The following is a 347308-nucleotide window of genomic DNA, read 5'->3' as shown; positions in this document are numbered from 1 at the left end:
CAACGAATATTACAGCTCGCTACTATCTTCTCTATCGAAGTTTACAGTTATGCCGTGATGCATAACCATTATCATCTAGTGATTTATTCTGACCCGCTCGGACCGTGTCAGTGGAGTGATTTAGAAGTCGCAGAGCGCTGGCTACAACTGTTTCCTGGTAAACTAGATAACCCTCAATTTAAACTCCAGCGAGAACTCAGACTACAAGCTATAGCCAATGATGAAACACTGTTAGCTGAGTATCGACAACGCTTGGGCTCAATCTCATGGCTCATGCGCTGTATAAATGAGCCTATTGCTAAACGCAGTAATCAAGAAGACTTTGTCAAAGGACACTTCTGGGAGTCTCGGTTTACCTCACAAGCCTTATTAGACGAATCGGCTGCTTTGACTTGCATGGCCTATGTCGACCTTAACCCCATTAAAGCAGGGATAACCGATAAACTGGAAGAGAGTGACTATACCAGCATTCAATCACGAGTAAGCTCGATGACCGAAGAAACATTAAACCAAGTAGTAGAGTCACTTGCAGGTAAGGTCAGACAAAGAACCATGGTAATGCCGCTAAAAGACTATATTGAACTGGTTGAATGGACCGGCCAATCAATCATTCATCCGGATAAAGCCACAATTCCCACTCACTTAAAGCCGATATTTCAACGGCTCAATATCAACCAGGATAATTGGCTCAATCAAGTTAATCATTATGGTCGTAATTACTACCGCGCTGTTGGGCCCCTTCATCTTATTCAATCGTTTGCTGATAAACTGAAATCAAAATGGATTAAAGGTGTTTCGAGTATTCGGAGCTTGTACCTCTCCACTACCTAAGTACCAACGATAACATAACCTTGGATTTATTCTTAAACGAGAAGGTTATCGATTACCTGAAAATCGACCAGTTCGCTAATTCAAGCTTTAAACCAATAAGTTTTTCACTCGCGTAGTTTAATTTAAATCGCCTTGATACTGTCGTTAAGGAATATTCGCAAGTTTGTGTAAGTCATTTGCCTAATTGTGGCTGTCTTTATTGAGAATCTTTATTTTCAGTTGAGTAGTTTAATTTAAATCGCCTTGATACTGTCGCTAAGGAATATTCGCAAGTTTGTGTAAGTCATTTGCCTAATTGTGGCTGTCTTTATTGAGAATCTTTATTTATATTTGTATTAACTAAATTAAGATAGGATGTCAGCTCTTCTTATTTTCTGACTAAAAAAATAGGAAAGATTAATTCTAGGCTAGCATCAACTAAGTTATAGTTAGTGACCCCGCCTGTAACAAAGTAATCTACTGCCTTCTTCTTCGAATATTCACCTGGCTAGAACGGAAATATTGCGCTTTAAGTCATAACTAATGGGCGCGATTTGATCTTATGGCATTATTTAAATCAATGCACTATCTGTTAGCGAATAAGTTACATTCGCTAACACCGATGTTTTGCTAAATTTAGTCGGATAACCGCTCTGAAATTCTACGATAAGCTTCCTTAACTTCTTCACCGACAATCTTAGCTTTCGCAATGAACTCATCTGAAGTTTCTTTAGTATCGTCGGCGATTTCCTTGGCCTTACTTTTAATGTCATCCCACTTTTCTTCGGCCTTCTCAAACTCGTCTTTAGCCTCCATCGAGCCAAGATGTAACTTTAATTTTAACTCATCGCGCTCAGTTTTGAGCTTTTCAATTAAACTTTCAAAGTCTTCTTGCATTGACATAATCAATATCTCCTTTAGCTTTTGAATTCAATTTTTAATCAGAAATTAACCAGAAAAACGCTAACCAATAACCTAAGTACTCTCAAACCAAGCTTCTTCGCGGTAAAAATCGAGAGCGATCATTAACTAGATTTTCCGCTCCATAACATCTCGTTATTTGCAAGTTTAGATGTATTCTACCGATGGATATTGATCTCGATCATCGTGATGCCCCTCGACTCCTTAAGCGAGGTTATCTGATTGTCAGTCTTAGGAAATAAAGTTGACGATGCGTTTCATAAAGCGACAAAGCCTATAAGCTCCCCCACTTTTCTTTAGAAAGAGCACATAACATTTTCTATTCAATCTCACTGGCATCGAGAAACGTTATCACTCAAGAGAAATCGCTTAAACAAATATTTAGCAGCCCAGTACTCATTTAAAATCTTGATTTCAAGAGAGTCATTTACTTAAGTATTATAATCCGACAAGTTATTTAAATTTGCGAAACAATCTTCCGATAAATCAGTGACTATTTTCTTAGCACGCACTTCCTGTAAAAAATCTTTTACCCGGGCACCGCCATTCGCCAAATAACTATTGAGACGTTGAGAGCAACGCTTATTGATTAGCATGGTTAAAAAATGAGAACGCTCTTTTGTTGCAAAATAATAAACTGAAAATTCATCATTTAGTGGCTGTACAATTCGCTCGATAAAATCTTTCGGTAGATTCGGTAAATCAACAGGATGAACAAAAACCCACGGTGAGGTTGCTTTTTCTAATCCTTGTTTGACTCCATGCAAAGGTCCTAAATGACCAGCGGAGTCATCGCTAACGACCGCAAAACCTAATCGTTGATAGTCATCCAAATTGCGGTTTGCCGATATGATGATATCGTCGACTTGACCTTGCAACCATTCGATTTGCAATTCTATTAAAAGACGTTCCTTGAAATGCAGTAATCCTTTGTCTTTACCGCTGACTCGCCTGCCCTCACCACCCGAAAGTATCAAACCGGTAATACTTGTTTTCGTAATCGCCACTTGCAACCAATTTCTCATTCACCCGTATTCGGTAAAAAACAATAACATCAAATTGACCTACGTCAACGTCGTTTTACTTAAAAATCAGCAAACTAGAGCCTAGTTAACTCCGTCGTTTTAAACTCGACGCGCAAACCTCTGAATTATCAGTATTATGGGACAGTCAATGAGTCAGCCTCAAGTCGATGCAGAACAGACGATTCAGCAAGATCTCAGCTTTTTTAGCCCGTTTTTTATCGGTGCACATGGCGAAAACAGTGATGTACTGGAAGAGCTCCTGGTAGAATTTGTCAGGGATCATGTATATTGGCGACGAAATTTCCACCCGGAAGACATCCGACCAATATCACCTCAAATGACCCACAGTTCAGATTATCAGGATGCAATCGCGAGACTTCGCGAAGAATTACTCTCATTGACGAGTAATCTCAAACGGACAGTGCCGATATACAGCCCAAGATACTTAGGACATATGGCGTCTGACCTGATGCTGCCTGCGCTCCTCGCGCAACTAGTTACTACAATATATAACCCTAACAATAGTTTTAATGAAGTTGGTGAAACGACCATCAACATGGAACTCGAGGTGGGTAATCAGTTTGCAAAACTCTTTGGCTTTAATACGGATCCACAGCGTTACCCTTGCGCATGGGGACATTTGACCAGCGGCGGTACAGATGCCAATTACGAAAGCTTGTGGAACTTTAGAGCAGTAAAGTATTACCCTGTCGCTTTAGTTGAATCTTTAAGAAAAGCCGATCTATCGATCGAAATTAACGATCAAAAACTCAAATCTCCAAACGATTACACACCGTGGGAGCTAGTTAACTTTTCAATCGAAGAAGTCTTAGAGTTTAGGCGTTTGATTTTCCAAAGCATTAAACAACGCTATGGAGATATTACGTTTAAACGGTTTTCGCAACTGGTTGAAGATAACCGTTTAGAAGCTTTGGGTCCCGCTCAATTTTTCGCCCAAAACTATCGATATCACCAGCCGGTAGTACTAGTTCCGGCGACTGCTTACCCATTTTGGCAAAAAGCGATGCGTTTACTCGGTTTAGGCTCGGCTTCACTGGTAGAAATCCCCTTAACGGGCACGATGCGGATGGATGAAAATGAGTTAGAGCGTATTTTAGAGAAGCTGAGAACTCAGAATATTCCTGTCCTGGCTGTTGTTGGCGTTTTAGGTACGCTCGACTTTGGCACAATCGACCCTATTCATAAAATCGTCGAAATTCGCGATAAACTCGCTCTAGAAGGGCTGAGTTTTTATATTCACATTGATGCTTCTTGCGGTGCCTATGTCAATTCGCTATTTACTGATCAGGAAGGCAATAAGGTCAGTCGCGACCAAGTAGCAAACCAGCTTAAATACTTTCCCTCGGAATCAGTTTATGATGCATTTACGGCACTTTCTGAAGTCGACAGCATTACAGTATCACCGCACTCTTTTGGTTATCTTCCACAAGGAATTGGCGGTTTTATCGCTCGGAATCGAGATGTAGTCCGACTCCTCAATTCTAGCCAACAAGATCCTTTGATCAATTCAAAGGATTTGGACATGCTAAGCCTCAGTCGGTATATTCTGGACGGCACAAAGCCAGGCGCAAACGCCGCCTCTGCTTATATCACTCATAAGGTATTGCCGCTTAATCATGAGTATTTTGGTCGTATCATTAAGCAAACCATAGCGGCTGCCGAATACCTCTATGACAAGCTATCCCATCTGAAAAAAGAATTAAAAGACGTTGCAATTTTAGATGTACCATTCGAACCCGATACCAATCTAATTGTTGTCTCTATTAACCCTAACGGAAATGTTCTATTAGATAAGATGAATCTGTTTATGGAAAAGTTAGTAGAGAAATTATCGCACAATCCATTGCACTCAGTACAAACCAATGAATTTCTCTCCTCATGCTCCCATTTGGCTTTACAGAACCTCACTGAAGTTGAAAGACTTGGTCTGTTCAAGAAGTTTTCACTCGACGATCAGGACGCTTTATACAACCCAGAGCAAAAGTTGCACTTGCTTCGACACACTTTGATGAACCCGTGGATTAGCTCGAATAACAATGGAACTAACTATCTTGATGATTATTGTCGATACCTTAAGTCGGCAATCACTGACACGCTCGCACAAATCTAAAAAAATGTCTAGTTTCGAGAAACTATCTTACCGGTATAAAAAAACGCCTTCGAAGAGGCGTTCTTTTAATTCTGATAAATCATTGACGAGTTACACGTGACAAGCAGTCCCTGCAAGCTCACCTAGGCCATCTCTATCCACGATACTAATATACCGGTCTTGAATAGCAATCAGGTTTTGTTTCTGTAATCGCGTCACCAATCGACTGACAGTTTCAACGGCTAATCCGAGATAATTGCCGATGTCGCCTCTTGTCATCGTCAACTGGAACTCTTTTTCGGATAATCCGCGTCGCTTAAATCGCGCCGATAAGTTAATAATAAATGCAGCAAAGCGTTCGTCTGCATTCTTTTTACTGAGCAGCATCATTAACTCTTGCTCATCGCGAATTTCACCACTCATCACTCTAAACAGCTGGCTTTGCAGCCCCGGAATATTGCGAGCGAGCGATTCGAGCTTGTCAAACGGTATCGAGCAAACTAAAGAGGTTTCAAGCGCTTTAGCAAAGCTCGGGTAAGCGGTACTAGAAATCGCGTTGAGTCCAACCATTTCTCCCGGCAAGTGAAATCCTGTGATTTGTTCAGTCCCATCAGAGCTGATGGTATAGGACTTAATACTGCCCGATCGTATTGCATGAATCGAATCAAATTCATCGCCGGCGTGAAACAAAAACTCGCCTTTTTTCAATACTTTCTTACGTTGAACGATATTTTCTAAATATTCAATCTCAGACTCGGCAAGCATCATGGGCAAACATAACCTACGTATGCTGCATGTCTGACATCTGACTTCGCTGTGAAGCGCGCTGTTAGAAGACACTTTCAATCAAATTCCAGGTAGTTGGCTTGTTATTATTATCTGATTTTAAAGCAATATCTGACAAAATCCATCAATATTGATGAATTTTGTCAGATTTTATCAAGTTTATCGCTAGCGTTTATATCACTTTAGAAAATCGTTTAATCACCTGCATTTCGTTAAGGTAAGCGTCGAAGGCCATACAAATGTTTCGAATCAGCAACCTGCCTCGCGAGGTAACACGTAAAAAACCGCCAGTATCATACACCAGGCCATCTGTAATCATTGGCGCTAGCAGTTCGAGCTCTTTCGCAAAATGATCGTCAAAAACGATATCAAACTGAGCATTTATCGTATTTTTATCGATTTCGAAGTGACATATCAGAGAAAAGATAACTGCTTTGCGGAGTTTATCTTCCATTGTCATTCCAACACCTCGCCAAGTTGGCAGAAGGTCTTGTTCTAGCAACTCATAGTAGGATTCAACGTCTCTAACATTTTGATGATACTGCGCACCTAATGAGCCAATTGATGATACACCGACGCCGATAAGCTCGTATTCCTCATGCGTTGTATAGCCTTGAAAGTTTCGATGTAACACCTGGTTTTCTTGAGCTATTGCCAGTTCATCATCAGGTTTCGCAAAATGGTCCATTCCAATATACACAAAGCCTACCTGTTGCAAGCGTTCCATAATAAACTCAAAAATCTTGAGTTTCTCGACAGCAGAAGGCAAATCATGGTCACTGATTCGTCTTTGTGGTTTAAATCGATGTGGCAAATGTGCGTAATTAAAAACCGAAATCCTGTCAGGAGAAATCCTCGCAATCAGCTCGAGCGTGGATTTGAAAGTCGCTAACGACTGGTGAGGCAATCCATAAATTAAATCGACGTTAATTGACTGAAAACCATGTTTTCTTGCCTCTAAAATCATATCCTGAGTCATTTCAAATGACTGCACTCGATTGATCGCTCGCTGGACTTTCAAATCAAAGTCTTGCACACCGATGCTCATGCGGTTAAAACCAAGCGATGCCAGTTTCGCGACGTCTTGTACTTTTAATGCTCGAGGGTCGACTTCAATCGATATCTCGGTCGAGTCTTCATCTGGGATATCAAAACAGTTTCGAATGGTCTCCATGATTCGGGTTATTTCTTGCAAGGTCAAATAAGTCGGCGTTCCGCCACCCCAATGAATCTGTCGCAAGGTTTTGGCTTTGAGATGTTGTGCGACGAGCTTAATCTCTTTGATGAGGTTTTCAACGTATCGCTCTGATTTATCTCTATTTTTGGTAATAATTTTATTACAGGCGCAGTAGTAACAGATATTCTGGCAAAATGGTACATGGATATATAATGACAAGGATTTCTGCGGGTCTATTCCTTCGAGACAAGTAATATAATCATCCCGTTGATACACCTCTGAAAACTCTAAAGCCGTCGGGTAAGACGTATACCGAGGTCCAGAAATGTCATACTTCTGCAACAGTGACTCATCCCATTCAAGCTTTACGGGTTTCCGCGCGAGCTTTCTTATTACCTTTTGTGAATGCGAAAGTTGCGAACTAGCGGTAGTTTCAAGAATCGGTTGTTTAGCGGGTAATTGGGTATCCAAAGACGACTGCTCCATAGGATATTGTTTTAATGGGGCAACAATACCAATTTGGTCAAAATGAGCCGTGATCTGGATCAGCTCGTTAGAGGTCTCTTACCTTCTCATCACCGATCGCACAGATTGTCTCTGGAGGACATCAATTATTTCGCGAGATCCGATTTAGATGCACAGTCGTCGTTACTCAAGATTATTGTGGCGAATCATGGTCTTGAGTTCTTCAACATATTCTCCGCGTCGCTCAGAATATTGCTCCAGACCATCAGCCAGCCGAGTTCCGGTCAACTTTTGGCCATTGTTTCTTAACTGATGACGAATGATCCGGAAATCACGATAAGCTGAATGGGTGTTGAGGTTTCGCATATAACTGACGATTGATGCTTGCGGAGAGTCAAACCGCCTTACTTCATGTTTAGCATTGGCAGCGCGACTTTTGGGAACCAACCCACATCCTTTTGTGTAACACCACTGGCCAAACAAATTATTAGCTTGCTTAGCAAAGCGCGAGGTTCCCCACGCGGATTCGTTTGCTGCTTGAACCAGTACAAGTGATTCGGGTATCACGTCAATCCGCAGCTTCAAAGCTTCTATTGTTTCATCCGGGTTAGTGGCTTCAACCCGGTATCGTTTCGCTAGTCGCTGCAATTTTCTGTGAGGCGAACGGTGATGATCACCGATTTTACCAATATCAGATTCGATTGATGCTAAGAACGCCTTGTCGTAACGAATTCGTTGATTCTCTTGCCGAATGAATGGCCTTAAGTAATCAAAAAAAGCTTGTTTTCTCTCTGCAACTTGAGTGATCGATGTAAAATCTGGCAATGCCTCTGAAAGAGGCGCTTCTATCGCATCGGGGATAGCCTGCCAACGATGGCTATTTAGCATCAAACCAATCAGTAAAAGAGTCAGTATAAGGACGACGACAATTGTCTTATCAGTGTTAATCTTCTTATTTATCGTGGTAAAGACTTTCATTAGCAATATCTCATCGAATTAATACTAGCTCGGCGAGGATATCATAGAAAATCCTTTGAGTAATCTATCGTGTTGGCGTTGAATAGGCGTTCAAAACTAAAGCAAAAACAACATGATTCTCCTTGCGGCATGCCCCAGGCAATATAGCCCCTCAAATGAGCTCAGCAGACAAGTTGTCACTGTGGGTCAAAGCGGCTTCTTAGTGTAGGCATACACTCGGTTTTTACCGCGATACTTAGCTCGGTAAAGCGCTCTGTCAGATTTTTCGATTAATTCGGAAGCACTTTCTGGGGCGGGTGACTTAACCGATGTTAAGCCGATACTAATCGTTAGCCTTCCCAAAGGCGAGCTGGTGTGAGGGATGTTCATTTCATAAAGTAAACGTCGCATCCGATCAGCGGCTTCAAATGCGCCACGCATATCAAGTCCAGGAAGAATGACAACAAACTCTTCGCCACCAAATCGAGCGACAAAATCGGCAGCGCGCTGGAAGGATGATTCTAAAGTTCGAGCCACTTTTTGTAAGCACTGATCGCCACCTAAGTGGCCGTAAGTATCGTTATAATCTTTAAAGTTATCAATATCACACAGCATGATAGACAGGTGGCTATTTTCTCTTGCCGCGCGGCCAATTTCGGTTCGTAATACCTGATCAAAGTATCGGCGATTTGCGATTTTAGTCAAACTGTCGAGATAGGCTTGCTCTGATAATTTGCCATGGGTTTCGATTAGCTTAAGGTGAGTAGATTGTCTCATTTCCTCATATTTTTTTCGAACGATGGCTTGATTGATAACCTTCGCGAGCTCCTCAATATTTTGCATATCTTCATTTTGCCAATGGCGACCGGTACGCTGGATGTCAAAACCAACCCATCCGTAGACTTGCGACTTGTGACTGAGCGGCACAATAAAGCTTGATTCGGCATCGACAGTCGCCAAATGTTCGGACAATCCCAGATTCTCCGTTATTTGCTTGATTTTGACATTGTATTTAGGGGTTAGCAAAAGCGGTCGACACTCAGCAAGCGATTGAAACTCACTGGCATCGGGATAAATCGGTATGTTGCGTGAAAAAGTCTTAAGCGTTTCTTTGTCAGCGGACCACTCGTATGAAAGTGTTGCTGCCCTGCGCGCATTATCCAAACGGTAAATATACACCCTCTCACACCCCATAAAATGAGCACTAGTTTGGAGTAGCTCTTTGATAACTTTGGAAAACTCATTAACCGGTAAACTTATAAACCTTTTAGCGAATTCATTTAAATGATGTTGCCACTTTAGTTGGGCAACATGACTCGCCTTATCATCTAGACTGTGCGTGATGTCTTGAAGGGTTAATACATAGCCAGGTTGTCCACTGAATTGCATGGGGCGCATAAAACAACGAACCGGCACGCCCTCTCCTTTGTAAGTAATCACGATTGACTCAAAATCTTTTTCATTGATTTGATCCAGTGAATGAAGCGTAACTTCCGATAACCCCGCAGAGACTTCACTGTAGAGTTTTGGTGAGAATAAATCTTTGATGAACTGACCGTTGAGGGCTTTTTTCCCATAGCCAAGAAATTGCTCACAGCTGGTATTTGCGACGATAATCTTATGTGCTTTGTCAACGAGCAATACGTTGCCAGGGATGTTGCGGATTAAACGATTAATAAACTGATTATTTTGAGTTTTCCTTCTCGGACGCTTGTAGGAGGACAAGGTCTGTTCAATAAAGTTTTGTCCCTCTGTACGCTTCGCCTGCGATTTTGCGACTAATAATTCAAGACTCGAAGATACTGCTGCGAGAAAACGTTGCTCACCAATCGCAAGCGAAAAATAATCACTAATCCCAGCCTCCATCAATTCACCTGGAATGGAATTTTGAGAACTTTTGGAAGAGATAACAATGATACGGGTATCAGCGGAGACTATTTTGATTCTCTTAATCAGGGCTGCCAGTTTATTCATCAGCGTCTGAGGATGAACGTCGTTATTCGCCACCTCAATAAAACTGTCACTTAAAAACAGTAAGTCAATGTGGTTGATGATAAGCTGCTGAGTCAATTCATCGCCGTCATTAATGGTGAACGACTCACAATATTGAAGATTTATTTGGCTGGCGAGTAACCCTTGGATGGCAGTATCTTTTTCAGCAATCAAGATTTTCGGCTTGAGTGAGCGCTTTGATGAAGCTTTACTAGCAGCACCCGAATCCTTTTTATTATTCTTTCCTGCGATCATTATGTGATCACGTACCCCTTCCCCCTGCTGCGCTCCTGCTTTTAATGCATTCCAATGAGAGAGCTTTCTGGCTGGTTTTGATTGTTTTAATAATCAAAAATCTATACGGATTTAACGGTGAATGCAACACGGATTGGTTTGCTTTGTTCGGCACTTAGATAATTTTCTTATCGTGATACTTTAAGTATGTTGTTCAGGTTGTTGATTTATAATTATTCCCTTCCGCGATAATTTTTATGACACCGGTGAAATAATTCATTTAATTTTTCGCGAATAATTTGATCTTGTTACAACGCTGAATTTTAATAATGTTGATTTTGGTAAAAATGACAACGGTCGCACAAACTTAAAATGAGATTTTGTGTCAAATTCACACTAATTTTGTCCGAAAAATGTCAATTTTACACAGAAAATTGGCCAAGCCTTAATCTATAATTTCGTGAACTTGCAGGAGGGGAAGACCTAGCAAGATAAATAATAAAACGATTGGGGCTAAATGACAGTGAGTGAAGTAACTAAAAGACCAGGGAGACCCTCCCTGTCTGAACATCAAAAACAGCAAATCCGTGACGATATAATCAATATCGCGAGAGATCTGTTCGTCAATCATGGATACGAGAACACCAGTATGCGAAAAATTGCCGCTCAGGCAGGTTTCGCACCAACCAAAATTTATTACTATTTCGAGAACAAAAAAGAAATCCTAAGATATTTTTGGGAGGATATCTCGCAAGCGCTTTGGAATCATTGTGAGCCTAGCGAAGATGTGTTAGCAAAGCCGCCTATCGAGATCCTGCGGCACCTCATGCATAAATCGGTGGAGTATTGGCTGCAAAACCCAAAGAGTTTTCAACTGGGCATTGCAACCCAAGACCATGAGGCTGAGAGTAAGGACAACTTCAACATTTACGAGTCATCAGGCACTGGTAAGTATATTGAATTACTGTACGACTGTGTTCAACGTTGCATCGATCGCGGCGACTTTAGGGTCACTAACAAACAAATCGCAGCCCAGGTCATCACCTTGTCGATTTATGGGATCTATGGCTCTTTCTATGGCCTTCCTATGGTGAGATGGGAAGACAAAGACGAACTCATCAACACCGCCATCGACAATACATTACGCGGCCTACAAAATTAATGCGCCTGCGCTTGAGCGTTCTATCGAGCGCTCAAGCTAGTCGATTTTCTAAAATCCTAGTAGAATACGCGCTTTCTCAGCGTCGAATGAATCTTCTGCACGGATGAAACTTTTACTACTCAGCAGCTCAAGAGCAGGCAATACGGGTTATTTAGCGCATGCTAACCACCTGATTAAGTCGCATTTGAACAATGAAATTGAGCAGCTATTATTTATCCCGTTCGCTGGCGTCACGGTAAGTTACGATCAATATGCTGCCAATGTAGGCGGCTATTTTAGTCAACTAGGCTGCCATCTGACATCCATTCACAACTACAAAGATCAGAGAGTCGCTATTGAGGAAGCACAAGCGATTGTTGTTGGTGGTGGTAATACTTTTTGTTTGCTAGAAAGCCTTTATCGGTTGGATTTGCTCATGGCTATTAAACAAAAAATCAGCGATAACACGCCTTATATTGGCTGGAGTGCCGGTTCAAATATCTGCGGTCCGTCGATTAAAACTACAAATGATATGCCGATTATTCAACCACCTTCTTTCGATGCTTTGGGAGTGTTGCCGTTTCAAATCAACCCACACTACTTTGACGGCTCCCCTCCGGGTCATAACGGCGAGACCCGCGAGCAACGGATCGCAGAATTTTTGGTTAAAAACTCATCCACTAAAGTTATTGGGCTGCCTGAGGGTTCAGCGCTAGAAAGAACGCAACAACAATTAACGCTGGTCGGAGAAAATACGGCTTTTTTGTTTTCTCACAAAATGGGTCGGCAAAAAATTCAGCCAAATACCGATTTGAGCTACTTATTGCAGAACGGGTACAAAAAATGAGTGATAAACCAGACACTTTGTTTTCCTCACCAGTAAAAGCAATGCCTTTTGCTTTTGACCAGAAGGTCGCCGAAGTCTTTCCGGATATGATCAAACGTTCTGTTCCCGGCTATCCGATAATGATTAAACATATCGAAAAGTTCGCCAGCAAATATGTCAAACAAGGTACAAATTGCTACGACTTAGGTTGTTCGCTCGGCGCGGCCAGTTTAGCGATGAGTCAGGGTATTCAGCAAAATGGGTGCAAGGTAATAGGCATTGATAACTCAGAAGCAATGCTTACCCGTTGCCAACAGCATATCGACGCATTTAAACATCAAACAGAAATCGAGTTACATTTAGGTGATGTTACTGACTTTCCAATGTCTAATGCTTCCATGGTAGCGCTCAACTTTACGCTCCAATTTATTGATAAAAACAAACGAGTTGAGCTGTTAACCGCTATCTACGAAGCCCTCAACCCTGGGGGAATACTTGTATTATCTGAGAAGGTTTCTTTCGATGATCCACAAATGAATCAACTGATGATAGATGTTCATCATGAGTTTAAGAAAGAAAATGGCTACAGCGATCTAGAAATTAGCCAAAAAAGGAATTCACTCGAAAATGTCCTCATACCTGAAACATTACCCGAGCACCTAAAACGACTAAAAACAATCGGCTTCAAGACTGCTGATTGCTGGTTTCAACAATTTAATTTTATGTCTATAGTGGCAATCAAATAGTTGCAAATGATCGACTTTAATCAATTAAAAAACGATATAGCTCGTACTCCAGTTAGCGGAATAAGTGAGTTTTTAGAACGAGCAGTTGAACAAAAGTACCAGGAATATACCCATGGAGAGCTTGAACAGTGGACCACTCTGATCGAGGGTTTGCCAAAATTAGAAACTCGAGTGAGCGATCTTACAAGTGGTGTGTCAATCGGTGATAGCGAAGCCTTAGCGCAGCAGCTGGATGAGACACAAAAAGAAAAGTTTGTCGCCGACTTAAAACAACTTCACCCTTGGCGAAAAGGTCCGTTTAATTTATTCGGTATTCATATTGATACCGAGTGGCGTTCTGATTGGAAGTGGGACAGAATCATTCCGCATTTATCCGATTTAAAGCATCGTACAATACTCGATGTGGGGTGCGGCAATGGTTATCACTGCTGGCGTATGTTAGGCGCAGGCGCTAAGTTTGTGCTCGGCATTGACCCCTCACAAAAGTTTCTCGCACAATTTGCGATTATGAAAAAATACTTAGGTCCTCAGCCAGTACATCTATTACCTCTCGGCATCGAGGATATGCCTGAAGATATGCCAAAATCAGGCTTTGATACGGTATTTTCTATGGGCGTCTTGTACCACAGACGATCGCCAATCCAACATATACTCGCCCTCAAGAACCTTCTCGGTAGAAAAGGCGAGCTCGTGCTGGAAACTTTGGTAATCGATGGCGATGAAAATCAGGTTCTAATGCCTTATGACCGATATGCCCAGATGAGAAATGTTTGGTTCTTGCCTTCAGTTAAGGCACTCGAACTATGGCTAAAGCGCTGTGGTTTTCAATCAATAAACACCGTGGATGTAACTCAAACGACCATTCATGAGCAACGAGCAACCGAATGGATGCATTTCCATTCCTTAGAGAATTATCTCGACCCGGAAGATCACGATAGAACCTTAGAGGGCTACCCTGCACCCAAAAGAGCAACTGTGATTGCGAGGGTGTAACTGTAAGAATTCTGTCAGATAACAAGCGCACAAACCTTGAGAGATAAAAGCGCTACTACTCATACAACTTCGGATTATTGTTTGTTTTAAGTCAATAGACTTAGCGATAACATTCGTTATCGTACGCAGTAACTGGCTCGAGTAAACCGACTCTTGCCAAGCAACAAATTAATTCGGAAAGCATCGTTAAATGAATTTTGTACTTTTTATATCCGGCATTGTGATTTTTATTTTCGCAATGAAGCAACTTGAAGATGCCTTATCCAATTTAGGCAGCCGCTCTCTCAACAAGGCACTTTCAAGTCAGACTGATACGCCGGTTAAAGGTATATTGTTGGGAACTGCTGCGACAGCCGTTTTGCAAAGTAGCTCTCTAGTGGGGTTAATCACCCTGGCATTTGTCGCCGCATCAATCATTCCTTTTCGCAATGCAATCGGTATTATTCTTGGCTCAAACTTGGGTACTACCTTTACCGGCTGGATTGTCACGATTATCGGCTTTAAGTTAGATTTGGCTGAATATGCATTTCCGATCATGGCCGCTGGCTCGATGTTAATTATCCTTGCAGACCGTTCGGCAAAGATTAAATACGCAGGCATGGCATTTTTCGCCGTCGGTCTTTTATTGGTCGGCTTATCCTTGATGAAGGATGGTATCGGCTTTATCACTGAGCTTGTCGATATAAACGAGCTAAAAGATATGCCGGTAATTTTCTTTTTTATTCTCGGCACAATACTAACTGCAATTATCCAATCCAGCTCCGCTACAATGCTGATTGCATTGTCCGCGCTCAACGCCGGTATTCTTGAACTTCCGATGGCAGCAGCATTGATCATAGGGGCCGATTTAGGTACTACCAGCACTGTGATGATAGGCGCGCTTTATGGTGCAACCAGTAAAAAGCAAGTGGCGTTAGTGCATTTTGTGTTTAATTTGGTGACTGATCTTTTGGCTCTCGCTGCCATTTCCTTTTTGCTTTATTTGGTGGCCGACATTTATGGTTTTACCGATCCCTTATTTTCGCTCGTCGCGATCCACACCAGTTTTAACCTATTTGGAATATTGCTTTTCTTACCACTGATAAATCGCTTAGAAACGCTGGCCCTAAAAACCTTTCCCCCGCCAACGGAATCTCGCTTAAAAATTGAATCTGTCGACTACAAAATAATCAATGCGGGGTTGCTTGCTGCGGAAGACGACATTAAAAACCTAATGATTCAAACGATGCGAGTTAACAGCGAAACACTAGCTTTTGATCACTCAGTATTTGAGGATAATCTGGACGATGTCCTCAAGCAGTCTGCTGGCACAAGTGATTACAATGCGTTAAAACGCGCAGAAGCAAAAATCACTAAATATTTGATAAGCATTCAGAATTCAATAAGCACTAATGCTGAGTCGGAGAAAGTGCTCCAGTTATTGGTTGCGCTTCGAGACACGATATATGCCGCCAAAAGTATTAAAGATATTCGACAAGACGTCGAACAATTTTCTGAACAGCTTGAAACTGGAGACGGCGCCTCGCATTTGGTTATCCATGCTTTGCATGAAAGCTATCAACATATCGTAGACTGGTTAAAAACTGATGATATCCCAATTAGTCAACTCAACATGATGTTTGAGCAATTAAGTCGAGCCCATGGAGAATATAACAAGTTGATTTATCAATTAATTTCGACTGGAGAGTTAGAAAGAGAAGCCGCTTCAACGAGTTTCAATATCAACCGAGAGATTTTGTTATCTGGCCACTCTTTACTCAATGCTGTAGAAAACCTACTGTTAGAACCTACCAAAGCAAGAACACTCTCTGAAGTCATAAAAACAGAACGCTAGCGAACTATCTTGTAACGGTGTTAAAATTATGTGCCTGACGGTGTATAGCAGGACTAGAACACTTATTATATGACACTGTATATGACGCTGTATATGACGCTGCGCTTGACCAACATAATCGTAAGACTGGAAGGCAAGTTAATAAAGCTTGATTATGGCGAATTTGGGCAAATGTTAAACATTGCTTTTTGTCAATTACCGCGAGATAACGCGCTAATTGAAAAATATCTCATAAAATACACAATAAAATACTTAAAAATTACCAAATTCAGTCGATATAACTACTAGTTTTGAGATTTGGTAAAGAAATGAGTCAAAAATTTATAAGATACTGAGAAGATGATTTACTGAAGATAAATTACTTTAAATGACACCGCTATCTTACTGATAATAATATTTTTTTATTAAAACAGTGTACTAAAAATAGCGTAAAATAACGTATTTGGTAGACACAAAACATAGGTAACTTTACATCTCGTTTTGCGACAAATAAAGGCAACTCATACGATAATGTGAACTTGTTCCGCAATTTATTGATTTTTTGCGCTATGATTAACACTACGTCAATTAGGAATATGTTTGTTGTTTCGGGATAAACGAGAGTAAATGAGAGGCACCCGTTAATGCATATCACCACCCAGGAAATTCCAGTCCAAAACTTAGAGATAGGCATGTACATATCTCGCCTGGACGTGCCTTGGGTTCAGACGCCCTTTCCTATCCAGGGTTTCAGAATAACCAAGCAGGAAGAACTTGACCTCCTTTCTCACTACTGTAACAAAGTCTATGTCGACCAATTCCTAAGCACGGTTGACGTTCAATCGCGTTTGGTCTTATCGCCGAAGTCGGGTAAAGCCGAGGCGGAAGTTGTTGATCCAAAAATCATCCGCATGATGAACGAAAAAGCGCGATTCAAACCACGTGTTGAAAATTACGCGATTACTGGTCGACTGAAAAAAGAGGTAAAAGTAGTTTCTCAAACATACGAGCATATTGTCGCACAAATGTCTGCTATCTATCACGATGCGGAACACAACGGATATGTCAACATTTCAGAAGTTCGCAAAGCTTCTGCAGAAATGGTCAAGAGCATTATTAAAAACCCTAATGCTCTCGCCTGGTTATGCCGCATCGGAATCGAAAACGAAGCGCTTCATCAACAAGCGATCCGAAGTGCCGTGTGGGGCATGATTTTCGGTAGACATTTGGGACTATCCCGTCATGATTTACGCGATATTGGTACAGCACTTCTTCTAGCACCTATCGGTAAATGCAAGCTCCCGAAAGAGCTACTATACAGCCGTCAATCTACAGAAGAAGAAAATGCATATAAACAGCATATTGATTACACACTAGAAGAAACCACAAAAATGTTCTCTAGCAGTCATCAAGTAAATTACATTTTGTCGGCCTACTGCGAAAGAAATAACGGCCGAGGCTACCCTAGAAACCTTGTTGGTAATCGAATTCCGTTTTTAGCGCGCGTCGCAGGCTTGGCTGATTATTACGAACAATTGATTAATCCGTATCCTGGCGCAGAAGCGATGACACCTGCAGAAGCTATTTCGCATCTTTACAGTACTCGCGGCCAGTTATTCCAAAGAGAACTTGTTGAAGAGTTTATTCAAGCAATCGGCATCTACCCTACCGGTAGCTTGGTGAAATTAACTAATGACTCAATTGGTATCGTTGTTGAGCAACCCGAAAAATCGCGATTAAGACCCCGAGTTGCTGTTGTTAGGGATCATATGAACATCTCTATCGACAAACCCAAGATTGTTAGCTTAGCTGATAATCCCGTTGACAGATATGACATGCCAATGCAAATCGACCAAAGCTTAAGAAGCACAAGTACTGATATCGATGCGCACGAACTACATGAGAAGTTATTCGGTGGCAAGAGCTGGTTATCGTTTTTATCAGTATAGCTTCTCGAGCAACGCATTTAAAATTGAAAGGCGACTAGTTAGTCGCCTTTTTCATTTGGTGATGCTTGATAAAACGATCAATTTCCTGCTCCAATATCGGTAGCGGAACGGAGCCGTTTTGTAGTATTGCATCGTGAAACAATCGAATATCAAATTTTTCACCCAACATTTTCTCGGCCTTTTTCCTTAACTCGAGAATTTTTATTTCACCTAATTTGTAAGACAGGGCTTGCCCAGGCCATGATATATAACGATCCACCTCAGTTCGAATATTATGCGTCGATAAAGCCGAGTTTTCCTCTAGCAACTCGATGGCCTGTTCTCGGCTCCAACCTTTTGCGTGAATTCCGGTATCTATAACTAGTCTCGCGGCACGCCACATTTCATAACTCAAGCGACCAAATTCGCTGTAAGGATCTTCATAAAATCCCATCTCAAGACCAAGCCTTTCACTATAGAGTCCCCAACCTTCTCCAAATGCAGAGATATACGAATAACGTCTGAAGTTTGGCACATTCGTTAGTTCTTGATTGAGGGCATTTTGCAAATGATGACCTGGTACAGCTTCGTGCAAAGTTAATGCTTCTAAGACGTAGAGTGGCCTTTTATCAAGTGCATAGGTATTCACCCAATAAACTCCCGGTCGCTCACTATCTAAAGGGGCAGAAAGATAGCGGCCTGTCGTATATTTAGGCGCAATCGCATCAGGAACCGGCTCAACGGCATAAGGTTGTCTTGGCAGTTTAGTGAATAGCTTAGGAAGTTGACCATCAGCTTTTTTGGCAAGGTATGACGCTCTGATAATTAAATCTTGGGCGGTCTTTGCATAAAATTGCGGCGACTCTCGAAGAAACTTCAGAAACGCTTTAAAGCTACCATCAAAGTTTGCTTGTTTAATCACCGTTTCCATTTCACTACGAATTCTCTTTACTTCATTTAAACCAATTTGATGGATTTCATCAGCCGATAGCGCTAAAGTTGTGTAATGATCGATTTGAGCGCCATAATAGGCCTTTCCATTCGGAAAGTCGTAAGCGCCCAAAGATTGTTTGGTTTTTGGTATATAAGTGTTTTCAAAAAAGTCATAGAGTGCTTTAAAGGCTGGAATCAATTTATCTTTAATTACAACTTTCGCTTCTGCTTTTAATTTTTTCGCATCGTTTTGATTAAATGATTCGGGCATCGATTCAAACACTTTCCAAAAAGCAGAATCCTGCCACCCCTTCTCATAAGCCGCTAAAATAACATCGGTAAATCCTTTCATGACCACTTTTGGCATTGAGTAACCGCGAGCTAATCCTTTTTCCATATTGCGTTGATTTTCTGCAAAGAACTCTGGCACCGCCTTTAAGCGCTCGAGATAATTTTGATAATCCTTTATATTTTTTAAAGGGATCGAAGTGTGCATGCGCATGATCGATGTATGAAAACCAGAATCTGAAAGAAAAGGTATCTGGTATGTTTGATATTCGATTTCGCTTATCCGTCTCTCTAATTGGCGCTGAAAAATTTGATAGTTAATCTGATCTTCTCTTGCCAACGCTTGGTAGTTAATCTTTTTCAGGTCTTCCAAAAACTGTCGGCTTTTATCGGCCCAAGCTTGATAGGCTGCTTCCGAGACGTCTTGCAGCAAATGGTTCTTGTCGGAAAAACCCATTCGCGTCGACAACATCGGAGAACGATCGACTCTTGCCTGCCAATCCTCCTCGAAAAGCGCATGCAATTGACTCGTCGCTTGATTGGATGAAGCATGAGTTTGAGTTGCAAAACCCAAAGCGACCAATAAATAAATAAGCAATGCTTGGTGTTTCATTTTTATCCAGACTCCCAGATTATTATTTTAATTAATATTTTCCAAAACCTATCAGTGAGCAGACAACCGATGGACAGCAAAACACGATAAGTGAACTAGCGATTGGTGAGTAGCTTGACGAAATTACAGGGTTTATAATTTGAGTCTAATTGTTGTTTTATTATTTTACTCCAACCTGTCTTGCATGCACCGCTAGAGCCGGGCAAGCAAAAAATGACGGTATTGTTGGCTAACCCACCAACTGCCCTACTTTGAATAGTGGAGGAGCCAATCTCTTCAAAAGAGACTTGTCGAAACAATTCACCAAAGCCTTCGATCTGTTTATCGAAAAGCGGAGCGACAGCTTCTGGTGTCGAGTCTCGACCAAAAAATCCGGTTCCATGGTAATGCCGCTAAAAGACTATATTGAACTGGTTGAATGGACCGGCCAATCAATCATTCATCCGGATAAAGCCACAATTCCCACTCACTTAAAGCCGATATTTCAACGGCTCAATATCAACCAGGATAATTGGCTCAATCAAGTTAATCATTATGGTCGTAATTACTACCGCGCTGTTGGGCCCCTTCATCTTATTCAATCGTTTGCTGATAAACTGAAATCAAAATGGATTAAAGGTGTTTCGAGTATTCGGAGCTTGTACCTCTCCACTACCTAAGTACCAACGATAACATAACCTTGGATTTATTCTTAAACGAGAAGGTTATCGATTACCTGAAAATCGACCAGTTCGCTAATTCAAGCTTTAAACCAATAAGTTTTTCACTCGCGTAGTTTAATTTAAATCGCCTTGATACTGTCGTTAAGGAATATTCGCAAGTTTGTGTAAGTCATTTGCCTAATTGTGGCTGTCTTTATTGAGAATCTTTATTTTCAGTTGAGTAGTTTAATTTAAATCGCCTTGATACTGTCGCTAAGGAATATTCGCAAGTTTGTGTAAGTCATTTGCCTAATTGTGGCTGTCTTTATTGAGAATCTTTATTTATATTTGTATTAACTAAATTAAGATAGGATGTCAGCTCTTCTTATTTTCTGACTAAAAAAATAGGAAAGATTAATTCTAGGCTAGCATCAACTAAGTTATAGTTAGTGACCCCGCCTGTAACAAAGTAATCTACTGCCTTCTTCTTCGAATATTCACCTGGCTAGAACGGAAATATTGCGCTTTAAGTCATAACTAATGGGCGCGATTTGATCTTATGGCATTATTTAAATCAATGCACTATCTGTTAGCGAATAAGTTACATTCGCTAACACCGATGTTTTGCTAAATTTAGTCGGATAACCGCTCTGAAATTCTACGATAAGCTTCCTTAACTTCTTCACCGACAATCTTAGCTTTCGCAATGAACTCATCTGAAGTTTCTTTAGTATCGTCGGCGATTTCCTTGGCCTTACTTTTAATGTCATCCCACTTTTCTTCGGCCTTCTCAAACTCGTCTTTAGCCTCCATCGAGCCAAGATGTAACTTTAATTTTAACTCATCGCGCTCAGTTTTGAGCTTTTCAATTAAACTTTCAAAGTCTTCTTGCATTGACATAATCAATATCTCCTTTAGCTTTTGAATTCAATTTTTAATCAGAAATTAACCAGAAAAACGCTAACCAATAACCTAAGTACTCTCAAACCAAGCTTCTTCGCGGTAAAAATCGAGAGCGATCATTAACTAGATTTTCCGCTCCATAACATCTCGTTATTTGCAAGTTTAGATGTATTCTACCGATGGATATTGATCTCGATCATCGTGATGCCCCTCGACTCCTTAAGCGAGGTTATCTGATTGTCAGTCTTAGGAAATAAAGTTGACGATGCGTTTCATAAAGCGACAAAGCCTATAAGCTCCCCCACTTTTCTTTAGAAAGAGCACATAACATTTTCTATTCAATCTCACTGGCATCGAGAAACGTTATCACTCAAGAGAAATCGCTTAAACAAATATTTAGCAGCCCAGTACTCATTTAAAATCTTGATTTCAAGAGAGTCATTTACTTAAGTATTATAATCCGACAAGTTATTTAAATTTGCGAAACAATCTTCCGATAAATCAGTGACTATTTTCTTAGCACGCACTTCCTGTAAAAAATCTTTTACCCGGGCACCGCCATTCGCCAAATAACTATTGAGACGTTGAGAGCAACGCTTATTGATTAGCATGGTTAAAAAATGAGAACGCTCTTTTGTTGCAAAATAATAAACTGAAAATTCATCATTTAGTGGCTGTACAATTCGCTCGATAAAATCTTTCGGTAGATTCGGTAAATCAACAGGATGAACAAAAACCCACGGTGAGGTTGCTTTTTCTAATCCTTGTTTGACTCCATGCAAAGGTCCTAAATGACCAGCGGAGTCATCGCTAACGACCGCAAAACCTAATCGTTGATAGTCATCCAAATTGCGGTTTGCCGATATGATGATATCGTCGACTTGACCTTGCAACCATTCGATTTGCAATTCTATTAAAAGACGTTCCTTGAAATGCAGTAATCCTTTGTCTTTACCGCTGACTCGCCTGCCCTCACCACCCGAAAGTATCAAACCGGTAATACTTGTTTTCGTAATCGCCACTTGCAACCAATTTCTCATTCACCCGTATTCGGTAAAAAACAATAACATCAAATTGACCTACGTCAACGTCGTTTTACTTAAAAATCAGCAAACTAGAGCCTAGTTAACTCCGTCGTTTTAAACTCGACGCGCAAACCTCTGAATTATCAGTATTATGGGACAGTCAATGAGTCAGCCTCAAGTCGATGCAGAACAGACGATTCAGCAAGATCTCAGCTTTTTTAGCCCGTTTTTTATCGGTGCACATGGCGAAAACAGTGATGTACTGGAAGAGCTCCTGGTAGAATTTGTCAGGGATCATGTATATTGGCGACGAAATTTCCACCCGGAAGACATCCGACCAATATCACCTCAAATGACCCACAGTTCAGATTATCAGGATGCAATCGCGAGACTTCGCGAAGAATTACTCTCATTGACGAGTAATCTCAAACGGACAGTGCCGATATACAGCCCAAGATACTTAGGACATATGGCGTCTGACCTGATGCTGCCTGCGCTCCTCGCGCAACTAGTTACTACAATATATAACCCTAACAATAGTTTTAATGAAGTTGGTGAAACGACCATCAACATGGAACTCGAGGTGGGTAATCAGTTTGCAAAACTCTTTGGCTTTAATACGGATCCACAGCGTTACCCTTGCGCATGGGGACATTTGACCAGCGGCGGTACAGATGCCAATTACGAAAGCTTGTGGAACTTTAGAGCAGTAAAGTATTACCCTGTCGCTTTAGTTGAATCTTTAAGAAAAGCCGATCTATCGATCGAAATTAACGATCAAAAACTCAAATCTCCAAACGATTACACACCGTGGGAGCTAGTTAACTTTTCAATCGAAGAAGTCTTAGAGTTTAGGCGTTTGATTTTCCAAAGCATTAAACAACGCTATGGAGATATTACGTTTAAACGGTTTTCGCAACTGGTTGAAGATAACCGTTTAGAAGCTTTGGGTCCCGCTCAATTTTTCGCCCAAAACTATCGATATCACCAGCCGGTAGTACTAGTTCCGGCGACTGCTTACCCATTTTGGCAAAAAGCGATGCGTTTACTCGGTTTAGGCTCGGCTTCACTGGTAGAAATCCCCTTAACGGGCACGATGCGGATGGATGAAAATGAGTTAGAGCGTATTTTAGAGAAGCTGAGAACTCAGAATATTCCTGTCCTGGCTGTTGTTGGCGTTTTAGGTACGCTCGACTTTGGCACAATCGACCCTATTCATAAAATCGTCGAAATTCGCGATAAACTCGCTCTAGAAGGGCTGAGTTTTTATATTCACATTGATGCTTCTTGCGGTGCCTATGTCAATTCGCTATTTACTGATCAGGAAGGCAATAAGGTCAGTCGCGACCAAGTAGCAAACCAGCTTAAATACTTTCCCTCGGAATCAGTTTATGATGCATTTACGGCACTTTCTGAAGTCGACAGCATTACAGTATCACCGCACTCTTTTGGTTATCTTCCACAAGGAATTGGCGGTTTTATCGCTCGGAATCGAGATGTAGTCCGACTCCTCAATTCTAGCCAACAAGATCCTTTGATCAATTCAAAGGATTTGGACATGCTAAGCCTCAGTCGGTATATTCTGGACGGCACAAAGCCAGGCGCAAACGCCGCCTCTGCTTATATCACTCATAAGGTATTGCCGCTTAATCATGAGTATTTTGGTCGTATCATTAAGCAAACCATAGCGGCTGCCGAATACCTCTATGACAAGCTATCCCATCTGAAAAAAGAATTAAAAGACGTTGCAATTTTAGATGTACCATTCGAACCCGATACCAATCTAATTGTTGTCTCTATTAACCCTAACGGAAATGTTCTATTAGATAAGATGAATCTGTTTATGGAAAAGTTAGTAGAGAAATTATCGCACAATCCATTGCACTCAGTACAAACCAATGAATTTCTCTCCTCATGCTCCCATTTGGCTTTACAGAACCTCACTGAAGTTGAAAGACTTGGTCTGTTCAAGAAGTTTTCACTCGACGATCAGGACGCTTTATACAACCCAGAGCAAAAGTTGCACTTGCTTCGACACACTTTGATGAACCCGTGGATTAGCTCGAATAACAATGGAACTAACTATCTTGATGATTATTGTCGATACCTTAAGTCGGCAATCACTGACACGCTCGCACAAATCTAAAAAAATGTCTAGTTTCGAGAAACTATCTTACCGGTATAAAAAAACGCCTTCGAAGAGGCGTTCTTTTAATTCTGATAAATCATTGACGAGTTACACGTGACAAGCAGTCCCTGCAAGCTCACCTAGGCCATCTCTATCCACGATACTAATATACCGGTCTTGAATAGCAATCAGGTTTTGTTTCTGTAATCGCGTCACCAATCGACTGACAGTTTCAACGGCTAATCCGAGATAATTGCCGATGTCGCCTCTTGTCATCGTCAACTGGAACTCTTTTTCGGATAATCCGCGTCGCTTAAATCGCGCCGATAAGTTAATAATAAATGCAGCAAAGCGTTCGTCTGCATTCTTTTTACTGAGCAGCATCATTAACTCTTGCTCATCGCGAATTTCACCACTCATCACTCTAAACAGCTGGCTTTGCAGCCCCGGAATATTGCGAGCGAGCGATTCGAGCTTGTCAAACGGTATCGAGCAAACTAAAGAGGTTTCAAGCGCTTTAGCAAAGCTCGGGTAAGCGGTACTAGAAATCGCGTTGAGTCCAACCATTTCTCCCGGCAAGTGAAATCCTGTGATTTGTTCAGTCCCATCAGAGCTGATGGTATAGGACTTAATACTGCCCGATCGTATTGCATGAATCGAATCAAATTCATCGCCGGCGTGAAACAAAAACTCGCCTTTTTTCAATACTTTCTTACGTTGAACGATATTTTCTAAATATTCAATCTCAGACTCGGCAAGCATCATGGGCAAACATAACCTACGTATGCTGCATGTCTGACATCTGACTTCGCTGTGAAGCGCGCTGTTAGAAGACACTTTCAATCAAATTCCAGGTAGTTGGCTTGTTATTATTATCTGATTTTAAAGCAATATCTGACAAAATCCATCAATATTGATGAATTTTGTCAGATTTTATCAAGTTTATCGCTAGCGTTTATATCACTTTAGAAAATCGTTTAATCACCTGCATTTCGTTAAGGTAAGCGTCGAAGGCCATACAAATGTTTCGAATCAGCAACCTGCCTCGCGAGGTAACACGTAAAAAACCGCCAGTATCATACACCAGGCCATCTGTAATCATTGGCGCTAGCAGTTCGAGCTCTTTCGCAAAATGATCGTCAAAAACGATATCAAACTGAGCATTTATCGTATTTTTATCGATTTCGAAGTGACATATCAGAGAAAAGATAACTGCTTTGCGGAGTTTATCTTCCATTGTCATTCCAACACCTCGCCAAGTTGGCAGAAGGTCTTGTTCTAGCAACTCATAGTAGGATTCAACGTCTCTAACATTTTGATGATACTGCGCACCTAATGAGCCAATTGATGATACACCGACGCCGATAAGCTCGTATTCCTCATGCGTTGTATAGCCTTGAAAGTTTCGATGTAACACCTGGTTTTCTTGAGCTATTGCCAGTTCATCATCAGGTTTCGCAAAATGGTCCATTCCAATATACACAAAGCCTACCTGTTGCAAGCGTTCCATAATAAACTCAAAAATCTTGAGTTTCTCGACAGCAGAAGGCAAATCATGGTCACTGATTCGTCTTTGTGGTTTAAATCGATGTGGCAAATGTGCGTAATTAAAAACCGAAATCCTGTCAGGAGAAATCCTCGCAATCAGCTCGAGCGTGGATTTGAAAGTCGCTAACGACTGGTGAGGCAATCCATAAATTAAATCGACGTTAATTGACTGAAAACCATGTTTTCTTGCCTCTAAAATCATATCCTGAGTCATTTCAAATGACTGCACTCGATTGATCGCTCGCTGGACTTTCAAATCAAAGTCTTGCACACCGATGCTCATGCGGTTAAAACCAAGCGATGCCAGTTTCGCGACGTCTTGTACTTTTAATGCTCGAGGGTCGACTTCAATCGATATCTCGGTCGAGTCTTCATCTGGGATATCAAAACAGTTTCGAATGGTCTCCATGATTCGGGTTATTTCTTGCAAGGTCAAATAAGTCGGCGTTCCGCCACCCCAATGAATCTGTCGCAAGGTTTTGGCTTTGAGATGTTGTGCGACGAGCTTAATCTCTTTGATGAGGTTTTCAACGTATCGCTCTGATTTATCTCTATTTTTGGTAATAATTTTATTACAGGCGCAGTAGTAACAGATATTCTGGCAAAATGGTACATGGATATATAATGACAAGGATTTCTGCGGGTCTATTCCTTCGAGACAAGTAATATAATCATCCCGTTGATACACCTCTGAAAACTCTAAAGCCGTCGGGTAAGACGTATACCGAGGTCCAGAAATGTCATACTTCTGCAACAGTGACTCATCCCATTCAAGCTTTACGGGTTTCCGCGCGAGCTTTCTTATTACCTTTTGTGAATGCGAAAGTTGCGAACTAGCGGTAGTTTCAAGAATCGGTTGTTTAGCGGGTAATTGGGTATCCAAAGACGACTGCTCCATAGGATATTGTTTTAATGGGGCAACAATACCAATTTGGTCAAAATGAGCCGTGATCTGGATCAGCTCGTTAGAGGTCTCTTACCTTCTCATCACCGATCGCACAGATTGTCTCTGGAGGACATCAATTATTTCGCGAGATCCGATTTAGATGCACAGTCGTCGTTACTCAAGATTATTGTGGCGAATCATGGTCTTGAGTTCTTCAACATATTCTCCGCGTCGCTCAGAATATTGCTCCAGACCATCAGCCAGCCGAGTTCCGGTCAACTTTTGGCCATTGTTTCTTAACTGATGACGAATGATCCGGAAATCACGATAAGCTGAATGGGTGTTGAGGTTTCGCATATAACTGACGATTGATGCTTGCGGAGAGTCAAACCGCCTTACTTCATGTTTAGCATTGGCAGCGCGACTTTTGGGAACCAACCCACATCCTTTTGTGTAACACCACTGGCCAAACAAATTATTAGCTTGCTTAGCAAAGCGCGAGGTTCCCCACGCGGATTCGTTTGCTGCTTGAACCAGTACAAGTGATTCGGGTATCACGTCAATCCGCAGCTTCAAAGCTTCTATTGTTTCATCCGGGTTAGTGGCTTCAACCCGGTATCGTTTCGCTAGTCGCTGCAATTTTCTGTGAGGCGAACGGTGATGATCACCGATTTTACCAATATCAGATTCGATTGATGCTAAGAACGCCTTGTCGTAACGAATTCGTTGATTCTCTTGCCGAATGAATGGCCTTAAGTAATCAAAAAAAGCTTGTTTTCTCTCTGCAACTTGAGTGATCGATGTAAAATCTGGCAATGCCTCTGAAAGAGGCGCTTCTATCGCATCGGGGATAGCCTGCCAACGATGGCTATTTAGCATCAAACCAATCAGTAAAAGAGTCAGTATAAGGACGACGACAATTGTCTTATCAGTGTTAATCTTCTTATTTATCGTGGTAAAGACTTTCATTAGCAATATCTCATCGAATTAATACTAGCTCGGCGAGGATATCATAGAAAATCCTTTGAGTAATCTATCGTGTTGGCGTTGAATAGGCGTTCAAAACTAAAGCAAAAACAACATGATTCTCCTTGCGGCATGCCCCAGGCAATATAGCCCCTCAAATGAGCTCAGCAGACAAGTTGTCACTGTGGGTCAAAGCGGCTTCTTAGTGTAGGCATACACTCGGTTTTTACCGCGATACTTAGCTCGGTAAAGCGCTCTGTCAGATTTTTCGATTAATTCGGAAGCACTTTCTGGGGCGGGTGACTTAACCGATGTTAAGCCGATACTAATCGTTAGCCTTCCCAAAGGCGAGCTGGTGTGAGGGATGTTCATTTCATAAAGTAAACGTCGCATCCGATCAGCGGCTTCAAATGCGCCACGCATATCAAGTCCAGGAAGAATGACAACAAACTCTTCGCCACCAAATCGAGCGACAAAATCGGCAGCGCGCTGGAAGGATGATTCTAAAGTTCGAGCCACTTTTTGTAAGCACTGATCGCCACCTAAGTGGCCGTAAGTATCGTTATAATCTTTAAAGTTATCAATATCACACAGCATGATAGACAGGTGGCTATTTTCTCTTGCCGCGCGGCCAATTTCGGTTCGTAATACCTGATCAAAGTATCGGCGATTTGCGATTTTAGTCAAACTGTCGAGATAGGCTTGCTCTGATAATTTGCCATGGGTTTCGATTAGCTTAAGGTGAGTAGATTGTCTCATTTCCTCATATTTTTTTCGAACGATGGCTTGATTGATAACCTTCGCGAGCTCCTCAATATTTTGCATATCTTCATTTTGCCAATGGCGACCGGTACGCTGGATGTCAAAACCAACCCATCCGTAGACTTGCGACTTGTGACTGAGCGGCACAATAAAGCTTGATTCGGCATCGACAGTCGCCAAATGTTCGGACAATCCCAGATTCTCCGTTATTTGCTTGATTTTGACATTGTATTTAGGGGTTAGCAAAAGCGGTCGACACTCAGCAAGCGATTGAAACTCACTGGCATCGGGATAAATCGGTATGTTGCGTGAAAAAGTCTTAAGCGTTTCTTTGTCAGCGGACCACTCGTATGAAAGTGTTGCTGCCCTGCGCGCATTATCCAAACGGTAAATATACACCCTCTCACACCCCATAAAATGAGCACTAGTTTGGAGTAGCTCTTTGATAACTTTGGAAAACTCATTAACCGGTAAACTTATAAACCTTTTAGCGAATTCATTTAAATGATGTTGCCACTTTAGTTGGGCAACATGACTCGCCTTATCATCTAGACTGTGCGTGATGTCTTGAAGGGTTAATACATAGCCAGGTTGTCCACTGAATTGCATGGGGCGCATAAAACAACGAACCGGCACGCCCTCTCCTTTGTAAGTAATCACGATTGACTCAAAATCTTTTTCATTGATTTGATCCAGTGAATGAAGCGTAACTTCCGATAACCCCGCAGAGACTTCACTGTAGAGTTTTGGTGAGAATAAATCTTTGATGAACTGACCGTTGAGGGCTTTTTTCCCATAGCCAAGAAATTGCTCACAGCTGGTATTTGCGACGATAATCTTATGTGCTTTGTCAACGAGCAATACGTTGCCAGGGATGTTGCGGATTAAACGATTAATAAACTGATTATTTTGAGTTTTCCTTCTCGGACGCTTGTAGGAGGACAAGGTCTGTTCAATAAAGTTTTGTCCCTCTGTACGCTTCGCCTGCGATTTTGCGACTAATAATTCAAGACTCGAAGATACTGCTGCGAGAAAACGTTGCTCACCAATCGCAAGCGAAAAATAATCACTAATCCCAGCCTCCATCAATTCACCTGGAATGGAATTTTGAGAACTTTTGGAAGAGATAACAATGATACGGGTATCAGCGGAGACTATTTTGATTCTCTTAATCAGGGCTGCCAGTTTATTCATCAGCGTCTGAGGATGAACGTCGTTATTCGCCACCTCAATAAAACTGTCACTTAAAAACAGTAAGTCAATGTGGTTGATGATAAGCTGCTGAGTCAATTCATCGCCGTCATTAATGGTGAACGACTCACAATATTGAAGATTTATTTGGCTGGCGAGTAACCCTTGGATGGCAGTATCTTTTTCAGCAATCAAGATTTTCGGCTTGAGTGAGCGCTTTGATGAAGCTTTACTAGCAGCACCCGAATCCTTTTTATTATTCTTTCCTGCGATCATTATGTGATCACGTACCCCTTCCCCCTGCTGCGCTCCTGCTTTTAATGCATTCCAATGAGAGAGCTTTCTGGCTGGTTTTGATTGTTTTAATAATCAAAAATCTATACGGATTTAACGGTGAATGCAACACGGATTGGTTTGCTTTGTTCGGCACTTAGATAATTTTCTTATCGTGATACTTTAAGTATGTTGTTCAGGTTGTTGATTTATAATTATTCCCTTCCGCGATAATTTTTATGACACCGGTGAAATAATTCATTTAATTTTTCGCGAATAATTTGATCTTGTTACAACGCTGAATTTTAATAATGTTGATTTTGGTAAAAATGACAACGGTCGCACAAACTTAAAATGAGATTTTGTGTCAAATTCACACTAATTTTGTCCGAAAAATGTCAATTTTACACAGAAAATTGGCCAAGCCTTAATCTATAATTTCGTGAACTTGCAGGAGGGGAAGACCTAGCAAGATAAATAATAAAACGATTGGGGCTAAATGACAGTGAGTGAAGTAACTAAAAGACCAGGGAGACCCTCCCTGTCTGAACATCAAAAACAGCAAATCCGTGACGATATAATCAATATCGCGAGAGATCTGTTCGTCAATCATGGATACGAGAACACCAGTATGCGAAAAATTGCCGCTCAGGCAGGTTTCGCACCAACCAAAATTTATTACTATTTCGAGAACAAAAAAGAAATCCTAAGATATTTTTGGGAGGATATCTCGCAAGCGCTTTGGAATCATTGTGAGCCTAGCGAAGATGTGTTAGCAAAGCCGCCTATCGAGATCCTGCGGCACCTCATGCATAAATCGGTGGAGTATTGGCTGCAAAACCCAAAGAGTTTTCAACTGGGCATTGCAACCCAAGACCATGAGGCTGAGAGTAAGGACAACTTCAACATTTACGAGTCATCAGGCACTGGTAAGTATATTGAATTACTGTACGACTGTGTTCAACGTTGCATCGATCGCGGCGACTTTAGGGTCACTAACAAACAAATCGCAGCCCAGGTCATCACCTTGTCGATTTATGGGATCTATGGCTCTTTCTATGGCCTTCCTATGGTGAGATGGGAAGACAAAGACGAACTCATCAACACCGCCATCGACAATACATTACGCGGCCTACAAAATTAATGCGCCTGCGCTTGAGCGTTCTATCGAGCGCTCAAGCTAGTCGATTTTCTAAAATCCTAGTAGAATACGCGCTTTCTCAGCGTCGAATGAATCTTCTGCACGGATGAAACTTTTACTACTCAGCAGCTCAAGAGCAGGCAATACGGGTTATTTAGCGCATGCTAACCACCTGATTAAGTCGCATTTGAACAATGAAATTGAGCAGCTATTATTTATCCCGTTCGCTGGCGTCACGGTAAGTTACGATCAATATGCTGCCAATGTAGGCGGCTATTTTAGTCAACTAGGCTGCCATCTGACATCCATTCACAACTACAAAGATCAGAGAGTCGCTATTGAGGAAGCACAAGCGATTGTTGTTGGTGGTGGTAATACTTTTTGTTTGCTAGAAAGCCTTTATCGGTTGGATTTGCTCATGGCTATTAAACAAAAAATCAGCGATAACACGCCTTATATTGGCTGGAGTGCCGGTTCAAATATCTGCGGTCCGTCGATTAAAACTACAAATGATATGCCGATTATTCAACCACCTTCTTTCGATGCTTTGGGAGTGTTGCCGTTTCAAATCAACCCACACTACTTTGACGGCTCCCCTCCGGGTCATAACGGCGAGACCCGCGAGCAACGGATCGCAGAATTTTTGGTTAAAAACTCATCCACTAAAGTTATTGGGCTGCCTGAGGGTTCAGCGCTAGAAAGAACGCAACAACAATTAACGCTGGTCGGAGAAAATACGGCTTTTTTGTTTTCTCACAAAATGGGTCGGCAAAAAATTCAGCCAAATACCGATTTGAGCTACTTATTGCAGAACGGGTACAAAAAATGAGTGATAAACCAGACACTTTGTTTTCCTCACCAGTAAAAGCAATGCCTTTTGCTTTTGACCAGAAGGTCGCCGAAGTCTTTCCGGATATGATCAAACGTTCTGTTCCCGGCTATCCGATAATGATTAAACATATCGAAAAGTTCGCCAGCAAATATGTCAAACAAGGTACAAATTGCTACGACTTAGGTTGTTCGCTCGGCGCGGCCAGTTTAGCGATGAGTCAGGGTATTCAGCAAAATGGGTGCAAGGTAATAGGCATTGATAACTCAGAAGCAATGCTTACCCGTTGCCAACAGCATATCGACGCATTTAAACATCAAACAGAAATCGAGTTACATTTAGGTGATGTTACTGACTTTCCAATGTCTAATGCTTCCATGGTAGCGCTCAACTTTACGCTCCAATTTATTGATAAAAACAAACGAGTTGAGCTGTTAACCGCTATCTACGAAGCCCTCAACCCTGGGGGAATACTTGTATTATCTGAGAAGGTTTCTTTCGATGATCCACAAATGAATCAACTGATGATAGATGTTCATCATGAGTTTAAGAAAGAAAATGGCTACAGCGATCTAGAAATTAGCCAAAAAAGGAATTCACTCGAAAATGTCCTCATACCTGAAACATTACCCGAGCACCTAAAACGACTAAAAACAATCGGCTTCAAGACTGCTGATTGCTGGTTTCAACAATTTAATTTTATGTCTATAGTGGCAATCAAATAGTTGCAAATGATCGACTTTAATCAATTAAAAAACGATATAGCTCGTACTCCAGTTAGCGGAATAAGTGAGTTTTTAGAACGAGCAGTTGAACAAAAGTACCAGGAATATACCCATGGAGAGCTTGAACAGTGGACCACTCTGATCGAGGGTTTGCCAAAATTAGAAACTCGAGTGAGCGATCTTACAAGTGGTGTGTCAATCGGTGATAGCGAAGCCTTAGCGCAGCAGCTGGATGAGACACAAAAAGAAAAGTTTGTCGCCGACTTAAAACAACTTCACCCTTGGCGAAAAGGTCCGTTTAATTTATTCGGTATTCATATTGATACCGAGTGGCGTTCTGATTGGAAGTGGGACAGAATCATTCCGCATTTATCCGATTTAAAGCATCGTACAATACTCGATGTGGGGTGCGGCAATGGTTATCACTGCTGGCGTATGTTAGGCGCAGGCGCTAAGTTTGTGCTCGGCATTGACCCCTCACAAAAGTTTCTCGCACAATTTGCGATTATGAAAAAATACTTAGGTCCTCAGCCAGTACATCTATTACCTCTCGGCATCGAGGATATGCCTGAAGATATGCCAAAATCAGGCTTTGATACGGTATTTTCTATGGGCGTCTTGTACCACAGACGATCGCCAATCCAACATATACTCGCCCTCAAGAACCTTCTCGGTAGAAAAGGCGAGCTCGTGCTGGAAACTTTGGTAATCGATGGCGATGAAAATCAGGTTCTAATGCCTTATGACCGATATGCCCAGATGAGAAATGTTTGGTTCTTGCCTTCAGTTAAGGCACTCGAACTATGGCTAAAGCGCTGTGGTTTTCAATCAATAAACACCGTGGATGTAACTCAAACGACCATTCATGAGCAACGAGCAACCGAATGGATGCATTTCCATTCCTTAGAGAATTATCTCGACCCGGAAGATCACGATAGAACCTTAGAGGGCTACCCTGCACCCAAAAGAGCAACTGTGATTGCGAGGGTGTAACTGTAAGAATTCTGTCAGATAACAAGCGCACAAACCTTGAGAGATAAAAGCGCTACTACTCATACAACTTCGGATTATTGTTTGTTTTAAGTCAATAGACTTAGCGATAACATTCGTTATCGTACGCAGTAACTGGCTCGAGTAAACCGACTCTTGCCAAGCAACAAATTAATTCGGAAAGCATCGTTAAATGAATTTTGTACTTTTTATATCCGGCATTGTGATTTTTATTTTCGCAATGAAGCAACTTGAAGATGCCTTATCCAATTTAGGCAGCCGCTCTCTCAACAAGGCACTTTCAAGTCAGACTGATACGCCGGTTAAAGGTATATTGTTGGGAACTGCTGCGACAGCCGTTTTGCAAAGTAGCTCTCTAGTGGGGTTAATCACCCTGGCATTTGTCGCCGCATCAATCATTCCTTTTCGCAATGCAATCGGTATTATTCTTGGCTCAAACTTGGGTACTACCTTTACCGGCTGGATTGTCACGATTATCGGCTTTAAGTTAGATTTGGCTGAATATGCATTTCCGATCATGGCCGCTGGCTCGATGTTAATTATCCTTGCAGACCGTTCGGCAAAGATTAAATACGCAGGCATGGCATTTTTCGCCGTCGGTCTTTTATTGGTCGGCTTATCCTTGATGAAGGATGGTATCGGCTTTATCACTGAGCTTGTCGATATAAACGAGCTAAAAGATATGCCGGTAATTTTCTTTTTTATTCTCGGCACAATACTAACTGCAATTATCCAATCCAGCTCCGCTACAATGCTGATTGCATTGTCCGCGCTCAACGCCGGTATTCTTGAACTTCCGATGGCAGCAGCATTGATCATAGGGGCCGATTTAGGTACTACCAGCACTGTGATGATAGGCGCGCTTTATGGTGCAACCAGTAAAAAGCAAGTGGCGTTAGTGCATTTTGTGTTTAATTTGGTGACTGATCTTTTGGCTCTCGCTGCCATTTCCTTTTTGCTTTATTTGGTGGCCGACATTTATGGTTTTACCGATCCCTTATTTTCGCTCGTCGCGATCCACACCAGTTTTAACCTATTTGGAATATTGCTTTTCTTACCACTGATAAATCGCTTAGAAACGCTGGCCCTAAAAACCTTTCCCCCGCCAACGGAATCTCGCTTAAAAATTGAATCTGTCGACTACAAAATAATCAATGCGGGGTTGCTTGCTGCGGAAGACGACATTAAAAACCTAATGATTCAAACGATGCGAGTTAACAGCGAAACACTAGCTTTTGATCACTCAGTATTTGAGGATAATCTGGACGATGTCCTCAAGCAGTCTGCTGGCACAAGTGATTACAATGCGTTAAAACGCGCAGAAGCAAAAATCACTAAATATTTGATAAGCATTCAGAATTCAATAAGCACTAATGCTGAGTCGGAGAAAGTGCTCCAGTTATTGGTTGCGCTTCGAGACACGATATATGCCGCCAAAAGTATTAAAGATATTCGACAAGACGTCGAACAATTTTCTGAACAGCTTGAAACTGGAGACGGCGCCTCGCATTTGGTTATCCATGCTTTGCATGAAAGCTATCAACATATCGTAGACTGGTTAAAAACTGATGATATCCCAATTAGTCAACTCAACATGATGTTTGAGCAATTAAGTCGAGCCCATGGAGAATATAACAAGTTGATTTATCAATTAATTTCGACTGGAGAGTTAGAAAGAGAAGCCGCTTCAACGAGTTTCAATATCAACCGAGAGATTTTGTTATCTGGCCACTCTTTACTCAATGCTGTAGAAAACCTACTGTTAGAACCTACCAAAGCAAGAACACTCTCTGAAGTCATAAAAACAGAACGCTAGCGAACTATCTTGTAACGGTGTTAAAATTATGTGCCTGACGGTGTATAGCAGGACTAGAACACTTATTATATGACACTGTATATGACGCTGTATATGACGCTGCGCTTGACCAACATAATCGTAAGACTGGAAGGCAAGTTAATAAAGCTTGATTATGGCGAATTTGGGCAAATGTTAAACATTGCTTTTTGTCAATTACCGCGAGATAACGCGCTAATTGAAAAATATCTCATAAAATACACAATAAAATACTTAAAAATTACCAAATTCAGTCGATATAACTACTAGTTTTGAGATTTGGTAAAGAAATGAGTCAAAAATTTATAAGATACTGAGAAGATGATTTACTGAAGATAAATTACTTTAAATGACACCGCTATCTTACTGATAATAATATTTTTTTATTAAAACAGTGTACTAAAAATAGCGTAAAATAACGTATTTGGTAGACACAAAACATAGGTAACTTTACATCTCGTTTTGCGACAAATAAAGGCAACTCATACGATAATGTGAACTTGTTCCGCAATTTATTGATTTTTTGCGCTATGATTAACACTACGTCAATTAGGAATATGTTTGTTGTTTCGGGATAAACGAGAGTAAATGAGAGGCACCCGTTAATGCATATCACCACCCAGGAAATTCCAGTCCAAAACTTAGAGATAGGCATGTACATATCTCGCCTGGACGTGCCTTGGGTTCAGACGCCCTTTCCTATCCAGGGTTTCAGAATAACCAAGCAGGAAGAACTTGACCTCCTTTCTCACTACTGTAACAAAGTCTATGTCGACCAATTCCTAAGCACGGTTGACGTTCAATCGCGTTTGGTCTTATCGCCGAAGTCGGGTAAAGCCGAGGCGGAAGTTGTTGATCCAAAAATCATCCGCATGATGAACGAAAAAGCGCGATTCAAACCACGTGTTGAAAATTACGCGATTACTGGTCGACTGAAAAAAGAGGTAAAAGTAGTTTCTCAAACATACGAGCATATTGTCGCACAAATGTCTGCTATCTATCACGATGCGGAACACAACGGATATGTCAACATTTCAGAAGTTCGCAAAGCTTCTGCAGAAATGGTCAAGAGCATTATTAAAAACCCTAATGCTCTCGCCTGGTTATGCCGCATCGGAATCGAAAACGAAGCGCTTCATCAACAAGCGATCCGAAGTGCCGTGTGGGGCATGATTTTCGGTAGACATTTGGGACTATCCCGTCATGATTTACGCGATATTGGTACAGCACTTCTTCTAGCACCTATCGGTAAATGCAAGCTCCCGAAAGAGCTACTATACAGCCGTCAATCTACAGAAGAAGAAAATGCATATAAACAGCATATTGATTACACACTAGAAGAAACCACAAAAATGTTCTCTAGCAGTCATCAAGTAAATTACATTTTGTCGGCCTACTGCGAAAGAAATAACGGCCGAGGCTACCCTAGAAACCTTGTTGGTAATCGAATTCCGTTTTTAGCGCGCGTCGCAGGCTTGGCTGATTATTACGAACAATTGATTAATCCGTATCCTGGCGCAGAAGCGATGACACCTGCAGAAGCTATTTCGCATCTTTACAGTACTCGCGGCCAGTTATTCCAAAGAGAACTTGTTGAAGAGTTTATTCAAGCAATCGGCATCTACCCTACCGGTAGCTTGGTGAAATTAACTAATGACTCAATTGGTATCGTTGTTGAGCAACCCGAAAAATCGCGATTAAGACCCCGAGTTGCTGTTGTTAGGGATCATATGAACATCTCTATCGACAAACCCAAGATTGTTAGCTTAGCTGATAATCCCGTTGACAGATATGACATGCCAATGCAAATCGACCAAAGCTTAAGAAGCACAAGTACTGATATCGATGCGCACGAACTACATGAGAAGTTATTCGGTGGCAAGAGCTGGTTATCGTTTTTATCAGTATAGCTTCTCGAGCAACGCATTTAAAATTGAAAGGCGACTAGTTAGTCGCCTTTTTCATTTGGTGATGCTTGATAAAACGATCAATTTCCTGCTCCAATATCGGTAGCGGAACGGAGCCGTTTTGTAGTATTGCATCGTGAAACAATCGAATATCAAATTTTTCACCCAACATTTTCTCGGCCTTTTTCCTTAACTCGAGAATTTTTATTTCACCTAATTTGTAAGACAGGGCTTGCCCAGGCCATGATATATAACGATCCACCTCAGTTCGAATATTATGCGTCGATAAAGCCGAGTTTTCCTCTAGCAACTCGATGGCCTGTTCTCGGCTCCAACCTTTTGCGTGAATTCCGGTATCTATAACTAGTCTCGCGGCACGCCACATTTCATAACTCAAGCGACCAAATTCGCTGTAAGGATCTTCATAAAATCCCATCTCAAGACCAAGCCTTTCACTATAGAGTCCCCAACCTTCTCCAAATGCAGAGATATACGAATAACGTCTGAAGTTTGGCACATTCGTTAGTTCTTGATTGAGGGCATTTTGCAAATGATGACCTGGTACAGCTTCGTGCAAAGTTAATGCTTCTAAGACGTAGAGTGGCCTTTTATCAAGTGCATAGGTATTCACCCAATAAACTCCCGGTCGCTCACTATCTAAAGGGGCAGAAAGATAGCGGCCTGTCGTATATTTAGGCGCAATCGCATCAGGAACCGGCTCAACGGCATAAGGTTGTCTTGGCAGTTTAGTGAATAGCTTAGGAAGTTGACCATCAGCTTTTTTGGCAAGGTATGACGCTCTGATAATTAAATCTTGGGCGGTCTTTGCATAAAATTGCGGCGACTCTCGAAGAAACTTCAGAAACGCTTTAAAGCTACCATCAAAGTTTGCTTGTTTAATCACCGTTTCCATTTCACTACGAATTCTCTTTACTTCATTTAAACCAATTTGATGGATTTCATCAGCCGATAGCGCTAAAGTTGTGTAATGATCGATTTGAGCGCCATAATAGGCCTTTCCATTCGGAAAGTCGTAAGCGCCCAAAGATTGTTTGGTTTTTGGTATATAAGTGTTTTCAAAAAAGTCATAGAGTGCTTTAAAGGCTGGAATCAATTTATCTTTAATTACAACTTTCGCTTCTGCTTTTAATTTTTTCGCATCGTTTTGATTAAATGATTCGGGCATCGATTCAAACACTTTCCAAAAAGCAGAATCCTGCCACCCCTTCTCATAAGCCGCTAAAATAACATCGGTAAATCCTTTCATGACCACTTTTGGCATTGAGTAACCGCGAGCTAATCCTTTTTCCATATTGCGTTGATTTTCTGCAAAGAACTCTGGCACCGCCTTTAAGCGCTCGAGATAATTTTGATAATCCTTTATATTTTTTAAAGGGATCGAAGTGTGCATGCGCATGATCGATGTATGAAAACCAGAATCTGAAAGAAAAGGTATCTGGTATGTTTGATATTCGATTTCGCTTATCCGTCTCTCTAATTGGCGCTGAAAAATTTGATAGTTAATCTGATCTTCTCTTGCCAACGCTTGGTAGTTAATCTTTTTCAGGTCTTCCAAAAACTGTCGGCTTTTATCGGCCCAAGCTTGATAGGCTGCTTCCGAGACGTCTTGCAGCAAATGGTTCTTGTCGGAAAAACCCATTCGCGTCGACAACATCGGAGAACGATCGACTCTTGCCTGCCAATCCTCCTCGAAAAGCGCATGCAATTGACTCGTCGCTTGATTGGATGAAGCATGAGTTTGAGTTGCAAAACCCAAAGCGACCAATAAATAAATAAGCAATGCTTGGTGTTTCATTTTTATCCAGACTCCCAGATTATTATTTTAATTAATATTTTCCAAAACCTATCAGTGAGCAGACAACCGATGGACAGCAAAACACGATAAGTGAACTAGCGATTGGTGAGTAGCTTGACGAAATTACAGGGTTTATAATTTGAGTCTAATTGTTGTTTTATTATTTTACTCCAACCTGTCTTGCATGCACCGCTAGAGCCGGGCAAGCAAAAAATGACGGTATTGTTGGCTAACCCACCAACTGCCCTACTTTGAATAGTGGAGGAGCCAATCTCTTCAAAAGAGACTTGTCGAAACAATTCACCAAAGCCTTCGATCTGTTTATCGAAAAGCGGAGCGACAGCTTCTGGTGTCGAGTCTCGACCAAAAAATCCGGTTCCGCCAGTCGTTAAAATGACATTTACAGAATTGTCGGCTACCCATGAGGAAATCTTTGCTCTGATTTGGTAAATATCATCGATTACAATTGCTCGCTCGACTATGTTATGCCCTGCTTCCTTGGCTGCTTGTTCAAGATAAGCGCCGGAACTGTCAGTCTCTAGATTTCGCGTATCGGATACCGTTAAGATGGCTAGATTTAATAAGTTCAATTGACTCCCTTTTCTTGGATAAGATCGGCTACAAAGAGAGCAAGCATACACTAAATATTGTTCTATAGTTAGTCTATTAGAGGGAGCGACTAATGAGGATAGATTTAAGCAAAAGCGGGTTTTATCTAGCGGGCAATTCAGCTATACTTGCGCCCGTCCAGACGCCCTTGGTGTGAGCTGCAAACGAGTATTTGAGCGACGGTGTACTTGGACCCGCTATTAAACAATTTAGGTATCTTTGATTATGCAAGCATTTTTGACTATTGCAGTTCGCGCTGCGCGCAAGGCTGGGGACTTTATCATTCGCGAGTCCGACAAAATTCGTTCTGTACAGAGTAAATCTCAACACGACTATGTCACTAATGTCGACAAAGCCGCTGAACAAATTATCATCGATACCATCTCTCACTCATACGCTGATCATGCGTTTCTCGGCGAGGAAAGTGGTCGTCAGGGAGACAGTGAGTATCAGTGGGTTATCGATCCGATTGACGGAACCACTAATTTTATCCGCAAAGTACCGCATTGGGCGATTTCAATTGCCTGTAAATACCAAGGTAAAACTGAAGTCGGAGTGGTTTATGATCCTGTTCGGGAGGAGTTATTTACCGCGGTGCGTGGTCGCGGCGCGCAATTTAATGGAAAAAGGATCAGAGTCAGCAATACCAACGGGTTGGAACATGCATTGTTGGCGACAGGTTTTCCTTTCCGAAATCCAGAGATCTTAGACAAATACCTAAACATTTTCGGCAAACTATTTCCTGAATGTTCAGATATGCGACGCGCAGGCTCTGCGGCACTCGACCTAGCTTATGTTGCAGCAGGTCGTTTAGATGGGTTTTGGGAATTTGGGCTAAGCGAATGGGATACTGCAGCCGGTGCGTTGCTGGTAAAAGAAGCTGGCGGGATGGTTTCTGATATCGCGGGGAATCCCAACTATCAGGATAGCGACTCGATTATCGCCGCTAACCCTAAGGCCTTTAAAGCGATGCTAAAAGCAATCAACCAAAAGTAATAGCTTTAAGCTATCAATCCAAGCAGCAATTACTTGACTAAAATACTTGGTTATTAGACAATCCCCCTGAATTTTAACGAGTACCTAGGTGGGCACTGGTTCTAGCGATGTTGTGGGGTGTGTTATGAGATTGACAACTAAAGGCCGATACGCTGTCACAGCGATGCTTGACTTGGCGATTAATAGTGTTGACCGACCGGTTAACCTGAATGACATTTCCGAAAGACAAGCGATCTCTCTTTCGTATTTGGAACAACTGTTTTCCAAATTACGGCGAGAGAACCTCGTCAGAAGCATTCGCGGACCCGGTGGTGGTTATCAACTCAACGCCCCTCAAGACGAAATAAGCGTCGCAGATATTATCAATGCTGTTAACGAATCAATGGATGTCTCTCGCTGTGAGGGACGTGCTAATTGTCACGACGGTCAACAATGCTTAACCCACAATCTATGGATAGACTTGAGCGCAAGAATTAACTCGTTTCTTGACAATATTTCTATTGGTGAACTTATTCGCCAAAATGAAGAGCAAGCAAAACACCGGAGTCATCTCGAGGAAAGCCAAAAAATTGAGCTGACGACCTTAAACTAAGACCGATTAAATACATTTAAGAAAGCAAAGACTTAAACAAGAGTTTAACCCCATGTCTGACGTAATTGATGAATATGTAAAAACAGAATATGCCGCAGGCTTTGTTACCGACATCGAGTCGGAAACCTTAGCCCCCGGCTTAAATGAAGATGCGATTCGGTTTATTTCCGCGAAAAAAAATGAGCCGGAATGGCTTCTCGAGTGGCGCTTGCAAGCTTATAAAAAGTTCCTTGAAATGGATGAACCGGAATGGGCTCATCTTAAGTACCCTAAGATAAACTTAGATGAAGTATCCTTTTATTCTGCACCGAAGAGTATCGATGATGCGCCTAAAAGCCTAGATGAAGTTGATCCTGAACTTATCGAAACCTACAACAAGTTAGGTATCCCGCTTCACGAACAAGAAATTTTGGCAGGCGTTGCGGTCGATGTTGTGTTTGACTCGGTTTCTGTCGCCACGACATTTAAAGAGAAGTTAGCCGAAGCTGGGGTCATATTCTGCCCTATATCAGAGGCAGTTCATTCTCATCCTGAAATTATCCAAAAGTATTTAGGTAGCGTAGTTCCGCAACAAGATAACTATTTTGCCGCATTAAACTCTGCTGTTTTTAGCGACGGTTCATTTGTATACATTCCTAAAGGCGTGCGCTGCCCAATGGAATTATCCACTTATTTTCGGATCAACGAAGCAAAAACGGGTCAATTTGAAAGAACCTTAATTATCGCCGATGAAGGCAGTCATGTGAGTTACTTAGAGGGCTGTACGGCACCCATGCGTGATGAAAATCAATTGCATGCCGCAGTCGTTGAGTTAGTCGCTCTCGGTGATGCTGAAATTAAATATTCTACCGTTCAAAATTGGTATCCGGGTGACGAAGATGGAAATGGTGGGATCTATAACTTTGTTACCAAGCGCGGCGTTTGCCATACCAATGCAAAAATATCTTGGACCCAAGTTGAAACCGGTTCAGCAATCACGTGGAAGTACCCTTCTGTCGTTCTACGCGGAGATAATAGTGTTGGAGAGTTTTATTCTGTCGCGCTAACCAGAAATTATCAACAAGCTGACACCGGCACAAAGATGATCCATTTAGGAAAAAATACTAAATCTACGATCATCTCCAAAGGTATCTCTGCGGGTAAGAGTCAGAATGCTTATCGTGGCTTGGTACGAATGAGCCCAAGAGCTGATGGTGCAAGAAACTATACTCAGTGTGATTCATTGCTTATTGGCGATCGTTGCGGCGCACACACTTTTCCCTACATCGAAAGTAAGCATCCAAGTGCTATTGTTGAACATGAAGCGACTACTTCAAAAGTTAGTGATGATCAATTATTCCTTTGTCTTCAACGAGGAATTGATGTCGAGAAAGCCGTATCAATGATCGTTAATGGTTTTTGTAAGGAAGTATTCAAAGAACTACCCATGGAGTTTGCCGTTGAAGCAGGAAAACTCCTTGAAGTGAGCCTTGAAGGCTCAGTCGGTTAATTTTCAGTTTGCCTATTTGAGAATCTCAATGTTAAAAATAAATAATTTACATGCGAAAGTAGAAGATAAAAATATCCTTAAGGGTTTATCACTTGAAGTAAAACCAGGTGAAGTCCACGCAATTATGGGCCCTAATGGTTCTGGTAAAAGCACCCTCGGCTATGTTCTCTCCGGGCGCGAAGGATATGAAGCAACCGATGGAACGGCCACGCTGAATGATAAAGATCTGTTCGATATGGAAGCGGATGAAAGAGCTAAATCAGGTTTGTTTCTTGCCTTCCAATACCCCGTAGAGATCCCGGGTGTAAGCAATATGGAATTTTTAAAAGCGAGTGTTGATGCAGTTCGAGAGTATCAACAAAAAGAACCGCTCGATGCTGTTGCTTTTATGAAGCTCGCCAGAGAAAAATGCCAAGAAGTCAATTTGGATCAAGCCTTCCTAAAGCGTGGTGTTAACGAAGGCTTCTCCGGCGGAGAGAAAAAACGTAACGAAATTATGCAAATGATGTTGCTAGAACCTGAAGTCTGTATTTTAGATGAGACAGATTCTGGACTTGATATTGATGCTTTACAGGTTGTCGCCGATGGCGTGAATGCTTGCAGAGATCCCAAGCGCTCTTTCATTATCGTTACTCACTACCAGCGCTTGCTTGATTACATTGTTCCGGATTACGTCCATGTTTTATCTGATGGAAAAATTGTTAAATCAGGTGGGAAAGAATTGGCGTTAGAACTTGAAGAAAAAGGCTATGGTTGGATAGATCAACTTTAATACTGGTGAACAAAACGATGAGCTTTACAATTGATTTTGAAAATCGCGACCAACTCGACTTGCCAGCACTTGTTAGCAAGCCGCTGCCTTGGCTGAAAGAAAAACAAAGACTCGCTTTTGAGCAGTTTAAAAGTGCTAAGACACCAACACGCAAGATTGAGCATTGGAAATATAATGATATGACCTTTTTAAAGGGACAATCATTTACTCAGTCTAAGCGAGCTAACGAATCGGTGTTAACTGAGGTTAATGGTGAATTTAATCAAATCACATTTGAAGATGCGATTGAGATCTTCATTGTCGATGGCCATATCGTCTCGGATATTTCTGCTTTAAGATCGATTGAAGGTTTAACCATTACCAATTTCAACCAGACTAGTCCGGCCCAACAAGATATCATTAATTCTCATGCTGATATCGAGCTGAATTCAAAGAATTTATTGGCAAATTTAAACGAGGCGACTTTGAGTGATGGACTTCTAATAGAAGTCGAGCCTAAAAAAGTTATCAAACAACCCATTTATATTCGGCATGTGACTTTATCGTCGGAAAATCCTGCAGTCAGTAATCAAAAAATAGTCGTGCAATTGGCGCCGTCTGCTGAGCTAACTTTGGTTGAACACTTCGAATCTAGCTTAGACGATAGCGAACAACTCGCACTCCAACAGACGTCAATCTACTTGGCGGCAAATAGTCGGTTTACTCATTATCGATTAAATTTAGAGGCCGAAACTGCACGACAGGTGAGCCAGGTGAAAACAACACTGGACAGAGACGCTCAGCTCAATAGTTTTTACCTTGGGCTTGGTAGCAAGTTAAATCGTACCGATATTGAAACCATTCATGCCGGACAAAATGCCGAGTGTAATATTACCGGTATCTATTTACCTGCCAATGAACAGGCAATTGATTACCATACTAATATCGAGCATCGTGTTCCACACTGCAACTCTAACGAAGTGTTTAGGGGAATTATTGCGGATAAGGCTAGCGCGACTTTCAATGGAAAAATTCATATATTTCAAGACGCACAGAAATCTGATGCACAACTCAATAACAAAAACTTATTGTTAACCAATCAAGCAGAAGTTAATACTAAGCCAGAGCTTGAAATTTATGCCGATGATGTAAGTTGTGCTCACGGAGCGACGGTTGCTCAACTCGACAATAAATCGGTTTACTACTTACAAACTCGTGGTATCGACAAACAAAAAGCGAAAAAGATGCTGAGTATTGCTTTTGTGCAAGAATTACTCAATCAAATCAAGCATGAGTCTGTTCGCGATTACCTTAGTCATTTGCTTGACAACTATATGGTTAAAGTAGCGAATTAATCTTGAATCAATGAAAATATCAGAATGAATACCCAGACACTGTTAAAAACAAGTTCTAAAAAACGCGAATTCGATGTTCAATCTATCCGCGCTGATTTCCCGATCTTATCAGATAAAGTTAACGGTCAAGATCTCGTTTATTTAGATAACGGGGCTACTTCGCAAAAACCACAAATGGTAATCGACGCGATCGATGATTACTATCAACACACTAACTCGAATGTCCACCGCGGTGCGCACGCCTTAAGTGACAAAGCGACTCAGCTGTTTGAAGAGGCGCGAGAAAAAGTACAACATTTTATTAACGCGAGTTGCCGCGAAGAAATTATTTGGACTCGTGGTACAACTGAAGCGATTAACCTTGTCGCCCAAACATGGGGCCGCGAAAACATTACTCAAGGTGACGAGGTCATTGTATCGACCTTAGAACATCACTCAAATATTGTCCCTTGGCAAATTCTTTGTCAATCGGTCGGTGCTATCCTCAAGCCTATCAATGTAAAAGCGAACGGAGAGTTAGACTTAGCTCACTACAAAACACTGCTATCGGAAAAAACAAAGCTTGTCGCGATAGGACATATCTCTAACGCATTAGGCGTAATAAACCCAGTTAAAGAAATTATCGATTTAGCTCATTCTCTCGGCGCAAAAGTATTAGTCGATGGTGCTCAAGCTGCGCCGCATTTAATGATAGATGTACGCGAACTTGACTGCGACTTCTACGCCTTTTCCGGCCACAAAATGTTTGCACCGACCGGTATCGGCGTTTTATATGGTAAACAAGAAATTTTAGAATCAATGCCACCCTGGCATGGCGGCGGCGAGATGATTGAAAAAGTCAGTTTTGATGGTACTACTTTTAATAAACTGCCTTATAAGTTTGAGGCAGGTACTCCCAACATAGAAGGCTCCATCGCACTTGGCGCAGCGATTGACTACCTCGAACAATTTGATCGTCGCGAGCTTGCTCAGTATGAACACGAGTTAATTGAATACGCCACTGAAAAAGCCAAAACTATTCCAGAGATGAGAATAGTTGGTTCTGACTGCAATAAAACATCTGTGCTTAGTTTTGTATTAGAAGGCTTTCATTCAGCGGATGTCGGGATGATACTCGACCAACAAGGTATCGCGGTAAGAACCGGACATCATTGCGCAATGCCATTGATGGATGCCTTGGGATTAAATGGAACGATCCGTGCCTCGTTTAGTTTCTATAATACAAAGGCTGAAGTCGATAGACTGTTTGCCGGCTTAGAAAAAGCAAAAACCTTTTTAATGTAATCATTGCAGAGCGATCAAGATGACTGTAGCAACCTATAACCCCAAAACGCAGATGCCAGTTTCATTTACCGAAACAGCGATCAAGCACTTGTCCAAACAAGTTATCGCTAAAAACGCCAAAGGCATCGAATTCAATGTTAAAGAAAGTGGATGTTCCGGTTTTAAATATTTATTAGAGCTCGCTTTTGAAGTTTCCGATGAAGCAATCGTTTATGACCTATCCGACGAACTAAAACTTTATATCGAACCCAAAATCATTCCGTTAATCAATGGCACTCAAATTGACTATATCCAAGAAGGTGTCAATTTTCGCCTCGACTTCAACAACCCTAACGCCACTGCGCTATGCGGTTGCGGTGAAAGCTTTAGCGTGGAGCAATAATTCGTGGAAAAACGAATGGTGGTCGCGCAGACCGATTGCCCCGCTAGACTAGTTCCTGCAGGCACAAAAATTACGATTCCCAAAGATACATTTGTCACTATTACCCAAGCCCTTGGTGGCAACTACACTGTCGTTATCAATGGCAATATGGCCCGTGTCGACGGTACTGATGCAGGAGCACTCGGTCTCAAAGCAGAGAGTCTGGAGTTTGCCGAGAACGAAAATAACGAGATAATTGAAGAACAGGTTTGGCAAGCGTTAAAAAGTATTTATGATCCTGAAATTCCTGTTAACCTAGTTGATTTAGGTCTGATCTATTCAATGGAAATTGATCGCGACGCTAAGGCTGTCAATATTAATATGACACTCACAGCGCCCGCCTGTGGTATGGGGCCAGTTTTGGTGTCTGATATCAAATACCGCGTTGCAAAAGTACCTAACGTAGAAACCGTCAATGTCGAACTCGTCTTTGATCCCCCTTGGACGAGAGACATGATGAGTGACGAAGCGAAATTAGCGACTGGCTTATTCTTTTAAGCTTCGATAAACTATCCAACAACTTTATTGATTAAATCATCTAAAATTATGAGTGCCACAGAAGAGATCGTTGACACACTAAGCTTTTTTGATTCATGGGAAGATCGGTATAAGTATATGATCGATCTCGGCAAGTCGCTTCCCTCCATGCCCGAGGAACTGCGCACTGAAGAACGACTCGTTCCAGGCTGCCAAAGCCAAGTTTGGATAGAGCCACAATTTATTGACGGTAAATTTAACTTCCAAGTCGATAGCGACGCGCATATTGTGCGCGGCTTACTGGCGATTGTCATGGCCGCTTATAACCACAAATCACCAAAAGAAATCATTGAATTTGATATCGCTGACTACTTTTCTAAACTGGACCTCATGAAGCACCTAAGTCCTACCCGAGGTAATGGTTTGCAAGCCATGGTCGAAAAAATTAAGCAACTCGCACAAACAGAACTATAAATGGCAAACAGATCGATAAAAGGATAGTCTCTGCTAAATACTTCAACCAATAAAGGGAGGCTTATCACTTTGAACGCTTCATCGATAAAACTTCTCCCTTGGTTAGGAAATACTTTCATTGACGCTCTATCGCCAGTTTTTAGTGCCACCAGTCTAATCTTTTTTTTAACCTACACGATTAATTGCCTCGGCAATGAAACAGACTCGGCAATACAAAAGCCTGGTCAAGAATCAGTTGTAGAGAGCTTCGATAAGATCTGGTTAAAAGCAAACGAATACTACTATTCTGAATCACTCAGGAAACGACAGTTTACCGATGAAAAATACCTTCAATTAAAAGCACAAGCGAAGCAAAAAAATAACATCCATGAATTCTCGCCGGTATTCAATGAATTTCTCAAGAGTCTCAATGTATCTCATACACAATTTTATACCAGCAATGACATTGACTTTTACTTTTTTCGCTCACTATTTTCAACTCGAGAGATTAACAAGCCCAAAGTTTTCCATATAGGTGGTCAATTTAAACAAGTCAATAACCAATACATTGTAAGAGAAGTATTAGATGGTTATCCGTTAGACCAAGCCGGTATTCGAAGAGGTGATATTATTGAGAATGTTGACGATGGGGAGTTTCACCCCTATTTAAGTTTCAATCAGACAATAAAACCACACTATAGATTACGAATAAACCGAAATGGTCGACAATTCGTTAAATCAATTTCTCCCGTTTTTGAAAATCCAAGTTATTCATTTGCACAATCAGTAAAGCACAGTGCCAAGATCATCAAGTTGAATGATAAGCGTGTCGGTTACGTGCGTTTGTGGACCGGGGTTCACGCTGATGTTTTACAAAGCTTTACTCAAGTAATTAAAACGCAATTCGAGTCTGTTGATGGAATTATCTTGGATTTACGCGGTGGTTATGGCGGAGCTTGGTATGAATATATCGATCCATTTTTTACCAATAGACAAGCATACTTTAACTATTCCGTAATTGATAAAGCCGGTAATCGCAAACAATACACCGCTGAAGATAAAAATAATCCGTCGCCATTTTTGGGACCGATGGTGGTATTAATCAATGAAGGAGTTCGATCTGGCAAAGAGGCCTTATCATACCAGTTTAAAAAAACAAATCGTGCGCTACTGGTGGGCGAAAAGACAATGGGTGCATTTGTCGCAGGCAGAGGCATATTTAATGAGGAACAAGATTATTTTCTGTACCTAGCAACGGCCGAATACTTTGTTGATGATATCAAAATTGAAGGCGTTGGTATTAAGCCTCATGTAGCAGTGGCCTACCCTCTCTCCAAATCATTAAATCATGACCCTCAACTAAATCGTGCGCTTGTTGAAATCAGCAAACTTCTCAATGACAAATAAAAAAGCCTTTAGTTATGAGCTAAAGGCTATGCTTTTTTAAAACAAGTCTATCGGTTCCGAACTGTAACTTTTCATCGGTTTGGTCGATATGATATTAGCAGAACATTAAGCTTCAGAAAGAGCCACCTCTGCAGTATCTTTCTCCACACTTTTTAATGGTTTAAACAATAGTAGTAATACCGGTAACAGTGTTAAGTTGCCAAGCAAAGCGACAAACATCGCTAAACTGGTAAATATTCCGAAATATATTGACGGCATAAAGTTTGATAAAACCAATACTGAAAAGCCAGCGATTATCGTTATCGATGTAAAATACATCGCTCTGGCGATCGTATCATGGCAGGAATACATCGCTTTAGTGTAGTCTCCGAGCCGCGCGTATTCTAACTTGAACCTAAAGATATAGTGAATGGTATTGTCGACCGCGATACCAATACTAATTGCCGCAATAGTAATGGTCATCATATCGAGAGGAATGCCTGACCATCCCATTAAACCAAGCACAAAACAAGCCCCCATTAAATTAGGGAACATGCCTAATAATGCAAGCTTTAACGAACGGAACAAAATGATAAACATCATCAAAATAATCCCAAAAACAACACCGAGGGTTAGTATTTGTGATTTAAACAAACTCTCTAACATATTGTTATAAAGGATCAGCATTCCGGTAAACTCGAAACTATCTTCAGAAAACCCTAAATCAGTTTTAAGGAAATTCGCAATATCGGCAAGTAACTGGTTTCTGTCTAAATCTGGGTCCGATTCTTTAACGCGAATTAAGAAGCGGACTTGATCATTCTCTCTGTCATAAAAAGGCGCTAATACTTGATCCTTTAAATCTTTAGGAATTTTTTTCTGTAATAAGGATAGTTCAAAATCACTGAGCCTTTGGTTACCATTAATTTGTTCAACAATTTGAAGTCCCGCAGCAAGCGATAATGTTTTACCCGTAACACTTAAACTGTCTAAAAAGTTTTGTACTTTGTGGAGCTTTTCAATACCGTGTGAGGTCATCCATAAACGAGGCGTTTCTTCTTCAGTTTCTGCAACAGTTTCGCCACCTTCGTCGTCTGAGAATTCCTCTTCAAACTCTTCTTCCCACTCATCTTCTTCACTTTCTTCCTCAACAAAAGCAAAGTCGGCTTCAATTGCTGAACGCTCAATAATTATCTCGAGCGGTGTTGTACCACCAAGTTCTTGGTCTATAACTTTCATTCCTTGATGAATTTCTGTATGTGATTTGAAGTAATCAATAAAACGGTTATCAACTGACAGATAACTTATTCCCCAAGCACTGGTTAAGCTCATGACAATTGCGATTGTTGCCACTTTATAGCGCCATCGATCGGAGATTTTTGCAAGATGATTGGTAAAAGTAAAAAATCCTGATTCCTGTCGTCTGTCTAAACCGGCTTTTTTATTGAGGCGCATAAACAGAGGGAACAATGTGAAGGCAATAACAAACGCTAAACTCACACCCATGATCATCATTTTGCCAAAATCAATCACCGGTCGAATATCGCTCACCATCAAACTGCCAAACGCAACGATAGTCGTTAGCGCCGTGTATGCGCATGGGGTAAACATCGAGGAAACCGTTTCTAGTATTTTCTCGTCATAATCCATGTCAAGATGCTCACGCTCGACCTGCCTAAAACGGACGATCAAATGAATCACCAGGGACATAGTAATTATCAATAACAGTGCGACAAAATTAGAAGAGATAACCGTAACCGGCCAATCAAATAATCCCAAGATGCCCATCGACATGACTGCGGTGATCATACAGCAGCCCAAAGTGATAACAATCCAACGCATGCGACGGAAAATAAACGCTTGTATCGCGACCAATAACAGGAAAACACCGAGCCCGAAAACAACCAGATCATTCTTAACATATTCAATCATGTCGTGGGCGATCATTGGCACGCCGCCTAAGTAAATCTTTGCGATGTCTCGGTATGACTCTTTTAGCGCACGTATTTGGTTAATTACTCGTTCGTTTCGGATAGCAAGCTCGTCTGCTAACAGTCTCAGTTCTTGTTTTAGATTGGCTTCAGCTTGTTTTTCGTAGGGCGTTAATTCGCCGATATTGTTCTTTTTCCAAATGAGTTTGCGTAGCTCATCATTTAGCTTAAAGTAATTTTTATTACCCTTCAGGTTGGCTTGGATTACCGTTGTTTGACCATCGGAACTGATTAATAAGTTTTTATACAAATTAATATTCAATAAATCGCGACGCGCTTTTTCTAAATCGACACCGTCGTCTTCAATAAAATACAAATCGTTTTCGATATTCGACAAACTGACGTTATCAACATCAAAAATAGGCGCATCTATTAATGAGATAACCGTTTCAACATCTGGCAGCGATTGTAATTGTTCTTTGAGTGATTTGAGTTGCTTAATACTTTTATCGGTGAAAAGAGGTTCTTTTGGCCGGAATGTAATGAATAAGTAGTCGTCGGTGCCATACTGCTTTTTCACTTTTCGGTAAAACTCTAACGACTGATCATTTTCCAGTACCAAAGAGTCAGCCGAGGCATCCATTCTGAAATTCGCCGCATAAGATCCCACAATACCGATGATTGCGAAAACAACCGCCGTAGTGATAAATGTGTGCTTGAGAATGTGGTCTCGGTAGAATTCTTTAAGCCAATTTGGCATATACTTCCCTCAAATTCCTTTCGTTTCTGATTCTGTTATACGTAATAAGACCGGACATCAGTACCAAAATTTCATCAATATCTTATTAATTTTGCTATAAAAACCGTAGTTTTCATGCCTTGGGTATTCTATACTGGTCGGAGCTTAGGTTGCTAGCAAAATGTCGTCCTGATTAGACCCAAAGTATTGCAAAATAATTCCGGAGAAGATGATGAAATTTCCGCAACATATATTGGTAATTGTCGGAGGCAAAAGAAACGAACACATTGCCTTAAATCGAGCGATTCAACTCGCGCAGTTTTATGACATCAAACTCCACCTGTTAAGTTGCGTCTACGATCCAGGAACTGACCTTTCACCGCTGATCTCTCAAGAACACCGTAAAACACTCAAACAAGAGATGATGGATAATCGTCTGGCCTACCTCGAACAGCTTAAAAAGCCAGTCGAGGCCAAAGGAATACAGGTGACAACACAGGTCATTTGGCATCGAAAAATCCAAAAAGCGGTGATGAGAGCCTGCAGCGAGGTGAACCCCGATTTGGTCATTAAACGGATAAGCGACAAAGCGCCTAGTTTGAACCCGTTTACAATGCCGGTTGACTGGCAGTTACTCCGCAAGTGCCCTGCCCCTTTGCTATTAGTCAAAGATCTCGATTGGAAAATTCCCTCGCCAGTGCTCGCTGCCGTTGATGCGGCCGCTGAAACGGCCCAAGAAACGAGTTTTAACCACCAGATTATTAGCTATGCGAAGTTGCTGAGCCGTTTAACCGATGATCCGACACATGTGGTCACAACCCATATAACTCCCTCGTTAGATAATGCCACGACAATTCCAGGATTTGACCTCGAAAGTCTCAAAAATGAGGTCAACGACTTTAACCAACAAAAACTGGATGCGTTGGTCGCTGACCATAATGTGTCTAATGATTGTCTACATATTATCGAAGGTTTGGCAGAAGATCGAATTCCTCAACTCGCGCAGCAAATTGGTGCTCAAATCGTCGTTATGGGTACCGTATGTCGAGCCGGACTCACAGGCGCTTTCATGGGTAACACCGCAGAAAGAGTACTCACCCAATTACAGTGTGAAGTACTTGCGCTTAAACCGCCAAAGTCCGACGCTTAAATAGTCTCAACTCTTTGATAATTGGCCAATTTCAGTACAAGAATTGGCCGATTTAGTCACATAAATCTATACATTGAGATAACAATCCTAAATCCTGAAATTTTTATTGATTTAGATCACAACTGCCCCTGTGCTGATAATGCAGAATTCGTACCGGTGTCCTGCACTTCTTTCTTTCAGTAAAAATGGGAATAACAATGTCTGAAAATAATTCTCCGACCTACAATTACCGTGTGGTCAGACAGTTTTCAATTATGACTGTCGTTTGGGGTATAGTCGGTATGCTGGTGGGCGTGATTATCGCAGCCCAGCTGTTCTGGCCCGACTTAACATACGGTATTGAATATTTAACTTACGGCCGACTCAGACCACTGCATACTAATGCAGTAATCTTCGCATTCGGCGGTTCAGCCCTAATGGCGACTTCCCTGTACGTTGTACAAAGAACCTGCCAAGCGCCACTGATTAGCAATGCATTAGCGTCATTCGTATTCTGGGGTTGGCAACTTATTATCGTACTTGCAGCAATATCATTACCGATGGGTTGGACCAGCGGTAAAGAATATGCAGAGCTGGAATGGCCAATCGATATTTTAATTGCAGTTGTCTGGGTTGCGTATGCAATTTTGTTTTTTGGGACTGTAATGAAGCGAAAAGCGGCCCATATCTATGTCGCTAACTGGTTTTATGGGGCATTCATACTAACTGTCGCGGTATTACACATTGTTAATAGTGCTGCTATTCCCGTATCACTGACCAAGTCTTATTCAGCTTATGCGGGTGCAATCGACGCGATGATTCAATGGTGGTATGGCCATAACGCGGTGGGCTTCTTCTTAACGGCGGGTTTCTTAGGTATGATGTACTACTATGTTCCGAAACAAGCCGAACGCCCTGTTTATTCTTACCGCTTATCAATTGTTCACTTTTGGGCCCTAATTGCCATTTATATGTGGGCAGGCCCTCATCACTTGCATTACACCGCACTTCCGAACTGGGCTCAAAGCTTAGGGATGATTTTCTCTCTCATTCTTCTCGCACCTTCCTGGGGAGGTATGATTAACGGAATCATGACACTTTCAGGTGCATGGCATAAGCTACGTACCGACCCAATTTTAAAATTCTTGATCGTTTCGCTTTCTTTCTATGGCATGTCGACTTTTGAAGGCCCCATGATGTCAATCAAGACAGTAAACGCCCTATCACATTACACCGATTGGACCATTGGTCACGTGCACTCTGGGGCACTCGGTTGGGTAGCATTTGTCAGTATTGGCGCAATGTACTACATGATTCCTAAAGTGTTTGGTCGTCAAAACATGTACAGCACAGACATGATCAACATTCACTTCTGGGTTTCTACGATTGGCGTTGTTTTATACATAGCCGCTATGTGGATTGCCGGTGTCATGCAAGGCCTAATGTGGCGTGCAGTCAATGAAGACGGAACGCTCACATACAGCTTCGTTGAGGCTGTTCAAGCAACTTACCCTTACTATGGGATTCGATTACTCGGTGGGGCATTGTTCCTTGGTGGAATGTTCATCATGGCATACAACGTATACAAGACCGTAAAAGCTGGTCCAGACGCTGATACAGTAAAAGAGGGTTAATCATGTCACACGAGAAACTAGAAACTAATATCGGCCTCATGGGATTGATGATTGTCATTGTAATCAGCTTTGGTGGCCTAGCAGAGATTGTTCCGTTATTTTTCCTTAAAGATACCACGGAGCCCGTTACCAACTTGCGTCCCTACTCCGCGCTCGAAATGGAAGGACGTGATGTTTACATCCGCGAAGGCTGTAACACCTGTCACTCGCAAATGATTCGACCATTTCGCGCAGAAACAGAGCGTTATGGTCACTATTCAGTCGCCGGAGAGCATGTTTGGGAACATCCTTTCCTGTGGGGTTCAAAACGCACTGGGCCAGATTTAGCAAGAGTGGGCGGGCGCTACAGCGATGAGTGGCATCGGGTTCACTTGATCAACCCGAGAGACGTTGTACCTGAATCCAACATGCCAGCATTCCCGTGGCTCGAAGAAAAATACATCAACAGTGACTTAACGGCTGAAAAACTTAAGGCATTCAAAGAGTACTTCGATGTTCCCTATACAGATGCCGACATTGCAGGCGCTAAGGCTGCAGTCGATGGTAAAACAGAGCTTGATGCGGTGGTTGCTTACTTGCAATCACTTGGACACGCACTGTCAGACAAAAGGTAATGCCAGTGGATGCGGATTTAAATTTAATTAGAAGCTTAACCACATTAGCGCTCTTTATTCTTTTTATCGTGTTGATATACAAGGTTTATAGCAAAAAGGGCAAAAAGTATTTTGAGGATGCGGCGAATCTTCCATTTGAAGATGGTGATGAACGTTCCGAAAAAGTTAACCAAGAATCAAAGGTAAAGAACAATGACTGAATTTTGGAATTGGTGGGTCATAGTTATTGTCGCAATCAATATTTTGGGTTGCTGGGGTCTCTTGTTTTGGACCCGCAAAATGAAAGAAAACGAAGTTGAGGACACAGGGACCACGGGTCATGTTTATGACGGTATCACCGAATACAACAACCCGCTACCTCGCTGGTGGTTGATAATGTTTTATATCACGCTGGTATTTGGTGTCGGATACCTTATTTTGTACCCAGGACTGGGCAACAATAAAGGAGTTCTGGGATGGACTCAAGAAGGTCAGCTTGAAGAAGAAGTCGCTGCGGCTAAGGCTATCTATCAACCGTTATTCGACAAATTTTTGAAAGTGCCAGTTGAAGAGCTTGCTAATAATAAACAAGCCGTCGAAATGGGTAAGCGAATTTTTGTGAACACGTGTTTTGGTTGCCATGGCTCTGACGCTCGCGGCAACCCTGGCTACCCTAACCTAACCGATAAAGATTGGTTATATGGCGGTAATCCAGCGCAAATTAAGCAAAGCATTGTAGCGGGTCGAGTCGGTGTAATGCCTGGCTTTGAAGCGATGCTTTCAGCAGAGCAAATTGACGAACTAGTACAATACGTTGGACAACTTTCTGGAAATCAAGTTGACGCTGCGAAAGCAGAAGCAGGCAGTAAGACGTTTGCGTTGCAATGTGCAGTTTGTCACGGAGCAAATGCAAAAGGTAACATTGCTTTGGGCGCCCCTAACTTAACCGATGATATTTGGCTTCATGGTGCGAGCTCTCGTTCGATAGCTCAAACCATCCGCGGTGGACACAACAATCAAATGCCAGCACTCGGTGATATTCTTGGTGAAGGCCGTACTCATCTGGTTACAACCTATGTTTATAGCCTTTCCAACTCAAAGTAACTATTATGTTTTATGAAGCACCCTAGGGTGCTTCCTTTTAACCTCCCTCTTAGGCTCGTTTGTAGGCACAGATAATGTCAAAAGCTAAAGCGGAACGAATCCCCGTCAAAGATCTTTACGCAAAAGCAGAGAAAATCTATCCTCGCCAAGTTCACGGCTTCTTCTCTCGACTCAGAATTTTAACTGTTTTTTTACTTCTCGGTATTTACTACATAGTTCCTTGGCTAACCTGGGATGATCGACAAGCCATTCTACTGGATCTTCCTGCGAGAAAGTTCCATTTGTTTGGGATAACCTTTTGGCCACAAGATTTTGTTTATCTGACACTATTACTGGTTATTTGTGCGGTAGGATTATTTCTTTTCACCGCTTTTGCCGGCCGCCTTTGGTGTGGCTATGCTTGCCCGCAAACTGTGTGGACACAAACATTTATCTGGATTGAAGAGTTTGTCGAAGGGAATCGTAATGCGCGAATTCGCTTAGATAAAAAGCCTTGGGGCCCAGAGAAACTTTTAAAAAAGACCGCAAAACATACTTTATGGATTTTATTCGCGCTGTTTACCGGGTATACCTTTGTTGGTTATTTTTCTCCAATTAGAGAGCTTTGGGATGGCATCCTTGCTTTCTCTCTTGGACCTTGGGAATGGTTTTGGATAGGCCTTTATTCCCTTGCTACCTATGGAAACGCAGGCCGCCTGAGAGAACAAGTTTGTCTTTACATGTGTCCTTACGCACGCTTTCAAAGTGCAATGTTTGATAAAGACACGCTAATTATTTCTTACGATGAAGAACGCGGCGAAGAGCGCGGAAAACGCAAACGTAATGCCGATTATAAAGCAGATGGTTTGGGCGACTGTATTGACTGTAAACAATGTGTCCATGTCTGTCCTACAGGCATCGACATTCGCGATGGGTTACAGTACGAATGTATCGCGTGTGCTGCATGTATCGACGTGTGCGACGATGTTATGGATCAAATGGGGTATGATAAAGGTCTCATTAAATATACAACAGAGCACTCGGAGAAAGGTAAATCTACCCACATCCTCAGACCAAGAACATTCTTGTATACCTCTTTGTTTATGGGTTTAATTGCGACTTTCTTTTTCTTAATCGCAACTCGAACACCACTCGATGTTAATGTCATTAGAGACAGAAACAATCTATTTAATGAAACTTTCAGTGGTGAGATCCAAAATACTTATCAACTCAAAGTACTTAATATGTCGCAAGTGGCGAATGATTACGAACTTAAAATTAACGGCTATCAAACAAGCCAGATTGATGGACCGACAAAGTTTACCATTGATGCCGGCGGCGTGTTAACCTTGCCACTTCGTGTTAGCATTGATGCCGATGAACTTGAGAAACGTTCAAACGATATTTACTTTGAGATCACCACTCTAAATGACTCTCAAGATACTTACATTGCCAAAGGCAAATTTTTAGGTCCAAAGAAGGAAAAGTAATGACCGAAGAACAACAAACATCTTGGTTTAAACAGCCATGGGCGTGGTTTGTTTTCGCTATCCCACTATTAACCGTTGTCGCAGGTATCGCCACCTTGATGATCGCTGCTGACAAACCCCATAGCATGGTTCAAGATGATTACTTTAAGAAAGGCTTAGCAATCAATCAATCGCTGGCGAAGCAAGAGAAAGCCGTGGAATTGAAATTAAAAGTTTCTCTCAGTATCGAGTCTGAGAACGGTTTGATGAACGTTAATTTTGACGGCTCTCCAATCTCTGCGAATCAAATTAAGCTGATTTTTTCACACCCTACCAAGGAGTCCTTTGACCGTATCGTCACCTTGGATAAGTTATCTGATAATCAATACATTGGCCCCTCGCCAGAATTAAGTGATGCTAATTGGTACGTGAGAATGCTAGATATCGAAGAAAGCTGGTTATTAAAGGGCCGTTGGTCGATACCCAGCGATAATGAAATAACTCTGGATGCATCTAAAGAGTAATGTCGCTTTGCTATCACTGTGACCTCGAGGTTCCTGAAGGGTCTCAATTTAATACTGTCGTTCTGGGCGCCCAAAGAGCGTTTTGTTGTCCTGGTTGTTTAGCCGTCGCAGAGACGATTTGCGCAAACGGCCTCGAGCAGTTTTACCAGTTTCGTACCGAAAAAAGTGCCAAAGCTGAAGATTTATTACCTCAAGAGTTACTTGAAATTGAGGCACTTGATACACCAGAAATTCTAAGTGCTATTACCGAAAATGAAGATGGTCTACAAACCATCGAGCTCGGGATAGAGGGCATAACTTGCGCAGCTTGTGGCTGGCTATTAAGAACAGAAATTGGTCAGCGCGATGATGTTAGTAAAATATCGGTTAATACGACAACTCATCGGGCGACTTTAGAGTTCGCACAAGACGCTCGCTTAAGCGATATCCTGAAAAACATTCACCAACTCGGTTATCGTGCCTACCCTTTCTCTGAAGATGCACAAGAAGCCGCCATACAGCAAGAAGATAAACGCTTTGTTAGACGCTTAATTGTTGCTGGCCTTGGCATGATGCAGGTGATGATGTATGCAACGGGCCTTTACCTGGGTGAATATCAAGATATTTCTAGTGAGCATGCCTACTTTCTTCATAGCGTCAGTGCCCTCCTCGCAACCCCTGTTGTTTTTTATTCGGCGTTTCCCTTTTTCTCCAGCGCTTGGAAAGGATTGAAGCACGGCCACTTTGGAATGAACTTACCAGTTTCGATCGCAATATTGGCAGGTTATTTTGCCAGTATGTACTCGTTAATCACAGACGGCGAAGTTTACTATTTTGACTCAGTTGTCATGTTTACTTTTTTTCTTTTAATTGGGCGTTTCCTCGAACATCGAACCCGGCTAAAAGCGATTTTAAAGCAACAAAACTTTAAACAGTTGTTGCCACTATCAGTGCAACGATTAACACCTGCAGATAAACTCGAAACGATTCCCTCAGCACAAATAAAAGAAAAGGATATCTTGCTCATTAATGCCGGTGCGGTTATCCCGATTGATGGTATCTTGGTTGACCAAACAGCAGAACTGAACGAAGCAGTAATAACAGGAGAGTTTTTGCCTGTAAAAAAAATAAAAGGCGACCAAGTTTTCAGCGGCTCAACCAATACTGGCAGTAGCTTTTATATCGAGGCCACTAGTAACCCGAGCGAAAGTCGATTACAAAAGCTCATTAAACTTCAACAAACTTCTGAAAATTTGCTTTCAAATAAAGTTTCTCTCGCTGATAAAATAGCCAATTTTTATGTGATTGGTTTATTAGTTCTAACGGTGATAACAAGTTACATTTGGTGGCAAATTGATCCACAAAATATTTTTCCTGTCGTACTTTCGCTACTAGTCGTCAGTTGCCCCTGCGCCTTATCTCTTGCAACGCCCGCCGCTGTTGCAGCGGCAATCGCAAAACTCACCGATCTTGGCCTTATGATCAAACACCGCGGTTTTTTAAACAATCTTGCGGAAATAACTTCAGTCTATTTTGATAAAACTGGGACACTCACAATGTCGCAAATGCAGCTCGAGCGAACAGAACTGTACGGCAAATATTCAGAAAAAGAAGTTATTGCCATTGCGGCTGCACTGGAACAACGTTCTAATCACCCTATCGCCCAAGCTTTTAAAAACATCCAATCGGAGAAGCTTTCAATTGAGAGTGATCGCGAGGTTTTATCTGGCGGTGTTTCGGGTATTTGGAATGACAAAACGTTTAAGCTCGGTAAAGCAGAATTCGTCCTTGACGATTTAGCAACAATCACTAACAAGGATCAAAATAAGGAAAATGAATACGAAGTTGGCAAAGTGGTTATTTATTTAGCGAGTGAACAACAACCTGTTGCCAAGTTCGTACTGGCTGATACGCTGAATCCAACCGCGAAAAAAGCGATCCAGTCGCTTCACAAACAAAACAAGATGATCACTCTGCTCAGTGGCGATACGCAAAGAACCTGTCAAGCCATCGCGGAACAACTCGCTATTGAGCGAGTTATCGCAAATTCAACACCGGAAGCAAAACTAGCCACTATCAGCGAGGCAAAAAGTTCCGGCGATAAAGTTCTTATGGTTGGTGATGGGGTCAACGATGTTGGTGCTTTAGCAGAAGCGAATGCAGGTATCACTATGGGTGAAACTTCATACCTGTCGAGAACGAGTTCCGATGCTGTTTTGGTTACCCATGATCTGACCGTGTTACCAAAGGCAATATCAACCGCTCAACAACTCAATAGTGTCGTCCGTCAAAACCTCGCTTGGGCAGTAACATACAATTTATTCGCCATTCCTTTTGCTATGGCTGGTTTAGTGCCTGCCTGGTTGGCGGCAATCGGTATGACAACTAGCTCTTTGATCGTTGTTTTAAATGCACTTCGCTTGAGAAATTAAGCAGTCACTTCAAACCGGTTTTCCACCAGACAGTTGGATCGCGCCACGCATCGCTTTAAGTGTTCGTGAATGAAACTCGCGCCGATATAAAATCGCTACTACCCAAGCAGTGAGAAGCATAAACAATATCGGGTGGACAAACCAAGCAAGAATTGCCATTGCAAAGTTGTATGAGCGTAGTCCAAAATTAAACGAGTTATTGGCTGCCGTAAGCAAGTCATTAGAATGGCTTGCGTACTCATCGGCATTCGCACTGCCAGGCTTAGGTGCTGCACCAAATATGACCAAGGCAAAATTATACTGCCTGACAGACCAAGAAAACTTAAAAAAGGCGTAGATGAATATTATGACTAACACTAAAATTTTAAGCTCCCATGCTGACTGAGTATGTTCCGCTACAAATGGCAGAGCTTGTGCCAGTTTCATGACTTTTTCGGAGGCACCTAAAACAGCCAACAGACCGGCCAAAATTAAGATGGTTGTAGACGCAAAAAATGTTACCGTGCGTTGCAATATTCCCAGTGTTGTCGCATCAGCGATCCTAATATCTCGCTCGATTAGAGACTTCATCCACAAACCGCGTAATTGTGATAAGTTCTTCGAGATATTAGGAACCTTTTCTTGAAAGCGACTGGCAAACAAAGCATAACCGCTCCAACAAATAAGAAAAAACCCTAAAGCTATCCAGTCCAATAACGAAAATATTTGCAACCTATCCCCCTTTTAGTAGGTGCGACTTAATCAACTCGAGAAAGCTCGATCAATTATTTACCGTTTACTCTCTGAGCTCGAATAACTTATTAGCATAGCAAACTCACAAAAATAAGCGCTAAAATTCAATTAGTCCCACAACAAAAAAGCCAAACAAAACTGTTTGGCTTTTCAATTAACGGCTTTCGCTTACTCCCGCATCTTTCACCCTAGGTCTTAGGTAAAGTCACGCCAGTTTGTCCCTGATACTTACCACCGCGATCTTTATAAGACGTTTCGCAAACTTCATCAGACTCGTAAAATAACATTTGCGCGACACCTTCGTTCGCATATATTTTTGCAGGTAACGGTGTTGTATTTGAAAATTCTAAGGTGACGTGGCCTTCCCACTCTGGCTCGAGTGGCGTAACGTTTACAATAATACCGCAGCGGGCGTAAGTCGACTTTCCTAAACAAACGGTGAGTACCGATCTCGGAATTCGGAAATACTCGACTGTTCGAGCCAATGCGAACGAATTCGGCGGAATAATACAAACATCAGACTCAACATTGACAAAACTTTGATCATCAAAGTGCTTCGGGTCGACAACTGCAGAGTGAACGTTAGTAAATATTTTAAACTCATTGGCGCATCTGACATCGTATCCATAACTAGACGTACCATAGGAAACAATACGCTTTCCGTCGACGTGACGAACTTGGCCTGACTCAAACGGCTCAATCATTCCCTCTGCCGCCATTCGACGTATCCATTTATCTGACTTAATACTCATTTAATTCGTTCTCTGTTTACTTTCGTTGGTTTTCGTTAAACTTTACACATACCTTTATGCGTCAGGTGACCAAGTTTTAATTGCAATATTGTCAGCACCTTTTGAGTAATCTTTGCCTAATGATGCTAAATTCGCAGCAAGATTTCTGGCTATTTTTCGATAGGTTAAGCTGATCTCACTATTTGGATCGGCTGCAACTGAAGGATTACCATCATCTAGCTGCTGACGAATCGACATTGCAAGCGGCAATTGCCCTAATAGGGGCATATCATAATCTTCTGACAAAAATTTTCCACCACCTTCGCCAAATATTGCTTCCTGATGCCCGCAATTGCTGCAGATGTGGGTCGACATATTCTCCACGATCCCCATAACGGGTATTTTTACCTTGGTAAACATCGCAACGGCTTTTTTAGCATCAGCAAGGGCCAAATCCTGGGGAGTCGTCACTATCACCGACGCGGTCACCGGTATTTTTTGCGATAAGGTCAGTTGAATATCACCGGTACCAGGAGGCAAATCGACGATAAGATAGTCTAAGTTACCCCAGCGGGTGTCTCTGATGATTTGTTGAAACGCTTGTGAAGCCATAGGTCCTCGCCATACCATCGCCTGCTTCTCGTCAACTAAAAACCCTATCGACATGGCCTCAATTCCGTGCGCAGAGAGCGGTTGAATGGTCTTTTTATCTTCCGAAACGGGTTTCGCATCGGGGATACCCAGCATAATTGGTACACTTGGGCCATAGATATCAGCATCTAAAATCCCAACAGCGGCCCCCTCGGCTTGAAGCGCAAGTGCTAAATTAATACTCGTCGCCGACTTACCTACCCCCCCTTTGCCGGAAGCTACAGCGATAATATTTTTAATATTCGCTAATGGCGCAACGCCCGCTTTAGTCTCGTATGCGGTAATCCGTGATTTGACCTCAATGGCCACTTTATTCGACTGCGGCCAAGCCTTGCAAATAACCGTTTCAATTTCTTCCGCTAGAACGTGTTTGATCCCTTCAGCTGGAAAAGGTAATAAAATCTCAAGCTGTATGTGATCACCTTTGACCTTGGCATTTTGAATATGAGCACTTAAGTCGAAGTCTTCTGGCAGGCTGTCAATTTGGCTATCGGCAATTAAATCCAAAATAGCTTGTTCGTCTAACATAGGAGTCCTAATCGGGTTAAAATAATTGGTCTAGATTATAACCGAATCAATTTCAGAAATACCCGTTTATTTTGCTGATTTTGCTATGGTTTTAGATGAAAGCGCCACTAAAAAAAGGTATAGTTGCGCCAAATCTAATGGTTCCCGTTAAATCTTATTTTTGAGTGAAGTATCAGTGAGTTCAGAACAAAACAATCAACCTCGACAAATCCTGGTCACCAGTGCCCTCCCTTATGCCAATGGGTCAATCCACATTGGCCACATGCTAGAGCATATCCAGACCGATATTTGGACTCGTTTTCAAAAACTAAGAGGCCATCAATGTATCAGTGTCTGTGCCGACGACACCCACGGCACCCCAATCATGCTTCGTGCTCAGAAGGAAGGGGTGACGCCGGAAGATTTTATCGCGGCCACGCGCGAAGAGCATTTAAAAGATTTTGAGGACTTCCTGGTTGAATACGATAACTATCATTCGACCCACAGTGAAGAAAATCGCGAGCTCAGTGAACTAATTTACAACCGACTCAATGATGCCGGCCATATTGCCAAGCGCACTATCTCACAACTATTTGATCCGGAAAAAGAAATGTTTCTACCGGACCGCTTCGTTAAAGGCGAGTGTCCAAAATGTGGCTCTGAAGATCAGTATGGCGACAACTGCGATAACTGTGGCGCAACTTACAGTCCGACAGAACTCAAAAACCCGAAATCTGCGGTCTCGGGAGCAACGCCAATTAATAAAGACTCAGAACACTATTTTTTCAAATTAACAAATTTTGAAAGTATGTTGAAAACTTGGACACGTGATGGTCATGTCCAAGAGCAAATTGCTAACAAATTAGATGAGTGGTTTGAAGCAGGACTGCAAGAGTGGGATATATCAAGAGATGCACCCTACTTTGGCTTTGAAATTCCAGGCGCACCAGGCAAGTACTTCTATGTTTGGGTGGACGCACCGATTGGCTACATGGCCAGTTTTAAAAATCTTTGCGATAAACGTGACGATTTAAATTTTGATGACTATTGGAACGCCGACAGCGCCGCAGAAGTTCATCATTTTATCGGAAAAGATATCGTTTACTTCCACACACTCTTTTGGCCCGCAATGCTCCATGGAAGCGGTTTTAGAAAACCAACCAAAGTGCATGCTCACGGTTTCTTGACGGTGAATGGTACTAAAATGTCCAAATCCAAAGGGACTTTTGTTAAGGCGCGAACTTATTTAAATCATTTAGACCCCGAATATTTGCGTTACTACTTTATGGCCAAACTCACTTCTAAAGTAGATGATTTTGACCTTAACTTAGAGGACTTTGTTGCGCGGATTAATTCTGATTTAGTCAATAAATATATTAATATCGCAAGCCGTGTCGCTAGCTTTATCGGTAAAAAGTTTGACGGACGACTAGCAGATGATGTCGCTGATCATCCGTTAATTAAAGAAGCCCAAGGTGCAGCCGAAACAATTGCTGAGTTCTATGAGAACAAGCAATATGGTCGCGCTATCCGAGAAATTATGAGTATTGCTGATAAAGCAAACAAATATGTCGATAGTGAAGAGCCGTGGGTAAAAATTAAAGATGAAACTACCGCGCCACAAGTTCAAGTTGTGAGCACCGTTTGCCTGAACGTATTTAAAATATTAACGATTTATTTAAAACCGGCGATACCTGCGATGGCTGAAAAAGTTGAAGCTTTCCTGAATGTAGAACCGCTCCAATGGTCAGATATTAGCGAAGTTTTACAAGGTCGGACAGTCAATAAATTCAAGCCAATGGTGCAACGAATCGATCCGAAAAAACTTGAAGCAATGATAGAAGAAGGCAAAGAAGAAGCTGCGGCAGCCAGCGCACCTCAGTTAGCCGATCCGTTAAAAGAAGAAATTGAATTTAGTGACTTTGACAAAATTGATTTACGCGTTGTCAAAATCGTTAAAGCAGAACATGTTGAAGGCGCTGAAAAACTGTTAAAACTTCAACTGGATTTAGACGGCGTCACCAAACAAGTATTTGCAGGGATCAAATCAGCATATGCACCTGAAGATTTGCAAGGAAAGCTCACCGTCATGGTCGCCAACCTTAAACCAAGAAAAATGCGTTTTGGGGTATCCGAAGGGATGGTTTTGGCGGCGGGACCTGGTGGTAAAGATCTTTGGATTTTAAATCCCGATGAGGGGGCTCAACCGGGAATGCGTGTTAAGTAATAACAAAGGTAATTTTTGATGACAGGATTCGACTTATACCCACAAGCTTGGGCGCTCTATATTGCATTAGGAATTGCCCTGCTGTTTTTAGTTGACTATAAACTGAAAACTAAAGGCTTTAAGTTACGGGTCGGCGTGCTGACTCTGCTTGCCGTTGGGGCCTTTACACCGCAAACTGTTACTGACGCTGAATCGTTAGCACCAATGATTATTACCAGCTTACTTAATGCCGAAGTTGATGGTTTGAGTGCGATTTACAAAGCGCTAGTGACTATGGCGATCATTTGGGGAATCATTTTTGCCTCTGCGTTAGCAATAAAATACTTTATCGATGCAAAACGCGATTCTTCTGATAGTTCGCAACACGAGAATAAAGCTTAGCCCTTTTTGTCATGTCCGAGATTCTTTTACTGCTTGTTAGCACGGTTCTAGTCAACAACTTTGTTCTAGCAAAGTTCCTCGGACTTTGTCCATTTATGGGCGTTTCCAGCAAGGTTGAAACCGCGGTCGGGATGGCTGCTGCAACAACCTTCGTTTTGACTCTCGCTTCCGTCGCAAGTTATTTAATCAATACGTACATACTCGCTCCGTTAAATCTCGAATACTTACAAGTCTTATCGTTTATTCTTGCAATCGCAGTTGTTGTTCAATTTACCGAGATGGTTATTCATAAAACAAGTCCTGTGCTCTATCGATTGCTGGGAATTTTTCTCCCACTCATAACAACTAACTGTGCGGTTCTTGGCGTGGCGTTACTCAATGTAAATCAAGCGCACACATTCGTAGAATCAATTATTTATGGCTTTGGAGCGGCACTTGGATTTTCCCTTGTTCTTGTCCTATTCGCCGCCATAAGAGAACGAATTGCAGTTGCCGACGTCCCCGCTCCGTTTCAAGGGGCTGCTATTGCGCTCGTCACGGCTGGATTAATGTCACTGGCATTTATGGGCTTTGCCGGTTTGGTGAGAGGCTAATGCTAGAGTTACTGATCGCTACTCTTACGCTTGTTGGCTTTGCATTTATTTGCGGTAGCTTACTCGGTTTTGCGTCAATTAAATTCAAAGTCGAAGGCAACCCTATTGTTGACCAAATCAATGAAGTTTTACCACAAACTCAATGCGGTCAATGTGGATACCCTGGCTGTAAGCCTTATGCCGAAGCGATCGCCGAAGGCGAAGCCATTAACCGTTGTCCGCCGGGTGGTGAAGCAGGCATTAAAGCGCTTGCCGAATTACTTGATATGGAAGTGGTTGAATTGGATGAATCATGCGGTGAAGAAAGTCTGCCCACCGTTGTCGTGATTAGGGAAGATGAGTGCATTGGCTGTACTAAATGTATTCAAGCCTGTCCCGTTGATGCAATCACTGGCGCGGCAAAAATGATGCATACCGTGATTGAATCTGAATGCACTGGATGTGACTTGTGCATCCCACCTTGCCCGGTCGACTGCATCGACATTGTTGAAATACAACCCACTATTGATGATTGGCATTGGCCTAATCCAGCTCAGTTGAATAAACCTTCACAAATTCCCGTTAAGGTGATTTCATGAGTAAAAGCATCGTAAAATCAGTTTCGTCGAAGTCGATAGTTGAACAGGCGAAAGGAAGTTTTCACGGCGGAATTCATCCTGCTGAATTTAAAAATATTTCTAACCAGCAATCGATAAAAGATCTGCCAATTGCCGCTCAACTTGTTATTCCCGTCAAACAACAACTCGGCCAGACGGGCGAAGTTGTGGTCAACTTAGGCGATCGTATCTCCCGAGGGCAATTGCTGGTGAAAGCCACAGGCATCTTGAGCGCCAATATTCACTCCCCTGCTGACGGCATAGTTACCTCACTGAGTCCAGCCTATGTGGGTCATCCATCGGGAATGAAGTCCGCAGCAATTACGATTAAAACCGATCTAGAACAATCAGAAGGCAAAATATTTGAACCAATCGATTGGCGTAATCCAAGCAACTTAGAAGAAATTCAATCGAGAATACGCCAAGCGGGGATTGTCGGATTGGGTGGAGCAACCTTTCCTACGCACGTAAAAACGTCCAGTCGCGAAATCAACACGTTAATCGTCAACGCCATGGAGTGCGAGCCCTTTATAACCTGTGATGACAGAATGCTAAAAGATATTCCAAAACAGGTCATTGAAGGCGCACAAATCGTCGCGAATTTAGTCAAGGCTAAAAATATCATATTTGCAACCGAAGACAATAAACAACTCTCGATCGAAAAGCTTAGTGAAGCAATATCAAAAACCACTGAGTCCATCCCTATGTCGATAGTGGTTGCACCAACAAAATATCCAAGCGGCGGCGAAAAACAAACCATTGAATTAGTAACAGGAAAACAGGTTCCCAGCGGTAAAATTCCCGCCTCAATGGGGCTATTAGTTCAAAATGTCGCAACCCTGCATGCTGTTTTCAACGCCGTGGTTAAGGGCCAACCACTCTATCAACGGTTAGTAACCATCACCGGCAATTTGGTCGATCGACCTGGCAACTATTGGATTGCATTTGGCACCCAGATAACTGATTTAATTGAGCACTTTAATGTTGATGTTAATGACTGCGAAAAAGTCATTATTGGTGGTCCATTAATGGGGCAAAGTGTAACCGATTTTACTGCGCCGGTTACGAAGGCGACTAATTGTTTAATCTTTAATAAAGCCGATAAAACCGAAAAGGCCTGGCTCACGCAAACAACAGAACATCAACCCTGTATTCGATGTGGCGAATGCGAAAAGGTATGCCCTGCTGATTTATTGCCGCAACAATTACTTTGGTATAGTCAAAGCGATCAGTGGGAAAATTTACAGCAGCAAGGCATATTGGACTGTATCGAATGTGGCGCGTGCGCTTATGTGTGTCCGAGTGAAATTCCGTTAGTGCAGTACTACCGTTACGGCAAGTCATCACTCAAAGACATTCAACGAAAAAATGTCATAGCAGAAAAAGCCAAAAAGCGTTTTGACTTCAAAGAAATGAGAATTCAGAGAGAGAAAGCCGAGCGCGCAGCGAAACACAAAAAAGCTGCAGAAGCGCGACGTCAGGCCGCATTGGATAAGAAAAATGATTCTGATGGAAAACAACAAGCAATTAATGATGCGCTCGCTCGTGTCAAACAAAAAAAAGCATCCGTAGGTCAAGCGCAAGGCGTGGCTCAGACCGAAACTGACGAAAAGAAGGAAAGCTAATGATGAATTTATCTTCGCCTTTTTTTCACAAAGCGATGCCAACCAACAAAGTTATGATGTTAGTGTGCGTTGCACTAATCCCCGGTATCATCACACAGGTTTATTTTTTTGGGTTTGGCGTCATAATTAATCTTATTTTATGTGCGGTATTCGCGGTTAGTGCGGAATATACAATACTCAAATTGAGAACACGCGAACCTCGCACCTCAATCCAGGATAACTCGGCATTATTAACCGGACTGTTATTAGCTGTAGCGTTACCACCCACCTTACCTTTCTGGATGACGTTTGTTGGCGTTTGGTTTGCTATTATTTTTGGCAAACAACTATACGGCGGACTCGGCTATAATCCATTCAACCCTGCTATGGTTGGCTATGTTTTATTACTTATTTCGTTTCCAGTCGAAATGACCGCTTGGCTACCGGCAAGAGAGCTCGCAGTTTCTCTACCAAGTTTTTACGAGTCATCGCAGTTAATATTTTTTGCTCAGACTGCCGATGGTTTAACTGTAGAAAACTTTCGTCAACTCGCGGATGGATTCACTATGGCGACGCCGCTAGATCACCTCAAAACAGAAACAACATTGGGCCGTATGAATTCAGAAATTTTCGCCAACCCAGATATGGCGCTAAACCTCAATGGCTGGAAGTGGGTGAACTTGATGTTTCTGCTGGGTGGTTTGTATTTGCTCGCAATCAAAATAGTTCGCTGGCATATTCCAGTAGCCTATTTGCTGGCAATGATCATCACCAGTTTTCTGTTAAACACTTATGATAATCAATTGTATGCTGCACCTAGTTTTCACTTGCTAACTGGCGCAACGATGTTGGGTGCTTTTTTTATCGCAACGGATCCTGTGTCGGCTTCTACTACGCCTAAGGGACGGTTAATCTATGGTGCGTTAATTGGCTTTTTAATTGTGATAATTCGTACCTTCGGTGGCTACCCCGATGCAATCGCTTTTGCAGTCTTACTTTTAAACATCGCGGTTCCGACGATAGACCATTACACAAAGCCGGTTATCTACGGTCATAAAAAAGAGACTGAACTTCATGACTGAAGATAATAAACAATCGCCAACGATTGAAAAAGCCACAGCGATAAACGGTGCGATACTCGCGTTATTCGCCTTGGTATCGACCGGATTAATTGCTGTCACTCACTTAATTACTAAAGACAAAATTGCCGAAGAAATCGAAGCAGCGTTGGCAAGACGTTTAAACGACATCATTCCTGCTGAAGCGTACGACAACGATGTTTATCATGACTGCATGCGAGTCAAAAGTGATGAGTTACTCGGCAGCCAAGACCATCAAAACGTTTATCGGATGCGGAAAGAAAACGAAGACTATGCAGTATTTATGACGAGTGTTGCACCCGATGGATATGCTGGAAAAATCAAGTTGGTTGTTGGAATTTACCAAGATGGAACGATTGCCGGCGTCCGGGTTACTGAGCATCAAGAGACGCCCGGATTAGGCGACAAAATCGAGATTGAAAAGTCTTCTTGGATAAAATCATTTGATGCAAAATCGCTAACGAATACGCCAATTGAACAATGGAAAGTAACTAAAGATGGTGGCGAGTTTGATGCGCTTACTGGGGCCACAATAACCCCTCGAGCAATCGTCAAAGCGGTCAAAAATACACTAGTATTCTATGAGCGATCTCGCGAAGAACTGTTTAATCCTGATACCTCGTGTGGAGTAACTGATGATTAAAGAAAACCAGCAAGTTGTCAAAGACGGCTTGTGGAATAATAACGCAGCCTTGGTGCAACTGCTGGGTTTATGTCCGCTTCTCGCCGTGACAGGAACCATGGTTAATGGTCTCGGTTTGGGGATCGCGACAACTTTTGTTTTGGTCGGTTCGAATGTCACAGTTTCGATAATCCGTAAACATATTCCACAAGAAATTCGCATCCCAATTTTCGTGATGTTAATCGCCTCATTTGTCACAAATGTTCAGTTGCTCATGAATGCCTTTACTTATGAGCTGTATCTCGTGTTGGGCATATTCATTCCATTAATTGTGACGAATTGTGCGATTATCGGCAGAGCAGAAGCTTTTGCGAGCCGAAACCCTGTGATTCCTTCGTTTATCGACGGCTTGGCACAAGGTATTGGTTTTACTTTGGTATTAATGATTTTAGGTGGTTTAAGAGAACTTGTTGGTCAAGGGACAATCTTTGACGGCGCCCACTTGCTGCTCGGTGAGTGGGCCAGAGAGCTCACATTACGTTTTTACATTACCGATCAAAAATTCTTGTTTGCAATCTTACCACCTGGCGCATTTATCGGATTAGGATTGTTAGTTGCGGTTAAAAACATCGTCGACAAACGCGCCACAGAAGCGAAAAACAAAGAACTGCCAATCTCCCCTATTCCGCAAAAGTCTTCTTAAGCCAAGACTCTAAATCCTCTCGCATGTAACCAACATGGGAATAGCGATAATTGGTGAACTTTCGGGGATTGTGGTGAACGAACTCTTTGATCGTCGTTTCGCCACTGGTTTTAACTTTGCCATCACTCGATTTCAGTACATACTTGAATTCAATTCGGTAATGTTCCGGATCTTTTAAAATACGCATTTCTCTATTTTGACTGCCAAAGAAATATTCGATGTATCCAGCTAAATCAAGATTAGTAATTTCGATCGTAAGCACATCATTTTCATCGATTACATCTTTCGCAATATCAGAAAACATCACATTAAACTGTTTCTTGATCGTTTTTATACTCGACTTTTTGCTTTGGCCTGAGAGCGTATAATCACTAAATTTCTTGGGTTCGACAAGCTCAACTTGTATTCCTGCGGCGGCAGTAGTCGACATGACGATTAACAGCAATGTACAGGCGATCAATACATAAGCTTTAACGTGGGATACTTTGATATTCACTTTTCTGCACCTCGTGATTAGGTTAAATGACGAATTTAATCGAAGTAACTACATGAATGCTTCTATCAATTTCTTTGCAAAATTCTTTACGCTAATGTGCACGCGCACACTAGACGCGAATCTCGACTTAACTCAAGACAACACAGTTCTTCCTGACTGGTTGTAACTCCTTGACTAGTTGTAACTTCCAAACTGGATATTCCCTCTGACTGATGACAAGATAGACGTCAACGCCTGAACAAATCCTGAATTTCCTCAATAATCTCGCCAGACAAGTAATGCTTCACTTTGCTTACTCTACCATGAAACCTTTCTAAAAAAGTGTAAATATGCGTAAGAATAGGAAAACCTAACTTACAACTAGGTTTTATATAACTGTTTTCAAAGATATCAGTCAGCGAAATTGTATTTCGGTGGTGGTATTTAGGTTAGCACTAATGTGAGATTATTGGGGCTGTTAAGTTTAAGCGTTTGCGTTTTTGATGGTTACGAGTATTACTTGGGTTTTCTTGTTCCCCTGTTAATCAGACAATCTGGTATACTTGTCGCTGGCAGAACATGTCTTTGCGGAGAATCTCAAGTGTCTGAAACAGAAGAAAATTTAGAAATCGAACTAAGCTTAAAAGATAAACTCAATTTAGAAACCGCCAAAATCAGCTGGAAAGAGCTTGAATTGTTCTTTGCGAAAGGCAACTTGCTCACTGTTTCACCGTCAAAAAACCTAATCGAGGTCGCCGAGCAAATTGCTAGCAACCAGCAAAAAGAGATTGAGTCGCTAATTCTTGAGAAAAATATTGAATTTGCTACACCGAGCTGGGTGAGAGAGAATTGTTCGGAGAATCCTACCCTTTGGGCGGTGGTAGTCGCACCCTATGTCGTCTGCCAACTCGCGACAGAAACGAGCCATTAGCTTTTTGTTAAATTCCCCCGAATACTAGAAGCACAGATTATCATCGATTCAAGTGGCTTTATTTTCAGATTCCTTTAGACATAAAAAAACGGCACGCTTTGCGTACCGTTTTTGATCTTCTGGGAGATTCTACCGCGCTTTCGCGCAATGACTACCAAAGAAGCATTGTAAACAGCTCAATAACGCCTGCTTTGCACACTTGCACACCGTCTTCAGTGATATGCTCAATCTGATATCCCTGGGCATGCAGTACGCCGAAAACAGTAGCAATCATTGCGATAGCAATAAACAAACTCACTTTGCTCGTCTTCTTTGCGCTTTTTCTGTTTAAAACCATAATAGTCACCTTCTCGTAGATTTAATTATCATCCCATAAATTTACAAGATAATCAAGCTTCGTCTCTGTTTCTGCGGATATAAATCGCACCTGCCAAGAATACCGCAGCGACAACCAATCCAATCCAAAACTCTGAAAAAGCAAATGCTTGGAACGGGCTTGTCAAATCCATATCTAAAACGTACCCGTCCTTTTCAAGGTTATTGATGCTAGCAGTCGCAACAATACCACCCCGTGCTATATGAACGCCTACCATCTCTAAAAATTCCGTTGAATTAAAAATGGTGCCTTCCGCAATTCCAACTAGTAATACGGGTAATGTGCCCCAAAGGATCGCAACTTTTTTAGCCCAAGCTGAAGCAAACATTAACCAGCCCCAAAGTGGCGCTAACCAAAGGTTTGAGATGATTAATCCCATCAGACTGTTGAATGCTACGACAAATAAGTTACTTGAGCTCCAAACTATCAAGCCTGAGTCGCCGCCAAACCATAAAAGTACAGTACCAAAAATCAAGGAGTAAATTTGAAATACCAGTAGAGCACAAAAATATAACACCGGTATGACAACTATTACTGTAAAAAATTTCGATAGTACGGTTTGCGTATCCGATAAGGGTAAAGACTTCCAAAATAATATACTTCGATCTTTTCTCTCGTCGTAGAGGCAACCGACGGCATAGAAGATTCCAACCCAGAACATCACAAACCCGAAGATTACAATCGGCGAGTACAATGCAAGTTGCACGACTTTATCGACCTCTTCCTCGCTATGGTTATCAATTTGTTCAACCAATTGCGGCATTTTGTTCAATAAAGAGAAATCATCGCCGTTTATTTCAATATTGCTCGACGTGATCAACCCCAAAATTAAGAGTGCAGCGAAAAACACCGTCATGGCCGTTGGAGTGATAAACATCGCTCCTCTATGCTCCCAATACTCTCTTTTAACTAACGCTTTGAAAGTACGCATTATTTGCCCTCCTTCATCTTGGCAACAAACAAGTCGGCTACACTGGGTGAATTCACTTCGCCAATTTCCTGCAATTGTTCGACAGGAACGCCTTCGAACAAGTAAACTTTTCGACCGAAAACATCTCTTTCAATCAACGGGTTAAGTGCTTTAGCCTGCTCAACATTTTCACGTGAGACCATCACTTCAACATAACTCTCCGCGACTTCATCCATTGATGCGTCCAACACAATCTGACCTTCTCTGATGAAAATTAAATCAGTCAACAGATTTTCAACTTCTTCAATTTGATGCGTAGTTACCAAGATACTTCTTCCTTCGTCAAAGAATTCGGCAAGCAATTGATTGTAGAATTCTTTACGATAAAGGATATCTAAGCCCAAAGTTGGCTCATCCAACACCAGTAACTCTGCTTCAATCGACATGACTAACGCCAAGTGCAATTGAACTATCATCCCTTTTGAGAGTTCTTTAACTTTAGAGTCCCACTTAATATTCGTTTTGTTTAAAAAGTGTTTCGCTCTCTCCAAGTTAAAATGGGGATGAACTTCTGTCACAAACTCAACTGCGTCTTTAACTTTGAGCCACTTGGGGAGGACCGCAACATCAGCGATAAAACATACTCGCTTCATTAGGTCATCTCTTTGGCCGGCGGGGTTCAAGCCAAGAACTTCTAGCTCACCATCAAAAGAGGTTAATCCCAAGATGGCTTTAAGTACGGTAGTCTTGCCGGCGCCGTTAGGGCCAACTAAGCCGACGATTTTACCGCGCTCAACTGTAAAATCGACTGACTTTAAAGCTTCAAAAGAACCGTAACTCTTACTCAATCCTTTCGCGCGAATGATTGTACTCATGAATTTTCTCCGTCATTAGCCGGTGCACGGTTTGCTAATTCCTCCAGATTTAAGCCTAATCGCTCTATTCGAACCATTATTCTGGGCCATTCTTCCTGTAAAAATTGCCGCTTTTCTTCATCGAACAAATGTTCTTTTGCACCATCGGTAACAAACATGCCTAATCCTCGCTTTTTTTCTAATACATTTTCGTCAACTAATTCCTGGTAAGCTTTCGAAACGGTTAACGGATTAATTTGGTAATCCGCGGCCACTTGCCTTACCGAAGGAACTGCTTCGCCTTCTTTGACTTCACCGTCCATGATCAACTCGACGACTTTCTCCTTCAGTTGCCGAAAGATTGGTGTTTGATCGTTCCACTTCATTGCATTCATATAAGTTCTCTCAACTCGTATGGTTAATAACACTCTCTTTAGTGTTGTATTGAACTATAACACCACATCAGCCTAGTAATCAAATATCAACTATTACATGATATATATCTTGTAAACTACTGTTATATATAGTTTTTTACGTTTATAATTCGAAGATTAAAACATTTGTTAACAATTAGATGGCCAATTTTTCAGCGAAAACTTCCTTAGTTGCACTGTGGGTATTCATTGTAATCGTCATCAGTGGCGTTTTTGGGATCGGCATAAGCTTGTTGCTCGGAATAGTCTATGCACTCGTAATCGGCAATCAGTTTCAAATTAAAACTCAATGGGCTGCCGGTTTAATTTTAAAGACCAGCATCGTTCTCTTGGGTTTTGCTATTAATGTGACTGATGTTTATGAAACAGCAAGAGATGGTTTTGTCGTTACGTTAGTGACTATCCTATTCGCGCTAATAGTTGGTTACCTCATTGGTTTGCTATTTCGTGTTGAAAAACCGCTCGCGTTTTTAGTCTCTAGCGGCACAGCAATTTGCGGTGGCAGCGCGATAGCGGCAGTTGCTCCAGCAATTAACGCTAAACCTAATCACGTAATTATTTCGATCACTATCGTTTTTTTACTTAATGCTATTGGCTTAATCATTTTCCCAGGTATCGGACAATACCTGGGCTTATCGCAAAACCAATTTGGACTGTGGGCAGCGTTAGCGATTCATGATACCAGCTCGGTGGTTGGTGCCGCTGGAGCGTTTGGTGAAGAAGCGCTCAAAGTAGCGACAACAACCAAGCTTGCAAGAGCATTGTGGATAATTCCATTGGCGCTCGTTGCAAGTGTAATATTTAACCAAAATAGACGGTCTGTTTCTATACCCGTTTTTATTGTGTTTTTTGTTCTCGCCAGCGGTGTGACAAGCTTTTTCAATTTACCAGTGTTTTTAGAAGAAATGATTCCTGCGCTTGCGAAAACAGGTATGGCATTAGCCCTATTTCTGATTGGGGCTGGTTTTAGTAAAGCCACTCTCTCGGGTTTACAATGGGGCGCCTTGTGGCAAGGCGTGGTTTTATGGATACTAGTGTCGTTGTTTTCTTTGTGGTTAGTGATTAAATTTTAGTATGCGTATATTTCCTCCTATCGACCGGCAAGCTCAAATTCGCGAGAACTCTGCAGAAATCGCAAGCTTATATGAAACGACGGATAGCTTGGTTATCTTATGGCATCAAGGAAAGGTGCTAATCGAAAATAATGATTTGAAGTATTACTCTCCAAAGAGCCTCATTCAAACAGGCGCCGCTTTATCGGAGCCGCTTTACCTGGGCCAATTAGATGAGCAACACATTTTTGTACAAGCTTTAGAGCAACTTGATGCCCATTTTAGCGCAATGGAAATGGCTAATCTTAGAAAAGTCGGCTTGTATTTAGATGATCAAAAACTGGGCTTACTTTTCTACGCACAAGGCCTTTTAAACTGGCATCAGACGCATGGTTATTGTGCTAATTGTGGTACGCAAACGGTTTTAGTTTCAGCGGGACACTCGCGAAAATGTCCAAATGAGACTTGTGGAAAGAGCCATTTTCCACGCATAGAACCGGCAGTGATTTTTTCGGTTATAAACAACGAAGAAGCAGAATCTAAAATCCTACTCGCGAGGCAGGCTTCTTGGGACGAAAATCGTTATTCAGTTCTGGCCGGCTTCGTCGAATCAGGCGAGACACTCGAAAACGCGGTTGAACGCGAAGCTTATGAAGAGGTTGGTATTCAAGTATCTGAAGTTAACTATGTCGCTTCGCAACCTTGGCCGTTTCCCAGCTCGCTCATGTTGGGATTTGAATCGATCAGTGAAGAGTATGATATTCAGCTAAACGATGACGAAATCGAAAAAGCAATATGGGTGAGCGCCGCTGAATTAACCGAACATATTGCCGCTAAAACCATCAAACTTCCCTTCTCCGTATCAATCAGCTGGCACTTGATCGATCGTTGGTATCGTGACCAAACTGGTCAATCTTTGAAATCATTAAAGTAATCCTATGTTGAACAAGTTTCTGAAACGTCGAAAAACGCTTTTCGAAAACCGAAAATTTGCCGGTAAAAAAGCATTAGGCTCTCTATTGTCAGCGTTATTTTACCTCGGCGTGGTTGCCGTGGTTTTTTGGTGGCAAACACGCGACATGCTGAGTACGGAAGAAAAAGCGCCAATGATGAGTTTCACACTTATCGACGTCAATGGTCGACCCTATCAATACCAATTTAATAATGGTGAAAAAGACACGTTGATCTATTTTTTCGCGCCATGGTGCACTATTTGTCACCTCTCAATCGAAAACACCGAGACAGTCAGGGAAGCTAATTCTGACAGTTTAAATACGATAATTGTGGCTCTCGACTGGAAGAACTTGCAGGAGGTAGATGCTTTTTTGGCGGAACATCACTTAAATTCTCCAGTGGTTTTAGGCACTAATCAGATTCAACAACAATTTAAAATCAGTGCTTTTCCGAGTTACTACTTTATTGACAGAAACGGCTTTGTGAAAGCGAAAAGTAAAGGCTATACCACTAGCCTTGGAATGAGAGCAGCAGTAGAAATTAATACAAAAAAAGGCGACTAAAAGTCGCCTAAATTAAACAGTCTAAAGTTGTAATTATTAATTTAGTTTAATGGACAGCCTTGCTCATTGAAGTCCACTAGATTTTGAATCAAAACACCATAATTATTGTTATCAAAGCTGGTTTGAAACGCTTCAATTACCGCATTTGCGGTCATATCATAGTTGACGCCATTTGCCATTGCGTTCAAGTATGCTGCTGCAGCGTGTCGCGCAGCCATGTTCACCTGACCACCACTAGCATTTAATGCTTGGAGTAATGATGGCTCATAAATTTTGCCTTGCTTCTTAATTTTTATTTCGATTGAACGGCCAAATACTTCATAAAAACTGATGTTTGTATCGACAGGCCAAGAATCTAGATGGTGATCTTGCTTCCAATAACCCGGCGTACAGCCGTCACCACCAACAGGAGTATCTTCACAATAGGCCCAGGCATTATCAGAATACGATTGATAACCAAGTTCTGGATGCAAGGATGGCAATCCCGTAACGGTCATTATATTTTCTTTATACCCTGTCTCACCAGCGCAAAACCCGACAACTTCAGTTGTAAATCCACGATCAGTCGGATCATTGAATCCAAAAGCCAGATCTTCAAGCGGCTCAGAGATATTTAACATTGGGTCTTCCAACGTTAGGTCAACGAAGCCACCATTAGACTCTGGACATTTAATGACCGTAAACCGAAAATGCGCAGTATCGCTGATCACAACCGCTTCTGCTTGGGTGTTAGCGTCAAACCAAGCAATGCCATCATTACTCACTTCTTTCTTCACACATAGCTTGTAGGATGCATTAGCTTCCAATGAAAATAATGCGGAGACTAGAATTAATAGAACAGACAGTGAAAACTTCACAAATATCCCTTTCATGATATATCCCTTTATTTGAAATTAAACATATAAACTCTGTTTGAGATATATGGCTTAGACAAAATTTAGAATATTGTGAAGTACTATTTTTATCAGTGAAATAACAATTGTTTTAAATTACTTTTGTTTATAGAAAAAGAAGATAAAAAACCTTATTTCAAATAACTATATAAGCTACTATAACGATTACCAAATGGCGGTAAATCAACGCTATTTGGGGACTGGCACTAATCCGAGAGATAAGGCTTAACATTTTGAAGGAAAGTGAATGAAATACCAAGTTACCCTGTTCGTGCCGCTCATTTTTTTGTGGCTTGCAACAAAAGCGCTGGCTGTTGAAGTTCAATCCATCCAAGGCCAATCTTTGTTGGGCTCACCGCTGCTCGCAAAACCACTCGATCATCAACGCCAAGCCAAGCAAATTAATGACTATCAAGGTGCCCTAAAACGCTATCAATCAGACCCCAACAACGCAAATGCACTAATCTGGTTGGGTAGACGAGTTGCCTACTTAGGTGACTTTCAAGCTGCTATAAAAATCTTTTCAGAGGGCATCGAAAAACATCCAACCGACGCGCGATTCTATCGCCACCGAGGGCACCGCTTTATCAGCACCCGACAATTTGACAAAGCGATCAAGGATTTTGAAGTCGCAGTAAAGCTTATCGACGGCAAAGACGATGTTATCGAGCCAGACGGTATTCCTAATGCGCAGAACATCCCCGTCAGTAGTTTACATTCCAATATCTGGTATCACTTGGGGTTGAGCTACTATTTAAAAAACGACTTAAACCGTGCCGCGAACGCTTTCGAGCAATGTCTTCAAACCATACAAAACAACGATAATTTAGTTTCTGCATCACACTGGGCCTATATGATTGCTCGAGAATCAAACAATATTGACAAAGCAAACGCCATACTCAAAAAGGTCGATAAAAAAACCGAAGTAATCGAGAATACGGCTTATTTAAACTTGTTATTGTTCTACAAAAACCAGATCTCAGAGACCGAGCTATTAGGCCCAAAAGGCGATCAACCAGCAGTTTCTGAAGCCATAATGTATGGGTTAGGTAACTGGTATCTCTACAATGGTTATGAACGCAAAGCCTATCAAATTTTTGAAAAGTCTCTCAATGAGGGGAACTGGGCAGCATTTGGCAACATTGCCGCTGAAGCGAAACTCAGCCGTCGCCAATAAGTACGGCCGTCGTTAAATAAAATTGGTCGTCATTCATAAAAGTCGTCATTCATAAAAGTAGTGGTCATACGAGAAGATTTTGAAAAGCTTTACTATAATCATCGAATGCTTGATTGATAAATTAGGCGTAAAACTTAATATGACATTAAACCACTATTTCATAAAAGCGAGCCAACTCTGTCTGGTCGCCTCCGTCGCTCTCTGCTGGCATTTTAACTTAAAAGCTTCAGATTCACTTGGCCGAGCACCGCAACCATCTCAGTGCGAGCTGACTTTTGGGTGGACACACTACCCGCCTTATCAAGTCACGGGAGAAAACGGTATTCCTTCGGGACTGCATATCGAATTAATTCAAGCCATTACTCAAGAAACAAACTGTGTTTTGAATTATGAGCAGGGCTACTATGGAGATTTGGTTGAAAAACTCAAAAATGGCAAATTGGACTTCGTTGCTGATGCAAGCATCACCGAAGAGAGACAGCAATTTGCTCACTTTTCTATTCCCTATCGTAATGAAGCGATCGTGCTGTATGTTAGAGAGCAGTATGCGAAATACTGCGATGGGCGCGATTTAGAAAAAATTTTTCGGATGCCCTTTCGCATCGGCGTAACTCGCGGTGTCTACTATGGCGAAGAGATTGAACGAATCCAAAACTTAACACCTAAAATCGATTCCATTGTTTATGTTGCTAATCGCGCAGAATTAATCAAATTTGTCGAACAAAGTATCATCGATGGCTTTTTTGAAGATCCTGCCGTTTACGCTTATGAAACACGAACTGAGAATAGAAACTTTAAACTCGCTAAATGCAAGTTAGCAAAATTCGCTCCCGTTTCTCTGATGTTTAGCAAAAAAACAGTTTCTGAAGATATGCTGCCAATATTTAACCAAGCCATACAAAAAATTAAAACCAGTGAAAAATATCAAAAAGACTGGGGATGGAAGTTTTAGCGCGACTCACTATCAAGCGATAGTTTAAACACAGTAGAGAGACTCATTCAGGCGTTTATCGGAAATAAAAAAGCCTGCAGAAATGCAGGCTTTAAAATTTGGTACCAGAGGGCGGACTCGAACCGCCACACTCTCACGAGCGGGGGATTTTGAATCTGCCGCTTACTCCTTATTTTTCAAAGCATTACCCCCTCTTTTCCTAGCAAAAACTGTTAAATCAGCCCTTATAAATCAATGGTTTGGCCACCAAACTTTTCAAATATTAGGAAACTTTTAGGGAGTATTTCATGAAAAAAGGATTCGCAATTTCATTTAGTGTTTTGTTCATTTTATTGGTCGCTACGGGGGTCTACGAAGAGTATCAAGAAAGTAAAAATCCCCCTGTTCTTCTGACTGAAGATCCCGAACTGAAAGCGATCAAATCAAGAATCAAGCAAATCGACGAACGCTTAAAGCACACCCTGCCTCATCCGCAGCATTTAGTTGACGAGCGCGCCGAACTAGTTGCTAGATTAAAAAATAGATTAAACGATGGAGAACAAAATGTCTCAGACGAATAAAAGAGAAAGAAAAACTGTTTGCTGTGCTTGTGGTAGTGAGCTATTGGAAGCTGATATAGCAATTTGCTCTTCATGTCTTCTTCCCTACCACAAGGACGAATGTGCCATAAAGTCAGGTGACAACGTCATTTGCGGTAAATGCGCTCAAGTCGGCGAGCACACAATACAGGAATAAACAGAAATGTTTAATTATTTTAAAGATTTATTAGCAACACTTCAGCGCATTGAAGCTCACTTAGAAAAGTTATCTCGGTGCTTAAAAGAAAACCATAACAATCATGGCGACCAGGCAAGCTTATCTACTAAGCATTGGAACCAAAACGGATACTAAAGGTAAAGACAGAAATGAGTGATGTTAAATGCCCATATTGCGGCGAAGAACAAGAAATAAATCATGATGATGGCTACGGTTACGAAGAGGACGAGAGGCACGAGCAGTATTGTGTTGGATGCAATAAAACATTTAAGTTCACCACTTCTATCACTTATAACTACGAAGTTTTTTGCCAAAAAGAAGATCACGTTATGGAGCCTTTCGGCGATAAGTGGCCCGGAATGTATGAATGTGAAAAATGTGATTTCTATGAGAAACGCTAACGCTACGGCTTTCCATTAAAGTCCCATTTCGTGTAGTGTGGAGAGGTGGGCATAGATTTTTATAGTCTATGTATCTTTTACTATCAAAAAGAGATGCAAAAGATACATGAGTAAGGCAATTGCATTAAAACCGAATCAAATTAATAAAGTTTTAGATAAAATTTTATTGATGCAAGACTGGCAAACTAAACGGGCTGTTATGGCGATTTCGCATGCTGCTTTAAGAGTAACTGAGATTGCATTACTAGAGGTTAGAGATGTAATCACACCGGCTGGCAAATTAAGAGATGAAGTCTTTTTACCAGCTCGAATTTGTAAAGGTACGAAGTCTCGGACGGTTTGGTTTAGTAATCAAAAAACTAGGACAGCAATCCAAGAATACATCGAATATCGAATTGAAAAGCGCTGGGGTTTAGGTTTAATCAAAGATGCTTATCAAGGGTTAAATCCGGATAGTCGGTTAATATTTAATAACCGCGGTCGGCCGTATGGTTTGGTCACAAAAAAAAGTGAAAATGGTTGACGGTAGCTTGCAGGATTACAAAGCCTGTGAAACGCTCAGAATAATGATTCAGGGCATATATGATAGATGTGGCTTTAAAGGAGCTAGTTCACACACTGGACGCAAATCATTTGCTACTAACGCAGCTATTAGAGGTGTTGATATTGATCGAATTGCTGAAGCTATGGGTCACGACGATTCAGACATGACCTTAAAATATATTCAAATCGATCAGGATAGAATTAAAAGAATGTACGAGGACGCAATCTAATGACTAAAAAAGTTACTCAGGCGAACATCTGGTGGAATGAATATACCAAGGAGCAGTACGGATGGTCTTTAACAATTATTACCGTCGGGCTATTCGGGTGGTTTCAAATTTTTAACTATGTGTCTGAGCCTGCTCAATTCTGGTTTCAGAGGTCTGGTTCAATTATTGTAATGCTAGCCGCGATTGCAGAAGTGCGTGTTTTTTCAAAAATTAAACGGCTAGAAACCCAGGTTCTTATTTCTACATTGATGGCTGATAAGATAGAGCATGGTCTTAAAGCGGCGGGAGATGTAAGTAAAAAAGCGATTGAGCCATGGGAAAAATTTGGTGTCATCTTAAATCTATTTTGGCTTCTGGCCGGAACCATTATTTGGGGATATGGAGACCTAATTTACTCTAACATTTAAATTAAAGGAAAGTTTTAAAGCCCGAAATAATTATCTTTAAAGATTTACTAAAGCTAGATTGCGTAAAAAAATTGATAAGATACAGAGCGGAGCTTTTGAAATATATCACAAAATAGCGTATAAATTTCAGTCAAACCTTGCAGTCAAAAGGAGATTTCTAAAACTTATTAATGGAGAAATGCACATGTACTATAAGATGTTCAATATTACGATAAAATCTATTCTCACATTGCTTTTCGTTAATTTTAACAACCCAATCTTGGCATATGAAATATGTTCCGCAAAGTTTGAGAACCTTCTAAGAAACGAAGAGTTCTCAACCTACTATGATGAAATCTCGAAAAATAGCGAGCAAAATATCGATGTAAAAGTCACTGGAAAAGGAAGTGGTGGCTCGAGCAAAAACAACGCATTTAACAAGGTTAACTTTATTCACACTGCAAGGTCTGTTCTAGATGTTGCTGGCTTAAAAGCAGTATTAGATAGTTGCACTGGAGATGAACCTGGACTAAGTTATCATGGCTATGACACCAGAAAAGATTTGTTTGTGTTTTTTAAATTCAACCGAAAGTATGAAGGGCAAAAGCCATTAAAGTTGTTTTTAAAAAAAGCTGTAACCGAAAATCTCCAATGTCAATTCGATAATTTAAAAGATAGTAAATTCTATAACAGCTATACCACAATACCCTGTAAACGTTTAAATACGTTGCCATATCGATTTAGTCTACCAACAAATTATTTTTCTATAGAAGCTTCACCGGATAAAGGAGCATACCACGAAGTCGTCAATATCAATAATGGGAATAAAACTCTGGACTCGAGAAGAGCTAAATGTCCAGGTAATATGGTGGTACGCATGTGTGAAGCCAACTTAGTCGGCAATTCAGGTAACTTAGGTAGTCAGTGTGGAGTAGATATTGGATTTAATTACTGCGGAGTTAAGTCGAATGTTGTTGTTGGGAACGGGCAAAAGTGTCAAATGATTGCGCGATGTACGAACGTCTTTCGCAATAAAATTAATTGACGGAAAGTTTATCGTCTCTTGAATTTGCATAGCTGCTTATGTCGTGATAATAATCGAAAAGGAACATGTAAACACACATTCACAAAAAGGAGACAAAGCACGTGAACAACCACTCAGGAAAAAGTAATAAAGTAGAACCACCAATAAAAGAGCTTTCCTCCAATGATCAAAAATTAATTGAAGATCACGCACTCACATATTTAAAAAGAACGTTTCTGATTGTCGTGTTAATGTTTGGTGTGACGGGAGGGGTTGCTTTTTAGGGTGGTAAGATAATTTACGAGGGAAAACTTAACGAAATCAGCGATACTTTAAAAGTAGAAGGAAGAGACACCCTTCAAATCGCACTCCGCAGTTTTGAAGAAAAAACATCCGAAAAATTAAACAATCTTGAGAACACCTCAAATAGCGACCTACCCGAACATATTCGAGAACGAATAGTAGATTTAGAAAACAAAGTAAATGAGAATAAAATTGTTTTTAGTCAAATCGAACATAGGTCAAAAAGGTTTGAAATCAACGCAGGCAGTATCGCTGATGGTGCATCAGATTGCCGTGAAAATGAAATTGTTCTTAGTGGCGGGTTCGAATGTGTCTCTAACGAGTATTTTTGCCGTGACTTAGTCATACACCGCAGTCTGAGAACAAGCCAAACAACCTGGGCAGTTAAAGCGGAAAATAGAGGTCAAAAAAATAGAATTGAATTTCGAACCTGGGCTGTGTGCGGTCAGTATTCTGCAACTAATACACAGTAAATTTTGTCAAAAATAACCTAGGAAAAGCTCATTGTCAGAACTTATATCTCGAAAGGAAATAACTGCAATATTAAAAGATATGAAGTGTCACAAATGTAAGCAAGGTGTTTTTCATCCGACTGTTGAGTTGTCAGTTGAAAACACCAATCCCAAACAGTGGCAGCACAGGTGCACCAGCTGTAAGTATGAGGTTTATTTGACCAAAGTCTATCCTCTAATCGAATATAAAGAGAAAGATTTCATGTTTGCAGATTCACTCCGTTTTGAAAGAAACCCTAATGAAGTAAGTTTGCACAGCACTAAGACCTAGGAGTATGGGATGAAAATTGTCACAAGTAGCAAGTCATTGCTTGAGCAGTCGGAAAAATTACTCGCCTCTATAAAAGAAATAGAGGAAGCGTTTAATTATTCCGAAGCAGATAGAGTTCAAGAAGTCACACACAAACTTGTTGAATTCTACCGAAACCCTCATTCATCACATCTTGAATTCTCAAAGAAGGTTTATGATGCAATTAATCAATCCAAAGCTATGGCGGAAAGTTTAGAAGAACTTATTGGGAGCGACATTAGTAGCCAAAGAACAACCCTTAGGCACGAGCTAAGAGAAATTTCCTCAAGAGCTATTTATGCTTGGGTGCCTTGGTTTTCTACAACTCTAAGGTGGACCGCTGGAGTTATTTTAGCTGTCCTTCTCTACTCTACGCTAGTCTATTGGTCAAAGCTTTCTAAAGCTGAAGAATGTGATGCTAATGATAAAAAGTGTGAAGAAATTCAGTGGGAGTTTGTGATCCCGATAAAGGACTCTATCAATCAATTCGTTACATCAAGTAAATAGGGTGAATTATGTCTATTAATGAAATGCGTGAAGGTTATACCGCGATTGTTGAGCACGTCAGCGATAACATTCAAGAAACAATTCAGGGTGATTGGCCGGTAGATTATGACTTGGAGTCCTGGGAGTCGATACTCAAGCAAAAAATTGAGGAAGTTGCGCCAGTTGGTGAGATTCTGGATTTAATCGTTATCTATATGCTCCGCACTCACTCTATTGGCAGTGCAGTCAACACTCTGGTTGCGACCGAACGTAACGAAATCAGATTAGACGGAAATGCGGCAAGTCAGAATACGATTTTTGAGGAGATTGCCAAGTGCGGCAATCAAAGAATTGGGACAACTGGCCTACTCCCTTGTTAGATTTATGCAAAAAAGCCGGCTTTACCATGCGCGGTATTCGTGAATATAGGCAAGAGCCAGCCTAATGGAAGAAGATCCAAGAGAAAAGTTTTACAAGCAAATGGAGCCTGCGTATGCTATGGCTAAGCGTGATTCAACTATTTCTATAATAAAGAAGTATGGGCTGGTAATATTCGTCGTTTTGCTCATCATTCTGAATAGTCTCGGTTCGAACAAGTCTACTTGCAACTCAAATGAACCATCTAGTGAGCAAGATTCGCATTGCCATGCGGAAAACTATAGTTACCCGGGCGAAGACTAAAGGAACTTAAAATGATGATGAAAAAATCTCTTATTGCAATTATTTTAACTTTATCGCTAATTTCTATTCCAAAAGAATGTTTTGCGGGACAACAAGAGTTTTGCAATGGATTTAAATCAGGTTATATTGCTGGTTACATGCGCGCATCGGGAAGTAACTTAGACCCGTTGACTCCGATGTGTCCTACTCAACCACTAAAAGGCTCAGGGGAACCAAAATCTGATTACGAGCATGGTTATATGATTGGGTATGAAATCGGCTCTAAGAAAATTTAAAGGGATTTGAATGAAAGATTCAGAAAAAAACAGGTTCAAAGAAAAAACGTTTGAAGAAGAGCGCCAAAAAGTACTTTTCTCATCCTTTATGCGCCGAATCGTTTTACGATTGATGGTCGCTGCGTTGATTTTATTGGCCGTTTCTTTCTTTCTGGTAGGAAATGACTTTATCAGTAATGACTTATATAAAATAATCTCTTTTTCCTTTTATTTTTCATTCGCTCTTTTTTCCTTGCTATTGCTTTTGGAGCTGGTTTTTGATGTTGATGTGTTTGGTTGGTCTGCTACTTACTTTGATCAGCAGCCAAATATTCTTAAGCAAGATGACAAAATAGCGAATAGTTCAGGTATCGAGGTAACAAGTGACGAGAGCTTGATAAGCCTGCTCGATGAATCGTTAGACAAACAACCATTTGATCTTTATTACACTGACCTTATTGTTGCGTCTAGAAAAATCTCAAAAAACATGCAAAATAGAGCCGGTATTTATCTTTTTTCTGGAGTAGTAATTGCGGCAATAGGAATCTTTTTGTTTTATCTTCAGGTTCAAGAATTTTCAAACAATAGTGGCGCGTTAGAGGATTATTTATCTAATATGTGGCCATATGTAAGTATTTTACTTTTTGTTGAGTTTATAGCGCTTTTTTTTCTGCGGCAATACAAGCCAGCGATGGACGAGTTCAGACATTATGATTCTATTACCCGAAGTAGAGAGGACGCGCTAGCAAAGCTTAAATTAATTAATGAATTTGATGATAAAGAATTAGTGATAAGAATTTTGGACAAAATAGCCTTGAGTTCTTCCCCACATGTTTTAGAGAACGGTCAAACTACTGACCTAATCGAGTCAAAAAAGTTTTCGAAAGACGAACTTGAAATATTTAAGAAAATCATCGACAAAATCAATATGGGTTAATTTTTGATGGGTTTTGCGTTTCAAAAATTCTTATATACCCCACCTGGATTGGTGGGGTATGTTTGTTTAACTCCTAAGCAATTTGCAAAGTTTAGTTTATTTCACAATTAGGAAATCTAGGAGGACAGTCCGGTGGATCAATTGGGTCTCCCCCGCCACCTCCGCCGCCGCCAGATGATGGAACATCGATAATAGTCACATAGTTTGAACTGTTTGAGCACACACTGCCCAAGCACGCCTGAACAAAATAAGTATGCTCTATGTTATCAACCATAAGATTTCTGTAAATAATCTCCGCAGTGCCTGGAACGTTCTTCCAAAGCTCCCAATTACCAGTTCCAATTTTACGCCACAATTTGTATGACGTTGCGCCCGGGGAATCTGTCCAATTAAGGAAAAATGATGACGAGTTAGATGTCGAACTCATAGTCGGAACTGCTGGCGAGATGTTGAAAGATACTTCTTGGCTCGCGCTCAGACCTGTCGAGTCACTTACGGTAAGTCTGACTGTGTATGCAGCTGCTTTTTGGAAAGTGTATTGAAAGTAATTTGTTCCAAATGAGTTATGTACCTGAGTCCCATTTTCAAAGACATACCAACTAAATTGAATAGCATCCCCATTTGGGTCGTATGACTTTCCACCACTGAAATTAAATGTAGAACCGACTGTGTAAGAAGGAGAATTGGTTATTTCTAGAACCGGAACCGGAGGCGTAGGTACTTCGTCGGTAGTAACCCACTTACTTGCAGCTAGTGAGTTTAGATTCATCTCAGCTATGTTATTGTGCTGTGAATCACCGATTGGATAGACATCGACATCGTAGTTTGTTTCATGGTTATTTATGAGCGATGAAAAAAGCGCCCAACTAATCCAAGCTTCGTCCTGAGCATTCGGGTATTTGGCTTCCCATTCTTCTCTTGACGCCATAATTGACCAGTAAGCTTCTTTTTCTCCTGCAGAATTTAACCGAAGCCCAACATTCCCGCAGGCAGGGCACTGCCCAGGGCTTGTAGGATGGTATTCAGAATGGTCAGCTCCGAGTAAGTGTCCCAACTCATGAGCCACATGATCGCCCAGGTTTACTTGATATGAATAAAGCGAATAATAGAATTCGGAAAATAAAGCGCTCGCATAAGCATAATATCTGGCGTTAGGTGTATTACGAGTCAATGTATATGCCTTGCCAGTCGCGACTGAATCTGGTTCTGTTCTCAATAAAACAACTATATCCGCATTGTTTAAAGCTTTGATTGACTGAACATCATCGTTAGTCCTCATTTCTTCGAGGTCTATAGACATGGAGCGAGTACAACCTTGATTCAATGTTGTTACACAAGTCATTGAGTTTGGAACAATGCTCATTGCTGGTCGCTGACCTTCATGCGTTACACTTTTGAATCTAAAATTGGCTCCTACAGCCTCCAAATTGAGATTAATGTTGGCAAGCTCTAATTGAAGCTCGGCAAATAAGGTAATTAACGGTACAGCATTGTTGCTAGTACTCGCATAGTGATATTCGTACAAAAATTGTACGTTAATTTCAATGGGATTGCTTGATGAAGCATTACTTGATGTGAGCGTCCCTTCAGGTATTAAAGCTAAAGATTCTCTTAAGTTTTTTTTTGCTTCTCTAAGATTGGGTCGCTTTTAGGAATAGGCATTTTATCATCCCCGGGGAGCGGTTTAGTAGCTTTAACCTCTTCACTGGTGTATTCGTATACACTGATAAACGCTTCTTCTTTATCTCCATTCCGGCGAAAAACTACTCTCAGGTCGTCGGTATTGAATCTACCACCTATATACCCGTTGCTCGCCACATGCATCTGATGTTTTCCGCTACCCATATATTCATACTCAACTAAATAAGTAGTATGGCTGTTTTTGTTTTCTAAAGACCCGTCTGCTAACAACCTTGGAGACTTAGATTTAACTATGCGAAGAATTGTCGTATTTTCCGACAATACATTACCTTGTTCAAAGTTCACATCGACTTCTAGTTTTGCGGCTTCGTTACGATCTAATTCTAGAATGTTATTCGCAGAACCCCCTTTGCTGTTATAAAGATGGTCAATATGTTGGAAGAATGACATTGCTGTTCCTGTACTGACCTGAGTAGTATATTGATAGTTCCCCTTGTTACTCGTAGAAAAGTCGGATACTCGCAAAGATCTTTTGCTAGCATCAATTTTTGCTTGGTTATTAACAAATATCTGAGATGCAGAAACTTGATACTTATTAGATAACCCTGCTGGAGATTTCGACGAATTGGAGCCGCCGCATATTCCTGCGGCACTATAAAAAAGTAATAGTAATCCTATTATTCTCATTAGTTTTCCTTGTTTTTAATTGATTCAGTTAGTTGTTTAAATTATTCGACCCAATAAATCTCTGTCATAAAACTTTTGGGCATGAATAAGAAAACTTATCAAATACGTCCCTACTCGCCAATCTTAACGTATCTTGTCTAAGAAAGGGTTTAGAATTCGAGAAAATGTAAATAAATTATCTCAAGAACATATTTGCCGCGTATTCTAAATTAGTTATTTGAGGAAGTACTATAAATATTCGGACAAAAGTTAGTAAATTTTCGCCATTTCGATAAGATTTGTACAAAAATCATACTGACAGGTTATTTTTTAAACATAGATTTTTCATACTTCTGGTATTTTTAACGAAGCAATTTTTTCTAATGATCGTTCTGGCCTATTCCTTGGCACGCGATTTATGCTCTTGCTTTTTTATATATTCGCTCAAGAACTGTTATACCAAATATACATTGAGACTAAAACTCGTATATTATCCCCAATAACATATCCAAAACAAAGGACTAACATGTGAATAAAATAGTACTCTTGCCGATTTTGTTTCTCTTTACTTCACAGCCAACATTCGGCTCATCAGAAGTTTCCGCGAAAGAGTGCAAAGGGCTTGATGAAAAAATTAACACCGTCAAGGAAAAACTGAAAAATGGATACACCTCAGGGCGAGGCGAAGGCCTTAAGAAAAAATTACGAGAATTGAGGTCTTTACATCACACTTGCCGCAACAAGGGTTACTCAACCAAAAGTCGAGATCAAGAAAGGGACTAATTAGTAAAAGTTAGAGGCAAATCTATATAATGCTACTACACTAAAGCCAACAACTACTTATGTTAATGAAACTGAGTTAGTTGCCCCAAACGCGATTTATCCAGGCAAAACAGCATAGAGAAATTGTTCATCTGTCGGAAGTTTTCTCGTATGTTGTACGGTTAAATTGGAGTGAGTCAATTAATTTTTTAGCCATCCCCTTAATCTTGAATGCCTACACTCAAAAACTCCTTTCAACCTCTGCCAGCTCCACTCAGTAGTGATACCAAGCTCTTTTTTTAGTCTGGATTAAGTTCTCTCAATTTCTGCTTTTATGTTTTCTTTTTCGAGATTCTGATGTGCGACCTGTCTCAAGGTATTGTCATTACCCTTATAACCGGCATCTCTTGCAGCTTGAACGCCATTGCTACCGTTTGCGAGATAGTTATCAATGAACGAGCGCTGCTTGTCTGTAAGCTTTGGATTCGTTTTCATAACCCAAATAACATAACAAGGATTCGATTTCCAAAAATCTATCCAGTTGGGTAGAATCTTCTGAAAATGAAAAGCTAAAGGAATGTGCTTATGAAAGATAATGTAGAGATAACTAGAAAGATTGTTGTTGGATTCACTATAGTCTGGGTAATTTTTTGGATTATTTATGCAGTTTCGGCATCTACGAATCTGGATGAATCAAACTATAACAACTGGGGAGATTTTTTAGCAGGCACTTCTGCGCCACTTGCATTTGCATGGCTTATCTACGGCTACTTCATGCAAGCAAAAGAGTTGAAAAAGAACTCAGAGCTGATAGAAAAGCAATTGACGGAAATTAGAGAATCTGTAAAACATCAAGGCTTGATAGCTGAAGCTACAGAAACGGAAGTACAGGTTAGCAAAACTATGTTGGAGAACGAACAAAAGAAATATGAAGTTCAATTTTCGCCACGATTCGTTTTTAAACAAGCTGTGGCTGGTGGAACACCAACAGCTGGTTTTATCCAAAAAAAATTAGTCTTCTGCAATATGGGGCTAGAAGCCCATGCCATAAAGATAAGTGGTCACAGTTTATCCTACCAATTGAATGTAAAAGACAACCACAAACCTTCAATTGCCGAAAGAGAAGAATTCTCTCTAATTATAGAGTATTCAGAAGGTCTAGAAAAAGAAAAGAAATATAAGATGATAATCGAGATCGATTATGTAAACTGTTTAGGATATGAATCAAAATTGTTTTTAGCAATCGAATTTACTAAAGGAAATATTGTGGTTTTCCCTGCACTCCCAAAACAAATACCAAGTTTATCGAAAGGATCCTGATAATGGACTTAAAGATAGTAAAAAACATCGTCGTAACGTTCTCAATCGTGTGGGTGGTATTTTGGGTATTGTATGGGGTATCCGAATCTAGCAATTTAAAAGAGTCTTTCTTCAATGAGTGGGGCGATTTTTTCGCAGGTACCGCTGCTCCTCTAGCATTTGCATGGTTAGTTCTCGGTTACTTTCAACAAGGTAAAGAGCTTAGCGAAAACACTGATACGCTCAAGCAACAAATTACAAAACTAGAAGAATCATTAGATTTGCAAAGACAGCTCGTCGAAGCCACGAAAGAGGAGATGAATGTCTACAAAGAAAAAATAAGAAAAGACGAAGAGCGCTATTATCTTGAGAATCAACCTCGATTTGTCTGGTTAAAAACGAAAAAGAGACCTATGTCGATTGGCGATCTTGAGCTAATTATGGACGTCTCACTCAAAAATATTCAAGCCGAAGGATATGAGATTGTTTTTTCAATCAAGTCTAAAAACCTACCATGGGTACGCCTAGAGTTTAACTCCTTTCCCGTTATTATGCGTGGACAGGAAGTAAAAATTTCATTTGCTTTGTCTTCTAAAGATATAGATTTTCGAGAAGATATTTTAGTCGATGCAAACTACATTAGTCGGTTTGGGAAACCAGAAACGCAGTTATTAGATTTCAGATTTAATGAAAGCGGCGATTTGGATTGCGTGTAATTGAAGCCGAGCTATAACTAAGCCCGGCAATTGATGCACTTTATAGCAGTTGATAAATACCGAGTATAAAACCCCGATGCTTAAATTCCGGCTTTATCTCAAATAGAAAGCTCTGGAATCGGTCTCTTTAATTACAATATAAAAACTACAAAGACTTCATGCTACCAATTATAACGGGGATGCGATATTCACTATCGTCAACCTTCCAAGTTATCGGCTGCAACTCCAATTCGAAAACCTCTTCATTAATTTCAATATCATATGTATTCTTACCACTTTCACCACCTGTTGCTGAATCTATTAAACCAATTAACGAAGCTACTGGACATGCCACCAGAAACTCTGGATTATCCAATATTATCGCCTCTAAAATAGACCTATCTAACTTAGATCTAAGTTCCGATTTTTTAAGCTTATAATAGTGAGTAGTAATGGCCTTTTCACTTACTTCTATTTTAGTTCTTGTAGCGTTTAAAGCTACATTTCCATTTAATGTTATTCTTTTTTTGATTTTTACAGATGTCGGCAATGTACAACTAAGCAATGTACCTACTGCTCCGGTAGGTGTTATCCTGACATTACCTTTAACTTCGACATTTATATTTGCCCTAGCGAACAGCTTAATCTCACTTAAATTTGAAGTAGCGGCCACACGCTCTAGTGTAAATGTCGACTCTTGAGGATCTGTACCTAATTCACCAGTAATACTACCCATGTGATCCATTCCTAGTCCAGCTGCCACACCACAATCCACGGGATAGTTCAATACTTCATCTGGATTTAGTGCCACACACGCAGTATTTGCTGTTGCTTTTATAGTCTCACATAACGCCTTTTCAACTCCTTTTCCTGTATAGCAAGCAGCAATCTTTAACCCTTTACCTGCTTCACAAAATGCTTTTCTTGCATGGCAATCAAACTGAAGAGCTTTACAACCGGAATCGCAATGCAAGTTTTTTTTGCATTTATCAGCACTGTCACATTTTAACTTATCGCTATTTGCTCTCCTGCATTTAGAAATCTTTTTACATTTTTCGCTAACCTTAGAAGCTTCTATTTTCGTATCAATTGATATAGGTTTAGGGCATGGCTTACCTGATACACTATAATTCAGTTCCTCTCCCAGTAAATTAAAAGCGTATGACAATAAAAAGTCACCGACGACTGCATAGTTAGGCTTTCCTAGCGCCTCCTGAACTACACTGTCCTCCAATTTGAAAGAACGTGTTTTTAAGCTCTCAACTTCCTCTTCAATCATCTCAAAAGTTGGCACATTTAATTCCATATTTAGCAAGTTGTTTTGGCTTTCATCTAAATCAATTAACCTTGGTTTTGCAAAAGCGATTATTTCAATTCCTGAAGGCTTAATGACTACTGCACTTTTTAAAATGTCGGCAACAACACTCTTTGAGCTGCCCGAAGACTTCATGCACTTTTCACCCTTAAACAACTCGCTAGGATTAATATTTGCTAAAGTAAATGACTCTTCAAACGGTTTAGCCATGGGGATAAGTTTGCTAAAGTAAGGCAGAAGTAAATTGATAGTGTTTTCTACCAATGTTATAGAGAGTGGATTCTCCTCTTCGGAAAAATCTGTATTTATCATTCGCAAATGCTCTAGAGATAAATCAGACGCGATGACTGAAAAAGACAAATTACCTTTGTTTAGTAGTGGTACGGCATACACTTCTAGGGTTCCGGTAATTTCAAAATCGGAGTCTTTGCTACGAAAACCCTCTAATCTAAACCGAGCAACTATCGCTTGCTCTTTTAGAAAAGTCGTCTCTAGGAATGCACTTTTTAGTGGAGAGCCTTCATCTCCTCTCTGGCTATCAAGCGATTGTTTTATTGCTGTATTGAAATGGCTAACGTCATGCCTCAGCCAAACATTAGCATTTGGCATGCTTTTTATATTTTGATAAGTTTCAATTCTTGACTGGGTCGTTAGTTCACTTAAGTTAACAGGCTCTTTAACTTTATTATACACTTCAACTAACTTGGCTAGCTCTTCTTGATATTTTTCGCCGCAGCTGGATAATAAAATTATTACAACTGGGAAGAATAAATACCGCAAAAGTAGAGATACGTAAGAATTCATACAGCCTCCTAGCTTTAAATATTATTTAACTACTCCATTAATAAACATTGATATTACATGATGCGATAGAGAACTATCGGATAACCAAACCTAGGCTAGAGAAATTTTTTGTAAGTTACAAGAAAAACATATCTACTTTGCGAAACTCAATATCCGAATCAGGGAAACCACTTCGAATGTAATCAGTGCAAGGGCTCCCATATAGAATAATTTAGCATTATCTCACTTACGAAAAGCCGCGTAAGGAACATGGCACGGCTCTTCTCACTATTTATAAATAATTAAACTGATGTTTAAGTTTCAGGCAAAGGTATCGGAACTGCATTTGCTGTTTTGTCCTCTAGATTAACCGTTCTAGCTGTCCGCACTCTAATCGCCCGAGTGAATCCAGGCGCACGGGCTGTATCACTGGGCGTAAAGTCCACCCATTGCTCCGGTGGAGCTGTTTTATTACTCATAGTCCTATACCTAATCTATAAGAAAATCCTAGCGATCCGTATACAACTGCATTTGGGTCCGCTTCTGTTAGAACATTCCAAATTGCTGATACTCCCCCTATATCGGGACAAACTGTCAAGTTAGCTAGAAAAGAATGAGTCAAATTAAAGCTTGATTTTAGCTTCTGAGACTCAAAGGCTAAAGGCTCAGGTAACTTTGGAGGAATTGACTAAGAGAAGCAATTCGATACAGGTCATAAGACGCTCAGCCAGGTACATACTTACAACAGAAAAACACAGGTTGTAGACACAGTAGAGACTAAAAACAGCGCTCAAGATGTCAATAATATTAGGAATATGATTTTAGGTTTTTATTAGGAAAGAGGTTTTTTGTCAGTGAACACTATCAGCGTAACACTAGAAAAAATGGTACCAGAGGGCGGACTCGAACCGCCACACTCTCACGAGCGGGGGATTTTGAATCCCCTGTGTCTACCAATTTCACCACTCTGGCTTGGTTTTGAGCGAGCAATTATAATGTTTGTTTGATTAAATGCAACGGATAAATGACAAGAATCTTGATAATTACTCGCTGAGTCATGGGTTACCCAAAATTCTGTTTGTTTAATAAACAAAAAACTCAAACTGTTCATTGAGTTCAAGTTAGGTAAAGATATCTGGATCTCCTGCACCTTGACGTATTACCCTCGGATAGCCCTCAAGCATATCCACAACCGTAGTTGGCACATCATTAACGTGCCCACCATTAATCACCAGATCGACCTTGCCCTTTAGCGTCTCATAGATTTCTTCTGGATCAAACAAAGGTTGCTCTTCATCAGGCAAAATCAAACTCGTGCTCATCAACGGCTCGCCCAACGATTCAAGTAACGCCATAGTGATTGCGTTATCCGGTACACGAATACCGATGGTTTTTTTCTTTGGATGTTGCAAGCGATTGGGGACCTCGGGTGATGCTCTCAATATAAAAGTGTATGGACCAGGGGTATGATTTTTGAGGAGTCGAAAAGACACATTATCAACCCGAGCGAACATCGCTAATTCGGATAAATCACGGCAAACCAAAGTAAAATTATGAGACTTTTCAAGCTTGCGAATTTGGCGAATTCTGTCGAGGGCCTTTTTATCTCCTATATGACAACCAAGCGCGTAACCCGAATCAGTCGGATACACAATCAAACCACCGTGACGTACACAAGCGACAGCTTGCGATATCAAACGCGGCTGGGGGTTATCGGGATGTATCTCGTAAAACTGGGTCATTCTAAAATCTCAATTGATTATTGAATACAGACAGCTGAAACTGATGCCGACACGAATGATAACACGCCAGATAATTGAATAAAGTTTTAAATAATAGTTTCTTTCAAGTGAGGGATTGTCGTATCCAATGGAGGAAACCGGCCTAAATCAGTCCACTTTAGCCCAGGAAAATGAAAGTCAGAGCCACTGGATGCCAGGAGATCGTTTTGCTCTCTATGAATTTTTAACCAATTCATCTTGTCCGGATTTAAACTTGGGTAAGCCATTTCGATCCCGTCACCGCCACACTCTTTAAAAACCTGAATTAACAGGCTCAACTTGCGATTGGTCAGAGGGTACCGAGTTGGGTGCGCTAGCACCGCTTTACCCCCTGCGCCTTGGATTAGACCCACTGCATCGATGAGTGGCATCCAAGACTGACTGACCTTAACTTTACCTTTTTTACCAATATATTTTTTAAACGCTTGCTGCATATCTTTAGCGTGGCCAAGTTCGACAATAGCGCACGCAATATGGGTCCGGGTTATCACTTCAGTCGCTAACTCGAGTGTTTTACTCAACACACCAGTAATGCCTAACTTCTCTAACTTCAAACAGATTTGTTGCGCGCGTTCTTTGCGCTGGTCTTGCTGAATCTTTAGTGCTGATTGTAATCGGTTATTCGCCGAATCAATGGCCAAACCAACGACATGAATTTCCCCAAACTCGGTCGCCGCAGACAACTCAACACCATCAATAAGCGAGATAGGTAATTGGTTTTCTTCGATATGACTTCGAGCAATCGCGAGACCGCTAACACAGTCATGGTCGGTTAACGCTAAGTGTTGAATATTTCGCTCAAGCGCATAATCAATAAGGTCAGCGGGCGACAGCCCACCGTCAGACTGAATACTGTGACAGTGAAAATCAAATTTATCAGACAAGAATACGACACCTAACTGAGTTTGTTGAGAGTATATCAGATTTCAATAGCGTCGCTGTGGCTTCTTAGATATGATTAGCCGCTCAATATCTTAGACAACAGGTAGTCTCGCATTTGTGTCTACCGAATTTATATAAAAACCATGAAATTACTTCTCGACTATTTTCCAATCATTATTTTTGTTGGCATCTACTTTTGGTCTGGTGCAGAACAGCCAATGTACCCCGCTGTGCAAGGACTTATCGTGGCTTCATTTATTCAAACAATTGGGGTTCGAATCCTGACAGGAAAGTTTGAAAAGCTCCACCTATGGATTTTAGGTTTAACCGTAGTATTAGGCGGAATGACGCTGGTATTTCGAGACCCCCTTTTCGTGCAATGGAAAGCGAGTGCGGTGTTATGGTTGACCGCGGTTGTGTTACTTTACAGCCAATTGGTCATGAAAAAGCCTTTGATTCAGCAATTATTTACTTCTGCGCTTGAAGATGAAGAAATTGATGTTCCCGATAAAGTATGGGCTCAGGTTAACTACGCGTGGCCACTGGTTAATTTTATTTTCGGCTTTATCAATCTTTACGTCGCGTTCAATTTCTCCGAAGCGTTTTGGGTCAAGTTTAAGCTATTTGGTATTTTTGGTATGACCTTTGTCCTGATAGGTTTTACGATTTATAAGCTGTTTCCTTTTATTTTGGAAGCAGAAAAACAAAAGGAAATTGAAGAGTCAGCTAACGAAGAAAGTCCTTCTGCTGAATCCGTCACTCAACAATCGCGAGAAAATTAATGCTCTACGCTATCATTTCACAAGATGTCGAAAACAGTTTACCGCTGCGAAAAACTGCAAGAGAAGCACATATTGAGCGACTCCAAGCGCTCAAGCAATTGGGACGCCTTGTTATTGCAGGCCCCCACCCAGCCATTGACTCTGAAGAGCCTGGTGAGGCTGGGTTCAGTGGTAGTCTGGTGGTAGCCGAGTTTGATTCTCTCCAAGCGGCGCAAGATTGGGCAGATACCGACCCCTATATTACAGCGGGAGTCTATCAGCAAGTCACCGTTAAGCCATTTAAAATGGTACTTCCTTAGAACTTCAAAGGTTTAATCATGGACAACCAATATCGAATAGAACAAATTCAGACGATCCTTTCTGAAACCTTTCAACCCTCACAACTTGAGGTGATTGACGACAGCCACCTTCATGCAGGTCACGCCGGAGCGAAAGAAGGCAAAGGCCACTTCACTGTTATTATCCGATCGGATGATTTTAAAGATTTAACCCGCCTAAAGCAGCATCAGGCGATTTACCAAGCGCTCGGCAGCCTCATGGAAACCGACATCCACGCATTAGCAATCAAGTCGAGTAGTTAAGCTAAGGAATCGCTCAGATAGAAAGGGATAACACAAAAAAAAGCGCTTCAAATGAAGCGCTTTTTGGTACTTTCGATAATCACTTCTATACGTTAAAAATACTTGATAAACTTAAACCTTGTCGCTCCAGCATAAACCGCAATCTGCGCAAAGCTTCCACCTGGATTTGACGAACTCTTTCGCGAGTCAAACCAATCTCCAAGCCGACGTCTTCAAGGGTTGCCGCCTCATAGTTTAATAGTCCAAAGCGTCTCGCAAGCACTTCTTTTTGCTTTTCACCTAACTGGTTCAACCAAAACTCGATGCTTTGTTTCAAGTCTTCTTCTTGAAGTCGGTTCGATGGGCCACACTCACGCTCATCAGCAATGGTGTCGAGCAATGGTTTGTCGTTATCCGCACCTATTGGGCAGTCAACTGACGATATTCTTTCATTTAACCCCAGCATTCTTGCAACGGTTTCAACGGGCTTATCAAGTTTCTTGGCGATATCTTCAGCAGTTGGTTCGTGATCGAGCTTTTGTGCAAGCTCTCTAGAAGCTCTGAGGTATACATTAAGTTCTTTTACAACGTGAATCGGTAATCGGATGGTCCGCGTTTGATTCATTATTGCTCGTTCGATGGTTTGACGAATCCACCAAGTGGCGTAGGTTGAGAAGCGGAATCCGCGCTCGGGATCAAACTTTTCTACGGCACGTATTAAACCGAGGTTGCCTTCTTCGATTAAATCAAGCAGTGCTAATCCACGGTTGTTGTAACGACGGGCAATTTTTACGACTAAGCGAAGGTTGCTTTCTATCATGCGTTTGCGCGATGCTTCACAGCCCTTAAGCGCTTTTCGAGCGAAGTAAACTTCTTCTTCTGCTGTGAGTAACGGGGAAGCGCCGATTTCACCAAGGTACATCTGAGTGGCGTCAAAGCCACCATCGCGACGACTCGGCTCAGATTTGTACTTTTCTTGCACCTCAATTTCAGCTAGATGTGATTCGCTTGGTTCCACTAAATCGATATCTGATTCGATAACTTCTTGCTTTTTTGCGTTCTTAGTTGCCATTTTTTGCTCTCCACCATGAGGACAATTGCCCTAGAAAATTTTTTGTAATGCTTGGCTATAAATCGTTGTTTTTTGGGGGTTTGTGTACAAATACCTGCGAAAATATCTTACTGTACACAATGTACTTTTTATTAGCCTTACTTTGTGTATCGACCACCTCTCATATAACTTTAGATTTTTAAAACAAATATTTAAAATTTCTTTTGCATCATTTTTTCGGCAAATAATTCATTGGATCAACCGGTTTGCCTTTGTAGCGAATTTCAAAATGAAGCTTGTCTCTTTTGGCACCACTTGAGCCTATATCGGCAATACGTTGACCCGCTTTGACAAACTCATTTTCCGACACATGCACTGTTTGATTATGCGCATAGGCACTCAGGTAATCATCATTGTGTTTAATAATGACCAGGTTACCATATCCTCTTAATCCATTTCCTTTATAAACGACTTTACCAGGTGCTGTCGCTCTTACAGGTTGCCCGCGTTTACCCGCGATATCCAAGCCTCGATTCGCATTGGTATTTGCAGAAAACTTCTCGATCACCGGCCCTTCGGTTGGCCAGATCCAATTTAAATTACTGCGCGAGCGTTTCGTGTATTTTGCGGCAGCGGGACGATGATAGGCTTTCGTTTGCGTTGCTTTGGTTCGACTTAGGGTTCGTCGGTCAAGTTTTGCGACTCTCACTGAAGGACGGTTTTGCTTGGTTTTGGCACGAGCAACTTGCACGCTTTTTCGTTTCGGCGCGCTTGAGCTTGAAATGATAGGCTTATTGAGTACCTCGCCGTAGACGGCCGCAACAAGACTTTCTTGATCAAAAACGTTGACCTCATCAGATTTACGTAGTTTGAGTTTTTGTCCTGGATAGATTCGGTTGTTTTTAATCTGATTGATATGCGCGAGTTGCTGATGATCAATCGAGTGCATCCAAGCGATAGAGAAAAGCGTATCTCCTGGTTTGACTGTGTAGATAGATTGATCGATGGAACGGGAAAAACTATTTTGAGCGCTTTTTGCGTAAAGATCGTAAACCGGTGCGGGACGATGCTCAGAACAAGCGACAAGGCTCCCCGCTGCTAGCAGGCTAAAAAGAGTTTTACTTGAAAACGCTTTTAAATTCATCGCTGTTGATTTCCAAATATCCAGAGCAACGCTGGTACTTTCACTAGTTGTGGCGCAACTGAAATAACTCTCAACCCGTTACAACTAACCCGTTACAACCGCCTAACAAGGCTTCTAACTCTTTGAAACAAAACAATATTTTAAAGCCGCTTCAATTAATCGAATTGCTCTAACGGCCACCTTGCAAACGTCAGAATTAAGATTTTAGATTAAGAAAAGCCTTTAACTATTTGTTTTGCTTGAGTATTAAGTATATTTGTACAACAAATAAGCCAAAATAGCAAGAATCACCACGCCCCAGCCGAGATAATCGATAATCTGGTGGAGTTTTCGCTCCATTTTCTCGCCACCGGCAATAATCAACCCTGCGACTAAATAGAAGCGCCCTGCTCTGCCAATTATCGAAGCAATGATGAATTCGGTTAACCCAATCGGTACAATCCCCGCGCTTACGGTAACCAGCTTATAAGGGATTGGGGCAAACGCTGACAAGAAAACGATCCAAGCGCCGTCCTTTTCGACTTGCGACATTACGTTGTTGAACGCTTCTAACTTGCCAGTTGATAACAACATCGGTTCAATCGCAACATTGAACAAGAATGCACCAAGAAAATACCCAAAAATCCCACCTAAGACGCTCGTGACTGTGGCAATAAACGCGTAATACCAAGCTTTCTCCAGTCGTGAAAGACACATCGGTGCTAGCATAACATCCACCGGAACTGGAAAAATGACGGATTCAGCGAAACTCATAGTACCTAGATAGTAGGTCGCGTGCCGGTGCCGAGCCCACCTCAGGCAGGACTCATACATTTTAGTGAAAATTTTCACTCAATTGTTCCTCCAAGAAGCGGAACAAACTTAACTTCTTCAATTTTCATCGACGAAATCCCTTCTTCATCTTTTTCAACGAGATACAATTCTTGATTACCATTCGCTAGTGTGACTGGCGTAACCATTCGTCCGCCAATGGCGAGTTGGTCGATGAGTGGTTGTGGAATTTGATCAGGCGCTGCAGTAACGATAATCGCATCAAAGGGTGCTTGCTCTTCCCAGCCGAGAAAACCATCACCATGGCGATGGGTGACGTTGTGTAAGTTCAATGCTTTAAAGCGGTCGACAGCCTGTTTTTGCAAAGGTTTTATGCGTTCGATGGTATAAACGCGCCGGGAGACGCCGGCTAAAATACTCGTTTGATAACCACAACCCGTGCCTATTTCTAAAACATCATTCATCGGCCCACTCATGACCAATAACTCTGTCATTCTCGCCACAATATAGGGTTGTGAAATTGTTTGTCCCATACCGATTGGCAAAGAAGTGTCCTCATAAGCACGGTGGGAAAGCGCTTCATCGATAAAGATATGCCGTGGAGTTTGCTCCATGACTGAAAGCACGTTTTCCTCAATGATGCCCTTATCGCGGAGACGTTGGATCAAGCGAGAACGGGTCCTTTGTGAGGTCATCCCAATCCCTGCCATATTTGTTGTTATCATAATTTTGACATCCACTCTTTTACTGAATTAAAGCTCTGATAAGCAGTAAAATCGATCACCAAGGGCGTTATTGAGACGTAGCCTTGTTCAATCGCATCAAAATCGGTCCCCTCACCAATATCTTGCGGTTCACTCGGCGGCCCAATCCAGTAGACCGGCGTTCCCCTTGGGTCTTCGGCTGGAACAATAGTATCAGCTCTATGCCGACAACCCAACCGGGTTAGCTTAAATCCTTTAATATTTTCAGCAGGCAAGTCAGGTACGTTAACGTTAAGAATAATGTCGGACTTAAGATTAAAATCGGTTAGATGGTTGAGCATATTGAGCATTATTTGAGCAGCGGAATCATAGTGGTTACATTTCTCTCCGGCGAGCGAGACTGCAATAGCCGGATATCCCATGCTTCTTCCTTCCATCGCCGCGGCAACAGTGCCAGAGTATAGAACATCGTCCCCAAGATTAGCGCCGCGATTAATGCCAGCAATCACAATATCAGGAGGCGACTGCATCAGTCGATGCGAGCCTAAATGAACACAATCGCAAGGGGTTCCAGTAACAGAATAAAAACCGTTATCAAGCACCGAACTGCGGATCGGCCTGTCGAGCGTTAATGCACTGCTACTACCGCTGCGATTCTTGTGCGGAGCCACCACGGTAACCTGATGTTCGTTTTGCAACGTTTCAGCGAGGGCAATTATACCTGGAGCATCAGCCCCATCATCATTACTCACTAGGATATTCAACATTGCAGCTTATTCCTCTTGTTTCGCTGGAGCCGAGCGCTCAATTTGCGCATCTGTAATATTGACCAGTTCTCTAAGTAACGAGGTCGCAAAGCATCCCGCAGGTAACGAAAATTCGATAACGGCGGTGGTTTGGTCAACTTGTTCAACCGTTAAATCACCAGGAATTACTCGGTAAGCGCGGCGCGCCGAATCCATTCGAAAGTCCTTAAGCCCGTTTATCCAAGGCTCAAACTGGGCAACAGTTTCTCCTTCAACGGCTTTGGCTTGCTTCGTGACTTGGGATGCCTGATGACCTGCCAGCCAGCCGCTTGGATGAATATCACCTGACTCCATTCGTTGTTTTACATCGTCATCGATTTGTTCACAGTTAAAAAAGGACTGTGAACCATTAATCATCAAGCAATCTCCCTCCAGGGCGCAATCCCAGAAGCCTGAATTTATCCGGTTTGCTAACTGTAAGTTGAACATTGCAGAACGAGCAGCAGATAGATAAATACCCCGTTTATTTCTAGAGCGAACTCGAATTTGTTGACGCAACAACTTATCAGCGGAAATCAGGTTGTAAAAATCTCGGCCAAACCGCTGATAACCGTAGTAATTAGGAAAGCCTTTTGACCGCAAACTCGCAACAGACGACTCCGAAATTACGCCATCAAGTTGTTTAATGATAATTTTGAAATAGTTACTTTTAATAGCACCGGTTCTTAACTTTTTGTTGTGTCTAGTTGTCTTTAGAATGCTAATTGACTCTGCTAACTCATTCTTAATCTGTTCAATAATCGCAGCGTCAGTTTCACCTTTCCCAGGGAGGTGAAGGCTAAACCACTGTCGAGAAACACTGAATCGATCCTTTTTGCCCGCATAGCCAACATCTTGCGAGCGCAAGCCTGCAATTTTTTGCAGCTGCTTCGCGATCCAATCCGAATTAGATTCTTTTTTCTCAATGAATAAATATAAATGCTCGCCTTGGCCGCAAAGCTCAAAACTCAGTTGCTCGGTGACATCAAAATCTGTAGCGTCGTTTCTGATACGCCCACTAATGGCTGGAACTTGACTAAAATGCGGTAACGCTTTTAGTTGAGCAATACAAGCTTCAAGGGTTATTGAGACTGGCGACGTCTTATCTTGGCTTTCAGTAAATTCATTCGTGTCTTGGCTTTCGGTATACTCATTCGTCATTCGAGCTATAGCACCATGTCGGAGTTTTCGATAATGGTTACCGCGTGAACCGCAATCCCCTCTTTGCGACCGACAAACCCCAGCTTTTCGGTGGTGGTCGCTTTAACATTCACTTGATCGAGATTTATCGCCAAGTCTTGCGCGATATTCTCTCTAATTTGCGGGATATGAAGAGACATTTTAGGTGTTTGTGCAATAACGGTGACATCAAGATTGCCAATCGAATAGCTACTCGATTGCAGCAATTGAAAAACAGACTTTAATAGCGTCCGGCTATCTGCCCCTCTAAATTTTGGATCAGTATCAGGAAAGTGACTGCCAATATCGCCGAGTGCCGCCGCACCCAATAACGCATCGCAAACCGCGTGGAGTAATACGTCACCATCTGAATGGGCAATTAAACCGGTATGCGCCGGAATGGTAACGCCCCCTAAAACAAGTGGCTTGTCACCACCGAATGCATGTACATCGTAACCATGCCCTATTCTTAACATTGAACTAATCCTTATTTTGGAGCGAGTTTTTTGCAATCGCTATTTCGCTAGGAAGCGTTTTGAGTTGATAATTTTAATCCCTCGATCACAGTGATTCAATTATCTTCATATTAACATCATAACTTTTAGCAAAAAGCCGGTATTTTTGACTTGAAACACTAGTGAATGTCTCTGAAGGCAGAGTACAATACCTGTTTTCTTTGTGCCCATAACGATTAATCAACTGGAGTTGAATAATGTTTGACCAGCTAGATGTGCTACCGGCGGATCCGCTTCTCGGTTTAATCACCCTCTACAATAATGACACCAATCCAAAAAAAGTCGACTTAGGCGTTGGAGTATACCGTGACGAACACGGTCATACCGCGATTATGCAGGCTATCCAAAAGGCAGAAAAAATCCATATGGATAAAGAGGATAGTAAAACCTATCTCGGCCCTATTGGTGTTGCGGGTTTTGTAAACGGCATAAAATCTTTAGTGTTAGGAGAAAGCTCTCAAGCTGTGGCAAGTGGTCGCGTCGCCGGTTTACAAACCCCCGGTGGTTGTGGCGCTTTACGGATTGGCGCGGAACTTCTTAAGCGCATTAAAGGCGAAGTGACCGTTTGGGCAAGCGATCCAACATGGGCGAATCATATTCCATTAATTTCATCTGCTGGTCTAGAAATTAAGAGTTACCCTTACTTCGATGCTGAGACAGGAGGAATAAAATTCGATGCCATGGACGCGAAACTCGCTGAACTGGGTCCAAACGATATTCTTCTCCTTCACGGCTGTTGCCATAATCCGACCGGTGCCGATTTGTCCTATGAGCAATGGCAACAAATCGCCAAGCGTGCTGCCGAACAAGGTTTCATACCTTTTGTTGATATCGCGTACCAAGGGTTAGGCGATGGACTCGAAGAGGATGTTAAAGGCGTTCGCTACTTGTCCGAACACGTTGAAGAAATGGTTATTGCAACTTCGTGCTCGAAAAATTTCGGCCTTTACCGAGAGAGAACAGGAACACTACTTGTACAAACTAAAAGCGCAGAAAATGCGCATGCAATTCAAACCCATGTTCAAGATGCTGCAAGAGCAAACTACTCAATGCCACCTGCTTACGGCGGCTTTTTAGTGGACACCGTATTACAAGATCCCGCTTTGAGAAAAGAATGGGAAGACGAGCTCAATAGTATGGCTGAACGGGTTAAATCCCTGCGCGCTGGACTCCTAGAAAAGATTCAAGCTCGAGATATTGATAAAGATTTTAGCTTTATTGTCGAGCAAAAAGGAATGTTCAGCTTTTTGGGAATCAGCAAAGAGCAAGTCAGAAAAATGCGAGAGGATTACAGCATTTACATGGCAGACTCTAGCCGCATTAACGTCGCCGGTCTAAATACCGAGTGCCTCGATTATGTCGCTGATGCGTTGGAAGCGGTACTCAAATAACCGAACCACTCTCCCTTTAGTTTGAATATCTAAGCGAGCCTGAATTTTATGTTTTATCGAAAAACACCACAGATGACGGCTCCTTCCGCCCAGCATTCCATTTCAAGTTGTAATGCTTTTAGTCGGTTTTTCTGCTTAACTTTGCTATTTTTTTTCGCCGCTAGCTTAAAAAGCGCCGAGCTTTATAAATGGAAAGATGAAAACGGCACCGTACATTACTCGGAGAAACCGCCGGAAAACCACTCGGCAGAGACCCTCATACTCGATCAATCAAGCTCGTTTAAACCTATTCCCGTTGCTAGCCCAGTTCCAGTTAAGTCGAATGACACTATTCGCCATCTATTGTTGGTCAGTCCTGAAAACTTTTGGAACAATGCCAATAACCAACTCAAAATAACCTATTACTTCGGCGGCGACTGCGTTTCTCCAACCACTAAAGCAATTCAAAATATCAAGCGTAATCATAAATTTCTTTTACCGTCATACAATGCTGTTGGCATTGCAGCTTCAACCGTATTTCGACAGTTAAACTACCCGATTACTACGACCAATAAGTCAATTAATAGCCTCAATTTATCAAAGTTCAATGACTCATTACTCCTTTACATTGAACCAGTAAGTTTAGATTATGATGTTTGCGCTAAACAGATAAAACAAAAATACCGAGGCAACAAAGGGATCTCATTGAGCGCCTCTCCGGACGATTTTAGCTCTGCTAATTTTAAAAATAGGCGAGCAGTTATTTCGCTAAAATGGACTATAATCGATGCGCGGAGTAAACAACAAATCTTCCAAGGTACCACTTTTGGTTCAGCAAACCATTGGAATCAAGATAATGCTGACGTAAGGATTAAGACAATCCGGCAAGCCATCCAAAATGCAACCACTAACCTGCTGGCCGATGAAAATCTAATCAACAAAGTGCGCAGCCGTGGCCCAAGCCTTGAAGTACCAAGTAAAGATTTATTAGGTGAAATAACTGAAACATTGAGCGATAAACTGGTACCCAATGCCATGAAGAAAGCCCATTTCGCCAATATCCTGGTTAAAACCGCACCACTTAAGTCGATGGTAGTGGAATACTATATGCTTGAGGGACGTTGGCCGGCGACGCCTTCGCTCATCGGTTTAAACCCCAAAGCACTCACAGATTCTTATATCGACGCCATTGAGTTCGATGTTGATGGCACTATCATCGTCTCTGTCAATGAAAAACACTTTTCTAAACCTGGGGTGATTTTACTAAAGCCACAAGAAAGCCTGGGTGGAATAAACATTGAGTGGGTTTGTCTGTCTGATCTCGATGAGCGCTTTTATGGACACCAGTGTAACGCGTTGTAGCGTGCTCGCCCCCATTGCATAAACTTCTGACCACTAGATTGACGCTTTAAGACTGCAGTCACGAGGTTCGGTGGACTTAGGGCCACTACACTATTGCGACAATAATGTCTGTGTAAAATTATCGCAAAATGCAATTTTGAACAGAATTGTCATATCTTCGAACATAATTGCCATAGGATGAAATACAGAAACAAATAGAATAGCGCCATCAAAAATCTACCTTAGTTTTCAGATGTATTCGGAGTTAACCACCAAACGTATTCAAGCCTTTAACCTTCAAAAAGGCATGTTTGTATCCAAGCTAGACATGCCTTGGAGTGCAACAGCGTTTCCGATCCAAGGTTTTCTCATCGAAACAAATGAACAAATTGATCAACTGACTTCAATGTGTCAGCACGTATTCATCGATCTGCGGTTATCCAAACATATACCTTATGAACATAATATCAAGCTGGATATTGTGAGCAAACCCACATGCAATAATTTGGCGACGCGGATTAATGAGCAGCGCAAGAAACAAATCAAGGCTAATTCTAGAATTGAAAAATTTCGCTTTACCAACTATGAGATCGTTAGCTCGTTTTCACGAGAAATCGGTCCGGCTAAAGCAGTTTACGATGAAGCCGCAATCACCCTTTCCGATATCATCAAGCGTCGTGCTGAGATAAATAAAGGTGACATGCAGGCACTTAAAGCCGTTTCTGTAAAAATGGTTCGAAGCGCACTCAATAACCCGGATGCTTTAAACTGGGTCGCTAAAATTAATAGCTCTTATAAAAGCCTCTTTCAATACGCGTTAAGCACTACTATCACCGGCGTAATCTTCGCTAGACACTTAGGACTTGAGCAACGAAAGATTGAATTTTTAACATTGTCATTGCTTTTGCGAACTATCGGTCTATCGAAACTTAAAAAATCCGAGTTAGTCAAATATTCACCTGACAATATAAGCGATAACTACAAACGACATTTATTCATGACGCTGAACAAAGTTGCAACCTTTAAGTCACTTCCAAGTTCAGTTTACAACACGTTAGAAAACCACTGTGAAAACGCCGATGGTTCCGGATTTCCTGGGAAAAAATCGGGTCATAAAATCCCGATGCTGTCGCAAATTGTTAGACTTGTGGTTTACTATGATGAACTCGTTAACCCGTTAGTCGCCGCTCGTGCCATTTCCGCATCCAAAGCAATTTCAAAAGTAAATGCTAAAGTTGGTTGCTACTTTGAAGCAGGATTAGTTGAAAAGTTTGTTCAAGCTGTCGGCATCTACCCAACTGGAAGTTTCGTTGAATTGAGCGACTCATCGATTGGAATGGTAATGGAACAAAATCCGGCAAAAAGGCTTCGGACTAATCTCGCTATTTTGAAAAATGCACAGGGCGTTAATTTAGACGAACCGATTATCGTTGACCTCGCCGATAAAAAGTTTGAAAATTTAGTGATCAAACAGAGCGTTCCGAGCACCCTTCTCACTCCAGAGCAAATCGTAAGCTGTAAAACGCTTTTTCAACCCAAGAAGAAACGCTTTAGCTTTTTGCGAAGAAAATAAGTCCCTGTTATCGTGTAACATCATTAATTTTTTCTACTGTAGTATCATTCAAACCGCTTAAATGCTCATTCAATACCAACGTCCTAACAAGGCTGGATTTTTACCCGTATTAAAACGCAGTAACGGACTATAAGTCTATGAGTCAGGAAGTCGCGGCTTGGATGAATTAGAAATCTAGTCGATTAACAACCAGCAAGTTTTGGTTGCTCGAATCGGTATCAATGACTAGGCCTGGAATGGTGCTGCTAACGAGTCCATTGATTTGATTGCGTAGCTTCGAAGTTGTTTTTTATCAAAGTCCGATATTGAGGATCGCATCGAGAGGCTAATCATAAAAATACGGATTTCAGGCGCCATCAAACCACCTGAATATTGAAAAGATTTTTCAGTTAAAACGGGACACATCCAATGGCTAACCTTGCTGCTTGACTCAATCCAAGCCTGAAACTGTTGTAGGTTGCATAATGTCTTTAATTCGCCATTCTGCATCCTACTGACTTTAGGTTGCCTTACCCCTCCCTCATCGCTCCCGGTGAAAAATAGGTTTGACTGAACAACCATGCTTGGTTCAATGTTTGCAAATACTTCGTTGTACTTTTGGATTGGCGTTACTGATATCTTAAGTGAAGCCTGGTTAATTAGTTCTAATTTATAACTACTAAACAGTCGCGCTTGACTGAAAGAATAGAATGGCGTTCTTAACTCAAAATAATTCGTTAAATTAAAGAAATAATGATTGACTGGTGTATTTTTTAGACGCCAAAAAACTTTTGAATTTTCCGCCAACTCAAAATTTAAATCACTATTGAATAACATAACAGAACCTTTTGCTAGTATCGTGATACCAAGACAGTTAGTGTAAATGAAGTACTCGTCTCTACGATAGGGCAATTCTGTTCAAGCGAATGACAATAATGACCAATCTAAATTATTGCTTACGGTCGCAATAAATAATTACCTTAAAGCGAGCTTTTTGTTGGGAGCTGAAAATAATGTTTCGTCAATATTTAACTATAATAAGATGCTAAACAGCGAACGCCTTAAATAAGCCCTAACTAAATGCTAAATTGGTTTAGTGCTTTGTTAAGTTCTTGGTTTAACTTATCGATATTTGAGGCATTTTGGTAGGTGTTTTGCGCCGTTTTAGCCCCATTTTCAGCAAGGCCAAAAATTCGATGGACGGATTCGTTGACCGATTTAATCGCTTGAGTCTGCTCTCCAAAACTTTCACTAATCGCACGATTTTGATCTCTTATCTCGCTAAATGAATCCATGATAACTTGAAGATGGTCTTCAGTCTCTTTGACAAACGTAGCACTTTGATTGGCATGTTCCGCATTTTCATACATTTGTGACGCTGCGATTTCGGTGGATTCCCTAATATTAATGATGACCGTTTCAATTTCTTGAGTCGACTCTTGAGTTCGCTGCGCAAGTGAACGCACTTCATCAGCAACAACCGCGAAGCCCCTGCCTTGCTCTCCTGCCCTGGCAGCTTCAATCGCCGCATTTAAAGCAAGCAAATTCGTTTGCTCTGCGACTGATTTAATCACCGTCAAAATAGCATCGATTTGCTGACCGTGTTCTCTGACAACATCAACTTGCTCAGCCGACTTACTAATTTGGTTAGCTAGAGTTTCGATCCGAGTCGTCGCATCGTTAATCATGGCTAAATTCTTTTGTACTTGAGCATCAGCTTCGCGTGTGACGGCACGAGTTTGTTCGATATTTTGGAAAATATTGTCAGCCGATTGAGACATCTCCTCAACCGAACTAGCAGCAACTGATAGCTCATCTTTTGTGTTGGCCGTTTGCGTTTGAGAATCCTCACTGGCAATAAGCATATTTTCTGCAGAATGACCGAGAGCCTTTCCGGTTGCACTGAGCATTTGAACTAGCTCTCGTATACGCTCCATCATCGCGTTAAATTTAGCACCAATTTCTCCGAACTCATCTTGACTATTGATATCAACCCGTAATGACAAATTTGAATCTTGCTCTACATTGATCATGGTTGCTTTTAATTTTTCGAGCGGCGCATTAATCGATCGAAAAATCGATACAGCCACCAATATGATTAATAATGCAACAACCAAAAGTAATGCGGTAAATATCTGGTTGAGACTCTCTGACATTTCCAAGTTGGCTTTTGCTTCTTTAGTCGCTATCTCTTTCTGTAACTTAACTAGCTCATCTAATTTTAATAAAAGCGGGTCAAGCGAAGTGTAAAGTTCTAGATCGACAAAATTACCCATGCTGTAAGAGGATTGTTCTTCTATAAATCCTTCTAATTTCTCAAGCGTTAAAATCGATTCATGAAATAACGGCGATGCCTCGTCAAACAAGATTTGCTCCGCTTCAGACAAGGACATGCTTTTGACGTTTTCCCATTCACTAAGAATAGTGGCTTTGCCTTCAGTAACCGTTTTTGCAGCATCGCCCCACAACATCATCCCAGACCGGGCTTTGTGTGCGATATCTATGACGTTGTGTGTGTAAGCTCTTACAATTGAATTCAAGGATTGGGTTTGTTGCAGACGGAGCTCCATAGTTTGTTGAGCAGAAGTACTCGCACTACCAAGAGTTGTCATACTAACTATCATCATGATGGTAAATACCAGCAATGGTACAGCAGAAAGCAAGAGCAACTTGGTTCGAACTTGTTTAAGTTTATTCATAGTCCTTACACGTTGTCCTTTAAAAGTTTAACGGCGACAAGTCTAATGGGTCACAATAAATACGCGATTTATCCAAAGCACACTTGCCTTAGATTAAGTCTATGTAATAACTTAAATCTATTTGTGACACTTTTATTACAATTCTGACTACATCCCATACCACTAGGGTGATAAATCGATTATTTCTTTGAGATATTTGCTTGACTCAAGTTTTTTTGCCCTTTATAACCTGACAACCATTTATTTTGCTTAAACTAACATTTACTATCTTTTATTTCCCACATAAGAAACATGATAATTTATTATTATATTTTTGCATCTAATCAACTTACATTGTTGTAAACCACTACAAAAACTTCAGCCAGCTGGCTTCTATCTAACTTTTAGTTTTAACGATTGACAGCACAGGTCGGATTGAATTAGATTCATTGGCAATCAATAAATATATTTTAATTCGCACTCGATAAAGAGCAGTGTTCATTCAAACCACAGTTCGAGGGTTTACCGGTTTGATGAAAATTGTGAATAGCATTTTTCAATCAATTAAAACTCGTTCTTTTGACGGCTCAGTTCGGAAAACAAATAATTTCCGTTCAGCATCTTCAAAGACGAGATAAGTGCAAAGACGAGAGTTAAATGATAAAAAAAATATATAAATTCGAATCTAATTCTTACAAAGAGTTCTACTTAAGCGAGTGGTTCGACGAGTAAGGTCACTCCATACTTCATACAAATGATACGGTAGTTGCAGAGTCTTATTTTGCAATTTAAAGGAATTAACCGGTTTTATCGACAGCTGATTTAAATCCATACGAGAAGATTTAAATTATTAAAAAGCAACCTATTCAATCGATTGAAAAACGACCCAAGTCAATGAAATATTGAATGTTTGCGACTATTCTTTGATTTGAAAAGTCACTTCTAATAACAACACTATTGTGACTTTTTAGAATAACAATAAACTCAAAAATGCGAACCGAGGAGAAATAAATGACCAAACTAACAAGCAGACGCAAACGGGTATTCAACGCCCCGTTCAAAAAGCGGAATCTCAACCTAACGATTGCCTCATTGCTCGCTGCTTCACTGAGTGCACCGATCTATGCGGCCGAGGAAAGTAGCGATGCGCCAGAAGATGATACTGCCACTAAGGTAATCATTACAGGCTCTAGACTGGCGAGGGATCCCAATTTAGCTTCAACTTCACCAGTACAATCGTTGGATGCCGATGATATCAAAGCTTCAGGCGAATTCTCTATCGCCGATGTCGTCAATGATGTTCCCGCACTGTTCTCATCAGTAACCGGTGAAGGTTCAAAAGATAATGGCGGGTTTTCCGATGGCGCTAACGTACTAAATCTCAGAGGTTTAGGTGCCAACAGAACGCTCGTTTTGGTCGATGGCAGACGTCACGTAGCGGGCGTATCAGGTCAGCAAGCAGTTGATGTCGGTTCAATTCCAATGAAATTAATCGAACGAGTCGAAGTACTCAGTGGTGGCGCGTCTGCAATCTACGGGGCTGACGCCGTGACTGGTGTTGTGAACTTTATTTTAAAAGATGATTTTGAAGGTTTTGAAGTTGATTACCAGTTTGGTCAATCAAGCGAGGGAGATGGCCAACAAAATACTTTGTCGGCTATCTGGGGGACACCGTTTGATAGCGGTAAAGGCAATATTGCAATCGCAGTAGACTATCGAAAAGATGAAGGTTTGCGAGCAAGCGAGCGCGCCAATGGTCGACAAATCGGTTCAGCAAGAGATTGGCTAAACCCTGATTTGCGCTTCCAACAAGGTGACATTGACCCAAATACTATGCCCAATTTCGCCCAATATTATAACTACGGTAATACCGGATTATTCAGGTTTGGTTTACCCATTCCTAATCAGGCCGACTTTATTGCTGATTATTTCGCAGAGTTTGGGATGAACCCAACCTTAACTCAAGCCGAGTTAGATTTAATCGCACGTGCTGCAAATGCGCCGCAACGGGCAATTCTGCCTGAGCGAACTTTTCCATTTACTTCCGGTTATGGATATATTATTCCAGGCAACCCTTTCACCTTCGCAGGTTTCGATCCGTTAACAAATATCGATCTTGATGGCAATGGTCGACCGGATTGTTTAGATTCCTTTACTGGTTATAACTCAGTGTTCGGTGCCGCATCTTTCGGTGTCGTAGGTGGTTGTTGGAACGTAAACGCTGACGGTACTTATCGCCCTATTCGCGACGGCTTAGTCGCCGATGATTTTCAGGGCTTTGGTGGTGACTCCTTCAACACCATTATTCAAAATGACGAGTACATTATCCTTCCCGATGAGAAATTAACGTTTAACGCGATCGGAAGCTATGATATCTCTGACCTATCAACGGCATTCTTCGAGTTCAAATATGTGACCCAAGAAACCGAAGATGAGAACCAACCGACTTCATTCTGGGACTTATTATTTGGTGCGCCGGATAACCCGTTCTTACCCGCATTTATCCAACCGGTCGCACAAGCCACCGGTGGTGTTGCTATCACCATTGATCCCATTGGTATTGGTTCGGGTCGACAAACAACCGAGAGAGACACGCTGCGATTAGTCACCGGAATAGAGGGGACATTTGATAATGGTTTTGACTATGAAGCGAGTATCAATTATGGGAAATACGAAGAGGAAATTATTGGTCGCAATGCGATTATTAACGATCGATTCTTCGCAGCGATTGATGCAGTCACCGATCCTGCTACAGGCAACCCAGCTTGTCGAATAGAGGTTGACCCAGGCGCACCGGCTTTAACCACGCCATTCGATATACCGACCTATGATCCTGGCTATTTTTCATTCACCCCAGGGGCTGGACAATGTGTACCCTTAAATATCTGGGCAGGAAGAACTGGAATAACCCAAGAAGCGATCGATTGGGTCACCGCTGACTCAGTTTCGGAAACTGAACTATCACAATTGGTCATCTCTGGTCATATCGTCGGTGATACCGGTGATTGGTTCGAACTCCCGCACGGCGTAATCGATTTTGTCGCAGGCGCAGAGTACCGCGAAGAAGAATCTAAAGCATTGTTTGATGACCTACAACGCGGTGTAATTCCTGCAAATTCGGTATTCCCTGCAGGAACGAACATTGCCGATGTATCAGCGAACAGCAGTCTGGTATTTAGGCCAGCACTCAACGTGGAGAATGAAGTTGGTAAATTTGATGTGACTGAAGTGTTTATCGAAGCATCTTTACCACTTCTCAGAGACGTGCCCGGCGCACAAGAATTGACTTTAGAAGTCGCCGCTCGTTTCGCGGATTATTCTACCTTGGGTAGCGCAACCACATGGAAAACTAACCTGTTTTATCAGCCCTATGAAGATCTTTCTATCAGAGCAACCCTCTCTGAAGCGGTTCGCGCCCCCAATATCACCGAGCTTTTCGGGCCACCGTTAGGGACAACATTTAGACCGAACGATCCATGTGACGCTGCACAAATAGCCGCCGTTGCCACAGAGGATCCAACCCTAGCCGCCCAAACGCAAGCGAACTGCGAGACCTATTTTGCTGGAATTGGAATTGACCCTACGGATGGTTCGGGAAATTATGTATTTGCTGATCCACTATCAGCATCTTTCGGTGGGATCGCTGGTGGTAATCCTGACTTAGATGTAGAAACCGCTAACACCCAAACGCTTGGTTTCATTTACCAACCCGAGTTCGCTGAAGGTTTATCGATTACTTGGGACTATTGGGAAATCGAGATTGATGATGCGATTCAGGCTGTTTCTGCTCAGGATATCGTTAATTCTTGCTTTATAGGTCCTAGTCTTAATCAGGAGTTTTGTCAGTTCTTGTCGCGCAATGACGATCCTAACTCACTCCAAGCTGGCGGTTTTAACTTCATCAGACAGACTTTAATTAACTTTGCAAAAGTCGAAACTGCAGGATTTGATTTCTCAATTGGTTACGACTTCAATATCGATGAACACCGTTTCAATGCCAAGGTGCAAGGTACTCGAGTCCATAAAATCGATCAGTTTACTAACCCGACCGACCTCAGTGTAATCAACCCTGAGCTTAAAGAAGTGAATCGTCCCGAACTAGCCGGTAATATTTTCTTTACCTGGAGTTGGGAAGACTTAGTGGTTGGTACTCAATCACAGTATATGGATGAACAATTACTTCGCTTTGTTGAGATCGAACAACAGTTCTTGTACGGCGACTCCGTCATGCAAGATGAGTTTTGGATCCACGATCTGAGTGCATCTTACGCAGTCGATGAGCAATTAGAAATCTACGGTGGGATTAAAAACTTAACCGACGAAGAGCCATTTATTACTGACTACTCATTCCCAGTCAGTCCGCGAGGCCGATTTATCTTTTTAGGGGTGAATTTTAAACTCTAAGATAAATTCGATCTCCTACAACATAAAAAACAGCGCTTAAAGCGCTGTTTTTTTATGTCCATTAAAAGTTTAATCTTACTGATTGTCTAAGAAAAAAGCCGCCAACCGCAAATCTTCAGGAGTGGTAATTTTAATATTATCGGGTCGACCAATTACTGCATCAACCGAATGGCCGGCATGTTTAAGGGCTGATACTTCGTCAGTTACAGAAAGCTTTTTAGCTTTTGCTTCCTCCAGCGAGTTCTTCAACTCAATAAACTTTGCAAGTTGCGGCGTTAACGCCCTGACGACATTTCGCCGATCGATGAAACCGTTGACCGTTGCATCTTCATCCACTTGATGGATGGTATCAACAACTGGCGCTGCGAGAAAACAAGCTTTGTTAGTGTTACGAAAGTGATTACAGAGTTTCTCAATGTCAGTCGAAGTCACACAAGGTCTTGCCGCATCATGAATTAAAACAGGCGTATCATCAGGCAAACCGCTATCATAAAGGAAACTTATCGCGTTACTCACTGAGTCGGCTCGTTCTTCACCGCCATCAATAACGACGATTTTTTCGTTTTCAATATCACGTAAATTGTCATAATGAGTATCAGATGGGGATGTCACTAAAACAATAATTTCGACCGGCTCGTAGTTTAGAAATCGTTCGAGGGTCAACCCTAATACGGTTCTTTCGCCTATTTTTAAATATTGCTTTGGTATCTCAGCATTCATTCTCTCCCCAATGCCTGCAGCGGGAATAATGGCAACAATACCAGTTAATGTCGATAGGTCTCTCAATATAATTTCCTATTAAAAAAAGCGAACGATTAAATGCGGTTACTATTCTTTTTCTTTGGGAATGATTCGATAAAACGTCTCGTTAGGCTTGATGAGCCCGAGCTGTTCTCTTGCGATTTCTTCAAGTAACGCTGGGTTTTTTCGCAGCGCTTGAATTTCCTTTCGGAGTAACTCATTTTGTTCTTTTAATGCTGAGTTTTCTTGCTGTTGTTGTTGTATTTGTTGTTTTAGCTTTTCAATTTCAGGGGCGCCATTATCTCCTAGCCAGATCCTGTACTGGAGAATAATGATTAAAACTGCAAATATCGAACCTAAAATTTTCATTGATTTATCAGGGCGAGTAATACCCGCCCTTTTTTACTTCTCACTTTATAACTGAGACGTTTAGTGAATTAAGGAAATCCTTAAAAACAATTAAACGCGTCTTTACCAGGATAAACCGCTTTGTCACCTAACGCTTGTTCTAAGCGTAACAACTGGTTGTATTTAGCGACACGGTCACTGCGACACAGCGATCCAGTTTTAATCTGACCAGCACCCGTTGCAACGGCTAAATCAGCAATCGTGGTATCTTCTGTTTCACCACTTCGATGCGATACAACAGCAGTATAACCTGCTTTGTGTGCCATATCGATCGCCGCTAATGTTTCAGTTAGTGTACCTATTTGGTTGACTTTAATCAGGATAGAGTTGGCAATATTCTTTTCAATTCCTTCAGCTAAAATTTTCGTGTTAGTAACGAATAAATCATCGCCGACCAACTGGACTTTATCACCAAGCTTTTCTGTCAGAATTTTCCAACCATCCCAATCACCTTCATCCATACCATCTTCGATTGAAATTATCGGATAACGTTCAACCCAATCCGCTAAATAATCAGCGAACTCTTCCGAAGTAAGCGACTTACCTTCACCTTCTAGCTCGTACTTACCGTTCTTATAAAACTCAGAACTTGCTACATCGAGCCCTAAATAGATGTCTTCACCTAATTTATAGCCAGCCTTCTCTACTGCTTCGGCGATCGCTTGCACCGCCGCTTCGTTTGAGCTTAAGTTCGGTGCAAAACCGCCTTCATCACCAACAGCGGTATTCAACCCTTTTGCTTTCAGGACATCTTTTAACGCATGAAAGATTTCTGTACCGTAGCGCAAAGCTTCTGAAAAAGAAGGTGCACCTACCGGCAAAATCATAAACTCTTGAATATCGACGTTATTATCAGCATGAGCGCCACCATTGATGATATTCATCATTGGCACTGGAAGTTTTACACCGTCAGCGATTTGACTCGCTAATGTTTGGTTATTATCGGTCGCTGCAGCTTTCGCCGCGGCCAAAGATACTGCTAAGATCGAATTAGCGCCCAGCTTCGATTTGTTTTCAGTGCCATCTAAATCCAACATTGCTTGGTCTAAAGCTTGTTGGTCATTTGCATCCATGCCGACAACAGCTGATTTAATTGCTTGGTTGACGTTTGCAACCGCTTGCAAAACGCCTTTACCTAAGTAACGTGACTTATCACCATCACGTAACTCAAGGGCTTCCCTTGAACCTGTCGAAGCACCCGATGGCGAACAAGCAATACCTACAGCGCCTGACTCCAATACAACTTCTGCTTCGACCGTTGGATTTCCGCGCGAATCCAAAACTTCTCGTCCAATGATATCAACTATCTTGCTCATTCCTTAATTACTCCAATTTTGTTCGTCAAATATTTAGTGATTTTTAAAGTTCGTTCTCAATAAAACCGGACGCTTTAACTGCGCTGTCAATTTCTTTCAGAGTCGTCAACAACGCTTCAATCTTGTACATTGGCCAAGAATTAGGACCGTCACTTTTTGCGTTCGCTGGGTCGGGGTGGGTCTCCATAAATAATCCAGAAACGCCTGCCGCCACCGCTGCTCTTGCTAACACTGGAACATGTTCTCTTTGACCGCCAGAAGACGCCCCTTGTCCGCCAGGTAATTGAACCGAATGAGTCGCATCGTATACAACCGGTGCGCCCGTCTTGCGCATTTCTGCAAGCCCGCGCATATCAGACACCAGATTGTTGTAACCAAATGAAGCGCCCCGCTCACACACCATGATATTATTATTTCCAGTGGCTCTGGCTTTGTCGACGACATTAGCCATATCCCAAGGCGCCAAAAACTGGCCCTTTTTAATATTAACCGGAATTCCTGGCTTACAGACTTTTTGAATAAAGTTAGTTTGGCGACACAAGAATGCTGGCGTTTGCATAACATCAACAACCGATGCGACCTCATCCATCGGCGTATCCTCGTGAACATCGGTTAGTACTGGCACACCAATTTCAGCTTTCACTTTGGCTAAAATTTGCAAACCTTTTTCTAAACCAGGACCACGAAAGCTGGTATGAGAAGAACGGTTTGCTTTATCAAAAGAAGATTTGTAGACGTAAGGAATACCTAATCGCTCGGTGACTTCTTTCATGTACCCAGCAGTTTCAAGCGCTAGTTCCTCGCTCTCAATCACACAGGGTCCAGCAATTAAAAAAAACGGTTTATCGATACCAACGTCAAAACCACAAATATTCATAAACCTAAGCCTCCTGACTCACACGAAATTCTCGAGCCGCATTAATAAAAGAGGTAAATAACGGATGGCCATCACGCGGAGTTGACGTAAACTCCGGGTGAAATTGAACAGCAACAAACCAAGGGTGATCCGCTATTTCTATTGTTTCTACTAAATTGTTCAAATTAGAACGTCCGGAAATGACTAAACCACTTTCCTCTAATTGAGGAACGTAATTTTCGTTGACTTCATAACGATGACGGTGACGTTCATTGATGATAGTTGAGCCATAGATTTCAGCAATTTTGCTTGAAGAAACTAATTTAGCGGGCTGTGCACCTAAGCGCATCGTTCCACCTAAATCAGATTGCTCTGTTCTTTGTTCAACTGAACCATCTTTGTTAATCCACTCGGTAATTAAGCCGATAACGGGTGTTTTACTGTCTTTTTCAAATTCAGTACTTTGCGCATCTTCTAGTTTAGCGACATTTCGCGCGTATTCGATAACCGCGACTTGCATGCCAAGACAAATACCTAAGTAAGGGATTTTATTTTCTCGAGCGTACTCAACGGTTTGTACTTTTCCTTCGACGCCACGTTCTCCGAAACCGCCGGGAACTAGAATGGCATCAGCAGTATCGAGCAAACCGATGCCTTTCTTTTCAATATCTTCCGCGTCAACGTAGTCAATGTTTACCGTCAACCGATTTTGCAATCCCGCGTGTTTGAGTGATTCGATAAGTGATTTGTATGCTTCAGTGAGGTCCATATATTTGCCAACCATAGCAACATTGACCTCACCATTGGGGTTCGCTTCGGCATAAAGTACCTGCTCCCACTCAGTAAGATCAACCTCCTGCTCTGGCAACTTAAAGCGGTCGCTAATTAACTTTTCAAGTCCTTGAGAGTTTAGTATCGCAGGGATTTTATAAATGCTATCGACATCTTTTAGAGAGATTACCGCCTTTTCTTCGACATTGGTAAACAAAGCGATTTTAGCTTTTTCTGATGGCGGCAAAGTTCTATCTGAGCGGCAGATTAGAACATCTGGTTGAATACCTATTGAGCGGAGCTCTTTGACCGAGTGCTGGGTGGGCTTAGTTTTTAATTCACCTGCAACTGCGATAAAGGGCAACAGAGTCAAGTGCATAAACAAGGCTCGCTCACGTCCGAGTTCGTAACCTAGCTGGCGGATGGCCTCAAGAAACGGCAAAGATTCAATATCGCCGACCGTTCCACCGATTTCAACCATGGCAATATCCGCATCACCAGCGCCTTCCATCACTTTACGCTTGATCTCGTCAGTGATATGCGGAATGACCTGGACTGTGCCGCCCAAGTACTCGCCTTTACGTTCTTTACGAAGTACATCTGCGTAAACTCGGCCAGTGGTGAAGTTATTTGATTGACTCATGCGAGTTCGCACAAATCGCTCGTAGTGGCCCAAGTCTAAGTCGGTTTCGGCACCATCATCGGTTACAAAGACCTCACCGTGCTGGAATGGACTCATGGTCCCAGGATCGACATTAATGTAAGGGTCGAGTTTTAGAAGGGTAACTTTTAAGCCGCGTGATTCTAAAAGCGCCGCCAAGGAAGCGGCTGCAATTCCTTTTCCTAAGGAAGAAACAACACCACCCGTCACAAATATAAACTTAGTCATTGAGTATCGCCAAAATCTAATAAAAACAATAGGTTAGTTTGTAGAACTCTACGACTAGCCGGTGAAACAATTACTTTTAACCATCAGATATTCGCGCGTCTTCAAAATAAAGCGCAAATTCAGACGGTTACGGTAAATTTTACAGTCAGTAGAGGCCTTCAGGACGGGAATGTATTCTAGCAAATAAATTATATTGAATCACGATTTAAATAGTTAATTATTCAGTTAACTTTTCGTTTCGCCCACAATCTGCTTGGCTTGCTGCCAGAGGGCCTCTAATTCTTCTATGTCTCGGCCTTCAAGCGCATAATTCGAGAGTTGCTCGACCTGGCGGAATCTCGTTGAAAATTTTTGGTTCGCTTTGCGCAATGCGAGATCAGCGTCAACGCCGTAATGACGGGTTAAGTTGACCAAGGCAAATAACAGATCGCCAAGTTCTTCTTCCAGATGCTGTCTGTCACCGCTGGCGGCTGCTTCCTGAACCTCTTGCTTTTCTTCTAAAACCTTTGCCCAGACTTGGTCAACATTCTGCCAATCAAAACCGACCTTTGCAGCCCGTTTTTGAATTTTATGAGCTCGCTTTAATTCAGGAAGCGCTTTCGGAATATCTTCAAGAACGCTCGAATTAGTAGCTTGATTCGCTGACTTACCGCCTTCTTCTGAGTCATTGGCTAAATTGGCCTGAACCAGCTTGGCATTTCTTTCTCGATGTTTTTGTTCTTCCCAGGCTTGATTAAGGGCTTGCTCATCGTCGAAAGTCTCGTCACTAAATACATGAGGGTGTCGCCGGACTAACTTGCTACAGATGCCATCAACAATATCATTAAACTCAAACCTTTCATCTTCTTTGGCTATTTGCGCGTAAAAAACGACTTGAAATAGTAAATCACCTAACTCATCTTTCAATGATTCGTAATCTTGAGTCTCGATGGCTTCAGCGACCTCGTAAACTTCTTCGATCGTGTAGGGTAAGATGGTATCGTAACTTTGTTTAATATCCCAAGGACACCCACCCTGAGGATCCCTAAGGGCAGACATAACGGCAAGCAGTTTATTGATTCCCGAAGCTTTTTCGACGGTTTCTAAAAGTCTCTTGGCATCACTAGCTGGATTATTTTGAGTCATGGTTAATGAATGTCTTTCTACAAATAATTTTAAATTATCTTACGCCATACACGCGCTTTACTCTTCAAATTTATCGCTTAATGACTAGTAATAGCGACAAATTTAATCTGCAGGAAATCATTGACGCTGAACGCTTACGATTGTCGGTAACTTTTCTATTTTGCTCATAATTTTTGATACGACAGAAATACTCGGTACTTCGATTTGTAATTTAATAGAGACCATTAAATGTTTCTTGTTTACATGGGTATTGAGTGCAGTAACACTGACCTTTTCTTCAGCCATCAAAGTAGTAATGTCACCAAGCAACCCTTTCCGATCGTATGCCTTTATTTGAAGATCGATGAGATAATTTTCATTAACGGCATTTGACCAATTTACTTGGAGAACTTTTTCAGGAGATTTATTTTGCGCCCTTAGTAAATATGAACAATCGGCTCGATGAATCATAATTCCTCGACCTTGAGATACAAATCCTCTTATTTCGTCACCAGGAACAGGTTTACAACATCCCGCCATACGAGTAAGCAAATTGCCTACTCCTTCAACTAAGATATCCGACGAAGCTGTTCGTTTCGTCACTTTGGCTTTCTTTTTGATGACAGTATCACGATTGATTGGCGCGTGCTTCTCTTCGAAAGCTCTAACGACATTTAATACCTGATGAATTCCTTTGTCACCCGCGCCAATTCCAGCATACAACTCATCGTCTTTATTGTAATTAAAATGCTTTGCAACTTTTTCAATATCGACATTTTTGAAATTATGCTTTTGCAATTCTTTTTCTAGAATCGTTTTGCCGGCTGCGATATTTTTATCTTTGTCCTGATGACGGAACCATTGATGAATCTTACTTCTCGCACGAGAAGATTTTACATAGCCATGATGATCGCTCAACCAGTCGCGACTGGGCCCACCGGTTTTATTGGTCAAAATTTCCACGCGTTGACCGGTTTCCAAAGGTTGTGACAAGGGTGTTATTCTGCCATTCACTTTCGCGCCCCGGCAACGATGACCGACATCGGTATGCACCCGATAAGCAAAATCAACAGGCGTCGAACCAGTCGGCAGATCGATTAACCGACCTTGCGGAGTAAACACATAGATTCTTTCTTCTAAAACCTGGTTACGGAATTCGTTGACCAGATCGGCGGATTCAGTCAACTCGTCTTGCCATTCGAGAAGCTGTCTCAACCAGGCAATCTTAGCTTCGTACCCGTCACTTGCGGTTGTTTTACCTTCTTTATATTTCCAATGAGCCGCTACCCCAAGCTCACTTTCTTGGTGCATTTGGTGCGTGCGAATTTGGATCTCTAGGGTTTTACCTTCGGGCCCGACAACCGCGGTGTGCAAAGAACGGTAACCATTTTCTTTCGGTGTCGCTACGTAATCATCAAATTCTTTAGGAATATGCTTCCAAAGACCATGCACTACCCCAAGAACAGAATAACAATCACTTATTTCTGGGACTAAAACTCTGACGGCTCTCACATCATAGATTTCTTCAAAACCCACTTGCTTACGTTGCATTTTTTTCCAAATGCTATAAATGTGTTTGGCTCTTCCCTGCAAATCCGCCTCAACATTAATTTTTTTGAGAGCATCACCAATTAGCGACAAAACCTTTTTGACATAAACCTCACGAGCCGCCCTTTTCTCATCCAAACTTTTAGCAATTTTAACGTAATCGTCATGGTGTAATATTCTGAAAGCCAGATCTTCCATTTCCCATTTAACTTGCCCCACACCGAGACGATTGGCGAGAGGCGCATAAACATCGGTAATTTCATTCGCTAATTGTAATTGTTCGGTTTTGGGTAGGTTATTAGCGTATCGAAGCAGGCATAGTCTTTCCGCTAATTTAATTAATACGACTCTGACATCATCAACCATTGCCAGCAACATTCTTCTCAAGTTGTCGATCTGGTTGGCATCATTATTTTCAGAAAAATCGTTTTGTAAGCTTCGGATCGCATCCATGGTTGCGACCCCTTTTAATTGATTCGCTATTGACTGGCCACATTTTTGCTGGACCGTTTCTAAATCAATAACGTTGCTGTCAATGAATGGATACAATAGAGCCGCAAGCAATGTGGCAGTATTGACTTTCAAGCTCGCTAAAATATTTGCCATTTCAAAGCTGAGAGTAAATAGATGTCGATAGGCTTCGGTAGCCTCAGGGTCTATTTTTTTTAGGACCAGGACAACTTTTTCAGCAAGCTCATGCTGGGTGGATTCATTGTCAGAAACCAATGGTGCATACCAGGCGTCAAATCTTTCATCAAACACATCTTTAGGCGTTTCAATTTGATATACCTTTACCATTGGTTTTCCTCAAGTATCTTAAACTCAACAATTATTGCGTCCGTCAACGCCAGCCTGATCAAGTTTATAACTTTTTATCCTCTTAGGTGTCTCATTACTTGGAATCATTTTGAACACACCTGAACTATCAACGACTTTGTTCATCGTCTGCCAGAGCAAAATGATAATCAGGGCAAAATTTATCGTTCAAATAATGCGATAGACTCCACATGAGTTGTGTGCGGAAACATGTCCATAACACCGGCTTTGACTAATTTATAGCCCGACTTAACTAACTCACCCGTATCCCGCGCCAAAGTCGCAGGATTGCACGATACATAAACTATTTTTTCCGCGTTAAACCGAACAATATTATTGATCACTTCAAGTGCACCGCTTCTTGCTGGGTCGATAAGGATTTTATTATATTGTTGTTGATTCCATGACTCTTTGGAAAGATCAGCGGTTAAATCGGCTCGATAAAATTCGACATTATCCAACTGATTTAATTCCGCATTTTGTTTGCCTCTTTCAACCATTTCTTCAACACCTTCAATGCCAACGACATGCTTTGCTTTGGTCGCTAGTGGAATGGTAAAATTTCCTAGCCCACAAAATAAATCGAGCACTTTATCATCGGATTGCACATCGAGAAGCTCGATTGCATAGGGAACCATTTTTTGATTAATGCTAGCGTTAACTTGAGCGAAATCTAACGGTTCTTGGTTTAAAGTAACGTTAAACGCTGGATGGGTATAACTCAATTGAGCGTCAACTGCATTGTCAGGCCAAACGCGATGAACGGTATCAGGACCTTTGGGCTGCAAATAAATGACCAAATCATTGGTTTGACCGAAACTTATCCACTTGGCTTTGTCTGACTCGCTCATTGGCTTTAAATGTCGCACAATAATAGCGTATTTATTATCGCCACTAGCGACCTCAATTTGAGGGATAAACTGACGTCCTTCCATCGAGTCTATCAACTGGCTCATTGGCATGAGTAGGTTTGAAATTTTATCAACCAGAACCGGACATGAGTCAATATCCGCGAGAAAATTTGAGTGTTTTTCTCTAAAACCGATGAGTGTTCTTTCTTTTTTTGTAACATACCTAACCCCGAGTCGCGCTTTGCGTCGATAACCGAGTAAATCAGCTTGTAGTGCCGGTAACCACTCCTCAGGCTCAGTCTCAGCAAAGTGAGCAAACTGTTCTTTGAGAATTTCTTGCTTGTGGGCGATTTGCGCGTCCACGCTCATGTGCTGCATGCTGCAACCACCGCAGACTCCATAATGTTTACAAGGTGGTTCTACTCTGTCCTCAGAAGCACTAAGTACCTTGATGACTTTACCTTCATCAAACTTGCCGCGACTATAGGTATATTCCATCTCTACAGTCTCTCCCGCAAGAGCCCCTGAAACAAATACCGTTTTACCGTCGATACGGCCCACCCCTCTACCTTCATGGGATAGTGACTCAACCTCGATTACGACGGGCTCTTTGGGTAATGACTTGCGTCTACGAAACTTCCTGGCCATTGATTGCCTTAATGATAAAAGTAAATTTAGCTCCGGTTTTTGCTTCTCAATACCGAATACCTCAGTAAGAAACGCAACACGTCAATCAACCGGAAAAACGAGGGTGCATTATACTGGCAAAAACCGGAATATTCATAAATTTATAGCAACAACCAATTGACTGTGCGACTTGTGAACAATGAATAACCACGATAGATGCGGAATTGCCGCTAATTTCTTTATTTATTTCCGGTACTTAAGTTAGAATCAGACTGTCATAGCGTCAGACTGTCTAGTAGTTTCCAGTCTAGTAGTTTCCACGACGAACAACAAAAACACGCAGGTAAGCTAATTTTGGGTCGAATTAAAAGCAGATTTCTCGCTCAACAACTGCCACTAATGATGGCATTAATGCTGCTAACTTATTCTATTAATATCAATAAGTTGCGTGCCAGTGAAAAAACAGAGAAAACCATTCCGGTATTGTTTGTCGCGGCCCAACAACCCACTGAGCAGTTACGAAAAGCACTTGAAACGCAGCTGAGAGTAAAGATGCCCAGCCGAAAAGTTGCCTTTTTCGATTTGCAAAATCTCGTTAAAAGAGACCTTGAGCAAATACTCAAAAATGCTGATCAGTGCGCCTTGGCTATCGGTCCTGAAGCTACTCAACGAATGCTATCAATAAGACAACCGATTAACCACTTCAGTATATTAACCTCTCGAAACCTCCTTGATAAATTGCACCGGGTCTACCAAAGACTCGGTATCGAGGTTACCGGTATTTACGAAGAACAACCGCTACAACGCCAATTATTTTTAGCGAAAGCAATCAATGACCAATTACAAGATATTGCAATCATACTCAACCAAAAAGACAAGTATTACTTACCCGAATATCAGGCGACGGCCGGAAAGCTCGGTCTGAGTGTCAAGTACCGGGTGCTCAAAGCCGCCGACTCTCCAGAGAAATATATGGGTGATATCGCCGATCCGGATACCTTTTTGATGCTGACAAATAACAATCAACTGTATGTTAAATCGAAGCTATCAGCATTGGTCTTAGCTGCCTACTATCAGCAAATCAAGCTGATCGGCAACCGTTTTGAGAACGCAAAAACCGGCGCTCTAGCGAGTATCTATACGCCAACCACAACACTCGCCATTGAGGCCATTAGCGATTTTGTCGAATCTTGCAAAGGCGAGCCGACCTCAGCACCCCGGTATGCCAAAAGTTTTAGTGTTATTATTAACCAACAGATTGCCAACAATTTAAACATGAGCAATTTGAACGCAAATCAACTGAGTAAATTAATTACTCAAATGGAAAATAGTCAGGAAGTCGAATGAACGAATGGGGAATAAGAGCGCGAGTAATTTTGTTGGCGTTAGTGCCGACTATACTGGTCGCAATCGTTATGGGGACCTACTTCATCGCTACCAGAGTTCATGACTTGGATGTGTCACTCAAAGAACGTGGTCAAGCAATTGTTAATTACCTTTCGCAAACCGCTGAATATCCAGTGCTTTCAGCAAATACCAGTTCATTACAACGCTTGGTCTCGTCAGCGCGCGATGGAGATGACGATATCCTTGCGGTTGCCATTTACGATAAAAACAATTTACTGTTCGCCAGCTCCGGTACTTCGAACCTAGTGAATCAACTCGCATTTAAAGAACAAAACATTCCGCAACAAACCTTTATCGAAACGATAGCCTTCAGTTTGGCAGAGTGAATCAACAGCAACCGAGCCTCGGTTATGTCGCCGCATATCTCACGACGAAAAATGCCGCGTTAAGACAATACCAAATTATCGCTACTGCACTAATTATTTTATTCGTTGGTTTGGGACTTGGCGGTGTGCTGGCACAAGGCATGGCTCGCTCGATAACATTACCGATTATCCAACTGGCATCGGCCGTAAAACGCATTAAAGAAGGTCAACTGCGGGTAAAGATAAAGTCACAGACTTCCGGCGAATTACGCACTCTAGTTGATGGTTTCAACGACATGAGCCACTCAATTTATGAAGCCAGAGAAGAGATGCAAGCAGCAGTTGAACAAGCAACCGCCGACCTCCACGAAACCAATGAAGCACTTGAATTACAAAACGTCGAGCTAGACTTAGCCAGAAAGCAGGCAATCGAAGCGAGCCGGGTCAAGTCTGAGTTCCTAGCTAATATGAGCCATGAAATTAGAACCCCCATGAATGGCGTAATTGGTTTTACCAACTTACTGCTAAGAACCCCCGTAACCGAAAAGCAAACGGACCATTTAAATACCATCAAAAAATCAGCGACTAATTTGCTTTCAATTATTGATGATATTCTCGATTTCTCAAAAATCGAAGCAGGAAAAATGGAATTGGAAAAACGGTCGCTAAATATTAGCGACTGTATCGACGAAGTTCTTAATCTACTCGGTCCAGCCGCACGCGACAAAAATATTGAACTCCTTGGTATTGTTTATCAAGATGTTCCAGAGTATCTGCTCGGCGATGCGGTACGAATTTCCCAAATCCTCACCAACTTAACCAACAACGCAATCAAATTCACCCAACAGGGTAATGTTCAAATTCGTGTGCTTCTAGAAGATGAAAACCCTAAGTCAGTACGAATCAAAGTTAATGTTACCGATACTGGGGTTGGACTGTCAGAAGAAAAACAAAAAATATTATTTCAGGCATTTACCCAGGCCGATACTACAACAACACGCCGATTTGGTGGAACCGGACTTGGTCTTGTGATATCGAAAAAACTTGTTGAATCAATGAACGGACAAATTGGTCTGGAAAGTGAAGAAAATGTCGGCTCGACATTTTGGTTTACGCTTGAATTAGACAAAGATCCCGATGACAATAAGTCTATCGACTTCGGGTTTCCTGGACGACGAGTTTTACTCCATGACTCCAGTCGAGTTTCACAGCTGGCTACTCAGCATATTCTTACTCGCTGGAACTGCAGTGTCGACTCCGCAGACAGCTTAACTGGCTTGGTCGATCTCGCGCGGATGAACCTGCAACAAAACAAAGACGTCGACTTAATTCTAATCGGCGGTTACCAAAGTTATGAATATCAGAACGAATTCGCGGAACTACAAACCATCAGCGCTAGTTTAACTTGTCCAGTTTCGGTTTTACTCAATACTAATGATGAGAGTGTCGTCAAGCAATTTGCCGATGTTGGAATTTCTCGACACATTACCAAGCCGGTGATTCGAAAAAATTTATATGCCTCACTTTTCGATTGGTTTGAGGTTGGCAAACAACTGCAATCATCCAACAGTGAAAAGGCGATTGAGTTGTCCCCTTCTGAGTCTGGTCCGATTCATATTCTTTGTGTTGACGATAACCCTGCCAATTTAAAACTGCTCGATGAATTACTCTCTGAATATGAGGTTGACACTAGCTTAGCGACCAACGGAAAAGAAGCTATTCTCGCCTGTGAAAAACATAATTTCGATTTAATCTTTATGGACATACAAATGCCAGAGATGGATGGTGTCGAAGCTACTCGTCATATTCGCAAAATGAAAAACCATATCGCGCGTACGCCGATTGTTGCCCTCACTGCACACGCAATGAAAGGTGAACGAGAAAAACTATTAAATGAAGGAATGGATGACTATTTAACCAAACCGATTAATCAGCAGCAAATTGAAGAAACTATCGCCAAGTGGACAAGAAAGAAACTCGAATTGTTAGCGGAGTCTCAATCAACATCAAGCGAGTCTCAAACTGAAGCTAGCGAAATTAACTCGCAACAATATCAACAAAATGAAATGGAGAATACCGCTATGCCACAAACGGGCGAATCCATCGCCCTCGCAGCACCACCTATCGACTGGCAATTAAGCTTAAAAGCGGCAAACCAAAAACAAGACTTGGCAAAGGATATGCTATCTATGTTAATTAAAAGTTTTGCTCAGGCAAAAATTGATATTAGTCAAGCCTATCAAGAGAAAGACTCTGAAGAACTCACTAAGCATGTTCATAAACTCCACGGCGCAACAGCTTATTGTGGTGTGCCGATATTAAAAGAAGTAGCAGCTGAATATGAGACTCACTTAAAGACAGAGAGCTTTAATGAAACCACTCGAGATATCCATACGCGATTTATGGAAGCGATTAGAGATGTCGAATCGGCCGCTGGTGAATTTATAGGTTAAGGTATTTTTTGAGATGAGCGATTAACCCATCCAACCCATTGGCCGATGCGCTCCAACACTTTGATACTTAAACCTGAACTAAAATCAACTTGTCTGGCGATTCTTGATTTTGAATTGGTTCCAGTGGTATCGCAATAAGTGCACCATTAACTTTATCATACTCGGAAATCTCACACTCGATGATTCGATTCGAAATATCGATTGGTTGATCAATTTCAATCGCGACTTTATGGTAATTTTCTGTATGCCCATAAAATCGATATTTTCCTTCTTCGGTCTTCTGGCCTTTGCCTTCCCATAATATTCGTTGTTGTTGGCCAATCATTTTATGCATCGATTTAAACTTTGCTTCAGCAGCCAATTGATGAAGTTTTTGGCTTCGTTCTTTTTTAGTCTGATTGTCAAGCTGGCCGGGAAGCCTTGCTGCTTTAGTCCCTGCTCGATTGGAGTAGGCAAAGATGTGTACATGCCCAAACTCTAACGCTTCAACAATTTTTTCTGATAAAGCAAAATCGTCTTCATCTTCACCGGGGAATCCTACAATGATATCGGTGGTAACGTTAAACTCTGGTACAACGCTTCGCGCTTTTGCCACCAATTCAGAAAATGTTTCGGACTTACAGCGACGGGACATTTTGCGCAAGATTTTATTACTGCCACTTTGTATTGGAAGATGCATATGTGGCATTAAACGCTTGTCTTTAAAAAGCTCAAAAAAACCTTCCGGTAAATCCCAAGGTTCAACTGAGGCGAACCGAATTCTAGGGATTGCTGTTTTATCTAAAATATCAACAACCAAATCATACAAAGAGGTTTCGATATCCGAACCATAGCCACCCACATGAACGCCAGTTAGGACGATTTCTTGAATCCCATCAGCGTGTAACCGGTTGATCTCGGCCACCAAATCTTCACGAGTCCGACTGACTTCTTCTCCACGTGCCACAGTTACAATGCAATAAGTACAGCGATAGCGGCAACCATCTTGAATTTTTATAAAAGCTCGCTCACGATTACGAACAAACAAGGCAGACTCGGCTGGCTCGGTCGCCGCGTGTGGCATCGACTTCCAGTCGAGGAGTTCTTTTGCTTTGCTCGGTAGTTTTTGCTTGTCCACATTGTCAACGACCAAGTCAACACCTAAGATGTCTTCAGCTTGAGATTTCTCTAAAGATGCATAACAGCCAGTAACAACAAGTTTTGCTTGCGGGTTTTGTCGATGCAGTTTGCGAATGGTTTGTCGTGACTTTCTAGCGGCTTCGCCGGTAACTGCGCAGGTATTGATAACCATTAAATTTGCGTCACTTATTTCCGCAGTGACAGTGATACCTTGCGAACGGAAATCATCCGCCCACATTTGAAGCTCTGCTTCGTTTAACCGACAACCTAGGGCAGTTAAATATACTTGCATGAAATTCTCGAACTAACGCTATCTGTTTTATAAATCTAATCTGCTAACGAACAGATTACTTTCTAATCTTGGGCACCCATGCCCATGTCATCTGACATTCTACAGGTTCTACTCCTGCGTCGTCAGTTACAGTTACTGATATAACTGTATCGCCCTTTTCTTCTTTATAAAGTCGCTCGACTTGCTCTTCGGAGATAGTCGCATGTGCGCGTAAGTTTCCAGTTGAACGTTTGGTATAATCAATATGCATTGTTTTCAATACAGGAATTTTATCATCCGGTATATTCATCCCGACAACCATTCCACTAGCAGTCTCTGCAACTAAACTTGTTGCTGCAGCATGGACCGTTCCAATATGGTTTTGGACTTTCTTACGATTTTTAAGTACGAAAATTGACTCTTGCTGGGTCAATTTTTTACATTGAACTCCCGCGGTACCCACAAACTTAATCGTTGAACCGAGTACATAATCTAATAACCAACCTCTCATCCACTTGGGCTTGGCATTTAATTTATCAACGATTTTAGCGAGTTGGTTCTTCATTAATCTTCCTATTACTCTAAAAATATTGGCTATTTGCGAATGACGACAAAATAGTCACACTTATAAACTGGCTATTAATTACTGACAATTAATAACGATACGCCCGTGTTTCTTGCGGTCCAAAAGATCATCAAAAACGCCAGAGACCGCTTTTAAGGGAACCTCTTCAGTTAAGATACGCTGCAAATGGTTAGGCTTTAAATCAGCTCCCATACGTTGCCAAATTGCTTTACGCAATGGCATTGGGCAGTTGGTTGAACTGACTCCCAAGATACTGACACCACGCAGAATCATCGGAAAAACAGTCGTATCTAATTTGTGACTATCAGCCAAACCAATGCTCGCGATATTACCCCATAAATTCGTATGAGCGATTAGCTGGCTTAGTAAGCTGCCACCAACGTTATCAATAACACCGCCAAACCGACCTTTCTCCAATGGCCTGCTACCAAGGTTTAGATCATCAATCGAACAGACTTCGCTCGCTCCAAGCTGGGTAAGATAATCATCAAATTCTCGTCGGCCACTGACTGCGATCGTCTCAAAACCGAGCTGACTCAACATATCGACCGCAACAGAACCAACCCCACCGCTAGCGCCAGTGACGACAATTGGGCCTTTGTCTTTGGTTTGATTGTTTTCCAGCATTCTATGGATCGCGAGTCCCGCCGTGAATCCTGCAGTACCCAAAATCATACACTCTTGCATCGTCAATCCATTTGGTACCGGCATAACCCAGTCAGCAGGTACGCGAGCATATTGGGCAAGACCGCCATCGTGACTTTCTCCCAATCCGCAGCCATTCACAACAACTTCATCGCCTGGCTTAAAACGCCCGTCTTCTGACGACTCAACTACCCCTGCTAAATCGATACCACCATTAAGGGGAAAACGCTTCAATATTTGGCCGCGACCTGTGGCGCCAAGCGCGTCTTTGTAATTCACCCCGGTGTAATGAACGCGAATCACGACCTCGCCGTCGGAAAGCTCTTCAAGCGACATTTGCTCTAAGCGGTGCTCGACACCTTCATCAGTTTTGTATATGCGACAGGCTAAAAAGCTCACAATCTGGTTCCTTTCCAAAAATTTGGCGCTATTGTACCTGAAAACTACAATTTGTCGCCTAGTTTTTAGCCAAATAGTTGGCCAATTAATAGCTTTTTTAAGAATCCTCAAATCACTTCAATCTAGATTTAATATATCGCTAGAGACTACAGATTAAGCGAATTAAGTGTTCTTTTTCGAAGAAATTAATACCACGATTATTCTCAAAAAGACGATAAATTAGATGATTTTGGACATCGGAGCTCCAAAATTTACTTAAAACTTCACTTGTATATGCTAGATGAAAAGGTTATAAAACTCCGACTACACGGGTTATGTAGCGTGTGAAATTGGCAAAATATAGCGAAAATAGCCGAATTACTAACAAGGATTTCGTTAGTGCCATTACGGATTATTTTTAATCTGCATCGCGAAAATTAATAACAATATTACAACAAAAAGAATCTTCAGTTCCGCTGTCGAACTGAATTAAGATTCCTAAAAAATAAATAAATTTGGAGCTCTATCTATATGAATTACAATATTCCTCCGGGGGAGATCTTAGGTCATCCAAAAGGCCTATTCCTACTATTTACGACTGAAATGTGGGAAAGGTTTAGTTACTACGGGATGCGTGCGCTCCTCGTTCTTACCCTGGTTGCTGGGACAGAAGCCGCAAACCCTGGTTTCGGTTGGAGCCAAGGTGATGCGCTAAAGCTTTACGGGTGGTACACGGGTTTAGTTTATTTCACCCCTTTAATCGGCGGTTGGCTCGCTGACAACTTTATCGGACAACGTCGCTCGATAATTATTGGCGGGGTATTGATGGCTCTCGCTCAGTTTGTATTAGCCGCTTCAATCCCTGGAAATACGACGCTTTTCTTTATCGGGTTAGTGTTGTTGATTATAGGAAACGGATTTTTTAAGCCCAATATTTCGACAATGGTCGGTGACCTTTACGGTGAACATGACACCCGCCGTGATGGTGCGTTTACTATTTTCTATATGGGCATCAATGTTGGTGCTTTCCTCGCGCCATTAATATGTTCTACCCTCGGTGAGGATCCTGCTTACGGTTGGAAATACGGTTATATCGCCGCCGGTGTGGGAATGTCATTGTCGGTCATTATTCAACTGGCACTTGCAAATAGATTTCTCGGTGACGTAGGCGTAAAACCTTCAGCAAAGTTATCTCTTGAAATGTCAGGGGGCGAAAAAAAGCCACTAACCGCAGAGGAACGTGATCGTCTTAGAGTTATTTTCACTCTCTTTATCTTTGTCGTTTTATTCTGGGCGTCTTTTGAACAAGCGGGCGGTCTAATGAACCTCTACGCCAACGATAAAACCGATCGAATGATCGACTTTATGAATTTCGAAGTTCCTGCAGGTTGGTTCCAGTCCCTTAATCCGTTTTACATAGTAATCTTAGCGCCAGTTTTCTCAATGATGTGGATAAAAATGGGAAGTAAAAACCCTGCCACACCATTTAAAATGGTAATTGGCTTGATGCTTACAGCAATCGGCTTTTTCTTCATGGTTGCAGCTGTTTATGATCAGCAAGCCAATGGTTTAGCCTCAATGTGGTGGCTTGCACTAGCCTATTTGTTTCACACAATGGGTGAACTTTGTATCAGCCCCGTTGGGCTATCCATGACCACTAAACTAGCACCACTGAGACTCGCTAGTTTGATGATGGGGGTTTGGTTCTTAATCAATTTCTTCGCAAATCTACTCGCCGGCTATATAGGTGCCTTTGCTGAAACAATGGGTGAAATGGCTATATTCGCAGGTATTGCTATTGCTAATATTATCTTCGCATTGATTCTGTGGCCCATATCAGGAAAATTAGTAGACTGGATGCATGGCGCAGAAACTTATGGAGAAGACGTCAAGCATGAAGTTAAAGAAGAATTAGAAGCGACATCCGATCACGCGTAGCTCTATTAACCAATCCAAAAAACTCGGCTCCTCGCCGAGTTTTTTTATGTCATCAAAAAAGTATGATGACCATCAACACATTCAAAATATCAGCAAAATTACTTGTATAACCTATACTTATCTCAGTGGTAATGACCGCCCGGGAGATAAGATGCTAACAACAAGAGATCTAATGACAGCCAAACCGATCCATGTGTCGGTTCATACCAATATCCATAAAGCACGTATGTTGATGGCTGAACATAAGCTTAGACATTTACCCGTTAAAGATATCGATACAGGTAAAACCGTCGGAATCGTCAATCAAAAGAGACTGCTCAAACACGCCATCGCAATTGTGAGTAAACAGGGATTTGATAAATTAGAGCATCAAGAAAAATCGGAAAATGTCGAATCGATTATGAATGATCAGCCGATGATTTTTGACATCAATGCGCAACTACTGGACATTGCAAAATCACTGAGAGAACTTAAAAGTGGCTGCATTTGTATTGAGGAAAACAATCAACTCGTTGGCGTTATTACATCAAGTGACTTTATAAAATTGGCAATCGCAAAACTGGAAAAATAATTACGATTCCATCACCGCCTTGCCGAGGGATGTCTTACTTTGACTGTACAAAAATAGCATTGCGCGCGGGCACATTCCAAAACACTATTGCCTCGCTAAGCGAACATTCTCAATATCAAGCTCAAAATCGCTTCGCCAAGGGTTAATATCGAGCCCCCCTCTTCGCGTATATCGTGCGTATACAGTGAGCTTTTCCGGTGCGCACAGAGATTTTATGTCGGCAAAAATGCGCTCAACGCATTGCTCGTGAAACTCATTGTGTGACCGAAAAGATATTAAATAAGCGAGTAATTTTGCTCGATCAATTTTACTGCCCGTGTATCTAATCTGAATGCTGGCCCAATCAGGTTGACTCGTAATCAAACAGTTGCTCTTCAGTAAATGGCTCACCAATACTTCACTAGTGTGTTCGTCACTCGTGCTATTAGCCAACAATGACGGATTATAGGCGTATTCTGCGATTTCAATGTCGATATCATCGATTACCTCGCCCTCAAGTTGGCTAATTGCATTGCGGTTGAAATTAGCAGGCTCGATTAACTCGACGCTCACTTCTCCACCACAAGCCGCGCTCAAGTCTTTAGCCATAATTGACTGTACTTCTGCCAATGAACTAAAACGTGATTGATTAAACGAGTTTAAATAAAGTTTAAAAGACTTTGATTCGATTATCTTTGGTGTACCAGCATCAAACTCGAACACACCGATCGCTATTTTTGGCAAGCCTTTTGGGTTAAGCCAGCTGATTTCAAAAGCATTCCAAATGTCCTTACCTTTGAAATCTAAAAAACGATTATCCAGTTCGTCTCTCTTCTCACTTCTTAAGATTGGAAACAACAATTCTGGCGTGTAAACCGATATATATTGAGTCGATTTTCCTAGCGGTATCTCAGACATTTTAAGAGCTGCTCTTATCGGGTTTGGGTATCGGGAAAGCGGTGACGACTTCACCTTTGGCATCGCCAATCTTGGGCGTACCTTGTTTTTCGACTTCATCGATTCGAATTATGGAATGCATTGGGATATTTGTTCTACCCACCCCGTCAAATTCTGCTTTAAGCTTCTCTTCTCCCGGATCGACCACAAGACTCGTGCGTTCATTAAATAACAAGCCTTCAATTTGAACAAAGCCATACAAGTAACCCTGGTCAACGCTCGTTGCATAAACTTCATAGGTCTTACCATTATTGATAAAGACAACTCGATAAACAGGATCTTTCGCCATTTCTTCCTCAACTTAACCACCAATCCCTAACCAATATAATCAGGGCTGCACTTCGCTGGCGATTTTATCATATAATAGCGCCCGTTCTTCAAGCCCATAATTAGAGATTTCACTATGTGTCCTTCACCGATAGCCGAAGCAGTTAAGATTCGTCAACCTTTATTATTGAAAGCGGACCTACAAGGTACCCCATTTCAGTTTGAAACGAGCTTTGGTGTTTTTTCTCCCAAGGAGATTGATGAAGGAACACGATTATTGCTTAATTACCTAGAAATTGAGGAAGATTTCGACTGCCTTGATTTAGGTTGTGGTTACGGGCCTATTGGGATCTACATGGCCGCTAAATCACCTCAAGGACGAACATTACTCTTGGATAAAGACTTTGTTGCCGTCGACCATGCAAACGCCAATATCAAATTGAACAACTTAAAAAATGCGAAAGCATTATTAAGTAATGGGATGTCAGCGCTTAAAGACGAGAAGTTTGATCTTATTGTTTCTAATATTCCGGCTAAAGTCGGTAATGAAATGCTCTACTTATTTTTGTATGACGCTTTTTATCACCTTAAACCCGGTGGAAAGTTCGTTGTGGTTACTGTTAATGGATTACGACATTTTTGTAAAAGAACCTTTAACGAAGTGTTTGGGAACTACAAAAAAGAAAAGCAAGGTAAGACTTATACAGTATCTTCGGCAACTAAATGACAAGAACTCCCTAATAGCGGTCTTTTTAGAAACAAAACCCCAGTTTTTTTTCATAAATGCTTAAAACAACTGTCATTTTTCGTACAAAAAAGTATTCCACAGATCTTGTGGATAACTTTGGGGAAAAGAATTTTAAAACTAGCCCTAACCCGCATCATTTCTATGACCTCTATAAATTGTACGTTTTTTGTACAGCAAAATATTATTCCTTAAATATCAATAAGTTAGCCTATTTTTAAAGTAAATCAGCAAGTTAACCTAGCTGACTTTTATTTGTGCAAAGCGCAACAAAAAAATTTCTGATTATCTGTGGATTTTTGTTGACAATGGCATGATTCAACGTTCCATGTTACATAAATATGACGGATTATTAACGCTTACTGCTTTTTCCAAGGCTTTCAGTGTAAAGTAGTTACTTACGTGACGAATTTTGGCAGTTTTTTACCAATAAAAGCATTCAAAATGGAGATGTCTGATAGGTCAGTTTCTCGCACGCACTCAAAAGTACTAAACCGCAAAAAACCAATAACTCACTAAAATGGCAGCAACTATCCCAGCGAAATCTGCAATTAACCCACAACTGATAGCATGGCGTACTTTTTTAATACCAACAGCACCAAAATAGACAGTGATTACATAAAACGTTGTTTCTGTGCTTCCTTGCATTACCGAGGCAACCTTAGCGACAAAGGAGTCTACGCCATAAGTATTCATCGTTTCCAACATCATCGCTCGCGAACCACTCGCGCTAAACGGACGCATCAAAGCGGTTGGTAACGCCTCAACAAACCCAGTATCTAAGCCAACTTGACGCATCAACCAAGTAATACTGTCGGTAATCTTTGACAATACACCAGAGGCTCTAAGAACACCTATTGCGACTAGCATAGCGACCATATAAGGGATTATTTTAACGGCAATTTCAAACCCTTCCTTTGCCCCCTCAATAAAGTTGTCATAGACCTCGACTTTCTTAATATAAGCCAATAACACAATCGAGACGATCGCAGTAAATAGCAACCCGTTTCCAACACCAGCTGACATGGCGGCCATCTCCTCAGCCGGCAGGTGCATAAGCCAGGCCAGCAAGCCACCGACCAAAAGAAATCCAGTGGCAAAATATCCAATGACTGTCCAGCGGAGAATGTTAAGTTTCTGGGCTATTGCAACTGACATTAGCCCGACCATAGTAGACATGATTGTTGCTAACAAGATGGGCAAAAAGATCTCGGTGGGACTCGCGGCACCTTGTTGGAGTCGATACATAATGATGGTGACTGGGAATATAGTCACCGACGAAGTGTTAAGCACTAAAAATAAAATCTGAGCATTACTGGCAGTATCTGGCTTGGGATTGAGCGTCTGGAGGCTTTGCATTGCTTTCAAGCCAATCGGTGTAGCGGCATTATCTAACCCCATCATATTAGAGGCCATATTCATTGACACATAACCGAGCGCCGGATGCCCTTTCGGTACTTCAGGCATTAAATGCTTAAACAACGGCCCCAATAATCTTGCAAGTCCATTAGCAAAGCCTGATTGCTCCGCTAACTTCATTAATCCACACCAAAAGGCTAATACTCCTATCAAACCCAGCGCGATTTCAGCGCTTAGTTTTGACATGTTAAATATGCTTTCGACAATCTGATTAAAAACTTCAAACTCACCCAGCACCAACCAGGTATAAAGCGCGGCTAAAAAAGATACCAGGAAGAAGCTAATCCAGAGTTTGTTCAACATACAGGCGCGTTTTTCTCTTTATTGTTATGCGTTTGAGCGTGAATATTTTGTCAGCACATTGTTACAAGTGCGTTCGAATACCATAAGCATAGTACTCGTCTCAAAAGAACGAAGCAAAGAATCATTCAAATTTAAAAAGACTAACCAATTGAAAGCTATTTTTGTATAATCGCTGACCAATTTATGAAGTCGCACCAAAATTGATAGATAAATGAACGAAGTTATCCAAACAGATCGAAAAAACAAGCTTGAATACAATAAGTTACACAAGCGTCTTCGACGCAATGTCGGCCGAGCGATTGACGATTTTAAAATGATTGAAGATGGCGATAAGGTCATGGTATGTCTTTCGGGCGGCAAAGACAGCTATACAATGTTAGAAATATTGCTTAATTTAAAAGCAAGCGCACCCGTTAATTTTGAACTGGTCGCAGTAAACCTTGACCAAAAACAGCCCGGTTTTCCAGAAGAGATATTACCCAACTACCTAAAATCAATCGATGTTCCGTATCATATCATTGAAGAAGATACTTATAGCATCGTCAAAGATAAGGTGCCTGAAGGAAAAACGACCTGTGCGCTATGTTCTCGATTACGCCGAGGCATCATCTACTCCTGGGCGCAAGAGCATCAGTGCACAAAAATTGCACTGGGTCATCATCGAGAGGACATTATCGAAACGTTATTTCTTAACATGTTCTTCGGTGGAAAAATGAAATCAATGCCGCCTAAATTACTCAGCGACGATGGTAAAAACACGGTCATACGTCCGCTGGCTTATTGTAAAGAATCTGATATCGCAAAGTTTGCTGAGTTGAAGGCCTTTCCTATCATTCCTTGTAATCTTTGTGGTTCACAAGAAAACCTTCAGAGAAAACAAATTAAACTCATGCTTAAATCATGGGAAAACCAATTTCCTGGTCGAATCGAAAATATTTTTCGCTCAATTAGCAATGTCGCACCGTCTCATTTAATGGATAGGGGTTTGTTTCCTTTTGCAGACTTGACCAATGATCTGCAAATTAACCGCGACGAGGAAACACTTTTTGATGAACCGGTCATAAAGCAGGAGTCTATAGCCTCTTTCGACCAGTCGTCAATTTTGAACGTAAAAAGCTTGAATTAAAACGTTCGATTAACTGGCGACTTTTCTCGTTTAAATGACCTAGCTAAAACGATAACTTGACCCGGCTGAGCAAATAAGGAATTTGCTCGTCGGGCTGCTTGGCAAAAATTTTTCTCGGTAAAAATTGGGCTAAATACAATCAGTGTTGTCCTCAGAGACACCGAGATTTCTTATTCATTCTTTGCAGAAACCAACATTGTATCAATGTATTCAAGCGCTTTCGGGTGTTCAGATTGACCTAACCAAAAATTAGCTCGCTGTTTAACACGCTTATCCCGACTCCCGTTAATCAATGAGACCAGTCCTTCAACAGCCCTCTCATCTTTAAGTTGTGAAATTCCAAAAACCGCTTGTTCTTTAATCTTTCTGGCCTCATTGGAATTAGCCAACTTAAGAAGAATCGGTAATGCATCAAACTTCTCACCCGGTACTGACTTTTGCGAAAGCCAAAAGATGGCTTTTTCGCGTACATGAGAATCACTATGGTTGCGCGCTAGGTCGACTAATTTACTCCAGCTTCTTTCACCTGAATATTGCGAAAGCGCAAACACGGCTTTATCAGTTAAACGTCGTGAAGGTGAACCTTTTAGTATTGATTCTATTACTGGAAAAGCCGCCTCTACGTTATTCTGAGCTAACCAAAATAGCGATTCCCCTTTAATAACTGGATCGCTACTTTGCTTGGCTAATCGCATTAATCGAGGAAAAGCGTTTTTGCTGGAGTTTTGACTCAACGCAAATATGACTTGTTTTTTTGTTTTTAGACCGACTTTTTCGTCATCTAGCAGGCTAGCAAGGACCTCATAGCCAGCTTCGTTTCTGGCCGCACCTAGCCAAAAGATAGCCTTTTCTCTATGCTTGCTAACGCTCAATAAGTTTTCGATCGTGCGTTGGGCATCGACACCTTTATGCATCGCAATGCTCGAGATGATTTTGTCGGTAATATTAGGAATTGTAACTTTCTCAAGTTGAGCGCTTAAAAAGGCCACGCTCTGCTGGTTAGACACATTTAAAAGTTCTGTTACTGAAGTACCTTCAACATTTACCGGACAAGCTCCGCCGGCAACAATCATCGCCGTTACTTCATCAACATCTAATTGAAAGTAAATATTAAGTAAATCGGAATCGATTGAGTCGCTAGAATATAGACTACCCCTACCCTTGTTTTCACCTGATAACGCACAATACTTTTGATTTTTCGAGTGGTAGCAACAAGGACTGCCATTGTTGGGTTCCATGACAACTTGATATTGAAACCATTGTTCTTGATTAACTTCAACTTCATTCAATGTCGCTTCAATGCTTGAGCTTACTTGTAGCGATTCTGATGCGATTGATAAGTTAACAAAGCACGCGCCAAGTATGACATTAAGAAATAAGAATTTTTTACTTAAGTTCACTGGAATCACTCCTGGTTAAGAATTTTACTGAAGAACTCAATGCTTTCATCTGAATCTATCATTGACAGTCTTTGAATCGCCTTTCTTTTTAAACTCTGCTCTTTTTCTGCTTTGGCAATTTGAATTAAAGCTTTAGCGTTTGATTGGATAAATAGAGCTTGAATAACCGCCGACTTTTCCTTTTTATTACGACTTGATTGATAAAGCTCAGTCAGTAAATCACCGGATTTTCTCGAACTCATAATTCCCAGACGCTCAATAGCAGTGACACGGAGATTGTCACTTTTCTCTGTTTTAATGATGCTCGCTAATTGTTGATATCCATCACCGACGGACAAAGCGTCCAAAATATTCTCACGTTGTTCGATAAAAGAATTTGATTGATACATTTCTAACAAAGCGTCCCCCTGTCCCATGACGCCTAATAAATTAATGGCTTGCGTTTGCAGCTTCCCTTCAAGCCCATCCATTGCTAGCGATTTTATTGTCTTGTGGTCTCCGGCAATCATTAAGCCTTCGAGCGCTTTTTGCCTGAGCTTGTCATCTTTAGATTCATCAATTACTTGACGTAATACTAAGCGCGCATTGGAATCACCGGCCAGTCCCATCATTTCTATCGCATTCAATTGCAATTCGGGTTCCGCGTTGTTTAAAGCGATGTCGCTAACTAATTGAAAACCCTTTTTAGATCCTGTTTGACTAAGTACAAACATCGCGCGCTTTTTGATCTTGATAGAATTGTTTGAGTTGATGATCTTCGATAATACGTTATAGGCACGCTCACTCGAAGCACTCATTAATGAATCTATCGCATATAGTTTTAGCTCATCATCTGAAATATCAGCCGCTTCCCCTCTTTCATCTTTAATCTCCGCACGCAACGCTTTAGCATCATCAACCCATTTGCTATTGGGATGCCCGTCGATTAGGGTATTAATAGTGTTCAAAGCTTGTTGGCTTTTCTTACCTTTAAAATAGGCATAAGCTAGCCAATACAAAGTCGCATCTTGTTTACCCTCGCCTTTTTCGATTAATTGATTAAACGAATTTTGAGCTTGCGACCATTCCCTGTTATCGAGCTGTTTCTGCCCTTGAACATATAATCCTTCTTCAGCATAAACTGCTGCACAACTGGATATGGCGATACCAAATATTGCCGCAAGCACACCGTTATTGGCTCGGCGTTTTGGTTGCTTTTTGAATCGATTAACATATTTAATCATTTATCATTACCTAGTTTTTTGTTGCTCGAATTAATGTTTATGACGGAGTCACCGAAAAGAAGTTTGCTATCAAATGAAATCATTTTTAAATTTTTTCTTGGTGATCTTTAGTTTGAATAGTAAATCGCCTTGTTCCATGCGCTCTTTGATTTGGTTCAATGCGTTTAGGCTTTCTCCTGTCGCTTGCTGCGTGCTAATGTTGTCTAATTCAATCAATAAAACTTCCATTTGTCGTAACAGTTCGGCGAGCTGATTGTCGCCGTTATTTTTGGCCAAGCGTCGGTAAATTCGATTAAAAACGATCAATTCCTCTATCAACAGTTTTCTTTGATCAATTTGGGCGCTTAAATCGCCATTTCCATTTGATACTAATGTCAAAACTCGATTACTCGTCTCTAAATGGTCGTTGAGCCGACTCATAAGCACTCTTGTCGCTGTCGCATCAGTAAATGAGGCCGCTAGTTGACTTGGTGGCTCTTGATGATTATCAGCTACAGGTCTGGTTGGTTGAATCGTCGCACTCCAACGTCCAAAGTAAAATATCCCAACAACAAGAGTCAAACTAAGTGCGCTCGCGCCAATCAACTTAACCGAGGGAAAGTAGCGTTTCCAAGAAATAAGTTTTTCACGAGGAGAGTTAGCTTCTAATAATTTGTCCTGTCGAACCTTTTCACTTTGTAGTGACTCTCGATAAATGCCTGCCATAATATTCTGTTTTAAGCGGTCACTTGGTGGAGGAATATTAATCGTTAACTGACCGTCTAGATGATGAGTTAAATTCTCGTAACGCTGTCGTAATTTATCAGATGTTTGCAATGAGATTCCGAGTCTATTACGAGTTTCTTCGTCAAGTTCTTGATAGAAATATAAGATTAGATCTTCATCGCTCCAATCTTTACCATTTGGACTACTCATATGGAATTACCTCAGATACTGAAAGGTTCAATGACATTAGTTTTTTTAACTGATTAACGGCCCTAAATATCCTGTTCTTGACAGTGTTGGGATTAATTTCCAAGATTTGACTTATCTCTTCAATACTTCGCCCATCAAAGTGCTTAAGCAAAAATGCCATTCTTAAATCCTCACTTAGTTCAGCTAATGCTTTTTGGGTGAGTTTGGATAGGTCTCGCTGCCAATGTTCGGCTTCAGGAGTTTCTTGATGCTTGGATTCAGTTTTCTCTATTACACTGGTCTCCAGCGGCTGAGTATGCTGATGTCTTGCCATACTCCGCTGCATATCAATAGCGGTGTTAACAGTAATCGAATACAGCCAAGTCGAAAACTTTGAGCGGTCATCAAAACTATCAATCTTACGATAGATTTTTAAAAATACTTCTTGAATGCAGTCCTCGGCATGCGCTCTATCCCCTAAAATCCGGTAGGCAGCCGAATACAGCTTGTGACTATAAGTGTCTACAAGCTCCTGAAAAGCTTGGATATTTCCAATTTTAACTTGAGCGATTAGCTGTTTTTCTGACTCCATACATTTGATTATGACGGAGATAAAAGAATTCGGTTTGGTATTTTTAGATAATTTTTTAATTCGCTTGAATCGGTATTGAGAAGCAATTGCTGCGACACAGGAAACTGATATAGCGATTGAGTAAAATCAGAAACACCAAAAAGGGGCGCAACGAATCGCGCCCAAAGTTACTGCTTAAGGAAGAACTGGTTCCTATAGTGCTAGTAGTGTTGGTGTGCCTCCTCACTGAGTGAGAAGGCATTGCATGATATTGATTTCACTGTTAATGGAAAAAACAAGTAATGAATTTCTTAGAAAGTGTATCTTGCACCAATCACAAAATTTCTTCCGGGTCGCGGAGCCAAATCTTTCAAGAAAGAAGCATGATCGCGTGCCTCTTCGTCAAGTAAATTTTGACCTTTGAAAAACAAAAACAACTCGTCGCCATTAAACGGTACTCGATAAGCTAAATCTAAGTTGACCATATCAAAACCGTTTGTCGGCAACTCATTTTCGCCGATATCATCTTGTTTGGCATAATTGATGTAGCTTAAGTCGGCAGAAAAATCATTGAAATCGTAAGTTAAGATTGCGCCAGTTTTCATCGGTGGAATCCTTGGCACATTGGTATTATCATCGAACTCAGCTGAGATATAGTCAGCGATGAAACCAAGAGCAAACTGGTGAGCGCCCTCGCTTGTTAAAGGAATGGTTACATCCAACTCAACTCCTTTAAACTCGGCATCTTGCTGTTTATAACAGACCAAAGAGAGCTCTTCTTCTTCCGCTTCGAGTGCTGCGCCAGCTGGTAAACACGGATCGGTATCGGTCACTACGGCACCGTATATGTAATCTTCGAACTGATTCCAAAAAAGGTTTATTTCACCCACAAGATTATCCGACTCAAATCGATAAGAGAGATCAATGTTGTTCGACACTTCAACATCTAAATCAGGATTACCGACTTCAAAAGAAGCGGTTGCTACATGCGGACCCTCAGAGAAAAGTTCTTCAACCGAAGCAAATCGAGTCGCTCTCGAATAGTTAATCGCAAACTTATTGTACTCAGAAATCGTATATACATTACCAAAAGAGAAGCTTACTCCAGTTTCATCAACCTCTGGTTGACCTTCTACTTCTACTTTGTTTGATTCCAAACGCAAACCGAGCTCTAACTTTAAATTACCAACTTCTTTCTCTTCAACGACAAATAATGCCGTACTTTGTGTAAGTGACGGCGGAACAAAAGCTTCGTCGCCAATTGCAGAGAAATCTCTGTCGGTAAACTGAAAACCAAATAAACCATCCCAACCACTGAGGTTTTTGTGTTTCCAATAAGTTTTCAGCTCCCAAGCCTCGTTGTCAAACATCGTACCGATTTCATCGCCTTCTAGCTCAACGTGCTCATAGTCAGTGTAAGAGTAACCAACAAACCAGGTCTCAATTCCACTGAATGGGTTATCAAATTCGGCTTGAATATCGTAGCGAGTTTGTTGCATGTCGATTGCAACACCTTCCTCTTCGTGCTCTTCTCCTTCGTGCTCTTCGCCACCCTCTTCCTCTTCTTCGTGATGATGATGACCGGGTACGCCATAAGTCTTATCAACACTGCTTATTGCAAAACCGACATGTCCCCAATCACCAAGGTAAGTGGTCCCAAAGCTACCACCGGTGGTTTCGTTTTCTGTATTTTCGAATTCGCCGCCTTCACCTGGGCCACCCTCTTCACCTTCCGACAAACGCAGTGCTTCAGATTCAGCTTCTACCGGTATTTCAATGTTGTCCGTTTCTTTAGAATAACCGTCAATATGCCAATTCCAGTTCTCGTTACCACCGTCTAAGGTAAATATGAGTGACTGTTCACCCGTACCACTATCACCTAAACGAGCCTCAATACCTCCGGTTAATTCTTCGATGGTATCGTCAGAGATTTTTCTGTCCGCAGCATTAACTACACCACCAATCGCCCCGCTACCGTAGAGTAAAGTTGCAGGTCCTTTAACAACTTCAATTTGGTCGGCAAGCAATGGCTCAATACTGACGTCATGGTCTGCACTCGTGTTAGAAGCGTCTTGCACAATCATTTGATTGTTGGTTATTTTGACTCTACCTGCACTTAAACCACGAATAACAGGCCGCGAAACAGCTGGTCCAAATGAAGAAACGCTTAAACCCGGCTCATTTTGGAGAATGTCTCCTAAGGTGTCCGAGCGCTTTAGAATTAGCTCATCACCTGCGATAATAATCGCCGGCGTTGCCATATCAAGCGCAGTATGTTCTAGCGGGTTGGCTTTAACGACTAGTCGATTGTCTGGCGCTTCCGCCATACTAAGAACAACCGTATCCTGAGGCGTCTCGGTCACTTCAACAACTTGGTGAAAATGCGCTCTGCTACCACCTTTAACGTCTAGCGTATGAGTACCGATCGGCAAATCTATCTCAAAACGACCTTGGCTATCTGTTTTTGCAGTGACCTCAGCGCCTCTAACTTTAATTTCAGCGTTAGCGACCGCACGGCCATTTTCATTTTCAACTTTGCCCTGAATAATTTTTGCATTTGCCTGCAGGCTCATCATGGCTGCAGCAACAGCCAACCAAGAAGCTTTCTTGTTCATTATCTTATCCTAAAAATATCAATACGAGTGATTGTCTTCGAGAGACAATTCAAATCAAAATCATGTATCGCACATTCGCTGTTCAAGCGAATTGGTCAATCAAAACAATAAGTCAATTTAAAGGTGAGATAACGGCGGTGCGCGCGCTTGAAGGGGACTTTGATTGGCGAAGCACAATGCTTCGTTGACTGAGAACTGAAAATTTGGCGCAGCAAGGTTTAAGGGGAAGCAACTCGCTGGTGAATGAGCGACGAAAATATCATCATTATATGAGGCTTGAGCGAGACAGACCTCATGGTCAATCGATTGCCAATGCTCTTCACTAAATTCGTGGTGTAGCGCAGCCGCTTGAGTGGTTAACCACCCAAGTAAAAAAATCACAATAGACAGTGAATTTTTAGTTCTGCGAAACATAATCCCTACTTTGAGACTGTTTTTAATCAGTTATTCGTTTAAATTCTGATTGCTAGTCATCTAGCATACCTGAAGAGCGGCAAGTTTTTCACAAAGTCCACACCAGGTCAATAGTGATAATTTTACGCTATGGTTACAATTTATTAATATAGGCATTCAATTAAGTAAGCCGATTATCTTTTCGATTATTTCAATAAAGGATGATCATCGGGAAGTTGTTTAGCAATCCACAGCGACAGTTTGTGCTTCATATTCAACTGATTTTCTTGATCTTTTGCTAGTGGCTGGATTAATTTATCGTGTACCAATAAACGATAAAGACTCTCTACTTTTTCCTTGGCAGAATCTGCGCCTCCAAAACTCTTGAAACCTCGGTTAATGGCATACTTCTCGCCAATCTCGATTGCTTTTTTCAGCAGTGCGCCTTCGTTTTTGATTTTTTTCACTGGAACTCTCCTTTAATTAACACCTACCATAATCGGAATTTTGTACGCTGTAAATAGCCATTAAATCTCTCCTAACCTATTGATATTTCCCTAAATGGGGAAAATTTTTAATGACTTAATATTTTGTTGCACTTCACCCGAAACTTTTGGAGTAAATATCGTCTAATGACTGGAAATCCCGTTTATTATCAGTTAAAAATGCACCCCTACTAAGAAAAACGAATACTTTAAGGTTGTAATTCTATGTCGAGTACCGAAACCCAAGTCTCTCTCAACCAGAGCTTTGCCAATCTCAAAGCTAACCTTTGCCAACAAATCATTGGCCAAGAATCATTGGTTGATCGCTTGATCATCGCTTTACTCGCAGATGGGCACCTAATTGTCGAGGGTGCGCCCGGCTTGGCTAAGACTAGAGCTATCAACGCACTCTCCAAAGGTATTGAAGGTGATTTCCACCGTATTCAATTCACGCCAGATTTACTGCCGGCAGACCTAACTGGTACTGAAATTTATCGACCACAAGACGGCAGTTTTCGCTTTGAAAAAGGCCCACTATTTCACAACTTAATTCTTGCCGATGAAATTAATCGCGCACCCGCCAAAGTTCAATCGGCTTTATTAGAAGCGATGGCTGAGCGTCAAGTTACGGTTGGGAGCCAAACTTACAAATTACCGCCACTGTTCCTGGTAATGGCGACTCAAAACCCAATAGAACAAGAAGGTACCTACCCATTACCTGAAGCGCAGCTCGATCGATTCTTAATGCACGTAAAAGTGGACTACCCCGATGCTGCCGCGGAGGCACAAATACTTAAATTGACCCGCGCAGAAGCACACAAAGCTTATCAGGACGAAGCGTCGATCGATTTGACCCAGGAAGACTTGTTCGAAGCTAGAGACCAAGTCCTCGACATTCATATGTCCGAAGAACTAGAGAACTATATAATTCAGCTGATTGTTAATACCCGAGATACTGCGAAAATCGATAAGGAGCTTGATCGTTGGCTAGACTACGGTGCGAGCCCAAGAGCAACAATCTCACTTGATCGCTGCGCAAGAGCGAGTGCTTGGCTAGCTGGCCGTGACTATGTAACACCTGAAGATATTCAAGACATGGCATTTGATATTTTACGCCATCGTTTAATCCTTACCTATGAAGCAGAAGCTGAAGGGGTTAACACTGACATGGTCATCGAGCGCTTAATCCAAGTAACACCGATTGCGTAGGCATTGAGCGTCAATGACAGCCTGGTCAAACCCATCACACAAATTTGCAACGAGTTCTCAGGAAGAGCTCCCAGACGATTTCAAGCCTGGTATCGACCTGACTTTGGGTCAACTCATAGAAACCAGAACCAAACCGATCATTCATTGGTTGGCACCCGAGTCTCACGTTAAAACTAATCGCGTTGGTGGTTTTCGCTCGCGTTTTAAAGGTCGCGGTATGGACTTTGACGAGTCAAGGCTTTATCAAATTGGCGATGATATTAGGAACATTGATTGGCGAGTAACGGCCAGGACAGGCGAAGCCCATACCAAACTTTTCAAAGAAGAAAGAGAACGCCCGGTTTTTGTTGTGCTTGATCAAATGCCCAGTATGTTCTTTGGTACTGCACAGGTGTTTAAATCGCTAATCGCAAGTAAAATTGCGTCTCAACTAATGTGGAATACCCTAACTAACGGTGATCGTTTTGGCGCGTTGTTGTTTGGAGAAACAAATCATTTCGAAATGAAACCTTCGAGTAATCGTCGCAATTGCATGCGCTTACTCAACAGGATAGTTGAAAGTTACCAACAGGTTTTAGAAACAACTTTCTCCGCGGCAACCCATAAAAATAGTGGTACAACGACGAACAATAGTGCTCAAGCGGATAAACGTGCTCAGGCGGATAAACATGCTCAGACAAATATCGACGAAAACAATCAACTTTCCAATACATTAAAGAGACTACAATTTCTCGCAAAACCCGGCACATTGATTCATGTTATAAGTGATTTCAACCAATTTGATGACGACTGTCAACGACATTTGTCCAAGCTATCGCAACATGCTGACATTCACTGTATTTTAATCAAAGATCCGATTGAATCTGAGTTACCACCACCGGGACTATATGGGATCACTGATGGTTTTAACAAAGGACTCCTCAATACTAAGGACAGTAGCTTACGCGATATTTATCACAATGCTTTTGAGAGAAAACAAAACCTGGTTAAGGATTTTGCTTTAAGTCATCGCGGTGTTTTTACATGTGTCGATACTAATTTTGAACAACAATCTGTTGGCTTGTCTGGACCAGCACAGCAATCGATAAATCGGGGTGAAAGTTGATGGCTCAGCCAAGTAATAGTCAACCCGCTAATCCTCTCGATCAATTGCGAGACATTCAACTTCCGCCCGATGCGACGTTTTGGGAGCTAGCGCCAGGCTGGTGGTTTGTCATTGGTGTCGCCGTTATTTATTTGGTTTATTTACTCATTAAGTGGAATCAAAAACGTCAGCGTTTAGCGTTGATTAAACCGGCAAGAAAGGAACTAAAATCTATCGCCGAGCTTACTCCCGATAATACTGCTGCAGCGGAACTTTCAGCCCTACTGAAAAGGATCTGTTTACTCTATTTCCCGAAAAAAGAAGTGGCATCCCTATCGGGTAGCCAATGGATTAATTTTTTAAATCAACAGTCTCCTAATGCTATTTTTGATGACAAAGCTAAACTCATTTTCAGTGAAATGTTATACCGAAAAAACCAACAAGTTGCTGAACAAGATTGGCATGCGCTACTTTCTCAAAGTGAGCAAATGATTGAGTTCATTATTCGAAATAGAGAGAGACAAGCCGTATGATTCAAGTAGCCTATCCTCTTGTGCTAGCACTCATTATACTGCCACTGATCGTTTGGGTGTTTAGCAAACGTAAACAGCCCGAAATGTCACCAATTCGAACGCCACTATTCAACGCATGGCAATCGATGCAGGCACAACATTCAAAAGCTAATGCACCTTGGTTAACACGTCTCTTGCAATTCTTAGCGTGGACTTTTTTGGTGATTGCCGCCGCACGAGTTCAATGGATAGACGAACCCATCGAACTACCAGCAAGCGGCAGAGATCTTTTGCTGAGTCTTGATATTTCTGGAAGTATGGAAGAGGAAGATCTTAAGCTTCAAGGCAGACCGGTTAATCGCCTTGCAGTTGTCAAATCAATTGTCGGTGAATTTATTGAAAAGCGTGAAGGTGATCGTATTGGTTTAGTTTTATTTGGTGAAAATGCCTACTTGCAAACACCACTCACTTTCGACTTAACGACCGTTAAATATATGCTCAAAGAAACTGAAATCGGCTTAGCCGGAGCGTCACGAACAGCTATCGGTGATGGTATCGGTTTGTCAGTCAAGCGGTTGAGAGAGCGTCCAGAGCAAAATCGAGTCCTCATTCTGTTAACCGATGGACGAAATAATTCCGGTGAACTAGATCCGATTGAAGCGGCAAAACTTGCCGACCATGCGGGAGTCAAAATCTATACCATTGGGGTTGGTGCAGATGAAGTAATACGTCGCTCGCTGCTGTTTGGCAGTACTAAATTTAACCCATCTGCTGAACTCGACGAAAAAACATTAACTCAGGTCGCCGAAATAACCGGTGGTCGATACTTTAGAGCCCGCAGTACAGAAGAGCTTAAAGAAATATACAATATTCTTGATGAATTAGAACCGGTAGAAGACCAGCCCGAAGTTTACCGACCGATTGAAGAGCTATACTATTGGCCGGCATCAATCGCCTTTGGACTAATGATTTTGCCGATATTCTTATCATTCTTGGCAACAGCGATTCGGTCACTTAGTAACCGTTCACCGGTAAGCGCAAGTAATAAGGAGGTCGGTAATGGTTATTAATTGGGCAGACTTCCATTTTATTCGCCCCGAATTACTTTTGCTATTTGTTCCAGCGCTGCTACTTTTCTGGAAACTCAGTCACGACACGAAAAAAAATTCGGCGTGGCAAAAAGTTATCTCTCCTCATCTGCTTGAGTTTTTATTTGTTAAAGGAAAGAAAACCACATCAAACTCAAGTCTTTGGCTCACGGCGATAATTACTTCACTGATCATTTTAGCGATCTCGGGACCAAGTGTTCGTCAGAAATCAGTCCCCGTGTTTCAAACAGAAAGTGCCCAAGTCATCTTGCTCGACTTGTCACTATCGATGGATGCAACTGACATAAAACCCTCTCGTTTAGAGCGCGCGAAGTTTAAATTACTGGACCTTCTTGAACAGACTAACGAAGGTACCATTGCTTTGGTCGTTTATGCCGGTGATGCATTCACTATCAGTCCACTGACATCAGATGCAAAAACGATTAGTAACATGGTTCCAACCTTATCGACTGGGATCATGCCGGTCCTAGGCAGCCGGCCAGATTTAGCAATCGAAAAATCAATTCAGTTGCTTGAAAATGCAAAATACAATCGTGGCCAGATTATTTGGATGACTGATGGTGTCGAAACAGAATTTGTCGAATCCGTCGTCGATTCAATTAATCGAAGCGCATTTAGCCTGTCAATATTAGCGATCGGTACAGAGCAAGGCGCGCCAATTCCTTTACCCGACAAATCCGGTTTTTTGAAAGATCGTTCTGGTGCGATAGTTGTCCCAAAACTGCAGCTCGCTACGCTCAATGACATCGCCTCAGAAACAAACTCTGCAATTGTTGAGCTCACCGCAGACACGCAGGATATCGACTACCTGAAGAAGGCCCATGAGCTTTTAACAAAGGACTCAACAAAAGGTGATGACGGAGAACAAAAAATCAGCCGCTGGATTGATGACGGCTATTGGATAGTTTGGCTGGCATTATTTTTCTTTTTCATCAAATTACTAAGAAGTCCCGCAAGTAATAGTCTTGCCGCAATGCTTATTCCCGGATTGCTAATATCATCGTTGTGTTACGCACCGAGTGCCGCCGCATTAAGTTGGAAGGATCTCTGGCTCACTAAGAATCAGCAGGCTGAATCTGCATATAAAAATGGCGAATACGATAAAGCCGCACAACTCTTTGAAGATTCAGAATGGAAAGCCACTGCTCAATACAAAAATGGCGCATTCGCTGATGCAGCGACTCATTTTGACCCAAAACTATCTGAGCGCTCGCTATACAACCATGCAACTAGCCTTGCAAAAGGCAATAACTTGCAAGAAGCACTCGATGCTTATAACAGTTTACTGGAAAAAAATCCTGAGCATGAAGATGCGCAATTTAATAAAAAAATTATCGAAGATTTACTCAAGCAACAACAAGAACAACAAAATCAAGATCAGCAGAATCAAGATCAACAAAATCAAGATCAACAACAGCAACAACAGCAGCAGGATCAATCTCAACAACAAGAGCAACAAGATCAACAGTCTCAGCAAGAACAGCAGCAACAGCAACAGCAGCAGGAACAAGCTGAACAGCAGCAACAACAAGAACAGCAGATGATAGAAGACCAGCGGGATAAATCGGAGAAAGATCAAGCTTTGGAACATTGGCTTGAGAAGATACCCGATGATCCTGGCGGCTTACTCAGAAGAAAAATGTACCGTGAATATCAACGCCGCGGTCGTCAGCAAAAAGAAGAGAAACTTTGGTAATGAGTCATTTTAAGCAGTTAATTTGGTTATCGATTTTTGTTTTGCTAGTCAGTCCATGCATGCTCCAAGCAAAAGTCACTGCGACGATTGATCGCACGGATATCGGCGCGGGTGAGACTTTCGTATTAAACATTCGGGTTGAAGAAGACACCGCCGAACAGCCAGATCTTTCTCTCATTCCACAGGAATTTACGATCGTTTCGCAAAGCCAATATCATCACTCACAATTCATAAATGGTAAGCGCGCAACAGTTCAAGGGTGGCAAATAAAACTAAAGACTTTAAAGTCAGGCGAGTTAACTATTCCGTCGATAACTGTTGGCAAATTTGCGACTCAGCCAATCAAACTCAATATTCGCGACTCTTCTGATCAACTGAATTTAAATGGAGAGTCAAAAGTTATTTTTCTTGAAGCTGAAGTCGATACCAACGAGGCCTATGTCCAGCAACAAGTCATTTTTACGGTTAAACTCTATCGAGCAGTGAACACGCATTATGCCAGCCTCTCAGAGCCACAGGCAGATAATGCAATCGTAGAAAAACTTGGCGATGATACCCAATTTGAAAAGTACATTAATAATCGACGCTATCATGTCACTCAACGACGTTATGCGCTCTTCCCTCAGCAAAGCGGCGAGACCGAAATCAGCGCGGTCAACTTTACCGCTGACGTAACCGATAACAGCAGGCGCAATCGTTCAAGCTTTTTAAGCGCAACCCGACCAATTAGTATTACGACTAAACCAATTAATTTGTCAGTGAAGCCAAAGCCAACAAATGTCTCAGAACCTTGGCTTCCTGCGACAGATGTGGTCCTAACCGATAAATGGTCGCCAAATACTCAAGAACTCAAAGTGGGAGAACCCGTTACCTGGACTATTTTACTGAACGTACAAGGGTTAAGTGAGTCACAATTACCTGAGATTGAGATCCCTCGGGTTGCGGGTCTTCAGTGGTACTATGACTCCCCTCAAAAGGAGCGACAAATTAATGATGACGGTGTAGTCGGCCAACGAATCGAAAAATTAGCGGTTATTCCAAGCAAAGAAGGTATTGTCACCATTCCCGAGGTAAAACTGAGCTGGTGGGATACTAAAAGCGACTCTGAGAAAACGGCTGTGCTTTCAGCGCGGACATTTAAAGTGCTTCCAGCGGCATCAACGACTCAAACGGCTGGAATATCGCCGCTACCGCAAATTGAGAGTTTAACCAGCAGCAATGACCCGGCGCTTCAGTCGCAATTGCAAAAATGGCAACTTGCTGCTGCGGCACTATTAGCACTTTGGTTAGTAACTCTGTTTGCTTATTGGCGCAAACCTGTCTCATCAAAACCAGCACAAAAGAATCAGTTAGCGAGCCCCCCACCCCAGAAAGCCAATGATGTATTCAAGTTACTGTTAACCGCTGCCAAGCAAGGTAACAACGCTAAAATTGAGCAATTGCTAATTGAGTGGGTTAACTTAAACGGATTCACTCAGTATCACTCGATTGGCTCGCTGGCAAAAGTGATCGATGATTCATCGCTAAAGGCCAAACTCGAGCACCTAGAGTCGATGAGATATTCGGCGACTAATTCTGCAACCAATATCAGCTTGGTGAAGTCCGATTTTGAGCACATTTTATCGGCGTTATCGGTACAACAAAACAATGCGGCTTCGCAGGCAATTCCACCGCTCTACCCTAGATAATCTCGTCTACTCAGACAAACTTTAGGCACTAAATTTTCATCATTTAGTGCTTTACTTTAACGCCCTCCACCTATATATTGTGTCGCAGAGGAAGGGAACAACACCAGATATAGTAATTATCTGATTTCAAAGTACTTTCTTTTTGTTCACAATTTATACAATACTAGTAACACTTTATTGTGGGTAAAGTCACAGCTTTTCCATAGATTTACTCACAGGCGTGGGGGTGTCGTTAACTTCTAGTTAACCACAGACTAAAAAACATAAGGAACGAGGGAATTCCGTTAATGAGCGCTTCTTTGAAAAAGGCTAAAACACCTGAAAATTTTCAAATCGAATTTCAACCAACCTCAATCGACATCTGGCAAACAAAATATCAACTCAAGACTAAAGAAGGCGCAGCCGTAGACGGCAATATCGATCAAACCTATGATCGTGTCGCCCGAGCTTTGTCGGAAGTTGAAAAAGATGATAAACAAGAAGAAGTCTATAAAGATTTTTTATGGGCTCTTCGTCATGGTGCTATCCCAGCGGGCAGAATCATGTCTAATGCGGGTGCGCTAGCACACAAACCAGCAACATCAACAATCAACTGTACAGTATCTGGTACTATCACTGACTCTATGGACGATATCCTTGGAAAAGTTCATGAAGCCGGTTTAACCCTAAAAGCAGGCTGCGGGATTGGTTATGAATTCTCGACCCTCCGCCCCAAAGATGCATACGTGTCTGGCGCCGGTGCCTATACCTCAGGGCCACTCTCATTCATGGATATCTACGACAAAATGTGCTTCACCGTTTCTTCCGCTGGTGGTCGAAGAGGTGCACAAATGGCGACTTTTGATGTGAGTCACCCAGATGTCATGGAGTTTATCAAGGCTAAGCGAGAAGACGGTCGTTTAAGACAGTTTAACTTGTCGTTATTGATTACTGATGAGTTTATGCAAGCGGTTATCAAAGATGCAGATTGGCACTTAATTTTCCCAGTCACAGAAAAAGAAGTTGAATCAGACCAGCTTGACTTGAATGATGAGTCTAAAATTTTATGGCGCGAGTGGCCGACTACCGAGTCGTATATTACTAATGACTACGGCCAAGTCGCCTGCAAAATCCACAAAACGATTAAAGCTAAAAACTTGTGGAACCTGATTATGTCGTCGACTTACGACTTCGCCGAACCAGGCTTTATTTTGATTGACCAAGTCAACGATAAAAATAATAACTGGTATTGCGAAAACATTCGAGCAACAAACCCTTGCGGAGAGCAGCCTCTCCCCGCCTACGGCTCATGCTTGTTAGGCTCAGTCAATTTAACTCGCTTCGTCAAAAACCCTTTTACTGAAAAAGCAGAGTTTGACTGGGAAAAATTCCGCAAAGTGGTCGGTATTTTCACCAGAATGTTAGATAACGTTGTCGAAATTAATGGTCTTCCGTTAATCGGACAGCGAGAAGCCATCAATGACAAACGTCGTCATGGCATGGGTTATTTAGGTCTTGGCTCAACGATTACAATGTTAAGAATGAAATATGGTGCGCCAGAATCAATTGACTTCACTGAACAAGTCACCCGAGAGCTTGCGGTAGAAGGATGGCGAGCAGCATTAGAACTTTCTAAAGAGAAAGGCGCTGCGCCAATTTTAGAGAAAGACTTCGAAGTCACAGGCGCGATGCTGCACAAGCGTCCAGAAATGGTTAAAGACGGCTTTAAAGTCGGCCAAAAGATCAAGGGTAAAGTCCTCCACGCTAAATACAGTCGATATATGCAACGTATTGCTGAAGTTGAGCCTGAATTAGTCGAAGAACTCGCTAAAGTAGGTGCTCGATTTACCCATCATTCATCAATCGCACCAACAGGGACTATTTCGCTATCACTTGCGAACAATGCCAGCAACGGGATCGAACCGAGCTTTGCACATCACTACTCTCGCAATGTCATTCGTGAAGGTAAAAAGACGAAAGAGAAAGTAGACGTATACTCCTATGAGCTATTGGCGTATCGTTCACTCGTTAATCCTAAGGCGATGCCCTTCTCGGAGAATCCAGAGGAAAAACTTCCGGAATACTTCGTTACTTCGGATGCTATTACGCCGACCCAGCACGTCGATATTCAAGCGGCTGCACAGAAATGGATCGATTCATCGATTTCAAAAACGGCGAACGTTCCTACTGAGTTCCCCTATGAAGAATTCAAAGACATCTATTTGTATGCCTACAAAGAGGGCCTTAAGGGTTGTACCACGTTCCGATTCAATCCTGAAGTATTCCAAGGTGTTCTCGTCAAGGAAGAAGACCTTGAAAATACGACTTATCAATTCACTTTAGAAGATGGTTCTCAGGTTGAATTAAAAGGTAACGAAGAAGTTGAATATGACGGTGAAATTCACACTGCAGCAAACTTGTTCGATGCGTTAAAAGAAGGTTACTACGGTAAGTTTTAATTAAGCACTTACCGAGTTGAAATGATTACAAGAAACCGAACTAGCGGTTCTATTGAAAAAATTGGAATAGACAATGCCTAAAATTATTAGTCAATCAATTGTCGGTTACAAAGTTAAAACCGAGGAAGAAATTAAGCAGGTCAAGGAAGAAAAGCCGAGTGCTGAAATTGTTCAAATGCACGAAAGTGTTAAGCGCCCGGAAATGTTACTTGGCTCAACTTATAAAGTTAAAACGCCACTTTCCGACCATGCTTTGTATATGACCATCAATGATATCGTTCTTAATCCAGGAACTGAGCATGAGCTGCGAAGACCTTTCGAAATATTTATTAATTCGAAAAACATGGATCATTTTCAATGGGTTGTTGCGCTAACCCGAGTTATCTCAGCAGTTTTCCGTAAAGGTGGTGACTGTACTTTCCTAGCGGAAGAGCTAAAAGCTGTGTTTGATCCCAAAGGTGGTTACTTCAAAGCTGGTGGCAAATTTATGCCTTCACTGGTTGCTGAAATCGGTGATGCTATCGAGTCTCATCTCAAAATGATAGGCCTTTTAGAAGACGATACGCTCGATGAACATCAACAAGCACTCGTTGACGAGAAACGCAAAGAGTATGAAAGCCTTCAAAACAATGGCGGCGCAGCAGAATACAATGGAGATTACCCTGAAGGCGCTCAAATGTGCTCAAAATGTATGACAAAGGCAGCTGTACTCATGGATGGTTGCATGACCTGTTTAAGTTGTGGTGACTCAAAGTGTGGCTAATAACTGTCACTAGTTGAAGAACACAACACGATAAAAAGGTAGGGGAAGCCAACAACAAATAAAAGTAAAAAGTTAAACGAAAGACGTCGGAGAAACTTCTGGTTTACCTAAGTTAAAGAAACGCTTGAGTTTAACGTGCAGCTGGTAACAATTTATGGTTCTCCAACCGTTACCAGCGACACCATGCAGCTCGACAAACTTTTTGTCGGGCTTTTTTTTGCCTTTTCGGCAAACAGCTTAAACTAAAGACAGCGCTGTCGTAATTCTTGCGAAAACCGTGTAAACTATTGAAGTTAATAGGAAATGGAGCAATTTTGGTTTGCCTAAATCGCTGATCTACGATGTTGCACAACGAGCGGGTGTCTCGATTAAAACCGTGTCACGGGTTGTCAATAATGAGCCCAACGTGAGAGAAAATACGCGCGAAAAAGTTCTCGCAGTCATTAAGGAATTAAATTACCGCCCCAATGCGTCCGCGAGAAAATTGGCTAGTCAAAAGTCCTATTTAATCGCACTCCTCTACGACGATCCAAGCCTCTATGATAATCCGAGTTCTAACTACGTCTTAAATTTGCAGCAAGGCGCTTTACGAATCTGCAAATCAGAAACCTATGATTTGTTAATTCATCCGTGTGATTATCGAGATAAAAACCTCAACCAAGAGGTTTCTTCTTTAATCCATAATTCTAGAGTGGATGGACTTTTATTGGCCCCTCCTCTTTCTGATCAAAAGTCGCTCATTGAGACTATTGCAGCTACCGATACGCCTTTCGCCTTAATTTCACCAGGCAACAAGACGCTCACACCGCTTTCGGTCTTTACTAATGATCGAGAGGTGAGCGCTGAAATGACGGAATATCTCGCTTTTCTGGGACACAAAAAAATCGCTTTTATAAAGGGCGATCCTGAACACAAAGCATTACAAGAGCGATACTCCGGCTTCAAAGATGGCATGAGAAATTCGGGTTTAAAAATTGAGAAGAACTTTGTCAAAAATGGCGACAACTCTTTTGGGTGCGGTGAGCTATTTGCCAAACAACTGTTGTCACTCAAAAATCCACCAACTGCAATATTCTGTTGCAATGACGATATGGCTAACGGCGTCCTGCGGACGGCTTACAAAATGGGTATCAAAGTGCCGGACTCGCTGAGCGTAGCGGGTTTTGACGATATTCCTCTTGCAGAGCAAACTAATCCATCCTTAACTACCATTCGTCAGCCGGTTCGCTCGATGACTGAGCACGCCTTAGAAATACTGATGGATAAAGTTAAAAACCGAGAGTCAAAAATTTCTCCAGACGATTTATTAATTAAAGCGAAGCTAGTCATTCGAGAGTCGACCGGCAAAGCCCCGTCATAAGATAACGGCATAATTGCTAGATTGACGACTATCCTATGTAACGCTCTCATAGGGTATCCATTAGTTTGATCTCAATCCATGCAGAATCGCTTAAACAAAGCTATGCTTATAGCCTAAGCAATATCGTGCAATAAGCCTCCGTACCAATATCAATTAATCGAATGATTTATATTAGCTGTGCAAGCACTTTTAATGGTTACAAAGGCTATGTTGTTAACTTGAAACCTTACAGTGAAATTGTCAGCCCATGCTTCAAGATAAGCAAAATATAATTGCAACCATTGGTGAAAAATCGCCGCTTAACAGTAAGTTAAGCCGCATTTATGACTTGATCAAGCAACATCATCCTTACATCTCGCGAATTGCTGTGGCCCTCTATGATAGCCAAGAAGATTTATTAAAAACGTTTCTGTATTGTGCTGAGGCGAAAACACCACTTCCTTGGTACCAAGCGAAACTTTCTGAAAGTCCCTCCCTAGTCGAGATTGCAAAAAGCGGTCAGCCGCGAATATTGAATGACATCAGCGAATCAATCGATCCGACAAAAACTCATAGTAAGGCGATTATAGAAGCAGGATATTGTTCTAGTTACACCTTACCAATGATTTATGAAGGTCATTTTTTTGGCTTTATTTTCTTCAATTCACACCAACCGAATGTTTTTACCGAACAGTCGGCACCAGAGTTCGATATGGTTGGCTGTATGATCACTTTGTTGATTTACAACGAACATTCAAATATCAATACCTTGGTTGCGACGGTAAAATCAGCGATTGATGTTACTCATTTTCGCGATCCAGAGACTTGTACTCATTTAGAGCGAATGTCTCGCTACGCGAGAATTATTACAAGAGAACTCGCGCCAAAATATAACTTTGACGACTCGTTTATCGAGCATGTGTTTTTATTCGCGCCGCTCCATGACATTGGTAAAATCAATATTCCAGATTCGGTTCTCTTAAAGGAAGGCAAGCTATCCGACGAGGAATTTGAAATCATGAAAAAGCATGTTGAGTGCGGTCGTGAGCTGATTGACTCATTGCTCTCCAATTTTGGCTTGGGTAGTATCAACTATGCCGGTATTTTACGAAATATTATTCTATACCATCATGAATACTTAGATGGCAGCGGATATCCTTATGGGCTAACTGGCGAGAGTATTCCTATTGAATCAAAAATAGTCACCACCGCAGATATTTTTGATGCCTTAACCAGTCGACGTCCCTACAAAAAAGCCTGGACCAACCAACAAGCATTCGATGAATTGCGAAGGCTTAGTCAATCAAAACTAGACAAAGAATGTGTTGAAGCACTCATTAGTAATCAACAAGCCATCATCGAAATCCAATCTAAATTTGTTGAAAACGAATTCGGCTAAAGTATTAATCAAATTTGATACAAATTTTTCCGACGGTATGCTTAGTCTCGATATGTCGATGAGCATCTGCAGCTTGTTCTACGGGATAAACTTTTTCTACAAAAGGAACTAACTGTTCCTGTTCTATCCATCCTTTTAATAAGCTTAAATCTTTCGCATTCGATTTTACTTCAACCAACCGATTGACTTTCGAAATCCCAAGACGTCCAAGCGCTTCTCCCCAAAAATTAACCAGTTTAGGCACTGTACTCACATAAATGCCACTTTTGAGTAACTGTTTGCTGAATGCTTTACGGGTCATTTTACCAAACACGTCAAAAACTAAATCAAATTGTGCATCAATTTTATGTGCTGGACTTAAGCGATAATCATGAACAGTATCTGCTCCAAGAGATTGAACAAAGTGAGTATTTTTGTGGCTACAAACCGCATCGACTTGAGCGCCGAAAATTTTTGCTATTTGCACAGCAAAGTGACCAACACCGCCACTAGCCCCATTAATTAAAACTCTTTGCCCTGACTTCAGCCTTCCACAATCTCTCAACGCTTGCAAAGCGGTAAGCGCAGCAAGCGGCACCGTTGAGGCATTTTCTAAAGGGATATTAAGCGGAGCTTTGGCAACCTCACCTTGGTTGAGCTTGGCGAATTCACAATGCAGTCCACCAGAAAAATGGTTTGTCATTCCGAATACGTGGTCCCCCACTTTAATATGCGTCACTTGATCACCCACTTCAGCCACAATGCCAGACACATCCATCCCCGAAACTCGAGGTAACGGATCGCGAGCAAGTGTTTTACTGAACATACCTTTTCGTAGGAGAATATCTTTAGGGTTTAACCCACCCGCTGTCGCTTGCAGAATCACACTCTCTGGATCGAGCTTTGGCTTAGGCCACCCGTCAACCCACTGTATATTTTCTGCCGGACCAAAGTGTCGATAAATTAACGCTTTCATTAGAGTCTGTCTCACCTTTTTGGTCTTTTTACCAAAAAAAAGCCCCGACTACAAAAATAAGAGGACCATTGTGTAGACGGGGTGTTCGGGAAGTAGAAACAATTAGACGCTAAACGCTCATCACTCCACATAAAAGGGGATGTTGGCATGCGCCGCATGCCCTTGACCATCATAAACGTAAACAAATAGCCGGTAAGCACCCGGCCGCTTGGGAGTCGTAAAAGATATTTCACTTTTATTTAATCGATTAACAGTACTATCGATATTAGCGATATCTTTTTCAAAATCTCCGCCGACTTTCTTCGAATCGCTTTCAGGCTTGATTTCCCAGCGATAACTTAATGTATCGCCATCAGGATCGGATGAATCAACTATAGCAACATAGTCGTTACTCGCTTCTAGCTTTACGTTTTGGTGAGCATTTTTATTATCTAACAGCATTTGATTTAAACGGGGAGAACGATTTTTTGGCCACTTGTTATTCCAGATAAAATGCATAACATCAACACTTTCTGTCTCCATTCCAGAGTCTGTGAACATACCAAACCAAGTTGGCGTTCTTTCTTGTTTTTGCCCCCATAAGAACACATGATTGCCAATGACTCTTGATGATTGTGTTGCAATTTTCTCGTTATACCCTCGCAAAGTATTTTGAGCTTTTTGAGTGCTGGTCATTTCTATCGGCGCACCCCAGCTGGTTTTCGGCATTTCCCAAAACCCGACGGTGCCCCACTCTGTCACCATGTATGGACCATCATAGTCTGTTTGCTCGATAAACTCTGGTAGAAGGGCAAGCTGTCCATACACTTGCATACTGACAAAGTCGAGTGCAGGCGCTCTTTCTTGAATATCTTTGAGTACTCTTTTTTCTAGACCTGCAACGGTAGTTGTCGTGGGATGATAAGGATCAATTTCCTTAATCATTTTAGCAACATCATTAACCGCGTTGTAAACATCCGAGTTGGTATAATCGAAGTTTAATTCGTTACCGATTATCCACGTGAGTAACGCCGGATGGTCTTTATATTTAAGCACTTCGCCACGCATAAAATCCAATTGCTTTTTAACGGCTACTGGATCACTGTAGTTGAATCCCCAGTGTTCTTTACTCATCGGCAAACATAACGATACCGTCAGCCCCAGCTCATGTGCTTTGTCTAAAATCGATAAGGTCGACTCTTTTTCATTTGTCGTAGTCCAGTTTCGTATTGAATTACCGCCATGTTTAACAAATGCCTCAAAATCACTTACTTCAATTCCTGCACCTTTAATATGATAGGGCTTTCCACCACGATAAAGTTGAAAATTTCCATCAACATTTTTTATCTCAACTTTTACTGGCTGAAAGGCTTGAATACATCCGCCGATAATCAATAGCGCTGAAGCAATGAATAATTTTAAACTGACCTGCATATTGTTGCCTTTAAAATTGGTTACCTTCGACATTACCTTGAAAGCTATGCTGAAAGCGGCGCAATCTCCTGTTCTATCTGTTCAAGTGTTTTTTGTTTGGTTTCAGGTAAATACTTGGCGACGAATACAAAACCGGCGACTGCTACAACTGCGTATATCAAAAAGGTAATAGCACTGCCCCAATTCTCTAATTCCCAGGGAAATAAAAGTTGCACACCAAAACTTGTCGCTGAGTTCACCAAGCCTACAAATGAAATAGCAACCGCCCTAACTTGATTGGGGAATATTTCTGAGAACAACACCCACATTACCGGTCCTAGTGACACCGCAAAACACGCAACAAATCCGAGAATGCCAAACAAAACTAAGCCCGTATTAATATCAATTGAAGCCCTGAGCAATGTGGTCTCGTGAGTTTTGTAAAACGGTTCACCAAAGGTCTTCACTATTGCGTCTCGAAATTCAAGTTCGCTTTCAAATTGAGTATCACCTAATATCTTTAATTCGTGCTCCGACACTTTGGCGCTTGCGACAAAACCAGTAATTTTATCATCGCTCAACTGGTAGGTAGCCGAACCAAAGCTAGCTGCCAGTATTGACATACAAATAGCAATTCCAGCTAACCCAGAGAGCAGCAAAGCTCTACGGCCAACACTGTCGATAAATTTAATTGCAACTAAAGTAAAAACCAAATTGACTAAACCAACCAGTACTGCCTGCAAGAAAGCGGTATCAGTTGCAACGCCCGACTGTTCAAATATAATCGGGGCATAAAAGAATACCGCATTGATGCCAGTTAATTGTTGAACAATGCCGATGACAATACCGATCGTTAACACGAGTGTTAATGCGGGTTGAAAAAGCTTACGCCAAGCTTTAATTAATGAATCTTGTGTTTCTCCTTTGTCTTCCGCAGTTAACTCCGCTTTCGCTTGCTCACGACCACAAGTTTTTGACAAGACTTCGAGGGCAGCCTCAGGGTGTCCATTTCGCGCTAACCAACGTGGGCTTTCTGGTACAAATAATAAAGCGATGAAATATAAAAAAGCGGGTAGCGCTTCGACGCCTAACATCCAGCGCCACGCATTTTCAGTCGCGATAAGGCCAACCGCATCAACGCTTACTTTAAGAATAAAATAGTTGCTAAAAAATGCGACTGAAATCCCAACAACAATATTAAGTTGGTTAAGCGAAACAAGTCTTCCTCGTTTTGCGGGAGGCGAAATTTCAGCAATATAAACCGGCGCAATAATCAGTGCTGCACCCACACCTAGCCCACCAAGCATCCTCGCAAATACCAACCACTCGTAAGTGGGTGCGATTGCTGAAAGGATCGCCGATATAGCAAATGCAGCGGCCGCGGTGCGCAGAACGAGTAACCGGCCAAAACGTTCACTTAATGATCCTGAAACCAACATTGCGAAAGTCGCCGCCAGAGTTAAAGAGGCAACTGACCAGCCGAGTTGGATTTTGGTTAGGTTAAATTCTTCCTCGATAGCACCAACCACACCGGAAATGACCGACGCGTCAAACCCCATTAAAAAGCCACCGAGCGCGACTATCAATGAGAGTTTTAAACCATAACGATCTGCGTCAGTCATGCTTTTAGTCCAGAGGGATTATTCTGTTAATTCAAATTCAGCACAGAGGTCGGCGAGAGACGAGCCGCCAACCCACAAATGAAACTTGCCTGGCTCGGCGCCCCATTTACCCTTGCGGTTATAAAAGGCCAAATCACTAGCCGTCAATTTAAACGTAACAGTCGTTTCCTCGTTAGGACCTAGTGCGATTCGCTTGAATCCTTTTAACTCTTTAACCGGACGCGTGACGCTTCCAACCAAGTCTCTCGTGTAAAGCTGGACAACTTCTTCAGCTTGACATGCCCCGGTATTTTTTAAATTAACTGTTACTGTCAATTCTTCTCGCGGAGCAATCTTGCTTGCACTTAGCTGAAGTTGGCTATATTCAAATTCACCATAGGATAATCCATGACCAAACGCAAACAATGGTTTATAACCAGCATCCAAGTAAAACGCAGTCATACCCAAAGAAGTCTGCGGCGCAAATTCTTCGATCTCATCCATCAGGATAACCTTTTCTTTGCTGGGCGGTCGTCCTGTATTTTTATGGTTGTAATACATCGGCACCTGACCAACCACTGAAGGAAAAGTAACCGGTAATTTTCCGCTCGGTGATACTTTTCCAAAGACAACATCGGCAATTGCAGCACCGCCCATGGTTCCCGGATGCCATGCAAATAATATCGCGTCACAATAGTCAACGACATTACCGAGGGTAATCGAGCGCCCAGCTAATACCACCAGAATAATTGGCTTGCCCGCAGCATGCAGCGTTTTAACCAGCTCAACCTGCGCGCCAGGTAAATCAATATCGGCTCGACAATGTGCTTCACCAGATAGAATCGATTCTTCTCCGAGACACAGTATTACGGCATCGGATGCTTTAGCGACTTGTAAGGCATCATCAAACGCCTCGGTTGATTCACTGCGAGAATTTGCTAAGGCTTTGCAATAATTGACCTTGGTACTGTCTCCAACGAACGACTGTATTCCGTTAAGCGCGGTGACGCTAAACGTAGCGTCGCCATCAAAAATCCAAGTTCCTAATTGCTCATAAGGCGCATCAGCCAAAGGTCCAATAACCGCTAGCGAAGCGATATTGTTGGATAACGGTAAAGTATCATTATCGTTCTTTAATAAAACCAAACTTTGTACAGCAGATTCTTTAGCCACTTTGAGAGCCTCAGGATAAGCAATACCCGGATAGTCGGAAGGATTGGTATACGGATTATCAAATAGTCCCAGGCGGAGTTTCGTTCGCAGGACATTGGCGACCATTTGATCTAACTTTTCAGTGGAAAGCTGACCACTTGTAACTAAATCTTCAAGATGCCCTGAAAAACATTTACCCGCCATTTCCATGTCAATGCCGGCGACACTTGCCAGCAGCGCAGCGGACTTCTCTCCATCAGCAATACCATGATCTTCCAACTCCCCTACTGCGTTCCAATCACTAACGACAGTACCATCAAACTTCCACTCATCTCTGAGTACATCGGTTAACAGATAGTCATTGGCCGTTGCTGGCACGCCATCGATGTCTGAAAAAGACGCCATTAATGTTTCCGCTCCTGCGTCCACCGCAGCTTTAAACGGACGCAAATAGACATTATGCATTTCATTATCAGGAATGTTAGTTGCGCTGTAATCTCGTCCTCCTTCTGCAGCGCCATATCCCACAAAATGTTTAACACATGCAGCAATTGAGTTTTTATCGCTAAGATTTTCTCCTTGAAAGCCTTTGACCATTGCGGCACCAAGCTCACCCGCTAAATAAGGATCTTCGCCTAAACTCTCGGCAATTCTTCCCCACCTTGGGTCACGAGAAATATCGACCATTGGCGCGAACGTCCAATTAATGCCAGTCGATGCAGCTTCAGTCGCTGCAATAACCGCACCTTGTTTTACCAATTCGGGATTCCAACTCGCGGCCTGCCCCAATGGAATAGGCATCACCGTCTTGAAGCCATGAATGACATCACGCGCGATCAACAATGGAATCTTCAAGCGGCTTTCTTCTAATGCAATTCTTTGAAGCTCGTTTATCGTTTCAACGTTTGTTTGATTGAGAATGGAACCTAACGAGCCATTGCGAATTGACATCGCTAAATACGCTACTGCATGTTCGCCTGTTCCATCTTGCATGTTAAGTTGGCCGATTTTCTCAGCCAAGGTCATCTGCTCAATTAACGCGTTTACTTTAGTTTCCACCGATTGCATCTCTTGCTTCTTCCATGGTGCGTTGATTTCATTTTTGTTAGTACTACTAATATCGTTTACTGCGTTCATATATTAAAAATCAAAAATTAAAAATCTAACCTAGTGTTAAATCATTAAGCCAAAGTTAAAAATCAAAGTTATACGCGCCGCGCACGCCGAAGCTGCGTGGAGCATTCCAGGTGAATAAAGGTGCGTCAGGTTGATTGCTGTCTACCCAGTAGGTTTGAAAACGCTCGTCAGTAACATTGTTAACAAACGCTTCAACCCACCATGCAGCGCTTGAATCTGTATAGCGGAGCGTCGTGTCTAAAGTACCTATTGCGTCACGCTTGTCTGATAACGCTGGGATTGCATCAAAATTACCTTCTGTGAAATGCATTTCATCTTCCCAATGAACTTTTACCCATGAGGTTAATGTCGCACCATTGCTCATTTCAAAGTCATGAGAATAATCGAGCGTAAATGAAATTGGGGCAGCATAAGGTAATTCGTTGCCTTCAATGTTATTCACACCAGAACCATCATCTTGCGGTACACAAGCAAACTGAGGACCTGCTTCTGCCCGTTGGTCACAGAAATAAGCTTCACCGGCATAACCAGGCCAGCTTAAGAAAGCAGTATCCAAGATACCTAATCCACCTGAGAATCGACCGTTATCCCAAGGACGATAAACCCATTCGACTTCAAGTCCTTTAATCTCTGCTTCACCAGCGTTTGAAGTCACCAAAGTACCGATCTCTTGGAGTGGAAGCACTGGTGTGCCAGGTGGATCTTCAACAACACCAACTGTTCTGAATTGAGAAACTTGTTTGTTGGTAAATTCAGTAAAGAATGTCGACACCGTTAAACGCAGCTTTTTATCGAGGAAAGTGCCTTTATAGCCAAACTCGTAGTTGAGGACTTCTTCCGGCTCGAAAGAGAAAAACTCAATACGTCCACAGCGACAAACATCAACACCATCCCCAAAAGCGCCTGCTTTTGATCCGGTCGCTGCATAGAAATACATATAGGAATCAACATCTAAGTCATAATCGATACCAATTCGCCAGTTATCCGCATCAAAAGTCTCTTTGTTGTCGTTAATATCAAAAGTTTGGTAATTATTGAACCGATCTTGTGACCCCATACCAAAGGTCAAATCTGCACTAGTATATTGTGGCAATAGTAGTTCATCAGTTTGACCTGGTGTTTGTGGGAAACCATCAAATGGAATCAAACCAGCACTCCAACTGCACCCTGCACCGCCGTAACAACCGATGTTTCTCCCGCCTCTATCTTCCCGCGTATCCTCGGTATAACGATACCCAAACGTCAGATGTAAGTTTTCTGTCGCATGCCAGGTCATCTGTGCAAAGATAGCAGAAGAGTCTAAAAGCCTCTCCGGCTGTACGAATGAAATCCCACCAAGCGCGCCAAGCGAACAACAAAAAGGTTGCTCAACGTCAAATATGATGCTGTTATCTTCGCTAAAGTTAAATAAACCAACTATCCAGTTTATATCGTCGGTCGCTCCTTGGAATTGGAGTTCATGTGAAATTGATGTGTATTCAGACTCGGCAGTAGCAAGGTATAAACTTGGCCAAGGTTGGTTTCGATTAAGCCATCCCGTATTAGGTCCAGGCACGGCACGCCAGCCCATATCACCATCCCATTGTTGAGCACGTTCTTGTCGCGCCCAACCGAAATTATAAACCAGCGCAACGTCCTCATTGATATCCCAATTAAAATGGCTTCTCAACGCATCCATTGTCATATCGAGAAAACCAGGAACATTGGGATCTACATAGTCAATGCCTCCACCGTTATACTGACAAAGCTCTACATTAACTTCGCAGTTAGGCGCGATTGGCCAACCGGCAGAATTATCTTGAGCGGTCTCTAAGCTAATATGCCAATTGAAATCATAGTCTGTTGGCTCCCATAATCCGGCGACACGAAATGCCCAGCGATCAGAGTTGCCATAGTATTCATCTTTACCAACGGGACGATTCCATCTTTGATCCATATCAGGAATTCCATCTGGTCCCTGATTACCAATACCTGCTAAGTCTTTAGTACCAGAATCTTGATCAGCGAAACCATCTCGCTTTTCAACAAAGAAGTTCGAACGGATTGCAAAAGTGTCGGTTAAAGGAACATTCACAGTACCCAATACATTCCTTTGGTTAAAGTTACCAAACTCTGAACCTATCGTGCCAAAATAACCTTCTTGAGACGGCTTTGCAGTAATCACGTTAACTGAACCTGCTGCCGAGTTACGACCAAATAAAGTTCCTTGCGGCCCACGCATAACTTCAATGCGCTCTAGGTCGAACATTAAAGCGACCGCGCCTTGTGGACGCGGCGAATAAACACCGTCAACATGGAACGCCACACTCGGGTCGCCAATCTCGGTAAAGTTATTACTATTGATACCGCGCATGGTTAATTGAACACCACTATCAGAAGGCGACATTGATACATCAAAGTTAGGAACCATGTCTGACATATCGCGAATATCTTTAACACTATTCTGGGTGAGTTGCTCTTGATCGAAAACTGAAATAGCAATCGGTGTTTTCATTAAATCTGTTTCAGTTTTTGTGGCCGTTACAATAACAACATTTTCATCATCGTCATCATCGTCTGGTTGCTCTGCTTCAGCCGCTTTCAAGTTCAACGCTGCCGCGCAAATGAACATCGATAATGAAGCAATCAATAAACGCTTAGTCTTATTTTTATTCATAGCTGCCTGACTCCAAGTTCCAATGTTTTCCATGTTGATTAATTGATTAAGCTTGATGCTCATAGCGTGCCTCCAAAGGAAACATCATCCCAATAGTAAGTTTTATCTCCCGCATCATTTCCTGTCGTACCGAAGTTAAAGAAAATGACAACCTTGTGATAGTTTTGATTAACGTCGAGCGCAGGCGTGTCCGTCACATTATTAGAAAAGTCGAAGGTTAAAGTTTCCCAGGCGTTTGCTTGTGTTGTTAATACTTCTGTTTCAACAGAAATAGAACCTTCACTGGCGTTTTCAACTTTTAATCGAACTGGTATTCCTGCATCTGGAGAATACACTCTCACAGTCAAGCTCGTAGCACTGGCAGTAAAAGGAATTTCATTAGCGAGTCCGCTCGAAGCTCCCATTACAGCACCTGACCATAACTCTGCACCGGGTGGTTTATTGAGCATCGCGACGGTATTCATTGAGTCGACAGGATCTTCAACTCCGTCCATCGCAGACGCATTTCCGAAAGCAACGATATCATAGTTAACATTAGAATCTTCGAATGTAATTGGTAGGTTTATCGGAACACCAAATTCGACATTTTCCCAGTAGTAAGTTTTGTCTCCGGCATCCGCACCCGTCGTACCGAAATTAAAGAAAATAACGACTTTTTGATACGCTTGAGCCAAATCCAACGCCGGAGTATCGACAACATTATTACTGAAATCAAAGGTTAATGTCTCCCACTGATTGGCAACAGTCGTCGTCGCTTCAGTCTCAACAGAAATTCCACCATCAGCCGCATTTTCAACTTTCAGTCGTACAGGGATACCTGCATCCGGAGAGTAAACTCTCACCGACATCTTAGTATCAGTTGCAGTGAATGGAATATCAGTCGCGAGTCCGTTAGTTGCCCCCATTGTTGCACCAGCCCACAACTCAGCACCGACAGGCTTATTGAACATCGCTACTTTATTTGCTGAATTCTCTGGATCGTCAGCTCCTACAGTAACGCTCGCATTACCGAATGCAATTACATCGTAATCGACGCCTTCATTATCGAAAGAAATCGGTAGATCAACTTGTGCCAAACCACTCCCTGCAACGAAGGCTAAATCATCCCACAAATAGGTTTTCTCTCCGGCGGTATTGCCATAGGTACCGAAGTTGAAGAACACACTCGCTTTGTTATATTCCGCAGCAAAATCAATTGCCGGCGTGCTTGCCACGTTGTTAGTAAAGTCGAACGTCAGCATTTCCCAGTTATTAGCTTGCGTCGTTAATGCCTCAGTTTCGACGCTTACTGAGCCATTGACCGCATTTTCAACTTTTAACCTTACTGGTATGCCTGCATCTGGAGAATAGACCATTAAGGTCATGGTAGTACTGCCCGCTTCAAATGGAATCGCATTGGCAAGACCATCGGTGGCGCCAACAGTAACCCCTGCCCACAATTCGTCTCCAGCTCCTTTGGTACTGCTGGCAACGGTATTGGCAGCGTTGGCCGGGTCTTCGATTAAAGTTGTTTCTAAACCACCAAAGTCTCCCAAGTCATAATTGATAACTGCGCTTTCAAAGTCGACTGGTAGGTCTACTTGACTTGCTGGCCCAGTTGAACCAAAAGCGACATCATCCCAATAGAAGGTCTCATCTGCTCCGACTTCACCGAAGTTAAAGAAAATAATCGCTCTATTGAAAGCTACCGCGGTATCAACTCCTGCGAAATCCCAAACTAGTCTTTCCCATCCATTAGCGACTGTCGTAGTCGCCGTGATTTCAGAGAATATTGAAGCATCATCGTTTTCGACTTTGAGCATGACTGGTAGCCCTGCTGCTGGCGAGTAAACCATCATCGACATAGTCGTTGCTGTATCAGTAAATGGTATTGGCGTTGCAAAACCATCGCCTGTTCCTATTACTGTTCCCGCAAAGGTTTCTGCTCCAGCGCTTTTGATGGTCCGTGCTACAGTATTATCTGCGTTTTCGGGATCTGCTTCTAATACCGTGCTCGCACCGGCAAAATCAACTAGCGAATAATCGACCGTGTCATCTTCGAAAGTGACAGGTAGATCGATTTGCGCGAGTGGCGGAGCTTCAGTCTCAGCCTCCCAACGAATGTTATCGACACGGAAAGTTATTCCACCTGCTTGTGAGGTTGGGAACAAAACGATCCCGGTGTTGACACTCGCTAAATCCAAACCAGTGGCAGTTAAATTGGACACAGGAATTGTGATTGTCTCCCAAACCCCATCGGCGACAACACCTAGGTTTTTGTCTCCACTGGTACAAGGGAAGAAACAATCAATTTTAAATGTCATTCCATCGGTGTTATCACCGTAATCATCGACAATCAAATCGAATACAACTGCACCGGCACTGTATGCTGAAGTATCGGTTGCAGTTGTGCTTTGAATAAACCAAACACCGAATGCAGAGCTATCGTTGAAGGTGACTTCAATTACCTCGCCACGCTCGGGATCTGCATCGGTTATCACTTCCCAATTCACTTTGTTCGCAGGGTCAGTACCATCAGAGTAATTGACAAAACCTGAGCCCGAATCAGCCGCAGCAATCCCGACGTCCCATGTAGAAATATTAACTGAGTCTTCGAAAACTTCTAATGCAGGAATACCTTTCGTGCGAAGTTGCGCTTTACATGCACCAACGACATAGCATGCATTCGATACATAAATATTATCAAGGTAAACGTCAGCGCTACCATTCACTACTTCAAAAACAAATGGATTGATAACATTATCAAGAGCGACCCCCGTGCCACCACAACAGTCAACAAAGCCAGGGTTAGCTACAAGGTCGCGAAACTTAATCGAGTATGTTTTCCATTCTCCAACGGCCCACTCTGACGCAGGAATTGAGACTTGACCTAAGTTTGGAAAGCCACTATCCAGTTTTACAATCAATTCAGTTCCTTCAGCAACTGAGTTTATCTTCATGTCAAAAGCAATTTCTCCAACAGGCTCTGCAGTACTGAAGTTAAAACCAGTATCAAGCAGTGGATCGTCGGTTAAATCTTGAGAAGCCAAAAATACATTAGCGACATCATCGGCGATACTTACATGCCAAACAATATTCTCTGCATCATCTGGATCTTGAAAGTTTGGATTGCTCGTCACTGTCGCATTTTCGCCCGTAAAACCATCAACGCCGAGTGTATTGGTTGACACTTCTCCGCCGACATCTAATGAAATGGTTTCAGGACCGTCTACATACAAATCCACTCTTTCGACGTATGGATTAGCGGTTGTAGCGCCTTCAAGGTTGCCACCATCATGCATACTTAGTGGCTCAACGCTTGGATCAACCGATCCACAGCCGCGTCGCGTCGTCGGATTTGAATTAGCACACTCATAGACTCTCACATAATCAATTTCAAAAGTCTGCGGAAAAATCGTTGAAGCGTCTGGCGCGCCAACACGATTACCACCAATCGCAAAATTTAAAATCAAATGAAAAAATTCATCAAAAGGCGCATCATCGATACCAAGTGTATACGGGCCCCATGGGTCATAAAAACCGTCTTCATCTGCAGGATAATAAGTAAACCAATTGTCTTGATCTTGTGTTTGATAGTGAATGCCATCCACAAAGAATCGCATACGACCTCTTTCCCATTGCAATTCATACTCATGGAAAGTCGTATCGGCACTGTCAGCAAGTGTTGTTGAGCTTGTCGTAAAAGTGTTGGTATTTAATGGTAAGCCAGAGTGAACAGTTGAATCGGTTGTGTCGACACCATTCGCGCCATAACCAAACGCCTCCATAATGTCGATTTCACCAGACTGCGGCCAGCCACCGTAAATATCGGGATTACTATGCAATGCCCAAATCGCCGGCCAGGTTCCTTGACCTGATGGTATTCTTGCTCTTACAACAACACGGCCATAATTAAAATCAAATTTTCCTTTCGTATTGATTCGACCAGACGAGTATCCACCCTCTGCTTCCTCGCGACCTTCGATTCTTAAAATGCCGTCGGCTACAGACACATTGTCCGCGCTATAAATTTGCAACTCATTATTACCCCAACCGCATAAATCAGGACACCCATCACCTTCTTCTATATTCCACTTGGTAGTATCGACTGAATCTCCGTCAAACTCATCGGAGAAAACCAACTGCCACTCGACAACTGGCGGAACAAAATCTCCTTCAGGTTGATCCGGATCGACACCGCCACAACCGTGCAACACGATGAGTGATGCAACAATTAAAGCTTGGATTGATTGGAACGGTTTTAACAGATTTTTTAATTTAAAAAACCGGGTACTTCTGATTTGGACTAATGCCGCAAATTTTGCGTAATTCTTGTTATGGGCACGAACAATATTATTAATCATAATTTTTACCCTTTGGATGAAACTCTATTAAGCTTACTTATTATTTGATTATTAAGTTAATGACAACGCTGTCATATTGCGGTTATACTCCCAAATGACAACGCTGTCAAGAATGTGTCATTTAGGTCTGGTTACTATCTAATCAATGCCTAATAAAACTGAAATTCCAAATAAGAAAAAAGATTATGACCCAACATATTCACTACGAAACGGCTCCGCAAGACAGGATCCCCTTTATCCATAAGGTCATCTATGGTTTCGGCGCATTTGTAAATAACTTATTAGCCGCTGCGATCGGCGGAATGGTGATCGTTTTAAATCTCGGTTTGGGCATGAATCCGGCACTGGTCGGACTTCTAGCGGCCCTTCCCCGATTAACTGATGCAATCACCGATCCCATCATGGGATACATCTCCGATCATACAAGAAGTCGCTGGGGAAGACGCAGACCTTATATTTTTGTTGGAGCAATCGTTGTTGCGATTGTGTTCGTTCTCTTGTGGCAACTACCAGCAGGCAAATCTGAGAGTTACTATTTTTGGTATTTTCTTATTGGTTCATTTGTTTTTTATCTTGCTTACACTATGTATGCTACACCGTGGGTTGCCCTCGGATACGAACTTACCCCCGACTACCATGAACGAACTCGTTTAATGGGTGTGCAAAACTTTATGGGTCAGTTTGCGTATATGGTCGCTCCTTGGTTTTTATTTATCATGCAGTATGAAGCCTGGTTCGACAACATGGTCGAGGGTGCCGCAGGGTTATCAATCGCGATCGCGGTAGTCGTGCTTGCGATCGGAATACTGCCAGCTATTTTTCTTGTTGAAAGATTTAAAGATGCAGAATCAAACGAGGCCGGCTCAGGCTCAAAATTACCTCGAAGAAAAATTATCCTGGAAAACATTAAAGACTTTTTAAAAGGTTTTGCGACTACATTAAAATTCACCCCCTTCTTAAAACTATGCGCAGCAACATTCTTGGTTTTTAATGGATTTATATTAATCGCCTCTTTCCAGTCTTACGTCATCATCTATTACGTTTTTGGCGGCGACACCGTAGAAGGTGCGAAATTTGTGGGCTATTCAGGAACACTTGGAACCATCTGTACTTTCTTAGTCATTATGTTTGTCACCTGGATATCGACAAAGATAGGTAAACGTCATACCTTCTTCCTTGCGACTGGCATATCAGTTTTGGGCTATGGATTAAAATGGTTTTGTTACAATCCAGACCTTCCTTGGTTGCTACTTTTACCCGCCCCACTTATGGCGTTTGGTTTAGGTGGGCTATTTACGCTCATGCCGTCAATGATTGCTGACATAGTCGATTACGATGAACTGCAAACTCATGAGCGTCGTGAGGGAATGTACGGTTCAATTTTTTGGTGGGTAGTGAAACTTGGGATGGCGGCAGCGCTCGCCGCGGGCGGCTTTTTATTAAACACGACAGGCTTTGATGTAGCGCTGGGTGCTAATCAAACTGAAGACGCTATATTCTTGATGCGGTTATATGATGTACTTGTTCCTGTGATTTGTTCATTGATTGCCATCTGGGTTATTTCAACCTACGAGATTACCGAAGAGAAAGCCCACGTAATTAGAGAGCAATTAGAAGCCAGAAGAGGCACAACTTAAAATAGTGGGTTAAAAGAGGACAGGCAAGTTTCGCTTACACGGAGGCATCTTTCGTTAAAACTATTTTTTAATGAAAGGTGCTGACTACAGGATAACTAACCTTCAACTCAACAAATTATTATTTATAAAATGATTTGCCAGTAGCCTACATCGATCCACTCACCAAACTTAAAGCCAACCTGTTTGAGTTGACCGACTTTTTCAAAGCCTAAGCTTTCATGGAATTCAACGCTCGGTCGATTAGGTAAGGTGATCCCGGCTAATCCACAATGAAAACCCCTTAATCTTAATTGTTCGAGAAGTTCGAGATACAAAAGCCGACCTACCCCTTCGCGTTGATGGTTTGGTCTTACATAAACGGTTGTTTCCAAACTATAACGATAGGCACTTCTCTCCTTCCAGCGGACAGCATAAGCATACCCCATTATTTGCTCATCTGATTCGCAAACTAAAAAAGGATAGTTGCTGCTGATTGAAGCGATACGATTAATCATTTCATCAACATCGATGATTGCTTCTTCAAAAGTTGCGGTAGAATTTAGAATAAAGTGATTATATATTTCGACTAACTGATGCGCATCAGTTGTCAAACAGGATCGGATTTTCATTTCACCTAACAACAATAAAACTCTTGCTAAAGGAACACTCTAGCAAGAGTTGATATTTTTGTTAAGATTTAGCTTAGGATTGTTTAAACTCAACCAGTCTTAGATAGCTCAGCATTAACTTATCCTGTTAAATCTTTAGTCATTAAAAAGTTGTACCGACACCTAGCATGACAACCCAAGGATTAATTTCTACGTCAACAGTTGCAGCAACCGCGCCATCTAAAATAACATCGGCATCTGTTTCAATATTCATGTAGTAAACGCTTCCTGAAAAAGTCCAATCTTCAGAAATCGGCGTATCGAAGCCAAATTTAACTGCCAAACCAAAAGAATCATCAAGTGATAAACCTGTATCACCGGCTAGCGCTGTGTCTAAAGCTGGCGTCGTTTCCTCATCGAAAAATGTTGTATAGTTGAGACCGGCACCAACATGATAAGTAGTCTCATTTCCCCACTGATAGACTACGCTAAACGTTGGCGGCAAGTGTTTGGTTTCACCGATATCTAATCCCGTTAATACCCCGGTTCCTTTGATATCATGAGTAAAAGGTAATGCACCCAAAATTTCAAAGCCCCACTCATCATCAAACATATAAGTGAAGCTCAATCCTAAACCTGTATCAGCATCAACACCAACGCCACCACCAAGAACCGAGCCTGAATCATCATTCGGTGATACATGTGCTACACCTGTTCTAAACACCCAGTTCGAACCATCGTCTGCCGCCATAGTCGGTGCAGAAAGAACAGCTAAGATAGCTAAAGCGATACTTTTCTTTTTCATAATCAACATACCTTTATTAATAGTATTAAGTGCAGGTGCAGTGTAAAGCTAAGAGGATTTTCGACATTGACAAGGATCATGATCCCACTCGCATTTTAAATTTTTTTTCGTTCAAAAATTGATGTTGTTCATTTTATATTTTATCAATATTTCGTTCTCATCCTGTTCGCAAAAGCAATCGTCGGCGTTAACCAAAACCGAATAAAAAAACTCAGCCTCAAATTGATTTAGATCACACTTTTACCTTTAAAAATATTGCGCTTTAGCGATGCATATATTGCTTTTGAGATGAAATAAAACACTTGTTAACCGAATCATTCTTATGTTTTACTCTTGTTCGATAAAAACGATTAACATGATTCAAAAATAAGCGACGGTTTTGGATTTTAACAACCACTGAAATATCGGCTTTTATCTCACTTAACCCTACTACTAGCGTTAAGCGATGACTGCTAACTGAGTACACTGATTCTTCGTTTTTATCGCTACTTTAAATAACCTTGAGAAAGAGAATAATAATGAGTTTTTTTTCCCACTTTTACTGCACGGCTTGTGGTACAACCTACCCAAAGAATAAGCTAATGAACTTATGTTCTAAAGACAACCGGCCATTACAAATAGCAATTGACATCGACAAGCTCAAACAAGAAAAAACCAATTTCAGCTGGTACCGGCCAGGTGAAAAATCCATGTGGCGTTTTGGCTCATTAATGGCACTTGATATCAATGACGAAAACGATAAACAAAGTATTCTCTCTTTGGGTGAAGGCAATACACCGATAATTCCTTTAATTCATTCAACTATCGCCAAAAAACATAACTTTTCCTTATTCTTAAAAGATGAAGGTCAACCTCACCCAGGATTTGGCGCAAACCCAACCGGGAGTTTTAAAGACCGTGGAATGAGTATGGCAGTTTCAATGGCCCGTAGCTTTGGCATTAAAAAAGTCGTTGTCCCAACACAAGGCAATGCAGGTGACTCATTAACAGAGTATGCGATGGCAGCCGGTATGGAATGTACCGTTATTATGCCGGACGAGACGCCGATGCCAATACTGGGCCGAGTGTCTGCCCTGGCAAAAATCCATCCATCCATCAATCTAGAACTCGTTAAAGGAACAATCCGAGAAGCAGGTGAATTAATGAAAGAAAAATACTTACCTCAAGGTTTTTTTAATATGGCAACATTTCAAGAACCTGGCTGGCGTATTGAAGGTAAGAAAACCCTTGGTCTCGAAATAGCAGAACCTGCCGATGGCATCAATCAACCATGGAAACTGCCCGATGTGGTGCTCTACCCTACTGGTGGTGGTACCGGTATTCTCGGGATGTGGAAAGCCTTTGATGAACTTGAGGCATTAGGCTTAATCGATAGCAGAAGACCGAAAGTCATATCTGTGCAATCAACCGTTACTCCGCCCGTGGTTAATGCATTTAATAATAATGAGGCTGATACAACACCGGTTTCTGGCGGTTATACTATCGCAACCGGATTAAACGTTCCTGGCGGCGTAGGCCACTTTAAAGTTTTAGAGATTATTCGTCAAAGTGGCGGTATGGCAATTTCAGTTGACGAAGACTCGATGGGTGAACAACTTAAATCCATTTATGATCAATATCAAATTTGGATTTGCCCAGAAGGTGCGGCAACTATTGCCGCTATACCCGAAGCGGTTGAAAAAGAAATGATAAAGCCAGGTGATAAAGTCGTCGCATTTAATACTGGCTCGTTTGAAAAATATTTACCAAACATTCGAGATTTAATATTCGCTTAGATTTACACTGACCATTGTTAAGCTAATTCTTTAACGATTAAGCCGAGCAGATTGTCGTACCCCTCAGGTTTGTTGATCCAAACCTGATGTCCAGATCCCGGTGCCACAATCATCTCGCCACCGTACTGGTTAGTCATTGTCTTTAGTTTGGTTTTACGATCGCCTTTCGGTGACAGGTAAATCAACCTATCTCCAATTTGGAATCGGTTCTTCACATCAACCAAAATTTCTTGGTCTCGTTCATCAATAACTTCACCAACAAATAACTGATTATGTCTTTCAGGGCTTCCATTTAGATAGTTTTGATAGTCATCGTGCACATGACGACGAAAAAAACCTTCAGTGTATCCACGATTTGCCATTCCTTGTAGCGTATCCATTAATCCCATATCAAAAGACTTGCCAGCCACAGCATCATCGATCGCTTTGCGATAGACTTGCGAAGTCCTCGCCGCATAAAAATGACTTTTAGTTCTACCTTCTATCTTTAGACAATCAATACCAATCTCTACTAACTTGGCAACATGCTGAACTGCCCGCAGATCTTTTGAGTTAAATATATAAGTCCCGTGCTCATCCTCAAACATTGGCATTAACTCTCCGGGACGTTGTTTTTCTTCAAGCAATACCAATTTTTCAGAAGTATCTCCAATGCCCAATTGTGGATTTGGCTTCACTATCGAGACATCACCATTGTCATTTTGTTCAGCGTCATGAACTTCATACCCCCAACGACAAGCATTCGTACAAGTACCTTGATTAGGGTCGCGGTGATTAAAATAGCCTGAAAGCAGACATCGACCAGAATAAGCGATGCAAAGCGCGCCATGGACAAAAACCTCTAGTTCGATATCGGGACATTGCTGTCTAATTTCAGCGACTTCATCCAAAGATAATTCCCGTGATAGTATCACTCTTTTTATTCCGAGTGATTGCCAAAATTTTACTGCCGCATAGTTGACGGTGTTCATTTGCACCGACAAATGTATTACCGCCTCCGGCCACTTCTCTCGCACCATCATCATCAACCCTGGGTCAGACATAATCAGTGCGTCCGGATTCATTTTAACGATAGGCTCAATGTCCTTTAGAAAAGTTTTTACTTTACTGTTATGTGGCGCGATATTGGCTGCAACAAAAAACTGCTTTCCGAGAGCTTGAGCTTCTTTGATACCAACATTTAAGTGAGTCAAATTAAAACTATTGTTTCTGACACGTAGACTATATCGAGGTAGTCCGGCATAAACTGCATCGGCGCCATAAGCGAACGCATACCGCATGTGCTTTAGCGAACCAGCGGGCGCAAGTAATTCAGGTGTGAACATAAAACAGAAAGGTCTAATCAGCGGTACAAAAATTCAGGAAAACTATTATATCGCGAGTCATTTTTAGCTCAAGTTACGCGATTGACATAGATCAATCACAAACCAGATTTATTATCCCGTTAACTTAAACTATCCAGTAAACGCGACATTGGAAAGTGTTTACCAGGGCACAAAGTTTGCTCGCCCGGCGTCAATCCATGCCCAGAAATATGAGTTTTTGGTATGTCGTAGCGAGTAACTAATTGCTGACAGAGACTGACCAAAGACTGAAACTGAGGTTCGGGTACAGGATTAATCTCAAAATTACCGATCATGCAGATACCAAGCCCTCGATAATTTCTATCTCGATTTCTCGCAGAGACATGGGCTCCCCACAAATGATTTTCTTGCCGCCAGTCACTCGCTATTTCTCCCATCGCCATGCCGTTACCATTGCCAACAATAAAATGATACGGAATCGCGTCAACTGGATCGCCCGCTTGCCTCTCACGATGAATTTTTTGTAAAAATTTAATGTTGCCGTAGTTTCCGGCTGAATGGTGAATAACTATATAGCGCCAACGGTTGGGCCAGTACCAACCACTAATGCCGACACCAATTAATCCGATAGCAGATAGTTGTAAAAATTTACGTCGGGAAAAACCTTTCGAGTTATTGGCGTTTTTATTTTCAGTGTGACTATTAGCTATTTGTTCGCCTACCAAATCAGGCATGTCATTTTGCTGACAATGTTTAGAAGACATCCTTATTCCTCTCAAGTTTTATTTAACAGTGTGCTAATGATTAGGACAACGTTTTAACGACTTAATTTAACTCCCCTTAAAAAATTTGTTTCTTTTGCTAAAGCGTTGGGTTTTGTTAAGATTAACGCATCAAAATATGGCTTTTAAAAGACCGACGACTGGAAAAAATAGGTTAAAGATAAAACAAGATGAAAAATTTAGTTCATAAGAGCATCGTTTTGCTCGGTTTGTCATTGTTAGCGCTTGATCTTCACGCACAGCAACCGAGCTTTTACTTGATACCACAAGTTGGCAACGTAAACCTTTCGATAGATTCAGATTATACGCTATCCAACGTGAAGCTAAACGAAGATAACATCGAATCGGGCATTACTGCCGGCTTAATTACTGACTCTCACTTGATGGTCGAACTGAGCATTCTTCACAGCGATTCAATTGACTTTTTCGACATCGGAGATACCTACAATTTTAGTCAATATCAACTCATGCTCGGTTACCAAGTCGAGTTGAACGAGCACATTCGATTTATCCCCAAAGTCGGCTTAAGCTTTTGGGATCTTGATGGAGAGGAAGGCGTATTTTTGAATCCTGGGACGGAAGCCACCAGCAACTTAGATGGCAACGATCTCTATTGGAGTCTCGGCTTCGATTTTCCCGTCACAGAAAGAATTAGCCTTCAATTGAGTTACGCGAACAACGGTTATGAATTTGGTCGAACTGAAACCACAAGTTTTGGTGTGAGGTTTGAGTTTTAGTTCGAATGCAGGGCTCTCAGGTTTCGCCGCCTAGCGCTTGTATTCGCTGTCTGTCGCAAACCGATTAACTATCGTTTTACCGAACAGGGCAAAAAAAAGGCTCCCACCGGAGCCTTTTTTAGTTGGTACTATTGTCGTTTAAAGCGCGTCTTTTAATTCTGGCAAGACTTTAAACAAGTCTGCCACTAAACCATAATCCGCAACTTGGAAAATCGGGGCTTCTTCGTCCTTGTTTATGGCAACAATGACTTTACTGTCTTTCATACCCGCTAGATGTTGAATCGCGCCAGAAATACCGACTGCGATATACAACTCAGGAGCAACAATTTTACCCGTTTGGCCAACTTGATAGTCGTTCGGTACAAAGCCTGCATCAACGGCAGCTCGTGATGCCCCCACTGCTGCGCCTAGTTTGTCAGCGATTTCTTCTATCATGTGGAAGTTTTCACCGCTACCCATTCCTCGACCACCTGAAACAATTATGCTTGCTGCAGTTAACTCAGGACGCTCTGAAACCGTTAATTCTTGAGAGGCAAATTTCGCGTTAGCGGAAATGTGTGCCGCCGCATCGATAGTCGTGACTTCAGCGCTTCCGCCAGTTGCTGCCACGGCATCAAAACCGGTTGCTCGAACAGTGATCACTTTAACTGCGTCATTTGATTTGACGGTTGCAATCGCATTACCCGCATAAATGGGACGTTTAAATGTGTCAGCAGCTTCAACAGAGATAATGTCTGAGATTGGCTGAACATCGAGTTTTGCTCCAATTCTTGGAGTGAAGTTTTTACCAAAAGTTGTCGCCGGAGCAAGAATGTGTGTGTAACCGTCAGCATTTGCCAAAACGATTGCCGAGACACTCTCTGCAGTCGGGTGCGCAAGTTCCTCATGATCAGCGTGCAGTACTTTCGACACACCGGCTACGCCTGCCGCAGCTTCTGCGACTGCACCCGCATTACTACCAGCGACAAGTAAGTGGATGTCGCCACCAATTTGTGCCGCCGCCGCAACTGTCGTTAATGTCGCTGCACCCAGTACCTCGTTATTGTGTTCTGCAATTACTAGAATGCTCATGAGATCACCTTCGCTTCATTCTTAAGTTTTTCAACAAGTTCTTCAACCGACTCAACTTTGATTCCCGCTTCACGTTGTGCCGGTGGCTCAACTTTAAGTGTTTCAGTTCGCGGAGCGATATCCACGCCCAAATCGGCAGGCGTCATTTCTTCTAACGGCTTTCGTTTAGCTTTCATAATATTGGGCAAAGAAGCGAAACGCGGTTCATTCAAACGTAAGTCAGTTGTAACGACAGCCGGAAGTGTTAAATCAACAGTCTCTAAACCACCATCGATTTCGCGAGTGACGGCGACTTTACCGTCAGCAACATTCACTTCAGAAGCAAATGTTCCTTGTGGCCAATCTAACAGGGCAGCCAGCATTTGTCCCGACTGGTTGTTATCGCCATCAATTGACTGTTTGCCCATAATCACAAGCTCTGGTGACTCTTTTGCGACGACTTCTTTCAATAACTTTGATACGGCTAACGGCTGAACTTCGTCATCAGTTTTGACTAAAACTGCACGATCTGCACCAAGCGCCAAGGCAGTTCTTAGCGTTTCTTGTGCTTGAGCTGGGCCAATAGAAGCAACAACGATTTCCGTTGCGACACCTTTTTCCTTTAATCGAACCGCTTCTTCTACAGCAATTTCGCAGAATGGGTTCATGGACATTTTCACGTTAGCGGTTTCTACGCCAGACTGGTCGTCTTTGACACGTACCTTGACGTTGTAATCGACAACACGTTTAACTGTCACTAAAATTTTCATGCAGACACCTGTTGGTTGTTTCTTGGGTTAAATTTAAGCTAATAGTCGCTTCGTCAGTGCTAGGTTTCAACATCTTGCGCCAGCTGTCTATCGACAAAAGTCAGTTCCTAGCCAAATCAAATAATTGTCTAGCTTTAGGCGCTAATTCGACAAAAAGGTCGGACCGCGGGATCTTGCCGCTTTATGCGTTTAACGTCAACCAAAATCGGGTATAATCCCCTACTTTCCGGCTATAGCCGGTATTAAAAAGACTTATGTCGTAAAATTGGCCTAAACCCATTAAACTAGGCCGCAGGTAACGGAGTGACACTGGTTATTCACTCCGCAAATGACAAGAACTAACTAGGGGGTATCCATGGAACGCGAGTCTATGGAATTTGATGTAGTTATCGTGGGCGCAGGCCCTTCAGGATTAGCAACTGCCATGCGCTTGGCACAAATCGCGCAAGAAAATCAACAAGAAACCACTATTTGTGTCGTTGAGAAAGGCTCTGAGGTCGGCGCGCACATCTTATCGGGTGCCGTTTTTGAACCCACTGCACTCAATGAACTTATTCCAGACTGGAAAGAAAAAGGCGCCCCCCTCAATACTCCAGTCGTCGGTGATGACATTTTGCTACTTGGTAATGCGCAAAAAAGCCAAAAGATTCCCAATTTATTTGTGCCCAAAACCATGCATAATCATGGTAACTATATTGTCAGTCTTGGTAATGTCTGCCGCTGGTTAGCCGAACAAGCCGAGGCGATGGGCGTTGAAATATTTCCAGGATTTGCAGCAGCAGACATTCTCTACAATGAGGATGGCAGCGTAAAGGGCATTCTTACTGGTGATATGGGCGTTGCGGAAGACGGCTCAGAAAAAGATGGCTATATGCCTGGCATGGAGTTACATGCCAAATATACTGTTTTTGCCGAAGGCGCGCGTGGCCATTTAGGAAAAAGATTGATTGCTAACTTCGAATTAGACAAAGGAAAAGAACCTCAACACTATGCTATCGGTATCAAAGAATTATGGAAAGTTCCCGCCGATAACCACCACCAAGGTAAAGTCGTACACAGTGCGGGTTGGCCACTAAAAGAAAGTGGCTCTGCGGGTGGTGGATTCCTTTATCACCTAGAAGATAATCAAATTGTCGTTGGCATGGTAGTCGACCTGTCGTATCAAAACCCGCATGTCAGCCCGTTCGATGAATTTCAGCGTTACAAGCACCACCCACAAATTGCTCAGTATCTCGAGGGCGGTGAGCGCGTCTCGTACGGTGCGAGAGCGATTACCAAAGGTGGAATCCAGTCTCAGCCTGAAATGGTATTCCCGGGTGGAGTGCTAATAGGCTGCGATGCCGGAACATTGAATTTTGCGAAAATCAAAGGCTCTCATACCGCGATGAAATCTGGTATGTTGGCCGCTGAGTCGATTGCCGAGGCGTTAGCCGCTGACAGGGCCAGCGACAAGCTGGACAGCTTTACTGCGGCCTACAAAGCGTCATGGGCCTATAAAGAACTTAAAATTCAGCGCAACTTCGGCCCTGCTCAGCATAAATGGGGAAATATACTGGGTTCTGCTTACGCGTTTATCGATATTAATATCTTCAACGGTGCACTCCCTTGGACGCTGAGCGACCCTAAACCCGATTATGCACAGATGAAAAAAGCATCTGAATGTCCAAAAATTGATTATCCAAAACCGGACGGTAAGCTTTCATTCGATAAATTAAGTTCGGTGTTTATTTCCAACACCAATCATGAAGAAGATCAACCAGTTCATTTGCAATTGAAAGATCCGAGCATTCCGATTGAAGTCAACCTAGCAGAATATGATGAGCCCGCTCAACGCTATTGTCCTGCAGGGGTTTACGAAGTCATTCGTGATGATGATGGTAATAATCCAAGGTTCCAGATCAACGCGCAAAACTGCGTTCATTGTAAAACCTGCGATATTAAAGATCCGAGTCAGAATATTAATTGGGTTACACCGGAAGGTGCTGGTGGTCCAAACTATCCTAATATGTAAAGTAACTATTCATAAAAAAAGCCGCTAAATCGCGGCTTTTTTTTCGCTAGTGAAAAGATTAGCTGACTTTTCGGCGGATAACTGCCAAACAAGAGAGTAATACAATTAAAGAAGCAGGAATTGAACCTGAGCCACTATCTTCCTCTTCTTGTTCAAAATCGCATTGTGTTGGCGTCGCACCAGGGTTTGGCGTCAACATAAACGCTTTACGCTCGCCACCAAACAAGCCATTCCCGATTATAATGCCGTTATCATTAATTTGACGCGCTTCATATAACACCCAATCTCTCACACCCGTAGTTAGTGTCTGGGTACAGTCAATCAAATCATTCAGGTCGTAAGTGGTTCCATTCTGATAAGCAAACGCGTGATAAGTATCGGGAACAACATCAGCAATCATACTCCCGACAATAATATTCTGAGCGTTGATGTCATAGGGAGACGCGTTATCACAACAAATTTGCGAATCCAATCCTTCAACCAATGGTGGTATGATTTCAAAAGCACCATTATTGCTATTAAACATGATCCCTTCATAACGCTGTTTTTCCAAATCATAGAGTTTGCCGGCAACCATGCCATTATTGTTGATTGCATTAAACAAACTGGCAGTTTCCTCACCGGGATCAATCGTCGTTAAAGTCTCCGGACTCGCAGCATTTACCACCACACCATTGAACAAAAATGAAGACTCGAAAGCCACTTGCGACCAGCCTACAGCAACGCCATTATCGTTGATGTCTTTTAGGGCAATACTCCGAGGTAAATTGTCATAATTGAGCGGATTTACTCTGGTTAAGGTGTCGGTTTGAGTATCGTAAATGACTCCTCGATTAACGATGAACTCAGCATCTTCACCTTCAGCAGTTAAGTCATCGTCCACATCTAATTCAGCAAAGCCAACTATCACACCATTATTATTGACCGCCAGAGCACGAACTCCATGATCTTGTTCTGGTTCAAAAAGCGGTACCTGAGACAGTACTTGACTACCGACCTGAGTGTAAATCGCTCTCTGGACCGGTAGTCCTGATTGCAGCTCTCTTTCGGTATCAAGTCCTTGGTCAACGGTCACAGTGACGGGATCGTTATTTTCATCAAATTGTGGCACTGATTCAACTGAGTAGCCAATCATCATCCCGTTGTCGTTGATATCAAATGCGACGCTCTCATCGATCGTCGCCGCAATAAATCCGATCGCCAACTCCTGATTAACAATGGATCCCATGTTGGTAAATGTGCCATTGTCATATGCATACCCTCTGGAGGGAAAGCCACCAGTGACGTATGAATATCCTACGGCAACATCATTGTTGTTAATTCCAAAGGCGAATATTTCATTGTCTTCAAAAGTTCCCAAAGGGACAATATTATAAGCAGTTTCCACGGCCGCTGCCGAAAGAGAACACGCCGCAATCGCGCCTGCTAATAAAGATTTTTTTAAGTTAATCACTTCTTATTTCTACTTCTAAGTTGATAAAGGTTTTAATTTAATACGGTGGTTAATCCGCTACAACAACTAATCGGTTGTACAAACTATTCCCCTGCATCCGGCTGGTTTTCCGGAACCGCATTTTGAAATCGTTCAAGTTTTAAACAGTTCTCATTTATCGCCAACAACCGAGGAAACTCTTCCATAGGAAAATTAAAACGGTGGGCATTGTAAATCTGTGGGATAAGACAAGCGTCAGCCAAAGAAAGTTCCTCACCCATAGAATAAGGTCCATCTATTTCGTGAAGTGCAAGTAGCCCTTCATAGGCTTGGAACCCTAGCCTGAGCCAGTGATGGTACCACAGGTTCTTGGCCTCGTCTGTTATATCCATTTCATTTGAAAGGTATTGCAATACTCTTAGGTTGTTTAACGGATGAGTGTCGCAGGCGATGACTTGGCATAACTGTCGAGTGATTGCTCTCTCCGCAATCGACTCAGGCAGAAGTTTAGGTTTGGGGTACTTTTCGTCGATATATTCAAGTATGGCAATAGATTGAGAGATGACTAATCCATCGTCGATCAATGTTGGTACCAGCCCCTGCGGGTTAAGCTCACGAAACTCTGGCTTGTGCTGCTCTCCGCCATCTTTTACTAAATGCACCGGAATTTGAGTGTAAGACGCTTGTTTTAGATTTAATCCAATTCTTACTCGATATGCAGCCGTTGATCGCCAGTATCCGTGTAGTTTTAACATATAAAGCCCTCAGTAAGACAAGCTACTCGCTTGTAGCATTATTAGTATTATTTTCATTTAAACTTCAAATACTTATGACAGGTTCTCTACATTGTTCCGAGAGATAAAGGTGGATATTTTACACGCTAGAAAAGGTTTAAAAAAGTCTTATATCAGTGATTTGTCGCGCAGCAGACGTCACTATTCCCATTCATCTTCAAGTTCGTTTTCTAAATGATGGAGATGTCTGTCAAGCTTATTCAATAAATGCTGCAACTGCTCTTTCTCTTCATAGGAAAAACAAGCATCAATAAGCTCACCGGTTTCGATTCGTTTAGGCGTGATGAGATCATGAAAATCAGCGCCTTCTTGGGTAAGGTAAATCAGTTGTTTACGACGGTCTCTTTTAGAGTTCTTGGTGTCAACAAACCCCAGTTTCTTGAGTACCTTGACGGCTCTAGTCACCGTTGCGGCATCAGTTTTTAGCGCATCAGCGACGTGGCCATTGGTTAAACCGCCATATGAACCTAGGACGGAGATAACGCGCCACTCTCTCTCGCCGATTGGCACGCCAGACTCCAATAGCAGTAAGGATAATTTGTTTCCGGCTTGCGACATTTGCGCGGCTAAGCGATACATTCGATAAGGTAAGAAGCTTTGCAGGTCAAGAGTATACCTGACCTTGCCCGCGGCTTTCCTCGCTTTTACTTTGCCGTCATCAGTTTCAACGGTTGAACCTTTTTCAATTAACGCATTTTGTTCGGAATTAGATTTTCCCACACTACTCGCCTCATACTTATTCACTGATTCCCACTGTAAACTAATCGTTGGGTAGATCCAAATAAGTTAATCGTCAGTGTCTAATACACCAAGTTCAACTGGTGGCCAGATAAGTTCACCCTGTTCACCGCGAAGTTTAGTCAGCGCTTTGGCTAGCTTTTCTTTACCTAGTTGCTTGGCTTGGAAAATGGGTCCCCCTTTATGTCTTGGGAAACCATAACCGTGTAGCCATATCACATCAATATCAGAGAGGCGATTGACTATACCTTCTTGATAAAGCTTAATTCCCTCGCTTATCAAAGCAAGTAGTGCCCGTTCAACGATTTCATCATTAGTGAAACTTCTTTGAGTAATCCCTAAATCGAGCCCTTTTTCGCGAATTAAGTTAGCGGCCTCCTGATCATAAACAGCCTTACCTTCCGGGTACTGATAGAATCCCTTGCCGGTTTTTCGTCCTAACCGTTGATTTTCTACCATCACCGCTGCCGCTCTGAAATAGCCAGGATCATGAGCCGGAAACGGTTGTGCACTTCTTGCGTTGTGCCCGATATCAATGCCGGATAAATCTTGAACCGCTAAAGGCCCCATCGCCATTCCCCAGCTCGCCATCGCTTTATCAATTTGCTCGATTCCCGCGCCTTCGAGTAACATCTGTTGAATTTCCCGACCATAACGGGTGTACATTCGGTTTCCTGCGAACCCAAAACACACACCAACCAACACCGACATTTTTTTCAACTGTTTACCAACGGCCATTGCCGTTGCTAGTGCCACGTCCGAAGATCGCTCCGCTTTAACAACTTCTAATAACTTCATAATATTGGCAGGGCTGAAAAAATGCATACCAATCACGCGGCTGGGATCAGAAACCACCTCAGCTATCTGATTAATGTCCAAATAAGATGTATTAGTTGCTAAAACCGCAGTTGGCTGAGCGAGTTTATCGAGATCAGTAAATAAGGTCTTTTTGACTTCTATGTCTTCAAAAATAGCCTCTATAATTAGCTCACAATTTTCGACAGTTTCTAACCTCGTTGAAGCGACAAGTCGCGACATACAATCATCCGCAGCCGCCTGCCCCATTCGGCCGCTCTTAACATTCCTAGAGAAGTTACTCGCGACTCGCTCAACACCCGCATCTAATCCCTCTTGTGTTTGCTCTATCAGGTGAATAGTGAAGCCAGCCGATAAAAATGCCGTCGCAATACCGGATCCCATATTGCCAGCACCAATAACCGCGACTTCTTTGACTGTTTTGGGCTCCGCCTGTAACTTGGTTTTAGCGGCTTGTTTCTCAGCACTAAAAGCATATCGAAGCGCTGCGGATTGCTCCGACTCCCGCAGTTTAAGAAATGCCTCACGTTCAATGGCCATTCCATCAGCGATAGATTTTCCAACCGTCTTTTGCAATACAGTTGCTGCGACTAATGGCGCCTCTTTACCTCTTGCTTTGGCTTTTATTTTTTCAATTGCAGTCTGCCAATCATAGTTTTCGTCCAAAAACTCTTGCTCTCCGACACGACGAACATTTAAGTCGTTCGCCTCAAGCTTTTTCTCGACAAACGCTATTGTTCTTTCATTGAGATCTTGATCACTTTCAAACAACGCATCAAAAAGATGGCTATCGACAAAACTCGCTGCGGAATAATGCTTGCCGCCAGTTATCATCTCTAAACTTTTGTCTTCGCCAACAATCCTGGGTAATCGTTGCGTGCCACCAGCCCCCGGAATTAATCCGAGATTTACCTCTGGTAAACCTACTTTTGCATCCATCATCGCAACGCGGTAATGACAAGCGAGCGCAACCTCAAATCCACCTCCGAGCGAAGTGCCAAATAACGAAGCGACAACGGGTTTGGTCGACGCCTCTATACGATTGACGACGTCGGGCAAGAAGGGTGTCGTTGGCGGTTGACCAAATTCTTTAATATCTGCGCCGGCAATAAAAGTACGGTTCGCACAGCGAATAATAATTGCGCTAATTTGATTGTCGGACTCAAATGCATTTATGCCTTCTACTAGACCGTGCCGTACAGCCTGAGAAAGCGCATTTACTGGCGGATAGTCAATCTCTAAAATACCAATATTATTATGAATAATTTGTTTTACTTGATTCATATTTTGGATCTCTAATTGGGTAATTCTGTTTCTGTGTTGATCTGTTTCTGTATTGTTCTGAATCTGTGTTATTCTGGTTTGGTACTGCCATATTTTTCTACAACAGTGTCAGTTTTTCGCCCATCTACCGAGCGATTTACCATTTAATGCACTGGTATCAGTATTTTTTGTAACTACGTTTCTCATCTATTTTCAAAAAACCGCCGTTCGCGAATAATCATTCTGTATCCACCCTGAGTCTCTCAATATTATAACGTTGTTAGCCTAGGGATTATAATAAAACTATTTAAATCTTTGGCTGAATGATTTGGCTGCTGCCGGTAAAAAACCGCTCTGATTTTGTAACTGACTAGTAATGTAGCGAGCGGAAGCTCGAGCTAACTGCGCATATAACTTTTTAGCAATTTTAGTCGCCAGATATCCCTGCCAGTCATCAGGTAACATATTTTGCGGTAACTCATGATCTTTTAATAATACACGACGATACTCATGGATTAATAAACCTCTCAATAAAAAAGCTTGGTGATCATTGAGTTGTTTTTCTGCAACTAACTCAATCAGAGGTTGGTAAGTCTGGTTAAACTCAGCATAATCTTGATCCAGCAGTTCTAACTGCCAACGTTGTTGTACTAAAGACTTAAGAACATTAGTCGATTCATCATCAATCGTTTTACTTTCAAATACGACCACCGAGTCAGTTAACTCTAGCTCACTTATCGTTTCTTCGAGAGACCCTTTATCGATTGATGGATGGGCGTAAGCGCCAGAAGCAAGTTGACTAAAACCTAGCCACCGCAATTGTCGCTTAAACGAGGGAAGTTCTTCTTCATCCACAAAACTCGGTAATACAATTAACCAATTACCATCCGAATGTTGAGTAGTGGCGGCGTAAATCCGCCTCGCAGCTTTAGTATAATGCTTATGAGCAGATGGTGTGAATTGATAAAAACTCTTACGGCCATTTTTAGTGACCGCCAACCAGTTATCTTTCACCAATCGAAAAACCGATGTCCGAATCAGCCGCTCGGAAAAACCTAACGGTTCTAGCGCGCCAATTAAATCTCCTAACCAAACTTCGTCACCATGCTGGGAAATGACATCACCGAAGATAGTAACAACAAATGACTTGCAACTAATATTCGCTTGTTCTGGTCGAGAGAACAAGAACCCGTTCATATCAAACGGTTTCGTTTGGGTAGTGAGGGCATCACCTTTACGAGAAATCAAAATCGATTTCGACTTCTTCTGATACGGGGTGCGCTTGGCAAGTTAGCACCATTCCTTCTGCAACTTCTTCTTCGGTTAACGAGTGATTAAGATCCATTTCAACTTGGCCTTTAACCACTTTTGCTTTGCAGGTAGCACATACTCCTCCCTTACACGAAAACGGTAAGTCTGCCCCATTCTCCATCGCGGCATCAAGAATATTTTGGCCACCCATTTGTAAGTCCATCAAAGTCTTCCGACCGGCTACTTTGACTGAGACTTGAGAAGTTTTTTCGCCGTATTTCTTGGCTCTGGCCTGCTGACTTTGTTGCGCTTTTTCTTCCGCACTGCCGGCAAAAAACAATTCATAGTGGATGCTTTCTTCGGAAAGATTGTTGAGTTTGAAGAATTCGGCGACTTCATTAATCATTTCCTCGGGACCACAGATAAACACATCGTCGACCGTACTTAAATTAATGATACGTGCTTGATCTAACTCGACAAGTTTTTTAGCTGTTATGCGCCCATTAAAAATTTCAGCGTCGCTCTCCTCTCGAGTAAAAAGATTGACCAATTGAAACCGTTCAAGGTAGGCGCTTTTTATGAAACTTAATTTATCCCTAAACATCATCAAGGCAGATGATTTATTTCCGTAGACTAGGGTAACTGTCGCATTGGGTTCGCTTTCCAAGATCGTTTGAATATGAGCTAAATTCGGTGTGATTCCACTACCGGCTGCGACCAATAAGTAATGCTTCGAGTTGTCGGCAGTAACTTCGGTATAAAAATGCCCTTGTGGCGGCATGACTTCCATTTGCATGCCGACTTTTACTTCTTCATTGGCATAGTTTGAAAACAGCCCTTCTTCAATTCGTTTAACGCCAACAGTGAGACGTTGCTCATTAGCACTATTGCAAATCGAATAAGAACGCCGCGTATCTTGACCATTAATATCTGCTTTGAGCGTAATATGCTGGCCTTGAATATAACGATATTCATTTTGCAACTCGGGCGGCACATCAAAAGAAATCGCAACGGAGTCTTTAGTCAATTTTTCAACTGCAGACACAGTGAGCTGATGAAATTCGGTACTCATTAATATTTCCTTTTAATGTTTATTATCTCTTCGCCTATTCGGCGGTTAAAAATGTTTAAAATAATCAAAGTTTTCGAAGCAGTCGTTGCATTGATATAGCGCTTTACATGCGGTTGAACCGAATTGGCTGACGACTTTAGTATTTGAACTATCACAAACCGGACATTGAACGCGATCTTCCTCGTGTGGAGGGGCTATATTAATGCTCTTTAAATGAGCCTTACCAACGGGCGACATCATCTCGGTTGACCAGGCGGGAGACAAGACTAAATTAACTTTAACTTTGTCGTATCCAGCTGCCTTTAAAGCCGCTTTAACATCTGCATTGATCGTTTCGACCGCAGGACAGCCACTATAAGTTGGCGTGACATCTATCTGCCACTCGCCATCTATTAAACGCACATCTTGTAAAATGCCTAGGTCCCAAATCGTCAAGCCGGGTAATTCTGGATCGAACACTGAATCAAGCAAATCCCATATTGGTTTATGCTCTGATCCTTCCCGATAAGCCTTTCGCTTCGCAAACACAGGATTAAGCGTTGGGATAATATTGTCATTCATTTTATTCATTGTTTAGTGGCGACTTAGTCAATCGACTACCATTGCAATCCAGGCATTGTTCGCTGAATATATTGCATTTCGCTTAACATATGACCAAGGTGTTCCGTGTGAATTCCTTCTCTCCCTCCACGAATTTGCAATTGACTGTCAGGAAAGTGGACATTAGACTCGCCGAGGAATTTTTGGACATAGGCATCCCAATCTTTTTGCAGTTTAGCTCTATCAACCGCAATTCCCTGTTCAACCAACGACTGCTCCCAATCGCTCATTAAAAAGAGCTCGCCAACGAAATTTTCAAGTTCAAGTAAAGCGTCTTTAATTCGACGTAAGCTTTCGTCAGTGCCTTCTGCTAGCTGCCTAATCCAGGGCTCGCTGCGCTTTAAATGATAGCGACTTTCTTTAACAGCCTTTGCCGCAATTGCAGCGATAGTTTCGTCACTTGAATTCATTAATTGCTTCAGGTATTCGCAATAAAAAACATCAACAAAAAATTGTCTGACCATGGTAAATGCAAAGTCGTTGATCGGTAATTCATGAATAAGAAGGTTGGTATACTCACGTTCATTACGGAAGTAAGCGATATCGTCTTCAGTTCGACCTTTGCCTTCAACTTCGCAAGCGTATTGATAGAACATTCTCGCTCGGCCAATATAATCGAGAGCGACATTGCCGAGCGCAATATCTTCTTCTAGATAAGGTCCGTTACTACACCATTCAGACAAGCGATGGCTCAAAACGACTGAGTCGTCCCCTAAGGCAACTAAGAATCGAAAAAGGTTTTGTTGTTGCTGATTCATTATCAATATTCCTACATGTTATTGACACTATCAGGCAAAACATAGTGCGTTGCGTGGCGGTATGGTTTGTCATCCATTGGGTCAACAAAGTTCTCGGTATCTTCTTCTTGGCTGGCCGTGATATTCTTGGACTCAACAACCCAAATACTCACCCCTTCTGAACGACGGATGTAACAGTCACGAGCGTACATTAACGCATGCTCGGGACTTTCGGCGTGAAGACTGCCAACATGCTTGTGGTCGAGACCTCTCGCCGACCGGACAAACACTTCATAGACTGCAAGATGTTCCTGACTCATAATTCCTTCCTCTTTTATGCCGCGCTCTCAGCAGCTTTTTGATTTTGTTTAGCTCGATAGGCTCGCACAGCTTCTCTCACCCACTCACCATTGTCGTGAGCGGCTTTATGATGCTTAATACGCTGATGATTGCACGGACCACTACCATTAATAACTTGATAGAACTCTTCCCAATTAATTTCACCCGAATCGTAATGGCCCCTTTCTTCGTTCCACTTAATTTCAGGGTCTGGCATTTCTAATCCAAGGACTTCTATCTGAGGAACCGTTTGATCAATAAACTTTTGGCGTAAGTCATCGTTCGACTGGCGCTTAATTTTCCACTTCATCGAGCGACCTGAGTGCGCTGACTCGCTATCGTGAGGCCCAAACATCATTAAAGATGGCCACCAAAAGCGATTCATTGCATCTTGTGCCATTTGCTTTTGTTCAGGGGTCCCTTTTGCTAAGGCATACATGATTTCGTAGCCTTGGCGTTGATGGAAACTTTCCTCTTTGCAAATTCTAATCATCGCCCTCGAATAAGGTCCGTATGAAGTTCTTTGCAATGAAATCTGATTAACAATCGCTGCACCGTCAACTAACCAGCCAATTGCGCCGACATCAGCCCATGAAAGTGTTGGGTAATTGAAAATTGAGGCGTATTTTGCTTTGCCGGTTTGCAGTGCATCGATTAATTCGCTTCGGCTAATACCCAGCGTCTCCGTTGCACTGTATAAGTACAAACCATGTCCAGCTTCATCCTGGACTTTAGCGAGTAATACCGCCTTTCTTCTTAAGGTTGGTGCACGCGTAATCCAGTTACCCTCAGGTTGCATCCCGATCACTTCTGAGTGAGCATGTTGAGACATCTGCCGGATTAAGTTTTTTCGATAGTCGTCTGGCATCCAATCGGTAGGCTCAATTTTTTGCTCTTCTGCGATTTTGCGGTCAAATTCCGCTTGTTCTGCAGCACTGTCAACGCTTTGCATGGTCAATATCTCCTCGTTCACGAATTCTTTAATGATACCAATATCGTTTATTTTTATCAATTTGTGTATCATTTTAAAGTCACTAAGCTACGCTTGCTTATACAGTATTTAAACTTTCTTTCTATGATTAACGCTTTCGGTCAAAGGCCTGCAACGGTTGTGCACCTTGGCCTTGGTTCTGGCCCCACTTAGGACTGACCCGCCGCTATTTAGGCCTTCACGCACCTGTAGCGCCTTGAGCTTTTATTCAATCGTATTTGGCGATCTGAGTATCGCCGGAAACTAGGCAGCTTCAATAACTAAGGCAATACCTTGGCCAACGCCAATACACATGGTGCATAGCGCATATTTACCGCCTCGCCGACGAAGCTCGTACGCTGCGGTAGTGACCAAACGCGCCCCGCTCATCCCCAAAGGATGACCTAACGCAATTGCGCCGCCATTCGGGTTCACTCTTGGATCATCATCTGCCAAACCCAATTCACGCAAAACCGCTAACCCTTGCGCAGCGAAAGCTTCATTTAATTCGATGATATCCATTTCAGCTAAGGTTAAACCATTGTTTTTGAGTACTTTTTTCGAAGCTTCTACCGGACCAACCCCCATAATTCTTGGCGAGAGTCCGGAAGTTGCCATACCAACAACCCTGGCTAGCGGTTTTAATCCTTGCTTAGCGATTTGCGCTTCATTCGCCAAAAGTAAAGCGCACGCCCCATCGTTTATGCCTGACGCATTACCCGCGGTGACAGTACCATTCTCTCGAAATGGCGTCGCTAATTTCGCCAGTCCATCGAGGGTACTGGGTCGAGGATGTTCGTCAACTGCAAATTCTTTAGTCTCTTTGCGATTGACTTTGACCGTGACTGACACAATCTCTTCGTTAAACACGCCTTTTTCGAGAGCATGTTGGGTTTTCTCTTGAGTGCGCAAAGCAAACTTATCTTGATCTTCTCGAGAAATGGAAAATTGCTCGGCAACATTTTCAGCAGTTTCTGGCATGGTATCGACACCATATTGTTCTGCCATTTTCTTATTCACAAACCGCCACCCCATCGTCGTATCGTATATTTCAGCTTTTCGTGAAAAGGCGCTGTCTGACTTTGGCATCACAAAAGGGGCACGCGACATTTGTTCAACACCACCCGCAATTGCCATTGATTGTTCTCCGCACATGATAGCTCGCGCGGCACTGCCTATTGCATCCATTCCACTGCCACACAAGCGATTAATGGTCATCCCTGGTACAGATTCTGGTAACCCGGCTAGTAATGAGCTCATACGCGCTACATTACGGTTATCTTCGCCGGCTTGATTAGCACAACCGTAATACACGTCATCAACTTCTTGCCAATTCACTTGCGGATTTCTCTCCATCAATGCTTTCATTGGAATCGCACCGAGGTCATCGGCTCTTACACGCGACAATGAGCCGCCAAAACGGCCGATAGGAGTTCTGATTGCGTCACAGATATATACTTTGTTCATGATTCAAACCTGACAAATAGAATTAATATTTAACTCATACTTCAATATGAAATTTAACTAAACCTTACTCGCATTTTTACTAATCAGTTTTCCGCGCACTAGGGCAATAACCTGATGGGATTGATTAGTCACTTTTACGTCACAAAATAAATTTTTGCCGGTGATAAAACTCACTTTAGCAGCGGCAATTAACCGATCGCCTAGCTTTGCAGGTGCCAAATACTCTATTTGATTACTTGCCGACAAAATCGTTTCACCTTCCATCGAACTCGCAAAAGCACTCGCGGTATCGGCTAAAGTGTAGATAAAACCACCATGACAAACATCGTAGCCATTAGTCATTTTATCGGTAACGACCATTGACACAGAACAGCTTTCTTCATCGATACTAACCAACTGGATTCCGAGCATTTGAGACGCAGGGTCATTTCGTAACAGCTGTTCGGCAATTGTCATGCTCACCTCTCTGACGATTTGCTTATTCTTTTAGAAGCGTATCTAAATACGGAGTGATTATTTTCCCTTAAATTGCGGCTCGCGTTTTTCAATAAAAGCGGCGACGCCTTCACGATAATCATCACTTCGACCTAAATGTTGCATTGCTTTTCTTTCTCTTTCCAACTGTTCATTCAAGGCATAATCAAACGAGGTATGGACTAGTTCTTTTATGTTGGCGAGCGCTTCTGTTGGTTGAGTGGCGAGATAACCTGCCATTTTGCCAGCTTCATCAATGAGCGCATCATCATCAACCACTTGATAAATCAATCCCCATTGCTCAGCTTGTTCAGCCTTAACTTTATTGCCAAGCATCGCCATCGCCTTTGCCCGAGGAAGACCGATGGCCCGAGCAAAATGCCATGACGATCCCGAATCAGGCACTAAACCAACCTTCGCAAACGATAAAATAAAAGAGGATGAACGAGCAGCTATTACGATGTCACAAGCCATGACGACACTCGCACCGGCTCCGGCAGCAACACCGTTAAGCGCACAAATCACCGGCATTTTTAAATTAGTCAATCGGCGGATTAACGGGTTGTAAAATTTTTCTACTGACATCCCCAAATCGGGCGCAGCTTGATCAGCACTTACCGCACGGTCATTTAAATCCTGTCCAGCGCAAAAACCTCGTCCCGCCCCAGTTAATAGGAGACAACGTGTTTCTCCGTCTGTCGCGATATCATCAAGGGCAGCATGCATTTCTTCGTGCATTTGAACATTAAAGCTGTTTAGTCTGTCTGGGCGATTTAATGTGAGCTTTGCAACCCCGTCTCGTTTTTCTAAAACTATTGTTTGGTACATACTTGTGCCTCATTTATACTTCAATCATTCATTGGTTCTAGTGCTGATCATTGCGTACTAGACTCAACTTGTTTTAGCCTCAGGAGTACACCCTCAGTGCCTATTTATGCCATCGATAACTTCATTCCAGTTATCAAAAAAAATACCTACATCCATCCGAGCGCCGAAATCATTGGCGATGTGATCATCGAGGAAAACTGCTACATTGCTGCGGGTGCTGTACTCCGAGGAGACTTCGGTCGCATCTATGTAGGCCATAACAGTAATGTTCAAGATAACTGCGTCTTACACAGTTTCCCTGACAAAGACTGTCATTTGGAACCCTTCAGTCACATTGGTCACTGCGCCGTACTGCATGGCTGTCGCATAGGCGAAAACGCGCTTATCGGCATGAATGCTGTTGTTATGGACGATGCATTCATTGGCAGCGAATCGATTGTTGCTGCAAGCTCGTTTGTTCGCGGTGGTTTCCAATGCGAACCACGCTCTATGGTAATGGGCATTCCTGCAAAAGTCGTTCGCCAGGTAACCGATAAAGAAATCGGCTGGAAATCGAAAGGCACTCAAGAATATGTTGACTTAGCCAACCGATCGTTAACAACCATGCGTGAAATAAAACCCTTATCCGAGATTCAAGCCGAAAGACCACGCTATCAAGAATCTGAACACGTTACCAAAGACAAAATTTAATTTTCTTACTCGCCTCCTCATTTGAGAGGAGGCAATTTAAATTGGCGCTTGATTATAATCACTTAGCAATTAGCACTTAGCACTTAGCCAATTAATCATCCGATTGTCTTTCAACTAATGTCAAAATATCGTAAATCGCGACAGCCTCGTCGTTTTGGTTTTTCACTTCAACATCCCAAATAACCACACCCGTATGGTATTTATCATCTGGCTTTTTCGATTTTTTAACCTTACGTTTACACGTCAGGCGAACTTGAATCGTGTCACCAATACCGACTGGTTCAACAAACCTTAAATTATCAATGCCGTAATTGGCAATAACAGGTCCCAATCCTGGATCAACAAATAATCCGGCAGCAGCTGAAATCACGAAATATCCATGTGCAACTCGTTTTTCGAAAAATGAGTCTTTCGCAGCGATCTCATCAAAGTGTGCATAAAAGTGGTCGCCCGACAGGCAGCCAAAGTTGACGATATCCGCTTCTGTTACTGTACGGCGATGAGTTAGCAGCGATTCACCAATCTCTAACTCTTCAAAGTACTTTCTAAATGGATGCACCCGATCTTCTTTTAGCTCGGCACCTTTTACATATTGGTTCGTTACCGCCATCAAAGACATTGGCGATCCTTGAATAGCACTGCGCTGCATATAATGCTTGATTGCTCTTGCGCCACCCAACTCTTCTCCGCCACCTGCGCGACCAGGCCCACCATGAATCAATGGCGCTAGCGGCGAACCATGGCCGGTCGACTCTTTCGCGCAGGTGCTATCGATAACCAACATTCGACCGTGATGCGAAGCGGTTCCTAATATAATGTCACGAGCATTGTCTCGACTCGCGGTAAAAACCGAACCTGCTAGGCTTCCTTTACCCATTTTCGCCAGTTCAATAGCTTGATCAATACCATCGTATCCCATTAGCGTGCTCACTGGACCAAACGCTTCAACATCATGCGGCGTGGTTATATTCAGCGGGTCTTTACAATGCAGTAATGTCGGCGCCATAAATGCGCCCTTACCCGATTCAACACCAATTGGAACAAAACCTTGCATACCATTTAATATAATTTCGCTAGATTGACCGAGTTGTTCAACCGCAGCAATAACGTCTTCGCGCTGAGATTTTCCGACTAACGCCCCCATTCGAACGCCCTCTGCTTGAGGATCGCCTAATGACGTTGATTGCAATCGCTTCATCAATGCTTCGCTAACCGGATCAATTAAATTATTTGGCACTATCGCACGGCGAATCGCAGTACATTTTTGTCCTGCTTTGGTTGTCATTTCTCTGGCGACTTCTTTGATGTAAAGATCAAACTCTGGAGAATCTACCGTAACATCAGGGGCTAAGATACAGCAGTTCAACGAGTCAGCTTCCATGGTAAAGGGAATGCTTTTCTCAATGATATTTGGGTGAGCCTTAAGTCGTCGTCCTGTTGATGCCGATCCCGTGAAGGTTACAACGTCTTGTTCGTTTAGGTGATCAAGAATGTCGCCAACACTCCCACAAATTAATTGAATCGAACCTTCAGGAAAGATTTGTGACTCTATCATTGCTTTGACAACGATTTCAGTTAGATAGCAAGTGACTGTGCCAGGTTTGACTATAACAGGCACACCAGCGATTAAGCTCGGCGTGATTTTTTCTAACATTCCCCAAACAGGAAAATTAAATGCATTGATATGAAGACTCACGCCTTCTTTAGCAGTAAGAATATGTTGCCCGACAAAGGTTCCACCAGCGGACAAAGGTTCAACATTACCTTCAACGACAAAAGTATCGTTATTCAGCTCGCGTCTGGCTATACCTGAATAACTAAACATGGTACCAATGCCACCTTCAATATCGACCCACGAGTCAGCTTTGGTAGCCCCGGTCATATACGAGACGCGATAAAAATCATCTTTTCTGTCGAGTAAATACTTGGCAAGAAACTTTATCTTTTCAGCGCGTTCATGAGTCGTCATCTTTCTTAGCGCTGATCCACCGGCTTTACGACCATGCGCTAATATCTGATCAAAGCCTGAGGTCAAAGAAACAACTTCGCCAATCACCTCATCATTCACCGAATTGACTAACGTATCGGTGCGACCATCTCCACTGCACCATTCACCATTTACATAACTCTGAATTTTCATTTTCTTTCCCGATAGCTATTCATTTATTCGCTATTGTTTATGACACACAATATTAACTAAAATGATTTTTTTTGTAACGCTTTTAGTTGAGATTTTGCAACAAATCCTCCACCCAGCTGGCAGAGGCAGTTTAATTTATCGACTACTGGCCCCAGTTCTCAATAGTCTCAACAAAAACACTTAAAAAGTTGTTGGTTTGATGCGCATCTAATGCGCGATGGTCAATACTCAAAGACACGTAACATTTCGGACGAATAACCATCGTATCGACACCGTTGACTTCCTCAACAACTACGCGTTTTTCCAGCTTACCGATCCCAACGATGGCCACTTGAGGTTGATTAATGATAATTGGCGTCGCAAACAAACTGCCACTGACTCCATGGTTTGAAATGGTAATGCTACCGTTTTTCATATCTGCTGGCGTCAGTTTTCCGTCCCTAGCTTTAACGGTTTGGGCATTCAAAGCTTTAGCAATCTCAAATAAATTCATCGTCTGAACTTGCTCAACAACCGGCACCACGAGCCCAGCATCCCCCAACGCAGTTCCGACACCGATGTTGACGTCTTTAAAAATTTCCAATGCTTCTTCGTGGAACCGCGCATTGACCTGCGGCACTGCTTGAACGCCTTTGACGATAGCGGCTAAGAAATAGGCCGTAAAAGTTAGCTTAACGCCCAGCGCTTCGTATTCTTTCTTGTGCCACTTACGGTGCTCAATAATATTTCCCATATCCATTTCAAATACGCTGGTAACATGAGGCGAAGTTTCGAGTAAACTTTCCACCATGTGCGCCGCAATTGATTTGCGCATATTGGTGTGAGGAACCATTTCGCCTTTAAGCGGACGGCTCTCTCTCGCATCATTGACGCTAAATGGCGTGGTTGAGGATAGTGCTCGTGCTGGCGCATTTTCGGTTGGCTGCTCAGCCTCAACTGCGGGTTCGATCGTTTTGATCGGCGTTGGATTTTTCAAATAATTTAGTACGTCATCCCGTGTCACTCGACCATGCTTTCCAGTCCCAGGAATCGGTTCAATCGATAGGTTATTCTCGCGAAGTAGCCGCCTAACAGCGGGACTTAAAAAATCTCTTGCGGTTTTATCATCATTTACCACGGATAATGTATCAGTACTAGCTGAATGCTCTGCGGCTGCAGTCGGTTGGGCTCGCTCAGCGGTTTCTATTGCATTTGTTGCCGCAGCACCTTTAGCTATCTTGCCTAATAGTTGCTCTGGCGCGACTTCATCACCTGGCTGGGCAATTAAAGAATCTACAATGCCAGATGCGGTTGCGCAAACTTCCATGGTGACCTTGTCAGTCTCTAACTCAGCAATCGGATCACCTTCATTGACAGAGTCACCCTTTTTAACTAACCACATTGACAGACTAGCGGAGGTTCCTTCTAACTGCCCTTCTGGCAAAATAATATCGACTAATTGCGTCATATTTTTATTCTCCCACTAGATTGCTAGCATCTCTAACATGGCTGCATGAATACGTTCTTGCGTCGGAACTGCCGCGTTTAACAAGTGAATGTTGTGCGGATTAGGCGTATCCGGCATGGTCAATCTTTCAATCGGCGCGTCTAAGTCAAAGAAGCAATCCTTGGCCAATACTGCTGCTATTTCAGCACCAAAACCAGCAGTTAAATTATCCTCATGAACAATTAAGCAGCGCCCGGTCTTTTTAACTGACGTCATGACTGCTTCTTTATCCCAAGGCTGAATCGTTCGCAAGTCTATGACCTCAATTCCATTGGCGATTTCTAAAGCTGCAGCTTCGCATCGCTCGACCATCGCACCCCAGGTCACAACGGTTAATTTGTGGCCAACGGTAAGTGTTTTTGCCTTTCCAAATGGAACGATAAATTCATCGCCAGGATAGGGACGACGAGCCCAACGGTTATCAAGTAAAAAACGATGCTCAAAAAATATCGTCGGATTGTTATCTCTTAGCGCATAGCGCAACAGTCCCACAGCATCTTCCGCATTCGATGGCATGACAACTTGCCAACCGGTCTTGTGCGCCCATTCCACCTCATCTGACATCGAGTGCCATGGATCACCTCGGCCAGCAAATCCTCCGGGAATCCTAACCACCATTGGTGCCGCAAATTGATTATTCGTTCGCCAACGCATGATTCCAGTATCGGTCAACTGCTCCGCTGCGGGCTCCGCATATTTTCTAAATTGAATTTCGGGCACAGGCATTAAACCAGACAAGGCCATCCCGACCGAGCGGCCAATGATGCCCTCTTCGGAGAGACTGGTATCGAATACTCTTCGCTCGCCAAATTTATCCGTCAATCCGAGCGTTGCTGCATGCACGCCGCCTTTTGGACCGACATCTTCGCCAAACACTAATACTTTGGGGTTGGTTTGTAACTCATAATCCAAAGTGTTGCGAATCGCGGTTAGCATATTCAACCGTGGACCCTGTGGATCTGGCGTTTCGCTGGATGCAGGAAATTGGTGGTCGTCAGCATGTAAACCGCCGCGTAATTGGATTTCAGGATTGTTGTATTGGTCTTTCTCAGCGTAAACATAACGCTTTAATTTATTGGTATCCGGCTCGGGTCGAGCCTTCGCTATTTCAACTGCGCCACGAACTTCCTCGTAGGCTTTTTCCTCTAATATCTGCCATTCATCTGACGAAATAACCCCATATTTTTCAAGGTGGTCTTTTAGCTTAGGAAGCGGATCTTTGGTCTGTTCTTGTTCGATCAAATCCGCAGGTTTGTATGTTTGAGTATCTTGGAAGGTATGTCCGCAAAGCCGCGGAACTCTCAGCCTTAATATACAAGTGCCGAGTCCCGCTCGCACATAATCAACTGCTTCTTTAATTAGTCGCGGCGCTTCTATTGGGCAAGTACCATCGCCATCAACAATTTTGAGATTTTTGTAAGCTGCCAAATTAGCGACTTGATCGCCGCCGGGCGTCTGCACTTCTTGAGGAACTGAAATACCGTAACCATTATCTTCAATATAAATCAAATGAGGTAAATTATTGGTTGTCGAAATATTTAAAGCCGCCCAGAATCCGCTGGTCGACATAGAAGAGTCGCCACCCATTGAAATACCTAACGCACCTTGATAACTGGTGTCTTTGAGTTCATCACGATGATAAACGATCGACTGTGCCCAACCAGAAATTGGCGAGAACTGTGAACCGACTCCACCGCACATCGGGAACAACATCGCTCCCTCACGCTTAACGTTGGGGTAATTACAAACGACCCCGATATCCCGTCCATCGCTATAACCGCCGGATTTGGCCATGGGAGACGCTACTGCATCTACAATATCTAAACCGAGGGATAAGACAAATGGGCGTGAACGATAATAGCCTGTCGCGCCATCGTGCGGATGAGTTAAAAGAGAACCAATTAAAATCTGTGCTAAATCATGGCCTCTGGCGGAAAATTGGTTGAATACCAGCTTTGCTGGTACGAGCTCTTGTTCTTCAATATCGTCCATCGCTCGGGACAAAAGTAACAAATACGCTACGCGCTCCCAGTCATAATCATTACTGGGAGCCGCCATATCAATCGCTTCAACAGCCATAACAGTATCCTAATCGCTAAATGTGACAAAGCTGCGGCAATTTTCTTGGGTTAGTGTCGCTTGCCGCAGCTTGATGTGGTTATTGGGTCTGGTAACAATTATAGAATACTCATAATTGTCTTTTCAATTACTTATTTGCAACTGCAACGATTAACATGCGATTACAATAAACTATCGTTATGAAAACGGGATGATTTAGGTTAATTTCTTTTATGGCTACCAAATAGCCGGATTGACTTGATAAAAACTCTGTAATTGCCGGTACAAAGCCTGGTGCTGCCTCAACATAGCCGCAGGACGTTCAAAAAAAACTTCACTGGCGACTGCGAAAAACTCCGCAGGATTAGTCGCCCCATAATGATCAAGCAGGGTTTCTTCGCCTTTTGCCGCTTGTTTCTGCAATAGTTCAAACTCTTTACTCAGCACTTGTGACCAAGATTTTTGTTTTTTGTACGAAACAAAAGGCGCACCGTTAGCCGCACCGGTTTCCTGGTCAAGCTGATGAGCAAATTCGTGAATCACAACATTATGGCCATCGTTAAACACTAAACCACCTTGGTGGGTGTCTTTCCAAGACAAAACAACTTTTCCTAAGTCCCAGGATTCGCCGCTTAAAACTCGGTGATGATTTTGTAACACCCCAGCAGAATCAGCGCTCTGGTGTTTGGTGATAAACGCTGCGGGATAGACATAGATCGATTTAAGCTTTGGGTAATAATCGGTCTTTCGATTTAATAAAAGCAAGCAAGCTTGGGCAGCGATAGTAACTCTAACTTCATCATTAATTTTGACTCCCTCAAAGCCAAAAAACGCTTTCTCAGAGAGAAACACCAGTATATGTTGCTTTAATTGTAACTGCAGATCCGAAGGCATCGAATAAAAATAAGGTACATTTTGCCTGAGAATTTCGCGCCATATTTTTGGAAACGGTTGTGAGCGAATTTTATCTCTGCGGAGTTCTTTTAACTTTGGTTTAATAAAAATCCATCCAATTAAGCCAGCTGCTACTAAAATAATAATGATTATCGGATTCATTACAGTCCTATTATTTCCACTTAAGCTTTTATTTATTGGTACGAAATTTCCGATTTCAAATGGCGCTTTATCCTCAAACGATCTTTGATTTTACCATAGCGTAATCTTTACTGAATATTATTAGAAGTAAAACGGCATGTATTTGTCTCACCAGTCTCGTTATCTAAAAGCTTAGTTATTAATCTAAAAAATTATTTGCCAGTCAATGATTGGCCACATAGTTGATCGGTTTACTTAGTTGATTTGAGTAGTAGAGAGGATCGAATAGTAGTGGAAAGGGTCGTACTATGATCGACAAAGTGAGTGAAATTGCGAGGGTGCAAGCGCGCCGGCAGCTGTGAACCGCAATCGAAATTGGGCTACCGAGCTGCCAGCCAACCGCAGATGCCGTTTGGGGGCTAAAGACCGCGAACGGTCGTGCAAACTTAACGCCACGGAGGGCAAATGAGGCTCAGATTGCTCTGAAAGAGACGACTCATCGGCACATATAATGATAGCGAATCACACTGAATCAGATCAGCGAGTGGAACCGAACCAAGTTCGGGCACAAAGACCGCTTTCGAGACGACACTGCGTACTCATAAACTCACATAAATTAAGCATAACGCACTTATACTGCAAAGGGACATAAATAGGAGAACCCTCCCCTCACGGACCACGAAGGCGTCAACATCGCAGTCGTGCTTTACCATTTCAGTGTATGCTTTTGATAATTTTTTGTCTATTTTTTCACTTCCTTATTCGAGATATTTTTGTGATTTCTTAAAGATTATTTCTTATTGATTACAATTCTAAAAGAAGACTCAAGTTTCTCGACTTTCTCTCGTTGAATTTGTTCATAATCAACTACCTTAAAACCGAATTTATCGACAAGAAAATAATCGTTTTCTTCACAGATCAGCTCACCTATCTCTGGCCAAAACAATCCAAGACCAAACTCGGATGCCCTAACTGTCCAATCATCTTCAATGCCCCACCCCCAAGGATAATTGCGAACATCCATAGAACGACTCGCGACTTGCCATTCGGTGTAATTGGGTAATCGAATTTCGATACTTTCATTTGATTGACTCAAATCTTTGAGAAAGCTTCTTATCCCCTCAATACTCGCTGTAAGTAAGTTGCTTTCATCGGCCATTAATGGAAATCGCGAGATAAAAAAACCTTCTTGTAATACCTTAATGTAGTTATCTTCTTCATTTAAATGGTTAACAAAGTATTCTCCTACTGGAATCCAAACTAACTCAATGTCACTGTTGCTTAGATAAAATTTATCGTCCTTAAGGACTATTCCTTCACAAAACGGCTGGACGTGTTCTTCACTTAAAAGATTAGCTGGAGTCGAAAAATAATAAACTAGTTGAGTAATGTAGCAACTCACATTTATATTTTCAGATTTAACAGCTTCATACAAAGATAACCAGCGCTGATGTTTAATATTATTGATATCGACATTTTGCGGTTGAGTTTTGGTAAGTATCATTAACGCAACTCTTTTTACGCCATTAATTAATTCTCTATCCTTTTTGTTGGGTAACGTTCCTGCAGAAATATTTAAATCGACTTTTTCAACCAAGGAAAATAACGCGATCAAGTTCATTCGAGCGACTGCGATTATCGTACTTACGCGAACTTCCCAGTCCTGATCCTGTAAACCTAACTTTAAAATCTCTTCAGTGGTCGAAAGATCAAAGGAATTTTTATCGGAAGTATTGGCATAATCATAAATTAGCCAACGAATAAACTGGCGCCTATCATGAGGGTGGATCATACTGTGATAGGTAGATAACCAATCACTTTTACTACCAACCACAGTTGTTATTAGTTTTTTCGCTGCATTAGCGACCTTTTGCTCGCTATCATCTTTGAGAACATTGAGAAGCGGATAATATTTCTCTTCAAACTTTACCGCCATTAGCTCGATAGCAAGCAGTCGATGGGCAGCTTTTTTACTTTGAGTAAGCTGCCCTAAGTCATCGTCGGTTAATAGCTCAACTCGACCAAGAATATCATTAAGTAAACTTTGCTCAAACTCCGCTCGAAAACTCAAATAATGTATCGAATTATCTTTGCTATGCGAGTACTCAAACTCATTGAGTTGGTCACGGACCTGATAAGCATATACATGCTCAAATTCAGTTTCAAAATCAGACACCAATCGACAACCAATTTCAGCAAACTTTTGATTAACTTGCGCCGCAGAAGAATTGATGGGCAAACAGTATATCTGATCCATGAAGCTACTCTTCAAATCCTATACACATCCAAGTATCCAGCACTGGCCAAAACTCTACATTAAGGTTTGGTGCTTTCTTACTGAACCACAAGTGGGAATGTACTTTATCGGCAACAGGTTGTGTTAAATCACGTTCGATGCACAAATATCCCCCCATACCACTATTAAAAATAGCATAAGTATTCTCTAAGCTAAGCGGCTGTTTCCCAATACTATCCAAAATACCCCAATCTTCACTAGCCAGGTTAAATATGTTTTCTAACGGTAAAAACCCCATCGAACGTGACGAAAAATAATACCACCCATTATGAACATTCGTATAAAACTGTTGAAGTTGTTCTGGCAAAATCGCATACCCATTTTGGTTGCTAGCCTTATCTTCATCAGTTGCAGGTAATCTCCCTTCATAATAAAAACTTTCGCCATTTTTCGTTTTTATTTTGTATAACATCGTCAAACCACGCCGAGACTTAGCCAGGTGAACTTCCTCGAGGTTTTGCAACAAATAAAAATGCGTTTCAAACAATTTACTCACTAGAAAATCCCATTGCTGTATGACCCTATCAACTCTTTGCCTTTGTTGAAGCGATAATAAATCAAGCCAAGATTGAGGAAGCAACTTGGTATCGTCATCCGTTAAAGTCTCGGTTGATAATAATACTAAATCTGGTTCAAATTTCTGTAAGTATTCGAGCATTATTGTCTCTTTAAAATTGCGTTTATTTTATTATTCGGCAAGTTTCTCGTTAATCAAGTCTTGCAATATCACTCTCAGTTCACGTTCTCTGGTTATCATTCGTTGTCTAAATTCTTCATTTACTCGACTTCCAGAAGATTTATGAACAGTCCATTCTTCAAAGCTACTATCACCTTTAGAAGCATTTGCAGATTTACTCAGCGCCATAAAGTTTTCCTGATGATTTAAAACTGCCAGTTGTTGTTCTCTCGTTAACCGTTCAAACCCTGGCATTTTAACAATTTCAGCCATAGGTACAATGTGATCTGCTTCAAGTGTCTCTTCAACTCGCATCGTTGTCGTGTTATCGGGATGGTCAAATACAGGGTCATCAAATGGTTGCTTTAAAGGATTACCGTTTGCGTCAGTGTATGTTTCTCCGGGTCGAGCTGCAACTTCATCAAGCACCTTTTTACTCGGTGTGCCTGAACGAAGTGATTCGTATAGCTCATCTGGTATCCTTCGTTCCCCTTCTCTAAAGGTGAACGTGTCGTCGACGCGAAGATGAAACTCCTTCAAAGAAGCATCGATATCAGCTAAAGCAGAGCGTAAATGCGCAGGAAGTTCACCTCGATTAATAATACTATCAACATGAGTCGATAGCCTTCCCATGGTCTCACTAAATTGTTTTCCGATCGTATCAGGGTTCTTTATGCTTTGTTCTGTAATGTGCTTGATTGTCGCTGCTAACCCTTCAATCTCTCTTGCACTATCACTATTTTGTAAAGCATCCAGCAATCTTCCTGACGAGCGCATTTCAGGATCTTGCGTGCCAATTTTACTCGTGTGTGTCGATGCATCAATATCTGGAGCATTATCAATTACCGAACGAAGCCCCGTATCATCGATGCCGCCGAGCAAAGTATTCATGGCCCTAATCGAGCCTGCATCAGGGCTACTCGCATGAGCTTCCAGATCGCTGAGTAACTGATTAACTTTACCAAAATACTTATCCGGAACTTGTGCATCTGTCGCGCCCAAAATCATTGCATCAACAAGATCAGAGTATTGTGACTTGCTATCGGCTAGTGCTTGTGCCCTATCCATTAGGGTCGACATTTGATTTAAGAACTTCGCCCGGCTATCGGCTGACATCGCGCCTCTGCCACTGGTGCCAGAGCCATAACCATTAAGTCTATCAGCGATTGACTGCATCAGCGCTTCGTCTGCATTTTCCGCGATACGAGCGAGCGAGCGCATCACATTTCCTCGGTCGGCTGGACTCGCTTCTAAGGCCGCTTTTATGAGTTGGCCATTAAGCGCTTCGGGGAGGTTATTATCAATCAGACCGCCAGCAGCGTCGACAATTCCTGATAAGCTTCTACTCGCAACAGATGAATCATCCATGTAAGCGATTTTTCTCAAAATACTACCTGAGCTATCGGAATCGACATTATCTAAGACGCGCTGCATATCGGTTAAAAACTTTAAGCCGTCGGGTGAATTCTGTGCCCGATTCATCATTCTTGGCATTATCGTCAAATCAGGTTTACCGTCAGCTGACCGAATGACCTCATCAATCCTTCTAAACGAACTTGCAAAAGCGTCAACCGCCGCTCTAACATCAGCGGGCGAATTTAAGCCTGCGGTTATGTCGTTTATCAATTTATGATAATAAGCCAACACCGGAGCATCTTCGGTATGCGCAGCAATTGCAGCCCGCGCGTCAGGATCCTCAATTTTACCGAGCGCTTTTGTTAAGGCTGGCTGATCTAAACCTTTGGCGGCCACATAACCAACCCCTGGTTCAGATTCAACCGCATTGACGAACCTAGAGTGGTTCTCCATTTGACTTTTTAAGTGCTCTACTTCCGCCATCAACCGGATCTGCTCGTCGGGTGAAGTTGCATTGCGCAGGGCGTTGGCTCGCTCTTGAATAATGCCAGGTAACTTTTCCATCTCTAAGCGAGCTTCAAAAGCACGCGAACCTGGCGGCGGTGCTGGGTTCATATTTGCCCAACGTCGCATACGATTGAGCAACTGACGAACTCTGCCACTTATGCCTTGCAACTTGCGCATACTGCGAACCGTTTGCGCGTGCATTTGGATATCGACTGAACGAGCACCAGGACCCACTTCAATCCACATACCGATGATGACTCCATTGTGACTTTCGTAGTGCACTTCGACAGAACGCGGCGGCAAATCTGGATTCACATCAACATTAACCCGTCCTCGCAAATCTTTAGGTAAGGCATCAGCAGGGTTGACACTCCTTCCGCCAGTTCCCGCCGCTGTTTGATCAGCTAAACTTTGCGCTTGATGTCTCACGCTAGCTGGTTCAGCCCCTTCCTTAACAACTAAATGTGCTTGACCATCGCGCATTACAACAGTCGAGTCGCCATCAACGCCTAAACGTTTGAAATCCGCTTCACTTAGCACGGTAACGGGTATTTCACCAATATCGCCACGTCCTTCTGGTGCCGCATCTCTCACTTCATCGGCATATTGTTGGCGTTGTTTTTGTTCGCTGTCGACTCGTTGAATTTGTTCTCCAGCTTCTCTACCAGCTTCAACATCAAAGTCTTTTCGACCGCCGTGCATTTCATCAAATTCAGTCCGTCTTGCAGTCGCGTGTTGTTCAAGTTGCGCGTCAAAATCAGCTTCTGTTGCATCTTGATTCTGACGCATAAAACTGTCTAGATGACGCTGCCGCTCTCTTTGAAGGGCCGCATCAAAATCAGCTTGTGTTCTTGGGGTACCGTCGGGATTTGGACGGCTAGTGTAGGCATCAAGCGCAGCGTTGTATTGTGCATCGTTGGTCGGCAAATGATCGGGGCTAGAGAAATGCAAATCACCGCCAACATTGGGGCGGGTTACTCGGTTTCTAGCAAAAGAAGCAATATGACCAAGGCCGGCCATACCACCACTCATACCGAGCCCCATACCGACGCCCATGCCAACGCCAGTAGCGACGTTGGTGAAGGCATTTCCAAACTGAAAACCACCTTCCCAGTTTTTGTCGTTAATAACCTCACCAACAACTGCAGTTGGTAAAGCACCCACTGCATTTTCTACTGACTCGGCGACTGCATGAGCGGCTAGCCTTTTATACCAAGGACCTTTAGCCATATTTTGTAAAAGTTGCGACGCTTGGACACGTCTAGCAACCGGACCAACGTCACCTAACCTTGCTAACATTCTTGCAAGTCCCTGCTGAACTCTTCGCATCGTACCGCGGATACCGCTTCCAACGGCTCCGCTACTAACTGCTCTAGAAACTTGACTAATGCCTAATAAACGATTGCCTATTCCTGCCGTTGCAGCAGCAACAATTGCATCGACAACACCAATTCCAACATCGGTTAAAAACTCTTCTTGCCCATATTGATTTCCCATCAATAAAGCACGAGTACCAATGCTCGTCATTGTTGCAGCCAACGAAGCAATGAGGGCAACTGCAACAGGACCTGCACTACCTCCCGAAACGACGGTGATAAGCGCACCAACGGCTATTGCCACGGCCATACTAGCCGCATTAGCAACAGCATCTGTTACCGCCGCAACTCTTGAACGATGCTGTTGGACTGCACCTTGAACAGCTTGTTGATTAAACTCAAACTCATTTAAGATTTGATCGCGTCTATCGCGATCTGCTTGCGTTCGGACAGGCTCTTTTAGCTGACGCGCATTGGCCTCCATTTCAGCCATACGGTAATCTAGAATTTCTCTTTCTGGTCCAGCAATTTGTTCACCAAACCAGTTTGTAGGTTGCTCTAATTGTACCCGCAATCGTTCTCGTCGCAGTGCTTGGTCAATGGTCATCGGCCGCCCCATCAGAGCAACTTGCATGTCCATGTTGTCCGTTCCGCTGGTCTCACTTAACGCACGATCGAATAGTGATTCACCACCATGAGAATCCCGCCAACGCTGATCCATCGCCCTTAATTCTTCTGGCGTTGCTCCCTCAATTGCGCGCTGTAAAGCTTCTTCATCAGTGCCATCTAAATAACCACCAACCGCATACTCGAACCGTTGGTCTCTAGTTAAATAACCGCCTTGCGAAAGCGCGGTAACAGCATGTTCTCCAGTAGTTCCACTAGTGCTAGCACGAACAGCATCTTCCAAATCTTCATTATGTTGATCACCGTATTCCTCACTAAAAACTTCGTCTAAACGTTGGGTGTCGCGTTCAGCTCTGTCTCGTGCGGCGCTCTCTAACTCCCTCTCCATTTCGACTTCAAGTTCTTGCTGACGTGCATAACGCTGCGCGCCTGTCATATATACACCATGCGCTTCAAAATAAGCTTGGTCTTCACGAGAAAGTTGAGTTTCCATCTGAAGTCGTAACAATGGACCTCGATTACGTCGTTCAGCCTCTAATGCCCGATCATATCGTCGTTCAACAACATCGATTATGACATCATCGCTCGCGTAAACGATACTTTCGTACCTTTCAATAGCCACCCGAGCGGCATCTGCGCGAATTTCATCATTGTCTAAAGTTGCTTCTAGCAAATCACGGTTGGGCCCCTCGTCAAAGCGTCCCTCAATTGCGGTTCTGAGCGAACCGCGATAGCTATATTCTGAGTTATAAGCTGATTCGACCTCCGCTAAACGTCTGCTAAGTTCCGCTTGAAATTGTCGCTCGTCCCACTCATTCGAAGAAGCTTGAGCAGCAACCTCTTGACGAATCCGATCAGTAACTGCGGTAAACTCATCTCTTCCACCTTCTTCAAAGTCAGTACCATAAGCAAGATTAAACGCATATCCCCAAGAGAAACCATGCATCGACTGATCTATCGCAATTGCGTCAGCAAGTGCGGTGTTACTGTCCATGTAGGCCATAGCCATATCTGAGTCATGGGTAGATAAAGTGGCCCAGTCGTTTAATTCTTCTTGTAGTAATTCTCGGAGACTAGAGTCACCAGGGTAAGTGGACTCATAGGCTTCAGTGATTGCAGCTATTTCTTCAGGTGATTTGTTACGCAATGTAGTCATAATTACATCGCGGTCTGTCCCCAGGCCTGTGTTAAGAAAGGTCTCTTCCATCGCCATGTGCAGAGCCGCAGCATCAGCTGCGGCTTGATTGCCGGACAACAATGCTTGTGCTCTATTCGCCTCACCATCAGTATCCATCTCTGCTGCGAGCGCTTCTTCTAATGTGCGGTGGTAAAAATGTTGGTATGCTTTTCGAACCGCTTTTGCTTGTACAGGATTGAGTCCAGATAACGCTGAGAAAACTTGTTCCTCTTCAGTACCCAAACCAGTGAGGCCAGGCCTAAAAGCGGCCTCTAGTTGCGATGCTCTATTTGCTGCATCAAAATCCGATGTATATGCTCGGCCAACTCTGTCGAGAACATTCCAAGGTTGACTATCTTTGACTTGCGATTCCATTCGCGACGTGATTTCAGGACCTCTTTGAGAAAATATTCTTTCCTTCAATCCATGTGCAACAGCTCCGATAGGATCGCGACCGACAGTTCCTTCAGGAGGGTTGAAATAAGCTTCAATTACGGCTCGCTCTTCAGCTGTTAAATCACTTCTCGCTAACATCTGCTCTTGGGTAATACCAGCAGCAGCCGATCTTTCCACTTGATCGAGCATGTCGATATATCCAGAGGCAACGACGACTGTTTCTTGGTTTTGAACTGTCTCCCATGCTTCGGCTTCTGCTTCTGCTTCGCCCATCCAATCATTGAGCATGTTGATGATTGAATCCCACCAACTTTCTTCTTCACCGAGCTCTTCGTTAGCCCAATTCCGAATGTCTTCTCGGGCACTGTTGCCCGCTTCTTCTATCTCCGTTTGAAAACCAGAAATAGCTGTCGTTGCTTCTGTTTTAAGGGTTGTAAAGCTACCTCTAACACTTCGAATTCTTCCATCTTTCCACCGATTACTTCGCGCGATTCGATCTTGAACTGCGAAATCATAAGGGTCCGTTCCTTGCGGGGCTCGCTGCATTTCACTTTCTGTTGGAATAATTTCATCGCGTTGGGTAGTAAGCTGAAACTCATCTTGTTGTGCCGCAAATCGATACGCATTGATCTGAGCGGACTCAGAAGTTGTCAATTCATTTTGTCTTGTCTCTCCAGCTCTTCTGTAGTCTGACTTTTCAGTACCAACATGACGATTAATATCAGCAATAATTCTATCTCTTCGACTCTCGATCGCCTGGCGTTTACTTTCTCCTCCTGAGGCTGCTTGAACCTCCTCGACTTGTTCGTCCATACCACGTCTTGCACCCGCGATCGTATTCGCGACTTGCTGGTTGGCGTCAGCAACATTAGCTCGCTCATCAACCAAACACATTTGAAGGCGCTCTTCTTGCTCAGCATGTTGCCTATCCAATTCTTCCTGACGATTTTGGACTTCTCTATCGAGATCCTCAGCAGCAATTCCTGCCTCCGCTCTAATTTCATCGAGTTGTACACCTAGAACTCCAGCAAATTCCGATACCATCGTGTCATCACCGAGCGTTTGTGTAGCTTCAATCTGATTCAATACACCACCGACAAAAGCATTACCGCGGGCTCGGCGAATCATGTCCTGAGCTTCACCAGAAGGATTAGCAAGCAATCTCGCTAAAGCCTGAGAGAGTCTCGTTTTATTTCGCTCCGGGATCTGTGGATGTGCGGGAGGTGGGACATCGACTAATGCAGGAACTTCACCTTGATAACCTTCGGCAACCTCAGGTGGAGTACTGAGCCTCTCTCTTAATGCCAGTAAACCTTGTCGTTGTTGTTCCTCTTGTTCACCGACCGGCGGCGTTTCCATATCGATCTCTCGAAGTCTTCTCATTGTTGAAGGAGAGACAGGTCGACTACCTAAAACCGGCCAGTTACCTTGCGGAGACTCTTCGAGATTAGGTGGGCTTTGATTCTCCAGCCTCTGGTTAGACGCGGCATCCAGTACTTGAGTAATTCCCGGGACGGGATTATCTTCCCCAAGAATACTTGCCGGTAGGTCTTCAGGAACCGGTGGCATCGCATTGGCGGCGCTATCTCTAACACCATCAGCAGCTTGTTGCTGATTTTCTTGTGCTTGATTAGACAGCGCCTCAGCACGACGACTGGCAGCAGTTCCTGCGGTAATTTCACCATTGGGTAATCCAGCTGCTCTCTGTCTGATGGCTCCGACAACTGGTCCTAACAAAACGCTACCACTTGGAGGACTAGGTAGGCTCGAAGACTGATTTTCACCCTCAGATTCCGCGTCAGAAAGAGTATCTTCAGTAAAATCCTCGACTGGTTGCTCATTAGCAACGCTCTCTTCAACCGGTGAAATTTCGTCAACAATTTCTTCTGTTTCGCTCTCCTCGGAAGAAGGTTCGGTCAGCGGAGTCTCTTGAGTGCTGTCGATTGAGTTTGTGGAAATGGATTCGTTTTGCGGCTCCTCTTGTAACGAAGAATCTGACTCACTAAGATCTTCCTCGTTTAATTCCCTGGACAAGTTTCCGGGATCTAAATCATCCGAGGATAGTGAGTCTTGGATTAATAAGTCTCCGGCTAGAGTACCATTTGTTGAAGTTTGAGAACCGACAGAACTAGTTTGTGTTTCACTTGTCGATACAGCAGGTTCAACATCTTGTCGTTCAGCCTCACTCCTTTCGTGAGAAGTTCTACTCTCTAAAGCGATTTCATTTTCTATAATACTTGAGTCTGATTCGGAGACCTGTGTTGATATATCAGCTGTTGACTCGCTTTCGCGCGGCAGAACTCGATCAAAACTCGTCCTACCTGATTCTTCTGAATTCTCAGTATTAAGTGACTGTCTGGTTAAGTTTTCTTCTGAGTGATCATCAGCAACCTGATTCTCTGAAGTTCTGACCCGCTCCGGTAATTGAGGTTCATCATTCGAACTGATTGATGCTTGCTCGATGGGTGTTTGACTAAATTCTTGAGTATCCTGCCCAAAATTTAAATCAAACCTTCGATTAAAAAGAATATCTAATGGAAAACTCTCTAATAATTCCGACGCAGACAATCCCGATTGAGTTCCACCATCAGCGTTTAAACTTAAATTCGAGCGCGCAACTAAATATTCCGGAAACGAAAAATTATCACTGCTTTGATGATTGGACTCGCGCTGCGTCTTTTTTTTATTCTGCACCATACGGGAGCGCTGCTGTTTTTTCAGCAACTTGGGCTTTTTGTCTTTTTGCAACGGCTCCATAATCTATACGTATTCTTGTGCAACTAGAACATGGGCAAGTCGCTAAAAAGACGATTCTGTATCATTGGCTAGATATTGAAAATTACCCGGAACATTTCTTCCCATTTTTTCATACTCCACCTTTAGACCTTGATAGAGATCAGCTTGTTTAATCGACCCATTCTTTGCAACGGTAGCAGCAGTCAATACGGCATTTCTAACTTGTCCGCCCGCAAACTGACAGTGACTCGCCAGACTCGAACTCAAAGATTCATCAAAATTTGATTCGCCCAAGTGACAATTCCATAGTGCTAACCTTTCGGCGAATCCAGGGACAGGAAATTCAACCATTAAATCAATCCTGCGGTTAAAAGCTGAATCTATTCTGTCTTTGCTGTTCGAAGTGAGAATAACAACACCTGGATGTGACTCTATTCGTGTGAGCAAGAAGTTAGTAAGCATATTTGCAAAGCGCTCGCCTGTTCCTTTACCCTCAGTTCTGTTACCGAATAGTGCATCAGCCTCATCAAATAACAGCACGACATCTTTCGCAGCAGCTTCCGTTAAAACCTCTGATAAGTTTTTCTCAGACTCTCCAATATATTTGTTCATTACCGATGACAAATCGACTCTAAATAATGGTGCAGCCAATTGGTTGGCGACATAACTTGCGGCAAGCGTTTTACCGGTTCCACTTTCGCCCACAAATAGCGCGTTGACACCTGGGTTGGCTGTCGCTTTCATCGTGCTACCCAAATGAGTAAATATCGACTGTCGCTTTTTTGCTCTCAACAGTAAATGCTCGATCGATAATTTTACTGAATCAGGGAAAACCATATCATCTTTATTAATCAAACGCTCAACAGGCTCTGCTAACAGTCTTAGCTTTTCAGCGCCTTGATAGCGGCGAGAACGGAGAACGTCATTTAAAGAGAGCTTTCGGTTTTCTTTTTCTGAAAATTGGTTTGCCTGAGCAGCTATAGTCGCTATCGACTTCCCGCTCAATATCGCTGTATCCGCCAACTCTTGCGTTAATTTATGATCCTTAATCGAATTAGACCAAAACTGCTGTCTTTCTTCTCTGCATGGAAGTTGTAAGTCTACTTCAAGAATATTTTTACTCTCTATCGTGCCCTCTTTTCCGAGTAGCACGACCAAGTTACTTTCATAATAATCAATTCCTATCGACTCACCTGGTGCTATTTGGGGGGCAATAACAGGCAACAAATCTAAATATTGACATAAGCGTGACAAACTTTTGTCTTGATTCCATTGTTCCAACGACACACAAACTGCAGTTAAATTCAGATGACGGGCCAACGAATAAGCAAACTCTGCTTTTCCAATACCTGGTTCACCTCGAGTCACAACAGAGTAAAATTTTTCAGGGTTTGTTTGTTCAATAAGACTAGCAATTATTCTAGATTCACTCTCATTGTAGCGTGACTGTTGATTTAAAAATTGGCTCGACAATAATGTACACAAAGCAGGAGAAATCTGAGTAAACTTTAAACTTAACCAAAAATCAGGATTAACTTTAAGGCGCCTGAAAGGCATTGGTTCTTCACCTTCAATTGATAAAATCGCATCTTTGATCAAAGGGTGAGCTTTAAACATTAAAATTGATGAACCGATAGACGCGTCGTCGAACAAGTAATCCAGTATTGCAGCAATCGTATGAAGAGCCGGCCGCTCACCTTTTTGTGGAAACTGAAGTTCATTGAAACATAAACCAAGCGTCATAGAGTCTTCAAGCTCACCAATTAACGTCAGCATAAAAACATCTCTTGGCGTTAACTGATAGTTCTTTATGAGTTTTTCAATTGGCGTTAAACTTCGTTTCTTGGGAATCTCTTTGAGTTGACACTCGAATAAACCTTTTAGTTCAATCCATTCGGGAATACTTGCATCCTGATAAGCTTCTTTCAGTTCTTGCTCTAAAATACCTTTTGATTTGTAGTTTTGACTTCCTGAAAATTTCATAAAAGCCAGCAGGCCAACCTTGACTGGTTGAAGCAGTGATTCATAAAATTTATCAGCTACATCGCCCATACTTATTCCTTATTGATAATGAAAACTGACCAATTTTCCCAGCCACGGTAGCCAACCGGGATTTACGTCGGCGCCAACTAGTCTTAAGTCAAGATTGATAACATCCATGGAAAAATAGCAATCAAGGTGTGCAGCCGAGGCTTTTACCCTACCAGAAACTTGAAAGAAATCGCGTCTCATCAATGAGCTTAAGCGCTTATCCTTAAGCAGAGTTTGATAAACCGCCATTGTTAAAGGTTTTCGAGGAAGCTCATCGATAGACTCGTCCTTCGATAGCATAATAAGTTCTTCGAAATAGTTAGTCATAGCAGTATCAAACTCGACTTCAAGCACTCTTCCTAGGTCAAAAACTAAAAACCAAGGATTTAGGTCATTTTCTTCAGCTTGGATTAGCGCTAAACATTCTGGTAACCTTAGTAAGTTAAGTAAATAAAAGATACCTACCGCTTGAGATTCAAAATCATGGTCAAACAATAAACATGGCCTTTCTTCTGTGTTTATCAGGAAGCTGCTGTATTCATCATTTTTTGCTTCACTAATACTCTCCTGAGAATTATTTGCTTCTTTCTCTTTTGAAGCGCTTCTGAATACTACTTCTTTCTCAGCCTCCTTACTATTTAACCAGTATTCTTTTACCGGTTGTTCTATTGGTAATTTGCTCGCTTCTTTAAAAGTTGAAGTGCCATCAGTTTTTAAAACGGTCCCATCTTCTATTACTTGTTTTTGCAAACCAGATTGCTTTTCACTGTCTACTGATGCGAACTTTTGTTCAGAAGTTAAACTTGCACTATTTGGCGCTGTCGCTTCTTTATTAGGACACTCACTTTCATTGTGAGTATTTTCTTCACATATTAGTTTCTTAAAACCGATTGTCATAGATAAAATAGACTGCGGTTCTCTATTTAGATTTACGCTCCGTAGAAATACCGACAACACAAAATGAAGACGAACATCATGCACATCAAATTTATTAACAAATTCAATAACAAGTGTTTTCATTACTCTGTTGCGCTCTACTAGCTTTAAAAACTCTTGAGCAAACAAAAAATCGCTTGCTTTACTAGCGATATCATTCTTACTTGCACCATTTCGTCTTAATAACGGAAATAGTTTGTTTAATTGGTTTAGAATCTGTTTGCACTCTATTTCTGACAAAGTATCTACAATGTTTAAAAGTTTCCCCTTTTCAATAAGTCTATTGAATACCTCTGGTAAGCATCCGACATTCTCGTGTAGAGCTCTAGTTAATGCAGCATTCTTAGTTTCTCTTAGTAAATAATGCCATTTTTTCCAGTACCAACAATAACCGAATTTACCTGTATAAATATCACCAATCAGTTCCGCAAGAAGCTTGGAAAAGTCATCAAAAACAACGACTTCTCGACTGCTTTTGTCATCAGAACTACTGTTAGCCCCATAAATAAGTTGTTTTAATTTTTCACTGGCAGCTAATCTAAGTTGCTTTTCTGGTGATTTAACCGAAACGCTTTTTACAAAAATCCAACGCCCCTGAGTATTAAAATCCCAACTTGAAAGCTCGAGTTGATTTACACAATGTGCCACCTGCTTTTTGTTTGCTCGAACAAACAGCTGGTCAATTATGATGTCATCACCTCGGTACATATTTTTAAACCTTGAAGATTAAATCAGTAACTGTCGGGTCGATTGACTCGCAACTACTCGATAGCTTGTATCAATTCGCGCGTCTTTAATCGAAACTTTAGAGATTTGTGCCAATGTTCCACTATCATCATCATCCTCAACATTTAATAACGCCACGACTCTTTGAGAAGGATCCATTAACTGTAAAATGGTTCCTCGTTTCACTGGCTTATTAAGTTTCAGTCTCAAAGGTTCCCCCATGCCTAACAGTCTTGGTGGAACTTGCACTTGCCCTTCCAATATTTCACTGGGGTCACCTAACGCAGATTGAATGAGGGTCGCGCGAATCATATTACGCATCGCCGCCTTGCCATTCGCGGAAGCTTTTGAATCCATTTGTTTAAACCACCACTCAACAAGTTCGGCTACGGTTCGCGTCGCATTAAAGTCATCCTTCTCTGCCCGTTCTAATCCAGGCCAAAAAGCAGGATTACGCACCCGAATCCGATCATCTTCAGCAAGCTGAGCCCATTGCAAGCGAATAGATGGCGGGAGTTCATTGAGCTTTGCTAAAAGGCAGTCAATCGCCTGCTCTAGTCTTCTGATAAGCTTTTGTGATTCGTTTTGCAACTTCCCGCGAGTACCAGTCACTAAGTCTTCCAACGACATGACGAGAGCAGCCTCTTTGGCGCGCTGCTTGGCTGATTTAACTCTCAGCGGAAAACTAATCCTGGTCATTTGCTCCAATATTGATTGCGATTGGACTCTCACAGAAAACAATGACGCTTTAATCGGTCGATTAAAACGAGGAGACAACTGGCTAGTGACTCGTTTACGCGCATGCTTATCGGCTAACCGTGTTTGACGGATTTGATAAATATATTTTAATCGCGTAGGTTTTGGAATAAGTGGTTCTAACTCATTGAGGTTAGCCCAATCCTTCATCGGTACTTCTAAAACAGTGTCAAAGAAATCTTCCAATTCTTCGGGTAACTCTGGATCGGCATCCCAATCACAGCCAGGGACGATATCGTCAGATTGGCCGTATCGCAAAGCCAGTGGATCAGCCAGAGGCTTGCTGAGCGACGTTTGCCTTTCCCTGACGAAATACACGCCTTTTACACTGTGGTTAAGAATACGACTACGCTCTTGGGTTAAATGATAAACATCTAACCAGTCTTCATCGGTTAACCGTTGTGTTACCCCATAATCACCTAAAAATTCGATACGTCGTTTATCAATCCCCTCTAATTCTTGGGTCGCTTTATGAATAAGAGAAGCGAGCTTTTCAATTTCAGCTTCTTTGTTGATTCTAGCTCTGAGTTTACCCTCGAGTAGTGCTTCGATACGATTGTAACGACCTTCCATATAGGCAATCTGATGAGTCAAAATTTTACTAATCGCAAATAGTTCTTCGTAAATAATTACTGCTGCCTGCTCTAACTCTTCTTGAGTTCTTGCCGGTGCGGGTAACTCAAGCTCACCTAAAGCTTTGATCGTACCGTATGCTTCTAATGTACTTTGCAATGAATTCGCTTCGGTTTTGTCAAACAATTCGACGAGTGTCGTAATCAGCTCTCTCATTCCTCGGTGAGCTTTTTTATACTCTTGTATTTCCGGACGAACATGCTCAAGGGTACCAAACCTAAACTCTTTGGCTTCAAAAGCTGGTTTAGTTAATGCTTGCCGAGGGGCTTCGGCAATTTTATCCAAACGAGAATTGTTAAGATTGAATTGCAGTGTAGACAAAATAGTTGGCGTTTTTCTGAGAGTCGATGCGAAAAGCAAGTTAGAGTTGCTATTGGCATACTTTAGGGTGTTGCTTGATAAAAGCTGACTCGTGCTTTTAGATAAGGTAGTCTTGCTCGAACTTGTCGATTGAATGGCATTTTGAATGACAGAACTACTGGCAGCAGTTTTGCTCGCATAGTTAATATAGGACGGAGTTATCGCTTGAATAAACGGTGTGTAAGTCTGGTTGACGGTGCCCGAACCTTCTCCGCCAGTTCCGTCGCCACCAGTTCCATCACCACCGGTTTCACCTCCGCCGCCTTCTCCACCGCCTTCACTTGCATCTGCGTCGATTTTTTTAAGCTGCGTAAAGGGTAACCACCTTGCAACCTGCAACCCCGAACCATCCCCCGCAACGCCGCCAGCTAATGCAGCCATTGATACGGTTTGGTTATCGAGTTGTTGGCGTTGCAACAATAAATAATCACGAGTCTTCTCTAAACGAGTTCTAGTGGCTCTGATCTGATTATCGAGTGACTCCAATTCATGTTGAGCAATAGTATATTTAATCACCAGACCGTCTTCATCGGGCTCAGTAATCGGCGGAGGCATGACATTCATGTTGCTTCCAGAACCAGTCACTACCCCCCATTGTTGATAAAAACTCGGAAAACTAGGACGCCCTTCACTATAGGGATAAAAATATTCGTTCGATTCAGTCAACCCAACTTCAGTTTCCGATTCTTCAATAATTTGCTCGAAGAAATCTTGGGGTAATTGAGGACGACTGACTTTTTTAGGTAAATCGAGTACTTTAAGATCCTCAGGCTCTAAAACATCATCATCGACCACGAAATACAGTTGATTGTATTTCGTTATCCATTCGCTCCATACGAGATAAGCTCTTTTGAAATACTTATACATATCACTTTCAAGCTGCTTATCGGTTTGCGGGTAGTCGAGAAGATCATCTTTGTAATCTTTTTCGTCGACAGCCAACAGCAGTCTAATCCGGTCATTGGCGGGTACTCTTAAATCAATTACGCGCCTAGGTAAGTGACGTTCTACCATTTCAACGGCGGTATCCTCAGGAATAGCGACCATATCAACCCCGAGATGTCCGGGCAGCCAGCCAATGGATGGATTTAGAGAGTCGATATCGCTTATAATTTCTTTTGGTAATTCTCCGGCTGCCGGTAAAAAATCAAGTTGTAAATTGTCTTCAAGATAAGTGATGAGTGACATAGCGTCAGGGCGACTGTCGGCGCCAAGCAATGCTCTTCGAAATGCATGGTTAACTTGCTGCAACAGAACATGATAGCCACTGTCCGCTATCGAGCGATAGTTACCTGATGGCTGTGAAAACCAACTGACAACAAATGGCTGATCCTCTGCGTTATCACTGGTGTTTTCTGACACAGCGAGCAAGCCTAGCGGTACTTCATTTTTCATTGAGTTTAGGAACGTAGCGTCAACATTGTTGGCAGCGACCCAATTTTCGATTTGCGATTGACTCGTTGAATTAACGATTGATGGTTCAATTCCGAGTTTTTGTAATCCCAGTGTGCCTACGACAACTCGAGTTGCATCTCTTGTTGGATCAAATTCGGTACGTTGACAAGGCAATATTGTCGGATCTGCATCAACATATGCTTCCGTTCGGCGCAACGTTAAATAAAAAACACCATTGGCTTTTGCAGCATTGGTTTCGGACAAATATTCCTCGAGCAATGTTTGCCAGGTTACTCGTAATGGATAATAAAGGCCCAACATTAAGCCATTACCTGCAACGGCAATGCCTGGGCTGACGGTAACACCCTCTTCTAAATTATTGGATGAGCTTCGAATTTCTAGTCCAGATACAATTCCGGCGAACTTATTTTTTAGCAAAGGTTCTATACGACGATCGGCATAGGCCTGAGAGCGGTCAAACTCTTCCTCACCCATTTGCCTTCCAGCAAATAAATTTAAACGCTCCAGTTTACGATCGCTTGCAATATGTTCGGTTAATATAATGTGATTCATATTATTTCCTTCATGCAATAAATCCCTACTACGACTGCTTTATACTTCGAAAGATCTAATTGCTAAAAATGATAATCAAATTTTTATTCTTCAAAATCAGACCAAGCAGAAACCAGCTCAGGCTCCAATCCAAAACTAGCCCCTATCTCAACAATTACTTCTCTTGTTGATTGATCATTTTGTTGGCCTTCAGTTAATTGCTCATAAAAATCATTGGTTTGTTCATTTCGCGCAACGGCTAGAATTGTTCGCCAAATCAATGGGTCATACTGCCTTTCGACTCTCAATAAAATTTGCATCGCATGTTGAATGACTTGTGACTGTTCAGAGAATTCATTGAGCAAATCGTCAACAGCAGGGTCGCTTTCCTCTGACGCTCCACCACGAATACGAGTTAATAATTCAAAATTGACTCGATTTAAGAATACCGAATCTTCCGTTTGTAAAAAGCCTTGATCCGCAGGACTCGCAACGGGTTCCTCAGGTATCGTACTGGGCAAAGAGAAACCTTGGGCTAATACAATTCCGCTCACCCTGGTTTCGGCGGTTCTTTGCGGCCTGCGTACAAAGATTAAATCATCCTCTTCAACAATATCCCAGATCGCCTGCCAAGCACTTTCATCGGTGTTTAACTCGTGCACTGGACGTCTCGGATAAAGTCTCAAACGTAACAAATCAAGATGCGGTAACTTTCGATTATCAACATTGAGTGGCCGTTCTAGTCTTTGCGCCAGATGTCCATAATCTTGATTATTCAAAGGCGCTAGTACGACAATATCCTGCGGTTCATCTAAAGCTAAATCGAGTGGTGGCAGCACCATAGATTCTTGCAAAATCAGATTAAGTTCCGACTTACGTACCGGCGAAATCGAAACCGTATAATTTTCTGGAAAGTAACTTTGACGCCCGGTTACTGGGTCAAGTGCAGATTTAGGTAGGCTGCCCACCGGAGGAAGTAATCGAAAATATTCACTCGCTGGAAAATCCGTTGATAAAGAGCCGCTTTGTCGATAGGCAATTACGTCGTCAAATAGATTCTGGTATTGTTCGTAAAGATCCATTTGTGCATCACCTGGTTGAGCCGATGCACGTAACGGTTGCCTTAATAAAGTTGAGTCCAACCATTGAATTCTGTCATTTGCGATTGCAATAACGCCAAGCGCTACTGAATCATCAGGGATGATTCCAGTCAACCCAGAGTCGCCGAAAAATCGAGCGGCTAGATTAGCTCTTATTTGTAAACTATTTTGACGCGCAAACGGAATGGGCAGCCGACTAATAGACAACTGAACCCCCTCTGTCACTAAGTCATAATTAAAGCCTCGAGTTTCACCCAAATCAGTTGGAAATACTTCCGCTATGTCAGTCGCTTGTTCAGAGTACTCAACAACAATCGCATATAATCCGCGCTTCAATCGCCTCGCACCACCATGATTGAGTCCAGTAAGACTAGCTCTATCGCCCAAGTCTAAACTCAGTGACTTAGTTAACTCTAAAACTCTACCGGCTTCAGAAATCGCCACACCGGGAGAAACTTGAATTGTTCCATCTAGCGAGTCAAACGCTGTTTCGAGTCCATTTAATACACCGTAACCGAGCGCTTTGCCGACCTCTCTTAAGCGGTTATCTAAATAAAGTTGATCGCGATTGAGATCTTTCTCGGTCAATAATCGATTGTCAAAATAATGTGAACGAGTTAATCGAGGGTCAACATCGGCAACTCTCTGTAAGCCTTTGCGAGAAGCGATTTGCTTACCTGCGGGTTGAAACCCAAATCGTTCGGTAATGTTCGAAGACATAGTTTTCTCCTCTCCTGGCTATTCGCCGCTAGTCCGTGATAAGTAGTCGAGTTGACTTGAGGTAGTGATAAAGGGCCTGACTAAGTTGTTAACATAAATATCGTTCGGATTAACTACGGCCTCTCCTTCTTGGGCATCTAAAATAATATTTAAGTCACTAATTTCAATAGCAAATCTCGCTAGTAAAATAAAACCACTATCGGCTATTTGATCGATTTGTATCGGCGGGTTTACCGCATTATTCTGTAACGCGAATAACATTCTCGAGTGCAATTGTAATAATCGGAACGCTTCTTCATTAGCACCTTCAACTGCAGTTAAGTAGTTCTCTTCGGTAAGGTTGAGACCGTCGGGCGTTTCATCATCAATTGGATCGTGTGATGACCAAGGCTTGTACCTTGTTTCATTTTCTGGGGGAATTTCAGGCACTATAGTTAAAAATACGCTATCTGCTTTTCGACTCGACTGCACAGCATCTGTACTCAAATTAAGCTTACGACCGACTATCGGTTGTTTGGCGACATCACAATCTTGATATCTAACGACGACTTTAAGCCATAGCCGATTTTCGACTTCATCATAGCCTTCACGGAGATCAGTCTCCGACTGTGCACGCAGCCACTCACCGAGGTCAATGCAGTAGTCCTCGTTGATTAAAACTTCCCTACCTAACGCATCAATACCAACACCTGGGCTAACAATAAGCCGAGTTAAAATCGGATCGGACTCACTGGATGATTCTGGTGAGACGGTTACCACCATCCCGAGTAAAGTGCCATACCCTTGTATCCAATAATTGAGTCGATTGACTCGACGTCGGTGATAAGCTTGCTCATCTTTAGTTGCATCAATTCCCAACATCATACCTGCATGATAGGCAACGCGTTTTAAATGAACGGCCAAATCAACATCCTGTTCTAGTGTGTTAATTTCTTCAGCTGATTCACTCATGTTTGATCCTCATTATTATCCTCATGTTAATTAACACGGGCGTTAATATCCTGCGGAGAAAATGCCGCAGGGTTTGTAAGTAATCCTTCTTTACCTAAATAGATATCATTTAAAATAACAGGGCGACCTTTCACTTCATTTTCTAAGTAAGTATCAATACCCAATAGCGGTGCTAGGCCAAGTACAAAAGGTGTATCAGTTTCGATAATCTTCCATTCAAGATGTGCTGGCACCTGTGTTGTTAATACTTCTTTGACAACCTGTACCTGAGCTTGCGCATCACCATGGACAAGAATTGAAAGCCGGTGCGCGTATTTATCAAAAAATTTATCAACAGTTTTCTGGTCAGAATCATCGCCTAATTCTTCTGCAAACAAAGCCATAAACTCTCTTGAATGTTCATCTGATAAAAACAAACTGTCACCAACAATGCTGTTGCCGCTTTCACCTGTTCCGAGTGTTAAAGGATGTTGTTTATCATCCATATCAAGACCTAAAATCGTTGACATCGTCCTTCGTAATAAATAATTTTCAACAACGACGATTTGCCCTTTTGAAACACCACCGCTAGTCGCAATATCAAGTGCTTGATTTAACCCACATAATGTTCCACGAAACTTCTGAATACTCCCTGCATTTTCTATCCAGCTTCTTTGCCTATCTTCAGGCCAATGAGATTGAATTCGTTGACCAAAAAGCTCTGCTAACCAGTAAAGATTATTCAACGGTGTGTTTTGCGGATTAATTATTGTTTCTGCCGCAACAATTTGGTTTTCAATGGGCGTAAGCACGCCTTCAAAAGCCGCTAAAAGTCTCTCACGAACATCGGCTCCGTTCGCATTTAAATGATCGAGCGATTTGTCGACACTATTCTCTTGATGAAAGTGTTGTGGTAGATAAGCCTCTTGATATGAGTGCCGAGGATAATAAACTTTCAGGGCATGGATTTCTGGCGTAGACTTGCCATTACTCTCAAGCTTTAATCGGATTTGCAAGTATCGTCCCGTAATCCGTCTTACCGGTCCTGAATCTCTTTGCAATAAAACTTCAAATAAACCACTCGAGTTTGGCTTAGCGGATACAAGACCTTGACCAAATGCCTGTTCAGAGCGGTGGTTACACCAAATCCAATCAGGTTGTTCGATGTATCTGCTCGTCGTCTTTTCTTCGGGGCTATTGTAGGCTTTAACGTACAGAGTAACTTTACAACCACTTGGAATACAACCTTCTAGATAAACACGATGCCATACTGTATCAGGTTGTGACGAGTCTAGCTGTTCGCTCAAACTCGCCATCGCTGCGGTTATATATTTAGGTCTTGGCAAAGCGAGTACTTGACGAGGATAAACTTGATAACCGGCCAACGCCTGTTCAGAATCAATCGAGACCTCAGCCTGATATCGATTAATGCCATCAGCGGAACGAACAAATCGCGCCGAAAATTGCGATAACATTGGGTAACGCTCTCTCAGCACGACACCGCTATTTTCACCGTTGGCTTCACTAATTAAAGCGACGATTAAACAATCACGCTGACGATATTCAGTATCTGTCGGATCTCTTGGAACTAAACCGGCGATTTTAGAATGGGTTAAAAATGCAAAATCAGTCATTAAGCCATATTCTGACTGAATTAAATAACGCTCAAAATCTTCACTGGGTTGATTAAAATTCTCCAGTAAAATGGATTGTGTATCATCACCATGGCGAACTAATATCCCGAGCTGTTGATCATCGATATTTAGCGCAAGCGGTATGTCAGTTCCGTCTAATGGTTTCTGATAGATCAAACGCAAGGGGTTTGGGTTTATTTCAACCGGCTCAAACCTAGTAGCCTGAGGCTGGTAAGCATGAGGAATTGGTTCACCCTCACAGCAAAATAAGTTCGCTTCACTCACCGCCCAAACTCTGTTCTCCTGATCAATTGCGACACGAATCGGTTTTTCGACTAGCGCAACCGCAGCCTGCCATCGTTTCGCTAATTGGAAAACTAGTAAGCCATGCTGATCACTATCATTCGAATAGCCTGCGACAAGGCGACCATCTCCACCCACGGCGATATCGGTAAAATTTCCGTAAGGCGCGTCGACTAAACGAAGATTTCCATCCATCAAAGGTTGAAACCCCCGACCAGAATTATATTCGATGTAGCTTCCATCGGAAGAGAGTCGCGCTTGTTGATAAAACTCATCAATGGCTAATGGTGTCGAATTTTCCCAAGCGAGCACGGCGTCTATGGCGCTAATTCTCGAAATTTTAATATCTTGATTTTGAGCAAGCACCAATGCTTTTCGCTCGGCGTCCCAAACCATACGTGAAGAACGGTTTGAAAATTCTTCCGCTTCGCGAATCAAAAAATAAGATTGCTGATTGGCGTCCACTAACAAACCTCCGGAATAACCGGTGCCGGAATCAAACGACTGGAATCAGTCTCAGGCTCAATACCTGAAGGAAATGCCGGTTCACCATCGCCAATACCAACGCTTACACCAAGTAATTCGGGCAATTGATAAAGCTGCAAAATAATCTCTCCATCTTCAGGCAGGCGAGTCCAACTGTCCTCTGAATTGATAAATAAACTAAAACCATTAACTGCCCTAACGCCATCGACGCGAGAAACAACAGTCATCAGCTCATTAGCAGCAACCGTAACCCCCATTCCCCAGCCTTGGCTGTTGACTCCGCCTGGTGAAACAGGCCACAAATATTGTACAAGTGCGTTTTGTACCGCCTGTTTAATTTCTTGTTCTCTCGAACTCTCCAAGACATCAATCATGACCCCCGTGGCCATTGGCACAAATTCAGGACTGAGCACATACAACTCAGTACCAACCAAGGTTCTTTGACTTAAATATTCATAGATATTTATAAGGAGCCCTCGAGTTGCTTTAGGAGTTTGCCTCAAGGCTGGATACTTAGGCGGTAAAACAAAAACAGACACGGCACCCGGAACGTTTTGTCTGGCGGCTTGGATTGTCGCTCCCGGTACAAACCCCTCTATCACTTCGGCGAGTGCCACCGGGGTTACTGGGTTGCTCATACAGAGTAATTGGAAGTCTTCTTTAGTAACCGCGCGATTTCGATGAGTGAGGTATTCAGGTATCCGCTTTTCCGCTTGTTCGACTGACTCTGCATCGATGCCACCTTTACATGGCCACTCATGTCTTACCGTTAATTGACTACCATTAGAAATTTCTTTGATTGAGTCTATCGGTAGATTAGTTTCTACCCCACCACCATATAAATAGGTGCCAATTCGAATGCGTTTACCTTTCGCAGGTCTTTTACCGCCTTCAAGGCCATCACCGAAATACACCACACCTTGATTTGCATCTAGCCGATAGACCTTTGCTTCACCGCCTAAGCCGACTAAAACGTCAACTTGCTGCCAAGTTACCCAAGCGTTATCCTCTTCTACTTGAAGCACGAGTGACTCTTTATCGATTCGCTGATCAGGCAAATTAACAACTTGGTCAGGATTACCGGAACCCACTCCAATGACCACATTATTTTTTTGTCCGCATCCTTTGACCTCCAACCCGTTAATGCCAAGATAGCCGAGCGAGAGATCCGGTTCATCTGGGCAACTTAATCGAATCCAAAGTGCAACTAAGCCTTCGCCAATATTCGCAGGGAGTTCAGGCGGCGCATTGCCGAGTCCTGCGAACATAGGATCGGTTGCGGCTAAATCATCGAACAAGTCTGCATTGTCGGGAAGTCTCAGACGCACAACACCAATTTGACGGCCTCCGCGTGAACTATCGTAAACGACGTCTAGAGGCAGGTTGAGTAAGTTCCCTTCTTCATCTTGCGATAACAACTCCCAAACCAGTTCACGGTCAGACATTGAATCGATTTCTTCCGCTAATAAGTCGTCCGCCGGCGCAATAGCGATATTAATTAGTTCTCCTGCTAAATTTTCTCTGACGGTATCTCTCGCGACACGCAATGTTTTGGGAACAGTAAGCGCTAAATAAAACCGGCTATCGATCGAATTTGTGAGCGCAAGTGTTTCGTTTCCTAACTCAAACGACTTGGGTTCAAAAGCAAGTGGCTTATCGGAGTTCTTTAAGCCGTATTGATCGCGTAAAGCCTGCTGAGTCACTCCCATCTCAGTCAGTGTCTCATCAGCCACTTTGGTTTTTATCGAAACATTTAATACCAGCGGCGTTGGTTGTAACTCACCAATTCCTGTGAATTGTATGTTTTTCGCTTTTAACTGAGCGCCGTCAGGAATAAAAGAAGGTAATGAAGCGCGTCGTGCTCCGGAGTCGATACAAACTACACCTCTCGATGCGACGGCATTTCGTAGCGGAATTTGTAATAAGTTTAAGACAACTCGACGCTGTCTTTCTGGAATGAGATTAGCTCTAAATAAAATGGACTCTGTTAAATAAGCAAATAAATCGACAAAAGCATGTGCCGGGTCACCCGGTGCTATCTGAGTAAGCTCAGGTACATGGGTCATTAGTCTTGCTTTGGCGTCTTCGACTAAATCTTTGAATCGCCTATCATCCAAATTTGGAATCGGTAATGGCATAGTCGTTAGATCCCTTTTCGTTACAATCGTTTAATTAGAATTAAGCCGTTAAAGCGTTTTATACTTGATTGAGCGCCAGGCTTAAGTTCAGTTGGTTAATCGCACCAGTAAATCTCATTTGGTAGCGAATCAAAATTTGTACCACGGTCAAACTTCCTTGGACCGGTAACACCTCAACACTTTCAACATTGACTCGAGTTTCCCAATGTTGAATCGATTTCTTGACGACATTGGCCATCAAGTTACGAGTCGTCTGGTTATTCGGTTGATGAATAAAGTCCATTAAGCCGGCACCAAAATCCGAGCGCATAAGTCGTTCTCCTGGCCGCGTTAATAAAATATTCCGTATCACTTGTTGAACACTCTCTTCATCATTCGCATATGACCAACGACCATCGTCGTCAATTCCTTCAAGAGGCCAGCTAATAACTGTCGGTTGTGTTGTATTAGTCAATTGTTAACTCTCTCTGCAAACTCTATAAATTATCATCAACCTTATTTAAACTTGGGAAATGGCAAACATATTTTCACCCAAGGCAACCAGAAGAAAATAATATTTAACAGCGATATCATGATCATTAAAATAATCATCGCAACTAAGGTAATGACTGGTAGACTGAATGAGCATATCCACTGTATACCAATCCCACTGGGTTCATCGGCGGGTAATACGTCTTCACTTGCGCCTTTCTTCAAATTCAGTGCGTTAAGCAAATTAAAAGTATCCGGAGGCGTAATCATACTAGCCCCCTTTGCCATACCATTTTTTAAATCCGATAATGAAGGCATTTGAATCATAGAAGGCCGAGTTGCTTTTGCATCAAATGGCGCGGCAACGCGAAAAAACTGAGTTTTTGTTGTGCTATCAGCCCAATAAATCCGCTCTTTATCATGGTCATCGAGTGCACGGACAAACGGAACAATTTGATAAACATCTTCTTTCGTTTGGCCGAACTTGGGAATTGGTACTTCTTGTGCTAAAGCTTCCGCATTCGCAATAACACGTTGCTCTAGCAGCGTACGAAATTCTCTCGCTTCGCTCGCTGTAATATAGAGCGAAAAGTTGAGTAATCCCTTATTATCTTTTGCAGGCAATTTTTCAAATTCAAAATCAGTTGAAAGCTCTCCAAATGCCTCAATCAATTTTTCCTGTCTGGACATCCAGGCGACAATACCATTATCGTCGGATTGAAAATGACTCTCCATCCAACCAAACAAACTATACTTTTTAGTGTTCTCGTAATTACCTTTGGTGTAATCGTTAAATGAGCTCTTCATCAAGTCATCGTGAGAATAAAAGTAGATACTTTTGGCTAACTCAGTGAGCGCCTCATTTTCATCAATATCGCTCTCACCAAGGTGATAACGGTTAATTAATAAACGTAATAATTCAAAGAACTCTTTCGATGCCTGACCTTGCTCGACCGGTTGAGTAAAGCGACTTTTCCACTGTTTGCTTCCGCTATCTTTTAAACCATAAGGCCAACTGAGATGTTGCGCGGCTGCAGCTTTAAACTCGTTCATCGAATCAGATTCAAACGATGAAACACCACTTTCTCTTCTTGGTACAAAGCTACCACCTAAGGGAATATATCCATACAAGACGGTTCGACGTTTACCCGACTTATCAAAAGCTTTTTTAGGATGCATTGGATGTGTTTTCTCACCGGTATAGGTAGCAACATCTTCTCTAGGGTGAAGCGTACCGTCACGACACATTCTACGGTGGACATCAGGATCACGAAATCCGGTGGCAGTTTCCTCCCAGCCAATCGCTTCATCTTCATCAATCATCCAGCTAAACTCTCTGCCATTTGACAGCCTACGAATCACAAAACCCGCAGAGGTGATTTTTTCTTCATCTAGCGCTGGTAAGCCGAGTCTTTGACAGGCAACTTCACAACTTACTAAATAAAATGTTTTGTGCATAGGCAAACGTAGTACGACATTATCATCATGTTTACTAAATCGGTCCTTCTCCTGCCATACCGATAGATCAGCCGAATCTAACCTATTTTTATTCAGGTCGTTTTCAAACTGTTGAACAAACTCAGGAACCAAATAGCGATGAATTTGCGCACCAGCTTGATCACCATAGTGTGGCGTTCTGATTGTCACTGCATGAAAATGTTCTATTGCATTCACAAAACTATCCTTACTAATTATCTACCAGATATTTCCCGCACCAGGCGTATAAGTTGTTCCTACCACTGAAGTCGCGATAATAGTATCTGTTTGTATCACACCGCTAAATTTGGATATGCTAGCATTTACGTTTACTGAAGCCGCATTCATTTCAATAGTACTCGCATCAACAACCACCTTTGTCCCACTAATCTTTACATCGCTTGAAGTCAACTTTATATTCTGGCCGCCTCGCTTTATATCGATTTCTCCCCCTTCACCTTCAGTAATTTTTATGGAGTATCCAGAGCTCGTCTTGACTTCAATTTTGGGACCATCTTGATCATCAAATTCTAAAACGGTGCCTGAGGGAGTTTGAATCAAGTAGTGGTCTTCCTGCGGGTCAGCTTCACTCGGCGCTGAATTAGCGCCTGCCCAAATTGAGCCTAATACGCAGGCTTGTTCTGGTGAAACAAATGCAATTACGACCGTCTCTTCAATTTTTGGTAGGCAACTAAATCCATACCCCTCGCCGGCAGAAGGAACAACAACACTCGCCCAAATTTCCATCTCAGTTGCGAGCAACCTAACTTTTATTTTGTTTCTCGCATCAGGATCCGCATTATCAACGACCTGTGCTAAATGCACGCTCTGCAAACTACCGAGAGTATGTCGATTCATCGTCGTCATGATTAGCCTACTCCATCTGGGCGATTAATTTTTAAATGCGTTTCAAAACCGGATTGATTACTAAAACAATGAGTACAATGAACAACTTGATACTTACCTTGAAATCTTGCTGAGACACCTGATAAGTTTATCTCTTTGCCACTTTTTAAACTGGGTTCACCCATACACTGGACATCGCCGCTAATAAATCGCTTCGCCTGGCGAGTGAAATGACTTTTTGCGAGGCTCTCTGCTTCTGATTGCGTTCTAGGAAATGGTTGCGGAACAATATTCTCGCCAGGCCAACTTAACTCATCAGCTAAGTCTTTGGCTGTTTTTCCATCGGCAGGTAGATCTAACTCACTTGCATCGTGACTCACAACTTCATTGTTATCTGGATTAAACCCTTTAACCGTTATCTGGCTTGGTTGGTGATTGAGGTCGGCAATTAAGCGAACTTTAAGTGCACTGTCGGATGTACTTAATTCTACCGGTTCGCTGTCAGGCTCTTCTGCTTTGACTCGAAGATTGTTTTCTTCTATCCGGACAGCAACGCCAAAACTATTTAGAATTCGCATTAAAAAAGCGAGGTTACTCTCGTTGAGTTGGTGGTAGTTTGCAACGGCTGTTGAAACATTGACATCCGCAGTTAATCCCAACTCACTTGCTATTTCATTAACAATATCATCCGGTGACATTTCTTCGAAGACCCGATTCTCTCGTTGTCTCGCTAAGATATGAATTTTATCTTGCACTAATAAAATTATTTGTGGACCGCCCTCACCATAACGCTCTTCAACGGCAGTAATTTCTCCTGAAAATATTGGCGTTTGGTTATCTTCTCCCATTAAAATCTCAATCGATTTACCGAGGCCTGCTTCTTGAAAGCCAAAACCTAATTCACCATTTTCACTATTGTTAATCCAATTAGTTGCTGTTATTTCGCCATGCGACGTTCCGCTCAACGGCAGATTGATTACGAAGGCTTTCAAAGCAGTTTGCAAGTCTGCATTTTCTTCCCCGTCGATCTTTATCGTTGGACGAATATTTTGGATTGACTCTATAGTCATCAATTATTACCCCTAGTCAAACTCCAATCGTTCACGTCTTTCTTCAATAATGTTTAAAGTTTTTAAAAACTCGTACTCGGGCTGAGACACAGACGTTCTCTCTTCTTTTGGCTGCGACTGCACTTCCGGCACAACCGCTTGGGGAACTTCGGCATTCACTTCATTAATAAATACTGGCATTTTGGTTTCCCTCTTTTAGAATTAGTCAAAACCCACACTGGTCACTTTCACCGATACTTGCGAAGACGTCTTTGCACTCGTCGAACTAGAAAAAGTTGGCTCAGATGCTCTCAGAACGGCTCCGCCTGACACTAGACTTCCAGCACTTAAGCCACCGCCCTTTTTAAAATCTGCAGAAAAAGCACCAGGAATACTGGTTCCTAACGACGAAGAAGCGCCAAATTTGAAAGCTGGCGGGGTCACATTAACGGTCGTACTCAAACCACCGGCAACTCCAGCGCTGAGTGAACTTGATAAACCGCCTCCAGCAGAAACCCCTCCGCTGATCCCACCACTTATGCCTCCACCGATGCTTCCGCTCACTCCGAGGCCAGCACCGACGCCTCCGCTTAAACCCGCGCCTCCGCTAATACCTGCGCCAGCACTCAGACCTACGCCGCCGCTCAATCCAACTCCACCGCTAACTCCGATTCCGCCGCTAACTCCGATTCCACCACTGATACCGGCGCTTAGGCCGAGTCCTCCGCCAGCGCTAAACCCAGCACCAAGACCCGCACTAAAACCGCCAGCAATTCCAGCACCAACTGAAGCTGACACACCAGCTTTCAGACTGGCTGAAGCGGATGCGCTCGGAACAGATAAACTTTTCCCTACAGACTTTGGTGATTCAACGCCATTGAACATCGCGGTATCTCTCCAGTCTTCATCTTTTCGGCCACCTTCTTGGTTTGCTTCCGCAACACTTTCCGAAGGACTACTAAGCGTCGGAGTATCCCGTTCCGCTGCTTGCGCATCTTCGTTACGAAACTGAAATCTATTCTCGGTAATTTTTAGCGCAACTGTTGCGCGTAAGGGAATTCCTTCTGGAGAAAAAAAATCGAGCGTTTCGTCTAAGCTTTCCATTACCCCGACGAAAGCAAAAGCGCCCCAAGCAAATAGGCACTTTTGTGGTTCAACGCTTTCATCACCGACGTCGGATGAATACATAAAATTTTCAGCAATCTTTTTAACTAGTAATCGTACGTCGGTGTCCTTAAGATCTTGCGACTGAGATGCGTTCTCTGGATCTGGAACAAGATAGGAGTCTGAGGTATCAAAGATTAATTCAACAGTTAGTGTGGAAGAACTTTTCTCAATATATTGTGTCGCTCTTGTTGCGTTTTCCTGCTCTGGATCTTTTATTGAATTAGCTAATGCCACTTTTAAGCTAGTTGGATTAAATTGGACTTCAACTGCAGTTTGTCCTTGAGTGAGATCCTCAACTGGACGATCGAGCGGTTCCGATACAGTATAAAGTTTTGCGATTACTGGTGCCGTCACGTGTTACCCTCCAGGTCTCTCTAAAGTCAAGCTTTCGAGTACTAAGGTCACTTCCTCAATAGCAACCTGATTAGCGGTCGACGATAAGTCTGGACCTTTAAATCGTGTTGGTAAGACTCCTGACATATTCCATGTCATTACTGGTTGCGCTTCACCATCGTCATTAACTTCACTGCCTAAGATATTAATATTACCTTGCAATCTGTATCCGTAATTCGAACCTCGAGTAGTCGCATCAAACCACTTCCATAAATCATCAAGTTCTGTGACGCCTCTTTTTAAAACGATTGGTGAAAAACGCGTTTGACCAACCCTCTGAACTTCACCCCAATTTTGTCCACCAACTTGGATTGCTCGAGGTTCCATAGTGATTTCTAAGCCCGAAACTTCGCTGAATAACCCGCGACATAACAGTTGCTCTTGATTTTCTTCATACAAATTCACTTCAAAACGAAACGGAATAAACTCAGCCATTAGCAACCTCCGCAACCCAAAGTCCACGCCGGTTTAGTAGTGTCAATTCGATTTTATCGATCGGAAACGCGGGCGCAATTTGTATATCAAAAGCAATCGTTGCTTCTTGACTACTAGCCCGAGTAATTGAGAAAGCGTCCTCTATCGTTTGTCCCCGCAGTGCGCCGAGCTGATAAAGATTTCTGAAATATTTCTCGAGTAGTAGTTGAGGTCTTGGATCACGATAATCGGCCGCAAAAATTAAACTTTCACCCAGCGCCTTAAGGGTTCGCACAAGATAACTCATAAACCGGGTAACTTCGCCCGAGCGAAGTTCATCGAAGCTCTGAATTAACAAGTGGTTATAATCATTTCTGTGTAAAGCTGGCACACAAAGTCTTTCATCATCAAGTGAAATCTGATTACGGAATGATTTTAGTACACCGATCCCCGGTGTATTTCGATATTGAATCGACTGTTGAGTTGATACTTTTGGATACAACTTGCCTTCATAAATTATTTTTTTATTGGCTACCGAACGCCAAGGGCCTCGTGTACTAACCGAACTTGCAATCAAACCAGCCAGACCACCTGCACTCGTTCTTAACGCGACTTGCTCACTTTTAACATAAGGAAAAACAAATTGAATTTGTCTCAACAAGTAGCCATCACTTCGCTGGCGAACAGTATCTAACCGTTCTAGAGTCTCTGCATTGATTGATGGGCTTTGAGAGGTTTCCTCATAATCCAGTGGTACAGATAATAAAAACTGAAGATCTGGACGGTGTTTGTTGCTATAACCAAGCAGCCGTTGAATAACCTCTAAAAAGTCAGCGGTATCAACGTTGTTAGGTATCTCAGAAGACGACCGTCGCTCACCGTCAGGTTCATCACTTCTTTGTGAGCATGGGATGAACTGAGGCGTCGGATTATCGAGACGTTTCTCTGGTATATCCGGTAAATTTGTTGGAATTTGTAGACGCTCTAAATCGGGCATTAAAACCAATCCAACTTGATTTAAAACTAAAGCCACACCTAATCCATAGAGATTATCTACATCGTACAAAGGCGCATCGAACTTTGGCAGAAAGTCATCCACTGAATTGTCTTCTGGGACTTGTATAATCCAAAGTACGTCGCCACCATTGGTAAAATAATCATCAACGATAAATGGCAACCACGCATTATCTCCCGCTAGGTTCGATCGATATTCCGAACTCGAGGTTTTCGCCTCAGGAAATAATAAGTGAAACTCTTCGGCGGACCGAATAGGCACGGGAATGTGAAACAGATCAAGACCATCACTGATTTTTAGTTCCAATCTATTCCCAAAACCCAGCCGCTTAATTTGTTCGACCGCTTCATCCATGTCAGACAACGCAGCGACGTTTGCCGCTCCGGGGCAATGCCCAAGTGCGGCAACCTCAAATAGGTTCGCTGCTTTTTGTACCGGTCTGGGATTAATCTGTATTCGACCGCCTAAGTAATTCATGGGTAACCCTTAGCTGAATAAAGTTATTCTTGAATCACATGCTCTGTCGCTAAAACTAATTCTTCCATTGCAACATCCTGACCACCTTTTGCTGTCAACGTCGGTCCGGTCCACTTAATCGGCATCGCGTTGATAAGCTTCCATGTAACGACCGCCGATTGACTCGTTGGATTCTCATCCGTCAGCTTAACCGTGACGTTACGTTTAGCATTAACATCTCCTGCACGGACTTGTTCCAGCCAAGCATTGATATTGTCTGCACCGATAACGCCTCTCTTTAACGTGACGTCACCCGACTTGGTAATTGCCGGAATCTTGGTGACATAGTTTGTTTTAGCGTTACCATTGCGATATTCAGCGATAGTCACCTCGGCAACTAAACCTGAAACTTCAGAAAAGCCGCCTTGAACGGATCCTTCACTCCCATCACCGATATCGACTAAATAGTTAAATACGCTGTAGGGTGTCTCTCTTAATTCTGCCATTGTCGTCTTCCTCTAAAATTTGAATTATGCATCTGCAGTTTTTTGGCCGATGCGGAAAATGACAAACTCCGCGGGTGCTAATGGTGCTACGCCGATTTCGCATACCAACCGACCATTATCTAAATCGTTCTGAGTCATTGTGCTGCGGTCGCAACGGACAAAATAAGCATGCTTAGGCGTTGGCCCGAGTAATCGTCCATTAAACCATTCGTTATAGAGAAAATCTTCAACTGTGCTGCGCACGTTATCCCAGAGTCGCTCTCCATTCGGTTCGAATACAACCCATTGAGTACTCTTTTCAATTGAACGTTCTAAATAAAGGAAGAATCGGCGAATGTTTAAATATTTCCATTCGGGATCGCTCGACAGTGTTCGTCCCCCCCAAACGCGGTGTCCACGCCCAGGAAAAGAACGTAAACAGTTAATACCCTCTGGATTAAGTAGCTCTTGTTGGAATCGGTTAATATCTTGTGCGAAGCCTAACGCACCGACAACAGGTTCATTAGCAGGCGCTTTGTGAACCCCGCGCTGTACATCGGTATTCGCATAAACACCGGCAATAAACCCTGCGGGAGGAACATTGATAGTAGTGCGTTGACCAGTTGGATCTGCGATGGTTACCCATGGATAATAGAGTGCTAGTCGAGAATCATCGAAATTCGACCGAAAATCTCGAACTTCTGAAAGTGACATGCCTTCGCGCGAGTCAACAATTCCAACTCGATAGCGCATTTGACGACAATGACTTTGCATTTCTGCAACGATTGCTTGGTGATTTGTGGCATCTGCGGAAGCAGCGGGAGCCATCACGATAGCAATGTCTTCAATATCGGCAAGTGCGGCAAACCCTGTGCTACCATTTACTTCATCTACTTCGCCACCGTAATCAACTGCTACTGGCGCATCACCGTCGTCACCACCAGCAAGGGTAATCAAATAGCGTGGTCCTTCTACGCTCCCCGGCGCCGGAGAAAGTGCATCACTGTCAAACATATCGTAAAGTGCAGCGATTATTTCATCGCCAGTCGCCGCTGCGTCTAAACTTGCACTAACGGGACTGGCAAGCGCATCAGCTTTCTTAGCAGGTGAACTCGCTAAAACACTCGGTAAACTATTGGTCGCATCGGGTGCTGAAGAAATATTCGCGTAACTGTAAATAACTTCGCCGTTTGCACCGCCAGTTCGCACATCGAGATCAAAATTTCTCTGCACCATCATTCCTGCAGCACTTGATGGTTCTGCTGCAAGCGCGGCTAATGGGAAGGTTAAGTCACTTAACACGCCAGCATTTAACCCGCCGCCATCCAGGGTAAACTCATCTCCATCGCCGTTAATGGTCCCACGTAAGGTAGTGATAGTTCCCCAATGATCGCCACCAGTAAAAGTCGACAGATCGGTTTCACCAGACAAAGTCAAAACACTTGATGTTCCATCAGATAGCGCACCACTGGTTGGATTTTTGGCATATACGCGCGTGAATGTGACGCTTGTATCGACACTATTCACTAAGCCTGCGGCGACTAAAATACCTTCATCTCCTTCGGTAGCACCATCGGGTCTTAAATCTGTACCTGTCATCACAGTGGCATCGTCCGCTGTAATTTCACAACGGTTATCAACGATGACATAGTTAGCCCCTTCTCTTCTCACTAGTGCTCGGATAGACATCGGAAATCGACCGATAGGAACGCGCGCCGAAATTCCCGTTGCTCTCACATCGGTTGTCAATCCAGACGCTTCTAAAAATACAACTTCGCCCTCGTCTGGCGCAGATGTGGTCTCTAGTTTTAATAAGTTCTCACTATCTCGCCAGCTTAATTCTAAGGTTAAATTTCCTTGTGAACCTGGGAATCGACTTGAAAAAGTTACATCATTATTGGTATCGGTTTGGCTTGCGAAAGAAGCGGTGCTACCAGCACCATCAGCGTCAGTTGAGTTAACACCGGCGACTACGCGAGAAACATAGAGTTTAGTCCCCCCACCCTGAAAAAATGCACGCGCAGCAATCGCTGTATGATTGAGCTGGTCACTTCCACCAAGGCTCAGATCGTCAGCACTCCCATACACTCGAACATAGTCTGCAAAACTGGTTAGTAATTCTGGACGTCCTCGCAACGGACCTGTTCGAGTGGGACCGACAATACTTGCAATACTTGTACCGACTCCCTGAATTGATTTTGAGCGAAAGCTCACTTCTTCGACAAACACACCTGGTGCTAGATATTCAGGCATTTCATCCTCCTAATTGACGTCATTATGACGCGGTTCATTTTGGGTTTAATAAGTTTCCGATTATTCACCGGTAGTTAACTCAGCATCTTTCTAATCAATCGCTAATAATTTGTGTACTATTCATTTGTTAAACCGCCTGAGCAGCTAAATATGTTTTACCGTTCGAATTTATTCTCGCGGTATTTCCGGGCACAACAGATAAATCAAGACTTAAAGAAAAAGAATCCGTTGTGTCCGTCGACTCCAGTTGCCAATCGGTATAACTTGCTAAATCTGGCGCGGTGTCTTGTGTGTTACTGCTATTGCCAGTCACCGTTAATGTGGCGGAATAATCAGTAATACTTTCGGGTAAAGGAGGTAATCGTTTTAGTGAAATTGAGAAGTCGCCGTTTGAATCAGATTGTGCTCTGAAGGTGATACTTTGACTCACTGATATTTCGACTTCTAGTTCTAACAAACTCCAAATAAGCGGCGATTGATTACTCTCACGAACCAACCTTCCATAGAGCAAGCCTCCTGGACTTTTTTGAGTTCCTAAAACCGAAGGATATAAAATTACCGATTCACCACTTGCAGTGCCGAGAGTTAAGTCAAATCGAGCAGGGTTAAACCGGCGAGTTGGATCCCATACTTCTCCAGTAAAATTAAAACTTGGTAAAGCTGGTCGCGCGCGATCTGCCTCATTCGCGTGACCGATGTAGATATCTTGTGTTGGGTTTCGCCAGAGTGCTAATTTTCCGTTCGCACTTAAGGTTTTAAGATCGCGAGGCTGTGATTCAATAAAAACATTTAAAGGAGTCTCAACACGGCTCATTTCCGAGACAGACTCTCCACTAGCCCCATTGAGCCAATAAATTACATCACTTGCGTGTAATATGTTAGTTTCTAATACCGAAACTTGATTCGCCTCGGCGTACTCAATTTGCTTATTACTACTCATGAAACGGCTTCCTCACTTGAAGAAATAGCTTTTCCAGTTGGAAAAACTCGAGTGGTAACGGGCTCAGCTATCGATTCAGGCTCTTGAAGTCTCAATCGAATGGTACGACCTATATACGGAACACTACTTGTGTAATCAGATTCAAATACGTCCCAAATACGCATCAAATCTTCGTTAGACATTTCTGCTGGTGTAATGGTTAGAATTTCTTTTTCAGTCCAATCACTGTCATTTTCAGACAGGTGTGAGATATCGAGTTGACTATTATTCGCTAACTCAATCATTGCCCAAGCCATAAGGTTTGCTTCAATGGTTGCGCTGCTTGCTGATGCGATTAATAAAAGATGTAAATTTACAGGTAGTTCGCTAACTCTGTGTCCATTGGAGGTTCCAGTTGGCGTGAAGTGTCTCGCTCTTCCATGCGCATCAATTTCAAGTCGATGAAGATAAATCCCTAATACATTACCAGAAATCGGACTGGTAATGTCTGAGCTTCCAAGTAATTCTACCCTGGCATTTATAGGCCCGTCAGTGAGCTCATTCGGCAGCCTTTCAGTAAAAAAGTTTTCTAGCGCTAATAGAACAGCATTAACCGCGTGATAGCTAGCCATGTATCACCACCTCATTCGTCAAACTCAATGAAAATATCACTGTTTTACTTTTTGTAAAGGTTCCTATTAATCGCATTCTTTCTGCCGAATTATTCTTTTGTTGATTAGTTTTTCTTAGAATAAATTAATGTTCCTGAAGGATTGCTTGAAGCAACTACCTCACCTTCATTGATCAATTGTTCCAACGCTTCTCGCACAGACTCTTGCGTGTAATTAACACGAGTTCTTGCAAGCCAAAAATTAGTAATACCCTCAACACTATCCGCAGCATTAGGATTACTTTTAAAGTAACTTAGAATGTCCCTTTTGATTAAAACAATATCCCGTTGTTCTAGCGGCACTCTTCGGTATCCCATTCTATTTGGCATTCGTTATGTCGAATTTCGATGTCTGCATTATTTTTGTTACTTATTTGATATTCCTTAAGCAGATCGCATGCCAACTGAATAAAAAATGGAAAAACCTGGCTTAGCCCAACTAAGACTTCAATTCAGAAAACTATAATAAATACTTAGCAATCAATTATCGGGTTCCCACTAACCCGATCGGGTTATTTTTAACCCACCCAGATACTTGCAATCCCCCACTCAGATTAAACTTCTAGCAAAAAATTGGCAGAGATGATTGTCAGGTGCCCCTGGATAAATAAAGCGGATTTAGAGCATTGGTCGATATAATGAAGTTTTTTTGATAGCAGCAGATTCAGTGTGCCAACAAAAATCATATAATGACATTGCAAAAAGTGAATTTTTGATTTTTTGATTTTTTGATTTTTTGATTTTTTGATTTTTTGATTTTTTGATTTTTTGATTTTTTGATTTTTTGATTTTTACGAAAGATAATTTTGTCGGCTTATGCCATGCTTTTTTAACAATTTACCGAGCGCCCTTCGCTCTTTACAGGCAAATTTAGCCGCGAGCGTAACATTACCCGCATATTTTTGCATTAGCTTTTTTAAATAACACTTCTCAAAACTATTAATCACTCTTGATTTTGCCTCACTAAAACTTTCATCGACAGAAAGCTCAGCGTCTCCAAACTCATCGCTGACAAATTGATTTTCGGCATGTTGAATCTGATTTTGAATATAAATATTATCGTCGCAAAAATGACGTGGACTAATAAACTCATCATCGCAAACCAAAACGGCTCTTAGTACCAGATTTTCGAGCTCTCGAATATTCCCTGGCCAGTGATAGGCTTTAAACCAGTCGAGAGTTTTCTGATGATAGCGTCTAACAGGTAACTCGTACTGTTCCTGAAATTTAACTAAAAAATGATTGGCAAGTAACTCGATATCATCCCCCCGGTCTTTAAGCGGCGGTAACTGTACAGAGAGAATATTTAACCTAAAAAATAAATCTTGACGCATTAATCTTTGAGCCACTAATTTATCTATCGCAACATTACTCGCGGTTACGATTCTAATATCAGATTTCAGTGGTACATTTGAACCTAACGGTTTGTATTCCTTTTCTTGTAAGAAACGCATCAAAGCGACCTGAGACTTGGGTGTTAGAGATTCAATTTCATCTAGAAATAAGGTTCCACCATTAGCTTGTCCCACTAGTCCCGTCGATTGGGTCTTAGCGTCGGTGTAAGCGCCTTTTACATGGCCGAATAACTCATTTTCAATTAAATTGTCGGGTAACGCACCACAATTTACCGGTATAAAAGGATGCTCTTTGCGATCACTGTAATAATGCACTGCTCTAGCAATCATCTCCTTTCCAGTACCCGTTTCACCCTCGATGAGAACCGGAGCATCGCACGCCGAGAAAGTGCGGATTCTTTTGAGTACGTTCTGAAAAGAAGCCGACTGGCCAATCATTTCGTTACCTTGTCTATAGTTGGCGAGTTGTTGTTCTTTTTCGAGTTGTCCACTAACCAATGCATGTAAACGAAATAACAGTTCCTCAGAGTCACAGGGCCAAATAACAAAATCTCGACAATGCTCGAGCAGGCTTGAATCGAGTTCCTTTTTGCCACAATGAAAAACAAAAAGACAGGGGATTTCAGGCGATTTTCGATTAAGAAATTTCAACAAGCTAACGGAATTACAAGTTTCTAAATCAACATCAACAACAAGTACTTTATTACCTGCTAGGTTGTTCTGTAGGTAAGCGGTTTTGAAGTTTCGCTTAAGATGATAGCCAGCGTTAATTAATAATTCTGCTACCGGCTCACTTGAAGATTGCCGAGAATAAGAAGCGAAGACTATCTGAAGGTCATGTCTTTGAATTCCTTTCAAAGGTCACCCCATGGTTATTTTTAATTCATTGATAGATCGGAAGGATAGGAGTAAACCGTCATGTCCCAATGACACTCCTTAACAGCATTTCCCTGTACTGCACTAAAATTTATAACGCTTACGATTCTTTAGTTCAAATAGTTTTTTGAGATAATTATTGATTCATATTATTTTTTAGATACGAATTAGCAAGGAATAAACTTGTTATTTTAAGATTTTTATTGGCAATTCAATTGGTTAAACTCTAGTTGTCTTGCAGTAAGCGCTACCGACCAGAATGGTACCTTAGTTGCGTTGCACAAGATATTAAGAGATGCCTGCTAATCCATAAGATTCGGATAGGAGTTCCTGTCAATATTCGGTCGAAAACATAAAGCAATGTTTAATCTTGTAACCATTGCAACCCCGAATACGGGCAAGACTTAAGCGAATTAAGACGGCTTTGCAAATCTCCACAATGAAGTTCTAGCTTGTACCCATCTGGATCCAAAAGATAGATCGAGCCACCTTCACTTTGATTCGCTTTCCATATTTTTATCTTTCCCTGCTTTGCGAGTAAGTTGTATTTTTCTAGCTCCGCCTGATCGACAGAAAAAGCAATATGGGAATAATCTAAACTTGGACTCGGCTTGTCTACCAATAAACATAACCAGAGGTCGCCAAGCGATAAGTAGGCACCTTTGTCCCACCTGACGACCGGTTGACAGCTAATGATATGATGATAAAAAGATAGTGATTTATCTAGATCACTTACCGCGATCGTCACATGATTTAAACCGGAGGGCATGATAACTACTGATTTCCTGCTAGCGAAAGCGCACAATCTGACATGAGACGGCTCAATTGATAATTTTTCGCCCAATCTAGCTTGTCACGATCTCTAAATAGAAAAATACCACCATAGTTCAATCCATTCAGGAAAACACCGTGCTGGTTGTTGGTGACTCGCGGAATAACCACAAGAGAATCTTGAGTTAACAACACATTGTTGGGTAAACACCGAAAAGGATCATAAAGGTCTAACTCATTGAGCGCATCAATGTAAAACTCATATGTTGCTTTTGCATCAAAATTTTCAAAGGTCAATGCTCTGTGCTTAAATCCAAGTTGTCCTGATTTAAGTTTGGCTGCCATCGGCAAAGGCGCCTTGACTAATTGCATGTGACGATGCGGTTGACTGGCTCCCGCTTCTACACCACCATTATAAAACCCCCAGATACCGTCTTCCATCCCCATATACCAGGCGTTAAAGTCTTCAATTGTCAAAGGGGCTGTTTGTTCTTGATAATCTTTAGTACAGATTAAGAGATGTTGATTAATAACTGGGTATTTATTTAACAAACAGACATGACTCTCGCCAGCCTCTGCGACGTACATTGGCTTTTGGTAAGGCAGAAAAGGATTGCCACGTTTTCTTTTATCATCAATTTTTTTAAGTAGGTTTTGATTAATAATATGAACCTGGAAGTGAATATCGTCTTGTAATATTGTTTCGGCTTCTGTTGCAATCGGGTGAAGCTCATTGTCTTCGATCGCTTGTTGCGTTACTTGTAGAGATTTTTGCCAAAACATAGGATTCAAGACTCTGGGCAGGGATCGTAGTTGGAAATTTTAGACAGTCGCTTCGCTTCTTCGATCGCCTCGATAATCGCGTTACGCTCGCCGAACTTTTTAAGCGTCTCGAAGTAGCGCTCAAATAGTTTATCGTCATACATCATTAGATTGTTTACTTCTTTATAGTAAGCAATATTTTCTAGCCTATTTGATTCAAACTGCGCTTTAATCACGTCATAATTTGGATCTTTAGATTTTGCAAGTGCGCTTAGTAAAATTCTTTGTCCAAAAACTTGCTCAGAATAAATTGATGTACTTTTTTGAATTTTATCGCCAACCCCGATACATCGCTCAAGCGTTCTTGTAAAATGCCTACTCACCCCCTCACAATACGAAAGAATACGATTTTCACTCTCATCAATGTACTGGTAATTATCGGAAACTAATAAACGCTTTCTCCTTACATCTAAGACATCTGCATAATAACTTTCTAAGATTTCATAAACCTCGACACGAAACGTATTGTAGCTTTCGCTATCAATGATATTTCGCATTGCCAAGTAAGCTTCTTTTGTCTTTTTGGTAGAGAGATAGTATGAGGCAGCTTCTCGCCAAATAGCGCCATTCCCGCCAAAATCCTCAGTGATTTTCTTTATCTCATTGCTATTACAGTTAGAGTTTTTCTTGCTACATAACTTCATTAATACCCAAGCAATGAGTTCATTTTTTGGATTAGCATTTAACAGTGACCTTAATTCCTCTATTTGACCGCTTGGACCAAGTCTATAGTTAACAATCAACTCAGCTAATTTGACGTCAGCATCGCCCAGGACATTATAGTCTTTTAGCTCTAGTAACTCACTATCTGTTAGATGTAACTCTTCACCAGAATAATCATTCCAGTTAAAATCTGGGCAAATTTTTAGGACTTGTTTTTCACGTGATCTTTTGCTCGAATTCTTTCTTGTCGAATATGCTACGCGAGTTGCATCAGTTTCGCTCTCTAGGTCATGAGAAAAATTTATTGAAGATATTGATTCTTCCCGGCTTATAGCTTCGGACTGAGCACTTTGAGCTTTATTACCAACGAAGCTACGTGAGTCTCGAGGTGCGTCAGAGTGAACAAAAACCAGTGTAATAAGCACTGTGACTGAGACAATAAACAAACTTATATACAAGGTTAATTTTTTCATTCTTCAATTCTGTTAATCGTAAAAAACCTTTGAACATTCATCAAAGGCTATGCGGACTCAATCTCTCGCCTTACTATTAAGGACAGGGGTTATAATTAGGGTTTGAGAACAAATTTATTGCCTCAGACTCGATGAGAGAAATAGATTTCTCTTCACCATAAAACTTAAAAAACTGAACATACAGGTCTAGCAACTTTTCATCATACAACATTAAGTTATGCACTGGCGAGATAAGGAGCTCTCGGTCTTCTTGTTTTTTGGTCGCATTCAATTCCTTAAATTTATTATAGTCAATTCCTTTATGTGCGAACCTATAAATCGCCTCTCCATATTTTTTAGTAGACAACATCTCAGCATCTTCGAGTAATCTTTCACCAGCACGTAAGCAAACATGCGATAAGCTAGTCTCTAGTGCATTACTTTTTCGGCATAAGCTTGCTATTTCAGATAAATTAGAAGTCGGCGAGCTGGAAATCATACCAAGTATCGTAATATTTCTTTCCCGTTGTGTAAGACCTTTTGGCAATCCTATCTCCAAAAGCTCAAAGGATTCTCTTCTATACTCTTTAAAAAGTTGCGCCATTTCACTAGCCTTAAGAGACCTAAAGGCTGCTTTTTCATCCCCCCGCTTCAATTGAAACGAAGCCATAACCAGCCACGCTGCTGCGTTGTCTTTTTCTTTTTCAACTAATTCCATAACTTCATCGTCTGTGCAAATTTTTTCAGACCATGAATAACATCTTATAAGAAGATTCCAGCGAGCAAGCGCATTATTCGGTTTTTCTTTAATAAATTGTTTTAATGTTTCAACTAAATCCAAACCTTTTTTGTTACTCATATGTAGTATTTCAATGAGCCTAGATTCCTCGGAAGGTTCAGCTTCTAACAGCTCAACAAACTTAGTTTCGGGATTAATTTCCTTCAAAGCCTCGACGTGAATCAAATTGTAATCATAAGGTGGACATTGCTTTATCTGATCTTTAATAACCGCGGGCAAATCCGCAGATGCAATAACATCACTTTCAATTATTCGGTGAGAAACTTCTTTGTTTTCAACTGTGTCTAACTGAAAACCCAGCCCCCTACTGACTGCTTCATCATTAATACTATGTTTAAGATAAAAAATTAAAAACAGACTGATAATAAGCAGTATTAGAGTTATTGATTTTGTTTTCAAGCTTACCCTCTTAAACGCTAGTTCTCTAAACTTTCCCGCTTTGCTTCTAACTCATCCCAAAGCTCATAATCTTTCGCCAACTGAATTTGCATTTCTTCAAAGTCTTTCACAACATTATCAGCCTTTTCTCTATCTTGATAGAAATCCGGTTGCGACATCTGATTTTCTATTTCTGCAATCCTCGATTCAACATCTTCTATTTTTTGCGGAAGCTCATCGAGCGCTCGCTGTTCTTTATACGAAAGTTTTCCAGATTTGGGTTTAGCTTTGCTCTTACCTTTTTTGTCTTGTACAACCTTTTTAGGTTTAGGCATAGCATTATCAAAATAATGTAGCCAATCTTGGTAGCCACCAACTATTTCAATTATTTGAAATTGATCGGTTTCGATTTCATAAAGCGGAGGCAACTGATTATCAAAAACAAATAGCTCAGAGCAGCAGTTTTCTAAGAAAGCTCGATCATGACTTATTATGATGACAGTTGCTTCAATATCAACCAGCATTTGCTCTAAAATTTCTAGCGTTTCTACATCGAGATCATTGGTCGGTTCATCGAGCACAAATAGATTAGCTGGGCGAGTAAATAGCTTTGCTAACAACAACCGGTTTACTTCACCGCCAGACAGCGAACTGGCCGGAGCTCGAACATTATCCGCTGTAAAATTGAAATCCTGCATATAACTGATGACGTGTCGTTCTTTGCCATCGACGACCACAAATTCGCGACCATCACCAATATTTTCGGAAACTGTTTTATTCAAATCGACTGACTCACGAAGCTGATCAAAATAGGCAACTTCTACCGTTTCACTCAATTCTAGTTCACCCGCGAAAGGTTCTATTTCTCCTAATAATGTTTTGATAAAAGTGGTTTTGCCGCTACCGTTATTGCCCAGCACGCCAATCTTGTCACCTTTCTGGATAATGGTAGTTATCGGCAGCGTTAATGCTCGATCATAGCCGACTTGAAGCTCCTTCATCTTAGCAACAACTTTGCTGCCCTTGTTCATTACGGACGCTTGAATCTTACTTGCACCAACCTGGTTGCGTCTCTCAGCTCGTTCTTGGCGCATTTTCTTGAGCGCTCTGACTCTGCCCTCGTTCCTCGTTCTTCTTGCTTTGATGCCTTGCCGGATCCAGACTTCTTCCTGAGCAAGTTTTTTGTCAAATTCGGAATTCACTTTTTCCTCTTCTTTGAGCTGCTGCTCTTTGAGTTCGGTATAGGCTTGATAGTTACCGGGAAAGAAACGAATATGACCACGGTCGAGCTCCATAATCGTATCAGAAACTTGGTTAACAAAATGACGGTCGTGAGAAACAAAAAGTAAAGCACCTTTAAATGCTTTCAACTGTTCCTCCAGCCATTGAATACTGCTCAAATCGAGATGGTTGGTAGGTTCATCCAAAATCAGTAAATCAGGTTCTTGTACAAGCGCCTTGGCCAATGCTGCTCGTCTGCGCCATCCACCGGACAATTCGTTCATTTTCACATCGCCATTGAGCCCTAGTTTGGAGAGTGTTTGCTTAACCCGAGTGTCAATTGTCCATCCGTCGTGACTATTAATTTTTTCTTCTAAATCGACAAGCTTTGGCGATTCATGATCTTCCATAATTAAAGATTGATAGTCATCTACCCATTGTTTAACTTGTGCAAGTCCGGACTCAACAAACGCACTTACCGAGAGGTCGGATTTTTCAGGTAAAGCTTGAGGCAGGAAGCCTACTCGATGATTTCTTGAGCGATTGACAATACCATCATCGGGGGCAACCTCGCCATTTATGACTTTTAATAAAGTCGACTTGCCGGTTCCGTTACGTCCAACCAAGCAGACTTTTTGCCTTTCTTCGATAGCGAAAGACGCATTATCAAGGAGCACCTGCGGACCATAGTTGAGAGACAACTTGTCTCCACGAATTAATGACATGAATTATCCAGTTGTTCGAAAAGATTCTTGGTGGATTCTAGCAGAGGTATTTTGCCTTGGCACCGATTAATAGCCGGGTTAGCTAAGAAATCTCAGACAAACTATTAGGATGATTTATCGCAAGACGATTGATGGTTGGGTAATTGGTGAACAAGAGCATTAAGTAATCCCCATACAATTTAAGAAACTGCACTGTTCAATTTTTAAATTAGCAGTCGATGCTGGTTACTGGAGAGCAATCAGAACTTGTCTGATTAATTGCGGTAATGGCTCCGGCCTGGTTAACAAAATCGCCTGGAGTCGATGATTTTGACTCTTTGCCAATAGACAGGACAACGATAATAGCTAAGACCATTAGCGTCAAAACCGCGATAGGATTGATTGAGCCAAACTTTAAAACTGCAACAGCCAATGCACTGATACCAATAACTAAGCCCATTTTAGTTCTCCGTCTCATCCTCAAAAATCTCCTCTATTTTTAAATTGAATAACCGAGCTGCTTTAAAAGCCAAGGGTAAACTCGGATCAAACTTACCTTTTTCGATGGCGTTAATAGTTTGCCGAGAAACTTGTAGCGCGTTCGCTAAATCAGCCTGAGTCCAGTCACGCTCAGCTCTAAGGACTTTTAAGCGATTTTTCATTTATACCTCGCCTGTCCCACAATAATCGAAACCAGATAGGTTAATGCCATAACAATCACTAAGTAAGAAATTTCAGCATCGGATGAAATAAAGTTAGTCGTATCCATCGTCGAATATGCCAGACCACCTATGACACCAACACCAAGGGTAATCCCCATCGCGTCCATATGAATTTTTTGCTGCAATTCGTCCATACCTTTTATGTGACGGATATTGGCAAAAATCATTGCGCCGCCCAAAATTAGATTAATTAAGATAGCAATGCCGGTAATTAACTGTGACTGCCATAAAAACGTCGGACCAAAAACCGCTGTCGCTTGACTTATCAGCCAAGCAAATGTCCAAAAACCAAGTCTGACCGTATTGACTTGCTGCTGCTTTGCGAATTGGTCTGGGCTTTTACTCATAACATGACCTCTATCAAAAATATAAAACTATCTTTACATAATGTAAAATAAACTTTACACGAGTAATCATAGCTTTGCTACACCCCAAAAGTCAAGCTTACTTTACAAATTGTAAAGATTTCATGATATTTAACGGGATATCAATGATATTTAACGGGATATCAATGATATTGACGGGAACTCAATGCCAATGTTTCTGGATGCAAAGCCGACTCGATGTCGAGTATCACCGCTCCATTCGCGAGAAATATTGCGCTTGTTTTGATGAGCCTGAGTTTATAAAAGGTTTGTGAGTGATTGGGGGATGTTTTATCGATTAAACTTTAACGAATTAGGCTCGCATTGACGTCCGATATCTGAAAGCTGTCGATAACTGAAAGCTATACATATCGTTATCGGTTAAGGTCGTCACAAAGCCCAACCTATCATTCAGTTGACAGGCTTAGAACAATTTTATCCGTTAACTACCAGAGAAGTCTCTTCGACAAGACTTTCTCTCACTCCCAAAGAATGACATATTGCGTAAGTCAGATCTGAGCGGTTAAGCGTGTAAAAATGGAAATCACGAACGCCCTCTTTCGCCAATACTTTTACTTGCTCAATTGCCACGTTAGCCGCGATTAAATTTCGTGTCATCGGATCATTATCTAAGCCATCATAAAGCCTGTGCATCCATCCCGGCACCGAAACGTTGGTAATGGCGGAAAACTTTAACAGTTGTTTAAAGTTAGTGACTGGCAGAATCCCTGGAACAATCTCAACATCAACTCCTGAAGTAACACAGCGGTCACGGAACCTGAGGTAAGTTTCCGTATCAAAAAAGAATTGGCTAATCGCGCGGCTAGCCCCAGCATCAACTTTACGTTTCAAGTTAATTAAATCAAATTGCGGGTTGGGCGCATCGGGGTGTACTTCTGGATAAGCAGCAACAGAAACCTCAAAATCAGCGACCGACTTTAAAAGTTTTACCAAATCCAACGCATACATTTGGTTTTGGGGACTATTTTCTCCCTCAGGCAAGTCTCCACGTAACGCGACAATATGGCGAACTCCTTCCTGCCAATATTGCTCGGCTAACTCAACAATTTCTGCTCGCGTCGAACCAATACAAGTTAAATGCGGCACTGGAACCAAACTGGTCTCTTTTTGGATTTTGGAAATTATCCGATGCGTTCTTTCACGTGTTGAATTGTTGGCTCCATAAGTAACTGATACAAATTTTGGCGACAATCCCTCAAGACGCTTGATTGACTGCCACAAAGTGTTTTCCATTTGCTCGGAGTTAGGTGGGAAAAATTCGAACGAAACATTGACCTTTCCCGCCAAATCAAAAAGATTTTGGTTCAACAGTTCAACTTGTTGTGCGTGATGAAATCCCACCGTTTTACCCACCTATGAATATCCGCATTATACCGTTAATTAACCGTTAGAAACTTCTTTAACTTCACCCAAGCGACATTGATTAAACCCTGCATCTAAATCGCTTAGGATATCTTCGATATTTTCAATCCCGACTGAAATTCTTAATAAATTTCCGGTTATTCCAGCAGTTTCTTGATCAGCTTGCGAGACAGCCGCATGTGTCATTGTCGATGGGTGGCAAATTAAACTCTCGACCCCGCCGAGCGATTCAGCCAAAGAAAACACAGCCAAACCTTTCAAAAAGCGCTTGGTATATTCCAAGTCACCAATCAGTCGAAATGAGATCATCGCACCAAATCCAGATTGTTGTTTGGCGGCTATTTCATGTCCTTCGTGTGACTCCAACCCGGGATAAAATACTTTCTCGACTTGCGGATGCGCATCTAAATACTCCGCAACGCGCTGGGCATTTTTGTTGTGGCGCTTAACTCTGACATCCAGTGTTCTTAGCCCGCGCAGCGTCAACAAACTATCGAAAGGTGCGCCTGTAATTCCAGTGCAATTTGCCCACCATTTCAGATCCTCATAAACTGATTCATCTTTCGCAACCACAGCACCTCCAACCACATCAGAGTGGCCATTGATATACTTGGTCGTAGAGTGGACCACTACATCAGCACCCAACAAAATCGGCTGTTGGACAATCGGTGACAAGAACGTGTTATCGACTACAACTAATGCATTTTTCGCTTTTGCTTGGCGACTCACTTTCTGGATATCGACAAGCCGAAGTAAAGGGTTGCTGGGCGTCTCAATCCAAACGATTTTAGGCGATTTTTCGAGCGCTTGCGCAAGCGCTTCCTCATCGGTTTGGTCGACAAAATCAACTTCAATCAACCCTCGCTCTCTGAAGGAGCGAAAAAGTCTAAAACTCCCGCCATAGCAATCGTGTGGAACCAAAATTCGTTCTCCGGCCTTAAGCAATTGCAGAACAAGGAAAATCGCCGACATGCCACTCGAGGTAATGACACCGCCCGCCCCTTTCTCTAATTCGGCAACCGCTTGACCAAGGAGATCGCGAGTCGGATTTCCGGAACGCGAATAATCATATTGACGAGGTTGGTCAAATCCCTCGAAGCTATAGTTGCTTGAGAGATAAAGGGGCGGCGTAATGGAGCCATATTGGGTATCAGTTTCGATACCAGCGCGGACTGCTAGCGTGTCTAGCGCGTGTTGATTTGTGAAACTCATTGTCGTGACCTCGATGCTACTTAATTGACATTTTTTTAGCGAAAACCCGTTCAAAACAGCAACTCAAGAGATTTAGAAACTTAAAAGTTTCATGACATCAAAAAGCCGTTTGGACGTCTATATGTCTGGAAGTTTATATTGTTTTTTCTGTCTGTCAAGATGTATAGATGGCTATTTTGGTGTAAAATAACCAAGGATTATTTAGATTTGAGGTGCAAATGGCTAAAGATTGGGATGGGGAATTCATAAATCCCTATGTAGAACACGGTGAAAAAAAGGATAACGTTAAGAAAATAACCGTCTCGATTCCTTTTTCTGTGTTAAAAATCTTAACTGATGAAAGAACTCGTCGGCAGGTCTCAAACCTCCGCCACGCAACCAATAGCGAGCTTTTATGTGAAGCATTCTTACATGCTTATACTGGACAGCCACTACCCACCGACGACGATTTAGACAAAAATAGAGAAGACTATGCGGTGCGCATGGCGCGCGAACAGCGAGAAAAAGAAACCGCCTCTTAAGTTTTTATTTTAGGCGATTCAATATAATCAAAAGTTCTGAGGTGGTTGATCGGCTCATTCAATTTCGGCCGCCTCTGCTACTCAGCTTTGATATATCATCATTTCAAATGACGAATAAAAGATGATTTCTATTTGATTTATTGCTTACAGCAAATAATTGGTTACAGCTGACAACTCGTTGCGAGCAATTGACTATCAATAACGAAAACGATTTCACTTATAAAATGATAAAAAAACCAACAAATCATAAAAACGAGAAAAATCTATGCGCTTAAAAACACTCTTACTCGCCTTAGTTAGTATCAACCTTTTGCCTCTAAACCTATTGGCTGCCGCAGATTTATCGGAGCAAATTAACAAAGACTATCACTATCTGGATAAACTCTATAAACACCTTCACCAAACGCCTGAGATATCATTCCAAGAAAAAGAAACCGCCAAAAAGATTGGCGATGAGCTTGAAAAACTTGGATTTGACGTGACTCGTGACTTTGGTGGTCATGGCGTTGTTGGTGTCTATCAAAACGGTGACGGCCCAACCATAATGATCCGAACCGATCTCGATGCCCTGCCAGTAAGAGAAACCACCGGATTAGATTACGCAAGTAAGAAAACCATGAAAGATAGGGAAGGCAAAACAACCTTCACTATGCATGCTTGTGGCCACGATATTCACATGACCGTTTTTACAGGAACCGCGAGGCGTCTGATCGATAACAAACAAAACTGGTCAGGAACTTTAGTTATGATTGGTCAGCCCGCAGAAGAAAGAAGCGGTGGTGCGAAAGCAATGCTTGCAGAGGGTTTATTTGAGAAATTTCCACGACCGGACTACAACCTAGCGATCCATGTTTCAGCCGATTTAGAAGCCGGTACTATTGGCGCAGTCAGTGGTTTTGCAATGGCCAATGTCGACTCTGTTGATATTATCGTCAAAGGCGAAGGTGGTCACGGCGCTTACCCCCACAATACAAAAGATCCAATCGTTCTGTCGGCACAAATTATCAATTCATTGCAAACGATCGTTAGTCGTGAAACTTCACCTTTGGAGCCAGCGGTCGTTACAGTTGGCTCGATACATGGAGGAAGCCAGCACAATATCATATCAAATGAAGTAAAAATGCAATTAACACTGCGCTCTTATTCAACCGAAGTCAGGAAAAATATCATTAGTGCGATTCGACGAATGACCAAAAACCTCGCGCTGGCAGCGGGATTACCTGAAAACAAAATTCCCGAGGTAAATGTTTTAGATGAATCAACACCTGCGGCATACAACAATCCAAAACTGACCGAAAATGTCGTGCAGCGATTTATTGAACTATTTGGCGAAAATAAAATTTTCACGCTAAAACCCGAAATGGTGGGCGAAGATTTTGGTCGCTACGGTCAAGTTGAACCTAAAATTCCCAGCTTGATGTTTAGACTTGGAACAGTGGAGTCGAGTAAATTCGAGCGCGCTAAAACCGGTACAGAAAGACTACCAACCCTACACTCGTCGGATTTCGCGCCCGATCCAGAGCCCACAATCAAGACAGGCGTTAAAGCGATGGCGAGTGCAGCGTTACTCTTACTCAACAAGCAGTAAACAAACCAGTCCGAATCCTGCTATTAACGCAAGTCAGAATTACAATTCATCGTAGTAATATTCTGACTTGCTTATCGGAACAAAAAAACGGGAGCTTGTAACAAGCTCCCGTTTTTTTGTTTTAACGTTACATCTTCTACTAGATCTTCCAAATATCTTCGTCAGAACCATCAGAAATATCTTCAAACAAAAATGTACTAAGATATCGCTCTCCAGTATCAGGTAGCATCGCTAGAATTGTTGATCCCTCCGGCGCAGATTTCGCGACGTCAAGTGCTGTCGCAAATGTTGCACCCGCAGATATCCCAACAAAAATACCTTCATTACTCGCAAGCGATAAAGCAGTATCTCTGGCGACTTCATCATTAACTGGCAACACCTTATCAATTACTTCACGGTTTAAAACATCGGGTATAAAATCTGGAGTCCAACCTTGAATTTTATGCGGCGCCCAATCTTTCCCATTTAACAAAGCGGCACCTTCCGGTTCACTGCCGATAATTTGAATTTCAGGGCGAGCGACTTTTAACACTTCACCGACACCGGTTATCGTTCCGCCTGTGCCATAGCCACTCACAAAATAGTCGAGTCTTTCTCCAGCAAAATCTCTTAAAATTTCCGGTGCAGTCGTGTTACGGTGGTACTCTGGATTTGCAGCATTCTCGAACTGACGCGCTAGAAACCATCCATTTTTCTCAGCGAGTTCCTCGGCAACTCTCACCATCCCAGAGCCTTTTTCAGCGGCAGGCGTTAAAACTACTTTTGCGCCTAAAGCACGCATTATTTTTCTTCGTTCGATAGAAAACGTTTCTACCATTACCGCAACAAATGGATACCCTTTGGCGGCACAAACCATTGCTAAAGCAATACCGGTATTACCGGAAGTCGCTTCGACAACCGTTTGACCAGGTTTCAATCGTCCCCGTTTCTCCGCATCATTGATAATTGCGTACGCTAATCGATCTTTAACCGATGCTAACGGATTAAAATACTCGGCTTTCACATACATATTGACGTGACTCGGCGCAAGACGGTTTATCTTGACTATTGGGGTGTTGCCAATTGTCTCTAAAATAGAATCATATTTCATAGTTCATTTTCCTTTATAAAATGAAGCAATTTATTTAAAAACAGGTACATCGCAGATCAGATGTTTAATCAATATTAATTACTTAATTGAGCGTTTACCGGATCGTTTCAGTAACGAAAATCGCTTAAACGTTTGCGACTAATGGTAACCGATTATCACGCTCAGTTGCGCCAAAATCATTTTTTGCAACAATTTTGTTATTTGACGAAATTAGCTCACCATCTTTGAACCAATCAAGCTCATTAGCAAGTTCGGCGACTTCGCCGACAACGATTAACGATGGTGACTTAATCTCGTATTTTTCAACTAACTGCGGCAATTCATTTAATTGACCAATAACTGTTCTTTGGTTTTTGGTAGTCCCTTTTTCAATGAGCGCGACCGGCGTGCTCGGATTTCTTCCGTGTTTAATCAAACTATCAGTGATTTGCTGATTACGCATCAAGCCCATATAGAAGACAAGTGTTTGGCCCGCTTGTGCCAAACTATTCCAATCGAGTGAGTTTTTAGAACTTTTTTCATGCCCTGTTACAAACCGAATTGATTGGGCATGATCGCGATGCGTTAACGGAATTCCCGAATAAGCAGCGCACCCGGCGGCGGCAGTGATCCCGGGTACGACTTCATAACGAATATTATGCTGTGTTAAAAATTGCAGTTCCTCTCCACCGCGTCCAAAAATAAAAGGATCACCTCCTTTTAAACGCACAACAGAGAGTCCTTGCTGAGCGTAATCAACTAGCATTTGATTCGTTTGATCCTGATGAACATAATGACATTTTGCACGTTTTCCCACATGTACCAGCGTTGCATCTTTTCTTACTCGTTGCAGAATTTCCTGACTAACCAGCGCGTCATACAGAACAACATCCGCCTTCTGAATGATTTTCAAAGATTTAATCGTGAGTAACTCAGGATCACCTGGACCGGCCCCGACAAGGTAAACAATTCCCTCTGGCTTGTGTTGCTGCTGATAAAATTCAAGAATGCTATCTTCGTTTTTTTCAAGCACTTTGCTATCTTGTATTGCAGATTCGATATACCACTCAGAGAAACTTCGTTTCTCCTTTAAACTAGAGAATTTTTTTTTAACCTTTGGGCGAAGAAGTTTCAGCCGCTCCAAAAGGCTACCTAAAGCATCAGGCAACAACCACTCAATTTTTTCTCTTATCTTGCGCGCGAGAACAGGCGCAACGCCGCTACTGCTAATTGCGATCAACAAAGGAGATCGATCAATAACTGCAGGCATTATAAACGTGCTTAATTCTAAGTCGTCAACTACGTTAACCCAAATATTTTGCTGCTGAGCGGCAATGCTCACTTGACGATTGACCATCCGATCATCCGTTGCCGCGATCACCAAGTAAAAACCATTAATATGTTCAGGGCTGAAAACCTCATGAACGAGACGAATTTCATGCTTTTCAGCAATTTCTAGCACTTCATCAGTGTATTCCGGACTCACTAAAGTCACTTTCGCATCGGCGTGTAACATGTGCTTTAGCTTGCGCGCAGCGACCTCGCCTCCTCCAACTATTAGGCAATGTCGCGACTTCATTTGTACGGTTATTGGCAAATAATCCATGCGGTTGACCCATTTAAAGATAATATCTGGATCATTTCATTTTTCGGTTTTCAGCTGAAATAGGCGTTCGCTCTTTGGAAATAACCAATAGATATACGAGTTAAATGTAAGGAATTCGTGCTGTCTTGGTCTTATACTCATAACTAAAGAGAATATTGGTTGCCAAGTGCCCGATAGAATGATACATTTCTGCCATCTTTACGTTTAGACGTCCATTTGACAGATTTAGGTTAAATCTGAATGTTCGCTCGCCTTATCGGTGGGCTTTTTGAGCTTATGAAATTACATCAATTAAAATACTTAGTAGCGATTGTTGAAAACAACTTCAATATCACAACTGCTGCGGAAAAAATATATACCTCCCAGCCTGGAATCAGCAAGCAGCTGCGTCTGCTTGAAGATGAGCTCGATCTTAAAATTTTTGAACGAAGTGGCAAGCAACTTGTTGGCCTCACTCCTCTTGGCGAAGATGTCGTAAAACATGCACGACGCGCGTTACAAGAAGTCGAAAACATCAAGAGGCTAGCACAAGATAAAAATAAAATAGAAACTGGCAGTTTTAGTCTCGCCACGACTCAAACTCAAGCAAAGTATGTGCTTCCAGACATATTCAAGCGCTTCCATGCCCGATACCCGAACCTTCAAATTGATATCCAGCACGGCTCTGCTGAGCAAATGAATGAGTTGCTGGACAAAAAACAAATCGATTTTGCTATTGCATCAGATAACTCAAGCTTGTCACCGGATATCGTAAAAATCCCTTGTTATCACTGGGATCGAGTCATTATTTTTCCACAAAGCCACCCACTTGGCGACCTCAAAAACCCGACGATAGAGGATATTGCCAAATATCCAATAGTCACTTACAAAGAGCCAAGTGTCGGCGAATCGAGTCTAGTGAGAGCCATGAGGGCAAAAGGTTTGCAGCCCAACATCGTGTTTACGGCTCGTGATGCTGATGTGATAAAAACCTACGTCAGAAACGATATGGGGATCGGAATTGTGGCAGAAATGGCCTTCAACCCCAAATTAGATTCAGACTTGATAGGCTATTCTGCGAAAACAATCTTACCGCGGTGTACGACTTGGATCGCATTCAACAAAAACTTGTTACTTCGCAGTTATATGTACTGCTTTATTGAATTATTTGCGCCGCACATATCGCGTGAGTGGTTACACGCAAATATCAATAAAGATGCATCGGTAGAGAAACTTAATGAAGAACAAAAGCAACATGACTTACCAATGCATCGCGTGTGGCATGGCTAGTTATATCAGGGTTAAGTGATTACAACCTGTTTCTGACTAATCAGCACATTGTAACACGAAGCAGTAAGCACTGAGTCAATACGAAGCAATACCTTAAATTAGATCACAAGAATTAATCAAAAGCGAAATACAAGCAACTGAAAACTGGGATGATAAATTGATGAGTGATTGTAGTGATAAATTAAAACTCTTACTGGAAGAACGAATTTTACTTCTAGATGGTGCGATGGGCACTATGATTCAGTCCTACCAGTTTACTGAGGAAGATTATCGCGGCGAGCGTTTTGCAGATTGGCATTGTGACTTAAAAGGCAATAATGACTTGCTTAGTATCACTCAAGCTGAGGCCATTAAATCAATTCATCGAGCTTATCTTGAGGCCGGTTCAGACATCATTGAGACCAACACTTTCAATGCAACGACTGTTGCTATGGCTGATTATGATATGCAATCTCTGTCTGCTGAGATTAACTTTGAATCTGCGAAAATCGCGAAACAAGTCGCGGTTGAATTTTCGACTAAAGACAAACCTCGCTTCGTTGCCGGTGTTTTAGGACCGACTAACAAAGCAGCTAGCATTTCTCCAGATGTAAACGACCCCGGTTTCCGTGCTATCGATTTTGATGAGCTTAAAATCGCATACTACGAATCTACCAAAGCATTGGTTGAAGGTGGTGCAGATATCATTCTTATCGAGACCGTCTTCGATACGTTAAATGCCAAAGCGGCAATTTACGCCGTCGAAGAATATTTCGAAAATGAGAAAAATATTCGACCCGTAATGATATCTGGGACTATTACCGATCAGTCAGGCAGAACGCTAACTGGACAAACGACAGAGGCTTTTTATAATTCTCTGCAACATGCAAAGCCGATTAGTTTTGGGCTCAATTGCGCACTTGGCGCTAAAGACTTACGACCCTATATTGCAGAACTGTCACGCATCGCTGATTGTTTTGTTTCAGCCCATCCAAATGCAGGTTTACCTAACGAGTTCGGCGGTTATGACGAAACGCCAGAGGATATGGTGAACGAGTTATCGGAGTGGGCTGATTCTGGATTGCTGAATATTGTTGGCGGCTGCTGTGGTACTACGCCCGAGCATATTCAAGCAATGCAATCTATCAGCAAAAATAAACTCCCGCGCAAGCTCAACGCGATAAAACCAGCCCTTCGATCGTCTGGATTAGAACCTTTAACGATCGACAATAATAGTCTTTTTATCAATGTTGGCGAACGAACCAATGTAACTGGGTCGGCCAAGTTTCTGCGCTTAATTAAAGAAAACGATTTGGAAGCCGCACTAGATGTCGCACGCCAACAGGTTGAAAATGGCGCGCAAATTATTGATATAAACATGGATGAAGGCATGCTGGATTCAAAGGCATGTATGGTTCGTTTTTTAAATTTAATCGCCGCCGAACCGGACATTTCAAGAGTTCCGGTTATGCTCGACTCAAGCAAGTGGGAAATCATTGAAGCTGGCCTAAAGTGCATTCAAGGCAAAGGGATTATCAATTCGATTTCCCTGAAGGAAGGCGAAGCTGAGTTTATTGAACATGCCAAAAAAGCAATGAAGTACGGCGCCGCAGTTATCGTTATGGCATTCGACGAAAACGGGCAAGCGGATAGCTTTCAAAGGAAAATCGAAATTTGCCAACGCGCATACGATGTTCTCACTGTAAAGGTTGGCTTTCCGGCATCAGATATTATTTTTGATCCCAATATATTTGCGATCGCAACGGGCATTGAAGAACATAATAATTACGCCGTAGATTTTATTGAAGCGACCCGCTGGATAAAACAAAACTTGCCAGGCGCACTAGTATCGGGCGGCGTTTCTAATGTCTCTTTCTCTTTTAGGGGTAACAATCCTGTCCGCGAAGCAATCCACGCCGTGTTTTTATATCATGCAGTAAAAGCAGGCATGGATATGGGAATCGTAAATGCCGGTCAGCTAGAAGTCTATTCAGAGATTGAGCCAGAGTTGTGCACGGCAGTTGAAAATGTGGTCCTCAATAAATCTGACGACGCGACAGAAAAGCTCGTTTCCATTGCTGAACGATATCGCGCCGATGGAAACGATGAAAAACAAGAAGAAAAACTCGCTTGGCGAGAGGCTGAGGTTAACAAAAGAATCGAACATGCATTAGTAAAAGGCATTACCGAGTTTATCGAAGAAGACGTCGAAGCGGCAAGACAAACAGTCGATCGCCCACTTAATGTGATTGAAGGTCCTTTAATGGACGGCATGAATATTGTTGGCGATCTTTTCGGCTCTGGAAAAATGTTTCTACCTCAAGTTGTCAAGTCAGCTCGAGTGATGAAAAAAGCAGTTGCTTACCTAGAGCCTTTTATGGAAGCAGAAAAGAAAGCGTTAAAGTTGGATGATAAACCTAAAGGAAAGATTTTACTCGCAACCGTCAAAGGCGACGTTCATGATATCGGTAAAAATATTGTTGGCGTTGTTTTGCAATGTAATGGTTATGAGGTAATCGATCTCGGCGTTATGGTCAGCTGTGACAAAATCATTCAGGAAGCAAAAAAAGCGCAATGCGATTTAATTGGTTTGTCAGGTTTAATAACCCCTTCTTTAGATGAAATGGTTTTTGTTGCGAAAGAAATGCAACGTCAAGGTCTATCAATCCCGTTATTAATCGGCGGAGCGACAACGTCTAAAATTCATACAGCGGTCAAAATCGACCCCAACTATGAACACTCGGTAATCTATATTACCGACGCATCGCGTGTAGTAACCGCGGCAACGCAACTACTGAGTCACGAACATGCGCTAGAGTATGTTTCAGAAATTAAACAAGAATACCAGACGCTTCGCCAAGAGCGCGAAGCCAAGCAAACGAAAATAAAGCACACCAGTTTAGAACAATCGAGAGAATTTAAATCAGCTATCGACTGGCAAAGTTATCAGATACCAGAACCAACTTTTGTTGGCAGTAAAGTTTTTGACGATTACCCTTTATCAGACTTGGTTGAGCGCATTGATTGGACGCCTTTTTTTAGAAGTTGGGAACTCGCTGGGCGATATCCGAATATTCTCGAAGACGATCTAGTCGGCGAGTCTGCAAGAAAGCTATTCGACGATGCACAAGAGATGTTGACGAAAATCGTTGATGAAAAGTGGTTGACAGCAAGAGCTGTCATCGGCTTTTTTAATGCGAACAGTGTCGAACATGATGATATCGAAATCTATACTGATAATAGCTGCCAAAAAGTCTCACACAAGCTTCATTTTCTGCGTCAACAAAAACAAACCCGACACGGTAAAGCCAATCACGCTTTAGCGGACTTTGTCGCGCCTAAAGACTCCGGGAAAACAGATTTTATTGGCGCTTTTGCGGTAACCGCAGGTATAGGTATCGATGAGTATGTCGAGAAATTTGAAGCCGCACACGACGACTATTCAGCGATACTATTAAAAGCTCTCGCCGATAGACTTGCAGAAGCATTTGCAGAAAGAATGCATGAAAGAGTGCGGAAAGAATTTTGGGGATATGCGGCCGATGAGTCTTTTACAAACGACGAACTGATTGCAGAACGATATCAAGGGATTCGCCCGGCTCCAGGCTATCCTGCATGTCCAGATCATACGGAGAAAGGTACACTTTGGGATTTGCTCAATCCGGATGAAACTATTGGCTTGAAAATTACAGAAAATTTTGCCATGTATCCAACGGCTGCAGTATCAGGCTGGTATTTTGCGCACCCTGAATCACAATATTTTGGTGTTGGTAAAATATCAAAGGAACAAGTCGAAAGTTACGCTAAACGAAAAGGTTGGGATCTTGAAACCGCTGAGAGATGGTTAGCACCTAATTTGGGGTATGATGCTTGAGTTTAAGCTTTAGTTAATTTTGCTAAGGGAGATACCATCGCGTATAGCTAAGTGATGGACCTTTCGTTACCCGGTAAAGACACTAGCTTCAACCGATTCGAATAATTTTGCGGCGCTCGACGAATTCCGGAGTAGCGAAGTTGGGAGAGAAAATAAGATAACTTCACTCAAAACTTACGCCCATTCTTCTAACCAGAACCTCAAATGAGCCTTGCGAGCATTTTCTTATATTTATAAACAAATCGCTCGCTCCTTGATGAAGTTTTTCTATTAATTCAGTTCGATCGCGAATTGCCCCCTAAGACCCATGATAAAATATATTGATCATAATAAAAAACAAAATACTCTGAACTATTTGGTAAATACTAGCGATTAGTTCAAAACTATTAACCATTACCCCTAGCTATCGAGGTGCGCTACTCTACATTTCATTAACAAATCGTTTTGCTTTGCTGAACCGAGCAAAAATTCGTGGCTTCCGAATACTTCAAAACCGAGCTTTTCATAAAATCGAATGGCTCGCGGATTCTGGTCCCAAACACCTAACCATATTACTGGCAATGCATTTTGTCTGGCCAATCCAATGGCTTGCTTAAAGAGCAGCTTCGCAGCGCCGGTACCATGATAATCATTTAGTAGGTATATTCGCTCAACCTCTAAACTAGCGAAATCAAAACTGTCTGTCTGGGCACTCGCAAAATTAACCTTTAAATAACCAATAACCGAATTATCATACATAGCAAAGAAAAAGCGACTGTTTTTATTACTTAGCTCTTTTTGAATTTGCATCAAGCAAAGCTTTTCCGATAAATATTGTTGCATATCCTCCGCTGTATTTTGCGCAGCAAATGCCTCTACAAATGTCGTTCTTGCGATCTCTAAAAGACAATCGCTTTCGTTGTCAGCCACTTCTCGGATTTCAACTTGTTCGCGCATGTTAAGATTTCCAATCACTCGTCTATATTGATAAATACTTCGTATTCTTCTTCCGACTCCATGTAACCTGGTAGTTTGATACTCTTAAGGCCTGGACTCTTTAATGCGCTTCTCAAAATAAACTTATTATATTGACCTATTTTTTCATCCGCCAAATAATCGTTTATCGGAAACCAGCGTGCATCATAAATTTCGCTCTCCTGAATACTAATCTTTGAGCTAATTGGTTTTAATCGACACACACCATAAATATTCGACGTTTTAAATTGACCAATATGATGATGACGGAACCCAATAAAGCTTTCAAACACAGTTTCGATACCGGTTTCTTCAAATACCTCTCGTTTAACCGCATCTTCAATATGTTCAAAAGGATCAATCATACCACCGGGGAACTTCCAATTGTGCGGGTGAGTATTGATGTGGCCCTGCTCCCTAATCGTCAACAGCTCCTGTTTATCGTTAATGACCAAACCACCTATGCCAATCGTATGATTCGCATATTCTGGCACTAAGGCATTCTGTTGAAGCTTTTTGGTCAGCATAATCTTCGCTTTGTCACAGTGATGGTTTTCGAATCCATGCTGATAAAGCACTGTCAATAAAGCAGCTTTGTCCGCAGACACACTGATCCAGACAACTTTAAACTGCTTTTCCCAAGCGGCTAATGACTCAACTAAAGCACTTTCAAATGCTTCGACAGATTTAGGCAAGTGATGTGAATCAACGCAGACACCACCATATCGATTAGGAGTAAATTCTAAAACATTCATCATAAAAATTGATATTCAATAAAATTAGTTGGACTGTAATTGGGTTGATTCAATAATCGCCGCCAGTTTTTGGATGACTGAATCGATATCAATCTCGGGATCACATGCACAGTTTAAGCGAATGCAATGGTCAAACTTTGATGTTGCACTTGAAAGCTGACCAGGAACAATGGCAATACCCGACTTTATTGCCGCTTCAAAAACAGCTAACCCGCTGAAGTTTTTCGGCAGCGCCACCCATAGAATACAACCACCTTGGGGTTGTGACATTCGTGTTCCTTGCGGGAAATACTTTTCGATCGCTTGCTGAAATTGGTACATTCGCTTTGCCAAAGCGCCGGTGAACTGCCGCAAGTAACGGTCATATTTTCCACTTTTAAAAAACTCAGCGATGGTTAACTGGGTAATGTTCGGCGCACTAATATTCGTGAAAGTCTTAAAATAAGAAACTTCCTTATAGTAAGCACCGGGCGCTAGCCAGCCGATGCGCAACCCCGAAGCCACGGTTTTACTCGCTGAAGAGCAATAAAGTACTAAACCTTTTTTATCAAATGCTTTGCATGGCCGCGTTCGCGAACCATCAAAGGATAGGTCACCGAGTAAATCATCCTCAATCAATGGTACTTCTTTGTCGGCTAACAACTCGACAAGTCGCATACGATTTTTTTCCGGCATATTAGTACCAAGCGGATTACTAAACGTCGGTACTAAAGCCACTGCTTTAATTGGCCATTGCTCTAGAGCCAGCTCCAAAGCTTCTAAGCTCATTCCTTCAACCGGGTGACATGGGATCTCAATCGCTTTATAACCGAGCGATTCAATTAACTGGAACAGCCCAACAAATCCCGGAGACTCTATCGCAATGGTATCGCCAGGTTTAGCGACGGCTCTTAGACAAAGTGACAGGCCCTCCAAGCAACCGTTAGTGATAATCAGATCGTCAGCGGTAACTCGGCAGCCCATTTGATTTAATCGCTTAGATAAAACCTGGCGCAGCTTCATTTGTCCAGGGGAAAAATGAACTTCAACCACATCATTGATATTGTGTCGAATGACCTTGCTCGCAAATTGTTGAATGTATTTTTCAGGAAAATATTTTAGCGATGGGTAGGTTGTTCCCAAGTTAACAATATCCGGAGAATCACATTGATGAAAAATATGGCTAGCAAATTCGTGTATTTCTACCGATTTAGGCACCATTGGCAGCAAAGTTGCTTCTACCGCAGATCGCGGATTTGCCTGCATTTTTACATAAAAACCCGATTTGGGTTTGGCTTCTATTAACCCTCGTAACTCAAGTTCTTCGAGCGAGCGTTGGACTGTCGCAATACTGATTTTACGCTGTTTAGCGATACTTCTTATTGAAGGAATCTTCTCGCCAGGTTGAAAATCACCATTGGCAATCAAGTCCCGGAAGTCATCCGCAACTTGCTGGTATAGTTTTTTTGTTTTAATCACCTTTTTCTACCTATAGCCTTTCGTCGCCCTTTAAAGCTAGTCCCATTGCTGGATGGTCATAGCGTCGAATTAACTTATCAAACAGTAAAAACCAGTACAGTTTCTACATGATTTTACCACTACAGTGTACAACTGGCCATTCTGTACTGTATTTAATTGTTGTTTTTTGAATCTGTACTTATTTCTGCCTAACTGTAAACTATCCTCATGCTGGCGAATTGGGCTAACCACTCAATTGCCATCCTTCTCGTGAAAAACCAAATAAAAAGGAAAGAAAATGAAAACCGGTGCAAATTTGTCAATATCCGATCCCAAGGCTTATGTTTCGAAGGTTCCTGACGAACACGGTTACATTGACTATACCCCTGAGGAGAATGGTACTTGGGAGATTCTCTATAATCGACAAATGGAGATTGTTCGTGACCGAGCGTGCCCGGAGTTTTTGGAAGGAATAGACAAACTAGACATGGGTGCCCAAAGCATTCCTCAATTGCCAGATATCAACGATAAGCTTGAGAATATGACAGGCTGGCAAGTCGAGCGAGTCCCTGCACTCATCGGCTTTGAGCGCTTCTTCGAACTGTTGGCTAACCGCAGATTCCCCGCCGCCACGTTTATTCGGCGTCGTGAAGATTTAGACTATATTAAAGAACCTGATATTTTTCATGAGCTGTTCGGCCACTGTCCATTACTGACTAATCAAGCTTACGCTGACTTTTCTCAGCACTATGGCATACTTGGATTAAATGCGACTAAAGAGGAACGAGCGATGCTTGCGCGGCTATACTGGTTCACTATTGAGTTCGGATTGGTAAAATCCGATCAAGGACTAAAAGTCTATGGTGGAGGAATTTTATCTTCAAAAGAGGAAACCGTATACAGCTTAGAGAGCGACATTCCTAACCGACAATCGCTGGATATCTTAGATGCGTTTCGCACTCATTACAGAATCGATCAATTACAAAAGAACTACTTTATAATTGACTCGCTAGCTGAGTTGCAAAACATTATTAAGCTCGATTTAACATTGTTAATCAGCCAAGCGAAAAAGCTAGGGATGAAGCCATCAGATTATTTACCAAAAGAAAACGCAGCCTGTTAACCAGGCTGTAACGTATTAGACATTAAATGATTAACAAACCAACACTAAGGAATGACAATGACAGAATTAACCCGTCAGCAATGTGAAGCCTGCCAAGCTGGCGCGCCCAAAGTATCAGAAGAAGAATTGGCTACTCTCATCAAACAAATCCCAGACTGGGTCGTTGAAGTTAAAAATAATATTATGCAGCTTAAACGAATTTATAAATTTAAAAATTTTGCTGAAGCTATCGCCTTCACAAATCGCGTCGGGGATATGGCGGAAGCGGAAAACCACCACCCAGCACTCACCACTGAATGGGGTAAAGTTACCGTTACCTGGTGGACCCATAAGATCAAAGGCTTACATAAGAACGATTTTATCTGTGCAGCTAAAACAGATGAACTGTTTCGTTAACCCTCTAATGGTATCGCAAACTTTCAACGACTAACGCCAAATTTTAACGTTGAACGCCAAAGCATAATTACGTTTTGGCGGTGAATCATTATTGGATACTTTGCGTCCTTTCGGTTATCCGCTCACTAACGGTCAATGTTACTTGGACGTTATTTGTATAGAGTTACTCTAGAATGACTTGCTCTACATTGACATGTTCTACATCGACATGGGCACTAATTCAGAAACTTCCATGGTGCCACCAATCTCTAGAAAAGGACATGACTGAGCCATCTTAATCGCTGCTTCGATGGTATCACTTTCGACGATAGTATAGCCCGACATCGTCGATTGACTACCCGTATTGACGCCACCTGCAGCCGATACTCGATGCGTATTTTTTAGCGGATTCGCTGGGCTAACAACAGCATCGCCAAGGCTTTCGAGCCATTCCTTATACTTCTTAAAGTGTGCTTGTCCCTCCTCCGGCGTAGACGGAGGATTACCACCCAAATAAACCATTAAAAAGCGAGCCATGGTACATTCCTATATTTTTGAACTGGAAACTGATTAAGACTTTACCATACTGGTTTTTCTTGCAAACCACAAAACATCGGATATTGATTTTTTGTCGAATGCCAAAAAAGAATCGTCTTGATAATGGCCTGAGCATATACGTCTAACGACATAAAGAGCCGTTAGCCGAACGAAAAAAGTCGGGTAACGACCACCATAAAGTAATTGATAATTAGGTCCCTGGGTTGAGCCACTTAGGTGAGTCAAAAGATTGCGAATCTAAATAGTGCTCGATATTAATGCCAAACGAAGCGTTAGGCAGTACTGATTTCACTTGATATACTCTTCCACTCGCATGGAGATCCATTTGTGACAAGTCAACCACCTTCTCAAAACCGAGCTTTTTGCGTTCATCGGTGACGAGTAGAACTTTAGGTCTGAGTTTTTGGCGCTTGCTGTTTTTCAATACGATGCCGACTTCACCCGTCGCCATTTCGACTAACGAACCGACAGGCATTACTCCCATCCACTTGATAAATTCACTGACTAAAAATTCATCAAATTTTGAGCCTTTGTAATTATTAAGAATTTTAAATGCGTAACTGGGCGATTTTCCTTCTTTATGAGGACGGTCGCTCGTCACCGCATCGTAGGTATCAATAATAGAGACGATTTTGGCAAATCGAGACACTCGTTCATTGGGTATATTCCGGGGATAGCCTTTGCCATCAACCCGCTCGTGATGAGACAAAGCCACTTCTTTTACCGCTTCAGTTACTCCAACGACTTGATCGAGCATTTTGTAACTTTGAATCGGATGTCGCTTCAACATCAGTTTCTCTTGTTTAGTCAGCGCTTCGGTTTTATTGAGCACGCGCTCAGGAATAGCAAATTTGCCAACATCATGAAGCATTGCACTCGCTCCCATGACGGCGAGTTGTTGTTCACTCATTTTTAAGTGTTTTGCAAACGCCATTGCGAAAATCGCTACTCTTAGCGGGTGCTCTGCCGCGTAGAATATTTTGTGTTTAATATTACAGAGAATAACCAGGGCGCGGTTGTTGCGATGTAAGCTTTCGAGACAATTCTCAACCAATATCTCAATCTCTGATAATTGAATATTATCCCCTCGTTGAATTTTGCGCATCAATAATTTCAACTCTCGGGCAGACTCTCTGATGACTTTGAGTGCCTTAGGTAGTTCTTCAGAGAGAGAAGAATCGATAGCAAAATCTGATTCTGCGGACTGCTCGGTTTCTAATAGATGGTTTTCGTATTCATGTTCATCCTTAAAATCGACAAATACATGTGAACATTCTTTACGCAGCTTGCTAAGAGTCAGCTCATCTTCGATCGTAAACCCTTGAAAAAGAAACGGGCTTTGTTCCCAGGGCTTATCCAATTCTCCCACATACATGCCAACTTTAAGTTGCTCGACTTCAACTCTGACACGGTTTAGGTAGGAATATTTGCTCATAGTCACTCCCTTGACAATACAGCTGACTTATCATGCATTGAGTAAATATTGATCAATCCGGTACTTTATGTCAACTTTTTGAGATATCCCGCAAACCAAAACACAACTGATTTGCAACAGTAAAAAGCCATATAACTAAAATTTAGCGAAAAACTATTGCCAAAGTGAAAACGCCTATGTTACTAATAACGCATCGATTCCAATATAGCATGGCACACACCGATGAATTCATTGCTGAATCATCTAACAATTGAAACCATTGAACTAGCTCAACTTGCTAGCCGCTCTTCTGTGTCTGTTAATCTTGAAACTTCTGTTGTTCGCCGTCGCCGCCGTCCCTATTGGGCTGGGTGCGATGGTGTTTGATGAGTAAATAACAAACCATCTTCTAAAAACCCGGCCAATGCGCCGGGTTTTTTATGCCTTTTTTTAATTTCAGAACTCAAAACATTTAGGAAAAACCATGAAAAATTTTATTACAACTGCAGACTGGAGCCAGGCAGAGTTACAAGACTTACTCGATCTAGCGACTCAGTTTAAACAAGGCCTTTCGAGTCAGGCATTGCACAATAAATCGGTAGCGCTACTATTTTTTAACCCGAGTTTACGCACTAGAACTTCTTTTGAGTTAGGCACCTGGCAATTAGGTGGCCATGCAGTCGTACTAGAACCAGGCAAAAGCGCATGGCCCCTTGAATTTGAATTTGGCACCCAGATGACAGGAGATGCGGAAGAACATGTCATTGAGGCTGCTAAAGTACTTTCTAGATACTGCGATTTGATCTGTATTAGAGCTTTCCCAAAATTTGAAGATTGGCAAATCGATAGACAAGACAAAGTGATCAAAGCTTTCGCAGAGTACGCGTCTGTTCCGGTGGTGAATATGGAGACGATTACTCATCCGTGCCAAGAATTAGCCCACATGCAAGCTATCCAAGAAAAGCTTGGTTCAGCAAAGAAAAAGAAATATTTGCTGACATGGACTTACCACCCTAAACCTCTCAATACAGCCGTGGCAAACTCGTCTCTTTTGATTGCTTCAAAGTTTGGCATGGATGTGACTTTGTTATGTCCCAATGAAAGTTACTTACTTGATGAAAGATATCTGTCGCTGGCAAAACAGAATGCAGAATCGTCCGGCGGTAGCTTTCAAATCACTCACAATATTGAAGAAGCCTATCAAGATGCTCAAATTGTTTATGCAAAAAGTTGGGGCGCACTCCCTTACTTTGGTAACTGGGAAGCAGAAAAATCCATTCGAGACCAATACAAGCACTTTATTGTCGATGAAGAAAAAATGGCACTTACTAAAAAAGGTTTGTTTTCACATTGCCTACCACTGAGAAGAAATGTGAAAGCAACTGATGCCGTACTTGATGCTGATTATTGCTTCGCAATCGACGAAGCTGAAAATCGACTCCATGTACAAAAAGCCATAATGCAAAAACTAATTCAACACTAAAAATTTTTAAGGAAAAGACCATGAATCAATCGTCACAACAAAAACTCATTGTTCTTGCTTTCTCGGGTGGACTCGATACCAGCTTTTGTGTCCCTTATCTAATCGAAGCCGGGTATGTTGTACATACCATTTTTGTAGACTCAGGCGGGATCTCGAGCACCGATAAACAACAAATAGAAAAGAGAGCATTGTCCTTAGGTGCAATCCAACACCATCAGGTCAATATTGGCCAAGCACTTTGGCAACAAGTCATCACTCCGATGGTTAAGGCTGGCTACTGGTACCAAAATCAATATCCGTTATTGTGCTCTGATCGTTACTTAATCGTTGAAGCGTGTTTAAAACTCTGCGATCAGTTAGGTACTCAATACTTTGCTCATGGTTGTACGGGGATGGGTAATGATCAGGTGAGATTTGATCTGGCGGTCCAGTCACTCGGTGACTATACAATCATCTCGCCTATCAGAGAAATTCAAAAGCATACCCAACAAGTAAGAGAATATGAAAAGCAGTATCTGATTGAAAAAGGGTTCGATGTATCAGACAAAGTGAGCAAGTATTCAATTAATGAAAACTTGCTGGGCGCAACGATCTCTGGTTCGGAAATCGATGAGTGGCAATCACCGGGCGAAGCGAGCTATGTGTTGACAACTCCCCCTAGTCAAGTTGATTCTGTTGATGAATTTGTGACGATTCAATTCTTACACGGTGAAGTTGTCGCGATTAATAAAAACTGCCTCGATGAGAGCTTCACCGGCGAACACGCTGTTCAACGACTTAATCAAATTGGCGGGAAACTGGCGATTGGTAGAGGAATTTACACGGGCGACACCACTATAGGTTTAAAGGGGCGAATTGTTTTTGAAGCGCCCGCATTGCATTGTCTCAACATTGCACATACAGCACTTGAGCAAGCTATACTGTCAAAAGCACAAAATCGTTTTAAAACACAAGTCGCGCAAAAATGGACTGAACTTGTTTATGAGGGATTTTTCTACGACCCACTCAAAATGGATCTTGAAGCTTTTCTAAACTCATCGCAAAAACAAGTCTCTGGAGAAGTAACATTATTATTAAGTAATGGACAAGCACAGGCAGTAGCGATCACCTCGCCAAACATTCTCAAAGATAAACAATCAATCTATGCTCAGTCGGCCAATTGGAACATCGAAGAGGCACAAGGATTCATCAAGCTATTTGGTAAGTCTTCAACTATGGCCGCTAATCAACATTTAATCGACCAATCGAATGTAAACTGCGCCGAACCTGATGCCAGCGAGTCGAAACTGGTAGAGAAAGCATCATGAAAAATAATCAAAATATTTTGTCGACAACACTTGGACACTTGGCTGCGCTGGTTAGTTTTGATACGCAAAACCCACCGAAGGCAATAACGCAGGATAGTGAAATTTTTCATTATCTTAAAAAAAATCTGGAAGGGTTCCAATTTGAGTTTATTGACGCGGGAAACGGTAGCATCTGTCTTCTTGCCCAAAGAGGTCAACCGCAGCTATTGTTTAACTTTCATATTGATACGGTACCGATAACAAATGGTTGGTCTAAAGATCCATTCACGCTAGAGGTTTCGCAAGAAACAGCAACCGGTCTCGGCGCATGCGATATCAAAGGTGCATCAGCGTGTATGCTAACAGCTGTTAATCGAGCCCCTGGTGACGTTGCGCTACTTTTTTCATCCGATGAAGAGCATGGTTCAAGCGAGGCAGTTAAAGCATTCCTTGCAGGAAACAAAGGTTTTAAACAAGTTGTTGTTGCTGAGCCAACCCAAGCAAAGGCAATCACCGCACACCGTGGGATTCAAACTGCAGAAGCAACCTTTACTGGCAAACCTGGTCATGCATCAGAATTAAGAGCTCATAATGATAACGCAATCCATCGTGCCGCAAGCTGGATATCTAAATCGATAGAATGGATCAATCAGCAAAACTATCAATTTAAGTCTTTGATTGGGCTTCCCTTTAATGTCGGAACGATTTCGGGCGGCATCAAAGCGAATATGATCGCAGCTGAATCAAGTTTAAAGTTTGGATTTAGACCTTTACCAGGACAAAGCGAAGACGAACTACTCGATTTCTTGGCAAAAGGCATATTATCCGATGAGCAACAGTATCCAGTTGCTATTAAAAAAGGCTTCAACGGCCCTTCTCTTCCTGCCGCTAATCAAAACTTTGATGAGGCGCATCGAAATGCTGAAAAGCTCTCGACTTCACTAGGATTATCGACGGCTAGTCCTGTCAATTTTTGGACCGAAGCAAGTTTATTCTCACAATCCGGTGCGACAGCAATTGTTTATGGTCCCGGGAATATTGAACAAGCACATACCGCCGATGAATGGGTAGCACTCGATCAGCTCTTAGCAGTGGAAAATAGCTATATCAATATATTGAATAAACTTTCCGATAATAGCTTCAAACTTTAAGGGGTCCTTATCATGAATCAATTAAAATCAAATTTAGCGCTCTCGACTCAGTCACCAACAAGCTTCAAGCCTAAGGTAAAAGAAACCATAATTCAGTTGCTCGCTAATCTCGCAAACCCCAAAGAAATACAGCAATATCTTGACCGTTTTGTTGACGCCGGAAAAACTCATTTTGCTGTCATTAAAGTTGGTGGCGCAATATTAGATAACGACTTAGATAACTTATGCTCATCTCTGGCTTTTCTTGAGCAAATAGGACTCTTTCCTATCGTGATTCACGGCGCAGGCCCACAGTTATCTAAAAACTTAGCTCAAAAATCGATTACCAGTGAGTTTGTTGATGGCCAACGAATCACAACTCCTGAAGTTTTATCTGTTGCTAAGAAAACATTTATCCAACAAAACCTCAAACTCGCGAATAAACTTCAAGCTTTAGGTGTCAAAACAGCTTCGATTACATCGGGCGTGTTTTATGCGAAACAATCATCACAAGAGCAGCTAGGATTAGTCGGTGAAATCAACAATATCGACCTAGAACCGATCAAATCAGCAATAGAGAGTGGCGCAATTCCGATTCTCTCCTCGCTCGCAGAAACAGAAACAGGACAAGTGCTGAATGTTAACGCAGATAATGCCACTAACCAACTCGCCATTGCGATCGAGCCTTATAAAATAATTTTTCTCACTCAAACCGGTGGTATTTTAAATGAGAAAAATAAAGTCATCTCTTCAATTAATTTGGTCACCGATTACAGCGAACTTATCGCACAGCCCTGGCTACACAGCGGGATGAAACTAAAAGTCAAGCAAATTGCAGAAATACTGAGTCAGCTACCTTCTACCGCTTCAGTATCAATCACAACCCCGGCCCATTTAGCCAAAGAACTGTTCACTCATAAAGGTTCAGGTACGCTACTAAGACGCGGCGAGTCAATAATGACACATGAATCAGTTGAAACAATAAAAACCAAGAAACTTAAAGCCCTACTAGAGAGTAGTTTTAAAAAACAACTCGATAATGACTACTTTGAGAAGTTAAAGGTTCATAAAGCATTTGTCACTTATTGCTATCGCGCTGCCGCAATTGTGACTATCGAAGACGGAATACCATTTTTAGATAAGTTTGTTGTTGATGACTCGGCAAAGGGCGAAGGTTTGGGCAAAGCCGTCTGGGAAAAAATGGTCCAATCGCTTCCCGCTATTTACTGGCGCGCTAAACCCGATAATCCTATCAATCAGTTTTACTTTAAAAAAGCTCACGGTCATATGAAGAGTAAAGACTGGAATATCTATTGGTATGGTCTCAATGATTTCGCGCAAATCGAACAATGTATTAATGCTGCCAATAATAAAGCAGCAACTTTGAATTAACCATTTATTAAATTTCAAGGCATTAAAAATGAATAAAGTTAATTTTGGAAAACTTATTAAATCACTTTCCAAAAACTATCAAAGCAATAAAAACAAGAAGTACTCGGTGGGTATTCTTGGTGTACGCGGATATGTCGGTAAGGAACTGGTTCGCTTGATAGAGAACCATCCTCTACTAGAATTATCGTGGCTAAGCTCTCGACAGCTGCAAGGTAGTCGTATTAATGAACACATGGATACCAAAAGTACCATTGAAATTAAAGCGCTCGAGCCAGAGCAGATTGCCGATATATCCACAGAGATAGTTATTCTAGCGTTACCAAACGGTCTAGCAGAATTATTCGTGGACAACCTTAAAAACAATTCAACCGTTGAAGTGATAATCGATCTTTCAGCAGACTATCGGTTCGATACTGAGTGGAATTACTCGGTTCCTGAGATCAACAACTTTAAACAAGGTGGAGTCAAAGATAAACCAATAAAAATAAGCAACCCTGGCTGCTACGCAACCGCTATGCAACTAGCGATAGAGCCTCTCAAGGATCTGCTCGTTGCACCCGTTAATTGTTTTGGCATTTCGGGTTATAGCGGCGCAGGCACTAAGCCTAGTGCGACCAATGATCCTCATAATTTAAAAGACAATATTATTCCCTATAAAAGTATTGAGCATCTTCACGAAAAAGAAGTTTCACACCATTTAAACATACCAGTTAGTTTTTCTCCGCACGTCGCCGATTTTTTTAGGGGCATCAGTATGACTATCCAACTTAATTTTTCAAAAAAGCAATTTTATCAGAGCTTGCAAACCCGACTAAAAGACTATTATGCAATGCATCCACTCGTTAAAATCTGTGACGATATTCCAACAATTCAACAAGTTTCAAGAACGAGTAATTGTATCATCGGAGGACTGCAGTTATCGCAGGATGGTAAACGAGCTACTATTATTTCTGTACTCGATAACTTACTTAAGGGCGCAGCGAGTCAAGCGGTCCAAAATATCAATATTGCACTGGGACTCAATCCTGCCTTCGGTTTAATTGAGATTGAAGAGTTCAACCCACTATTAGCTGAAGCCGATCTGCAGGCACAATTAAAAGGAGAAGCAGTATGACGGCCCCTATTTGGCAAAAACAATCACAAGCTTCGGTAGACAATGAAATTATGAACTATATGGCGGGCGAAGACATTCTACTCGACAACCAAATTTTTCTTTTTGATATTCAAGCGAGTAAAGCGCACGTGAAGGGACTTAATTCCATCACAATCTTAGATAAGGGTGAAGCTGACTCGCTAATTCAAGCACTCGACGAGTTAGCGCATGACTACAATCAAGGCGTATTTCACTTATCGAACCAGTTTGAAGATGGCCACTCAGCTATCGAGTACTATTTAGTCGAAAAACTCGGAGATCTAGGTAAAAAAATTCATACCGGGCGCTCTAGAAATGATCAAGTGTCAGTTGCTACCAGACTATTGATCAAGCACAGCTTAAAGCAAGCAGAGGACTATATTGTCAGTGCAGTGAGAGCTTGCCTCGCACAAGCAAAATTAACAAAAGATATACCAATGCCCGGTTACACTCATCTACAACGAGCGGTTCCTTCTTCTGCTGGAATGTGGTTTGCCGGTTTCGCGGAAGCAATGATTGATAACTTGATGAGCTTACAATTTAGTCTGCAGCTATTAGATGCGAATCCTTTAGGAACCGCGGCCGGTTATGGAGTCAACCTTCCACTTGACAGGGAGCTAACAACCAACGAGCTCGATTTCTCTCGATTACAAATCAATCCCATTTATACTCAAAATAGTCGCGGTAAATTCGAACTGGAGGCCTTATTTAGATTGTCGCAATGTTTGCTAGATATCAGGCGATTCTGTTGGGACCTCTCTTTATTCACCTCTCAAGAATTTAACTTTGTCAACTTGCCAGACAATATGACTACAGGTAGTTCTATCATGCCAAATAAAAGGAATCCGGATCTCATTGAGTTAATGCGAGGTAGTTATGCGACATTACAGGGGGCGATGGTTGAGCTGCAATCAATCCTATCGTTACCGTCGGGATATCAAAGAGATCTGCAACTCACTAAACCGCCTTTATTAAAAGGCCTAAAAGTTGCGCTGGATACAATTAAACTTTTTTCCAAAGTCGTATCAGAAATGTCTTTCAAAGCAGACGTCCTTGAAAAAGCGATAGATGCACCAATGTATGCAACGGACCTAGCTACGGAACAGAGTATAAAGGGCATACCGTTTAGAGAAGCTTATCAATCCGCCAACGATTTGAAGAAAAACCTCGCTGACCGCTTACCAATGGACTCACTTACCCAAAGAACATCGCCTGGAGCCTGTGCTAATCTATTACTTGACGAGTTAGAAAGTCGTTTTAATCAGCTGTTATGATCGTCTGATACGCTTAACCGACGCTTTTTGTAATACGCGGAAGCCTATCAGCAGTCAAAACCTTTTTTTGATACGGTAGGCACCGAGTTTATAATGAAAGGGCAAACGTAAAAGACAGAAGACAGACAACAGACAACAGACAATAAAAAATAGTAGAATCAACTAGACCTAAACTCGATCGGCTTGTCTACTCTAGCGAGAGGAGAATACCATAGGCTAACAACATAAATTGCAAGCTAAACGCCGATCCTTCTATCTGATTTTAAACTTCTTATACTGGTAATAACTGTCGTTAAACCTTCGACAAAAATATCACTTTTTTGTTTAAAACCAAGCCGACCGACTCGGAACATTTCAACGAGTTCCTTCTCCACACATTGCAGAACTTTATTACCCGTTCGATCAGTAAAAATATATTTTCCTGTCGCGCCGATTTTCGCGGCAAGTTGGCACAATTTGAATTGACCACTTATTTCAATCTCAACCCTAGTTCCGATGGCCAAATTGGATAGATTGCCAACGATATCGTTGTATTCTTGTTCTGTCAGCATATCAGCTTTTATTAAAGTCTTATTAGCCTGCGAATCAACTTTATTTTTATCTGAGATCACAACTCTATCTCTACTCTCTTTCGCCTCTTTGACTTTTAGTTCAGCCTGCGCTAACTTTTGCTTCACTTTAGCAAATTCTAGCGCCTTTTTACGCTGCGCTTCTTGTTCTTTTGCTAGTCTCTGTTCTGCTTCAAGTTTGACCCGCTCTGCCTTTAAAAATGATGTAACCCACGATTCAGTTACTAGTCGATAGGCCCGGTCAAAAGCCGGAGACGAATCGATTGCTACAAGTTGGTTTTCATTAAAAAGTTTATTCAATTCACTACTACTAAACTCAGCCTTTTTAGTACCCGCGCCATCGACAAAGATATACTTATCGATTTGTTGAATATAACTTGAAAATTTTACTCTAATTGTCTGTGCTTCAGTCATTAATTCAAACCATGGTGACAACTGCAAATTCGATAAAGTCTCTAAGCTAGTACTAGTCTTTGTTTTAGTCGCGACATCATTCAGTCCTGCGAGCTTTGGAGACTCAATCGGTAGAGCTTCAAAAACTCTATCAATCCATTGCTCTAAACTTTCATCATCATTCGATGAATGTACAGCTTGATGTTTAAACGAATTATTGGATACACTTCCGGAGGCGCCAATCGGTTTTAATCGAATGATGTCTTGCGAAGCTCTCTTTTCTTCAGTGCGTTTATATTCAGCAATAATCGCTTCATAGTGAACATTAAGTTGCTCAAAAAACTTGTCCGAATCTTTATAGGGATATGCTGCTTTTAAAAGCCCTCGCTTTAGTTGATCGATTAATTGGGGGCGAAGCGACTGATGGTTTTTTAGCTCTTGCTCATTAGAAATAGGTTGTAGACTAACCAGTAGCTGCTTAGCAGTACGAAAGGCTTCGTTTTCGTGCTGTTTATTTTCTTTCAGCAACTCAAGAAAAATCACCCTTTCCCATGCTTTATTGAAAATATTAAGCACAAAAAAAGGAATATTCTTTTTACCTGCGACTTTGTTTAAGAGTTCTTTAGCATAGGATTTAGTTAATTCTGCTTTAGCATGCCCTTCTTCAGTTTCTCGCAATCTTTTTTCAAATATTTCTACACGTTTGATTAAGCCGCTAGAAAAATGTTTAAACTGAGCTTGGGCATCATCGAAAACAGTGGTAATTCTTTGAGTTTTGCTTGCTGTGATTATCTGTCGAACAACTGTCTCAATTTGCTCTTTAATCGTATGAGTTTTTGGATCACGTGTAGTCCACAGAAAACCAACTTCGACCATATCATTTAACAATACCCTACTTGGATGGGATGAATCAGATAATAGGCTATGATCGCTCACTACTAGTTTAAAGAATGGCACTCTAATTTGGCTAATTAGATTCTTTATTGGCTTCTTCAGGTGTTCATCAGTTAACAGGTTGCTGAATAAACTATCAATAAATTTGACCAATTCAAAAAATGCCTCAGACAGCACGAGCTTTCTTTCTAACAACTCCTGCTTGAGCAGTATCGAGATCGATGGAAATATTGGGTCATTTTCAGTATTTAGAAACTGCTGTTGAATCAACGTCTCAACTAATTCGTCAATAGAAGTCTTCGTTGCGACGTCACAAACGCTTGAATGCGAACCGCCATTATCAATAATCGATACGGCACTAAACAACTGGTGAATAAACTGTTTTTTATCAACACTTTTTATCTTATTAATCATAATAAGCAAGACTTCAAAGCTTATTTTAGACAAGCTTCTAACAACCAATTAACTACTGTGAATAGGACAATGGGCTTGCCAGGTTCTTAAGCAATTGCCTGGAAACTTTCTCGATGTGTCGCTCCGGTGTAGCAAAATTAACGGGCACCGGATATTGCTAATACAACAAAAGTCGCCAGCCTATTCATTCCGGCGTGTATTTTAGCGCTTTATCAAAACGAAAATTAGTGATTATTCACAGTCTGTCAAAGATTTAATTACTGACAGTCACAATATCGACAATCACTCACGCCATCCTCTGACAATCTCCTATATCGTTTTGCGTTTAACTCGTCTGTTTTTCCGATTACATCCCCTTCATAATCTGTTTCAATTCAACAAGGTAGTGAGTATGGCTATTAAACGTAGTGAACAGATTGACTCGGAAAATGCGGGGTATTACCACTTGATGTCACGCTGTGTTCGCCGTGCTTTCTTATGTGGAGTAGATGAAGCAACAGGGATTTCCTTTGAGCACCGCCGAGCATGGATTGAACAACGAATCGTGCAACTCGCCGAGATTTTCGCCATCGAAGTCTATAGCTATGCCGTTATGCATAATCACTATCACCTAGTAGTCTATTCAAATCCACTTGGACCATGCCAATGGACCGATTTAGAGGTTGCTGATCGCTGGCTACGACTCTTTCCCGGTAAACTCAATAATCCTCAACTTAAACATCAACGAGCGCTCAGATTACAGGCAATTGCCGATGATAAAGCGCTATTGGCAGAATATCGACACCGTCTCGGGTCAATATCATGGCTAATGCGATGCATTAATGAGCCGATTGCTAAACGAAGTAATCAAGAAGACTGTGTGAAAGGACATTTTTGGGAGTCTCGATTCACCTCGCAAGCGTTACTCGATGAGGCCGCTGCATTGACCTGTATGGCTTATGTCGACCTCAATCCGGTTCGGGCAGGTTTAACGGATAGCCTTGAAACCTCGGACTATACCAGTATCCAGTCTCGGTTAAACGCGATAAGCGAAGCACAATTAAACAAAGCACTCGAATCACTCGCCGGCAAAGTTCGCGAGAGAACCATGGTCATACCGCTAAAGGATTATATCGAGCTGGTTGAGTGGACCGGTAAGACAATCATCCATCCCAATAAAGCCCATCTCCCCTCTCGGTTGTTGCCGATTTTGCAACAACTGAATATCAACCAAGCGAGCTGGCTTAATCAAGTGAATCACTACGAGCGTAATTTCTATCGAGCTGTTGGGCCACTTGACCTGATTCGCGCATACGCTGAAAGGCTCAAACTTAAATGGCTTAAAGGGATATCGAACATTCGAGCTTTGTATCTCACAACCACCTAAATATCTCGCAACCACCTAAATAACTCATGCGCTAATATCGATGAAATTCTGACACTAGAAGAGAAAGTGGCGGCCAGTTTTTCACTTTTAGACTAGTCAAAGACTGATATTCAGCAACATCATGATGACAACCATTCGATTATCTGAATACGGGTAGTAGATACGTTAACAACACAAAAATTTGCGGGCATTAAGCCTATTGTGTCTGTCCAAGCCTATTGTGCCTGTCCTGTTATGAAACCGCACGATTTCAGTACCTGAAGTCCAATCGGTGCCAGCATTCCACCATTTAAAGTTTCACCCCTCAATCTTGGCTTTGTTCACCTACAACATTCCTATTGAGTTAAATTGAAGACTTTTCAGGCCCTATGGTCTCAAACTTTTGTGAGCTATCTGCTCGATAGTAGCATCTCTTTAATTATTATATCCCTTGAAGAGAGCGAAGAGTGTTAATACAATTACGCGCGGTTTATCGCCTGGCCTATTGCCAGTGACCAGTGTCCAATTGCCCAAATTTGGAAGGATTTAGCCATTAATACCTTAAAAAAACAAGTCTGCACCTTTTTTACTTTATCGTTCATTTTATCCATTAATTCTATTTTTGCTAAATCAATAGAGTTTTCTGAACTGACCATGGAAAACGGAATGTCCTCCAATAATTTCCCATCAGGTTATCGAGTAATCATGCAAGATAAAGAGGGCTTTATGTGGTTTGGAACTGGAGCTGGCCTCAATCGCTATGACGGATATAAATTCAAACATTTTCTCAAAGAACCGGACAAATTGAACACCATATCAAGTGATTACATTACGGCATTGTGGCAGGATAATGAGGGTATTATCTGGGTAGGCACTCAACAAGGATTGAATAAGTTTGATCCGAAAACCAATCAATTTAGTCCATTTTTATTCAGTAATTCCGACACAATCGAGGGTAACCAATTTGTCGTAAAAAGTATCGCAGGAAATCAAAATGGAGAACTCTGGGTTGGAATACTTAGTGCTCTTTATAAGATCAATCTACAAACAAGCAAAGTAGCTAGATATGTCTTCGATTCGGAAAACCCTCACAGTATTAGTGATAGAACAGTTAGTTCTATCATTGTTGACCACACTGGTAGAACATGGATTGGCACATCGAATGGGATCAATCAGTATAATCCCGACGTTGATGGTTTTAAACATTACCTAACAGGCGAACAACTAAACAATTCAATTGACCTTGGTATTAACGCTTTATTTGAAAGCAAAGATAATTTAATTTGGGCTGGCACTGATAGAGGTCTTTATCTTTACGATGAGCAGACTGATAACTTTAATCTCTTTTTATCAAAGCCAAATGAATCCTCAGAAAACATTACGCTAGATATTACAAGTATTACTCAAGATGATGAGGGGAATATTTGGTTAGGTACTGATAGTAACGGCCTGTGCCTACTGCAACTAAAAGCTCAAGATTGTCTGCTATTCAAGCATGATAAAAGTGATCACAATAGCCTAAAAAGTAATAAAATATCTGACATATATTTCGATCAACAAGGTCGTATTTGGGTTGCCTCATTTTCTGGTCTCAATTACTTTTATTCTTATCGACCTTTTGCATCTTATATTAGAGAGAATGCGGAAAATCCGATACGGAAAGAATTTGTCGATAAGCCAGTTACTGAAACAATGTTCGATAAAGATGGAGCGCTTTGGGTTGCATTTTATGACGTTGGCTTAGTTAAATACAATCAGGATGGTCAAATCGAATCAACTTTTAAACACGACCCTAAGGATAAATATTCTTTAGGAAACAATCGAGTTACAAGCATGCTCCAGACCAATGACGGTACTATTTTGGTGGGTACTCAAGGCAAAGGCATGCATCAATACGATCCAGTTCAAAATAATTTTAAACGCTTCGCCAAAAGCCCTCGAGTTATAATCACCATGATTGAAGACAACAATGGCGACGTATGGGTTGGCGCGACACGAGAATCTTTAGTCAAATTCAACCGTAATACAAATGAGTTCATAAAAGTCTATGATCGATACGGTATAACTTCAACGATAACTTCACTATACCTAAGTAGCTCGAATACTCTATGGGTTGGCCATTTAAAAGGAATTACCGTAATCGATTTCAATTCCAACAGTCATAAAACCTACGTCCACGATCCCAAAGATCCGAAAAGTTTAAGCTACAATGTCGCAGTATCAATTACCGAAGATCGACAAGGTCATATATGGATTGGCACTATGGGCGGTGGTGTTAACAAGTTTACTGTCGATACAGGGTTTTTCGAGCGTTATCGCAAGACTGAAGGACTCACTGATAATACCGTTTACAGCGTTGTAAAGGACAACGATGAAAATATCTGGGCTGGAACTCAATATGGATTATCTAAACTTGATCCAGTTACTAATACCTTTGAAAACTTTTATACTAAAGATGGCTTACTGAGTAATGACTTTAACATGGCATCATCAATCTCCAAATCTGGAGAAATTGCTCTTGGCAACTACAAGGGAGTTCAGAGATTTTCTCCGGCAAATATTAGAGCCAAAGATGCTCAAGAATCACTTAATTTCACTGAATTTAAACTATTTAACAAACTAGTTGCTGTAAACAAGCCAATTGAGAATACCAGCTTCGTATTACAACAATCCGTACATAAAAGTAGCGAAATTAATCTAACCTATAAGGAGACATTATTCTCATTTGAATTCGCCGTGCTGAACTCTTTGACCCCAAAAAAAATTAAATATGCGTACAGACTTTCGGGATGGGATGAGGATTGGATTTATACGGATCATACTAACCGGATTGCTACTTATACAAATATTCCAGATGGAGAGTATCAACTCGAAGTTAAATCCACCGACAAAAGTGGTAATTGGAGAGAAGATATAAAATCACTCAAACTAACGATATCTCCACCATTTTGGAAAACTAAACTTGCTTATTTTATCTATAGTTTTGTCTTTGTTTTATCTATCTACTTATTATTGAGTATTCGAACGCGCGCTCTTGTCCACCGTGCATTTGAACTTGAAAAATCAGTTGAACACAGAACCGCTGAGTTAGCGAGCGAAAAAGAAAAAGTAGAGCAATTACTACAACGTAAAAATGAAGAGTTCGCTAATCTATCGCATGAATTTAGGACGCCGCTCACTTTGATTCTAGGGCCACTAGCACAATTGCTTAAGACCAATAAAGATACAAAAGACATTGAGCAACTGAATATTATCGAGCGCAATAGCTATCGTTTATTGAGAATGGTTGACCAATTATTGAATCTTGAAACTTTTAGAGTTCGGGCAATTACTCAGCAATCACCTCAAGCTATCGGTAGTATCATTAAACAACTTGCCGGTGCGTTTGTTGATTTTGCGAAGGAAAAAAGTATCGAGTTACAAGTGGGTCACATTGAAGCGATTAATTTTAAATTCACCCATGATGCATTAGAAAAAATTGTCGCTAACCTCCTTTCAAATGCTATTAAATATACGCCTGCGGGTGGCAAGATAAAAATTCATTCTGAACGCACTCAGGCTAACCAGTTGTTAATCGAAATCAGTGATACAGGCGTGGGTATTCCGGAAGATAAATTAGAATACATATTTGAGCGATACAGTCGTGTCCTAAATGAAAAAAGTGAACAAGTTACCGGCGCCGGTATTGGCCTTGCGCTAGTTAAAGACCTCGTTGAGTCCCACGGAGGTAAAATTTCCATCCAGAGCAAGGAAGGCAAAGGAACAACAGTCAAGGTGCTACTTCCGATCGTTGACGAAGTAGATAGTGATCAAGTGAAACTTTCTGATAATCAGGAGATTATCGCCATGGAACTCATGGGGATCACCAATCAATTCTCAGACTCACAAGAACCAATAAATGATAATCAAACCGATTCCGTCAGCGATAAACCAAGCGTTTTGGTTGTTGAAGACAATCAGGATATGCGCAGTTATATTACGGCACGAATTAGAAAAGATTACAAGGTGGTTACGGCATCCAATGGTCAAGAAGGTATCGAAACAGCCCTGACTGAAATTCCTGATCTGATCATCAGCGATATAATGATGCCTCACAAAGATGGTTATCAGTTAACCCATGAACTTCGACAAAACCCAGTTACCAGCCATATCCCCGTAATACTATTAACCGCAAGAGACGATAAAGAAAGCCGTCTTAAAGGGTGGTATGAAAAAGCCGATGAGTATCTGACTAAGCCTTTTGATGTTGAAGAATTAACTATAAGAATGAGCAATCTACTTGGGATCAGAAATATTCTTAAGAAGCGCTATTCTGAATTAGCTTTTCAGAAAAAAACACGAGCGGTTTCCAAAAAAGAAACAGAATTATCGCTTAGTCCAGCACCAGAGGATAGAAACCCAATCAACAAGTTGCAGGAGAAGTTTATTAATCAATTAAATTCGATCCTAGAAAAACACTATTCCGAAGCCTCAACATCGGTAACTACCATTGCTAATGACTTCGCAATGAGCGAGCGACAGTTCTTTAGAAAACTCAAAAGTGTAGTGGACATGACACCCACAGACTATCTTCGTCGTTATCGATTGGAAAGGAGTCGCGAGCTGCTTGCTGCAGGTACTAGTGTTAAAGAGGCAACCTTTGATGTCGGTTTTAGCTCGCAGAGCTACTTCGCTCGGTGCTTTAAAGCGCAATTTGGTATTTCACCTTCAGAGTATGCTAAAGCTAGCATTCAAGCACGAGACCCTAGCGTGCCGGTCTGATTTTGTCGAATAGAGAGACCGGGAGTATTTTAGTAAGTTGTTAGTTTTTCAACTGGATAAACCGTGCTTGTTCAAGCTTTTTGCACAGGCATTGGTTTTCTACTCAAGATGTCATACTGGCGTTTCAAATTTTCATTGAATATCTATCGACAAGCGGCATTCGTCGGGGCACATTTTGTAGAACAAAATGGCACTCATTAAGAGGAAACTAGTATTGCAGATTAGTGACTGTCCGATTTAGCACGCTTATTTTGCAAAAACGGTTTCGGCAAGACGTCAGTCTGGCTCAGCAACGCAAAATTTTTTCCATCGATTTGCCTCTTGCTAGTTCATCGATTAACTTATCTAAGTACCTTATCTTCTGCATCAGTGGATTATCTATTTCCTCGACTCGCACACCGCAAACGACACCTTTAATGAGACTAACATTTGGATTTATTTTTGGCGCTTGTGCAAAAAACATCTCAAAACTGGCCTCAGAACTTAATTGTTTTTCTAATCCTTTTTTATCATAGCCTGTTAACCAGTAAATACATTGGTCCACTTCCGCTTTAGTGCGCCCTTTCTTTTCAGCCTTTTGAACATACATTGGATAAACTTTGGCAAAAATCATATCGAAAACGCGTTGATTTGACATTGAGCATATTCTCCAAAAATCAGTGTGAATTAGAGCATAATACATCTTTTGGGGTGAGTTTAAAGCTAAAAAAAAGCCTCTCAATTCCGAGAGGCTTTTGTGCTTACTTAAGCAAGAAAAACTAGGCTGCTTTCAACATATCAAACAACTTATCTTTTAAATCTAGGCGTTGCTTCTTTAAACCCTCTAAATATTCATCACTAGTGTTCTCAATACCTTCTTCAATTCGAATAACTTCGTGGTCGATATTGTGATACTCATCAAAAAGCTTGGCGAAATGTGCATTACTTATCTTAAGGTTATGAATTTGTTCTTTAAATTCTGGTAGTTCTTTGGCGAGACTGTGACGCTCGATAATCATAATAGATCCCCTTTAATTAAGTTCAAACTCAGTTTAGGGGATTTTGATTTTAACAACTTGATCTACAGCAATAGAAAGATACGTTGCTGAAACTGAATTGGCTTTATAATTCTTCCATCGCTGGTGACGCAACGCGCATTACTTCGGCGATAGTGGTTTTTCCTTCTGCGACTTTACGCGCCCCACTTATGCGTAACAAACTCATACCTTTTTCGAGCGCTTTCTCGCGGATAGGAGCGACTTCATTTTGTTTAGTGACCAGAGACTTTAGCTCACTATCAAGCTCCAACAACTCATAAACGCCAACCCGGCCTGAATACCCTGATTGACGGCACTCATCACACCCGTTTGGCTCAAACATCAACTTTGGTGTCGGCAAATCAAACCCAATAGTAAGTTCCTTCCATGCTATTTCATCAGGCGCAACCGCCTTTTTACAATGTTTACACAACGTCCTCACCAACCGCTGTGCCATAACACCGAGTAAGGTGGCATTGACCAAGTACGCAGGTACACCAATATCCTGCAGACGTGTAATCGCTGAGGCGGCATCATTGGTATGTAAAGTCGAAATCACTAAATGACCGGTCAATGAGGCTTGGATCGCCATTTCAGCGGTTTCCTTATCACGGATTTCACCAATCATTATAATATCCGGATCTTGACGCAGTAAGGCACGAACACCGCTGGCAAAATCTACGTCGATATCGTGATGTACCTGCATTTGGTTAAAAGCCGGCTCAACCATTTCGATTGGATCTTCAATTGTACAAACATTGACTTCAGGTTTAGCAAGGAGTTTTAAAGTTGTGTAAAGCGTCGTCGTTTTACCTGAACCTGTAGGCCCCGTTAATAGAACTATTCCGGTGGGCTGAGTCGTCATTTTTAGCCAACTCGCCTCAGTATTTTTATCTAGACCCAACTCAGAGAAATCTCGTAACAAAACGGTGGGATCAAAAATACGTGCAACCAACTTTTCACCAAACGCAGTGGGTAAAGTTGAAAGACGTAATTCAATTTCCAATCCATTGGGCGTTTTCGTTTTAATTCGACCGTCGAGCGGCTTGCGTCTCTCGGCAACATCCATTCGACCTAGTATTTTAAATCGGGCGACTACCGCAGCGGCAATATTTGCGGGCATTTCATATACTTTGTGCAAAACGCCATCGATTCGAAGCCTAATATTGGCTTTTTCTCTTCTCGGTTCGATATGAATGTCACTCGCCCTTTCTGAGAAAGCATATTGCAATAACCAATCAACAATTTGTACAACGTGCTGATCATTGGCATCAACATCCCCTACTTTACCAATTTCAAGAAGTTGCTCTAAGTTACCGACACCAATTTTTTGCAAGCTTTCACCCGACGCTCCTTTCATCGATATACTCAGCGTATAAAACTCTTCTTGTAGCCGGTTGACGGTCTCAGGATTGGCAAAGACTCGCTTGATAGGCTTCCTTAAAATATGCGTGAGACCTGCTTCCCAGGCTGTTTCAGTTGGATCAACAACGGCAATAGTGACTTCGTTCTTCGATACTGCACAGGCTAGAATATTGTGGCGTTTTGCAAATGCTTTTGACATCACTGCAGTGACCGAGTCTACGTCGATTTTTAATGGATCAAGACGGACATATGGCAGCTGATGCTGATCAGCAAACCATTCACTTAAAATCTCGGAATTGAGTATTTGGCTTGGATTGGAGCGGTTTTTAAGTTTCAGCGACGCAATGAGGTTAACGGGATGTCCGGGCTTTTTCTTTTGGCGCAATGTTGCCAGCGCTTTCTTAGCTTGTTCTGCAGTCAGCATTGAAGCTTTTTCAAGCTGGCTTAAAACATTCACCAAATCGGTTTTTGGGCTCGCCGTTGTTTGCATCGTTAATCTTCACGTCCATACTCTAGTTTAAGAGTCTAACGCATTGATCTTAAATAGCAAATAAGAAAAGAAGTAACGCATGTTAAATGCGAACTGGGTTCAGACAATAATTCAGTGAAGTGCTAAAGAGCCCACTAAATCGCTTGTCTAGTCAATGTTAAGTACTGAATAGACATTTTCAGTCGTTTGCTTGGCAATTTCACTCGCTGATTCTTCTCTCAATTCAACCAGACAGGTAAAATTATCAAACAAATGCAATGGTGTATTAAAGGGTGCTTTACAAGTTGCCGGGGGCATATCTGGCGCATCTGTCTCTAAAACAATTGATTCCAATGGCAAACTCGCCGCCAATCGCCTTATCTTGAGTGCTCGGGTAAAGGTCATAGCACCGCCAAACCCTAATTTGAACCCCAAATCAATATATCGTTCGGCTTGATTTTCACTTCCACTGTAAGCGTGCACAATTCCGCCTTCGGCGAAGTTTATTTTACGTAACTCAGAAAGAACTTCGTCATGCGCTTTTCGGACATGAAGGACTAAAGGGAGTTTTGCATCTTTGGCTAACGCTATTTGGGCTCTAAAATACTTTAATTGCTCGCTCCGATTTGAGTCCGCTTCATAAAAATCCAAGCCAATCTCGCCAATGGCCGAAATGGGTCCAACAGAGAGCGCCATTTCTAGATCGTGAAGATGTTTTTCTTCATGTTCTTCAAGAAACATTGGATGTAACCCAAGCGCTGTATGACAAATTGCAGAGCGAGCGGTGATCTGACGAATTCGCCGCCACCCCTCCCGTTTGACTCCGGGGATTAAAATTCCTTCGATTCCCGCACTCTCAGCTTTAGCAAGAAAGGTATCCAGCTTGCTTTCGAATTCAGGAAAGTCGATATGGCAATGAGAATCGAACAGTCGATGAGAACTGATCATAAACGCCCCATTTTTAATCTCATAATGAAATAATCCTTAGCAACGGGTTACTTTAATGCTGCACCTATAAATTAGCAATAGAAAATTGATTTTGTATTCATTAAAAATATTAAAAAGTATTAATGAGTTAGATTATCTTTAAACAGGTTAATAATTAGTCACTCATTTAGTGTTCACGGGTTTCTTTAAACGAGATGTCTGGCCAACGCTCTTGCATCAAATTCAAGTTTACTCGAGTTGGCGCAAGATAGGATAAATTGTCCCCACCATCTAAAGCTAAGTTTTCGCCGGCTTTATTTTTAAACTGCTCTAACATTTTCTCATCTTCACATTCAATCCAACGAGCAGTGTTAACAGACACGGGCTCAAATATACAGTTCACTTTATATTCTTCTTTTAAACGATGAGCCACTACATCAAATTGTAGTATACCTACTGCACCTAAGATCAATTCATTTGAATTAAAAGGTCTAAATACTTGAGTTGCTCCCTCTTCTGAAAGTTGTATCAACCCTTTCAATAAAGCCTTATTTTTAAGTGGATCTTTTAAACGAACTCGACGGAATAACTCAGGCGCGAAATTTGGGATCCCTGCAAACTTGATTGCTTCTCCCTCAGTAAAAGTATCTCCAATTTGAATAGTTCCGTGGTTGTGGAGTCCGATAATATCTCCCGCGTATGCATCGTCAAGGTTTGCTCGATCACCTGCCAAAAAGGTCACAGCATTTGACACTTGAATATCTCGATTTAGCCGGACGTGTTTCATTTTCATGCCTTTGGCATACTTACCAGAAACAATTCTCATAAAAGCAATTCGGTCTCGATGTGCAGGATCCATATTCGCCTGGATTTTAAAAATAAATCCTGAGAACTTATCTTCAGAAGCATCAACTTCACGACTGTCTGTTTGTCTTGGTAATGGTGAAGGTGCCCATTCAACAAAACTATCCAGCATTTGTGTAACCCCAAAATTTCCAAGCGCGGTTCCAAAAAATACTGGAGTGAGCTCTCCTTTTAGGAAGGCATCCAATTCGAACTCATGACTTGCTCCCAAAACTAATTCAAGCTCATCACGAAGATCTTGGGCTAACGAACCGATTCGTTGATCTAATTCAGGGTTATCGAGGCCTTCTACCACATCAATATCTTGAATCGTATGGCCTTGTCCCGTTGAATAAAAATAGATTTTGTTTTCAAGAATATGGTAAACACCTTTAAACTGTTTGCCCATTCCGATTGGCCAGGTCACAGGTGCGCATTTGATCTTTAAGACGTCTTCGACTTCATCCATTAACTCAATCGGGTCTTTAATATCCCTATCAAGTTTGTTCATAAAAGTGATAATAGGGGTATCACGCAGGCGACAAACTTCCATCAGTTTAATCGTCCGTTCCTCTACCCCTTTACTACTGTCTATTACCATTAATGCGGAATCAACGGCTGTGAGAGTTCGGTAGGTATCCTCAGAGAAATCCTCATGTCCGGGTGTATCTAAAAGGTTTACTACGCGATCGTTATAGGGAAACTGCATCACCGAGGTCGTCACGGATATCCCTCTCTGCTTTTCCATCTCCATCCAGTCCGAAGTTGCATGTTTACCTGACTTTTTACCTTTTACGGTTCCAGCTTCTTGGATTTTACGACCGAGTAATAGCAGTTTTTCAGTAATAGTCGTTTTACCCGCATCAGGGTGAGAGATGATTGCAAAAGTACGTCTAAGACTCGACTCGGTTGTCACTATATAATCCTGGAAAGAAAAAGCTTAAAAAATGAGCCGCGATTATCCTTGAAATGCAGCTTTTTTTCCAGTTTTACCGCGGGCTGTTAGCGAGTTCCCATCGAAACCACTAATGTTTCTACCACGCATCTCAAGCAACATCGACCTTCAAACTGGCGGTTATCTTCTATTTTCAACTATTAGCTCAGCACGCAAGACATTAAAATCGCGTCTTCGGTTTGCTTATTAGACCGATAATAGTTTTTTCTTCGACCATCAATGCTAAAACCAGCTGATTGATAAAGCTTGAGCGCAGCAAGATTAGATTCTCTGACCTCAAGCAACACTCGCCCAACCCCTTGCGTCATAGCTTGTGCTTTGAGAAAAGCGAGTGCCTTTTTGGCGACACCTTGCTGCTGATAGGCTTTCGCGATAGCAATATTGATTAGCTCCCAATCATCAGCCAGTGGCAATACAAACATATAGCCAGCAAGCACTTTTTGTTCATAAATCGACCAAGCCAAATATCGAGAAATGCCCGCGGATACTTGAGCGGGAGACCAAGGCTTAAGATGGACCGCTAACTCAATCTCTATGATCAAAGTCGCTTCTTCTTCACTTGCTGCTTTAAACTGAAAGTGCCTACTCAAAACCGAATCCGCTTAATCGAGAGGCCAATTAACGACTTTGCTCAACGAGCATCTTAACCAGCTTTAAATCCTCCAAAGCTAAGGGCTTTAATTGGGGGTTCTTAATGAGGCTATATGGATGGTAGCTGACTATACAGGGTCTGCCATCTGGCAAGGAAAGCTTCTTACCTCGCACATCTGCGACTTTGGTTTGACTATCAAAAAGCTCGGCGACTGTTTCTTCACCTAATATGAGCGTCACTTTCGGGTTGATGTCAGTTAATACCGTGTCAAAAGAGACGCAGTCCTTACCAAGCCCTGCTTGTGACAAGTGACCTAACCGGACAAAACAAGGATCGTCTTCATCTCTCAATGACTGGAGTGCGGCAATATAATCCATCATAAATTGACTCGGAGAGCTTGGACGCGCAAAACTCTGCGCAGGTTGGTCAACTTGGTGCCGACAAATGATCAACAAAGAATCATTTGAAGGCGCTCCTGATTGCCAGGGCACGATTTTTACAAAATGAGCAATGTTGCTTTGCGCTGTTGAGCGCGATTCTTCAGCCAATGAGTTATCCGCTGCCGACTCTTTGTTAACATTCTCCTCGACCGCTATATTTTTTTGATACGGTTCGGCAATCGCTGAATCAGCGCCAGAGCTAATCTGCGCTGGGTTTTCGGATATATCCACAGCTGGTGTGACGGCTATATCGATTTGTTCAACATCGTTTTTTTCAGCGTCATTGTTTGTAGCCGTTAGCTTATCCGTATCGATAGTTTTTGATTGGATGTTTTCTGTGCGACTATTCTCTATGTCAGAAATGTCTGAGTCAGAATTCTCTTTGTCAGATATCTCTGTACCAACATAGTTCGCTTGGTCAGCAATGAGGCTCGGCTCAGAGTCGCCCACTTGAGTTGGAGTAAGTTTTGGGGCAACTTCATTTGAGGGCGACAACTCTTGAGAAACTTCTTGCTCTCTTGGAATCCACAAGGTGATTCCCATCGCCTGCAAATAAGCAAACCTCTCTGATTCAGATAGTAGGCTGTTTACTGAGTTACTCATTATTCTCTAAAACTAGTTTCTCGCTTGGTTAGTAGTGTTGGCGCAGATAATCGACAATGCACATTCGGCAATATCAGCTTTAATAAATTTCACTGGCGAGCATGACTGGTGATTGACCGCGAGTTTCAAATTATAGTTTTTCGCCACAAAATTTACAAAACTCAGCATCGTTATCATGCCCTTCTTCACCGCAGTTAATGCACGCTGTGTTAGTAGTCTCTCTGTAAGCCTTTAGCAGCTCAGTACTATAGATCCCCGTTGGCACCGCAATGATGGCATAACCCATAATCATGACTGCCGCTGCTATCATCTGACCGATATTAGTTTGCGGAACGATATCACCGTATCCGACCGTGGTTAAAGTAATTATCGCCCAATATACGGAGCGAGGAATACTGGTAAACCCCGACTCCTCTCCCTCAACTAAATACATTATTGAGCCGAAAATCACCACAAAGAGGAATATTGTATAGAGAAATACCATTATTTTCTTGCGACTAGAACGCATTGCTTTGATTAACGCTTCCGCTTCACCCAAGTACTCAGCTAATTTAAAAATTCGAAAAATACGCAACACCCTGAGCACTCGAATGACTAATAGTGTCTCGGCGCCAGTGTACATCAAGCTTATGTAGCTAGGTAAAATTGATATCAAATCAACGATACCCAAAAAGCTGCGCGCGTAAAGCCAGGGTTTGCGGACACATATCAGGCGAAAAATATATTCAATGGTAAACATAATCGTGAATGACCATTCCGCTAAATCGAGCCAAAATCCATATTCGTAGCGAATTGTGGCAACACTCTCTAACATTACCGCGATTACACTGAGTATTATTGCGACAATTAGAAAAACGTCGAAAGCTTTACCTTGCAGAGTATCGGCTTCAAAAATAATTTCATGGATATTTTCACGCCAAGGAGATAAAGGCTCCCCTTGGTCAAATCGCTTGATTCTTCTCGGCATCTGAATATCTTTTTTTTTCTTGAAAATGCTTTAGTTTGCTGTCTTCTTAGTGTTCAGTAGTGAGCACTATCTCAGCATTGATTAGTCTACTCCATGCAGGTTGGACTTGTCTCGCTTGATTTTACCAGGAGCAAGCTTTTCAGGCGTGAAGCGCTTTTGGTTTGCCGATGCAAATAAATCTTGTCGCTGAAAACAAAAAAGCCGCAAACTGCGGCTTTCATCAAGTTTTTTCTTTTAAATTCGTCTTTAGCCGGCTTCTATCGCACGAATTCGAATCTCAACACGACGGTTTTGCGCTCGCCCCTCTGCCGAATCATTGGACGCTAGTGGCACTGCAGGTCCACGGCCAACCACAACCAAGCGCTGAGAAATGACGCCACCCTGCTTCAAATAATCTGAAACTTCGGAGGCACGTCGCTCAGATAAGCCGACATTGTATTGGTAAGAACCGGTTGAATCAGTGTGTCCTTCCACTTCAACAATGGTTTTCTCGTATTCTTTAAGCACAACAGCGACAGAGTTAAGTACTGGATAGAAATCTTGCTGGACATCAGATTTGTTTGTTTCAAAAGTAATGTTGCCAGGCATAATCAAGCGAATATCATCACCTTCTCTTTTTACACTGACGCCAGTCGCGGCGAGTTCTTTACGCAGCTTTTTCTCCTGAGCATCCATGTAAGCGCCAATAGACGCACCAATCAAGCCACAACCGAGAGCGGCATTTCGCGCATGCTTAGAGGAATCACGAGAGCCTATAATACCGCACACTGCAGCACCAATAGCACCAAACTTTACTGCACTACTGGTTTTCTCCTCCCCAGAATAGGGATCGATGGACTTACACCCCATCATGGTAGAAAACACTAAACCACTGGCTAGTAGACTGATTAAAAAATTTTTAGATCGTGATTTTACGACTTTACGCTTTGCAGACATATCTTATCCTTGTTATTGGAAAATCTATTCAAATGATTGCTTATCCATTATGACCAGTGAAACCAGAAAAAGCTCACCGACAATGATGAAAAGTTTAGCAAGGATCGTTGGATTTTCGAAGTAACTTTGGGTGATCAGGGTCACAAACTAAAAAGCCGCTCATTAAGAGCGGCTTTTGTACGCATATATTGGCTAGAACTTAAGCAGCCGCTTCGGTTTTAGCTAGCGGTTCTTCAAATTCGCCTCGGATATAGGCCTTGCTGTAATCATCAACTTGAATCGCATCAAGGCGAGCGGCTTCAGCTGTTAGCAAGTCGTTAGCTTCCTGCTGAGTCAAAATTCCAGCTGCTACTGCAGTCTCTACAGTTTCCGGGAACTCTCTTGCAGGGACTAACTTACCCTCTTTAACTGCCAATTTGATTTTTAGCGCGATAGGTTGTGTCGCTAATACCAAATTAAACGCATGTTCAACTCTACCAACCGGGTAAGTTTCGTCACCAATGAAAATACCATCAGTCAAGCGATCACGAAGTTCGTTTTGATTGAACATCGACTGGACAATTTTATGATCAAGTCGATCACTTGGCTTTTTATAACTAGCACCAAATGGGAACACGACACGACGCAACATTGCGCCCAACCACGCAGGCTTCAAGTTATCAAAGAACTCATTAAATGCTTTCTGCATCAAATATAAGTTGTTTTGAATATTCCACTCAACATACGGAAGGTCGGACTCTTTGCGACCGTTATCTTCATAGTATTTTAAAACCGTTGAGCTCAAATACAGATAGCTGAGTACATCGCCTAATCGAGCCGATAACCTTTCCTTACGTTTTAGGTCTCCGCCAAGTACCGCCATTGATAGGTCAGCCACTAATGCGAGAGCAGAACTCATGCGCGTTAGTTGCTGATAGAAACGACCTGTCGGCCCGCTCACTGGTTTTTTAACGATTTTTGCAGCCGTCACACCCAAACTTAAGCTACGAATGAAGTTACTGAGTCCGTAGCCGATATGGCGGAAGAACAGTGAATCAAACTCATCAATTCCAGCTTGCTCATTTGGATTGTTGGCCGCTTGCATTTCGCGATAAACGAACGGATGACAACGAACCGCCCCCTGTCCGAAGATCATTAAGTTTCTCGTTAAAATATTTGCGCCTTCAACCGTTATTGAAATCGGCATTGACTGATAGCCAGACGATAAATAATTGCGTTCGCCCATGATGACACCACGGCCACCATGTACGTCCATCGCATCGGTCAAGACGCTTCTTGCGGACTCGGTCATGTGATATTTTGCAATTGCGGTAATCACTGAAGGTTTAGCCCCGAGATCGACCGAACCAGCGGTCATAATTCTTGCAGCTTCCAATTGGTAGGTCGCGCCAGCAATACGTGCTAGTGCCTCTTCAACACCTTCAAACTTACCAATTTGCGTTTTAAATTGTTCACGTAACACCGAGTATGCACCCGTTGCTCGATAGGCCAGTTTAGCAGTAGCTGTCGAAGAAGACGGTAAAGAGATACCGCGTCCTGCAGACAGACACTCAACTAGCATGCGCCAACCTTTCCCGGCAAATTCAGGACCACCAACAATCCAGTCTAGTGGTATAAAGACATCTTTGCCTCGAGTTGGGCCATTCATAAAGGCTTGTCCCATTGGATAATGACGCTCACCGGTTTCAACGCCAGGATGTGATGTCGGGATTAAAGCAACAGTAATGCCGATATCTTCTTGATCACCCAAAAGACCGTCAGGGTCATACATTTTAAACGCCAACCCTAACACCGTCGCGATAGGGGCCAGAGTGATGTAACGCTTATTCCAGTTGAGCCTTAATCCGAGTACTTCTTTACCCTCGAATTCACCTTTACACACCACCCCACTATCGGGAATTGCACCGGCATCAGAACCTGCAGTCGGCCCAGTTAAAGCAAAACACGGTATATCCTGACCTTTAGCTAACCGCGGTAGATAATGGTTCTTCTGCTCTTCGGTTCCATAGTGCATTAGCAGCTCAGCAGGCCCAAGAGAATTAGGTACCATAGTAGAAACACCCAACACACCGCTTGCAGTTGATAGTTTAGAAACAATGGCAGAGTGCGCTAGAGCAGAAAATTCCTTACCACCGTATTTTTTCGGAATCATCAGGCCTAAAAAGCCTTCTTTCTTTAAATAGTCCCAAGCTTCAACCGGCAGATCTTTGTCTTTAAAGTTAATATCCCAGTCTGAAACCATGCCGCACACAGTTTCTACTTGATTATCAATAAACGCTTGCTCTTCTGCGCTGAGTTCTGGCTTTTTATATCCCAGTAATTGCGCCCAATCAGGATGACCTTTAAACAATTCACCATCCCACCAAACATCACCCGCTTCTAAGGCTTCTTGCTCGGTCTGGTTCATTGGCGGTAGTACGCTCTTGAACATTTTAAAGATTGGTCGGGTAATTTTGTCTTTACGTAAATCGTCTGCCAAAAACAAAATGGCGACAGCGCCTAATAACAACCAAGGAACGAGTGCAAACTCGCCAAAAAATGTCATTACAAGTAATGCCGCACCTGCGATAACTAGCGCCGATCCTGTGCGAGCACGTGTGTATGCTGCGCCCCAGGTTACGCCAATCAATACGAGTAATTGGGTAAGTGTGACCATGATTAAACTTCTCCTACAGACTGGGCTGCAATTGGTATGGATTGATTTGAAAAACCGGCGGCCAAAAACGGTACCAGGCGGCCAATTATTTGTTCTACATTGACTTCTTCATTGAAGTCACTCATTGAGATCTCTTGCAAGGCTTCATGTCCCGCGAGAGTGAAAATGAAAGTACCAAGCATAAAATGGAGTCGCCAAAACATCTCTGACGGGGCTACTTCAGGCGCCGCCTTATGTAACATCCGAGTGAAACGAGCTAGTACGTGTGAGTACTTCTGCATGGCAAACCGTCGAATATGCCCCTGAGTTTCCGAATAAGCACGCCCTAAAAGCTTCATAAATACTGATGAGCCATCAGGTCGCAACTCGTCAACCTCAATCAAGGGTTTTATTAATGTTTCTAGCACTTGTTCGACGCTAAACCGTTGGTGGCTTTGCTCCAGCTCTGTCATTTGGCGCATCAAATGGTTAGTAAAGCTATCCATAAATCGTTCAAATACAGCCTGGATTAAAGACTTTTTAGAGCCAAAGTGATAGTTGACGGAAGCAAGGTTCACCTCGGCTCGCGCGGTAATCACACGTAAACTAGTTTCGGCAAATCCTCTTTCTGCAAAAAGCTCTTCTGCAGCGTCAAGAATCTTGTTTTTAGTCGAATCTACTTTTGGCATTCATTTTCTCTGTTTTATTGAAGCGCGCCGTAATCAATTATTGTTTTGAGTCATGAATTACAGTAGCGCAGGCGCCTAAATCTAAACGCTTGTTTGAAACATACGTTCAAATGAATCTTCTGTCAAGAGTATGATTGCCTTTATATGATCTAACGCAAGGTCTAATTATTTTGCTATGCAATTGATTTTATTAAATATTTTTAAAGATATGCAAAATTCCCTAAAATATCCCGAATTTACGACCTCAGCTGCATAAATATTATCTATACTCAATCTAAACCGATTCAACTGAAGCTGTTGAATATCATTGTTTGATTGAAAGGATTAATTAACCAAAATGAGTCATCAAAACAACCAGCTTATGTTGCTCCAACTCGCCGCAGCACAGCTAGTTCTCTCTTTACAAGAAACTGAAAAGCCGTTTAATGACCTCACCAAACTATTCTTAGAAATAGTCAATCATCACACCGAAATTGGAACCATGCTGAATGTCTCAGATGAACCGGACATTACCGCAATTAATCAGCTTCATAGCGCAACCGAGCAAAAGGTAAAGCAATCAGTCATAGACTTTCAATTTTATGATCGGATGAATCAACGGCTTCACCACATACTAAGTAATTTGCAGCAAGCCATTATGGTGTTGAGTAACAGTGAAAACTTCAAAGACGAAAATAGCTGGAATGATATTTTTGACTCTATTGAGGAAAGTTACACTATGCGCGAAGAAAACGAACTCTATAACGCCATTAGAAATGGCGAGGGCTTTGAGACTGCTATTGAAAAGTTGATTGCTAAAACCCACGAGAAAGAAGCGATTGTTGATGATATCGAGTTGTTCTAGTTTAAATAATTATACTCTAGGAAATTTAGGAACAACTTAAAACTTCAATGATACCACGACTATTTTATCCGCTATGTTTTACCTTTATTCTGCTCACCAAAAGTAGCAGTGTCCTCTCTGCAGAAAAATCGAAAAGTATCTTTGACATGACTTTAAGCGAACTTCTTAATGTCGAGGTCATTACTGCAACAAAAGCGCCTTCATCATTAAAAACAGTTCCGGCTACCGTTTATGCACTTTCCAGCAAAGAAATTAGACAAAGAGGTTATCACTCATTAGAGGATTTTTTAAAGGATTTACCGGGTATCGACTTTGTCGATATGCAGGGTACTTTTCCACTGATTTGGGCACCGCGCGGGTCATATGGCGACGAAAACAAACGCACCCTATTACTGATTGATGGTGTGGTCGAAAACAATATTTTGGAAGGCAATGTGCTCGGCGGTCCACAGTATAGCTTGCACAACGTTGATCGCATTGAATTTCTCTGGGGTCCTGCATCAGCACTTTATGGAGCAAACGCGCTAAGTGGTGTTATCAATATCATAACCCGAAAAGGTAGAAACATTAATGGCAGTGAACTAGAAATTTTATCGGGATCTTACAATACCCAAGCCGTCAAGTTTCTCGCTGGACAACAAACCGATAACATCGAATACAGTATCGCAGGTTCGGTGTACCAAACTGACGGACCGGTATTTAAAGAGCGTAACCCTGCCTACTCTGCCAGCTACGTTGACAACGCCTATTCTGTTACCGGTCGGCTTTCATATAAGGCATTAAACTTAGGTTATCATCGATATGACCGGCCGATGGGTTATGGACAGTTTTTTAATTCAGCCAACGAAGTGTTCGGCTTACCATTGTTTGGCTTTGCAAATAGCGAGGGACAAGCTATTGACAACAGTCTGTCGCCGACAGAAATTAATGGACAGCCAGGAACGCTTTGGCACTCAGTGACCGAGACAGCTTTTGTCGAATGGACTCAATCAGTCGAGCAACTTAATTTTAAAGAAAAACTCTACTACCGAAACTCTGAAATTGCAGATGATAGTTATTCTTATACCCTAATCGATGGCGACTGGGCATTTATCCCTTTCACTCACTTTTCTGAACTTGCTGGGGTCAAGTTTGAGGTGGATTATCAAATATCCTCAAGCGAACAATTAATTCTTGGTTTGCAATATGAAATTCGTAACGTCGAAACAGGCTACCGGCGTCGAGAAACGGTTCAAAACACTCCACTTGTTTTTGCTATTAGCGGGGAAAGAGAATCAACCGATTACAAAAACGCCAGTAGTTTTGGTCAGTATCGCTTTCGACCTGTAGCTTTTCAAAATACCTCGATTACGCTCGGCGCTCGTTATGATGATAATAACGTTTACGGTTCAACCTTCAATCCTAGACTTGGTTTAGTCTATGCAGAAGACAGCATCACTATAAAAACGCTAATGGCAAGCGCTTACCGCGCACCCAATAGTTTTGATTTATTTACCGAAACAACGGTTAGAATTGCTAACCCCAACCTGAAACCAGAGAAAAGTAATAATTTCGAGTTTAGTTTTGGTTATCAGGCAACGGACGATATTTTCTTAGAGTCAATTTTATACTACAACCGTTTGACAGACATGATAGTTTCAAATGTCCCAATCGGTGACATTGACAATGATGGAGCGGTCGAAACTCAAAATCAAAACTTCGGTAAAGCGGACTTGTATGGCGTCGAGTTTCGCAATCGTTTTTCAATAGGGCAATCCGCCAAACTATTTTTTAATTTGACGATTCAAGAAGCTGACTCAAAACAAAGTCAACAACAATCGCCGACTGAGACAAGGGTTCCTAATACGGCCAAGTACAAAAGCAATTTAGGTATCGATTGGCGTCTCGACGAAAGTTCCTCCCTCTACATCGCCGCCCGTTACGTCGGTGCTCGGTCAACGGCTGCGACGAATCCTCGTGTCGAAGTAAACGATTATTTTGTCAGCGACATCGCTTGGAATTATTCCTTTTCTGATCGCAACAATACCAGCTTCAATCTTAAGATTAACAATATTTTTAACAATAGGTACTTTGACCCTGCCGTCCGAAGTGCGGATGGCTTAACCTTTCCCACACAGTATGAATACCCGGGTATCAATGTATTACTGAGCTTTAGGCTCGATTTTTAGCTTATTGTTGAAATGGAAATACCGTCAGAAACAACCCAATGAAGAAAGAAAAATACTGAAAAGCGAATAAACTCATATTCGACATCATTAACTACAAATCCACTAAAATTATAGCGCACAATATTCTATAAACTTCGTTCTTTATTCAAAATTCATAAAAAAATAAAGTCAGTTTTTCTAGCACCGATAACTCACTCGAATAGCAAGAATAGTTTTTCCTGACATCCACGAAAAGACATGGAGGTTACCATGTTGCCACCAATAAACCTACCAACCATGAATGTTGGCATTGGGGTCACATCAGACTCACAAAATTTAACAAGACAGATGTTTGAACCCCGTAATTTGACATCACCGCGAAATAATAAGCAAAGTACTTCACTCGCTGCGAAAGAAGCACACTTTGCTGCTGAAACAAATATCAACCAAGCCATTGCAACTGAAAAAGAAAACCTATTACTCTATCAGCTAATGAAAGCAATAACTCAGCACACTAAAGGGCTCAAATCAGAGCGCTCTAATTATTCAAACAACCTTGATTTTTCGGCGAGTTTTGTCATAGAAAACAGTTTAAGCTTTGCCAACCAAAGCTTCTCCCTAGATACCCTAGGTGCAACCTCGCGAGCATTTTTTAATTTAGAATTTAGCGAAGCAATTCAGGCAAGCATTAACCTGTCTTTTGACGCAAACACTAACAATCTGAGTTTTTCTTTTGAACTTTTTCAATCGCGCTCTTTTAGTTTGACATCAACTATTGAAACCGCAACGGAGCAAGTTGACCCATTAATCATCAACTTATCTAACCAGGATTTTAACTTCGATTTATCCAATGAAGTCAGTCTTGACTTAGATGCAAATGGATTAATCGACCGCTTTTATTCGCCCGCTCAAGATAATTACTTCTTGGCCTTTGATAAAAATTTGAATGGTAAAATCGACAATGGACTTGAGTTATTTGGCGATGCTGGCGGCTCTAAAGATGGGTTCGCAGCGCTCAAACAATATGACGCAAATACCGATAATGTTATCGATATTGAAGATGAAGTCTACAGCCAGCTTTCGCTTTTATCATTCGATCAGCTCGGCAATCAACAGATAGTTAATCTAGTTGAAACTAAGATAGCTTCAATTTCTCTTGATGCCGCTTACGCAACTAAACGTTATCGAGACAACAACCAACTGATTGCTACTTCATCGGTTAAATCTTCAAATGGAACACTGGGTCAGGTGGGAGACTTTTTAATCACGGTACGTTAAATTCAAACACAGCTTTCGAAAAATATAATGAACAAATTAATTGATATTCAAGTCGAGTTCTAGCTCTATTTCAGAGTCTAATTTTAAATTTGGCAAGCGTTTCACTTTAAATTGCCATTCGAAAACAAAGTTTTCCGTTTCGATCGGATTTTCTCGATCAATTTGCGGTATAAATTTAGCCAGGAAGATAGCACGAATGATCTCATCTTTTGCTAAGTCATCAGGCGTTATTTGCAGTTCAGCAATTCTTGTGACTTCTCCTCGGTCAGAAATATCGAGAAGTGCAGATACTGTGATTAATTCAAGGCCAGGTCGAAAACTCATCTCGTAAACAGGCGGTAAGATAGAGCTGAGTGCCGCAGGCCCATTAACAACCGATTGCCTTTTGTTCGACTCGGCTTGATTAGGCCCAGTTTTATTGGACCCGGTTTGATTAGACTGATTTTTGTTGGACAAGGTTTCATTGGACTGTTCTGGTTCTGCTTGCCCACTCTTAATAGGGGTATTTGGCGTTTGAGAATCACCTTGACTTGATAATATCGCGGGCTGACCTGATAAAGACTCAAAATGAATCATAAAAAGAAGTCCTATCAAGATAAAGCGTATCATAAGCAGTGATCAACAAGCTCTTTAACTAGCCTAAATATTATCCTTCAGTGTTGGTTTCTTCGAGCAAGCCTTTACGCCGAATCAAAACCCAGAATGGAATAATTGACGAGACAAAAATAACACAAGCCATAGTAATGAATATCACTTGATTATCAGTGGCCCCCGCAGCTAATCCGACTAACAATGTTTTCAAACAAAATAACCAATTAGGCAGGTTTAAAAAGCCTATGGCGATCAACATTTCTTTCTTTTTGGCCATTAAAGCTAATGAGATACAAACGATAAAGGTTACCAAGGCAATGGGAATGCTAATTAACACTATCATGTTACTTTTTTCAGCCGCACTAACCCCCAAAGGAAAAAGCATAATGAAAACTGATAACCCAAACACCAAAATCTTGTTCAAATGCTATTCTCCTTAACCCCGCGGCTATTTTGCTTCATATTCGTTTGTTGCATCGTGTTTCGTTTAATCTTTTGGAATTATTCAATCGCGCCCTTGGTCAACTTCTTCCGGTTTGTCTTCATCATTGAGATGTGTCTTAACAACAATCGACATCGGCTCACTGAAGGAATAACGATTACCCTTAATTTCTGCATTTTTTGCTTTTATCGCGAGTCTGATCTCTCTCGAATACTGGCTTCCCAAGGTCACTTTTAATCCAAAATAGATAAAAAAGACACTGTATACGAATACCGAGAAAGACTCATTTTGTAAAATGAAACTTACCACTAGCAAGATTATGCATAAAATTAGAAACCAGCTGTAAATTGGATTGAATTCATAAACAACACCGTCTTCAGACTCGATCTTGCTCAGTGGTTTTAGTTTGAAATCACTCATACTACTTCTTATTAGGCTTAGGACGTTTTAAATCACTGATTTTACAACATTATTTTCCCTAAACGAAACTTACAATAATCCCTTGTTACCAATCCGAAACAACTTTCTATACGTAAATTCTGTCAAATAAGGCAATTTTTAGAACCAAAACCCGTTTTTCATCGTCAATATCACTATTAATTGGCGATGTTTGCTATAGCCATTCAAACTTTGTTACATCTTACACATAATTTGAAAGGTGTTATAGTCATATAATACAGCATACACCTACAGAACATAGGGTGTTTGCTGGAGTGCTCAAAGAATTCAAGATTTGGCACACATTCTGCAAAAGAGCAATTGATACATAGCGGCGAAAATTTTTCGCTATCAAGATAAACAGAATATCAATACAAGGCGCTGGAAAGGTTTAATGATGAAACAGTTACTTAACAATTCAGGTTCTATGTCAAAGGTCGCACTATTCTCATTTTTGTTGGGTTTGTCAGTTCTAACAACAGCTTGTAGTGATAGCGGCAAGTCAGACGACAAACAAGCTAAATCTGAGCAAACTGAAGAAAAGTCAGATAAAGATAAAGCTGACGACAAAACAGCAAGCAACGACAAGCAAGCTAAAGACAAAAAAGAAAAGCCGCCAGTACCAGTCGAAGTCGTCTCTGTTCAGCGCGGTGATATCCAACAAACTTATAGAACGATCACCACGCTTGAAGCAGAGCAAGATGCACAGGTTGTCGCTCGTTCTACCGGTATACTTCAAGATATTCTGGTTGAAGAAGGCGATACCGTCACTAAAGGACAACTTTTGGCACAACTGGATGTTGAAATGTTATCCTTAGAGGTCGCTCAGCTAGAAGCAACCATGAAAAAGCTTAAAAAAGAGCTTGATCGCCAGCAAGCGCTATTCAATCGTAAACTGGGTAGCTCTGATGCGCTCGACAGAGCGCGATTTGAATACGAGTCTCAACAAGCCCAATATCAAGTTTCAAAGTTAAAGCTGCAATATGCGAGCATTAAAGCACCCATTGACGGTGTAATCACTGAAAGAATGGTTAAACCAGGTAACCTGATTCGCGAGAGTGACATTTTATTTAAAATCGTTGACCCTATGTCACTGAAGGCCGTTCTTCATCTTCCAGAAAGAGAGTTGAATCGTGTTAAAAAAGGTCAAAATATTCTACTTGCCGTTGATGCGCTTGATGACCAGATGATAGTTGGGGAGATTGAACGCATTCGTCCGGCGATCGATACTGATACCGGTACATTTAAAGTGCTGGCAAAACTCGATAACTCGGCAAATAACCTGAAATCTGGCATGTTTGGCAAAGTAGAAGTTGTTTTTGATGTTCATGAAGATAGCCTATTAGTTAAGCAGCAAGCGATTATTACTCAAGATAACCGCAGCCACGTTTTCGTTGTTAGAGACAACAAAGCAATGCAAACTCCCGTAAAGATTGGCTTCAAGCATAACGGTATCGTTGAAATCGTTGACGGTTTAGCTGAGAACGACCAAGTGGTAACAACTGGTCAACAGATTCTAAAACATGAATCTTTGATTGAGGTCGTTGGTAACGAAGAGCAATTAGCTGAAAAAAAGCCCGAAACTTCTGAGTCTGACGTCGCCTCCAATCCTTAAATTCAGTTAGTTAATAGTCCGCCAAAATCAACAAAAGACCAGATTAAATCTCGCTAACGAGTGAGTCTGGTCTAACACAAAGGAATTATTATGAATCTAATTGCCATCGCAATTCGTCGGCCTGTTACCGTCGCAATGTTTACTTTGGCCGCCTTGGTTTTTGGTTTAGTTCTGGTTAACCGCCTCGGTTTTAATCTTCTGCCAGAACTCACGTACCCTACTTTAACCGTTCGCACTGACTTTGAAGGTGCAGCACCAGCTGAAGTTGAAAATTTGATTACCCGACCTCTTGAGGGCGCTTTAGGCACCATTAAGGGATTGAGGCAGTTACGCTCGGTCTCAAAAGCCGGTCGCTCTGATATTTACTTAGAGTTTTTTTGGGGGACTGATATCGATGTCGCGAGCCTCGATGTCCGTGAAAAAATGGAACAAGTGCAACTGCCGCTCGAAGTGCCATCACCCTCTCTTTTAAGGTTCAATCCGAACAATGAACCGATCATCCGGATGAGTCTGAGCCAAACCCTCAAGGAAGGCGACGATCCAGTAGCATCACTCTCTAATTTGCGTCGCTATGCCGACCTCAAACTTTCCAGACGATTAGAGACAATAGAGGGGGTTGCCGCAGCTAAAGCGAGCGGCGGACTTGAAGATGAAATTCAAATACTATTAGATCAATCACAACTCGCCCAACTTGATATTACCGTTGCCGATATTGCCAACCGTTTGCGGACTCAAAATATTAATATGAGCGGTGGGCAAATTCGAAATGGTCAGCAACAGCTACTCGTCAGAACTTTCAATGAATATCGCTCGATGGATGATTTTGCCAATACGATCATCTTGTCAAAACAACAACGAGTGGTTCGTTTAAAAGATATCGCTGAAATAAAATTCACCTATAAAGACCCAACCGCTATCATTCGTCACAATGGTGAACAAGCGGTTGAGCTTGCGATATATAAAGAGGGTGATGCCAACACGGTTAAAGTCGCTGAAGCCATGAGTGCCCAACTTGATCGACTGAAGAAAGATATTCCTGAAAATATGGAGCTCATTGTCTTAACAGATGCGTCTAAGTTTATTAATCAAGCAATCAATGATTTGCTTAAGTCGGCATTGCTCGGTGGCGTTTTGGCGATGATAGTCATCTATCTGTTCTTAGGTCAGGCGTTGCCAACTTTTATCATCTCCCTGACTATTCCGTTCTCAGTAATTATTACTTTCAATTTAATGTTCGCTGCCGATATTGATATGAATATTATGTCATTAGGTGGACTAGCGCTTGCCGTTGGAATGCTGGTCGACAATGCAATCGTTGTACTTGAGAATATCGCCCGAAAACGGGAACAAGGCCTCTCTTACGCGCAGGCAGCACTCGAAGGAGCGTCAGAAGTTTCGGGCGCCATCACTGCGTCAACGATGACCACAATCGCAGTGTTCTTACCGCTGGTGTTTGTTGAGGGCATCGCGGGTCAATTGTTTAGAGACCAAGGGTTAACCATCACTTTTTCTCTCATTGTGTCACTCGCAGTCGCGTTAACTTTGATTCCGACTATGGCTGCAACAAGCGCCAAGCCGAAACTTGATACGCCAGTACTTGAGCGACAAAAACGTTCGCCGCTGAAACGCACTCTCCTATTGATCCCTGAGCTTATCGTATTGCTTATCGCAACAATAATTCTCGGCCTTAAATCTCTTGGAAGATTGATCGCTTGGTTATTTAGCTTACCATTCAAGCCTCTCCATGGAGGATTCAACCGTCTATTCAAACTGATTGCAAACTGGTACCACCTTCTCCTAGTCGGTGCATTGAAAGCGAAAACCTTAACCCTAGCCATTGCGTTTGGTTTTCTCGGACTGAGTGCGTTTTTAGTAAACGACCTTTCGCGAGTTGTCCTTCCGGAAATGGCGCAGGGAGAATTCGTTGTAAGAGTGCAGTATCCGCCAGGAACAGCAATTGAATTAACCGACCAAAAAGTTATCGCGTTGTCATCTGGATTATATGAAATTGATGGCGTTAAAGAAGTTTTTGCTACTGCCGGTGTTGGCAACAAGCTTACTGCAAACCCAGAGCAAGAAGGCGAAAACCAAGCTGAGTTTACCCTAATATTAGAGGATGGTTATTCGCGAGAAGATGAAAACCGCCTATTGACTCAGATTCGAGAGTTTTTGGCGAAAGAAAGTAACGGACTAAGTGCTGATGCAGAAAGACCTCAACTATTTAGCTTTACTACCCCACTGAGCATTGAAGTTTATGGTTTTGAAATTGACTCGCTGAAACAAGCCGCCGATCGCATTGTTACCAACTTGTCAAAATCCGATCGATTTATCGATCTTCATACTAATATGAAGCAAGGCTACCCAGAAGCACAAATAACTTTCGATCAAGAACGTATGGCGCAGTTAGGACTTTCGATTGAACAAGCAAACAACGCAGTTGTTAATGCGATCCGCGGTAACAAAGCCACGCGATATCGCCTTCGTGAACAACAAATTGAGGTGCTCGTCAGACTTGAAGATTCGGCGCGAGATGAACTCGATGACGTCAGAAACTTAATCATCAATCCTAATAGTCCTCGTCCTATTCCGCTCCAAGCTGTTGCTGAGATCGTAGAAACTCAAGGACCGAGTGAAATAATGCGAATCGATCAACAACGGGTTATCTTGGTTGAAGGACAAATTCAGTATGGTGGAATCGGCGAAGCCGTTGCGGAAGCGAAAACCATTTTGAATGATTTGCGTTTGCCCTATGGAATAAATATGCAGTATGGCGGCCAAAGTGAAGAAATGGAACGCAGTTATAACTCATTACTGATGGCTTTAGCGCTAGCAATATTTTTAGTGTATTTAGTTATGGCCTCGCAGTTTGAGTCATTGCTCCATCCATTCATTATACTGCTGAGTATACCCTTGGCGGCTATTGGTGCAGTTTTTGCGCTTGTCGTTACCAATACCGAGTTAAGCGTCGTGGTATTCTTAGGACTGATAATGCTAGCGGGTATCGTGGTTAATAATGCCATCGTCTTAATCGACAGAATCAATCAATTGAGACACGAAGGCATCGATAAAGTAGAAGCCATAACCCAAGCTGCTGAATCAAGGCTGAGACCGATTTTAATGACAACCTTGACAACAACACTGGGCATGATTCCACTTGCTATGGGACTCGGAGATGGTGCCGAGGTTAGAGCCCCAATGGCAATTACGGTCATCGGTGGTTTGCTCGCATCAACCTTATTAACATTGGTGGTTATTCCAGTGATGTACCAGATACTGGATCGTAAGAATTATCAAAACCAAGTTGTGTTTGAGCAGGAGGCACAATAAATGTGGTTCACTAAATTTGCTTTAAAACGCCCAGTTACCGTCTCCATGATTTTTATCTGTGCGGTTGTTATGGGCTTATCTGCAAGCCGACTTCTACCGTTGGAGTTTTTTCCAACGGTTCAGTTTCCGGGCGTATTCGTTCAGGCTAACTATCCGGGTTCCTCTCCTGAAGAAATGGAACAGAACATCACTAAGCCACTTGAAGAAGCGCTAGCGACTATTGGCTCAATTGAGCAAATGCAATCCTTTAGTAATGGAGAACGCTCGCAAGTGTTCATGCTTTTTGATTGGGGTGTGAATGCCAAGCTAAAAGGTATCGAAGCAAGGGAAAAAGTTGACGCGATTAAAAATGAACTTCCTTCGGACTTACGCAGAGTTTTTATATTTACAGGAAGTACAAATGATCAACCGATCTTAGAAGCTCGTCTGTCTGCTGACAACGACTTAAGTGACGCCTACCAAGTACTTAATCGCCAACTTAAACAACGATTAGAAAGAATTCCTGGCGTGTCTCGAGTCGATATTCACGGCGTTGCACCAAAAACCTATCAAATAGAATTAATCCCAGAGAGGATCGCTGCTTATGGTATTGATACCGTGAGCTTACTTCAGCGATTACAAGGAACGAACAGCTTGATTTCAGCCGGTGAAGTTGAAAATGAAAATAGTAGTACGCGAATCACGATTAACCAGCAATTTGGTGGTATTGAAGATATTGAAAATTTCATCGTTAACAACCAAGGATTAAAGCTCTCAGATATTGCGCGAATCAAATTTGATAAAGAAGAGATCGAAATTGGTCGCCACCTCGACAGAAAATATGCAGTCGGCATTAATGTCGCTAGAGAAGCTGGGGCAAACTTAGTTGAAACAGCAAATGCAGTCGTTGAGGAAATGAAACGGATCGAAGAGCTACCAGACTTTGAAGGGATAAAGCTTTTCGTGATGGAAAACCAAGCCGATGGTGTTGTCAGTTCACTCAATGATATCGCTCAGTCAGGATTGATTGGTTTTATCTTATCGACGATCGTTTTGTTTTTATTTTTACGAGATGTCAGATTAACGCTTATTGTATCCCTCGCAGTCCCCTTCTCGCTGTTGATTACTTTTGCCGCGATGTACTTTTTAAACGTGAGCCTTAATCTTCTGTCAATGATGGGTCTTATGTTAGCGATCGGTATGCTTGTTGATAATGCGGTGGTCGTTAGTGAGAGTATATTTGGCTATCGCCAACAAATGCCAGACAAACCGATCGAAGCAACCATTAAAGGCGTTAAGGATGTTGGTATTCCGGTTGTTGCAGGGACGATCACCACGGCTATCGTTTTCTTACCCAATATTATTGGTGAAAAAATGGATATCACCGTTTTCTTGAGCCACGTCGCAACCACGATTGTTATATCCTTGGCTGCTTCATTATTTATTGCGACCACTATCATTCCTTTGTGTTTAAGCAAAATCAAATCACGAGATATGACGATTAGTCACACTGATACGGTTAAAGAACATGGTCGTTACTCAGCATTTCTGACTTGGTTGATGACACACCCTGTTGTTGCAGGACTACTCGTAATCAGTATGTTTGCGACAGTGATTATTCCTGGCACCTTCGTTAAAAGTGAAATGTTTCCGGAAGAAGAGCGAACTCGCCTTTATATGGATTACCGAATTCAAGGTAACTATGAACTTGAAAAAGTTGAGCAAAATGTTGACCGAATCGAAGACTTCTTATACGCCAATCAACAAGAACTTGATATCAAGAATGTCTATTCTTATTACACTAATAATGCCGCCGGTTCGACATTACTGTTAGTTGACGATGACCTGCGGACTAAGACGAATAAAGAGATTAAAGCCTTCATCGAGAAAAATATGCCAAAGATTGCTATTGGCGACCCTGGCTTTGATCGTCAACGCACTGGCAGTCAAGACGCTTTAACGATCGGTATCAATGGTGAAGATACCCAAACACTTCTCGATCTTGCTCAAGCGGTCACACCGCTCCTGCAAACGATTGAGGGGGTTACAGCGGTAAAACCGAGCGCGAGAAACGGCACTCAAGAAGTCAAGATAGTACTGAATTCAACCAAGTTAAATCAGTTAAGTCTAACGCCTGAAACAGTCGCAACCAATGTCTCTATCGCATTGAGAAAGCAACAACTAAGAACTTTCCGTTCTGATTTTGGTGAAACAGATATTACCTTAACTTTTGAAGGCCAAAAGCGAGCTTCAATTAACGACCTTGCCGGTTTACCAATTGAGTTACCGAACCCTCAACCTGGCGGCAGCGATACCGTGAGACTTGACTCGGTTGCCCAATTAAACATTACTCAATCTCTGCCACAAATTGTTCGTTATGACAGACGAACTTCGGTACGACTAAATATCGACTACTCAGATACAACCGCTGAAAAAGTTCGTGAAGAAGCCAATAAAATCATGAAGGGTTACAAACTACCAACAGGGTACAGCTGGGGCTTTGGCCGTAGCACTGATCGTGAAGAAAAAATTGGCAAGATTATGATGACGAATATGCTATTAGCGATCTTAATGATCTTTATCGTCATGGCTGCTTTGTTTGAGTCGCTTATGCTTCCGATAGCCGTTATCACATCGATTGGCTACGCTGTTGTTGGCGTTTTCTGGTACTTCTTTGTGACTAATACGACCTTATCCTTGATGGCTATTATTGGAATTTTGGTATTAATGGGAGTCGTTGTAAATAACGGCATCGTATTGGTTGATAGGATCAATCACTATCGCAAAGAAGGCTTTCATAAAAAAGATGCTGTACTGCATGCAGCCAACGATAGGATCAGGCCGATCTTAATGACTGTATTAACAACAATATTAGGCTTGTTACCTTTAAGTCTTGGTGATACTCAATTAGGGGGAGATGGACCGCCTTACTTCCCAATGGCCAGAGCCGTTATCGGTGGATTGGGTTACTCCACAATTACAACGCTTGTATGTTTACCCGTCATCTATTTATTTCTTGACTACACGCGTGAATTCTTTGCTAACTTGTGGGGCTCTGTCGGCCAAAAAGGGACCAAATGGAGTTTCTCGAATGCGAGACTCGAGTCTCGCATTAAATAAAGCCTATTTCCGCCATCTTAAACAAGCAGATGGCGGTGCTTTCTACGCTAATTATAATTCGTTAAACCATGCCATTAGCAACATCCTATCTTCCGTCGACACAACATCTCAAACATGAAATGGCTTTTCAGCCAAACCAATCCCACACGGCTCAGTTGATTAAAAGAAAATAGCCGTCTATTCTTTTAAAGTTAAGAAAAGGAATCTCTTTAAGACAATCGAAGGTTAAAAGGTTGCAGCTACTCAACCAAGATAAGCTGATAGACGAACTGATTACTCTGTTTGAGAGTCAACTATCTGCGCCTAATTTTCGCTCTCAATCAACTCGTACAAAAATTTTAGAAACCATTCAAAAAAACTTAATCGCAGATATTTCAGCAGAAACAAAAAACGTCAGTATTTTACTCTCCGATCTCCGTGGCTTTACCGCCATGTCAGAGAAGTACTCCCCCTTACTCGTCATCGAATTACTCAACCGTTATTTTTCTCGAATGAGTGAAATTATTGATAAATATGATGGCGTGATTGATAAGTTTATGGGTGACTCAATCATGGTCCTTTTTGGGGCGATTAAGAGCTCAAGCGATGATCTCACCAACGCAATTGCTTGCGCGATCGAAATGCAAATGGCGATGTCAGAAATCAATCATATCAGCCAATCGCTCGGTATGGAAAACTTATACATGGGGATAGGGGTTAATACCGGTGAAGTCGTAGCAGGGACATTAGGATCAGATATCTACCGAGAATACACAGTGATTGGCGATCAAGTTAATTTAGCTTCTCGGGTAGAAGCCCACAGTCTTCGTGGTCAGATACTATTGACCGAAAACAGCTATCAATTAGCAAAGGATAAAATTGAAGTTGGCGAAGTTAATAAAGTCTATGTCAAAGGTAAAACTGAGCCTGTCACCATGTATGAACTCAAAAGAATAAAACACCCTAAAGACCTTACCGTTCCCCTAAGAGAAATTCGCAAGAGCCCTCGAGTAGCAGCCAATATACCCATTACATTTCAAAAAATTGATCAAAAAAAGATTTTGACGGAGACCTTTCAAGGGATTGCTGTCGATATCAGCTACGGTGGATTATACGCAACTCTCGACTATTCTATTGCGCAATTTTCTGAAATAAAAATGAAAGTATCGTTATCCATAATTGGCAGCGAAAATAGCGACATTTACGCACGTGTTTTAAAGTGTGAAAAAATCGATGAGCAATATCATGCGCATTTTGAGTTTACTGCCATTGATGAGAAGGCTAAAAAAGCGCTCAAAGCGTACGTTGATCAGATGATTTGAAAGAGCAATTGCTTAATGCGTTGCACTACACCTTCAGACAATCTAAAGCATATGACCTTAAAAAAGGTTCTAGAGTACAGGCACTTCTTCCGGATCGATTAATTTAGAAACTTTGTTGGCAGATTTTGTTTGCTGCGCTTGAAGAATTAAATCTCGTGTCAATTGAGGCGCCAAGGTTTCAATGAAGGCGAAGATATACTCCCTAAAATATAGATTACGATCAAAAACCACATTGACTAAAGATGGTGCGAACAAGTGATCGAGTGGGATCTTTACCAAGTCAGAGTCTAAGTGCTCCTCGTACGCCATGTTAGCTATTACGCCGACACCAAGCCCCATTCGAACATAAGATTTAATAACTTCGCAGTCGGTCGCACTAAACACAATCTCAGGCGAAAAACCGTGCTCTTTAAACTTAGCCAAAATCGGATTTCTATCGCCGCCCATACTTGTATGAGTCAGTAAAGGATATTGCGCTAGGATATCAAAATTGATCAGTTCTTTTCGTGTGAGTGGATGTCCACTTGGAACGATAATACACCGCTTCCACGAAAAGCAGGGCAAGTGGACTTTATCAACAAATCCATTTTCACCAGCGTGAACCAATGCGAAATCAAGTTTCCCTTCATCTAAATCGGAATTTGTTTGTTGGCCGTTACTTTGGAATATGTGCAAGGCCACTTTTTGATATTGCTTACGGTAAGACTCGACGACATCGGGTAAAAAATATCGTGAAAAGGTGTGAGTCGTTGAGAGGTTTAAACGCCCCTCTTTGTGATTTACATGACTTGCAGCAATATCCTGGATTTTGCGGACCTGCTTAAGGATGTGTTCAGCAACCGGTAATATCTCCCTGCCCGCAGGCGTGATATTCGTCAAGTGCTTTCCGCTTCTAACGAAGATTTCGACGCCTAATTCGTCTTCCAAAAGTCTGATCTGTTTGCTGATCCCAGGCTGGGAAGTAAAAAGGCTTTCCGCTGTTGCTGAAACATTGAGTTGATTCCGAGCAACTTCAAAAATATATTTAATTTGCTGAAGTTTCATTGAATTTCCATGGTCAAATGAAGCTAAACGATTAGGACTTAGTGGTTTTTATGCTGCAAGCTTCTCCTAACGTTTCGTATTGATTAACCTCGCCCCTACTACGATTCACCGAAAACGACTGCTTATAGTCAAAACTGATAAGAGCTTAATTTACTATAAGCATAGACCCATTTCGGTAATTCACAAGAAAATCGCTTGATTTGAGGTGCTTAAACTGAACATTTTTTAAACAAAAATCAATGAATGGATAAAGTTTCGTCTCAGCGAAAATAATAATTATATTTTTCAGCAAGTTAGCGGATAAATATCCCACCAAAACCGATCGACAAATAAGCCGCAAACCGGGGCCGTTTCGTCAAAATGTCTGTGAGATTAATGATAAGTTGTTAGTTGCAGGGAGGTTAATAAGGCTTATAAAATGGTATTATTCGTTTGCTACGCCATGCGGCACGTGCCCCGTTGCCACGTGCTCTACCGCCGAATCACAGTGCGACGATTGATCATCAAAAAATACGTCAGCTTCGAATGACTTGAGAAACTGACCTTTCGGCATACCTCCTAAGAAAAGCGCTTCGTCGATACGAATATCCCACTCTCTCAGTGTTTTGATCACACGCTCATGCGCTGGTGCAGAGCGAGCCGTGACTAAAGCGGTTCTGATTGGGCATGACTCGGCCGAATATTCTTTTTGTAAACGATGAAGTGCTGCGAGAAAATTCTTGAATGGGCCACCCGCTAGCGGTTTGTCTGCTGAAGCGGTCTCACTATCTGTAAAGGCCTTCAATCCGCTCCGTTTGTAAATTTTTTCAGCCTCATCAGAAAAAATTACCGCATCACCATCAAATGCAATCCTCAACTCAGGCGAAGAATCTTTTTGAGTATTATTACGTGGGAGTATCGTCGCCGCTGCGAAACCATCCTCCAGCGCTGAGCGCACGTCACTAGGATCAGTCGATAGAAAAAGATGAGAAGCGAAAGCTGACACATAGCGATACGGGCTTTGACCTGAGGTAAAAGCCGCCCGTGATATATTGAGCTGGTAGTGTTGAATCGAATTGAACACTCTGAGGCCAGTATCTGCACTATTTCTTGACAATAACACTACTTCGACAATTGGCTGTTCAGGCGCCTGATGATTGAGCGCTAATAGCTTTTTGACTAATGAGAATGCAGCACCGGGCTGAAGCGGTGTGTCTTCATTGTCTATTTGATATTTTGAGTAGGCTTCAATCCCTTTGTTTTCAAATATTTCATGACTTTCACTGAGGTCAAATAGCGCTCTCGACGAAATTGCAACGACCAATTTTTCACCAAGCTTTGAAGCCATACTAAATCCCTGAATTAAATAAGTTTTCTGCTATATTTAGATATTATAACTATACTTCTAATAACAATTAATCGCTAGCCTGCTTTCCATGAGCGGTTTGTTAGCTTGATAGTAACGATAACGTAACCATTTTAGCTTTTGAGATAACTAAATCATCCATGAATACACCTCGAATTCGATATTCTGAAAAATCGGTTCTTATTATCGAAGATTTTGCCGAATTTGCGCGCTCACTAAAAGGCATGGTGCACACTATTGGCTGCCAAAAAGTACGTACGGTGCACAATGGTGAGGATGCTATTCAAGCCTGTAAAGAACAAAAGTTTGACATTATCCTCTCTGATTACAACTTAGGCGATTCAAAAGATGGCCAGCAAATTTTAGAAGAGCTTATCCACTTTAATCTCATCAAAACCAATACGGTGTTCATAATGATCACCGCCGAAAATACTACCGCGATGGTCATGGGCGCACTCGAGTTTCAACCAGATAGCTACTTAACCAAGCCCTTTAATGGTTCGCTACTTAACTCTCGCTTGGACCGAGCGGTCAGCAAAAAGGATGCGTTAGCGCCGGCAGAAAGGTTAATGCGCAAGAAGCAGTGGCAGCAAGCCCTCGAAACCTGTGAAAAAACCGCGAACGACTTTCCAAAATATCGCATGGCCTGCTTACGCCAAAAGTTTGAATGCTTGCGAGGTCTGCAAAGATACGATAGAGCGTTAGAGTTAGCTACACAGATTGTTAATGAGCGCCCTATTCCGTGGGCAATGATGGGCGTTGGTGAAATCTTCGTCGCTAAAAAACAAGTAGAGCGCGCAATCGACTTGTTCAGCGATATGATTAAGGAATTCCCGATGGTGCTTGAGGGTTATGACTGGCTAGCAAAACTGCTCTATCGCAAAGGTCAAGTATTAGACGCGCAACGAGTACTAGAAAAAGCCGTCGAGCGCTCACCAAAAGCATTAAAGCGCCAAAAATTATTAGGCAAAGTTGCCGAAGAAAATGATGACATAGAAACCATGGCAAACGCATTTAGACAAGCAGTTAAGTTCGGAAATAATTCTGCGTTCGCCTCGCCTGACGAGTTTATTCAACTAACAAAATCAATCGGCATGCAGCTCCAGGGAGTTTCTGACAAAGACCGCACTAAGCTAGTCGAAGAAGCAGAGAGCGTTTTTGATAAATTGGACACCAAGTTTAAAAGAGATCCAACTGTGCAGTTTCGTTCTGCCGTTGCCCATGCAAGCTTCGGCTCGATTACCAATGATGAAAAAACAGTCGAAAAATATTTGAACAATGCCAATCGAATTTATGATCGCATTGAGGAGCACTTGGGTTCAAAAGAAAGTATCGAGATTTCTGAGTCGCTTAAAAATTTAGGACAAAATGAGCTAGCCGAAAGTATTTTAGAAGAAGCATTTGAACAATACTTCGATGACCCTCAGTTTATTGCTAAAGCCTCACAACTAACAACCAATAAACACTTAATCGAAAATAGTAAGAAAGCTGAAAAACTTAATAATGAAGCCATCAGCTACTTCAAAAAGAATGATTTTAATTCGGCGATTGATTTCTTTGCACAAGCTTCTGAAATAGCGCCAAACAACGTAAATATTAATTTGAATTTCGTACAATCATTGCTCAAACGATCGCAAATTGGCACCAATGCCGCAAAAGATCTCGAACAGGCCGAAGAAATATTATCGGGAGTCACTAGGTTAAGCCCACAAGACTCGCGGTTTGCTCGATATTCGGAACTCAATCGTCTCACTCAACTCATGCTACAAAGCTTATAACAATGCATAATTCAGAAAATATTTTTAGCACAATTCTCGCTTCAACAGTTCATGACATGAAGAACTCTTTAGGCATGATGCTTGAAGCGTTGGACTCGTTGCTCGATAAACTTGAAGACTCAAAAACCGATCCAAAATATGGAATTGTTCAATACGAGTCAATGCGGGTCAATAATTCACTGATGCAACTGCTCGCACTCTATAAGATCGAAAATAACCAGTTACCTTTCAATCCGAGTTATCACAATGTCTATGACTTTATTGAAGAACAAATATTAATTCATGAACCTTTACTCAAAGCCAAGGGTTTTAACTATACCATTGACGTCGATGAAGATATCGAAGCGGTGTTTGATGAATCTTTGATTTCGATGGTGGTTTCAAACATAATTGGCAATGCGATAAGATATGCACATTCAGAAATACGAGTAAGCGCTGAAATTGATGAAAGGCTGAGCATCATTATTAATGATGATGGCCCTGGATACCCAGCACAAATGATTGAACTGGTTGGCGACTATATGTTGGGGATTAATCAGAGTACAGGGAGTACTGGACTGGGATTGTTTTTTGCCCAGAAAGTCGCAGAGTTACACTCGCATGGGGAGAAAAGTGGAAGTATCGAACTTGCCAATGGAGGCAAGCTCGGTGGTGGCGCTTTTTTAATAAATATTCCCTAGCATTAAACGAATTGATTAAATATCTTAAGGTTAAATCCGGCTTAAATGAACAATAGAAAACGGCCATAAAAATAGAAAGAAGAGTTCAATGGATACTGTAATGACCATGTTGTTGATTTTTATCGTTTTGGCTGCCTGCATTGGTGGTTTAGCGGTAATTCAAAAGCGAGAAAAAGAAAAAGAAGCTTTAAGACAACAAATCGCAAAATTCAAATATCGAGCAAATCAAGCATCAACAATTTTGTCTAATGTTGAAATGTTACCTGTGGGTACAGAAACCCGGCAAATTGTTTTGCAATATATTTTAGGTTATCTCAATGCGATTCAAAAGCTCTCGCCACATGACCTCTCGGCAAATAACAATATTCAATCAGTTAAAAAAGCCCTCGAAAAACCGCAAAGTCCTGTCGACAGTCAGAGCTTGGTGATCCCGAATAATCCACAAGAGCTTAAATTACAAATTAACCGCCTGACTAACTTGGCGAAATTCATTAGCAAACTAAAAACCTCTCCTGCAGTAACCAGTACCTTGATTCCCATTTCGATTCAGAAAATTATGTCGCTGGTTTCTGAGTCAAAAATTTGTGCTTATATTCAACAGGGCAAAAACGCTCTATCAGAACATAAATACGTGCCTGCGCAACGGCTTTTTACACTGTCTCAAGACATGTTAGATAAAATTCCTAATAAAAATGCTCGTCTCACTCAGTTGCAAGCTGATTTGCAGGAGCTCATCAAAAGTACGCCCGCTGACGCTCTCAATACCGCGCTCGACTTTAATGAGGAAGCAACACCAGAAGAAAGCGAGCAATCTGGCACCGAGGATAGTACTGATGAGCTTTTCGGCCCAAAAAAGAAGTGGTAGCTATTAACGACTAATCGAAAGCAAAAGCCCTGTTGTTCAACTCGACTGAACTCATTGTGCTTTAATTCATTGTGCTTTAATTCATTGTGCTTTAATTCATTGAGCGTTAACTCATTGCGCTAGTGATATCAGTGTAGAGCTTTTCATTTTCTTTATTAATTTTAGCTAAATAACGATGCGCCTCGACAACTCGCTTGAGCGTCTGCTGTTCGTTTTGGTTGCCATCAACTAACTCAGTCATCTCAGCAGGTGCGACTTTAGGATCGTCAAACACTAGCTCAAATACTTGGTCGAAACATACTCGTTTAATAATATTGTATAGCTCGCTTTTCTTTAAAAAGATAACCGGTCGTTGGTCAGCTAATTTTCGATATTCAATGGCAACTCTCGCGAGAAGTCCCAATGCTGTACTATCTAAGATGTCTGCGTCCTCGAGATCGATAACAATCGCCTCAATTTCCGATGCACCTGAAAACATTTGATCGATATGATTTTCGAGCCCACCACAATGAGAATATCTAACGGTTCCCAAGAACTTTATGTACCTGATGTTATCGATGCTTGCGGCGTAGATTGATCCACTCATTATTATTATTCCTTTTTAATGTAGAACACTGTCACGTCATCCGGCAAAGTATCCTCTGGATACTTTTTAACAGGATACATCAAGTTTTCAACATCTATCCCGTGTGACATCACATAATCGTATAAATAAGCCTCACCTTCTAGGTGGCTATCAGCACTTTTGACTTCTAACCAACCATCCGAAACCATTAGTAACTTAAAATCTTTAGCCAAAGAAACTTGGCGATTTTCAAAACTTGCCCATTCAAATAAACCGACCGGAAATCCACCATCTGTTAGCAACTCGACTCTTCCATTGTTAACCATAATCGGCGCAGGGTATTGACCAGCAACGCAATAATCTAAAGTCGATAAATCGTTATCTATTACCCCATAAAACAGGGTGATATGCTTCCCAAGGTTTGCATTGATCAACTCTTGGTTAAGTTCTGTGATAAAGGTTGCGGGATCAATGATTGCTTCATTTTTACCACTACGAAAGTCTCGCAGTGGCTGATTAATAAGACTTTTCAAAGTCATGGTGACAAACGCAGCCGCAGCGCCATGTCCCGAGACATCAGCGATATAAAAACCGGTAAACCTGTCAGAAATTTGAAAATAATCGATAAAGTCGCCACTTAGATTCAATGAAGGGACAATAACATGTTGGAATCGATAACCATTAATAAACGCCTGAGGCTCAGGAAGGAGCTGTATTTGTGCTCGCCGCCCTGCCTCTTGATCTTCTTGCAGTAACTCTAAATTACGTTCGAGTTCGGCATTAGCCGTTTCCAACTCTTTACGATAGGAGCGATTCTGTTCTTCCAATTCATGGCGGCGCAATGCGTTCGCAACGGCATTTTCCAACACAGCCATATCGGTCACGGGCTTTACAATATAATCCAGCGCGCCTAATCGCAGGGCCTCTACAACATCGTTTATCTGTCCTGCACCAGAAACCATAATTACCGGGGTATCAGCAGCGATCTCTGTCATGGTCTTGAGTACTTCTAGACCATCCATCCCAGGCATGCGAAGATCACACAGAACAACGTCGGGAAGGTTACTTTTAAATAGCTCGACCCCCTGTTGACCATCTTGCGCTTCAATAATATCGTAACCACTATCTTCTAAGTAAACAGCAATACTCTGTCTCACTAGCGGCTCATCATCGATTACCAGCACTTTGCGAAATTCTGTCGACATCGGGAGCTGGTACACTTTAGAATCCATTTAATCTCTTTACGGCCATATTATTTTCATTATCAGTTTAGGATATATAGCATACCATCGAATTATCACAAGCGAATTGTTGATAGTTTTTTAATTGACGCTCCTGCGTTTATTTTCTAGTATGAACCCCAACAAGACTTACAAAAACCAACCGGGAGGAAATGTTCGATGTCATCAGTCGATCATAACTATGAAGAAAAAAGAAACTTTATTCGCATGTTCGTCGATGCGAAGGTCACAATAACCGACCCGGAGACAGGCCAAGTCTTTCAAGGCGACAGTAAAAACTTAAGCGGTGATGGCGTGATGTTTATCACCGACCAAAAATTCAATGAAAATCAAATGCTTAGCGTAGATATTCGCTCTGAGCAAAGTAAACTCGCTCCCTTGACTGCAAAATTTGAGGTGAAACGCGTCATTGATTTAGGCGAAGGTAAGTACGAAATAGCTGGTACCATTAATAGTGTTTCATAGCGACTTATGACAATTAATTGCGATTTAATTGATGTGACAACGTCCAAGAACCACAAAAAAGCAGCCAAATGGCTGCTTTTTTCTTGAACATCTCATTAATCAAGACGTAAGACCCGATCATAACCCCTAAAAGTCACAATCCTCCTCGTCTTCTTCATCGCATTCATCGTCTTCAAACGGCACTTCACCATCCAACACTTTAAATCGTCGATTTTGCAAATAGACGTCTCGCGTGAATGCATATTCATCAATCACGTCTTTAAGCTGCTCCTCGAGCGGTAACAACGCCGAGCGCGTGTCAATTAGCTGTAATACGTTGACAGAGTAACGAGTCAGGTCATGGTCGATGTGGCTAACGGGATCCAATTCTCGATCAACAGGAAAGGCAGCGGTATCTCTCAAAGTTGAGAAACCTAAAAACGGCAACATAACATAAGGACCAGACTCGACTCCCCAGACACCGAGCGTTTGTCCAAAGTCTTCATCGTGCTTTTCTAACCCCATGTCACTCGCATGGTCCCAAAGTCCACCTATTCCGAGCGTCGTATTGACTAACAATCGACCGATATCAGAGAAAGAATCACCGATCTTACCTTGCAATAAATTGTTAGCGGCGTTTGAGACGTCTTCTAGGTTGCTAAAAACATTCGAAACGCCAGTTTCTACAATATCTGGCGTTACGGCCTTGTAGCCTAGGGTAAGCGGCTTAGCGACGTTATCATCGACTGCTTTATTAAATTTGTAGACGCCTCGATTCCATCCTTCCCACGGATCATCTTTATTGGTACCGGTACTTGCGCAGCCAGAAACAATCAAAGCCATTAAAACGAGCAGTAATTTCTTAGTTAACATCCCTTCAGCCTATGGTTATTCATTCGTTCAATTAGAGCGATACTTCTCTTAAAAGTTTAAAAACGTTCAAAAATATATTTTATAAAAATAATCTACATTAACCAATCAATACGTTAACCAACTCAACTTTGATCAGCGGACATAAAAAAACTCCAACTATACAATTAAGTTGGAGCCTTTTAAGAAGATTTATTTGGTATTAAATCAGATAACTACTTGCGACCGCATTTGCCTTCGCCGCACTTACCTTCTTTTTTACCTTTTTTGTCGCCGCATTTACCTTCGCCGCACTTGCCTTCTTTCTTACCTTTTTTATCACCACATTTGCCTTCACCGCATTTGCCGTCCTTCTTGCCTTTCTTGTCGCCGCACTTGCCTTCGCCGCATTTCTTGTCTTTTTTCTTCTTGTCGCCGCACTTGCCTTCACCGCACTTACCGTCTTTATGACCGTCAAAAGTTTGGATCTGCTCAGCTTCAGCGAAAGGATTTGCTTCAGCAGACGCAGTGCCACTGAACGCTAAAACCATTAACAAAGAACCGATGATCGCAGTTAATTTAGATAGTTTTTTCATGAGAGTTTTGCTCCGTTATTAAGATATTTTAATCCACCCAATACGTGGGTAACTCATAGAGTCCACATGTTGTAAATTGTTACACCTGACAACCTAAGTGGCAGTCGATGACCGAGATGCTTTATTTATTTCTTGTTATTCTCGTGTGAAATTGAGAGGGTTCAAAACGACATAATGCGAATACAGCATCACCCGCCTCCATCTATCCATGATTACGAGACAAAGCTTCCTGGGCTTAGGTTGCTACAGGTGGTTGTAATTTGCAATAAAAAAATGTGCAATTAATCACAAAAAACCATCAAATTAACGCAAAAATTACTTCTTCTTGCTAACTAATTGAATTTTATAAGCTTTATTGGGCTCGATTAGCCACGAGCGCTTTCGCTTGATTGATTTGTTGCTGAATGAATTGTTTTGACCTTTGAGACAACCCAGGAAGATCACGAAACCTTTCCCAAACAGCAATTGCGCCTTCGTACTGTTGACCTCTGAGGTAGGTAAATCCGAGCGTTAAAAGCGCACCTTGATGAGACGGCGCTTTGGCTAATGCCCGTTGCAAGAGTTTAATGGCTTTTTGTCGTGACTCTGCTTCCGACTTGGCACCCAAGATTTGCGCCTTTGCAACCATCCAATCAGGGTTTTCTTCAATTTGAATTGCTCTTTGCCAACTCGCTAACGCTGCGTCTTCCATATTTAAACGGAGGTAAGCACCACCAAGTTCAAACCACAAATCCCCCCTTTTAGGATTTTCAAACGCTTGGGTGCGTAAACTAAGAATGAAGTCTTGCATCGACATATTGACTTGTCGCGGATCGCCCGATAGCTTGAGCGTTTCACTTTCTAATTTGACCTTTTCCCAATCCATTTGTTTATCGAGCGTTGGCCAAAGGTAGTAGGTCAAAGCGGCAAACACAATCGCAATTAATGGCAACAATAATTGGTACTGAGAGTCTAACTTTAAGCCATCGCTAGAAAAGTCTTCCTTAGCAGGCCGACGCATTGTGTAGTAAAAAATAAAGCCCGCTGCAAATACAGAAATTAGCAGGATTGAAATAATTAAACTAGTCATCACTCGACTCTACTTTATTGTTTTTATACCAGATTAAAAATCCTGTTAATGCTAAGACTAAAAAGATGAATGGCCCTACCCACAAAATAATATTTGATTGGATCTCAGGCTCATACAAAATGAACTCACCATAACGTTGTTTCATAAAACTAAGAATTTGCTCGTCTGTTTTACCGGCAATAATTTGCTCATAAACGATCTGTTTAAGATCTTCAGCGACCATAGAGTTTGAGTCTGCGAGATTTTGGTTTTGACAGGTAGGACAACGTAGCTCAGCCACCAAAACTTTGAATCGCTTCTCTTGAAGTTCATTCTCAAATTTAAAAATCGCAACATTTGCTGTTGCAATCAATGAGAAAAAACTAACAAAGATAAATGTGAAAAATTTCATTTAAAACCCTTGCTTAATTTGGCTGATTAGTGGCTCAAACTTCTCTTCAAAAACCGCTGGAGTGACAACGCCAACATGACGGTAACGCACCTTACCGTTGGGTCCTATCAAAAACGTTTCAGGTGCGCCATAAACACCAAACTCAATACCTAACCTGCCACTAGAATCGAAAAGGATGTGCTCATAGGGGTTACCTTGAGTCTCGAGAAAATATAACGCTTTATCTTTTTTGTCTTTATAGTTTAAGCCGACGATTTGTAGATCATCGCGCTGCGCATAAATGTCCCAATACGGATGCTCGTCATAGCAAGCTGGACACCAACTGGCGAAGACATTCAACAATGATATTTTTTCCTTAAATAAATCTGGCGTGTGTTGTTTATTTTCATCAAGCAACTCACTAACACTAAACTGTGGTACAGGTCTATCGATAAGCTGCGAGGGTAACTCACTTGAGGTATTACTCAGCGACCACCACAAAAACCACATAAATCCAGCAAAAACTAAGACAACCGAAATGCCCTTTAATGGATTCACTTTATCACTCACGCAGATTCTCCAACGGTTGTACCTATCGGGTCTTGAGTCGTCTCTTTATCGGGCGTTTTATGCGAATCATGTGCCGTTTTAGGTAACTGGCGGAAACGACGATCCAGTGCCGCAATAATTCCACCGATTCCCATAAAGATCGCGCCCATCCAAATCCATCGAATAAACGGTTTAACGTAAATTCTGACAGCCCAGACTTGTTGTTTGTCGTCGAGAGCTTCGCCAAGCGAGACGTAAATATCTCGGGTTAATCCAGGATCAATTGAAGCCTCAGTCATGATTTGTTTACCCGCCAAATAGTATCGTTTTTCAGGAGCAAGGACGGTAATCTCATCGCCATTTTCAGACACCATAAAACTCACCCGAGACGCCTCGTAGTTTTGCCCTTTGATGTATTCTGACTTGAGCATTCTAAATTCATAACCGCCCACCTCAACAGTCTGCCCGACACCTACTCGAAGATCTTTTTCGACACTGTGTAGACTGGAGATAATAATGCCTATGAGCGTTACTGCGACACCTAGGTGTGCGATAACCATTCCTAAATTAGCGTTTGATAACTTGCTTAGCTTGCTTTGCCAGTTCGCATGTCGTGTTGTATGAGATAAGAAAAACATACTCGAACCAGCGATCCAAAATGACAAAAACAAACCAGATAACACCCATAGATAAAATTCACCGAGGGAGAAAGTTGCAATCAGCGATAGGACCAAAGCAACAATGGCGATTTTTACTAAAACCGGAATAAGCTTTGAAAAGTCATGTCTCTTCCAGTTAAGTAAAGGTCCGATCCCTAATAAGACAAACAGCATAAACATTGGCCAAGGGAAAATCGCATTAAACCAAGGTGCACCTACTGAAAGTTTGCGACCAAATGCTTCGGCAATCATTGGATAGATAGTGCCGAAAAAGACAACGAAGGTAGCAGAAATCAAAAGGATATTGTTTAGCAGTAAAAACATATCTTTCGAATAAAAATCAAAGTTTACTTTCTTGGTAATTCCGCCAGCTCTAGTGATAAAAAGTAAGATTGACGCGCCGACTATCACCAATAAAAACATGAGGATAAATACCCCACGCTCCGGGTCGTTACTGAAGGCGTGGACTGATGTGATGACACCGGAACGAATTAAAAACGTACCGAACAAACACAGTGAGAAAGTCACCAAAGACAGTGCTAATGTCCAACCTTTAAACGAATCTCGTTTATCGGTAACGGCTAATGAGTGAATGAGCGCGGTTCCCGCAATCCATGGCATAAAAGAGGCGTTTTCTGATGGATCCCAAAACCACCAACCTCCCCAGCCTAGTTCATAATATGCCCACCAACTGCCGAGCATCATGCCGATAGTAAGACAAACCCAAGCAGCAATCGCCCAAGGTCTGGTTCTTCTTGCCCAAGCCGCATCCCATTTTCCTTCGATTAAGGCGGCGATTGCAAATGCAAAAGCAACCGCAAAACCAACATATCCCATATACAGCATAGGCGGATGAATGATCATCGCTAAATCTTGTAATAGCGGGTTAAGATCTGAGCCGTCAATTGGGACAAAAGGTAGGGTTCTTTCAAAAGGATTTGAAGTGAACAACATGAATGACACGAAGCCAAGACATATAAAACCTAGTACCGACAAAATCCGACAATATCGAATTAATGGGAAGTGTTGTGTTCGCAAAGCAACAAAGAGCATCCAGCCTGCCAGGGTCAATACCCAGAGAAGAAAAGAACCTTCATGTCCTCCCCACACGGCTGTAATTTTATAAATAGTTGGCAACAAAGAGTTTGAATGTGAGGCGACATATGAAACACTAAAATCGTCAATTAAAAAAGAATACTCGAGACATAAAAACGCACCAAGCAAACTCGTAAAAATCAAATAGGTTAAGGGTCTTGCTGAGTGAATGAGTACGGCATTTTTAGTAAAGCTGCCAATCATTGGAAAAATAGCCAATGACATGCACATAAAAAATGCCAGAATAATCAGATACTGTCCGAGTTCTGCATGCATAGCTTATCGTCTCTTAATCGTCTTTCTTAACTGGGTGGCCAGCGCGCTCTAACGCATCTAACACCTCAGGGGCTTTGTATTCTTCGTCGTGTTTCGCGAGGACTTCAGTTGCAACAAAAACACCTTGCTCGTCAATTCGCCCTAATGCAACAACACCTTGACCTTCACGAAACAAATCAGGCAACACTCGATCAAATGTCACATTAATGTCCATCGCTTTGTCAGTAACAACAAATCGGGTCTCTAATACTGAATCGTCCCTATCGACGTGTTCTACCGTGCCCATTTTAACCAGCCCACCAACTCGAATAATTTGATCTAGCGGTGCTTTACCTTGGGCAATTTCTGACGGCGTGTAAAACAAATTCATTTTTTGACCACTGGCATACAATATTAAACCGACTGCCACTGATAAAGCTAAAACACCACCAACAATCGCCAATAACTTTTTCTTTCTGTGAGGCTTCATCGCCATAACTACTTACCTTTAACCTAACCTTTAACCTAAATTTACTCTTCGGTAGAACGAGAGGTTGAGACGTTAGGATTTGAAAACGCGTTTTCACCATTTTCCCCGTCTCTGCGAGCCGTTCTCCTGTAATAACCATCAAGCATTTTCTTTGAGCGATCAACACCACGCACTGAAAACACGTAAGTCACCACTAAAGAAACTAAGACAATTCCATAACAAGACCATACAAAAACAGCATGTCCGCCCATATGTATAAAATCAGCGAATGAATCAAAAAACATGTGATTACTTAGCCTCCGTTGTATTTTCGCTAGCCGAGTAAGCCGTTTCGCCAGTAATCATGGCTTTTACCCACTTGGCTTGTTTCTCGCGTAAAAGAATTTCTGTTCGCACGCGATGCATTAACACGGTGAAAAAATAAAACTTAAACGCAAAAATCATAATCAGTAACGGATAAAGCATGGCTGCTTCTATTGATGGTTTCTCAAATTTACTCAGAGAAGCCCCTTGGTGAAGGGTATTCCACCACTCTACTGAAAAATGAATAATCGGAATATTCACTACGCCAACGATCGCTAACACCGCTGATGCTTTGTCAGCCGACTTCTTATCATCGAAAGCACTGTGCAAAGCCATAAAGCCCAGATAAAGAAACAGAAGGATCAGCTCGGATGTAAGACGAGCATCCCAAACCCAATAAGTTCCCCAGGTTGGCTTTCCCCATATGGCCCCAGTTAACAATGCGAGTGCCGTAAACATTGCTCCCACTGGTGCGCAACTGACCGAAACAATATGCGCGACTTTAATTTTCCACACAAGACCAATCGCGCCAGCCACAGCCATAATTACGTAAACCATCATTGAGAGGTAAGCCGCTGGAACGTGAATATACATTATTCGCACAGTATTCCCTTGCTGGTAATCCGCTGGCGAAAATAACAAGCCGAGAGTTAGCCCTGCTAAAAACAGAATCAAAGTCGTTCCAGTAAACCATGGAAGTAACTTTCTAGAGATCTCATAAAACCACTTAGGAGACGCTAATTGATAAAACCAAGTCCACATAAACTAAAGCACTTCCTCAATCAATTGAAATCTTCATTGCAGCCGAAGCTGCAAATGGAGCGAAAAAACCACTTAATATCAAAGCCGCAGCCAAAACTGCTACTTGACCAATATAAGGTCTGCCCATCGACGCGGCTTCAACCGTTGCAGCGCCAAAAATTAAAATCGGTATAAATAAAGGCAAAACCAACAAGGTCAGTAAAACGCCTCCGTTTCGCAACCCTAGGGTTAAACTCATTCCTATCGCACCAATAAAACATAAACTTGGCGTTCCCAAGAGTAAAGCTAACATCGCGACCAAATTGGCGTGAGTATCAAGGTTTAACAGTATGCCAATTACTGGCGCGACCAGCACCAGTGGGAGGCCTGTCACTATCCAATTAGCCACAACCTTAGATAATACAATAGAATAACCAGAAACACCGCTCAGCAACAATTGCTCCAGGCTGCCATCATCAAAATCGGCTTGATAAAACGCATGCAGCGATAGCAGGAGGCTGAGGAGCGATGCAACCCAAATAACGCCAGGCGCAATAAATGCCAGCTGAGTGGGCTCTGGCGATACGGCCAAAGGGAACATCGTGGTCACCATAACAAAAAAGGCGACCGGATAAATGAATTCTGACTGGCTTCTGAAAACAACCGACAACTCTCGACTAACTAGACTCCCTATCTTCTTCATGTTAACTGAAGCTCCCTGAGTCCGTTGATCCCTGAAATTGGCTGATGAGAAGTCACCAGTAATATTCCGCCGCGCTCTAAATGATTATTGCACACCTGTTCCAGCCAAGCTTGACCGTGAATATCAAGCGCGACCATCGGTTCATCAAGAATCCATAGAGGAACCGGTTCAGTAATCACTCTAGCCAAAGCCACGCGCCTTTTTTGCCCAGCAGACATACGTGCGACAAACTCGTCATAATACCCGCCGATACCCGTTTGCTCCAACGCTTGGCGCACTAACGATTTATCAGTAGAGAATCGTAAATTTCGGTAGAAATTAAGATTTTGCTCAGCGGTTAATTTCGGCTTCAAGCCCAATGAGTGACCCAAATAGAGCAAGTTTTCATAAAAATCGCTTTCGTGGTCGAAAATAGAACGCTCGTTCCATTCGACAATCCCTTCGTGAGAGTTGCACAATCCGCAGATTGCACGTAACAAGGTGGTTTTACCGGCACCGTTTACCCCTCGAATTTGAATGCTGTCGCCGCTCGACAGTTGAAGGTTTACCGGGTCGAAAATGGGGATATCGCCACGACTTACTGTTAAGTCGCTAATTTTAATGGTATTTTTAGATTTATGGTCGGCGTTATAAACGGCCACATCGACTCCTTAGGAATGGTACCCAAGAGCGCTATAAACCGGTACCTTAATTCAGCGGCTATACTATATCAAAGACTTAGTTATTACCATTGATACAGGACAAATTTGTGCAGATCCCCCGAGTAGACAGTGATCCACTTCACAAACAACTGCGCTCCATTGATCCTAAACTGTTAGCGCTCATTGAGAAATACGCTAACCGCCCGTTATTGCTCGAAAAAATCTTACTTTCTGACAGTCAAGGCATTCAATTAGAGAGCAAACTTCTGGGGAAAAATTGGACATTCAAACTCCCCATTAAAGGCGCGGAATCGCTAGCCAATGTAAACCTCGAAAAACCGCAACTTTTACTAAACCCTATTCGCGGGAAAGTCATGATAAATTTAGCCAGTGCCAATCAAAGTTTATCTGCGATTCCACAAGCGACACTCACAGCACTCAAGCGAGGCGAAATTCCGCTTGCCAATGCACTTCCAGGCAGTATCCAACTCGTTTTTAACCAAGCTAACCTCATCAGTCCACAAGTCATTGGATTTGCAAATCAATTGGCAGCTTTTCAAACCACTCAGAATAAATCAGAGGGTTTATCAGGAGCGAGTTCGGCACCTCAACCGGGGACAGTTAATTCGCTTGGCGCATCAACTTCGACAGCGAAATCAAGCGCGACGACTCAACTCACTGACAAAAGCCAAATAGCTCAGCTGGCTCGAGCGTTCTTACAAAACCGGCCACTCACCCAGCAAAGCATTTCAATGCCTATTGATAACCTCTTAAAAAACAATCAAAAACTCATTCAATCAATGACAACACCGTCGCAGTCTGGCGTTTCAAATAATTCGTTCAAGTTGGATAACGCTGCAATTCTTGAGCTCGCTAGAAGCCTTCTTAAGTATTTGCCCAAAGGCTCGCCTGGTCGACAAATAGGCCAATTAATTCTTACTGGCGAAACACTTAAGTCGGCCTTAGAAATGGCACCAACTGGAAAAAGTGTGTCAAACAGAATTCTAAATAGCGGCGTGTTATTGGAAAATAAACTTGCCCAGTCAAATTTCATCGCTTCCGCTGAAAGACAGTCGCCCCGAGCTAACATGCAAGGTGTTTTGCTTGACCAAAAGCCTCCACAAACTGCGACCAGAACAACGCCTGAGAGTAATACTGCGGCGGCGGGAAGGCTTTCTCAAGACGCACAAAACCGTTTCAATCAAGCTGCTCAAAATGCCGAACAGGGAAACAGTCGATTAATCGCGCAAGACCTTAAATCTGTGGCACTTCAATTACTTGAACAGTTAACAAACGTCAAAAAGTTTTTAAATCAAAACGCGCAACAGCCACTCAACTTAAATCAAGCAATCGGTCACTTAGCAAAAAACAGTGCTTTTCAAAAGATACTTTTGCCGCCTGAATTGCTCTTGGCGGGAGCGAGTAACGACCCCAAGGCGACGCTTCAACATAACAGTGAAGTTGTCAGCCAGCAAAGTCAAAAAGCATTTTCCAGCCGTTTGCTCCAAAATTTCCCCTGGTTAAACCTTATCAACCTTCGCGGTAAAAACTCGCCAATATCAGCTGGTGCGAAATTGCTAGAGACCCAAAGAGCACTTGTCTCGGAGTTGATTCGCGATGCGAATTCACTGCTCTCTCGAATAGAGACAAATCAACTGGTCAGTTTAAAAAATGACGTTCCCAATATTCAGCAGCTATTTCTTGAGCTTCCGCTCCAAAAAGGGGGTCAAATTGACGCTTTCGAAATCCTTTTTGAATCGACCAGCAACCCCGAAGAAGAAGTCAAAAAAACCTGGAACATCACTATTCGCTTTGACCTCGAGCCCATGGGCCCGATGTTTGCTCGTGTGACCATGCAAGGAGACAGGATATCGACTCACTTTTTCGCCGAAAATCCTAGCACTGCGGAATTACTCACTGAAAACATTGATGTTCTCAAGGATAGCTTGCTCGCATCAGGCGTTGACATTGACCAAATTAATGGGTCTCAAGGGCATGTACCTGAGGAACTGCTGCCTGACGATGAACACAAGGTTAACCTGAAAATATGAGTGAGAAACCCATACCGCCGGCTAAAGCTGCCGCCCTGAAATACGATGGCGAAAACGCGCCGACCATCGTTGCAAAAGGCAGCGGAGAGCTCGCTAAAGAAATCATTGCAGCGGCAGAGGCGAATGATGTTCACATTCATAATGACCCCACCTTAATTGAAGTTTTGAGCCGTTTGGAGTTAGGCGACGAAATTCCTGAGAACCTCTATCTTGCTGTCGCAAAAATTATCGCTTTTGCTTATTTTTTACAAGGCAAACACCCGGATTACCAAAAGGCACCTAAGACTCCTGATGCCGAGTTAACGCTGAGTTTGGATGCCCCAGAATCCACGAAACTTGACTGAGACTTGATTCGCATTTTTCGACCGTTTATCTCAAAAGTAGGAACTTTCACATTAGCGTCACACTACACATAGGTTATTGTTTTATAAAGCTTTTCATAATAGTAGTATCTCAACAATGGACAATATCTCACAAACCAATTAGCGGATCTCCTCTAGCATTGCATGGCACCAAGAGATAAAATCTCAACCTGGGACTTACGGAAGCCAGATACAATTAAAATCGGGATTAAAGGATCATGTCACAATATCAAATGGATTCGGTCAAAAGCGACCGCGTATTCTACAGACCAATGGGATGGTATTTTGCGACTAGAGAAGGTTTAGATATGGGACCTTTTCCAAGCAGACGTTCAGCAGAAGCAGAAATCGGCTACTACTTAGAAAGTATGAAAAAGCTGTCAAAAACAGCCAAAAAAGAGCCGGTTATTGAAGTTGAACAACCAACTGAAGAAACACTAAGAAAGGCTGGCTAGGCCAGCCAATCAAAAAACAGTTACTTCACCAACTAGGTTATTTCACACTCTGCTATCTCAGCAGTTAGATGCGTTCTAACGCTTGGCGTATGTCTTCAATGAGGTCTTCAACATCCTCAATGCCAACTGAAAGTCGGACTAAATTGTCTGCAATACCCAACTGCTTGCGTGTTTCCTTCGGCACTGATGCATGGGTCATGATTGCTGGGTGATTCACCAAACTTTCAACCCCGCCTAAGCTCTCTGCCAATGCGAATATTCTCAAGTTTTGCATAAATTGACTGGCCGCTTTCTCCCCTCCTTTAACTAAGATCGAAATCATCCCGCCATATCCCGACATTTGCTCGCTAGCGAGTTCAAATTGAGGGTGATCAACCAACCCTGGAAAATAAACGGCTTCAACTTTCGGGTGCGCGGTTAACCACTGTGCAATCCTAATGCCGCTCTCGTTATGACGCTTCATTCGAATAGCAAGCGTTTTTAATCCACGTAATGCAAGATAACTATCAAACGGCCCGGCAATCGAACCTATCGAATTTTGCAAGAATGCCATTTGTTCAGCAAGTTCTTGATTATCACCCACTACCGCAACACCACCAACCATATCGGAGTGACCGTTGATGTATTTAGTCGCAGAGTGCATCACGATATCGATTCCATATTCTAAAGGACGCTGATTGTATGGTGTCGCAAAAGTGTTATCAGCCACTGTTATGATGCGATGTTCTTTCGCAAGATCTGCCACCGCTTTGAGATCAACTAGTTTTAGCATCGGGTTGGTGGGTGTTTCTACCCAAATTAATTTTGTTTCTGGTTTTATCGCGGCTTTTAACGCTTCGATATCGGTCATATCAACAAAATCAAATTCGACGCCAGCTGAGCGCTTTCTGACTTTGTCGAACAACCGAAAGGTTCCACCATATAAATCATCCATTGCAACGACATGGTCGCCAGAGTCAACCAACTCCAGAATTGTTGAAGTAGCCGCCATTCCCGAAGCGAATGCAAATCCCCTCGTACCACCTTCGAGGCTCGCAATACAGCGTTCGTATGCAAACCGCGTTGGGTTCTGAGATCGGGAATACTCAAACCCTTGATGGTCACCGGGCGCTGCCTGAACATAAGTGGATGTCTGATAAATCGGCGGCATTACTGCGCCTGTTGAAGGATCAGGTGCCTGACCGCCATGGATAACCAAACTGTCGAATTTCAAATCTTTAATATCGCTCATTTCATTTTCCAATGTAAAAAATGGATTTATACCAATCGTGTTTAATGTGTACTCTGTATATAAGAGATTAACGACACCGACCTGTTACATCGGTGCGTTTAAGTCATATGAAGTTAATCCCGACAACCCCAGGAAAGCCTGGCTTCGAATCAACTAATCAATGAAACCTTTTTCTCGCATCCAGTCATTGTTATATAACTTAGATAAATAGCGATTCCCGGTATCACAAATCAGGGTCACGACTGTTTTAGGCTCAGTCTGTTGGCGACAGTAATTGAGCGCTGCTTGCAAGAGTACACCACTTGATGAACCTGCCATTAAACCCTCTTTGAGTAGCAATTCTCGTGATGCCAACATAGCCTCTTTGTCGGAAATCGAATAAGCGTGATCAAGTAACGCTAAGTCACAAATACTGGGAACAAAATCTTCGCCAATTCCCTCGACAAGCCACTTACCGGCTGGCGGCGCCTCTCCTGTGTGATGCAAAGGCGCTAAAATCGAGCCAACCGGATCGGCTAAGACAATTTCTACCGAAGGCTTCTTTGATTTTAAGTAGCCTCCAACCCCAGACAGCGTGCCACCTGAACCAACACCACAGACAAAAGCGTCTATTTCCCCTTGGGTTTGTTGCCAAATTTCTGGACCTGTCGTTTTTAGATGAGCCTCCACATTCGCGGGATTGCCGAATTGATTCACAAAGAACGCATCTTTTTCCTTCGCAATCGTCTCTGCAAGGTCTTGATAATATTCAGGGTGGCCTTTTTCGACATCAGAACGCGTTCGAATAACTTCCGCTCCCATTGCTTTGAGGTTATATTCTTTTTCGACACTCATCTTGTCAGGGAGAACTATCACTAATTTGTAGCCCTTTTGCGCCGCGACAAGCGCCAAGCCGAGTCCGGTATTTCCGGCTGTCGCCTCAACAATGGTTTGACCTGGTTTAAGCGCTCCGGTCGCTTCGGCCTTCTCTATCATATTGAGCGCAATTCTATCTTTAATCGAGCCAGTTGGGTTGTTCAACTCTAACTTACCCAAAAGTCGACAAACACCGGTATCCAAGTTGCTCAGCTCTACCATCGCAGTATTTCCAATCATATCCAGTACGTTGGTATACACGGCATTGTTTTTGTTGTCTGACATCACTACTCCTGATTAACCGCCAAATCGGGCTTTTTGAACAGCGCGTACTGTATCACATTTGGTTATATCACCCTATAGCGAATATCATCTAGATTTGAAGGATTGTAGGTTCACGGTTAGGCGATGTTCAGGCCCGCAGGCGACCTTTTATAATGAATTGCTATACGGCTGTGAAATATCGGTTGCCTATCAGGCATATTGCGCTATTATTTATTAACAATAATCGCTAACTTGTTGAAATGTCGTTTTATTTCTTGTTGCGTTAAAAATAGGAATAATTCCTACACCAACTAGTGTCATGCGAGTTGGCGTCACACGAAACTTTTTTGAACTGGGCCGAGTTCAAAAAACAGACAAAAATTACGAACCACAAGCTCCAAAACAATTACTATCAACGTAACAAGTAGAAAATAACCAGTAGAAGTCAGTTAAATCGTGAATAGCTTTAGTAAATCATTGTCGTTCAGAGTGCAACTCGCACTTATGATGGCCACAATTGTTGCCATTACACTTATTATGATTGCGCTGTTTTTCTTTTTTGGTGTTAACCAAGATTTAGAGAGCCGTTTACTCAATCAAGCCAAAACTGACTCAAAGCTCCTTGCCTATGAGTTTTCTCAAAGTGTTGAAGATAAAGACGTTAATCTAGCAAACCGTCAAGCTTTTTCACTAGAGCTTATACCTTCAGTGAAAGAGTCCGCCATATTTCTTGCCAACGGCAGTTTACTGGGCTTTTATTCAAGAATTCCTGGCGCGCCAATTCCAGAAGTTAATTTTCAACAATCTGAGATTTTAACTGATTCCGAACTCATTCTAATCCAACCGATCATTTCACAACAGAATACCATTGGGTACTTGTACGTTAGACACGATCTTGAAAAGCTACTTGCCGCTGAAAATAAAAACTTTATTTACATTGGATCAATTTTTCTGGCCAGTTTATTAGTCGCCATATTAATGGCTGGACTGTTTCAGAAAGTATTGACCTACCCAATTAGACGGATGGTTCGACACATAAACTTGATTTACAATTCAAACAATTTTGAAAAAAGATTGAAACCCATTCGCGACGACGAGCTCGGTCGACTGACACTTGAATTTAATCAAATGCTTGAGGCGGTCCAAGAACGAGAAAACGAGTTAACCATGCAAAGTAAGCAGTTGCAACGTCTTGTTGAAGTGAGAACTGAGCAGCTCTATCAAAAAGCGCATTTTGATTCGCTCACAGGACTGCCAAATCGTTATCTACTCGTCGATAGATTGCATCAAGCCATTTCTAAATCATCACGCTCAAAGTCTAATCTTGCGCTGTTATTTCTCGATTTGGACCGATTTAAAATCATCAATGATAACCTGGGACATCAAAACGGCGACTTGTTATTAAAAGAGGTCGCCAAACGACTATCAAACCTTTCCAGAGATGGAGACACTGTCGCCCGGCTTGGTGGTGACGAGTTTGTTTTCTTACTTGAAAACCTTAACCAGCCCAAAGATGCAGCGCGCACCGCAAACCGAATTTTAGAAAGTTTTAAAACACCCTTTCAATTGCAGGACCACATCCTTCATGTTTCAACCAGTATCGGTATTAGTATTTATCCTGACAATGGAACTGACGACAAGATTCTGTTAAAAAATGCTGACATCAGTATGTACCATGCTAAAGAAAAAGGACCAGGTCATTTTAGTTTTTATAGTAAGGAAATGAATGAATCCTCTTTAGAAAGACTTGCGATTGAAAGCAACCTTAGGACCGCTGTTGAAAATGATGAGTTTTATCTGACTTACCAACCTCAAATGCGACTCAAGGATGACTCTTTTAAGAATGTTGAAGCACTGCTGAGATGGAGCAATCCGACCCTCGGAGAAATTTCGCCCGGCATTTTTGTCCCGATATCAGAAGAAACAGGAATGGTTAATCAAATTGATCTTTGGGTCATCTCTGAAGTGTGCAAACAAATCCGGCTTTGGAAGGAGCAAGGACTTGATGATATAACGGTTGCTATCAATGTATCGGCAGGACACCTAATCAGTGACACGCTTCTCGAGCACTTGAAACAAGAAATCATAATCAACAAGATCAATGCAAAGCAAATCGAAATTGAAATCACTGAAGCGGTATTTGTAGAGCACACTGAGCGTACGGTTAAAACGCTCGAAGAAATCAAAAAGCTGGGTGCAAAAATAGCAATCGATGATTTTGGAACAGGCTACTCGTCATTACAATATATTCAGGACTTCCCTGCCGACACGCTCAAACTCGACGGTATGTTCATTAGAAATTTGGCGAATAAAAAGTCAAGTCAAGGTATCGTTCGCTCGACCATCATTCTTGCTCATAGTCTCGGTTTAGAAATCGTCAGTGAATGTGTCGAGGATGACTTCCAGTTACAGTTTTTACGAGACCACAAGTGTGATTTAGTGCAAGGTTATATGTTATCTAAACCACTCAATCCGCAACAGGTCCTGAAACTCTGTCGTGAGCCTGTTGTGGAATGAAAGTGGGCTAACCCGATAGTTCTTAAAACGACCTGAAAACTCTCTAAAGAAACAAGAAACAAGAAACAAATATTGTGTAGTCACACGCCATTTAATGCTGTTAAACGAATAACTTATTTAATTTAAAATTTCTTCGTTTTCCGGTTCACACCGAATCACAACCGTACCCGCAATAAAGTCATGTATCGCTCGACGTTTTTCATTGAATAACATTGACAGCATTTCCACTAAACTCCAAAAGATAGCAACTGAGCTGATAACAAAAACGCCATATAAATACCAATCAGCGACACTTCCGTCACTCTCTATTGGATTAGTGAATGTGGTAAGACCCAAAAGTAACGTTAACAGAATGAGTGGTACCATATCTCTTAAGAAAGCATGAGAAAAATTGATAGGACCTTCATCAGAATCCCTGACGACTTTGACTCCAACCAACATTTTACCGACGGTCTGGCCAAAATAAGCATGAAATAAAATACTGTAGACGAGTAAATCATACTGTAGCGCGATGTTTGCCAATGGAGTAAACGATTCCGGTAGTCGTTTGACTATTAAAGTAACGACACTTTCGAAAGCAAACAATACAACTCCATCAATAATACTGGCAACAAAACGCAAACCAAATGTTGAATACTTTACTGACTCATAGTCTATTTCAGCTTCTTTCTTGTATGCTTTAGTCGCTTCTTTTTCTTGGATTAAGGTTTTTAATCGTTCTGCTCTTTCTGGAAACTTCTCTCGGTTGATGGAGTGAAGCGCTTCTCTGAGTTCGTAATAGGTATAGTCTGTGTAATTTGGTTCCATGAATAATTATTCGTTTTTATAGTGTATTTATTTGTCTTACTTTTATTATTTTACTGTTCCATTAATTTATCGGTTCATTAATTTAACGGTTAATTCGTTGAGCAGAATCGTTGACTGTAGTGAGCTCAACTCTCAAGGCCTGAAATTTTAAACAATTTTAGCAACAGCGGTGGAGTAAATTATGACGACAAGATTAATATCTTTGCAAGTTTATCGGGCACGGAACATCCTGGTAATAGTGCTCCTTAATTACCGTGCCCGAGAGTGCTCTTCAATTCGCTTATTACCTACCAAGGTAGCAATTCGCCATTTGCATGCCAAAAAGAACCTGTGTTATCCAAATTGAGTTCGTCAAGTCGCTCAATAAGCCGGCTTGCCGATAGCTCAGGGGAGATTTCTCCACCAAAATTAACCATTTCGGTTTGTACGTAACCCGGGTGAAGTAAGGCGACAGCAATACCCTTGGCTTTGAGATCGTGTGCAAGCGATTTTCCAGCAGCATTAAGTGCCGTTTTAGACATCCGATATCCATAAGAGCCACCAGATGTGTTGTCGTCAATCGATCCCATACGACTGGTAATCATGCCAATTTTACTGCCTGATTTAAGGTTGTCTCTCAAAGCATCAACAACTCTTAGCGGGCCCACTGCATTAACTTCAAACTGTTTAAAAATTGCATCAAAATCTAAGTCACTCAAGGAAGTAGAGCGCAGAATACCGGCATTGTTAATCAAAACATCAATATGCTTATCACTCAGTTTTTCGCGGAGTGTTTGAACATCAACAGCCTCAGCTACATCGATTCCAGTGATCACTAAAGCTTCCGTCGAATCTAAATCAGGGGAGGACTTTCGACAAACTGCAACAACATCATCTCCTCTGTCTAGATAAAGTTTTGTCATCGCCAATCCTATTCCTCGATTTGCGCCGGTAATTAAAATGGTTTTTGTCATTGTTTATTCTCCAACTTTGAGATTGCCATTAATGCTGATGTCCACCAACACCATGCGCGTGTCCATGAGCGATTTCCTCATTTGTCGCATCGCGGACATCCACAATATCAACGTCAAATGTGAGTTCTTTACCGGCAAAAGGATGGTTGAAATCAACAGTCACCATAAATTTTCCGACCTTTGTGACGGTAACTTGTCGCCTTCCCTGCTCCGTATTGACAACGGCGATCATACCCTTTTTCCACTTTTTAGCCCCTTGTAAATGTTTTACTGGAACCCGCTGTTCGGCATTAGGTTGTATCTCTCCATAAGCATCTTGCGGACTCAAGGTGACTGAAAAATTGTCACCGACTTGTTTGCCCTCCATGGCTTTTTCTAACCCACTTAGAATGTTATTATGGCCATGTAAATAGGCCATTGGGACCTTGTCGTCTGAAGTTTCCAGAACATTTTCCTGAGTGTCACTCAGTTTGTACTTAAATTGCACAACTTTATCGTTTTCAATAATCATTCAAACACATCCAATTAGTTCGTTTTTCTCACCTGCATAGTATAACCATTTTGCGCAAGCCAATACTTATTTAACGTTTATTTTGTGAAAATCAATCGCAAACCATCGTTTTTTGTATTTGAGATATTTTTTAGTACCGAATCTCATTTTTTCAACAAATCACTACCAACTTTGCTAATTTTTAACTAGCATTACTGAATAAGCTAGCAATGGAATTTCTCAGCGTCTGGTAATAAAAATGGCAGTACTAGTACAATTAGTCGATGGAAACGTCTTAAACAAATTTGAAGTACCGAGTAACGGGCTGACTATCGGTCGCTCAATAAAGAACGACATATTTCTTGATGACCCGTCAGTTAGCACTAAACACGCCAAAATAGAAGTGAAAGAACTAAAAGATGGCGCGTATATTTGTTTTATTCATGACCTTGAAAGCACCAACAAGACTTATGTCAATAATAATCCGGTCGATACGCTTCCACTGAATGATCAAGATCTCATCAATATCGGTACTCAGTCCTTTAAATTTATTGATGAAGAAAATGAGAAGCTCGCCCAAACCAAAGCATTCAAGAAAAGCTGGATCCCTGGCATGTATTACTTAGAGGACTAAACCGGTCTTGCCGCGGCATTAACAAGTAACTGTTAATCAATAAACTGCGCCAGTATCAAAGAACAAACTGCCATTGCCGCACCGGCAAAAAAGACTAACGACGGGTTCACCAGCCAGATCAAACCGAATGCCGCGGGAATTATCACCGCGGCGATATGATTGATGGTGAAACTCACCCCGGCGGATGAAGCAATATCAGCCGGATCCGCTATCTTCTGAAAGAAAGTTTTTATAGCAATAGCCATCGCAAAAAAAATGTGGTCGATTATATACAGCCCTGCCGCGATGTTGGCATCGTCAACGAGGCCATAACTTACAAAAACACCAACCAGTCCAATATACTCGATTGTTAAAGCTTTTCTCTCTCCAATTCTGCCTATCCAATGGCCAATTTTTGGCGCTAAGTACCAGTTTAATACATGGTTGGCGATATACAGCAGAACAATATCAGAAGCTGAATAACCAAATTTTTCCACCATCATAAAGCCAGCAAATTATATCTTATCTTTTATTTGTAAAGCTTCTGTATAGGAAGACAAGAAGAAAAGTAAATTAAGTAGTTGATTAAAAATAGTTAAAAAAATTTGTACCGGTTTTTAAGAATACTCACTATATTCTCATGAAGAGATGTTACTGATGGTTGATATATGAAGGTAAAAAGGTATCTGGTTAATAAAGGAAATGGTACTAATAGTACTCATGTTTCTATTGTTGATGATTACTGGATTCCTGTATCCCCTTATATATCGAATTATCTAAGAGCTTGTTCTAGTGGACAACCTAATACTATAGCTAAGCATGTTGAAGATCTTCATTTCTTACTGACATTTCTTAGTGCCCAGAATAAAGGAATTGGCATAGATATTATATCTCGTGCCGAATCTGGTGAATTTTTATCCAAAAAGGAAGTTAATAGATTTGTTGAGGCAGCTAAAAAACTTAAATCTTGTATTGGCAAGACCGTTCAAAAGAAGACTTTCACCAACAAGTCGTTACAAAATGCTATTCATTCATCCCAGAAAGGAAAAGATCAAGTTTCGACTGACACAACATCTGCTCGTCTCAGAGTAGCTATAAAGTTCATCACGTATCTTTTTGAAGGAATGCATGGAAAGGTCAATTCATCAAAAGAAACAAACGCGAACTTTCACTAAGTCATTGCTGTTTTGTCTGAAGAAAAACAAAAATTAAAGTCTTTCAATAATACTGTACAAGAGCCTGAGTCAAAAATTCCACCAAAGAAATATCTACAATTACTGGAAGTTATTCAACCAGACTCGCCAAACAATCCCTTTACGCATGGTAAAACCAGAAACTGCCTTTCGTTATGTACCTATCATAGGAGTAATTTAATCTAGAACCACTTTCTATACTTACATATCGCTTTTAATATCTTTTCATTGATTCTACTAATCAACTTAATAAAATTAAAAGTTTTATTTTTGAGCGAGCTCTACATTGAAGTGATTGTTTATTAATTTCACCGCTTTCAATTGATTCGAGCGATCAGAATAAGTCAAAAGCTCCGGACATGAAGTTAGTTTCTTGTATTTTAAGATTTCCTTAAATATTTGATGGTAATGTGTCTTAGTATTTAAATTAGGCGCTACAGAAGCCATACACTCTTCAAAAAATGGAGAAGATCCTTTAGTTTTCCATTCCAACTCTTTTGAAAGCTCCTTAAACGAGTTCAAACATTTGAACCAATGAATGTGATGTTTTCCTTTTAATTCGAACAATAAATATTTGACCAAATCTTTTGACAACGCCCCATTTCTAAAAGGAGCACCCAAGTACATAGACAGCCATACGTATTCACCTATTATAGGTTCATATATGTCTACTACAATATCACTACGAAAATCAAATCGGTGAAAAACCTCCACTACGCCAGCTTTACCCACTTTGCGCGACCAGTCTTAGGAAGGTAGTTGTTATCATTTGGATCTACAAATACATACTGACCTTCGTAACTATCTCCTTCACCATTTAGCATAAATAAAAAAGCGCCCATTCTTCGTCTCGTGGGCCTCTTCTCTTCTATATAATGGCCTCGTAAATATCGTCCATTTTCAAATACAGCCTCTATAATGATGCTAGCATCAGAGTCTTTTGAGGTTAATATTCCGCGAGCACCATTAGAAAACAGATTAAAGGTCAACTTTACATCACCTCAATATTTTTCGTTTCCATCTTCTATATCAAATGCTTTAAACTCGCCGCACAAATGAGTCTTCCTTTTTAAATTAAAAAAATAAAAGATTGTGGGAACGACAATGGCAGCCGTAATTAAATTAGCAATTACGCCTAAGAATGTATTTTTCAATGATTCGGGTAGAATGTAGTCCGAATTAAGGTATTCAAAGCCACCCAGAATTCCATTAAGAAGTGTCGGCCAGATAAGCACCACAATTAACAATAGGATCAATATTGTAGATAAATCCACATGCAAATTTTTGAAGCTCTTCAAGTAATTCCAAAATGTTTTCATCTTAAACACATCCTTTTTGTTGAATGATAGTACCCAGCTTTGCTTTCACTCCAAACAGAACCTTTTAATGGACAGCAACAAACTTTGTTCAGTAAAATGTACGTTCAATATGCAAACGCTTAATCTCTTGCGGAATAATCAATCGAAAAATTTGAAAAGTTTCTCGCTAAAGCATCAATCGTTTCCAATGCACCTACCCCCCATTGATTACTCAGAACAAATGTATTTCCATTATGGTGGAAGAACTCTCCTTTTTTAGCAAAAAAACGCTTGATTCGAGGGACAGCACCGCCAGAATCACCGGCCATGATGACTTCATAGAGATCTTTTTCATCTAGCTCACCTTCAAATACTTCAAATAGTTTTGATCTTCGTTCAGGCACGTCATCGATGACACTTTGAACCTCAGTTGGAGAAACCCCAGAGTCGATGATCGGTTTAATTACTTGAAATACCAGCCACCGCTTACTCAATGAGCGATGTTCTTTACTATTAATAGTAAGGTCAAACTTTGTTGTATCACGATGTTGGTTGCGAGACGCCCTTTCGCGTTGCTTCTTTTCTCTAATTTTCACTTGATAATCAGCCGTCTCAGGAACAGGTATCACAGTTTGTATATCAAGTAGTAACTGACCATCATTTATATACGGATGCATGCGAACACAGCGTATATCTAGACCGAAATCGTTCAGCCAGATAACAGAGGTAGTGAGCTCCTTAGAAAATTCCGCTGAAGCAAGTAAAACTTTTACTTCTTGAGCAAAATTATCTTCATCTGGCTCATCCCATTCCAGGAATTTTAAAAGACTAGCCTTAGCATCTAAATCAGCATTATTATCTGATAGGTACTTTGTATATATTTGAACCAATTTATCAAAAGTTAGAGTGGATATCATCGCGCCATAACGAATTGCCTGAAGCTCCATGTGGCCTCCATCTTCCGTGCGCTTGAGCTCAATCACTACCAGATTGGCATTCTTATCAATACCCAGTAGATCTATACGGCGACGGCTATCTTCCCAATCCCCAAATTCTTCCGCAACGAGTAGTGTATCAGGAGAAATAATATCAATTTGCGACTTAAGCATTTGCTGAAGGTGCTGGCGTTCAAGCACTCCTTCCTTATTAAACGAAGTGCGCTCAACAGGAATTAATTGTTCATCTGCTATTTTATAAATTGCCATATATTCAGCCCTTAAACTACAGCCCTATTCTTTTTAAAGTTCTCGGCTTGCTCAAATATCTCTTTGTACACTTCATCCCTATCAACAGGCGGATATTTAAACTTCGCCAGAAGCATTATTAAGTCAACTTTAAGCTCAGCTTTAATATCATCCCGCTGACTCCAGTCAGTATATTTGGCGATATCGTCAACAACTTCTTTTACGGCTTTTGATAATTCAATTAACTTATCTTCAGGATATTCGAAATCGTATTTATGAGCTAAGGCTAAAAGAATATCGTAGAAGGCTTTTTCTTCGAAATCGATCCCAAGCTCTTCAAATGAACCCATTTCAGTTTTTAGTTCGCCGAACATGCCGATTATTTCTTCTGAAAACTCTTCTAGCACCTCACTAACCAGGACATCGTCTTCTTTACGTTCATTGTATTTTTCGACTAGCGCTTTAAACTTCTTGGTGAAGTCTATGCCTTTCGCACGGTTGACCTTTTTAAATTCATCGATAGCTTTGGCTAACATTTGTTGAAGCAGAATTATCTTGGTATTGGGTAATTTAATCTTATCTATTTTGGCCAGGTAATCATCGTCAAAGATATCGACTTCACTTTCGGCAGTACCAAGTTTAAAGATTTCTTCTACCCCATCGCTCTTGAGTGCTTCTGCGATCATTTGGCGGACTTTGGCATTCATTTGTGCCGTGTCTGGCGCATTACCTTTGGTTAGTTTGTAGACAATGGAGCGAACTGCAATATAGAAATGAATATAGTCCTTTTCTTCCTGGTTGAGTTTTTCGCTGCCGCAGCAGATATCGTAAGCGGTCTTTAGTCGTTTCACCAGGGCCATAAAACGATGCTCTAACTTCTGGCTTCTCAGAACAAACTCTGCGGCATTATTGAGGCAGTTGAGCTGGGCCACTGGCTCGCCAGTGAAATATGGCGAGTCGTCAAATTTATGGAACATTTTATTGAGGAGATCCAGGTGATCTTTAACAACTATTACTGACTGGGCAATATCCTCAAAGTTTGTCTCATCGGTTTTTGAGTATTGGGCTAACGCTTTGTTCATCTGCGTTTTAATGCCGATGTAATCAACAACCAGGCCTTTGTCTTTGCCTTCAAATTTACGATTAACTCGTGATATGGTTTGGATAAGATTATGACGCTGTATTGGTTTATCGATATAAATGGTATCCAAGAATGGCACATCGAAACCGGTGAGCCACATATCAACGACAATGGCTATTTTAAAAT

Annotated in this window: 296 protein-coding genes, 1 tRNA gene and 1 pseudogene (1 of these 298 running past the window's edge); 124 read left to right on the top strand and 174 right to left on the bottom strand. The window is 42.0% G+C overall.

The annotated features are described in order from the left end of the window. Positions 1–831 (top strand): transposase (locus FLL45_RS22860; protein ID WP_185964580.1); only part of this gene is annotated, 831 nt, incomplete at its 5' end. A 615-nt stretch (positions 832–1446) separates the two neighbouring features. Here the strand turns inward: FLL45_RS22860 and FLL45_RS21305 are convergent. Next, on the bottom strand, positions 1447–1713 hold the full coding sequence (locus tag FLL45_RS21305; protein WP_142944072.1) for a hypothetical protein: 267 nt from the start codon (positions 1711–1713) through the stop codon (positions 1447–1449). Positions 1714–2162: 449 nt separating this feature from the next. Next, positions 2163–2756 carry a molybdenum cofactor guanylyltransferase MobA gene (gene mobA, locus FLL45_RS21300; protein WP_142944071.1) on the bottom strand — a complete coding sequence of 198 codons (594 nt, stop codon included), beginning with the start codon at positions 2754–2756 and terminating at the stop codon, positions 2163–2165. A gap of 148 nt (positions 2757–2904) precedes the next feature. Between mobA (FLL45_RS21300) and FLL45_RS21295 the strand changes: the two genes are divergently transcribed. Continuing rightward, positions 2905–4887, top strand: coding sequence for a pyridoxal phosphate-dependent decarboxylase family protein (locus FLL45_RS21295; protein ID WP_185964579.1), 1983 nt, complete (start codon positions 2905–2907; stop codon positions 4885–4887). A 90-nt stretch (positions 4888–4977) separates the two neighbouring features. Here the strand turns inward: FLL45_RS21295 and fnr (FLL45_RS21290) are convergent, their stop codons facing one another. From fnr (FLL45_RS21290) to FLL45_RS21275, 4 genes are all read right to left on the bottom strand, one after another. After that, positions 4978–5706, bottom strand: a complete 729-nt coding sequence (gene fnr, locus FLL45_RS21290) for a fumarate/nitrate reduction transcriptional regulator Fnr (protein ID WP_342778789.1) — start codon at positions 5704–5706, stop codon at positions 4978–4980. Between the two features lie 118 nt (positions 5707–5824). Beyond that, on the bottom strand, positions 5825–7315 hold the full coding sequence (gene hemN / locus FLL45_RS21285) for an oxygen-independent coproporphyrinogen III oxidase (RefSeq protein WP_142944068.1): 1491 nt from the start codon (positions 7313–7315) through the stop codon (positions 5825–5827). Between the two features lie 162 nt (positions 7316–7477). Further along, positions 7478–8272 (bottom strand): glucosaminidase domain-containing protein, encoded by a 795-nt coding sequence (locus FLL45_RS21280; protein ID WP_142944067.1) that lies wholly within the window; start codon positions 8270–8272, stop codon positions 7478–7480. A 186-nt stretch (positions 8273–8458) separates the two neighbouring features. Further along, positions 8459–10498: a diguanylate cyclase gene (locus FLL45_RS21275; RefSeq protein ID WP_142944066.1), complete on the bottom strand. Its 2040-nt coding sequence runs from the start codon at positions 10496–10498 to the stop codon at positions 8459–8461. A 502-nt stretch (positions 10499–11000) separates the two neighbouring features. Here FLL45_RS21275 and FLL45_RS21270 point away from each other — a divergent pair. The 6 genes from FLL45_RS21270 (at position 11001) to FLL45_RS21245 (ending at position 17945) form a co-directional block, all read left to right on the top strand. Continuing rightward, entirely contained in the window at positions 11001–11639 is a 639-nt protein-coding gene (locus FLL45_RS21270; protein WP_185964578.1) for a TetR/AcrR family transcriptional regulator, read from the top strand. Between the two features lie 103 nt (positions 11640–11742). Further along, entirely contained in the window at positions 11743–12465 is a 723-nt protein-coding gene (gene pepE, locus FLL45_RS21265) for a dipeptidase PepE (protein ID WP_142944064.1), read from the top strand. Continuing rightward, positions 12462–13190, top strand: coding sequence for a carboxy-S-adenosyl-L-methionine synthase CmoA (cmoA, locus tag FLL45_RS21260; protein ID WP_142944063.1), 729 nt, complete (start codon positions 12462–12464; stop codon positions 13188–13190). Before pepE (FLL45_RS21265) ends, cmoA (FLL45_RS21260) begins: the two co-directional genes overlap by 4 nt. A 6-nt stretch (positions 13191–13196) precedes the next feature. Then, the gene (gene cmoB, locus FLL45_RS21255) at positions 13197–14183 is read left to right on the top strand and encodes a tRNA 5-methoxyuridine(34)/uridine 5-oxyacetic acid(34) synthase CmoB (protein ID WP_142944062.1); all 987 of its coding nucleotides are present in this window, start codon (positions 13197–13199) and stop codon (positions 14181–14183) included. Positions 14184–14373: 190 nt separating this feature from the next. Continuing rightward, a complete protein-coding gene (locus FLL45_RS21250; protein WP_142944061.1) occupies positions 14374–16017 on the top strand; it encodes a Na/Pi cotransporter family protein in 1644 nt (547 codons plus the stop codon). Between the two features lie 623 nt (positions 16018–16640). Then, the gene (locus FLL45_RS21245; RefSeq protein WP_142944060.1) at positions 16641–17945 is read left to right on the top strand and encodes a cyclic di-GMP phosphodiesterase; all 1305 of its coding nucleotides are present in this window, start codon (positions 16641–16643) and stop codon (positions 17943–17945) included. A 34-nt stretch (positions 17946–17979) separates the two neighbouring features. Here FLL45_RS21245 and FLL45_RS21240 read toward each other — a convergent pair whose 3' ends face one another. After that, positions 17980–19758 carry a DUF885 domain-containing protein gene (locus FLL45_RS21240; protein WP_142944059.1) on the bottom strand — a complete coding sequence of 593 codons (1779 nt, stop codon included), beginning with the start codon at positions 19756–19758 and terminating at the stop codon, positions 17980–17982. A gap of 95 nt (positions 19759–19853) precedes the next feature. Then, positions 19854–20138: pseudogene (locus FLL45_RS21235) on the bottom strand (molybdopterin-binding protein); the annotation flags it as partial. Between FLL45_RS21235 and FLL45_RS21230 the strand changes: the two are divergent. After that, the gene (locus FLL45_RS21230) at positions 20046–20417 is read left to right on the top strand and encodes a hypothetical protein (RefSeq protein WP_142944073.1); all 372 of its coding nucleotides are present in this window, start codon (positions 20046–20048) and stop codon (positions 20415–20417) included. The pseudogene FLL45_RS21235 and the gene FLL45_RS21230 sit on opposite strands and share 93 nt — an antisense overlap. 615 nt (positions 20418–21032) lie before the next feature. Here the strand turns inward: FLL45_RS21230 and FLL45_RS21225 are convergent. Next, positions 21033–21299 carry a hypothetical protein gene (locus FLL45_RS21225; RefSeq protein WP_142944072.1) on the bottom strand — a complete coding sequence of 89 codons (267 nt, stop codon included), beginning with the start codon at positions 21297–21299 and terminating at the stop codon, positions 21033–21035. Between the two features lie 449 nt (positions 21300–21748). Next, positions 21749–22342 carry a molybdenum cofactor guanylyltransferase MobA gene (gene mobA / locus FLL45_RS21220; protein ID WP_142944071.1) on the bottom strand — a complete coding sequence of 198 codons (594 nt, stop codon included), beginning with the start codon at positions 22340–22342 and terminating at the stop codon, positions 21749–21751. Between the two features lie 148 nt (positions 22343–22490). Between mobA (FLL45_RS21220) and FLL45_RS21215 the strand changes: the two genes are divergently transcribed. Beyond that, positions 22491–24473, top strand: a complete 1983-nt coding sequence (locus FLL45_RS21215; RefSeq protein WP_185964579.1) for a pyridoxal phosphate-dependent decarboxylase family protein — start codon at positions 22491–22493, stop codon at positions 24471–24473. A 90-nt stretch (positions 24474–24563) separates the two neighbouring features. Here the strand turns inward: FLL45_RS21215 and fnr (FLL45_RS21210) are convergent, their stop codons facing one another. The 4 genes from fnr (FLL45_RS21210) to FLL45_RS21195 all read right to left on the bottom strand — a co-directional run bounded on the left by fnr (FLL45_RS21210) (position 24564) and on the right by FLL45_RS21195 (position 30084). Then, positions 24564–25292, bottom strand: coding sequence for a fumarate/nitrate reduction transcriptional regulator Fnr (fnr, locus tag FLL45_RS21210; protein ID WP_342778789.1), 729 nt, complete (start codon positions 25290–25292; stop codon positions 24564–24566). A gap of 118 nt (positions 25293–25410) precedes the next feature. Continuing rightward, positions 25411–26901, bottom strand: coding sequence for an oxygen-independent coproporphyrinogen III oxidase (hemN, locus tag FLL45_RS21205; RefSeq protein ID WP_142944068.1), 1491 nt, complete (start codon positions 26899–26901; stop codon positions 25411–25413). A gap of 162 nt (positions 26902–27063) precedes the next feature. After that, positions 27064–27858: a glucosaminidase domain-containing protein gene (locus FLL45_RS21200; protein WP_142944067.1), complete on the bottom strand. Its 795-nt coding sequence runs from the start codon at positions 27856–27858 to the stop codon at positions 27064–27066. 186 nt (positions 27859–28044) lie between these two features. After that, entirely contained in the window at positions 28045–30084 is a 2040-nt protein-coding gene (locus FLL45_RS21195) for a diguanylate cyclase (RefSeq protein ID WP_142944066.1), read from the bottom strand. Between the two features lie 502 nt (positions 30085–30586). Between FLL45_RS21195 and FLL45_RS21190 the strand changes: the two genes are divergently transcribed. The 6 genes from FLL45_RS21190 to FLL45_RS21165 all read left to right on the top strand — a co-directional run bounded on the left by FLL45_RS21190 (position 30587) and on the right by FLL45_RS21165 (position 37531). Further along, on the top strand, positions 30587–31225 hold the full coding sequence (locus FLL45_RS21190) for a TetR/AcrR family transcriptional regulator (protein ID WP_185964578.1): 639 nt from the start codon (positions 30587–30589) through the stop codon (positions 31223–31225). A gap of 103 nt (positions 31226–31328) precedes the next feature. Continuing rightward, positions 31329–32051, top strand: coding sequence for a dipeptidase PepE (gene pepE / locus FLL45_RS21185; RefSeq protein ID WP_142944064.1), 723 nt, complete (start codon positions 31329–31331; stop codon positions 32049–32051). Next, entirely contained in the window at positions 32048–32776 is a 729-nt protein-coding gene (gene cmoA, locus FLL45_RS21180) for a carboxy-S-adenosyl-L-methionine synthase CmoA (RefSeq protein ID WP_142944063.1), read from the top strand. The genes pepE (FLL45_RS21185) and cmoA (FLL45_RS21180) overlap by 4 nt, the downstream gene beginning before the upstream one ends. A gap of 6 nt (positions 32777–32782) precedes the next feature. Next, positions 32783–33769, top strand: a complete 987-nt coding sequence (cmoB, locus tag FLL45_RS21175; RefSeq protein ID WP_142944062.1) for a tRNA 5-methoxyuridine(34)/uridine 5-oxyacetic acid(34) synthase CmoB — start codon at positions 32783–32785, stop codon at positions 33767–33769. A gap of 190 nt (positions 33770–33959) precedes the next feature. After that, positions 33960–35603, top strand: coding sequence for a Na/Pi cotransporter family protein (locus FLL45_RS21170; RefSeq protein ID WP_142944061.1), 1644 nt, complete (start codon positions 33960–33962; stop codon positions 35601–35603). A gap of 623 nt (positions 35604–36226) precedes the next feature. Further along, positions 36227–37531, top strand: a complete 1305-nt coding sequence (locus tag FLL45_RS21165) for a cyclic di-GMP phosphodiesterase (RefSeq protein WP_142944060.1) — start codon at positions 36227–36229, stop codon at positions 37529–37531. Positions 37532–37565: 34 nt separating this feature from the next. Here the strand turns inward: FLL45_RS21165 and FLL45_RS21160 are convergent, their stop codons facing one another. Together FLL45_RS21160 and moaB are read right to left on the bottom strand one after the other, a co-directional pair. Further along, positions 37566–39344, bottom strand: coding sequence for a DUF885 domain-containing protein (locus tag FLL45_RS21160; RefSeq protein WP_142944059.1), 1779 nt, complete (start codon positions 39342–39344; stop codon positions 37566–37568). Positions 39345–39439: 95 nt separating this feature from the next. Continuing rightward, complete coding sequence (gene moaB / locus FLL45_RS21155; RefSeq protein ID WP_142944058.1) at positions 39440–39934, bottom strand: molybdenum cofactor biosynthesis protein B; 495 nt, start codon at positions 39932–39934, stop codon at positions 39440–39442. A gap of 244 nt (positions 39935–40178) precedes the next feature. Between moaB and FLL45_RS21150 the strand changes: the two genes are divergently transcribed. From FLL45_RS21150 to FLL45_RS21105, 10 genes are all read left to right on the top strand, one after another. Next, positions 40179–40949 (top strand): inositol monophosphatase family protein, encoded by a 771-nt coding sequence (locus tag FLL45_RS21150; RefSeq protein WP_142944057.1) that lies wholly within the window; start codon positions 40179–40181, stop codon positions 40947–40949. 124 nt (positions 40950–41073) lie between these two features. Further along, complete coding sequence (gene iscR / locus FLL45_RS21145; protein WP_142944056.1) at positions 41074–41541, top strand: Fe-S cluster assembly transcriptional regulator IscR; 468 nt, start codon at positions 41074–41076, stop codon at positions 41539–41541. A 52-nt stretch (positions 41542–41593) separates the two neighbouring features. Further along, positions 41594–43030: a Fe-S cluster assembly protein SufB gene (gene sufB, locus FLL45_RS21140; RefSeq protein ID WP_142944055.1), complete on the top strand. Its 1437-nt coding sequence runs from the start codon at positions 41594–41596 to the stop codon at positions 43028–43030. Positions 43031–43058: 28 nt separating this feature from the next. After that, positions 43059–43802 (top strand): Fe-S cluster assembly ATPase SufC, encoded by a 744-nt coding sequence (gene sufC, locus FLL45_RS21135; RefSeq protein ID WP_185964577.1) that lies wholly within the window; start codon positions 43059–43061, stop codon positions 43800–43802. A gap of 17 nt (positions 43803–43819) precedes the next feature. After that, the gene (gene sufD, locus FLL45_RS21130; protein ID WP_142944054.1) at positions 43820–45136 is read left to right on the top strand and encodes a Fe-S cluster assembly protein SufD; all 1317 of its coding nucleotides are present in this window, start codon (positions 43820–43822) and stop codon (positions 45134–45136) included. A 24-nt stretch (positions 45137–45160) separates the two neighbouring features. Next, positions 45161–46420 carry a cysteine desulfurase gene (locus FLL45_RS21125; protein ID WP_142944053.1) on the top strand — a complete coding sequence of 420 codons (1260 nt, stop codon included), beginning with the start codon at positions 45161–45163 and terminating at the stop codon, positions 46418–46420. A gap of 19 nt (positions 46421–46439) precedes the next feature. Then, the gene (locus tag FLL45_RS21120; protein ID WP_142944052.1) at positions 46440–46802 is read left to right on the top strand and encodes a HesB/IscA family protein; all 363 of its coding nucleotides are present in this window, start codon (positions 46440–46442) and stop codon (positions 46800–46802) included. Positions 46803–46805: 3 nt separating this feature from the next. Continuing rightward, on the top strand, positions 46806–47339 hold the full coding sequence (gene sufT / locus FLL45_RS21115; RefSeq protein ID WP_246075868.1) for a putative Fe-S cluster assembly protein SufT: 534 nt from the start codon (positions 46806–46808) through the stop codon (positions 47337–47339). Between the two features lie 48 nt (positions 47340–47387). After that, the gene (locus tag FLL45_RS21110) at positions 47388–47792 is read left to right on the top strand and encodes a SufE family protein (RefSeq protein WP_142944051.1); all 405 of its coding nucleotides are present in this window, start codon (positions 47388–47390) and stop codon (positions 47790–47792) included. A gap of 69 nt (positions 47793–47861) precedes the next feature. Further along, positions 47862–49178: a S41 family peptidase gene (locus FLL45_RS21105; RefSeq protein WP_185964576.1), complete on the top strand. Its 1317-nt coding sequence runs from the start codon at positions 47862–47864 to the stop codon at positions 49176–49178. Between the two features lie 105 nt (positions 49179–49283). Here the strand turns inward: FLL45_RS21105 and FLL45_RS21100 are convergent, their stop codons facing one another. Next, complete coding sequence (locus FLL45_RS21100; protein WP_142944049.1) at positions 49284–51848, bottom strand: efflux RND transporter permease subunit; 2565 nt, start codon at positions 51846–51848, stop codon at positions 49284–49286. 211 nt (positions 51849–52059) lie between these two features. On the opposite strand from FLL45_RS21100, the gene uspE reads away from it, so the two are divergent. From uspE to FLL45_RS21060, 8 genes are all read left to right on the top strand, one after another. Beyond that, a complete protein-coding gene (uspE, locus tag FLL45_RS21095) occupies positions 52060–52977 on the top strand; it encodes a universal stress protein UspE (protein WP_185964575.1) in 918 nt (305 codons plus the stop codon). Positions 52978–53174: 197 nt separating this feature from the next. Further along, positions 53175–54590, top strand: coding sequence for a cytochrome-c oxidase, cbb3-type subunit I (gene ccoN, locus FLL45_RS21090; RefSeq protein WP_142944047.1), 1416 nt, complete (start codon positions 53175–53177; stop codon positions 54588–54590). A gap of 2 nt (positions 54591–54592) precedes the next feature. After that, entirely contained in the window at positions 54593–55204 is a 612-nt protein-coding gene (ccoO, locus tag FLL45_RS21085) for a cytochrome-c oxidase, cbb3-type subunit II (protein WP_142944046.1), read from the top strand. A 5-nt stretch (positions 55205–55209) separates the two neighbouring features. Next, positions 55210–55404 (top strand): cbb3-type cytochrome oxidase subunit 3, encoded by a 195-nt coding sequence (locus FLL45_RS21080; protein ID WP_210247257.1) that lies wholly within the window; start codon positions 55210–55212, stop codon positions 55402–55404. Next, positions 55397–56287 carry a cytochrome-c oxidase, cbb3-type subunit III gene (gene ccoP, locus FLL45_RS21075; protein ID WP_142944044.1) on the top strand — a complete coding sequence of 297 codons (891 nt, stop codon included), beginning with the start codon at positions 55397–55399 and terminating at the stop codon, positions 56285–56287. Before FLL45_RS21080 ends, ccoP begins: the two co-directional genes overlap by 8 nt. Positions 56288–56361: 74 nt before the next feature. Further along, positions 56362–57756, top strand: a complete 1395-nt coding sequence (gene ccoG, locus FLL45_RS21070; protein WP_142944043.1) for a cytochrome c oxidase accessory protein CcoG — start codon at positions 56362–56364, stop codon at positions 57754–57756. Further along, on the top strand, positions 57756–58259 hold the full coding sequence (locus FLL45_RS21065; protein ID WP_142944042.1) for a FixH family protein: 504 nt from the start codon (positions 57756–57758) through the stop codon (positions 58257–58259). Before ccoG ends, FLL45_RS21065 begins: the two co-directional genes overlap by 1 nt. After that, positions 58259–60670 (top strand): heavy metal translocating P-type ATPase, encoded by a 2412-nt coding sequence (locus FLL45_RS21060; RefSeq protein WP_142944041.1) that lies wholly within the window; start codon positions 58259–58261, stop codon positions 60668–60670. Before FLL45_RS21065 ends, FLL45_RS21060 begins: the two co-directional genes overlap by 1 nt. 9 nt (positions 60671–60679) lie before the next feature. Here the strand turns inward: FLL45_RS21060 and FLL45_RS21055 are convergent, their stop codons facing one another. The 3 genes from FLL45_RS21055 to apbC all read right to left on the bottom strand — a co-directional run bounded on the left by FLL45_RS21055 (position 60680) and on the right by apbC (position 63312). Next, complete coding sequence (locus FLL45_RS21055; RefSeq protein WP_142944040.1) at positions 60680–61381, bottom strand: DUF599 domain-containing protein; 702 nt, start codon at positions 61379–61381, stop codon at positions 60680–60682. A 209-nt stretch (positions 61382–61590) separates the two neighbouring features. Further along, complete coding sequence (gene dcd, locus FLL45_RS21050; protein WP_142944039.1) at positions 61591–62154, bottom strand: dCTP deaminase; 564 nt, start codon at positions 62152–62154, stop codon at positions 61591–61593. A 54-nt stretch (positions 62155–62208) separates the two neighbouring features. Then, complete coding sequence (gene apbC, locus FLL45_RS21045) at positions 62209–63312, bottom strand: iron-sulfur cluster carrier protein ApbC (protein WP_142944038.1); 1104 nt, start codon at positions 63310–63312, stop codon at positions 62209–62211. Positions 63313–63487: 175 nt separating this feature from the next. On the opposite strand from apbC, the gene metG reads away from it, so the two are divergent. The 8 genes from metG to FLL45_RS21005 are packed head-to-tail and all read left to right on the top strand — an operon-like array spanning position 63488 to position 71117. Beyond that, positions 63488–65518 carry a methionine--tRNA ligase gene (gene metG / locus FLL45_RS21040; protein WP_142944037.1) on the top strand — a complete coding sequence of 677 codons (2031 nt, stop codon included), beginning with the start codon at positions 63488–63490 and terminating at the stop codon, positions 65516–65518. 18 nt (positions 65519–65536) lie between these two features. Further along, positions 65537–65899 (top strand): hypothetical protein, encoded by a 363-nt coding sequence (locus tag FLL45_RS21035; RefSeq protein WP_142944036.1) that lies wholly within the window; start codon positions 65537–65539, stop codon positions 65897–65899. 11 nt (positions 65900–65910) lie between these two features. Then, complete coding sequence (gene rsxA / locus FLL45_RS21030) at positions 65911–66492, top strand: electron transport complex subunit RsxA (RefSeq protein ID WP_142944035.1); 582 nt, start codon at positions 65911–65913, stop codon at positions 66490–66492. After that, on the top strand, positions 66492–67070 hold the full coding sequence (gene rsxB / locus FLL45_RS21025; protein WP_142944034.1) for an electron transport complex subunit RsxB: 579 nt from the start codon (positions 66492–66494) through the stop codon (positions 67068–67070). The genes rsxA and rsxB overlap by 1 nt, the downstream gene beginning before the upstream one ends. Further along, positions 67067–68713, top strand: a complete 1647-nt coding sequence (rsxC, locus tag FLL45_RS21020) for an electron transport complex subunit RsxC (protein ID WP_142944033.1) — start codon at positions 67067–67069, stop codon at positions 68711–68713. Before rsxB ends, rsxC begins: the two co-directional genes overlap by 4 nt. Next, a complete protein-coding gene (gene rsxD, locus FLL45_RS21015) occupies positions 68713–69774 on the top strand; it encodes an electron transport complex subunit RsxD (protein ID WP_142944032.1) in 1062 nt (353 codons plus the stop codon). The genes rsxC and rsxD overlap by 1 nt, the downstream gene beginning before the upstream one ends. Further along, positions 69767–70435 carry an electron transport complex subunit RsxG gene (gene rsxG / locus FLL45_RS21010; protein ID WP_142944031.1) on the top strand — a complete coding sequence of 223 codons (669 nt, stop codon included), beginning with the start codon at positions 69767–69769 and terminating at the stop codon, positions 70433–70435. Before rsxD ends, rsxG begins: the two co-directional genes overlap by 8 nt. Next, positions 70428–71117, top strand: coding sequence for an electron transport complex subunit E (locus tag FLL45_RS21005; RefSeq protein WP_210247256.1), 690 nt, complete (start codon positions 70428–70430; stop codon positions 71115–71117). Before rsxG ends, FLL45_RS21005 begins: the two co-directional genes overlap by 8 nt. Here FLL45_RS21005 and FLL45_RS21000 read toward each other — a convergent pair. After that, positions 71095–71613 (bottom strand): DUF3016 domain-containing protein, encoded by a 519-nt coding sequence (locus tag FLL45_RS21000; RefSeq protein ID WP_142944030.1) that lies wholly within the window; start codon positions 71611–71613, stop codon positions 71095–71097. The two genes, FLL45_RS21005 and FLL45_RS21000, sit on opposite strands and share 23 nt — an antisense overlap. Positions 71614–72193: 580 nt before the next feature. On the opposite strand from FLL45_RS21000, the gene FLL45_RS20995 reads away from it, so the two are divergent. Then, positions 72194–72523 (top strand): DUF2288 family protein, encoded by a 330-nt coding sequence (locus tag FLL45_RS20995; protein ID WP_185964573.1) that lies wholly within the window; start codon positions 72194–72196, stop codon positions 72521–72523. 151 nt (positions 72524–72674) lie between these two features. On the opposite strand, the gene FLL45_RS20990 is transcribed toward FLL45_RS20995, so the two are convergent. Genes FLL45_RS20990 through FLL45_RS20975 form a run of 4 tightly spaced genes read right to left on the bottom strand, consistent with a single transcriptional unit; the run spans position 72675 to position 75058 of the window. Continuing rightward, positions 72675–72860 (bottom strand): hypothetical protein, encoded by a 186-nt coding sequence (locus FLL45_RS20990; RefSeq protein WP_142944028.1) that lies wholly within the window; start codon positions 72858–72860, stop codon positions 72675–72677. A gap of 52 nt (positions 72861–72912) precedes the next feature. Beyond that, on the bottom strand, positions 72913–73830 hold the full coding sequence (locus FLL45_RS20985; protein ID WP_142944027.1) for an ABC-2 transporter permease: 918 nt from the start codon (positions 73828–73830) through the stop codon (positions 72913–72915). Further along, positions 73830–74684, bottom strand: a complete 855-nt coding sequence (locus FLL45_RS20980) for an ABC transporter ATP-binding protein (protein WP_142944026.1) — start codon at positions 74682–74684, stop codon at positions 73830–73832. The genes FLL45_RS20985 and FLL45_RS20980 overlap by 1 nt, the downstream gene beginning before the upstream one ends. Further along, complete coding sequence (locus FLL45_RS20975; protein ID WP_142944025.1) at positions 74681–75058, bottom strand: GntR family transcriptional regulator; 378 nt, start codon at positions 75056–75058, stop codon at positions 74681–74683. The genes FLL45_RS20980 and FLL45_RS20975 overlap by 4 nt, the downstream gene beginning before the upstream one ends. A gap of 179 nt (positions 75059–75237) precedes the next feature. Here FLL45_RS20975 and FLL45_RS20970 point away from each other — a divergent pair, with 179 nt between their 5' ends. Genes FLL45_RS20970 through FLL45_RS20960 form a run of 3 tightly spaced genes read left to right on the top strand, consistent with a single transcriptional unit; the run spans position 75238 to position 77666 of the window. Continuing rightward, on the top strand, positions 75238–76170 hold the full coding sequence (locus tag FLL45_RS20970; RefSeq protein ID WP_142944024.1) for a YeiH family protein: 933 nt from the start codon (positions 75238–75240) through the stop codon (positions 76168–76170). A gap of 1 nt (position 76171) precedes the next feature. Further along, on the top strand, positions 76172–77083 hold the full coding sequence (gene nudC, locus FLL45_RS20965) for an NAD(+) diphosphatase (RefSeq protein ID WP_142944023.1): 912 nt from the start codon (positions 76172–76174) through the stop codon (positions 77081–77083). Between the two features lie 4 nt (positions 77084–77087). Next, positions 77088–77666, top strand: coding sequence for a TlpA family protein disulfide reductase (locus FLL45_RS20960; RefSeq protein ID WP_142944022.1), 579 nt, complete (start codon positions 77088–77090; stop codon positions 77664–77666). 41 nt (positions 77667–77707) lie between these two features. On the opposite strand, the gene FLL45_RS20955 is transcribed toward FLL45_RS20960, so the two are convergent. Beyond that, positions 77708–78538: a hypothetical protein gene (locus FLL45_RS20955; protein WP_142944021.1), complete on the bottom strand. Its 831-nt coding sequence runs from the start codon at positions 78536–78538 to the stop codon at positions 77708–77710. A gap of 268 nt (positions 78539–78806) precedes the next feature. On the opposite strand from FLL45_RS20955, the gene FLL45_RS20950 reads away from it, so the two are divergent. The 15 genes from FLL45_RS20950 to FLL45_RS20885 all read left to right on the top strand — a co-directional run bounded on the left by FLL45_RS20950 (position 78807) and on the right by FLL45_RS20885 (position 87490). Next, a complete protein-coding gene (locus FLL45_RS20950) occupies positions 78807–79736 on the top strand; it encodes a tetratricopeptide repeat protein (protein ID WP_142944020.1) in 930 nt (309 codons plus the stop codon). Positions 79737–79815: 79 nt separating this feature from the next. Next, positions 79816–80688 carry a substrate-binding periplasmic protein gene (locus FLL45_RS20945; protein ID WP_142944019.1) on the top strand — a complete coding sequence of 291 codons (873 nt, stop codon included), beginning with the start codon at positions 79816–79818 and terminating at the stop codon, positions 80686–80688. A 287-nt stretch (positions 80689–80975) separates the two neighbouring features. After that, a complete protein-coding gene (locus FLL45_RS20940; RefSeq protein ID WP_142944018.1) occupies positions 80976–81248 on the top strand; it encodes a hypothetical protein in 273 nt (90 codons plus the stop codon). A 345-nt stretch (positions 81249–81593) separates the two neighbouring features. Further along, positions 81594–81845: a hypothetical protein gene (locus FLL45_RS20935; RefSeq protein WP_142944017.1), complete on the top strand. Its 252-nt coding sequence runs from the start codon at positions 81594–81596 to the stop codon at positions 81843–81845. A gap of 106 nt (positions 81846–81951) precedes the next feature. After that, on the top strand, positions 81952–82368 hold the full coding sequence (locus tag FLL45_RS20930) for a site-specific integrase (RefSeq protein WP_142944016.1): 417 nt from the start codon (positions 81952–81954) through the stop codon (positions 82366–82368). Then, a complete protein-coding gene (locus FLL45_RS20925; RefSeq protein ID WP_142944015.1) occupies positions 82334–82618 on the top strand; it encodes a tyrosine-type recombinase/integrase in 285 nt (94 codons plus the stop codon). Before FLL45_RS20930 ends, FLL45_RS20925 begins: the two co-directional genes overlap by 35 nt. Further along, a complete protein-coding gene (locus tag FLL45_RS20920) occupies positions 82618–83025 on the top strand; it encodes a hypothetical protein (RefSeq protein ID WP_142944014.1) in 408 nt (135 codons plus the stop codon). Before FLL45_RS20925 ends, FLL45_RS20920 begins: the two co-directional genes overlap by 1 nt. Positions 83026–83209: 184 nt before the next feature. Next, entirely contained in the window at positions 83210–84049 is an 840-nt protein-coding gene (locus FLL45_RS20915; RefSeq protein WP_142944013.1) for a hypothetical protein, read from the top strand. A gap of 101 nt (positions 84050–84150) precedes the next feature. Continuing rightward, positions 84151–84312, top strand: a complete 162-nt coding sequence (locus tag FLL45_RS22855) for a hypothetical protein (protein ID WP_185964572.1) — start codon at positions 84151–84153, stop codon at positions 84310–84312. A 523-nt stretch (positions 84313–84835) separates the two neighbouring features. Beyond that, positions 84836–85114 (top strand): hypothetical protein, encoded by a 279-nt coding sequence (locus FLL45_RS20910; protein ID WP_142944012.1) that lies wholly within the window; start codon positions 84836–84838, stop codon positions 85112–85114. A 9-nt stretch (positions 85115–85123) separates the two neighbouring features. Further along, the gene (locus FLL45_RS20905; protein WP_142944011.1) at positions 85124–85639 is read left to right on the top strand and encodes a hypothetical protein; all 516 of its coding nucleotides are present in this window, start codon (positions 85124–85126) and stop codon (positions 85637–85639) included. Positions 85640–85647: 8 nt separating this feature from the next. After that, positions 85648–85998: a hypothetical protein gene (locus tag FLL45_RS20900; RefSeq protein WP_142944010.1), complete on the top strand. Its 351-nt coding sequence runs from the start codon at positions 85648–85650 to the stop codon at positions 85996–85998. Positions 85999–86062: 64 nt separating this feature from the next. Beyond that, positions 86063–86299 (top strand): hypothetical protein, encoded by a 237-nt coding sequence (locus FLL45_RS20895; RefSeq protein ID WP_142944009.1) that lies wholly within the window; start codon positions 86063–86065, stop codon positions 86297–86299. Positions 86300–86310: 11 nt separating this feature from the next. Continuing rightward, positions 86311–86574, top strand: a complete 264-nt coding sequence (locus FLL45_RS20890; protein ID WP_142944008.1) for a hypothetical protein — start codon at positions 86311–86313, stop codon at positions 86572–86574. Between the two features lie 10 nt (positions 86575–86584). Next, complete coding sequence (locus FLL45_RS20885) at positions 86585–87490, top strand: hypothetical protein (RefSeq protein ID WP_142944007.1); 906 nt, start codon at positions 86585–86587, stop codon at positions 87488–87490. Positions 87491–87581: 91 nt separating this feature from the next. On the opposite strand, the gene FLL45_RS20880 is transcribed toward FLL45_RS20885, so the two are convergent. Further along, on the bottom strand, positions 87582–89015 hold the full coding sequence (locus FLL45_RS20880) for a PKD domain-containing protein (protein WP_142944006.1): 1434 nt from the start codon (positions 89013–89015) through the stop codon (positions 87582–87584). Between the two features lie 86 nt (positions 89016–89101). Next, entirely contained in the window at positions 89102–89818 is a 717-nt protein-coding gene (locus tag FLL45_RS20875; protein ID WP_142944005.1) for a hypothetical protein, read from the bottom strand. 507 nt (positions 89819–90325) lie between these two features. Here FLL45_RS20875 and FLL45_RS20870 point away from each other — a divergent pair. Further along, positions 90326–90580, top strand: coding sequence for a hypothetical protein (locus FLL45_RS20870; protein WP_142944004.1), 255 nt, complete (start codon positions 90326–90328; stop codon positions 90578–90580). A 288-nt stretch (positions 90581–90868) separates the two neighbouring features. On the opposite strand, the gene FLL45_RS20865 is transcribed toward FLL45_RS20870, so the two are convergent. Further along, positions 90869–91054 carry a terminase small subunit gene (locus FLL45_RS20865; protein ID WP_142944003.1) on the bottom strand — a complete coding sequence of 62 codons (186 nt, stop codon included), beginning with the start codon at positions 91052–91054 and terminating at the stop codon, positions 90869–90871. A gap of 90 nt (positions 91055–91144) precedes the next feature. Between FLL45_RS20865 and FLL45_RS20860 the strand changes: the two genes are divergently transcribed. Next, entirely contained in the window at positions 91145–91879 is a 735-nt protein-coding gene (locus tag FLL45_RS20860) for a hypothetical protein (RefSeq protein WP_142944002.1), read from the top strand. Between the two features lie 2 nt (positions 91880–91881). Continuing rightward, on the top strand, positions 91882–92574 hold the full coding sequence (locus tag FLL45_RS20855; RefSeq protein WP_142944001.1) for a hypothetical protein: 693 nt from the start codon (positions 91882–91884) through the stop codon (positions 92572–92574). Positions 92575–92719: 145 nt separating this feature from the next. Here the strand turns inward: FLL45_RS20855 and FLL45_RS20850 are convergent, their stop codons facing one another. The 5 genes from FLL45_RS20850 to FLL45_RS20835 all read right to left on the bottom strand — a co-directional run bounded on the left by FLL45_RS20850 (position 92720) and on the right by FLL45_RS20835 (position 97316). Beyond that, positions 92720–94672: a hypothetical protein gene (locus FLL45_RS20850; RefSeq protein WP_142944000.1), complete on the bottom strand. Its 1953-nt coding sequence runs from the start codon at positions 94670–94672 to the stop codon at positions 92720–92722. A gap of 293 nt (positions 94673–94965) precedes the next feature. Beyond that, positions 94966–95130 carry a hypothetical protein gene (locus FLL45_RS22850; protein WP_185964571.1) on the bottom strand — a complete coding sequence of 55 codons (165 nt, stop codon included), beginning with the start codon at positions 95128–95130 and terminating at the stop codon, positions 94966–94968. 406 nt (positions 95131–95536) lie between these two features. Further along, positions 95537–95623 (bottom strand) — tRNA-Leu (locus FLL45_RS20845). 149 nt (positions 95624–95772) lie between these two features. Next, the gene (locus FLL45_RS20840; RefSeq protein WP_142943999.1) at positions 95773–96393 is read right to left on the bottom strand and encodes an L-threonylcarbamoyladenylate synthase; all 621 of its coding nucleotides are present in this window, start codon (positions 96391–96393) and stop codon (positions 95773–95775) included. An 86-nt stretch (positions 96394–96479) separates the two neighbouring features. Then, complete coding sequence (locus tag FLL45_RS20835) at positions 96480–97316, bottom strand: PHP domain-containing protein (RefSeq protein WP_185964570.1); 837 nt, start codon at positions 97314–97316, stop codon at positions 96480–96482. Between the two features lie 141 nt (positions 97317–97457). Here FLL45_RS20835 and FLL45_RS20830 point away from each other — a divergent pair, with 141 nt between their 5' ends. Genes FLL45_RS20830 through FLL45_RS20820 form a run of 3 tightly spaced genes read left to right on the top strand, consistent with a single transcriptional unit; the run spans position 97458 to position 98677 of the window. Further along, positions 97458–98096, top strand: a complete 639-nt coding sequence (locus FLL45_RS20830; protein ID WP_142943997.1) for an inner membrane-spanning protein YciB — start codon at positions 97458–97460, stop codon at positions 98094–98096. Continuing rightward, complete coding sequence (locus FLL45_RS20825) at positions 98096–98395, top strand: YciI family protein (RefSeq protein ID WP_142943996.1); 300 nt, start codon at positions 98096–98098, stop codon at positions 98393–98395. Before FLL45_RS20830 ends, FLL45_RS20825 begins: the two co-directional genes overlap by 1 nt. 18 nt (positions 98396–98413) lie before the next feature. Further along, positions 98414–98677, top strand: a complete 264-nt coding sequence (locus FLL45_RS20820; RefSeq protein ID WP_142943995.1) for a BolA family protein — start codon at positions 98414–98416, stop codon at positions 98675–98677. Positions 98678–98762: 85 nt separating this feature from the next. Here FLL45_RS20820 and rpoS read toward each other — a convergent pair whose 3' ends face one another. The 7 genes from rpoS to ispF all read right to left on the bottom strand — a co-directional run bounded on the left by rpoS (position 98763) and on the right by ispF (position 104766). Further along, positions 98763–99728, bottom strand: a complete 966-nt coding sequence (gene rpoS, locus FLL45_RS20815) for an RNA polymerase sigma factor RpoS (RefSeq protein ID WP_142943994.1) — start codon at positions 99726–99728, stop codon at positions 98763–98765. A gap of 208 nt (positions 99729–99936) precedes the next feature. Beyond that, positions 99937–100851, bottom strand: coding sequence for a peptidoglycan DD-metalloendopeptidase family protein (locus FLL45_RS20810; RefSeq protein WP_142943993.1), 915 nt, complete (start codon positions 100849–100851; stop codon positions 99937–99939). A 246-nt stretch (positions 100852–101097) separates the two neighbouring features. Beyond that, the gene (locus FLL45_RS20805; RefSeq protein ID WP_142943992.1) at positions 101098–101682 is read right to left on the bottom strand and encodes a YqaA family protein; all 585 of its coding nucleotides are present in this window, start codon (positions 101680–101682) and stop codon (positions 101098–101100) included. Further along, entirely contained in the window at positions 101679–102347 is a 669-nt protein-coding gene (locus FLL45_RS20800; protein ID WP_142943991.1) for a protein-L-isoaspartate(D-aspartate) O-methyltransferase, read from the bottom strand. Before FLL45_RS20800 ends, FLL45_RS20805 begins: the two co-directional genes overlap by 4 nt. Beyond that, positions 102344–103093: a 5'/3'-nucleotidase SurE gene (gene surE, locus FLL45_RS20795; protein ID WP_142943990.1), complete on the bottom strand. Its 750-nt coding sequence runs from the start codon at positions 103091–103093 to the stop codon at positions 102344–102346. Before surE ends, FLL45_RS20800 begins: the two co-directional genes overlap by 4 nt. A 6-nt stretch (positions 103094–103099) precedes the next feature. Continuing rightward, the gene (gene truD / locus FLL45_RS20790) at positions 103100–104272 is read right to left on the bottom strand and encodes a tRNA pseudouridine(13) synthase TruD (RefSeq protein ID WP_142943989.1); all 1173 of its coding nucleotides are present in this window, start codon (positions 104270–104272) and stop codon (positions 103100–103102) included. A 5-nt stretch (positions 104273–104277) separates the two neighbouring features. Then, positions 104278–104766, bottom strand: a complete 489-nt coding sequence (ispF, locus tag FLL45_RS20785) for a 2-C-methyl-D-erythritol 2,4-cyclodiphosphate synthase (protein WP_142943988.1) — start codon at positions 104764–104766, stop codon at positions 104278–104280. Positions 104767–105002: 236 nt separating this feature from the next. Between ispF and FLL45_RS20780 the strand changes: the two genes are divergently transcribed. The 3 genes from FLL45_RS20780 (at position 105003) to FLL45_RS20770 (ending at position 109089) form a co-directional block, all read left to right on the top strand. Then, on the top strand, positions 105003–106196 hold the full coding sequence (locus tag FLL45_RS20780) for an amino acid aminotransferase (RefSeq protein ID WP_142943987.1): 1194 nt from the start codon (positions 105003–105005) through the stop codon (positions 106194–106196). A gap of 48 nt (positions 106197–106244) precedes the next feature. After that, a complete protein-coding gene (locus FLL45_RS20775; protein WP_142943986.1) occupies positions 106245–107537 on the top strand; it encodes a DUF4124 domain-containing protein in 1293 nt (430 codons plus the stop codon). 232 nt (positions 107538–107769) lie between these two features. Beyond that, positions 107770–109089, top strand: a complete 1320-nt coding sequence (locus FLL45_RS20770; protein ID WP_142943985.1) for an HD-GYP domain-containing protein — start codon at positions 107770–107772, stop codon at positions 109087–109089. A gap of 225 nt (positions 109090–109314) precedes the next feature. On the opposite strand, the gene FLL45_RS20765 is transcribed toward FLL45_RS20770, so the two are convergent. After that, the gene (locus FLL45_RS20765) at positions 109315–109905 is read right to left on the bottom strand and encodes a hypothetical protein (RefSeq protein ID WP_142943984.1); all 591 of its coding nucleotides are present in this window, start codon (positions 109903–109905) and stop codon (positions 109315–109317) included. Between the two features lie 239 nt (positions 109906–110144). After that, positions 110145–111767, bottom strand: a complete 1623-nt coding sequence (locus tag FLL45_RS20760) for a methyl-accepting chemotaxis protein (RefSeq protein WP_142943983.1) — start codon at positions 111765–111767, stop codon at positions 110145–110147. A gap of 990 nt (positions 111768–112757) precedes the next feature. Here FLL45_RS20760 and FLL45_RS20755 point away from each other — a divergent pair. Next, a complete protein-coding gene (locus FLL45_RS20755) occupies positions 112758–116150 on the top strand; it encodes a TonB-dependent receptor domain-containing protein (RefSeq protein ID WP_142943982.1) in 3393 nt (1130 codons plus the stop codon). Positions 116151–116225: 75 nt separating this feature from the next. Here FLL45_RS20755 and ispD read toward each other — a convergent pair whose 3' ends face one another. From ispD to rlmD, 8 genes are all read right to left on the bottom strand, one after another. Beyond that, complete coding sequence (gene ispD / locus FLL45_RS20750) at positions 116226–116936, bottom strand: 2-C-methyl-D-erythritol 4-phosphate cytidylyltransferase (RefSeq protein WP_142943981.1); 711 nt, start codon at positions 116934–116936, stop codon at positions 116226–116228. A 42-nt stretch (positions 116937–116978) separates the two neighbouring features. After that, positions 116979–117260, bottom strand: a complete 282-nt coding sequence (locus FLL45_RS20745) for an FtsB family cell division protein (protein ID WP_142943980.1) — start codon at positions 117258–117260, stop codon at positions 116979–116981. Between the two features lie 80 nt (positions 117261–117340). After that, complete coding sequence (eno, locus tag FLL45_RS20740) at positions 117341–118615, bottom strand: phosphopyruvate hydratase (protein ID WP_142943979.1); 1275 nt, start codon at positions 118613–118615, stop codon at positions 117341–117343. Positions 118616–118658: 43 nt separating this feature from the next. Continuing rightward, positions 118659–119492, bottom strand: coding sequence for a 3-deoxy-8-phosphooctulonate synthase (gene kdsA, locus FLL45_RS20735; RefSeq protein WP_142943978.1), 834 nt, complete (start codon positions 119490–119492; stop codon positions 118659–118661). Positions 119493–119496: 4 nt separating this feature from the next. Continuing rightward, positions 119497–121131 (bottom strand): CTP synthase, encoded by a 1635-nt coding sequence (locus FLL45_RS20730; RefSeq protein ID WP_142943977.1) that lies wholly within the window; start codon positions 121129–121131, stop codon positions 119497–119499. A gap of 225 nt (positions 121132–121356) precedes the next feature. Further along, positions 121357–122256 carry a nucleoside triphosphate pyrophosphohydrolase gene (gene mazG, locus FLL45_RS20725; RefSeq protein WP_142943976.1) on the bottom strand — a complete coding sequence of 300 codons (900 nt, stop codon included), beginning with the start codon at positions 122254–122256 and terminating at the stop codon, positions 121357–121359. 117 nt (positions 122257–122373) lie between these two features. Further along, on the bottom strand, positions 122374–124581 hold the full coding sequence (gene relA / locus FLL45_RS20720) for a GTP diphosphokinase (protein WP_142943975.1): 2208 nt from the start codon (positions 124579–124581) through the stop codon (positions 122374–122376). A 179-nt stretch (positions 124582–124760) separates the two neighbouring features. Then, positions 124761–126098, bottom strand: a complete 1338-nt coding sequence (gene rlmD, locus FLL45_RS20715; RefSeq protein WP_142943974.1) for a 23S rRNA (uracil(1939)-C(5))-methyltransferase RlmD — start codon at positions 126096–126098, stop codon at positions 124761–124763. A gap of 333 nt (positions 126099–126431) precedes the next feature. Here rlmD and FLL45_RS20710 point away from each other — a divergent pair, with 333 nt between their 5' ends. The 3 genes from FLL45_RS20710 to FLL45_RS20700 are packed head-to-tail and all read left to right on the top strand — an operon-like array spanning position 126432 to position 130242. After that, the gene (locus tag FLL45_RS20710; protein ID WP_142943973.1) at positions 126432–127424 is read left to right on the top strand and encodes an ABC transporter substrate binding protein; all 993 of its coding nucleotides are present in this window, start codon (positions 126432–126434) and stop codon (positions 127422–127424) included. Continuing rightward, complete coding sequence (locus FLL45_RS20705) at positions 127421–127810, top strand: hypothetical protein (protein ID WP_142943972.1); 390 nt, start codon at positions 127421–127423, stop codon at positions 127808–127810. Before FLL45_RS20710 ends, FLL45_RS20705 begins: the two co-directional genes overlap by 4 nt. Continuing rightward, positions 127807–130242, top strand: a complete 2436-nt coding sequence (locus tag FLL45_RS20700; RefSeq protein WP_142943971.1) for a response regulator — start codon at positions 127807–127809, stop codon at positions 130240–130242. The genes FLL45_RS20705 and FLL45_RS20700 overlap by 4 nt, the downstream gene beginning before the upstream one ends. A 67-nt stretch (positions 130243–130309) precedes the next feature. On the opposite strand, the gene mtaB is transcribed toward FLL45_RS20700, so the two are convergent. The 3 genes from mtaB to FLL45_RS20685 all read right to left on the bottom strand — a co-directional run bounded on the left by mtaB (position 130310) and on the right by FLL45_RS20685 (position 133262). Then, a complete protein-coding gene (gene mtaB, locus FLL45_RS20695; protein WP_142943970.1) occupies positions 130310–131653 on the bottom strand; it encodes a tRNA (N(6)-L-threonylcarbamoyladenosine(37)-C(2))-methylthiotransferase MtaB in 1344 nt (447 codons plus the stop codon). A 55-nt stretch (positions 131654–131708) separates the two neighbouring features. Further along, a complete protein-coding gene (locus FLL45_RS20690) occupies positions 131709–132197 on the bottom strand; it encodes a DUF4442 domain-containing protein (protein ID WP_142943969.1) in 489 nt (162 codons plus the stop codon). 78 nt (positions 132198–132275) lie between these two features. Next, complete coding sequence (locus FLL45_RS20685) at positions 132276–133262, bottom strand: YhdH/YhfP family quinone oxidoreductase (protein ID WP_142943968.1); 987 nt, start codon at positions 133260–133262, stop codon at positions 132276–132278. 510 nt (positions 133263–133772) lie between these two features. On the opposite strand from FLL45_RS20685, the gene FLL45_RS20680 reads away from it, so the two are divergent. Both FLL45_RS20680 and FLL45_RS20675 read left to right on the top strand, forming a co-directional pair. Further along, positions 133773–135179 carry a peptide MFS transporter gene (locus FLL45_RS20680; protein WP_142943967.1) on the top strand — a complete coding sequence of 469 codons (1407 nt, stop codon included), beginning with the start codon at positions 133773–133775 and terminating at the stop codon, positions 135177–135179. A 46-nt stretch (positions 135180–135225) separates the two neighbouring features. Continuing rightward, complete coding sequence (locus FLL45_RS20675; RefSeq protein ID WP_142943966.1) at positions 135226–135750, top strand: CBS domain-containing protein; 525 nt, start codon at positions 135226–135228, stop codon at positions 135748–135750. Positions 135751–135834: 84 nt separating this feature from the next. On the opposite strand, the gene queF is transcribed toward FLL45_RS20675, so the two are convergent. Then, positions 135835–136647, bottom strand: a complete 813-nt coding sequence (queF, locus tag FLL45_RS20670; RefSeq protein ID WP_210247255.1) for an NADPH-dependent 7-cyano-7-deazaguanine reductase QueF — start codon at positions 136645–136647, stop codon at positions 135835–135837. Between the two features lies 1 nt (position 136648). Further along, on the bottom strand, positions 136649–136975 hold the full coding sequence (locus FLL45_RS20665; protein WP_142943964.1) for a DUF1820 family protein: 327 nt from the start codon (positions 136973–136975) through the stop codon (positions 136649–136651). Positions 136976–137089: 114 nt separating this feature from the next. Between FLL45_RS20665 and FLL45_RS20660 the strand changes: the two genes are divergently transcribed. Then, positions 137090–137680 (top strand): class I SAM-dependent methyltransferase, encoded by a 591-nt coding sequence (locus FLL45_RS20660; protein WP_142943963.1) that lies wholly within the window; start codon positions 137090–137092, stop codon positions 137678–137680. Positions 137681–138187: 507 nt separating this feature from the next. On the opposite strand, the gene FLL45_RS20655 is transcribed toward FLL45_RS20660, so the two are convergent. Next, the gene (locus FLL45_RS20655; RefSeq protein ID WP_142943962.1) at positions 138188–139420 is read right to left on the bottom strand and encodes a nucleoside recognition domain-containing protein; all 1233 of its coding nucleotides are present in this window, start codon (positions 139418–139420) and stop codon (positions 138188–138190) included. A 211-nt stretch (positions 139421–139631) separates the two neighbouring features. On the opposite strand from FLL45_RS20655, the gene ttcA reads away from it, so the two are divergent. Continuing rightward, positions 139632–140546 carry a tRNA 2-thiocytidine(32) synthetase TtcA gene (gene ttcA, locus FLL45_RS20650; RefSeq protein ID WP_142943961.1) on the top strand — a complete coding sequence of 305 codons (915 nt, stop codon included), beginning with the start codon at positions 139632–139634 and terminating at the stop codon, positions 140544–140546. A 170-nt stretch (positions 140547–140716) separates the two neighbouring features. Here the strand turns inward: ttcA and FLL45_RS20645 are convergent, their stop codons facing one another. The 7 genes from FLL45_RS20645 to FLL45_RS20615 form a co-directional block, all read right to left on the bottom strand. Continuing rightward, a complete protein-coding gene (locus tag FLL45_RS20645; RefSeq protein ID WP_142943960.1) occupies positions 140717–141946 on the bottom strand; it encodes a HEAT repeat domain-containing protein in 1230 nt (409 codons plus the stop codon). Between the two features lie 5 nt (positions 141947–141951). After that, positions 141952–143169 carry a HEAT repeat domain-containing protein gene (locus tag FLL45_RS20640; RefSeq protein WP_142943959.1) on the bottom strand — a complete coding sequence of 406 codons (1218 nt, stop codon included), beginning with the start codon at positions 143167–143169 and terminating at the stop codon, positions 141952–141954. 69 nt (positions 143170–143238) lie between these two features. Continuing rightward, positions 143239–144084 (bottom strand): hypothetical protein, encoded by an 846-nt coding sequence (locus FLL45_RS20635; protein WP_142943958.1) that lies wholly within the window; start codon positions 144082–144084, stop codon positions 143239–143241. After that, a complete protein-coding gene (locus tag FLL45_RS20630; RefSeq protein WP_142943957.1) occupies positions 144077–144655 on the bottom strand; it encodes an RNA polymerase sigma factor in 579 nt (192 codons plus the stop codon). The genes FLL45_RS20635 and FLL45_RS20630 overlap by 8 nt, the downstream gene beginning before the upstream one ends. A gap of 290 nt (positions 144656–144945) precedes the next feature. Next, positions 144946–147249, bottom strand: coding sequence for a TonB-dependent receptor (locus FLL45_RS20625; RefSeq protein ID WP_142943956.1), 2304 nt, complete (start codon positions 147247–147249; stop codon positions 144946–144948). 117 nt (positions 147250–147366) lie between these two features. Next, the gene (locus tag FLL45_RS20620; protein ID WP_142943955.1) at positions 147367–147663 is read right to left on the bottom strand and encodes a hypothetical protein; all 297 of its coding nucleotides are present in this window, start codon (positions 147661–147663) and stop codon (positions 147367–147369) included. A gap of 185 nt (positions 147664–147848) precedes the next feature. Next, the gene (locus tag FLL45_RS20615) at positions 147849–148109 is read right to left on the bottom strand and encodes a DUF5062 family protein (RefSeq protein ID WP_142943954.1); all 261 of its coding nucleotides are present in this window, start codon (positions 148107–148109) and stop codon (positions 147849–147851) included. A gap of 243 nt (positions 148110–148352) precedes the next feature. Here FLL45_RS20615 and FLL45_RS20610 point away from each other — a divergent pair, with 243 nt between their 5' ends. From FLL45_RS20610 to FLL45_RS20565, 10 genes are all read left to right on the top strand, one after another. Next, complete coding sequence (locus tag FLL45_RS20610; RefSeq protein WP_142943953.1) at positions 148353–149336, top strand: AAA family ATPase; 984 nt, start codon at positions 148353–148355, stop codon at positions 149334–149336. Between the two features lie 13 nt (positions 149337–149349). Beyond that, complete coding sequence (locus FLL45_RS20605) at positions 149350–150441, top strand: DUF58 domain-containing protein (protein ID WP_142943952.1); 1092 nt, start codon at positions 149350–149352, stop codon at positions 150439–150441. Next, positions 150441–150953 carry a DUF4381 domain-containing protein gene (locus FLL45_RS20600; protein ID WP_142943951.1) on the top strand — a complete coding sequence of 171 codons (513 nt, stop codon included), beginning with the start codon at positions 150441–150443 and terminating at the stop codon, positions 150951–150953. The genes FLL45_RS20605 and FLL45_RS20600 overlap by 1 nt, the downstream gene beginning before the upstream one ends. After that, positions 150950–152002, top strand: coding sequence for a vWA domain-containing protein (locus FLL45_RS20595; protein ID WP_142943950.1), 1053 nt, complete (start codon positions 150950–150952; stop codon positions 152000–152002). Before FLL45_RS20600 ends, FLL45_RS20595 begins: the two co-directional genes overlap by 4 nt. Further along, complete coding sequence (locus tag FLL45_RS20590; RefSeq protein ID WP_142943949.1) at positions 151992–153737, top strand: vWA domain-containing protein; 1746 nt, start codon at positions 151992–151994, stop codon at positions 153735–153737. Before FLL45_RS20595 ends, FLL45_RS20590 begins: the two co-directional genes overlap by 11 nt. After that, complete coding sequence (locus FLL45_RS20585; protein WP_142943948.1) at positions 153737–155425, top strand: BatD family protein; 1689 nt, start codon at positions 153737–153739, stop codon at positions 155423–155425. Before FLL45_RS20590 ends, FLL45_RS20585 begins: the two co-directional genes overlap by 1 nt. Positions 155426–155712: 287 nt before the next feature. Continuing rightward, positions 155713–157863: an adenosylcobalamin-dependent ribonucleoside-diphosphate reductase gene (locus FLL45_RS20580; protein ID WP_142943947.1), complete on the top strand. Its 2151-nt coding sequence runs from the start codon at positions 155713–155715 to the stop codon at positions 157861–157863. A gap of 73 nt (positions 157864–157936) precedes the next feature. Beyond that, a complete protein-coding gene (locus FLL45_RS20575) occupies positions 157937–158626 on the top strand; it encodes a TSCPD domain-containing protein (RefSeq protein ID WP_142943946.1) in 690 nt (229 codons plus the stop codon). Between the two features lie 319 nt (positions 158627–158945). Beyond that, positions 158946–159986: a LacI family DNA-binding transcriptional regulator gene (locus FLL45_RS20570; protein ID WP_142943945.1), complete on the top strand. Its 1041-nt coding sequence runs from the start codon at positions 158946–158948 to the stop codon at positions 159984–159986. Positions 159987–160233: 247 nt separating this feature from the next. Further along, complete coding sequence (locus FLL45_RS20565) at positions 160234–161364, top strand: HD domain-containing phosphohydrolase (protein WP_142943944.1); 1131 nt, start codon at positions 160234–160236, stop codon at positions 161362–161364. 4 nt (positions 161365–161368) lie between these two features. Here FLL45_RS20565 and FLL45_RS20560 read toward each other — a convergent pair whose 3' ends face one another. From FLL45_RS20560 to FLL45_RS20535, 6 genes are all read right to left on the bottom strand, one after another. Then, positions 161369–162319, bottom strand: coding sequence for an NAD(P)-dependent alcohol dehydrogenase (locus FLL45_RS20560; RefSeq protein WP_142943943.1), 951 nt, complete (start codon positions 162317–162319; stop codon positions 161369–161371). 120 nt (positions 162320–162439) lie between these two features. Continuing rightward, positions 162440–163732: a glycoside hydrolase family 2 TIM barrel-domain containing protein gene (locus tag FLL45_RS20555; RefSeq protein WP_185964569.1), complete on the bottom strand. Its 1293-nt coding sequence runs from the start codon at positions 163730–163732 to the stop codon at positions 162440–162442. Positions 163733–163776: 44 nt separating this feature from the next. Next, entirely contained in the window at positions 163777–165333 is a 1557-nt protein-coding gene (locus FLL45_RS20550) for a sugar porter family MFS transporter (RefSeq protein WP_142943941.1), read from the bottom strand. Positions 165334–165351: 18 nt separating this feature from the next. Continuing rightward, positions 165352–167601, bottom strand: coding sequence for a glycoside hydrolase family 3 N-terminal domain-containing protein (locus FLL45_RS20545; RefSeq protein WP_210247254.1), 2250 nt, complete (start codon positions 167599–167601; stop codon positions 165352–165354). Positions 167602–167656: 55 nt separating this feature from the next. After that, the gene (locus tag FLL45_RS20540; protein ID WP_142943940.1) at positions 167657–170320 is read right to left on the bottom strand and encodes a TonB-dependent receptor; all 2664 of its coding nucleotides are present in this window, start codon (positions 170318–170320) and stop codon (positions 167657–167659) included. Further along, entirely contained in the window at positions 170317–174600 is a 4284-nt protein-coding gene (locus FLL45_RS20535; RefSeq protein WP_142943939.1) for a glycoside hydrolase family 16 protein, read from the bottom strand. Before FLL45_RS20535 ends, FLL45_RS20540 begins: the two co-directional genes overlap by 4 nt. Before the next feature lie 185 nt (positions 174601–174785). Between FLL45_RS20535 and FLL45_RS20530 the strand changes: the two genes are divergently transcribed. Continuing rightward, positions 174786–176237: an MFS transporter gene (locus FLL45_RS20530; RefSeq protein ID WP_142943938.1), complete on the top strand. Its 1452-nt coding sequence runs from the start codon at positions 174786–174788 to the stop codon at positions 176235–176237. Positions 176238–176359: 122 nt separating this feature from the next. On the opposite strand, the gene FLL45_RS20525 is transcribed toward FLL45_RS20530, so the two are convergent. Together FLL45_RS20525 and FLL45_RS20520 are read right to left on the bottom strand one after the other, a co-directional pair. After that, the gene (locus FLL45_RS20525) at positions 176360–176845 is read right to left on the bottom strand and encodes a GNAT family N-acetyltransferase (protein ID WP_142943937.1); all 486 of its coding nucleotides are present in this window, start codon (positions 176843–176845) and stop codon (positions 176360–176362) included. Between the two features lie 142 nt (positions 176846–176987). Beyond that, positions 176988–177629, bottom strand: coding sequence for an OmpW/AlkL family protein (locus tag FLL45_RS20520; RefSeq protein WP_185964568.1), 642 nt, complete (start codon positions 177627–177629; stop codon positions 176988–176990). A gap of 518 nt (positions 177630–178147) precedes the next feature. Here FLL45_RS20520 and FLL45_RS20515 point away from each other — a divergent pair. Continuing rightward, on the top strand, positions 178148–179404 hold the full coding sequence (locus FLL45_RS20515; protein ID WP_142943935.1) for a threonine synthase: 1257 nt from the start codon (positions 178148–178150) through the stop codon (positions 179402–179404). Between the two features lie 17 nt (positions 179405–179421). Here the strand turns inward: FLL45_RS20515 and trhP are convergent, their stop codons facing one another. Continuing rightward, a complete protein-coding gene (gene trhP, locus FLL45_RS20510; protein ID WP_142943934.1) occupies positions 179422–180729 on the bottom strand; it encodes a prephenate-dependent tRNA uridine(34) hydroxylase TrhP in 1308 nt (435 codons plus the stop codon). Positions 180730–180848: 119 nt separating this feature from the next. After that, complete coding sequence (locus FLL45_RS20505; RefSeq protein ID WP_142943933.1) at positions 180849–181472, bottom strand: peptidoglycan recognition protein family protein; 624 nt, start codon at positions 181470–181472, stop codon at positions 180849–180851. 188 nt (positions 181473–181660) lie between these two features. Between FLL45_RS20505 and FLL45_RS20500 the strand changes: the two genes are divergently transcribed. Then, positions 181661–182227: an outer membrane beta-barrel protein gene (locus FLL45_RS20500; RefSeq protein WP_142943932.1), complete on the top strand. Its 567-nt coding sequence runs from the start codon at positions 181661–181663 to the stop codon at positions 182225–182227. A 138-nt stretch (positions 182228–182365) separates the two neighbouring features. Here FLL45_RS20500 and FLL45_RS20495 read toward each other — a convergent pair whose 3' ends face one another. Both FLL45_RS20495 and FLL45_RS20490 read right to left on the bottom strand, forming a co-directional pair. Beyond that, positions 182366–183298, bottom strand: a complete 933-nt coding sequence (locus FLL45_RS20495; RefSeq protein ID WP_142943931.1) for an electron transfer flavoprotein subunit alpha/FixB family protein — start codon at positions 183296–183298, stop codon at positions 182366–182368. Further along, positions 183295–184047, bottom strand: a complete 753-nt coding sequence (locus FLL45_RS20490; protein WP_142943930.1) for an electron transfer flavoprotein subunit beta/FixA family protein — start codon at positions 184045–184047, stop codon at positions 183295–183297. The genes FLL45_RS20495 and FLL45_RS20490 overlap by 4 nt, the downstream gene beginning before the upstream one ends. A gap of 355 nt (positions 184048–184402) precedes the next feature. On the opposite strand from FLL45_RS20490, the gene FLL45_RS20485 reads away from it, so the two are divergent. Continuing rightward, positions 184403–186058, top strand: a complete 1656-nt coding sequence (locus FLL45_RS20485; RefSeq protein WP_142943929.1) for an electron transfer flavoprotein-ubiquinone oxidoreductase — start codon at positions 184403–184405, stop codon at positions 186056–186058. Positions 186059–186116: 58 nt separating this feature from the next. Here the strand turns inward: FLL45_RS20485 and FLL45_RS20480 are convergent, their stop codons facing one another. The 13 genes from FLL45_RS20480 to paaG all read right to left on the bottom strand — a co-directional run bounded on the left by FLL45_RS20480 (position 186117) and on the right by paaG (position 198839). Continuing rightward, positions 186117–187511, bottom strand: coding sequence for a DUF3466 family protein (locus FLL45_RS20480; RefSeq protein WP_142943928.1), 1395 nt, complete (start codon positions 187509–187511; stop codon positions 186117–186119). A gap of 83 nt (positions 187512–187594) precedes the next feature. Then, positions 187595–188245 carry a maleylacetoacetate isomerase gene (gene maiA / locus FLL45_RS20475; protein WP_142943927.1) on the bottom strand — a complete coding sequence of 217 codons (651 nt, stop codon included), beginning with the start codon at positions 188243–188245 and terminating at the stop codon, positions 187595–187597. 180 nt (positions 188246–188425) lie between these two features. After that, on the bottom strand, positions 188426–189004 hold the full coding sequence (locus tag FLL45_RS20470) for a MarR family winged helix-turn-helix transcriptional regulator (RefSeq protein ID WP_142943926.1): 579 nt from the start codon (positions 189002–189004) through the stop codon (positions 188426–188428). A gap of 66 nt (positions 189005–189070) precedes the next feature. Further along, entirely contained in the window at positions 189071–191122 is a 2052-nt protein-coding gene (locus FLL45_RS20465; RefSeq protein WP_142943925.1) for a 3-hydroxyacyl-CoA dehydrogenase NAD-binding domain-containing protein, read from the bottom strand. Positions 191123–191404: 282 nt separating this feature from the next. Further along, entirely contained in the window at positions 191405–192349 is a 945-nt protein-coding gene (locus FLL45_RS20460) for a PaaX family transcriptional regulator (protein WP_142943924.1), read from the bottom strand. Continuing rightward, positions 192336–193424, bottom strand: a complete 1089-nt coding sequence (gene paaE / locus FLL45_RS20455; RefSeq protein ID WP_142943923.1) for a 1,2-phenylacetyl-CoA epoxidase subunit PaaE — start codon at positions 193422–193424, stop codon at positions 192336–192338. Before paaE ends, FLL45_RS20460 begins: the two co-directional genes overlap by 14 nt. A 45-nt stretch (positions 193425–193469) precedes the next feature. After that, a complete protein-coding gene (gene paaD, locus FLL45_RS20450; protein WP_246075867.1) occupies positions 193470–193994 on the bottom strand; it encodes a 1,2-phenylacetyl-CoA epoxidase subunit PaaD in 525 nt (174 codons plus the stop codon). Between the two features lie 26 nt (positions 193995–194020). Then, the gene (gene paaC, locus FLL45_RS20445) at positions 194021–194782 is read right to left on the bottom strand and encodes a 1,2-phenylacetyl-CoA epoxidase subunit PaaC (protein ID WP_142943922.1); all 762 of its coding nucleotides are present in this window, start codon (positions 194780–194782) and stop codon (positions 194021–194023) included. An 11-nt stretch (positions 194783–194793) separates the two neighbouring features. Further along, positions 194794–195081 (bottom strand): 1,2-phenylacetyl-CoA epoxidase subunit PaaB, encoded by a 288-nt coding sequence (gene paaB, locus FLL45_RS20440; RefSeq protein WP_142943921.1) that lies wholly within the window; start codon positions 195079–195081, stop codon positions 194794–194796. 14 nt (positions 195082–195095) lie between these two features. Next, positions 195096–196052 (bottom strand): 1,2-phenylacetyl-CoA epoxidase subunit PaaA, encoded by a 957-nt coding sequence (gene paaA / locus FLL45_RS20435; RefSeq protein ID WP_142943920.1) that lies wholly within the window; start codon positions 196050–196052, stop codon positions 195096–195098. Positions 196053–196334: 282 nt separating this feature from the next. Continuing rightward, positions 196335–197537 (bottom strand): 3-oxoadipyl-CoA thiolase, encoded by a 1203-nt coding sequence (pcaF, locus tag FLL45_RS20430; protein ID WP_142943919.1) that lies wholly within the window; start codon positions 197535–197537, stop codon positions 196335–196337. Between the two features lie 57 nt (positions 197538–197594). After that, positions 197595–197993: a hotdog fold thioesterase gene (locus FLL45_RS20425; RefSeq protein WP_142943918.1), complete on the bottom strand. Its 399-nt coding sequence runs from the start codon at positions 197991–197993 to the stop codon at positions 197595–197597. 57 nt (positions 197994–198050) lie between these two features. Beyond that, complete coding sequence (gene paaG, locus FLL45_RS20420; protein WP_142943917.1) at positions 198051–198839, bottom strand: 2-(1,2-epoxy-1,2-dihydrophenyl)acetyl-CoA isomerase PaaG; 789 nt, start codon at positions 198837–198839, stop codon at positions 198051–198053. Positions 198840–198935: 96 nt separating this feature from the next. Here paaG and FLL45_RS20415 point away from each other — a divergent pair, with 96 nt between their 5' ends. Beyond that, a complete protein-coding gene (locus tag FLL45_RS20415; protein ID WP_142943916.1) occupies positions 198936–199529 on the top strand; it encodes an acyltransferase in 594 nt (197 codons plus the stop codon). A 91-nt stretch (positions 199530–199620) separates the two neighbouring features. Here FLL45_RS20415 and paaZ read toward each other — a convergent pair whose 3' ends face one another. The 38 genes from paaZ to metB form a co-directional block, all read right to left on the bottom strand. Next, positions 199621–201669, bottom strand: coding sequence for a phenylacetic acid degradation bifunctional protein PaaZ (gene paaZ / locus FLL45_RS20410; RefSeq protein ID WP_142943915.1), 2049 nt, complete (start codon positions 201667–201669; stop codon positions 199621–199623). A 142-nt stretch (positions 201670–201811) separates the two neighbouring features. After that, positions 201812–203116: a dihydrolipoamide acetyltransferase family protein gene (locus FLL45_RS20405; protein ID WP_142943914.1), complete on the bottom strand. Its 1305-nt coding sequence runs from the start codon at positions 203114–203116 to the stop codon at positions 201812–201814. 15 nt (positions 203117–203131) lie between these two features. After that, a complete protein-coding gene (locus tag FLL45_RS20400; RefSeq protein ID WP_185964567.1) occupies positions 203132–205234 on the bottom strand; it encodes an alpha-ketoacid dehydrogenase subunit alpha/beta in 2103 nt (700 codons plus the stop codon). Between the two features lie 216 nt (positions 205235–205450). Then, positions 205451–206269 carry a M90 family metallopeptidase gene (locus tag FLL45_RS20395; protein ID WP_142943913.1) on the bottom strand — a complete coding sequence of 273 codons (819 nt, stop codon included), beginning with the start codon at positions 206267–206269 and terminating at the stop codon, positions 205451–205453. A 769-nt stretch (positions 206270–207038) separates the two neighbouring features. Further along, a complete protein-coding gene (locus FLL45_RS20390; protein WP_142943912.1) occupies positions 207039–208505 on the bottom strand; it encodes a hypothetical protein in 1467 nt (488 codons plus the stop codon). A gap of 4 nt (positions 208506–208509) precedes the next feature. Continuing rightward, entirely contained in the window at positions 208510–209202 is a 693-nt protein-coding gene (locus FLL45_RS20385) for an SMI1/KNR4 family protein (RefSeq protein WP_142943911.1), read from the bottom strand. A gap of 30 nt (positions 209203–209232) precedes the next feature. Continuing rightward, positions 209233–217356 (bottom strand): hypothetical protein, encoded by an 8124-nt coding sequence (locus FLL45_RS20380; RefSeq protein WP_142943910.1) that lies wholly within the window; start codon positions 217354–217356, stop codon positions 209233–209235. A 42-nt stretch (positions 217357–217398) separates the two neighbouring features. After that, positions 217399–219387: an ATP-binding protein gene (locus FLL45_RS20375; RefSeq protein WP_142943909.1), complete on the bottom strand. Its 1989-nt coding sequence runs from the start codon at positions 219385–219387 to the stop codon at positions 217399–217401. Positions 219388–219396: 9 nt separating this feature from the next. Continuing rightward, complete coding sequence (locus FLL45_RS20370; protein ID WP_142943908.1) at positions 219397–221010, bottom strand: hypothetical protein; 1614 nt, start codon at positions 221008–221010, stop codon at positions 219397–219399. 18 nt (positions 221011–221028) lie between these two features. Then, positions 221029–224745, bottom strand: a complete 3717-nt coding sequence (locus FLL45_RS20365) for a hypothetical protein (protein ID WP_142943907.1) — start codon at positions 224743–224745, stop codon at positions 221029–221031. Between the two features lie 83 nt (positions 224746–224828). Then, on the bottom strand, positions 224829–226544 hold the full coding sequence (locus tag FLL45_RS20360; RefSeq protein WP_142943906.1) for a hypothetical protein: 1716 nt from the start codon (positions 226542–226544) through the stop codon (positions 224829–224831). An 18-nt stretch (positions 226545–226562) separates the two neighbouring features. Continuing rightward, positions 226563–227495: a hypothetical protein gene (locus tag FLL45_RS20355; RefSeq protein WP_142943905.1), complete on the bottom strand. Its 933-nt coding sequence runs from the start codon at positions 227493–227495 to the stop codon at positions 226563–226565. A 26-nt stretch (positions 227496–227521) separates the two neighbouring features. Next, positions 227522–229876 (bottom strand): phage tail protein, encoded by a 2355-nt coding sequence (locus tag FLL45_RS20350; RefSeq protein ID WP_210247253.1) that lies wholly within the window; start codon positions 229874–229876, stop codon positions 227522–227524. Beyond that, entirely contained in the window at positions 229876–232035 is a 2160-nt protein-coding gene (locus FLL45_RS20345; RefSeq protein ID WP_142943904.1) for a baseplate J/gp47 family protein, read from the bottom strand. The genes FLL45_RS20350 and FLL45_RS20345 overlap by 1 nt, the downstream gene beginning before the upstream one ends. A 58-nt stretch (positions 232036–232093) precedes the next feature. Next, on the bottom strand, positions 232094–232489 hold the full coding sequence (locus FLL45_RS20340; RefSeq protein WP_142943903.1) for a GPW/gp25 family protein: 396 nt from the start codon (positions 232487–232489) through the stop codon (positions 232094–232096). Positions 232490–232530: 41 nt separating this feature from the next. Next, a complete protein-coding gene (locus FLL45_RS20335) occupies positions 232531–234180 on the bottom strand; it encodes a hypothetical protein (RefSeq protein ID WP_142943902.1) in 1650 nt (549 codons plus the stop codon). Between the two features lie 21 nt (positions 234181–234201). After that, entirely contained in the window at positions 234202–234849 is a 648-nt protein-coding gene (locus FLL45_RS20330) for a phage baseplate assembly protein V (RefSeq protein WP_210247252.1), read from the bottom strand. Between the two features lie 2 nt (positions 234850–234851). Beyond that, a complete protein-coding gene (locus FLL45_RS20325; RefSeq protein WP_142943901.1) occupies positions 234852–235898 on the bottom strand; it encodes a phage late control D family protein in 1047 nt (348 codons plus the stop codon). A gap of 12 nt (positions 235899–235910) precedes the next feature. Then, on the bottom strand, positions 235911–236078 hold the full coding sequence (locus tag FLL45_RS22845) for a hypothetical protein (protein WP_185964566.1): 168 nt from the start codon (positions 236076–236078) through the stop codon (positions 235911–235913). A gap of 21 nt (positions 236079–236099) precedes the next feature. After that, on the bottom strand, positions 236100–237398 hold the full coding sequence (locus tag FLL45_RS20320; RefSeq protein WP_142943900.1) for a CIS tube protein: 1299 nt from the start codon (positions 237396–237398) through the stop codon (positions 236100–236102). Positions 237399–237401: 3 nt separating this feature from the next. Continuing rightward, positions 237402–237872 (bottom strand): phage tail protein, encoded by a 471-nt coding sequence (locus tag FLL45_RS20315; RefSeq protein WP_142943899.1) that lies wholly within the window; start codon positions 237870–237872, stop codon positions 237402–237404. After that, positions 237865–239343: a hypothetical protein gene (locus FLL45_RS20310; protein ID WP_142943898.1), complete on the bottom strand. Its 1479-nt coding sequence runs from the start codon at positions 239341–239343 to the stop codon at positions 237865–237867. The genes FLL45_RS20315 and FLL45_RS20310 overlap by 8 nt, the downstream gene beginning before the upstream one ends. Positions 239344–239366: 23 nt before the next feature. Further along, on the bottom strand, positions 239367–239828 hold the full coding sequence (locus FLL45_RS20305) for a phage tail protein (protein ID WP_142943897.1): 462 nt from the start codon (positions 239826–239828) through the stop codon (positions 239367–239369). 24 nt (positions 239829–239852) lie between these two features. Further along, a complete protein-coding gene (locus FLL45_RS20300; protein WP_142943896.1) occupies positions 239853–242060 on the bottom strand; it encodes a phage tail sheath subtilisin-like domain-containing protein in 2208 nt (735 codons plus the stop codon). 127 nt (positions 242061–242187) lie between these two features. After that, entirely contained in the window at positions 242188–243000 is an 813-nt protein-coding gene (locus FLL45_RS20295; protein WP_142943895.1) for a hypothetical protein, read from the bottom strand. Further along, on the bottom strand, positions 242997–243611 hold the full coding sequence (locus FLL45_RS20290; RefSeq protein WP_142943894.1) for a Pvc16 family protein: 615 nt from the start codon (positions 243609–243611) through the stop codon (positions 242997–242999). Before FLL45_RS20290 ends, FLL45_RS20295 begins: the two co-directional genes overlap by 4 nt. Before the next feature lie 104 nt (positions 243612–243715). Further along, on the bottom strand, positions 243716–243979 hold the full coding sequence (locus FLL45_RS20285) for a hypothetical protein (protein ID WP_142943893.1): 264 nt from the start codon (positions 243977–243979) through the stop codon (positions 243716–243718). 461 nt (positions 243980–244440) lie between these two features. Further along, positions 244441–245862 carry a sigma-54 interaction domain-containing protein gene (locus tag FLL45_RS20280; protein ID WP_210247251.1) on the bottom strand — a complete coding sequence of 474 codons (1422 nt, stop codon included), beginning with the start codon at positions 245860–245862 and terminating at the stop codon, positions 244441–244443. A gap of 382 nt (positions 245863–246244) precedes the next feature. After that, on the bottom strand, positions 246245–246649 hold the full coding sequence (locus FLL45_RS20275; protein ID WP_142943892.1) for a VOC family protein: 405 nt from the start codon (positions 246647–246649) through the stop codon (positions 246245–246247). Between the two features lie 5 nt (positions 246650–246654). Next, on the bottom strand, positions 246655–247434 hold the full coding sequence (locus FLL45_RS20270; RefSeq protein WP_142943891.1) for a DUF4922 domain-containing protein: 780 nt from the start codon (positions 247432–247434) through the stop codon (positions 246655–246657). A 5-nt stretch (positions 247435–247439) separates the two neighbouring features. After that, positions 247440–248609 (bottom strand): hypothetical protein, encoded by a 1170-nt coding sequence (locus FLL45_RS20265; RefSeq protein ID WP_142943890.1) that lies wholly within the window; start codon positions 248607–248609, stop codon positions 247440–247442. Between the two features lie 76 nt (positions 248610–248685). Further along, entirely contained in the window at positions 248686–249786 is a 1101-nt protein-coding gene (locus tag FLL45_RS20260) for a hypothetical protein (protein ID WP_142943889.1), read from the bottom strand. A 17-nt stretch (positions 249787–249803) separates the two neighbouring features. Then, complete coding sequence (locus FLL45_RS20255; protein ID WP_142943888.1) at positions 249804–251711, bottom strand: ATP-binding cassette domain-containing protein; 1908 nt, start codon at positions 251709–251711, stop codon at positions 249804–249806. Between the two features lie 208 nt (positions 251712–251919). Continuing rightward, on the bottom strand, positions 251920–252150 hold the full coding sequence (locus FLL45_RS20250) for a hypothetical protein (RefSeq protein WP_142943887.1): 231 nt from the start codon (positions 252148–252150) through the stop codon (positions 251920–251922). Between the two features lies 1 nt (position 252151). Next, positions 252152–252352 (bottom strand): helix-turn-helix transcriptional regulator, encoded by a 201-nt coding sequence (locus FLL45_RS20245; RefSeq protein ID WP_142943886.1) that lies wholly within the window; start codon positions 252350–252352, stop codon positions 252152–252154. Further along, entirely contained in the window at positions 252349–252759 is a 411-nt protein-coding gene (locus FLL45_RS20240) for a hypothetical protein (RefSeq protein WP_142943885.1), read from the bottom strand. The genes FLL45_RS20245 and FLL45_RS20240 overlap by 4 nt, the downstream gene beginning before the upstream one ends. Positions 252760–253212: 453 nt before the next feature. Next, on the bottom strand, positions 253213–254151 hold the full coding sequence (metF, locus tag FLL45_RS20235; protein ID WP_210247250.1) for a methylenetetrahydrofolate reductase: 939 nt from the start codon (positions 254149–254151) through the stop codon (positions 253213–253215). Between the two features lie 27 nt (positions 254152–254178). Then, entirely contained in the window at positions 254179–255372 is a 1194-nt protein-coding gene (gene metB / locus FLL45_RS20230) for a cystathionine gamma-synthase (protein ID WP_142943884.1), read from the bottom strand. Between the two features lie 218 nt (positions 255373–255590). Here metB and metJ point away from each other — a divergent pair, with 218 nt between their 5' ends. Together metJ and FLL45_RS20220 are read left to right on the top strand one after the other, a co-directional pair. After that, complete coding sequence (gene metJ / locus FLL45_RS20225) at positions 255591–255893, top strand: met regulon transcriptional regulator MetJ (protein ID WP_142943883.1); 303 nt, start codon at positions 255591–255593, stop codon at positions 255891–255893. A 265-nt stretch (positions 255894–256158) separates the two neighbouring features. Beyond that, a complete protein-coding gene (locus tag FLL45_RS20220) occupies positions 256159–257481 on the top strand; it encodes an amidohydrolase (protein ID WP_142943882.1) in 1323 nt (440 codons plus the stop codon). 139 nt (positions 257482–257620) lie between these two features. Here FLL45_RS20220 and cysK read toward each other — a convergent pair whose 3' ends face one another. Together cysK and cysG are read right to left on the bottom strand one after the other, a co-directional pair. Further along, the gene (gene cysK / locus FLL45_RS20215) at positions 257621–258571 is read right to left on the bottom strand and encodes a cysteine synthase A (protein WP_142943881.1); all 951 of its coding nucleotides are present in this window, start codon (positions 258569–258571) and stop codon (positions 257621–257623) included. Positions 258572–258695: 124 nt separating this feature from the next. After that, the gene (cysG, locus tag FLL45_RS20210) at positions 258696–260156 is read right to left on the bottom strand and encodes a siroheme synthase CysG (protein ID WP_142943880.1); all 1461 of its coding nucleotides are present in this window, start codon (positions 260154–260156) and stop codon (positions 258696–258698) included. Positions 260157–260396: 240 nt separating this feature from the next. Between cysG and FLL45_RS20205 the strand changes: the two genes are divergently transcribed. Both FLL45_RS20205 and metH read left to right on the top strand, forming a co-directional pair. After that, positions 260397–261425, top strand: coding sequence for a LysR substrate-binding domain-containing protein (locus tag FLL45_RS20205; RefSeq protein WP_246075866.1), 1029 nt, complete (start codon positions 260397–260399; stop codon positions 261423–261425). A gap of 160 nt (positions 261426–261585) precedes the next feature. Continuing rightward, the gene (gene metH / locus FLL45_RS20200) at positions 261586–265278 is read left to right on the top strand and encodes a methionine synthase (RefSeq protein ID WP_142943878.1); all 3693 of its coding nucleotides are present in this window, start codon (positions 261586–261588) and stop codon (positions 265276–265278) included. Positions 265279–265677: 399 nt separating this feature from the next. On the opposite strand, the gene FLL45_RS20195 is transcribed toward metH, so the two are convergent. From FLL45_RS20195 to FLL45_RS20185, 3 genes are read right to left on the bottom strand one after another with little or no spacing between them, the layout of a single operon-like run. After that, positions 265678–266214 carry a GNAT family N-acetyltransferase gene (locus tag FLL45_RS20195; protein WP_142943877.1) on the bottom strand — a complete coding sequence of 179 codons (537 nt, stop codon included), beginning with the start codon at positions 266212–266214 and terminating at the stop codon, positions 265678–265680. A 14-nt stretch (positions 266215–266228) separates the two neighbouring features. Continuing rightward, positions 266229–266990 (bottom strand): NUDIX domain-containing protein, encoded by a 762-nt coding sequence (locus FLL45_RS20190; protein ID WP_210247249.1) that lies wholly within the window; start codon positions 266988–266990, stop codon positions 266229–266231. 21 nt (positions 266991–267011) lie between these two features. Then, the gene (locus FLL45_RS20185; RefSeq protein ID WP_142943876.1) at positions 267012–268445 is read right to left on the bottom strand and encodes an aminotransferase-like domain-containing protein; all 1434 of its coding nucleotides are present in this window, start codon (positions 268443–268445) and stop codon (positions 267012–267014) included. Positions 268446–268722: 277 nt separating this feature from the next. On the opposite strand from FLL45_RS20185, the gene phhA reads away from it, so the two are divergent. Continuing rightward, a complete protein-coding gene (gene phhA / locus FLL45_RS20180) occupies positions 268723–269547 on the top strand; it encodes a phenylalanine 4-monooxygenase (protein ID WP_142943875.1) in 825 nt (274 codons plus the stop codon). 57 nt (positions 269548–269604) lie between these two features. Beyond that, on the top strand, positions 269605–269943 hold the full coding sequence (locus tag FLL45_RS20175; protein ID WP_142943874.1) for a 4a-hydroxytetrahydrobiopterin dehydratase: 339 nt from the start codon (positions 269605–269607) through the stop codon (positions 269941–269943). A gap of 198 nt (positions 269944–270141) precedes the next feature. Here the strand turns inward: FLL45_RS20175 and FLL45_RS20170 are convergent, their stop codons facing one another. Together FLL45_RS20170 and FLL45_RS20165 are read right to left on the bottom strand one after the other, a co-directional pair. Beyond that, a complete protein-coding gene (locus FLL45_RS20170; RefSeq protein WP_142943873.1) occupies positions 270142–270459 on the bottom strand; it encodes a YciI family protein in 318 nt (105 codons plus the stop codon). 211 nt (positions 270460–270670) lie between these two features. After that, positions 270671–271915: an HD-GYP domain-containing protein gene (locus FLL45_RS20165; protein ID WP_142943872.1), complete on the bottom strand. Its 1245-nt coding sequence runs from the start codon at positions 271913–271915 to the stop codon at positions 270671–270673. Positions 271916–272378: 463 nt separating this feature from the next. Between FLL45_RS20165 and FLL45_RS20160 the strand changes: the two genes are divergently transcribed. From FLL45_RS20160 to argH, 6 genes are read left to right on the top strand one after another with little or no spacing between them, the layout of a single operon-like run. Then, on the top strand, positions 272379–273377 hold the full coding sequence (locus FLL45_RS20160; RefSeq protein WP_142943871.1) for an N-acetylornithine carbamoyltransferase: 999 nt from the start codon (positions 272379–272381) through the stop codon (positions 273375–273377). A 20-nt stretch (positions 273378–273397) separates the two neighbouring features. Continuing rightward, a complete protein-coding gene (gene argG, locus FLL45_RS20155; protein WP_142943870.1) occupies positions 273398–274684 on the top strand; it encodes an argininosuccinate synthase in 1287 nt (428 codons plus the stop codon). Further along, positions 274681–275814 carry an acetylornithine deacetylase gene (locus FLL45_RS20150; RefSeq protein WP_142943869.1) on the top strand — a complete coding sequence of 378 codons (1134 nt, stop codon included), beginning with the start codon at positions 274681–274683 and terminating at the stop codon, positions 275812–275814. The genes argG and FLL45_RS20150 overlap by 4 nt, the downstream gene beginning before the upstream one ends. 12 nt (positions 275815–275826) lie before the next feature. Then, positions 275827–277185, top strand: a complete 1359-nt coding sequence (locus FLL45_RS20145) for an acetylglutamate kinase (protein ID WP_142943868.1) — start codon at positions 275827–275829, stop codon at positions 277183–277185. A gap of 28 nt (positions 277186–277213) precedes the next feature. Further along, complete coding sequence (gene argC / locus FLL45_RS20140) at positions 277214–278299, top strand: N-acetyl-gamma-glutamyl-phosphate reductase (RefSeq protein ID WP_142943867.1); 1086 nt, start codon at positions 277214–277216, stop codon at positions 278297–278299. Further along, entirely contained in the window at positions 278296–279591 is a 1296-nt protein-coding gene (argH, locus tag FLL45_RS20135; protein WP_142943866.1) for an argininosuccinate lyase, read from the top strand. Before argC ends, argH begins: the two co-directional genes overlap by 4 nt. Positions 279592–279827: 236 nt before the next feature. Here argH and FLL45_RS20130 read toward each other — a convergent pair whose 3' ends face one another. Then, the gene (locus FLL45_RS20130) at positions 279828–281861 is read right to left on the bottom strand and encodes a DUF1631 family protein (RefSeq protein ID WP_142943865.1); all 2034 of its coding nucleotides are present in this window, start codon (positions 281859–281861) and stop codon (positions 279828–279830) included. Positions 281862–282252: 391 nt separating this feature from the next. Between FLL45_RS20130 and FLL45_RS20125 the strand changes: the two genes are divergently transcribed. Then, positions 282253–283227: a transposase gene (locus tag FLL45_RS20125; RefSeq protein WP_142943864.1), complete on the top strand. Its 975-nt coding sequence runs from the start codon at positions 282253–282255 to the stop codon at positions 283225–283227. A gap of 645 nt (positions 283228–283872) precedes the next feature. Beyond that, complete coding sequence (locus tag FLL45_RS20120; RefSeq protein WP_185964565.1) at positions 283873–287967, top strand: hybrid sensor histidine kinase/response regulator transcription factor; 4095 nt, start codon at positions 283873–283875, stop codon at positions 287965–287967. 286 nt (positions 287968–288253) lie between these two features. Here the strand turns inward: FLL45_RS20120 and FLL45_RS20115 are convergent, their stop codons facing one another. The 11 genes from FLL45_RS20115 to FLL45_RS20065 form a co-directional block, all read right to left on the bottom strand. Beyond that, positions 288254–288604 carry a DUF2200 domain-containing protein gene (locus FLL45_RS20115; RefSeq protein WP_142943862.1) on the bottom strand — a complete coding sequence of 117 codons (351 nt, stop codon included), beginning with the start codon at positions 288602–288604 and terminating at the stop codon, positions 288254–288256. Between the two features lie 121 nt (positions 288605–288725). Continuing rightward, positions 288726–288965 (bottom strand): HP1242/YdcH family protein, encoded by a 240-nt coding sequence (locus FLL45_RS20110; protein WP_142943861.1) that lies wholly within the window; start codon positions 288963–288965, stop codon positions 288726–288728. Between the two features lie 103 nt (positions 288966–289068). Further along, positions 289069–290838 (bottom strand): type IV pilus assembly ATPase TfpB, encoded by a 1770-nt coding sequence (tfpB, locus tag FLL45_RS20105; protein WP_142943860.1) that lies wholly within the window; start codon positions 290836–290838, stop codon positions 289069–289071. Positions 290839–290985: 147 nt separating this feature from the next. After that, positions 290986–291765, bottom strand: coding sequence for a TatD family hydrolase (locus tag FLL45_RS20100; protein ID WP_142943859.1), 780 nt, complete (start codon positions 291763–291765; stop codon positions 290986–290988). Between the two features lie 166 nt (positions 291766–291931). After that, complete coding sequence (gene prfC, locus FLL45_RS20095) at positions 291932–293506, bottom strand: peptide chain release factor 3 (protein WP_142943858.1); 1575 nt, start codon at positions 293504–293506, stop codon at positions 291932–291934. 176 nt (positions 293507–293682) lie between these two features. Beyond that, complete coding sequence (gene rimI, locus FLL45_RS20090; protein ID WP_142943857.1) at positions 293683–294132, bottom strand: ribosomal protein S18-alanine N-acetyltransferase; 450 nt, start codon at positions 294130–294132, stop codon at positions 293683–293685. A gap of 28 nt (positions 294133–294160) precedes the next feature. After that, positions 294161–295177 carry a uracil-DNA glycosylase family protein gene (locus FLL45_RS20085; RefSeq protein WP_142943856.1) on the bottom strand — a complete coding sequence of 339 codons (1017 nt, stop codon included), beginning with the start codon at positions 295175–295177 and terminating at the stop codon, positions 294161–294163. 130 nt (positions 295178–295307) lie between these two features. Next, a complete protein-coding gene (locus FLL45_RS20080; RefSeq protein ID WP_142943855.1) occupies positions 295308–296144 on the bottom strand; it encodes an ion transporter in 837 nt (278 codons plus the stop codon). A 246-nt stretch (positions 296145–296390) separates the two neighbouring features. Then, a complete protein-coding gene (locus tag FLL45_RS20075; RefSeq protein WP_142943854.1) occupies positions 296391–297080 on the bottom strand; it encodes a YiaD family glycine zipper/OmpA-like lipoprotein in 690 nt (229 codons plus the stop codon). A 199-nt stretch (positions 297081–297279) separates the two neighbouring features. After that, on the bottom strand, positions 297280–299736 hold the full coding sequence (locus tag FLL45_RS20070) for an acyl-CoA dehydrogenase (RefSeq protein ID WP_142943853.1): 2457 nt from the start codon (positions 299734–299736) through the stop codon (positions 297280–297282). A gap of 2 nt (positions 299737–299738) precedes the next feature. After that, complete coding sequence (locus FLL45_RS20065) at positions 299739–300404, bottom strand: TetR/AcrR family transcriptional regulator (RefSeq protein WP_142943852.1); 666 nt, start codon at positions 300402–300404, stop codon at positions 299739–299741. A gap of 337 nt (positions 300405–300741) precedes the next feature. Here FLL45_RS20065 and FLL45_RS20060 point away from each other — a divergent pair, with 337 nt between their 5' ends. The 3 genes from FLL45_RS20060 to FLL45_RS20050 all read left to right on the top strand — a co-directional run bounded on the left by FLL45_RS20060 (position 300742) and on the right by FLL45_RS20050 (position 304673). Beyond that, positions 300742–301248 carry a hypothetical protein gene (locus FLL45_RS20060; RefSeq protein ID WP_142943851.1) on the top strand — a complete coding sequence of 169 codons (507 nt, stop codon included), beginning with the start codon at positions 300742–300744 and terminating at the stop codon, positions 301246–301248. A gap of 47 nt (positions 301249–301295) precedes the next feature. Continuing rightward, positions 301296–303416, top strand: coding sequence for a TonB-dependent receptor plug domain-containing protein (locus FLL45_RS20055; protein WP_142943850.1), 2121 nt, complete (start codon positions 301296–301298; stop codon positions 303414–303416). Between the two features lie 249 nt (positions 303417–303665). After that, positions 303666–304673: a hypothetical protein gene (locus tag FLL45_RS20050; RefSeq protein WP_142943849.1), complete on the top strand. Its 1008-nt coding sequence runs from the start codon at positions 303666–303668 to the stop codon at positions 304671–304673. A 36-nt stretch (positions 304674–304709) separates the two neighbouring features. Here FLL45_RS20050 and FLL45_RS20045 read toward each other — a convergent pair whose 3' ends face one another. The 3 genes from FLL45_RS20045 to FLL45_RS20035 all read right to left on the bottom strand — a co-directional run bounded on the left by FLL45_RS20045 (position 304710) and on the right by FLL45_RS20035 (position 306126). Beyond that, the gene (locus FLL45_RS20045; RefSeq protein ID WP_142943848.1) at positions 304710–305249 is read right to left on the bottom strand and encodes a hypothetical protein; all 540 of its coding nucleotides are present in this window, start codon (positions 305247–305249) and stop codon (positions 304710–304712) included. A gap of 70 nt (positions 305250–305319) precedes the next feature. Next, the gene (locus tag FLL45_RS20040) at positions 305320–305688 is read right to left on the bottom strand and encodes a hypothetical protein (protein ID WP_142943847.1); all 369 of its coding nucleotides are present in this window, start codon (positions 305686–305688) and stop codon (positions 305320–305322) included. Positions 305689–305769: 81 nt separating this feature from the next. Beyond that, positions 305770–306126 carry a hypothetical protein gene (locus tag FLL45_RS20035; protein ID WP_142943846.1) on the bottom strand — a complete coding sequence of 119 codons (357 nt, stop codon included), beginning with the start codon at positions 306124–306126 and terminating at the stop codon, positions 305770–305772. Positions 306127–306538: 412 nt separating this feature from the next. On the opposite strand from FLL45_RS20035, the gene FLL45_RS20030 reads away from it, so the two are divergent. From FLL45_RS20030 to FLL45_RS20015, 4 genes are all read left to right on the top strand, one after another. Then, entirely contained in the window at positions 306539–307759 is a 1221-nt protein-coding gene (locus tag FLL45_RS20030) for an efflux RND transporter periplasmic adaptor subunit (RefSeq protein WP_142943845.1), read from the top strand. A gap of 90 nt (positions 307760–307849) precedes the next feature. Beyond that, positions 307850–311086, top strand: coding sequence for an efflux RND transporter permease subunit (locus tag FLL45_RS20025; protein WP_142943844.1), 3237 nt, complete (start codon positions 307850–307852; stop codon positions 311084–311086). Beyond that, on the top strand, positions 311087–314185 hold the full coding sequence (locus FLL45_RS20020; protein WP_142943843.1) for an efflux RND transporter permease subunit: 3099 nt from the start codon (positions 311087–311089) through the stop codon (positions 314183–314185). 233 nt (positions 314186–314418) lie between these two features. Beyond that, positions 314419–315486 (top strand): adenylate/guanylate cyclase domain-containing protein, encoded by a 1068-nt coding sequence (locus tag FLL45_RS20015; RefSeq protein ID WP_142943842.1) that lies wholly within the window; start codon positions 314419–314421, stop codon positions 315484–315486. A 69-nt stretch (positions 315487–315555) separates the two neighbouring features. On the opposite strand, the gene FLL45_RS20010 is transcribed toward FLL45_RS20015, so the two are convergent. Beyond that, entirely contained in the window at positions 315556–316530 is a 975-nt protein-coding gene (locus FLL45_RS20010) for a LysR substrate-binding domain-containing protein (RefSeq protein ID WP_142943841.1), read from the bottom strand. A gap of 424 nt (positions 316531–316954) precedes the next feature. Beyond that, positions 316955–317857: a 5'-nucleotidase gene (locus tag FLL45_RS20005; RefSeq protein ID WP_142943840.1), complete on the bottom strand. Its 903-nt coding sequence runs from the start codon at positions 317855–317857 to the stop codon at positions 316955–316957. A 158-nt stretch (positions 317858–318015) separates the two neighbouring features. Between FLL45_RS20005 and FLL45_RS20000 the strand changes: the two genes are divergently transcribed. The 3 genes from FLL45_RS20000 (at position 318016) to FLL45_RS19990 (ending at position 321198) form a co-directional block, all read left to right on the top strand. Then, entirely contained in the window at positions 318016–319653 is a 1638-nt protein-coding gene (locus FLL45_RS20000) for a response regulator (protein ID WP_142943839.1), read from the top strand. A gap of 2 nt (positions 319654–319655) precedes the next feature. Continuing rightward, a complete protein-coding gene (locus FLL45_RS19995; RefSeq protein ID WP_142943838.1) occupies positions 319656–320333 on the top strand; it encodes a sensor histidine kinase in 678 nt (225 codons plus the stop codon). A gap of 88 nt (positions 320334–320421) precedes the next feature. Continuing rightward, the gene (locus tag FLL45_RS19990; RefSeq protein ID WP_142943837.1) at positions 320422–321198 is read left to right on the top strand and encodes a hypothetical protein; all 777 of its coding nucleotides are present in this window, start codon (positions 320422–320424) and stop codon (positions 321196–321198) included. Positions 321199–321304: 106 nt separating this feature from the next. Here the strand turns inward: FLL45_RS19990 and FLL45_RS19985 are convergent, their stop codons facing one another. Continuing rightward, positions 321305–321784, bottom strand: a complete 480-nt coding sequence (locus FLL45_RS19985) for an STAS domain-containing protein (RefSeq protein WP_142943836.1) — start codon at positions 321782–321784, stop codon at positions 321305–321307. Between the two features lie 5 nt (positions 321785–321789). Then, positions 321790–322995 (bottom strand): response regulator, encoded by a 1206-nt coding sequence (locus FLL45_RS19980; RefSeq protein ID WP_142943835.1) that lies wholly within the window; start codon positions 322993–322995, stop codon positions 321790–321792. Positions 322996–323163: 168 nt separating this feature from the next. Between FLL45_RS19980 and FLL45_RS19975 the strand changes: the two genes are divergently transcribed. Next, on the top strand, positions 323164–323469 hold the full coding sequence (locus FLL45_RS19975) for a PilZ domain-containing protein (RefSeq protein WP_142943834.1): 306 nt from the start codon (positions 323164–323166) through the stop codon (positions 323467–323469). A 126-nt stretch (positions 323470–323595) separates the two neighbouring features. Here FLL45_RS19975 and FLL45_RS19970 read toward each other — a convergent pair whose 3' ends face one another. The 11 genes from FLL45_RS19970 to ccmA all read right to left on the bottom strand — a co-directional run bounded on the left by FLL45_RS19970 (position 323596) and on the right by ccmA (position 331768). Continuing rightward, a complete protein-coding gene (locus FLL45_RS19970) occupies positions 323596–324321 on the bottom strand; it encodes an MlaA family lipoprotein (RefSeq protein WP_142943833.1) in 726 nt (241 codons plus the stop codon). Positions 324322–324533: 212 nt separating this feature from the next. Continuing rightward, on the bottom strand, positions 324534–324893 hold the full coding sequence (locus FLL45_RS19965; RefSeq protein ID WP_142943832.1) for an HvfA family oxazolone/thioamide-modified RiPP metallophore: 360 nt from the start codon (positions 324891–324893) through the stop codon (positions 324534–324536). A gap of 352 nt (positions 324894–325245) precedes the next feature. Beyond that, positions 325246–325962 carry a tetratricopeptide repeat protein gene (locus tag FLL45_RS19960; RefSeq protein ID WP_142943831.1) on the bottom strand — a complete coding sequence of 239 codons (717 nt, stop codon included), beginning with the start codon at positions 325960–325962 and terminating at the stop codon, positions 325246–325248. Then, entirely contained in the window at positions 325955–326353 is a 399-nt protein-coding gene (locus tag FLL45_RS19955; RefSeq protein ID WP_142943830.1) for a cytochrome c-type biogenesis protein, read from the bottom strand. The genes FLL45_RS19960 and FLL45_RS19955 overlap by 8 nt, the downstream gene beginning before the upstream one ends. After that, positions 326354–326902 carry a DsbE family thiol:disulfide interchange protein gene (locus FLL45_RS19950; protein ID WP_142943829.1) on the bottom strand — a complete coding sequence of 183 codons (549 nt, stop codon included), beginning with the start codon at positions 326900–326902 and terminating at the stop codon, positions 326354–326356. Next, a complete protein-coding gene (locus FLL45_RS19945; RefSeq protein WP_142943828.1) occupies positions 326899–328911 on the bottom strand; it encodes a heme lyase CcmF/NrfE family subunit in 2013 nt (670 codons plus the stop codon). The genes FLL45_RS19950 and FLL45_RS19945 overlap by 4 nt, the downstream gene beginning before the upstream one ends. Before the next feature lie 13 nt (positions 328912–328924). Further along, positions 328925–329386 (bottom strand): cytochrome c maturation protein CcmE, encoded by a 462-nt coding sequence (ccmE, locus tag FLL45_RS19940; protein ID WP_246075865.1) that lies wholly within the window; start codon positions 329384–329386, stop codon positions 328925–328927. A gap of 35 nt (positions 329387–329421) precedes the next feature. Beyond that, entirely contained in the window at positions 329422–329664 is a 243-nt protein-coding gene (gene ccmD / locus FLL45_RS19935; protein ID WP_142943826.1) for a heme exporter protein CcmD, read from the bottom strand. Positions 329665–329668: 4 nt separating this feature from the next. Continuing rightward, positions 329669–330445, bottom strand: a complete 777-nt coding sequence (locus tag FLL45_RS19930) for a heme ABC transporter permease (protein ID WP_142943825.1) — start codon at positions 330443–330445, stop codon at positions 329669–329671. 16 nt (positions 330446–330461) lie between these two features. Beyond that, positions 330462–331127 (bottom strand): heme exporter protein CcmB, encoded by a 666-nt coding sequence (ccmB, locus tag FLL45_RS19925; RefSeq protein WP_142943824.1) that lies wholly within the window; start codon positions 331125–331127, stop codon positions 330462–330464. Continuing rightward, positions 331124–331768: a cytochrome c biogenesis heme-transporting ATPase CcmA gene (gene ccmA / locus FLL45_RS19920; protein ID WP_142943823.1), complete on the bottom strand. Its 645-nt coding sequence runs from the start codon at positions 331766–331768 to the stop codon at positions 331124–331126. The genes ccmB and ccmA overlap by 4 nt, the downstream gene beginning before the upstream one ends. A 107-nt stretch (positions 331769–331875) precedes the next feature. Between ccmA and fliK the strand changes: the two genes are divergently transcribed. From fliK to FLL45_RS19905, 3 genes are all read left to right on the top strand, one after another. Beyond that, positions 331876–333819, top strand: coding sequence for a flagellar hook-length control protein FliK (gene fliK / locus FLL45_RS19915; RefSeq protein WP_142943822.1), 1944 nt, complete (start codon positions 331876–331878; stop codon positions 333817–333819). Continuing rightward, positions 333816–334163: an EscU/YscU/HrcU family type III secretion system export apparatus switch protein gene (locus FLL45_RS19910; RefSeq protein WP_142943821.1), complete on the top strand. Its 348-nt coding sequence runs from the start codon at positions 333816–333818 to the stop codon at positions 334161–334163. The genes fliK and FLL45_RS19910 overlap by 4 nt, the downstream gene beginning before the upstream one ends. A 236-nt stretch (positions 334164–334399) precedes the next feature. Further along, positions 334400–334636 (top strand): DUF6316 family protein, encoded by a 237-nt coding sequence (locus tag FLL45_RS19905; protein ID WP_142943820.1) that lies wholly within the window; start codon positions 334400–334402, stop codon positions 334634–334636. Positions 334637–334700: 64 nt separating this feature from the next. Here FLL45_RS19905 and FLL45_RS19900 read toward each other — a convergent pair whose 3' ends face one another. Both FLL45_RS19900 and FLL45_RS19895 read right to left on the bottom strand, forming a co-directional pair. Beyond that, complete coding sequence (locus tag FLL45_RS19900) at positions 334701–335867, bottom strand: cystathionine gamma-synthase (protein WP_142943819.1); 1167 nt, start codon at positions 335865–335867, stop codon at positions 334701–334703. A 153-nt stretch (positions 335868–336020) separates the two neighbouring features. Then, positions 336021–337007 (bottom strand): PLP-dependent cysteine synthase family protein, encoded by a 987-nt coding sequence (locus tag FLL45_RS19895; protein ID WP_142943818.1) that lies wholly within the window; start codon positions 337005–337007, stop codon positions 336021–336023. Positions 337008–337490: 483 nt separating this feature from the next. Here FLL45_RS19895 and FLL45_RS19890 point away from each other — a divergent pair, with 483 nt between their 5' ends. Next, positions 337491–339503: a putative bifunctional diguanylate cyclase/phosphodiesterase gene (locus FLL45_RS19890; protein ID WP_142943817.1), complete on the top strand. Its 2013-nt coding sequence runs from the start codon at positions 337491–337493 to the stop codon at positions 339501–339503. Between the two features lie 117 nt (positions 339504–339620). Here FLL45_RS19890 and FLL45_RS19885 read toward each other — a convergent pair whose 3' ends face one another. The 3 genes from FLL45_RS19885 to FLL45_RS19875 all read right to left on the bottom strand — a co-directional run bounded on the left by FLL45_RS19885 (position 339621) and on the right by FLL45_RS19875 (position 341774). After that, positions 339621–340310, bottom strand: coding sequence for an RDD family protein (locus FLL45_RS19885; RefSeq protein WP_142943816.1), 690 nt, complete (start codon positions 340308–340310; stop codon positions 339621–339623). 287 nt (positions 340311–340597) lie between these two features. Beyond that, a complete protein-coding gene (locus tag FLL45_RS19880; protein ID WP_142943815.1) occupies positions 340598–341263 on the bottom strand; it encodes an SDR family oxidoreductase in 666 nt (221 codons plus the stop codon). Positions 341264–341291: 28 nt separating this feature from the next. Beyond that, positions 341292–341774: an FKBP-type peptidyl-prolyl cis-trans isomerase gene (locus tag FLL45_RS19875; protein WP_142943814.1), complete on the bottom strand. Its 483-nt coding sequence runs from the start codon at positions 341772–341774 to the stop codon at positions 341292–341294. 238 nt (positions 341775–342012) lie between these two features. Here FLL45_RS19875 and FLL45_RS19870 point away from each other — a divergent pair, with 238 nt between their 5' ends. Continuing rightward, on the top strand, positions 342013–342387 hold the full coding sequence (locus FLL45_RS19870) for an FHA domain-containing protein (protein ID WP_142943813.1): 375 nt from the start codon (positions 342013–342015) through the stop codon (positions 342385–342387). 32 nt (positions 342388–342419) lie between these two features. On the opposite strand, the gene FLL45_RS19865 is transcribed toward FLL45_RS19870, so the two are convergent. Beyond that, positions 342420–342869, bottom strand: a complete 450-nt coding sequence (locus tag FLL45_RS19865; protein ID WP_210247247.1) for an MFS transporter — start codon at positions 342867–342869, stop codon at positions 342420–342422. 165 nt (positions 342870–343034) lie between these two features. On the opposite strand from FLL45_RS19865, the gene FLL45_RS19860 reads away from it, so the two are divergent. Further along, positions 343035–343541, top strand: a complete 507-nt coding sequence (locus tag FLL45_RS19860) for a hypothetical protein (RefSeq protein ID WP_142943812.1) — start codon at positions 343035–343037, stop codon at positions 343539–343541. 282 nt (positions 343542–343823) lie between these two features. On the opposite strand, the gene FLL45_RS19855 is transcribed toward FLL45_RS19860, so the two are convergent. From FLL45_RS19855 to FLL45_RS19840, 4 genes are all read right to left on the bottom strand, one after another. Next, positions 343824–344291, bottom strand: coding sequence for a hypothetical protein (locus tag FLL45_RS19855; protein ID WP_142943811.1), 468 nt, complete (start codon positions 344289–344291; stop codon positions 343824–343826). Positions 344292–344560: 269 nt separating this feature from the next. Then, positions 344561–344878: a hypothetical protein gene (locus FLL45_RS19850; protein WP_142943810.1), complete on the bottom strand. Its 318-nt coding sequence runs from the start codon at positions 344876–344878 to the stop codon at positions 344561–344563. A gap of 119 nt (positions 344879–344997) precedes the next feature. After that, the gene (locus tag FLL45_RS19845) at positions 344998–346062 is read right to left on the bottom strand and encodes a PDDEXK family nuclease (protein ID WP_142943809.1); all 1065 of its coding nucleotides are present in this window, start codon (positions 346060–346062) and stop codon (positions 344998–345000) included. 11 nt (positions 346063–346073) lie between these two features. Continuing rightward, positions 346074–347308: the 3' portion of a type I restriction endonuclease subunit R gene (locus tag FLL45_RS19840; protein WP_142943808.1), read on the bottom strand. The gene runs 1999 nt beyond the window's last position; the window shows 1235 of its 3234 coding nt (coding positions 2000–3234); its start codon lies off the right edge, out of view; it ends in the stop codon at positions 346074–346076.

The organism is Aliikangiella marina, from assembly GCF_007004765.1.
In the GTDB taxonomy this organism is placed as follows: domain Bacteria; phylum Pseudomonadota; class Gammaproteobacteria; order Enterobacterales; family Kangiellaceae; genus Aliikangiella; species Aliikangiella marina.
This window is presented reverse-complemented; position numbering and strand designations above follow the sequence as displayed.

Coding starts and splice junctions, on each gene's coding strand:
- FLL45_RS20680 (WP_142943967.1), top strand. CDS start 133,773: ATGAATTACAATATTCCTCCGGGGGAGATCTTAGGTCATCCAAAAGGC.
- FLL45_RS21125 (WP_142944053.1), top strand. CDS start 45,161: ATGAATACCCAGACACTGTTAAAAACAAGTTCTAAAAAACGCGAATTC.
- FLL45_RS21160 (WP_142944059.1), bottom strand. CDS start 39,344: ATGAAACACCAAGCATTGCTTATTTATTTATTGGTCGCTTTGGGTTTT.
- FLL45_RS20655 (WP_142943962.1), bottom strand. CDS start 139,420: ATGTTGAACAAACTCTGGATTAGCTTCTTCCTGGTATCTTTTTTAGCC.
- FLL45_RS20935 (WP_142944017.1), top strand. CDS start 81,594: ATGAGTGATGTTAAATGCCCATATTGCGGCGAAGAACAAGAAATAAAT.
- relA (WP_142943975.1), bottom strand. CDS start 124,581: ATGGTAAAGGTATATCAAATTGAAACGCCTAAAGATGTGTTTGATGAA.
- FLL45_RS19995 (WP_142943838.1), top strand. CDS start 319,656: ATGCATAATTCAGAAAATATTTTTAGCACAATTCTCGCTTCAACAGTT.
- FLL45_RS20780 (WP_142943987.1), top strand. CDS start 105,003: ATGTTTGACCAGCTAGATGTGCTACCGGCGGATCCGCTTCTCGGTTTA.
- FLL45_RS20890 (WP_142944008.1), top strand. CDS start 86,311: ATGATGATGAAAAAATCTCTTATTGCAATTATTTTAACTTTATCGCTA.
- FLL45_RS20465 (WP_142943925.1), bottom strand. CDS start 191,122: ATGAATCAAGTAAAACAAATTATTCATAATAATATTGGTATTTTAGAG.
- FLL45_RS20585 (WP_142943948.1), top strand. CDS start 153,737: ATGAGTCATTTTAAGCAGTTAATTTGGTTATCGATTTTTGTTTTGCTA.
- FLL45_RS21275 (WP_142944066.1), bottom strand. CDS start 10,498: ATGATCGCAGGAAAGAATAATAAAAAGGATTCGGGTGCTGCTAGTAAA.
- FLL45_RS20745 (WP_142943980.1), bottom strand. CDS start 117,260: ATGAAAATTTTAGGTTCGATATTTGCAGTTTTAATCATTATTCTCCAG.
- FLL45_RS20850 (WP_142944000.1), bottom strand. CDS start 94,672: ATGAATTCTTACGTATCTCTACTTTTGCGGTATTTATTCTTCCCAGTT.
- FLL45_RS20660 (WP_142943963.1), top strand. CDS start 137,090: ATGTGTCCTTCACCGATAGCCGAAGCAGTTAAGATTCGTCAACCTTTA.
- FLL45_RS20425 (WP_142943918.1), bottom strand. CDS start 197,993: ATGACAATTGCCGAACAGCTGTTACGAAATGACCCTGCGTCTCAAATG.
- mobA (WP_142944071.1), bottom strand. CDS start 2,756: ATGAGAAATTGGTTGCAAGTGGCGATTACGAAAACAAGTATTACCGGT.
- FLL45_RS20365 (WP_142943907.1), bottom strand. CDS start 224,745: ATGAATCACATTATATTAACCGAACATATTGCAAGCGATCGTAAACTG.
- FLL45_RS20380 (WP_142943910.1), bottom strand. CDS start 217,356: ATGGAGCCGTTGCAAAAAGACAAAAAGCCCAAGTTGCTGAAAAAACAG.
- FLL45_RS20310 (WP_142943898.1), bottom strand. CDS start 239,343: ATGAATTACTTAGGCGGTCGAATACAGATTAATCCCAGACCGGTACAA.
- ccmB (WP_142943824.1), bottom strand. CDS start 331,127: ATGAAGAAGATAGGGAGTCTAGTTAGTCGAGAGTTGTCGGTTGTTTTC.
- FLL45_RS20515 (WP_142943935.1), top strand. CDS start 178,148: ATGAGTTTTTTTTCCCACTTTTACTGCACGGCTTGTGGTACAACCTAC.
- FLL45_RS20690 (WP_142943969.1), bottom strand. CDS start 132,197: ATGAAGAACCAACTCGCTAAAATCGTTGATAAATTAAATGCCAAGCCC.
- FLL45_RS20595 (WP_142943950.1), top strand. CDS start 150,950: ATGATTCAAGTAGCCTATCCTCTTGTGCTAGCACTCATTATACTGCCA.
- FLL45_RS21005 (WP_210247256.1), top strand. CDS start 70,428: ATGATTAAAGAAAACCAGCAAGTTGTCAAAGACGGCTTGTGGAATAAT.
- FLL45_RS20305 (WP_142943897.1), bottom strand. CDS start 239,828: ATGGCAGAATTAAGAGAGACACCCTACAGCGTATTTAACTATTTAGTC.
- phhA (WP_142943875.1), top strand. CDS start 268,723: ATGAAAACCGGTGCAAATTTGTCAATATCCGATCCCAAGGCTTATGTT.
- FLL45_RS20955 (WP_142944021.1), bottom strand. CDS start 78,538: ATGAAAGGGATATTTGTGAAGTTTTCACTGTCTGTTCTATTAATTCTA.
- FLL45_RS19960 (WP_142943831.1), bottom strand. CDS start 325,962: ATGACTAGTTTAATTATTTCAATCCTGCTAATTTCTGTATTTGCAGCG.
- FLL45_RS20705 (WP_142943972.1), top strand. CDS start 127,421: ATGAACGAATGGGGAATAAGAGCGCGAGTAATTTTGTTGGCGTTAGTG.
- FLL45_RS20080 (WP_142943855.1), bottom strand. CDS start 296,144: ATGCCGAGAAGAATCAAGCGATTTGACCAAGGGGAGCCTTTATCTCCT.
- FLL45_RS20760 (WP_142943983.1), bottom strand. CDS start 111,767: ATGAATAAACTTAAACAAGTTCGAACCAAGTTGCTCTTGCTTTCTGCT.
- FLL45_RS21060 (WP_142944041.1), top strand. CDS start 58,259: ATGTCGCTTTGCTATCACTGTGACCTCGAGGTTCCTGAAGGGTCTCAA.
- ttcA (WP_142943961.1), top strand. CDS start 139,632: ATGAACGAAGTTATCCAAACAGATCGAAAAAACAAGCTTGAATACAAT.
- FLL45_RS20405 (WP_142943914.1), bottom strand. CDS start 203,116: ATGACGCAATTAGTCGATATTATTTTGCCAGAAGGGCAGTTAGAAGGA.
- ispF (WP_142943988.1), bottom strand. CDS start 104,766: ATGTTAAGAATAGGGCATGGTTACGATGTACATGCATTCGGTGGTGAC.
- uspE (WP_185964575.1), top strand. CDS start 52,060: ATGAAATTTCCGCAACATATATTGGTAATTGTCGGAGGCAAAAGAAAC.
- FLL45_RS20875 (WP_142944005.1), bottom strand. CDS start 89,818: ATGAGAATAATAGGATTACTATTACTTTTTTATAGTGCCGCAGGAATA.
- ccoP (WP_142944044.1), top strand. CDS start 55,397: ATGACTGAATTTTGGAATTGGTGGGTCATAGTTATTGTCGCAATCAAT.
- rsxB (WP_142944034.1), top strand. CDS start 66,492: ATGCTAGAGTTACTGATCGCTACTCTTACGCTTGTTGGCTTTGCATTT.
- FLL45_RS21165 (WP_142944060.1), top strand. CDS start 36,227: ATGCATATCACCACCCAGGAAATTCCAGTCCAAAACTTAGAGATAGGC.
- eno (WP_142943979.1), bottom strand. CDS start 118,615: ATGAGCAAGATAGTTGATATCATTGGACGAGAAGTTTTGGATTCGCGC.
- FLL45_RS19945 (WP_142943828.1), bottom strand. CDS start 328,911: ATGCATGCAGAACTCGGACAGTATCTGATTATTCTGGCATTTTTTATG.
- FLL45_RS20550 (WP_142943941.1), bottom strand. CDS start 165,333: ATGACTGACGCAGATCGTTATGGTTTAAAACTCTCATTGATAGTCGCG.
- FLL45_RS21305 (WP_142944072.1), bottom strand. CDS start 1,713: ATGTCAATGCAAGAAGACTTTGAAAGTTTAATTGAAAAGCTCAAAACT.
- cmoA (WP_142944063.1), top strand. CDS start 12,462: ATGAGTGATAAACCAGACACTTTGTTTTCCTCACCAGTAAAAGCAATG.
- FLL45_RS20385 (WP_142943911.1), bottom strand. CDS start 209,202: ATGCTCGAATACTTACAGAAATTTGAACCAGATTTAGTATTATTATCA.
- FLL45_RS21245 (WP_142944060.1), top strand. CDS start 16,641: ATGCATATCACCACCCAGGAAATTCCAGTCCAAAACTTAGAGATAGGC.
- FLL45_RS21240 (WP_142944059.1), bottom strand. CDS start 19,758: ATGAAACACCAAGCATTGCTTATTTATTTATTGGTCGCTTTGGGTTTT.
- argH (WP_142943866.1), top strand. CDS start 278,296: ATGACGGCCCCTATTTGGCAAAAACAATCACAAGCTTCGGTAGACAAT.
- rsxC (WP_142944033.1), top strand. CDS start 67,067: ATGAGTAAAAGCATCGTAAAATCAGTTTCGTCGAAGTCGATAGTTGAA.
- FLL45_RS20900 (WP_142944010.1), top strand. CDS start 85,648: ATGTCTATTAATGAAATGCGTGAAGGTTATACCGCGATTGTTGAGCAC.
- FLL45_RS20000 (WP_142943839.1), top strand. CDS start 318,016: ATGAATACACCTCGAATTCGATATTCTGAAAAATCGGTTCTTATTATC.
- FLL45_RS22845 (WP_185964566.1), bottom strand. CDS start 236,078: ATGCCAGTATTTATTAATGAAGTGAATGCCGAAGTTCCCCAAGCGGTT.
- FLL45_RS20170 (WP_142943873.1), bottom strand. CDS start 270,459: ATGGCTCGCTTTTTAATGGTTTATTTGGGTGGTAATCCTCCGTCTACG.
- FLL45_RS20085 (WP_142943856.1), bottom strand. CDS start 295,177: ATGAGTAACTCAGTAAACAGCCTACTATCTGAATCAGAGAGGTTTGCT.
- FLL45_RS21295 (WP_185964579.1), top strand. CDS start 2,905: ATGAGTCAGCCTCAAGTCGATGCAGAACAGACGATTCAGCAAGATCTC.
- FLL45_RS20290 (WP_142943894.1), bottom strand. CDS start 243,611: ATGGCTAGCTATCACGCGGTTAATGCTGTTCTATTAGCGCTAGAAAAC.
- FLL45_RS20600 (WP_142943951.1), top strand. CDS start 150,441: ATGGCTCAGCCAAGTAATAGTCAACCCGCTAATCCTCTCGATCAATTG.
- metB (WP_142943884.1), bottom strand. CDS start 255,372: ATGAGTTTCACAAATCAACACGCGCTAGACACGCTAGCAGTCCGCGCT.
- FLL45_RS20265 (WP_142943890.1), bottom strand. CDS start 248,609: ATGAAAAAATTAACCTTGTATATAAGTTTGTTTATTGTCTCAGTCACA.
- FLL45_RS19985 (WP_142943836.1), bottom strand. CDS start 321,784: ATGAGTGGATCAATCTACGCCGCAAGCATCGATAACATCAGGTACATA.
- FLL45_RS21170 (WP_142944061.1), top strand. CDS start 33,960: ATGAATTTTGTACTTTTTATATCCGGCATTGTGATTTTTATTTTCGCA.
- FLL45_RS21065 (WP_142944042.1), top strand. CDS start 57,756: ATGACCGAAGAACAACAAACATCTTGGTTTAAACAGCCATGGGCGTGG.
- FLL45_RS20940 (WP_142944018.1), top strand. CDS start 80,976: ATGAAAAAAGGATTCGCAATTTCATTTAGTGTTTTGTTCATTTTATTG.
- FLL45_RS20860 (WP_142944002.1), top strand. CDS start 91,145: ATGAAAGATAATGTAGAGATAACTAGAAAGATTGTTGTTGGATTCACT.
- FLL45_RS20620 (WP_142943955.1), bottom strand. CDS start 147,663: ATGTTTCGCAGAACTAAAAATTCACTGTCTATTGTGATTTTTTTACTT.
- FLL45_RS20370 (WP_142943908.1), bottom strand. CDS start 221,010: ATGTACCGAGGTGATGACATCATAATTGACCAGCTGTTTGTTCGAGCA.
- cysK (WP_142943881.1), bottom strand. CDS start 258,571: ATGAAATATGATTCTATTTTAGAGACAATTGGCAACACCCCAATAGTC.
- truD (WP_142943989.1), bottom strand. CDS start 104,272: ATGACGAATGAGTATACCGAAAGCCAAGACACGAATGAATTTACTGAA.
- FLL45_RS20245 (WP_142943886.1), bottom strand. CDS start 252,352: ATGAAAAATCGCTTAAAAGTCCTTAGAGCTGAGCGTGACTGGACTCAG.
- FLL45_RS19990 (WP_142943837.1), top strand. CDS start 320,422: ATGGATACTGTAATGACCATGTTGTTGATTTTTATCGTTTTGGCTGCC.
- FLL45_RS20005 (WP_142943840.1), bottom strand. CDS start 317,857: ATGGCTTCAAAGCTTGGTGAAAAATTGGTCGTTGCAATTTCGTCGAGA.
- argG (WP_142943870.1), top strand. CDS start 273,398: ATGAATCAATCGTCACAACAAAAACTCATTGTTCTTGCTTTCTCGGGT.
- FLL45_RS20545 (WP_210247254.1), bottom strand. CDS start 167,601: ATGAACGCAGTAAACGATATTAGTAGTACTAACAAAAATGAAATCAAC.
- rsxD (WP_142944032.1), top strand. CDS start 68,713: ATGATGAATTTATCTTCGCCTTTTTTTCACAAAGCGATGCCAACCAAC.
- FLL45_RS20075 (WP_142943854.1), bottom strand. CDS start 297,080: ATGTCTGCAAAGCGTAAAGTCGTAAAATCACGATCTAAAAATTTTTTA.
- FLL45_RS20110 (WP_142943861.1), bottom strand. CDS start 288,965: ATGATTATCGAGCGTCACAGTCTCGCCAAAGAACTACCAGAATTTAAA.
- FLL45_RS20840 (WP_142943999.1), bottom strand. CDS start 96,393: ATGACCCAGTTTTACGAGATACATCCCGATAACCCCCAGCCGCGTTTG.
- FLL45_RS20885 (WP_142944007.1), top strand. CDS start 86,585: ATGAAAGATTCAGAAAAAAACAGGTTCAAAGAAAAAACGTTTGAAGAA.
- FLL45_RS19900 (WP_142943819.1), bottom strand. CDS start 335,867: ATGAGCGATATTAAAGATTTGAAATTCGACAGTTTGGTTATCCATGGC.
- FLL45_RS21035 (WP_142944036.1), top strand. CDS start 65,537: ATGACAGGATTCGACTTATACCCACAAGCTTGGGCGCTCTATATTGCA.
- FLL45_RS19870 (WP_142943813.1), top strand. CDS start 342,013: ATGGCAGTACTAGTACAATTAGTCGATGGAAACGTCTTAAACAAATTT.
- hemN (WP_142944068.1), bottom strand. CDS start 26,901: ATGGAGCAGTCGTCTTTGGATACCCAATTACCCGCTAAACAACCGATT.
- FLL45_RS20980 (WP_142944026.1), bottom strand. CDS start 74,684: ATGAGTACAATCATTCGCGCGAAAGGATTGAGTAAGAGTTACGGTTCT.
- FLL45_RS20165 (WP_142943872.1), bottom strand. CDS start 271,915: ATGAGCAAATATTCCTACCTAAACCGTGTCAGAGTTGAAGTCGAGCAA.
- FLL45_RS19970 (WP_142943833.1), bottom strand. CDS start 324,321: ATGTTAACTAAGAAATTACTGCTCGTTTTAATGGCTTTGATTGTTTCT.
- FLL45_RS20580 (WP_142943947.1), top strand. CDS start 155,713: ATGAGCGCTTCTTTGAAAAAGGCTAAAACACCTGAAAATTTTCAAATC.
- FLL45_RS20055 (WP_142943850.1), top strand. CDS start 301,296: ATGATACCACGACTATTTTATCCGCTATGTTTTACCTTTATTCTGCTC.
- ccoN (WP_142944047.1), top strand. CDS start 53,175: ATGTCTGAAAATAATTCTCCGACCTACAATTACCGTGTGGTCAGACAG.
- maiA (WP_142943927.1), bottom strand. CDS start 188,245: ATGTTAAAACTACACGGATACTGGCGATCAACGGCTGCATATCGAGTA.
- paaE (WP_142943923.1), bottom strand. CDS start 193,424: ATGAGTACCGAATTTCATCAGCTCACTGTGTCTGCAGTTGAAAAATTG.
- FLL45_RS19875 (WP_142943814.1), bottom strand. CDS start 341,774: ATGATTATTGAAAACGATAAAGTTGTGCAATTTAAGTACAAACTGAGT.
- mtaB (WP_142943970.1), bottom strand. CDS start 131,653: ATGCAAGTATATTTAACTGCCCTAGGTTGTCGGTTAAACGAAGCAGAG.
- hemN (WP_142944068.1), bottom strand. CDS start 7,315: ATGGAGCAGTCGTCTTTGGATACCCAATTACCCGCTAAACAACCGATT.
- FLL45_RS20270 (WP_142943891.1), bottom strand. CDS start 247,434: ATGTTTTGGCAAAAATCTCTACAAGTAACGCAACAAGCGATCGAAGAC.
- FLL45_RS20990 (WP_142944028.1), bottom strand. CDS start 72,860: ATGGTTTTAAACAGAAAAAGCGCAAAGAAGACGAGCAAAGTGAGTTTG.
- FLL45_RS19955 (WP_142943830.1), bottom strand. CDS start 326,353: ATGAAATTTTTCACATTTATCTTTGTTAGTTTTTTCTCATTGATTGCA.
- mobA (WP_142944071.1), bottom strand. CDS start 22,342: ATGAGAAATTGGTTGCAAGTGGCGATTACGAAAACAAGTATTACCGGT.
- FLL45_RS20755 (WP_142943982.1), top strand. CDS start 112,758: ATGACCAAACTAACAAGCAGACGCAAACGGGTATTCAACGCCCCGTTC.
- FLL45_RS20930 (WP_142944016.1), top strand. CDS start 81,952: ATGAGTAAGGCAATTGCATTAAAACCGAATCAAATTAATAAAGTTTTA.
- FLL45_RS20250 (WP_142943887.1), bottom strand. CDS start 252,150: ATGGGCTTAGTTATTGGTATCAGTGCATTGGCTGTTGCAGTTTTAAAG.
- FLL45_RS20375 (WP_142943909.1), bottom strand. CDS start 219,387: ATGGGCGATGTAGCTGATAAATTTTATGAATCACTGCTTCAACCAGTC.
- FLL45_RS20050 (WP_142943849.1), top strand. CDS start 303,666: ATGTTGCCACCAATAAACCTACCAACCATGAATGTTGGCATTGGGGTC.
- FLL45_RS21120 (WP_142944052.1), top strand. CDS start 46,440: ATGACTGTAGCAACCTATAACCCCAAAACGCAGATGCCAGTTTCATTT.
- FLL45_RS21195 (WP_142944066.1), bottom strand. CDS start 30,084: ATGATCGCAGGAAAGAATAATAAAAAGGATTCGGGTGCTGCTAGTAAA.
- FLL45_RS20825 (WP_142943996.1), top strand. CDS start 98,096: ATGCTCTACGCTATCATTTCACAAGATGTCGAAAACAGTTTACCGCTG.
- FLL45_RS20535 (WP_142943939.1), bottom strand. CDS start 174,600: ATGATTAATAATATTGTTCGTGCCCATAACAAGAATTACGCAAAATTT.
- FLL45_RS19885 (WP_142943816.1), bottom strand. CDS start 340,310: ATGGAACCAAATTACACAGACTATACCTATTACGAACTCAGAGAAGCG.
- ccmE (WP_246075865.1), bottom strand. CDS start 329,386: ATGGCGATGAAGCCTCACAGAAAGAAAAAGTTATTGGCGATTGTTGGT.
- FLL45_RS20195 (WP_142943877.1), bottom strand. CDS start 266,214: ATGCGCGAACAAGTTGAAATCCGAGAAGTGGCTGACAACGAAAGCGAT.
- FLL45_RS19865 (WP_210247247.1), bottom strand. CDS start 342,869: ATGATGGTGGAAAAATTTGGTTATTCAGCTTCTGATATTGTTCTGCTG.
- FLL45_RS20175 (WP_142943874.1), top strand. CDS start 269,605: ATGACAGAATTAACCCGTCAGCAATGTGAAGCCTGCCAAGCTGGCGCG.
- tfpB (WP_142943860.1), bottom strand. CDS start 290,838: ATGCAAACAACGGCGAGCCCAAAAACCGATTTGGTGAATGTTTTAAGC.
- FLL45_RS20665 (WP_142943964.1), bottom strand. CDS start 136,975: ATGGCGAAAGATCCTGTTTATCGAGTTGTCTTTATCAATAATGGTAAG.
- FLL45_RS19975 (WP_142943834.1), top strand. CDS start 323,164: ATGTCATCAGTCGATCATAACTATGAAGAAAAAAGAAACTTTATTCGC.
- FLL45_RS20915 (WP_142944013.1), top strand. CDS start 83,210: ATGTACTATAAGATGTTCAATATTACGATAAAATCTATTCTCACATTG.
- queF (WP_210247255.1), bottom strand. CDS start 136,647: ATGTCTGAGATACCGCTAGGAAAATCGACTCAATATATATCGGTTTAC.
- FLL45_RS20675 (WP_142943966.1), top strand. CDS start 135,226: ATGTCATCAAAAAAGTATGATGACCATCAACACATTCAAAATATCAGC.
- FLL45_RS19930 (WP_142943825.1), bottom strand. CDS start 330,445: ATGTGGACTTGGTTTTATCAATTAGCGTCTCCTAAGTGGTTTTATGAG.
- pepE (WP_142944064.1), top strand. CDS start 11,743: ATGAAACTTTTACTACTCAGCAGCTCAAGAGCAGGCAATACGGGTTAT.
- FLL45_RS20800 (WP_142943991.1), bottom strand. CDS start 102,347: ATGATAACAACAAATATGGCAGGGATTGGGATGACCTCACAAAGGACC.
- FLL45_RS20635 (WP_142943958.1), bottom strand. CDS start 144,084: ATGAGTAGTCCAAATGGTAAAGATTGGAGCGATGAAGATCTAATCTTA.
- FLL45_RS20300 (WP_142943896.1), bottom strand. CDS start 242,060: ATGCCTGAATATCTAGCACCAGGTGTGTTTGTCGAAGAAGTGAGCTTT.
- FLL45_RS20295 (WP_142943895.1), bottom strand. CDS start 243,000: ATGAGTAGTAATAAGCAAATTGAGTACGCCGAGGCGAATCAAGTTTCG.
- FLL45_RS20240 (WP_142943885.1), bottom strand. CDS start 252,759: ATGAGTAAAAGCCCAGACCAATTCGCAAAGCAGCAGCAAGTCAATACG.
- FLL45_RS20730 (WP_142943977.1), bottom strand. CDS start 121,131: ATGACTAAGTTTATATTTGTGACGGGTGGTGTTGTTTCTTCCTTAGGA.
- FLL45_RS20970 (WP_142944024.1), top strand. CDS start 75,238: ATGGCCAATTTTTCAGCGAAAACTTCCTTAGTTGCACTGTGGGTATTC.
- FLL45_RS20065 (WP_142943852.1), bottom strand. CDS start 300,404: ATGCCAAAAGTAGATTCGACTAAAAACAAGATTCTTGACGCTGCAGAA.
- FLL45_RS20855 (WP_142944001.1), top strand. CDS start 91,882: ATGGACTTAAAGATAGTAAAAAACATCGTCGTAACGTTCTCAATCGTG.
- FLL45_RS20920 (WP_142944014.1), top strand. CDS start 82,618: ATGACTAAAAAAGTTACTCAGGCGAACATCTGGTGGAATGAATATACC.
- paaG (WP_142943917.1), bottom strand. CDS start 198,839: ATGTACCAAACAATAGTTTTAGAAAAACGAGACGGGGTTGCAAAGCTC.
- FLL45_RS21280 (WP_142944067.1), bottom strand. CDS start 8,272: ATGAAAGTCTTTACCACGATAAATAAGAAGATTAACACTGATAAGACA.
- FLL45_RS20555 (WP_185964569.1), bottom strand. CDS start 163,732: ATGCAGGTCAGTTTAAAATTATTCATTGCTTCAGCGCTATTGATTATC.
- FLL45_RS20400 (WP_185964567.1), bottom strand. CDS start 205,234: ATGGCTGTTGAAGCGATTGATATGGCGGCTCCCAGTAATGATTATGAC.
- FLL45_RS20120 (WP_185964565.1), top strand. CDS start 283,873: ATGTCCTCCAATAATTTCCCATCAGGTTATCGAGTAATCATGCAAGAT.
- FLL45_RS20775 (WP_142943986.1), top strand. CDS start 106,245: ATGTTTTATCGAAAAACACCACAGATGACGGCTCCTTCCGCCCAGCAT.
- FLL45_RS20630 (WP_142943957.1), bottom strand. CDS start 144,655: ATGGAGTCAGAAAAACAGCTAATCGCTCAAGTTAAAATTGGAAATATC.
- FLL45_RS19860 (WP_142943812.1), top strand. CDS start 343,035: ATGAAGGTAAAAAGGTATCTGGTTAATAAAGGAAATGGTACTAATAGT.
- FLL45_RS20500 (WP_142943932.1), top strand. CDS start 181,661: ATGAAAAATTTAGTTCATAAGAGCATCGTTTTGCTCGGTTTGTCATTG.
- FLL45_RS20605 (WP_142943952.1), top strand. CDS start 149,350: ATGACAGCCTGGTCAAACCCATCACACAAATTTGCAACGAGTTCTCAG.
- FLL45_RS20205 (WP_246075866.1), top strand. CDS start 260,397: ATGTTCGCTCGCCTTATCGGTGGGCTTTTTGAGCTTATGAAATTACAT.
- FLL45_RS19880 (WP_142943815.1), bottom strand. CDS start 341,263: ATGACAAAAACCATTTTAATTACCGGCGCAAATCGAGGAATAGGATTG.
- sufB (WP_142944055.1), top strand. CDS start 41,594: ATGTCTGACGTAATTGATGAATATGTAAAAACAGAATATGCCGCAGGC.
- FLL45_RS20150 (WP_142943869.1), top strand. CDS start 274,681: ATGAAAAATAATCAAAATATTTTGTCGACAACACTTGGACACTTGGCT.
- metH (WP_142943878.1), top strand. CDS start 261,586: ATGAGTGATTGTAGTGATAAATTAAAACTCTTACTGGAAGAACGAATT.
- FLL45_RS20895 (WP_142944009.1), top strand. CDS start 86,063: ATGGAAGAAGATCCAAGAGAAAAGTTTTACAAGCAAATGGAGCCTGCG.
- nudC (WP_142944023.1), top strand. CDS start 76,172: ATGCGTATATTTCCTCCTATCGACCGGCAAGCTCAAATTCGCGAGAAC.
- FLL45_RS20530 (WP_142943938.1), top strand. CDS start 174,786: ATGACCCAACATATTCACTACGAAACGGCTCCGCAAGACAGGATCCCC.
- dcd (WP_142944039.1), bottom strand. CDS start 62,154: ATGAGTATTAAGTCAGATAAATGGATACGTCGAATGGCGGCAGAGGGA.
- FLL45_RS20035 (WP_142943846.1), bottom strand. CDS start 306,126: ATGAGTGATTTCAAACTAAAACCACTGAGCAAGATCGAGTCTGAAGAC.
- FLL45_RS20520 (WP_185964568.1), bottom strand. CDS start 177,629: ATGAAAAAGAAAAGTATCGCTTTAGCTATCTTAGCTGTTCTTTCTGCA.
- FLL45_RS20220 (WP_142943882.1), top strand. CDS start 256,159: ATGCGCTTAAAAACACTCTTACTCGCCTTAGTTAGTATCAACCTTTTG.
- FLL45_RS21225 (WP_142944072.1), bottom strand. CDS start 21,299: ATGTCAATGCAAGAAGACTTTGAAAGTTTAATTGAAAAGCTCAAAACT.
- FLL45_RS20145 (WP_142943868.1), top strand. CDS start 275,827: ATGAATCAATTAAAATCAAATTTAGCGCTCTCGACTCAGTCACCAACA.
- FLL45_RS20325 (WP_142943901.1), bottom strand. CDS start 235,898: ATGACTATAGAGTCAATCCAAAATATTCGTCCAACGATAAAGATCGAC.
- FLL45_RS20575 (WP_142943946.1), top strand. CDS start 157,937: ATGCCTAAAATTATTAGTCAATCAATTGTCGGTTACAAAGTTAAAACC.
- FLL45_RS20045 (WP_142943848.1), bottom strand. CDS start 305,249: ATGATTCATTTTGAGTCTTTATCAGGTCAGCCCGCGATATTATCAAGT.
- FLL45_RS20985 (WP_142944027.1), bottom strand. CDS start 73,830: ATGCGTACTTTCAAAGCGTTAGTTAAAAGAGAGTATTGGGAGCATAGA.
- FLL45_RS19980 (WP_142943835.1), bottom strand. CDS start 322,995: ATGGATTCTAAAGTGTACCAGCTCCCGATGTCGACAGAATTTCGCAAA.
- cmoB (WP_142944062.1), top strand. CDS start 32,783: ATGATCGACTTTAATCAATTAAAAAACGATATAGCTCGTACTCCAGTT.
- FLL45_RS20485 (WP_142943929.1), top strand. CDS start 184,403: ATGGAACGCGAGTCTATGGAATTTGATGTAGTTATCGTGGGCGCAGGC.
- FLL45_RS20765 (WP_142943984.1), bottom strand. CDS start 109,905: ATGTTATTCAATAGTGATTTAAATTTTGAGTTGGCGGAAAATTCAAAA.
- FLL45_RS20640 (WP_142943959.1), bottom strand. CDS start 143,169: ATGATTAAATATGTTAATCGATTCAAAAAGCAACCAAAACGCCGAGCC.
- FLL45_RS20925 (WP_142944015.1), top strand. CDS start 82,334: ATGGTTTGGTCACAAAAAAAAGTGAAAATGGTTGACGGTAGCTTGCAG.
- FLL45_RS20315 (WP_142943899.1), bottom strand. CDS start 237,872: ATGGCTGAGTTTATTCCGTTTCGTTTTGAAGTGAATTTGTATGAAGAA.
- iscR (WP_142944056.1), top strand. CDS start 41,074: ATGAGATTGACAACTAAAGGCCGATACGCTGTCACAGCGATGCTTGAC.
- metJ (WP_142943883.1), top strand. CDS start 255,591: ATGGCTAAAGATTGGGATGGGGAATTCATAAATCCCTATGTAGAACAC.
- rsxG (WP_142944031.1), top strand. CDS start 69,767: ATGACTGAAGATAATAAACAATCGCCAACGATTGAAAAAGCCACAGCG.
- FLL45_RS20950 (WP_142944020.1), top strand. CDS start 78,807: ATGAAATACCAAGTTACCCTGTTCGTGCCGCTCATTTTTTTGTGGCTT.
- FLL45_RS20190 (WP_210247249.1), bottom strand. CDS start 266,990: ATGATGAATGTTTTAGAATTTACTCCTAATCGATATGGTGGTGTCTGC.
- FLL45_RS19965 (WP_142943832.1), bottom strand. CDS start 324,893: ATGAAAAAACTATCTAAATTAACTGCGATCATCGGTTCTTTGTTAATG.
- FLL45_RS20130 (WP_142943865.1), bottom strand. CDS start 281,861: ATGATTAATAAGATAAAAAGTGTTGATAAAAAACAGTTTATTCACCAG.
- FLL45_RS20975 (WP_142944025.1), bottom strand. CDS start 75,058: ATGAATGCAATGAAGTGGAACGATCAAACACCAATCTTTCGGCAACTG.
- FLL45_RS20355 (WP_142943905.1), bottom strand. CDS start 227,495: ATGAGTGAATCAGCTGAAGAAATTAACACACTAGAACAGGATGTTGAT.
- FLL45_RS20285 (WP_142943893.1), bottom strand. CDS start 243,979: ATGCCAAATAGAATGGGATACCGAAGAGTGCCGCTAGAACAACGGGAT.
- FLL45_RS20540 (WP_142943940.1), bottom strand. CDS start 170,320: ATGAGCATCAAGCTTAATCAATTAATCAACATGGAAAACATTGGAACT.
- FLL45_RS20345 (WP_142943904.1), bottom strand. CDS start 232,035: ATGCCATTACCGATTCCAAATTTGGATGATAGGCGATTCAAAGATTTA.
- FLL45_RS20070 (WP_142943853.1), bottom strand. CDS start 299,736: ATGGTCACACTTACCCAATTACTCGTATTGATTGGCGTAACCTGGGGC.
- paaA (WP_142943920.1), bottom strand. CDS start 196,052: ATGCAAAGCGTTGACAGTGCTGCAGAACAAGCGGAATTTGACCGCAAA.
- paaC (WP_142943922.1), bottom strand. CDS start 194,782: ATGAATCAGCAACAACAAAACCTTTTTCGATTCTTAGTTGCCTTAGGG.
- FLL45_RS20590 (WP_142943949.1), top strand. CDS start 151,992: ATGGTTATTAATTGGGCAGACTTCCATTTTATTCGCCCCGAATTACTT.
- sufD (WP_142944054.1), top strand. CDS start 43,820: ATGAGCTTTACAATTGATTTTGAAAATCGCGACCAACTCGACTTGCCA.
- FLL45_RS20625 (WP_142943956.1), bottom strand. CDS start 147,249: ATGAACAAGAAAGCTTCTTGGTTGGCTGTTGCTGCAGCCATGATGAGC.
- FLL45_RS20495 (WP_142943931.1), bottom strand. CDS start 183,298: ATGAGCATTCTAGTAATTGCAGAACACAATAACGAGGTACTGGGTGCA.
- FLL45_RS20390 (WP_142943912.1), bottom strand. CDS start 208,505: ATGGATCAGATATACTGTTTGCCCATCAATTCTTCTGCGGCGCAAGTT.
- FLL45_RS21215 (WP_185964579.1), top strand. CDS start 22,491: ATGAGTCAGCCTCAAGTCGATGCAGAACAGACGATTCAGCAAGATCTC.
- trhP (WP_142943934.1), bottom strand. CDS start 180,729: ATGTTCACACCTGAATTACTTGCGCCCGCTGGTTCGCTAAAGCACATG.
- argC (WP_142943867.1), top strand. CDS start 277,214: ATGAATAAAGTTAATTTTGGAAAACTTATTAAATCACTTTCCAAAAAC.
- FLL45_RS20865 (WP_142944003.1), bottom strand. CDS start 91,054: ATGAAAACGAATCCAAAGCTTACAGACAAGCAGCGCTCGTTCATTGAT.
- ccoG (WP_142944043.1), top strand. CDS start 56,362: ATGTCAAAAGCTAAAGCGGAACGAATCCCCGTCAAAGATCTTTACGCA.
- FLL45_RS20525 (WP_142943937.1), bottom strand. CDS start 176,845: ATGAAAATCCGATCCTGTTTGACAACTGATGCGCATCAGTTAGTCGAA.
- FLL45_RS20505 (WP_142943933.1), bottom strand. CDS start 181,472: ATGTCTTCTAAACATTGTCAGCAAAATGACATGCCTGATTTGGTAGGC.
- mazG (WP_142943976.1), bottom strand. CDS start 122,256: ATGACTCAAAATAATCCAGCTAGTGATGCCAAGAGACTTTTAGAAACC.
- FLL45_RS21150 (WP_142944057.1), top strand. CDS start 40,179: ATGCAAGCATTTTTGACTATTGCAGTTCGCGCTGCGCGCAAGGCTGGG.
- paaD (WP_246075867.1), bottom strand. CDS start 193,994: ATGAATAAAATGAATGACAATATTATCCCAACGCTTAATCCTGTGTTT.
- FLL45_RS20490 (WP_142943930.1), bottom strand. CDS start 184,047: ATGAAAATTTTAGTGACAGTTAAACGTGTTGTCGATTACAACGTCAAG.
- FLL45_RS20810 (WP_142943993.1), bottom strand. CDS start 100,851: ATGAATTTAAAAGCGTTTTCAAGTAAAACTCTTTTTAGCCTGCTAGCA.
- rpoS (WP_142943994.1), bottom strand. CDS start 99,728: ATGGCAACTAAGAACGCAAAAAAGCAAGAAGTTATCGAATCAGATATC.
- FLL45_RS19905 (WP_142943820.1), top strand. CDS start 334,400: ATGTCACAATATCAAATGGATTCGGTCAAAAGCGACCGCGTATTCTAC.
- FLL45_RS20565 (WP_142943944.1), top strand. CDS start 160,234: ATGCTTCAAGATAAGCAAAATATAATTGCAACCATTGGTGAAAAATCG.
- FLL45_RS19890 (WP_142943817.1), top strand. CDS start 337,491: ATGATGGCCACAATTGTTGCCATTACACTTATTATGATTGCGCTGTTT.
- ccmD (WP_142943826.1), bottom strand. CDS start 329,664: ATGTTTTTTGATTCATTCGCTGATTTTATACATATGGGCGGACATGCT.
- FLL45_RS20255 (WP_142943888.1), bottom strand. CDS start 251,711: ATGTCATTAATTCGTGGAGACAAGTTGTCTCTCAACTATGGTCCGCAG.
- FLL45_RS20770 (WP_142943985.1), top strand. CDS start 107,770: ATGTATTCGGAGTTAACCACCAAACGTATTCAAGCCTTTAACCTTCAA.
- FLL45_RS19850 (WP_142943810.1), bottom strand. CDS start 344,878: ATGAAAACATTTTGGAATTACTTGAAGAGCTTCAAAAATTTGCATGTG.
- FLL45_RS21110 (WP_142944051.1), top strand. CDS start 47,388: ATGAGTGCCACAGAAGAGATCGTTGACACACTAAGCTTTTTTGATTCA.
- FLL45_RS19910 (WP_142943821.1), top strand. CDS start 333,816: ATGAGTGAGAAACCCATACCGCCGGCTAAAGCTGCCGCCCTGAAATAC.
- FLL45_RS20830 (WP_142943997.1), top strand. CDS start 97,458: ATGAAATTACTTCTCGACTATTTTCCAATCATTATTTTTGTTGGCATC.
- FLL45_RS20030 (WP_142943845.1), top strand. CDS start 306,539: ATGATGAAACAGTTACTTAACAATTCAGGTTCTATGTCAAAGGTCGCA.
- FLL45_RS20010 (WP_142943841.1), bottom strand. CDS start 316,530: ATGAAACTTCAGCAAATTAAATATATTTTTGAAGTTGCTCGGAATCAA.
- ccoO (WP_142944046.1), top strand. CDS start 54,593: ATGTCACACGAGAAACTAGAAACTAATATCGGCCTCATGGGATTGATG.
- FLL45_RS21100 (WP_142944049.1), bottom strand. CDS start 51,848: ATGCCAAATTGGCTTAAAGAATTCTACCGAGACCACATTCTCAAGCAC.
- FLL45_RS21250 (WP_142944061.1), top strand. CDS start 14,374: ATGAATTTTGTACTTTTTATATCCGGCATTGTGATTTTTATTTTCGCA.
- FLL45_RS20020 (WP_142943843.1), top strand. CDS start 311,087: ATGTGGTTCACTAAATTTGCTTTAAAACGCCCAGTTACCGTCTCCATG.
- FLL45_RS20905 (WP_142944011.1), top strand. CDS start 85,124: ATGAAAATTGTCACAAGTAGCAAGTCATTGCTTGAGCAGTCGGAAAAA.
- FLL45_RS20160 (WP_142943871.1), top strand. CDS start 272,379: ATGAAAAATTTTATTACAACTGCAGACTGGAGCCAGGCAGAGTTACAA.
- paaZ (WP_142943915.1), bottom strand. CDS start 201,669: ATGAAAATTCAGAGTTATGTAAATGGTGAATGGTGCAGTGGAGATGGT.
- FLL45_RS20360 (WP_142943906.1), bottom strand. CDS start 226,544: ATGTCTTCGAACATTACCGAACGATTTGGGTTTCAACCCGCAGGTAAG.
- FLL45_RS20125 (WP_142943864.1), top strand. CDS start 282,253: ATGGCTATTAAACGTAGTGAACAGATTGACTCGGAAAATGCGGGGTAT.
- FLL45_RS20395 (WP_142943913.1), bottom strand. CDS start 206,269: ATGAATCCGATAATCATTATTATTTTAGTAGCAGCTGGCTTAATTGGA.
- FLL45_RS19895 (WP_142943818.1), bottom strand. CDS start 337,007: ATGTCAGACAACAAAAACAATGCCGTGTATACCAACGTACTGGATATG.
- pepE (WP_142944064.1), top strand. CDS start 31,329: ATGAAACTTTTACTACTCAGCAGCTCAAGAGCAGGCAATACGGGTTAT.
- FLL45_RS21200 (WP_142944067.1), bottom strand. CDS start 27,858: ATGAAAGTCTTTACCACGATAAATAAGAAGATTAACACTGATAAGACA.
- FLL45_RS20275 (WP_142943892.1), bottom strand. CDS start 246,649: ATGCCCTCCGGTTTAAATCATGTGACGATCGCGGTAAGTGATCTAGAT.
- sufC (WP_185964577.1), top strand. CDS start 43,059: ATGTTAAAAATAAATAATTTACATGCGAAAGTAGAAGATAAAAATATC.
- cmoB (WP_142944062.1), top strand. CDS start 13,197: ATGATCGACTTTAATCAATTAAAAAACGATATAGCTCGTACTCCAGTT.
- FLL45_RS20330 (WP_210247252.1), bottom strand. CDS start 234,849: ATGACGACGATGAATCGACATACTCTCGGTAGTTTGCAGAGCGTGCAT.
- cmoA (WP_142944063.1), top strand. CDS start 32,048: ATGAGTGATAAACCAGACACTTTGTTTTCCTCACCAGTAAAAGCAATG.
- FLL45_RS20115 (WP_142943862.1), bottom strand. CDS start 288,604: ATGTCAAATCAACGCGTTTTCGATATGATTTTTGCCAAAGTTTATCCA.
- FLL45_RS20610 (WP_142943953.1), top strand. CDS start 148,353: ATGTCGAGTACCGAAACCCAAGTCTCTCTCAACCAGAGCTTTGCCAAT.
- FLL45_RS20820 (WP_142943995.1), top strand. CDS start 98,414: ATGGACAACCAATATCGAATAGAACAAATTCAGACGATCCTTTCTGAA.
- kdsA (WP_142943978.1), bottom strand. CDS start 119,492: ATGAATATTTGTGGTTTTGACGTTGGTATCGATAAACCGTTTTTTTTA.
- paaB (WP_142943921.1), bottom strand. CDS start 195,081: ATGAGTCAGGAACATCTTGCAGTCTATGAAGTGTTTGTCCGGTCGGCG.
- surE (WP_142943990.1), bottom strand. CDS start 103,093: ATGTTGAATATCCTAGTGAGTAATGATGATGGGGCTGATGCTCCAGGT.
- cysG (WP_142943880.1), bottom strand. CDS start 260,156: ATGGATTATTTGCCAATAACCGTACAAATGAAGTCGCGACATTGCCTA.
- FLL45_RS22850 (WP_185964571.1), bottom strand. CDS start 95,130: ATGAGTAATAAAACAGCTCCACCGGAGCAATGGGTGGACTTTACGCCC.
- FLL45_RS20560 (WP_142943943.1), bottom strand. CDS start 162,319: ATGAAAGCGTTAATTTATCGACACTTTGGTCCGGCAGAAAATATACAG.
- FLL45_RS20100 (WP_142943859.1), bottom strand. CDS start 291,765: ATGATCAGTTCTCATCGACTGTTCGATTCTCATTGCCATATCGACTTT.
- FLL45_RS19845 (WP_142943809.1), bottom strand. CDS start 346,062: ATGGCAATTTATAAAATAGCAGATGAACAATTAATTCCTGTTGAGCGC.
- apbC (WP_142944038.1), bottom strand. CDS start 63,312: ATGTTAGACGAACAAGCTATTTTGGATTTAATTGCCGATAGCCAAATT.
- rsxA (WP_142944035.1), top strand. CDS start 65,911: ATGTCCGAGATTCTTTTACTGCTTGTTAGCACGGTTCTAGTCAACAAC.
- rlmD (WP_142943974.1), bottom strand. CDS start 126,098: ATGGCCAGGAAGTTTCGTAGACGCAAGTCATTACCCAAAGAGCCCGTC.
- FLL45_RS20060 (WP_142943851.1), top strand. CDS start 300,742: ATGAGTCATCAAAACAACCAGCTTATGTTGCTCCAACTCGCCGCAGCA.
- pcaF (WP_142943919.1), bottom strand. CDS start 197,537: ATGAACAAAGTATATATCTGTGACGCAATCAGAACTCCTATCGGCCGT.
- FLL45_RS20960 (WP_142944022.1), top strand. CDS start 77,088: ATGTTGAACAAGTTTCTGAAACGTCGAAAAACGCTTTTCGAAAACCGA.
- FLL45_RS20025 (WP_142943844.1), top strand. CDS start 307,850: ATGAATCTAATTGCCATCGCAATTCGTCGGCCTGTTACCGTCGCAATG.